This is a genomic window from Phytomonospora sp. NPDC050363 (genome assembly GCF_040655735.1).
Lineage (GTDB): Bacteria > Actinomycetota > Actinomycetes > Mycobacteriales > Micromonosporaceae > Phytomonospora.
The window spans coordinates 406,612-772,819 of the sequence record NZ_JBFAKK010000002.1; the positions used below are offsets into that span (position 1 = coordinate 406,612).

345 protein-coding genes, 3 tRNA genes, 2 pseudogenes and 1 riboswitch (1 of these 351 cut by a window edge) are annotated in these 366,208 nt (G+C 71.7%); of the genes and pseudogenes, 195 read left to right on the forward strand and 155 right to left on the reverse strand.

The genetic code is table 11. From position 1 onward, the window contains the following. Positions 1 to 400 carry the 5' end (the start) of an MFS transporter gene (locus tag AB0I28_RS06365; protein WP_357490109.1) on the reverse strand. The gene continues 1,118 nt to the left of window position 1, outside the view, so only the first 400 of its 1,518 coding nucleotides appear in the window; the start codon lies at positions 398 to 400; its stop codon lies off the left edge, out of view. Positions 401 to 435: 35 nt separating this feature from the next. On the opposite strand from AB0I28_RS06365, the gene AB0I28_RS06370 reads away from it, so the two are divergent. The 5 genes from AB0I28_RS06370 to AB0I28_RS06390 all read left to right on the forward strand — a co-directional run bounded on the left by AB0I28_RS06370 (position 436) and on the right by AB0I28_RS06390 (position 6,304). Next, positions 436 to 1,296: a DUF3027 domain-containing protein gene (locus AB0I28_RS06370; protein ID WP_357490111.1), complete on the forward strand. Its 861-nt coding sequence runs from the start codon at positions 436 to 438 to the stop codon at positions 1,294 to 1,296. Continuing rightward, positions 1,265 to 1,909 carry an HAD-IA family hydrolase gene (locus tag AB0I28_RS06375; RefSeq protein WP_357490113.1) on the forward strand — a complete coding sequence of 215 codons (645 nt, stop codon included), beginning with the start codon at positions 1,265 to 1,267 and terminating at the stop codon, positions 1,907 to 1,909. Before AB0I28_RS06370 ends, AB0I28_RS06375 begins: the two co-directional genes overlap by 32 nt. A 695-nt stretch (positions 1,910 to 2,604) precedes the next feature. Then, on the forward strand, positions 2,605 to 4,032 hold the full coding sequence (locus tag AB0I28_RS06380; RefSeq protein WP_357490115.1) for an FAD-dependent monooxygenase: 1,428 nt from the start codon (positions 2,605 to 2,607) through the stop codon (positions 4,030 to 4,032). A gap of 65 nt (positions 4,033 to 4,097) precedes the next feature. Next, on the forward strand, positions 4,098 to 5,039 hold the full coding sequence (gene sigJ / locus AB0I28_RS06385; protein ID WP_357490117.1) for an RNA polymerase sigma factor SigJ: 942 nt from the start codon (positions 4,098 to 4,100) through the stop codon (positions 5,037 to 5,039). Positions 5,040 to 5,119: 80 nt separating this feature from the next. Further along, the gene (locus AB0I28_RS06390) at positions 5,120 to 6,304 is read left to right on the forward strand and encodes an FAD-dependent oxidoreductase (protein WP_357490119.1); all 1,185 of its coding nucleotides are present in this window, start codon (positions 5,120 to 5,122) and stop codon (positions 6,302 to 6,304) included. A gap of 11 nt (positions 6,305 to 6,315) precedes the next feature. On the opposite strand, the gene AB0I28_RS06395 is transcribed toward AB0I28_RS06390, so the two are convergent. The 4 genes from AB0I28_RS06395 to AB0I28_RS06410 all read right to left on the reverse strand — a co-directional run bounded on the left by AB0I28_RS06395 (position 6,316) and on the right by AB0I28_RS06410 (position 12,309). Continuing rightward, positions 6,316 to 7,398, reverse strand: a complete 1,083-nt coding sequence (locus AB0I28_RS06395; RefSeq protein ID WP_357490121.1) for a WD40 repeat domain-containing protein — start codon at positions 7,396 to 7,398, stop codon at positions 6,316 to 6,318. A 77-nt stretch (positions 7,399 to 7,475) separates the two neighbouring features. Further along, entirely contained in the window at positions 7,476 to 10,319 is a 2,844-nt protein-coding gene (locus AB0I28_RS06400; protein WP_357490123.1) for a lamin tail domain-containing protein, read from the reverse strand. A gap of 274 nt (positions 10,320 to 10,593) precedes the next feature. Further along, positions 10,594 to 11,133, reverse strand: coding sequence for a redox-sensitive transcriptional activator SoxR (soxR, locus tag AB0I28_RS06405; protein WP_357490852.1), 540 nt, complete (start codon positions 11,131 to 11,133; stop codon positions 10,594 to 10,596). An 18-nt stretch (positions 11,134 to 11,151) separates the two neighbouring features. Then, positions 11,152 to 12,309, reverse strand: a complete 1,158-nt coding sequence (locus tag AB0I28_RS06410) for a hypothetical protein (protein ID WP_357490125.1) — start codon at positions 12,307 to 12,309, stop codon at positions 11,152 to 11,154. A gap of 196 nt (positions 12,310 to 12,505) precedes the next feature. Between AB0I28_RS06410 and AB0I28_RS06415 the strand changes: the two genes are divergently transcribed. Together AB0I28_RS06415 and AB0I28_RS06420 are read left to right on the forward strand one after the other, a co-directional pair. After that, the gene (locus AB0I28_RS06415) at positions 12,506 to 12,868 is read left to right on the forward strand and encodes an ArsC/Spx/MgsR family protein (RefSeq protein WP_357490127.1); all 363 of its coding nucleotides are present in this window, start codon (positions 12,506 to 12,508) and stop codon (positions 12,866 to 12,868) included. A gap of 1 nt (position 12,869) precedes the next feature. Then, positions 12,870 to 14,054, forward strand: coding sequence for an exonuclease domain-containing protein (locus tag AB0I28_RS06420; RefSeq protein WP_357490129.1), 1,185 nt, complete (start codon positions 12,870 to 12,872; stop codon positions 14,052 to 14,054). Here AB0I28_RS06420 and AB0I28_RS06425 read toward each other — a convergent pair. Next, complete coding sequence (locus tag AB0I28_RS06425; RefSeq protein ID WP_357490131.1) at positions 14,001 to 15,788, reverse strand: N-6 DNA methylase; 1,788 nt, start codon at positions 15,786 to 15,788, stop codon at positions 14,001 to 14,003. The two genes, AB0I28_RS06420 and AB0I28_RS06425, sit on opposite strands and share 54 nt — an antisense overlap. A gap of 201 nt (positions 15,789 to 15,989) precedes the next feature. Here AB0I28_RS06425 and AB0I28_RS06430 point away from each other — a divergent pair, with 201 nt between their 5' ends. Continuing rightward, positions 15,990 to 16,697, forward strand: coding sequence for a restriction endonuclease (locus tag AB0I28_RS06430; protein ID WP_357490133.1), 708 nt, complete (start codon positions 15,990 to 15,992; stop codon positions 16,695 to 16,697). Positions 16,698 to 16,777: 80 nt separating this feature from the next. On the opposite strand, the gene AB0I28_RS06435 is transcribed toward AB0I28_RS06430, so the two are convergent. The 4 genes from AB0I28_RS06435 to sepH all read right to left on the reverse strand — a co-directional run bounded on the left by AB0I28_RS06435 (position 16,778) and on the right by sepH (position 20,511). Next, positions 16,778 to 17,764 (reverse strand): aldo/keto reductase, encoded by a 987-nt coding sequence (locus AB0I28_RS06435; protein WP_357490137.1) that lies wholly within the window; start codon positions 17,762 to 17,764, stop codon positions 16,778 to 16,780. Between the two features lie 13 nt (positions 17,765 to 17,777). Continuing rightward, positions 17,778 to 18,500: a class I SAM-dependent methyltransferase gene (locus tag AB0I28_RS06440; RefSeq protein ID WP_357490140.1), complete on the reverse strand. Its 723-nt coding sequence runs from the start codon at positions 18,498 to 18,500 to the stop codon at positions 17,778 to 17,780. Between the two features lie 217 nt (positions 18,501 to 18,717). Continuing rightward, the gene (locus tag AB0I28_RS06445) at positions 18,718 to 19,413 is read right to left on the reverse strand and encodes a class I SAM-dependent methyltransferase (RefSeq protein WP_357490142.1); all 696 of its coding nucleotides are present in this window, start codon (positions 19,411 to 19,413) and stop codon (positions 18,718 to 18,720) included. Positions 19,414 to 19,509: 96 nt separating this feature from the next. Then, positions 19,510 to 20,511, reverse strand: coding sequence for a septation protein SepH (sepH, locus tag AB0I28_RS06450; RefSeq protein WP_357490146.1), 1,002 nt, complete (start codon positions 20,509 to 20,511; stop codon positions 19,510 to 19,512). A gap of 270 nt (positions 20,512 to 20,781) precedes the next feature. Between sepH and AB0I28_RS06455 the strand changes: the two genes are divergently transcribed. Together AB0I28_RS06455 and AB0I28_RS06460 are read left to right on the forward strand one after the other, a co-directional pair. Next, positions 20,782 to 22,533 carry a helix-turn-helix domain-containing protein gene (locus tag AB0I28_RS06455; protein WP_357490149.1) on the forward strand — a complete coding sequence of 584 codons (1,752 nt, stop codon included), beginning with the start codon at positions 20,782 to 20,784 and terminating at the stop codon, positions 22,531 to 22,533. A 173-nt stretch (positions 22,534 to 22,706) separates the two neighbouring features. Further along, positions 22,707 to 22,925, forward strand: coding sequence for a hypothetical protein (locus AB0I28_RS06460; protein ID WP_357490152.1), 219 nt, complete (start codon positions 22,707 to 22,709; stop codon positions 22,923 to 22,925). A gap of 217 nt (positions 22,926 to 23,142) precedes the next feature. Here AB0I28_RS06460 and AB0I28_RS06465 read toward each other — a convergent pair whose 3' ends face one another. From AB0I28_RS06465 to AB0I28_RS06500, 8 genes are all read right to left on the reverse strand, one after another. Then, a complete protein-coding gene (locus tag AB0I28_RS06465; RefSeq protein ID WP_357490156.1) occupies positions 23,143 to 23,646 on the reverse strand; it encodes a hypothetical protein in 504 nt (167 codons plus the stop codon). A gap of 88 nt (positions 23,647 to 23,734) precedes the next feature. Continuing rightward, on the reverse strand, positions 23,735 to 24,946 hold the full coding sequence (locus AB0I28_RS06470; protein ID WP_357490158.1) for a vanadium-dependent haloperoxidase: 1,212 nt from the start codon (positions 24,944 to 24,946) through the stop codon (positions 23,735 to 23,737). 32 nt (positions 24,947 to 24,978) lie between these two features. Further along, positions 24,979 to 26,313 carry an LLM class flavin-dependent oxidoreductase gene (locus AB0I28_RS06475; RefSeq protein ID WP_357490161.1) on the reverse strand — a complete coding sequence of 445 codons (1,335 nt, stop codon included), beginning with the start codon at positions 26,311 to 26,313 and terminating at the stop codon, positions 24,979 to 24,981. Next, positions 26,310 to 27,059 carry an ABC transporter ATP-binding protein gene (locus AB0I28_RS06480; protein ID WP_357490163.1) on the reverse strand — a complete coding sequence of 250 codons (750 nt, stop codon included), beginning with the start codon at positions 27,057 to 27,059 and terminating at the stop codon, positions 26,310 to 26,312. Before AB0I28_RS06480 ends, AB0I28_RS06475 begins: the two co-directional genes overlap by 4 nt. After that, a complete protein-coding gene (locus AB0I28_RS06485; RefSeq protein WP_357490165.1) occupies positions 27,035 to 27,865 on the reverse strand; it encodes an ABC transporter permease in 831 nt (276 codons plus the stop codon). The genes AB0I28_RS06480 and AB0I28_RS06485 overlap by 25 nt, the downstream gene beginning before the upstream one ends. 311 nt (positions 27,866 to 28,176) lie before the next feature. Further along, positions 28,177 to 29,247, reverse strand: a complete 1,071-nt coding sequence (locus AB0I28_RS06490) for an ABC transporter substrate-binding protein (RefSeq protein WP_357490167.1) — start codon at positions 29,245 to 29,247, stop codon at positions 28,177 to 28,179. A gap of 15 nt (positions 29,248 to 29,262) precedes the next feature. Beyond that, positions 29,263 to 29,757: a flavin reductase family protein gene (locus tag AB0I28_RS06495; protein ID WP_357490169.1), complete on the reverse strand. Its 495-nt coding sequence runs from the start codon at positions 29,755 to 29,757 to the stop codon at positions 29,263 to 29,265. Then, the gene (locus AB0I28_RS06500; protein ID WP_357490170.1) at positions 29,754 to 30,299 is read right to left on the reverse strand and encodes an NAD(P)H-dependent oxidoreductase; all 546 of its coding nucleotides are present in this window, start codon (positions 30,297 to 30,299) and stop codon (positions 29,754 to 29,756) included. Before AB0I28_RS06500 ends, AB0I28_RS06495 begins: the two co-directional genes overlap by 4 nt. A gap of 529 nt (positions 30,300 to 30,828) precedes the next feature. Here AB0I28_RS06500 and AB0I28_RS06505 point away from each other — a divergent pair. The 6 genes from AB0I28_RS06505 (at position 30,829) to AB0I28_RS06530 (ending at position 35,281) form a co-directional block, all read left to right on the forward strand. After that, positions 30,829 to 31,287, forward strand: coding sequence for a MarR family transcriptional regulator (locus AB0I28_RS06505; RefSeq protein ID WP_357490171.1), 459 nt, complete (start codon positions 30,829 to 30,831; stop codon positions 31,285 to 31,287). Positions 31,288 to 31,313: 26 nt separating this feature from the next. Continuing rightward, positions 31,314 to 32,720, forward strand: coding sequence for an MFS transporter (locus AB0I28_RS06510; protein WP_357490173.1), 1,407 nt, complete (start codon positions 31,314 to 31,316; stop codon positions 32,718 to 32,720). Positions 32,721 to 32,813: 93 nt separating this feature from the next. Further along, positions 32,814 to 33,110, forward strand: a complete 297-nt coding sequence (locus AB0I28_RS06515; protein ID WP_357490174.1) for a DUF1330 domain-containing protein — start codon at positions 32,814 to 32,816, stop codon at positions 33,108 to 33,110. A gap of 149 nt (positions 33,111 to 33,259) precedes the next feature. Next, positions 33,260 to 33,739: a hypothetical protein gene (locus AB0I28_RS06520; RefSeq protein ID WP_357490176.1), complete on the forward strand. Its 480-nt coding sequence runs from the start codon at positions 33,260 to 33,262 to the stop codon at positions 33,737 to 33,739. A 46-nt stretch (positions 33,740 to 33,785) separates the two neighbouring features. Next, positions 33,786 to 34,655, forward strand: coding sequence for a DUF4253 domain-containing protein (locus tag AB0I28_RS06525; protein WP_357490178.1), 870 nt, complete (start codon positions 33,786 to 33,788; stop codon positions 34,653 to 34,655). Positions 34,656 to 34,702: 47 nt separating this feature from the next. Beyond that, entirely contained in the window at positions 34,703 to 35,281 is a 579-nt protein-coding gene (locus AB0I28_RS06530) for a GNAT family protein (protein ID WP_357490180.1), read from the forward strand. On the opposite strand, the gene AB0I28_RS06535 is transcribed toward AB0I28_RS06530, so the two are convergent. Genes AB0I28_RS06535 through AB0I28_RS06550 form a run of 4 tightly spaced genes read right to left on the reverse strand, consistent with a single transcriptional unit; the run spans position 35,282 to position 38,471 of the window. Next, on the reverse strand, positions 35,282 to 36,172 hold the full coding sequence (locus AB0I28_RS06535; RefSeq protein WP_357490182.1) for a phosphotransferase: 891 nt from the start codon (positions 36,170 to 36,172) through the stop codon (positions 35,282 to 35,284). A 24-nt stretch (positions 36,173 to 36,196) separates the two neighbouring features. Further along, positions 36,197 to 36,826: a class I SAM-dependent methyltransferase gene (locus tag AB0I28_RS06540; RefSeq protein WP_357490185.1), complete on the reverse strand. Its 630-nt coding sequence runs from the start codon at positions 36,824 to 36,826 to the stop codon at positions 36,197 to 36,199. A gap of 58 nt (positions 36,827 to 36,884) precedes the next feature. Beyond that, positions 36,885 to 37,235: a hypothetical protein gene (locus AB0I28_RS06545; protein WP_357490187.1), complete on the reverse strand. Its 351-nt coding sequence runs from the start codon at positions 37,233 to 37,235 to the stop codon at positions 36,885 to 36,887. 15 nt (positions 37,236 to 37,250) lie between these two features. Next, a complete protein-coding gene (locus AB0I28_RS06550) occupies positions 37,251 to 38,471 on the reverse strand; it encodes an MFS transporter (protein ID WP_357490190.1) in 1,221 nt (406 codons plus the stop codon). A 54-nt stretch (positions 38,472 to 38,525) separates the two neighbouring features. Here AB0I28_RS06550 and AB0I28_RS06555 point away from each other — a divergent pair, with 54 nt between their 5' ends. Then, on the forward strand, positions 38,526 to 39,527 hold the full coding sequence (locus tag AB0I28_RS06555) for a DUF5937 family protein (protein WP_357490194.1): 1,002 nt from the start codon (positions 38,526 to 38,528) through the stop codon (positions 39,525 to 39,527). Here AB0I28_RS06555 and AB0I28_RS06560 read toward each other — a convergent pair. Then, complete coding sequence (locus AB0I28_RS06560) at positions 39,524 to 40,681, reverse strand: aminotransferase class I/II-fold pyridoxal phosphate-dependent enzyme (RefSeq protein WP_357490197.1); 1,158 nt, start codon at positions 40,679 to 40,681, stop codon at positions 39,524 to 39,526. The two genes, AB0I28_RS06555 and AB0I28_RS06560, sit on opposite strands and share 4 nt — an antisense overlap. A gap of 190 nt (positions 40,682 to 40,871) precedes the next feature. Here AB0I28_RS06560 and AB0I28_RS06565 point away from each other — a divergent pair, with 190 nt between their 5' ends. Beyond that, positions 40,872 to 41,090, forward strand: a complete 219-nt coding sequence (locus AB0I28_RS06565; RefSeq protein ID WP_357490854.1) for a DUF2530 domain-containing protein — start codon at positions 40,872 to 40,874, stop codon at positions 41,088 to 41,090. Between the two features lie 16 nt (positions 41,091 to 41,106). Here AB0I28_RS06565 and AB0I28_RS06570 read toward each other — a convergent pair whose 3' ends face one another. Next, the gene (locus AB0I28_RS06570; RefSeq protein WP_357490199.1) at positions 41,107 to 41,985 is read right to left on the reverse strand and encodes an alpha/beta hydrolase; all 879 of its coding nucleotides are present in this window, start codon (positions 41,983 to 41,985) and stop codon (positions 41,107 to 41,109) included. Positions 41,986 to 42,082: 97 nt separating this feature from the next. On the opposite strand from AB0I28_RS06570, the gene AB0I28_RS06575 reads away from it, so the two are divergent. Then, positions 42,083 to 42,691, forward strand: coding sequence for a TetR/AcrR family transcriptional regulator (locus AB0I28_RS06575; RefSeq protein ID WP_357490202.1), 609 nt, complete (start codon positions 42,083 to 42,085; stop codon positions 42,689 to 42,691). Here AB0I28_RS06575 and AB0I28_RS06580 read toward each other — a convergent pair. From AB0I28_RS06580 to AB0I28_RS06590, 3 genes are all read right to left on the reverse strand, one after another. Then, positions 42,688 to 43,848 (reverse strand): 7-cyano-7-deazaguanine synthase, encoded by a 1,161-nt coding sequence (locus tag AB0I28_RS06580; protein WP_357490205.1) that lies wholly within the window; start codon positions 43,846 to 43,848, stop codon positions 42,688 to 42,690. The genes AB0I28_RS06575 and AB0I28_RS06580 overlap by 4 nt on opposite strands. A 309-nt stretch (positions 43,849 to 44,157) precedes the next feature. After that, positions 44,158 to 44,403, reverse strand: coding sequence for a hypothetical protein (locus tag AB0I28_RS06585; protein ID WP_357490208.1), 246 nt, complete (start codon positions 44,401 to 44,403; stop codon positions 44,158 to 44,160). Then, a complete protein-coding gene (locus tag AB0I28_RS06590) occupies positions 44,400 to 45,104 on the reverse strand; it encodes a hypothetical protein (RefSeq protein ID WP_357490210.1) in 705 nt (234 codons plus the stop codon). The genes AB0I28_RS06585 and AB0I28_RS06590 overlap by 4 nt, the downstream gene beginning before the upstream one ends. A gap of 240 nt (positions 45,105 to 45,344) precedes the next feature. On the opposite strand from AB0I28_RS06590, the gene AB0I28_RS06595 reads away from it, so the two are divergent. Continuing rightward, positions 45,345 to 46,202, forward strand: coding sequence for a helix-turn-helix transcriptional regulator (locus AB0I28_RS06595; RefSeq protein WP_357490212.1), 858 nt, complete (start codon positions 45,345 to 45,347; stop codon positions 46,200 to 46,202). Beyond that, positions 46,199 to 46,384, forward strand: coding sequence for a DUF397 domain-containing protein (locus AB0I28_RS06600; RefSeq protein WP_357490215.1), 186 nt, complete (start codon positions 46,199 to 46,201; stop codon positions 46,382 to 46,384). The genes AB0I28_RS06595 and AB0I28_RS06600 overlap by 4 nt, the downstream gene beginning before the upstream one ends. On the opposite strand, the gene AB0I28_RS06605 is transcribed toward AB0I28_RS06600, so the two are convergent. From AB0I28_RS06605 to AB0I28_RS06615, 3 genes are read right to left on the reverse strand one after another with little or no spacing between them, the layout of a single operon-like run. Further along, complete coding sequence (locus AB0I28_RS06605; protein ID WP_357490217.1) at positions 46,359 to 46,772, reverse strand: hypothetical protein; 414 nt, start codon at positions 46,770 to 46,772, stop codon at positions 46,359 to 46,361. The genes AB0I28_RS06600 and AB0I28_RS06605 overlap by 26 nt on opposite strands. Then, positions 46,765 to 47,427, reverse strand: coding sequence for a hypothetical protein (locus AB0I28_RS06610; protein WP_357490219.1), 663 nt, complete (start codon positions 47,425 to 47,427; stop codon positions 46,765 to 46,767). Before AB0I28_RS06610 ends, AB0I28_RS06605 begins: the two co-directional genes overlap by 8 nt. Continuing rightward, a complete protein-coding gene (locus tag AB0I28_RS06615; RefSeq protein WP_357490221.1) occupies positions 47,427 to 47,681 on the reverse strand; it encodes a hypothetical protein in 255 nt (84 codons plus the stop codon). Before AB0I28_RS06615 ends, AB0I28_RS06610 begins: the two co-directional genes overlap by 1 nt. 515 nt (positions 47,682 to 48,196) lie before the next feature. Between AB0I28_RS06615 and AB0I28_RS06620 the strand changes: the two genes are divergently transcribed. Beyond that, a complete protein-coding gene (locus AB0I28_RS06620; protein ID WP_357490223.1) occupies positions 48,197 to 48,835 on the forward strand; it encodes a hypothetical protein in 639 nt (212 codons plus the stop codon). Here the strand turns inward: AB0I28_RS06620 and AB0I28_RS06625 are convergent. Continuing rightward, on the reverse strand, positions 48,745 to 49,869 hold the full coding sequence (locus tag AB0I28_RS06625) for a hypothetical protein (RefSeq protein ID WP_357490225.1): 1,125 nt from the start codon (positions 49,867 to 49,869) through the stop codon (positions 48,745 to 48,747). The genes AB0I28_RS06620 and AB0I28_RS06625 overlap by 91 nt on opposite strands. Positions 49,870 to 50,095: 226 nt before the next feature. On the opposite strand from AB0I28_RS06625, the gene AB0I28_RS06630 reads away from it, so the two are divergent. Next, entirely contained in the window at positions 50,096 to 50,887 is a 792-nt protein-coding gene (locus AB0I28_RS06630; RefSeq protein WP_357490227.1) for a serine protease, read from the forward strand. Positions 50,888 to 50,940: 53 nt separating this feature from the next. On the opposite strand, the gene AB0I28_RS06635 is transcribed toward AB0I28_RS06630, so the two are convergent. Then, positions 50,941 to 51,498 (reverse strand): TetR family transcriptional regulator, encoded by a 558-nt coding sequence (locus AB0I28_RS06635; protein ID WP_357490229.1) that lies wholly within the window; start codon positions 51,496 to 51,498, stop codon positions 50,941 to 50,943. 55 nt (positions 51,499 to 51,553) lie between these two features. On the opposite strand from AB0I28_RS06635, the gene AB0I28_RS06640 reads away from it, so the two are divergent. Beyond that, complete coding sequence (locus AB0I28_RS06640) at positions 51,554 to 52,600, forward strand: FAD-dependent monooxygenase (RefSeq protein WP_357490231.1); 1,047 nt, start codon at positions 51,554 to 51,556, stop codon at positions 52,598 to 52,600. On the opposite strand, the gene AB0I28_RS06645 is transcribed toward AB0I28_RS06640, so the two are convergent. The 5 genes from AB0I28_RS06645 to AB0I28_RS06665 all read right to left on the reverse strand — a co-directional run bounded on the left by AB0I28_RS06645 (position 52,597) and on the right by AB0I28_RS06665 (position 56,767). Continuing rightward, positions 52,597 to 53,157 carry an NAD(P)H-dependent oxidoreductase gene (locus tag AB0I28_RS06645; protein ID WP_357490234.1) on the reverse strand — a complete coding sequence of 187 codons (561 nt, stop codon included), beginning with the start codon at positions 53,155 to 53,157 and terminating at the stop codon, positions 52,597 to 52,599. The two genes, AB0I28_RS06640 and AB0I28_RS06645, sit on opposite strands and share 4 nt — an antisense overlap. A gap of 62 nt (positions 53,158 to 53,219) precedes the next feature. Then, a complete protein-coding gene (locus AB0I28_RS06650) occupies positions 53,220 to 54,368 on the reverse strand; it encodes a serine hydrolase domain-containing protein (RefSeq protein WP_357490238.1) in 1,149 nt (382 codons plus the stop codon). Positions 54,369 to 54,432: 64 nt separating this feature from the next. Next, positions 54,433 to 55,353, reverse strand: a complete 921-nt coding sequence (locus AB0I28_RS06655; RefSeq protein WP_357490241.1) for a hypothetical protein — start codon at positions 55,351 to 55,353, stop codon at positions 54,433 to 54,435. 29 nt (positions 55,354 to 55,382) lie between these two features. After that, positions 55,383 to 55,877: a GNAT family N-acetyltransferase gene (locus tag AB0I28_RS06660; RefSeq protein ID WP_357490244.1), complete on the reverse strand. Its 495-nt coding sequence runs from the start codon at positions 55,875 to 55,877 to the stop codon at positions 55,383 to 55,385. Positions 55,878 to 55,900: 23 nt separating this feature from the next. Then, entirely contained in the window at positions 55,901 to 56,767 is an 867-nt protein-coding gene (locus AB0I28_RS06665) for a helix-turn-helix transcriptional regulator (RefSeq protein ID WP_357490248.1), read from the reverse strand. A gap of 147 nt (positions 56,768 to 56,914) precedes the next feature. On the opposite strand from AB0I28_RS06665, the gene AB0I28_RS06670 reads away from it, so the two are divergent. The 6 genes from AB0I28_RS06670 to AB0I28_RS06695 all read left to right on the forward strand — a co-directional run bounded on the left by AB0I28_RS06670 (position 56,915) and on the right by AB0I28_RS06695 (position 62,640). Next, positions 56,915 to 58,312, forward strand: coding sequence for an MFS transporter (locus AB0I28_RS06670; RefSeq protein WP_357490251.1), 1,398 nt, complete (start codon positions 56,915 to 56,917; stop codon positions 58,310 to 58,312). Between the two features lie 53 nt (positions 58,313 to 58,365). Further along, on the forward strand, positions 58,366 to 58,872 hold the full coding sequence (locus tag AB0I28_RS06675) for a hypothetical protein (RefSeq protein ID WP_357490254.1): 507 nt from the start codon (positions 58,366 to 58,368) through the stop codon (positions 58,870 to 58,872). A 75-nt stretch (positions 58,873 to 58,947) separates the two neighbouring features. Then, positions 58,948 to 59,535, forward strand: coding sequence for an ECF RNA polymerase sigma factor SigK (gene sigK, locus AB0I28_RS06680; RefSeq protein WP_357490256.1), 588 nt, complete (start codon positions 58,948 to 58,950; stop codon positions 59,533 to 59,535). Beyond that, on the forward strand, positions 59,532 to 60,263 hold the full coding sequence (locus AB0I28_RS06685; RefSeq protein WP_357490258.1) for an anti-sigma factor: 732 nt from the start codon (positions 59,532 to 59,534) through the stop codon (positions 60,261 to 60,263). The genes sigK and AB0I28_RS06685 overlap by 4 nt, the downstream gene beginning before the upstream one ends. A gap of 183 nt (positions 60,264 to 60,446) precedes the next feature. Further along, on the forward strand, positions 60,447 to 61,070 hold the full coding sequence (locus AB0I28_RS06690) for a fasciclin domain-containing protein (RefSeq protein ID WP_357490261.1): 624 nt from the start codon (positions 60,447 to 60,449) through the stop codon (positions 61,068 to 61,070). Positions 61,071 to 61,125: 55 nt separating this feature from the next. Then, entirely contained in the window at positions 61,126 to 62,640 is a 1,515-nt protein-coding gene (locus tag AB0I28_RS06695) for a molybdopterin-dependent oxidoreductase (protein WP_357490262.1), read from the forward strand. A 56-nt stretch (positions 62,641 to 62,696) separates the two neighbouring features. On the opposite strand, the gene AB0I28_RS06700 is transcribed toward AB0I28_RS06695, so the two are convergent. Genes AB0I28_RS06700 through AB0I28_RS06710 form a run of 3 tightly spaced genes read right to left on the reverse strand, consistent with a single transcriptional unit; the run spans position 62,697 to position 66,291 of the window. Then, positions 62,697 to 63,539: a carbohydrate ABC transporter permease gene (locus AB0I28_RS06700; protein ID WP_357490265.1), complete on the reverse strand. Its 843-nt coding sequence runs from the start codon at positions 63,537 to 63,539 to the stop codon at positions 62,697 to 62,699. Beyond that, entirely contained in the window at positions 63,529 to 64,908 is a 1,380-nt protein-coding gene (locus tag AB0I28_RS06705; RefSeq protein WP_357490267.1) for a sugar ABC transporter permease, read from the reverse strand. The genes AB0I28_RS06700 and AB0I28_RS06705 overlap by 11 nt, the downstream gene beginning before the upstream one ends. Before the next feature lie 9 nt (positions 64,909 to 64,917). Next, positions 64,918 to 66,291, reverse strand: coding sequence for an extracellular solute-binding protein (locus tag AB0I28_RS06710; RefSeq protein WP_357490269.1), 1,374 nt, complete (start codon positions 66,289 to 66,291; stop codon positions 64,918 to 64,920). A gap of 234 nt (positions 66,292 to 66,525) precedes the next feature. Between AB0I28_RS06710 and hemC the strand changes: the two genes are divergently transcribed. Genes hemC through AB0I28_RS06725 form a run of 3 tightly spaced genes read left to right on the forward strand, consistent with a single transcriptional unit; the run spans position 66,526 to position 69,642 of the window. Then, positions 66,526 to 67,464 (forward strand): hydroxymethylbilane synthase, encoded by a 939-nt coding sequence (hemC, locus tag AB0I28_RS06715; protein ID WP_357490271.1) that lies wholly within the window; start codon positions 66,526 to 66,528, stop codon positions 67,462 to 67,464. A 58-nt stretch (positions 67,465 to 67,522) separates the two neighbouring features. Beyond that, positions 67,523 to 68,887 (forward strand): PLP-dependent aminotransferase family protein, encoded by a 1,365-nt coding sequence (locus AB0I28_RS06720; RefSeq protein WP_357490273.1) that lies wholly within the window; start codon positions 67,523 to 67,525, stop codon positions 68,885 to 68,887. A 35-nt stretch (positions 68,888 to 68,922) separates the two neighbouring features. Further along, a complete protein-coding gene (locus AB0I28_RS06725; protein WP_357490275.1) occupies positions 68,923 to 69,642 on the forward strand; it encodes a hypothetical protein in 720 nt (239 codons plus the stop codon). Between the two features lie 4 nt (positions 69,643 to 69,646). Here the strand turns inward: AB0I28_RS06725 and AB0I28_RS06730 are convergent, their stop codons facing one another. Further along, positions 69,647 to 70,198, reverse strand: a complete 552-nt coding sequence (locus AB0I28_RS06730; RefSeq protein ID WP_357490277.1) for a dihydrofolate reductase family protein — start codon at positions 70,196 to 70,198, stop codon at positions 69,647 to 69,649. Between the two features lie 96 nt (positions 70,199 to 70,294). Here AB0I28_RS06730 and AB0I28_RS06735 point away from each other — a divergent pair, with 96 nt between their 5' ends. From AB0I28_RS06735 to AB0I28_RS06750, 4 genes are all read left to right on the forward strand, one after another. Continuing rightward, positions 70,295 to 70,783 (forward strand): helix-turn-helix domain-containing protein, encoded by a 489-nt coding sequence (locus AB0I28_RS06735; RefSeq protein ID WP_357490278.1) that lies wholly within the window; start codon positions 70,295 to 70,297, stop codon positions 70,781 to 70,783. 52 nt (positions 70,784 to 70,835) lie between these two features. Further along, on the forward strand, positions 70,836 to 71,708 hold the full coding sequence (locus AB0I28_RS06740; protein WP_357490280.1) for an aminoglycoside phosphotransferase family protein: 873 nt from the start codon (positions 70,836 to 70,838) through the stop codon (positions 71,706 to 71,708). A 99-nt stretch (positions 71,709 to 71,807) separates the two neighbouring features. After that, on the forward strand, positions 71,808 to 72,068 hold the full coding sequence (locus AB0I28_RS06745) for a hypothetical protein (protein ID WP_357490284.1): 261 nt from the start codon (positions 71,808 to 71,810) through the stop codon (positions 72,066 to 72,068). Positions 72,069 to 72,153: 85 nt separating this feature from the next. Then, positions 72,154 to 73,095 (forward strand): DMT family transporter, encoded by a 942-nt coding sequence (locus tag AB0I28_RS06750; RefSeq protein WP_357490286.1) that lies wholly within the window; start codon positions 72,154 to 72,156, stop codon positions 73,093 to 73,095. On the opposite strand, the gene AB0I28_RS06755 is transcribed toward AB0I28_RS06750, so the two are convergent. Together AB0I28_RS06755 and AB0I28_RS06760 are read right to left on the reverse strand one after the other, a co-directional pair. Further along, positions 73,013 to 73,960 carry a hypothetical protein gene (locus AB0I28_RS06755; RefSeq protein ID WP_357490289.1) on the reverse strand — a complete coding sequence of 316 codons (948 nt, stop codon included), beginning with the start codon at positions 73,958 to 73,960 and terminating at the stop codon, positions 73,013 to 73,015. The genes AB0I28_RS06750 and AB0I28_RS06755 overlap by 83 nt on opposite strands. 31 nt (positions 73,961 to 73,991) lie before the next feature. Then, entirely contained in the window at positions 73,992 to 74,888 is an 897-nt protein-coding gene (locus AB0I28_RS06760) for a hypothetical protein (protein WP_357490291.1), read from the reverse strand. 99 nt (positions 74,889 to 74,987) lie between these two features. Between AB0I28_RS06760 and AB0I28_RS06765 the strand changes: the two genes are divergently transcribed. The 6 genes from AB0I28_RS06765 (at position 74,988) to AB0I28_RS06790 (ending at position 84,113) form a co-directional block, all read left to right on the forward strand. Beyond that, a complete protein-coding gene (locus tag AB0I28_RS06765) occupies positions 74,988 to 76,013 on the forward strand; it encodes a LacI family DNA-binding transcriptional regulator (protein WP_357490294.1) in 1,026 nt (341 codons plus the stop codon). A gap of 193 nt (positions 76,014 to 76,206) precedes the next feature. After that, positions 76,207 to 77,565: an extracellular solute-binding protein gene (locus AB0I28_RS06770; protein ID WP_357490298.1), complete on the forward strand. Its 1,359-nt coding sequence runs from the start codon at positions 76,207 to 76,209 to the stop codon at positions 77,563 to 77,565. A 376-nt stretch (positions 77,566 to 77,941) separates the two neighbouring features. After that, positions 77,942 to 78,934, forward strand: a complete 993-nt coding sequence (locus AB0I28_RS06775) for a sugar ABC transporter permease (protein ID WP_357490300.1) — start codon at positions 77,942 to 77,944, stop codon at positions 78,932 to 78,934. Next, positions 78,931 to 79,809, forward strand: coding sequence for a carbohydrate ABC transporter permease (locus AB0I28_RS06780; protein WP_357490303.1), 879 nt, complete (start codon positions 78,931 to 78,933; stop codon positions 79,807 to 79,809). The genes AB0I28_RS06775 and AB0I28_RS06780 overlap by 4 nt, the downstream gene beginning before the upstream one ends. A 32-nt stretch (positions 79,810 to 79,841) precedes the next feature. Next, positions 79,842 to 81,482 (forward strand): glycoside hydrolase family 13 protein, encoded by a 1,641-nt coding sequence (locus AB0I28_RS06785; protein WP_357490306.1) that lies wholly within the window; start codon positions 79,842 to 79,844, stop codon positions 81,480 to 81,482. 30 nt (positions 81,483 to 81,512) lie between these two features. Further along, positions 81,513 to 84,113, forward strand: a complete 2,601-nt coding sequence (locus tag AB0I28_RS06790) for a discoidin domain-containing protein (protein WP_357490308.1) — start codon at positions 81,513 to 81,515, stop codon at positions 84,111 to 84,113. Positions 84,114 to 84,159: 46 nt separating this feature from the next. Here AB0I28_RS06790 and AB0I28_RS06795 read toward each other — a convergent pair whose 3' ends face one another. Continuing rightward, entirely contained in the window at positions 84,160 to 84,804 is a 645-nt protein-coding gene (locus AB0I28_RS06795; RefSeq protein WP_357490311.1) for an NAD(P)H-binding protein, read from the reverse strand. Positions 84,805 to 84,887: 83 nt separating this feature from the next. Here AB0I28_RS06795 and AB0I28_RS06800 point away from each other — a divergent pair, with 83 nt between their 5' ends. The 4 genes from AB0I28_RS06800 to AB0I28_RS06815 all read left to right on the forward strand — a co-directional run bounded on the left by AB0I28_RS06800 (position 84,888) and on the right by AB0I28_RS06815 (position 87,088). After that, positions 84,888 to 85,259 (forward strand): helix-turn-helix domain-containing protein, encoded by a 372-nt coding sequence (locus AB0I28_RS06800; protein ID WP_357490313.1) that lies wholly within the window; start codon positions 84,888 to 84,890, stop codon positions 85,257 to 85,259. After that, the gene (locus tag AB0I28_RS06805; protein WP_357490316.1) at positions 85,252 to 85,911 is read left to right on the forward strand and encodes a class I SAM-dependent methyltransferase; all 660 of its coding nucleotides are present in this window, start codon (positions 85,252 to 85,254) and stop codon (positions 85,909 to 85,911) included. Before AB0I28_RS06800 ends, AB0I28_RS06805 begins: the two co-directional genes overlap by 8 nt. Positions 85,912 to 86,012: 101 nt before the next feature. Then, on the forward strand, positions 86,013 to 86,450 hold the full coding sequence (locus tag AB0I28_RS06810; protein ID WP_357490318.1) for a hypothetical protein: 438 nt from the start codon (positions 86,013 to 86,015) through the stop codon (positions 86,448 to 86,450). Between the two features lie 203 nt (positions 86,451 to 86,653). Continuing rightward, a complete protein-coding gene (locus tag AB0I28_RS06815; protein WP_357490320.1) occupies positions 86,654 to 87,088 on the forward strand; it encodes a hypothetical protein in 435 nt (144 codons plus the stop codon). 67 nt (positions 87,089 to 87,155) lie between these two features. Here AB0I28_RS06815 and AB0I28_RS06820 read toward each other — a convergent pair whose 3' ends face one another. The 3 genes from AB0I28_RS06820 to AB0I28_RS06830 form a co-directional block, all read right to left on the reverse strand. After that, positions 87,156 to 87,848, reverse strand: coding sequence for an HD domain-containing protein (locus AB0I28_RS06820; RefSeq protein WP_357490322.1), 693 nt, complete (start codon positions 87,846 to 87,848; stop codon positions 87,156 to 87,158). Positions 87,849 to 87,946: 98 nt separating this feature from the next. Beyond that, positions 87,947 to 88,972 carry a hypothetical protein gene (locus tag AB0I28_RS06825; RefSeq protein WP_357490325.1) on the reverse strand — a complete coding sequence of 342 codons (1,026 nt, stop codon included), beginning with the start codon at positions 88,970 to 88,972 and terminating at the stop codon, positions 87,947 to 87,949. Between the two features lie 330 nt (positions 88,973 to 89,302). Next, a complete protein-coding gene (locus AB0I28_RS06830; protein WP_357490328.1) occupies positions 89,303 to 90,088 on the reverse strand; it encodes a VOC family protein in 786 nt (261 codons plus the stop codon). A gap of 110 nt (positions 90,089 to 90,198) precedes the next feature. Here AB0I28_RS06830 and AB0I28_RS06835 point away from each other — a divergent pair, with 110 nt between their 5' ends. Further along, positions 90,199 to 91,125, forward strand: coding sequence for an endo alpha-1,4 polygalactosaminidase (locus AB0I28_RS06835; protein WP_357490331.1), 927 nt, complete (start codon positions 90,199 to 90,201; stop codon positions 91,123 to 91,125). Further along, positions 91,122 to 91,823, forward strand: a complete 702-nt coding sequence (locus AB0I28_RS06840; protein WP_357490333.1) for an SMI1/KNR4 family protein — start codon at positions 91,122 to 91,124, stop codon at positions 91,821 to 91,823. The genes AB0I28_RS06835 and AB0I28_RS06840 overlap by 4 nt, the downstream gene beginning before the upstream one ends. Here AB0I28_RS06840 and AB0I28_RS06845 read toward each other — a convergent pair. Beyond that, the gene (locus AB0I28_RS06845) at positions 91,816 to 92,286 is read right to left on the reverse strand and encodes a hypothetical protein (protein ID WP_357490335.1); all 471 of its coding nucleotides are present in this window, start codon (positions 92,284 to 92,286) and stop codon (positions 91,816 to 91,818) included. The genes AB0I28_RS06840 and AB0I28_RS06845 overlap by 8 nt on opposite strands. A 90-nt stretch (positions 92,287 to 92,376) precedes the next feature. Here AB0I28_RS06845 and mqnC point away from each other — a divergent pair, with 90 nt between their 5' ends. The 23 genes and pseudogenes from mqnC to AB0I28_RS06960 all read left to right on the forward strand — a co-directional run bounded on the left by mqnC (position 92,377) and on the right by AB0I28_RS06960 (position 120,916). Then, positions 92,377 to 93,534, forward strand: a complete 1,158-nt coding sequence (gene mqnC, locus AB0I28_RS06850) for a cyclic dehypoxanthinyl futalosine synthase (RefSeq protein ID WP_357490337.1) — start codon at positions 92,377 to 92,379, stop codon at positions 93,532 to 93,534. 31 nt (positions 93,535 to 93,565) lie between these two features. Next, the gene (locus AB0I28_RS06855) at positions 93,566 to 94,843 is read left to right on the forward strand and encodes an amidohydrolase family protein (RefSeq protein WP_357490338.1); all 1,278 of its coding nucleotides are present in this window, start codon (positions 93,566 to 93,568) and stop codon (positions 94,841 to 94,843) included. Positions 94,844 to 94,972: 129 nt separating this feature from the next. Continuing rightward, a complete protein-coding gene (locus AB0I28_RS06860; protein ID WP_357490340.1) occupies positions 94,973 to 97,012 on the forward strand; it encodes a hypothetical protein in 2,040 nt (679 codons plus the stop codon). A 1,187-nt stretch (positions 97,013 to 98,199) separates the two neighbouring features. Beyond that, on the forward strand, positions 98,200 to 98,910 hold the full coding sequence (locus AB0I28_RS06865; protein ID WP_357490342.1) for a demethylmenaquinone methyltransferase: 711 nt from the start codon (positions 98,200 to 98,202) through the stop codon (positions 98,908 to 98,910). A gap of 191 nt (positions 98,911 to 99,101) precedes the next feature. Continuing rightward, positions 99,102 to 100,394, forward strand: coding sequence for a geranylgeranyl reductase family protein (locus tag AB0I28_RS06870; RefSeq protein ID WP_357490344.1), 1,293 nt, complete (start codon positions 99,102 to 99,104; stop codon positions 100,392 to 100,394). 22 nt (positions 100,395 to 100,416) lie between these two features. After that, a complete protein-coding gene (locus AB0I28_RS06875) occupies positions 100,417 to 100,782 on the forward strand; it encodes an NADH-quinone oxidoreductase subunit A (RefSeq protein WP_357490346.1) in 366 nt (121 codons plus the stop codon). A 21-nt stretch (positions 100,783 to 100,803) separates the two neighbouring features. After that, positions 100,804 to 101,469, forward strand: coding sequence for an NADH-quinone oxidoreductase subunit B family protein (locus AB0I28_RS06880; RefSeq protein WP_357490348.1), 666 nt, complete (start codon positions 100,804 to 100,806; stop codon positions 101,467 to 101,469). A gap of 50 nt (positions 101,470 to 101,519) precedes the next feature. Beyond that, a complete protein-coding gene (locus AB0I28_RS06885) occupies positions 101,520 to 102,179 on the forward strand; it encodes an NADH-quinone oxidoreductase subunit C (RefSeq protein ID WP_357490856.1) in 660 nt (219 codons plus the stop codon). Further along, complete coding sequence (locus tag AB0I28_RS06890) at positions 102,176 to 103,513, forward strand: NADH-quinone oxidoreductase subunit D (protein WP_357490350.1); 1,338 nt, start codon at positions 102,176 to 102,178, stop codon at positions 103,511 to 103,513. The genes AB0I28_RS06885 and AB0I28_RS06890 overlap by 4 nt, the downstream gene beginning before the upstream one ends. Further along, positions 103,513 to 104,193: pseudogene (nuoE, locus tag AB0I28_RS06895) on the forward strand (NADH-quinone oxidoreductase subunit NuoE); the annotation flags it as partial. The gene AB0I28_RS06890 and the pseudogene nuoE, both read left to right, overlap by 1 nt. Positions 104,194 to 104,204: 11 nt before the next feature. After that, on the forward strand, positions 104,205 to 105,521 hold the full coding sequence (gene nuoF / locus AB0I28_RS06900; protein WP_357490352.1) for an NADH-quinone oxidoreductase subunit NuoF: 1,317 nt from the start codon (positions 104,205 to 104,207) through the stop codon (positions 105,519 to 105,521). A gap of 2 nt (positions 105,522 to 105,523) precedes the next feature. Then, positions 105,524 to 107,944 carry an NADH-quinone oxidoreductase subunit G gene (locus AB0I28_RS06905; protein WP_357490354.1) on the forward strand — a complete coding sequence of 807 codons (2,421 nt, stop codon included), beginning with the start codon at positions 105,524 to 105,526 and terminating at the stop codon, positions 107,942 to 107,944. 79 nt (positions 107,945 to 108,023) lie between these two features. Continuing rightward, a complete protein-coding gene (gene nuoH, locus AB0I28_RS06910; RefSeq protein WP_357490356.1) occupies positions 108,024 to 109,352 on the forward strand; it encodes an NADH-quinone oxidoreductase subunit NuoH in 1,329 nt (442 codons plus the stop codon). Positions 109,353 to 109,355: 3 nt separating this feature from the next. Next, positions 109,356 to 109,946, forward strand: a complete 591-nt coding sequence (nuoI, locus tag AB0I28_RS06915; RefSeq protein WP_357490358.1) for an NADH-quinone oxidoreductase subunit NuoI — start codon at positions 109,356 to 109,358, stop codon at positions 109,944 to 109,946. Continuing rightward, positions 109,943 to 110,746 carry an NADH-quinone oxidoreductase subunit J gene (locus AB0I28_RS06920; RefSeq protein ID WP_357490360.1) on the forward strand — a complete coding sequence of 268 codons (804 nt, stop codon included), beginning with the start codon at positions 109,943 to 109,945 and terminating at the stop codon, positions 110,744 to 110,746. Before nuoI ends, AB0I28_RS06920 begins: the two co-directional genes overlap by 4 nt. Beyond that, positions 110,743 to 111,042, forward strand: a complete 300-nt coding sequence (gene nuoK, locus AB0I28_RS06925) for an NADH-quinone oxidoreductase subunit NuoK (protein ID WP_357490362.1) — start codon at positions 110,743 to 110,745, stop codon at positions 111,040 to 111,042. Before AB0I28_RS06920 ends, nuoK (AB0I28_RS06925) begins: the two co-directional genes overlap by 4 nt. A gap of 54 nt (positions 111,043 to 111,096) precedes the next feature. Further along, positions 111,097 to 113,082, forward strand: coding sequence for an NADH-quinone oxidoreductase subunit L (gene nuoL, locus AB0I28_RS06930; protein ID WP_357490858.1), 1,986 nt, complete (start codon positions 111,097 to 111,099; stop codon positions 113,080 to 113,082). Further along, positions 113,079 to 114,635, forward strand: a complete 1,557-nt coding sequence (locus tag AB0I28_RS06935; RefSeq protein WP_357490364.1) for an NADH-quinone oxidoreductase subunit M — start codon at positions 113,079 to 113,081, stop codon at positions 114,633 to 114,635. The genes nuoL and AB0I28_RS06935 overlap by 4 nt, the downstream gene beginning before the upstream one ends. Beyond that, complete coding sequence (gene nuoN, locus AB0I28_RS06940; protein WP_357490366.1) at positions 114,632 to 116,161, forward strand: NADH-quinone oxidoreductase subunit NuoN; 1,530 nt, start codon at positions 114,632 to 114,634, stop codon at positions 116,159 to 116,161. The genes AB0I28_RS06935 and nuoN overlap by 4 nt, the downstream gene beginning before the upstream one ends. A gap of 109 nt (positions 116,162 to 116,270) precedes the next feature. Next, positions 116,271 to 116,471 carry a hypothetical protein gene (locus AB0I28_RS06945; protein WP_357490368.1) on the forward strand — a complete coding sequence of 67 codons (201 nt, stop codon included), beginning with the start codon at positions 116,271 to 116,273 and terminating at the stop codon, positions 116,469 to 116,471. A 156-nt stretch (positions 116,472 to 116,627) separates the two neighbouring features. Then, positions 116,628 to 117,596: a polyprenyl synthetase family protein gene (locus tag AB0I28_RS06950; RefSeq protein ID WP_357490860.1), complete on the forward strand. Its 969-nt coding sequence runs from the start codon at positions 116,628 to 116,630 to the stop codon at positions 117,594 to 117,596. 22 nt (positions 117,597 to 117,618) lie between these two features. Further along, complete coding sequence (locus AB0I28_RS06955; protein ID WP_357490370.1) at positions 117,619 to 118,098, forward strand: AAA family ATPase; 480 nt, start codon at positions 117,619 to 117,621, stop codon at positions 118,096 to 118,098. 79 nt (positions 118,099 to 118,177) lie between these two features. Further along, positions 118,178 to 120,916 (forward strand): BTAD domain-containing putative transcriptional regulator, encoded by a 2,739-nt coding sequence (locus AB0I28_RS06960; RefSeq protein WP_357490372.1) that lies wholly within the window; start codon positions 118,178 to 118,180, stop codon positions 120,914 to 120,916. On the opposite strand, the gene AB0I28_RS06965 is transcribed toward AB0I28_RS06960, so the two are convergent. From AB0I28_RS06965 to AB0I28_RS06980, 4 genes are all read right to left on the reverse strand, one after another. After that, positions 120,913 to 121,788, reverse strand: coding sequence for a hypothetical protein (locus AB0I28_RS06965; RefSeq protein ID WP_357490374.1), 876 nt, complete (start codon positions 121,786 to 121,788; stop codon positions 120,913 to 120,915). The two genes, AB0I28_RS06960 and AB0I28_RS06965, sit on opposite strands and share 4 nt — an antisense overlap. Positions 121,789 to 121,792: 4 nt before the next feature. Continuing rightward, the gene (locus AB0I28_RS06970) at positions 121,793 to 122,413 is read right to left on the reverse strand and encodes a hypothetical protein (protein ID WP_357490376.1); all 621 of its coding nucleotides are present in this window, start codon (positions 122,411 to 122,413) and stop codon (positions 121,793 to 121,795) included. A 7-nt stretch (positions 122,414 to 122,420) separates the two neighbouring features. Further along, positions 122,421 to 122,936, reverse strand: coding sequence for a YbaB/EbfC family nucleoid-associated protein (locus tag AB0I28_RS06975; RefSeq protein ID WP_357490378.1), 516 nt, complete (start codon positions 122,934 to 122,936; stop codon positions 122,421 to 122,423). 97 nt (positions 122,937 to 123,033) lie between these two features. After that, a complete protein-coding gene (locus tag AB0I28_RS06980) occupies positions 123,034 to 124,209 on the reverse strand; it encodes an MFS transporter (protein WP_357490380.1) in 1,176 nt (391 codons plus the stop codon). A gap of 288 nt (positions 124,210 to 124,497) precedes the next feature. Here AB0I28_RS06980 and AB0I28_RS06985 point away from each other — a divergent pair, with 288 nt between their 5' ends. The 3 genes from AB0I28_RS06985 to AB0I28_RS06995 all read left to right on the forward strand — a co-directional run bounded on the left by AB0I28_RS06985 (position 124,498) and on the right by AB0I28_RS06995 (position 128,624). Next, positions 124,498 to 125,121 carry a hypothetical protein gene (locus tag AB0I28_RS06985; protein ID WP_357490382.1) on the forward strand — a complete coding sequence of 208 codons (624 nt, stop codon included), beginning with the start codon at positions 124,498 to 124,500 and terminating at the stop codon, positions 125,119 to 125,121. Between the two features lie 364 nt (positions 125,122 to 125,485). Continuing rightward, on the forward strand, positions 125,486 to 126,301 hold the full coding sequence (locus AB0I28_RS06990; RefSeq protein WP_357490384.1) for an IclR family transcriptional regulator C-terminal domain-containing protein: 816 nt from the start codon (positions 125,486 to 125,488) through the stop codon (positions 126,299 to 126,301). A 190-nt stretch (positions 126,302 to 126,491) separates the two neighbouring features. Then, a complete protein-coding gene (locus AB0I28_RS06995; protein ID WP_357490386.1) occupies positions 126,492 to 128,624 on the forward strand; it encodes a PhoX family phosphatase in 2,133 nt (710 codons plus the stop codon). 88 nt (positions 128,625 to 128,712) lie between these two features. Here AB0I28_RS06995 and AB0I28_RS07000 read toward each other — a convergent pair whose 3' ends face one another. The 5 genes from AB0I28_RS07000 to AB0I28_RS07020 form a co-directional block, all read right to left on the reverse strand. Then, positions 128,713 to 129,615, reverse strand: a complete 903-nt coding sequence (locus AB0I28_RS07000; RefSeq protein WP_357490388.1) for a transglutaminase-like domain-containing protein — start codon at positions 129,613 to 129,615, stop codon at positions 128,713 to 128,715. A gap of 276 nt (positions 129,616 to 129,891) precedes the next feature. Next, a complete protein-coding gene (locus AB0I28_RS07005) occupies positions 129,892 to 130,236 on the reverse strand; it encodes a hypothetical protein (protein WP_357490390.1) in 345 nt (114 codons plus the stop codon). 1,663 nt (positions 130,237 to 131,899) lie between these two features. Beyond that, a complete protein-coding gene (locus AB0I28_RS07010) occupies positions 131,900 to 132,685 on the reverse strand; it encodes a hypothetical protein (RefSeq protein ID WP_357490392.1) in 786 nt (261 codons plus the stop codon). After that, positions 132,682 to 133,485, reverse strand: coding sequence for a hypothetical protein (locus tag AB0I28_RS07015; protein WP_357490394.1), 804 nt, complete (start codon positions 133,483 to 133,485; stop codon positions 132,682 to 132,684). The genes AB0I28_RS07010 and AB0I28_RS07015 overlap by 4 nt, the downstream gene beginning before the upstream one ends. Beyond that, positions 133,482 to 134,384 carry an ATP-binding cassette domain-containing protein gene (locus AB0I28_RS07020; RefSeq protein WP_357490396.1) on the reverse strand — a complete coding sequence of 301 codons (903 nt, stop codon included), beginning with the start codon at positions 134,382 to 134,384 and terminating at the stop codon, positions 133,482 to 133,484. The genes AB0I28_RS07015 and AB0I28_RS07020 overlap by 4 nt, the downstream gene beginning before the upstream one ends. A 166-nt stretch (positions 134,385 to 134,550) precedes the next feature. Here AB0I28_RS07020 and AB0I28_RS07025 point away from each other — a divergent pair, with 166 nt between their 5' ends. Further along, positions 134,551 to 135,723, forward strand: a complete 1,173-nt coding sequence (locus AB0I28_RS07025; RefSeq protein WP_357490399.1) for a sensor histidine kinase — start codon at positions 134,551 to 134,553, stop codon at positions 135,721 to 135,723. After that, positions 135,720 to 136,379, forward strand: a complete 660-nt coding sequence (locus tag AB0I28_RS07030; RefSeq protein WP_357490401.1) for a response regulator transcription factor — start codon at positions 135,720 to 135,722, stop codon at positions 136,377 to 136,379. The genes AB0I28_RS07025 and AB0I28_RS07030 overlap by 4 nt, the downstream gene beginning before the upstream one ends. A gap of 18 nt (positions 136,380 to 136,397) precedes the next feature. On the opposite strand, the gene AB0I28_RS07035 is transcribed toward AB0I28_RS07030, so the two are convergent. Next, complete coding sequence (locus tag AB0I28_RS07035; RefSeq protein ID WP_357490403.1) at positions 136,398 to 137,225, reverse strand: ABC transporter permease; 828 nt, start codon at positions 137,223 to 137,225, stop codon at positions 136,398 to 136,400. Then, positions 137,222 to 138,166 carry an ABC transporter ATP-binding protein gene (locus AB0I28_RS07040; protein ID WP_357490405.1) on the reverse strand — a complete coding sequence of 315 codons (945 nt, stop codon included), beginning with the start codon at positions 138,164 to 138,166 and terminating at the stop codon, positions 137,222 to 137,224. Before AB0I28_RS07040 ends, AB0I28_RS07035 begins: the two co-directional genes overlap by 4 nt. A gap of 166 nt (positions 138,167 to 138,332) precedes the next feature. Between AB0I28_RS07040 and AB0I28_RS07045 the strand changes: the two genes are divergently transcribed. Together AB0I28_RS07045 and AB0I28_RS07050 are read left to right on the forward strand one after the other, a co-directional pair. Continuing rightward, complete coding sequence (locus AB0I28_RS07045; RefSeq protein ID WP_357490407.1) at positions 138,333 to 139,544, forward strand: sensor histidine kinase; 1,212 nt, start codon at positions 138,333 to 138,335, stop codon at positions 139,542 to 139,544. A gap of 5 nt (positions 139,545 to 139,549) precedes the next feature. Further along, positions 139,550 to 140,212 carry a response regulator transcription factor gene (locus tag AB0I28_RS07050; protein WP_357490862.1) on the forward strand — a complete coding sequence of 221 codons (663 nt, stop codon included), beginning with the start codon at positions 139,550 to 139,552 and terminating at the stop codon, positions 140,210 to 140,212. 271 nt (positions 140,213 to 140,483) lie between these two features. Here AB0I28_RS07050 and AB0I28_RS07055 read toward each other — a convergent pair. From AB0I28_RS07055 to AB0I28_RS07065, 3 genes and pseudogenes are all read right to left on the reverse strand, one after another. Further along, a pseudogene (locus AB0I28_RS07055) lies at positions 140,484 to 141,346 on the reverse strand (IS5 family transposase). Positions 141,347 to 141,388: 42 nt separating this feature from the next. Beyond that, entirely contained in the window at positions 141,389 to 142,540 is a 1,152-nt protein-coding gene (locus AB0I28_RS07060; protein WP_357490410.1) for a HAMP domain-containing sensor histidine kinase, read from the reverse strand. Next, a complete protein-coding gene (locus AB0I28_RS07065; protein WP_357490412.1) occupies positions 142,537 to 143,193 on the reverse strand; it encodes a response regulator transcription factor in 657 nt (218 codons plus the stop codon). The genes AB0I28_RS07060 and AB0I28_RS07065 overlap by 4 nt, the downstream gene beginning before the upstream one ends. A gap of 109 nt (positions 143,194 to 143,302) precedes the next feature. Between AB0I28_RS07065 and AB0I28_RS07070 the strand changes: the two genes are divergently transcribed. The 4 genes from AB0I28_RS07070 to AB0I28_RS07085 are packed head-to-tail and all read left to right on the forward strand — an operon-like array spanning position 143,303 to position 146,682. Continuing rightward, positions 143,303 to 143,803, forward strand: coding sequence for a hypothetical protein (locus AB0I28_RS07070; RefSeq protein ID WP_357490414.1), 501 nt, complete (start codon positions 143,303 to 143,305; stop codon positions 143,801 to 143,803). Further along, entirely contained in the window at positions 143,803 to 144,846 is a 1,044-nt protein-coding gene (locus AB0I28_RS07075) for a peptidoglycan-binding domain-containing protein (RefSeq protein ID WP_357490416.1), read from the forward strand. Before AB0I28_RS07070 ends, AB0I28_RS07075 begins: the two co-directional genes overlap by 1 nt. Further along, positions 144,843 to 145,520 (forward strand): ABC transporter ATP-binding protein, encoded by a 678-nt coding sequence (locus tag AB0I28_RS07080; RefSeq protein WP_357490419.1) that lies wholly within the window; start codon positions 144,843 to 144,845, stop codon positions 145,518 to 145,520. Before AB0I28_RS07075 ends, AB0I28_RS07080 begins: the two co-directional genes overlap by 4 nt. Then, entirely contained in the window at positions 145,507 to 146,682 is a 1,176-nt protein-coding gene (locus AB0I28_RS07085) for an ABC transporter permease (RefSeq protein WP_357490422.1), read from the forward strand. The genes AB0I28_RS07080 and AB0I28_RS07085 overlap by 14 nt, the downstream gene beginning before the upstream one ends. 182 nt (positions 146,683 to 146,864) lie before the next feature. Here AB0I28_RS07085 and AB0I28_RS07090 read toward each other — a convergent pair whose 3' ends face one another. Beyond that, positions 146,865 to 147,482: a TetR family transcriptional regulator gene (locus tag AB0I28_RS07090; protein WP_357490425.1), complete on the reverse strand. Its 618-nt coding sequence runs from the start codon at positions 147,480 to 147,482 to the stop codon at positions 146,865 to 146,867. Positions 147,483 to 147,791: 309 nt separating this feature from the next. Here AB0I28_RS07090 and AB0I28_RS07095 point away from each other — a divergent pair, with 309 nt between their 5' ends. Next, a complete protein-coding gene (locus tag AB0I28_RS07095; RefSeq protein WP_357490427.1) occupies positions 147,792 to 148,721 on the forward strand; it encodes a zinc-binding dehydrogenase in 930 nt (309 codons plus the stop codon). 47 nt (positions 148,722 to 148,768) lie between these two features. Here the strand turns inward: AB0I28_RS07095 and AB0I28_RS07100 are convergent, their stop codons facing one another. Beyond that, positions 148,769 to 149,185 (reverse strand): phage holin family protein, encoded by a 417-nt coding sequence (locus AB0I28_RS07100; RefSeq protein WP_357490430.1) that lies wholly within the window; start codon positions 149,183 to 149,185, stop codon positions 148,769 to 148,771. Positions 149,186 to 149,368: 183 nt separating this feature from the next. Between AB0I28_RS07100 and AB0I28_RS07105 the strand changes: the two genes are divergently transcribed. From AB0I28_RS07105 to AB0I28_RS07120, 4 genes are read left to right on the forward strand one after another with little or no spacing between them, the layout of a single operon-like run. Next, positions 149,369 to 149,866 (forward strand): hypothetical protein, encoded by a 498-nt coding sequence (locus AB0I28_RS07105; protein WP_357490432.1) that lies wholly within the window; start codon positions 149,369 to 149,371, stop codon positions 149,864 to 149,866. 30 nt (positions 149,867 to 149,896) lie between these two features. Beyond that, on the forward strand, positions 149,897 to 150,199 hold the full coding sequence (locus AB0I28_RS07110) for a hypothetical protein (RefSeq protein WP_357490434.1): 303 nt from the start codon (positions 149,897 to 149,899) through the stop codon (positions 150,197 to 150,199). A gap of 20 nt (positions 150,200 to 150,219) precedes the next feature. Next, a complete protein-coding gene (locus tag AB0I28_RS07115; protein ID WP_357490436.1) occupies positions 150,220 to 150,603 on the forward strand; it encodes a DUF1304 domain-containing protein in 384 nt (127 codons plus the stop codon). Between the two features lie 2 nt (positions 150,604 to 150,605). Next, positions 150,606 to 151,016, forward strand: coding sequence for a VOC family protein (locus AB0I28_RS07120; RefSeq protein WP_357490438.1), 411 nt, complete (start codon positions 150,606 to 150,608; stop codon positions 151,014 to 151,016). A 56-nt stretch (positions 151,017 to 151,072) separates the two neighbouring features. Here AB0I28_RS07120 and AB0I28_RS07125 read toward each other — a convergent pair whose 3' ends face one another. The 4 genes from AB0I28_RS07125 to AB0I28_RS07140 all read right to left on the reverse strand — a co-directional run bounded on the left by AB0I28_RS07125 (position 151,073) and on the right by AB0I28_RS07140 (position 156,007). Continuing rightward, complete coding sequence (locus AB0I28_RS07125) at positions 151,073 to 152,146, reverse strand: 2-oxoacid:ferredoxin oxidoreductase subunit beta (RefSeq protein ID WP_357490440.1); 1,074 nt, start codon at positions 152,144 to 152,146, stop codon at positions 151,073 to 151,075. Continuing rightward, entirely contained in the window at positions 152,139 to 154,031 is a 1,893-nt protein-coding gene (locus tag AB0I28_RS07130; RefSeq protein WP_357490442.1) for a 2-oxoacid:acceptor oxidoreductase subunit alpha, read from the reverse strand. Before AB0I28_RS07130 ends, AB0I28_RS07125 begins: the two co-directional genes overlap by 8 nt. 214 nt (positions 154,032 to 154,245) lie before the next feature. Beyond that, positions 154,246 to 155,286, reverse strand: a complete 1,041-nt coding sequence (locus AB0I28_RS07135) for a hypothetical protein (protein WP_357490444.1) — start codon at positions 155,284 to 155,286, stop codon at positions 154,246 to 154,248. Next, positions 155,279 to 156,007: a SigE family RNA polymerase sigma factor gene (locus AB0I28_RS07140; protein WP_357490446.1), complete on the reverse strand. Its 729-nt coding sequence runs from the start codon at positions 156,005 to 156,007 to the stop codon at positions 155,279 to 155,281. The genes AB0I28_RS07135 and AB0I28_RS07140 overlap by 8 nt, the downstream gene beginning before the upstream one ends. A 162-nt stretch (positions 156,008 to 156,169) precedes the next feature. Between AB0I28_RS07140 and AB0I28_RS07145 the strand changes: the two genes are divergently transcribed. Then, complete coding sequence (locus AB0I28_RS07145; protein ID WP_357490448.1) at positions 156,170 to 156,751, forward strand: hypothetical protein; 582 nt, start codon at positions 156,170 to 156,172, stop codon at positions 156,749 to 156,751. Between the two features lie 58 nt (positions 156,752 to 156,809). Here AB0I28_RS07145 and AB0I28_RS07150 read toward each other — a convergent pair whose 3' ends face one another. Continuing rightward, entirely contained in the window at positions 156,810 to 158,126 is a 1,317-nt protein-coding gene (locus tag AB0I28_RS07150) for a hypothetical protein (RefSeq protein WP_357490450.1), read from the reverse strand. After that, the gene (locus AB0I28_RS07155) at positions 158,123 to 158,632 is read right to left on the reverse strand and encodes a SigE family RNA polymerase sigma factor (RefSeq protein ID WP_357490452.1); all 510 of its coding nucleotides are present in this window, start codon (positions 158,630 to 158,632) and stop codon (positions 158,123 to 158,125) included. The genes AB0I28_RS07150 and AB0I28_RS07155 overlap by 4 nt, the downstream gene beginning before the upstream one ends. A gap of 92 nt (positions 158,633 to 158,724) precedes the next feature. Here AB0I28_RS07155 and ndhC point away from each other — a divergent pair, with 92 nt between their 5' ends. From ndhC to AB0I28_RS07170, 3 genes are all read left to right on the forward strand, one after another. Beyond that, positions 158,725 to 159,093 (forward strand): NADH-quinone oxidoreductase subunit A, encoded by a 369-nt coding sequence (gene ndhC, locus AB0I28_RS07160; RefSeq protein ID WP_357490455.1) that lies wholly within the window; start codon positions 158,725 to 158,727, stop codon positions 159,091 to 159,093. A gap of 36 nt (positions 159,094 to 159,129) precedes the next feature. Beyond that, positions 159,130 to 159,651, forward strand: coding sequence for an NADH-quinone oxidoreductase subunit B family protein (locus AB0I28_RS07165; protein ID WP_357490458.1), 522 nt, complete (start codon positions 159,130 to 159,132; stop codon positions 159,649 to 159,651). Positions 159,652 to 159,720: 69 nt separating this feature from the next. Further along, complete coding sequence (locus AB0I28_RS07170; RefSeq protein WP_357490864.1) at positions 159,721 to 160,962, forward strand: DUF2252 domain-containing protein; 1,242 nt, start codon at positions 159,721 to 159,723, stop codon at positions 160,960 to 160,962. Positions 160,963 to 161,019: 57 nt separating this feature from the next. Here the strand turns inward: AB0I28_RS07170 and AB0I28_RS07175 are convergent, their stop codons facing one another. Next, on the reverse strand, positions 161,020 to 161,202 hold the full coding sequence (locus AB0I28_RS07175; RefSeq protein WP_357490460.1) for a hypothetical protein: 183 nt from the start codon (positions 161,200 to 161,202) through the stop codon (positions 161,020 to 161,022). A 211-nt stretch (positions 161,203 to 161,413) separates the two neighbouring features. On the opposite strand from AB0I28_RS07175, the gene AB0I28_RS07180 reads away from it, so the two are divergent. From AB0I28_RS07180 to AB0I28_RS07215, 8 genes are read left to right on the forward strand one after another with little or no spacing between them, the layout of a single operon-like run. Beyond that, positions 161,414 to 161,968, forward strand: a complete 555-nt coding sequence (locus tag AB0I28_RS07180) for an NADH-quinone oxidoreductase subunit C (RefSeq protein ID WP_357490464.1) — start codon at positions 161,414 to 161,416, stop codon at positions 161,966 to 161,968. Positions 161,969 to 161,970: 2 nt separating this feature from the next. After that, complete coding sequence (locus tag AB0I28_RS07185) at positions 161,971 to 162,933, forward strand: complex I subunit 1 family protein (RefSeq protein WP_357490467.1); 963 nt, start codon at positions 161,971 to 161,973, stop codon at positions 162,931 to 162,933. After that, positions 162,930 to 163,475, forward strand: a complete 546-nt coding sequence (locus tag AB0I28_RS07190; protein ID WP_357490470.1) for an NADH-quinone oxidoreductase subunit I — start codon at positions 162,930 to 162,932, stop codon at positions 163,473 to 163,475. Before AB0I28_RS07185 ends, AB0I28_RS07190 begins: the two co-directional genes overlap by 4 nt. Further along, complete coding sequence (locus tag AB0I28_RS07195; RefSeq protein WP_357490473.1) at positions 163,472 to 163,996, forward strand: NADH-quinone oxidoreductase subunit J; 525 nt, start codon at positions 163,472 to 163,474, stop codon at positions 163,994 to 163,996. The genes AB0I28_RS07190 and AB0I28_RS07195 overlap by 4 nt, the downstream gene beginning before the upstream one ends. Beyond that, on the forward strand, positions 163,997 to 164,338 hold the full coding sequence (nuoK, locus tag AB0I28_RS07200) for an NADH-quinone oxidoreductase subunit NuoK (protein ID WP_357490475.1): 342 nt from the start codon (positions 163,997 to 163,999) through the stop codon (positions 164,336 to 164,338). Then, on the forward strand, positions 164,335 to 166,167 hold the full coding sequence (locus AB0I28_RS07205) for an NADH-quinone oxidoreductase subunit L (protein WP_357490478.1): 1,833 nt from the start codon (positions 164,335 to 164,337) through the stop codon (positions 166,165 to 166,167). Before nuoK (AB0I28_RS07200) ends, AB0I28_RS07205 begins: the two co-directional genes overlap by 4 nt. Then, positions 166,164 to 167,648 (forward strand): NADH-quinone oxidoreductase subunit M, encoded by a 1,485-nt coding sequence (locus tag AB0I28_RS07210; protein ID WP_357490480.1) that lies wholly within the window; start codon positions 166,164 to 166,166, stop codon positions 167,646 to 167,648. Before AB0I28_RS07205 ends, AB0I28_RS07210 begins: the two co-directional genes overlap by 4 nt. A 4-nt stretch (positions 167,649 to 167,652) precedes the next feature. After that, positions 167,653 to 169,170, forward strand: coding sequence for an NADH-quinone oxidoreductase subunit N (locus AB0I28_RS07215; RefSeq protein WP_357490482.1), 1,518 nt, complete (start codon positions 167,653 to 167,655; stop codon positions 169,168 to 169,170). A 3-nt stretch (positions 169,171 to 169,173) separates the two neighbouring features. Here AB0I28_RS07215 and AB0I28_RS07220 read toward each other — a convergent pair whose 3' ends face one another. Next, positions 169,174 to 169,953, reverse strand: coding sequence for an NAD(P)H-dependent oxidoreductase (locus tag AB0I28_RS07220; protein WP_357490484.1), 780 nt, complete (start codon positions 169,951 to 169,953; stop codon positions 169,174 to 169,176). A gap of 140 nt (positions 169,954 to 170,093) precedes the next feature. Between AB0I28_RS07220 and AB0I28_RS07225 the strand changes: the two genes are divergently transcribed. Together AB0I28_RS07225 and htpX are read left to right on the forward strand one after the other, a co-directional pair. Then, positions 170,094 to 170,951 (forward strand): helix-turn-helix transcriptional regulator, encoded by an 858-nt coding sequence (locus AB0I28_RS07225; protein ID WP_357490486.1) that lies wholly within the window; start codon positions 170,094 to 170,096, stop codon positions 170,949 to 170,951. Positions 170,952 to 170,981: 30 nt separating this feature from the next. Beyond that, entirely contained in the window at positions 170,982 to 171,836 is an 855-nt protein-coding gene (gene htpX / locus AB0I28_RS07230; protein ID WP_357490488.1) for a zinc metalloprotease HtpX, read from the forward strand. Here the strand turns inward: htpX and AB0I28_RS07235 are convergent. Beyond that, positions 171,833 to 172,561, reverse strand: coding sequence for an alpha/beta hydrolase (locus AB0I28_RS07235; RefSeq protein WP_357490490.1), 729 nt, complete (start codon positions 172,559 to 172,561; stop codon positions 171,833 to 171,835). The genes htpX and AB0I28_RS07235 overlap by 4 nt on opposite strands. A 422-nt stretch (positions 172,562 to 172,983) precedes the next feature. Here AB0I28_RS07235 and AB0I28_RS07240 point away from each other — a divergent pair, with 422 nt between their 5' ends. From AB0I28_RS07240 to AB0I28_RS07250, 3 genes are all read left to right on the forward strand, one after another. Then, positions 172,984 to 173,409 carry a LuxR C-terminal-related transcriptional regulator gene (locus AB0I28_RS07240; RefSeq protein ID WP_357490492.1) on the forward strand — a complete coding sequence of 142 codons (426 nt, stop codon included), beginning with the start codon at positions 172,984 to 172,986 and terminating at the stop codon, positions 173,407 to 173,409. A 44-nt stretch (positions 173,410 to 173,453) separates the two neighbouring features. Next, positions 173,454 to 174,356 carry a DUF2797 domain-containing protein gene (locus tag AB0I28_RS07245; RefSeq protein ID WP_357490494.1) on the forward strand — a complete coding sequence of 301 codons (903 nt, stop codon included), beginning with the start codon at positions 173,454 to 173,456 and terminating at the stop codon, positions 174,354 to 174,356. A gap of 73 nt (positions 174,357 to 174,429) precedes the next feature. Next, positions 174,430 to 177,474, forward strand: a complete 3,045-nt coding sequence (locus tag AB0I28_RS07250; protein WP_357490496.1) for a BTAD domain-containing putative transcriptional regulator — start codon at positions 174,430 to 174,432, stop codon at positions 177,472 to 177,474. A gap of 94 nt (positions 177,475 to 177,568) precedes the next feature. Here the strand turns inward: AB0I28_RS07250 and AB0I28_RS07255 are convergent, their stop codons facing one another. Next, on the reverse strand, positions 177,569 to 178,063 hold the full coding sequence (locus AB0I28_RS07255) for a YajQ family cyclic di-GMP-binding protein (protein ID WP_357490498.1): 495 nt from the start codon (positions 178,061 to 178,063) through the stop codon (positions 177,569 to 177,571). 39 nt (positions 178,064 to 178,102) lie between these two features. Continuing rightward, positions 178,103 to 187,177: a MupA/Atu3671 family FMN-dependent luciferase-like monooxygenase gene (locus AB0I28_RS07260; RefSeq protein WP_357490501.1), complete on the reverse strand. Its 9,075-nt coding sequence runs from the start codon at positions 187,175 to 187,177 to the stop codon at positions 178,103 to 178,105. A 166-nt stretch (positions 187,178 to 187,343) separates the two neighbouring features. Here AB0I28_RS07260 and AB0I28_RS07265 point away from each other — a divergent pair, with 166 nt between their 5' ends. Then, positions 187,344 to 187,706, forward strand: coding sequence for a VOC family protein (locus AB0I28_RS07265; protein ID WP_357490505.1), 363 nt, complete (start codon positions 187,344 to 187,346; stop codon positions 187,704 to 187,706). 90 nt (positions 187,707 to 187,796) lie between these two features. Further along, entirely contained in the window at positions 187,797 to 188,039 is a 243-nt protein-coding gene (locus AB0I28_RS07270; protein ID WP_357490508.1) for a hypothetical protein, read from the forward strand. Positions 188,040 to 188,121: 82 nt separating this feature from the next. Here AB0I28_RS07270 and AB0I28_RS07275 read toward each other — a convergent pair whose 3' ends face one another. The 5 genes from AB0I28_RS07275 to AB0I28_RS07295 form a co-directional block, all read right to left on the reverse strand. Then, positions 188,122 to 188,769, reverse strand: a complete 648-nt coding sequence (locus tag AB0I28_RS07275) for a hypothetical protein (protein WP_357490511.1) — start codon at positions 188,767 to 188,769, stop codon at positions 188,122 to 188,124. A gap of 177 nt (positions 188,770 to 188,946) precedes the next feature. Beyond that, a complete protein-coding gene (locus tag AB0I28_RS07280; RefSeq protein ID WP_357490513.1) occupies positions 188,947 to 191,061 on the reverse strand; it encodes an MMPL family transporter in 2,115 nt (704 codons plus the stop codon). A gap of 133 nt (positions 191,062 to 191,194) precedes the next feature. Further along, positions 191,195 to 191,863, reverse strand: coding sequence for a response regulator transcription factor (locus AB0I28_RS07285; protein ID WP_357490516.1), 669 nt, complete (start codon positions 191,861 to 191,863; stop codon positions 191,195 to 191,197). Positions 191,864 to 191,865: 2 nt separating this feature from the next. After that, positions 191,866 to 192,993 carry a histidine kinase gene (locus AB0I28_RS07290; protein ID WP_357490518.1) on the reverse strand — a complete coding sequence of 376 codons (1,128 nt, stop codon included), beginning with the start codon at positions 192,991 to 192,993 and terminating at the stop codon, positions 191,866 to 191,868. Between the two features lie 62 nt (positions 192,994 to 193,055). Beyond that, positions 193,056 to 193,919: a type II CAAX endopeptidase family protein gene (locus AB0I28_RS07295; protein WP_357490521.1), complete on the reverse strand. Its 864-nt coding sequence runs from the start codon at positions 193,917 to 193,919 to the stop codon at positions 193,056 to 193,058. Positions 193,920 to 194,213: 294 nt separating this feature from the next. Here AB0I28_RS07295 and AB0I28_RS07300 point away from each other — a divergent pair, with 294 nt between their 5' ends. From AB0I28_RS07300 to AB0I28_RS07310, 3 genes are all read left to right on the forward strand, one after another. Next, positions 194,214 to 194,618: a hypothetical protein gene (locus AB0I28_RS07300; RefSeq protein ID WP_357490525.1), complete on the forward strand. Its 405-nt coding sequence runs from the start codon at positions 194,214 to 194,216 to the stop codon at positions 194,616 to 194,618. 11 nt (positions 194,619 to 194,629) lie between these two features. Next, positions 194,630 to 195,229, forward strand: a complete 600-nt coding sequence (locus AB0I28_RS07305; RefSeq protein WP_357490528.1) for a cell wall protein — start codon at positions 194,630 to 194,632, stop codon at positions 195,227 to 195,229. A 62-nt stretch (positions 195,230 to 195,291) separates the two neighbouring features. Continuing rightward, positions 195,292 to 196,200 carry a MauE/DoxX family redox-associated membrane protein gene (locus AB0I28_RS07310; protein WP_357490532.1) on the forward strand — a complete coding sequence of 303 codons (909 nt, stop codon included), beginning with the start codon at positions 195,292 to 195,294 and terminating at the stop codon, positions 196,198 to 196,200. A gap of 42 nt (positions 196,201 to 196,242) precedes the next feature. Here AB0I28_RS07310 and AB0I28_RS07315 read toward each other — a convergent pair whose 3' ends face one another. From AB0I28_RS07315 to AB0I28_RS07345, 7 genes are all read right to left on the reverse strand, one after another. Further along, complete coding sequence (locus AB0I28_RS07315) at positions 196,243 to 197,667, reverse strand: DUF4041 domain-containing protein (protein ID WP_357490535.1); 1,425 nt, start codon at positions 197,665 to 197,667, stop codon at positions 196,243 to 196,245. Between the two features lie 188 nt (positions 197,668 to 197,855). Further along, complete coding sequence (locus tag AB0I28_RS07320) at positions 197,856 to 198,608, reverse strand: SDR family oxidoreductase (RefSeq protein WP_357490537.1); 753 nt, start codon at positions 198,606 to 198,608, stop codon at positions 197,856 to 197,858. After that, positions 198,605 to 199,492, reverse strand: coding sequence for a P1 family peptidase (locus AB0I28_RS07325; protein WP_357490539.1), 888 nt, complete (start codon positions 199,490 to 199,492; stop codon positions 198,605 to 198,607). The genes AB0I28_RS07320 and AB0I28_RS07325 overlap by 4 nt, the downstream gene beginning before the upstream one ends. Before the next feature lie 12 nt (positions 199,493 to 199,504). Beyond that, positions 199,505 to 200,467 carry a hypothetical protein gene (locus AB0I28_RS07330; protein WP_357490541.1) on the reverse strand — a complete coding sequence of 321 codons (963 nt, stop codon included), beginning with the start codon at positions 200,465 to 200,467 and terminating at the stop codon, positions 199,505 to 199,507. 203 nt (positions 200,468 to 200,670) lie between these two features. Then, complete coding sequence (locus AB0I28_RS07335) at positions 200,671 to 202,689, reverse strand: M3 family metallopeptidase (protein WP_357490543.1); 2,019 nt, start codon at positions 202,687 to 202,689, stop codon at positions 200,671 to 200,673. Positions 202,690 to 202,755: 66 nt separating this feature from the next. Next, the gene (locus AB0I28_RS07340) at positions 202,756 to 203,790 is read right to left on the reverse strand and encodes an ADP-ribosylglycohydrolase family protein (protein WP_357490545.1); all 1,035 of its coding nucleotides are present in this window, start codon (positions 203,788 to 203,790) and stop codon (positions 202,756 to 202,758) included. Between the two features lie 69 nt (positions 203,791 to 203,859). After that, positions 203,860 to 204,465 (reverse strand): NADPH-dependent FMN reductase, encoded by a 606-nt coding sequence (locus tag AB0I28_RS07345; RefSeq protein ID WP_357490547.1) that lies wholly within the window; start codon positions 204,463 to 204,465, stop codon positions 203,860 to 203,862. 102 nt (positions 204,466 to 204,567) lie between these two features. On the opposite strand from AB0I28_RS07345, the gene AB0I28_RS07350 reads away from it, so the two are divergent. After that, on the forward strand, positions 204,568 to 205,281 hold the full coding sequence (locus tag AB0I28_RS07350) for a helix-turn-helix domain-containing protein (RefSeq protein WP_357490549.1): 714 nt from the start codon (positions 204,568 to 204,570) through the stop codon (positions 205,279 to 205,281). Between the two features lie 1,848 nt (positions 205,282 to 207,129). Here AB0I28_RS07350 and AB0I28_RS07355 read toward each other — a convergent pair. Beyond that, complete coding sequence (locus AB0I28_RS07355) at positions 207,130 to 207,783, reverse strand: hypothetical protein (RefSeq protein WP_357490551.1); 654 nt, start codon at positions 207,781 to 207,783, stop codon at positions 207,130 to 207,132. A 176-nt stretch (positions 207,784 to 207,959) separates the two neighbouring features. Between AB0I28_RS07355 and AB0I28_RS07360 the strand changes: the two genes are divergently transcribed. After that, positions 207,960 to 208,874 (forward strand): hypothetical protein, encoded by a 915-nt coding sequence (locus tag AB0I28_RS07360; RefSeq protein WP_357490553.1) that lies wholly within the window; start codon positions 207,960 to 207,962, stop codon positions 208,872 to 208,874. Positions 208,875 to 208,924: 50 nt separating this feature from the next. Here the strand turns inward: AB0I28_RS07360 and AB0I28_RS07365 are convergent, their stop codons facing one another. Next, entirely contained in the window at positions 208,925 to 209,791 is an 867-nt protein-coding gene (locus tag AB0I28_RS07365) for a hypothetical protein (RefSeq protein WP_357490555.1), read from the reverse strand. A gap of 340 nt (positions 209,792 to 210,131) precedes the next feature. Between AB0I28_RS07365 and AB0I28_RS07370 the strand changes: the two genes are divergently transcribed. Continuing rightward, positions 210,132 to 210,566: an SRPBCC family protein gene (locus AB0I28_RS07370; RefSeq protein ID WP_357490556.1), complete on the forward strand. Its 435-nt coding sequence runs from the start codon at positions 210,132 to 210,134 to the stop codon at positions 210,564 to 210,566. A gap of 861 nt (positions 210,567 to 211,427) precedes the next feature. Here AB0I28_RS07370 and AB0I28_RS07375 read toward each other — a convergent pair. From AB0I28_RS07375 to AB0I28_RS07385, 3 genes are read right to left on the reverse strand one after another with little or no spacing between them, the layout of a single operon-like run. Next, positions 211,428 to 212,096 carry a DUF4241 domain-containing protein gene (locus tag AB0I28_RS07375; protein WP_357490558.1) on the reverse strand — a complete coding sequence of 223 codons (669 nt, stop codon included), beginning with the start codon at positions 212,094 to 212,096 and terminating at the stop codon, positions 211,428 to 211,430. A gap of 40 nt (positions 212,097 to 212,136) precedes the next feature. Next, the gene (locus tag AB0I28_RS07380; RefSeq protein WP_357490560.1) at positions 212,137 to 213,381 is read right to left on the reverse strand and encodes an MFS transporter; all 1,245 of its coding nucleotides are present in this window, start codon (positions 213,379 to 213,381) and stop codon (positions 212,137 to 212,139) included. Continuing rightward, positions 213,378 to 213,977, reverse strand: a complete 600-nt coding sequence (locus tag AB0I28_RS07385; RefSeq protein WP_357490562.1) for a helix-turn-helix domain-containing protein — start codon at positions 213,975 to 213,977, stop codon at positions 213,378 to 213,380. The genes AB0I28_RS07380 and AB0I28_RS07385 overlap by 4 nt, the downstream gene beginning before the upstream one ends. 260 nt (positions 213,978 to 214,237) lie before the next feature. Here AB0I28_RS07385 and AB0I28_RS07390 point away from each other — a divergent pair, with 260 nt between their 5' ends. The 3 genes from AB0I28_RS07390 to AB0I28_RS07400 all read left to right on the forward strand — a co-directional run bounded on the left by AB0I28_RS07390 (position 214,238) and on the right by AB0I28_RS07400 (position 217,259). Beyond that, positions 214,238 to 216,532 (forward strand): ATP-binding domain-containing protein, encoded by a 2,295-nt coding sequence (locus tag AB0I28_RS07390; protein WP_357490564.1) that lies wholly within the window; start codon positions 214,238 to 214,240, stop codon positions 216,530 to 216,532. 101 nt (positions 216,533 to 216,633) lie between these two features. Beyond that, a complete protein-coding gene (locus AB0I28_RS07395) occupies positions 216,634 to 217,107 on the forward strand; it encodes a GNAT family N-acetyltransferase (protein WP_357490566.1) in 474 nt (157 codons plus the stop codon). A gap of 71 nt (positions 217,108 to 217,178) precedes the next feature. Further along, positions 217,179 to 217,259: transfer RNA gene (locus tag AB0I28_RS07400), tRNA-Tyr, on the forward strand. A 62-nt stretch (positions 217,260 to 217,321) separates the two neighbouring features. Here the strand turns inward: AB0I28_RS07400 and AB0I28_RS07405 are convergent. Then, a complete protein-coding gene (locus AB0I28_RS07405) occupies positions 217,322 to 217,474 on the reverse strand; it encodes a hypothetical protein (protein WP_357490568.1) in 153 nt (50 codons plus the stop codon). 167 nt (positions 217,475 to 217,641) lie between these two features. Here AB0I28_RS07405 and AB0I28_RS07410 point away from each other — a divergent pair, with 167 nt between their 5' ends. Then, the gene (locus tag AB0I28_RS07410; RefSeq protein WP_357490570.1) at positions 217,642 to 218,631 is read left to right on the forward strand and encodes a hypothetical protein; all 990 of its coding nucleotides are present in this window, start codon (positions 217,642 to 217,644) and stop codon (positions 218,629 to 218,631) included. Positions 218,632 to 218,638: 7 nt separating this feature from the next. On the opposite strand, the gene AB0I28_RS07415 is transcribed toward AB0I28_RS07410, so the two are convergent. The 3 genes from AB0I28_RS07415 to AB0I28_RS07425 form a co-directional block, all read right to left on the reverse strand. Continuing rightward, positions 218,639 to 218,851 (reverse strand): hypothetical protein, encoded by a 213-nt coding sequence (locus AB0I28_RS07415; RefSeq protein WP_357490572.1) that lies wholly within the window; start codon positions 218,849 to 218,851, stop codon positions 218,639 to 218,641. A gap of 67 nt (positions 218,852 to 218,918) precedes the next feature. Further along, positions 218,919 to 219,134, reverse strand: coding sequence for a hypothetical protein (locus AB0I28_RS07420; RefSeq protein ID WP_357490574.1), 216 nt, complete (start codon positions 219,132 to 219,134; stop codon positions 218,919 to 218,921). Positions 219,135 to 219,222: 88 nt separating this feature from the next. Beyond that, complete coding sequence (locus AB0I28_RS07425; RefSeq protein ID WP_357490576.1) at positions 219,223 to 219,984, reverse strand: SDR family oxidoreductase; 762 nt, start codon at positions 219,982 to 219,984, stop codon at positions 219,223 to 219,225. A 76-nt stretch (positions 219,985 to 220,060) separates the two neighbouring features. On the opposite strand from AB0I28_RS07425, the gene AB0I28_RS07430 reads away from it, so the two are divergent. The 4 genes from AB0I28_RS07430 to AB0I28_RS07445 all read left to right on the forward strand — a co-directional run bounded on the left by AB0I28_RS07430 (position 220,061) and on the right by AB0I28_RS07445 (position 223,089). Beyond that, positions 220,061 to 220,654: a TetR/AcrR family transcriptional regulator gene (locus tag AB0I28_RS07430; protein WP_357490578.1), complete on the forward strand. Its 594-nt coding sequence runs from the start codon at positions 220,061 to 220,063 to the stop codon at positions 220,652 to 220,654. Positions 220,655 to 220,718: 64 nt separating this feature from the next. After that, positions 220,719 to 221,471 carry a hypothetical protein gene (locus AB0I28_RS07435; protein WP_357490580.1) on the forward strand — a complete coding sequence of 251 codons (753 nt, stop codon included), beginning with the start codon at positions 220,719 to 220,721 and terminating at the stop codon, positions 221,469 to 221,471. Between the two features lie 101 nt (positions 221,472 to 221,572). Beyond that, a complete protein-coding gene (locus AB0I28_RS07440; protein WP_357490582.1) occupies positions 221,573 to 222,331 on the forward strand; it encodes a hypothetical protein in 759 nt (252 codons plus the stop codon). Then, the gene (locus tag AB0I28_RS07445) at positions 222,328 to 223,089 is read left to right on the forward strand and encodes a hypothetical protein (protein ID WP_357490584.1); all 762 of its coding nucleotides are present in this window, start codon (positions 222,328 to 222,330) and stop codon (positions 223,087 to 223,089) included. The genes AB0I28_RS07440 and AB0I28_RS07445 overlap by 4 nt, the downstream gene beginning before the upstream one ends. A 23-nt stretch (positions 223,090 to 223,112) precedes the next feature. Here the strand turns inward: AB0I28_RS07445 and AB0I28_RS07450 are convergent, their stop codons facing one another. Genes AB0I28_RS07450 through AB0I28_RS07470 form a run of 5 tightly spaced genes read right to left on the reverse strand, consistent with a single transcriptional unit; the run spans position 223,113 to position 234,765 of the window. Then, positions 223,113 to 224,822: a hypothetical protein gene (locus tag AB0I28_RS07450; protein WP_357490586.1), complete on the reverse strand. Its 1,710-nt coding sequence runs from the start codon at positions 224,820 to 224,822 to the stop codon at positions 223,113 to 223,115. Then, positions 224,822 to 228,160, reverse strand: coding sequence for a DUF5682 family protein (locus AB0I28_RS07455; protein WP_357490588.1), 3,339 nt, complete (start codon positions 228,158 to 228,160; stop codon positions 224,822 to 224,824). The genes AB0I28_RS07450 and AB0I28_RS07455 overlap by 1 nt, the downstream gene beginning before the upstream one ends. Continuing rightward, complete coding sequence (locus AB0I28_RS07460) at positions 228,157 to 229,278, reverse strand: AAA family ATPase (protein ID WP_357490590.1); 1,122 nt, start codon at positions 229,276 to 229,278, stop codon at positions 228,157 to 228,159. The genes AB0I28_RS07455 and AB0I28_RS07460 overlap by 4 nt, the downstream gene beginning before the upstream one ends. Then, complete coding sequence (locus AB0I28_RS07465; RefSeq protein ID WP_357490592.1) at positions 229,275 to 233,855, reverse strand: hypothetical protein; 4,581 nt, start codon at positions 233,853 to 233,855, stop codon at positions 229,275 to 229,277. Before AB0I28_RS07465 ends, AB0I28_RS07460 begins: the two co-directional genes overlap by 4 nt. Position 233,856: 1 nt before the next feature. Then, a complete protein-coding gene (locus AB0I28_RS07470) occupies positions 233,857 to 234,765 on the reverse strand; it encodes a DUF4132 domain-containing protein (RefSeq protein ID WP_357490594.1) in 909 nt (302 codons plus the stop codon). A gap of 695 nt (positions 234,766 to 235,460) precedes the next feature. Here AB0I28_RS07470 and AB0I28_RS07475 point away from each other — a divergent pair. The 7 genes from AB0I28_RS07475 to AB0I28_RS07505 all read left to right on the forward strand — a co-directional run bounded on the left by AB0I28_RS07475 (position 235,461) and on the right by AB0I28_RS07505 (position 240,005). After that, positions 235,461 to 235,607, forward strand: coding sequence for a hypothetical protein (locus tag AB0I28_RS07475; protein ID WP_357490596.1), 147 nt, complete (start codon positions 235,461 to 235,463; stop codon positions 235,605 to 235,607). A 54-nt stretch (positions 235,608 to 235,661) separates the two neighbouring features. After that, the gene (locus AB0I28_RS07480) at positions 235,662 to 238,220 is read left to right on the forward strand and encodes a bifunctional diguanylate cyclase/phosphodiesterase (protein WP_357490598.1); all 2,559 of its coding nucleotides are present in this window, start codon (positions 235,662 to 235,664) and stop codon (positions 238,218 to 238,220) included. Positions 238,221 to 238,299: 79 nt separating this feature from the next. After that, positions 238,300 to 238,372 (forward strand) — tRNA-Thr (locus tag AB0I28_RS07485). Between the two features lie 32 nt (positions 238,373 to 238,404). Continuing rightward, positions 238,405 to 238,477, forward strand: a tRNA-Met gene (locus AB0I28_RS07490). Between the two features lie 541 nt (positions 238,478 to 239,018). Beyond that, positions 239,019 to 239,186: a 50S ribosomal protein L33 gene (gene rpmG / locus AB0I28_RS07495; protein WP_357490600.1), complete on the forward strand. Its 168-nt coding sequence runs from the start codon at positions 239,019 to 239,021 to the stop codon at positions 239,184 to 239,186. A gap of 4 nt (positions 239,187 to 239,190) precedes the next feature. Then, on the forward strand, positions 239,191 to 239,589 hold the full coding sequence (locus AB0I28_RS07500; RefSeq protein ID WP_357490602.1) for a MaoC family dehydratase N-terminal domain-containing protein: 399 nt from the start codon (positions 239,191 to 239,193) through the stop codon (positions 239,587 to 239,589). Next, positions 239,589 to 240,005, forward strand: coding sequence for a MaoC/PaaZ C-terminal domain-containing protein (locus tag AB0I28_RS07505; RefSeq protein ID WP_357490604.1), 417 nt, complete (start codon positions 239,589 to 239,591; stop codon positions 240,003 to 240,005). The genes AB0I28_RS07500 and AB0I28_RS07505 overlap by 1 nt, the downstream gene beginning before the upstream one ends. Before the next feature lie 221 nt (positions 240,006 to 240,226). Here AB0I28_RS07505 and AB0I28_RS07510 read toward each other — a convergent pair whose 3' ends face one another. Beyond that, positions 240,227 to 241,015: a D-Ala-D-Ala carboxypeptidase family metallohydrolase gene (locus tag AB0I28_RS07510; protein WP_357490606.1), complete on the reverse strand. Its 789-nt coding sequence runs from the start codon at positions 241,013 to 241,015 to the stop codon at positions 240,227 to 240,229. A gap of 146 nt (positions 241,016 to 241,161) precedes the next feature. Here AB0I28_RS07510 and AB0I28_RS07515 point away from each other — a divergent pair, with 146 nt between their 5' ends. Next, positions 241,162 to 241,818: an HNH endonuclease family protein gene (locus tag AB0I28_RS07515; protein ID WP_357490608.1), complete on the forward strand. Its 657-nt coding sequence runs from the start codon at positions 241,162 to 241,164 to the stop codon at positions 241,816 to 241,818. Between the two features lie 102 nt (positions 241,819 to 241,920). Here AB0I28_RS07515 and AB0I28_RS07520 read toward each other — a convergent pair whose 3' ends face one another. Both AB0I28_RS07520 and AB0I28_RS07525 read right to left on the reverse strand, forming a co-directional pair. Further along, complete coding sequence (locus AB0I28_RS07520) at positions 241,921 to 242,259, reverse strand: YbaB/EbfC family nucleoid-associated protein (RefSeq protein ID WP_357490609.1); 339 nt, start codon at positions 242,257 to 242,259, stop codon at positions 241,921 to 241,923. 114 nt (positions 242,260 to 242,373) lie between these two features. Then, complete coding sequence (locus AB0I28_RS07525) at positions 242,374 to 242,808, reverse strand: helix-turn-helix domain-containing protein (RefSeq protein ID WP_357490611.1); 435 nt, start codon at positions 242,806 to 242,808, stop codon at positions 242,374 to 242,376. A 109-nt stretch (positions 242,809 to 242,917) separates the two neighbouring features. On the opposite strand from AB0I28_RS07525, the gene AB0I28_RS07530 reads away from it, so the two are divergent. Next, positions 242,918 to 243,847: an NADP-dependent oxidoreductase gene (locus AB0I28_RS07530; RefSeq protein ID WP_357490613.1), complete on the forward strand. Its 930-nt coding sequence runs from the start codon at positions 242,918 to 242,920 to the stop codon at positions 243,845 to 243,847. A 347-nt stretch (positions 243,848 to 244,194) separates the two neighbouring features. Further along, positions 244,195 to 245,112, forward strand: coding sequence for an ankyrin repeat domain-containing protein (locus AB0I28_RS07535; protein ID WP_357490615.1), 918 nt, complete (start codon positions 244,195 to 244,197; stop codon positions 245,110 to 245,112). Here AB0I28_RS07535 and sigJ (AB0I28_RS07540) read toward each other — a convergent pair. Next, complete coding sequence (gene sigJ / locus AB0I28_RS07540; protein ID WP_357490617.1) at positions 245,109 to 245,993, reverse strand: RNA polymerase sigma factor SigJ; 885 nt, start codon at positions 245,991 to 245,993, stop codon at positions 245,109 to 245,111. The two genes, AB0I28_RS07535 and sigJ (AB0I28_RS07540), sit on opposite strands and share 4 nt — an antisense overlap. An 84-nt stretch (positions 245,994 to 246,077) precedes the next feature. Beyond that, positions 246,078 to 247,394 (reverse strand): MFS transporter, encoded by a 1,317-nt coding sequence (locus AB0I28_RS07545; RefSeq protein WP_357490619.1) that lies wholly within the window; start codon positions 247,392 to 247,394, stop codon positions 246,078 to 246,080. Positions 247,395 to 247,565: 171 nt separating this feature from the next. Here AB0I28_RS07545 and AB0I28_RS07550 point away from each other — a divergent pair, with 171 nt between their 5' ends. Genes AB0I28_RS07550 through thpR form a run of 3 tightly spaced genes read left to right on the forward strand, consistent with a single transcriptional unit; the run spans position 247,566 to position 249,368 of the window. Next, on the forward strand, positions 247,566 to 248,318 hold the full coding sequence (locus AB0I28_RS07550; RefSeq protein WP_357490621.1) for a maleylpyruvate isomerase family mycothiol-dependent enzyme: 753 nt from the start codon (positions 247,566 to 247,568) through the stop codon (positions 248,316 to 248,318). 49 nt (positions 248,319 to 248,367) lie between these two features. Next, on the forward strand, positions 248,368 to 248,787 hold the full coding sequence (locus AB0I28_RS07555; protein ID WP_357490623.1) for a hypothetical protein: 420 nt from the start codon (positions 248,368 to 248,370) through the stop codon (positions 248,785 to 248,787). Beyond that, positions 248,784 to 249,368 (forward strand): RNA 2',3'-cyclic phosphodiesterase, encoded by a 585-nt coding sequence (gene thpR / locus AB0I28_RS07560; protein ID WP_357490625.1) that lies wholly within the window; start codon positions 248,784 to 248,786, stop codon positions 249,366 to 249,368. The genes AB0I28_RS07555 and thpR overlap by 4 nt, the downstream gene beginning before the upstream one ends. Here thpR and AB0I28_RS07565 read toward each other — a convergent pair. From AB0I28_RS07565 to AB0I28_RS07580, 4 genes are all read right to left on the reverse strand, one after another. After that, positions 249,354 to 249,818: a hypothetical protein gene (locus tag AB0I28_RS07565; protein ID WP_357490627.1), complete on the reverse strand. Its 465-nt coding sequence runs from the start codon at positions 249,816 to 249,818 to the stop codon at positions 249,354 to 249,356. The genes thpR and AB0I28_RS07565 overlap by 15 nt on opposite strands. 286 nt (positions 249,819 to 250,104) lie before the next feature. Continuing rightward, on the reverse strand, positions 250,105 to 251,217 hold the full coding sequence (serC, locus tag AB0I28_RS07570; RefSeq protein WP_357490629.1) for a phosphoserine transaminase: 1,113 nt from the start codon (positions 251,215 to 251,217) through the stop codon (positions 250,105 to 250,107). 137 nt (positions 251,218 to 251,354) lie between these two features. Further along, positions 251,355 to 252,005: a response regulator transcription factor gene (locus AB0I28_RS07575; RefSeq protein ID WP_357490631.1), complete on the reverse strand. Its 651-nt coding sequence runs from the start codon at positions 252,003 to 252,005 to the stop codon at positions 251,355 to 251,357. An 8-nt stretch (positions 252,006 to 252,013) separates the two neighbouring features. Beyond that, a complete protein-coding gene (locus AB0I28_RS07580) occupies positions 252,014 to 253,168 on the reverse strand; it encodes an ATP-binding protein (RefSeq protein ID WP_357490633.1) in 1,155 nt (384 codons plus the stop codon). A 128-nt stretch (positions 253,169 to 253,296) separates the two neighbouring features. Here AB0I28_RS07580 and AB0I28_RS07585 point away from each other — a divergent pair, with 128 nt between their 5' ends. Both AB0I28_RS07585 and AB0I28_RS07590 read left to right on the forward strand, forming a co-directional pair. Next, complete coding sequence (locus AB0I28_RS07585) at positions 253,297 to 254,382, forward strand: hypothetical protein (RefSeq protein ID WP_357490635.1); 1,086 nt, start codon at positions 253,297 to 253,299, stop codon at positions 254,380 to 254,382. Between the two features lie 101 nt (positions 254,383 to 254,483). Further along, complete coding sequence (locus AB0I28_RS07590; RefSeq protein WP_357490637.1) at positions 254,484 to 255,080, forward strand: zinc ribbon domain-containing protein; 597 nt, start codon at positions 254,484 to 254,486, stop codon at positions 255,078 to 255,080. Between the two features lie 42 nt (positions 255,081 to 255,122). Here the strand turns inward: AB0I28_RS07590 and AB0I28_RS07595 are convergent, their stop codons facing one another. From AB0I28_RS07595 to AB0I28_RS07610, 4 genes are all read right to left on the reverse strand, one after another. After that, the gene (locus AB0I28_RS07595; protein ID WP_357490638.1) at positions 255,123 to 255,887 is read right to left on the reverse strand and encodes a DUF6612 family protein; all 765 of its coding nucleotides are present in this window, start codon (positions 255,885 to 255,887) and stop codon (positions 255,123 to 255,125) included. 197 nt (positions 255,888 to 256,084) lie between these two features. After that, complete coding sequence (locus AB0I28_RS07600; RefSeq protein WP_357490639.1) at positions 256,085 to 256,822, reverse strand: hypothetical protein; 738 nt, start codon at positions 256,820 to 256,822, stop codon at positions 256,085 to 256,087. A gap of 83 nt (positions 256,823 to 256,905) precedes the next feature. Beyond that, the gene (locus tag AB0I28_RS07605; RefSeq protein WP_357490640.1) at positions 256,906 to 257,658 is read right to left on the reverse strand and encodes a hypothetical protein; all 753 of its coding nucleotides are present in this window, start codon (positions 257,656 to 257,658) and stop codon (positions 256,906 to 256,908) included. 129 nt (positions 257,659 to 257,787) lie between these two features. Next, complete coding sequence (locus AB0I28_RS07610; protein ID WP_357490641.1) at positions 257,788 to 258,891, reverse strand: citrate synthase 2; 1,104 nt, start codon at positions 258,889 to 258,891, stop codon at positions 257,788 to 257,790. A gap of 327 nt (positions 258,892 to 259,218) precedes the next feature. Between AB0I28_RS07610 and pdxH the strand changes: the two genes are divergently transcribed. From pdxH to AB0I28_RS07625, 3 genes are all read left to right on the forward strand, one after another. Beyond that, positions 259,219 to 259,875: a pyridoxamine 5'-phosphate oxidase gene (gene pdxH, locus AB0I28_RS07615; RefSeq protein WP_357490642.1), complete on the forward strand. Its 657-nt coding sequence runs from the start codon at positions 259,219 to 259,221 to the stop codon at positions 259,873 to 259,875. 38 nt (positions 259,876 to 259,913) lie between these two features. After that, positions 259,914 to 260,804 (forward strand): aldose 1-epimerase family protein, encoded by an 891-nt coding sequence (locus AB0I28_RS07620; RefSeq protein ID WP_357490643.1) that lies wholly within the window; start codon positions 259,914 to 259,916, stop codon positions 260,802 to 260,804. Between the two features lie 88 nt (positions 260,805 to 260,892). Then, positions 260,893 to 261,252 (forward strand): type II toxin-antitoxin system VapB family antitoxin, encoded by a 360-nt coding sequence (locus AB0I28_RS07625; protein ID WP_357490644.1) that lies wholly within the window; start codon positions 260,893 to 260,895, stop codon positions 261,250 to 261,252. Here the strand turns inward: AB0I28_RS07625 and AB0I28_RS07630 are convergent. Beyond that, complete coding sequence (locus AB0I28_RS07630; RefSeq protein WP_357490645.1) at positions 261,179 to 262,015, reverse strand: hypothetical protein; 837 nt, start codon at positions 262,013 to 262,015, stop codon at positions 261,179 to 261,181. The genes AB0I28_RS07625 and AB0I28_RS07630 overlap by 74 nt on opposite strands. A 203-nt stretch (positions 262,016 to 262,218) precedes the next feature. Between AB0I28_RS07630 and AB0I28_RS07635 the strand changes: the two genes are divergently transcribed. From AB0I28_RS07635 to AB0I28_RS07650, 4 genes are all read left to right on the forward strand, one after another. Continuing rightward, complete coding sequence (locus AB0I28_RS07635; RefSeq protein WP_357490646.1) at positions 262,219 to 263,607, forward strand: serine hydrolase domain-containing protein; 1,389 nt, start codon at positions 262,219 to 262,221, stop codon at positions 263,605 to 263,607. Positions 263,608 to 263,694: 87 nt separating this feature from the next. Further along, complete coding sequence (locus tag AB0I28_RS07640; protein WP_357490647.1) at positions 263,695 to 265,125, forward strand: aldehyde dehydrogenase family protein; 1,431 nt, start codon at positions 263,695 to 263,697, stop codon at positions 265,123 to 265,125. A 99-nt stretch (positions 265,126 to 265,224) separates the two neighbouring features. Next, complete coding sequence (locus AB0I28_RS07645; protein ID WP_357490648.1) at positions 265,225 to 267,078, forward strand: ABC transporter ATP-binding protein; 1,854 nt, start codon at positions 265,225 to 265,227, stop codon at positions 267,076 to 267,078. 91 nt (positions 267,079 to 267,169) lie between these two features. After that, positions 267,170 to 267,646, forward strand: a complete 477-nt coding sequence (locus AB0I28_RS07650; protein ID WP_357490649.1) for a S26 family signal peptidase — start codon at positions 267,170 to 267,172, stop codon at positions 267,644 to 267,646. On the opposite strand, the gene AB0I28_RS07655 is transcribed toward AB0I28_RS07650, so the two are convergent. Together AB0I28_RS07655 and AB0I28_RS07660 are read right to left on the reverse strand one after the other, a co-directional pair. Further along, positions 267,608 to 267,904: a DUF202 domain-containing protein gene (locus AB0I28_RS07655; protein WP_357490650.1), complete on the reverse strand. Its 297-nt coding sequence runs from the start codon at positions 267,902 to 267,904 to the stop codon at positions 267,608 to 267,610. The genes AB0I28_RS07650 and AB0I28_RS07655 overlap by 39 nt on opposite strands. A 1-nt stretch (position 267,905) precedes the next feature. Then, positions 267,906 to 268,283 (reverse strand): DUF202 domain-containing protein, encoded by a 378-nt coding sequence (locus AB0I28_RS07660; RefSeq protein ID WP_357490866.1) that lies wholly within the window; start codon positions 268,281 to 268,283, stop codon positions 267,906 to 267,908. A 109-nt stretch (positions 268,284 to 268,392) separates the two neighbouring features. Between AB0I28_RS07660 and AB0I28_RS07665 the strand changes: the two genes are divergently transcribed. Together AB0I28_RS07665 and AB0I28_RS07670 are read left to right on the forward strand one after the other, a co-directional pair. Continuing rightward, positions 268,393 to 269,109, forward strand: coding sequence for a permease prefix domain 1-containing protein (locus AB0I28_RS07665; protein ID WP_357490651.1), 717 nt, complete (start codon positions 268,393 to 268,395; stop codon positions 269,107 to 269,109). Positions 269,110 to 269,164: 55 nt separating this feature from the next. Then, the gene (locus AB0I28_RS07670; RefSeq protein WP_357490653.1) at positions 269,165 to 270,301 is read left to right on the forward strand and encodes a hypothetical protein; all 1,137 of its coding nucleotides are present in this window, start codon (positions 269,165 to 269,167) and stop codon (positions 270,299 to 270,301) included. Between the two features lie 68 nt (positions 270,302 to 270,369). On the opposite strand, the gene AB0I28_RS07675 is transcribed toward AB0I28_RS07670, so the two are convergent. Both AB0I28_RS07675 and AB0I28_RS07680 read right to left on the reverse strand, forming a co-directional pair. Next, entirely contained in the window at positions 270,370 to 270,810 is a 441-nt protein-coding gene (locus tag AB0I28_RS07675; protein WP_357490654.1) for a PepSY domain-containing protein, read from the reverse strand. A 149-nt stretch (positions 270,811 to 270,959) separates the two neighbouring features. Beyond that, entirely contained in the window at positions 270,960 to 271,718 is a 759-nt protein-coding gene (locus AB0I28_RS07680; protein WP_357490656.1) for a class I SAM-dependent methyltransferase, read from the reverse strand. 85 nt (positions 271,719 to 271,803) lie between these two features. Here AB0I28_RS07680 and AB0I28_RS07685 point away from each other — a divergent pair, with 85 nt between their 5' ends. From AB0I28_RS07685 to AB0I28_RS07705, 5 genes are all read left to right on the forward strand, one after another. Next, complete coding sequence (locus tag AB0I28_RS07685) at positions 271,804 to 272,484, forward strand: response regulator transcription factor (protein WP_357490658.1); 681 nt, start codon at positions 271,804 to 271,806, stop codon at positions 272,482 to 272,484. A gap of 16 nt (positions 272,485 to 272,500) precedes the next feature. Then, entirely contained in the window at positions 272,501 to 273,874 is a 1,374-nt protein-coding gene (locus tag AB0I28_RS07690) for an ATP-binding protein (protein WP_357490659.1), read from the forward strand. Positions 273,875 to 274,008: 134 nt separating this feature from the next. After that, a complete protein-coding gene (locus AB0I28_RS07695; protein ID WP_357490661.1) occupies positions 274,009 to 276,177 on the forward strand; it encodes a SpoIIE family protein phosphatase in 2,169 nt (722 codons plus the stop codon). A 35-nt stretch (positions 276,178 to 276,212) separates the two neighbouring features. Then, the gene (locus AB0I28_RS07700; protein WP_357490663.1) at positions 276,213 to 276,632 is read left to right on the forward strand and encodes a carboxymuconolactone decarboxylase family protein; all 420 of its coding nucleotides are present in this window, start codon (positions 276,213 to 276,215) and stop codon (positions 276,630 to 276,632) included. Between the two features lie 53 nt (positions 276,633 to 276,685). Then, complete coding sequence (locus AB0I28_RS07705) at positions 276,686 to 277,552, forward strand: GNAT family N-acetyltransferase (RefSeq protein WP_357490665.1); 867 nt, start codon at positions 276,686 to 276,688, stop codon at positions 277,550 to 277,552. Between the two features lie 37 nt (positions 277,553 to 277,589). On the opposite strand, the gene AB0I28_RS07710 is transcribed toward AB0I28_RS07705, so the two are convergent. The 3 genes from AB0I28_RS07710 to AB0I28_RS07720 form a co-directional block, all read right to left on the reverse strand. Next, a complete protein-coding gene (locus tag AB0I28_RS07710; protein ID WP_357490667.1) occupies positions 277,590 to 279,656 on the reverse strand; it encodes a cytochrome c oxidase assembly protein in 2,067 nt (688 codons plus the stop codon). Positions 279,657 to 279,721: 65 nt separating this feature from the next. Beyond that, positions 279,722 to 280,279 (reverse strand): copper resistance CopC family protein, encoded by a 558-nt coding sequence (locus AB0I28_RS07715; protein ID WP_357490669.1) that lies wholly within the window; start codon positions 280,277 to 280,279, stop codon positions 279,722 to 279,724. 68 nt (positions 280,280 to 280,347) lie between these two features. Continuing rightward, a complete protein-coding gene (locus tag AB0I28_RS07720) occupies positions 280,348 to 280,974 on the reverse strand; it encodes a TetR family transcriptional regulator C-terminal domain-containing protein (RefSeq protein ID WP_357490671.1) in 627 nt (208 codons plus the stop codon). A gap of 75 nt (positions 280,975 to 281,049) precedes the next feature. Here AB0I28_RS07720 and AB0I28_RS07725 point away from each other — a divergent pair, with 75 nt between their 5' ends. After that, positions 281,050 to 281,556, forward strand: a complete 507-nt coding sequence (locus AB0I28_RS07725; protein ID WP_357490672.1) for a DUF1453 domain-containing protein — start codon at positions 281,050 to 281,052, stop codon at positions 281,554 to 281,556. A 12-nt stretch (positions 281,557 to 281,568) separates the two neighbouring features. Here the strand turns inward: AB0I28_RS07725 and cydC are convergent, their stop codons facing one another. Genes cydC through AB0I28_RS07745 form a run of 4 tightly spaced genes read right to left on the reverse strand, consistent with a single transcriptional unit; the run spans position 281,569 to position 287,275 of the window. Further along, the gene (gene cydC, locus AB0I28_RS07730; RefSeq protein ID WP_357490674.1) at positions 281,569 to 283,323 is read right to left on the reverse strand and encodes a thiol reductant ABC exporter subunit CydC; all 1,755 of its coding nucleotides are present in this window, start codon (positions 283,321 to 283,323) and stop codon (positions 281,569 to 281,571) included. Next, the gene (gene cydD / locus AB0I28_RS07735) at positions 283,320 to 284,975 is read right to left on the reverse strand and encodes a thiol reductant ABC exporter subunit CydD (RefSeq protein WP_357490868.1); all 1,656 of its coding nucleotides are present in this window, start codon (positions 284,973 to 284,975) and stop codon (positions 283,320 to 283,322) included. Before cydD ends, cydC begins: the two co-directional genes overlap by 4 nt. Before the next feature lie 48 nt (positions 284,976 to 285,023). Further along, complete coding sequence (locus tag AB0I28_RS07740; protein ID WP_357490676.1) at positions 285,024 to 285,986, reverse strand: cytochrome d ubiquinol oxidase subunit II; 963 nt, start codon at positions 285,984 to 285,986, stop codon at positions 285,024 to 285,026. Between the two features lie 2 nt (positions 285,987 to 285,988). Continuing rightward, positions 285,989 to 287,275, reverse strand: a complete 1,287-nt coding sequence (locus AB0I28_RS07745) for a cytochrome ubiquinol oxidase subunit I (RefSeq protein WP_357490678.1) — start codon at positions 287,273 to 287,275, stop codon at positions 285,989 to 285,991. A 138-nt stretch (positions 287,276 to 287,413) separates the two neighbouring features. Here AB0I28_RS07745 and AB0I28_RS07750 point away from each other — a divergent pair, with 138 nt between their 5' ends. The 4 genes from AB0I28_RS07750 to AB0I28_RS07765 all read left to right on the forward strand — a co-directional run bounded on the left by AB0I28_RS07750 (position 287,414) and on the right by AB0I28_RS07765 (position 293,770). Then, positions 287,414 to 287,734, forward strand: coding sequence for a helix-turn-helix transcriptional regulator (locus tag AB0I28_RS07750; protein WP_357490680.1), 321 nt, complete (start codon positions 287,414 to 287,416; stop codon positions 287,732 to 287,734). A 146-nt stretch (positions 287,735 to 287,880) separates the two neighbouring features. Then, positions 287,881 to 289,251, forward strand: coding sequence for an L-serine ammonia-lyase (locus AB0I28_RS07755; protein ID WP_357490682.1), 1,371 nt, complete (start codon positions 287,881 to 287,883; stop codon positions 289,249 to 289,251). 87 nt (positions 289,252 to 289,338) lie between these two features. Then, a complete protein-coding gene (locus AB0I28_RS07760; RefSeq protein WP_357490684.1) occupies positions 289,339 to 290,340 on the forward strand; it encodes a 2-dehydropantoate 2-reductase in 1,002 nt (333 codons plus the stop codon). A 265-nt stretch (positions 290,341 to 290,605) separates the two neighbouring features. Continuing rightward, positions 290,606 to 293,770, forward strand: a complete 3,165-nt coding sequence (locus tag AB0I28_RS07765; RefSeq protein WP_357490686.1) for a BTAD domain-containing putative transcriptional regulator — start codon at positions 290,606 to 290,608, stop codon at positions 293,768 to 293,770. Here AB0I28_RS07765 and AB0I28_RS07770 read toward each other — a convergent pair. The 8 genes from AB0I28_RS07770 to AB0I28_RS07805 all read right to left on the reverse strand — a co-directional run bounded on the left by AB0I28_RS07770 (position 293,749) and on the right by AB0I28_RS07805 (position 302,445). Continuing rightward, positions 293,749 to 294,561, reverse strand: a complete 813-nt coding sequence (locus tag AB0I28_RS07770) for an ABC transporter permease (RefSeq protein ID WP_357490688.1) — start codon at positions 294,559 to 294,561, stop codon at positions 293,749 to 293,751. The genes AB0I28_RS07765 and AB0I28_RS07770 overlap by 22 nt on opposite strands. Before the next feature lie 55 nt (positions 294,562 to 294,616). Further along, positions 294,617 to 295,579 (reverse strand): ATP-binding cassette domain-containing protein, encoded by a 963-nt coding sequence (locus AB0I28_RS07775; RefSeq protein WP_357490690.1) that lies wholly within the window; start codon positions 295,577 to 295,579, stop codon positions 294,617 to 294,619. 72 nt (positions 295,580 to 295,651) lie between these two features. Beyond that, the gene (locus tag AB0I28_RS07780; protein WP_357490691.1) at positions 295,652 to 296,641 is read right to left on the reverse strand and encodes a hypothetical protein; all 990 of its coding nucleotides are present in this window, start codon (positions 296,639 to 296,641) and stop codon (positions 295,652 to 295,654) included. A gap of 115 nt (positions 296,642 to 296,756) precedes the next feature. Next, positions 296,757 to 298,598 carry a YhgE/Pip domain-containing protein gene (locus AB0I28_RS07785; RefSeq protein ID WP_357490692.1) on the reverse strand — a complete coding sequence of 614 codons (1,842 nt, stop codon included), beginning with the start codon at positions 298,596 to 298,598 and terminating at the stop codon, positions 296,757 to 296,759. Next, positions 298,595 to 299,449, reverse strand: coding sequence for an ATP-binding cassette domain-containing protein (locus AB0I28_RS07790; RefSeq protein ID WP_357490694.1), 855 nt, complete (start codon positions 299,447 to 299,449; stop codon positions 298,595 to 298,597). Before AB0I28_RS07790 ends, AB0I28_RS07785 begins: the two co-directional genes overlap by 4 nt. A gap of 128 nt (positions 299,450 to 299,577) precedes the next feature. Beyond that, on the reverse strand, positions 299,578 to 300,546 hold the full coding sequence (locus AB0I28_RS07795) for a serine hydrolase (RefSeq protein WP_357490696.1): 969 nt from the start codon (positions 300,544 to 300,546) through the stop codon (positions 299,578 to 299,580). A 70-nt stretch (positions 300,547 to 300,616) separates the two neighbouring features. Then, positions 300,617 to 301,663: an NAD-dependent epimerase/dehydratase gene (locus AB0I28_RS07800; protein ID WP_357490698.1), complete on the reverse strand. Its 1,047-nt coding sequence runs from the start codon at positions 301,661 to 301,663 to the stop codon at positions 300,617 to 300,619. A 98-nt stretch (positions 301,664 to 301,761) separates the two neighbouring features. Next, on the reverse strand, positions 301,762 to 302,445 hold the full coding sequence (locus AB0I28_RS07805; protein ID WP_357490700.1) for a lysophospholipid acyltransferase family protein: 684 nt from the start codon (positions 302,443 to 302,445) through the stop codon (positions 301,762 to 301,764). Between the two features lie 293 nt (positions 302,446 to 302,738). Between AB0I28_RS07805 and AB0I28_RS07810 the strand changes: the two genes are divergently transcribed. From AB0I28_RS07810 to AB0I28_RS07820, 3 genes are all read left to right on the forward strand, one after another. Further along, positions 302,739 to 303,674, forward strand: coding sequence for a sensor histidine kinase (locus tag AB0I28_RS07810; protein ID WP_357490701.1), 936 nt, complete (start codon positions 302,739 to 302,741; stop codon positions 303,672 to 303,674). A 22-nt stretch (positions 303,675 to 303,696) separates the two neighbouring features. Further along, complete coding sequence (locus AB0I28_RS07815) at positions 303,697 to 304,377, forward strand: response regulator transcription factor (RefSeq protein ID WP_357490703.1); 681 nt, start codon at positions 303,697 to 303,699, stop codon at positions 304,375 to 304,377. A gap of 119 nt (positions 304,378 to 304,496) precedes the next feature. Next, positions 304,497 to 304,757 (forward strand): SHOCT domain-containing protein, encoded by a 261-nt coding sequence (locus AB0I28_RS07820; RefSeq protein WP_357490705.1) that lies wholly within the window; start codon positions 304,497 to 304,499, stop codon positions 304,755 to 304,757. A 27-nt stretch (positions 304,758 to 304,784) separates the two neighbouring features. On the opposite strand, the gene AB0I28_RS07825 is transcribed toward AB0I28_RS07820, so the two are convergent. After that, positions 304,785 to 305,432, reverse strand: a complete 648-nt coding sequence (locus tag AB0I28_RS07825) for a hypothetical protein (protein ID WP_357490707.1) — start codon at positions 305,430 to 305,432, stop codon at positions 304,785 to 304,787. An 87-nt stretch (positions 305,433 to 305,519) separates the two neighbouring features. Continuing rightward, positions 305,520 to 306,053 carry a hypothetical protein gene (locus AB0I28_RS07830; protein WP_357490709.1) on the reverse strand — a complete coding sequence of 178 codons (534 nt, stop codon included), beginning with the start codon at positions 306,051 to 306,053 and terminating at the stop codon, positions 305,520 to 305,522. 47 nt (positions 306,054 to 306,100) lie between these two features. On the opposite strand from AB0I28_RS07830, the gene AB0I28_RS07835 reads away from it, so the two are divergent. Genes AB0I28_RS07835 through AB0I28_RS07845 form a run of 3 tightly spaced genes read left to right on the forward strand, consistent with a single transcriptional unit; the run spans position 306,101 to position 309,008 of the window. Beyond that, entirely contained in the window at positions 306,101 to 306,649 is a 549-nt protein-coding gene (locus AB0I28_RS07835) for an Imm21 family immunity protein (RefSeq protein WP_357490711.1), read from the forward strand. 57 nt (positions 306,650 to 306,706) lie between these two features. Beyond that, positions 306,707 to 308,368: an ATP-binding cassette domain-containing protein gene (locus AB0I28_RS07840; RefSeq protein WP_357490712.1), complete on the forward strand. Its 1,662-nt coding sequence runs from the start codon at positions 306,707 to 306,709 to the stop codon at positions 308,366 to 308,368. Between the two features lie 7 nt (positions 308,369 to 308,375). Then, positions 308,376 to 309,008 (forward strand): hypothetical protein, encoded by a 633-nt coding sequence (locus AB0I28_RS07845; RefSeq protein WP_357490714.1) that lies wholly within the window; start codon positions 308,376 to 308,378, stop codon positions 309,006 to 309,008. Here AB0I28_RS07845 and AB0I28_RS07850 read toward each other — a convergent pair. Further along, positions 308,998 to 309,318, reverse strand: a complete 321-nt coding sequence (locus AB0I28_RS07850; protein WP_357490715.1) for a hypothetical protein — start codon at positions 309,316 to 309,318, stop codon at positions 308,998 to 309,000. The genes AB0I28_RS07845 and AB0I28_RS07850 overlap by 11 nt on opposite strands. Positions 309,319 to 309,402: 84 nt before the next feature. Then, positions 309,403 to 309,513: riboswitch (TPP riboswitch) on the forward strand. A gap of 21 nt (positions 309,514 to 309,534) precedes the next feature. Here AB0I28_RS07850 and thiE point away from each other — a divergent pair. The 5 genes from thiE to AB0I28_RS07875 are packed head-to-tail and all read left to right on the forward strand — an operon-like array spanning position 309,535 to position 312,759. After that, on the forward strand, positions 309,535 to 310,158 hold the full coding sequence (gene thiE / locus AB0I28_RS07855; protein WP_357490870.1) for a thiamine phosphate synthase: 624 nt from the start codon (positions 309,535 to 309,537) through the stop codon (positions 310,156 to 310,158). Further along, complete coding sequence (gene thiO / locus AB0I28_RS07860; protein WP_357490717.1) at positions 310,155 to 311,216, forward strand: glycine oxidase ThiO; 1,062 nt, start codon at positions 310,155 to 310,157, stop codon at positions 311,214 to 311,216. Before thiE ends, thiO begins: the two co-directional genes overlap by 4 nt. Continuing rightward, positions 311,191 to 311,388, forward strand: a complete 198-nt coding sequence (gene thiS / locus AB0I28_RS07865) for a sulfur carrier protein ThiS (RefSeq protein ID WP_357490718.1) — start codon at positions 311,191 to 311,193, stop codon at positions 311,386 to 311,388. Before thiO ends, thiS begins: the two co-directional genes overlap by 26 nt. Before the next feature lies 1 nt (position 311,389). Next, the gene (locus tag AB0I28_RS07870; RefSeq protein ID WP_357490720.1) at positions 311,390 to 312,160 is read left to right on the forward strand and encodes a thiazole synthase; all 771 of its coding nucleotides are present in this window, start codon (positions 311,390 to 311,392) and stop codon (positions 312,158 to 312,160) included. Then, a complete protein-coding gene (locus tag AB0I28_RS07875; RefSeq protein WP_357490722.1) occupies positions 312,157 to 312,759 on the forward strand; it encodes a thiamine phosphate synthase in 603 nt (200 codons plus the stop codon). Before AB0I28_RS07870 ends, AB0I28_RS07875 begins: the two co-directional genes overlap by 4 nt. Here the strand turns inward: AB0I28_RS07875 and AB0I28_RS07880 are convergent. Next, positions 312,701 to 313,342: a hypothetical protein gene (locus tag AB0I28_RS07880; protein ID WP_357490724.1), complete on the reverse strand. Its 642-nt coding sequence runs from the start codon at positions 313,340 to 313,342 to the stop codon at positions 312,701 to 312,703. The two genes, AB0I28_RS07875 and AB0I28_RS07880, sit on opposite strands and share 59 nt — an antisense overlap. 113 nt (positions 313,343 to 313,455) lie before the next feature. Between AB0I28_RS07880 and thiD the strand changes: the two genes are divergently transcribed. Together thiD and thiC are read left to right on the forward strand one after the other, a co-directional pair. Continuing rightward, positions 313,456 to 314,220, forward strand: a complete 765-nt coding sequence (gene thiD, locus AB0I28_RS07885) for a bifunctional hydroxymethylpyrimidine kinase/phosphomethylpyrimidine kinase (protein ID WP_357490726.1) — start codon at positions 313,456 to 313,458, stop codon at positions 314,218 to 314,220. A gap of 57 nt (positions 314,221 to 314,277) precedes the next feature. Next, positions 314,278 to 315,864: a phosphomethylpyrimidine synthase ThiC gene (gene thiC / locus AB0I28_RS07890; RefSeq protein WP_357490728.1), complete on the forward strand. Its 1,587-nt coding sequence runs from the start codon at positions 314,278 to 314,280 to the stop codon at positions 315,862 to 315,864. A 100-nt stretch (positions 315,865 to 315,964) separates the two neighbouring features. Here thiC and AB0I28_RS07895 read toward each other — a convergent pair whose 3' ends face one another. Together AB0I28_RS07895 and AB0I28_RS07900 are read right to left on the reverse strand one after the other, a co-directional pair. Beyond that, positions 315,965 to 316,144: a DUF397 domain-containing protein gene (locus AB0I28_RS07895; protein WP_357490730.1), complete on the reverse strand. Its 180-nt coding sequence runs from the start codon at positions 316,142 to 316,144 to the stop codon at positions 315,965 to 315,967. Next, complete coding sequence (locus AB0I28_RS07900; RefSeq protein WP_357490732.1) at positions 316,083 to 316,955, reverse strand: helix-turn-helix transcriptional regulator; 873 nt, start codon at positions 316,953 to 316,955, stop codon at positions 316,083 to 316,085. Before AB0I28_RS07900 ends, AB0I28_RS07895 begins: the two co-directional genes overlap by 62 nt. A gap of 807 nt (positions 316,956 to 317,762) precedes the next feature. On the opposite strand from AB0I28_RS07900, the gene AB0I28_RS07905 reads away from it, so the two are divergent. The 6 genes from AB0I28_RS07905 (at position 317,763) to AB0I28_RS07930 (ending at position 324,132) form a co-directional block, all read left to right on the forward strand. Further along, positions 317,763 to 318,704, forward strand: coding sequence for a hypothetical protein (locus AB0I28_RS07905; protein WP_357490734.1), 942 nt, complete (start codon positions 317,763 to 317,765; stop codon positions 318,702 to 318,704). 279 nt (positions 318,705 to 318,983) lie between these two features. Beyond that, the gene (rplM, locus tag AB0I28_RS07910; protein ID WP_357490736.1) at positions 318,984 to 319,427 is read left to right on the forward strand and encodes a 50S ribosomal protein L13; all 444 of its coding nucleotides are present in this window, start codon (positions 318,984 to 318,986) and stop codon (positions 319,425 to 319,427) included. Positions 319,428 to 319,455: 28 nt separating this feature from the next. Beyond that, a complete protein-coding gene (gene rpsI / locus AB0I28_RS07915) occupies positions 319,456 to 319,974 on the forward strand; it encodes a 30S ribosomal protein S9 (RefSeq protein ID WP_357490738.1) in 519 nt (172 codons plus the stop codon). A 105-nt stretch (positions 319,975 to 320,079) separates the two neighbouring features. Beyond that, complete coding sequence (gene glmM, locus AB0I28_RS07920; protein WP_357490740.1) at positions 320,080 to 321,414, forward strand: phosphoglucosamine mutase; 1,335 nt, start codon at positions 320,080 to 320,082, stop codon at positions 321,412 to 321,414. A 36-nt stretch (positions 321,415 to 321,450) separates the two neighbouring features. Further along, positions 321,451 to 322,248 (forward strand): hypothetical protein, encoded by a 798-nt coding sequence (locus tag AB0I28_RS07925; RefSeq protein ID WP_357490742.1) that lies wholly within the window; start codon positions 321,451 to 321,453, stop codon positions 322,246 to 322,248. Positions 322,249 to 322,587: 339 nt separating this feature from the next. Continuing rightward, entirely contained in the window at positions 322,588 to 324,132 is a 1,545-nt protein-coding gene (locus AB0I28_RS07930; protein ID WP_357490744.1) for a TROVE domain-containing protein, read from the forward strand. A 90-nt stretch (positions 324,133 to 324,222) separates the two neighbouring features. Here the strand turns inward: AB0I28_RS07930 and AB0I28_RS07935 are convergent, their stop codons facing one another. Continuing rightward, positions 324,223 to 324,834 carry an ABATE domain-containing protein gene (locus AB0I28_RS07935; RefSeq protein ID WP_357490746.1) on the reverse strand — a complete coding sequence of 204 codons (612 nt, stop codon included), beginning with the start codon at positions 324,832 to 324,834 and terminating at the stop codon, positions 324,223 to 324,225. Between the two features lie 87 nt (positions 324,835 to 324,921). On the opposite strand from AB0I28_RS07935, the gene AB0I28_RS07940 reads away from it, so the two are divergent. From AB0I28_RS07940 to AB0I28_RS07950, 3 genes are all read left to right on the forward strand, one after another. After that, entirely contained in the window at positions 324,922 to 325,455 is a 534-nt protein-coding gene (locus AB0I28_RS07940) for a hypothetical protein (protein WP_357490748.1), read from the forward strand. Positions 325,456 to 325,601: 146 nt separating this feature from the next. Continuing rightward, complete coding sequence (locus tag AB0I28_RS07945) at positions 325,602 to 326,534, forward strand: GNAT family N-acetyltransferase (RefSeq protein WP_357490750.1); 933 nt, start codon at positions 325,602 to 325,604, stop codon at positions 326,532 to 326,534. 11 nt (positions 326,535 to 326,545) lie between these two features. Then, positions 326,546 to 327,478 (forward strand): GNAT family N-acetyltransferase, encoded by a 933-nt coding sequence (locus AB0I28_RS07950; RefSeq protein WP_357490752.1) that lies wholly within the window; start codon positions 326,546 to 326,548, stop codon positions 327,476 to 327,478. Here AB0I28_RS07950 and AB0I28_RS07955 read toward each other — a convergent pair. Then, the gene (locus AB0I28_RS07955) at positions 327,475 to 328,560 is read right to left on the reverse strand and encodes a hypothetical protein (RefSeq protein WP_357490754.1); all 1,086 of its coding nucleotides are present in this window, start codon (positions 328,558 to 328,560) and stop codon (positions 327,475 to 327,477) included. The genes AB0I28_RS07950 and AB0I28_RS07955 overlap by 4 nt on opposite strands. Positions 328,561 to 328,867: 307 nt before the next feature. Here AB0I28_RS07955 and AB0I28_RS07960 point away from each other — a divergent pair, with 307 nt between their 5' ends. Genes AB0I28_RS07960 through cysC form a run of 3 tightly spaced genes read left to right on the forward strand, consistent with a single transcriptional unit; the run spans position 328,868 to position 332,342 of the window. Then, a complete protein-coding gene (locus tag AB0I28_RS07960; RefSeq protein ID WP_357490756.1) occupies positions 328,868 to 329,047 on the forward strand; it encodes a hypothetical protein in 180 nt (59 codons plus the stop codon). Between the two features lie 48 nt (positions 329,048 to 329,095). Further along, positions 329,096 to 330,760 (forward strand): aminotransferase class V-fold PLP-dependent enzyme, encoded by a 1,665-nt coding sequence (locus tag AB0I28_RS07965; RefSeq protein ID WP_357490758.1) that lies wholly within the window; start codon positions 329,096 to 329,098, stop codon positions 330,758 to 330,760. 58 nt (positions 330,761 to 330,818) lie between these two features. Then, positions 330,819 to 332,342 carry an adenylyl-sulfate kinase gene (gene cysC / locus AB0I28_RS07970; RefSeq protein WP_357490760.1) on the forward strand — a complete coding sequence of 508 codons (1,524 nt, stop codon included), beginning with the start codon at positions 330,819 to 330,821 and terminating at the stop codon, positions 332,340 to 332,342. 3 nt (positions 332,343 to 332,345) lie between these two features. Here cysC and AB0I28_RS07975 read toward each other — a convergent pair whose 3' ends face one another. After that, positions 332,346 to 333,986: a DNRLRE domain-containing protein gene (locus AB0I28_RS07975; protein WP_357490762.1), complete on the reverse strand. Its 1,641-nt coding sequence runs from the start codon at positions 333,984 to 333,986 to the stop codon at positions 332,346 to 332,348. Between the two features lie 244 nt (positions 333,987 to 334,230). Here AB0I28_RS07975 and AB0I28_RS07980 point away from each other — a divergent pair, with 244 nt between their 5' ends. The 6 genes from AB0I28_RS07980 to AB0I28_RS08005 are packed head-to-tail and all read left to right on the forward strand — an operon-like array spanning position 334,231 to position 341,894. Then, positions 334,231 to 335,943: a Wzz/FepE/Etk N-terminal domain-containing protein gene (locus tag AB0I28_RS07980; RefSeq protein ID WP_357490764.1), complete on the forward strand. Its 1,713-nt coding sequence runs from the start codon at positions 334,231 to 334,233 to the stop codon at positions 335,941 to 335,943. Next, the gene (locus tag AB0I28_RS07985) at positions 335,928 to 337,388 is read left to right on the forward strand and encodes a hypothetical protein (RefSeq protein WP_357490766.1); all 1,461 of its coding nucleotides are present in this window, start codon (positions 335,928 to 335,930) and stop codon (positions 337,386 to 337,388) included. Before AB0I28_RS07980 ends, AB0I28_RS07985 begins: the two co-directional genes overlap by 16 nt. Then, positions 337,385 to 338,665 (forward strand): phosphotransferase, encoded by a 1,281-nt coding sequence (locus tag AB0I28_RS07990; RefSeq protein ID WP_357490768.1) that lies wholly within the window; start codon positions 337,385 to 337,387, stop codon positions 338,663 to 338,665. Before AB0I28_RS07985 ends, AB0I28_RS07990 begins: the two co-directional genes overlap by 4 nt. A 35-nt stretch (positions 338,666 to 338,700) precedes the next feature. Then, positions 338,701 to 339,582: a sulfotransferase domain-containing protein gene (locus AB0I28_RS07995; protein WP_357490770.1), complete on the forward strand. Its 882-nt coding sequence runs from the start codon at positions 338,701 to 338,703 to the stop codon at positions 339,580 to 339,582. Then, entirely contained in the window at positions 339,549 to 341,147 is a 1,599-nt protein-coding gene (locus AB0I28_RS08000; protein WP_357490772.1) for an oligosaccharide flippase family protein, read from the forward strand. The genes AB0I28_RS07995 and AB0I28_RS08000 overlap by 34 nt, the downstream gene beginning before the upstream one ends. A gap of 30 nt (positions 341,148 to 341,177) precedes the next feature. Then, positions 341,178 to 341,894, forward strand: coding sequence for a class I SAM-dependent methyltransferase (locus AB0I28_RS08005; RefSeq protein WP_357490774.1), 717 nt, complete (start codon positions 341,178 to 341,180; stop codon positions 341,892 to 341,894). Positions 341,895 to 341,969: 75 nt separating this feature from the next. On the opposite strand, the gene AB0I28_RS08010 is transcribed toward AB0I28_RS08005, so the two are convergent. Beyond that, positions 341,970 to 342,761 (reverse strand): WecB/TagA/CpsF family glycosyltransferase, encoded by a 792-nt coding sequence (locus AB0I28_RS08010; RefSeq protein ID WP_357490776.1) that lies wholly within the window; start codon positions 342,759 to 342,761, stop codon positions 341,970 to 341,972. A 147-nt stretch (positions 342,762 to 342,908) separates the two neighbouring features. Here AB0I28_RS08010 and AB0I28_RS08015 point away from each other — a divergent pair, with 147 nt between their 5' ends. Both AB0I28_RS08015 and AB0I28_RS08020 read left to right on the forward strand, forming a co-directional pair. Then, positions 342,909 to 343,991, forward strand: a complete 1,083-nt coding sequence (locus tag AB0I28_RS08015; protein ID WP_357490778.1) for a sulfotransferase — start codon at positions 342,909 to 342,911, stop codon at positions 343,989 to 343,991. Beyond that, positions 343,992 to 344,909: a glycosyltransferase gene (locus AB0I28_RS08020; protein ID WP_357490780.1), complete on the forward strand. Its 918-nt coding sequence runs from the start codon at positions 343,992 to 343,994 to the stop codon at positions 344,907 to 344,909. Here AB0I28_RS08020 and AB0I28_RS08025 read toward each other — a convergent pair. Continuing rightward, positions 344,827 to 345,468, reverse strand: a complete 642-nt coding sequence (locus AB0I28_RS08025; RefSeq protein ID WP_357490782.1) for an Hsp70 family protein — start codon at positions 345,466 to 345,468, stop codon at positions 344,827 to 344,829. The genes AB0I28_RS08020 and AB0I28_RS08025 overlap by 83 nt on opposite strands. A gap of 251 nt (positions 345,469 to 345,719) precedes the next feature. Here AB0I28_RS08025 and AB0I28_RS08030 point away from each other — a divergent pair, with 251 nt between their 5' ends. Further along, positions 345,720 to 346,769, forward strand: a complete 1,050-nt coding sequence (locus AB0I28_RS08030) for a hypothetical protein (protein WP_357490784.1) — start codon at positions 345,720 to 345,722, stop codon at positions 346,767 to 346,769. Here the strand turns inward: AB0I28_RS08030 and thpD are convergent. The 8 genes from thpD to AB0I28_RS08070 all read right to left on the reverse strand — a co-directional run bounded on the left by thpD (position 346,753) and on the right by AB0I28_RS08070 (position 356,413). Continuing rightward, positions 346,753 to 347,655, reverse strand: coding sequence for an ectoine hydroxylase (gene thpD, locus AB0I28_RS08035; RefSeq protein WP_357490786.1), 903 nt, complete (start codon positions 347,653 to 347,655; stop codon positions 346,753 to 346,755). The two genes, AB0I28_RS08030 and thpD, sit on opposite strands and share 17 nt — an antisense overlap. Beyond that, positions 347,655 to 348,077: an ectoine synthase gene (locus tag AB0I28_RS08040; RefSeq protein ID WP_357490788.1), complete on the reverse strand. Its 423-nt coding sequence runs from the start codon at positions 348,075 to 348,077 to the stop codon at positions 347,655 to 347,657. The genes thpD and AB0I28_RS08040 overlap by 1 nt, the downstream gene beginning before the upstream one ends. Further along, positions 348,074 to 349,333: a diaminobutyrate--2-oxoglutarate transaminase gene (ectB, locus tag AB0I28_RS08045; protein WP_357490790.1), complete on the reverse strand. Its 1,260-nt coding sequence runs from the start codon at positions 349,331 to 349,333 to the stop codon at positions 348,074 to 348,076. The genes AB0I28_RS08040 and ectB overlap by 4 nt, the downstream gene beginning before the upstream one ends. A 105-nt stretch (positions 349,334 to 349,438) precedes the next feature. Then, the gene (gene ectA, locus AB0I28_RS08050) at positions 349,439 to 349,999 is read right to left on the reverse strand and encodes a diaminobutyrate acetyltransferase (protein WP_357490792.1); all 561 of its coding nucleotides are present in this window, start codon (positions 349,997 to 349,999) and stop codon (positions 349,439 to 349,441) included. A gap of 144 nt (positions 350,000 to 350,143) precedes the next feature. Next, positions 350,144 to 351,136, reverse strand: a complete 993-nt coding sequence (locus tag AB0I28_RS08055) for a MazG family protein (RefSeq protein WP_357490794.1) — start codon at positions 351,134 to 351,136, stop codon at positions 350,144 to 350,146. Position 351,137: 1 nt separating this feature from the next. Continuing rightward, the gene (locus AB0I28_RS08060) at positions 351,138 to 351,839 is read right to left on the reverse strand and encodes a hypothetical protein (RefSeq protein ID WP_357490796.1); all 702 of its coding nucleotides are present in this window, start codon (positions 351,837 to 351,839) and stop codon (positions 351,138 to 351,140) included. Between the two features lie 65 nt (positions 351,840 to 351,904). Beyond that, entirely contained in the window at positions 351,905 to 355,447 is a 3,543-nt protein-coding gene (mfd, locus tag AB0I28_RS08065; protein ID WP_357490797.1) for a transcription-repair coupling factor, read from the reverse strand. Positions 355,448 to 355,600: 153 nt separating this feature from the next. Next, on the reverse strand, positions 355,601 to 356,413 hold the full coding sequence (locus tag AB0I28_RS08070; protein ID WP_357490799.1) for a metal-dependent hydrolase: 813 nt from the start codon (positions 356,411 to 356,413) through the stop codon (positions 355,601 to 355,603). Positions 356,414 to 356,730: 317 nt separating this feature from the next. Between AB0I28_RS08070 and AB0I28_RS08075 the strand changes: the two genes are divergently transcribed. The 3 genes from AB0I28_RS08075 to AB0I28_RS08085 all read left to right on the forward strand — a co-directional run bounded on the left by AB0I28_RS08075 (position 356,731) and on the right by AB0I28_RS08085 (position 361,433). Beyond that, positions 356,731 to 357,816 carry a hypothetical protein gene (locus tag AB0I28_RS08075; protein WP_357490801.1) on the forward strand — a complete coding sequence of 362 codons (1,086 nt, stop codon included), beginning with the start codon at positions 356,731 to 356,733 and terminating at the stop codon, positions 357,814 to 357,816. A 78-nt stretch (positions 357,817 to 357,894) separates the two neighbouring features. Continuing rightward, entirely contained in the window at positions 357,895 to 360,720 is a 2,826-nt protein-coding gene (locus AB0I28_RS08080) for a phosphoenolpyruvate carboxylase (RefSeq protein ID WP_357490802.1), read from the forward strand. 125 nt (positions 360,721 to 360,845) lie between these two features. Continuing rightward, complete coding sequence (locus tag AB0I28_RS08085; RefSeq protein ID WP_357490804.1) at positions 360,846 to 361,433, forward strand: DM13 domain-containing protein; 588 nt, start codon at positions 360,846 to 360,848, stop codon at positions 361,431 to 361,433. A 166-nt stretch (positions 361,434 to 361,599) separates the two neighbouring features. Here the strand turns inward: AB0I28_RS08085 and trxA are convergent, their stop codons facing one another. Continuing rightward, positions 361,600 to 361,956, reverse strand: coding sequence for a thioredoxin (trxA, locus tag AB0I28_RS08090; protein WP_357490806.1), 357 nt, complete (start codon positions 361,954 to 361,956; stop codon positions 361,600 to 361,602). A gap of 158 nt (positions 361,957 to 362,114) precedes the next feature. Between trxA and dhaK the strand changes: the two genes are divergently transcribed. From dhaK to AB0I28_RS08105, 3 genes are all read left to right on the forward strand, one after another. After that, positions 362,115 to 363,101: a dihydroxyacetone kinase subunit DhaK gene (gene dhaK / locus AB0I28_RS08095; RefSeq protein ID WP_357490808.1), complete on the forward strand. Its 987-nt coding sequence runs from the start codon at positions 362,115 to 362,117 to the stop codon at positions 363,099 to 363,101. After that, entirely contained in the window at positions 363,098 to 363,715 is a 618-nt protein-coding gene (gene dhaL, locus AB0I28_RS08100; RefSeq protein WP_357490810.1) for a dihydroxyacetone kinase subunit DhaL, read from the forward strand. The genes dhaK and dhaL overlap by 4 nt, the downstream gene beginning before the upstream one ends. Before the next feature lie 210 nt (positions 363,716 to 363,925). Further along, complete coding sequence (locus AB0I28_RS08105; RefSeq protein ID WP_357490812.1) at positions 363,926 to 365,005, forward strand: helix-hairpin-helix domain-containing protein; 1,080 nt, start codon at positions 363,926 to 363,928, stop codon at positions 365,003 to 365,005. A gap of 45 nt (positions 365,006 to 365,050) precedes the next feature. Here the strand turns inward: AB0I28_RS08105 and AB0I28_RS08110 are convergent, their stop codons facing one another. Next, entirely contained in the window at positions 365,051 to 365,887 is an 837-nt protein-coding gene (locus AB0I28_RS08110; protein ID WP_357490814.1) for a GNAT family N-acetyltransferase, read from the reverse strand. Positions 365,888 to 366,208 lie beyond the last annotated feature (321 nt).

Consider the following 366,208-nt stretch of genomic DNA (forward strand, 5'->3'; position numbering starts at 1 on the left):
AGGCGATCCAGACGAGGAACGCGCGGCCGAGCATGGTCGCGGCCAGGGCGTAGCGGCGACCGTGGCGGACGCGGTCGAGGACGGGGCCGACGAGGGGCGCCAGTAGGGCGAAGGGCGCCATGGTGATGAGGAGGTAGAGGGCGACCTGGCCGCGGGCCTGGTCGATGGGGACGTTGAAGAAGATGGTGCCGGCGAGTCCGATGGCGACGAGGGTGTCGCCGGCGCAGGAGGCGGCGTGGAGGTCGAGGAGTCGCATCATTCCGGTCTCGCCGCCGCCGCCTTTTTCGCGGGCCGAACCCACCTGGCGGCGGGCGAAACCGGCGAAGCCGCGCGCGACGGCGATCACGCCGCGGGCGATCGCCCGGACGGCGCGGAAGAGCGTGACGATGAGTCGGCGCACTGCCCTATCATCCCCGTTCCCGGCGACCACTGACCGTGAGCAACAATAGGCTCGTGACCACCAGCATCGCGACTCGCCGCGCCCGACTCGACCGCACCTGCGCCGACGCCATCGACGTCGCCCGTGACGCGCTGGACGAGACCGGCGCGGAGGGCGTCGGCGAGTACGCCGATGCCGTCAACGAGGGCGAGCGGCTCGTCACCCACCTCTTCGAGTGCGAGCTGCCCGGGTACAAGGGCTGGCACTGGGCGGTGGTCGTCACGCGTGCGCCGAGGGCCCGCAAGGTCACGGTGTGCGAGACGGCGCTGCTGCCGGGGCATGACGCGATCAGCGCGCCCGTGTGGGTGCCGTGGTCGGACCGGCTCGCGCCCGGGGATGTCGGGGCCGGCGACCTGCTGCCCACCGCGCCCGACGACGACCGGTTGATGCCGGCCTACACGTACTCCGACGACGACGCGGTGGAGGACATCGCGTTCGAGCTCGGTGTGGGGCGGACTCGCGTGATGAACCGCGAGGGGCGCATGGAGACCGCGCAACGCTGGTACGAGGGCGATTCCGGGCCCGAGGCGGAGATCGCGACGAGCGCGCCCGCCGACGCGCGGTGCGGGACGTGTGGATTCTTCCTGCCGCTGGCGGGTTCGCTGCGGCAGATGTTCGGGGTGTGCGGGAACCTGTACGCCGCCGACGACGCGCGTGCGGTGTCGGCCGACCACGGGTGCGGGGCGCACTCGGAGGTGCTGGTGGCGGCGGACGTGCCGGTCGACACGCTGGAGACGGTGTACGACGACAACGCGGTGGAGTCCCTGGAAGGGGAGTTAGCGGCGGGCTCGGTTGCGGGTTCGGCGGCGGCCGGGGGTCGGAACGGTGACGAAGAAGTTCGTTCTCTTCGACCATGACGGGGTCCTGGTGGACACCGAGTTCTGGTATCACCGGGCGGGGGAGCGCGCCCTCGCCGACATCGGGGTGAGCCTGGACAAGGACCGGTACCTGCGGGACATGGCGCGGGGTCTGGGTACGTGGGCACAGGCCAGGGCGGCGGGCGTCGGCGAAGAGGTCATCGGCAGGCAGCGCGCGGTTCGTGACGCCTACTACCGGGAGTATCTGCGCACCGAGGCCATCGAGATCGAGGGCGTCGTCGAGGCGTTGGCGGAGTTGTCGAAGCACGTGCGGATGGCGATCGTGACGACCGCGAAGCGCGTGGACTTCGAGATCATTCACGAGAATCGCGGCATCAGGCGGTTCATGGACTTCGTGCTGGTGCGCGAGGACTACGAGCGCGCCAAGCCGCACCCGGAGCCGTACTTGGCCGGGCTGAAGCGCTTCGGCGCCGCCCGGGAGGAGACGCTGGTCGTGGAGGACTCGGCGCGGGGGTTGAGTTCGGCGGTGGCGGCGGGGATCGAGTGCGCGGTGGTGCACAACGACTTCACGGCGGAGGACGACTTCTCGGGGGCGGCGTACCGGATCGGGGCGCTGGGGGAGTTGCGGGGGATCGTGCTCGGGGTGGGGTGACGGGTGGGCCGTCTCGGTTCGTGATGGGGCCGTGGGGTTGTGGCTCGGGGTGGTGGCTTGAGATGGTGCGGGGCGGGTGACCGGCGCCGCCGCCGCGTCGTGTTCGGGGTGGGGTAGCGGGGGACCGCAAGCGTGGGGCGCCGTGTCGGGGTGGTCTGACGGCCGATCGAAGCCGTGGAGCGGCGTGGGGTGGTCCGACGGCCGATCGAAGCCGTGGAGCGGCGTGGGGTGGTCCGACGGCCGATCGAAGCCGTGGGGCCGCCCAGGCCGCCTCCCACTTCTGACAGTAGAGGGGCGCCAGGCGTGGGTGTGTAGGGCTCAGCGGCCGGGCCTGTGGATAACTCGCCGGTTGTGGACAACGCGCTCGCCGCCCTCGCGCCCGCAATCGGCCCAGCCCCAAGGCTGCCGGCTCCCGTGCCCCCGCCTCCGAGGCCGCCCCGCAACCACCAACTGGCCCCGCCCCCGTCCTGCCTCCACGGCCGCCGCCCCGCAGCCCTCGCCACCATCCCCCAAACCACCCCCCACACCACCCCCAAACCACCCCCAAACCACCCCCCACACCACCCCAACAGCCCTCTCGCCAACACCCGTTGACATTTCCCCGCACCCCATGCCAGACTTCAAGTCAACAGCCGTTGGCCAACACCAGTTGACCACCCGTCCGCCCCCACCCGCCACCCCGAGGAGGCGCCACCATGCCCACCCCCGACGTTCTCGTCATCGGCGCCGGCCCCACCGGTCTCCTGCTCGCCGGCGACCTCGCGGCGGCCGGCGTCGCCGTCACCGTCGTCGAGCGCCGCTCGGCGGAGTCGAACCTCACCCGCGCCTTCGCCGTCCACGCCCGCACGATGGAGCAGCTCGACGCCCGCGGCGTCGCCGACGAACTGGCCGCCACCGGCCAGAAGCTCCAGTCCCTGCGCCTGTTCGGCAGCGTCGAACTCGACCTCGGCAAGCTCCCGACCCGCTTCCCCTACCTCCTGGTCACCCCCCAGTACGAGACCGAGAACGTCCTGGAGCGCCGGGCCCTCGCCGCCGGCGCGACCATCGTCCGCGGCCTCAAGGTCACCGCCCTGCGCCAGGACGACACCGGCGCCGAGGTCGACACCGTCGACGAGTCGGGCGCCACGGCCACCCACCGCGCCTCCTACGTGGTCGGCACCGACGGCCACCGCAGCGTCGTCCGCCAGGCCCTCGGCATGGACTTCCCCGGCGAATCGGCGGTCTTGTCGGTCGTCCTTGCCGACGTGAAGATGTCCGACCCGCCCGCCGAGGTCCTCACCGCCAACAGCGGTGAGGCCGGCTTCGTGTTCACCGCCCCCTTCGGCGACGGCTGGCACCGCGTCATCGCCTGGGACCGCCACAAGCAGCTCCCCGACTCCGCCCCGGTCGACTTCGAGGAGCTGCGCACCCTCATGACCAGCGTCCTGGGCACCGACCACGGCATGCACGACCCGCGCTGGACCTCCCGCTTCCACAGCGACGAACGCCAGGTCGAGCGCTACCGCGTCGGCCGCGTCTTCCTCGCCGGCGACGCCGCCCACGTCCACTCCCCGGCCGGCGGGCAGGGCATGAACACCGGCCTCCAGGACGCCGCCAACCTCGGCTGGAAACTCGCCGCCGCCGTCCACGGCCGGGCCCCCGACGGCCTCCTCGACACCTACCACGCCGAACGCCACCCGGTGGGCCGCGGCGTCCTCAAGAGCAGCGGCGCGATCCTTCGCCTGGCACTGCTGGGATCCAACGCCGCCCGCGGCCTGCGCAACGTCCTCGTCAAGACCGCGATGAGCATCCCGCTCGCCGCCCGCAAGGCGACCGGCACGCTCTCCGGTGTCGCGATCGCCTACGCCGCACCGAAAGGCGCGCACCGGCTGGTCGGCGAGCGCGCCCCCGACGTGTCCCTTGTGGACGGCCGTCTCTACGAGGAGCTGCGCGGGGGCCGCCACGTCCTGGTCCTCGGCGAGGGCGCCAAGGCCACTGTGGACGGTCACTTCGCTGTGGTGACCCCCGCCGAGCCGACCGCGACGACCGTCCTCGTCCGCCCCGACGGCTACGTCGCCTGGGCGGCCGACGGCGCCGACGGTGACGCGATCGACCGCGCCCTGACCGCCGCCGGTCTCGCCTGAGGCGCGCGACACGACCTCGCACGAGAAGCGGCGCCCGCCGGCCGGGCGCCGCTAATCTTGCGGTCATGCCGGTCAGCCAGCGGGAAGTCACGCTCTTCGAGGCCGCCAGGCCACGCCTGGAGGCCATCGCCTACCGCCTCCTGGGCTCGGCGAGCGACGCCGAGGACGCCGTCCAGGACACCTTCCTGCGCTGGCAGTCCGCCGACCGCGAACACGTCCTGGTCCCCGAGGCCTGGCTCACCAAGGTCTTGACCAACCTGTGCCTCAACCAGCTCACCTCCGCCCGCGCGCGGCGCGAGACATACGTCGGCCAGTGGTTCCCCGAGCCGGTGCTGGCCGGTGACACGATGCTCGGCCCGGCCGACACCGCCGAGCAGCGCGAGTCGGTGTCCATGGCCATGCTCGACCTCATGGAACTGCTGCCGCCCAAGGAGCGCGCGGTCTACGTCCTGCGCGTGGCCTTCGGCTACCGGCACGACGAGATCGCCGCGATCCTCGACATCAGCGAGGCCAACAGCCAGCAGCTCCACCGCCGCGCCAAGCAGCACCTCGCCGACGACCGCCCCCGCGTCGAGGTGACCGCCGCCGACGCCCGCCGCATCGTCGAGGAGTTCCTGGCCGCCGCGGTCAGCGGGCGCACCGAACCGCTCGTCGAACTGCTCGCCGACGGCGCGATCGGCGCCGGTGACGGCGGCGGGATCGTGCCCAGTCTCGGCACGCCGGTCGCCGGCCGGCTCCAGGTGGCGCGGTTCATGCGCGGGCTGCTGCGCTCCTCGCGGTCGCGGGAGTTCGCCGCCGGCGGACTGGTGTTCGCGGCCGTGGTCAACAACGAGCCGGCGCTGGTGATGGTCGAGGGGGAGCGCGTGATCGGCGTGTTCTCGCTGGAGCCGACCGCCGACGGCATCGCCGCGATCCGCATGCACGCCAACCCCGAGAAGCTCGTCCGCTTCACGCGCGCCTGGGCCGCCACGGAGGACCACGGGAGCCCTCTCGACCTTGGCTGGTGACCCACATCACAGTCCTTTCCTGTCAGGAAACGCGCCGCCGCCCGGTTCAGGAGGCGTACACATCCCGACAGGAGTGAGCCATGAAGCACCGCATCGTCGTCCTCGGCGCCGGATACACCGGGACCAGCGCCGCCGGGCGCCTGGCCAGGAGCCTCCACCGTGACGACGTCGAGATCACCCTCGTCAACGCCGACACCGAGTTCGTCGAGCGGGTCCGCATGCACCAGCTCGCGACCGGGCAGCGCCTCAAGAGCCGCCCGCTGACCGCGATCCTCGCCGGAACCGGCGTGAAGGTGCGCACCGCGTGGGTGACCGCCATCGACCCCGACGCCAAGACCGTCGCCGTCGAAGAGGCCGGCGGCCCGGCCGAGATCGCCTACGACACGCTCGTCTACGCCCTGGGCAGCGCCGTCGCCGACCACGGCGTGCCCGGTGTCGCCGAGCACGCCCACAATGTCGCCGGGAAGGGTTCGGCGCTGCGCCTGCGGGATCGCCTCGCCGCGCTGCCGGCGGGCGCGACCGTCCTGGTCGCCGGCGGCGGCCTGACCGGCATCGAGTCGGTCACCGAGATCGCCGAGTCGAGGCCCGACCTCGACGTCGCGCTCGTCACGCGCGGCGAGCTGGGCGACTGGCTCGGCGAGAAGGGCCGCGAGCACCTGCGCGCGGTTCTCGGCCGGCTCGGCGTGACCGTCCACGAGCACACCGACATCACCTCCGTGTCCGCGTCCGCCGTGACCACCGGCGACGGCGGCGACATCCCCGCCGAGGTGACGGTGTGGACGACCGGCTTCGCCGTCCACCCGATCGCGGCGGCCTCCACCCTCGCCGTCGCGCCGAACGGCCGGATCATCGTCGACGCCAGCGTTCGCTCCGTCTCGCACCCCGACGTCTACGCCGTCGGCGACGCCGCCCACGCCGAGGGCGCGGGCGGCAAGACGCTGCGGATGTCGTGCGCCTCGGGCATTCCGCTGAGCTGGCACGCCGCCGACGTCATCACCGCGCGGCTCACCGGCGGGGAGGTGCCGACCACGACGATCGGGTACAGCCAGCAGTGCGTGAGCCTCGGCCGACGCGACGCCCTCATCCAGAAGGTCCACGAGGACGACACCGCCAAGCCCGAGGCGATGACGGGCCGGTTCGCGGCCAGGTACAAGGAGCTCATCTGCCGGGGAGCGGCCTGGGGGACCGCCCACCCGACGCTGCTGCTCCCGCGCCGCCGTCGCCGGGTCGTCGTCGACCGGGCCCGATCCGACGCCGCTCGGTGACCGGGATCCCTTCAGGCGAAGGGATCCCACAGCCGCACGGCCCCGTCGCCGCTCGTCACGGCCAGCACGCGGCCGTCGACCTCCCCGGCGGCGAGCAGCGAGAGGCGGCCTCCCGCGGTGAGCGGCGCGGCCGCCTCGGAACCGTCGGCGGGATCCCAGATCCGCACCGCCCCCTCGTATCCGCAGGCCAGGACGAGCTCGCGGCCGCCGGGCGAGACGGTCAGCAGCGTCGACAGGCGCCTGCCCTCGCCCGGGATCCGGCGGGCGCGCTCCTCACCCGACTCCAGGTCCCGCAGGTGGATCTCGGGGAAGTCACCGCCCGCGAGGATCGTCGCCCGGCCGTCCACACGCGACAATGCGACCGCGCGGACCTGACTCGGCAGTGTCCACGCCGAGCCGATCTCGGTGGCCTCGCGCATGTCCCAGGCCCGGACCGTGGAGTCGTGGCTCCCGGTCAGCCCGACCGCGCGGCCGCCGTCGAGCGCGATCGCGGTCGCGGAGACGCCGTCGAGGTGCCCGGTCAGCGGCTCGCCGATCGCGGTGCCCTCGTCGAGGTTCCACGCGACCGCCCGGGTGCAGCCGTCGCCGCCACCGGAAAGGCCGAGCAGTCCGTCCGGTGTGGACAGTGCGGCCATGCCCCAGACGTGCCACTCGTGACCGATGACCGGGCCGTTGACCAGTTCGCCGGTGGCGACGTCGTAGAGCCGCACCGAGGCGCCGGCCTCGGTGCGGCCGTCCTCGTCCTCCCAGTCGACGCAGTCCTCTTCCCCGTCGTCGTGGACGTGCTCCTCGGGGTCGTCGAAGTGGGATCCGGCGAACAGCAGCGGCCGCCCCTCGTGCCACACGAAGGCCGTCTCGTAGAGCAGGTCGTGGGCGCCGGTGTAGTCCACGAGGTGCAGGTCGTAGCCGGTGTGGACGAGATCGCGCGAGGCGAACCCGTCCGTGCGCGGGTCCCAGGTCCACACCCCGCCCTCCCCGAAGGGCCCGAAGACGAGCGGGCCGTCCGGTGTCGCGGCGAGGCCCGCGCGGGCGATGGGCCGGGTCCCCGGCTGTTCGGGCAGGACGATGCGGTTGATCTCACGTCGATCGGACATGCCGGGCAGGCTAGCCCGGCCCTGCGACATGGGAAAGGCCCCGCCCGCAATCCCGGGCGGGGCCTGCGATCTGGGGCCTACAGCCCCGAGCACTGCCCGGAGGCACGGCCCAGGACGCGGTTGGCGAAGCCGCCGTTGACCGGCGCCGGGTCGTTGCCCGAGCAGGACAGCGCCCCGGTGATCCGGTTGCCGCCGACGAGGACGCCGCCGGTGTTGCCGCTCAGTGAGATCACGCCGGTCAGCGTGTTGGCCGCGCACTCGCCGCCGTCACCGAGCACCACCGGGCCGGTGCCGCCGCGAACCGACAGCGCGCCCAGCAGGGTCGTGCCGCAGACCTGCGTGTAAGCGGCTCCATTGACCGACACGGCCCCGATCAGCGTCGAGTCCGACACCAGCAGGCTCGCGCCCGGACTGACCGTCACGGCGCCGATCTGGGTGGCGCCGTCAAGGCAGACCACGCCCGTCGTCACGCGCAGCACGCCGACGTGGTCGCCGGTGATCGTGCTGGTGCACGCGGGAAGCGTCGCCGGGCGAAGCCGCGCGACCTGCGGGTCGTGATCGCTGGCCTGCTCGGAGAACTCGGCGTTGATGTGCACCACGTCGTACTCCACATCGGACAGCGCCGGCGAGACCAGGATGTGGTCGAGCACCTGCGACAGGCCGTTGTAGACGTAGGTGTAGCGCTCGTTCTCCGGCAGCGTGTTGATCAGGTCGTTGAGCACGCCGCCGTCGGTCAGCGCGGCCAGGGCCGGGCTGAACTGGTAGTCGTTGATGTCACCGGCGACCACGACGTTGGCCGCGCCGTCGACGTCCAGAACGGACTTCACGAAGGCGTTGACCGAGGTGGCCTGCGCGATGCGCTGGACCTCCGAGGAGCGCGTCGCCGGCTGGAAGCGGCCGTCGGCGTTCTGGTCGCCGCCTTTGGAGTTGAAGTGGTTGGCGATGACGATGACCTTCTCGCCACCGAAGAGGAACTCACCGGCCAAGGGCTTGCGGCTGCTCTCCCACGCGGTGTTGCCCGGGTCGACACGGCCGGGCGAGGCGCTCAGCGCGGCCGTCCCGTCGGTGTCGGCGGTGACCGTGGTCGGGGTCGTCGCGTCCCCGCCGGCGCGGTCCACGAAGGACACCCGCTCGGGGTTGAACAGGAACGCCACCCGGATGTTGCCGCCGGGCTGCCCGCCGTCCTCGCCGTTCTCCGGGCTGATCTGGCGCCACTCGTAGGCGGGACCGCCGGCCGCGACGATCGCCGCGGTGAACTGGTCGAGGGTCTGCGCGGCGTCGACGACACCGTCGTTGGTCGGGCCCGTGTTGTCCTGGATCTCTTCCAGCACGACGACGTCGGGAGAGGCGAGGCTGTCCACGACGCCCTCGGCCAGCTGCGCGAACTTGCTCGCCGGGTTCTTCGGGCTGAGGTTCTCGACGTTGTAGGTCGCCACCGACAGCTGGTCGGCGGCCTGCGGCTCGGCCGTCTCGCGCTCGATGCCGCTCGGCGTGACGCCGCCGACGGTGGTCGCCACGATCCCGTAGCCGCCGAAGAGCGAGTAGTCCACCGGCCCGGACGTGGCGCCGGTCAACACGGACCCGACGTCGGCGAGCGGGGCGTCACCGGTGATGGGGGTGACGACGATGCGCCCTGTCGGGGTGGCGTCGTAGCCGGTGTTGACCGTTCCGCCGCGCGGCGAGGCGAACTCGGCGGGCTTGGCGGTGATGTAGATCTCGCCGTACTCGTTGCCGGCGCCGACCACACGGGCGTCGTCGACCTGGACGTTCATGCCCTCGCGGCTCTCCCAGAAGTCCAGAGTGGACCGGACCGGGTCGACCGTGCCGAGGTCCTCGATGTTCCCGGTCGGCGAGACCGGGGCGTAGACGCCGGGGATGGTGTCGGGCGTGATCAGTTCGGGGGCGGGGACGGGATTCCCGCTGGAGCAGACCGCGATCGACGGGCTGGTGATCTCGGTGGTCGACAGGCTCGACACGTTCGGGAAGGTCTCGCCGGAGGGGACCGGGTAGTAGTCCTGGACCTTGCCGGAGACCATCACCGCGTCGCCGACGGCGACGTCCATCGACCCGGTGGAGCCGACGTAGACGAGGATCGCCTCGCTGGTGGCGGCGTCGCCGTCGGGCTGCGGCTCCTGGATCCAGAAGGCGCGGCCGCCGGCGGTGCGCACGGCCGTGACGACACCGGGGACGTCGGTGACGGTCTGGTCGTCGAAGCCGGAGATCCAGGTGTCGCCCTGGATGTCGTGGATCCGCGCCGGGCCGGGCTCGGCCGGGCAGGTCGGATCCGGGTCGGGCGTGCCGTTGGCGGCCTTCGGGGTCGGGACGGCCGCGGTGAAGTCGGCGGAGTTCACGTCGCTGTCGGCGCCGGCGGCGCGCTGTACCGACTGCGTCGCCGAGGCGCCGCCGACCGGTGTGCCCTCACGGATGAGCGCCGTGCCGTAGCCGACGAGGTCCTTAATGGACGCGACACCGCCGCAGTCGGCGTCGGTGCAGGTGAGCGCGGTGGAGCCGTTGACCAGCGCGACGGTGCCGTCGCTGCCGCCCATCGGGATCGTGCCGGTGACGTCGGGCGCCGGAAGCGGTTGCGTGCCACCGGTTCCCTTCGCCTCGGCGATCAGGTAGAAGGCGCCCGGCGCCAGCGTTCCCGACAGCGGCGTGACCTGCCACGTGCCCGTGCCGCTGCGCGAGTGGTACTGCACCGACCATCCGGTCAGGTCGATGGGCGCCGAGCCGCGGTTGGCGAGCTCGATGAAGTCCTGGTTGAGGGTGGCGCCGGAGTTGCCGCCGCCCCCGTAGACCTCGTTGACGACTAGGTCGGCCGAGGGCGCGCTCCACGCGGGAGCCGCGGCAAGCGGCGCGATGGCGGCGGCGAGTACGAGGGCGGTCGTGCCGCTCGCCGCGCGAATCCTGGGTAGGGGCACGTAATGCTCCTGAGGGATGGGAGAAGGGAGGGGTCGAGTGTGCCTGGCGAAAGTTATCAGGCCGGTGGTCCCCGGGGCAGGCGAGCGGGAAGGTTTCGGTGGCCGTTCGCTCAGCGTTCGTTGGTCGGCGGCTGACGAGACCGCCTGAGAGGTAGGGGATCGGGCTGCGGCACCGCCTCCGGTGCCGGGACCCCGGGGTTTGGGTACGGCTGGGCCGGCGGGTTCCCGGTGTGGCCGCGCGGCTGGAGGCTCTTGGTCGGCGGTTACGTCCCTTCTAGGCGACGTCGCAGCTCGTGCAGTCGTAGTCGGCCAGGTCGTCAGGGACGTCCGTTGTGGTGGGGACCGCGACGGCGATCTGCCGCTCGTCCTGCGGGAAGAGCCGCAGTGGGCCGGTGCCGCCTTCGGCGCCGAGGGTGTCGTCGGGGTTGGCGAGCATGCAGTGCTCCAGCGACAGGCAGCCGCAGCCGATGCATCCGGCGAGGGTGTTGCGCATGTGGTTCATCTCGGCGATGCGCGCGTCGAGGACCGTGCGCCAGGCGTGCGCGAGGCGGACCCAGTCGCCCTGCGTCGGCGTGCGCCCGTCGGGCAGCAGCGCGAGGCCCTCGCGGATCGTCGACAGCGGGATGCCCAGGCGCTGCGAGGCGCGGATGAACGCCACGCGGCGCAAGATGTCGCGGCGGTACCGGCGCTGATTCCCGCTGGTCCGGCGCGACTCGATGAGGCCCTTGCGCTCGTAGAAGTGCAGCGCGGACACGGCCAGCCCCGAGCGTTCGGCGACCTGGCCGACGGTCAGTTCGGTGCACGACGGTGAGATCTGGTTCACCGTTGAACCTTAACTTTGATTCGGCTTGAGCCCAACGGCGCGGGCGGCGAGGTCGGCCACCGCCTCGATCATGAAGTCCGCCGCGACCTGCGCGTTGCGCCTGGCGGCGGTCGTCGCGGCGCCGGCGGCGGGGCCGTCGGCGAGTTCGGTGAGTATTCCGGCGAGTTCGGCGCAGTGCATTTCGGCGACGGCCGGTTCGAGGCGCCCGAGGCGGGCCGAGCGGGCGGCGACGACGTCGGACACGACGGTGGCGACGAGGAAGGCCACGACCACGGCGATGGGCGAGCCGACGGTGAACCAGGCGAGGAGGGTCGCCACGAGCCCGCAGCAGACGGCGAAGGTGTCGCGGGCGGCGGGGCCGAGGCCGCGTGTCGGCGGGTGGTCGAGGCGCATCGCCGACTGGAGCATGAGGTCGCGGGCGGTGGCCAGGCGCCCGACGGCGTTGGCGACGTACTCGCGGGTGCTGTCGAGCCGCAGGAGCGACCACATGACCGGGCGCAGGGCCCGCGAGACGCGTCCGGAGGTGACCGCCAGCGCGCAGCCGTCCGACTCGTGCCGGAAGGCGCCGTCGGGGAAGCGGTGCGAGCCGGTGTACCAGTCCTCGTCGGACAGGGCCTGGTAGGCCTGGCAGACGCAGGTCTCGGCGTTGGCGAGCAGCTCGCCGACGGTGACCGATTCGCCCCGGTCGACCGGCCGCAGGGGGATCCGCGCGGTCTGGGCGGGCAGGTCGCCGCGAACGTCGACAAGGGACTGGCGCAGTTCGGTCAGGGCGTCGGCGACGACGGGTTCGGGGACGTGCGGGACTTTGCTGCCGAGCTTGCGGCGGAGCCTGCGGTGCGCCGCCGTGGCGAGTTTGCCGCCGGCCAGGCCGGCGAAGACCACGGCCACGCACAGCACCCACATCGGGGCCTCGCCGTAGGGCAGGTACGCCACGGCCGTCGCGGCCAGGGCCGCGCCCGCGTACCGCGCCGCCACTCCGTGCCACCGCCGGGCACCCGACCCCACCACGCGGGCCGCGCGGTCGGCGTCCTCCGCGGCGCCGACCAGGCGGTCGTGTGCGAGCATCGCGCGCTGTTCACTGCGGTCGGCGTGCTGCCGCGCCGCCTCTCTCGCCAGGCGCGCGACTCGGCGGAGTCGGGCGGCGATCTCGCGGTGTACGGGGGTCAAGGGAGCCTCCGGTGACGGTGTCCTCGGGTACCCATGCAACAGCATCGGTGCAAGTTCTCGGCCTTCGGGAGTGCGGAATTCAACCTAACGTCGCGTCGAAACGGGTCGTACGTCCTGCTGTAGGACATACCCCGATTTCTCCGTGTTCGATCATGCGCCGGCCGTGAAAGTCACAGCCTCCCGCGATAATGCCCGCATGGAACTGTGGAATAACCCATCCTGCTCCAAGTGCGCCGGCGCCCGCGCCCGCCTCGACGCCGGCGGCATCGGGTACCGGATCCGCCCGTACCTGGAGGATCCGCCCACCGCCGCCGAGATCACCGAGGTCCTGCGCCGCCTGGGCGCCGAGCCCTGGGACATCTGCCGCACCGGCGAGCCGGCCGCCGCCGAACTCGGCCTGGAGACCTGGACCAGGCAGCCGGCCGACCGGTCCCGCTGGATCGAGGCCATGGCCGCCCACCCGAGCCTCATTCAGCGCCCCATCCTCATCTTCGACGACGGGACCGCCCTGGTCGCCCGCGACGAGGCGGCGCTGGACGCGGCGGTCGAGAAGACCTGACGTGTACGCCGTCATCGACCTGGAGACCACCGGCCTGTACAACCGGGACCGGGTGGTCGAGGTCGCCATCGTGCACGCCGACGAGCACGGCGAGATCACCGGCCGCTGGCACACCCTCGTCAATCCCGAACGCGACCTCGGCCGCCAGGACGTGCACGGCGTCCGCGCCGCCGACGCCCGCCGCGCGCCCCGCTTCGCCGACATCGCCGGTGACATCGCCGTGCGCATGGCCGGGCGGATCCCCGTCGTGCACAACATCTCCTTCGACAGCCGGCTGCTGTCCGCCGAGTACGCCCGCCTCGGCCTTGGCATACCGCACCTGGCCGAATACGGCGTGTGCACCATGTCCTGGGCCGCCGAATACCTCCCCGGCAACGCCCGCAGCCTCGCCGACTGCCGCGCCGCGATCGGCCTGACCGGCGACCGTCCACATGAGGCGCTCGACGACGCCCTCGCCACCGCCGCCCTCCTGCGCGTCTACATCCGCCGCGCCGGCTATCCGCCGCCTTGGGCGGTCCTGGCCACGACCGCCGCCTCGATGCGCTGGCCCGGCCTCCCGCACGGCCTCGTCGCCGAACGCCATCGCAGCCTCTTCGACGTGCCCGGTGAGTTCCTCACCCGCATCCCCCGCGCCCGCGAGGGCCCGCCCGGGGACCCGGTGAAGTACCTGACGGCCGTCGACATCGCCCTCCTCGACGGCTGCGTCTCGGCCTCGGAGGCCGACCAGCTCGTCGAGATCGCCACCGGCGAGGGCTTCGACCGCGACCACGTCCTCGGCCTCCACCGCGCCTACCTGCGCGGGCTCGTCGCGCAGGGCGTCGGCCGCGCCGACCTCGCCGAACGCGCCCGGCTGCTGGGCCTGCCGACCGTCCCGGCCTCGCCCGCCGAGCCGATCACGCCGCGTTTCGCGCTGCGGCCCGGCGACGTCGTCGTGCTCACCGGATCCTTCGCCGAGACCAAGGAGTACTGGGCCGAGGTCGCCGAGGCGGCCGGCCTGTCGGTCGCCGGGCACGTGTCGCGGCGGACGGCGATGGTCGTGGCGGCCGACCCCGACTCCATGTCGGGCAAGGCGACCACGGCACGCCGTTACGGGATCCCCGTGGTGGCCGTGGAAGGAATGCTGCGGGCGATGTCAGCCGGGTTCGAGCACGCCGGTGGCCAGGCCGTCCTCGACGGTCCGCCGTAGCGTCCGGCCGAGCTCGGTGACCCGCTCGGCCGACTCCTCGAAGTCGCGCAGCATCGCGAAGGCGCGGCCGAGGGCGCGCTGCTCCGGCAACGCGATCACGGGAACCGTCAGGCGGCGGACCACCTCGCCGGTCAGGCCCGGCCCGCGGTCGAGGAGCGCCTTGTTGGCCGGCCCGCCGAGGAAACCGGCCAGGAACGACGGATCCAGCCGGCCGGGAGCCGGGCGCAGCACGAAACGCGAACCGGCCGCCTCGGCGTTCGCCTCGGTGATGACCGTCGGCTCGCGCCGGTCGCCGACACCGCGCAGCACGATGTCGCCGACCTGCGGGACCTCCGCGCGCAGGATGACCAGCTCCCCGCCGCGTTCGAGGTCGGCGACGGTGTGGAGCTCCCACCGGGCGCGCGCGCCGGACTCGGCGAAGCTCAGCCGTCCCAGGTCCTTGCGGAAGACGCGCAGCCGCTGTTCGAGCGCGTCGGTGAGGCCGTCGGCCATCGAGGCGACGACCTCGGCGCCCAGCGGCTGGTGCGCCACGTGCAGGGACGGCGTCAGGTCGACCGCGTCGTCCAGCAGCGTCTCGGCGGGTACGACCCGGCGGGTGCCGGTGGGCGGGATCTCGCCGCTGTCGGCGAACTCGCGCCATGCGGGCAGCACCAGCTCCGACAGCCGGCGCCAGGCGACCTCGCGGGCGTCGGTGCACGCCGAGCCGTCGACGAACAGAGTTCCTTGTGGAAGGTCGACCGTCGGTGCGGTGAGGATCCACAGGTGCAGCCCCAGATGCGCCGGCGGCGCCGCGCCCGGAGGCAGTGCGACCACGGCCCGCAGCGCGCCCCGGCGCAGCAGTTCGGCCCGGATCGCCCGCCCGCTGGGACGCGACGCGACGGCCGGCGGCAGCAGCAGCACGACGGGCGCGCCCGGTTCGGCCAGCCACAGGCAGTGCTGGAGCCACGCGAGCTCGGACTCGTTGCGGGGCGGCCGCCCGTAGGTCCAGCGCGGGTCGGGGCCCGTGGCGGTCGCGCGCTCCTTGAAGGGCGGGTGGCACACGACGGCCGAGGCCCGCCCGCGCGCCTCGGTCCGGGGCTCGCCGAAAGGCCGGTCGACGGTGATCTCGCCGCGCCCGCCGTCGAAGGCGAGCCGGACGCCGCTGAGCGCGGCCAGCCCGGGATCCCGTTCGTGGCCGTGGACGCGGCCCGCTCCGGCGGCCAGCGCGGCCAGCAGCAGGTTCCCCGAACCGCAGGCCGGGTCGAGGACCGTCGGGCGGGGCCCGGCGATCGCGGCCATCAGCGCCGCCAGCTCCGGCGGAGTGTGCGGCGCGCGCGGGGCGACGGTGGCGAGCATGCGGTCGTGGAGTTCGTCGAAAAGGCGGCGGGCGCCCCGGGCCGCCGCGACAGGGGCCACCTCGGCCGCCAGGGCCGTCCACGTGAGGTCCACATCGGATGCCCGCGGGCCGCCGTTCTCCAGGTGCAGCAGGATCGCGGCGAGCGTCGGCACCGTCGAGGCGTCGACGGTGTGGCGCAGCTCGGCCCACAGCGTGTCCGCCCGGCTCTGCTCGGGCAGCCGCCGGTGCCCGCGCAGCCAGGACAGGACCTGCTCGCGCTCATAGGCGGGACTGGCGGCGGTGCCGCCGGCCGGCTCGGGGAAGTCGGCGTGCCTCTTGCGCCAGTGGCTGACCGTCGCACGCGTGACGTTGGCCAGTCTGGCGATGTCGGCGGCGGTGATCATCGTCGCGTCCGGCATTCCTTGGCTCCCAACGGTAAGGCCCAGGTCAGGTGTTCGACCGTTGCAAGATATCGAAGATTTGACATAGCTGACACCACTGATGGGTAACCGTGTCCGTACCGTGCTAATTTGACCGTCCACAAGGGATCGCTGGCGGTCAGCCGATCCCTCGCGGACCAACAGGAGAAATGCCACCCACCACGAAAGGTCGGACATCACATGTCGAGCTTGGCGGGGGAGCCGAGGCTCCCCTGGCGGCGGCGTGTCATCAGCGATGGCGAGCCGTTTCGGATTCCTGACCCCGACGATCCCCCCGATCAGGCGCGCTCGCGCCCGGCCGGTTCCCTGCACGCCGGGCTGGCCCGGTTGAGGGGCCCCCGGCGCGACCGGACGCGCCCGGCGGCCGAACCCGGGCGCTTCAGCCGGACCGGTGAGAAGCGGCTCGCGGCCACCGATCCGGCCGAACTGGGCGCCCGGCTGGTCGCGCGCATGCGGGAATCCGGTCACGATTTCTTCATCCGCACCGTGCTGGGACTGCTCGCCGCCGACGGCTACCAGTCGCCGGACGGGCACCGGATGACGCTCGACGCGCTCGGCCACACGATGGTGCAGGGGGTGATCTGGCACGACCCTTACGACACCGATCCGCTGTTCGTGGTCTGCCGCAAAGTGGGGATCGCCCGTACCGTCGGCCTTCGCGAGATCGAGGTCTTCGCGCGGGAGATGTCCGCGCAGCCGACCAGCCGCGGCTGTGTGGTGACCACGGGCCGCTTCACGCAGGAGGCCCGCGAGTACGCCGCCGAGGTCGCCGAGCGGGTGACCCTGCGGCTGATCGACCAGCGCGAACTCGGTGAACTGATGATCCGGCACCGCTGCGGCGTGCGCCGGACCCTCGACGTCGACGAGGCGTTCTTCGAGGTCGGCTGAGTTTTCGCCTCGTATCGAGGCGTGGACAACGGTCGGTCCCGGGGGTGGGTCCGGGACCGACCGAGTACGAGGGGGATCGCTTACCAGGCCCAGGCTTCGGGGCCGGGGCCGCCGTTTCCGACCGGCGGGAACATCTCGTCGAGCGCGGTCAGCTCCGCCTCGTCGAGGACGACGTCGAGGGCCTTGAGCGTGTCGTCGAGCTGCCCGGCCGTGCGGGGTCCGACGATCGGCGCGGTGACGGCAGGCTGCGCCAGGAGCCAGGCGAGCGCCACGTGGGAGGGCGCCTTGCCGAGCTGGTCGCAGAACTTCTCCCAGGCTTCCAGCTGGTCGCGGTTCGCCTCGACGGTCTCGGCCGAGCGGCCGGTGCCGCTGCGGTCGGCGGTGCCCTCGCGCATCTTGCGCAGGACGCCCGACAGCGCGCCGCCGTGCAGCGGGGACCAGGGGATGATCCCGATGCCGTACTCCTGCGCGGCCGGGAGGACCTCCAGCTCGACGTGGCGGGTCATCAGGTTGTAGATGCACTGCTCGGAGACCAGGCCCAGGCTGTGGCGGCGGTTGGCGGCCTCCTGCGCCTGCACGAGGTGCCAGCCGGCGAAGTTGGAGGAGCCGACGTAGCGGACCTTCCCCTGCGCCACGAGCAGATCCATCGCCTGCCAGAGCTCTTCCCAAGGCGTGGAGCGGTCCACGTGGTGCATCTGGTACAGGTCGATGTAGTCGGTCTGCATGCGCTTGAGCGAGTCCTCGCAGGCGCGGATGACGTGCCGCGCGGACAGGCCGCGGTCGTTGGGTCCCTCGCCCATGCCGCCGAAGACCTTCGTGGCCAAGACGACGTCGTCGCGGCGGGTGCCGCCCTTGGCGAACCAGGTGCCGAGGATCTTCTCGGTGACGCCCTCGCCGGTCTTCCAGCCGTATACGTCGGCGGTGTCGAAGAAGTTCAGTCCCACGTCGAGGGCCCGGTCCATGATCGCGTGGCTGTCGTCCTCGGTCGTCTTGGGACCGAAGTTCATGGTGCCCAGGCACAGGCGGGACACTTTGAGGCCGGTTCGGCCGAGATTGGTGTAGTCCATGATTCGAAGCCTTTCACCGACCGGCGCCGACGTACAAGCCCGACGAGGTCGGCGCGTCGCCGTCGTGGCGGACATCGAGGCCCGCCGCCTCGAAGGACGCCCGGTACTCCGCGTCGGTGAACAGTCCCAGCTCGTGGACCTCGCGGAAGGTGTGGACCTCGAAGCCGCGGGCGTAGACGTGGTGCATGTCCATGATCCCGTGGCGGCCCTCCCGGCGCTGGACGATGAGGGTCGTCATCGCGCTGTCCGCCGCTCGGGCGGTGACGGGAATGCGCGTCTCCTCGAAGACCGCCGGGGTGTGCCAGGGCTCGACGATGAGGACGCCGCCGGGGTTGAGGTGGGCGGCCATGCGGGCCACCGCGGTGTTGAGGGCGGTGGGCTCGCGCATGTAGCCCACGGAGCCGAAGAGGCAGATCACGGCGTCGAAGCGGCGGCCCAGGTCGAGTTCGCGCATGTCGCCGACGCTGACGGGAACCCGCTCGGGGAGGCGGTCGCGGGCGAGGGCGACCATCCGCTCGGACAGGTCGACGCCGGCGGTGTCGGGGAAGACCTCGGAGAGGCCGAGGAGATGTCGGCCGGGACCGCAGGCGACGTCGAGGAGCGAGGTGGCGGCGGGGTTGGCGGTGCGGACGAGTTCGGCGAGGTGGGCGGTCTCGGCGGGGTAGTCGCTCTGGTCGAAGATCAGGTCGTAGGCGTCGGCGAGCAAGCCGGTGTAGGGAGGGGTGTCGGGGTGCACGGGGACCTCCGTGGATGTGGTTTTTGGCGGCCCTGGGACGTGGCGGGCGTTGGGGCGGGGTTTGGGTCACTTTACGGGGGGTGAGGGCGGCGTGGGGGGCGTCGTGTTCGGGGCCGAGGCGCTCGGCGCGCCATGGGTACTCAACGGCGCCGCCTTCCCGTACGCCGCCGCTCCCCCCTCGTCGTGGACTCGATCGCCCAGCCCTCTACTTCGACGGCTACCGCCGCGCCCCCACGTACAACCCCCACCCCATCAGCACGTCGTCCACCCGCGTCACCGACAGCCCCGCCGCCGCGAAGGCCCGCTCGAAGTCGGCCGCCGAGTACAGCGACATCTCGTGCCGGTCGACGAAGGACCGCACACCGGCGTCGTCGGCGTAGACCATGTGCATGTCCACCACGCCGAGGCTCCCGCGCTTCCGCGACACCGACAGCCGCGTCAGCACCCGGCCGTCCTCCTCCCACGCGCCCGCGACCCGGTACCCGTCGAAGAACTCACCGGGCGCGCGGAAGTTCTCCACCATCACCACCCCGCCCGGCCTCAGGTGCGCCGCCATGCTCGCCACGGCGGCGTCGAGCCCCGCATCACCGCCGGCGTAACCGATCGCCCCGAACAGGCACACGACGGCGTCGAACCGCCGCCCCAGGTCGAAGCCGCGCATGTCGCCGACCGTCACGGCACAGCCGCGCCCACGGGCGATGGCGGCCATCTGCGGCGAGAGTTCGAGCCCCTCGGCGGCGAAGGGCTCCGAGAGGTACCGCAGGTGCCCGCCGGACCCGCACGCCACGTCGAGCAGCGCGGCCGCGTCCGGGACACGCTCGCGGATCAGTTCGGTGACGGCCGCGCTCTCCCCGGCGTAGTCCTTGCCGGAGTAGAGCAGGTCGTAAACGGTGGCCATGTCGTCGGCGTACATGCCCGCACGCTAAACCCATGCCGGGGGCGGCGACAGTCCTTTTCGTCCATGCGAAAGGCGCACCTCGTTCGAGACGGGGTGCGCCTTTCGGGTCGTTTATAAGCGGGTGCTCGACCGCGGCGAGGTGTCGCCGAAGAGCACGTCGTCCCAGGCCGGCAGCCGGTTGCGCGGCTTCCCGCCGGGCGTGGGCTCCGACTCGGTGTCGGTCTCGGTCCGGCGCGGCCGCAGGACGGCCAGCGACGGCACGCTCGGCGTGTCGCGGATCTCCACCGGCTCCGAACCGGGCAGGCCCAGTCCGCCCGAGGCGGGCTCGGGACGGCTCGGCGCGCCCATCGGACGCTCCAGGACGGCCCGAAGCGCGTCGCGGCGCAGCGGATCGCGCGGCGCGGTCTCCCGCACCGACGGGCGGCTTCCCGCCCCGTGCAAGGGATCGCGCGACGGACGCGAGGTCGGCGCGGTCATCGTCTGCGTCGCCGGACCACCGCCGAGACCCAGGCCCGTCGGGGACAGCCCGGCCGGGCCCTCCGTCGACAGGAACTGCGCCATCTCGTCATCGGGTCCGACCGTCTGGCGGGCCTTGTCGAGCTCCCACACGGCCTGCGCGGTCGCCTTGCCGCTCGGCCACGTCGCGATGATCCGCCACGTGCCGTCCTCACGGCGGTAGGCGTCCCACGAGACCTTGTCGGAGTCGACGCCGTGCTGCCCGAGCTTGCCGTCGACGATGTCGGCCAGGCGCGCGCCCCGGTCGGAGGTGCGCAGCCGGGCCCGGCGAGCGTGCTGCGCGAGCATGGCGCGTTCCTGCAGGACCGGACCGGCGTAGCGAAGCACCCGCGTCACCGGCACGCCGGCGTGGCGGGCCACGTCGTCGGCGGACTCGCCGGCGCGGATCCGGGACTGGATGTCGCGCGGCGAAAGGGTCACGGGAGTCGAGGTGATGACCGCGGGAGGCTCGTCGCCTTCGAGGGCGGTGCCCTTCTCGTGGCGGACGGCCGTGGCGATGCGCTCATCGAGCGGCAGAGTGAGAAGGCGGCCCACCTCGTCGGCGAGCACGAGGGCCTGACCGTCCTCGGAGAGGGCGACAAAACGTACCGGCCGCATCGCGCTCCTCCTCGCATCGGATGTCGCTTCAGGTCACATTACGCCCCACCGTACCGGCATACATCCGTGCCGCGCCGCCGCGAAAGGAAGAAGATCACCAATTTCTTCCAGACGTTGGTCACGCGATTCGATCCGTACGGATGTATCCCGACCTCGGCGGACCGGAACACCGCAGGTCATCACGGATGTGGACCACAGTAGTGCCGGAAACGTGATATCGCCCGCTGTTTAGGCGACGTAACGTGAACGTGGAGTCGAGGGGGCGATGCCATGACATTCGGCGCGCGACTGAACGGCCACCGCGTTCGCCTGGGTCTCACCCAGGAGCGTCTCGCCGAGCGGGCGCGGCTGGGTGTGCGCACGATCAGGGATCTCGAACGCGACCGGGTCGCCAGACCCCGGCCGAGCTCCATCGCGTTGCTCGCCGACGCGCTGGAACTCGGCGGACGCGAGCGCGGCGAGTTCGTCGCCGCCGCGCGCGGAGTCCCCGAGGCGCTGTCGGTGGCTCCCGACCGCTTACCCGCCGCGCCGCGCCAGTTCGTCGGGCGCGAGACCGAGCTGCGCGAATACGCGGCCGTCGCGCGCTCCGGGCCGCTGGTGATCACCGGGCCCGGCGGCGTCGGCAAGACCGCCCTCGGCGTGCGCCTGGCCGAGGCGATGGCCGCCGACTGCCCCGACGGGCGCGTCTACCTCGACCTGCGCGGCACCACCGAGCCCCTGTCGACGACCGCGGCGCTGCGCTCCCTGCTCACCGACCTCGGCGTCACCGGCCTGTCCGACGATCCGGCCGAACTCGCCGCCCGATGGCGTGCCACGACCACCGGCCGCGCCCTGTACCTGTTGCTGGACAACGCCTCCGGCGACGAGCAGCTCCGGCCGCTGCTGCCCGCGCGCGGCAGCGTCACGGTCGTCACCGGCCGCCGGGCTCTCGCCACGGGCACCAACCGGGCCCTGTGCCCGCTGAGCCGACGATCGGGATCAACGCTGCTGCGATCCCTGTCGGGCCAGGCGGCCGTCGACGAGAAGGCGCTCGCGCGCGTCGTCGACGCCTGCGGCGGTCTGCCGCTATCGATTCGGATGGCGGCCGCCCGGCTCACCGCACGCCCACAGTGGACCATGACGGAACTCGCGAGCCGCCTGGAGACCGTCGGATCGGGCATCGTGCTCGCCTATCGCTCCCTGACCGCGCCCTCCGCCCGGCTCCTGCGCCTGCTGACCGTCGTCGCGCTCGACCCCGCGCCCTGCTGGCTCGGCGCGCAACTCGCCGGACTGTCCGAAGTGGAGGCGGCGACGCGCTTCGGCGAACTCGCCGACGCCCACCTCGTCGAGCGGACGGCCTACGCCGAGGGAAGCCGCCGGTACAGGGTGCACGACGCCGTGCGCGCCTACGCGGCCGGCCGGCGGGCGCTCGCCGATCCGGCCGCCGACGTGCGCCGTGCGGTGGAGCGCGCGGCACGGGCCGTCGTGGCGATCGCGGCCGACGCGGAGCACGCGCCCGGCGCGGTCGTGGGACCGCTGTGGGCGCGGTTGCGGACCGAGCCGACGCCCGCGCGGCCCGGTTGGTACGAGGCCGCGATGGCGCTGCTTCACGCGGCGGTCGCGCTCGGTCCAGGGGACGTGGTGTGGCGGCTGGCGGCGGTGACCGCCGCGCATCAGGACCGGCGGGCGCTGCACGATGACCGCGGGGCCGCCACCGAACACGCGGTGCGGGCCGCCGACGGACTCGTGCCGCGGGCCGTCGCGGCGGTGACGCGCGCGGCGCACCTGCGCTGCGTGGGGCGGGCCGGGGAGGCCGTCGGGTGGTACGCGAGGTCGAGGGTGGCCGCGATGCGGCTCGGGGACCATCCGGCGCGGCTGCACGCGGAGCTGGGGATGGTCGAGGCGCTGCTGGCGGCCGGTGAGGTCGAGAGAGCCGAGCGAGGGCTGTGCCGGGTGCTGGCGGATCCGGCCGTCGATGCCGACGCGGGCGTGCACGGCGCCGCCCTGCGGGCGGCGGCGAGAGTGGCGGGGGCGGTGGGGTAGGGGGTTGTGCGACCCCCGGCGCTGACGTGGGGGCCCTGCCGATCACGCGCACAACGGGGTTCTCGCCACTGTGGACGGAGTCAAGGTCTGCTCAAGCTTTTCCGCCCGAGTACCAAGGACACTGCCCTCATCGTGCCCCGCCCTGAAGGCGGAAACCGAGGAAGGAGCAGGCCATGAAAGCCCTGACCGAGATCTGCGACCGTCTGGTCGCCGTGTTCGTCCCCCGAGCCACCGCCCTGGCCGACGAGTGCCAATACGTGTACCGGTGTGAATCGAGGGACTGCAACTCCAGCCCCATCGGCCAGCAACGGATGCGGCGCCTGGTATGCGCGAGTGGGCGCCTCACCTTCTGGGAGAACTACGGATGCTGCTGCTCGTCTCCGCTGTGCTGACGAGATGGCGGGCCGCAACGGCTCCCCGGACCGGCCCGCTGCCGTCGAAGCCGGCAGAGACCAGGCCCTCGGCGTGAACGTGCGGTAGCTCTCCGCCCGGCGAAACGACCACCCACCATCCCACCCCTTTGCCGACACGCCCTAGCGCCGGACACGCGCCCGCCCACCCTCGACACGACGTCCGGGGGTGGGCGCAGTGCGGCCCGTCACCCGGTCTTCACGCCGCCTGCTCCTCCGCGGTGCCGTCACCCGAGTCGCTCGCCGACGGCTCGGCCGGCTCGTCGACTGGCTCGTCGACGACCAGTTCGCTCAGGAACCGGCCGATGCGCGAGGCCTCGGCGGGCGTCAGGTCGGCGGGCAGGCTGAAGCTCAGCCGCATCCCCGGGCGCAGCTGGAGGGGGTAGTCGATCATCGACTTCTCCTCCTCCGGCTTCTTCAGCGGCTCGCCGGCCGCCCACGCGCGCGACTCCTTGACCATCCGCCGCAGTCTTCCGGCGTAGGCCTCGGCGGTGCTCGACTTCAGGTCGAGCGACTCCAGCTGGCTCCTGATCTGGTCGATGTCCAGGTCGTCGAGAACGGTGTCGATGGTGACGTCGGTGGCCTCCAGGACGCGCTTGAGCGTCGAGCGGGCCAGGTCGATCGACGTCCGCTTCAGCCGCCCGGTCTTGCCGAGCGCGTCGAGATAGACGAACAGGTCTTCGTACCGGGGTGCGTTGCTCATATGGCCACTGTATCTGTCTGAGATACATACAGCAACTATCCGGATAGATGGAGATAGGCGCCGGTGGGCTGGGCCGGCGCCTATCGGCTCAGGTGAGCAGGCGGTGGGCGTGGTCGAGGGTGTGCCGTGCGACCTTCTTCCCCAGCGCGATGCCGGCCTCGTCGGCGATCCGGGTGTGGATTCCCGACCAGACGCGCGCGTCGACGTTCTCCCGCGACGGCGTCGCCCAGTCGGTGTAGGTCCGGGTCAGACCCGGCGCCGAGGGGCTGCCGATCGTGTAGGGCCGCGCGCTCGGGCCGGTCAGGTCGGTGAGCACGGCCTCGGCGGCGCCGGAGTAGATGTTGTGCCCCGACACGTAGTCGGGGTGCGATGGCGTGTCGTGCAGCGGCGTCCACTGTGGATCATGCAGTGCCCTGATCGCGGTGACCGGCCGCCAGGTGCGGTAGTGGTACTTGGCGTCGGAGGTGGCGATCTGCGTGTCGACCAGTGCCACGTGGAACAGCCCCACCAGGCCCGTGCGCCAGGCCAGTGACCGCCGCGACTGGACCAGCGCGGCCCGCAGGATCCCGTTGTAGAGCACCAGGGAGGACCCGAGCCAGAACTGCGCGGTGGCGGTCTGCGCCGGCGTGCGCACCGAACTCTCCCGCGCGCCGAAGGCGCGCACTTCGGCGAGGTCACGGGTGTTGCGGCTTGAGCCCAGGGGCGGGGGAGGGGGCGGGCGGAAGCGGTCGGCACGAGAGAGCAGGAACGGCCTGGCGTAACGGGTTCCCGACTGCTGACCGCCGCCGAAGGCCGGCGGCGTCGGCTGCCAGACCCCGGGCGCGGGCGGGTCGGGGGTGAACGGTGCGTTGACCGAGGCCGGGTCGAGGCCGTCGCCCACGCGGTCGGTGAGCAGCGCCCGCGCCTCGGCGCTTCCTGTCGTCACACCGCGTTGCTTGGCGCGGCCGTCGGGAATCCGGGCGAGGGACGCCGCCAGGGCGGCGTCGAGATCCCCCGCGCGGGACGGGATCTGGTCGCGGAGCACTTCGTGGACGGCGGAGGCCAGGGCGGCGTGCTGGAAGTCGGCGTCGCCCGACCGGCGCAGCGCTCGGGCCGCCGCCAGCCAGCCGATCGCCCAGGTCCGGCTGTTGGCCACCTGGGCGGAGGCGCCCGAGGCGGTGATGACGGCGGCGGTCAGGTCGTACCACTCGGTCGCCGGGTCCACAGTGGAGTCGGCGGACGCGGTCTGCGGGAAGGTCGCGATGGCCACGGGGGTCAGGGCGGCGGCCACCACGAGCCGCCTTCGGGTCGTCTTGTGCACGAGGACTCCTTGGTCGAGATCGGGGCCGCGGCTCATGCCGCGACCGGGTCGGCGTACCTGTTCACGGGGCGCGCCAGTCCGTAGTGGTCGCGCAGGGTCGTGCCCTCGTAGTCGTGCCGGAAGAGCCCGCGCTCGCGCAGGATCGGCACGACCTTGTCGACGAACGCGGTGAGCCCCGACGGCAGCACGGCGGGCATGATGTTGAACCCGTCGGCGGCGCCGGCGTCGTACCACTCCTCGATCGCGTCGGCGACCTGAACGGGAGTGCCGGTGAAGGTGCGGTGCCCGCGTCCGCCGCCCAGGCGCCCGATCAGCTGCCGCACGGTCAGGCGCTCGCGCCGGGCGAGTTCGACGATGAGCGTGTAGCGGCTCTTGGCGCCCTCGATCTCGTCCTCCGAGGGCAGACCGGCCGGCAGTTCGGCGTCGAGGGGCAGGTCGGCGGGGTCGACGCGGAGGGTCTTGGCGAGCTGGTCGCGGGCGTACTCGGGGACGATGAGGCGGTCGAGTTCGGCGTCGAGTTCGGCGGCCTCGGCCTCGGTGTCGCCGATGACGGGCACGATCCCGGGCAGGATCTTCACCGACTCCGGGTCGCGGCCGAGGCGCGCGGCGCGCAGTTTCACGTCGGCGTAGAAGGACTGCGCGTCGGCGAGGGTCTGCTGGGCGGTGAAGACCGCCTCGGCGTAACGGGCGGCGAAGTCCCTGCCGTCCTCGGACGATCCGGCCTGCACGAGCACCGGATGCCCTTGCGGTGAACGGGGAACGTTGAGGGGGCCGGCGACGCGGAAGTGCGGGCCGGTGTGGTCGATGGGCCGCACGCGGTCGTTGTCGCCCCACACGCCGCCGGCCTTGTCGCCGAGGGCGGCGTCGTCGTCCCAGCTGTCCCAGAGCTTCTGCGAGACCTCGACGAACTCCGCGGCCCGTTCGTAGCGCGACCGGTGGGCGGGGAGCCGGTCGAGGTTGAAGTTGCGGGCGGCCTCGATCCCCGCCGTGGTCACGATGTTCCAGCCGGCCCGGCCGCCGGAGACGTGGTCGACCGAGGCGAATCGGCGCGCGAGGTTGTAGGGCTCGTTGTAGGTCGTCGACGCGGTGGCGATCAGTCCAATGTGGGTGGTGACGGCCGCGATCGCGGTGAGCACGACGGTCGGTTCGAGGGAACCCGACGGGCGTCTGCCGATGTCGCCCCACAGCTGCGGCGAGTCGGCGAAGAACACCGAGTCGAGCTTCCCGCGCTCGGCGATGCGGGCCAGTTCCTGGTAGTGCCGTACGTCGGTGGTCGCGTGGGGGTTGCTCTCCGGGAGCCGCCAGGACGCCTCGTGGTGACCGGTGCTCATCAGGAAGGCGTTGAGGTGCAGGGGTTTGCGGGTCATGTCCGGTCCTTGTCGTCGGCGCCCACGCCGAGCGCGGCGAGCAGTCGTGTGCGGATGCGGGCGAAGCCGGGGTCGGCGGGCCCGCGCGGTCCGTCGAGGTCGACGGCCTGTTCGGCGGCGATGTGTCCCTTGTGGAGGATCAAGACGCGGTCGGCGAGCGCGATGGCCTCGTCGACGTCATGGGTGACCAGGAGGACGGCGGGGCGGTGGCGCCGGTGCAGCGCCCGCAGGAGTTCGTGCATGCGCAGGCGGGTCAGCGCGTCCAGGGCGCCGAAGGGCTCGTCGGCCAGGAGCAGTTCGGGCTCCCGGACGAGGGAGCGGGCCAGCGCCACGCGCTGCTGCTCGCCGCCCGACAGCTGGTTGGGCCACGCGCGTTCCCGGCCGGCCAGGCCGACCTCGGCGAGGGCGTCGAGGCCGCGGCGTTTCGCGTCGGGAGTGCGCAGCCCGAGCAGCACGTTGGGCAGGACCCGCTGCCACGGAAGGAGCCGGGAGTCCTGGAAGACGACCGAGACCTTTCCGGGCACTTCGATCTCGCCGGCGCCGGTGACCTCGTAGTCGAGGCCCGCCAGAGCGCGCAGGAGCGTCGACTTGCCCGAACCGCTGCGGCCGAGCAGGGCCACGAACTCCCCCTTGTGGAGGGTGAGGTTGAGGCCGTCGAGGACCGTGTGCTCCCCGAAGGCGCGGTCGAGGTCGCGGATGCGGACGGCGGGGGCGTCGACGGCTAGTCGGCCAGGGTGCGTCGCCATGACAGCGCTCTCCTTTGGATGAGGCGGACGGCGCCGTCGGAGAGCAGGCCGAGCACGCCGTAGAGGACGAGGCCGACGACGATGACGTCGGTCTGTCCGTACGTGCGGGCCAGCTCCATCATGTAGCCGATGCCGCTGGTGGCGTTGATCTGCTCGACGACGACGAGTGACAGCCATGCCGAGGTGACCGCGAAGCGCAGTCCGAGCAGGAATCCGGGGAGCGCGCCGGGCAGGATCACGCGGCGGATGAAGGACGCGTGGCTCAGTTCGACGGTCTCGGCGAGTTCGGCGTAGCGGCCGTCGATGCCGCGCAGGCCGTTGTGGGTGTGGATGTAGACGGGGATGAGGACGCCGAGGACGATCGTGGTGATCTTCATGCCCTCGCCGATGCCGAGCCACAGGATCAGCAGGGGCAACAGGGCGAGGGAGGGGACGGCGCGCTTGATCTGGATGGGGCCGTCGAGGACGGCCTCGCCCCAGCGGCTCAGGCCCGAGGCGAGGGCCAGGACGGTGCCGATGGCGACGCCGAGGACGAGGCCGTAGGCGAAGCGTTCGGCGGAGGTGGCGAGGTTGTCCTGGAGGCGGCCGTTGGCGATGAGCTCGCCGGTGGTGGTGACGACGGTCCACGGTGCCGACAGGACGCGCGGGTCGAGGAGGCCGGTCGCCGAGCCGGCGAACCAGGCCGCGAGCAGGAGCGCCGGGCCGAGGAGGGCGCCGCCGGGGATGCGGCGGCCGGGGCCGAGGCGGGGGCGGCGGCGCAGGTGGGTTCGGGGTTTGGCGGCGGTCTTCGGACGGGTTGTCCACAACCGGGGGGTTATCCACAGGGAACGCCGTTCACGTTCGCCGGCCTCGCCTGGCGGCGCGCTACGGTCGGCCGTGGAGGGAGGAACGGGCGGCCCCAACGTCGTTGGCGCAGCGTGGAGGGCCCGTGCCTCTCGCGGGGTGGGGGCGCTCGCCGGGGTGACCGGCGCGTTCGGCGAACCGCTGACCGCACCCGTGCCCACCCCCGCCCCCACGACGCCGGTGGCACCGGCCGCTCCCGCGGCCGCGAGCACGACCTCCTGGTGCACGGGATCGGCGCCCGCCACCCCGTCGACGGTCCTCGTCACGTTCGCGGTCATCCCTGCCCACCGCTTCCGTACGCCTCGGCGCCGAGCTTCTCGTAGCGCCGGTCGTAGAGATCGTCGGCCTTGATCGCGTCGTTGCCGGTCTCGGCGGCGAGCAGGTCGATGGTCTCCTGGTGGCGCGCGATCACGTCGGTCCAGTCGGCGGGCACGTCGGGCTCGCCGGCGGCGTCGACGAGATACTGCCCGTCCTCTTTGGACAGACCTTGGTCGGCGACGTAGTAGCCGTCGATCCACTCCTGCGGGTGCTCGTAGACCCACTTCGTCGCCCTGCCCCAGGCCGCCACGTACTCGGCGATCGCGGCCGCCTTCCCGGCGTCCTCAAGGGTTTCGGTGCGCACGTACAGGTGGCTGGGGTCGTCGCGCAGGCCGTGCGGGATCGTCGTGGCGCCGTCGGGGCCGTACTTGGTCAGGTACCGCGAGATGTTCACGCCGCCGAGCGGTGCCACGTCGACCTGCCGGCCGGCGAGCGCGCTGGGATAGACGTCGCCGGTGCTGGGCAGCTCGATCAGCTCGACGTCCTCCTTGGTCAGTCCGGCCTGCTTGAGGACGCGCAGGATCAGCGCACCCTGCGCCTGCCCTGGGCTGTAGGCGATCTTCTTGCCGCGCAGGTCGGCGATCGAGGCGACCGAGACGCCCGGCGCGACGCCGAGCTGGTAGATCGGGTGTCCGATGGGGTCGACGCGGAACTTGGAGGCCACGATCTTCACCGGCAGCCCGGTCCAGGTCGCGTGGATGGCCGGGATCTCGGCGACCGCGCCGACGTCGAGGGCGTCGGCCCGAAACGCCTCGGTCGTCTGCGGGCCGCCGCTGATGTTGGCCCACTCGATGTCGAAGGAGAACTTGTCGAGTTCACCCGACAGCTGGAGCGCGACCTTCGTGGACGGATCGCCGACGATGAGCTTGGTGCCCTCGGGGACCGAGGCCGGCAGCGGCGCGTCGGCGGCGAGCGCGGGCCCGGCGGATTCGGCGGCGGAGCAGCCGGTCAGCGCCACCAGTGCGGTGAGCACGAGGACGGCGAAGGGGACGCCGAGCGGAAACCGGCGGGGGGATGGCGTTGACATGACGGCCTTTCGTGGTCAGGTGAGCGAGGCGTACGCGCCGCCGTGGTACAGCAGCGGTGAGTGGGGGCGGATGACGTCGGCGCCGGTGAGGCGGACGACGACGATGTGGTGGTCCCCGGCGGGGACGCGGTTCTCGACGACGCCGCGCAGCCGCACGGGTGCTTCGTCGAGGACGGGTTCGCCGGTGTCCAGGCGTGACCAGCGGGTCGGTTCGGCGAAGCGGTCGACGCCGCTGGTGGCGAAGCGGGAGGCGAGTTCGTGCTGTCCCCGGTCGAGGAGGTGGACGACGAGGCTGCGCGCCTCGGCGACGGTCGGCCAGGTCGAAGCCACTGTGGACAGTGCGAAGGTGACCAGCGGCGGGGACAGCGACACCGTTGTCAGCGAGGTGGCGGTGAATCCGGCGGGGCCTCGGCCGGAGTCGGCGGTGATGATCGCGACGGCGGCGGCGTGGCCGCGGAACACCGTGCGGAAGGCGGCCGCGTCGAGTTCGGGGCGGGTCACGGTGGTCACGCCCGCACCTCCGCTTCGGTGACGAGCGCGCGGACCGCCGGGGCGAACCTGGCCGCCCACGCCTCGGAGAGCGCGACGAGGTTCGGCAGCTCCTTCTCGGTGAGCGTGAGCGAGGGGACCGGGAGGCTCGCGCCGAGTTCGGCGAGGACGGGGCGCAGATGCAGGTCGGCGAGGAGGGTGTGGGTCGGCGCGGCGGCGATGGTGACCGGTACGGCGATCACGCCGTCGAGCGCGCCGGGGTGGAGCTGGTCGAGGAAGAGTTTGAGGAGGCCGGTGAAGCTGGCCTTGTAGACGGGGGTCGCGACGACCAGGACGCGCGCCTGCGTGGCGGCGCGGATCGCTTGCGCGGCGGCGGAAGTGGGCGGCGGGTCGGCCGCGCCGACGGCCGCGGGACCGAGGGTGGCGAGGTCGATGGTGACGGATTCGGTCGCGGCGCCGGGGAAGTGCGCGGCGAGGTCGACGGCGACCTGCTCGGCGGCGATGCGGGTACGCGACGCCGGTCGGGGATTGCCGACGAGGGTGACGAGGGGTGCGGATGGCATGGAGGTGCCCTCTCGGGTGGGTGGAAGGCGGGGCTGAGGGTGTGCGGGATCGCCGACGGCCGCGTGGATGCGCGGTGCGGGGAGGCTTTCGGCGAGGGCCGGGCGGCGGTGCCGGGCTTCGCGGCGGATCGGCGCGACCGGGCGGGTGCCGAACCGGCGACGGCCGGCGGCGGTAGGTCGGTGGGTACCGGACTACGGGCGGACGCGACCTCGCGGCTGGCCCAGGTCGGCGGCCGGAGCGGTTCTATCGACAGCGACAGACGACGCCGCGAGGGCGCGTCGAGACGACCGTTCGTCGCTGGGTGAACTCGCCGGCCAAGGTCATGAGAACGACTATCCGCTATTTCCGATCGGATAACTAGGGATTCTCGGATGTTGGGATGGCGGTGTGGATCACGGAATGGCGGGGGTGTCGGCCCGGTCGCGTTCATCCTCGTGAGGCGATGTCGACGCGCGCGTTGTGAGCCAGGCAACGCCTCCGAAAGCGGAGATGCATAAAGGATTCATATAAATCCGCTATGCTTCAGGCATGAGCCGCCGAGACGCCGCGCACGGCGCTTCCGATGCCATCGGATCAGCCCTCTACGCCCTGGCCACCAGGGCGGTGAGACGCCTTCCCCGCGATATGAGCCTGACGTCCGCCGCCACCTTGGCCACCCTGGACAAGACCGGCCCGCGACGGATCACCGACCTGGCGGTGGCCGAGGGCGTCACCCAGCCCGCGATGACCGTCCTGGTCCGGGTGATGGAGGAGTCCGGGCTGGTCGAGCGCAACGGCGATCCGTCCGACAAGCGGGTCACGCTGGTGTGCCTGACCGAGGCCGGCGCGTCCTACGTCCGGACGCGACGCCAGGCGGGCGTCGACGCGTACGCGCGGTTGATCGACGAACTCACCGGTGACGAGGTCGAGGCCCTGGCGGCTGCCCTTCCGGCGCTGCTGCACCTGTCGGAACTCGAAGGCCACGCCCGAGAGGAGTCGGACCGGTGACCGCGGGCCAGGCACACGACCAGCCCGTGACCACTGCCCCGACACCTTCCGAGGCGCGTCTGCTCGTCCCCGCCCTGCTGTTCATCGCCCTGGTCGTGGCGGCGGTCGCCAGCCTCGGGACGCCGCTCATCACCAGCGTGGCGACCACGTTCCACGTCTCCCTCGACAATGCGCAGTGGACGCTGACCATCGCCCTGCTCAGCGGCGCCGTCGCCACACCCGTCCTCGGCCGGCTCGGCGCCGGTCCGCACCGGCGGGCCACGATTCTGGTCACGCTGGCGATCGTCGTCGCCGGCAGCGCGCTCACCGTGCTGCCGCTGCCGTTCGCCTGGCTGCTCGCCGGCAGAGCGGCCCAAGGCGTCGGACTCGGTCTCACCGCGCTGATGATGGGCGTCGCCCGCGACCATCTTCCCGAGGAGCGCAGCGCGCCCGCGATCGCCCTGATCTCGGTGGTGTCCATCATCGGAGCCGGCGTCGGCTACCCGCTGGCCGCGCTGCTCGCCGAGTTCGGCGGACTGCGGGCCGCCTACGGCCTCGGCCTGCTCGTCACCGCCATCGCTTTCGTCACCGCGTGGCGGTCCATGCCCGCGGCTCCCGAAGGCCGCTCCGCTCACGTGAACGTGGCCGGTGCGCTCGCCCTGGCGGGCGGACTGCTCCTCGTCCTGTTCCTGGCCGGCCAGAGGAGCCTGTGGACCCGGCACCTCGCCGTGGCGGCGACCCTCGCCGTCGCCGCCGTGCTCCTGCTGTTCGCCTGGACCGCTTCCGAACTGCGGACCAAGACGCCCCTGGTCGACGTCCGGGCGGTACGGCACCCGGCGGTCGCCGGGGCGAACATCGCCATGTTCGTCGGCGGGATCGGCATGTACCTCCTGCTCACGCTCATCACCCGCTACGCGCAGACACCGCACGGCGCCGGCTACGGCTTCGGGCTGACCACTTTCGTGGCGGGGCTGGTCCTCATCCCGTTCTCCGTGCTGGGATTCGCCGCCGGAAAGCTCACACCGCCGGTGCGCGAACGGATCGACGGCCCCCTGCTCCTGGCCGTCAGCGCCGCCATCGTCGGCGGCGGGTTCGTCCTGTTCGCCACGGCCCGGTCCAACCTGGCCGAACTACTGGCGGCCATGGGCGTGCTGGGTTTCGGCGTCGGCGGCTTCTCGGCCGCCATGCCCGGCGTCATCCTGGCCGTCACGCCCAAGAGCGAGACGTCGAGCGCCATGAGCTTCAACTACATCGTCCGCAGCGTCGGGTACTCCCTGGGCAGCGCCATCGGCGGTCTGGTCCTGGCCGCCGGCACCGACACCGGCCGCCTCTTCCCGAACGAGGACGCCTACACCACAGCGGCGCTGGTCGGCGTCGCCGCGATGGCGATCACGACGATGGTCAGCCTCGCCCTCGCCCGCCGGCGCTCGCCCGATCCGATCACCGCCGGTTGATCGAGCCGTCCGACGTCGGCTCGCTGACCCACAGCGCCCCGGCCATGGGGCTGAGTATGTTTCCGATGATCGATACCGAAAACAGGAGAAACCGTGGCCAAGGGCTACTGGGTCAGCGTCTACCCCACCATCGCAGACGCTGAGGCGTTCGGTGTCTACAACGGACTGGCCGGTCTGGCCGTCGCGGCGGCGGGCGGGCGGACCGTCGCCCGCGGCGGCAGCCGGGTCGTGGCACATGAAGCCGGAATCGCCGAGCGCGTCGTCCTGGTCGAGTTCGACAGCTTCGAACAGGCGGTCGCCGCATACGAGAGTGCGGCCTATCAGAAGGCGCTCGCCGAACTCCCCGACGGCTTCGAGCGCGACTTCCGCATCATCGAAGGCCTCGACTGACGAGCGATGCCGTGTCGGGGAGGAACACGATGCCGGCTGCGGGGTCTCGGCCGACCGGAGAGCCGCTTCACCGCGAGGCTGCGCCCGGGTCAGCCGTGCCACGGGCCGACCTCAACGCGGTGTCACAGGCCCGTGATGGGATCACCGCCATGGAAAGCGAAGCGGCCATCGCGGAGCTGCGCGAGTTCTTCACCGAGTGGCTCGGGCCGAAGCCCGCTGCGGAGCTGACGCGCCTGGCGCGGCCGGGATTCGGGCTGACCGAAGCCGATCGCGCGCGGGCCACCGGCCGCTGGCGGCGCGAGGGCGTGGCCTTGCTGGAGCCGGAATCGCCGTGGCCGCACTGCGAGGACCACCCGCTGACCCTGCTGGCCGAAGGCTGGCCGGACCGCCCTGGACAGGTCGCGGCCGACGACATCGCCTTCGGCCACGGCGAGTACCCGACCGGCGGGAGCCCTCGGCACCCGAAGGCTCCCGGAGTCGCCGAACGGGACTGGCGCCACCTCCTCCAGCTCGGCGGCCCCGGCTGGCGACTCGGCGGCGAGGGCGGCTGGATGCACTGGTCGGTCCCGCGAGACGCCTTGTACCGGGCGGACTCAACCGCCGCCCGACCCACCCCGGACTTCTGGTGACGCCCGCCGCGACCGCGCACGAACCCCTGCCGTAGAACGGATCCCCATGAACCCCGACCATCACCGGGCCCTGCGCGACGCCGGACTCACAGACCGCCCGGCCCGCGTCCTCGACGCTCCCGGCGGGGGTACGGCGCTGCTGGTCGACGTCGCCGACGACGAGTTGCTCACCGTGTGGGCCCGCGCCCGCGAGGCGGTCGGGCGGACGGGCCGCTGGCCGCTGCTGTGCAACCGCGACGACGAGGACCTGTTCTCGCGCTTCTACTTCGAGGAAGGCGCCGGCGGCGCCGACAGCGACCCGGCGGCGATCCTGGCCCGCGCCGAGACCATCGACGTCGACGCGCGGCTCACCGAGCTGCGATCGCGGTTCCCTTCGGAGAACGTCGATCCGGTCGACTACGAGCGCTCGCTGACCCTCGCCGCGTATGGCGAGGCGCCCTCGGCGCAGGAGATCCGCGCGGCCGTCGGTGGCGAGCCCGCGCGGATCTCCGTCGAGAGGTACCTCTTCGACTGGGAGCGTGCCCGCGAACCTTTGGGCGAGCCCGATCCGGGCGTCCAGGACTGGTTCGGCTCGGAGCATCTCGTGTGCCTGGCCCTGCTCCCGACCGCGGTGCCGTGGGAGTCCTACGCCTACGTCCACGCCCTCGACGCCGCCGGCTGGTACGGCCAGGATCTGCTCGTCGCGGCGGCCCGCCGCTGGCACGAGCGCTTCGGTGCCGAACCGGTCGGTGCCTTCGGCGTGATGACCTGGCTCAAGCTCGCCCGGCCGCCGGCCGACCCGGAAACCGCCTGGCGGCTGGCGATCGAGCACGCCACGCTCGCCGAGAACACCCTCAGCACGCCGGGGATCCCGGTGCGCGCGCACGCTCGGCAGCTGCCCGCCCTCGACCGCTGGGTCCTGTTCTCGCGGCCGTGACTTCGACCTGGTCGCCGCTTTCGTTTCCTGGCACGGATACTGGCCGCATGCCGCGATTGATCAACGCCGTGCTCCCCCCGGGAACCGTGGCGCGACGCCCTCAACCGGTCCTCGAACTCGGCGACATCTTCCTGCGTCCCTGGCGGGCCGGCGACGCCGAAGCCGTCGCCGCGGCCTACGACGATCCGGGGATCCGGCGCTGGCACGCGCGATCGATGTCGCCCGAGGAGGCGCCCGGGTGGATCGGCGAGTGGCGGGAGCGCTGGAACGCCGAGAGCGGTGCGGGATGGGCCGTGGCCGACGAGTCGGGAGTGCTCGGCCAGATCGCGCTGCGGCGGCTGTCCCTCGCCGACGGCGTCGCCGTCATCTCGTACTGGGTGCTGCCGGCCGCTCGCGGGCGGCGCGTGGCGGCCAGGGCGCTCGTCGGGCTGAGCGCGTGGGCCTTCGACGAGCTGGGCCTTCAGCGCGTCGAACTCAGCCACTCCGTCGGCAACCCGGCCTCGTGCGCGGTCGCCGAGCGGGCCGGCTTTCCCTTGGAGGGCACCAAACGCGGCGAAGCCCTGCACACCGACGGCTGGCACGACATGCACCTCCACGCGCGGCTTGCCGCCGACCCCCGGCCGTAGTCAGAGCGGGAAGGCCCCCGCGCACGCCAGGTAGGCGCGCCAGCTGTGGCACGCGGCGACGTCGCCGTACCCCAGCCCGGCGGCGTGCCCGAGCAGGAAGTCTGCGGCGTCGACGAGGCCGACCAGGTCCAGCGCGAGCGGCAGCAGCTCCCGCTCGGCCGCTCCGAGCCGCCGGATCTGCTCGTACCCGGCGAGCATCCAGGCGGCGGCCTCGCGCGGCAGGGCGAAGTCGGCGCGGTCGACGGCGAGGTAATGGAAGGCGCGCGCGAGGTCGACGATCCAGGGCCCGCGCTGGAGCTCCCCGAAGTCGAGCAGCGCGGTGACCGTGCCGTCGGCGACGAGGAGATTGTGGCGGTGCAGGTCGTGGTGCAGCGGCCCCGACGGCAGTTCCGCGAGCGCGGCGAGCCCGTCGGCGCGCTGCCGGAGGAAGTCGCGCGCGGCGGCCCGCCACTCCTCGGCACCGGTGAGGGTCAGCGGTGCCGTGATGGCCCGGCGGAGGATCGCGACCCGGTCGACCGTGGCGACGCGCGGGTCGTCCCAACCGGCGGTGAGCAGATGGAGCCGGGCCAGGACGGCACCGCACTGCGCGGCGATCGCGCCGTCGATCTCCTCGGGCGCCGCACCGGCGATGAGCCGGAACACCGCGACCCCGGGCAGTCGCGGTTCGAACGGCGCCGGGGTCGGGAAGCCCTGCGCGGCAAGGAAGACCACGAGATCCAGTTCGGCGTCGACGGTCGGCACGTCGGCGCCGAGGTAGCGCCGGACGACCACATCGCCGTGGCCGGTGGCGACGCGGACGGTGTCGTTGTCGGCGCCTCCCGTCAGGGTGACGGCCTCGCCGAGCGCGACGAGGCCGTGGTGGGCGAGGACGGCGGTCAGGTCGGGCGTCACCACGGCACCGTAACCCCTGGCACGTCAGCCTTTCCGGCGCAGCATGACCGTGTTGTCCATGCGGATGCCCGTCGTCCCGTCGGGCTTGCGCTGCTCGCGCTCGTGCTCGGCGCAGATCAGCGTCTCCCACTCCCCGTCGGCGAGTTCGAGTCCGGCGACGGTCTCCTGCGGCGAGGGGAACTCCACGCCCTCGGGCGGGTTCTCCATCCAGGAGGGCCAGCCCGCGTGGCTGCCGATGAGCAGGATCCCGCCGGGCGCGACCGCGCGGGCCGCCGAGCGCAGGATCCCCTCACGCGGGAGACCGGCCGGGGAGTGCAGGAACTGCGCCGAGACCAGGTCGTACTCGCCGTCGGGGAAGGTGTCGCCGAGGTCGTGGCGCTGCCAGTCGACGCGGTCGGCGACGCCGGCCTCGGCGGCGTGCGAGGCGGCGCGGTCGAGGGCGACCTGGGAGATGTCGGCGGCGGTGACCCGCCAGCCCCGCGAGGCCAGCCAGATCGCGTCGCCGCCCTCGCCGGCGCCGAGGTCGAGGGCGCGGCCGGGCGTCAGCTTCGCGGCCTCGCGTTCGAGGACGGCGTTGGCCTTGCCGCTCCACACGTGCGGGCTCTCGGAGTAGCGGTCGTCCCAGTATTCGCGGTTGGCGTCGTCATGGCTCATGCCGCCATGGTGGGCGCGGTGGGCGAAAGCCGCAAACTTCGTTGCCGAAACGGCAAACTCAGCGTCGCCGCCGCTCCGGGGAGTGCTCTCCGGGCGCCGACAGTTCGGCGAAGACCTCGTCGGGGTCGTGGGCGCCGTGGAAGTGGACGTGCACGTACTTCCACTCCCACGCCGTCTCGGGCGCGACGAGGTACCTCGCCTCGCTCCACTGCTCGGCGACGACCGCGAGGGGTCTCCCCGCGGCCGCCACGACCCACGTCGCCTTCCCGCCGGAGATGTAGGCCAGGTAGGGCATGGAGAGGATCGTCTCGACGACCTCCCCGATGGTCGCGCCCTCGATGATCTCCAGGTGCGGTGCCCGGCTGTCGTCGCCCATCGCCACGCTGTCGCGCGTCAGTTCGATTCCCATCGGCGAATCCTAGAGTCACACCGCCCGCGACATGCGCTCCAGCAGCCTCGGCTCCATCCGCAGCACGACCAGCGCCGCACCGACCCCGGCCGCAGCCGCCGCCCACCACAGGAACGCCGGGCCGACAGTGGCGAACAGCACCGTCGTCAGCGCCGGGCCGACCAGCCGCGCCAGCGCGTGGATCCAGTTCATCGCGCCCTGGTAGCGGCCCTGCGCGCCCGCCGGGGCGAGGTCGGCGGCGATCCCGCCGTAGACGATCCCGACGACGACCTCACCGACCGACCACACCACCGTCGAGGCCATGTAGGTCCACAGCCCGCTCGCCAGTCCCGTCGAGGCCACACCGAGGCCGATCACGATCCACGCCGCGGCGAGCACCCGCACCCGGCCCAGCCGCGCCAGCCTCGCGTACAGGACCGGCTGGAGGACGACGACGAGGACCGCGTTGACGACCGAGACCGCGCCGAACACCGCCGGGGACAGCCCGTCGAGGCGGATCGCCAGCGGCAGCGCGAACTCGACCAGGCTGTAGGTCGTCTCGCCGACCAGCGCCAGCGCGAGGAACGCCATCATCAGCCGGTCGCGCACCACGACCCCGTAGCCGCCGCGCTCGCCGGCCGCGCGGGTCCGCGCCGCCGACTTCGGCACGCCCGCGAGCACGATCCCGGCGAAGACCAGGCAGGTCACGATGTCGATGGCGAACAGCAGCCCGTAGCCGCGCTCGGCGAGGAAACCCGCCATCGCCGCGGCCGTCGCGGCGCCGATGTTGATCGCCCAGTGCATCAGGCTGAAGGCCCGTGCCCGCTTCGCGCCGGTCACCACGCTCGCGACCAGGGCCGCCGCGGCCGGCGGGTACAGCTTCCCGGCGACACCGACCAGCAGCGCGGCGGCGATCATCAGCGGGACCGTCGGCACGACGTACAGGGCGCCGAGGCTCGCCGGGGCCGCCACCAGGCCGGTCAGCAGGGCACCGCGCGGGCCGATGCGGTCGGTCAGCCAGCCGCCGGCGACCGCGCCCAGCAGGCCGCCGAAGCCCAGCGCCGCCACGACCGTGCCCGTCGCCTCTTCGGTGACGCCCTTCGAGCCGAGGAAGAACACGATGAAGGGCACGACCATCGCGCCGATCCGGTTGGCGATCGTCCCGCCCGCGACGATCCAGAACTGGCGGGGGAGGCCGCCGAAGCGGCTGTCGACGGCGGTGCGCGCACGGCTCTTCGGGGGAGTGTCAAGCAACATGGGATGAGCTTCGGTTTCCCGTGATCACCGCAGTAGTGTTTTAGTCCCCGCTGAATGTTGAGGACCATTGTGCTCACCATCGAGTTCTCCGCCGGCGACGTCGCCCGCATGCGTTTCGCGCTGTCGTGCCTGTGGGAGGTCGCCAGCGCCTACCACGTCCTCCAGGGACCCGAAGGCCACACGGTCCTGCACCCCTGGGTCCGCCACGTCCGCCCTGCCCTCGACCGCGCCGGCCTCACCCCCAGGGGGGACAGCCTCCTCGCCGGGCTCATCCCGCCCGGCCCCACCTACGCGCCCGACTTCCTCACCCCGCCCCCGACGAGCCTCGTCCCCGACCTCGACCGGGAACTCACCGTCCTGCGCGCCACCCCGCACGAGACCGTCCGCAAGGAGATCGACCTCCTCCACTGGGGCCGCACACCCGCCGTCGAGGCCATGCACGACGACCCCGCCACCGGACTCGAACGCCTCGCCGGCGAGATCGGGACCCTCTGGGACATCGCCATCGCCCCCTACTGGCAGCGCATGCGAGCCCTCCTCGAAGCCGAGGTCTTCCACCGCGCGCGACTGCTCGCCGAACAGGGAGCCGAAGGCCTGCTCAACAGCATCCACGAACGCGTCAACTGGCACGAGAACACGCTGTCGGTCGCCAAGTGGTGCGCGGGCGCGACGACCCTGTCGGCCAACGGGCTCCTGCTCGTCCCGACCGTCTTCGTCTGGCCCGCCGTGCGCACCGTCCCCTCACCGGTCGACCCGCAGCTCGCCTACCCGCCCCGAGGCGTGGCGACCCTGTGGGAAACCGCCGCGAAGGCGCCGGCCGCGCTCGCCGCGGTGATCGGGAAAGGCCGGGCGCAGCTCCTCGTCGAACTCGACGCCCCGGCCTCGACGTCCGAGCTCGCCAAGCGCACCGGCATGACCGCCGGCGGGGTTTCCCAGCACCTGCGCGTGCTGCGCGAGGCGGGGTTGATCACCCCGCACCGGTTGGGGCACTCGGTGCTCAACGTGCGCACGGCCGCCGCCGACACGCTGCTGGCGGCGACGGCGAGCGCTGCTTAAGCCTTCCGCAGGGCGCTGTCGAAGTCGGCGATCAGGTCCTCGGCGGCCTCGATGCCGCAGCTGAGGCGGATGAGGTCGTCGTAGATGCCGACCGCCTCGCGTGCCTCGGGGCTCATGTTCGAGTGCGAGGTGCGCGCCGGGAACGTGATCAGCGACTCCACGCCGCCGAGGCTCGGCGCGACGAAGGGCAGCGTCAGCCCGGCGAGGAGGGCTTCGGCGGCATCGACTCCGCCCGTGAGGCGCAGGCTGAGCATGCCGCCGAAGCCGGACAGGAAACCCTTCGCGTGGTCGTGGTCCACGTGCGAGGGGAGACCCGCGTAATTGACCGCGCCGATCTTCGGGTGCGCGGTGAGGAACTCGGCGAGCGCGAGCGCGTTGGCGTTCTGCGCGGCGACGCGCAGCGCGAGGGTCTTCAGGCCGCGCGCGAGGAGGAAACCCGTGTGCGCGTCGAGGCTGCCGCCGTAGAGGTTGAGGGTCTTGCGGACGCGCTCGATGATCTCGGCGCTGCCCGCGATGGCGCCGGCGGTGAGGTCGGAGTGGCCGTTGAGGTACTTGGTCGCCGAGTGCACGACGATGTCGAAACCGGCCGGGACGGGCCGGTAGTTCACCGGCGAGGCGAAGGTGTTGTCGACGACGCTGACCAGGCCGTGCTCGCGCGCGAAGGCGACGACCTCGGGCATCCGCGCGACCCGCATGACGGGGTTGGCGATCGTCTCGACGTAGATGGCGCGCGTCCGCGGGGTGAGGGCCGCCTCCCACGTCTCCGGGCGCTGCGCGTCGATGAAGGTGTACGTCCAGCCCAGCGACGCGGCGCGCTCGACGAGGAAGTCGTGCGTGCCGCCGTAGAGGGCGTCGGCGACGAGCAGGTGGTCGCCCTCGGTCAGCAGCGTGTGCAGCGTCGAGGTGATCGCGGCCATGCCCGACGAGGTCGCCACGGCCGCCTCGGCGCCTTCGAGGGCGGCGAGCTTGCCGTGCAGGTAGTTCTGCGAGGGCGTCGAGTTGAGCCGCAGGTACTTGAGGTCGTGGTAGCGCGTGCCGGAGTCGACGGCGTAGACCGTGCTCTGGTAGATCGGGTAGACCACCGAGCCCTCGGGTCCCGGCCGCTGCTCGCCGGCGTGGACCGCCTGGGTCTCGATGCGCGGGTCGTCGATCATGCTTCCTCCTCGGTCGCCTCATGGTCAACCTAGGCAACCGCCGGGTGTCCGGGCAGTCCATTCCGGGCCGGGGTGGCCGGTCTTTGACCGACTCATCGACAGGTGCCGATCTTCGCGTCCGCCGCCGCGCGCCCGGCGGTACGCTGGCGGCGTGCCGCACCCCAAGCCCACCGCCGACAGCCGCCTGCGCATGGCGCCGCCCCCGCCGGACATGCCGATGACGCCCTTCGCCGCCACCGGCACCGCCATCTGGCTGATCGCGGGCCTGGTCATGTACCTGTTCTTCAAGGACGACCTCGACGCCGCCGGGAAGGGCTGGTGGATCAGCACCTGCTGGGCCGGCGTGCTCTCGGGGCTGGTCGGGACGACGTGGATGGTGCTGCACGACCGGGCGCGGCCGAAGGACTGAGCCGCCCGGCCCCGGCTCACACCACCGGGTCGTGGCTTCGGATGAAGTCGAGAACGAGCGGCATCACCACATCCGGCTCGTGGAACAACAGGTCGTGGGTGCGGTCCTCGATGATCTCCACCCGCGAGTCCGGGACGTGCGCCAGGATCCGGTCGCGGGCCTCCAGCGGCTTGCCGACCGGGCTTCGCGCGCCCAGGACGGCGAGCACGGGGACGTCGAAGGCCGCCAGATCCTTGTCGGTGAGGACCCGCGGCCACGGCAAGGTGCGGCGATACCCGACCGCCGCGCGAGAGAGGTCCACCTCCAACTCGGTCGGCGGCCGATGCGGCATCGCGAACTCGGCCAGACGGCGCAGGTTCCTCTCGGTCGGCCGCAAGCCCGCGCGAAGGAACATCAGCACCATGCGCCACGGCAGCTTCGTGAACGGGGTCGAGCCGTCGACGAAGGTCACGCTCGCCAGCCGTCGCGCGGAACCGTTGACGGCCAGCGCGGCATGCCAGGCCCCGTCCGAGTAGCCCATCAGGTGCGCTTTGGCGACCCCGAGCGCGGCCAGGACCTCGTCGAGCCAGGCGGCGAACTCGGCGGGGCCGGTGACCGGGGCGGTCTGCTCGGTGCGGCCCGGTGTCCCGATCGTGTCCGGCGCGATGACGGTGCGGTCGGTCGGCAGGTGGCCGATCAAGGGGTACCAGCACAGTCCGTTGCCGCCCATCGGAGGCAGCAGTACGAGGGGGGCCGCGTCGCCTCGGCCGTGGAGGTAGACCCGGGTCGATCCGAAAGCGGTCGCGACGTCCGTGGATTCGGGACGCTGCGGCCACTGTGCCTCGAACCGGTCGTAGTGCTCGAAGAACTCGGCGCGCGCCGGTGCGCTCGGGAATCGGCCGACTCGCCTGCTCATCTCAGCTCCTCCAGATTTGATGATATGACCATACCACTTAAATGATATGGGCGTACCATGACGGGCGTTCGTCCTGCGACAGGAAGGAGCGCGGCCGGTGCCACGCTTGGTCGACCACGAGGTGAGGCGGCGCCAGATCACCGACGCGGCCCGGCGGGTGATCGTGCGCGGCGGTCTGGACGCGGCGACGTTCCAAGCCGTCGCGGCCGAGGCCGGGATGTCGGTGCGCCTGGTGCAGTACTACTTCGGCACCAAGAAGGAGTTCCTGCTCGGCACGCTCGATTCCGTCGTGCACGCGATGGCGGCCAGGTTCACCGTGGAGCTCGAAGGCCTGGGGGCCGAGCCCGAGCCGCGAGTCGCGCTGCGAACGATCGGACGCGCTCTCCTGCCTCTCGACGACATCCGCCGCGACGAGGCCAAAGTCCTCGCCGCATACCAGGCCGCGCGGCTGAGCGGTTCCCAGTCCGTGCCCGCCGAGACGCTCGACCCGGCCGCCCTGCTCGTGCGGACGGCGGCCGAGCACATTCGCCGCGTGCGGGACGACGGACCCGACACACGCGCCGCGACCGAACTCGACGCCGAGCTGTTCACCGTGCTGGTCGCAGGGCTCTCGCAGTCGGTGCTCAGCGGGTTCCACTCCACAGAGAGGGCCGCGGAACTTCTCGACCACACCGTCGACCGCGTCCTGGGGTCGGGCGGCGGCTAGACCCACACCTCGCGCAGCTCGGCGCGGCCGCGCGCGATGACGTCGAGGACGGGCGCGATGTCGGCGCCGGGCGGCCAGGGCGCGAGGTCGTCGGCGACGGGCTCGGGCGTGGTCAGCCACTCCAACAGCGCGTCGAGGGCCGGCTCTCCCGGCTCCAGCGTCGCCGGGTCGACGCGGTAGGGCGTGGCGTCCTCGCCGCCGAGCGTCGTGATCAGCGCGGCGTACCGCACCAGGCAGGGCGCGCACGTGCCGCAGTTGACGACCGCGCCCTCGGCCGACTTCGGCGCCGCGCAGGAAACCGTCGTGAAAAAGCCGGCCGGGTCGGCGCCCGCTTCCAGGGCTTCCCGGCAGGTCTCGCCCTTCGTCAGGTAGGCGAGGGGGTTGACGACGCGGTGCGGGAGGGCCAGGTGGCGCAGGACGACGTTGAGGCGCGCGAGCGTCACCGGATGCGCCGCGCGCACCCCGCCCGAGGGCGGCCACGCCGCGATGAGGCCGTTCTCGGGCACCCGCAGGTTGCGGATCCGGTGGCTGGAGCAGACCAGCAGGCCCGCCGCGAGGAACAGCAGCCCGCGCGTGCGGCCGCCCGTCGGGACCGTCAGCGACGCCAGCCGCGTCGGCGGCACCCCGAGGTCGGTGGCCAGCCTCCGCTGCACCGGACCGAGGCGGCGGTGGCCGCGGCGGTCGACGAGGACCAGCGGGCGGTCGGCGACGGTCGTGCCGTGGCAGAAGGAGTCGAGGCCACCGGTGAAGGCCACGACAGCGTCGGCTCGGCGGCCCCACCCCGGCACCTCCGGCGACCAGTACGAGCTGCCGCCGCGCACCTCCAACGCCCACTCGTCGCCGGTCAGGTGGCCGAGGAGTCGCGACAGCATCGGCAGCGCCCGCCCCCACCTGGCGGTGTCGACCACGGGCAGGCTGACGGTGATGGACCGGGGGGAGCCGTCGGCCGTGGGCTCCGCGAGGCGGTCGGCGGTGTGGATCGCGTTGGCGAGGAGGAACAGGTCGACGGCCGTCTGCGCCGGTGGGCTGTGCATCGCGCCGGCCAGCCGCGTGACGCCGGCGCTGACCTTGCGGCCGTTCACCGGGCGCACCGGCAGCGGCACCGGTGTCCAGCCGGGACGCGGCGACACCCGCGAACCGGCGAAGTCGAACCTCACGCCGCTTCACCCCTCTCGCAGTCCACCCGGCGGCGGGGCGGGCTGGGCCCGCCGCGAGAAGTCTGCCGGATGGGGGTGACGGGATGGGGGAGGGTGGGGGTGCGGTCGGGCACGGCCGCGGTGGCTCCGGGGGCACCGGCGGCCGTGCCCGGGTCTCTCAAGGGGACTCGCGGCGCAAACGTCGCCGACTCGGGCGGTGAGTGCGCAGGGTGTTCTCCCGTCGCCGGTGGCGGGTGAGGAGGAGCCCGAGCCGGAACTCCACGGGGGATGAGCGTTGCGGTATCGAGAACGGCGGCAGGGTCGAGACGGTCATGACGCGGCCTCCCCGGTGGTCGCGGAGCCGGGCCTGGGGTCGGGGTCCTCGTCGTCGGTGTGTTGAAGTTGCGCGGCTTCGATGGCGGCGAGGCGGTCGAGGAGGTGGATGTAGAGGGCGCACGGGCCGGGGACGTCGCAGGTCGGGCAGACGCCCGCCCAAGGGTCGTGAAGGTGGAGGCGGAACTGGGTGTAGGCCAGGTCGGTCTCGGCGACGAGTGAGGTGTGGCGGTGAGAGTTCATGACGGGCCCTCCGGAAACCCGGCGCCGCCGTTCTTCTGCCAGCGGAGGTAGAGGATTCCGCCGCCGGCCCAGAGCAGGCCGAAGCCGCCGCAGATGATCAGGAGTCCGAGGCCGATCGGACCCGGTATGGGGGACGGCGGGAGGAGATCCCCGGTGGCGAGGAGTTCGGTCGTGGCGATCGCCCACTCGCGGATGGAGAACCAGCGCGGCCAGGGGAAGAAGTGGCCGAGAAGGTTCTCGAAGCCGAGGACGTAGACGAGGAAGGCGATGAAGGCGGGACGACCGAAAGTGGCGACTGCGGTCGCGAAGGCCGAGTACGCCAGGGTCGTGACGAGGGCGAGGGCCGCGTACGTCCACAGTGCCCGGGTGGAGAAGTCGGCGGACATGGCGCCGATGACGAAGGCGGGTGCGGCGACGTTCGGGATGGTGACGAGGAGGAGGACGCGGAAGGTGAGGACGGCGGGGTAGTCGCGGTAGGGGGAGTTCCAGTACTCGACGCGCCAGGCGAGCATGAGTTTGACCTCGTTGTAGGCGGCGAAGGCGCAGACGAGGGGGACGAAGATCGTGAAGGTGAAGAGGACGGCATCGGCGGGGGACGCGGTGAGGGCGAAGACGAGGGTGGAGATGAGGGCGAGCAGGTAGAGGGGGTCGTGGCGGCGCTGGTCGTGGAGACGGCGGCGGACGTAGAGGCGCGTGGTCATGACGCACCGCCGGAGTAGTCTGCGGAGTACGCAGAGTTGGATGCCCGCATCGCGGGTTCCTCCTTTGGCTCTGTGGATCGGGGCGGGCTGCGGTTTCTGAGGCCTAGTTGGCCCGCCCCGATCGTTTATCTGGGTCGTGACACCGGTCGTGACCTCGAAAGATCACCCTTCGTAACAGGTGTCACACGGGCATCATTGCATAGCGCACTAATTAGCACAAGGCCCTGTAGTATGCGTGTCGTGGGCAAAAACCAGGCACTATCGCTTCGTTCGCAATGGCTGGGTGAGCGCCTTCGGGCCGCTCGGGCGAGGCTCGGCTACACGCTTCGGGACGTGGCTGAGTACGTAGGTCTCGACTTCACGACCATCGGCCGCTTCGAGCGCGGTACCCAGATCATCCGGCCCGCCTACGTCCGCGACCTCATCGCGTTCTACGGCATCTCCGACGAGCTAGAGCGCGATCGACTGCTACGGCTGAACGAGGACGCATGGCGGAAGGACTGGTGGAACGGCGACACCAGCGATCTGGACGTGGGGTTCATCGACTACACCTGGCTCGAAGCGCGGGCCGAGCGGATCTGGTTGTTCGAGTCGACCTTGTTCTCGGGTCTGCTTCAGACGGCGGAGTACACGCGTGCGGTCACGGTGGCCGGGTTGCCCGGCGCCAACGAGGAGACCATCGAACGGATGGTGGAGTTGCGCCTTACTCGGCAGCGCATCCTCACGGGTGAGGCTCCAACTCATCTCTCGATGGTCGTTGAAGAGCACGCCTTGCACCGGCCGATCGGTGGTGTCGGCGTGCAGCGGCGACAGCTCCAGCATTTGCTCAACCGCGCCGAGGAGCCGAACATCGACGTCCGGATCCTGCTGCCGGAGGTTGGTTGGCACTTCGGTAATGCCGGACCTTTCATCATCTTCGGGATGCCCGACCCCTACCCGGACGTGGTCTACCTCGAAGGGATCGTGGGCCGCACTTTCCTTGAAGAAGAGGAGACCGTCGATACCTGCAAGCGTGGATACGATGACCTCCACCGGGCATCACTGTCGCCCGAGAAGTCGCGAGAGCTGATCGCAGCTGTCCTGAAGGGACTCACATGAAACCCCTCGCCTGGCGAAAGAGTTCCCGCAGCGCCAACAGTGCAGGTCAGTGTGTTGAGGTAGCCGTTTACCAAGAGCGCGTCATGGTCCGGGACAGCAAGAACCCCGAGGGGGCGGTGCTCGCCTGTCCTCGGGGCCAATGGGAAGGGTTCGTCGCTAGTAGCTGTCAGCCTCGGCGATGACTCCGTCGATGTAGGCGTTCTCCGCCAGAGGGTCGAGCTTCTCCTCGCTCATGATCGCGTACACCAGCAGGAAGCACATGCTGAGCACCTCTTCACCGCTGAGCGGCTCGATCAGCGAGGGGTCGCCGGTGATGGCCGCGCGGATCAGCAACTCGGCATGCAGTGGCTTGACCCCACCCGAGCTGTTACGAAAGCGGACCAGAAGATTGTCGGCGTACGCCTTGATCTCCTCCAGGGATGCCGAGGTGAACCGACGGCGTGCCGCCTCGGCGAGTGCAGCGGAGATGAGTGCGGTCACCCGCCGGTCGCCGAGCCGGTCGACGATCTCATCTGAGACCTCCTCGCCCTGGGTGATGGTCTGCCGCAGCAAGGTCACATCGTCATTCATCGTGCCTCCATCGGTTCGAAGCCGCCGTTGCCTTCTTGATCTTCCCCACGACCTTTGTGCCTACCGCGGTCCCCAAGAGGACCAGGTTCAGTATCTGCCCGGCGTCGGGGGCGGGTGTGGGCGGCGCCTGTATCACCGGGTGGTGACGATGGCCGACCTCGACGGATATCGTCTCGCCTGAGCCTGTCGCCGGAGGCAACTCGTCTGCCTTCTCGATGTTCACGAGGCTGACCAGGTCCTTGCCGAGGGTCTTCGAGGCGTCGTCCACCTGATCGGCTTTCGTGGTGATCATGCTGAAGAGGGACTTCTGCTCGACCTGCTCCTTCGACCGTTTCAGCAGCTCCTCCCCCGACGGCTTCGCGATGTCCGCGTTCCTCGAGCCCGCACCACTGCCGGGACTCAAGATCTCCAGGTACTCGGCCAGGGCCTCGTCGGCCGCGACCAGCTTCGCCACCGTGAACTCGTTCCCGCTCTGGGCGCGCCTCCACAGATCCAGCCCGTCACCGGCCAGGCCGTGGTTCGCGCCGGCCAGCGCGTCCTCCGCCTCGGCCAATGCCGCGGTGGCCTCGTCGGCGGCGTTGGCCGTTAAACCGATCGCGGTCTGGATCGCCCCACGCACCGAGACAAGCTGCGCCACGACCTCCCCAAGCGCCATCAGGCCACCGTCGCCAAGTACTCGTCGAACTTCCCCGACCCGTCCCGCAGCAGCCCCGCGAACTCCTCGCACGCCTCGACGGCCTGCGCCAGCTCGACCTCCGCCGACACCGCCCGCGGGTTCATCGCACCCTTCAGCGCCGTCATCAAAACCGGCCGCGCCTGCTCGATCTCACCCCTCGCCGCCTCCAGGGCCGCTACCGCGGCCTGAGCTGAGTCCTGAGCGGCCCGAATCCCGTCCCGTACCTCATCCATCCCCACGCCCGGACCCTACCGTCCGTCCCACAACGAGGAAACCAGCGCTACGTCGCCCCGTCCTCACTGAAAGCACCGGATTCTCGACCGCGCCCGTCTCCCGCCGACCTCAGCGTTCGGGGGAGTTCCCCGACATCCGTCGGCGAATTCCACTCTGTGGACGGTGGTGACGGAATTCTCCGGCGTGAACTCCGTCGCTCTCCTGGCGCGGGTTCACCGAACGGCGTTAGGGTGCCCTTTCGTGCACTGCATGCTTCGGGCGGGGCTCTCAAATGGCGCTATAAACGCAGAGTAATCGTCGCCGGGCGATTACCGGTCCGTCCGAAGGGTTCGCCGAGGGTCTCGGTACGGGTGCTGCGCTCGTCCGTCAGGCGCACTTCCCCTCCGTGTCGGCAAGATCGGTGAACTATATGTATTTGGCGGGGCCGCAACTTCCTCTTAGATGGTGGCGTGTCGGCATTGCCAAGCCGTCACTGGTATTGATGGGGATCGTTATCTCGAACATGGTGGAAAGCGTGAAGGACTGGACTGAGGTCGTCGGCGGGATGCCGTCGGTCATCGTGCGGATGCAGGGGCGGTCGGCTGTCGTGGCCGCCGAACTCGATGAGGGGGAGTGCGCCCGTCGTGGGGACGGGCCGGGGCTGGAGGGTTTCGAGGCTCTCGACTTGCTGATGTCCTTGCCGCAGGGGGAATCCGTGCCCGAGGCGGTGCTGTCGCAACCGCAGCGCGAGCTCCTCGACGGCATGCCCGAGTGGGCGGTCGAACGATCCGCCGGCGGTGTCGTGCGCTTGTGCAGGGTCCCGTTGCGGCCGCTGGTGGCCGTGGCGTTCACCCGCAGGTGGGCGCCCGGTTTGCGGACGGCGCACGTGTTCTCGTCGATGTGCGCGCAGGCCGTCGTCCTGCCCACGGAGCCGACCGACCCGCTGGTGGCCATCGAGGCCGACCAGTACGGCGTGGGCCTCGGTGTCGGCGCGGCCGGGCAGCCGGTGCGCTCGATCGTCACGCCGGAACCGTTCCGGCTGCGGCGGCACTCGGTGGCGCGCTGGTGGTTCGCCGAGCACGTCTACGGACTGCTCGCCGCCCAGAAGCGCAGGGCGCTCGGCGCCGGCGACAGCGAACTGGCCGAACGCCAGCGGCTCGACCAGCGCCTGTAGCCCGCGAGGGAGTCGCGGCAACGGTTGTGCCACCAGGCAGCACGGTATGCGGGTTCGACGTAGTGGAACTCGCCGAGTAGCCCGGTCAGGTGGAACTGGGCGTGGGCGGCGGCCTCGTGCGCCATCCGGTCGGACGATGCGGTGAAGCGGTCGAGGCGGCGGCCCTGGCAAACGGGGCAGGAACATGGAGGGGCGGCGGCGTTGGCGAACACGACGGCCAGCGACCGCCCGTCCTTCCAGGTGAACAACTCCGGCAGGTAGACGTGCGGTGGGCGGCGGCCCATGCGCCGATCGCCTGCCAGGACGGGGATCCAGGCGTGCCGGTGGGCCGAGGTGGCGCCCAGTGAGGCGAAGCCGGCACCGTGCACGAGAGCGTCGAAGGCGGCCAGGTCGGTCCGCAGCACGCTGAGACCGGGGAAGCTCTCGACGAGGGCGCGCAGCCTGCGGGCGGCTCCCCAGGAGTCCAGCGGATCCCGGACGGCACCGAGCATGAGGGCCGTGGGAATCCTGATGTCCCACAGGGCCTGGCGCAGCGTCGCGTAGTGCGGCGGGCGCAGCCAGCCGAAGTGCAGCGGCAGCAGGCAGACGGTGTCGTCGCGGTCGAGGCGGGCGGTGGCGCTCAGCGCCGAGACGAGCGCGCCGAGATCACCGGCCCCGACGAACAGCGTCGGGGTGAGTGCGACGGTGGCACCGGCGTCGAGTTGCGCGTCGAGCAGTTCGGCCAGGGGAACGCGATGCAGGCCGTCGCCGTATTCGAAAGGCGCGTCGAAGCTCGCGACGCCTTTCTCGTATCCGCCGGTGTCGAGCAGGATCGGCGCCTCGAAGCCCTCCTCGCGCAACTCCGCGAGTCTCGTGCGGGCGTGTTCCCCGGCGAGCACGAATCCGCCGTGCTCGGGGCTGACCTGCGTCGACAGGATGTGCGGCAGCGCGCGTTTTCGGCCGCCGACATGGGTGAGGACACGGCCGTCGAGGGCGTGCAGGGGCGCGTCCGCGGCTTGCGCCCACCACGGACCGGGACGCTTTCGGCCGCCCATGCCCACTCCCAATAGTCCACATTGGAGAAACACAGTGTGTGCGCCGAAGCGTTGCACGGGAAGGGAAGTGTCACCGATCCGTCATCAAGAGTGACGCGGCGATACTCAGGAAACTCACAGGACGAGACGCCCTTTAGCGATCGTTAAGTCGTTATGGTCGAAAAACCTCAAAGGCGCGTCCGGTACACGCGCCTCCACAATGGAGACAGGAGTTCTCGTGACCCGAATGGCACGGAAACTAATGGGACTGGCGGGAGTGGCCCTCACCGGTCTTTTAATCGCCGGCTTCGCCGCGGCCCCGGCGCAGGCTGACACCACCGACGGCGGCATCACCCCCGATGTCGTCGGCGGAACCCCGGCCGACCAGGGTGAGTATCCCTGGATCGTGCGGCTGTCGATGGGCTGCGGAGGCGCGATGTACGCCGCCGACGTCGTCTTGACCGCCGCGCACTGCGTCGACGGAACCGGCGCGGACACCTCGATCGGAGTCACCGCCGGGGTCGTCGACCTCGAAGACCCCGCCGCGGTCACCGCGCAGTCCACCTACGTCCTGCAGGCTCCCGGCTACGACGGGAACGGCAAGGACTGGGCCCTCATCAAGCTCGACACGGCTCTCGACGGCATCCCGACACTGCCGATCGCGACCACGGCCGAGTTCGACCAGGGCGACTTCACCATCATGGGCTGGGGAGCCGACAGCGAGGGCGGCGCGCAGCAGCGCTACCTGCTCGAAGCGACGGTTCCGTTCATCGACGACACCGCCTGCGCCTCGGCGTACCCGAGCCTGATCGCCGCCGAGGAGATCTGCGCCGGGCTCGACGAGGGCGGCGTCGACACCTGCCAGGGCGACTCGGGCGGGCCGATGGTCGGCACCGACGCCAGTGGTGAGTGGGTCCAGATCGGCATCGTCAGCTGGGGTGAGGGTTGCGCGCGGCCGGGCAAGCCGGGCGTCTACTCCCAGGTGAGCAACTTCGCCGACGACATCGCGGCGGCCGCCGCGGAGTTGCCGAGCAGTTGACCGGTAAGACCGGGCCGCGTCCTTGTGTGAGGGGGCGCGGCCCTTTTCGTGTGTCAGGACAGCATTCCGCGCACCACGACGCCGATCTGGCGTTCGGGCGCCCAGTCGGGGTCGGGCGCGGCGAGCTGGTTGCTCAACAGTCCGTCCAGAGTGGACAGCAGGGCCCAGAGGTCGCCGGCCGGGTCGGTCGAGCCGAGGCCGGCGATCCACGGCACGCCCCACTCCTCCAGTAGCCGGCGGTCGGCGGCGATCCGTTGCTGCAACGGCGGACTGTGCGCGGCCTCCAGGAAGATCGCGTGCCGCGCGAGGGTCATGACGCGGCCGGGCCCGGTGGCCAGTCCGCGGGCCATGGCCGCGATCAGGCCGGTGAACTCCTCCGCCGACGTCGGCTTCGGCGCGCCCGCGAGCCCCTGCCACGCCTCCCGCTCCATCTCCTGGAGCCGGCCGAGCACGCCCTCGACCAGCGCCTCCCGGGTGCGGAAGACGTTCGAGGTGGCGCCCATCGGCAGCCCCGCCTCGGCGTCGACCGTCCGGTGCGTGAGCTGCCGCAGCCCCCGGTTGCCGAGCACCGAGATCGCCGCGTCGAGCACGACCCGCCTTCTGTCCGCCATGAGACCGATACTACAGGTGTAGTCAGCGGGACTACATCTGTAGTACGGTCGGGGCATGACTAGGACAGCGGCCGTCGTCGGCGGCGGGATCGGCGGCCTCGCGGCGGCGATCGGACTTCAGGCAGCGGGCTGGGACGTCGTCGTGCACGAGCGCGCCGACGCCCTGCCCGACAAGGGAACCGGCCTCGGGATCTGGCCCGACGCCCTCGACGCGCTCGACCGGCTCGGCCTCGGCGCGCGCGCCCGCGAGGTGGGCCTGGCGCAGGTCAACGGCACGATCCGGCGGCCCGACGGCTCGCGCATCGGCATCCTCGACGTCGAGAGCATGCGCGAACCGGTCCACCTGCTCACCCGCCCCGAACTCCTCGGCCTGCTCGCCGAGGGGCTCAAGCCCGGTGTCATCCGCTTCGGCTCCAACATGACGGATCTCGACACCCTGCGCGCCGAGCACGACGTCGTCGTCGGCGCCGACGGGATCCGCAGCGGCGTGCGAACGGCGCTGCTGGGCTCGCGGCACACGCTCAAGTACGCCGGGGGAGTCGTGTGGCGCGGCGCGGCCGACATCACGGTCCCCGCCGGCGGCGAGACCTGGGGTCGCGGCCGCAAGTTCGGCATCACGCCGCAAAGCGGTGGCACCACGAACTTCTACGCCGTCCTTTATGGACCGCCCGAGCTCGGCGCGCACGGCGGACTGGAGATCCTGCCCGAACTCTTCGGCGACTGGCACGACCCCGTGCCGGCGGTCCTGGCCGCCATCGATCCCTCGACCGTGCTGCGCCACGAACTGCACTACCTGGGCCCGCCGCTGCCGAGCTACGTGCACGGCAACGTCGCGCTCCTCGGGGACGCCGCCCACGCCATGACGCCCGACCTGGGACAGGGTGCCTGTCAGGCGCTCATCGACGGCCTCGTCCTCGCCGAATGCCTTGCCGCGCAAGAGGACCCCCGCGCGGGCCTGGCCGCCTACGACGCGCGCAGGCGGCGGCCGTCGCAGCGGGTCGCGGCGATGGCCCGCCGGGTCGGCGGGCTCACGGCGTGGCGCTGGACGGGCCTGCGCGACCTCGTCGCCAAGGTCGCGCTGAAGGCCGGACCGCCGAGCTAGACGGACTCCTGAGTGAAGAAGCCCTTCGCGCGCAGCCGGCTCGCCTCGTCGTCGAGGATGTCGCCGGGCCGGTTGCCGTAGCCCAGAAGCGCGCCGGCCCAGCGCATTCCCATGTACTGCGCGGAGATCCGCAAAGTCCCGATCAACGGGTCGGCGGTGGAGAAGTCCTCGTCGCTGATCGCGCTGACCGCCCACATCGTCTTGCCGGCCATGGCCGGGCGGAAGTCGGCGCCGGGCACGCGCAGCCAGGCCGACCAGTAGTCGAGGTAGCGCTTGACGCTCGCCGAGACGCTGTACCAGTACAGGGGCGAGACGATGACCAGGTCGGTCGCCGCAAGCGTCGCCTTGAGGAGGGTCTCCTCGGCGCCCGAGGGCCAGACGTAGGCGTTGCCGGCGGCGTGCCGGGAGTCGACGAAGTCGGGCAGGCGCAGCTCTTCGAGGTCGAGCCAGGTCTGCTCGGCCCCGGCGGGCAGGTCCTCGGCGGCGAGGCGGGCGAGGGCCTCGGTGTTGCCGCCGGGACGGGAGCTGCCGAGGATGAAGACGAACTTGCGGGTCACGGGGAATCCTCCACGTCGTATGTGCAGGCAATATATGCGCGCGCAAGTAACTATGTCAAGAGTCAGGCCACGCACTCCAGCAGTGCGTTCAGGAGCGCGTCGCGACGCCGGTCGGGCCACCCCGCCTGCAGGTCGTTCATCGCGTAGGACACGCCGATCCCGTGGGAGGGCCACGCCACGTGGATCGACCCGCCCGCACCGGCGTGGCCGAAGGCGTCGGCGACGGGACCAAGCGCGCCCGGCGCGGCCTCCAGTTCGAGGCCGAAGCCGTAGCGAAGCGGCGCCCCGCCGAGGGCGACGTCGACGGTGCGGCCCAGCTCGGTCCGGCCGAAGGCCAGCGTCTCCGGCGACAGCAGGCGCACGCCGTCGAGTTCGCCGCCACGCGCGAGGGCGCCGTAGAACCGTGCCATGGCGCGGGGTGTGGCGATCGCGCCGACGCCCGGGATCTCGGCCCGCTTCCACGCGGCGGTGTTCCAGTGCGCGGCGTCGGTGCCCCAGGTCGGCGGGTTCCACCAGATCGCCTCGATGAACTCGACGACCTCCGGTGAATGCGTCCACTCAGGACGGACGGTCAGCTCCGGTGCGATCGTCACGTCGGCGACGCGGTGCAGATCATGCCGTGGGACACCGATCCAGGCGTCGAGGCCGAGCGGTCCGGCGATCTCCTGGGCGACGAAGCCGCCGATGGAGCGCCCGTCGACGCGCCGCATGATCGCGTCGGCGAGCCAGCCGATGGTGTAGCCGTGATAGTTCATCACGGCGTGCTCGCCCCGCTCCTGCGGCTGCGCGGCGAGGCGGGCGGCCATGGCGACGGGGTCGAGCTGGTCGTCGTAGGTGACCGGGCCGCGCACGGCGGGAAGGCGCGCGCGGTGCGACATCACCTCGGCGACGGTCACGTGTCCCTTGCCCTCGGCGGCGAACTCGGGCCAGTACTTCGCGACCGGCGCGTGCGGGTCGAGGCGGCCGTCGTCGACGAGCATCAGCATCGCCACGGCGACCAGCGCCTTGCCACCGGAGAAGATCCGGGTCGCGGTGTCCTGGCACCACGGGATTCCCGGTGCGGCGACGCCGCCCCACAGGTCGACGACCGGGCGGCCGTCGAGGGTCACGGCGACGGCGGCGCCGAGGGTCTCGCGCTCGGTGAAGTTGGCGTGGAAGGCGTCGGCGACCGCTTCGAATCCGGGCGCGACGAGACCGTCGAGGTGGGGCATCGCGTGATCGTATGGTGCGCGAGCATTAGATGTACGCGCATGAGAGCCGCGTCACGACGACGGCTTACCAGGCGCCTTTCATCGGGAAGGAGGTCCAGCCGTTCAGGCGCAGCGGCCGGCCGGGCGGCAGCGCGGGCTCCAGCGGCGCATCGAGCGAGAGGCCGGCCCAGTCGACGACGTAGGGGCCTTCCGTCGGCTGCTCGGGCACCATGGCGACCAGGTCGCGCACCGTCGTGGCCTCGCCGGGCCGGTGGATCTCCAGGGTCAACCGCACGTGGTCGCCGAGGAGGTCGCGATGGTCCGGGTCGTATTCGGCGAGGGCCGCGTCGGCCGCCTCGCGAGCCTCGGCGAGTGAGCCGAACAGGCGGCGCACCTCCCGCCATTCGGAGTTGGTGAACCTGCCTTCCTCACGCAGGTGGGCGAACCCGTGGCGGCGCCCGGGACGGGCGGGCGTCTCGGGCGCTTCGGCTTCGAGGCCTTCGAGGCAGGTCCCGGCGAGCTCGTCGCCCGGATCCCTGCGCAGCGCCTCCCGGCAGGCGGCGACGGCTCCGCTCCGGTCGCCCGACCAGGAGAGCGCGTGCCCGAGTTGCAGCGGCACGAGCGGATCGGCGGGGTCGGCGAGGAGTGCGGCGCGGGCGGCGGCCGCCGACGCCGTGGCGAGTGCCCGGCTGACGCCTTCCTCGTCGTCGTCGGCCATTCCGTCGAGCGGGGGGCCCTCGTAGTCGTAGTCCCAGCCGGCGTTGAGGTCATCGGTGACATCGATGCACAGGCGCAGTTCGAGAGCAGCGACAGTGGACCGTCCGATGGCGACGGTGGCGGCCGTGTCGGTGTCCTGCGGCGTGGACTCGCGCGCGGCGGTGTCGTAGAGCGCGCGGGCTCCGGTGAGCAGATCGGCGACCTCGTCGGTGCGGAGGTCGTGTTCGAGGCGCATCGCAGCGGCGGCGAGCAGTTCGCCGGCGCGGATGAGCGAGTCGGGGATCGCCATGGCGGCAGGCTAACCCGCCGCCGCCCGCGTCAGGCCGGCGAGACGAAGTGGTGCAGGTGTGCGGGCTCCCCCGACGGCGTCAGCCAGTCGCCCGGTCCACTGTGGACCCGAAGCCAGCCCGCACGCTCGTACAGCGCGATCGCCGCCGCGCCACCGGCCTCCACGTCGAGTACAGCCCGCGCTCCCCGCTCGGCCGCCATCTCCACCGCCGCGTCCAGCAGCAGCCTCCCGAGTCCGTGGCCGCGCCCGGAGGGCGCCACGAACAACCTGACCACCGCCACCACCGGCGTGTCCCCGACCTCGGCCAGCACCTCGCCGGGAAGCCCTTCGGCCTCACCGATCCCGGTCTGCCCGACGACCTTCCCGCCGGTCTCGGCGACGCGGGAGTCGAGCAGCTTCGGCGGGGTCAGCCACGCCGCCGGGTCCTGCGGCCAGTTCACCGGGTAGGCGTCCGACTCGTGCACCTCGCGCAGCGCGGCGACGAGGGCGGGCAGGTCGGCGGTCCGGCGGGGGCGAATGATCACGGCCCGATCCTGGCACGCCCGCCTCAGGCGCCGTCGGCGGCCTGTTTCGCCGAGCGCGGCTCGAAGGCCGGCCTGGTCAGGTCCAGCAGGAGATCGAGTCCGCCCCGGGCGGTGCTCCCGGGCGCGGCGCTGTACATCAGCACGCGCTGCCCGGAGTCGTCGGGAAGGACCATGTTCTCGAAGTTGAGCTCCATCTCGCCGACCAGCGGATGGTGCAGCGCCTTCACACCGAAGGTGCAGGTCCGCACCGGGTGCTTGGCCCACAGCGCGGTGAACTCGGCGCTCTTCATCGACAGCTCGCCGATCAGCTCGGCCAGTGCCCGGTCCTCGGGGTTCTCCCCGGCGACCATCCGCAGCGAGGCCACCGCGACCCGCGCCTCCTCTTCCCAGCGCGGGTACAGCTCCTGGGTGTGCGGGTCGAGGAACAGCAGGCGGGCCAGGTTCGGCCGGTCACCGAAGGCGAGGTGCCCGGCCAGAAGCGCGTGCCCCATGCGGTTCCAGGCCAGCACGTTCGTGCGCCGGTCGAGGACCGCCGCCGGCACGCCCTCCAGCGAGTCGATGAGCTGCCGGGTCGCCGGGCGGGCGGTCTCGGCCCGCGCCGCCGCGGTCCGGCGGCGCTTCACCGGCCGCGCGAGGTGCAGCAGGTGGGCGCGCTCGTCGTCGTCGAGCCGCAGGGCCCGGCCGATCGCGTCGAGCACCGAGTCGGAGGCGTTCAGGCTCTGCCCCTGCTCCAGCCGCGTGTAGTACGCGACGCTGACCCCGGCGAGCTGCGCGAGCTCCTCGCGGCGCAGCCCCGGCACCCGCCGCCGCGCGCCGTAGGAGACCAGGCCGGCGTCGTCGGGGTTGAGCCGGGCGCGCCGGGTGCGCAGGAAGTCGCCGAGTTCGCTCATGGCTCCAGTATTCGCCGAAGATCACCCTCGCCGCCACCGCGAGCCTGACCCTGGCGGTGGTAGGAAATCCGGGTGTCTGGCAGCGCCTTCGCCGTCGGCCCAACATCGTCATCGACACATCCGGCAAGGCCCTGAAAGGCGAAGACGATGACGACGGTGCTGGCACCCTCCCCGACCGACACCCGCATGACCGGACGCGGCAAGGCCGTCCTGGTGGTGCTCCTGCTGGCCCAGTTCATGCTGGCCGTGGACTTCTCCATCCTCAACGTGGCGCTCCCGGTGATCGGCGACGGTCTCGGCTTCACGCTGGCCAACCTCCAGTGGATAGCCACCGGCTTCGCCCTCGCCGCCGCCGGTTTCACCCTCCTCGCCGGACGGGTCGCCGACCTGTTCGGCAGACGCAGACTCTTCATCGGCGGCATGGCCGCCCTGGGTATCGCCTCCCTCGTCGGCGGCCTGGCCACGACCCCCGAGATCCTGCTCACCGCCCGCGTCGTCCAGGGCCTGGCCACCGCCGTGGTCACCCCCGCCGGCCTCGCCCTGCTGACCACGTCCTTCCCCGAGGGGCCCATGCGGTCGAAGGCCCTCGGCCTCAACGGCGCCCTCATGTCGGCCGGCTTCACCACCGGCGCGATCCTCGGCGGCCTGCTCACCGACCTGCTGAGCTGGCGCTGGGCCTTCTTCATCAACGTCCCCGTCGCCGCCGCCGTGCTCATCGCCGCGCCCATGCTCATCACCGAGAGCCGCTCGGCGGTCCGCAAGCTCGACGTTCCCGGCGCGATCACCGTCACCGGCGGGCTCCTCGCGATCGTCTACGCGCTCACCGTCGCCGGCGAGCACGGCTTCACCGACCCCCTCGCGCTGGGCTCCTTCGCCCTCGGCGCCGTCCTGCTGGTCGTCTTCTGGTTCGCCGAGAAGCGCTCGGCGGCGCCGCTGGTGCCGGTCGGGATCCTCAAGCGCCGCACGGTCATCTGGGGCAACCTCGCCGGGCTGATCGCCTTCGCCACCGAGACCTCCCTGGTCTTCCTGATGACCCTCTACCTCCAGGAGGTCCTCGGGTACTCCGCGCTGGCCACCGGCCTCGCCTTCGGCGTCCTCGGCGCCGGGACCGTCGTCGGCGGTGTGATGGGGGCGCGCGTCATCGCCCGCATCGGCACCCGCTCGGCTCTCGTGTGGGGGCTGGCCGTCCAGGCGGTCGCCACGGCGTCCCTGGTGCTCCTTGGCGCCGACCGGGGCTGGCTGACCCTCCTGCTGGCCGCGACCTTCCTCGGCGGCGTCGGGAACATGGTCGCCATCGTCGGCTTCATGGTCACCGCGACCTCCGGCCTCCCCGACGGCGAGCAGGGCCTGGCCACCGGCCTGGCCACGATGACCCAGCAGGTCGGCATCACCATGGGCATCCCGGTCATGAGCGCCATCGTCGCGGCCCGCACCCTCGGCGGCGCCGACGTCCTCGGCGGAGTCGGCACGGCCGTCCTGGTCAACGCCGCCCTCGTCCTGGCCGCCGCCGGCGTGGTGGGGGTGATGCTCAGGACCAAGCGATAGCCGTCACCCGGACGCGGGCACCCCATTGGGTGCCCGCGTCTACGCTGCCGTCCATGGGTTACGACGCCTACGCCCTCATCGCCGACTGGCCCGCCCTCGTCGCCGCCCGCCGCGAACACGAGGGCGACGACCTGTGGTGGGCCGTCCGCGAGGAACTCCCCTTCCTGACCGTGCGCGACTTCGTCGGCGGCTGGGCCTTCCAGGCCGCCGCGTTCGTCTACGAACAGCTCCGCGCGGCCCTCACCCCCGACCTGCTCGCCCGGGTCGACCCCCTGCTCGGCGCCCTGCTCGCCGACGGCGGACCCGACGACCTCGCCGAGGACGCGGGCCGCGACCTGTCCGGCGCGGTCTACGCGATGCGACCCGAACGGGTCACCGCCCTCGCCGCGACCGACCTCCCCTGGGACCACCTCCGCACCGCCTCGGCCGGCGTCCGCTACATCGACCCCGACCACGTCCGTGACTTCGACACCTTCCGCTGGGTCGTCGACCAGCAGACCGCCTGGCTCGGCGAAGCCCGCGACCGCGGCCGCGGCCTCGCCGTCGTGGTGAGCTTCTAGCGCGAAAGATCCCCTTAAGACCAATCCACCGGCCTCTCGGCGGCGAATCCCTGGCAGACGACCACGGGAGACACGGTGAGACGGCTGCCCGAACGAGAACAGGCCGGCGGAGCCCCGCCGGTCACCCCCGACGACCTCATGCGCCACGTCGCGAAAGGCGACGAGGCCGCCTTCGAGTCCCTCTACGACCTCATCGCGCCACGCGTCTACGGCCTCGCCCGCCGCGTCCTGCGCGACCCGGCCCAGGCCGAGGAGGTCGCCCAGGAGGCCCTGCTCGACGTGTGGCGCCTCGCCGCGCGCTTCGACCCGGCACGCGCCTCGGCGATCTCGTGGATCATGACGCTCACCCACCGGCGAGCCGTCGACCGCGTCCGCAGCTCCCAGTCGCGCGCCGAACGCGAGACCCGCGCCGCCACCGCCGCCGTCGCCATCCCCTTCGACGACGTCACCGAGGAGACCCTCGGCCGGCTCGAACGCCAGCAACTGCGCCGCTGCCTGCGCACCCTCAGCGAACTGCAACGCGAGTCGATAGCGCTCGCCTTCTACGGCGGCCTCACCTACCCGCAGGTCGCCGCGTCGCTCGACATCGCCCTCGGCACGGTCAAGACCCGCATGCGCGACGGCCTCATCCGTCTCCGCGACTGCCTGGAGGTGTCACGATGAGCGAAGACGTGCACGTCCTCGTCGGCGCCTTCGCGCTGGGGGCCGTCGACGACATCGACCGCGCCCGCGTGGAGCGCCATCTCAAACGCTGCCCGTCCTGCGCGGCGGAGGCCGCCGAGCTCACCGCCACCGCCGCCCGGCTCGCCGACGCCACGATCGTCGTCCCGCCCGAACGGCTGCGCGCCGACGTCATGCGCGCGGTCTCCCGAACCCGCCAGCAACCGCCCCGCACGCGGGAAACCCCGGTCACCCAGGCACCGGTCGTGCGCCGCTGGCGGGCCCGCACGGCCGTGGCCGTCGCCGCCGGGATCATCGCCATCGGCACCGCCGGGGTCACCTACGCCGTCCAGGAGGACCGCGTTCAGGACGCCCGCGCCCAGGCCCAGGAGCAGCGCGCCGAGTCCGACCGGATCGCCGCCGTGCTCAGCGCCCCCGACGCCGTCGCCGCGACCACGCCCGCCGCCGACGGCGGAGAGATCTTCGTGGTGCGCTCGGCCTCCCTCGACGCCGCCGTCGTCACCCGCGTCGGCATGCCCGTCCTGCCCTCCGACGAGGCCTACCAGCTGTGGCTGGACGTCGACGGCCACATGACCGACGCGGGGCTGATGCCCGAGGCCACGGCCATCGTCGACGGCCTCGACGCCGCGACCCGCGTAGCCCTGTCGACCGAGCCCGCCGGGGGCTCGCCCAGCCCGACCCACCCGGTCGGAATCGTGAATCTCACATGAGACCAATCCGTTTCCGCAGCGGCTCCGAATGCCTCTTGAGAGAATGAGAATCGTCAAGCCGGATGGGCGCACCGTCATCGGAAACGCTCAACGCACTCGATCGGATCACCTGCGATCCGACCGGCCGGTCTCATCCTTGCCGGATTCTTTCCGCCGGCCTCGCGATCAACGAAGGATACCGTCATGCGTAAGACGCTCACCGCCGTCGCTGGATTCGCCCTGCTCTTCGGAGCGGCCGCCTGCACCAGTGACACCAAGGAACCCGCCAGCAACGAGAACGCCGCGCCTCCGACGGCGGCGTCCTCATCGCCGGCCACGTCCGGCGGAGTCTTCGGACCCGCCTGCGACCAGATCCCGACCGACCCGTCCGACTCCGGCAGCCTCGACGCGATGGCACAGGTGCCCACCGCGACCGCCGCCGCCGGCAACCCGCTGCTGAGCACGCTCGTCACCGCCGTCGGCGAGGCCGACCTCGGCGACTCGCTCAACACGGCACCGGCGATCACCGTGTTCGCGCCGGTCAACAGCGCCTTCGAGAAGATCCCCGAGGAGGACCTCAACGCTCTGCTGGCCGACAAGGAAACCCTCACGAGCGTGCTGACCTACCACGTCATCGGTGAGCGCGTCGCGCCCGATGCGCTGGCCGGTTCGCACGAGACGCTTCAGGGCGAGTCCGTCGAGGTCACCGGCTCCGGTGAGGCGTACACCGTCAACGGCGACGCGATGGTGGTCTGCGGCAACGTGCAGACCTCCAACGGGACCGTCTACCTCATCGACACCGTTCTGATGCCGCCGGCGACGAAGTAATCGACTCGGGGCCGGCCGGGGTTTCCCGGCCGGCCCGGGAAACCTGGGAGACTTCGTGCTGAAGAAATCGTGGAGCTTCGTCCGCTCGCATTTCCCGGACGCGCTCATCGGACTGGTCTCCTTTGCCGTAGCCGTTTCCGTCGCCGAATTTCTGGCGGCGGTACTGCGCGCGGGGAGTCCCTTTCTCATTGTCGGATCGACGATCATCGATGCGACGCCGACCCCCGTCAAGGAATACGCGGTGCGCGAATTCGGCACCGCCGACAAACCGATTCTGCTGGGCACCGTCGCGGCCGGGATGGCGCTCGTGGCGGTGGTCACCGGCATCGTCGCGCGGCGGCGCATGTGGATCGGCGTCGTGGTCCTCGTCGCCTTCGGCGCCGCCGGGGCGGTCATGGCGATGATCCGGCCGGGCGGAGCCGCCTCGGGCTGGGTGCCTCCCCTGGTCGGCGGGGCGGCGGGTGCCGTCGTCCTCGTGGTGCTGACGCGGCTGCGCGCCGAGGCTCTGCCGAAGGCCTCGCCCTCGGCGAGGTCGCGCCGCCGATTGCTGGTAGCCGGAGGGATCGCGGTGGTCGCCGGGGCCGCCGGGCTGGCCGGGGCGCGGTTCTTGACCGCGGCCGGGGCCGTCGGCGAGCAGTCGCGCGCGAAGGTGCGGCTCCCCGCGCCGGCCTCGCCCGCCGTCGGGGTGGCGCCGCCGGACTTCTTCACCGCCAACCGGGACTTCTACCGCGTCGACACGGCCCTGGACGTTCCGCAGATCGACGCCGACGCCTGGCGTCTGCGGATCGGCGGGAGGGTCGCCGCCGAGCGCGAGTACTCCTTCGCCGACCTGCTCGCCCGTCCCCTCATCGAGCGCGACATCACGCTCGTGTGCGTCTCGAACGAGGTCGGCGGCCCCTACCTGGGAACCGCGCGCTGGCTGGGGGTGCCGCTGGCGGAGCTGCTCGACGAGGCCGGGGTCGAGGGCGACGCCGACCAGGTCGTGAGCCGTTCGGTGGACGGGATGACGATCGGTACGCCGACGCGGGTCGTGATGGACGGCCGCGACGCGATGCTCGTCGTCGGGATGAACGGCGAGCCGCTGCCCCTCGAACACGGATTCCCGGTGCGGATGCTCGTGCCGGGCCTGTACGGGTACGTGTCGGCGTGCAAGTGGCTGACCGAGATCGAGCTGACCCGCTTCGACGACTTCGACCCGTACTGGGTGCGGCGCGACTGGGCCGCGGAGGCGCCGATCAAGACGTCCTCGCGGATCGACACGCCCAAGGCGCTGGGCAAGGTCGCGGCGGGGATGGTCCGCGTCGGGGGTGTGGCGTGGGCGCCGCACCGGGGGATCAGGTCCGTCGAGGTCCGCGTCGACGGCGGGCCCTGGGAGGCCGCGACGATCGTCGAGGCGCCGACCGCCGACACGTGGCGGCAGTGGACCTACGACTGGAACGCCACGCCGGGCCGCCACGACATCGCCGTGCGCGCCACCGACGGCGGCGGCGAACTGCAACTGGAGCCGCGGGTGACACCTTTCCCCGACGGCGCGACCGGCTGGCACTCGGTGGCGGTGCGGGTCGGATAGACCGGGGCGCAGGGGAGAGGGGACCGTCCGATGCGGACGGTCCCCTCGGTGGCGCCTTACTTGTCGCGGGTGAGCGCGAAGCCGGTCATGAACGGCCGCTGGAGCGCCAGGAACACCAGGATCGGCGGTACCGAGGCCACCAGGGCGCCCATCAGCAAGGGCCCGTAGGACTGGCCCTCCCCGGCGGCCTGGAGGCTGGCCAGACCGACCTGCACGACCTGGTTCTCACTGCCGGAGACCGACAGCAGCGGCCACAGGTACATGTTCCAGCCGAAGAGGAACTGGATCACGAACAGCGCGCCGGTGACGTTCCACGACATCGGGATCAGCACCCGCCACAGGAACTGCAGCGGGTTGGCCCCGTCGAGCTGCGCGGCCTCCGACAGGTTCGCCGGGAGGTTCGCGAAGTGCTGCCGGAACAGGAAGGCCGCCGTCGCCGAGGCCAGGAACGGCACGGTGAGACCGGCGAGGGAGTCCGACATGCCGAGGTCGTCGACGATGCGGAACAGCGCCAGGATCGACACCTCGGTCGGCATCATCAGCGTGATCAGCACCAGCACGAACACGATCGAGCGGCCCGGGAAGCGGAAGTACACGAAGGCCAGGCCGGCCAGGATCCCGGTGATGGCCTTGCCGGTGGCGATGAGCGCCGACATGACCGCCGAGTTGAGCATGTAGCGCCACAGGTCGCGGTCGTTCCACACCACCGAGAAGTTGTCGCCGAGGAACTCGCCCGGCGAGAGCCGGAAGTTGAGCAGCTGCGAGTTGTTCTGGGTGGCGCCGAGCAGCGCGTAGACGACCGGCGCGCACAGCACCGCGCAGATCACGATCAGGGTGATGTGGATGTGGATCGTGCGGCGCCTGGGTCTGCGCCGGACCGTCTTGACGTCAGCCTCCATAGTGGACCCGCCTTCCCGTGGCGCGGAACTGCCAGGCGGTCACCGCGAGGACCATGACGAACAGCACCAGCGACCGGGCCGCGCCGTCGCCGACCCACTCGGAGGACTGCACCACCGAGGTCATCGCGTCGACGGTCGCGCCGGACGGTCCGCCCTCGGTGAGGTAGGAGATCGTGCCGAAGATCTCGAAGAACGCGTAGGTCACGTTGGTGACGACCAGGAAGAACGTGATCGGCGTCAGCGACGGGACGATGAAGTACCGCAGGCGCTGCCAACCGTTCGCGCCGTCGAGACGGGCCGCCTCCAGCATGTTCGTCGACACGTTCTGGAGTCCGGCGATGTAGAACAGGATCGTGAAGCCGAGGGTCTTCCAGACGCTGGCCATGATGACCAGCCCGCGTGCCAGGACCGGGTCGGTCCGGTAGTTCGGCATGTCCCAGGGCGTCAGGGCCTCGAACACGTGCCCGGCGATGCCGGTCAGCGGGTCGAACATGACGAAGAACAGGATGCCGGCGATCGGCGGGCTGACCGCGAAGGGCCAGATCAGCAGGGTCCGGTAGATCGCGCGGCCCTTGATGGGCTGCGAGACCAGCAGCGCGATGCCGAGGCCGGCGGCGAGTCCGATGAGGACGGTGCCGCTGGTCAGGATCATCGTGGTGAGGAACACCGAGCGGTAGGACGGGCCGAAGACCGAGGCCGCGGCGGCGATGACGACCACGACGGTGAGCCAGCCGCGCACACGGCGAAGCCGCGGTGCCAGCAGGCCGCTGCCGACCTTGTCGGCGCGGCGCGCGAGTTCGGCGCCGACGGCCGTGACGAGCAGGGCGGCCAGCGGGACCAGCAGCCACCACTCGGCGGTCGGGCCGAGCAGTTCGGTGTAGTTGTCGACGCAGGAGAAGCGCTCGATGGGGTTCCCGCGCCGGGTGAGCTGCGTCGAGAGGCGAAGCGTCTCGAACAGCGGCCAGTACAGGAAGACCGCCAGGACGGCCAGCGTCGGAAGCAGCAGCGCCATGGCGGCGGCCGCGCCGCCGCGGAAGCTGCCGGCCTCGGCGCGGTCGTCGAGGTTCGCCCAGCCGCCGGGCTTGGACAGGGCGCGCCCGATCCAGGCCGTCGCGGCGATCAGGACCGCCGCGCCGGAGGTGAAGGCGACGATCCCGACGGCGATGTCGAGCCCGGTCCGTTCGGGCTCGAAGGTGCACGCCTCCATGGGGACCATGGTCAGCAGGGGACCGAGGAAGCCCGCCGGGGCGACGACGAGCGCGCCGCGCCGGCCGGACAGTCCGGCATTGCGCCAGACCGTCCAGCCGACGAGCGCGCCGATGAGGGTGACCGCCGCGAAGAGCGGCAGCATCAGCGGATAGATCGGCACGGCGGTCGATCAGCCGCCGTACAAGGCGTTGTAGTCGGTGAGGAGCTTCTGCGCGTCCTCCTGTGCCTTGGTGAACCGCTCGACCGGGTCGGCGCCGGAGACCAGCACGTCCTCGATCGCCTGCGTCAGCACCGCGCGGATGCTCACGAAGCTGCCGAGCAGCGCGCCGGTGGCCGCGGGGGTGCCGTTGGCCAGCGCGAGCTGTTCGGTGGCGACCTTCTGGTAGGGGTTCTCGGTGAACCAGCCCTCCTGCTCCAGCAGGGCGCCGGCGGCCTTGGTGATCGGGATGTAGCCGGTGGTCTTGTGCCAGTCGGCGGCGTTCTTGGGGTTGTTCAGGAACTGCATGAACGCCAGCGAGCCGTCCTGCTTGGCGTCGCCCTGGTCGGCCGTCAGCCACAGGGTCGCGCCGCCGATGAGGTTGCCGGCGTAGGGGACGTCGCCGTTGTAGGGCATCCGGGAGACCTCGACGTCGAAGCCGCCGTCCTTGCCGGCGCCGACGATCGCGGTGGCGTCACCGGCCGAGGTCATGAGGAACCCGACCTCCTGGGCGGCGAAGGCGTTCTGCGGGCCGTCCCAGTCGTTCTGCTTGCCGGAGTAGTAGTACGTGCCGTTGTCGTAGAGCTCCTTCTCCCACTTGACGAAGTTGAGCAGCTCCTCCGACGTGTAGTCGATGTTCTGCGCCCGGCCCGCCCGGCCGTTCTCGTTGTCGGCGATGAGGCCGCCCTGCTGCGCGACGGCCTGCTCGGGGAGCCAGCCGTGGTTGGGCCAGGAGATGCAGTGCTTCGGCGCGTCGGCGAGCTTGAGGATCTTGGCGCACGCGGCCTCGATCTCGTCCCAGGTCTCGGGGACCTTGTCGACCTTGGCCTTCTTCAGCAGGGATTGGTTGCTGTAGAACAGCGTGGTCGAGGTGTTCCACGGCATCGAGCTGAACTGGCCGTCGGTGGTGTAGTAGTTGCGCGCGGCGTCCACGACGTCTTCGAGCACGACCGGCTCGCCGAGGATGTCGGCGCGGCCGTTGATGGCCGCCTGCACCGAGACGAACAGCGGTTCGCCGTCCTTGTTCACCGCGTCGCGCGCGTCCTGCGTCGCGGCCTCGAAGTACTGCACGATCTCGGGCGGCGTGCCCTTCTCGATCGCGGCGCTGACGGCGTCGAAGAGCACCTCATAGCTGTCGTACCCGCTGATGACGACCGGGTACTCGGGGTGCTTGGCGTTGAACTCGTCGGCGCGGGCCTTGGCCCAGTCGAGGCGGTAGTCGGTGAAGGCGATCCATACGTCGATCTGCTTGTCGCCGGCCGCATCGTCCTCTTTGGAGCAGGCGACGGTGCCGGCGAGAAGGGTGAGAGCCGCCGTGGCGGCGATGATTCTGCGCGAGAGGCGCATTGACTCTCCTGTGGTCGGGCGCTTGCCGGGGGATGGCAGGGGCTTGAGGGGTGTAACCGTGCAGGTTGGAGTATCAGCACTGTGTACGGACGGCGTGCGGTAGCCCATGTTAAGCGAATGTGACTCGCAGGTAAAGATCGCCGCTGATCGGATATGTCGGTGTGCTTTCGGCCTTCCCGCCCGTTTCGCCGACGGCCCGTCCGGGCCCCGCGAGCAGCGGCGTAACCTGCCGGTGTGAGTCCACGAACCGTTCGCATCGGCACCCGTTCCTCGCCCATGGCGGTCGCGCAGGCCGAGGCCGTCGCCCGCGCTCTACGCCATGTGCATCCCGAAGACCGCGCGGAACTGGTGCGCGTCACCACTTCCGGTGACCGCTGGAAGGGCAGCCTCGCCGCGCTCGGCGGGAAGGGCGCCTTCACCCGCGAGCTCGACGCGATGCAGGTCGAGGGCGAGTTCGAGATCGGCGTGCACTGCCTCAAGGACGTGCCGGGCGACGTCGACCTGCCCGACGGCCTGATGATCGCCGCCTACGCCGCCCGCGAGGACGCCCGCGACGCCGTGGTCTCGCTGAGCGGCCGGGATCTCGACACGATGACGCCCGGCTCGATCGTCGGGACCAGTTCGGTGCGCCGTGCGGCGCAGCTGGCGAAGTACTGGCCCGCCCTTCGGGTGTCGCCGATCCGCGGCAACGCCAACAGTCGTCTGTCCAAACTCGACGGCGGCGGGCAGTACGACGCGCTGATCCTCGCCCGCGCGGGCCTGGAGCGCATCGGCCTGCCGCACCGGGCGACCGCGCTGGTCGACACCGAGCGGATGCTGCCGGCCATCGGCGCAGGGGTCATCGTGATCACCACGCGCACGACCGACACCGCGACCCGCGAGCTGGTCGAGGCCCTCGACGACAAGCCCACCCGCCAGGCCGCCCTGGCCGAACGGGCGCTGCTGCGCGCGCTCGGCGGCAACTGCCACAGCCCCATCGCGGGCTGGGCGACGCACGGCAAGGACGGGCGGCTGCACCTGCGCGGCGCGGTCTACAGCCCCGACGGGCAGACGATGCTGGAGGCGTCGGGGAGCGAGAAACCGCGCGACGCCGAGGAACTGGGCGCGTCGGTCGCCGAGGAGCTGCTGAAGGCCGGCGCGGGCGAGGTCATCGCCGCGGCCAAGGAGGGCTAGGCCGGCCGTTCCCGCAGGTCGGGGGATGGCGCCCGCCGCCACCCCCTACCCTCACCCCATGCCCGACCTGCACCTGACCCTCGACGCGACCCGCCGCCGGGGCCTCGCCCGCGACCTCGCCGCGCAGTTGCGCGAGGCCGTGCGCGACGGCCGCCTGGCCGCCGCCGACCGGCTGCCGCCCAGCCGGGCACTGGCCGCCGACCTCGGTGTGTCGCGCGGGGTCGTGGTCGAGGCCTACGCGCAGCTGGTCGCCGAGGGGTTCTTCACCTCCGCGCAGGGCTCGGGCACCCGCGTCGCCGACGTGCCGCAGCGCCCGGCCGCCCCCCAGCCGCCGCCGGCGCCCCCGCCGCCGAAAGGCCCCAACCTCCGCGTCGGCACACCCGACCTCACCGCCTTTCCCCGCCGCCAGTGGCTCGCGGCCACCCGCCACGTCCTCAACACCCTCCCGCACCACGCCTTCGGCTACCCCGACCCCGGCGGCGTCACGTCCCTCCGCGAGGTGCTCGCCGGATACCTGCGGCGGGTCCGCGCCGCCGGCGTCACCGCCGACGACATCACCATCGTCGGCGGCGTCGCCCACGGCCTCAGCCTTCTCATGCGCGCACTCGGCACCCGCGACCTCGCCGTCGAGGACCCCACCAGCACCCGCCAGCTCCCGCTGCTCACCTCCGCCGGCGCGCGCCTGATCCCCGTCCCCGTCGACGCCGAGGGCATGGACATGGCCGCGCTCGCCCGCACCGACGCCACCGCCGTCCTGCTCACCCCCGCCCACCAGTACCCCACCGGCGTCGTGCTGTCGGCGGCCCGCCGCGCGGCCCTCGGGGAGTGGCTCGACCGGCCCGGGACGGTCGCGATCGAGGACGACTACGACGCCGAGTTCCGCTACGACCGCGACCCGGTCGGCTGCCTCCAGGGGTTGCGGCCCGACAGCACCGTCCTCATCGGGTCGGTGTCGAAGGCCCTCGCCCCGGGCCTGCGCCTGGGCTGGATCGCCGCGCCCCCGGCGATCACCGCCGCCCTGCACCGCATGCGCGCCGAGACCGACCTCGGGTCGCCGATGCTGGAGCAGCACGTCCTCGCCCGCTTCATCGAGTCCGGCGAGTACGACCGGCACGTGCGCGCGATGCGCCAGCGCTACCGGGCCCGCCGCGACGCCCTCGTCGCCGCGCTCGCCCGCCACATCCCCGGCTCGCTCGCGCACGGCGTCTCGGCGGGCCAGCACCTGTTCGTCGAGCTCCCGCCGGGCACCGACGAGGCCGCGGTCGTCGCCGGGGCCCGCGGGGTGGGCCTCGACATCCCCGGCGGCGGCGAGTACCGGCTGTCCGCGAGCGGCCCGCCCGCGCTGGTCATCGGCTTCGCCGGGCTGACCGAGCGCGCGATCGAGGACATCGTCCGCCGCCTCGCCACCGTCATCACAACCTAGTTGTACAACGCGGTTGTGTGCGCTAGTGTCCAGGCATGACCGACGGCATGGACTTCACCCCCGAGCAGATCGACGGCTACCTGGCCTTCTACACCCACCAGGTCGAGGACGGCCGCAAGGCGGAGAAGATGCGCGCCGCCATGGTCACCATCGCCCGCACCGCCTACCCCGACATCTACACCCAGGCCCGCCTCGCCGAGCTCACCGGCGTCAGCCAGCAGGCCATCAGCAAGACCGTCACCGCCGGACGCCGCCGCTTCGACAGCCGCGACGGCGGCCCCTACCTCCTCGGCCGCGTCCTGGCCCTCGCCCTCGCCAGCGGCGAGAGCGACATCGGCGCGGTGGAGTCGCTGTCGGCGCTGGCCGCCATGCGCGTCCACACCGACGGCGCCGTGTCCGCCAAGTCCCTGCACCGGCTGATCTCCTTCCTGCGCAAGGACATCGCCGCCATCGCCGAACGCGATCCCGCGCTGGCGGACCGCTTCACCGCCGGCCTCCACCAGATCGCCGAGCTGGCCGCCTCCACCGAGGCCGACGAGCACCCCGGCCTGCACGCCGTGTTCACCGAGGCCTTCGCCGGCGGCGACTCGACGGCCGAGGTCCCGCTTGGGGAGGAGACCGTCCGCGTGGCCATGACCGAGGGCTTCTACGCGCAGCGCTTCGGCCTGCGCCACTCGCCCGACGGCCTGCCGTTCGCGCGGGGCGGCAAGGTCCGCGGCGTCGCCGACATCGCGGCGGCGCTGCGCGAGGGGTGAGCGGTCAGTGCCGCGGCCGCAGGCGGACGTTCACCACGGCCCTCGGCTCGCCGCCGACGTGATCCAGGTGCACCGGCGAGCCGCCCGGGTTGTCGAACAGCCGGATCCCGTCGCCGAGCAGCACCGGGGCGATGTGCAGGTCGATCTCGTCGATGAGGCCGAGCTCCAGCAGCCGGCGGCCGATCGTCGGCGAGAAGACCTCGACGTTCTTGTCCCCGGCGGCCTCCTTGGCGATGCCGAGGGCCTCGACGACGTCGCAGCTGAGGAAGGTGATGCCCGGGGCGGGCTGAGCGTCCTCGGGGTGGTGGGTGAGCACGAAGACCGGGCCGTCCCAGTCGCCGTAGGGCCTGGCGCCGGGCAGCGCGTCGTAGCCGGAGCGGCCGCCGAGCACGGCACCGGTCGTCGAGGTGTACTCCTCGACGAGGCCGGGGCGGGCCGTCATGTCGCCGGTCATCCAGCCCATGTCGTGCCCGGGCCCGGCGACGAAGCCGTCGAGGGACATCGTGAAGTGCATGAGCACCTTGCCTTCGGCGGTGCGCGGGTCGGTGTCGTCCATCGCGGCCTCCCTAGTGATTGCGGATCGCAATCAGTCCTGGGATCACCGTAACCAGAGTGGTGGTAGATTGCAAGCACTTCGGAGAGGAGTCCGGTGATGGCGGAGCCGCGTTCGGGATGCCCGATCAACGCCGCGGTCGAGGCCTTCGGCGACAGCTGGAGCCTGCTGGTCCTGCGCGACATCCTGTTCGGCAATCGGCGGTACTTCCGCGAGCTCCTCGCCGGGTCCGAGGAGGGCATCGCCTCCAACATCCTGTCCGACCGGCTCAAGCGCCTGGTCGGCGCCGGGCTGTTGACCCGCGAGGACGCCGGCCGGGGGAAGCGGGCGGCCTACAGCCTCACCGAGTCGGCGATCCGGCTCGTGCCCGTCTTCGCGCAACTCGGTGAGTGGGGCGTGCACAACCGGCCGACGACCAGGCGCCTGCGCGTGCGCGCCGAGCTGCTGGCCGAGGGCGGTCCGCGGCTGTGGAGCGAGTTCATGGACGAACTGCGCCACGTCCACCTCGGCGCCCCCGCCCCCGAGAGCGGCGGACCCGGCGTCCTGGCGCGGCTGGCCGACGCGTACGCCGAGGCGGCGGCCGAGTAGCGCGACGAGAAAAGACCTCGCCCGCCCCGCGCCGGTCGGCCACAATGCGCGCGTGACATCCACCGAGATCGACGCCGGCCTGGCGCGCGCCCTGGTCGCCGAGCAGTTCCCCGAGTGGCGCGACCTGCCGGTGCGGCCGGTCGACAAGCAGGGCTGGGACAACCGCACCTTCCGCCTCGGCGACGAGCTGTCCGTGCGCCTGCCCAGCGCCGAGGGGTACGTGGCCGCCGTTGCCAAGGAGGACCGCTGGCTGCCGTACCTCGCCGAGCGGCTCACGCTGCCGGTGTGCGCGCCGGTCGCGGTCGGGAAACCCGGCGCGGGGTACCCGTTCCCCTGGTCGGTGCGCAACTGGATGACCGGCACGCCGATCGAGGGCGCTGACCCCGACCGGGCCGTCCTCGCCCGCGATCTCGGCGCGTTCCTCACCGAGCTGCGCGAGATCCCCGCCGGCGCGGGCCCGGCCGCCGGGCGCCACTCCTTCTACCGGGGCTGCCACCCGAGCGCCTACGCCGACGAGGTGCAGGCCGCCTGTGAGGCCATCGACGGCCTCGACGTCGAGGCGTGCCGGGAGATCTGGCACCAGGCCGTGACCTCGGTCTGGACCGGGGCGCCGGTGTGGTTCCACGGCGACGTCTCCGTCGGGAACCTGCTCGTCGAGGACGGCCGGCTGTCGGCCGCGATCGACTTCGGCACCTGCGGCGTCGGCGACCCCGCCAGCGACCTCGCCATCGCCTGGACCTACTTCGAGGGCGAGGACCGGCGCGTCTTCCGAGAGTCCGCAGGCCTCGACGACGCCACCTGGCGCCGCGCTCGCGGCTGGGCGCTGTGGAAGGCGCTCATCGTGGTCGCCTGGCCCGACCGCCCCGACCTGGCCCGCGATCAGGAGCGCAACCTCGCCCACATCCTGGCCGATCCGGTGGTGTGAGCACCCGAGCGGGCGTCCGCTGTCGTATTTCGGCCAGTACCTGTGCTGATGATCCGATTTACCCTGGCCATGGATCCCGGACGGTGGGACCATGGATCCATGGCCAGGGACACGGGGCGGGTACTCCGCGTGATCGCCGAGATGCCCGCAGGACAGCAAGCGACCGCGAGTCTCGTCGCGGCGACCTACCAGATGGACGAGGGCTTCGTCATCAACGCCGTCCGCGAACTCGCGGCGGCCGGATACGTGACCATCCTCGACGTCGGCGACTGCCCGGTGGTCCAGGGCGTCACGCCGCTGGGGCGCAGATGGGTGGCCACGCACCACGCGAGCGTCGTGCACGACTTCTGGGGCGTCTAGCGCCACGGGTCGACCACGATTGGTCCGCGTGATCGCGGCATGATTGGTTCAGACCGACAGACCAATCCTGCCTAGCGTTACCGGGGTGAACACATCCCAGAAGCGCGGCGCCGTGCAGGCGGCGCTCGGCATGCTGCTCGTCGGCACGCTCGTCGCCGTCTCCGCCCGCATCGGCGACTACCCGGTCTTCGGCGGGCAGGCCCTGCGCTACGCCGTCGGCGCCGCCGCCCTCTTCGCCGTCATCGCCGTCCGCCGCCCACCGAAGGTCCGCCTGACGCGCGGGCAGTGGTTGCTCCTCGGTGCCCTCTCGTCGACCGGTCTGGTCATCTTCAACGTCTGCATCGTCTTCGGCAGCGAATATGCCAGCCCCGCCACGATCGGCACCATCATCGGCTCCGCCCCCGTCGTCATGGCCGTCCTCGGACCGCTCGTCGCGCGCTCGGCCAAGCCGTCCACCCGCGTGCTCGTAGCCGCCGGGATCGTCACCGCCGGCACCGCGATCGCCACCGGCTTCGGCGGCGCGAGCCTGACCGGCATCCTCTTCGCGCTGGGCGCCCTCGTCGGCGAGGTCTCGTTCTCACTGCTGGCCATCCCGCTGCTGCCGACACTGGGCGCGCTGCGCGTCTCCGCCTACTCGGCGGCGCTCGCCGTGCCGCTGCTGCTCGGCACCGGCGTCGTCGTCGACGGGGCCGACGTCCTGCGCATCCCGACCCCCGGCGAGCTGACGGCCTTCGTCTACCTCGGCGTGGTCGTGACCGCCGGAGCCTTCCTGCTCTGGTACGACGCCCTGCCGCGCCTGGGCGCCGACCGCGCCGGACTCTTCGCGGGCATGATGCCGGTCGGCGCCGTGCTCACCATGGTCGTGCTGGGGATCGGGACGCCCTCGGTGGCCGAACTCATCGGCGCCGGACTGGTCGTCACGGGCATCGTGTTCGGATTGAGGGCTACTGCATCGAAGTCCGCACGGGATGGGAGTAGTCGGCCGGGCACACCCAGATCCACAGCGCGTAGCCTCGCCCGATCGTGATTCCCGTGGGGTCCCCGTCGAAGGTGTCGGAGTCGTCGGGGACCCAGAGGCGGTCGCCGTCCCACTCGCCGCCCTCGACCTTGAGGAACAGGCGCAGGTCCGAGCCGCACTCGCAGATCATGTCCATGGGATCCGACAGCGTCCACGACGCGAAGCCCCCGACCTTCCAGCCCTTGGTGATCGACCGCCCCCACCCGTATTGGACGGTCCCGGCCTCCCACGCCTGGATCCGCCGACGCAGATCGCCGGGGAGGAGATGGCCGTACTCGTACTCGGTGACCTGCTCGGGCAGGACCACGCAGGGCGCGGGCACGTAGGGCTCGCTGACCAGGTCGGGGCCCTGCTCGGAAGCCGGCAGGCGCTCGCCGACCTCGGCCGCACGGCGCCAGCGGACGGTGACGGTGGGGCAGTAGTCGTCGCTGGGGTGGTCCATCGGGCACCACAGGACCTGGGCGAGGTCGGCGTCGTCGGGGCCGATGAAGTCGAAGACGTTTGACCGCCGCAGCTGCGCGACCGGCAGGAGCGGCAGGGGTGTGTCGTTGCCGAACTCGGCGTCGGCGGGTGCCCAGGCTTTCGCCTGGTCGTCCAGCTCGGCGGGGGTGAGGGGCCGACGGTCGGCGAGTTCGCGCAGGCGGCGCTGGGTGGCGACGTCGGCGCGGTTGCGGACGTCGCCGAAGGGCTCGTGCGGGCCCTCGCAGACCGGCCAGGGTTCTTCGGCGGGCCACAGGAGCGGGGAGCCGACGGAGCTGTCGTCCACGCGGGGGTTGCCGCGGCGCGGGTGGAGGCGCGTTGCGGTGCGGCGGTAGGCGGCGAGTTCGGGGAAGCGGTCCTCGATCCCGGCGAGGTGCTGGGGGGTGGTGGGCATGGGGTGATGGTAGGGCGGGGCTGTGACGGGATCACTGCATGGCGGCGTGGACGGGGTGGGTGGGGTCGGTGCGGCACACGCGGATCCAGAGGGTGTAGCCGCGGCCGATCATGATGCCGGTGGGCTTGTCCTCTTCGGCGTCGGGCTCCCAGGGGTCGGCGGCGAGGAGCAGGCGCATGGGGGAGCCGCAGTCGTCGCACGGCAGCTCGGCGGGACCGGTGAGGTTCCAGGCCGTGAAGCCGCCGGCCTTCCAGCCGCGGGCGACGGAGACGGCCTCGTACTCGTCGCTCGACGTCTTCGCCCGCAAGGGTTCCGGGAGCAGTTCCCAGTACTCGTACTCGGTAACCTGCTCGGGCGTCACTACACATGGGTTGGGCAGGTATTCGTCGTGCAGTGCCGCCGGCTGCGGCGGTTCTGCGAGCACCTCGCCGACCTCGGCGGCCGTCCGCCAGAAGACCGATACCTCCGGGGTCCAGTAGTCGTGATCCAGCGGGCACCAGAGGACCTGGACGAGGTCGGTGCCGGGCGGGCCGAAGTAGTCGGGGATGTCGCGTTGGAACAGCTGCGCGACGGGGATGAGCGGCACCGGGCCGCCGTGCGCGAGGATCCCGGCGGGGTGGCCTTCGGTGACGGCGGCCAGCGCGGCCCGCTCCTCGTCGGTGGGGGCGCCACGGCCACGGGCGGCGAGAAGCGCGCGAGCGGTGTGCACGTCGTCGGGCGAGCAGAGCCGACCACCGGTCTGCCGCAACTCCTCGTGCGCGTCCTCGCACACCGGCCACTCCTCCTCGGCCGGCCACAGCAGCGGCCCGCCGACCGACGATTCCCGCACCCCCGGCGTCCCCCGCCGGGGCCGCAGACGGGTCGCGGTCGTCCTGTACTCGGCGAGTTCGGGCACGCGCTTCTCGAAGTCATTGATGTCCTCGGGCATGCCCGGATGCTAGATCCCCGCACCGACATGACGCCCATCCGTCACCGCCCGTCCGATGCAAGACGACTTCTTGCAAAAATCTGTCCTACACTTCCGGCCATGACACGACGCATCAGTGAGGTCGCGAAGAAGGCCGGGGTCAGCGAGGCCACCGTCAGCCGCGTTCTCAACGGCCGCCAAGGCGTCGCCGAGACCACCCGCGCGGCGGTCCTCACCGCCCTCGACATCCTCGGCTACGAGCGGCCCACCAAGCTCCGGGGGGAGCGCGCGAGACTCGTCGGGCTCGTCCTCCCCGAACTCCAGAACCCGATCTTCCCGGCCTTCGCCGAGGTCGTCGCCGGGGCCCTCGCGCAGCGGGGGTTCACGCCCGCGCTGTGCGCGCGGACCATCGGCGGAGTCCAGGAGTCCGACTACGTCGAGATGCTCCTCGACCACCAGGTCTCCGGCGTCGTCTTCGCCGGCGGCCAGTACGCCCTCGCCAACGCCGACCACTCCCACTACGCCCAGTTCACCGACCGCGGCCTGCCCGTCGTCCTGATCAACGCCGGTGTCGAGAACCTCGGCTTCTCGCGCATCTCCGCCGACGACGCCGTCGCCGCCGAACAGGCCTTCGGGCACCTGGTGTCCCTCGGCCACGAACGCATCGGGATGGTCCTGGGCGCCGAGGACCACCTGCCCTCGCGCCGCAAGGCCGAAGGGCTGCGGGCCGCCGCCGCGCGCCTCGGCTCACCGCTGGCCGAACCCGGCGCCATCGAGGCGAACACCGAGCGCTCGCCCTTCTCCATGGAGGGCGCGCGGGCGGCGGCGACGCGACTCATCCAGCGCGGCATCACCGGGATCATCTGCGCCAGCGACGTCATGGCGCTCGGTGCCGTGCGGGCGGCGCGCCGGATGGACCTGCGGGTGCCCGAGGACGTGTCGGTCATCGGTTTCGACGACTCGGCGATGATGACGTGCACCGACCCGCCGCTGACGACCGTCCGGCAGCCGATCGAGGCGATGGGGCAGGCCGCCGTCGACCTGCTGGCGAACCTCATCGACGGTGCCGACATCACCCCCGACGAGCTGCTGTTCGAGCCCGAACTGGTGGTGCGCGGCTCGACGGGGCCGGTGGCGCGCGGCTAGCGCACGGCAGAAAAGGGCGGGATCCGGACGGATCCCGCCCTTTCTCATGCCCAAAAGCGGGAGCCAGCTGTCGAGTAGTTCCGAATCTCAGTCGTAATCTTGCAGAAACACATTCGCTTCTGTATGTTCAGCGGCAACCTTCATGACATGACCTACCTCACAAGACAGCCCGACACCGGAAGGCCCCACCCCCATGAAGCGCTCCCTGTACGGCCGGGCGACCGCCCTGATCGTCGCGACCGGCCTGGCTTTCAGCCTCACGGCCTGCGGCGACGACGAAGAACCACAGCAGGACGGTCCGGTCACGCTCGTCGTCAACGGCCTGCCGCCGGAGACCGAGAAGGTCAACCGCGAGAAGTTCCTCGCCGACGTCGCCGAGTTCGAGGCCGCAAACCCCGACATCACCATCGACGCCCGCGAGGGCAAGATGGTCCCCGAGGAGTTCCAGGCGAAACTCGCCGGCGGTCAGCTCGAGGACGTCTTCTACACGTACTTCACCGACCCCGCCGGGCTGATCGCGCGCCGCCAGGTCGCCGACATCACCGACTACGTCAAGGACTTCCCGGCCCTGGCCCAGATCCGGCCCGAGCTGATGCAGGTCTACTCCGACGACAAGGGCCGCGTGTACGGCGTCCCGCAGGGCAACTACTCGACCGGGCTGGTCTACAACCGGGCCCTGTTCGAGAAGGCCGGCCTCGACCCGAACACTCCGCCCACGACGTGGGCCGAGGTCCGCACCGCCGCGCAGAAGATCGCCGCGCTCGGCAAGGACCACGTCGGATACGGCGAGTACAGCAAGAACAACACCGGCGGCTGGCACTTCACCACCGCGCTGTACTCCGTCGGCGGCGACCTCGCCGTCAATGAGGGCGGCACGTGGAAGGCGGCCTTCAACAACGATCTCGGCAAGCAGGTCCTGCAAAACCTCAAGGACATGCGCTGGACCGACGACACCATGGGCACCCGTCAGGGCCTGGAGTACGCCGACCTGCTGCGGCTCATGGGATCCGGGAAGCTCGGCATGTACCTCGGCGACGCCAACATGCTGCCGACGATCGTGCAGGAGTTCAAGGGCGACTACAAGGACTACGGCCTCGGTCCCATCCCCGGCGGCACCGCGACCCTCGCCGGCGGCGACGGGTACATGTTCAACGCCAAGGCCAGCCCCGCCACGATCCGCGCGGGCCTGAAGTGGCTCACCTACGCCTTCGCCAACCCCGACCCGGCGCGCATCGAGTTCAACACGAAGTGGTCCTCCGACACGGGCAGCCCGGTGGGCCTCCCCGAGCCGCAGATCTGGGCCGGCGACGCCGCCAAGGCGCTCACCGACGCGCGCGCCAAGTACGCCAACATGCCGGTGGAGAACTTCTCGCCCTTCGTCAACGCGATGAGCACCATTCCGCTGAAGCTGGAACCGCCGAACGCGCAGGCCCTCTACGCCCTGCTCGACGTGCCGATGAACAAGGTCCTCACCGACCAGAACGCCGACATCGCCGCCCTGCTCGCCGACGCCGAGGAACAGGCGAACGCGATCCTGGCGACCGTCAAGTGAACCCGCGGCGGGCGGGTTCCTCCGGCCCGCCCGCCGCACCGGTTCGCGAGGGTGGTTCGGGACGGCGGTTCAGGAAGGCGGCCCGCCGGGCCGGTCTGCTCCTCGGCGGGCGTGCGGGGTGGCGTCCTCGTCCCCGCGCCGTCTCACTGCGCGGCCCGCCGCCTGCCGCTCATCACCCGACACCCGCCGCCCGCCGCCCGCCGCCCGGCCCGTCCCCCACCCGCCGCCCGGCCCGTCCCCCACCCGCCGGCCGTCCCCCACCTGCCCCGCCGCCCCCGCGTCCCCCGTTCCCGACCGTGGGGCCTCCCGGCCTCCTCCCTACATCTGACGGTAGACCCGCGCCAGGCGCGGCCGTCGAACACGAAAGGCGTTTCCTGTGGATAAGTCCGCCATTGTGGAGAAGCCACAGTGGACGGAGCCGTCGGACGACCCGGAACCACCGTCGTCACGCGGCCCCGGCGCACTCGCCCGCCTCTCCGCCCGCCTGCCCGTACGCTTCCGCCGCAAGCTCGGCGACAACGCCCTGGCCTACCTCTTCCTCGTCGCCGGCATCGCCTGCTTCGCGCTCTTCTCCTGGTACCCGCTCGTCCGCGGCGTCATCCTGTCGTTCCAGCAGGTCAACTTCGTCACCGACCCCTACTGGGTCGGCACCGACAACTTCGACGCCCTCTTCGCCGACCCGCTGTTCTGGACGGCCTGGAAGAACACCCTCGTCTTCACCGGCATCGCCCTCGTCCTCGGCTACGCGGTGCCCTTCCTCCTCGCGGTCTTCCTCAACGAGCTGCGCGCCCTCAAGGGCTTCTTCCGCATCGCGGTCTACCTCCCGCTGATGCTCCCGCCGATCGTCGTCGTCCTGCTCTGGCAGTACTTCTACGACCCCGGCAACGGCCTGTTCAACTCCGTCCTGAGCGGAATCGGCCTGCCGCCCTCGCAGTGGGTCCAGTCCCCGGACACCGCGATGGTCTCCCTCGTCCTGGTCGCCACCTGGGCCAACCTCGGCGGCACCACGATCATCTACCTGGCCGCCCTGCAGAACATCCCCGGCGAGCTCTACGAGGCCGCCGAGCTCGAAGGCGCCAGCGTCTGGCAGCGCGTCCGGCACGTCACGATCCCGCAGACGCGCTTCGTCCTGCTGGTGATGCTGCTCCTCCAGATCATCTCGACGATGCAGGTCTTCATCGAGCCCTACCAGCTCACCGGCACGACCAACCCCGACACGATCACCGTGATGGTCCTGGTCTACCGCTACGCCTTCACCGTCAACCACGACTTCGGGCTCGCCGCGGCCATGAGCGTCGTCCTGTTCGTCGTCCTGGCCCTGTTCTCCGCGATCTATCTGCGCGTCACCCGTGACAAGGACCCGTCATGACCCGCACCCTCATCTCCGACACCGTCCTGCGCCGCCGCCGCGGCCGGATCCTGCACCTGGTCGCCCTCGCGGTGACGGTGGTCGTGTTCGCCTTCGTGTTCCTCTTCCCGCTGTACTGGATGCTCACCGGCGCGGTGAAGGACCCCACCGAGCTGGCCCGCGCCACGCCGACGGTCATCCCCGAGTCCTGGAACTGGGACACCTTCGGCACCGCGTGGAGCGAGCTGCAGATCGGCAAGTACTTCCTCAACACCGCCTACTACGCCGTCGGCGGCTGGTTCATCCAGATCGCCGTCGACGTGTGCGCGGCCTACGCCCTGTCGCGGTTGCGGCCGTGGGGCGGGAAGGTCGTGCTCGGCGCGATGCTGGCCAGCCTCATGCTGCCGGCGACGGCGCTGCTGATCCCGGCGTACATGACCGTCAGCGACGTCCCGCTGTTCGGGGTGAACCTGCTGAACACGCCGTGGGCGCTGTGGCTGCCGGCCGCCGCGAACGCCTTCAACATCTACCTGCTCAAGCGCTTCTTCGACCAGATCCCCAACGAACTGCTCGACGCGGCCAGCATCGACGGCGCCGGTCGGCTGCGGATCCTCTGGAGCGTCGTGCTCCCGCTGTCGCGGCCGGTGCTGTCGGTGGTGTCGATCTTCGCGGTGATCGGCATGTGGAAGGACTTCCTGTGGCCCTTCCTGGTGCTGCAAGACCCCGACACGCAGACGTTGAGCGTCGCGCTGAGCCGGCTGGCCAACACCAGCTACATCACCGACAGCGAGATGTTCGCCGGACTGGTCATCGCCAGCGTCCCCATGGTCGTGATCTTCCTCGCGCTGCAACGCCAGATCCTCGCCGGACTGTCCGCCGGCGGAGTCAAGGGCTGATCCCCTCACCCGTAACGAAAGCAGGTTCGTCAGTGGCTACAACCAACGGTCACCGCTGGTGGCGCGACGCGGTCATCTACCAGGTCTACCCGCGCAGCTTCGCCGACGGCGACGGCGACGGGGTCGGCGACATCGCCGGGATCCGGTCCCGGCTGCCCTACCTCGCGGGGCTGGGCATCGACGCGATCTGGTTCAACCCCTGGTATCCCTCGCCGATGGCCGACGCCGGCTACGACGTCATCGACTACCGCGACATCGAGCCCGTCTTCGGGACCCTCGCCGAGGCCGAGGCCCTCATCGCCGAGGCCCACGACCTCGACGTGCGGATCATCATCGACATCGTGCCCAACCACGGCTCCGACGCGATGCCGTGGTTCCAGCAGGCGCTGGCCGACGGCCCCGGAAGCGAGATGCGGCAGCGGTACTGGTTTCGCCCGGGCCGCGGAAGCGACGGCGGCGAACCGCCCAACGACTGGCAGTCCATCTTCGGCGGCTCGGCCTGGACCCGCACGAAGAACCCCGACGGCACACCCGGGGAGTGGTACCTGCACCTGTTCGCGCCCGAGCAGCCCGACCTGAACTGGGACCACCCGGCGATCCGCGAGGAGTTCCTCGACGTCCTGCGCTTCTGGCTCGACCGGGGCGTCGACGGCATCCGCATCGACTCCGCCGCCCTGCTGGTCAAGGATCCCGCGCTGCCCGACGGCGGCGACGACGCCGACCCGCTGTTCACCGACCGCGACGAGGTCCACGAGATCTACCGGTCCTGGCGGGCGCTGGCCGACACCTACGACGGCGACCGTCTCCTCGTCGGCGAGGTGTGGCTGCCCGACCCGGTCCGCTTCGCGAACTACCTGCGGCCCGACGAGCTGCACACGGCCTTCAACTTCGGCTTCCTCGGCTGCCCCTGGAACGCGGCGGCGCTGCGGACCGTCATCGACGACACGATCCGCTACCACGAACCCGTCGGGGCACCGGCGACGTGGGTGCTGTCCAACCACGACGTCACCCGCCACGTCACCCGCTACGGCCGGGCCGACACCTCCTTCAGCTTCGCGGCCAAGAAGAACGGCGCCGGTGAGATCCCCGTCGACCTCGCCCTCGGCGAGCGCCGGGCGCGGGCGGCGCTGCTGCTGTGCCTGGCGCTGCCCGGTTCCTCCTACCTGTACCAGGGCGAGGAGCTGGGGCTGTGGGAGGTCGAGGACATTCCCGAGGAGTTGCGCGACGACCCGATGTGGCACCGCTCCAACCACACCGACCCCGGTCGCGACGGCTGCCGGGTGCCGATCCCGTGGTCGGGAGGCGAAGCGCCGTTCGGTTTCGGTCCACAGGGGACGACGCCGTGGCTGCCGCAGCCGGCCGCCTGGGGCGAGCGGACCGTCGAGGCGCAGAGCGGCGACCCGGCCTCGATGCTGAGCCTCTACCAGGCCGCGCTCGGCCGGCGCCGCGAGGAGACCGTGCTCGGGCACGGTCCGATGACCTGGCTCGACGCCCGCGAGGGCGTGCTGGCCTTCACCCGCGAGGACGCGCTGACCTGCGTGGTGAACCTCTCGGCGGAACCGCTGGCCCTTCCCGAGGGCCACGAGGTACTGCTGGCCAGCGGCGACCTCGAAGGCGACGCCCTGCCGACCGACTCCGCGGTGTGGCTGCGCGGCCGCGCCGAACTGGAGTAGCACGACGACCCACAACGAAAGGAATCCGCTATGTCAGTGCGAAGCAAGCCGACCCGGCTGGTGTTAACGGCGGTGGCGGCGATGGCCGCCGGTGCGCTCGCCGTCCCGACGGTGAGCGCGGCGAGTCCCTTAGCGGGCAGCGGTTCGCCCGCCGCGGCGCCGGAGGTCTCGGCCTTCGACGTCGCCGGCGGCGCGACCGTCCCGTTCGTCGAGCAGGAGGCCGAGAACGTCGCGCACAACGGCGGCGTGATCGGTCCGAGCCGGATCTACACCACGCTCCCGTCGGAGGCCTCGGGCCGCAAGGCCGTCACCCTCGACGCGGTCGGGGAGTACGTCGAGTTCACCTTGACGGCCCCGGCCAACGCGATGAGCCTGCGTTACAGCATTCCCGACAATGCCGCCGGTACCGGCATTACGGCGCCGATCGACCTGCGCGTCAACGGCTCCAAGCTCAAGGACCTGTCGCTGACCTCGAAGTACTCCTGGTTCTACGGGAGCTACCCGTTCACCAACCAGCCCGGCGACAAGCCGCACCACTTCTACGACGAGACGCGCACCATGTTCGGCTCGACTCTGGGGACCGGCACGAAGGTCCGGGTCCAGGTCGCGTCGATGGGCGCGTCCTCGTTCACCATCGACCTCGCCGACTTCGAGAACGTGGCCGCGCCGATCGGGCGCCCCTCGGGATCGCTGTCCGTGGTGGACTACGGCGCCAACCCCAACGGCACCGGCGACTCCACGGCGGCGTTCCAGGCGGCCGTCGACGCCGGCCGCACGCAGGGCAAGGTCGTCTACATCCCGCAGGGCACCTACTTCCTCTACGACCACGTGATCGTCGACCAGGTCACGCTGGCCGGCGCTGGGCCCTGGTACAGCGTGCTGACCGGGCGGCATCCCACGCAGCGGCAGAAGGCCGTCGGCGTCTACGGCAAGTACGTCGGCGAGGGCGGTCCCTCGCGCAACGTCACGCTGCGGGACTTCGCGATCATCGGCGACATCCAGGAGCGCGTCGACGGCGACCAGGTCAACGCCATCGGCGGCGCCATGACCGACTCCCTGGTGGACAACGTCTGGATGCAGCACACCAAGTGCGGTGCCTGGATGGACGGGCCGATGAACAACTTCCGGATCGTCAACAGCCGGATCCTCGACCAGACCGCCGACGGCGTGAACTTCCACATCGGGGTGACCAACTCCAAGGTCGAGAACACCTTCGTGCGCAACACCGGCGACGACGGTCTGGCGATGTGGGCGGAGAACCGCGGCGGCGTCACCAATGCCGACAACTCCTTCGTCCGCAACACGGTGGTGCTGCCGATCCTGGCCAACAACATCGTGATCTACGGCGGGCGCGACATGACGATCGCCGACAACGTCGTGGCCGACACCGTCAGCAACGGCGGCGGTCTGCACGTCGGCAACCGCTACGACGGGGTCAACGGCCCCACGGGCGTGCTCGGCACGTTCACGCTGACCCGCAACACCTTGATACGAGCGGGAAACGGTGACTACAACTGGCCGTTCCCGATCGGCGCGATCTGGTTCGACGCGCGCAACGAGTCGATGGTCAACGCGACGATCAACGTGACCGACACCGACATCATCGACAGCTCCTACGCCGCGATCCACTTCGTGTCGGGCACGACCAGGGGCGTCAACTTCACCAACGTGCGCATCAACCGGACCGGGACCTTCGCCATCCAGCTCAACGACCCGGGCGCGGCCTCCTTCACGAACGTGACGGCGACCGGGATCGGCTTCACCGAGCCGATCTACAGCTGTCTCGGCTCGGGTTTCGCCATCACCCAGGGCGGCGGCAACTCCGGCTGGAACGAGAAGCTGCCCAACACCTACTGCGGACCGTTCCCGCCGCCGAACTACGGCGGCACGCAGCCGACCGGGCCGCGCATCGCGCTGAGCCCGGGCGGCCTCGCCTTCGGCGACCAGCAGGTCGGCACGTCGAGTTCGCCGCGGACGGTGACGATCAGCAATCCCGGTGACGCCACGGCGAACATCTCCTCGGTCGCCGTCTCCGGCGACTACTCGCGGACGACGACCTGCGGGTCGACGCTCGCGGCGGGGGCCAGCTGCACGGCGAGCGTGACGTTCACGCCGTCGGCGGCCGGTGCGCGCTCGGGTGCGCTCTCGGTGTCCTCCAACGCCTCGGGCAGCCCGCACTCGATCGGGCTGTCGGGCAACGGGGTGTCGGCCAACGCGAACCTGGCGTTCGGCAGGCCCGCGACGGCCAGCAGCTACACGCAGGTCTACGGGCCGGGCAATGTCGTCGACGGGAACGCGTCGAGTTACTGGGAGAGCGCCAACAACGCCTTCCCGCAGACGCTGACGGTCGACCTCGGTTCGTCGAAGACGGTCCGGCGTGTGGTGCTCAAGCTGCCGCCGTCCTCGGCCTGGGGAACGCGCACGCAGACGCTGTCGGTGTCGGGATCGGCCGACGGCGGGTCCTACGCGACGGTGGTCGGCTCCACCGGCTACGTCTTCAATCCCGCGACCGGGAACGCCGTGACGATCACGTTCGCGGCGACCTCGGCGCGGTACCTGCGATTGACGTTCACGCAGAACACCGGCTGGCCGGCGGGCCAGTGCTCGGAGTTCGAGGTGTACGCGAACTAGCCGGTCCGTGGCCCGCCGCGCCGGGGGCGCGGCGGGCCTCGGACTTCTAGTTCGCCGTGGTCAGTCCGATGTGGACTTTGCGGTGCCGGGGGTTCTCGATCTCGTCGAGGATCCCGGTGGCGAAGTCGGCGTAGGTGATGTTGCCGGTGCCGCTGTAGGCACTGGCGAAGTCGGTGACGCCGAGTTCGGCGAGGCTCGCCACGCGCGCCGAGCCGGTCGGCGCCGACTCGCGGTCGAAGTCGGTGGTCGGCGAGACCGCGGTCCAGTCCAGAGTGGACTCGGTGATGCGGTTCAGGCCGGCGCCGTGGCCGAGACTGAACGCGCGGAACGCTTCGGGGAAGTCGGGCGCGTCGGCCAGTTTCGTGCCCGGGGACAGCTCCAGGAGTGTCGACAGCGTCACATGGATCAGCCGGGGCGGCGCGGCCGCGATGAGCGCTTCGGCGGCCGCCGGGTAGATCACGGCCGGATCGGCCTCGGCGGAGTAGATCGAGTCGACGGCGACGTCATGGCCTTCGACGGCCTCGGCGACCGCCGCCGCGTCGGTGATGTCGCCTTCCACCACGGCCGTGGCCTCGGGCGCCTTGGCGGCGTCGCGGACGAAGGCGGTCACCTGGTGGCCTCGGGCGAGGGCGGCGGCGACGGTCGCGCGACCGGCGGTGCCTGCGGCGCCGAGGACGATGATGCGGGGCATTCGGACTCCTGATGTTGGTCGGGAGGCCGACGGTATCTTTTGGATACTGGTTACTTCAACGGTACTTGCGTACCCTCGGGTGCGTGACAAAGCCACTGGAGCCATTGACGGAGGACTACTTCGATCCCGCCTGCCCGTCCTCGGTGATGCCGATCCGCATCGGCGAGAAGTGGGGCGGCATGGTGATCGTCCTCCTTGAGGACGGACCGAGGCGCTTCTCGGAACTGAAGCGGCCGATGCGCAACGTCACGTCGAAGGTCTTGACCGAGACGCTGCGGGCGCTCGAACGCGACGGGATGGTCACCCGCACCGCCTACGCCGAGGTGCCGCCGAGAGTCGAGTACGAGCTCACCGAGCTCGGCCGTACCCTGCTCGCGCCGATACAGGCCTGCCGCGACTGGGCGGCGGCGAACCTGCCGAGCCTGCTCCAGGCGCGAGAGGCGTGGAATGCCTGAACTGGTGGACGACGCGGAACTGACGCGGTCCTCGGTGGTGGCCAACAACGCGATGAACCGCGGACGCGGGATCACCTCGTACGGAAGGGAACTGGGCCTCGACGTCGCCTCGTTCCTGCGCGCGCGGGGGCCCGGGGCGCGCTGGCTCGACCTGTGCTGCGGGGAAGGCCACGCGGACATCGAGGTCGGCCGCTCCCTGCCCGGAGTCGAGGTCGTCGGCGTGGACCTCGTCGACTACTTCGCCGGGGGAGAGCCCGGCAACGTCCGGTGGGTCGTGTCCTCGCTGGCGGAGCTCGACTGGGCCGCGCTCGGGAAGTTCGACCTGGTGACCTGTGTGCACGGCCTCCACTACGTCGGCGACAAGCTGGGCGCCCTGCGCTCGGTGGCGACCGTCCTGGCCGACGGTGGACTGTTCGTCGCCAACTTCGACGCCGCCTCCCTGCGCGACGCAGGCGGGAAAGCCTTGGGGCGGCACGGAACCGCGACCCTGCGCGCCGCCGGTTTCACCTACGACGGGCGGGGCCGCCGCATCTCCCGCACCGGAGGGGCCGCCGATGTCGAGTGGCGATGGCGATACCTCGGCGCCGACGACCGGGTCGGGAAGAACTACACCGGCCAGGAGGCCGTCGCGGGGTGGTACGCCCGGGAATGAGCCCGAATGGTCACCCGGTGTGGCGCGCTCGTGGCGCGGATGTGGCGAGGCGGGCGACTCTTCCCGGGACCGGCCGGAAGCGGCCGGCGGAAGGGAAGAACATGCGGAAATCACTGAAGGCGGCGGCGGTCGCGGCGGCGGCCGCGGCGGTCATCGTCGGCTTCGCCTCACCGGCGGCGGCCAAGCCCACGCCGGGGAACAGCACGGATGCGTGGGTATGCGGGTCCTCCCGAGGCGGTTCCGGGGAGACCGCGTGGGTGGCGGGCACCTGCGCCACGAAGTCGGGCAGCGGCAGCGTCAAGGCCGTCTGGTACCCGTGGGATGAGCGGATGTTCGTCTACGACGACTATCCCAACGGCTACCACACCTACGCGTATCTGACCGTCGCCACGCACTCGGCCGACCTCCCGCTCCACACGGCGCTCAGCCCCGAGATCTTCGACCTCGACTACGCCGAGGGCCTGTCGGTGAATTTCTGGGTGTGCAGCTCGGCCCAGGACAACGCGGCGTGCACGCCCCGGATCTACACGACCACCTGATCCCGGCCCATGATGTCGGCCCGCACTCCGCCACGGCGGGATGCGGGTCTTCGGGGGTGGGGTGTTCGCCGACGGTCCGCGCCGGCTCGACAGCTCCACGGGCGGTCGCGTGCCACGATGTGGCGCGTTTGTGGCCCGGCTGTGGCGCAGGCGGGCACTCTTCCGGCATCCGGCCGATACCCGGCTGGGGGAAGGCGGGGAACATGCAGAAATCGTGGAGGGCGGTGGTGGTCGCGGCGGCGGTTGCCGCGGTCATCGTCGGGTTCGCCTCACCGGCGGCCGCCAAGCCCACTCCGGGCAACCATTCGAGCGCGTGGGTGTGCGAGACGGACGAGGGCGGCTTGGGCCCGGAGGAGTGGGTGAGGGTCATCTGCCTCACGGTCTCGGGCAGCGGTGGCATACAGGCCTACTGGTATGCCTGGGACGAGCGGTTGGTCGTCTACGACGGCTACCCCAACGGCTACCACACGTACGTGTACCTGAGCGTCGCCACGTACGTGGACCGCCCGTTCCACACGGGCGAGAGTTCGGAGGCCTTCAACCTTGACTTCGACGAGGACCTGGGCGTCAACCTCTGGGTCTGCAGTTCCTCGCAGGACAACGCGGCATGCTCGGAGCGGGTCTACTCCCACACGTGATCTCGCACGGCGGTCCCGGCCCGCACTCCGCCACGGCGGGGTGCGGGCTCGGTCGTCGCGGCGAGGGCTATCCCGCCAGAACCGCCAGCGCCTCGGCGTACTTGCGCTCCAGCCGTTCGCGCGTCTCGCCGTCGAGCAGCGCCATCCGCTCCGGCGAGGTGTTGTGCGCGATGTCGGACCGCTTGATCAGCGCCGCCCCCGGAGTCGCCTTGACCCGCTCCAGATAGTGCGCGCGAGGCTCGCCCGGCCGGTGCGTCATCGCGTTGACCAGCTCGCGCACGTCGTCGGGCACACCCAGGTCGGCCAGGTGCGGCAAGGTCGCCGCGGTGTCCTCGACGACGTCGTGCAGCAGCGCCGCCATCTGCTGCGCGAGGCTGCCGCCGTCGCGGGCCACGATCGCGGCCACGGCGCGGGGATGGCCGATGTACTCGGCGCCGCTCTTGTCGCGCTGGTTGCGGTGGGCCGCCGCCGCGAGCGCGTCGGTGAGTTCGACGGTGTCGACGGCCGGCTCGGCCAGGTAGGGGTAGACGTCGCGCCACGCCTCGAAGCGTTCGGCGCCGTCGGGGAGGACGGCGGCCTCGTCGATGAAGTGGAGCGCGGCGGCGAGCTGCGCGATGTAGGGGTCGTCCTCGCCGGGGGTGCCGTCGTCGTGGACGAAGGCGTGCACCGCACGGAGCTTCTCCACAATGGACGGTGAGATCAGGCCGTACAGCCCGGCCTCGGCGGCGGTCCAGTCGGGGTTTTCCGCGTTGACGTGCATGGACCAAGCCTAGGGCTTGTCCGCCTCCCCGGCCCGCCGGACGACGAGAGGGCGGCGACCCGTCACCGGATCACCGCCCTCCCAAGGGTTCTGGCTACTCATAGGACCTGCGAGCAGCTCGACCGGCCGACACCCGGTTCGGGCGTCCACCGGTGGACCTCGCCGCCGTCGTCACCGCGCAGCGCCGCCCACGTCACCCCGTACATCGTGTCGTTGATGGGGAAACCGACGAGGAGGTGCTTGCGGGAGACACCGACGCAGGCCGGGCCGGCCAGCGCGTCCTCGGGCAGACCGAACGTCCCCGACACGACCCACGCCGAACCCGCGCCGACACCTGCGGTGTCGAAGCGGAACACCTGCGTGGCGCCCTGGCCGTAGTGCGAGCCGAGCTCGCCCCACACGCCGACGGCGAGCATCGCCGACTCGGGTCCGGCCGCGAAGGCCTCACCGAAGTTCGCCAGCTGGACGCTGAACCCGAACTGGTCGCCGGACTGGGAGGAGTCGGCGACACCGGACACGTCCTGCGAGTACTCGCGCAGGTTGCTCGTCTTGCCCTCGGCGCTGATGAAGAACGTGTGCACGAACCCGGCGTCCTTGGCGGTGTTGCTGCGCAGGTCCTCACCGGGCGAACCGACCGCGACGAGCGTCCCGGTCTTGTCCACACCGGCGGGCCGGTACAGCGTCGCCGACACCGAGGCACCGAAGGCGTCACCCTTCTCGGCGCTCGCGTTGAGCCACGAGGAGTCCCGGGTGACGACCGACAGCGGAGCGGGAATGCCGTCCTTGAAGGCGTGGCCGAAGATCGCCATGCTGCCCGCACCGGCGTCGGTGGCGACCTTCTCACCGTCGGAGCCCACGATCAGGCGGGTCGTCGTCGACGCCGGCGCGCCGCCGAAGAAGTCGTCGGCCTCGTTGTTGCCGAACATCTCGCTGACCTGCGGCGCGGTCGGGACGCCCGAGGCGTCCTCGGTCAGGCGCAGCCCGGGGGCACCGCTGCCGTAGCCGACCCACACCGCGCCGGCCCGCTCCTTGCCCGCGACCGTCGCCGCCCACTCACCGGCGGCGATGTCGCGGATTCCGTCGCCGTCGAAGTCGTTCCACCGACCGCCTCCCGCCGACGCCACCAGCGCGGATCGACTCGACCGGCTACGCGGTGGAGGCCGCTCGTGGCGGATGTTCGGCGGTGGCCTGGCGAAGCGTCAGCTTGCCCCACGGCGTGCCCACGTGGGGCGGCAGCGCCACGCTGAGCGCTCGGCGGAGGCAGCGCTCGACCGCCTGCCCAGCCCTTACCCGCCAGCGGCACCGGGCACCCCGCCAGCCGTGCCGGGCGCACCACCAACCCCGCCGGCGGCGGGCGAGAGCCAAAGCCGTTTCCGCGCCCCGAAACCCCCGCCCCGCCCCCGTCCTCGCCCCGCACTTTCCCGTACCCCTACCCCAACCCGAACGCCGAACCCCTACCCCGCCCGCGGCTCCGGCGTGAGCGTCGCGAACACCGCACCCTGCGGGTCGGCGATGACCGACATGCGGCCGATGCCCTCGATGCTCATCGGCGGCACCATCAGCGTCCCGCCCATGTCCCCGGCCTTGGCGGCGACGGCGTCGGTGTCGGCCGTCGCGAAGTGGACGCACCAGTAGGGCGGTGCGCCCGCGGGGTGATCGGGGTTGGCCATGACCCCGCCGAGGCCGTCGGAGTTCCCGCCCTCGACGGACTGCACGAGGTACTCCATCCCCGGCGGGGCCTCCGGCGCCTGCCGGCTGCTCCACCCGAACAGCCGGTGGTAGAACTCCAGCGCCTCGCGCACCTCGGTCCCGGAGTACTCCACCCAGCACACGGCGTTGTTCTCCCTCCACACCTCGGCGCCCTTGTGGGCCTTCGGCTGTGTGACGGCGAACTGGCCCCCGGCGGGGTCGCTGAACCCCGCGATCACGTTCTGCCCCATGACGTCCATGGGCGGGAAGCGGACGGTCCCGCCGGTCTCGGCGACCTTCGCGGCCGTGGCCTCGGCGTCGGCGACCTGGAAATAGGTCGTCCACGCGGGGCCGGCGCCCTCCTCCATGATCGGGCCGAGGCCGCCGACCTGCTTACCGCCGCTGAGGATGAAGTGGTACTGCCCGGCCTCGGCCCCGAGGTCCTGGTACTCCCAGTCGAACAGGTGGTGGTAGAAGTCCTTGGATGCCTGCAGGTCGTGGCTGCCCAGGTCTACCCAGGCGGGTTCTCCGTTGGCGAACTCGATCGGCATGACTACTCCTTCTGCGCGGAGAGCTACTCGGAGAAGATCCTTTCGGATCCGGCGGCGTCTCGCGTACAGGTCCGACAAAACAGTCACGTCGGCACGCCTAATCTGGCCCCATGCGCCGCATACTCCTCTCCCTCACCGCCGCCGCGCTGGCCCTCACGGCGTGCGGCACCCAGGCTGAGCCGGCCGCCGCCCGACCCGGCCCGTCCGACCTCGCCGCCCCCGAAGCCCCCGCGGAGGTCCGCGACTGGGTCTACCAGCTCTCCGGCTACGACGGCGACGGCCTCGGCGCGATCGCCGCCGCCCCCGGCCAGGCCGCCGTGTTCGACCTCGCCCGCGACGGCGGCGAGGGCTACTGGACCCCCGGCGAGGTCGGCGCCGTCCAGGCGAGCGGCAAGCTCGCCCTGTCCTACTTCACCATCGGCTCCATCGAGAACTACCGGCCCGAGGCCGACGCGGTCGAGCGGGCCGGCCTCATGCTCAACCAGTGGGGCGACTGGCCCGACGAGCACTTCGTGAAGTACTGGCACGAGGACTGGTGGACCCTGGCCGCCAAGACTCGCGTCGACCAGGCCATCGCCTCCGGCTTCGACGGCGCCTACCTCGACGTCCCCAACGCCTACGAGGAGATCGACCTCGCCCTCGTCCCCGGCGAGACGCGCGAGACCCTCGCCCGCAAGATGGTCGACCTGATCGTGCGCATCAGCGAGTACGCCGAGGGCGTCCGCCCCGGCTTCCTGATCCTCCCGCAGAACTCGCCCGAACTGCAGGACCTCGGCGGCTACACCGAGGCCGTCGACGGTATCGGCGTCGAGGAGCTCTACTACCTGGCCACCGACGAGCCCTGCGACGAGGACTGGTGCGCCGAGAACCGCGCCTCCGTCGCGAAGCTCAAGGCGGCCGGCAAGCTCATCCTCGCCGTCGACTACGCCGACGACCCCGCGCACATCGCCGAGGCCTGCGGCAACTACCGCGCGGCGGGCTTCGCGGGCTACGTCGCCGGTGTTGACCTCGACGACATCCGGGTCGCCTGCCCGTGACGTCCTTCGACCCGGCGGCGATCGTCGCGAGGCTCGCCGACCTGCGCGCGGCCGAAGCCGGCCTCGGCCCGCACCGCCACGACCGGACCGTCCCGCCACCGGTCGACCCGGGCCTGCTCGCCCGCGTCGAGGAACTCGCCGGCGTGCCCCTGCCCGCCGACTACCGGGCGTTCCTCACCGGCGTCGGCGACGGCGCCCCGGGCCCTTACTACGGCATCACGCCGCTCGAAGACGCCCTGGAACAGGTCACCGGGGCCTGGGGCGCGTCCGTCCTGGGCGCCGACAGTCCGCTGACCGGCGACGTCGACTTCACCGAGGAACTCGGCGGCCCCGCCGACTGGGAGGAGCACGTCGCCCGCCTGGACGCCGACCCGGACTACGCCGCCGGCTTCGACCGCCTCCAAGGCGTCTACCTCGACGAGCCCTGGTGCCAGGGCCGCCTGCCCATCGCCGACTACGGCTGCGGCGACTGGTTCTTCCTCGTCGTGCGCGGCCCGAGCAGGGGAACGGTGTGGGTCGACTCGGTCGTCGGCGCGACCGGCCTGTACAGCCTGGAGGTCGACTTCGGCACCTGGTACACCCGCTGGCTCGACGACGCCGTCGAACGCGCCCTGCGCGGCGAGCCCGCCGGCACGGCCGACGCGCACTACCCCTGCCTGCGGTACGGGAACAACCCCCGCCACCGCCCGGTCACGTGACCGTGACCTCGGCCTTCCCCTCGTCGCCGCCGTGATAGGCGACCCGGACCGTGCGCTGCCCGACGGTGAAGTCCAGCTCGCACGGATCGGCGGCGGCCAGGCAGGACGTCACGGCCGCCGAGTCGTACTCGGCGCCGTGCCCGTCCAGCCACGACTCGAACGCGAGCGGGTCGGCCGGGCCGGTCAGCGTCATATAGGCAGCCCACGGCCACGTGCTCGCCTCACTGCTGGACCAGCCCACCGGCGCCCCCAGGCCTTCGCGGGTCTCGTTGAGCGCACCCGTTCGCGCGAAACCGAGCACGCCACCGGTCACGCAACCGCCCATGCAGCACAACAGCAGCAGGAAACCGCAGGTCAACGCGAGAAAGGCTTTCGGCCCGCCCTTCCGCAACGACTCCATGGGGGAGGAGGCGTCCTCGGGTTCGGTGCTCATCGGGACCAGATCGTCCTCGGATTCCGTCACGCGCTCGACCCTAGTGGTGCCCCCGCGAAAGGGCCTGGCTCACACACCCGACCGGGCCGCACGGCCTTTCCGGCGCGTACCCTCAAGGCCATGAGCCGGGAGATCGACGAGGTATTGCAGCGCGCGGCCGACGGCGGGCGGATCAGCCCCGACGAGGCCCTGACGCTCTACACGCAGGCACCCTTCCACGCCCTCGGCGAGGCCGCCGACGTCGTACGCCGCCGCCGCTACCCCGACGGCATCGTCACATACCTGATCGACCGCAACATCAACTACACGAACGTGTGCGTCACCGCGTGCAAGTTCTGCGCCTTCTACCGCGCCCCCAAGCACAAGGAGGGGTGGAGCCACGACATGCCCGAGATCCTCCGCCGCTGCGCGGAGGCCGTCGACCTGGGCGCCACCCAGGTCATGCTCCAGGGCGGGCACCACCCCGACTTCGGCGTCGAGTACTACGAGGAGCTCTTCGGCACCGTCAAGGCCGAGTTCCCCGACCTCGCCATCCACTCCATCGGACCCAGCGAGATCGGCCACATGGCCAAGGTCTCCGGTGTGTCCATCGCCGACGCCATCACCCGCATCAAGGCGGCCGGACTCGACTCGATCGCCGGCGCCGGAGCCGAGATGCTCCCCGAGCGCCCCCGCACGGCACTCGCCCCGCTGAAGGAGTCGGGCGAGCGCTGGCTGGAGATCATGGAGGTCGCGCACGGGCACGGCCTGGAGTCGACGGCGACGATGATGATGGGCACCGGGGAGACCGCCGCCGAGCGCATCGAGCACCTGCGGATGATCCGCGACGTGCAGGACCGCACGGGCGGTTTCCGGGCGTTCATCCCCTGGACCTACCAGCCGGAGAACAACCACCTCAAGGGCCGCACGCAGGCGACGACCCTCGAATACCTGCGGCTGATCGCGGTCGCGCGGCTGTTCTTCGACGAGATCGCCCACCTCCAGTCCTCGTGGCTGACGACCGGCAAGCCCGCCGGGCAGCTGTCGCTGCACATGGGGGTCGACGACCTCGGCTCGATCATGCTGGAGGAGAACGTGATCTCCTCGGCCGGCGCGCGGCACCGCTCGCGGCTGACGGAGCTGGTCGAGCTGATCCGCACCGCCGGGCGCATTCCCGCGCAGCGCAACACGCTCTACGAGCACCTGGCCGTGCACTGGACCCCCGCCGACGACCCCACGGACGACCGGGTGCGCTCGCACGTATCCTCGACGGCACTGCCGATCTTGGAACGCAGCTGACCCGTCTCCTTATATAAGAGGTATCGCCGACATGACGGAGCCCCTCTCCGCGGTCACCGCCCACCGGGCGCGCGTCGTGGTGCCGGTCGACGGTGACCCGATCGCCGACGGCGCGGTGGTCGTCGCCGACGGACTGGTCAAGGCGGTCGGCCCGGCCGACGAGGTGCTGCGCGCCCATCCGGACGCCGAGCTGCGCGAGTGGGACGGGACGCTGACGCCCGGTCTGGTCAACGCGCACACGCACCTGTGCTTCTCGGCCTACGGCGAGTTCTACGGCAACGGGCTGGCGTTCCCGCAGTGGATCCAGGGCTTCGCGCGGCGCAATCCGTCGATGACCGAGGACGACTGGCGCGCCTCCACCGCCGACGGCGTGGCGCGCTCCATCGCGGCGGGTGTCACGGCGGTATCCGACGTGGTCACGCCACCGGCGGCCTTCGACGTGCTGCTCACCTCCGATCTGCGGGGTGTCGCCTACTACGAGCTGGTCGGCGTCGACGAGGCGCTGTGGACTCTGGAGCGGGAAGGGTGGACCGGGGTCCTCGACGCGGCGGTCGCCAAGGTCGACGGCGGTATGGCGGTGGGCATCAGCCCGCACACGCTGTACACGCTCAGCACCTCGGTGCAGGTTGCGCTGCTGTCACTGGCCCGTGACAAGAAGCTGAGGCTGCACCCGCACGTCGCCGAGAGCCCCGCCGAGTCGGAGTACGTCCTCAACGCCGGCGGCCCCATCGGCGACATGGTCCGGCGCATGGAGTGGCAGTTCGAGATCCTCGCCGCCGGCGGCACCGGGCACAGCCCCACGCTCCAGAACGAGGTCCTGGGCACCTTCGGCGACGACTGCCACGTCGCCCACGGCGTCCACACCGACGCCGCCGACCGCGCCGTCCTGCGCAAGTACAACACCGCCGTCGCGCTGTGCGCGCGCTCCAACGCGCGCCTCGAATGCGGCCAGGCGCCCGTCGCCGACTACCGCGCCGAAGGAAACCCCGTCGCCGTCGGCACCGACTCGCTCGCCTCGGCGCCCGACCTCGACATCCTCGGCGAGCTGCCGGTGCTGCGCTCGCTGGCGCTGTCGCAGGGATCGAGCCAGGACGGGCTGGACCGCTGGCTGTTCACCGCAGCCACCGCAGGCGGCGCCCACGCGCTCGGCGGGTCGGACGACTACGGGACGATCACGCCCGGAAAGCGCGCCGACTTCGCGTTCTTCGCCGCCGCCGACGCCGGCGACCCTTACGGTGCGTTGGTGAACGACGGCGCCGGAACCTGTGTCGCCACCACGATCGGTGGCCGTTTCGTGCACCAGGGTTGATCGAAGCCGGTCGCTTCCTGGCGCTATCTCAGGCTTTGTGGTGGACACGCCCGAAGCTGGACGTCCCCTGTGGACCGGGGCTATGTTTCCGCCGCGTCAGCATCTCTTCGAAAGACGACGGGGGGACCCATGAGGTCACCACGATCACGGGCGGTGCGCGCGGCGGCGGCCGCCTGTGCCGCCACGACTGTGACGGCGCTGCTCGCCCTGAGCGCGCCCGCCTACGCCGATCCCGATCCGAGCGGCGAGCCCACCGCGACGGAACAGCCCGCTCCGGCGGAGACCTCCGACCCCGACGTCAAGCCCCTCGCCACCGGCGCCGACCTGTCGGTGAAGGTGCGGTCGAGCGAGTCGACGCCCAACGAGGGCGACTCGACCATGAGCAAGATGATCAGCGTCGAGGTCAGGAACAAGGGCCCCGAAGCGGCCAAGGACCCGCTCGTCGAGTTCGCGATCGAGGGCTACGACCCCGCCGACGGGTACACGCTGCGCGGCGCGGGCAAGTTCTGCGACAGCGATCCCGTCGACGGCGAGACCGTGTGGACCTGCCGGCTCGGTGAGCCGGGCTTCGTCCTGGACGCGGGTGCCGTCAGCAACCGCGCGCTGCTGGAACTCGTGCACGACATCGACGTCGAAGGGGACGTCGTCGAGGGCGTCGTGTCGGTCAAGGCGGAGATCGCCGACCCCGACGAGAAGAACAACTCCCAGCCGTTCACCGTCAGCGTCGTCAACGCCGGCGTTGACGTCTCGGCCTACATCGGCGGCGACCTGACGATCGACCCGGGCAAGACCGGATCCTTCTTCGGCGACGGTTTCGTGTCGATCTACAACGAGGGGAACACGCCGGTCAAGGGCATCTCGCTGTCGCTCACGCTGCCGTCCTACGCGGCCTTCGAGAAGGACTACAGCAACTGCCAGTACAGCGAGGACGGCCGCAAGGCCAACTGCAGCTACCCCGACGCGACCCTGTCGGGCAACCAGGACTGGATCGAGTTCGCCGCCGAGACGCCGTGGCGCATCAGCCTCGCCGCCAACGCGCCCGGGCCGCTCAGTCTCGGTGACGCCACCGCGACGGCCGCCGCCCTCGGCGTGCTGGCCCCGCAGGCTCTGCGCGGAGCCGGCGGCGGGCAGTTCATGACCAAGGCCGAGGCCCCGGTCGACTCCGCTCCCGGGGACAACAGCGTCGCGTTCGCGGTGTTCAGCACCACCAACCCCGCCGACGTGACCGTCACGGCCACCGAGGCCGAGGGCAAGGTCGGCGCGACCGTCTCGGTAGTCGTCGCCGTGGGCAACAAGGGCCCGGCCGACTCGCCCGGCGGTACCGAGGTGACGTTCACCGCGCCCAAGGGCACGTCGGTCGTCTCGGCGCCGAAGGACTGCAAGGAGCAGTCGAAGGGCGTGTGGGTCTGCGACACCGACGCGACGATCCCGGTCGCCAAGGAGAACAAGGGGACCTTCAAGCTCAAGATCGATAGCGAGGACGTCGAGGACGGGAAGGCCGAGGTCGTCGGGCGGTTCACCGACACCGACGACAAGAACAACTCGGCGAAGGTCGTGGTCTCCGTGCTCAGCGGTGGCGGCGGCGGGCTGCCCGTGACCGGGCAGAACCTGACGATCGCGGGCATCGCGGCGGCGGCCCTCCTGGCCGTCGGCGGCGCGTTGATCCTCCTGGGCCGCCGACGCCGCACCGCCGCGGCCGAGGGCCCGGCCGACGGCTCGGCGGGTGACGGTGCCGCCGGTGACGGTGCAGCCGGTGGAGCCTCCGACGCCGAGGCGAAACTCGCCGGAACGGTCGCCGAGGCCAACCTCAAACTCGCCGAGGACGTCTCCGACGCCGAAGCCGACATCGCGAAGACCGAACAGGCCGCCGCCACCGACGCCGACGCCGACACGCGCGCCGCCGCCAAGGCCGACGCCGAGGCGGCCCGCGCCGAGGTCGAGGAAGCGGCGGTGGAGGCGAAGACCGACATCGACACCGCCGCCACCGACGCCACCGCCGCGACGACGGATGGTGCGGACGGCACGGACGACAGCGCCGGGGCCGAGGGCACCGAGCCCAAGGCCGCCGACGACGCGGCCGACGCCGACGCCGACGCCGACGGAACGGCCGACGGGTCGAAGGACGACGGCGAAGCCGGGTCCGCCGACACGAAGCCGAAGAAGAAGTAGCGCCGACCAGGCCGCCGACGGCGCCCCCACCGCAAGGTGGGGGCGCCGTCGGCGTTGGGGAGACATGACGGGGTGGGGAGTGGCGTGGGTGGCGACGGACAGGGGTGGGGCACGGGGGCGCGGAGCGGGGAGGCGGAGCGGTGGGGAGACATGACGGGGTGGGGAGTGGCGTGGGTGGCGAGAGGCAGGGGTGGGGAGAGGCGTGGGCGGCGAGAAGCAGGGTGATGGGGTGCGGCAGAGGGAGAGGCAGGGGCGCGGGGAGTCGGCGAGGCGAGGCGAGCGGAACGCGAGGTGGGACCGACGCGGCGGCCACACGGATGACGGCTGGCAGGACAGCCGTGCGGGGTGAGGGCCGCCGCGACGCGATGGCGCGCGGAGCGATGGCGCGGGGTTTGCGCCCGCTCACCGTGCTGCGTTTGGAAGTCGCGGGCTCAAGCTCGGATCGCCGACACCGCAACGCTGTACGGCCCGCAGCCCAGGCGCAGGACCGGGTCCAGGGACGGAGTTCCTGGCGGGGTCTGGGGCGGAGCTCCAGCGGGGGTCTGGGGGCGGAGCCTCCCAGCAGGGTTCGGGACGGAGTCCCGGCGGGGGTGCTGGGGGCGGAGCCACCCAGCCGGGTTGAGGTGGGGGAGACAAACCGAGCCGCTGAGCCGCTGAGCCACTGCGTCGCGCCGGCCGGCTGTGGCGTTGGACGGCGAGACGCAGTCTGGCGCTGAGGCGACGGTCAGTACTTGTGCCGAGTCAAACTGCCATGCCAGGCCGGACCGTGCCGAGTCAAACTGCCATGCCAGGCCGGACCGTGCCGAGCCATGGTGCCGTGCCAAGGCCGTACTGTGCCGGACCGTGCTGCCGTGCCGGGCCGTCCCGAACCGTCACTCGCCGCCCCCGCCCCCACTGCCCGTCGCCCTCCGCCGCCGGATGCCGACGGCTGCCGACCCCCAGCGACCTGCCGGCGTCACGCCCACCACCCCACAACCCCCGCCAAACCCCGCGCCACCCCTGCCTAGCCCGCGCCAAGCCCCCGTCCACCCTCACCCGCCCCCGCCAAGCCCTCCCCGCGGAGCCTCCCGCCAAGCCCCCCGCGGAGCCCCCCGCCAAGCCCTCCCGCCCACCCCCACCAAGCGGAGCACCCCACCCGCCCCCAACCCCACCCAACCCCCCGCCACCCCCAATGGCACAGTGACCCCATGAGCCGAGCAACCCTCGCCAAAAACCCCAACGAGGTCGCCGAGATGTTCGACGGCGTGGCCCAGCGCTACGACCTGACCAACACCGTCATCTCGCTCGGTCAGGACCGCCTGTGGCGTAAGGCCACCCGCCGGGCCCTCGACCTCCGGCGCGGCGACGCCGTCCTCGACCTCGGCGCGGGCACCGGCGTGTCCACGGTGGAGTACACGGCGGAGGGCGCCTTCGCCATCGGCACCGACATCTCCCTCGGCATGCTCCGCGCGGGCCTGCACCGGGGGGTCCCGATGGTCGCCGGCAACGCGCTCGAACTCCCTTACCGCGACGACTCCTTCGACGCGGTGACGATCTCCTTCGCCCTGCGCAATGTGCCGCACACGGAGCGGGCCCTCGCCGAACTCTTTCGGGTGACCAAACCGGGTGGCCGGATTGTTATCTGTGAGTTCAGCCGCGCTACTTGGGCGCCGTTCCGCTTCGCCTACGAGAACATCGCGCTGAAGGCGATCCCGCTCGCGGCGCGCGTCGTCTCCAGCAACCCGGAGGCCTACCAGTACCTCCAGGAGTCGATCCGCACGTGGCCCGACCAGGCAAGGCTCGCGGGCCTGCTGGGTGCCGCGGGGTGGGAGAGGCCCGCCTGGCGTAACCTCACCGGCGGAGTCGTGGCACTACACCGCGCCACGAAGCCCGGTGGGAGTTCCCGCAGTTCTGACTAAGGCAAACCTAAGTACATGCCCCGTCCGGTAAGGGTTCTAGACTCGCGCCGGAAGCTTGTGAACGCATTCACAAGAAGACGATCACCCTTAGTAGAGGACCCAGTGTGTAAGCCCGCGAGCGAGCCCCAGGCAGACTGCGCCGCTCCACTGACCTATCCCGCCGACTCTTCCGCTGGAAAGGCCGCCGCGTCATGAGCGACAACGCCGTGACCGACACCGCAGACGTCATCGTCGTAGGCGCCGGCCCCGCCGGGTCCGCCTCGGCGTACCACCTCGCCAAACAGGGCCTGGACGTCCTGCTCCTGGAGAAGACCGAGTTCCCCCGTGAGAAGGTCTGCGGCGACGGACTGACCCCGCGGGCCGTGCGGCAGCTGCTGCGCATGGGCGTCGACACCTCCGAGAGCGCCGGCTGGGTCCGCAACCGCGGGCTGCGCGTCGTCACCAACAAGACCACCCTGGAGATGGACTGGCCGACCCTGGCCGCCTTCCCCAACTACGGACTGACCCGTACCCGCCTCGACTTCGACGACATCCTCGCCCAGCGGGCGGTGGAGGCCGGCGCGAGACTCCAGACGGCCACCAACGTCATCGAACCCGTGCTGGACCGTGCGGGGCGGGTCGTCGGCGTGACCGGCACCCACGGCACTGCGAGCACGGGCAAGAAGCGCGTGACTTATCGGGCGCCGCTCGTGCTGAGCTGCGACGGGGTGTCGGGCCGCCTGGCCCTCGCGCTGGGCATCGCCAAGCGCGACGACCGGCCGCTGGGCGTCGCCGTCCGCCGCTACTACTACTGCGCCGAGAAGCAGCTCGACGAATACCTTGAGTCGTGGCTTGAGCTGCGCAGCGCGCAGAACCCGCAGGTTCTGCTTCCCGGTTACGGCTGGATCTTCGGTCTCGGCGACGGCCGCATCAACGTCGGTCTCGGCGTGCTCAACTCGTCGAGCGGCTTCGGCAAGACCGACTACCGCGCGATGCTCAAGGACTGGCTCAACGCCACGCCCGAGGAGTGGGGCCTGCGCGGCGAGGCCAACGCCGACGGCCCGATCCGCGGGGCGGCCCTCCCGATGGGGTTCAACCGGACGCCGCACTACACTCGCGGGCTGATGCTCGTCGGGGACTCCGGCGGCATGGTCAATCCCTTCAACGGCGAGGGGATCGCCTACGCGATGGAGAGCGGCGAGGTCGCCGCCGAGATCGCCGCCGACGCCCTGGCCCGCAAGGCCGGACCGCGACGCGACGAGGTTCTTCGCCAGTATCCGAAGGAACTTCAGGACCGCTTCGGTGGCTACTACCGGCTCGGCGGAACCTTCGTGAAACTCATCGGCAACCCGAAGATCATGCGACTGTGCACCGAGCACGGTCTCAACCATCCGACACTGATGCGTTTCGTGCTCAAGTTGCTGGCGAACCTGACCGAGACTCGCGGCGGCGATGTGTACGACCGTGTGATCAACGGGCTCAGCAAGGCGGTACCGTCAGCATGATGTGGACAAAGGGGACATAGGGATGTCGCTTTCGCAGTGGGTACCGCTGGTCGTGCTCTTCACGCTCGCCACGCTGTTCGCGCTCTTCTCGGTGACCATCGGGCCCTACATCGGGCCGCGTCGCTACAACAAGGCGAAGCTAGAGGCGTACGAGTGCGGTATCGAACCCACGCCGACGCCCCCGGGCGGCTCGCGTTTCCCGGTGAAGTTCTACCTCACCGCGATGCTGTTCATCATCTTCGACATCGAGATCGTCTTCCTCTACCCGTGGGCCGTCGCCTTCGACTCGCTCGGTTTGTTCGGGTTCGTGGAGATGCTGCTGTTCATCGTCACCGTCTTCGTCGCCTACACCTACGTGTGGCGGCGCGGCGGCCTGGACTGGGACTAGGACTGGGCAGGTTTTGAAACCATGGGCGTAGAGGAAAAACTCCCCGCCGGCATCCTGCTGACCACCGTCGAGGGTGTCGTCAACTGGAGCCGCAAGGCGTCGTTCTGGCCGGCCACCTTCGGCCTCGCCTGCTGCGCCATCGAGATGATGGCCTCCGGCAGTGCCCGCTACGACCTCGGCCGTTTCGGCATGGAGGTCTTCCGGGCGACCCCCCGTCAGGCCGACCTGATGATCGTCGCCGGGCGGGTGAGCCAGAAGATGGCCCCGGTCCTGCGGCAGATCTACGACCAGATGCCCGAGCCGAAGTGGGTGCTGTCGATGGGCGTGTGCGCCTCCTCGGGCGGCATGTTCAACAACTACGCGATCGTGCAGGGCGTCGACCACATCGTCCCGGTGGACATGTACCTCCCCGGCTGCCCGCCGCGGCCCGAGATGCTGATGGACGCGCTCCTCAAGCTCCACGAGAAGGTCCAGGCGACTCCCCTCGGGGACAAGCGCCGCGCGATCGTCGCCGAGCAGGACGCGCCACTGGTCCCGCTCGGCTCCATGCCGTCGAGCTACCGCTTCAACAAGGCCAAGGCCGCCAAGTGGCGCGAGGCCGTCGAAGAGGGCACCGAGGAGCAGCTGCGCATCACCGAGTGGATGGCCGACCGCGAGGCGATCCGTTCCGGGAAGGGGAAGCGGTGAGCGAGAACATCCAGCCCAACGAGAGCCGCCCGCCCGGCGAGCCCGCCGAGCTGCGCGACCCGCAGGTCGCCGACCAGCGGGGCCTGTTCGGGGTCGCCGGCACCGGTGACACCTCCGGCTTCGGCGGACTCGTCCGCCACACCACCGCCGCCTCGGCCCTGGTGTCGACGCCGCGCCCGTACGGGGAGTACTTCGACGAGGTCGTCGACGTCCTCACTGAGAACGACGCGATCGCCGAAGAGGCCGTCAAGGCCGTCGTGATCGACCGCGGCGAGATGACCATCCACGTCGCGCCCGACGCGATCCGCGAGGTCTGCCGCGTCATGCGCGACGACGAGTCGCTGCGCTTCGAGCTGTGCAACTCCGTCTCGGGCGTCGACTACCCCGACCGCGCGACCCGGCTGCACGTCGTCTACCACCTGACGTCGATGACCTACCGGCGCCGCGTGCGCCTGGAGGTCGCCGTCACCGTCGAGGACCCGCACGTCGACAGCGTCACCAGCGTCTACCCCACCGCCGACTGGCAGGAGCGGGAGACCTACGACATGTTCGGCGTCGTGTTCGACGGGCACCCGAACCTGACCCGCATCCTCATGCCGGACGACTGGTCGGGCCACCCGCAGCGCAAGGACTACCCCCTGGGCGGCATCCCGGTCGAATACAAGGGCGCCGAGATTCCGCCGCCGAACGAGCGGAGGGCGTACAAGTGAGCCGGACCGAGACTTCAGACCAGTACGCCGACTCTCGCGACACCACCGAGGGACGCGTCTTCACCGTCACCGGCGGCGACTGGGAGAGCATCACCCAGGCGGTCGACCCGCTCAGCCAGGAACGCCTGGTCGTCAACATGGGCCCGCAGCACCCGTCGACGCACGGCGTGCTCCGGCTCGTCCTCGAACTGGAGGGCGAGACGGTCACCGAGGCCCGCGTCGTGGTCGGCTACCTCCACACCGGTATCGAGAAGAACCTCGAGTACCGCAACTGGACCCAGGGCACGACCTTCGTGACCCGCGCCGACTACCTCGCGCCGATCTTCAACGAGACCGGCTACTGCCTGGCCGTCGAGAAGCTGCTGGGCATCGAGGAGCAGATCCCGGCCCGCGCCAACACCATCCGCGTGATGATGATGGAGCTCAACCGGATCTCCTCGCACCTGATCTGGCTGGCCACGACGGGCATGGAGCTCGGCGCGCTGACCATGATGATCTTCGGCTTCCGCGAGCGCGAGAAGATCCTGGACATCTTCGAGTCCGCCTCGGGCCTGCGCATGAACATGGCCTACGTCCGTCCCGGCGGTCTTGCCCAGGACCTCCCCGAGGAGGGCCTTGTCAAGATCAAGCAGTTCCTCAAGGACATGCCGGGTCACCTCCGCGAGTACGAGGACCTGCTCTCGGGTTCCCCGATCTGGCAGGAGCGCACGCAGGGCGTCGCCTACCTCGACGTCTCCGGCTGCCTCGCGCTCGGCGTGACCGGCCCGGTGCTGCGTTCGGCCGGCCTGGCCTGGGACCTGCGCAAGACGATGCCGTACTGCGGTTACGAGACCTACGACTTCGACGTCGCCACCCACAACGGCGCCGACGTGTGGGGCCGCTACATGGTGCGCCTTGAGGAGATCCGGCAGTCGCTGCGGATCGTCGAGCAGTGCGTGGAGCGGCTGGAGCCGGGCCCGGTCATGGTCGCCGACAAGAAGATCGCGTGGCCCGCGCAGCTGGCGCTGGGCGCCGACGGCCTGGGCAACTCGCTCAACCACGTCAAGCACATCATGGGTCAGTCGATGGAGTCGCTGATCCACCACTTCAAGCTCGTCACCGAGGGCTTCCGGGTGCCGGCCGGTCAGGTCTACACCGCGATCGAGGCCGCGCGCGGCGAGCTCGGCGTGCACGCCGTCTCCGAGGGTGGGACCCGGCCGCACCGGGTGCACCTGCGGGAACCGAGTTTCATCAATCTCCAGGCCATCCCGGCCATGGCCGAAGGCGCGCTGATCGCTGACGTCATTGCGGGTGGAGCCTCGCTGGACCCCGTCATGGGTGGGTGTGATCGCTGATGTTGCTGGACAACGAAGTACTGAAGGCGGAGGCCCGCGAGATCATCGCGCGCTATCCGGAGGGCAAGTCCCGCTCGGCGCTGCTGCCGATGCTGCACCTGGTGCAGTCGCAGGACGGCTACGTCAGCGGTGAGGGCATCGCCTTCTGCGCCGAGATCCTGGGCCTGACCAAGGCCGAGGTCGCGGCGGTGTCGACCTTTTACACGATGTACAAGCGCAAGCCGACCGGTGACTTCCTGGTCAGCGTCTGCACGAACACCCTGTGCGACGTGATGGGCGGCCAGACCGTCTACAACGTGCTCAGCGAGTACCTCGAGGTCGGGCACGACGAGACCACCGCCGACGGCAAGATCACCCTTGAGCACGCCGAGTGCCTCGCGGCCTGCGACTACGCGCCGGTGATGACGGTCAACTACGAGTTCTACGACAAGGTCGACCCCGAACAGGCGCTGTCGACCGTGCGCGCGCTCCAGGACGGGCAGCTTCCGCAGCCTTCCCGGGGCGCTCGTCTGTGCACGCTGAAGCAGCTCTCGAAGCAGCTGGCGGGCTGGTCGGAGGACCGCAAGGAGGCCCTGGCCGACCCGGGTCTCGGCGAGGCGTCCCTCGCCGGGCTGAGGCTGGCCGAGAAGCACGGCGTCGCCGCCCCCGTCGGCGACGTCGACCTCAACAGCCCGATCCGTGTGGAGAAGAAATGACGAGCCCACGGCCAGAGGTGCTGGCGAAGCTGACGCCGGTCCTGACCAAGCGGTGGCTGTCGCCCGACGCGTGGCGCATCGACACCTATGAGCAGCTCGACGGGTACCAGGCGCTGCGCAAGGCGCTGAAGTCCGACCCGGACGACCTGATCGCGTTCATGAAGGACTCCGGTCACCGCGGTCGCGGCGGCGCGGGCTTCCCGGTCGGCATGAAGTGGGCCTTCATTCCGCAAAACGACGGTAAGCCGCACTACCTCGTGGTCAACGCCGACGAGGGCGAGCCGGGTACCTGCAAGGACCTGCCGCTGATGATGAACGACCCGCACGCGCTGATCGAGGGCATGATCATCGCGACGTGGGCGATCCGGTCGAACAAGGCCTTCGTCTACATCCGCGGTGAGGCGATCCACGCGGCACGCCGGCTGCGCAACGCCGTCGAGGAGGCCTACGCCAAGGGCTACCTGGGCAAGGACATCCTCGGCTCGGGCCACGATCTCGACATCGTGATCCACAGCGGCGCCGGCGCCTACATCTGCGGTGAGGAGACGGCTCTCCTCGACTCGCTGGAGGGCTACCGGGGCCAGCCGCGCCTGCGTCCGCCGTTCCCGGCGACGCACGGCGTCTACGGCTGCCCGACGGTCATCAACAACGTCGGCTCGATCGCCTCGGTTCCGCACATCGTGCTCAACGGCGGCGACTGGTGGAAGTCGCTGGGGTCGGAGAACTCCGCCGGGACGATGATCTACTCGCTGTCGGGCCGGGTCGCCAACCCCGGTCAGTACGAGTGCGGCATGGGCATCACGCTGCGGGAGCTCATCGAGCTGGCCGGTGGGATGCTGCCCGGTCACGAGCTGAAGTTCTGGACGCCCGGCGGGTCCTCGACGCCGATGCTGACCGCCGAGCACCTCGACGTCCCGCTCGACTTCGACGGGGTCGCCAAGGCCGGCTCGATCCTCGGCACGACCGCGACGATGATCTTCAGCGACCGCGACTGCCCGGTGTACGCGACCTACCGCTGGCTCATGTTCTACACGCACGAGTCCTGCGGAAAGTGCACGCCGTGCCGTGAGGGGAACTTCTGGATGACGCGGACCTTCCGCCGCATCCTGTCGGGCAAGGGCACGCACGCCGACCTCGACACGCTCCTCGACACCTGTGACAACCTGCTCGGCCGGTCCTTCTGCGGTCTCGGCGACGGTGCCACGTCTTCGGTGACGTCCTCGCTCCAGTACTTCAAGCAGGACTACCTCGACTACATCGAGGGTCACCGGCGTCCCCTGCTCAACGAAGCCGACCTGGTTGGTGCGCACTAATCATGACCGTCACGCCTGAAAAGACCGATATGGTCACGCTCACGATCGACGGGATCGAGGTGACCGTTCCGAAGGGGACGCTGGTCATCCGCGCCGCCGAGCAGCTGGGCATCGAGATCCCGCGCTTCTGCGACCACCCGCTGCTCGACCCGGTCGGCGCCTGCCGCCAGTGCCTGGTCGACATCGAGGGTCAGCGCAAGCCCGCCGCCTCCTGCACCGTCACCGTCGCCGACGGCATGGTGGTCAAGACGCAGAACACCTCCCCTGTCGCCGAGAAGGCGCAGAAGGGGATCATGGAGTTCCTGCTGATCAACCACCCCCTCGACTGCCCGATCTGCGACAAGGGCGGCGAGTGCCCCCTGCAGAACCAGGCGATGTCGACCGGGCGCTCGGAGACGCGCTTCGAGGAGCAGAAGCGGACCTACAAGAAGGCCCTGCCGATCTCCTCGCAGGTCCTCCTCGACCGTGAGCGCTGCGTCCTGTGCGCGCGCTGCACCCGCTTCTCCAAGCAGGTCGCCGGCGATCCCTTCATCGAGCTGATGGAGCGTTCGGCGCTGGAGCAGGTCGGTATCTACGAGGACGAGCCCTTCGAGTCCTACTTCTCGGGCAACACCGTGCAGATCTGCCCGGTGGGCGCGCTGACCGGTGCCCAGTACCGGTTCCAGGCCCGGCCCTTCGACCTGGTGTCCTCGCCGAGCATGTGCGAGCACTGCTCGGCCGGCTGCGAGCAGCGCACCGACCACCGCCGCGGGAAGGTCACCCGCCGCCTGGCCGGTGACGACCCGCAGGTCAACGAGGAGTGGAACTGCGACAAGGGCCGCTGGGCCTTCCAGTACGTCCGCGCCACCGAGCGCCTGACCTCGCCGCTGATCCGCGACGCGAAGTCCGGCGAGCTGCGCGAGGCGAGCTGGCCCGAGGCGCTGCGCAAGGCCGCCGAGGGTCTGGCGGCGGCGAAGGCCGCCAAGGGCGTCGGCGTGCTGGCCGGCGGCCGCCTCACCGTCGAGGACGCCTACGCGTACGCGAAGTTCGCGCGCGTGGCCCTGGGCACCAACGACGTGGACTTCCGGGCCCGGCCTGTCTCGGCCGAGGAGACCGAGTTCCTCGCGCACGCCGTGGTCGGCGTCAACCCCGGCAACGGGGGCGTCACCTACCAGCAGATCGAGACCGCCCCGACGGTCCTCCTGGTCGGCCTTGAGGCCGAGGAGGAGTGCCCGATCCTGTTCCTGCGTCTGCGCAAGGCCAACCAGGAGAACGGGCTCAAGGCCTATGTCGTGGCGCCTTACGCCACGCGCGGTTCCGAGAAGATCGGCGCGACCCTGCTGCCGACCGTTCCCGGTGGCGAGGCCGAACTGGTCGACTCCCTGCTCGGCGGCGACAACGAGCTCGGCGAGGCGCTGCGCGCGCCGGGTGCCGTCGTCCTCGTCGGCGAGCGCCTCGCGGGCGTGCCGGGCGCGCTGAGCGCGGCGGCGAAGCTGGCCCGCACGACCGGCGCGAAGCTCGCCTGGGTTCCCCGCCGCGCGGGCGACCGGGGCGCCGTCGAGGCCGGAACCCTGCCGAACCTGCTTCCCGGCGGTGGCCTGGTGGCCAGCGCCGAGGACCGTGCGCACCTGGCGGCCTACTGGGACGTCACGGCGCTGCCCGAGCAGACCGGGCGCGACACCGACGGCATCGTCGCCGCGGTGGCCGCCGGTGAGCTGTCCGGGCTGGTCGTCGCCGGTGTCGAGACCCGCGACCTGGCCGACCCGAAGGCCGCCGAGGCCGCGCTCGACGCCGCCGACTTCGTGGTGTCGATCGAGCTGCGCCGCAGCGCGGTCACCGAGCGGGCCGACGTGGTGTTCCCCGTCGCCCCGGCGGTCGAGAAGGCCGGCGCCTACCTGAACTGGGAAGGCCGCCTGCGCGTCTTCGACGCCGTGCTGGACTCCGGCTACATGTCCGACGGCCGCGTCCTCGACACGATCGCCGCGCTGATGGGCGACAAGATCGACACCGGTGACGTGCGGACCGTTCGCGGTCAGCTGGCCGGTCTGCCGAAGGCCGGGACCCGGGCGGCGCGCCCGTCGGTCGTGGCCGGTCCGGCCTTCAAGGCCGGTCAGGGCGAGGCCGTGCTGGCGACCTGGCACCACCTGCTCGACTCGGGTGTCATGCAGGAGGGCGACGAGAACCTGGCCGGCACCGCCCGCACTCCCGTGGCGCGGATGTCGGCGGCGACCGCCGCGTCCGTCGGGGCCGGCGACGGTCAGGGTGTCACGGTCGGCACCGACCGCGGCGCGATCACGCTGCCGCTGTCGGTGACGAAGATGCCCGACGGCGTGGTGTGGCTGCCGACGAACTCACCGGGCTCGGGCGTGTACCGGAGCTTGGGTACTACGGCGGGATCACTCGTGAAGATCTCCGCGGCAGTGGTCAGCGGAGGGACGGCGTGAAGAGGGAAGAGCGGTACGGAGCTAGCGATATGACGACAGTGATTCCGGGCGACCGAATCGCGCGAAGGGGTCGAGACTAATGGGCCTGGACGCATTCGGCCACGATCCGCTGTGGCTGATCATCATCAAGATCCTCGCGGTCTTCGTCTTCCTGATCGTCTCGACGATCTTCGTGATCTGGTTCGAGCGCCGGGTCGTCGGCCGGATGCAGCACCGCCCCGGTCCCAACCGCTACGGCCCCTTCGGGTTGCTGCAGAGTGTCGCCGACGCGCTGAAACTGGCGCTCAAGGAAGACATCATGCCGACCCTGGCCGACAAGGCGGTGTACTTCATCGCGCCGATCATCTCGGCGATGTGCGCCATCACCGCCTGGGCGGTTATCCCCTTCGGGCCGGAGGTGAGCATCTTCGGCGTGAAGACCATGCTGCAGATCACCGACGTGCCCGTCGCGGTCCTGTTCGTCCTGGCCTGCTCGGGCCTTGGCGTCTACGGCATCGTGCTCGGCGGCTGGGCCTCCGGCTCGACCTACCCGCTGCTGGGCGCGCTGCGCTCGGCCGCGCAGGTCATCTCCTACGAGGTCGCGCTGGGCCTGTCGATCGTCGCGGTGTTCATGCTCTCCGGTTCGATGTCGACCAGCGAGATCGTCCTGTCGCAGGGCGAGAACCCGGCGATCGACCTGTTCGGGTGGCACATCAACGTGCCCGGCTGGTACGCGATCCTGCTCTTCCCGAGCTTCGTGATCTTCATGATCTCGATGGTCGGTGAGACCAACCGCGCGCCCTTCGACCTCCCCGAGGCCGAGTCGGAGCTCGTCGGCGGCTTCCACACCGAGTACTCGTCGCTGAAGTTCGCGATGTTCTTCCTCGCCGAGTACATCAACATGTTCACCGTCTCGGCGATGTGCGTGACGCTGTTCCTGGGCGGCTGGCGCGCCCCGTGGCCGATCTCCATCTGGGGCGAGGCCAACACCGGCTGGTGGCCGATCCTGTGGTTCCTCGGCAAGGTCTGGGTCTTCATGTTCGTGTTCGTGTGGCTGCGCGGCACGATGCCGCGTCTGCGCTACGACCAGTTCATGCGCCTCGGCTGGAAGGTCCTCATCCCGCTGAACCTGGTGTGGATCCTCGTCGTGGCCGGCGTGCGGGTCAGCACCCAGCAGGAGAACGGGACCGGCAAGATCCTCATCATCGGCGGCGTCGTCCTTCTGGCCGGCGCGGTGATCCTGTTCTACCCGCGGCGCAAGCAGTACTTCGAACCGGCGGTTCCCGACCTGGGTCTGGGCGGCTTCCCCGTGCCGCCGATCGACCTGAAGGTTCCGCCCTCGCCGCGGACCAAGAAGATCGAGGCCACCCGCGAGAAGGCCGCCGTGGCCACCGACACCAAGACCGAGACCACCGGAGAGGAGGGCTAAGGCATGAGCATTCTCCCCAAGTCCGCCGCGGGCTTCGGTGTCACCTTCTCGCACATGTTCAAGAAGGTCGTCACCGAGGAGTACCCCGAGAAGCCGCCGGCCGTCGCGCCCCGCTATCACGGCAGGCACATCCTCAACCGTCACCCCGACGGCCTGGAGAAGTGCATCGGCTGCGAGCTGTGCGCCTGGGCCTGTCCCGCCGACGCGATCTTCGTCGAGGGCGCCGACAACGACCCCGAGAACCGCTTCTCGCCCGGTGAGCGCTACGCCGGCGACTACCAGATCAACTACGCGCGCTGCATCTTCTGCGGCCTGTGCATCGAGGCCTGCCCGACCCGTTCGCTGACCATGAGCAACGAGTACGAGCTGGCCCGCGACGACCGCCGGGACCTGATCTTCACCAAGGAGCAGCTGCTCGCGCCGCTCCTGCCGGGCATGGAGCAGCCGCCGCACGCGATGCGTCTGGGCACGTCCGAGAAGGACTACTACATCAGCGGCCCCGACAACCCGGGCCCGTCGAAGGGCGCCGAAGGGCGTCCCGTCGACGACGCTCCGGGCGCGGGCAGTGAGCGTCGTACGGGAGAACACAAATGAGCCTCCTCGCGCAGGGCGCCGCCCTCGCCGCGGACAACAGCGTCCCGACGGGTGAGGCCATCACCTTCTGGATCCTGGCGCCGATCGCGCTCGGCGGGGCGATCGGCATGGTGCTGGCCCGCAACGCCGTCCACTCGGCCCTGCTGCTGGTCTGCACGATGCTCTCGCTCGGCGTGTTCTACGTGCTGCAGGCCGGTCCGTTCATCGGCATGGTGCAGATCATCGTCTACACCGGCGCGATCATGATGCTGTTCCTCTTCGTGATCATGCTCGTCGGCCGCCACACCCGCGACTCGCTCATCGAGGTGCTGCGCGGGCAGCGGCTGGCCGCGACCGTCCTCGGCGTCGCCTTCGCGATGCTGCTGGGCACCGGCCTGGCGCGCGGGGTCGGGTCGGTCACCGCGAAGGGCCTCGAAGAGGCCAACGCCGACGGCAACGTCCAGGGCATCGCGAAGCTGCTGTTCACCAAGTACATCTTCGCCTTCGAGGTCACCTCGGCGCTGCTCATCACCGCCGCGATCGGCGCGATGCTGCTGGCCCACATCGAGAAGAAGCCCGGCGAGAAGCTCGACCAGAAGGTCCTCTCGCGCAACCGCTTCGCGAAGGGCAACTACCCCGGGCCCAAGAGCGGTCCGGGCGTCTTCGCGACCTCCGACTCGGTGGCGACCCCGGCGCTCCTGCCCGACGGCACCTTCACCGAGCGCAGCGTCAGCAAGGTCCTCCCGTCCCGGGAGCTGACCATCGCCGAGGCGCGGCCCAAGGCCACCAACGGCAAGAAAGAGGACGGAGAGATCCGGTGACTCCCGACTACTACCTGATCCTCGCCGCCGTGCTGTTCACCATCGGGGCGGTCGGCGTGCTCGTGCGCCGCAACGCGATCGTGGTGTTCATGTGCGTGGAGCTCATGCTCAACGCGGCGAACCTGACGCTGGTCACCTTCGCCCGGATCAACGGGACTCTCGACGGCCAGATCATGGCGTTCTTCGTCATGGTCGTCGCCGCAGCCGAGGTCGTGATCGGGCTGGCGATCATCATGTCCATCTTCCGCTCCCGCCGGTCGGCCTCGGTCGATGACGCGAACCTGTTGAAGTACTAAGAGGACACAGTGGATTCGATCACCTACGCCGACGCCTCCGGCGCGCTGTCGTCGATGTGGCTGCTCATCGCCATTCCGGCGTTGAGCGCCGCCGTGCTGCTCGTACTGGGCAAGCGCGCCGACAAGTGGGGGCACTGGCTCGGCGTGCTCTCCGTGGCGGCCAGCTTCGTCCTCGGCCTCATCTACTTCTTCCAGTTGCGCGGCCTGGAGAACAAGTCGGTGGCGGTGGATCTCTTCGAGTTCATCCACGTCGGCGGCCTCAACGTCGACGTCGGGCTGCTCTTCGACCCGCTGACGGCCGTGTTCGTCCTGCTCATCACCGGCGTGGGATCGCTGATCCACGTGTACGCCGTGGGCTACATGTCGCACGACCCGGGCCGCCGCCGCTTCTTCGCGTACTTCAACCTGTTCATCGCGGCGATGCTCCTGCTGGTCCTCGGCGACAACTACGTGATGCTCTACGCGGGCTGGGAGGGCGTCGGTGTCGCCTCCTACCTGCTGATCTCCTTCTGGTCGGACCGCCCGGCGGCCGCGACCGCCGGTAAGAAGGCCTTCCTGATCAACCGCGTCGGCGACGTCGGTTTCGCCCTGGCGATCTTCCTAATGTTCGCCACCTTCGGGTCGACCGACTACGCCGAGGTCTTCAACGGCGTGCTGGCCTCCGAGACCGGGCAGACCGTCTCGGCGGGTCTGCTGCTGGCGGTGGGGCTGCTGCTCCTGCTCGGCGCGTGCGGAAAGTCGGGCCAGTTCCCCCTGCAGACCTGGCTCCCCGACGCGATGGAGGGCCCGACCCCGGTCTCGGCCCTCATCCACGCCGCGACCATGGTCACCGCCGGCGTCTACATGATCGCCCGCTCGCAGGTCATCTTCAACGCCAACGAGACCGCCCAGACCGTGGTCGTGTCCATCGGCGCGCTGACCTTGCTGATCGGGTGCGTCGTCGGGTGCGCCAAGGACGGCATCAAGCGCGTCCTGGCCTACTCGACGGTCTCCCAGATCGGTTACATGTTCGTCGCCGTCGGCCTCGGCGGAGGCGCCTACGCGCTGGGCATCATCCACCTGCTCGCGCACGGCTTCTTCAAGGCGGGGCTGTTCCTCGGAGCCGGTTCGGTCATGCACGGCATGAAGGACCAGGAGGACATCCGGCGCTTCGGCGGCCTGTGGAAGTACATGAAGATCACCTGGGTCACCTTCGGACTGGGCTACCTGGCGATCATCGGCATCCCGCCGCTGTCGGGCTTCTTCACCAAGGACCCGATCATCCTGGCCGCGTTCAACCGCGAAGGCTGGACCGGCTGGCTCTACGGGTCGGTGGCACTGCTCGGCGCCGGCCTCACGGCCTTCTACATGACGCGCCTGTTCGTGCTGACCTTCCACGGCCGGCCGCGCTGGCAGGCCGAGGAGCACGGCGGCGCCCACGCGGTCAACGCCGGCGACACCGCGCACGGCGCCCACGGCTCCGACAGCACCCACGGCGCGATCCCGCGGACCTCCGACGGCAAGGACATCCAGCACCCGCACGAGTCGCCGCTGATCATGACGATCCCGCTCATGTTCCTCGCGGTCGGCTCGGTCGTGTCCGGCTGGCTGATGTCGACCTCGGTCGTCGACTGGCTGACGCCGGTCTTCGGTCAGCACGAGGAGGGCCACGCCCACCTCACGCACGCGCAGGTCACCATCGCCACCATCGCGATCACGCTCCTCGGCGCCGCGCTGGGCTACCTGCTCTTCCGCAACGGCACCGCGCTCGTCGAGCAGCCGGCCCGTACGCACCTGGTCCGGGCGGCGCGCGACAACCTGTACGCCGACCGCTTCAACGAGCTGGTCTTCGAACTGCCCGGGCGCCTGCTCACCCGGGCGCTGGTGTGGGTCGACAACCGGGGCGTCGACGGGGTCGTCAACGGTCTCGCCGCGGCCTTCGGCGGCGGGTCGGGCAGGCTCAGGCGCCTCCAGACCGGTTACGTGCGGACCTACGCCCTGTCCATTCTTTCCGGTGCGTTCCTGATCGTGGCCGCACTGCTGGCGGTGAGGCTCGGATGAAGTATCTGTCGCTCATGGTCGTCATCCCCCTCATCGGGGCTCTGGTGACGGCGTTCGTTCCGAAGCACAAACCCCGGACCGCCAAGATCGTCGCGCTCGTCGTCTCGCTGGCCGTCCTCGCCCTCACCATCGCCGCGGCCTTCGCGTTCGACGCCGGCGGCGAGCGCCTCCAGCTCGGCGAGTCCTACCCGTGGATCCCCCAGTGGGGCCTGCGCTTCAGCTTCGCCGTCGACGGCATCGCCCTCGTCCTCATCGGACTGTCGGCGCTGCTGGTCCCGCTGGTGATCCTGTCGTCGTGGAAGGACGCCGACGATGACGGCACCGGCGGCCGCCGCAACGTCCCGACCTTCTTCGCGCTGATCCTGGCGCTCGAAGCGACGATGATCGGTGTGTTCGCGGCCTCCGACGTGCTGCTGTTCTACATCTTCTTCGAGGTCATGCTGGTCCCGATGTACTTCCTGATCGGGTCCTACGGCGGGGCCCGCCGGCAGTACGCGGCGGTCAAGTTCTTCCTGTACTCCCTCGTGGGCGGCATGCTCATGCTGGCCGCGGTCATCGGCCTGTGGGTGACGGCGAAGAACGGCCTCGGCCACGCGACCTTCGACTGGAACGAGATCGTCGCCCTCGCGCAGGGCGGCGGCATTCCCGGCGACCTGCAGAAGTGGCTGTTCCTCGGCTTCTTCGCGGCCTTCGCGATCAAGGCGCCCTTCTTCCCGTTCCACACCTGGCTTCCCGACGCCGGTGGCGCCGCGCCGGCCGGTGCGGCGGCCCTCCTGGTCGGCGTGCTCGACAAGGTCGGCACCTTCGGGATCCTGCGCTACTGCCTGCCGATGTTCCCCGAGGCGTCGAAGTACTTCGCGCCGATGGCCATCGCGCTGTCGCTGATCGGCATCCTCTACGGCGCGCTGCTCGCGGTCGGCCAGACCGACCTCAAGCGCCTGGTCGCCTACACCTCGATCTCGCACTTCGGCTTCATCGGGATCGGCATCTTCGCGTTCAGCTCGCAGGCGGCGACCGGTTCGGTGCTGTACATGGTCAACCACGGCCTGGCGACCGGTCTGCTGTTCATCGTGGTCGGCTTCCTGGTCCAGCGCCGGGGCTCGCAGAGCATCGCCGACTTCGGCGGCGCGGGCAAGGCCCTGCCGCTGCTGTCGGGCGTCTTCTTCGTGGCCGGCATGGCCTCCCTGGCGCTGCCGGGCACGTCGCCGTTCGTCTCGGAGTTCCTGGTGCTGATCGGGACCTTCGCGGTGAACAAGACGGTGGCGATCCTCGCCGCGCTGGGCATGGTCCTGGCGGCCGCCTACATCCTGTGGATGTACCAGCGGACGATGCAGGGCACGCTGAACCCGAAGCTCGCCGACGTGGCGCCCATGAAGAAGGACCTGAGCCTGCGGGAGAAGGTCGTCGTGGCGCCGCTGGTCGTGCTGATCATCGCGCTGGGCGTCTACCCGAAGCCGCTGCTCGACGTGATCGAGCCCGCTGTTCAATCGACCATGGTCGATATCGGGGTTTCCGACCCGGCACCTACGGCCGCAACCGGAGCTGAGAAGTGAACGACATCCAACTGCCCGAGATCGACTACGGCGCCCTGGCCCCGATGCTCATCGTCTTCGGGCTCGCCTGCGTCGGCATCCTCGTCGAGGCCTTCGTGCCGCGGGCCTGGCGGTTCTACGTGCAGGCGCCGCTGACCGTCGGCGGCCTCGTCGCCGGCCTGATCGCGGTCATCGCCAACTCCGGCGTGGAGATCACCACCATCGGCGGCGCGGTCACCGTCGACGGTCCCGGCCTGTTCCTGCAGGGCGCGATCATCGTCCTCGGAATCGTCTCGCTCGGCCTGATCGCCGAGCGGCGCCTTGAGCGCGGCGGCCCCTTCGTCGCCGAGGCGGCCCACGCGGCCAACTCCGACGGCGACAAGGCGCAGGAGCGCGAGGAGGGCGCCACCGAGGTCTTCCCGCTGACGCTGTTCGCGCTCGCCGGGATGATGCTGTTCTGCGTGTCGGGCGACCTGCTGACGATGTTCGTCGCGCTGGAGGTCTTCTCGCTGCCGCTGTACCTGCTGTGCGGGCTCGCCCGCCGCCGTCGCCTCATCTCGCAGGAGGCGGCCCTCAAGTACTTCCTGCTCGGCGCCTTCGCCTCGGCGTTCTTCCTGTACGGCGTCGCGCTGCTCTACGGCTACGCCGGAACGGTGTCGCTGACCGGGATCCGCGCGGCGGTCCTGGAGTCGGAGCAGAGCCCGATCCTGCTCGCGGCCGGTCTGGCGCTGCTGGCGATCGGCCTGCTGTTCAAGGCCGCCGCCGTCCCGTTCCACGTGTGGACGCCCGACGTCTACCAGGGCGCCCCGACGCCGGTGACCGCGCTGATGGCGGCCTGCACGAAGGCCGCGGCCTTCGGCGGTCTGCTGCGCGTGTTCAACGTCGCCTTCGAGACCACCGCGTGGGACTGGCAGCCGGTGCTGGCGGCCGTGGCGATCCTCACCATGATCGTCGGCTCGGTCCTGGCCGTGGCGCAGACCGACATCAAGCGCCTGCTGGCCTACTCCTCGGTGGCCAACGCCGGGTACCTCATGGTCGGCGTGGTCTCGCTCAACGACGCGGTCGGGTCGAGCATGTTCTACCTGGTCGCCTACGGCTTCTCGGTTCTCGGCGCCTTCGCGATGGTGACGCTGGTCCGCGACTCCGAGGGCGAGGCGACGCACCTGTCGCGCTGGGCCGGACTGGGCAAGGGCTCGCCGGTGTTCTCGGCGGCCTTCACCTTCCTCATGCTCGGCTTCGCCGGCATCCCGCTGACCTCGGGCTTCACCTCGAAGTTCGCGCTGTTCTCCTCGGCGTGGGACGCCGACCAGAGCGCGCTGGTCATCGTCGGTGTCCTGTCGAGCGTCGTGCTGGCCTTCCCGTACCTGAAGGTCGTCGTCCTGCTGTGGCTCAACCCGCCCGGCGAGGAGACCCCGACGGTGTCCGTGCCCGGCCCGCTGACCTGGTCGGTCATCGCGCTGGGCGTGGCGGTGACGCTGCTGCTGGGCGTCGCGCCGAGCTTCCTGCTCGACCTCGTCGCCGACGCCGGGCCCTTCCTGGCGAAGTAGCGCGAGCGAACTCACGAAACCGCCCGGTCCCCTTGGGGCCGGGCGGTTTCGTCGTGTCAGATCGCGGACAGGCCCTCACGGAATGTGACCGTCGCTCGTTGAACCCGTCATGGACACATTCGCCATCGACATCCCCGCCGACCTCTACCAGCGCATCGCGGCCATCGCGGTTCGCGGCGGGGGCGAATCGCTCACCCGCGTCGTCGAGCGCCTGGTGACCGACCGCGAGCTCGAACTGCGGCGGCGGGCGGCCGTCGACGCGGTCGAAGGGGAGGTCGTCGGTACCTTCGTCGACACAGTGTGGCGGTGAACAGACCCCGGCCGATACACGCGATCTTGGCTGGCGACCACCACGTAGGCTGTGCACACCACGTGTAAGAGGGCCCATGGGGAGGATCCGCGGTATGTATGGCAGGGTGAGGCCGTGGTCAGCTTGACTCAGACGCCTTCCAGCGCCCCCGTCGACATCAACTTCGACGATCCGGCGCTGACGGCCGCCGTCCAGGCGGGCCTCGACGAGGTCGAGGGGCGCCTTCGCGAGGCGGTCGACAACGCCGACCCGTTCATCGCCGAAGCCGCCGCGCACCTGATCCTGGCCGGTGGCAAGCGCTTCCGCCCGATGCTGGTGCTGCTCGCGTCCCACTTCGGGGATCCGCGGGCGCCCGGCATCATCGACGCCGCCGCGGTCATGGAGCTCACCCACCTGGCCACGCTCTACCACGACGACGTCATGGACGAGGCCCCCGTCCGCCGAGGCGCGCCCAGCGCGAACTCGCGCTGGGGCAACACCTTCGCCATCCTCACCGGCGACTACCTCTTCGCCCGCGCCTCCGACATCACCGCCTCGCTGGGCACCGACGCCGTCCGCAAGCAGGCGGGCACCTTCGCGCGCCTGGTCGCCGGGCAGATCGCCGAGACGGCCGGCCCGCGCGGCGCCGACCCGGTCGAGTTCTACCTGCACGTGCTGGCCGAGAAGACCGGTTCGCTGATCGCGACCTCGGCCTACTTCGGCGCGAACTTCGCCGGCGCCTCCCCGGAGGTCACCGCCGCCCTCGCCGACTTCGGCGAGGTCATCGGCGTGGCCTTCCAGTTGTCGGACGACCTGCTCGACATCGCCTCGGAGTCGACGACCTCCGGCAAGACCCCCGGCACCGACCTCCTCGAAGGCGTGCCGACCCTGCCGGTCCTCTACGCCCTGGCCTCCCAGGACCCCGAGGGCGCGCGGCTGCGCGAACTCGTCGCCGGTCCCGTCGCCGAGGCCGACCTGCCGGAGGCCCTGGCCCTCCTGCGCGCCTCCGACGCCATGGGCAAGGCCCGCGCGACGCTGGATTCCTACGGGGCCAAGGCCCGCGCGATCGTCGAGGGACTGCCCGACGTCCCGGCCCGCCGCGCCCTGGAGTCGGTCTGCGCCTACATGGTGTCGCGAACCGCGTGAGGGCGACCTGACCATGTTCCGAATGCTGATCACCGGCATGTCCGGGACCGGGAAGTCGACGGTTCTGGCCGAACTCGCCGAACGCGGCTACACCACGGTCGACGCCGACGCCGACGAGTGGTCCCACTGGGGCCTGGGGCCCGACGGCAAGCCCGACTGGATGTGGCGTGAGGACCGCATGGCCGAGCTGCTGTCCACATCGGACGGTCCAGGGCTCTTCGTCGCCGGAACCTCGGTCAACCAGGGGAAGTTCTACGCGCACTTCGACAAGGTCGTGCTGTTCAGCGCGCCCCCCGCGGTGATGCTGGAGCGGATCGCCTCGCGCACGAACAACGAGTACGGCAAGTCGCCCGAGCAGTGGGTGGAAGTGCTGCGCAACCTGGAGACGGTGGAGCCGCTGCTGCGGCGGGGCGCCGACGCGGAGATCGACACCAGCGGGTCGCTGGAGGACGTCGTCGCGGCGGTACTGCGCTTGGCCGACGGTGGATCGCCCGAGGGCTGAGGCCCTCGGGGAACCCGGGGGCCGCCTTGCGCGCACGTCCGGAGACCGGGCGGGATTCTCGGTTCTCGGACCGGTCGAGGTGCTGCGACCCGACGGCGGCACGGCCGAGATCCGTTCGCGGACACGGCGGGCGATCCTGGCGATCCTGCTGGCCGACGCCGGGCACGTCGTCCCGGTCGAGCGCCTCGCCGACCGCCTGTGGGGCACCGCGGCGCCGGCCCGTGCCCGGGACAACCTGTACAGCTACGTGTCGCGGTTACGCTCCGAACTCGCCGCCTTGGGCGCTGACCTGCCCGAGCGCCGGGCCGCCGGGTACACCCTGCGCGCCGGGCCGTCGACGCTGGACCTCCTGCGTTTCCGGGAGCTCGCGGCCGCCGCACGCGCCGCCGAGGACGACGCGCCGCAGCTGTTCGCGTCGGCGCTGGCGCTGTGGCGGGGAGAGGCCTTCGAAGGCCTCGACCTGCCGTGGCTCAACGACCGGCGCCACCGCCTCGACGCCGAACTCCACGCCGTCCGCCTCGACCGCAACGACGCCGTGCTGCGCTCGGGCGGGCACACCGGTCTGCTGCCCGAACTGCGGGAACTGGCCCGGGCCCACCCGTGGGACGAACGCCTCGCCGGGCAGGTGATGCTGGCCCTGCACCGGTCCGGCCGCACCGCCGGCGCCCTCGAACACTACGGGCGGCTGCGCGACCGGTCCCGGCACGAGCTGGGCAACGAGCCCGGCCCGGCGCTGCGCGAACTGCACCGGCGGATCCTCGCCGACACCGCGCAAGCGGCTGTCGCGCCCGCCGGGACCCCGGTGCCCCGGCAACTGCCCGCACCGCCCCGGCGCTTCGAGGGACGCGCGGCGCAGCTCGCCGCGCTGAGCGCCGGCGACCCCCGCGGCGCCGTGCGGCTCGTGTGCGGGCCGGGCGGGATCGGCAAGACCTGGCTGGCGCTGCGCTGGGCCCACGACGCCCTCGACCTCTTCCCCGACGGGCAGCTCTACCTCGACCTGCGCGGCTTCAGCGCCACGGAGGATCCCCTGCCCACCGGGGACGCGCTCCGCGGCCTCCTGGTGGGCCTGGGGGCCGAGCCCGGTGCCGTGCCGGCCACCCCGGAGGCACAGGTCGCCCTCTACCGCCGCCTGCTCGCCGGACGCCGGATCCTCGTCGTCCTGGACAACGCCCACGACAGCGAGCAGGTCGTCCCGCTCCTGCCGGGAGGCGCGGAGGCGACCACGATCATCACCAGCCGCAACGACCTCACGGGCGTCGGCGTCGCCCACGGCGGCACGCGCGTGGTCCTCGAACCCATGGACGACCCCGAGGCGCACGCCGTGCTCGGTGCCCACCTCGGGCTCGGCAGGCTGCACGGGGAACCGGCGGCTGCCGCAGAGCTCGTCGGCCACTGCGCGGGACTGCCGCTGGCGCTGGGCATCCTCGCCGCCCGCGTCGCCGCCCGCCCCGGCTTCCCGCTGTCGGTGTACGCCGAGGAGATCCGGCGCGACACGGCCGGTCTCGGGCCCTGGGAGGCCGGCCCTCACGCGAGCCTGCGGGCGGCCCTTGACGGCTCGCGCAAGCACCTCGACGCCGAGGCCGAGGCGGCCTTCACGCTCCTCGGCGTCGCCCCGGGCACCGATCTGGGGCTCGCCATGATCGCCGCGCTGACCGGCCGCCCGCCGGCCGAGACCCGCGCGGTCCTGGCCGCGCTGGAGGAGGCGGGGCTGCTCCGCGAGCACCGGCCGGGCCGCTACCTTCTCCACGACCTGACCAAGGCGTACACCGCCGAACTGGCCGGCGGCCTGGCCGACGGCGAGCGAGAGGCGGCTCTCCGGCGGCTCGCCGAGCACGCGTTGCGCGCGGCCGCGGCGGCCGACCGGCGCCTCGCGCCGCACCGCGACCGCATCGAGGTCGACGCGCCCGTCTCGCCCGAGGAGGAGTTCGGCGACGAGGCGGGGGCGTGGCGCTGGTTCATCGAGGAGCGCGAGACCGCGCTGGGGCTGGTCCGGGCCTCGGCCGACGCCGGGTTCGACACGCTCGCGTGGCGTTTGGCGTGGGCGATCACCGCGCATCTGCACCGGCAGGGCATGTGGGACGCGCAGCTGGCGGTGATGAGGGTGGGGCTGGACGCCGCGCGCCGCGTCGGGGATCTCGACGGGATGTCGCGCCTGCACAGCAATCTGGCCCGCGCGTACAGCGACATGCAGCGACCCGCCGCCGCTCGTGAGCATCTGCGGGAGGCGGCCGAGATCGCGCGTCGCGGGGGCTGGGTGAGAAGCCGGGCCTTCGCCGAACTCGGGCTCGGCACGACCTACAGCGACGAGGACGAGCCGGCGCGGGCCTTGAAGCACGCGTCCCGGGCGCTGGATCTGTTCACCGAGGCGGGTAGTGAGGACGGGCAGGGGCTCGCGCTCAACCTCGCGGCATGGGCGCGGCTGCAACTCGGCGCGTACGACACGGCGGTCGAACAGGGCCGCCGGGCGCTGGAACTGTTCGAGCGGAGCGGATCTCCGCGCGGGGTGGCCAGCGTCCTCGACACGATCGGCAGGGCGCTGCACATGCGGGGCGCGCACGCCGAGGCCGTCGGGCTTCACCGGCGTGCGAGCGAGCTGTTCGGTGAGGCCGGCGACCTCGTCGGCGAGGCGCTGGTGTCACGGCATCTGGGCGACGCCGAGCACGCCGGTGGGGACACGGCGGCGGCCCGGCGGTCGTGGACCCGGTCCGAGCGGATCTTCGCGCGGCTCGGCCGCTCGGAGGCCGCCGAACTGCGCGCGCGGCTCGCCGAGACCGGCCCGGCGGACGGCGAGACCGCGCCGGGCGGGTCGGGAGGCTAGGTCGCCGCGAGAGGCGGCCGGAAGTCACCGAGATCGGGGCCGTCCATGATCCGCGTGCGGGCCGCCACGATGCTCCGTTTCGCCTCGGTGGTGTCCATGGCGGTCCGCAGCTTGGCGGCGTCCCCGGCGAGCGCCGTGCCCAGGGCCTCCTCGCTTTGCTGGACGGCTTCCAGGACGCCGTGGATCGCCTCCTGCATGGACAGCAGGACCTCCGAAGCGGTGCCGCCGCCGACTTCGCTGGGTGTGGTGAGCTCGCCGGCGAGGGTGCCGCCGACGCTGAGGACCCCGCCGGTGATGGTCAGGCCCAGGACGAGCGGGGAGGCGGCCCCGCCGGTGGCGCACAGGGCGATGACCGCGCCCACGAGCGCGAAGGTCGACATCACGCCTTTCGGCATGCCGCCGCCGGAGCCCTTGGCGATCTCTTCGAGGGCCTCGGTGGTCGTCTTGGCGATGGTCAGCAGGTCGCCGCGGCCCGCCTCGATGATCTTGCGTTCGACGTCGAGGGCGTTGCGGAGTTCGGTGATGACCTCCAGCTGGTTGTTCTTGACCTGCTCGAAGGGGCCGAGGAACTCCTCGCGGAAGGTGTCGGCGCCCAGGCCGTGCCAGTCCTGCACATCGCCGGCGACCTGTTTGACCAGGCCCATGGCGTCGATGTCGAGCGACTCGCGGATCTCCTTGAGGTCGGCGCTGAGGTCGTCGAGGTCGGCGGGGTCGCGGCCCAGGAAGTAGTCGAACTGCTTGGGGATCCCGGCGAGGTAGGTCTCCCAGTCGGCGTCTTGGAAGGCGTGGCCGGCCATCTCCTTCTTGAGCGCCTTGCGGGCGGCCGGCTCGATCTTGCGGACCTGGGCCATGATCTCGGCGTCGGTGGGCACGGCGTCACCACCTGACCGTGGGCGGGGCGCTGCCGTGGGGCATGTCCTCGGGGTGCGGATCGTCGGGGTGGACGATCGGCGGGATCTCGCCGGGCGCCTGGTCGAGGTCGGGGGCCGTTTCGAGTTCGTGGGCCTCCCGCCGCATGATCATGGCGGCGTCCTCGTCGGTCCTGGCGTACTCGGTGGCGATGAAGACCAGCGCGGCGCCGCCGTCGACGAAGTTCCGCGCGGTCCGGCCGAGGGCCTCCTGGAGCAGCGAGCGCACTTCGCTCCACTGCTCGTAGATGCCGCCGAGGGCGAGCGAGCCGATGAGGGCGGCGTCCTTCTCCTTCGCCTCCACCCATTCGCGGTACTGCTTGGAGTTCTTGGGACGCTTCTCGTAGACGAACTTCTCGTCGGGGGAGGCCAGGTTGAAGATCGTCTTCTTCTCGGTGGGGCCGGGCCCGGCGGGGAAGTAGTCGTAGTAGGAGTTGGGGTTGGTCAGGAAGTGCTTCTCCAGGTACCCGACGCTGTGCAGTGACCCGGTGGCTCCGGCGTAGGCCTCGGCGACCAGGGGAAGCGTCACCGTCCCGGCCCGCCACAGGTCGGTGAGTTCGGCGGCGAGGAGTTCGCTCTTGTCGGCCATGTGAGTTTCAGTCTTTCGTTCGTTGGAACGGGGCCCCGTAGACCTTTCGATGTGCGGCGCCGACGCGCTCGGCGAAGGACGCCAGCGCCCGGGCCGCGGTCCTGGTGACCTGGCGGGACAGTTCCCGGCCGTTGAGGACGCGCAGGGTTCCCGGCCGGATGCCGACGCTGATCCCCTCGGCGCCCGACCAGCCGATCTTGACGTCGCCCTCGGCTGAGACGGTCGTGAAGGCGACGGCGTCGATGAGGCGCTCGAACCTCGCGCGCCTCTCCAGCGCGGGCGTGGGCGGCGGGGGTTCGCCGGGCGAGTCGATCGCCATCAGGTTCGCCCTGCGCCGGGCGGCCAGCGCCGAGTTCAGGGTCGCCGCGATCTCGGCGGCGAGGTCCGGCTCCGCGCGGGGCAGCGCGGGGTTGGAGCGGACGCGCACGTCGGGGCCGTCGGCGGCGCCGAGGACGACCCGCACCGAGCCGCCGGGGGAGGAGGCGGTGACGGTGAGGCGGTCGAGGCGGTCGCTGGTCTGCATGGCTTGGGCGGCCTTCGTTCACGGGGACACGCGGATGGTGTCCACTGTGGGCGATGGGCCTGCCCGCGACCTTGTCGCGACCTTGTCGCGGTGCCGGTCACGCCGAGACGCGCGCCGCCACCGCCGTGCGCAGCAGCCGGCGCCCGGCGAGCATGAACACCGCCGCCGCGACCATGATCCCCGCCGACATGAGCCAGGCGGGCGAGTAGCCGTGGGCGTCGGCGACCCAGCCGAAGGTCAGCGGCCCGAGCATCCCGCCCAGGTATACGCCCGTCTGGGTGACTCCGGTGGCCGCCGCCGGTGCCTGGGGGTGAGTGTGGGTGACGGCGAAGTTGAGGATCCCCGGCCATGCCCAGCCGAGACCGAAACCGGCCACCGCGCCGAGCGGCAAAGTCCACAGTGGAGTTGCGGAGAGCAGGGCGAGTCCACCGGCCCCGACAAAGAGCATGGCCGCGATCAGCGCCATGCCGTCCCCGCCTCGTCGATCGGTGAGCCATCCGAAACCGACCCGCGCGCACAGCCCCGCCCCGCTGCCCAGCGTGAGGGTGAGCCCCGCCTCGGCGGGCGACAGGCCGTGCGAGACCGCGGTGTCGGCGAGGAACGGGCTCAGATTGCTCGCCGCGCTCGCTGCGCACGCCGCCGCGAGGCCGATGACGAGCAGGGCCGGGGTGGGCCGGCCCTGCTCCTCCTTCCGGCGGCTCCGAGGGCCCTCGGCGTTCTCCAGCCCCCGCAAAGTGAGCAGCGCCCCCAGAGCGAGGGTCCCCGCCAGCGCGAAGGCCCAGCGCCACCCGACGGTCAGCGCGATCAAGGGGACCGAAGCCCCCGCGAACAGCGTGCTCGCCGGGATGGCGGCCTGCTTGAGGCCGAACAGGAGCCCCTGGCGCCGGCGCGGGATGTGCCGCGACAGCAGGAGGTTCGACGACAGCTGCCCCATGGAGTTCGCCGTCGCCCCGAGGGCCAGGAACGCCACGAGGGTCCAGTAGTCGTGGGCGAAGGCGGCGATGGCGAGCATCCCGCCCGCCGACAGCAGCACCGCGGCCCGGCTGACGATCGTGGCGCCGTAGCGCTCGACCAGCCGCCCCGACGGAGCGCTGACGAGCGCGGAGACCGCGAAGTTCGCCGCGACGGCCGCGCCGAGCCCGGCGGGGGAGAAGCCGAGGTCGCCGGAGATCTGCACGGACAGGCCGCCGACGAGGAAGACGGGGATGACCGACGCGATCGTGACGGTCGTGGCGGCGACACCCGCCCGCGTGGGGGTGACGGAGGGGGACACGGGGCGACCGTAGTCCCGCGAAACGGGGCGTAGCGGCTCGTGTGGGGTAAGTCATGTGGCGCCGAGCGTTCGCCCGTCGGGGGAGCGCTCCCGCGACGGAGCGGAGGCGGCCCGCCGGGGGCGCTCAGAGCGCCCTGGGGCGTGCGCGAGGGCCGTCGGCGTGCGCGAGGGTGGCCGGGGATTTCGAGAGCCCTACGGCCCCGTCCGTCACGGTCGACTCCCCAATTATCCGAAATCCCCTCAATCTCGCTCATTTCGGCGTACAACGGAGTCGGAGAGGAGACAACTATGAGTGGCACGGGTATGAACACGAGCCGCGCGTGGGCGCTCGGAGGCGCGACGTTCGCCGGCTGCATGATGATCATGGTCGGTATCTGGCAGGTCCTCGTCGGCATCGCCGCCATCGCCAAGGACGGGTACTTCTTCGTCTCCGGCGGCTACCTGTACGAGTTCGACACCACCACCTGGGGCTGGATCCACCTCGTCATCGGAGCCCTGGCCCTGGTCGCCGGTTTCTTCATCTTCACCGGCCAGATCTGGGCGCGCGCGGTCGGTATCGGCCTCGCGGTCCTCTCGGCGACCGTTCAGTTCTTCTGGCTGCCCTACCAGCCACTGTGGTCGGCGATCCTGATCGCCATCGACATCTTCGTCATCTGGGCGCTGATCACGATGGGCGAGCCGACGCGCTCCGCGGAGAGCTCGTCCGCGGCCGCCGGACGCGGCCGCGACTGGACGCGCTCGCAGCACCAGGACGAGTCCTTCGACTCGATGAACGAGCCGAGCACCGGCGGGGCCGCGGTGCAGACCCCGCAGTCCACGCAGGCGCAGGAGGCTCGGCGGGCGCACGAGACCGGCCCGGTCGGGCAGAACCTGCCGCCGAGCACGGGAGGCGGAGCGGGACCTGCTCGCTGAGAGCACCACTCAGGTCCGAAGTAGACGAAGCGGCGGCGCCGGGATCTCCCGGCGCCGCCGTCGTTTCGCGCAAGGCCGCGGCGGCGGGCCCTTGGTGGGGTGGGCCGCGCCGCCGCGGCGGCTGTGGCGCCCGCCGGTGGGGTGCGGAACGCCACGTTGTCGCCTCCCCGGCACCGTCACTCGGTGGAGGCGCGGTTGGACGGCTACGGGGTGGGGGACGCAACCGGCCAGGCATCCGCCCGTATTGACTATTGCTTCCGGACACTACGAGCAGATACCTTCGAAACTGCCTGCAACCGGTAGTTTCCGCAAGGCGTGATTCTTCATATGGTGAAGAGACCAGGGAAGTCATGAGGTGGGTGACGTGACCGGGGGGCTCAAAGCTCGGAACGAGGGGAAACCCTCCGACTTCATTCAGAGCGTTTCCCGAGCGCTGCGAATTCTCGAAGTGGTCGGCTCCTCGCGGGGCGGACTGACCATCAAGCAGATCGCCAGACGTGTCCAGCTCGCACCGACGACCACGTACCACCTGGTGCGCACGCTGGCCTACGAGGGCTACCTCATCAGGGGCGACCACGGCCTGTTCACCGTGGGTCTGGCCGTGTCGGACCGCTTCCGCGACATGTCGGCGACGATGCGCGGACCGTCCACTGTGCTCGAAGCGCTGCGCCGCCAGGTCGCCGATTCCGGCTACAGCCACTACGTCGCGCGCTTCGTCGACGGCCGCGTGGCGATCACCGAAGTGTCGGAGGGACAGCTCTCCCCGCACGCCGAGGACCTCATCATCGGCTTCGACGACGGCGCCCACGCGACGGCCCTCGGCAAGGCTCTCCTGGCGACGCTGACGCCCGCGGAACGCCGGGTCTACCTACGCGAATCGGGGATGCGGCGCTACACCTCGCGAACCCTGACGACGCCCTCGGATCTGGAGATCGACCTCAGCCGGCTGTCGACCCAGGGCGTGTTCACCGAGACGGGCCAGTACCGCGAGGGCATCGCCTGCGCGGCCACGCTCGTCAACCGGGAGGCCCCGCTCGCCGAGCGGCTCACCGTCGCCTGCGCGATCCCCATGGACGACCTGCCCAAGGCCGCACCCGACCTGCGCACGCGCCTGCGGGTGACGGCCCGCGAGGTCGGCGCCGCGCTCGCCGCGGCGGAGGAGGGCAAGGAGCGACGCTGACCGTCGGCGGGCGAGCAAGGCAAGCCTCGCCTCATTCGCGTCCCCATCAGGGCTTCCACCTGGGCGTCTTGCCGGAAACCACGGAAGGCATCCGCACTCGTTAACCTCGTGTCCACTTTCGGTCCCCCGCAGCTTCCGCCCCGGCCCTTAACGTCGCGGCCATCAAGACCACCTCTGCGAGGAGCCTGCTGTGACCGTCCCCCAACGTCGGCGCCTGCTTCCCTTGTTCACCAAGGAGACCAGGCACGCCAACCGGAGCACGATGACGTGCCGGTTCCGGTGCGGCAACGCCTGTGATCACCCCGTCCCCAACGAGTCGGACAACGCCTACCTCGGCGACATCGTCAACGAGGCCGTCGCCTCCCGCCGCGGAGTCCTGCGGGCCGGTGCCGTCGGCGCCATCGCTTTCGGGGCGGCCGCCGCCGGTGTCGCCGGCGCGACCCCCGCCATGGCCGGCGAGGGCACCGCCGCCGGCGCGGGCGCCGCGCCGCTCCTCGCGCAGGGCGCCTCCCACGGCAAGCACGAGGGGAAGCTCGCCTTCCGCGCGATCCCGCCCAACACCCTCGACACGGTGATCGTGCCCAACGGCTACGACTCCGCCGTCGTCATCGAGTGGGGCGACGCGGTCACCCACGACGCTCCCGAGTTCGACATCGACCGCCAGAGCGCGCGCGCCCAGCGCCGCCAGTTCGGCTACAACAACGACTTCGTCGGCGTCCTGCCCAACGGACGCGACCGCGACCGCGCGATCCTGGTCGCCAACCACGAGTACACCAACGAGATCCTGATGTTCCGCTCCTACCTCGGCGGCGACCTCGCCCCGCTGGAGCAGATCGAGATCGCGATGGCCGCGCACGGCATGTCCGTGGTCGCGCTCCGCCGTGTCGAGGAGACCGGCCAGTGGCGCCCCGACAGCCGCGACCGCCGCGACAACCGCCGCATCCACGTCGGCACGAAGTTCGAGTTCACCGGGCCGGCCGTCGGCAGCGCCCTGCTCAAGACCGCCGCCGACCCGCGCGGCCGCACGCCCTACGGGACGCTCAACAACTGCGCCGGCGGCGTCACCCCGTGGGGCACCGTGCTGTCGGGCGAGGAGAACTTCAACCAGTACTTCACCGGCGGCGACGGCGTTCCCGAGGCCGACAAGCCCGCGCTGGTCCGCTACGGCATCGACACCACCAAGCACCACGGCACCGACAACCGCCGCTTCGACCGCGTCGACGAGCGCTTCGACCTGACCAAGCACCCCCACGAGGCCAACCGCTTCGGCTGGATCGTCGAGGTCGACCCCTACGACCCCGACTCGACCCCGAAGAAGCACACCGCGCTGGGCCGCTTCAAGCACGAGGGCGCCAACGCGATCCTCGCCGCCGACGGCCGCGCCGTGGTCTACATGGGCGACGACGAGCGCTTCGACTACATGTACAAGTTCGTCTCCGACCGCAAGTTCAAGGCCGGCGACAGCTGGAAGGCGCGTGAGAACAACCTGCGCCTGCTGGAGAGCGGCACCCTCTACGTCGCGAAACTGGAGTACACCAGCGCCGCCGAGATCGACGGGACCGGCAAGCTCCCCGCCGACGGTCAGTTCAACGGCACCGGCCGCTGGATCCCGCTGGTGCGCGGCAACCAGTCGCTCGTGCCCGGCATGACCGTCGACCAGGTGCTGGTGCACACCCGCCAGGCGGGCGACATCGTCGGCGCGACCAAGATGGACCGCCCCGAGGACGTGCAGCCCAACCCCGCCACCGGCAAGATCTACGCCGCGCTGACCAACAACACCGACCGCGGCAAGCCCGGCAAGCCCGGCGCCGACGAGGCCAACCCCCGCAACCTCAACAAGCACGGGCAGATCTTCGAGATCACCGAGGACAACGGGAAGCAGACCGCCGAGACCTTCACCTGGGACGTGCCGATCGTGTGCGGCGACCCGGCCGACCCGTCGACGTTCTTCGCCGGCTTCGACAAGACGAAGGTCTCGCCGATCTCGTGCCCCGACAACGTCGCCTTCGACGCGTCGGGGAAGAACCTGTGGATCTCCACCGACGGCAACGCCCTCGGCAGCAACGACGGGCTGTTCGCCGTTCCGCTGACCGGCCCCGAGCGCGGTTTCGTGCGGCAGTTCCTCTCGGTGCCCTTCGGTGCCGAGACCTGCGGGCCCTGGGTGCACGACGACAACAAGACGGTGTTCGTGGCCGTGCAGCACCCCGGCGAGGTCACCGGGGCCACTGTGGACAATCCCGCATCGACCTGGCCGAACGGGGACCACGCCAAGCCGGCCGTGGTCTGCGCGTGGCGTCTGGACGGACGCGACGTCGGCCTGTGACTTAGGCTGGATTCAGAAGATCACCCGCCATGGTGACGCCGGCGCCCCGGGAATCCCGGGGCGCCGGCGGTATGCGGGCTCCTTCGGTTCACTCGCCGCGGATCTCGACGATCCGCACGCCGCCGTAGGTCGTGTACGAGGTGACCGGTGAGGTGATCTTGAGGGCCGGGTTGTCGAGGTAGGCGTCGCGCAGGCCCTCGAAGGGGCCGCCCGCCGACTCCAGGTCGGCGACCCGGTCGAGCAGGGCGAGGTCGGCGTCGCCGGGTTCGGTCTCGCCTTCGGCCAGACCCCAGCAGTCCCAGGGAAGGACCTCGACCTTGTTGAGCGCGGCGAGGTCGCGCACGACGTTGCCGCGCAGCATCGCCGGCCCCGTCAGGTCGAGGACGTCGGGGATGCGGATCCCGAAGTTCGACGGGTCCGCCGTGCCCTCGCGGTAGGAACGCCAGGCGTCACCGGCGACGATGAAGCGGTCACGCGGGACGTCCATCGCGTCGAAGTCGGGGTCGTAGCCGCCGAACTCGGGGTCGGCGAGCGTCCAGCCCTTCCCCGGCCGCCAGTACTCGGTGACCCAGTGGTCGCCGTGGAAGTCGGGGAGACCGTAGGTCATGAAGCCGCAGCGCAGACGGGCCGGGATTCCGTTGTGACGCAAGGCGGCCGCAAAGAGCAGGGCGAAGTCGCGACACGTGCCGGCGAAGCGCGCCTTCGGCTCCCGGGCCTCGCCGATGCCGCCGTCCCCCTCGCCGAGTCCTTTGAGGACGGTGAGGATGTCGCTGAGATAGCGCGTCTCGGCCTCGTTGCGGCGCTCCTGCGGCAGCGTGAAGCCCAGGTCGGCGCACCCCTCGCGATGCACGACGAGGTTGCGGACGGCCGCCGCCAACTCGGCGGGTGAGCCGCTGAGCGCGTTGAGGGTGGACCAGCCGTCGCCGCCGGGGTCGGTGGCGACGCTGTGAGTGCCGTAGAAGCCCGCTTCGGGCCGGCTCAGCACATGCATCTCGGGGACCTCCTCATCGCTGGGCTTGCGGGGGATGTGCGCGTGGGTCAGGACGGGGGTGGGGCTCGTGTGCGGGGCGTGCGGGTGGTGCGCGGGCCGTGTGCTGCGTGTGTGCGGGTGGTGCGCGGCTCGTGCGCGGCTCGGTGGGTGGAACCTACCGGGCGGCTCGCGGGAGGGGTTCGGGTGGTCATGGTGAGGGCGTGCGGTGAGGGTTTGGCGAGGGCTGGGCGGGCGCTCGCGGGCGCTGGGCGAGGCGCGGACGGGTAGCGGTGGGATTCAGCGCGGGGGTTCGAGGGAGGGCCCGGGCAACCCGGCGAGCGCGCGCCAGTGGGATGGGGACGACGACTGCCCGGACCACTCGGCGAGCTGAGCGGTGGCCGCCGCGAAGGCCGCCGGGAGCGGGTGGAGCGCCATGCCGGCGGGGATGGGGACGGGGATGGGGATGGTGAGGCTCTCGGCATAGTGCGTGCCGTGCTCGGTGGCGCAGAAGCAGGGAAGGCCGACGCCGGCGTCGACGGCCAACGTGCCCTCCGGCGTCCAACCGACGGCGAGTTCGAGCTCGACGCCGTCGCCGCTGCGGAGATCGGAGAGCACGACGGACGTGCACATGATCAGCGCCATGCCGGCGAATGCGACGCCCGGGAAGGATGCGTTGGCCGGCCACCAATCCCAGACGAGAGGCGGGGGTGGCGAGGCAGATGAGGGAGGGGGAGGGAGGGCATCGAGGTCCGAGGCAGCGGAGCGCAGCAGGGCGACGTCGGTGGAGGTGAGGCCGGGAAGGAAGAGGTGGAGGAGGTGGAGGGGCACGGAGACGAAGGGGCCGCTTTAGGGACGAGGCATGCGTCAGCGTCGCAGAGGGGCATGCGGGGCAGGGGTGGGGTTGGGTGAGGTTGGGTGGGGGTTCGATGGCCGGTGCCCATGCCCGCCCATGCCCGCCCATGCCCGCCCATGCCCGCCCATGCCCGCCCATGCCCGCCCATGCCCGCCCACGCCCGTGCCTGTGCCTGTGCCTACGCCCGTGCCCGCCCGTGCCCGCCCGTGCCCGCCCACGCCCGTGCCTGTGCCCACGCCCGTGCCCGCATGCCGCGCTTGTTCGTTGTGTCGCTAGTTCCCATTCGCCGGCCAGGGCCCGTGCTCGCACGCTGATCTCGTGTCCATCGGCGCATCGGCGCATCGGCGCATTGGTGTGCCGGGGCGCGCCCGTTCCGCCTTGGCTCCGGGCACGCTCTCGCATTTCACGGCTGTGGCCGCGGCTGGTCCTGCATTCGCCCTGCGCGGCCGCGCCCTCGCCCCACCGCACGTCGGGGCTGCGTGCGCCTTCGCATCGCATCGCCTCGCCTCGCGTTCCGCGCTCCAGTCCCACCCGCGCCGGGGCTGCGTGCGCCCTCGCCTCACCCCGCGTTCGGGGGCCGGACTTCGCGCCCTCATCCGCCCCACGCTCCGCGCCCCACTCCCACCCCGCTCCCGGGGCTGCGGGCGCCATTGCTCACCTCGCGTTCCGCGCCTGGGCTGCGCGCCTTCACTCACATCGCGCTCCACACCCCCATTCCCACCCGGGGCTGCGTGCGCCCTCGCCTCACCCTGCGTTCGGCGTCTGGGCTTCGCGCGCCCTCACCGCCTCGTGCTCCAGTCCCACTCCGCGCCGGGGCTTCGCGCGCTCTTACTCACCTCGCCTTCCGCGCCTGGGCTGCACGCGCCCGACCCACATTGTGTTCGGCGCCTGGGCTCCGTGCGCCCTCATCCACCTCGCGCCCCACTCCCCCCGCCCCCGGGGCTGCTTGCGACTTTCGCACCTTGCGTTCGGCGGCCGGGCTTCGCGCCCTCATCCACCCCGCGCTCCGCGCCCCACTCCCACCCCGCTCGCGAGGCTGCGCGCGCGCCATAGCTCACCTCGCGTTCCGGGCCCGGGCCGCGCGCGCCTTCACTCACATCGCGCTCCGCGCCGCATTCCAACCCTGCGGCAGGGCTCCGCGCGCCCTCGCCTCGCCTCGTGAACCGGGGCGGCTCCAGCATGCGCACTGCGCGGCCGTGCCTTCGTTTCACGCCTCCGCGCTCCGCCCCCTCACCGGCACCCTGCGCTTCGCGCCCACCTGGCCCGCCCACATCTCCCCGCCCACCTGTCCCACCTTCTCCCCACATTTCCTCGCCCACCTTCCTCGCTCAGCCTCTGCCTCAGGCGCGCCAGCGGTTCTCTACGCGTTGAGGGCTCTGCCCCCGCCGCGGGGAGGGGCGGGGGCAGAGCGGGAGGGGTTGGAGGGTGGCGGTGGGGGCGGTGGGAGCGGGGTCAGCGGAGGTCGCGGCGGATGGTGAGGGTGGCGGGGATGAGGGCGGCGGCGATGTAGGCGGCCATGGCGATGGCGGCGGCGAGGGGTGACAGGAGGGCGGCGGGCATGCCTTCGCCGTATTTGGCGACCAGGTCGACACCGGCGAGTTGGGCGTCGAGGCGGGTGAGGAGCACCGACCCGACCCGGCTGTCCCAGGGGACGGGGAGGTTGAGGGCGACGATGGGCAGCACGTACCAGAGGCCGACGATGGCGGTGATGGCTCCGGCCGCCGAGCGCATGAGGGTGCCCAGACCGAGACCGATCATGGCGAAGACCAGGGTCGACGGACCCGCGGTGAGGAGCGCGGCGGGTTCGGCGGGCTGGTCGTAGTAGGGGATGGGGCGCTCGCCGATGACCGCGTCGCAGACGAGGTAGGTGAGCACGGACGTGGCGGTGCCGACGACCAGGGCCGTGGCGGCAAGGACGATCGCCTTGGCCGCCAGGACGAGGCGGCGGGACGGGACGGCGGTGAAGGTGGAGCGGATGAGACCGGTCTTGTACTCCGCGGTCATCGCAAGGACGCCGAGGATGGCGAAGCACAGCTGACTCACCGACAGGGTTATCTCCTCCACCGAGGCGATCGAGACCTGGTCCCGGTCGGCGGGCGCCATCTTGTCCCAGGTGTCGGCGACGTACCAGGTCAGCGCGGCGCCGCCGGCGATGGAGGCGGGGATGACGCAGGCGACGATCCGCGTGGCCCGCACCGAGTGGAACTTCAGCCACTCGGCCGCGATGAGGCCCGTCATTTCACGTCCCGTCTGCTGATCGCGGCCCAGGCCGCGCCGAGGGAGGCCACGACGATGGCGACCGCGAAGGCCCATGCCCCCGGGATCGACAGCATCGTGTGCGGCACGGCAGATCCGTTCGGAGCCTCGGCCGTGCGCGGTGGGACGCCGGTGAGCTGGTCGGGGAGGGCGACCGGCAGCGCGGAGTAGATCCAGTGCTTCCAGGGCGCCGGCAGGAACAACAGGACCATCTGGGCGACGAAGATCAGTACGACCAGGATCATGATCGCGCCCGTCGCCGAGCGCAGCACGGCGCCGAGGCCGAGGCCGAGCAGCGACACGACCACGACCGAACCGGCCAGGGCCGCCAGGTAGGGGAGCTGCTCGGTGAAGCTCGGTTCATACGCCGGCATGCGGTCGCCGACGATGAGTTCGCTCAGCCCGTAGGAGGAGAAGACGACCACGGTGGCCATCAGCGCCGAGCCGGCCGCGACCACGGCCGCCTTGGCGATCAGGACAGTGGGGCGCCGGGGCATGACCGCGAAGGTCGAGCGGATCAGGCCGGTGGCGTACTCGGAGGTGAAGGCGAGGACGCCGACGATCCCGCCGAGGAGCTGCATGAACTGCAGGATCGTCTCCTCGGTGGTGCCGCCGCCGGTGTTGTCCGCGCGTGTCGCGGCGCTCAGGTTCTCCCAGGCGGTGACCCGCGCGAGGCTCAGCAGCGCGGCCCCGCCGATGAGCAGGACGGCGACGCCGACGATGTAGTGGGTGGAGCGCACCGAGCGCAGTTTGAGCCATTCGGCCGAGATGACAGCGGTCACGACGACACCGCCCGGTACTCGACGCTCTCGGCGGTCAGCTGCATGTACGCCTCTTCGAGGCTCGCGCCGCGCGGGGTGACCTCGTGCAGTGCGATCCCCTTGCCGGCGGCCAGATCCCCGATGGCGGGGACGGCGAGTCCGTGGACGGACAGGCCGCCCTTCTCGGCGGCGACCTCCGCTCCGGCGGCGGTCAGAACCGCCGACAGGTCGTCCAGACGGGGGCTGCGGACGAACACGCCCCGCTGGAAACGATCGGTCAGCTCACCGACGGTGGCATCTTCGATCAGCTTCCCGCGACCGATGATCACCAGGCGGTCGGCGGTGAGCTGCATCTCGCTCATGAGGTGGCTCGACACCAGCACGGTCCGCCCCTCGGCGGCCAGGCCCCGCATCAGTTCCCGGATCCAGCGCACGCCCTCGGGGTCGAGGCCGTTGACCGGTTCGTCGAACATCAGCACCGACGGGTCCCCCAGCAGCGCCGCCGCGATGCCCAGCCGCTGCTTCATCCCCAGCGAGAAGCCGCCGACCTTCTTGCGCGCGACACCGGCGAGCCCGACCCGCTCGATCGCCGCGACCACCGCCGAGGTCCCGATCCCGTTGGTGCGGGCAAGAGCCCGCAGGTGGTTGAGGGCGCTGCGCCCCGGATGCACCGAGGACGCGTCAAGCAGGGCGCCGACGACGTGCATCGGACGCTTGATGCTCGCGTAGGGGCGCCCGTCGACGAGAGTGCTGCCCGAGTCCGGGGCGTCGAGGGCGAGGATCATGCGCATGGTGGTCGACTTGCCGGCGCCGTTGGGGCCGAGGAAGCCGGTCACCAGGCCGGGGCGCACTTGGAAGGACAGACCGTCGACGGCGACGGTGCGGCCGTAGCGTTTGGTCAACTCGTGGACTTCGATCATGTCTCAAGCCTGGTGAACGGAGGCTTTCGCGGCATCGGTCCCAGACCCGCAATCCCGGCTTCGCCCTGGGTCTAGGAGGCGGGCCCGAAACGGCCGCGTCTCATCCCCCGGTATGACGTCCCGGGGTCCAAGGCGCTCGCCGACCAGCGGCGTTACCGTCGGAGAGGTGGCCATCGAAGAGGACATCCGCCCCCTGTTCAGCCGCCGGCTCACCGCCGCGCAGCTGATCGGCGCCGACGCAGCCCTGGCGGTGCTCTACACGTTCGCGCTCGCCGGGATCGGGACATCGGCCGAGGGCACGTCCTTCGACTACCGTGCACGCCTCGCCGCCGCGGCCGCCATCGTCATGCCCCTCGCCGTGCGCCGCCTGTGGCCCATCCCCGTCTTCGGCGTGGTCATGTGCGCCACCATCGTGGCGCTCGCCGCCGGGATCCTCCGCGAGCCGCTCATCGCGGCCTCCCTGGCGCTGTACATCGTCGCCGTCCGCGAGCGCCGCCGGCGCTGGGAGCCGGTCTTCGCCATCGGGGTCACCAGCGCGCTGATCATCGTGTGCTCCTCGGGTGTGGGCTCGCGCGATTGGTGGTCGGCCGATTTCACCGTCCTGCTCATCGGCGCCGCGGTCCTCGGCGCCTCGTGGACGGTGGGCCGTGCGGTGCGGGAGCGGCGCCTCTACGCCGCGCGGGCCGGTGAGCAGATCGCGGGGAAGGCCGCCGCCGAGGAACGGCTGCGCATCGCCCGCGAGCTCCACGACGTCGTCGCCCACAGCATGGGCGTCATCGCCGTCAAGGCGGGTGTGGCCAACCATGTCATCGAGACGAACCCGCACGAGGCCCGCGACGCCCTCCAGGTGATCGAGGCCGCCAGCCGCGCCGGGCTTGTCGAACTGCGGCAGATGCTCAGCCTTCTGCGTTCCGAGGACCAGGGCGAGGACCCGCGCGCCCCCTCCCCGGGCCTCAAGGCCGTTCCGGCCCTCGTCCACCACGCCCGGGCCGCCGGCGTGCAGGTCGTCACCGACACCAGTTCGGTCGGCGAGCTGCCCGAAGGCGTCGAGCTGGCCGCCTACCGGATAATCCAGGAGGCGCTGACCAACGTGGTCAAACACGCGGCCCCCGCCGACTGCCTGCTCCGCCTCACCGACGACGGCCGCGTGCTGACCGTCGAGATCACCGACAGCGGGCCCGGCAGACGCCTGCTCCCGCCGGGGCCCGGCGGTCACGGGATGCTGGGCATGCGCGAGCGGGTCGCCGTCTACGGCGGCGAATTCACCGCCGGGCGGATGCAAGGCGGCGGTTTCCGGGTGGCCGCGACCCTGCCGTATCGAACCGAGGGGGACACGTGACCACGAAGGTCTTGATCGCCGACGACCAGGCGCTGTTGCGCGGGAGCTTCCGGGTGCTCGTGGACAGCGCGGGGGACCTCGACGTCGTCGGTGAGGCCTGCAACGGCCTGGAGGCCGTTGAACTGGCCGCCGCGATCGAGCCCGACGTCGTCCTCATGGACGTGCGCATGCCGGAGATGGACGGCATCGAGGCGACCCGGCGCATCTGCGCGGCCTCGCCCACGCGCGTGCTGATCCTGACCATGTTCCACCTCGACTCCTACGTCTACGAGTCCCTGCGGGCAGGGGCGAGCGGTTTCCTGCTCAAAGACGCGCCCCCGGCCGAACTCCTGAACGCCATCCGCGTCGTCGCCGCCGGGGAGGCGCTGCTCGCGCCCGTGGTCACCCGCCGCCTGATCGCCGACTTCGCCGCGCAGCCGGGCCCGGAGTCGCCGGTGGCCACCGGCCTCGACGGCGTCACCGAACGCGAGCGCGAGGTGCTGGGCCTGATCGCGCGTGGCATGTCCAACCAGGAGATCGCCGGGCACCTGCACGTCAGCCTCGCGACGGTGAAGTCGCACGTGGGGCGGCTGTTCACGAAGCTGCAGGCCCGCGACCGGGCACAGCTGGTCATCGTCGCCTACGAGACGGGTCTGGTCACCGCGGCGAGACGGTGACCAGACGGGACGGGCGGCTCAGGCGTCACGGCGCCGAAGCAGTAGCCAGCCTGCGGTCAGCGCGACCGCGGCGTAGAGCGCGAGGATCCCGGCGGCCGCGGGCTGCGAGTAGACCGGATCGCTCGCGGTGCCGGCGAGCTGCCCGGGCAGCTCGATCGGCAGCGTCGCGAAGATCTTCATGCCGAGCTCGCGCGGCAGGAACTGCACCGCGATCGGCACCACGAACAACAGCCCGGTGATCGCGACGAGCGCCCCGGCGGTGGCCCGCAGGATCGCGCCGAGACCCAGCCCGACCAGCGCCATGGACACCAGCGCCGCCGAGTGGCTCAGCAGCGTCGGCAGGGCGTCCCCGAAGGACTCCCACGCCCGGATCGGGGCCGGTCTGTCGCCGGTGATCGCCGCGCCGAGGAAGAAGCAGACCAGGGTGAGGGCGAGCCCGGTCACGGCCGTGACGACGGTGACGACGACGGCCTTCGACAGCAGCATCCGGCCCCGCGCCGGCACGGCGGTGAGACTGGTGCGGATCATCCCGGTGGCGTACTCCGAGGTCATCGCCAGAGCGGCCAGCGCGGCCAGGCAGAACTGGGCGATCGGGAAGGCGAGCTGGGCGGGGTCGGCGCCGCCGAACATCGCCTGCTCCTCGGCCGGGGAGGCGTCCCAGTCGGCGGTCATCAGATAGGCGACGAGGCCGCCGAGGGCCACCGCCAGGACGATGGCGCCCAGGTACATGTGGGTCGAACGCACCGAGCGCAGTTTCACCCACTCCGAGGCGATCGTGCGGGCCAGACCCGAGGTGTTGACCTCGGCGGGGGGTGCTGCCGGGCGGGTGGCGGTGATGGTGCTCATGCCGCGCTCCTTTCGGGGGTTTCGGCCGCGCGCGGGGAGGTGCGGGTGGCGCGGTACTCGACGCTGTCGTCGGTCAGTTCCATGTAGGCCTCCTCCAGCGAGGCCGAGCGCGGGGTGATCTCATGCAGCACGACACCGCGCGCGAAGGCGAGCTCGCCGATGGCGGAGGCCTCCATGCCGGACACCGAGAGGGACCCGTCGGCGGCGGCCACCACCGCCGCGCCCGACTCGCGCAGGGCGGTCGACAGCGCGCTCGCCTGCGGGGTGCGGACGAGCACGCCTCTGTGGTGGCGTTCGGCGAGTTCGGCCATGGACGCCTCGGTGATGAGCTTCCCGCGGCCGATGATGACGACGTGGTCGGCGGTCAGCGCCATCTCGCTCATGAGGTGGCTGGAGACCAGGACCGTGCGTCCCTCGGCGGCCAGGTCGCGCATGAACTCGCGGATCCAGCGGATGCCCTCGGGGTCGAGGCCGTTGACCGGCTCGTCGAACATGAGGATTCCGGGGTCTCCCAGGAGGGTTCCGGCGATCCCGAGGCGCTGCTTCATGCCGAGGGAGAAGCCGCCGACGCGTTTGCGCGCCACACCCGCCAGCCCGACCTGATCCAGCACCTGCGTCACGCGGGCGCCGGAGATGCCGTTGCTGGTCGCCAGGCAGAGCAGGTGGTTGAAGGCCGAGCGGCCGCCGTGCACGGCACCGGCGTCGAGGAGGGCCCCGACGTGGTGGACGGGGTTGCGCATCTCGGCGTAGGGGCGGCCGTCGATGAGCGCGCTGCCCGAGGTCGGCCGGTCGAGGCCGAGGATCGCCCGCATGGTCGTGGACTTCCCGGCCCCGTTGGCGCCGAGGAAACCGGTGACCCGGCCGGGCCGCACGGTGAAGGAGAGATTGTCGACGGCGGCCTTGGCGCCGTAGCGTTTCGTGAGTTGCCTGACCTCGATCATGTCCCAACGATCGCGCGGAAGGCCTGGTCAGCGCATCGGACCGTGGCCTGGAATCGTCCTCCGACCCAGGGTGGAGGACAAGCGGCGAAACCGCCCTCCCATCGGACCTGGGTATGACATCCACCGGTCCGATGCGCCCGATGATCAGCGCCGATACCTTCGAATGGTGACCGACGCCGAGCTCCGAAAGCGCCTGACCAGGTGGCCCGCCGCCTGGCATCTCATCGTGCTCGACGTGATCGTCGGCGTCGTGATGTCGGCCATCTACCTCGGTTTCGCCAGCGAGTCGGGCGACGCCGGGCCCAACTACGGCGGGCCCGTGATCGTCGCGGTGCTGCTGGCCGTCGGCATCGGTGCCTCGGTGGCCCTGCGGCGCTGGCAGCCCATCCCCGCGCTGATCGTGATCGTCACCTGCACGGCCCTGGCCACCGCGTTCGGCATGACCCGGGAGCCCTTCACCGGGACCATCCTGGTCATGTACATGGTCGCCCTCGCCGAGAACCGCCTGCGCTCCCTGCTGGCGCTGGTGGCGACGATCGCGATGGCCGCGCTGGCGCTGTTCAGCACCATCGGGTACGACCACACCACCGAGGCCGACGTCGTCGGGCTGCTGAGCTTCCTGGCCATCGCGCTCACCGCCGCCTGGGTGGTCGGGCACGTAGCGCGGCGGATGCGGCTGGCCGAGATGCGCAACACCGAGGAACGGACGGAGAAGGCCATCGTGGACGAACGCCTGCGGATCGCGCGCGAGATGCACGACGTGGTCGCGCACTCCTTGAGCGTCATCGCCGTCAAGGCCGGCATCGCCAACCACGTCGCCGTCGAGCATCCCGAGGCGGCGCGGGAGGCCCTGCAGGTCATCGAGACGATCAGCCGCGGTTCGCTCACCGAGATGCGCCGCGTGCTCGGCGTCCTGCGCTCCGAAGGCGACGACGAGATCGTCCTCGCACCCGCTCCGGGCCTCGCCGACGTTCCCGCCCTCGCCGAGCGCGCCAGACAGGCGGGTGTCGGCGTCACCCTGGAGGTGTCCGGTGTGGATGGACTTCCCGACGGTGTGGCGCTGGCCGTGTACCGCATCGTGCAGGAGGCGTTGACCAACGTCGTCAAGCACGCCGCACCGGCGGACTGCCGGGTCGTGGTCACCGGCAGGGAGGGGGAGGTGCGGATCGAGGTCACCGACGACGGGCCCGGCCACCGCGCCCTGCCCGAACGTTTCAGCGACGAACCGGGCCACGGCCTGGCCGGGATGCGCGAGCGGGTGATGATGTACGACGGCGTGTTCGAGGCCGGGCGAAGACCCGGCGGGGGCTTCGCGGTCAGCGCGCGGATCCCCTACGCCGGTGCCCTCGGGGCCGAGCGCGGGGAGGAGACGGCGTGAGCGAACTGGTGAAGGTGCTGATCGTCGACGATCAGGCGCTGCTGCGCGGGAGCTTCCGCCTGCTGGTCGACACGGCACCGGACCTGGAGGTCGTCGGTGAGGCCGACAACGGTGCCCGGGCGGTGGAACTGGCCGCGCGGACCTCACCGGACGTGGTGCTCATGGACGTGCGCATGCCGGAGATGGACGGCATCGAGGCGACCCGCCGCATCACCGCCGCCGGCGGCGGGACGCGCGTGCTGATGCTGACCACTTTCGACCTCGACGCCTACGTGTACTCCGCGCTGCGCGCCGGTGCCAGCGGCTTCCTGCTCAAGGACACCCCGCCGGGCGAACTGCTCTCGGCGATCCGGGTGGTCGCCTCGGGAGAGGGCCTGCTGGCGCCCTCGGTGACACGGCGGCTGATCGCGGAGTTCGCCGGGCGCCCCCGCACGCCCTCGGCCGAACTCAAGGCCGAACTCGCCGGGGTCACCGAGCGCGAAAGGGAGGTGCTGACGCTGATCGCGCGCGGTCTGTCGAACGCCGACCTCGCCGCGCACCTGCACCTGAGCCAGGCGACGGTGAAGACGCACATCGGCCGCCTGCTGGCCAAGCTCGGCGCGCGCGACCGCGCGCAGCTGGTGATCATCGCCTACGAGTCGGGCCTGGTCGGGGTAGGCGAGAAGTAGCCGCCGACAGGCGGGTGAGGCGGGGTGAGATGGGCCGGCGAGGCGGGTGGCGGTGGGGGCGGGAGCGGTGGGCGGCCGCCCGAGCGGTTGCGGTGTGCCGTCGCAGCGGGGGTGCAGGGCGACACGGATGCCTGGGAAGCCACCCCGACACCCTGCCTGACCTGCCCGCCTTGCCCGTGCGGTCGCCTCTGGTCTGCTGGTCTGCCGGAGCCCTTCTGCTCTGGCTGGCCCTCTCGGGTCTGCCTGTGCCGTCTAGGGCGTGTCCGGGTGATCATGGGAGCCAGATCATGATGGCGGCGATGGTAAGGCTGGCTTGGTAGATGGATGCGCGTTTGGCGTAGCGGGTGGCCAGGTCGCGCCACTGCTTCAGGCGGTTGAAGCAGCGTTCGACGACGTTGCGCTGCTTGTAGGCGGCCTTGTCGAACCCTGGTGGCCGCCCGCCGCGTGAGCCTTTCGCGATGCGGCGGTTGATCGTGTCGAGGCGTTCGGGAATCACGTGGCGGATGCCGCGCCGCCGTAGGCGGTGCCTGGTCGAATCATGGGCATAGCCCTTGTCGGCGAGGAGCAGGTCAGGGCGGCGGCGTGGCCAGCCGGGTTTCCCCGTCGGGACCGCGATCGCCTCCAGCAACGGGAACAGCATCGGGTTGTCCCCGGCCTGACCCGGTGTCAGCAGGATCGACAACGGCCTGCCGCGCCCATCGGCCGCAAGGTGAATCTTCGTGGACAACCCGCCACGCGACCGACCGATCGCCTCTCCGTTCAGTGCGGGCGGCGACGACCCCGTAGATCCCCCTTTTTGCGGGCGCCGGCTGAGTGCTGATGCGCCCGCACCACGCTCGAGTCGACGCTGATGACCCATTCGACCGGTTGCCCGTCGTCGTGGACGATCACGCTCGCGAGGATCTTGTCCCAGGTCCCATCGGCGGTCCAGCGGCGAAGCCGTTCATGACAGGTCTTCCACGGACCGAAGCGTTCGGGCAGGTCACGCCATGGAGCACCTGTCCGCAGCTTCCAGAGAATCCCGTTGATCACCTGACGGTGATCACGCCACCGGGCCCGAGACGTCCCCGGCCTGGGCAGCAACGGCTCGATGACCAACCACGCAGCATCCGTCAACTCACCACGACGTACCACAACACCATTGTGGACACCCCTACTTGATCACCAGGACACGCCCTAGCCCGCCTCGGCCATCTCGACGCGCACGACGAGACCGCCCGCCTCGCGCGCGGTGATCTCGATGGTGCCCTCGTGGGCGCGCACCACCGCGTCGACGATGGACAGCCCCAGTCCCACGCCCCTGGCCGACTCCACCCGGTCGTGGCCCTCGCCGCGCCGGAAGGGCTCGAACAGCGCGGGGATCTCGTAGGCGGGCACCTGCGGCCCGGTGTTGGCGACCGTCAGCACCGCTCGCCCGGCCCTTGCCGCGGTCTCCACCGTGACGGTGCCGCCGGGGTGGTTGTGCCGGATGGCGTTGGCGACCAGGTTCTGCGCCAGCCGCTCCAGCAGCGTCGCGTCGCCCAGGGCCACAGCGGGCCCGCCCGCCACCTCCACTTCGACACCGGCCGCGGTGGCCTCCGCGCCGAGCTGCCCGGCGACGTGCGCGACGACGTCGGCGAGGTCCACCGGCACCGGCCGCGCCACCGAGCGGTCCGAACCGGCCAGCGTGAGCAGTCCGTCGATGAGCCGCTCGTGCCGGACGTTGACCGCCAGCAGGTTCGCCGTCAGATCACCGACGCGCCCGTCGGGGTCGGGCCGTGCCGCCGCGACCTCCAGCAGCGTCCGGTTGATCGCCAGCGGCGTGCGCAACTCGTGCGAGGCGTTGGCCACGAAACGCCGCTGCCCGTCGAAGGCCCGGTCCAGCCGCTCCAGCATCTCGTCGAAGGTGTCGGCGAGCCGCTTGAGCTCGTCCCCGGGCCCCGAGAGGTTGATGCGCTCGTGCAGGTTGCGGTCGGCGACCCGCCGCGCGGTTTCGGTGATCGCCCCGATGGGCCGCAGCACCCGCCCGGCCATCAACCACCCGAAACCCACCGAGAGCAGCCCTACCAGCACCAGCGCCACGACCGACCACACCAGCAGCGACTCCAGCGTCGCCGCCCGGGCCGCGTCCTGCCGCTCGATCAGGCCGTTGACCAGCGCCAGCACGTCGTCCTTGCCCTCGGGCAGCTGCCCGACATCGAGCTCGCCGAGCCGGGACATCTCCGCGCGCGTCAGACCCGAGGAGTACAGGCGCTCGCGGACCAGGAAGTAGACCACGGCGATGAGCACCCCGCCGGCGAGCAGGAAGGAACCGCCGTAGAGCAGCGTCAGCCGCGTGCGCAGTCTCATCGGATCACGTACCCCACTCCGGCGAGGGTCTCGATGACGGGAGGGTCGGCCAGTTTGCGCCGCAGGGTCATCATCGTCACCCGCACGACGTTCGTGGCCGGGTCGATGTGCTCGTCCCAGACCTTCTCCAGCAGCCGCTCGGCAGACACGACCGCGCCGTCGGCGCGCATCAGTTCGGCGAGGACCCCGAACTCCTTGTTCGACAGCGGCACGTAGCGACCGTCGCGGAACACCTGCCGCCGGACGGTGTCCAGGGAGATCCCGGCCCGGTCCAGCACCGGCGGCGCCGCCGGTGCCGACCTGCGGGCCAGCGCCCTGACCCGTGCGGTCAGCTCGGCGAACGCGAAGGGCTTCCCGAGGTAGTCGTCGGCGCCGATCGACAGGCCGTGCACGCGGTCGGCGACCTCCGTGGCGGCCGTCAGCATCAGCACCCGCGTGTGGTGCTCGCCCGCGGCGACACGGCGGCACAGCTCGTCGCCGCCCATGCCCGGCAGGTCGCGGTCGAGGACGGCGACGTCGTAGTCGTAGACGGCCAGCCTCGTCCGCGCCGAGTCGCCGTCGTAGCAGACGTCGACGGCCATCGCCTCGGCCCGCAGGCCCTCGGCGATGGCGTCGGCCAGCATCCGCTCATCCTCGACCACCAGTACGCGCATGCTGTCGAGTCTCCCCGCCGGGGCGTAAGGGCGGCGTAAGGACTCGCGTTGACGCCCACCACATGGCCCGCGGACTTCACTTCACCGCACACGTGAAGGAGGTCTCCCGATGAGACGACGTACCTGGGCCGCGACCGCTGCGGCCGCCGCGCTGCTCCTGCTCTCGGCCTGCGGGTCGGACGACGGGGCGGACGTGGCGACGGCCAACGGCGAGGCGCCCGCCGGGAGCGAGTCGGCGCCGGCGGAGCTCAGCGAGGAGGAGGCGCTTCGGCTCTTCGTCGACTGCATGCGCGAGCAGGGCGTGGACATGCCCGACCCCGGACCCGGCGGCAACATGCTCGAACTGCGCGACTACTTCATCGACAACCCCGAGGCCGTCGACGCCTGCCGCGACAAGTTGCCCGGCGGGGGCGAGCCCGCCGAGCTGGACCCGGCGGCGCAGGAGCAGATGCAGAAGTTCGTCGACTGCATGCGCGAGCAGGGCGTGGACATGCCCGACCCGACCGCCGACGGCAAGCCGCAGTTCGATCCCGAACTCCTCGACGACCCGGACTTCAAGACCGCGATGAACGCCTGCCAGGACCTGCTGTCCGGATTGCGGGGAGAGTGATGCGCGGCAAGCGGCTGTGGACGGCCGCCGGAGTCGCCGCGGTGCTGGCCGTCGGAGCGGCGGGCGTGGGTGTCGGGCTGACCGGCGGCGGTGAGGAGGCCGCGTCGAGTGGCCTGCCGCCGGGGACGACGGAGGTCAAGCGGCAGGACCTGGTGCGCACCGAGCGCGTCGACGGGACGCTGACCTACGGGGACGTGACGGCGCTGTCGGGCGCGGTCTCGGGGACGGTGACGTGGCTGCCGGAGGTCGGCGCGACCGTCAGGCGCGGCAAACCGCTGTACAAAGTGGACAACGACGCGGTGGTGGTCATGTACGGGCTGCTTCCCTTGTGGCGTCCGCTGTCGGCGGGCGTGAGCGGCCCCGACGCACGGCAGCTGGAGGAGAACCTCGCCGAGCTCGGGTACACCGGGTTCACCGTCGACGCCGACTTCACCGGCGCGACCGCCGACGCCGTGCGCGCCTGGCAGGACGACGCGGGCCTTCCCGAGACCGGGACGGTCGAGCCGGGCCGGGTGGTGTTCGCCGACGGCGCCGTGCGCGTCGCCGAGCTCACCGCGACCGTGGGCGGCCAGGCCGGCGGCCCGGTTCTGGGCTACACCAGCAAGAAGCGCGAGGTGAGCGTCGCCCTCGACGTGGCCGATCAGGACCTGGTGGAGAAGGAACTGCCGGTGAGGGTCACGCTGCCCGACGGCTCGGCCGTCGACGGCGAGGTCGACGCGATCGGCACGACCGTCGAGGCCGCCGGCGACGCCGGGACCGCCGACACGATCGAGGTCACGGTGTCCATAAAGGACCAGAAGGCGCTCGGCTCGCTCGACTCCGCACCGGTCAAGGTCGAGCTGACCGCCGAGACCCGCGAGGACGTGCTGGTCGTGCCGGTCGAGGCGCTGCTCGCCTTGCGGGAAGGCGGATACGGGCTACAGATCGTGGAGGGCTCCTCGACGCGGATCGTCGCCGTCGAGGCGGGCATGTTCGCCGCCGGCCTGGTCGAGGTCAGCGGCGCCGGCGTGGCCGAGGGCGTGACAGTGGGGCTGCCGTCATGAGCGGTGGTCTCGTGACGCTGGAGCGGGTCACCAAGTCCTATGCCGGTGGGGTGACCGCCCTCGACGACGTGTCGCTGACGATCGGGCGGGGCGAACTCGCCGCGATCGTCGGTCCCTCGGGCTCGGGGAAGTCGACGCTGCTCAACCTCGCCGGGACTCTCGACGGGCCGAGTTCGGGAACCGTGACGGTGGCGGGGAAGGACGTGGCGCGGCTGAGTGACCGGGATCTGTCGCGGCTGCGGGCGGCCGAGCTGGGCTTCGTCTTCCAGCAGTTCCACCTGGCGCCCGGAGTGTCGGCGGTCGACAACGTCGCCGACGGGCTGCTCTACGCCGACGTCGCGCGGCCGGAACGGCGCCACCGGGCCGCCGAGGCCCTTGAACGGGTCGGCCTCGGCCACCGCACCGGCCACCGTCCACATGAGATGTCGGGCGGTGAGCGGCAGCGCGTGGCGATCGCTCGCGCGATCGTCGGCGGGCCCTCGCTGCTGCTGGCCGACGAACCCACCGGCAACCTCGACTCCGCCTCCGGCGCCGCCGTGATGGATCTGTTGCGGGACCTGCATTCGGGCGGGACGACGGTCGTGGTCATCACCCACGACCGTGACATCGCCGCGGCCCTGCCCCGGCGGATCGTGATGCGCGACGGAAAGGTGGTCGACGATGCGGTGGGCTGACACGTTCCGCGTCGGCGCGCACGGCCTGCGGGCCCGGCCGCTGCGGGCGGTGCTCTCGGCGGTCGGTATCGCGATCGGGATCGCCGCGATGGTCGCCGTCGTGGGCATCTCGGCCTCCAGCCAGGAGCTGCTCAATCAGAAGCTCGACCGGCTGGGCACCAACCTGCTGACGGTCGCGCCCGGGCAGTCGCTGTTCGGGGACGCCTCCCAGCTTCCGCTGTCGGCCGAGGAGATGATCGGCGCGATCGGGCCGGTCACCTCCCTGTCGGCGACCGGGATGCTCGCCGACACCGCGGTCTACCGCAACGACCGTGTCGATCCCGGCCGCACCAACAGCATCGGCGTGCGCGCCGCCCGGCTGAACCTCCTCGACGTCGTCGGCGGTTCCGTCGAGAGTGGACACTGGCTCGACCCGGCCACGGCCGGCTACCCGACGGTCGTGCTCGGCGCGAAGACCGCCGAGCGGCTCGGGATCGGCGCCGCCGACGCCCGGGTGCAGGTCTGGCTGGGCGGTCAGTGGTTCACCGTGATCGGGATCCTCGACCCCGTCGAGCTGGCGCCCGAACTCGACGCGTCGGCGCTGGTCGGCTGGCCCGCGGCGGAGTCCTATCTGGACTTCGACGCGCACGCCACCACCGTCTACACCCGCGCCGAGGAGAGCGCGATCGCCGACGTCCAGGCGGTGCTGGGCGCCACCGCCTACCCCGAGCACCCCGAGGAGGTCGACGTGTCGCGGCCCTCGGACGCGCTGGCCGCCAAGGCCGCCACCGACGAGGCCTTCACCGGCCTGTTGCTCGGGCTCGGCGCGGTGGCGCTGGTCGTCGGCGGGGTCGGCGTCGCCAACACGATGGTCATCTCGGTGCTGGAACGCCGGGGCGAGATCGGGTTGCGACGCTCGATCGGCGCCACTCGCGGCGACGTGCGGGCGCAGTTCCTGATGGAGTCGGCGCTGCTGTCACTGCTCGGCGGCGCCGGGGGAGTGGTCCTCGGCGCGGCCGTGACCGCCTCCTACGCGCTCTGGAAGGACTGGCCGGTGGCGATACCGGCGTGGGTGCTGCTCGGCGGGTTCGCCGCGACGGTGCTCATCGGCGCGGTCGCGGGCTGGTACCCGGCGGCGAAGGCCGCGCGCCTGTCGCCGACGGAGGCCCTCGCGGTGCCGTGAGCACGTCTCCCGGCGGCTTCGGCCGCCGGGAGGCCGAGGTGGCGGACTTCGGCCACCTCAGCGCGAAGGCCGGCCGCACACGCCTGCCCCGCGCCACGATCGGCTCGGCCGCACGGTGCGACCCGCTGCCGGCCGGATGTTTCCGGTGGATCTCCGGGAGACCCAGGCCCGCTGAGCCGGGTTCAGCCGACCGTCAGCCCGAGGGCTTCCGGCAGGGCCGCGAAACCGTCGCGGACCAGGCCCACCAGCCACTCGGGGTCGGCGGGCCCGGCCGCGACCGCCCAGTCCTGGTTGGCGGTGTGCCAGACGGCGAGCATGACCTCAAGGGCCAGCCGCAGGCGCAGGTCGGTGGCGTCGAGGCCGGTGCGTCCGGCCAGCAGCGCACCGATCGCGACGGTCGTGTCGGCGCAGAAGCGCAGCTCGCGCGCGGCCAGGGCGGGCGTGCGCTCGGCGATGCGGCGGCCGGCGAGGAACTGCCCGGCCCAGTCGTCGTCCATGCTCTCGATCGCGCCGACGAGCACGCGCTCCAACGTCGCGACCAGCGGCCCGCGCAGCTCGCAGGAGCCGATCGTCGCGGTGAACGTGCCCCACAGGCGCTGCACCGGCTCCAGGACGACGTCCTCCTTGGAGTCGAAGAGCCGAAAGAACGTGCGCGGTGACAGCTCGACGCGGCCGACGAGATCCTCGACGGTGACCTCGTCGAAACCGTGCTCGCCGAAGAGCTCGATGGCGGTGTCGACGAGCAGGCGGCGGTTGCGCAGCTTCTTGCGTTCACGAAGCGGCAGGTCAGTGCGGGTCACCGGCGAAGTCTAGCCAGCCGACGGCATGCGCCGGTCGGCGGCGTTCGGCGGCCACCGGCAGTCGCCATCGACCGGCGTGCGCGGTTCACCGGCGTTGGCCGGTCCCGGGCGTTCGCGCTTCACGGGCTTTTGCGGGTCCCCGGCGTTCGCGGGCCGGCGGCATTTGTCGGCCCCCGCCACTCGCGAGCGACCAGCGTTCGCCCCTCACGCACACATGGCAGCGGCAGGCGTTAGCCTATGACAAGCCTTTGCCTATCACTGCCATATGGCAGTGACTGCCATTGAGGCCTCACTCCTAGGAGTTCTCTTATGCGCGCCCTCGTCGTCGACCACTCCGTCCCCGGCGGCCTCGCCTTCGCCGAGGTCCCCGACCCCGTCCCCACGCACGGCCAAGCCCTGATCGAGGTCCGCGCGGTCTCCCTCAACCCGGGCGAGCTCCTCCATCTCGTCCCCGAGGGAGCCGACGGCGAGGTCTACGGCTGGGACGCCGCCGGTGTCGTCGTACAGGCCGCCGCCGACGGCAGCGGCCCGCCGGCCGGCACGCCCGTCGTCTCGCTGAAGTGGACCGGTGCCTGGGCGAAGCTGCGCGCGGTCGACACCGCCTGGCTGGGCGGCGCGCCCGAGGGCGCCGACTTCGGCGCGCTGGCGACCGTCCCGGTCGCGGCGGGCACGGCCCTGCGGGTGCTGCGGCGGATGGGCTCGATCCTCGGCCGCCGGGTGCTCGTCACCGGCGCGACCGGCGCCGTCGGCCGCTACGCCGTGCAGCTCGCGCGCCGGGGCGGCGCCCACGTCATCGCCGTGACCCGCGACGTCGCCGCAAACGCCGACACCCTGAAGGCGCTCGGCGCCGACGAGGTCCTCGCCCACCCCGCCGAACTCACCGCGCCGGTCGACGCCGTCCTCGACCACGTCGGGGGACCGGTCCTGGTCGAGTCCTTCGCCCGGCTCGCCGGCGGCGGGCTGCTCGTCACGATCGGCAACACCGCCGGCGTCGGCGAGAGCTTCGACGTCGGCGCGCTGTTCGCCGAGGCCGCCACGCACGACCGGCAGATCAGCAGCTTCATCATCACCGGCGAGGGCGACCTGTCGGCCGACCTCGGCTGGCTCGCGCACGAGGTCGCCGCCGGCCGCCTCGACCCCGGCGTCGACTGGCGCGGCGACTGGTCGCGCGCCCCGGAACTCGTCTCCGCGTACACGCGCGGCGAACGGCTCGGGAAGATCGTCCTCGACGTGACCTGACGCCACAGGCCCGGCCGGGGCGGCCGGGCCGTCACCGCGCGAGCGCGTCAGCGCTTCTTCTTCTTGGCCTTCTTGTCGGGGATGACCAGGTTGAGGCCCCAGTTGACGAGACCGACGATGAGCGCGCCGAGCAGCGCCGCCCAAAAGCCCTCCACCTTGAACGGGATGTCGAGCCATTCGGCGATCAGACTGGTCAGCAGGAACAGCAAAGCGTTGACCACCAGGGCGAGCAGCCCCAGCGTCAGCACGTAGAAGGCGCAGCCGACCGTCTTCACGATCGGCTTGATGATGGCGTTGACGAGCCCGAAGATGATCGCGACGGCCAGCAGCGTCCCGATCTGCTCGATCACGGGACCGTCACCGAAGGTGATCTCGTCGATGAGGAGGGTGGCGATCCAGATGGACACCGCGGTCGCGGCGATCTTCAGCAGCAGGATGAGGAGTTTCTTCAGCACGCGGCCCATGGTGCCAGGTGGGCGCCCACACGGTGATCCCCGATTCGTGACCATTCTCGACGGCGGCACCCGCGGGGCCCGACCTCGCGATGTCCCTCGGCATCGGCATCTACCTCCAGTCCTGATCCGTGACTTCGGCGTGACCCTCCGGCAGCCGCGTTGCGGCTATGGTCCAATGCGGAGGGGGTCGACATGGACGAGCAGCACCGAGCCAACCCGTTATCTCGCGACCACACGATCGCCGAACTGCTCGGCGGGGAACGGCGGGGCAACCGCCGCGGCGCCCGCCCGCAACCGGCCGGAGCGCCCGCCGGGACGCCCGCCGACTGCGCCCGCAAGTTACGCGGACGCTTCGTCGCCGCGACAGTCCTGCTCACCGCCGGATGGTGCACCGCGATGTGCGCCTTCGGCGCGGGCTTCGCCGGCAACTACTTCCTTTACCCCTACGCCAATCGCGACCCCGCCCGCGAACGGGCCTTCGACGCGCTCCCACTCTGGTTCGGCGTCGTCGCCATCGCCGGACCGCTCCTCATCGCCCTGGTCGCCGCCATCGGACGCCTTCCCTGGATCGCCGTGCCCTACGCCGCCGCCGCCCTCCTGTGCGCGCTGCTCGTGCACGCCCTCGCCGGCCACGTCGACGAACTCACCCCCGAGAAGCCCGAACCCACCTCGATCTACCTCGGGGAGTAACCGACCCCGTCTACGGGTATCCCCCTGCCCATGCGCAAGGGATACGTCATCGCCGTGACCGCGCTCGGCCTCGCCTGGCTGGTGGCCGAGTGCGCGCTCGCCTCGCGCTGGCTCGACTCCGCCGTCCTGTTCACCACACCCCACCCCGATGAGGCGCGGCAGAACGCCGCCGACACCCTGTGGCTGGCCGCCGTCACCGTCACCGGACCCGCCCTGATCGCCCTCGTCGCCAAACTCGGCGGCCTGCGGACCGTCATGATCACCGCCGCGATCACCACCGGCGTGCTCGCCGTCCTGCTCGCGGTTCCGGTGTATCAGGCCTGGCGCCGGTGAATTTGGTCCACCATGGACACATGAACGTGCTCGCGCAAGTCCTCGCCGGTGCAGCCGGGCTGATCCACGTCCTGATCTTCGTGATGGAGAGCGTGCGCTTTCCCCGCGATGTCAAGGTGCAGGCCGGATTCCGGGTCGCGCCCGAGGACGTCAACGCCGTCCGCCCCTGGGCCTTCAACCAGGGCTTCTACAACCTCTTCCTGGCCATCGGGATCGTTCTCGGGCTCGCCCAGTTCTGGACCGGGCACCACGTCGCCGGACGCACCCTCCTCGCCTTCTCCTGCGCCTGCATGCTCGGCGCCGCCGTGGTGCTCATCGCCACCGACCGGCGCATGCTGCGCGGAGCGCTTCTGCAGGGCGTCGCGCCCGCGCTGGCCCTGATCGCCCTCGGATTCGGGAGCTGACGATGACCGACGACGCGAAGGCGCGCGGAAGCGTTTCGGCGCAACGCTGGAACCGCAAGGACTGGTGGGGCGTCGTCCTCGACACCGACGACGTCGAGAAGCTCGCCCGCTTCTACTCCGAGCTGCGCGGCTGGCCGATCTGGAAGATGGACGCCGAGGACGCCGCGCTCGACCTCGGCGAGGGCGTCGCCTACCTCAGCGTGCAGCGCAACCCCGACTACGTGCGCCCGGTCTGGCCGGCGAAGGAGGGCGCCCAGCAGATGATGCTGCACCTCGACTTCCAGGTCACCGACCTGGCCGCCGAGACCGCGCGGGCGGTCGCGCTGGGCGCGGAGCTGCCCGAGCACCAGCCGCAGGTGGACGTGCGCGTCCTCCTCGACCCGGCCGGCCACCCGTTCTGCCTCTACATCTGAGGCCCCGCAACGAAAAGACCCCCGGCCCAGCGGCCGGGGGTCTTGGTCGTCCTCGCCTAGAGGATCGTCCAGGTGTCGCCGGAGTTCAGCAGCTTCTCCAGCTGTGCGCCGGCCGGTTCACCGGTCGAGGCGGTCTCCAGCTGGTCGCGCACGATCGAGTCGTAGGTCGGCCGCTTCACCGACCGCAGGACGCCGATCGGCGTGTGCCGCAGGTCCTCGCCCGGAAGGCGGGACAGCGAGAACGCGTAGGACGGGTCGGCGACGGTCTCGTCGTGCACGACCACGTCGGCCGGGTCCACACTGGACGATTCCACGACACCGAGGCCCCAGCCGGTCCGCACGACCGAGTACTCGGCCTCCTTGCCCATGGTGATCGGCTCACCGTGGACCAGGCGGATCAGGGCCTCGTCGCGCGACTCGGGATCCTTCAGGACCTCGAAGGCGCCGTCGTTGAAGATGTTGCAGTTCTGGTAGATCTCGACGAAGGCGCTGCCCTCGTGCTCGGCCGCCGCGCGCAGCACCGAGGTGAGGTGCTTGCGGTCGGAGTCGATGGTGCGCGCGACGAAGGACGCCTCGGCGCCCAGCGCCAGCGACAGCGGGTTGAACGGCCAGTCCACCGAACCCATCGGCGTCGACTTGGTCAGCTTCCCGACCTCGGAGGTCGGCGAGTACTGCCCCTTGGTCAGGCCGTAGATCCGGTTGTTGAACAGCAGGATCTTGAGGTTGACGTTGCGGCGCAGCGCGTGGATCAGGTGGTTGCCGCCGATCGACAGCGCGTCGCCGTCACCGGTGACGACCCACACCGACAGGTCGGGGCGCGACACGGCCAGGCCGGTCGCGATCGCCGGGGCGCGGCCGTGGATCGAGTGCATTCCGTAGGTGTCGAGGTAGTACGGGAACCGCGAGGAGCAGCCGATCCCCGACACGAAGCAGATGTTCTCGCGGCGCAGGCCCAGTTCGGGCAGGAAGCCCTGCATCGCGGCCAGGATCGCGTAGTCCCCGCAGCCGGGGCACCAGCGCACCTCCTGGTCGCTCTTGAACTCCTTGGCGGTCTGCGGGCCGGTGGCCTTGGGCACCAGGTCGAACGAGGTCTTCGGCCGGGGGCCGGTCTCGGTGATGGCCTCAGACATTCTTGACGACCTCCTCGAAGACCGATTCGAGCTCGGTCGACGTGAACGGCAGTCCGCGCACCTGCTGGTATCCGACCGTGTCGACCAGGAAGCGGGCGCGCAGCACCGTGGACAGTTGCCCGAGGTTCATCTCGGGGATGATGACTTTGTCGTAGGCGGCCAGGACCTTGCCGAGGTTGGCCGGCATCGGCGCGAGGTGGCGCAGGTGCGCCTGGGCGATGGAGTGGCCGTTGGCGCGCAGCTTGCGGCAGGCCGCGCCGATCGGGCCGTAGGTCGAGCCCCAGCCCAGCGCGAGGACGCGGGCGTCGCCGTCGGGGTCCTCGACGTCGAGGTCGGGGACCTCGATCGCCTCGATGCGGGCGGCGCGGGTGCGGACCATCAGGTCGTGGTTGGCCGGGTCGTAGGAGATGTCGCCGGTCCCGTCCTTCTTCTCGAGACCGCCGATGCGGTGTTCGAGGCCGGGTGTGCCGGGGATCGCCCACGGGCGGGCGAGGGTCTCCGGGTCGCGCTTGTACGGCCAGAACACCTCCTCGCCGTCGGGGAGGGTGTGGTTGGGGCCGTCGGCGTAGGCGACTTCGAGGTTCGGCAGCTCGGAGATCTCCGGCAGCCGCCACGGCTCGGAGCCGTTGGCGAGGTAGCCGTCGGAGAGCAGGATCACCGGCGTGCGGTACTTCAGCGCGATCCGCGAGGCCTCGATGGCCGCGTGGAAGCAGTCCGACGGCGAGCTGGCCGCGACGACGGCGACCGGGGCCTCGCCGTGGCGGCCGTACAGGGCGATGTTCAGGTCGGCCTGCTCGGTCTTGGTCGGCAGGCCCGTGGAGGGGCCCGCGCGCTGCACGTCGACGATGACCAGCGGCAGTTCGAGCGCCACCGCGAGGCTGATCGTCTCCGACTTCAGTGCCACGCCCGGCCCGGAGGTCGAGGTGATGCCCAGCGCCCCGCCGTAGGAGGCGCCGACGGCCGCGCCGACGGCGGCGATCTCGTCCTCGGCCTGGAAGGTCGTCACGCCGAAGCGCTTGTGCTTGCTCAGCTCGTGGAGGATGTCCGAGGCCGGCGTGATCGGGTAGGCGCCGAGGAAGACCGGCAGTTTCGACTGCACACCGGCCGCGACGAGGCCGTAGGCCAGGGCGGTGTTGCCGGTGATGTTGCGGTAGTTGCCGGCGGCGAGCTTGGCGGGCTTGACCTCGTAGCGGACCGCGAAGCCCTCGGTGGTCTCGCCGTAGGCCCAGCCGGCCTTGATGGCCGCGACGTTCGCGCGGGCGATCTCCGGGCGGGCGGCGAACTTGCGTTCGATGAACGCGATCGTCGACTCCACCGGGCGGCTGTACAGCCAGCTGATCAGGCCGAGGGCGAACATGTTCTTGGCGCGCACGGCGTCGCGCTTGGCGACGTCGAGCTCTTCGAGGGCGCCGACCGTCATGGAGGTCAGCGGGACCTCGTGAACGGTGAAGTCGGCCAGCGAGCCGTCCTCGAAGGGGCTGGCGGTGTAGCCGACCTTGGCCATCGGGCGCTTGCCGAACTCGTCGATGTTGACGATGATCGTCGCACCGGCGGGGAGGTCGCCGACGTTGGCCTTCAGCGCCGCGGGGTTCATCGCGACCAGGACGTCGGGCTCGTCGCCGGGGGTCAGGATGTCGTGGTCGGCGAAGTGGAGCTGGAAGCTCGACACACCCGGGAGGGTTCCGGCGGGCGCGCGGATCTCGGCGGGGAAGTTCGGGAGCGTCGACAGGTCGTTGCCGAGCTGTGCGGTCTCGGAGGTGAACCGGTCACCGGTGAGCTGCATACCGTCGCCGGAGTCGCCCGCGAAGCGGATGACCACGTGATCGAGCTGCCGGATCTGCTTGGTGCCGGGCTGTTCTGCTACTGAGCCCGCAGACTCGTTCACTGGCCCTCCTGTGGGCTGGCGCCTGTATTTTTCCGGTGACGGAAGAACCTGGGTACCGCGCAGCGCGCCGCCCCGTTGCGGCACTCCACGCAACACTGTCCTACACCCGCGATGCTACGTCGCACCCGGTGGTCGAGGCGTAATCTGCGACACGCGTGTGAAAGCCCCATGGCCGCTCGTGAGCGGCCGCGGGGCTGAGTCCGGTGCAAAGGCTTCAGTTCGGGTTCGTCTGCTCGCCGCTGTCGGGTTTCTGCGCGCCGTCGCCCTCGGGGTCCGCCGGCGGGGGAGTGGTGGTCGCCTCACCTGGATTTGTCGGATCGGTCGTGCCCGGTGACCCCGACGGCGTCCCCGACGGGGTGTTCGGTGGAGGCGTCGGCTCGACAGCCGGGACCTCGACGAAGGAGCCGCCGTCCCAGCCGTAATGGCGGATGGACGAGACCCCGTCGTCGGCGATGGAGACTCCGATCACACCGGCGGTCACGTCGATGCCGGTGATCTGGTCGAAGGCGTCCACGCCGGCGTGGACGAAGCCCATCGGCGCGCCGGCCGCCAGCGCGACGAGGCCGTGGACCGGCTCGTCGCCGCAGCCGACGGGGACGAGCAGCTCGTCGCCCTCGGAGGTGTCGATGTTGGCGTAGAGCGCCTGCGCCGAACCGGGCAGGACGCGCCAGGCCGGGACGGGCGGCGGCGGGACGGTGCTCGGGCCGCCGCTGGGGTCGGCCGAGGCGTCGGCCGGGGGCTCGACCGGGTCGTTGAGGATCGTGGGCGCGATGACGCCGTCGCTGAACTGGAAGGTCCCGGCAGGACAGGCCGAGGACAGTCCGCCGGGCCAGGCGGGGAGGGTCAGTTCAGCGTTTCGCAGGTTCGTCGGATCCACCGTCGAGGTGGTGCCGTCGGGGTTGGGGGAGGCGCTGACGCTCAGCCCGCCGGGGTTGGCCGGGTTGTTCGGGTCTCCTCCGTCGTCGCCGACCCCGCCGGTGGCGTTGGTGTCCGGGTCGGGGTTGTAGGCGACGGTGGTGGCCACCGCCACGCCTCCGACGAGCAGGCTCAGCGACCCCACGACGGCCGCGCCGAGCGTGGCGACGCGGCGGCGGTGCGAGCGCTTGGCCTCGCCGAAGAGGTTCGGTGAGGCGGTGCGGGCGAAGTGGTCCCCGGCGGCGGCCCGGTAGGACGAGAAGGCCGCGGAGAGGAGCTGGTCGGCCGCCTTGTCGTCGGGTGAGTCCGGGGTGACGCGCAGGTCAGGGCGGTCAGCCATGTCTCGACGTCTCCTTTCTCTCCCGGCCGGCCTCGATGCCGGGCTCGATCTCGGTGAGGTGTTTCGCCATCTCCGTGCGGCCCCGGTGCAGCCAAGATTTCACGGTGCCCTCCTTGGCACCCGTCTCCCGCGCGATCTCGGCGATGGGCATATCGGCGAGATAGTGCAGCACGAGGGCACGGCGTTGTTTGTCGGGCAGTTTGCGCAGCGCCGTGACGAGGGCCACATGATCCGGCGACATGCCGGGGTGCGGCTCTGGTGGGCCGCTCTTGGCGAGGAAACGGCGGACCACGGCCAGGCGGCGGTGGCGGCTCATGGCCAGGTTCCACGCGACGCGGCGGACCCAGGCGATCGGGTCGTCGTAGGTGCCGATCTTGTCCCAGCGCTGCCACGCGCGCAGGAAGGCCTCCTGGACCAGATCCTGCGCCTCTGTCGAGTCGGACGTATAGGCGTAGAGCTGGGCGGACAGGTCGGAGAAGCGCGCGTCGTAGAGCGCGATGAACTCCGCCTCTGAGCGCATCCGTTCCCTTTCACCGACGTGCACGTCCGAGACGCCGGTCGGCTTGTGTTCGCTGTTGACACCTGGTCCGGCTGTGGCCATCCTGCCCCGCCCCGTTCGCGGGCGGTTCGCCAGGGGCGGTACTGAGCCCGGAATATACGAAATGGCCGTTTTGGCGACCATTGCGGACGACGGCGTCGCCAGAGGGTGCGCGAACGTCATCGTCAGTCTCCTTTTCGGGTGTTCAACGTTTCGGGATGCGCATGGGACACGCCCCCCTCCCCCGATTGGTTGCGCCCCGGCCGGTGAACAGCGTCGAAGAAGTGGTGACCGGCGGTGGACGTGTATCGTGCGCAACACCTGTCGTGACGAGAAAGAAAGCCGATGACGTACCCACCTCAGCAGCCCGGATACGGGCAGCAGCCCCCGCAGTCGCACGATCCCTACCAGCAGCAGCCTCAGCAGCCCGGGTACGGTCAGCAGCCTGGGTACGGTCAGCAGGCTCCGCAGGGCTACACCGACCCGTACACCTCCCAGCAGGGCGGATACGGGCAGCCTCCGCAGAGCGGCGGCGGCGGGTCGCAGGGTTGGCTCAACCTCGACCTCAAGTTCATGCCGCTGGCGTGGATCCTGTTCTTCATCAAGCCGAAGCTGTTCATCAACGGACAGCAGTACCCGGCGCAGTGGAAGCAGAACCAGATCCCGCTGCCTCCCGGACAGCACCACGTGCACGTGCACGTGCCTTACTTCCTGCCGTCGAAGATCGGCCCCGCCGACGCGATGGTCCCCATCGGCCCCGGCCAGCAGGTCTCGCTGGAGTACCGCGCGCCGATCTGGGTCTTCTCCCCCGGCGCCATGGGTCCGGCGCCGCAGCCGTACAACGGCATGGGCATCATGATCGCGATCTACGCGGTCGTGGCCGTCCTGCTGCTGTGCTCCTGCCTCGGGCCGTTCCTGCTCTACTAGGACGACACGCGAAGAGCCCCGCCGACCGGGTGTGGTCGGCGGGGCTCTTCGCGTGTCGCTAGCTCCCGAGCGCGGTCAGCGGGATCTCGCCGATCATGGCGACCATGGTGTCCAGGGACACCGGCGGCACCGCCGAGCCCTCGTCCTCGAAGGGCTCGATGAAGATCCCGGCGAAGGAGTCGTCGGAACGGGTCATCCAGGCCCTGTGCAGGGTCACCGGCCGGCCGTTCGCGTCCTCCGCGGCCGTCGCCTTGGTCAGTACCGTCTGGTCGGGCAGCATCGTCGAGTAGTCGCAGTCATCACTCGCGCCGCACTTGCCGCGCGCCTCCAGCTGGGCGCGGCCGTCGGCGGGAATTTTGGTCCGGAAGCTCTGGATCTCGACCGTCAGCTGGTACTTCTTGCCGTCGGGGAAGGTGAGCAGGCCGTGGAAGACCTTGGAGCCGATCGTCGAGCCCCACGTGAACTCGTACTCCAGGCCCTCGTAGGGGACCCTGCTCAGTTCGGCACCGCCGGCGAACGTCGCCACGGCGTTCTCGACGGCGGCGAGCAGGGCGCCGTCGGGGTCGGCCGGACCGTCGGGGCCGTCGGGCGGTGCCTCGGAGCTGCCGGTGTCTTCGGGGGCGGGCCCCCCGACCGGGGCGTCCGACGTCTCGGGCAGTGCCCGGGCGACCTCGATCAGCTGGTCCATGGTCAGTGCGATCGTGCCCGGAGAATTATCGTCGACCCGCAGCGCGGCCGTGGCGACCGTCCCGTCGGGCCGGGCGATCATCGCCTGGTAGCGGGTGCGCGGACCGAAGTCGTCCGGCGTGACCTGATCCTCCTTGGTGAGAAGCCGGCGGCCGTCCTCCAGGTCGGAGAGCGCGCAGTCGTCGGCGCACTCGGCGAGGGCCTCCATTCGCTCATCGACGTCGGCTCCCGGCCGCGGCTCCTGGATCGTCACATCGAGGTTCAGCGCGTCCCCACCGGAGATCTTGAGATAGCCCTCGGTGACGATGGCGGTCCGGTCCTCGTTCCACGCGAAGGCGAAGGGCGGCTCGCCGAAGTCGTCGTGCTCGGCCTGCGGCATGCTCTCGGCCACCGCTCGCCCGACCGCTCCGGAGTAGTCGCCCAGCGGGTCGGCCGGCCCGGTCGGATCCCATTGGGCGGCCGTCGGCCCGGCTCCGTCGAGACCGGCCCCGCCTCCGCCGGACTGCAGCACGTTGAACCCCACGGCGACGGCGACCACCGCCGCGAGCACCGAACCGCCGACGGTGAAGGTCCTCCTTCGCCGCACGACCCCGCGGCCGGCCATGATGATCTGGTCGGTACCGCGCTGCGGGACCGGTGGCGTCTCCAGCGTCCGGGCGAACAGCCCCCGGACTTCTTCTTCTCTCATGTCCTCACTCCTTGAACGCCGGCCCGCGTTGACTGGAACTGTTGGCGCAACGTCGCAAGCCCCCGTGCGGTCTGGCTCTTGACGGTGCCCGTCGAGCAGCGCAGCGCCCGCGCGGTCTCCTCGACGGAGAGGTCCTCCCAGAAGCGGAGGACGAGTGCGGCGCGCTGTCTGGTGGGCAGTGCGGCGAGCGCGGCGAGCGCTACGAGGCGGTCCTCGTTGCCCGGATTCGCGTGCGGTTCCCTCGGCGGCGCCGCGAAGGACCGTTCCCGGCGGAACCACCCCTTGCGGCCCTCGTCGATCAGGGTCCGCACGACGATCTTGCGGGCGTAGGCCTCGATCGTGGGGCTGCGGGCGCGGTTCCACGCCCCGTACAGCTTGACCAGCGAGGTCTGTACGGCGTCCTCGGCGCGGTGCCAGTCGCCGCACACGAGATAAGCGGTGCGCAGCAGGGCTTCGCGCCGGGCGGCGACGAACTCGCGGAATTCCGCTTCCTGGGCAGGTCTCATATGTCGTTCTCCTCGTTCCTTCGACCTCTCTACGAGGGACGGGCGGCCGACGGTTGCATCGGGCCCATGGTGAAGCACTAGGCTTACTCGCTGTGGACGGATACCTGGGCTCGTACGCGACCCTCGGGGTCCTGCTCGTCGTCGCGGGGGCCTTCTTCGTGGTCGCCTACACGGCCAACAGACTGCTGAGGACCAACGCCCCTTCGGCGGCGAAGTCGACAAGCTATGAGTGCGGTCTCGACCCCGCCGAGGGCTCCGACTGGGCGCAGGCCCAGATCCGTTACTACGTCTACGCGTTCCTCTATGCCCTGTTCGCGGTGGAGAGCGTGTTCCTCTTCCCCTGGGCGGTCGTCTTCGACGGCCTGGGCATGGTGTCGGTCGCCGAGATGGGCGTCTTCGTGGCGGTGCTGGCCCTCGGCCTGCTCTACGCGTGGCGCAAGGGAGTCCTCACGTGGACCTGACCGCCCACCGACCATTCGCAGACCGGAGCCGCTGACATGGATCTCCCGCAGGTGCTCGGCGAGCCCATCCGATTCATCCTCAACTGGGGGCGCAAGTACTCCCTGTGGGTGTTCAACTTCGGCCTCGCCTGCTGCGCCATCGAGTTCATCGCGACCTCGATGGGCCGCCACGACTTCATCCGCCTCGGCGTGATCCCCTTCGCCCACGGTCCCCGGCAGGCCGACCTGATGGTCGTGTCAGGCACGGTCACCGACAAGATGGCCCCGGCGATCAAGCGCCTCTACGACCAGATGCCCGAGCCGAAGTACGTCATCTCCTTCGGCGCCTGCTCCAACTGCGGCGGCCCTTACTGGGACTCGTACTCGGTGACCAAGGGCGTCGACCAGCTCATCCCGGTCGACGTGTACGTGCCCGGCTGCCCGCCGCGCCCGGAGGCGCTGTTGCACGGGATCGTCAAACTCCAGGAGAAGATCGCCGCCGAACAGTCCGGTTTCGGCGGTGTGCGCCGCAAGAGCGCCGCCGAGCTCAACGCACCGCTTGTCGCACCTCCCACCTAAGGAACAGCAGTGAACAGTCCCCGCGCCAAACACATCGTCGAGGTGCTCACCGCCGAGTTCGGCGAGCTGATGGCCGCCGACCCGGGCGCATTCGAGCGCAAGTTCCGCAAGATGGCGGCCAACGCCTTCGCGTTCTACCGGGGCAGCGCCTGCCTCTTCTACGCCGACGTGCACGGCACCGACGACCCCTACCTGAACGAGCGGACCTCGCGGGTGTGGATCCACGGGGACCTGCACGCCGAGAACTTCGGCACGTACATGGACGCGGCGGGGCGGCTGGTGTTCAACGTCAACGACTTCGACGAGGCCTACGTCGGTCCCTTCACCTGGGACCTGAAGCGCTTCGCGGCCTCGGTCGCGCTGATCGGCTACGTCAAGGCCCTGTCCGACGAGGACATCAGCGAGCTGGTGCGGCGCTTCGCGGCGGCCTACCTCGGCGAGATCCGGGCGATCGCGGCGAAGGGCGACGACACGATCGGCGAGCTGACCCTGGAGAACACCACGGGGGCGCTGCGGTCGGTGCTCCAGGAGGCGCGGCTCAACACGCGCATCGGGATGCTGGAACGCCAGACGCACATCGCCGACTACGACCGCCGCTTCACCATGTCCGACGGCGTCTACGAGGTCGACGACGAGACGCGCGCGCGGGTCGTCGCGGCCTTCCACGAGTGCCTGGGGACGATGCCGGCCTTCGAGTCGCTGCGGGCGACGTCGATCGAGATCAAGGACGTCGTGCTGCGCAAGGGCGTCGGGATCGGTTCGGCGGGGCTGCCGTCGTACAACCTGCTGCTGGAGGGCGCGACGCAGGCGCTGGAGAACGACGTCGTGCTGTACATGAAGCAGGGGCAGGTGCCGGCGGTTTCGCGGGTCATCGACGACGCGCACATTCGCTCCTACTTCACCCACCAGGGGCAGCGCACGGCCGAGTCGCAGCGGGCGCTCCAGGCCCACGCCGACCCGTGGCTGGGGTACGCGACGCTCGACGGGGTCGGGCAGGTCGTCGCCGAGGTCTCGCCCTACGCCGAGGACCTGGACTGGTCCGATGTGGACGAACTCGGCGAGATCGGCCTGATCGTGGGGTACCTGGGCTGCGCGGTGGCGCGCATGCACGCCGTGGCCGACGACGAGTCGCAGCACACGCTGGTCGACTACTCCACCGAGGAGGCGATCACCGCGGCGATCGGCGACGACGACGAGGGCTTCGCCGACATGCTCGTCGAGTTCGCGCACTCCTACGGCGCGCAGGCCCGCACCGACCACCAGCTGTTCGTCGACCTGTTCCGCAACGACGAGATCCCGCTGGGCGGATAAGCCCCGTGAACGTCGCGGCCGCGTTCCCGAGGGGACGCGGCCGCTCGCCTTCAAGCCTCAGAACAGGTCGGGATTCCCCGGCCACTCCTCGCAGCTGTCGGAGGCGCCCGGGTGGTGGGCCGTGTCGCACAACTCGGTCGAGGTGACCGTCTCGCCGGGCCCGGATCCGGCGATCAGAACGAGTGCGAGAGCGGCGAGAACGGCGGTGGCGGCGGTCGTCGGGATGATGCGCTGCGGCATGGTGTTTCCTCCCCGTGTCTTCGAGAAACGCTTGCCTGCATTAAGTGAACGCACCCGCCCGCCGCGCGGTTGCCGCCGCGCCCGAGGCCCGGGCGTTCGGCCGTGCGCGGCTCGGGTGATCGGCCGAGGCGGCGGTACCGGTGATGAAACGCGGCGAAGCTCCCGGCACAGGGGGTACGTTCCAGTCCCGCCGACCCCTAGGATGGCTCGCATGGACGTCGCGGAACTCGAAGGTGAGGCCGACGCCGGGGACGGGTCCCGGCCGGTCGTCGACGTAGCCGCCACGGCCTGGCACGCGACACTCCTCAAAGCCCGCGACCGCCTCGGCTGCGACTTCTTCGACTGGCTGTCCGCTGTGGACGAAGGCGACGAGGGCATGCGCCTGGTCGCGCACGTCTGGTCGATCCGCGAGAAGAAGGGCGTGCTGATCCGCACGCTCCTGCCCCTCGACGCCCTGGTCGCCGACTCCGTCGCCGACGTCTACCCCGGCGCCGACTGGCACGAGCGCGAGACGCACGAGATGTTCGGCGTCGACTTCGCCGGCCACCCCTACCTCGCGCCGCTCCTCCTCCCGCCGGAGTTCGAGGGCCACCCGCTGCGCAAGGACTTCATCCTCGCCTCCCGCGTCGCCAAACCCTGGCCCGGCGCGAAGGAGCCCGGCGAGGGCCACGGCGCGCCCGGCGCCCGCAAACGTCAGCCCATGCGCCCACCCGGGGTGCCCGAACCGGGCACCTGGGGACCCGCGGCCGAAGAGGAAGGCCGTTGACCATGCCGGTCTGGCTAGAGATCGCGATCCGCGTCGCCGGGGTCTTCGCCGCCTTCCTGGTCCTGCCCCTGGTCGTCGGCCAGACCGAGCACAAGGTCATGGCGCACATGCAGGGCCGGCTCGGTCCCATGTACGCCGGGCGCTTCCACGGCTGGGCGCAGTTGATCGCCGACGGCGTGAAGTTCGTGCAGAAGGAGGACGTCGCCCCCGCCTCGGCCGACCGCTCCGTCTTCCGCCTCGCGCCGGCCGTGGCGCTGATCCCTTACCTGGTCGCGATCCTGGTCATCCCGCTCGGCCCGAACGACCTCGTCGGCCAGCCGCTCGACATGGGACTCTTCCTCGTCCTGGCCGTCGTCGGCGTCGGCATCGTCGCGGTCCTCATGGCCGGCTGGGCATCGGCGAACAAGTACACGCTGCTGGGCGCCCTGCGCGCCGCCGCGCAGCTGCTCGCCTACGAACTGCCCCTCGTCCTGGCGGCGGCCTCGGTGGCGATGGCCGCCGGAACCCTCTCGCTGTCGGGGATCGTCGAGGCGTGGCGGCCCTGGTGGCTGCTGTGGCAGCTGCCCGCGATGGGCGTGTTCTTCCTCGCCGGCCTCGCCGAGATCCGCCGGCCTCCCTTCGACGCGCCGATCGCCGACTCCGAACTGGTCTTCGGCTACCTCACCGAGTACACCGGCCTGCGCTTCGCGCTGTTCCTGCTCGCCGAGTACGTCGGGATCGTGGTCATCGCGGCCCTGACGACCGTGCTGTTCCTCGGCGGTTGGAAAGGCCCCTTCGCCGACGCCGACCTCGGGTGGCTCTGGACGCTGCTGAAGGTCGGCGCGGTCTCCTTCGTGGTCATCTGGGTCCGGGTGACCTTCCCGCGCCTGCGCGTCGACCAGCTCCAGCGCTTCTGCTGGCTGGGGCTGGTGCCGGTCGCGCTCGCCCAGCTGATCCTCACCGCGGCCGTGAAGGTGGCGACATGACAGACGAACCGACCAGCGCACCCGCCGAGAAGTCCGGCTTCCCCGGCAAGGGCCTGATCAAGGGCCTCGGGGTCACGCTCAAGACGATGACCCGCAAGGCCGGCACGCAGCAGTACCCCGACGTGCAGCCCGAACTGCCCGCGCGCTCGCGCGGGGTGATCGGCCTGATGGAGTCGAACTGCACGGTCTGCATGCTCTGCGCCCGCGAGTGCCCCGACTGGTGCATCTACATCGACTCCCACAAGGAGACCGTCGAGGTCCCCGGCGCCGCCCGCGCCCGGCAGCGCAACGTCCTCGACCGCTTCGACATCGACTTCTCGCTGTGCATGTACTGCGGCATCTGCATCGAGGTGTGCCCCTTCGACGCGCTGTTCTGGGCGCCCGACTTCGCCTACGCCGAAGGCGACATCCGCAACCTGCTGCACGACCGCGACCGCCTCGGCGAGCACATGGCCGGTGTTCCGGCGCCACCGCCGCACGACCCGAACGGGGAACCGTCCAAAGAGGAGTCGACGGCCGCCAAGAAGGGCGGTGCCCGGTGACGGTCACCGACGTCCTGGTCTGCGCGCTCGGCGCGGTCAGTTTCGGGGCCGCGCTGCGGGTGGTCACCAGCAAGCACCTGGTGCGGGCCGGTCTGTGGCTGGTCGTGGCGCTGGGATCGCTGGCGGGCGTCTACCTGGTCTTGACGGCCGAGCTGCTGGCCTGGGTGCAGGTGCTCATCTACGTCGGCGCCGTGGTGGTCCTGATGCTGTTCGCGGTGATGCTGACGCGGGCGCCGATCGGGCCGAGCGACGACCTCGACCGGGCGCGGATCCCCGGGATCCTGATCGGCGGCGGCGCGGGCCTCGGCCTGGCGGCCGTGCTGGTCGACGCCTACCGCTGGCGCGAGGTCGCACTGTCCGATGTGGAGTCCGGCGACGCCGTCGCGATGGGGAACCAGGTGTTCACCGGCTGGGTGCTGCCCTTCGAGCTGCTCTCGGTGCTGCTGCTGGCCGCGCTGATCGGCGCGATCGTGGTCTCGCGGCCCGACGTCGGGGCGAAGGCCCCCGAGGAGGTGTCCTGAGTGCACCCGGTGATCCCCTACGTCCTCGCCGCGATGCTGTTCGGCGCCGGCGTCTACGGCGTCGTGGTCCGCCGCAACGCCGTGCTGGTCTTGATGGCCGTCGAGCTGATGCTCGGCGCCGTGAACCTCGTCCTGGTCACCGCCGACGCGACCCTGCGCCTGCACACCGGCCAGACCCTCGCGCTCTTCGTGATCGTCATCGCCGCCGCCGAGGTCGGCCTCGGCCTGGCGATCGTGCTCCAGCTCTACCGGCTGCGCCGCTCGATCGTCACCGATGACGTCGGCGCCGAGCCGGCCTCCGCCGAAGGCGGCGACGCCGAGCCCGAGAAGGTGGTCGCGTGAGCCGCGTCGCGTGGGCGCTGGCCCTTCCCATCATCCCGGCGGTGGCCGCACTCGCCGGGTTTCTCGTGCCGCTCAAGGCCCGCAAGGCCGCCGCGGCCGTCGGGACAGCCGGTTCCGCCGGCGCCGCGGTCGTGCTGTTCGCCAACCTCCGGCTCGGCCTGCCCGAACTGCCGGAGATCGAGGCGTCCTCTTTGGACGGTCCGGTGCTGGTGCGCTTCGGCGACGTCGCCGTGACCTTGAGCGCGGGGCTGAGCCAGCTGACCTGGTGGGTCGCGGCGATCGTCGTGCTGGTCGCCTTGCTGGTGCAGGTGTTCAGCGTCGGCTACCTCTTGAAGGACGATGAGCGCTACGCCCCCTACGCCGCCCAGATCTCGCTGTTCACCGCCGCGATGCTGCTCGTGGTCGTCTCCGACGACCTGATCCTCCTGCTCATCGGCTGGGAGGTCATGGGCGCCTGCTCGTACCTGCTCATCGGGCACGACCGCAGGCTCCCCGAGGCGCCCGGCGCGGCCGTCAAGGCCTTCCTCGTCACCCGCGTGGGCGACGTCGGCTTCCTGCTCGGCATCCTCGTCCTGGGCTTCAACGCCGGCGGTTTCCGCTACGGCGACATCGCCGCCTTCATGACCGAGAGCACCGCCACGACGGTCTTCACCGTCACCGCGCTGCTCATCATGCTCGGCGCGATCGGCAAGAGCGCCCAGTTCCCGCTGCACACCTGGCTTCCCGACGCGATGGCCGGCCCCACGCCCATCTCGGCGCTCATCCACGCCGCGACCATGGTCGCCGCCGGCGCCTACGTCCTGGTGCGCCTGTCGGACCTGCTCGTCAAGGGCGACGTGCGGATCGTCCTGGCCGTCGTGGCGATGATCAGCATGGTGCTGTCGGCCCTGGCGGCCCTCGCCAGCGACGACATCAAACGCGTGCTCGCCTGGTCGACGGTCAGCCAGGTCGCCTACATGATGGCCGCCGTCTCCGTCGGCGCCACCGCGACGGCGATCTTCCACCTGGTCTGCCACGGCCTGTTCAAGGCGCTGCTGTTCCTCGGCGCGGGCGCGGTCATCCACATGGCCGGCACGAACTCGATGTCGGCGATGGGCGGGCTGCGCAAGGGCGCCCCGGTCACCTTCTGGACGATGACGATCGGCTTCGCCGCCCTGATCGGGCTGCCGCCGCTGGCGGGCTTCTTCTCCAAGGAGCACGTCCTCTCGGCGGTCTACGACAGCCCCGACGGCGCGGCCCTCTTCGTCGTCGGCCTCGTCACCGCCCTGCTCACCGCCGCCTACGCCACCCGCGCGTGGCTGCGGACCTTCTTCGGCAAGACCCGCACCGAGGGCCTGCGCGCCCACGACCCGAACCCGTGGATGCTCTGGCCGCTGGTGGTCCTGGCGCTTCCGACCGTCCTCTTCGGCCTGTTCGCCGGGCTGACCCCGCTGCTCCACGGCGACACGCACCCGACCGCGATGGGTCTGACGATGACTGCCGTCGCCGTCGGGATCGGCCTGTCCTTCGGGATCTGGCGCGGCGACAAGGCAGCCGACCCGGCGCGCACGCTCGGTCCACTGCGGACGGTCTTCGCCTCCGGCTTCCACCTCGACGCGGTGCAGAACACCCTCGTCGTGCGGCCGGTGCTGGTCCTGGCCCGCGTCGCGCGCCGCGTGGACCTCTCCGTCGTCGACGGCGCCGCCGAGGGAACCGGCCGCGGTGTCGGCGGGATCGGCAGACTCGTCGCCCTGGGCCACCGCGCCGGGATGCCCCGGCAGGTCGTCTCGGTGCTCGCCGGTGCCCTGGTCATCGCCGCCGCCGCCGTCGTCATGGGAGTGTGGGGATGAACGCGGTTCTGCTCTCGGTGCTGGTCGTCCCGGCCCTCGGCATCCTCGCCGTCGGCGCGGGCGCGTGGACCGGCAACCGCCGGCTCGGTGCCGTCCTCGGCACGGTCTTCGCCGGAGTCGGCCTGTTCGCCGCGATCGCGCTGGCCGCCGACCACAGTGGAGCGCCGTGGTCCCGGCTCACCTGGGAGTGGGTTCCGCAGCTCGGCCTCGACTTCGACATCGGCGTCGACGGCGTCTCCTACCCGCTGGTCCTGCTCAGTGCCTTCCTGACCTTCCTGTGCTGCCTGTACACCGTCTGGAAGGGCGCGCCCGGCGGCCGCGAGGACCAGCTCATCGCGCTTCTGCTGGCCACCAACCTCGGCATGCTCGGGGTGTTCTTGTCGTTCAACCTCGTGCTGTTCTTCGTGTTCTTCGAGATCGTGCTGCTGCCGATGTTCGCGATCATCGCCGGCTGGGGCGGACCGGCGCGACGGCACGCCTCGGTGAAGTTCGCGCTGTACACGCTGATGGGCTCGCTGCTGCTGCTGGTCGGCATCTTCGTTATCGTCACGCAGGCCGGCACCGGCGACATCATCGAACTGACCGCGAGCGGCGGCGGCGGGCTGTCGCGCGGCACGCAGCTGCTGGCCTTCACGCTCCTCGCCGTCGGACTGGCCATCAAGGCTCCACTGTGGCCGCTGCACTCCTGGCTCCCCGACGCCCACACCGAAGCGCCCACCGTCGGTTCGGTCATCCTCGCCGGTGTCCTGCTGAAACTGGGCACCTACGGCCTCATCCGCGTCGCGGTCGGCGTCGCGCCCGAGGGCGCCGAACAGGCCGCGCCGACCCTGGCGGTCCTCGCCGTCGTCGCGATCATCGCCGCCGGACTGATCTGCCTCGCCCAGACCGAGCTCAAACGGCTCATCGCCTACTCCTCGGTCGGGCACATGGGCTTCGTCCTGCTGGGCATCGCCACCCTCACCGAGGCGGGACTGACCGCCGCGCTGATCGGCAACGTCGCCCACGGCCTCATCACCGGCCTGCTGTTCTTCCTCGCCGGCTCGGTCAAGGACCGCGCCCACACCGGCGAACTGGCCCGGCTGGGCGGACTGCGCGAGGTCGCGCCCGGCCTGTCGGGACTTCTCGGCTTCGCCGCCATCGCCTCCCTCGGACTGCCGGGCCTCGCCGGGTTCTGGGGCGAGGCCTTCGCCGTCTACGCCGCCGTCCAGCGCGACCAGACACTGTGGACGGTGCTGGCCGTGGTCGCCGCGATCGGCGCCGCCCTGGCCGCCGCGTACCTGCTGCGCATGCTCCGCCTGGTCACCCACGGCCCGCCCGGGGAGGCCGTCGCCGCGATGAGCGGCACCCGCCTGCGCGCGGTCGAGGTGACCTCCTTCGTGCCCCTCGCCGTCGGCGTCCTCGCGGTCGGCCTGCTGCCGTTCATCGTGCAGGCACCCATCGGCGCGGCCGTCTCCGGCATTCTCCAGGCGATCTCGAGGTAACCCGATGGTCCAGTCGATCGACCACGTCGCGCTCCTGCCGGCCTACCTGGCCGCCGGGACGGCCGTGCTCGTCCTCCTCGCCGACCTCCTGCTCGCCCGCCGCGCGGTCACCTTCGCCGTCGCCGCGATCGGCGCGGCCGCCACCGGCGCCGCTGCCGCGTGGGTGGCGTCGCTGGGGGAGCGGGAGACCTTCTGCCTGCCCGGCGGCTGCTCCTTCGTCGCCGACGGCACGGGCGCGGTCGTCGCGGTCGTGTTCAGCGTGCTGACGCTCGGCGTGATCGGGCTGTCGTGGCCGGCGCTGCGCGGCGACGCCGAGGACCCGGGCGCCGCGCCGCCCACCGGCGAATACCTGTTCCTGCTCGCCTGCTCCCTGACCGGCGGCGTCGTCCTCGCCTACGCCCGCGACCTGATCACCATCATCGTCGCGCTGGAGACGCTGACCCTGCCGCTCTACGCGCTGGTCGGGCTGCGCCGCAAGAGCGTGGCGAGCGCCGAGTCGGCGGTGAACTTCCTGGTCGTGTCGGTCATCTCCAGCGCGGTCACGCTCATGGGCGCGGCCCTGCTGTACGCGGTGACCGGCGCGGTTCACCTCGACCAGTTGCGCCACAACCTCGGCGGACCGGTCACCGACGTCGTCCCCGACTACGACCCGGGCGCGGTCGACCTGCCGTTGACCAGTGTCGCGGTCATTCTCGTGCTCGTCGGCATCGCCTTCAAGATCGCCGCCGTCCCCTTCCACGCGTGGGCGCCGGCGACCTACGACGGCGCCCCGCTGCCGGTGGCGGCGTACCTGTCGACCGCCTCGAAGCTAGGCGGCGTTTTCGCCCTGCTCCTGATCGCCGTCGGCGGCCTGCGCCCGGCCCTCGACCGCTCCGGGTTCCTCCTGGCGGCCGTCGCGGTGGCGACGATGACCGTCGGCAACCTCGCCGCGCTGCGCCAGACCCGCATGGTCCGGCTGCTCGCCTTCTCGTCGATCGCGCAGGCCGGGTACATCCTGGCGCCCCTGGGGGTGTTCGCCGCGGCCGCCGGGCGTGAGCAGGACGTCGTCGACGCCGCCGTCACCGCGACGCTGGCCTACACCGTCTTCTACGTCGTCTTGGAGCTCGCGGCCTTCGCCGTCGTCATCGCCGTGCGCGGCTCCCGGCAGGGCGGCCTGATCGCCGACTACGCCGGGCTCGCGCGCCGCTCGCCGGTGCTGGCGGGAGCCTTCGTCCTCGCGCTCGTCGGCCTGGCCGGCCTGCCGCCGGGCATGGCGGGCCTCTTCGCGAAGGTGACGGTCGTCGACGCGCTCCTCGAAGGCGAGGCGGTGTGGCTGGCCGTGGTCGTGGCGGTCAACGCCGTCATCGGCCTGGTCTACTACGTGCGGGTCGCGGGCGTGCTCGTGCGCGCCCCCGAGGGCGCCGTGGCCGCGCCCGGGCCGCGCGTACCGTGGCCGGTCGCGCTGACCCTGGGCGCGGCGACGGTCGCCGGTGTCGTCCTCGGCTTCGCCCCGCAGCTCGTCTTGACCGTCACCGGCGGCTGAGCCTCACTCCGCGTGCAGTTCGAAGCCCTTCGCGCCCGGGCGTTCGAGGCCGGGTCGCAGGCGCAGCGAGGGAATCTCGTAGTCGCCGAAGTTCTGCCGCCGGAACGGGATCGGGTCGGTCGCCTCCAGCTTGAGCAGCCGCTCCACCCATTGGGCGCGGATGGGGCCGAAGGCGTCGTCGTCCATCCACTCCGACCCGAAGACCGTGAACGGTGGCAGAACGGTCAGTCCGGGGTAGTAGAGGATGCCGTGGTGGATCGGGAAGAGCAGGTCGTCGATGGGGCCGTTGATTCCGCGGTCGGAGTAGTGGGGCTCCATCCCGCCGATCGTCAGCGACAGCATCGCGCGCTTGCCGGCCAGGGTGCCCTCGCCGAAGCGGTCGCCGTAGTGGGTCTCGTCGTGGACCCCGACGCCGTAGGCGAAGCGGTAGGAGAACACGCGGTCGACCCAGCCTTTGAGGATGGCCGGCATCGTGTACCACCACAGCGGGAACTGGAACACGATCGTGTCGGCCCACATGAGCTTGGCCTGCTCGGCGGCGATGTCGGCGCTCTGCGTGCCCTCGGTGAAGGCGCGCCCGGAGTCCTTGACGACCGAGAGCCGGTCCGGGCCGGCCGAGGCGCCGAAGTCCTCGGCGTCGAGGTGCGACTTCCAGCGCATCGCGTACAGGTCGGACACCCGCACCTCGTGCCCCGCGCCTTCCAGCGTGGTCACGGCGAGGTCCTTGAGCGCGCCGTTGAGCGAGCGCGGCTCGGGGTGGGCGTAGACGATGAGAACCTTCACGGTCTTCCTCCAGTGATCGGGACAGGCCTCGATCCTGTGCGCCGCGGGGGCCGTCGTTCAGGGGCGCTTCGACCGGCGGACCGGACTTCCTGGTATTGCCGGTACCACCTCGCCGGGCCCGGCGGCGCATACTTGGTGCGATGAGCGATCTCAGCGGGTTCCTGCGCACGCGGCGCGCCCGCGTCGACCCCGCCGACGCCGGCATTCCCGCCGACTCGCGCAGGCGGGTCGACGGCCTGCGCCGCGAGGAGGTCGCGCACCTGTCGGGCGTGAGCGTCGACTACTACGTCCGCCTCGAACAGGGCCGCGCGCTGCGCCCCTCCGGGCAGGTCCTCGACGCCTTGGCGCGCGTGCTGCGCCTCGACGACGCCGAGCGCGCCCACCTGCACCGCCTCGCCCACCCGCCGCGCAGGGACGCGTCCCCGCCGTCGACCCTGCGGCCCGAGCTGCACCGGGTCCTCGACGCGTTCACCGCCACCCCGGCGATGATCGTCGACCACCGCCTCGACGTCCTGGCCGCCAACCGCCTGGCGTCCCTCCTCTACGACCGTCCCGCGCCCGGCTACAACACCGCGCGGCACATCTTCCTCGAAGCCGACGGCCGCGACCTCTACGGGGACTGGGAGAAGTGCACCGGCGACGTCGTGGGCCACCTGCGCCACTCCGCGGGCCGTTTCCCGCAGGACGGGCCGCTCAAGGACCTGATCACCGAGCTGTCGGAGGGCAGTTCGCGCTTCCGGGACCTGTGGAGCCGAGCCGACGTGGCCGAGCGCACACACGGACGCAAGGCCTTCCGGCACCCCGTGGCGGGCGAACTCGACCTCCACCAGGAGAACTTCGCCATGCCCCGCGCGCCCGGGCAGGAACTCGTCGTCCTCACCGCGCCCGAGGGCAGTGCGGCCGAGGCAGGGCTGCGCCTGCTCGACGAGCTCGACGAGGATTCCGGTCACTCTGTGTCCGCTATCGCATACGGGGGTAAATTCTCGCGGCGAGGGTAACAATTGAGTCACGTAGATCAGGAGTGACTCATGCGCTATCTCAACGGGCTCAAGACCGCGATGCTCCTCGGCCTTCTCTCGGCCATCATCATCGCGATCGGTTACTGGTTCGGTGGCAGCACCGGTCTGATCATCGCCGCGGTGATCGCACTGGTCATGAACGGCGTCTCCTACTTCTTCTCGGACAAGATCGCGCTGCGCTCCATGCGCGCCCAGCCGGTGACCGAGCAGCAGTTCCCCGAGCTGTACCGGATGGTCCGCGAACTCGCCGACCGCGCCGGGCAGCCCATGCCCCGCCTCTACGTCAGCCCCACCCCGCAGCCGAACGCCTTCGCGACCGGCCGCAACCCCAAGCACGCCGCCGTGGCGGTGACCGCGGGCATCGTGGACATGCTCGACTACCGCGAGCTGCGCGGCGTGATCGGGCACGAGCTGTCGCACGTCTACAACCGCGACATCCTCATCTCCAGCGTGGCCGGCGCCCTGGCCAGCATGATCACCATGATCGCGAACCTGGCGCTGTTCCTCCCGCTGGGCGGCAACTCCGACGGCCCCAACCCCGTCGTGCTGCTCCTCACGATCATCCTCGGACCCATCGCGGCCGGCCTGATCCAGATGGCGATCAGCCGCAGCCGCGAGTACCAGGCCGACCTGTCCGGCGCCGAACTCTCCGGCGACCCCCTCGCCCTCGCCTCCGCTCTGCGCAAGATCGACGCGGGGACCAAGCGCATGCCGTTGAGAGCCCAGGGGACCGTCACCAGCTCCGCGCACCTCATGATCGCCAACCCGTTCAGTTCCGGCGGCGTGGCGAAGCTGTTCTCCACGCACCCGCCCATGGCCGAGCGCGTCCGCCGTCTCGAAGAGATGGCCAGCGCGATCCGCTAGTCGCGGACCTCCGCCACCAGCCCGGCGAGCACCTCCGGCGCCCGCAGCGGCAGGAGGTGGTCGGCGCCCGGGACGGTCACGAGCGAGCAGTCGGGGATCCTGGCCGCCACGTCCATCGAGCAGCGCGTGACCAGCGGGTGTTCGAGCTCGCCGACGGCCAGCGCGGTGGGCACCTCGATGGTGGCCAGGCCCTTGTAGGTCGGCGGGTCCATCTCGGCGAGGCCGTCCTGGGCGATCATGGCCAGCACGCCGCTGCGCAGCTGCGCCTCGACGGCGTCGCACACTCCCGAGCGGGCCCAGGTCTGGCGGCCGAGCTGGACGAGGCCCTCCACGTCACGCTTGTCATAGAGCGCGGTGAAGGTGTCGAAGTAGGGGTCGTCGAAGTCCCAGGGGTAGTCCGACACGCCCGGGCCGACCAGGACGAGCCCGTCGACGCGTTCAGGTTCGTGGACCGCGAGGGCCAGTGCCGTGGCGGCGCCACCACTGCACCCGATGAGGACGGCCTGGTCGACCTCGCAGTGGTCGAGGACGGCGACGAGGTCGTCGTAGGTGCTGAAGGGTTCCGTGGGCGCGGGGGAGCGGCCGTGGCCGCGCGCGTCGAAGCGGATCGTGCGGACGTCGGCGGGGAGCAGTTCGAGCAGGGGCTCCCAAATGGCCGAGTCGCCCCACCCCGGGTGAAGCATCACCACCGGGACGTCGTCGCCGCCCGAATCGTCGACCCACATGTGGCAATCGTGCACCCGATCCGGCGCGGGGACAAGGTGCGGTGCGCACCGGAAAGTCCGGCGTCGCACATCGCTGTCGGTCGCCGGCCGAAGATTCCCGCTTGTGCGAGCCCACCGGGCGCGCGGCATCCGGCTCCGTTTTCGCGGGCCGTCGCGGGCCCCTGGTGTCGACGCCGACCGCATCCCTTCTGAGCCCGCCGACCTGCACGTTCGGGGGATGCGGGCTGGGTTTTCGGCGCCCGTGGTGGCACTCTGGAGCCCGCCTCGCAACGGCCCGGGACCGCCCCGCCGGAAACGGTGGGCCGCAGACCAACGGTGCGAACCGTCGCCCGATCGAACGATGTCGCACAAGGTGTCAGTCTTCGGGCCCTGAAATCGTTCTACAGTGCAACCTCCGCACTCGCTCCACTGTGGAGGAAACGATGCCCGCGATGACGCGGACGCGCCCGGTCCCCGCCGACGAAGACCCCCGACTCACCGCCCTGGCCGACCAGTGGCGGCAGGTGGCCCGGCATGCCGAATGCGTCGCCGACGGCTACCAGACCGCGACCCTGACCTCGATCGAACTCACCGCGCTCAAACACGCCATCACCGGCGCCGCGCGCCTTCAGGCGATGCTGCGCGAGACCCCCGACGCTCAGGTCCCGACCCCGCAGCCGCTGACCCGCAGGCAGAAGGAAGTGCTCACCGGGCTCGCCTCGGGCGCCGCGCTCACCGACATCGCCGTGCAGCTCGGGCTGACCACCGAGACCGTCCGGTCCCACGCGACCCACCTGTACCGGCGGCTCGGTGCCCGAAACAGGGCGCACGCCGTCATCATCGCCGTCCGGGCGGGCATCATCACCTGAAACCCGGCGACCTAGACTGACTCCCCCCCGACGGAGGAGCCCGCATGCCCTTGCCCGACTGGCCGCACACCGGCGTGAGCTGGGCCGACGGTCGCGCGAGCCTGTGCTTCACCTCCCCCGAAGGGACCGACGCGCACGTGCCGCTCCAGCTCGGGGAGCGCGTGTCGTGGCGGCTGCCCGGGGTCCGCCGCTGCATCGGCGTGTGGATCCCCAACCTCGGCCGCCGCGTCGGCTGCCCCAACCAGCGTGTCCTGCCGACGGCCCGCACGGCCGCCCAGTGCGACCCGTGCGAACGCACCGACCCCGGCAAGGCGCTGGCCCGCGGGCAGGCGCTCGACGACCCGCGCGAGTTCCGCCTCTACCTCGCCTACTTCGGGCCGGGGCTGGTCAAGGTCGGCCTCACCGCCCTCGAACGCGGCACCAACCGCCTCACCGAGCAGGCGGCGCTGGCCTACACGTGGCTGGCGACCGGGCCGCTGCGCCCGATCCGGCGCGCCGAACTGGCCGCGTCGGCGACGAAGATCGCCACCGAGCGCCTGCGGCACCGCACCAAGGCCCGCGGGCGCTGGCACCCCTCCTACGCGGCCGGGACCGAGCTCGCCGAGGCCCACCGCCGGCTCGCGCCGATCGTCGCGGGGGCCGGCGAGCTGACCGTCGAGGACCTCAAGGTCACCGACCTGCGCGACACCTACGGCCTGACCGGTGCGGGAAGACCCGAGCGCGAGGTCACCGACATCGAATACGACGCCTGCCTCACCGGGGTGCTGCGCTGCCTCGCCGGACGCGACGCGGTCCTCGACACCGACGGCGGCACGCTCCTGGTCGACCTGCGGCTGCTCGCCGGGCGGACCATCGCCGACGGCGGCGGCGCGCCACTCGACGGCGTCGACGTGTCCCTTCTGGACCTCGGCCGCGCCCCCGCGCCCGAGCAGGACACTCTGTTCTGAGGCGTCCGCGGCACCCGTGGTAGCGATACCATCGAGGATTCCGCACCCGACCGTTGAGGCGATCTTAGAGGCGATGGACGTCGAATTCCGCGTACTGGGCGCCGCCGAAATCGTCGTCGACGGGCAACGCGCCGCCCTCACGGGCAAGCGCACCCGCGGCCTGCTGTCGGCGCTGCTGCTCAACGAGGGCCGCGTCGTGCAGTCGGGCGAGCTCATCGCCCTCGTCTGGGGGACCGCCCCGCCGAAGACGGCGGCCAACCAGCTCCAGATCGCCGTCCACCGCCTCCGCTCGGCCCTGTCCGACGCCGGTCTCGACGGCAGGCTCCGCACCGCCGACGGCGGCTACGTCCTCGACCTCCCCGCCCACGCGCGCGTCGACATCCGCGTCTTCCGCGAACTCGCCGCGACCGCCACCGGCCGGGCCGCCGCCGGGGAGTGGCCCGCCGCCCTCGCCACCGGCCGCGCGGCCCTCGCCGTGTGGCGCGGCCACGCCTGGGACGGCCTCGACACCGGGACCGCCCGCCGCCACGCCGACACCGCCGCCGCCGAGCACATCGCCGTCGTGGAACTCACCCAGGCCGCCGAGGTCGTCCTCGGCGACCGCGCCGCGCCCGTCGCCGAACTGCGCCGCCTCACCGCCGAACACCCCTACCACCAGCGCTTCTGGTACCTGCTGATCCTCGCGCTCGCCGTGCGCGGCAGGCCCGCAGAAGCCCTGGAGGCGCACCTTGCCGCCCGCGAACTCCACCAGCGCGAACTCGGCACGGCGCTCGGACCCGAACTCGGCGACCTCGAACGCGCGATCCTGCGCGGCGACCTCCAGCCCGCCGTCGACGCCGTGCGCGCCTGGACCTTCGGCCGCGCCGAACCCGCCGCCGTGCCCCCGTCGCCGGGACGCCTCCCCGCCGAGCTCGGGGACTTCATCGGCCGCGACGCCGAGGCCGAGCACGTCGCGGGGATCCTGCGCGGCAACCCCGACCACCGCGACCCGGCGACCATCGTCATCGCCGGCCTCGGCGGGATCGGCAAGACCAGCTTCGCCGTCCGCACCGCCCACCGCCACGCCGGGCTGTTCGCCGACGGCGGGTTCTTCGTCGACCTGCGCGGCTTCGACGACGAGCCGAAAGACCCCCACGCCGTCATGGGCGACCTGCTGCACGCCCTCGGCGTCGCCGGGCAGGCCGTCCCCGACGACCCCGACGCGCGCCTCGGCGTCTACCGCTCGGTGATGGCCGGGCGGCGGGTGCTCCTCGTCCTCGACAACGCCGCCAGCGAGGCCCAGGTCAGGCCCCTCCTGCCCGTCAACGCCGCCAGCGCCGCCCTGGTCACCAGCCGCAGGCTCCTCGCCGGCCTCGACGGTGCCTTCGTCGTCGAACTCGACGTGCTCACCCCACCCGAGGCCGCCGGGCTGCTCGCCGGGATCCGCCGAACCGGCGGCCCCGCCACCGACCCCGCCGCCCTCGACCGGCTCGCCGACCTCGCCGGCCGCCACCCCCTGGCCCTGCGCATCCTCGGCGCCCGCGCCGCCCGCATGTCGGGCGGCGAACTCGGCGCCCTCCTCGCCCGCCTCGGCGACGAGCGGGCCCGCCTCGACGAGCTCGCCGACGACGACGGCCAAGTCCGCAGCAGCATCGACCACAGCTACCGCGACCTCGGAGAACGCGCCGCCAGGCTGCTGCGCCTCGCGGCGCTGCTGCCGACGCCGAGGTTCGGCGCCGAGGCGGCGGCGGCACTGCTGGAGACCGACCTGTTCGAGGCTGAGGGCGTGCTCGACGAGCTGCTGGACGCGCAGCTGCTCCGGCCGGCGGAGGCGGCCGAGGGGTTGGGGCTGCGGTACGTGATGCACGACCTGGTGCGGTTGTACGCGCGGGAACGGGCGCGGGAGGACGCGGGGGACGGCGGGGAGGCGTTGGGGCGCGCGTACGAATTAATGCTGGTGCTGGCGCATCACGCCGACGACGCGCTCGGCTACCGCTACTACCCGTCCCCCGAGCTGCCCGGCTGGGCGCCGAAACCCGAGGAAAGCAGCCTCGCCGCAGTCGGCGGCAATCCCCGCGGATGGTTCGCCGAGGAGCGCGAACTGCTCCTCGGGATCATCGCGCGAGCCGGCGGCGAGCTCGCCTGGCGGGTGACCTGCACGCTGGTCAACCACCTCGACCTCAGCGGCTCCGCGCACGACGCCATCGCGCTCCTCGAAGGCGCGCTGGGCCGTGTCGAGGACGCCGGGGCCCGCGCCTTCCTCGACCTCGCCCGCTCCCGGTCGTCGCGCGCCCACCGGCACGAGGCCACCGCCCTGCTGTCGGCCGGACGCGCCCGCCGCCACTTCCTCGCCCGGGGCGACCTGCTGCGCGCCGCCGCGGCCGCCGTCCAGCTGGCCGAGAGCGCGCGCCTGTGCCACCACCACTGGGCCGTCCGGGCCACCTCGGACTGGGCGCTGGCGACGCTGGCGTCGCTGCCCCAGGACGATCCCGCGGTTCTGGCCCAGACAGGCTGGGCCCTGAAGGAACGCGGGGTCTTCGAGTACTTCGCCGCCGGAGCGGAGGCGGCGCGGTCGTGGTTCGTCCGCGCGGCGCCGGTGATGCGAGCGGGCGGAGACCTGTGCGGTGAGGGCCGTGCCCTCGGTGCCCTGGCCATCGTGGAGATGCGGGACGACGAGTGGCGCGCGGCCGGAATCCGGCGGGGCACGCAAGCGGCCGGGATCCTCGGCCTGGTCGGGGACCGGCCCGAGGAGCTGTTCATGCTCGTCTCGCTGGCCGAGGGCCTCACCCTCGATGGCCGCGCCGAGGAGGCCCACGGCATCATCGTCGAGGCGCTGGCCGGCACGAGGCGGCTGCGTCAGCCGCAGCGGACGATGACGGCGCTGCTGACCCTCGGCCAGACCCTGCGTGCGATGGGTCGGCCGCACGAGGCGATCGCGCCCCTGAACGAGGCCGTCGCCGTCACCACCGAGATCGGCTACCTGCGGACCCGGGGAGGCATCCGCTGCGAACTGGCGCGGGCCGCGCTCGACCTGGGGCGCGTCGAGTCGGCGGCCGGGATCGCACGGAAGGCCGCCGCCGACGGAGCCGACGTCGCCGAACTGCTCGCCCGCATCGCCGCGGTCGGCGGGAACCCGTGAAGCGTCAAGGGACCGGAAGACCGAACCCCCACAGTGGACCCGCCGCTCAGATCTCCCGCCCCATCGGCGTCTCGTGGCGGTGCCGTCGGCAAGGTCAGCGGTAGTTGGTGAACTGCAGCGGAACCTCGACGTCGTCGGCGCCCTTGAGCAGCGCGATGACGGCCTGGAGGTCGTCGAGCTTCTTGCCGGTCACGCGGATCTGGTCGCCCTGGATCTGCGCCTGGACGCCCTTGGGGCCCTCGTCGCGGATCTTCTTGTTGATCTTCTTGGCGATGTCCTGCGCGATGCCGACGGTGAAGGTGCAGTCGATCTTGTAGACCTTGCCCGAGGCGCGCGGCTCGCCGGCCTCAAGGGCCTTCAGCGAGATGTCGCGCTTGATCAGCTTGTCCTTGAACACGTCCAGCGCGGCCTTCACCCGGTCGTCGGTGTCGGCGGTGAGGGTGGCCGCCTCGTCACCGGCACGCTCGATGGAGGCGTTGACGCCCCGGAAGTCGAAGCGGGTGGACAGTTCCTTCGCGGTCTGGTTGATCGCGTTGTCCAGTTCCTGCATGTCGAGTTTGCTGACGATGTCGAAGGACGGATTGGCCACGGTTCTCAAACTCCTGCGGTCGTAGGTTCACAGGTCAGGTTACAGGTCGCCGATCGGCGTATCCGGATCCGCGCAGAGTTGCTCCAGCACCGTCGCGTAGGTCTCGATCCAGCTCGCGGCGGTCTCCTCGTCGAGCTGACCGGGCGAGTACTGGAGCACCAGGCGCCACCCGTCGCCGCCGGGCACGCACATGAAGATAGTGCCGGGGACCATGTGGATCGGCTCGGCCTCGAAGCTCGCCTCGACACCGTCGAAGCCGAGCGCGGAGACCGTCGAGCCGGGGAACAGGAACTGCGGGAAGTCGCCGCCCATCTCGGGTCCGCGCTGCTCGGCCAGGGCGTCGAGCAGGGCGGGGAAGACGACGTGGCGGGCGGTGCCGTCGGCGTGGTCGTCACCGGTGCGCTCGACCAGCGAGGCGAAGTCGACGTCGCCGCCGAGGTCGAGTTCGAGGGCGCCCGACAGCGACATGCTCGCCATCACCGTCTCGGTGCCCGGCTCGTCGCGCAGCACGCACTGGGTGCGCAGCAGCAGGTGCTCGGTACCGGCCAGGCGCGAGAGGAACACGCCGAGCGCGGAGGCGTAGACCGCGTAAGGCGTGGTCTCCTGCCGTTCGGCGAGCTCGCCGGCCGCGTCGACCACTGTGGACGGCAGGGCGACCTCGGCGAACGCGCGCCGGTTGTCGCGGCCGCCGGGGCGGTCGTAGGGGAGCGCGGCGCCCAGCGGGATGCCGTCGAGGCGGTCCAGCCAGTAGGTGAGGCGCCGCTCCCGGTCGGGTTCGGGCTCGGTCGCGGCGTGCGCGATCGCCTGCGTGGCCCGCGGAAGGCGGGCCGGGCGCCGCTCGACGGCGGCGTTGTACAGCTCGGCGAGTTCGGTGAGGAACAGGGCGCGCGCCCAGTCGTCGATGAGGAGGTGGTGGAAGACCAGGATCAGCCGCCAGTCCTGTTCGGACAGTCTGATCAGGACTCCGCGCCAGGCGTGCCCGGCGTCGAGGTCGAAGAGCTCGGTGCGGGCCTCCTCGGCGTGCGCCTGCGCCCGTTCGGGGCGCTGGGCCTCGGCGAGGGCGGTCAGGTCGAGCATCTTCAGGCGCGGTTCGCGGTCGTCGAGGACTTCCTGGTACCACTCGCCGCCGTCTTCGGCGAAGCGGCTGCGCAGCGAGTGGTGCCGGACGGTCAGCGCGGTGAAGGCGTCCTTGAGGGCGCCGGGATCGAGCCGCCCGGACAGGTCGACGTGGACGGGAATATTGAGCGCGGCGCCGAACTGGTCGAAGAAGCCGGTCATGCCCTCCTGGACGGTGTTGAGCCGTCCTTCGAGAGCTTCGTCCACAGGTTTATCCACAGGTTCGGGCGCTATTGCGGGGTCTTTCGTGGGGATTGGCGGTGATTCGTCCGCTGGATTCCGAGGTGACTCAGCGTCTCCTGTGGACAACGCCGGGGCATGGGAGAGCAGCGCGGTGCGGTCCACCCCGCCGGCCGCGTCGCGCGGCAGTTCACCGAGCGCGGTCCACGTTCGGGGAGCCGCGTAGGCGGGGAACAGCGCCGCCAGCTCCTCGACGGGTGCCGCCCCTTCTTCAACGACCAGGAACGCCGCGAGATACGGCGACCCGTCCGGTCCGCGCAATGCCAGGACGGCGGCGTCGGCGACACCGGCCTGCGCCCGCAGGACGCCCGCGACGGCCGCCGGGTCGACCTTGTGCCCGGCCAGCGGAACCTGGTCGGCGGTCTTCCCGCAGTACTCCAGGACGCCGTCGTTGGTCCAGCGAGCCAGATCCCCGGTGCGGTAGTAGCGCTGACCCGCGCCGTCGACGGGGAAACGCTGCGCCGTCAGCGACGCGGTGTTGAGGTAGCCCGAGGCCAGGCAGTCGCCGGCGATGTAGAGCTCCCCGGGCACGCCGACCGGCAGCGGCCGGCCGGCGCCGTCGAGGACGTAGAGGCGCGTGTTGTCGATCGGCGTGCCAATCGGCACCCCGCCCGAACCCTCCGACGTCACCGTGTGACTGGTCACCAGCACCGTCGCCTCAGTCGGGCCGTAGGCGTTGACGACCTCGTAGGGCAGCTCGCCCGAAGGCCTGCGGTACAGAGGTTCCCCGCCGACGATCAGCGTCCGCAGCTCCTGCGGCTGCGACTGCGCGGGCAGGCTCAGCAGGTGCTCGCCGACGCCGGTCGGCAGCACCGCGATCGTGGTCTTGGCGAAGGCGAGCCACTCGGCGAGCACGGGTGCCTCGCGGGGCAGGTCCTCGCCGCCCATGACGATCGAGGCGCCGGAGGTCAGCGCGGGCCAGATCTCCAGCACCGACGCGTCGGTGCCCGGCCCGGCCACGGCGGCGGACCGGTCCTCGGTGACGAGCCGGAAGCGGCGGCGGAACCAGCCGCACATGTTCGACAGGCTGCGGTGGCTGACGACCACGCCGGGGCCGCGCCGCCGGGGGTCGTAGAGGACGTAGCAGGCCGACTCCGGCGTGGTGAGCCGGTCGGGCGCGCTGCCCGGGAAGGTGTCGAGCTCGGCCGGGCTCGGGTGCAGGCGCGCCGCGCCCTCGGGGAGCATCGTGCTCAGGCCCTGCTCGACGACGGTGAGCTTCGCGCGGCTGTCGGCGAGGATGCGGGCGATCGTCTCCGGCCCGCTGGCCGGATCGAGCGGCAGGTAGGCCGCACCGGCCTTCATCACCGCGACGAGCGTGACGACGAGCCGCAGATCCTGCGGCATCAGCACACCGACCACATCGGACGGTCCGACGCCGAGCGAGCGGAGCTGGTGCGCCAGCTGGTTGGCCAGCGCGTCGAGGGTCGCGTAGGTGAGCGAGTCGCGGCCGCAGGAGGCCGCGGTCGCCTGCGGGGTGCGCGCCGCGAAGGCCGCGAACAGCTCGTCGACGGTCACGCCGGCCGGGTCGGCCTGCGGCCCGCGATGCCAGTGGTCGAGGGCGCCCATGTCGTCGTCGGAGAGGTCGTCCAGCTGGGACAGGCTCTGCGCCGGGTCCTCCGTCGCGGCGGTGAGGATGTCGCGCAGGTAGCGGCCGAAGCGCCGGGCGCTGCCGGCGTCGAAGATCGCGGTGGCGTACCCGACCCGGCACACGATCGCCTCGCCCTGGTCGGCGAACTCCCACGCCACCTCGACCGACGGGGCCGAGAAGCCGACCGCGACCTGGAACTCGAAGCCCTCGGGCGCGGTGCTCGCGTTCGCGGCGACGTCCCGCAGCCCCGTCGCGACGCGGGCGAGGACGTCGCCGAACGCCGGGTCGCCCGACAGGTCCACGCGCAGCGGCAGGCCGCCGGGGACGCCGAGGACGAGGTCGTCTTGGCCGGAGAAGCGCCGGACCGTCACGGCGACGCCGGCGATGAGCGCGACGATCGCGTCGCGGCCGGCGGCGGGCTGGGCGGTCGTCGGGTCGCCGATCGCACGGAGGGCGGCGGCGAGCTTCGGGGCGAGGAGCGTGTCCTCGAAGGCGCGGGCGGCGATGGGGGCGGCGGAGCGGTTCCGGTCGGCGGGCATCGCGACGACGGGGAGGGGCGGGGCGAGGACGTGGGGCCAGTAGTCGGGGATGGGGATCGGGATGGGGGTGGTGGCGGGTTCGTCGTCGGGGCGGCGCTGCTGGGGGACCTGGGGGACGGGAGGTTGGGGAGCGAGCTGCTCTGGGCGCTCGGGGGGTTCGGGGGCGGCGGGCTGGGGGGCGGTCGGCGGGGCCTGCGCGGGTTGCGGGGCCTGCGGGCGCTCGGGGGCCGGCTGGGGCGCGGCTTGTGCGGCCTGCGGCGGCTCGACCGGCTGGGGTCGGGCGGTCTGGTCGAACGCCGAGCGGCGCTGCCAGGCAGAGGGCAGGGCGGGGCTCTCGGTCTCGGCGGGGCGGTCCGAGCGGTCCGTCCGACGGGGCGGGTGTGCCTCGTGGGCGGGCGGAGCCTCGGCGACGGGGGTGGCGCGGGAAGGGCTCGCGGGCGGGGTATCGGGAATATCGCGGGATGGGCTCGTGGGCATGGCGACGGGAGTGGCGGGGGGAGGGTTCGCGGGCACGGCGGGAGCCGGCTCCGCGGACGGTTCCTCGGCGGCCTGGGCCGGGATGGCCGTGCCCGGCCGCCCGTGCGGCGGCGCGGCGACGGCCTGCCCCGGCGCGCGGTGCTCCTGACCCGCGACGTCTGTGCCCGGCTGCGGCTGGGGGTGCGCCGGTTCGGCGGTGCCCTGCTCCGGCGCGCGACGGCGTGACGCTGCGGGTGCCGCCCAGTCGGACGCGGTGATGACCTCGGGTCGGGCCTCGGCGGCGGTGGCCTCGTCCTGCGGGGCGTCCGTGACGTTTCGATCCGCCGGATCCTCCGGTGCCTGCCGCCGGCGCCGTCCGAGCGGCTCGGCCGGGTTCGGCGCCGACTCTTCGGGCCCTGTCGCCGGCGCCTCCGCCCGCGCGACCTGGCGCTGGAACAGCCCGGCGCTCGCCGGTCCCGCCTCGTCGGCGGGCACCTCGAAGACCGCCGCGGCGATCCCGGACGGCCTGCCGTCCTCGGCCTGCCGCGCGGGCCGCTTCGGCAGCGCGGACATGTCGACCCGGTGGGAATTCGCCGGGGCGGGTGCCTCGGCGGCGTCCGCGTCGGCGGTATCCGCGTCGGCGTTGTCCACAACCGGTGGGTTATCCACAGGCGCGTTTCGAAGCGCTCGCTCGCCGACGCCTGACGGGGTTGACTTGTCAGTGGAGGCTGGCCCCCCTGGGTGGGAGGGTTCCGTCCGAGCCGCTTGTGAGGGTGCGGCGTGGCCCGCAGACCTCGCGTCGCCGGTGGTCCGGCCGTTCAGGCGGGCGCCCGCGTGCTCGTCTCGCGTGCGTTCGGCGTCTTGCGTCGCGCGCTCGTCCCGCGGGCTTCCGGCGTCGTGCATCGCGCGCTCGTCCCGCGCGCGTCGAATGGTGTCCGCGGTCGCGCGGTTGTCGCGCGGGGCCCTCTCGGAGCCGTCCCCGTCCCCGCCCTCGACGCCGCTCGCCAGCTCTTCGGCGTGCCCCGCCCCGAGCCTGGCCGCCGGAAGCCGCACCTCGGCGCCGGCCGCACCGTCCCCGCCGCGAACCTCGCGCGCCACGCGGTGGTCCACGTCGCCGTCGACCTGCCCCGCCGCGTCCTTCTCCGGCGTGCCCCACACGTCGCCGGCCTCGACGGCCTTGGCCGCCGCGAACTCGCCGCGCACGCCCGCCAGCAGTTCGAGCCCCGAGCGCACACCGTCGGCGTCCAGCCCGAAGTCGACGATCGCGCCGATCTCGTCGACGCCGAGTTCGCGCAGCTCCTCGATCAGCGGCGTCACCGACGCCGCCGTCCCGATCAGCGCGCGGGTGTCGCAGAAGCGGTCATAGGCCCGCTGGAACAGCTGCTCGGGATCCCCGTCGGCGGGCAGGTCGAGGCTTTCCATCAAGCGCGCGAACAGCGCGGGCGCCGAGCGCATGTGCCGCGCGAGCGGCCCGAAGGCCTCCCGCCGGGCGGTGCCGAGATCTCCGGCGAGGTGGGTGTGCAGCAGCACGGTGACGTGCGGGTCGGCGCACTCGGCGCGGTAGGCCGACAGGTGCGCGCGCAGCGTCTCCAGGTCCTGCGAGATCAGGTTGGTGACGACCGGGAGCCCGAGGCGGGCCGCCCGTTCGAAGTCGGCGGTGGCGACGGCCGACAGGTGAAGCGGCGCCTTCTCCTGTACGGGCCGGGGATGCAGGTGGATGTCCACTTCGGACCCGTCGCCGATGAACCGGCGCACCGGCGTGCCCTGCCAGAAGGCGCGCAGTTCCTCGACGCGGCGGTCGAAGCTGTCGTGCCGGTCCTGATAGGTATCGGGGGTGAAGTCGGCCGGCGGGCCGTCGGCGCCGAGGGTCAGGGCGATCCGGCCGGCCGACAGGCTGTCCACCATGGACCATTCCTCGGCGAGCCGCACGGTGTCGTGCGCGGGCAGGGCCAGGTCGGTGGCGTGCAACCGCACCGAGGAGGTGTCGGCGGCCAGGGCGGCGGCGAGCACGACGGTGCTCGGGAACGGCCCGGCGTAGGGGGTGGACTGCCGGCCGGGCAGCCAGAGCGTGGCGAAGCCCTGGGCGTCGGCGAACTCGGCGGTCTCGCGCAGGAAGCGGTAGCCGCGCGTGGCGGTGTCGGCGTGCAGGCCCAGGAAGCACAGCCCGAACTCGGGGCTGCTGGCCGGGCGGCCCGCTCCCGACGGCCGGCGCGGGATCTGCACGGCGAGGTGCTCGGCGGCCCGCGCGGCCGACGCGGCGGCCTCGGCGGCCAGGTGGATGGCCTCGGCGAGGGCGCGGTGCCCGCCGCCGCCTCCGTCGGGGCTGTACCCGCCGGGAATGAGGTCTCCGGGCGCGTCGGTGAAGGCGTAGGGGGAGTACTGCTCCGTCGAGGGCGTCGCGGCGAACACCGCTGCCTCCTGCGAACCGTCGGTGACGGGGGCGGGGTCCTCGGTGCGGTTCACCGGGGTGCCTGGCATGTGACGGTCTCCTGTGGACGGTGCGACGGTGGTGGACGGGCCTGGGCGCCGTGTCGGCTCGGCGATCGCGACGACGGAAGGCGTCACGGGGGACACCGTGATCGGAACCGTCGGGATCGGTGTGGGGGCGGCGTTCCCGGCCCAGTGCCGGTCCCGGCGGAAGGGGTAGAGCGGCAGGTCGACGCGCCTGCCGTCGGTCTCCTCGATCAGGGCGCTCCAGTCGACGCTGACGCCGGCGCAGTGCAGCTCGCCGATGGCGCGGTGGAAGGGATCGACCTCGGTGCCCTCGCGGCCGCTGGAGATCGTCGGGAGGCCGGCGATGGCGCTGCGCGCGAGTCGCGTCAGCGCCGGCTGCGGCCCGATCTCCAGCAGGATCGCGTCCTCGGCGGCGGCGACATGGCCGAGGACGCTGTCGAAGCGCACCGGACTCAGTGCCTGCTCGACGATGTAGTCGGCGCCCGGCTCCCAGCCCGCCGGATGCCGTTGCCCGTCGAGACCGCTCACGAACGGGACGGCGGCGGGCTTCCAGTCGACAGACTCGGCCAGCGCCAGCAGCGCGCCGCGGACCGGTTCGAGCTGCGCGGAGTGGTACGCGCGGGTCACCGGGAGCCGCTGCCAGCGCAGGTCGAGGGCCTTGGCGAGGCGGCAGGCCTTGTCGACGACGCCCGCACCTCCTGCCAGCACGTGGTTCTCGGGCCCGTTGACGATCGCGAGCGTGATGCCGGGGCACGCGGCCATGACGGTGTCGACGGTGGCGCGGTCGGCGAGGACGGCGACCATCCCGCCGGCGGGCGTCTCCTGCTCGACGAGTGCGGAGAATCCCGCGGCCAGCCGCACACCGTCGGCCAGCGACATGGCCCCGACGGCGTGCAGGGCGGCGAACTCGCCGGCTCCGTGGCCGAGGACGAGGCTCGGGTGCACGCCCAGATGCCGCCACAGGGCGGTCATCGCGGCCTGCGCGGCGAACTGCGCCGACAGCGCGATCGCCGGCACCGTCTCGGTCTCACCGAGCAGCGTCGGCGTCAAAGAAGTTCCGCTGAGCTTGTGGTGGCGGGCGCTGGCCTCGTCGACGATCTCGCGGAAGTGCGCACACCGGTCGTAGAGCGCCTTGGTGGCCGTCGGGCCGGGTTCGGCGAGGCCGCTGAAGGCGAACAGCGGATGCACCGAATCGCTTGCCTGGTAGGCGCTGTAGTGCTCCGAGCGGGTGCCCGACAGGTAGGCGTCGAGCGCGTCGGCCAGGGCGGGAGCGGTCTCGCCGTAGGCGACCAGCCGGTGCCGGGAGCGGCGGCGGCCGAGCGCGGCGGTGACCACGACGTCGGCGAGCCGGGGCGCGGGCGACTGGCGAAGCCTCGCGGCGTAGGCGCCCGCGAGGTCGCGGAGGGCTTCGGGGTGTTCGGCGGAGATGGGCAGCAGGCCGGGGACGTGCGGCGCTGCCGGGGAGAGAGTGGTGCCACGCCGGACTTGTGGTGGCTGCGCGAGGATGACGTGAGCGTCGGCGCCGCCCGTGCCGACGGCGTTCACGCCGGCGATGCGGGGACCGACCACGGACGGCCATGCCACGGCCTGCTCGGGAATCCGGAACGGACTGTCCTCGATGGACAGTGCCGGGTCCGGCGCGGTGTGGTTGGCCAGCGGCGGGATCACGCCCGACCGGACCGCGCATACCGCCCGCACGAACGCGGCGAGGCCGGCGGCTGCGTCGAGGTGCCCGATCGCGGGCTTGGCGCTGCCCAGCGCGCAGAACCCGGTCTCGTCGGTGTCCTCCCGCAGCGCGGCGGTCAGGGCGGCGAACTCGGCGCGGTCCTCGGCCGGGTCGCCGGTCCCGTGCGCCTCCAGGTAACCCAGGTCCACCGAGCCGATCTCGGCCGCCGACAGCGCGCGCCGCACCGACGTCCCCGCGCCGAGGATCACCGCGTGGATCCGGTCGCCGTCCGACAGCGCCTCGTCGAGCCGTTTCAGTACTACCGCCGCGACGCCGTTGCCCACGGCCGTCCCGTTCGACTCGGCGTCGAACGCGCGGCACACACCGGTCGGCGACAGACCGTTCTCCTTGCCGGGCTCGAAACCCAGCACCTGCGGCACGTGCACGGCGCTCGCGCCGGCCAGCGCCAGATCGACCTCGCCGTTGAGCAGCGCGGCGACCGCCAGGCGGACGGCGACCAGACCCGTTGAGGACCCGGTCTGCACGCCGACGGCGGGCCCGGACATGCCCAGCAGCTCGGCGGTCTGCGCGGCGAGCTGCCCGGATGCGTTGTCGGCGGCCAGTTGCAGGCTCGTCTCGCGGTCGCCGGTGACCTCCTCGGCGGCCTCGCCAAGCTGGTGGCGCAGGTATCCGTGCAGGGAGTGCAGGTCGTAGCCCCCGCCGGCGTAGAGGCCGGTGCGCGGCGAACCACCGGCGTAACCGGCGTCCTCCAGCGCGTGATGGGCGACCTCGTAGAAGATGCGGTGCTGCGGGTCGGTCCGCGCGGCCCGCTCGGCGCTCAGCCCGAAGAAGGAGGCGTCGAAGGCGGCGATGTCGCCGAGTCCGGCGGCCGCGGCGCGCAGTCCGGGCGCGAGCCCGGCGGCCCGCAGTTCGGCCTCGGTGAAGCGATGCACGTCGACGGCTCCGGCCAGCGCACGCTGCCAGAACTCCTCGACGGAATCAGCGCCGGGCATGCGGGCGGACATGCCGATCACGGCGATGCGGTGGTCGTTCATTGGCGTCCTCCACTGCACTCGCCCGCGATGCCTTGGTGCGCCCCGTCTGTGCCGAACAGGCGGCGAGTCTAACAACAGGCCTCGACGGGGTTCGATGTCCGGGCGACGAACCGACGGTACCTGTGCTTTCCTGGACGGCGACGTGGAATCAGCCCCTGGAGGCATCATGGCGCTCACCGTGCAGAACATCGCCTTCGACTGCGAGGACGCCTTCACCATCGCGACGTTCTGGAGCGAGGTCCTCGGACTTCCGCTGGACGATGACGACAATCCGGGCGATCCGGTCGCCAGTGTCAACCGCCCCGGCGGCCCGACGTTCTACTTCGAACGCGTGCCGGAGCAGAAGACGGTGAAGAACCGCGTGCACGTCTGCCTTCAGGCCGGAACGGACCGCGACGCCGAGTGCGAGCGGGTGCTCGGGCTCGGCGCCTCGGTGGTCGCCGACCGCCGTGAGGACGACGGTTCGGGCTGGGTCGTGTTCGCCGACCCGGAGGGAAATGAGTTCTGCGTCCTGGGAAGGCGTCCCTGACGACAGTTCGGGAAACCGTGGAGTCGATCGTCCGGCCACGCTGGCGTTTCAGGCCTGCTCAAGGTCGGTGCAAGGTTTCCCGGCGCCCCAGTGGGCATCCTGGCCCTGACCGACAATCGGAAAGGGCCAGCCATGCTGCGAACCTTCGAACGCATCAGCGACAGACTGCTCGCGCGGATCGTGCCGAGCTCGACAGCCTCTGCCGAGCAGTGCTATTTCAACGGCTCCTACTGCATCGCGCCGTCCAACACGTGCTCGTGCCACGCGTGCGTGGCGCACCGCTACATCTGCGCGGGTCACGAGACCTGGGTCTACCCCAAGAGCTGCTGCTAGCCGGCCGCGACAGGCCGTCACCGGAACGGACCGAGGCGCCGAGTGCGAGCGGGTGCTCGGACTCGGCGCCTCGGCGGGCCGCCTAGGACTTCTTCGACCGCCACATCGCCGCGCCCACCGCGATCGCGCCGATCGCGAGGAGAACGCCGTGGGCCATGCGGCCGGCCGGGGGAGTGAAGAACTGCGGGAGCAGGAGGGCAAGTCCGATCGCCAGGGGCCAGCCGGTCCACTTCGCGAAGGAGCCGGAGCGGGCGATCGCGATGGCAGCCAGGACGCCGCTGACGCCGAGCAGGAGCAGTCCGGCGGCGAAGATCGTCATCGCGGCGGGGTGGTAGCGGAAGGCCTCGACCGAGTCGAGCATCGTCACGTCGTTCGTCTCGACGCCCCGGACGGCCATCGCGTGCACCCCGAAGATCTCGGCGCCGTAGTAGACGATCGTCAGGCCCGCGCCGAGCCACGCGGTGACAACGGCCGCCGAGGCGAGCCTGGTGTGCCCGACCAGCGGCCGCAGCGCGTAGAAGGCGAAGGGCAGCAGCAGGAAGGTGGCGCAGGCGTAGAGGTGGGCGGCGATCCAGGCGTTGGAGGCCATCGCCTGGAGCCCCTCGAACTTCGTCTCGTCGGCGTAGGGGCGCAGGATCTGGTATCCGGCGAAGAGGACACCACCGGCGGCGACGGCGGCCGCGCCGAGTCGGGTGGTGAGGCGGGAGGCCGGGGCGGGGGTGGTGGACATCAAGGGCTCCTCGGAAAACGTTTCAGTGAGCGGTGCTCTCTGTTAAGAGCAGTCAACCCGAAGCGGTGCTCTCTGTCAAGAGCACTGCTCTCCCTTTTTCGTGCCACCTCGTGTCCGCCGAGGCAGGAGCGTCTGAACGCGGCCGCCGGAAGGCTCTCCGACGGCCGCTCGGCATGCTCAGCCCGCCCGGACCGGTTCGCGCGTCTCCGGTGCGACGGCCCGCCGCCGTGCCAGGCGGCCCGGCCACCAGGTCGCGCGGCCGACGTCGAGGGACAGCGCGGGGACCAGCAGCGAGCGCACGACGAAGGTGTCGAGCAGGACGCCGACGGCGACGACGACGCCGATCTGGAGCATGAACACCACGGGCATGACCGCCAGGACGCAGAAGGTGGCGGCCAGCACGATCCCGGCGCTGGTGATGACGCCGCCGGTGGCCGTCAGCGCCCGCGACATCCCTTCGCGGTGGCCGTGGACGGCGGCCTCCTCCTTGGCCCTGCTCATGAGGAAGATGGTGTAGTCGACGCCGAGGGCGACCAGGAACAGGAAGCCCATGAGCGGCATCGTGCCGTCGATCCGGTGGTGTCCCAGGGCTTTGAGGATCAGGCCGGTCGCGCCGAGGGCGGAGCCGAAGGACAGCACGACGCTGGCCAGGAGCAGCAGCGGCGCCACGACCGCCCGCAGCAACGCGACGAGGACGAGTCCGACGACCAGCAGCACCAGCGGGATCACCAGCGCCAGGTCGCGGTCCATGGTCACGCCGATGTCGAGGTTGCTCGCGGTGGTGCCGCCGACCAGCGCCTCGGGCGCCGCGGTGTCGAGTTCACCCCGCAGGGCGAGGACGACGTCCTCGGCGGCCTGCGTGCCCGGGTCGTCGGCGAGGAGGGCCGGCAGGCGGATCCAGGAGCCGTCGGCGGAGACCTCGGCTTCGAGGAGTTCGGCGACGCCGGGTGTGTTCTCGACGGCGGCCGTGGCGGCGGCCCGCTGCGCGGCCGGAACGTAGACCTCGACGGGGTCGGCTGAACCGGCCGGGTAGTGCGCGGCCAGCAGCTCCAGTCCCCGCACCGAGTCCGGCTTGGTGGTGAAGACGTCGTTCTGGTCGAGCCCGCCCGACAGGCTCGTCGCGCCGAGCGTCAGGACGGCCAGCGCGAGCGCGGTGGTGACCCACACCGCGCGGGGCCGTGCGCGGACGAAGCGCGCGACGCCCGACCAGATCCGGTTCGGCGCGGCCTCACCTTGGTGTGCGGGGTCGTACGCGGGTACCAGCGGCCAGAACACCCGGCGTCCACAAAGGACCAGTAGCGCGGGCAGGAGGGTGACCATCGCCAGCAACCCGCAGGCGACGCCGACGGCGGCCACCGGTCCCAGGCTCGACGTGGAGTTCAGGTCGGCGAAGACGAGGACCAGCATGGCCAGGACGACCGTGGCGCCCGAGGCGAGGATCGCGGGGAGGCTGCGCGGGAGCGCGACCCGCATGGCCGCGTAGGCGTCGCGGTGTCGGCGCAGTTCCTCGCGGTAGCGCGAGATCAGCAGCAGGGCGTAGTCGGTGCCGACGCCGAAGACCAGCACGGTGAGGATCCCGCTGTTCTGGGGGTTGACGACCATGCCGGTGGTGTCGGCGAGCAGGTAGACGATCGCGTTCGACAGCTGGCTCGCCAGCGCCACCGATCCCAGTGGCAGCAGCAGGAGCAGCGGGGACCGGTAGGTGATGAGGAGCAGCAGCGCCACGACGGCGGCGGTGACCGCCATCAGGGCGCCGTCGACGGCGTCGAAGGCGGCGCCGAAGTCGGCCTCGGCGGCGACGGGGCCGGTGAGCCGCGCGTCGAGTCCGGCGGGGAGACCGTTTCCGACCGCCTCCTTCGCCGTGGCGACGATGGCCTCGACGTTGTCCTCGGCGATCGCCTCCGGCGGCACCGGGACGACGATCATGAGGGCCTCGCCGTCCTGCGACGGGATCGGCGGCGGCACCTCGCTCCCCGCCGGGGCCATAGTGGACAGTGCCGCCAGGTCGGCGGCGACGGCCGTGGTGTCGCCGTCGGTGATGCCGCCCGGCCTGGCGTAGACGACGATCAGCGGATCACCGCCGCTGTCGGGGAACTCCGCGGACGCCAGGGCCACCGCCCGGGTCGACTCGGCGTCACCGGGAAGCCAGGCGGTCTGCTCGTCGGTGGTGACCGAGTCGAGCTCGCCGCCGAGCGTCAGCCCGACGAAGGCGAGCAGGACCCAGGCCGCCAGCGCCGGCCACTTGCCGAGGCGGGTTCCGGGCGCGGCGGCGACGCGCTGCCAAAGGGACATGAGGGGCACCTTCCGTATGCGGGAACAACTGGTGCCCAGACTCGTTTCCGCGCGTCTCTCCGTCGTCAGCCTCACTGCGGCATTCGCCGTGCGCACCGGTGACTACGGGGACTACGGCCGCAGGTGTACGGGGTCAGTCGGGGATCTCGACACCCGAGCGGTAGGCGAACACGACCAGCTGCGCGCGGTCGCGGGCCCCGAGCTTCATCATCGACCGTCCGATGTGGGTCCGCACCGTCGCCGGGCTCACCACCAGCCGCTCGGCGATCTCGTCGTTGGAGCGGCCGGTGGCCACCCAGCCGAGGATCTCGCGCTCACGCGCGGTCAGCGACCCCAGCCGCGGATGCGGATCCCTCGCCGTCTCGCCCGGGCGCGAGTGGAAGTGCCCGATGACCTTGCGCGTCACCGCCGGTGACAGCAGCGACTCGCCGCCCGCCACGACACGCACCGCCCGCAGGATCTCGGCCGGATCGGTGTCCTTGGTGACGAACCCCGCCGCTCCGGCCGACAGCGCCTCGAACACGTACTGGTCGATGTCGAAGGTCGTCATGATGACCACCCGCGTCCCCGACAGCGCCGGGTCCGCGCACACCCGCCGCAGCACGTCGAGCCCGTCCATCGCCGGCATCCGGACGTCGAGCAGCGCCACGTCGGGCTTCTCCCGCCCGATCAGCTCCAGCGCCCGCTGCCCGTCCTCGGCCTCCCCGGCCAGCACGATGTCGTCCTCCTCCCCGATGAGCACGCGCAGCGCCAACCGGATGAGGGACTGGTCGTCGGCGACCACGAGCCGGATCGGTGTCACCACTACACCTTCCCGTACGGCAGCCGCGCCCGCACCACGAAGCCGCCCGAGGGCCCCGCGCCCACTTCGAGCGCGCCGCCCAGCGCCGACGCCCGTTCGCGCATCCCCGCCAGCCCGCTCCCGCCGCGAGCACCGCCGTCGTGGCCGATCCCGTCATCGCCGACGACGACCTCGACCAGGCCCGGCGCGTACATCACCGACACCTCCGCCGTCCGGGCCCTCGAATGCCGCACCACGTTGGTCAGCGCCTCCTGCGCGATCCGCAGACCGGCGGCGTCCACGGTGGACGGTATCCGGCCGCGCTCGCCGCCGATCGTCAGCGCGACCTCCAGGTCGCCTTTCGAGAGCCTGTCCACCACTTCGGGCAGGGAGTCCAGGCCGCTGGGCGGGGCCTTGCCGGGCTCCTCGCGGGGCGGCGGCGCGAGGGTCGCGCGCAGTTCGTCGAGGGCCTCCTGGCCGCTCGCGCGGATCGTCCGCAGGCTCTCGACGACCTCGGCGGGCGTGTGCCCGCCGCGCCGCTCGATGACGTGCAGCGCGACGCCGGCGTGCATGCTGATCACCGCGAGGCTGTGCCCGACGACGTCGTGGACCTCGCGCGACATGCGCAGCCGCTCCTCCGAGACCAGCCGGCCGAGCTCCTCCCGGGAGGCCTTCGCCCGCGCCTGCTTCGCCAGCCGCCACGCGATGCCGGTGACGAGGGGGAGGATCAGCCAGGTCGCGCTGATGGCGATGTTGACCATCGCCGGGTCGTCATCGCCCTGCGGCTGCATGGTCAGCGGTGTGTGCATCGCGAAGACCACGGCCGTCACCGGTATCGACACCTTCGGCGGCGTCTCGCAGCCGACCGTCCCGATGGCCAGCGCGATGAGCAGGAAGATCGGGCCGTAGGGGAAGCCGAGCCAGAGGTAGAGCATCGTCCCGGCGAAGACCAGCCCGAGGCAGGTCAGCGGGAACTTGCGGCGGATCACCAGCACCAGGCCGGACACGACGATGACGATGAAGCCCGCCGGGTCGGTGAACAAGACCCCCTGGTTCTCCGAGGCCGGTATCTGGGTGATCGCCGTCGCCGTGGCCAGACCGGCGGCGATCACCGCGTCCACCAGCAGCGTGCGGTCGAGGATTGCGGGCATGGGCCGAGCGTATGGGCGCCGGAGCCGGGCGACCATCGGCGGCGGCGCGTATTCGCCGTACGTCAGCTGACGTACAGGGGGATGAGCGAGGCGGCGTTGGTCACGGTGTGCACGGCGATGACGATCCAGATGTTGCGGTAGCGGGCCCACAGGGATCCGACGAACAGTCCGAACAGGCCCTGGAAGGCGATGACGCCGGCGATGTTGGCGACCGGGTCGGTGTGCGGGTGGTGCGTGGGGATGTGCATCGCGGCGAACAGCAGCGAGGCGAGGATGACGCCGGCGGTCGTGCCGAGGCGTGCTTCCAGCCGCGTCTGGAGCCAGCGCCGGTAGAACACCTCCTCAAGGACCGAGGCGGTCAGGAAGGTGAGGGTCGCGATGATCGCGGTCTCGACGAGGTCGGGGTAGTCGGCCGGGTCGAGTGCGGGACCGCTCAGCGGGCTGAAGTACTCCGTGTAGGCCCACACCGCGACCGCCGGCAGCGGCCACAGCCAGCGCCACAGGCCGTGCCAGCGCTGCTTCGGCGGGCCGCTTCCGCGCGTGAGGAGCAGCGCGGTCAGCGGCACCGCGAGCAGCACCCCGAGCTTGAGGAGCGCGTACCACCCGCCGTTGGGGACGCCCGCCAGGACGACCCCGCCCGCGATGACCGGGAAGGCGACGGCCGAGGCGACCATCAACCACGTCTCGCGCATCGGCCGCACGACGGGCGCTTCGAGGCGGGGTGTGCGCGGCGGGATCAGCCAGGTCAGGACCAGGCCGATCGCCAGCGGCGCCACGACCACCGCCGGCGACATCGTCGGCGCGCCGGGGTCAGTGGAGGTCTTCACCTCGCCGTTCCCGCTCAGCAGCAGGTACAGCGGAGCGGCGAGGAAGAGGAAGGCCCCGCCCCAGGTGACGGCGCGCGCGGTGAGCAGTCGCGTGTTCATGTCTCCAGCGTCCCGGCGACACGGCCGCCGCGCCTCGCCCGGCGGAAGGAGCGAGGGTGGGCGAGTCGGCGCGCACGGACCTGCGACCAGGGAAGGAGCCCGGTACGACTAAGGATGTATCCGTCCGCTGTGGACGCTTTCTGACGATCTTGCCCCCAAGGTAGGAAATTTACGCCGAACTCATTGACTTGGGTAGCTTTTCGCCGACACTATGGTGACCAGCGTCGATGGCCATCACGCCCAGGTCCCCGCTCCTCACGGCGGGGAATCTTCCACCCATTGAAGGGAGGATCCATGGCGGCCCTCTACGGCGAGGTCTCCTGGTTCTGCTGCGGTAATGCCTGGGGCCCATGCGGCACCGTCGGCCGCGGCGCCTGCGGCACCTGTCACTCCGGCAATCGACAGCACGCGTGGCCCAACACTTCACAGGCGTGCCTGGACATCACCAGGCCCGACCGCTGCGGCGACAACCTCGCCCGGCGCACCTGCGGCCACGTGCACACCACGACCAATCGCTGCAACGGCAAGGCGATCGCCACGTCGATCGCCGACTGCGGCCCGCAGACCGACCTGTTCTGCGGTGAGCGGACCTGCTGTGGCTCGGTGTGCGGAAGCAACCGGGTCATCGACCTCACGCCCTCGGCGTACAGCGCGATCGGCAGTCTCTCGACCGGGCTGCTGCCCGCGATGATCACCTGAGGACGGAGACCATGGACAGACGCAAGCTGCTCACCAGCGCCGTCCTCGGCGGCGCCGCCGGAATCGTCGGAGCCACCGCCCTCGGCTCCCTGTCCCCCGAAGACGTCTTCGCGGCAGAAGGCGCCAGCGCCAAGATCAAGCCCGGCGACCCCGACCCGAACTTCGTCGAGGGCCGCATCACCGGCATCACCGACACCGTCTTGTTCGTGACCAGCTCGGACGGATCGCTGCACAGCATCCGGGTCACGAACGGAACCAGCATCTGGAAGCTCAACCCCACGACCTTCGACGAGGTCAAGGTCGGCGACGGCCTCTACGCCCGCGGCCTCCGGCTGGCCGACGGCACCCTCGCCGCCGACTCCCTGTGGGTCAACATCGTCAACCTCAACGCCCATGTCGACTCCATCGGCAAAGGATCGCTCAACCTCGACCACCACGGCCAGCGAGTCGTCGCCCACGTCGAGAACGGCCGCTCCGCCGCCGTCTACAACAACACCCCCGCCGTCTCGGACATGTCCATGCTCGAAGCCGGCAAGCACGTCAAGGTGATCGGTGCCTGGCACCCGGACACCAACGAGATCACCATCTCGACCGTCTACGCCGCCGTCTGATCCGTGGCCGGGTGGGTCGTCGGCTGTACCCACCCGGCCACCTCTTCGTGAGGTGATTCCTTATGTTGCACACGATCGCGGCGCTCCAGCCCCTGCTCATCGGCGGGGTGCTGCTGTGGTCCGGTTCGCTCAAACTGTTCAGCAGGTTCGCCGCCGCCGAAGCCCGCCGCACCGCCCTGCCGGGCCTGGTCGGCGAGAACCGCGCCGTCGGCGCCTACAAGGCACTCGGCGTCCTCGAACTCCTCATCGCCGCGGCGCTCATCGCACCGCCTCCACTGTGGATCGAACCCGCCGCCGGCGCCGCCCTGTCGGCCGGGTTCCTCGGATACCTCGCCTACGCCAAGGTCGCCGCACCGACCTCCTCCTGCGGATGCATGGGCGCCCAACCCTCACGCGTGGGCCGGCGGGCCTTCGCCCGCGCCGGTGTCCTGCTCGCCGCCTCCGCCGCCGCGCTCGCCTGGGCGCCGTCGACGGCCTGGTACACCTCCGCCGCCGACGCACCCGTCGTCTTCGCCGCCGTCCTGGCCGCCGAGGCGCTCCTGGTCGCCGGCTTCTCCTCCGAACTGGACCACCGCTGGCTGCTTCCCCTGCGCCGCCTGCACAACCGGCTCACCCACCCGCTGGCCGGCGGCGGTTTCGAGATCCCCCTCGACTCCACCGTCACCCAGCTCATCCGCAGCGGCGTCTACCGGCACACCGCCGCCGCACTCCACTCCGACCTCGGCGAACACTGGGACGAGGGCGAGTGGCGCTTCCTCGTCTACAGCGCCCGCTGGGACGGCAGGCCCGCCACGGCCGTCTACGCCGTGCCGCGCCTGCGCTACGCGCCCGACGACGTCCGCCTGGCCATTGTGGACGAGGAGCGCGGCGAAACCCTGCTGACGCTGGACTCCCCACCCGAAGAGGCCACCGAGGCGCGCCCCGAATGGGTGCTCACCACCACGGTCCCCGAGCACGTCCGCACTGCCTGACCGGCGAGGCCGGGCGCTCCACGCGCCCGGCCCGCACGCCGCTCACTCGGCGACGACCCGGCTCGCCCGCCACTCCTCGGCCTCGGGGACCTCGGTGAACTCCAGCAGGTGCTCCCCGCTCAACCGCTCCAGGATCGCCCGCACCTCCAAGGGCGTGGCGTGGAAGAACTCCCGCCGGACATTGACCCGGTTCACCCGCCGGTCGTCGAGCTCCCTGTGCAGCCGCGACTCCAGACTCACCGCGTCGGAGCTGAACACCAGCGCGTGCACGTCGAAGCGAAACGGCACCGACGCGTCGCCCAGCTCCCGCACCCGGTCCATCGGATCGAGCCGCCGCGTCATCCCCACCTTCACCATGCGCTCACCGAACGCGCCGATGTTGGAGATGACGTAGACATAACCGGTCCGCACATTGGCCTCCCGGGTCTCCACCGACTGGATGTCGGCGTTGATCCGGTCGAGCTCGGCGGCCAGCGCCGCCGCGCCCTCCACGTCGCCGTTGGCCTCCAGCTTCGCCATCGCCGTCAGGTTGTGGTCGCGCTGCTTGCGCAGCCGCGCCTTCTCCCGCTCGAACTCGCGCTCGGCCTTCTCCCGCTCACGAGCCTCCGCCCGCGCCTCCCGCTCCGCGTCCCGCTCGGCGGCCTTGCGGCTGAGATAGTCGGCGGTCAGCGAGAGCTCCTCGACACGCGCCCGGTGGTACTCGGTGGTGATGTAGATCTGCATGCGCTTGCCGAGCTTGGCGATCGTCTCGGCGGTCTTGTTGAGACGGTCGGTCGCCGCGGCGAGCTTGAAGGGCTTCATCCCGCGCACGAGATTGTCGGCCTCGGCGTTGTACGCGCGCAGCATCAGCTTCGAGAAGTCGTTGAGCATGCGCTCGCCCTCGGCGGCGGAGTTGTTGAGGTGGAAGCCGGTCGCGCGGCCGACGGCCCGGCCGCCGCGGGCCAGGGTGCGGTAGTGGTCCTTCAGCAGCCCGAGGCGTTCCTGGTAGGCGGCGGCGGTGTCGAGCGGGTGGGTGTACTCGTAGACGCCGATCTCCTGGAGCATCGCGATGTCGGTGGTGTCGGCGACCGTCCGGCGCAGCTGGATGAGCTGCGAGCTCAGCGCGGCGACCTCCCGGCGGAGGGTCTCGGCCTGCGCGGCGAGGGCGGCGGTCTCGGGGGTGGGCGCCGGGTAGGGCTCCTCGGGGGCGCGGTGGCGAGGCGGCCGCGGGGTGAGGGGTTCGGGAGAGTGGGCCGGTTGCGGATGTGGTGACGGTCGCGGGCGGGGGAGCGGGGTGAGCGGTTCGGCGACGGGGACCGGTGTCGCGCCGGTGACCGGCTCGTCGGCGACCCACCACGCCCATTCCTCCGGTGGCCGGGGCAGCGACGGGTCGGGCCGCCAGTTCGGCGGCGGCCGCCAGCCCGGCGGAGGGGTCGGCCAGCCGGGCGGCGGGTTGAACTTCCAGCCGGGCGCGCCTTGCGGGTCCATGGGCTCTCCAGGGCGTCGTGAGGCTCCGAGGCTAGTGACGCGGGGTGGCGGGATGCGGCCTTTTCGTGACGTGGTGGAGGCGGCGAGGACTGCCCGGGCGGGCAGACCGGCCCCGCGCGCGAGGCGCTGGACCGGCCGCCGCTCACATCCGGGGTCCCGCCGGCGATCGGTCCGGCCGGGCTCGCCCTTCAGGTCCGCAGGTATGAGGCCCCGTTGACGTCGAGCACGGTTCCGCTGGCCCACAACGCATCCGGCGAGGCCAGCCAGAGCACGGCCGAGGCGACCTCACCGGGCTCGCCGACCCGGCCGAAGGGGCTCTGTGCGCGGATCGCGGCCCCTTCCGCACCGTCCAGGCGGGCGGAGACGCGGTCGGTGGCGATGAAGCCCGGCGCGACCGAGGCCACGCCGATGCCATGTGGCGCGAGGGCGACGGCCAGCGACTGGGCCATGGCGTGCACGGCCGCCTTCGTCGCGCCGTAGGCGGGATGCGCCGGTTCGCCGCGGAAGGCCCCGCGCGAGCCGATGTTGACGATGCGGCCGGCGGTCTTGCGGGCGATCATCTCGCGCGCGGCGCAGTAGGACAGGTTCGCGGTCCCGTGCAGGTTCACCGCCGCCGTGCGCCGCCAGGCGTCGAGCCAGTCCTCATAGGTCACCTCGGCGATCGGGTGGGCGACCATCAGGGCGGCGTTGTTGACGAGCACGTCGATCCCGCCGAGCGCTTCGACGGTGGCCGCGACGATCTCCGGCGGCGCCTGCGGCGAGGCGAGGTCGCCGGACACGATCGCGTGCCCGGATCCGTTCAGGGAGGCCAGCGTCTCCTCGGCGCCCGAGCGGTTGCCTCCATAGTGGACGGCCACGCGGTCCCCGGCCCCGGCGAAGGCGCGCGCGATGGCGCGGCCGATCCCGCCCGAGGCCCCGGTGATCAGTACGGCGCGGCTCATGACGCTGCTCCCTTTCCTGTCGGGGCGGTGTCGCGGATGGCCTTCTCGACGGCCGCGACGCCCAGCATGCGCACGGTGTCCAGGTCGCTGACGACATCCCCGGCGGAGGCGGCGATGAACGCGTCGCCGTCGAACCTGGTGTGCGGCGGGACGATCGCGCGGGCCAGCCCGTCGTGCGCGCCCTGCGCCAGGATCAGGCAGCCGGACTTGTCGAGCCGCGCGTTGGTCGCCACGAAGCCGATCGTGGTGTTCGTGAACGACGCCGAGGCGAACAGTCCGCCCGGGCCCATCGCCGAGGCGTGGGCGGCCAGCGCGGTCCCGTCGGCGTCGACCTCGCCGAAGGCGTTGACGACGACCAGCGCGGAGACGATCAGGTCGCCGGCGGTGAAGGTCGCCGTCTGGATCATGCCCGGGCGCATGCCGTCGGGGCCGCGCCAGTGCCCGGTCGAGGCGCCGGTGCCGGCCCCGATCCGGCCGGTGGAGAAGGATCCCGCCTCGGCGTCGAGGCAGGCGTCGTAGCCCTCGTCGGGGCCGGGCCGTACCGAGGAGTCGCCGACGGCCAGGTCGAACAGGGCCAGGGCGGGGACGATCGGGACTCTGCCGCCGGGAGTCGGCACACCCCGGCCGCGCTCCTCGCAGTAGCGCATCACGCCGTCGGCGGCGGCCAGCCCGAAGGCCGAACCGCCGGTGAGCAACACGGCATCCACTGTGGACACCATCCGTTGCGGGTCGAGGAGTTCCAGTTCGCGGGAGGCGGGCGCGCCGCCGCGCACCTCGGCGGAGGCGACGGTGTTCTCCGGACACAGGATCACGGTGCAGCCCGTGCGCGCCTCGGCGTCGGTCCAGTGTCCGACGCCGAAGCCGAGATCGGTGAGGTCAGGCATGTGTTCAGCCTGTCACTCGGCGGCCTCCCGCGGGGCCGGAGGTGACGAAGTCGGCTGCTCGCGCGGTGCGGGGTCCTCGCCGGTGTGCACGGTCGCGCCGGTCACCTTCAGCGCGCCGCCCGTCAGCCGCAGGTCCTCGGCGAACACGTCGCCGCGACCGTCGGCGGCGATGAGGACCTTCCCGCCCGGCCCGAACGTGGCCCCGGTCAGGTGGATCGCGCCGCCCTCCATCGAGGTGCGCCGCAGGCGGAACTCGCCGGCGCGGAAGGTCGCGCCGTCGAAGCGCAGGACCGCGCCGCGCAGCCGCATCCCGTCGAGTTCGGCGCCGTCGATCACGGCGCCGCGCAGGTCGAAGGACCGGCCGTGCCAGGTCTGCTCGCCGGGCTCGTGACGCAGGCGCTCGGCGATCGTGTCCAGGATCGCCCGCCGGACCTGCCGCTCCTCGTTGCGGCGGCGGTTCTCCCGGCGCACCTCGACGTCCTCCTCGTCGTCGGGACCCGGTGGGGCGTAAGGCATCCGCATGTAGGCGCAGAGGACCTCGACGCACTTGGCGCGGCCGCCGTCCCAGTCGTCGGCCAGCCCGGACAGCGCGTAGACCCCCGCCATCCGCACCGCCGCCTTGTCGGACCCCAGCTGCTCGGCGGCCTGGTGGTAGCGCTCGTTGAACAGCCGCGTGTCCTCCCGCCGCTCGGCCGCTTCGGACTGGTGCTGCCTGCGGTAGGACACCACGAGCGCGACCACCGCGCCGACGCCGCCGGTGACGCTCCCGGCGACGGTCAGGATCAGCTTGACGACGTCGAAGCGCTGCGCGCCCTCCACCGGTCCGCGCAGATCGGGCGACCCGAAGGCGAGCCACAGCAGGACCGCGACCGCGGCCGTCACGACGATCCCGGTGCACAGCCAGGTGACGACGTGCCAGCCGTAGCGCAGCCGCAGCGGGCGGGATTCCTTGCCGGTGCGGGGATGTCGGGCCATCCCTGAGTTGTACCACCGTCACGCGAACGGGCGCGCGAGCCACGTCGACCGAAAAGTGAGCTAGGTCACTGCCCGCCAACCGTAGAGGGTCCGACCTGCGTTGAGATGTCGACGGTGGCGCGGCAACGGCCCGCACGCGCCACCGTCACCTCGGACGGCCCGTCGCCGGAAAACGCGGGCCGTCCGTTCTCATCCGGTGCGCGCTAGGCGGTCAGGCCGCGACGCTTCAGCAGCGGCTCGATGTCGGGCTCGCGGCCGCGCAGGTCGGCGAAGGCGCCCAGCGGGTCGACGCTGCCGCCCTTCGAGAGCAGCTTCGCCCGGAACGTGTCCCCATTGGACCGTCGCAGGCCGCCGTTCTCCTTGAACCACTCGACGGTGTCGGCGTCGAGGATCTCGCTCCAGATGTAGGCGTAGTAGCTCGCGCTGTAGCCGCTGGAGAAGATGTGCTGGAAGTAGGTCGTCTTGTACCGGGGCCGGATCGCCGGGACCGTGATGCCCGCGGCCTCCAGCGCCGCCTCCTCGAAGGCCGCGACGTCGCCGGGCTCGTCACCCTCGGCGAGGCGGTGCCAGGCCAGGTCGAGCAGCGCCGCGCCCAGGTACTCAACGGAACGGAAGCCCTCGTTGAACTGCTCGGCGGCCTCCATCGCGGCCACGAACTCCGCGGGCATCGCCGCACCGGTCTCGTGGTGCCGGGCGTAGTTGGCCAGCACCTGCGGCCAGGTCCCCCACATCTCGTTGACCTGCGAGGGGTACTCGACGAAGTCGCGCGGCACCGCGGTGCCCGCGAAGCGCGGGTAGGTCACCTGGGAGAACAGGCCGTGCAGCGCGTGCCCGAACTCGTGGAAGGTCGTGCGGACCTCGTCGAAGGTCAGCAGCGTCGGCTCGCCCTCGGGCGGGCGCGGGATGTTGAGGTTGTTGATCACGACCGGTTTCGTGCCGAACAGCCGCGACTGGAGCACCAGGCTGTTCATCCACGCGCCGCCGCGCTTGGACGCGCGGGCGTAGTAGTCGGCCAGGAACAGCCCGAGCGGCGAGCCGTCCTCGTCGAAGACCTCGTAGACGTCGACCTCGGGCAGGTAGCCGGCGAGGTCCTCGCGCTTGGTGAAGCTCAGTCCGTACAGCTTGCTGGCGGCGAAGAAGACGCCGTCCTCCACGACCCGGCCGAGTTCGAGGTACGGGCGCGTCGTGGAGTCGTCGAGGGAGTAGCGCTCCTGACGCACGCGCTCGGCGTAGAAGGGCCAGTCCCAGGGCTCCAGGGTGGACCCCTCGGGCATCGCCGCCGACAGCTCCTCGGCCTCGGCAAGGGCGTTGCGGCGCGCGACGGGCGCCATCCGCTCCAGCCGGCCGAGCACGGCCTCGACCGTGCCGGCGGTCTGGTCGGCGATGATGTAGTCGGCGTGGGTGGCGTAGCCCAGCAGCGCGGCCCGCTCGGCGCGCAGCTTCGCGATCTCCACGACCAGCTCGGCGTTTCCGGTGACCCCGCGGCCGACGGAGGCCTCGTAGAGCCGCCGGCGCAACTCCCTGTTGGTCAGCGAGGACAGGGCCGGCTGCGCGGTGAACAGGCTCAGGCTCAGCGCGTACTTGCCGTCGTGGCCGCGCTCGGCTGCGGTGCGCGCCGCCGCGGCGACCGCGCCCTCGCTCAGGCCGTCGAGCTCGGCGGCGTCGTCGACGACGACCAGGGCGGCGTTGGTCTCCACCTGGAGGTTCTGGTCGAAGGCCGTGGCCAGCTCGGCGAGGCGGGTGTTGAGGGCCTTGAGGCGCTCGGTCTTCTCGGCGGGCAGCGCGGCGCCGGCGCGGACGAAGTCGGTGCGGTAGCGCTCAAGGAGGCGGCGCTGTTCGGGGTCGGTGAGCGTGTCCCGTTCGGCGTACAGGGCCTCGATCCGCTCGAACAGTGCGGTGTTGAGCAGGATGGAGTCCTGATGGGCGGCCAGCACCGGGGAGATCTCGGTCTCCAGCGCGCGCACCGCCTCGTTGCTGTCGCTGGCCACCCGGGTCCAGAACACCGCCGACACGCGCGCGAGGGTGCGGCCCGCACGCTCCATGGCCGTGATGGTGTTCTCGAAGGTGGGCGCCTCGGGCCGCTCGGCGATCGCGGCCACTTCGGCGGCGTGCTCGGCCATGCCTTGCTCGAACGCCGGGCCGTAGTGCTCGTCGCGGATGTCGGCGAAGGGCGGCAACTCGTACGGCAGGGCGCTGGGGACGAGCAGAGGGTTATCGGTCACGGTCGTTTCACTCCTTACTCGGCAACCGCACCAGCGTGACTGATCACCCGGCTTTTCGCCACTCGTTCACATGTACGGGTAGGTCTCGTCGGACGTCTCGCCCGGGTTTCGCCCCAGATCGGTGCCGACCTGCTCGATCACCTCGCGGGCCTCCAGTTCGCCGACCCAGTCGGCGGGCAGCGAGGCCTCGCCGTGCATGGCGCCCAGCAGGTTCCCGGCGATCGAGCCGGTGGAGTCGGAGTCGCCGGAGTGGTTGACCGACAGGAGCAGGCCGGCGCGGACGTCGCCCTCGGCGCGCAGGGCCGCGTAGACGCCCATCGCCAGCGCCTCCTCGGCGATCCAGCCGCCGCCGATCTGCTCCAGAACGAGGGCCTCGTCCTCGTGGCTTCGGGTGGCGAGGTGGCGGGCCTTGTCGAGGGCCGTCGAGGTCTCGCCGCCGTGCTCCTCCTTGCGCAGGCGGGCCTGCACCTCGTCGAGCCCTTCGTCGAGGGTGCCGCCGTTGTGCAGGACGCCGATGATCCCGGCGAGCGCGCCCGACGCCAGCCAGCCCGTCGGGTGCCCGTGGGTGACGGCGCCGATGGCCACACCCGCGTCGAAGGCACCGCCGGGGGCGGCCCGCATGACCCCGCCGCAGCCCTTGGAGTTGTTGATGCGGTCCTCGCGGGTGCCGTAGCGGCCCGAGGAGAGCGCGCCGACGCAGGTGTTGCCGGGCGCGCGGACGTGGTGCAGGTCGGGCGTGTCCCACAGCAGGCCGCGCTTCTGGAGCGGCCGATCGCCCGGCGGGAGCGTCGCGGCCAGGCCCTGCGTGGCCAGCCAGCGCAAGTAGGAGTAGAACAGCGCGGCCTGGAAGTTGGCGATGCCGTAGCCGCCGAGGCGTCGGCGGGCGCCGATGACCGCCTCGGCGGTGAACAGCGCCATCTGCGTGTCGTCGGTGATCGCGCCGAGGCGGCCGTCGTGGTGGAGGACCAGGCCGGTGATGCCCTCGGGGCCGTACACGCGGCGGATGTCGGCGAGCGAGTGGAACTCGATCGGGGCGCCGAGGGCGTCGCCGACGGCTCCACCGAGGAGTACGGCTCGCCAGAAGGAGGAGGCGTCAGGCATTCCCCGATTGTGCCGGGTGGCCGCACGGGGCCACCCGGCGCCGCTCGGGCGTGCTGTCGGCCGCGTTCGTCAGGCGGCGACGGCGGACACGCGCAGCGACTTGAGCGCGCCCGCCCAGGCGGTCAGCTCGTCGAGCATCGAGTGCAGCGCGGCGAGCTGGTGCTCGCCGGGTTTGACGACGCCGAGGTCGTCGGGGGAGCCGGGGTTGGTCCACTCGAAGTCGGTGAAGACCGAGAGGCCGACCTGCGAGCGCACGGTGGCGACCTTGAGTTCGGACATGACCAGGCGCAGGTGCTCGACGGCGCGGACGCCGCCGGAGGAGCCGAAGCTGACGAAGCCGGCGGCCTTGTCGTTCCACTCGGCGAAGAGGAAGTCGACGGCGTTCTTCAGGGAGGCCGGGACGGCGTGGTTGTACTCGGGGGTGACGAAGACGAAGGCGTCGTAGGACGCGATGGTCTCGGCCCACCGCTGCGTGTGGGCGTTCTCGTAGCGGCCCCACATGGCGGGGTAGACCTCGTCGAGCAGGGGGAGTCGGTACTCGGCGACGTCGACGATCTCGACGGAGACGTCGCGGCCGTCGAGGTGCGCGTCGGCGGCCTGCTTCACCCAGTCGACGACGCCGGCGGAGCGGCGCCCGGGGCGGGTGGTGCCGATGATGGCGGCGATGCGAATCATGATGGACTCCTGGTCGGGCAAGGTCGGGAAGGTAAAGTACAACGTGCATGGCAAGTATTACAACGATCGTTGTACTTGCCATGTCGAGGTGATGGAGGACACATGGCGGGCCGTGGTCAGCCGGGCAAGCGCGGCGACATTCTGCGCGGTGCCCTGACCGTCTTCGCGCGCGACGGATACGTGGGCGCTTCGATCGACGCGATCTCCGCCGAGGCGAGCGTGTCGACCAGGACGATCTACAACCACTTCCAGGACAAGGCGGCGCTGTTCGTGACGGTCGTGGAGGAGAGCACCGCCCGGGTCGCGGGGATCCACGGCGAGATCATCGAGAGGCACCTCGGCAGGGAGGTCTTTGACGTCGAGGGTTTGGAGGAGGTGCTGGTCGCTTGCGCGGTGGACCTCGCCGACCCCGCCGGGCGCGACTACGGGGAGCACATCGCGCTGATCCGGCACCTGGACGCCGAGGCGGGGAGCATTCCGGCCGAGGCGGTGCGGATCTGGCGGCGGACGGGACCGCTGCGGGTGCAGGAGCTGCTGGCGGGGCGGCTGGCGGAGTTCGGGGCGCGGGGGTTGCTGGGTGGGGTGGGGGTTGGGCCTGGTTCGGGAGCGGGGGCTGCGGGGGACGGGTCTGGGGCTGGGCCGGTGGCCGGGGCCGGGGCCGGGTTGTCGGCGGAAGCGGCGGGGCTGGCGGCGACGCACTTCCTGATGCTGGCGCGCGGAGCGGTGCCGTTTCGGCGCCGGGAAGGCGAGGCGGGAATAGAGGACGCCGTGCGGGCAGGGGTGCGGGTGTTCTTGTACGGGTACGCGCGGGGGTAGGGGCGGACTGCGTGGGGCCTCGGCCGGGGCACACTGGATGTGGGCTGGGCCGTCGGGGAGGACCCATGCGATGAACACGATCGAACCCGCCGGAGCGGACGGGCCGCCGCAGGACACCGCGCTCGGCGTGGCGGCTGGCGCGGACGCCAGTGCGCCCCACGTGCCGGGCGAGCCCGGTGAGTCCGACGTGGACACGACGTCGGCCACGACCATGGGGATCGCCGACGACACAGCGATCACCACGAGCCCGGACCACACCGGACCGGCCGACTCCGCGCACGACACCAGGTCGCCGACAACGGAGTCGAGAACGTCTCCCTTCCCAGACGTCTCCGTCACCTTGCCCACGACCTTGCCGCCCGCGTCGGTGGTACCCGGCGGCGTGTCCATCGTCGAGCCGCCCCCGGCCGAAGGCTCGGCGGCGACATCGACCGTCCCGCCGCCCGCAGGGCAGGCGGACACACCGACCGGCGCGTCGCCCGCGCCCCACGCCGGTCAGTCCGGTGAGCAGGCTCCGATGGCCGTGGAGCCACCCACGCCGCCACCCACGCCGCCACCCACGCCTCCACCCCCGGCCCTGCCCGAAGGCCGGGCCGCGCCGACGGTTGCCCCGCCGAGCCCGGACCGCGCCGCTGCCGAGCAGCCTGGGGTGCCGCCGGTCCCCAGCGGGCCGCCGAGTCCCGGCCCCACCGCGCAGCCGCAGCCGCAGCCGCAGCGCACGGTGGGGTCGCCGCCTGGCCCCGCGCGCGACGCGCGGACGCAGTCACCGCCCACGCCCACTGCGGGCACCGCAGCCACCGCGCCGCCGAGACAGGAACGTCCCCGCCCCGCACAGCCCACGGCGCAGCCGCGCCAGGACCGCGGAGCCGTTGCACAGGCCAGCGCCTCGCCGAGCCCCAGTCCCGTCGCGCAGCCGCAGCGTGTCGCGGAGGCGAGTTCGGCGCCCACTGCGCCTATCGTGCAGCCGCAGCCCGCGCCTACCGCGCAGCCGAACCAGGACTACGCACCTTCCGCACGGTCCAGCTCGCAGCCGAACCGAGACCGCACAGCTTCCGCACGGCCCAGTTCGCTCCCTGCGGCGGAGTCGCTGCATGCCCCTGCGTCCACGGCGCAGCCGCAAGCGCCACTCGTGCCCACCGCGCAGCCGAGCCAGGACCGCGGAGCCGCTGCACAGGCCAGCGCCTCGCCGAGCCCCAGTCCCGCCGCGCAGCCGCAGCGTGTCGCGGAGGCGAGTTCGGCGCCCACTGCGCCTATCGTGCAGCCGCAGCCGCAGCCGCAGCCGCAGCCGCAGCCGCAGCCGCAGCCGCAGCCGCAGCCGCAGCCGCAGCCGCAGCCGCAGCCGCAGCCGCAGCGCCTACCCGCGCCCACGACGCGCACGGTGCCCACGGCGGAACGGCAGCTACCACCCGCGTCTACTGCGTCCACTGTGCCCACTGCGGCCACCGCGTCGCCGAGCCCAGCTCGCCCCGCGCCACCGGAACCTGCCTCGCCGGCCCCAGCGCCTACCCGCGCCCGCCCCACCCTTCTCCGTCGGTGCGCAGCCGCGCAGTCGCGGCTGCTGGGCAGCGCTGTGGAGCGCCTGATCGGCGTGACGGGCGGCGAGTGCGCCACGGTCGGCGGCCTGCGGGTGTGCCGAGAGGGCCGCCTTCGCTTGCATGCCAAGGGCGGAACCCAGCTCGGCGACACCTTCGTGACCGCGCACGATCCCACTCGGCTGCGGCGGGGCCTCATCGAGCACGAGACGCATCACCGCGACGCCCAGTGGCGGCGTTACGGTCTTGCCTTCGGCCTCATGTACCTATACGCCCACCTCCGGGATGTCGTGATCGGAAAGAAGTGCTGCAATCGCTACGAGTTGGCCGCCGAGGTCGCCTCGGGCGGCGGCGGTGGGTACGGCTGCCTGCCCCCGGTCGGAGAGCCGCGCCGGCGGCGCTGACCGGGCCCCCACGCCGCCTCGGAGAGCCACGGATATGCCTGCCCGATAGCCCTGGCGATCCGCCCCCGCAGCAGCCGCGTCGCCTCCCGGCGGCCCGGCCGTCCGGCGAGCGAGTCCATCAGCATCTCCGGTGAAGGCATGCGCGAACGCAGGTAGGCGACCTGCCAGCCGTGCAGGCGCTCGTCGGTCAGGGGCCGGTCCCGCTCGTGGGCGACGGCCAACCGCGACAACTCGTCCGGCGGGTGCATCGGCACCTCGACCTCCATCGCCTCCGCCTCGGTCACCGCGCGCTCGCGCTGCCGGGCGGCCTGCTCGACGGCCTGCTCAGAGCGGACGCGGCCCTGCTCGCGGCGGACGCGAAACTCCGGCGTCGACTCCAGCGACCCCACCCGCGACAGCGCGTACAGACGCATCGGCGCGCGCGTACTGATCACCGGGTTCGGGTGCTCCTGGTCGGGCGGGCCCAGAAGGTCCCTGATCATCGACTGCGTCCAGCCGCGGCGGGCGAGTTCGGAGCGGGAGACGTAGGCCTCGGTGTCCTCGGGGGTGGCCTCGATGTACAACATGATCGGTCCTCTCTTTGTGGAGTCGGTCTGATACGGAGAGTAGGTGGTGGGTCTGACATTCCTCAAAGGGCAGAGGGCGGCGGGGCAGAAGTCGCGGGCGGAGCGGGCAGCCCCGCACGGGGATGTATCTCGCGGCCCCGCCGCGCCCACTGAGAACATGAAAGGGGAGGTCAGTCGTGGCCGAATACGCTCCCGAAGCCATCCGCTGGCTGGCGACCCAGATCGTCGACCAGATCCCGAAGGCCGTCCTGTCCGGCATCGTCGGCGACAGCGCCCACACGTACGGATACCACCGCGCCCGCAACAAGCTCCCGAAGACCGACTACTCCCGCCAGCTCGCCGAGGACAAGGCCGGCGACGGCGACGCCGCCAGCGCCCTCGACGTCACGTTCGACACCAAGGGCATGAAGCTGGTCACCGGCCGCCTCATGGCGTCGGCCAAAGACGCCGCCGACCCCCGCCTCAACGTCGTCCGCGAGTTCTACGGAACCGTCGACGGCAAGAAGGTCTGCGGCTGGGACACCTACTACAACCGTTCGGCGACAAGCGATCCGAGCCACCTGTGGCACGTCCACATCTCGTTTCGCCGCAAGTTCGCCACCAGCAAGTCCGCGATGGCCGACGTGTTGTCGGTGATCCTCGGAGAGGAGAGTGGATCCGACGTGGCCCTTACCGACGCCGACGTCGCCAAGATCTGGCGCTCGGACATGATCCCCGCCCCCGACCTGGCACTCAAGGACGAACCCGACAACAAGTACTGGACCGCCGCCAACACCATCCGTTCCGCCCGTGACCACGCCGTGCGCGCGGCCACCGTCGCGGGGAACGCCCTGAAAACGGCCGAGACGGTGCGCGCCGAACTCGACCAGGCGAAGGCCCGCGAGGCCGCGATCCTCGCCGCCGTCACCGAAGTACGCACCAGCCTCAATGGACTGTCGACCACACTGGTCAAGCAGCTCGCCCCGCAACTCGTGAAGGCACTGCGCGCGGCGCTCGCCGACGGTCTCGACGAGGAGCAGCTCACCTCCGCCGTCGACGCCGCCGTGCGGCACGTGTTCGGCGGCCTCGACGACGAACCCGCGAAGCCGTAGACGACATCGCGCCGGCCGGTCTCACCGGCCGACGCGATCGCGTTCGGGATCTAGCCGACCGGCACCAGCTGGTACGGGTCGGAGGAGAGCTGCGCGCCGAGCTGGGTGAGCGCGTAGGTCGGGTCGATCGACTCGAGGTTCAGGTCCGTGAAGGGCGTGCGCTCGGTGCGCACGACCACCAGTCGTAGGCCCTCGATCTCGCCGATGACGCGGACGCTGTTGACGATGCGCGGCGGGGTCGCGAGGAACACGTCGCGCAGGCAGCGCAAGGTCAGTTGGACCAGCAGTGCCTCGTACATCTCCGCGCGCTCGTCGGAGGTGCCCTCGGGCAGCACCTCGCGCGGCGGGAGTTCGACCGTCATGGTCAGCTCGCGCGCCGACGGGCGGTAGGAGAGGTCGCGCCGCACCGACAGCCACTCGGGGAAGGTCGACTCCGCCAGGGCGCTGTGCGTGTAGCGCACGACCTCGGCCGGGTCGCCGTTGCGGACGCCTTCGAGGATGCGCTCCGCGCGGGCGTTGTGCGTCTCGATGCGCTTGCGAATGCCCTCGTCGTAGGCGGCGCGCTCGGCGTTGTACTCCTCAAGGCGGGCGCACTCGCGCTTGCGCCAGTCGGTCAGCGCCAGGCGGTACTTCAGCACCGACATCTGGTGCGCCTTCTTGTACGAGGGCAGCGAGGAGCCGAACTTGTTGGAGTGCGGCGGCTTGAAGTCGTCCCAGTCCGGTTCGGCGTACGGAATCGCCAGTTTGCCCCCGTCGAACTGCCTGACGCGTTTGGGATCGACCTGCTGGGCGATCTTGGGAACGTCGATCGATCTCGGCCCGTCGCCGAGGATCATGTTGATCTCGGCGAGTCGACCGCCGCGGTCGGTCGCCGACTCGGTCTCGCGCTGAGCGGCCCTCTCCAGACTGCGTGTCATTGCCGGCACCTTCTCTGAAGCCTCATCGGGGTCAAGGGGGCGGTCCATCTAACTCAACAGAGTTGAAGCGTGACCGGAAGGGTTATGTCGGGAACCGGTCCTAAGGTTGTCCTTAGTGGACTCGGCATGTGATGTTAGTGGGTGGCCTGGGTCACTGAGCGGGGTGCCGCAGTGGCGGGGTGTGCACGGACGTGCCGACGGTGGGTGCCCGCGGGGCCGTGCGCGCGTTCGATCCACCCGTTTGAGCTGTGAGAACCCCTCGAATCGGCTCGCTGTGCAACCATCAGGTTGCAGGCCCCGTCTTGCGGCAGTCACTGCCTCAGCGAAGGAGCGAGCCACCATGGTCCCCACCCGTATCACCCGGGAAGCCCGCGTCGACGCGCCCGTCGACCGCGTCTGGGACGTCCTCACCTCGCCGGAGCACATCGCCGGATGGTTCGGCGACTCCGCTTCGGTCGAGTTGCGGCCGGGCGGCGAGATGGCCTTGGGGTGGGCCGCCTACGGCGACTTCCGGGCGGTGGTCACCAAGGTCGAGGCGCCGCGCAACTTCGCGTTCCGCTGGGCCGCCGAGCCCGACGTCGACCCCATGCAGGGCAACTCAACGCTCGTTGAGTTCACGCTCTCGCCGGAGGGGTCGATCACCGTGCTGACCGTCGTCGAGACCGGCTTCCGCCTGCTCGCCCGGCCCGCAGAGGCGCAGGCCGAGCACGCCGAGGAGAACGCCAAGGGCTGGGAGCAGGAGCTGGCGGAGCTCAAGGCCTACGCCGAGAAGTGACCGCCCCAGGGGCCTCCCGGCCTCCTCCCTACTTTCGACGGTAGGCGAACCTCAGGCGTGGGTGGCGAACGTGAATCGCGCTCGCTGTGGATAACCGGTGGGTTGTGGAAAACCGGCGGGTGCGGATGCGAGGTGGTGGCGCTGACGGGGCTGGCGAGGGCGTGAGGCGAAGGCTGGGGCGTGAGGCGGGGGCCAGGGGCGCCACGAGGGCTAGCGGTGCGGGCTGGGGGCGAGCCCGGGGTACGCGGCGGCGCCTGGCGGCGCGGCTCCGGGTGGACTCGGGGCGTACGGCGAGGGCTGACCGTGTGGTTGCGGGCGAGCCCGGGGGTGGCGACGGCGCCTGGCAGCGCGGCTCCGGGGGCCGAGAGTGCGGGGCGCGGGCTGGCCGTGTGGTTGAGGGCGAGTCCCCGGACAATTGGCGCGAGCCCACGGCGTGTGGGCGAGGGCTGGAGTGGTTGCGGCGGGCCCAGGCGTGCAGCTAGGTCGAGGTCGAGGTCGAGGCCCCGGTCCAAGTCCGGGCCACCCGGCCGGCGGTTCCCGAACCCAGCCGCGGAGCCGCTCGGCGAGGACGTCTGACCTGCCCCTGCCCCATGCGATGAGCGAACGCGAGACCCGCAGGGGCCTCCCGGCCTCCTCCCTACGTTCGACGGTAGGCGAGTCTCAGGCGTGAGTGGCGAACGTGAGCCGCGTTCGCTGTGGATAACCGGCGGGTTGTGGACAACTCACGAACCCACCGACCCACACCGAGCGCGCCGACGCAGCCCCGGTCGTCGCCCGCGCCGGAACCGGTCGTCGGCCGCCCGCAACCGGTGCCGCCCGCACGGCCGCCCGCCCGCACAGCCACCCACCCGCCCCTCAAACTCAAAGCACGTGGAAGTCCGTCACCACCGACACGACCTCCCCCGCCGCGTCCCGCCCGATCCACGTCGGATACACACCGTCCCCCCACCCCGACGGAAATACCACCACGTTCAGCCCCGTCTCCTCGTCGGTGACGTTCGCCCCCATGCGCGGGGGCACCGCCTTACCGGCGTCGGTGAGGGCGTCGTCGAGGTCGTACGCGCTGTCGGCGTCGTTGATCCGGTCGAGCGCCTTGCCGCCGGAGGCGTCGATGAACGCCCCCGTCCCGGCGTCGACGCCGTACCCGAAGTACAGGTCCCCGGTCAGCGTCGACGTGTCCTGCCCGGCGGTCACCGCCATCTCCCACGCCATGGCGGGAGTGTCGCGCACGAGGACCTGCGCGGCGGCGACCCGCCGGTGCGCCTCGGGCTGCGGCTGACCGTGCACGGCGTCGACCAGCACGACGCTCAGCCGCACGGGGTGGGCTCCGCGCGGGAGCTCGACGGTGAACGGCTCCAGCTCCCAATAGACCATCGGGTCGCAGGCGGCCAGCCGCCCGGTCGGCACGGCGAGTTCGCCGAGGTCGACCACCTCGATAACGGCGGAGACGCGGGGCGTCTCGACCTTCCTCCCGGCGACGAACAACTCGTCGAATCCGCCGGTGCGCAAAGTGCGGGGAGTTTCCGACATAGCGGCATCCTAGGCCGCAGAAGCGACATGTGGGGGATCCTCACGCGGCGGTTCCGGCGAGTCGCCGTTCCGGTTCCTTTGTGGACGGACGGTCCATGTCCCGCCAGATCCGTTGCGCGAAGGGCAGAATCGTCGCCGCCAGGTACACCGTGCCGCCGACGAGGAGGGCTCCGGTCGGTCCGAAACCGGACACCGCGAGTCCGCCCAGCAGGGCCCCGACGGGTATCCCGAGCCAGGAGAGCGCCCCGGTGAGGCTGAGGACCCTGGCCTGCAGCTCGCTGGGGATGCGGGCGTACGACACCGCCGAGATGATGGGGTTCAGCGCGGCGGTGGCCAGGCCCGACCCGAAGGAGACGATCAGCACGGCGACCAGGTCGTCGGTGGCCGCCATGGCGAAGAAGCGCGGTGAACCGGCGATCAGGAAGCAGATCGCGAAGGTCCAGCGGCGCGGCAGCCTCGGGCCGAGCCAGGTGAACAGCACGTTCCCGCAGACGGCGGCGACGCCGAAGGCGGCGGAGATGGTGCCCAGGGCGGCCGGATCGCCGATCGAGTCGCGGATCCACACCGGCACGAACACGACCGTGAAGGCCTGCGCGGCCATGTTGGTGAAGATCAGCATGAGACACAGGTTCATCAGCAGGCGGTCGGTGAACAGGAACTTCGCGCCGGTCCGCAGCGCCCTGAGATAGGGCTCGCGTTCCGAAGTGGACGGTGTCGCCGCCGACCGGGTGGCGTAGGCGAGGATCACCGCCGACAGGGCGAAGGAGAGCGCGTCGAGCCACAGGACGTGCGCGGCGCCCATCCACACGATCAGCAGTCCGGCCAGAGGCGCGCCGAGCAGCCCGGCGAGCCGGTCCACGCCGTCGTAGACCGACAGGGAGCGCTCCATCGACGCGCCGGAAGCCTCGATCATCTCCGGAAGCAGGACCCGGTCGGCGCTGGAGGCGAAGCCCTGCGCCAGCCCGGCCAGGGCCACGATTCCCAGCAGGACACCGAAGTGGAGGTTCCCGCCGTCGTAGAGGAGGGGGACGCAGGCGATCGCGGCGGCGCTGAACAGCTGCGCGCCGACGGCGACCCGGCGCCGCCCGAAGCGGTCGACGAGAGGCGCGCCGAAGGCCCCGGCGGCAACGTAGAGGGACAGTTCGGCGAAGGCGACCACACCGGTCCGCGTCGCCGAACCGGTCGTCGACAGCACCAGCCACGGCAGCGCGACGAGGGTCAGCCGGCTCCCGGTCGCCGAGATCGTGTGCGCGGTGAGGAAGCCGGCGAGGGGCAGGCGGCTCATTCGACCTCGCCCAATCTGGGGAGCAGGTTGAACGTGGCCGCGACGTGCTCGGCGTCCTCGGGCGCACCGGGCACGTGGTCGCGGCGGTAGCGGTCGAGGACGCCGGTGACCTCCTCGATCAGCGCGGCGGCCTCCTCGACGGTCAGGCGCAGCGAGACGTTGTTGAAGGTGAAACCCGCGCGCCACTCCGGCGGCAGGGAGGGCAGCTCGTTGATGAAGCGTTCGGCGCGGGCGGCGGTGGCGTCGACGACGGCCCGCAGGTAGGCCTCCGCGTCGGCGGGGTCGATCTGGGAGCTGTCGTCGAGGCGGGTGGAGCGGTGGGCGGCCTTCCACCAGCGCTCGCGGGCGGTGCCGCGGTCGGGATCCTCGACGACGAAGCCGTAGGTGGCCAGCTGCCGCAGGTGGTAGCTGGTCGCGCCGCTCGACTGGCCGAGGCGCTCGGCGACGACGGTCGCCGTCGCGGGGCCGTGGCGTCGGAGCATGTCGAGGATGCGGACGCGGAGGGGATGGGCGATGCCGCGGATGCGGCGGGCGTCGAGGATGACGTCCTGCTCGGGGTCGTAGCCGGCCGGACGGGGAGTCTCAGGTTCGCTCATGAGGCAAACATAGCTTTGCAAAGGCTTCGTTGCAAAGACTTCTTTGCAAGTTTCCGGCGGAGGGGCGCAGGTCCCGAAGGTCGATGAGGGGTGCCGCGCGCATGGGCGCCAAGGCGGCAAAGGGTAATAAAAGGCACTCGCGGAAGGAGTGGGATCAGCTTGGCGGCTGCGGAAAGAAAGGCTATATTTGCCATCCGCTGTGCACGCGAAATCGACACAGAAATTGTCGACTCGGGCAACGTTAACAGAATGGAGTCTCGTTGTCAAGCGAGGAAATCGAACGTGAGCAAGCCTACGTGAGCAAGCTCTACGCCCGGCTCGATGCCATGCGGGAGCAGGCCTCCGGCCGCCTCCACCAGGTGCTCGGCCAGTCCGGCGGCACCCATCAGGCGCGCAGCGAACGCGACAGTTTCGCCGCCGGATACCACGACGACATCATCGAATACGGTGCGCTGGAAAGCGGGCTCTGCTTCGGTCGCCTCGATTTCGACAACGGTGAGCGAAGCTACATCGGCCGTCGCGGACTTTACGAGGATTCTGCCGAACGGGCGCAGTTGCTCATGGACTGGCGCGCGCCCGCGGCCCGTCCCTTCTACCTGGCGACCGTCGCCGCGCCCGAAGGCGTGCGCGTCCGCCGCCACATCCGCTCGAAGGGCCGGGAGGTGACCGGCGTCGACGACGAGGTCCTCGACCTGACCGCCGTCGACACCAGCGGGCACGACCCCGTGACCGGCGAGAGCGTGCTGCTGGCCTCGCTCAACGCCAGCCGCACCGGCCGCATGAACGACATCGTCGAGACCATCCAGGCCGAGCAGGACCGCATCATCCGCGCCGACGTGCGCGGGATCCTCGTCGTCCAGGGCGGGCCGGGCACCGGCAAGACCGCCGTGGCGCTGCACCGCGCCGCCTACCTGCTCTACACGCACCGCCGCGAACTGACCCAGCGCGGTGTCCTGGTGGTCGGGCCCAACCCGACCTTCCTTGGATACATCGGTCGCGTCCTGCCGTCGCTGGGCGAGACCAGCGCCCTGCTGTCCACTGTGGGCGGACTGTTCCCGGGGGTGCGCGCCGAGCGCGAGGAGCCCGCCGCGGCCGCCGCCGTCAAGGGGTCCATCGCGATGGCCGACGTCATCGCCCGCGCCGTCCGCGACCGCCAGCGCGTCCCGGACGAGCCGATGGAGATCATCGTCGAGCGCGACCCGGTGTGGCTGGAGCCCGCCCTCGCCGAACGCGCCCGCGAGCAGGCCCGCCGCTCGCTGCGCACGCACAACCACGCCCGCGAGATCTTCGCCGAGGTCGTCGTCGACGGCCTCGCCCGCCAGATCGCCGACCGCATCGGCGCCGACGTCCTCGACCCCGAGGCCCCCAACCTCCTGGAGGAGGGCGACCTCGCCGAGATGCGCCGGGAGCTGGCCGAGGACCGCGCCGTCCTGACCGCCCTCGACGAGTTGTGGCCGATCCTGACCCCGCAGCGCCTGCTCGACGACCTGTACGAGTGGGACGACCTGCTTGAGGCCGCCACGCCCAAACTCACGCCCGAGCAGCGTGCCGCCCTGCGGCGCGAGCCCGGCGGCGGCTGGACCCCCGCCGACGTGCCGCTGCTCGACGAGGCCGCCGAACTGCTCGGCGACGACGACCGCGTCACCAAGGCCAAGGCCCGCCGTGCCAAAGAGCAGCGCGAGCGGATCGCCTACGCCCAAGGCGTTCTCGACATCGCGGCCGGCTCGGAGTCCTACGAGTTCGAGGACATCGAGTCGGAGGTCCTGACCGCCTTCGACCTCATCGACGCCGACGAGCTCGCCGGCCGCCACGAGGAAGAGGCGCGGCTGACCGTCGCCGAACGGGCCGCCGCCGACCGCACCTGGATGTTCGGGCACGTCATCGTCGACGAGGCGCAGGAGCTGTCGGAGATGACCTGGCGGCTGCTCATGCGGCGCTGCCCGAGCAAGTCGATGACGCTCGTCGGCGACGTCGCGCAGACCGGCGACGAGGCCGGCACGACCTCATGGGAGCGCGTGCTCTCGCCCTACGTCGACGACCGCTGGCGGCTGGAGCACCTGACCGTCAACTACCGCACGCCCGCCGAGATCATGGACGTGGCCGCCGACGTGCTGGCCGCCCTCGACCCGTCCCTGGAGGTCCCCACTTCGGTGCGGGAGACCGGGAACACGCCGTGGATGTCGCATGTGGACGACGTGGCCGCCGCGCTGCCGGGCATCGTCGCCCGGGAGGCGGCCGGGGTCGGTGACGGGCGCCTGGCGGTGCTCGTGCCGGGCGGGTCGCTCGCCGAACTCGGCGAGGCCGTCGTCCGGGAGGTGCCGGGTGCGGCGGTCGGCGAGAAGGCCGACCTGGAGAGCCCGGTCGTCGTGCTGGACGTCAAGCGCGCCAAGGGACTGGAGTTCGACGCCGTCGTGCTCGTCGAGCCCGGGGCGATCGCCGGGGAGTCCTCGCGAGGGCTGTCCGACCTCTACGTCGCGCTCACCCGGGCGACCCAGACGCTCGGCGTGGTCCACAGTGGAGGGTTGCCCGCCGGGTTTGAACGCCTGACGGACTGAACGCGGAGTGAATGCCCGGTGGCGCAACGGATTCTTCGTGTCGCCGGGTTCACAAGGATCACCCCTCGCGTGCCGGGTCGTGTCGCGATACCGTGCCGCACATGATCACTGCGCGCCGGGCGACCGCGATTGACGTCGATGAACTCGTGCGACTGCGGGGAGTGATGCAGGCCGCCCTGCACGGCGAGGAGTCGGCGCCGGGGCCCTGGCAGGCCGAGGCCGCCGCCGTCCTCCAGAGGCAGCTCGACGCCGGCGACGCCACGCTCGCGGCCTTCGTCGTCGAGCGCCCCGACGAGCCGGGGCGGCTGGCCGCGTGCGCCGTCGGCGTCATCGACCAGCGGCTGGGCAGTCCCGCGAACCCCGCGGGGCGGACCGGGTACGTGTTCAGCGTCTCCACCGACGAGGGCTACCGGCGGCGGGGCTACGCGCGGGCGTGCATGGAGGGCGTCCTCGGCTGGTACCGCGAGCAGGGGATACGCAAGGTCGACCTGCGCGCGTCCGTCGACGCCGAGCCGCTGTACCGGTCGCTGGGCTTCGCGCGGACGCCCGACCCGTCGATGCGGCTGACCATGTGAGCAACCCGCTTGCGGGGGGTGCGGGGCGTGTGGTTATCCTGTGTGCCGCGCCTTCGTTCGCGAAGGTGTGAGGCAGGTTGCCCGAGTGGCCAAAGGGAGCGGACTGTAAATCCGCCGGTTCGCCTACGTTGGTTCGAATCCAACACCTGCCACAGCGCGAAGGAAAAGGCCCTGACCTGGGGAAACCCGGGTCGGGGCCTTTCTCGTGGGCGGCTCAGGCGCGGTGGGGTGCCGAGGGCGCGCGGACGGGGGCGGGCTGCGGCGGTGGGGGCAGGTGCCGCGCCCGCGGAGTGGCGGGGCGGGCGTAGTGCGGCGGGGGCGGCGGGTGGTGGGCGGCCCAGTCGCTGGCGGGCGGGGGAGAGGTCATGGGGCGGCTCCGACTCGGGCGTGGTGCAGAGGTGAACCAATGTTCGGTCGGGGCTTCGCGAACGCCTTCGGATGATCGGACACAACGGGCGGGGCTGGGCGGGTGGTTCGGTGTGCCGACACACCCGACGGCTAGCCTGCGCCGATGCCGACGAGTGAGGAGCCGCGATGAGCGACACGGCCGAACGAGTGCCCATGGGCGTGGTGTCATGCCCGAGCGGGGTCTTGGTGGTCACCGACATGGGCTACCTGGAGTCATGGTCGGGGGAGGGGCAGCCGGGCGGGTTCGACACCGACGATGAGCAGCTGCGGGAGGTCGTCGCCTCCGCCCGCGACTTTCGCCTCGTGGGCTCCGACGCCTCGGCCGCCGCGGAGTCGCTGGGCCTGTCCGGCGCGACGCACGTCTACGACCTGCCCGCGCAGGGCGTCGAGCGCCTTGAGGAGCGTTTCGCCGAGGAGGGGTGGTCGGTCGAGCTGGTGCCGGAGGCCGCGCGGGTCGCGCACCGCGAGCGCGTCCGCCGTGTGACGGTGGCCGGCGGGGGTGTGTTCCAGGTCAACGGCGTCCCGTCCGTCGCGATCCCGGTCCCGGCCGGACGCGATTGCGCGGTCGTCGGCAAGGTCGGCGGTGACGGGTTTCCCCGCTGTGTGGAGGTGCGGCTCGGGGACGGCGAGCCCGCGACCGAATGCCAGGTCGGCGGGGTCGGTGTGGACTGGGCGCGGTTGATCCTCGCCGACGCGGACGCGCTCGGCGATTGGGTGCACGAGGAGTCGCTCGACGGCCTGGCCGACGCGGCGTTCTGGGGCGCCGACGCAGCCGAGGCGGCCGAGCATTTCGGGGCGCCACTGCTACCGGAGGGTGTGCACGGGTGGGCCGACCTGCCCGTCGCCGAGGCGGCGGAGCGGGTCCTCCAGGTTCGGCGGTGGAAGGCCGAGGGCGGCAAGGGCCTGGTCGCCGACTTCCGGCCGCACTCGCACCACTTCCACATGATGGCGCGGCTTCGCGAGGGCGACGGCGTCTTCGGGCACGGCGGACTTCAGGTCGGGCGAGCCCGGACCCTGGCCTTCACGACCGGCGGCGACGGCCACTTCCCCGTCGTGCTGTCCGCCGCCGCCGACGGCAGCCCGGTGCGGCTCAGGATCGGGCTGGGCGAGGACTGACGCCCGCTCAGGTCATGCAGGCGCTGCAGCTCCACTCCGTGCACGAGTAGGCGCACGACGGCAGGAGCCTGCAGTCGCGGGTGCAGTACATCGTTCCGCCCGGGCACTGGCGGGTCTGGTTCTCGGTCCAGCTGTCGATCGGGCAGCCTGCGGCGGCCTTGACGTCGGCGGGGACCAGGGCCCTGAGGATTCGGTCGGCGATCGCGTCGAGTTGACGCATGGCTCCTCCTACGGGTTCGACGGTGGTGCCCGCCGGCGGGCACTCCGGCGGGCACCACCGTTCCTGCTCACTCCAGGTTGCAGCCGCCGCACGACCAGGCGCCGCAGCTGTACGAACACGAGGGTAGGACGCGGCAGGTCCGCCGGCAGATCCGCAGACCGCCGGGGCAGGCGCGGAACTCGGTCTCCGTCCAGCTTTCGGGCGGGCAGGCGGCGGCGGCCTTGACGTCGGCGGGCACCAGGACGCGGAGGATCCGGTCGGCGAGGGCGTTGAGGTGGCGCATGAGCACTCCTTGCGGACGCGTGAGCGGTTTCCGCAAGTCTTCTGCCGACGCCGCGTCCGCGCCCACGGTTTCGGCCCTGCCCGAATCCCTACAGCAGCGAGCCGCCGGTGGCGTCGATCCAGGAGCCGGTCACCCAGCGGCCGGCGTCGGAGGCGAGGAAGCCCACGATGTCGGCGACGTCCCCGACCTCGCCGACGCGGCCGAAGGCGGAGTAGGCGGCGCCGGCGGCGCGGCCTTCGTCGGAGGCGCGCAGCCAGGAGGCGTTCATGTCGGTGTCGATCACGCCCGGCCCGACGGTGTTGACCGTGACCCTGCGCGGCCCGAGTTCCTTCGCCAGCGCCCGGGTGAGCTGTTCGAGGGCGCCCTTGGTCATGGCGTAGGCGGGGTCCTGCGGCCAGGGGATGTGGGTGGCGCCGGTGGAGATGTTGACGATCCGCCCGCCGTCGCGCAGGCGCGGCAGGGCGAGCTTGGTGATGAAGAAGGGGGCGTCCACGTTGAGCGCGAAGGCCCGCGCGAAGCCCTCGCGGTCGGCCTCGGCGATGGGCCCGGGGCCGTTGGTCCCGGCGTTGTTGACCAGCACGTCGAGGCCGGTGACACCGAAGGCCGCGAGGCCCTCGTCGAAGGCGGCCCACAGGGTCTCGGCGTCGCCCGCGAGGCCCAGTTCGGCGTGGACGGGGAAGGCGCGCCCGCCCGCCGCGGTGATGGCCTCGACGGTCTCCTTCGCGGCTGCCTCGTTGAAGCCGTAGTGCACGCCGACGACGAGGCCGTCGGCGGCGAGGCGGGTGGCGATGCCGCGGCCGATGCCCCGGGAGGCGCCGGTGACGAGAGCGGTCTTTGGGGTGGGGTTCATCGGGCTCACCATTTCTGTAGTGGTCGCTATGGAAAGGACGCTAGCACATGTGTAGCGAGCGCTATAGAATGTGGGGGTGTCAGCTACCCGAGGACGGCCTCGCGCCTTCGACCGCGACGAGGCCCTGGGCCACGCCACCCGGGTGTTCTGGGAGCGCGGCTACGAGACGACCTCCATCGCCGAACTCACCAGCGCGATGGGCATCCGCCCGCCGAGCCTCTACGCCGCCTTCGGCGACAAGCGGGCCCTCTTCGGCGAGGTCGTCGCCGGCTACCAGGACGTCAACCGCGTCCGCTTCGAGGAGGCAATGGCCGAGCCGACCGCGCGCGAGGCCGTCGCCCGCCTGCTGTCCACGCTCGCCGACGACTACACCGACCCGGCGCACCCTCCCGGCTGCCTGATCATCTGCGCGGCCGTCAACGCCTCCGACGACCTCGTCCGCGACGCGCTGCGCTGCCACCGCAAGACCAGCCAGGCCGCCATAGCCGCCCGGATCGCCGTCGACGTCGACGAGGGCGCGATCCCCGCCGCCCCCGGCGCCGAGGCGCTGGCCAGGTTCTACGCGGCCGTCGTGCAGGGCATGTCGAGCCAGGCCCGCGACGGCGCCACCCGGGCCGAACTGCACGCGGTGGCCGAGACGGCGATGAAGGCCTGGCCGCAACGCCCTTGATCATGGGCCGGGGGCCGGGCATCATTGGGCTGCCCGCCCGCCCAGCCCACTTCAAGGTGCCCCCATGCCCCCTTCGCGCAACCGTGCCACGCTGTCCTCCTTCCTTGCCGCCGCAACGGTTCTCGCCCTCGCGGCCTGCACGAACGCCACCGTCACCGCGCCGGCCTGGGGCGAACCCCTCGACGCGGTGAAGAACGCCGCCGAGCGTCTCGCCGGCGGCGTTTCCTTCCAGGGCTGGCTCACCGTCGGCGGTGACACCCTCAGCGTCCACGGCGACGACATCCCGGCCGAGGACAAGCTGCGCCACTACCAGCAGCTGTCCGGATCGGGCGGCTCGCTCACCACCGAGGTCCGCTTCATCGGCTCCGACGCGTGGATGCGGGTCGTGACCCCCGAGGCCGACACCGGCTGGGGCCACTTCGGCGAGGCCGGGACGATCCGCGACACCAGCGGCGTCGTCGGGCCCTCGACCTGGCTGCCGCTGCTGCTCGACGAGGTCATCGAGATCGAACGCGACGGCGACCGCACCTATGCCGGCGTCCTCGACTTCGACGCCGTCGACGTCGAGGGCAACGGCCTCGGCAGGTCCCTGTCGAACAGTCTCGGTGGCGATGCCGAGGAGGTCGAGTTCTCGGTGCTGCTCAACAAGGACGGCACCGTCAACACCGTCAAGTACGAGATCGAGAACACCGAGTTCGGCGACATCGAGGTCATGTACAGCTTCAGCCTGCACGGCGCCCCCAACGACGTCACCACGCCCGACGGGAAAATCGTCGAGATCGAGGACAACGCGCTCGAATGGTTCGGGGGCCTGTAGACGCGGCGGTCCACAGTCGACGGACCCGGCTCGTCCGGGCCCGGCGGGGATGGGCATCATGGTCAGGCCCACTCTCGACCTGCCTAGCCAAGGTGCCCCTCATGCGATCCGCACGCAACCGCACGCTGCCTTTAGCCCTCGCCGCCCTCTTCGCTCTCTCGGGATGCGCCAAGGCCACCGTCGCCGGCCCGCCGGCGGGACCGCCGATCGAGGCGGTGCAGGCCGCGGCCGAGAGGCTGTCGGAAGGTTTCAACTACATGGGCGCCTACAAGACCGACGTCGGCATCGACGACGTCAACGGCGCCGAACTGCCCGCCGAGGAGAAGTTCACGCGCTCCGAGAGCAGCGTCTACGACTCGACCGCCACGACGTCCGAGACGATCCGCATCGGCGACGAACTGTGGCTTCGCTACGACGGTTCCCCCTATCTTCCCGAAGGCTGGGGCCACCTGGCCAGCGGTGGGGGCGCCTTCGCCGAGGCCTCGGCGATGATCGGGCCGGCGACCTGGATCCCGGCGCTCCTCGATGAGATCGTCGAGATCGAACGCGTCGGGGCCATGCAGTACGAGGGCGTCGTGGACTTCGAGTCCGTCGACGACGAACTCACCGGCTTGACCGCGTACGTGGCCTCCGACGTCGACGACGCCGACGAGGTGGTCTTCCGGGCGACCCTCGACGTCGACGGGAACCTCGACCTCTTCCGCTACGAGCTCGAAGGAACGGCGCGCGGGACGATGGAGGTCGTGTTCAGCTTCACCGAACACGGGCAGCCCAGGGAGATCACCGCGCCGGACGAGCCGATGACCGAGCTGACCCAGGAGTCGATGGTCGAGTGGCTGCTCGGAGGGTACGGCGAATGAGACCTCTCGCACGCACGCTGCCCGCCGCCCTCGTCCTGATCGCCGTCCTCGCCGCCGCCGGCTGCACGAAAGCGACCGTCGCGGCTCCCACGGAGGCGCCGCCGATCGACGCGATCGAGGCCGCCGTCGAGAAGCTCTCCGAGGGCTTCGACTACATGGGCGCCTACGAGACGGACCAGTGGGCCGACAACGTCGACGGCGCCGAACTCCCCGGGGAGAAGAAGCTCGCGATCTCGCGCAGCAGCTCCGACGGCTCGGTGACCGCGACGGCCGAGACGATCCGGATCGGCAACGAACTCTGGCTGAGGTACGAGGGCATCCCCGACATGCCCGAGGGCTGGGGCCACCTGGCTGCCAGCGCCTCCAGCTTCGTCAAGGAGACCCGGACCATGGGCCCCTCGACCTGGCTGCCGGCCCTGGTCGCCCAGATCGTCGAGGCCGAGCGCGTCGGCACGATGCGGTACGAGGGCGTCTTGGACTTCGAGGCCGTCGACGAGGCGCGCACCGGCCTGCCCGAATACCAGACCAGGAGCCTCGACGACGATGACGAGGTCGCCTTCCGCGCCGTGCTCGATGTGAACGGGAACATCAAGTCATTCCGCTACGAGCTGGAGGGCGGCCCCGCCGGGACGCTGACGGTCGACTTCATCTTCAGCGGGCACGGCGCACCCAGGGACATCGTCCCGCCGAGCGGGTCCATGACCGAACTGACCTTCGACACCGTCACGGACTGGATGTTCGGCGGCCTCGACGACTGATCCCGGCGCCCCGGCTCACCGGCCTACCCCGCCGACCACAGCCTGCGCAGCAGCGCCTGCCGCGCCGCCGTCTCGTAGGCGCCGCAGGCGATCCAGGCCGCCGCGAGCGCGTCGGGCGCCGCGGGTGCCGTCTCGCCCGTCGGGCTCACGACGGTGGCGTTGGCGGCCTCGGCGAGGCGGTCGAGGAGGACCGCCGCCGTGGTCAGCCGGTGCCTGCGCAGCGTCGCCACGGTCGCGGGCAGCGCGGCGGAACGCAGCGCCGTGCGTCCACTCAGGACGGTGCGGCTGCGCACCCGCGACACCGGGTCGAGCGGGTCGATCCCGGTCGCGTGGGCCGACCCCAGGGTGTCGGCCTGCCCGCCGGGCAGTTCGTCGATCGTCAGGTTCGCGCGGCCGGTCCAGGCGCTCTTGAGGCGCAGTTCGGCGCACTCGCCGACGGCGACGGGAAACGCGGTCCTCGGCAGGCTGGGGTGCACGCGCAGGATCATCCGCGCGGTGGCGCCCCGGTGCGCGGCGAGGCGCCGGAGATTGCCGACGGCGGGCCGCGCGTCGGTGGCGGCGAGCACGGAGATGGGGACGTCGCCGGCGTAGACGGTGAGCGCGCCGGGGCGCAGTTCGCCGACGGTCACCTCGGCGAAGATCAGGTCGTCGCCGGCGCGGCGGTCGGCCTCGTCGGCGGTGAGGACGGGGACGACGCGGTCGAGCTGCGCGTCCAGCGGTTCGGTCCACAGTGGATCAAGTTGGGGGTCGGTCCAGGCGGTCTCGGGGACCCGTGCGGCGTCGGCCGAGCCGGCGCGGCCGAGGCGGCCGTCGGCGCTCATCCGCAGACCGGCGGCGAAGACTCCGGCGCGGCTGAGTTCGTAGGGGGACGGCAGTCCGCTCGACGTGGTGCGGTAGGCCTCCAGGACCCGGTCGGCGCCGCCGGGACGCACGTCGGCGACCGTCCAGATGCGACGGTCGGGGTCGACGACGTAGGTGACCACGCCGGCATAGCCGGAGGTCGTGACGATCCGCTCGGCGCAGATTCCGAGGAAGCGCCCGGCGCTGCGGTCGGTGTAGTCGCGCCGGGCCACGCCGACGTCGGCGTCGGTCGGCTCGCCGCGCAGGCGGGCGGCCAGCGACAGCAGCAGCTGGAGGTCGGCGGTCAGCGTCTGGAGCCGAAAGGACGGCCGGTCCTTGGCCAGCGTGTTCAGGTCGGTGACCACGCGGGTCGCGACCGTCGACAGCAGCGGCAGTTTGGCCCGGCGGGAGGAGTCGGCCGCGTGCCGCAGCGCGTCCCTCGCCGGGGATCCGGCCCTGGCGGCGCCCTCGGCCAGCAGTGCCGCACCGGCCTGCCAGGCGAGTTCGGCGGCCTCGCGCTGGCGGGCGGTGAGGCGGACGGGCACCGGGACGGGCCGGGGCTCGTCGGCGGGGCCTGACGCGGTCTCGGGCTCGGATGCGTCCGTGGTGTCGACGGCCTTTCCGCCGACCGCTTCGAGGACCGCCAGCGTCGCCAGGAGGTGCAGGCAGCGCGGGGTCAGCAGGCAGTCGCAGGAGACCTGTGCGGCGGTGGTGATCGCTTCGCCGTCGAGCCGCACGATCTGGGTGCCGGTCGCGACCGTCCACACCGGACCGTCTTGCTTCCAGGTCCAGCCTTCGGCGAGGACCGGGTCGGCTTCCAGCTTCTTGAGCACCCGGGCGGGTCCCGCGGCGGTGAGCTCGGTGCGCAGCGCGGCGTCGATGGTCGGCCTCATTACCGCACCTTTCCGGCGATCCAGGCGGCCAGTTCCGCCGGGGACAGGGCGGCCACGGGAGCTCCCGCCTCGGCGATCTGGGCCGCGATCGCCTTGTTGTAGACGGGTTCGCCGCGGTCGTCGAGCGCGGCGAGGCCGAGGACGTGCGAGCCGCCGCCGACCAGGAGGCGGAACTCGTTGAGCATCGCGCGCACCGAGACGCCCTCGTCGAAGTCGCTGATGACGGCGACGATGGTGCGCGAGGGGACGTCGATCTGCTCGCGGACGTAGCGCAGTCCCTTGCCGATGTCGGTGCCGCCGCCCACGGAGACCTCCATGAGGAGTTTCAGTGGGTCGGCGACGTGCTCGGTGAGGTCGATGACGCTGGTGGAGAAGGTGGTCAGGTGCACCGACAGGGCCGGGACGCCGTGCAGGACGGCGGCGACGAGCGCGCTGTAGATCGTCGAGCGGGCCATGGAGCCGGAGACGTCGACGAGGATGTGCACGTCCCATTCGGCGCTGCGCACCGAGCGGGACTTGAAGATGAGCCGGTCGGGGACCAGCGTCGGGCCCTCGCGGACGGTGTGCAGGTTCGCCCGGACGGTCCGCGACAGGTCGAGGCGGCCGGTGTTGCGGCGGGTCGGGCGGGAGGTGGTCATGCCGGTCAGCGCCGGGCGCAGGCGGGTCGCGAGGGCCTTGGTGAGGTCGGCGACGAGCTGTGCGGCGAGTCTGCGCAGGGGCGCGAGTTTGGCCTCGGGCATGGATCCGGCCAGGCTCAGTACTTGTGTGAGCAGATCGATGGAGGCGGTGACCTGCGCGGGGTCGATCTCGGCGATCGCTTCGAGCCGGCCGCGCGCGGCGGCCCTGGCCAGGACCTCCTCGCGGACGCGGGAACCGAAGAGCCGCTCCAGTTCTCCCGCCCACTCGCGGATCGAGGGTTCGGCGGCGCCGGAGCCGGCGCCCGTCGCGCCGATTCCCATGGACCCCTCGCCGTGCCCGGCGCCGTAGAGGTCGTCGAGGGCGAAGGCGGCGCCCTTGCAGCCGCCGTCGAGCCGGTCGCTCTCGCGGCCGAGGATCAGCCGCCAGCGGTCCACGGTGTTCTCGTCGCCGCCGAGCTCCTCGCCCGTTATCCCAACGCTGCCGGCCGAGTCCACTGTGTCCTCGGTGCCGAGCGCGGCGCGTCCCGCCTCGTCGGCGGCAGCCCACGCGGCGAGGAGTTCGGGCGGCACTTCGAGCGCGCCCAGGGCCCGGTCGCTGCCGTAGGCGGTGCTCACCGTCTCGAACAGGCGCTGCCGGCCGGCCGTCGACAAGACGTCGAAGGCGTCGCGCAGGGCGGGCAGTCGCGGCCAGAAGTCGGCGTCCGGCCAGTCCTCGATCCGCCGGGACAGCGGCCTCCAGAGCGCCGGGTCGGCGTCCCAGAGGTCGCCGGCGACCAGCAGCGCGCCCCGCAGGAGACCGGCGGCGCGTTCACCGTCGGGCTCCTCGGCCCACGCGGCGGCCCGGGAGCCCAGCCAGTCGCGGTCCTCGCGGTCCAGGAGGGTCAGTGCCGCGCTGGCCGCGCCGCGCGTGAGCGGCGAGCCGTCGGCGGCGAGGTTCCGGAAGCGCCAGACGAGCCGTTCGGCGCCCAGGTGCTCGTGCTCGGCCCGCGAGAGGCGGACCAGCTCGGCGAGGGCCTTGGCGTCGGCGGGATTCCCCGAGCCGGCCAGGCCGTCGACGGCGTTGATGGCGGCCGCGGCGACCTCCGCGCGCAGGCTCTCGGCGGTGGCCGAGCCGATGCGCGTCAGCAGGTGGTAGGCGGACAGCAGCTCGGGCAGCCCCGCGATGGACACGACATCGGCGTGCAGGCGCCCCAGGCAGGCCTCGGTGAGTTCGCCGAGTTCGGCGTCGATCGAGACCTCTAGATAGGCGAGCCGCTCCGCGGCGGTGATGTCGGGCCGCGCCCAGCGCTGCCGGAGCAGCCCGGTGGCGGCCTGGGCGAGGGTCGCACCGTAGGCGGCGAGCCATTCGAGGGTCGCCGACGTGCGCGGTTCCCAGTGCACGGTCCATTCCCGGCCCACCGCGGCGGTGTCGGCGAGACCGGCGAGCTCGCGCGACCTTCCATAAGGGACACCGGTGGCGTCGAGGCGGGTCAGCGCGATGTTGCGGCGGTGGTCGAGGGCCGAGCGGTGGGGTGCGAGCTTCAGGGTCTTTACCACGCCGTCGCGCGGGAGCTTGAGTTCGTCGAACAGGTCCTCCACGTGGGACAGAAGTCCGCCGCGCGGTGCCGACTCGGGCAGCCTTCCCCGGCGCGAGCCGACCAGGACCGCCTCGCAGGCCACCGCGACCGCGCGGGCGCGGCCGAGCCGGTCGCCCTGGCCCAGCGTGGATTCCAGGGCCTCGATGACCTCGCGGCGTCCCGGCGCGGCCAGTCCCCGCAGGGCGGCCAGGCCCTGCGCGAGCGTGACACCGGCCATCGCGTCGGAGGTGCCGGCGGCGTGGCCGGCGTCTCGCAGGCGGCCGCAGATCTCGGTGATCGCCCGCGCGGCCCGCGCGGCGACCTCGTCGGCGTCGCCGCCGGCCTTGAAGACCGCCTGCTGCCACTCGGGGTCGCGGATCCCGGCGGGGTAGCCCGAACGGGAGTCGAGCAGCGCGAAGGTATAGGGCACCAGGGCGCACGACACCTCGCCGAGCGGTTCGTCGAGGGCCGGCTCCTCGTGCTCGCCGACCAGCGCGGGTGCGTGGAAGGCGCCGATCACCGCGACCGGGCGGGAGGCGCCGGTCCGGGCGATGCTCCGCCGCATCCACGCCTCACGCAGAGCGTCCACGTCGGACGGTGCGCCCTCGCCGCGCAGGGCGACGCCGACGGCCAGGGCCGCGCGCCGAAGCGCGGCGGCCTTGGTCCCGTAGGCGTTCGCCTCGACCAGCCGGTCCCACAGCTCGTCGGTGTCGGTCACGCCCGCGGCGCGCCCGAAGGCGGCCGACAGCGGATCGGGCTCGCGGTACTGCGATCCGCGCCGATATCCCGCGGGCAGGTCGATCGCGTACACGGGCACGTCGTTGGCGCGCGCCCAGCGGATCGCGGCCAGCTCGGGGGAGAAGTCGGCGAAGGGATAGAAGCCCAGCCGCTCACCCGCGGCGTCGGCGACGCTGCACGCCACCGGCGCGACGGTCTCGGGGTGCGCGAGCCATTCCGTCCACTCCTGGAGTTCGGCGGGCAGCTCGACGCACAGGGCGTCGGGCGCCGCCTCCTCCAGGAGTTCGGGCATGGCCGCGGCCAGCGCCGGCGAGTGGTGCCGGACGCCGATCAGGAAGGGCGCTCGCGACTCGTGCAGCCGGTCGACGAGCTCGGCGGGGCCGGTCGGCTGGGTCAACGCGGTCACGCCTCCAGAACGTGCCGCAGTTCGTGCAGCCGGCGCCAGGGCCGCGCGTCGGCCTCGGCGCGGCGGCGCACCGCGGTGTCCCAGTAGGCGAGCAGGCGGCCGCGGTCCTCCGGGTCGTCCTTGTGGACGGTGCCAAGCAGGTAGCCCGGCAGCAGCGTCGTCTCGTCCTCGACGCCCAGATACGAGCGCTGGAGCCCCATCGACGTGGCGACGCCGACGGCCTCGGCGGTGCTCATCACCGTCGCCGGGCGCTCCACCTGCCAGCCCTCGACGGCCTGCCCGGAGCGCAGGTCCCGGAAGGCGGTGACCAGTGCGCGCAGCACCAGGTCGTCGACCTGGAAGTCGCGGCCGTGGCGCGCCAGCGCGGCACCGGCCTGCCGGCGGACCAGGTCCACTTCGGACTCCAGGTCGCCGATCGGCGGGACGGTCTCGAAGTTGAAGCGGCGCTTGAGGGCCGCGCTCATCTCCGAGACGCCCCGGTCGCGCAGGTTCGCGGTGGCGATGACGGTGAAGCCCTCGGTGCTGGAGATGTTCAGACCGAGCTCGGGCACCGACATGCGGCGGTCCGACAGCAGCGACACCAGCGCGTCCTGCACCTCGGGCAGGCAGCGGGTCACCTCCTCGATCCGCACGACCGCGCCGCGCCGCATCGCGGTCAGCACGGGCGAGGGGACCAGGGCCTCCTCGGTGGGGCCCTTGGCCAGCAGAAGCCCGTAGTTCCACCCGTAGCGCAGGTGTTCCTCGGTCGTGCCCGCGGTGCCCTGGACGGTCAGCGCGCTGCTTCCGCTCACGGCCGCCGACAGCAGCTCGGAGAGCATCGACTTCGCCGTGCCCGGCTCGCCGACCAGCAGCAGACCGCGGTCGCCGGCCAGCGTCACGACGGCACGCTCCACAAGGGAGCGGTCGCCGACGAACTTGGTGGCGATCTCCATCGTCTGCGGCGCCACGGGATGCGGCTTGGGAAGTTCGAGGGTCTGGCCGCCGATCACGAAGGTCACCACCGCCGAGGGCGTCAGGCGCCAGCCGGGCGGGCGGGGGCCGTCGTCGTAGGCGGCGAGGAACTCCAGTTCGGCGGCGTACCGCTGTTCTGCGGGCATCACCTGGGGCTGCTCGGTCATCGGGGGGCGCTTCCTTCCGCGCGTCGGCGCCAGGCCTCGGCGAACAGTTCGGGGATGGGCCGCAAGGGCATGAGCATGCCGTACGGACGGGAGCCGTACAGGTCGAGCTTGGCGGTCTCCACGGGGAGCATGGGCGCCTTGAAGGCCTCCCACCGTCCGGCGATGAAGACCTTGCGCCCGGCGCGGGCGCGGGTCGCCTCGACGACCAGTCCGGCGTCGACGAGGGCGGTCTGCGCCTTCTTGTGCCGGGCCGGTGTCCAGTCGTTCCAGCGTTTGACGTTGCGGTCGGTCGGCTCGGCCAGCGCGAGCAGCTGAAGGTAGAGGGCGGCGGGGTCGGGGGCCAGGCCTAGCTCGGCGGCGACCTCGGCGACCAGGCCGGGCGCCGAGCGCGCCGGGTCGGCCTCCCAGGCGCCCTGGGGGAGCCCGCCGTTCTCGATGCGGTCGACGATCGCCGCGAGGCCTTCGCTGCGGGCGAGGTCGATCGGGACCATCGGGTCGCTCCACCCGGTGGTCATGGTCCGCGCGAAGCGGCCGGCGGGTCCGTCGTCGACCAGCGCGGGCCGCACGTAGACGTCGTAGGCACCGCCGCGGAACTCCACGATCAGCGCGCCGGTGTCGACGACGTAGGGCGCGGGTCTGCCGTCGGGGCCGATGTAGGGGCGGCCGTCGAGTGATTCGCGCAGGGCGTCGGTGTCGAGCTGGTTCGACCAGTGCCGCGAGGCGGTGAAGATCAGTCCCGGCGCCGCGAGGCGTTCGCGGATCAGTCTCGCGAGCGCGGGTACGCAGTCGCGGACGATGTCCCCGGCGGGCAGGGCGTAGTAGGCGCTGAACATGCCGCGAACCAGCGTGCCGAGGATGTCGGAGAGCGGCTCGCGGCCTTCGACGCGGGCCAGTGTCCAGGCGTCGTCGCCGACCGGGGTGAGACGGTCGGCGGCGTCCTCGACGAGGGCCGGGACCGAGGCCGGGTTGGTCATGCGTTCGAGCACGACGCTCACGGCGGCGTGCGGGTTGTAGGCCGCCATCGCCTCCACAGTGGACTCCGGAACGGAGGTGCGCCGGCCGTGGCGCTCGGCGTAGGCGGCCGCCAGATGATCGGCGACAGCACGCATCCCGCCTTCGGCCCACAGCTCGGCCGGGTCGTCGGGCAGCGCGCCCCGGTACAGCGCCCGCAGGCCGCTGTCGCCGACGCGCTCGGCCTCGGATCGGCCCGGCGCCAGCGCCTTCGCCTTCATCCCGAGGGTGTCGCGGATCAGTTTGTCCCGCTCGACGTCGCGCGGCCAGGAGTCGTAGAGGGGAACGGTGATCAGCAGCCAGCTCGCGGTGGCCAGGGTGAGGCCGGTGTACTCGGCGAAGGCCTGCGCCGCGGCCGGATCCCACGGGATGGGGCCCTTGGCGCGCACCAGGGCGGTGAACTCGCGCAGTCGCGCGGCCTCCCCCCAGCCGGGGCCGCTCTCGCGGGTCCGGAAGATCGCGGTCGGCGCCTCGCCGAGGCTGATGACCGTGTCGGCCGAGCGCACCCAGCGCACTCCGGCGGCGGCGTCGGTCTCGTCGGAGAGGAGCTTCTCTCCGTAGGAGGCCGCGTCGACCGTGCTGATCCGCACGCTGACCGCCGGGTCGGCGAAGACCGTGCCGGCCCACACGTCCAGCGTGGTCAGCAGGTCGGCCCGGACGTCCTCGTCGACGGCGGGACTGGCCGCCCTCCACGCGAGCGCCTCCATCTCACCGATCAGGTCGTGCCAGCTCATGCGCAGCTCGGTGCCGCCGTTCCAGTGCGGAGCCGGCCCGGCCGTGCCGGTCAGCACCGCGGCGTAGCCGGCGATCTGCTCAAGGACGGACTGGTAGCGCGATCCCCAGTCGGATCCGATGACGCCCTTGGTGGCGTTGACCAGGCGGGCCGGATCCACCGTCGGCGCGACCTTTTCCTCGCGCTCGACGAGCTTGTCGCGCCTGCGCGTCTGGAGCGCCGCGAGCCGGGACAGGCCGCGCACGCCGCCGGTCACCCCCTCGTTCTCCAGCGGGAGGCGCGCGTCGATGACCTTGTCGCGGTCCTCGGGATCGGCCGCCAGGATCTCGGCGGCGGTCTCGTCGGTCACCGCGCGCAGCAACCGGGAAGCGGGAACCGAACGGGGCGCGAAGAAGTGCCAGTACGCCGCCGGCGGGACCAGCAGCGCACCGCCGGCGGTCGCGCTCAGCGTCGACTTCTCACCGGAGCCGTTGCCGACGATGACGTGCCAGTGCGCCGCACCCGTCACCGGGTCGGCGAGGCCGATCGCGCTCGACTGCGCGATCAGCACCTTCTCCTCCCCGCCGGGGTAGGTCAGCAGCCCGTGCGGCCACCAGGCGTTCACGCGGTGGGTGCGGATCGTGGCGACGCGGCCGTCGATGTGCCGCAGGGACGCGGTGAACTCGCCGCCGCCGGGCTGGTAGCCGCGGTCGCGGGTGGGCGGCGGGCCGTAGGAGACCGCGCCGACGATGCCGTTGACGCTCCCCAGTGGACTGTCCCGCCGCGTCTCGGGAAGCCGCGCCAGGGTCGTGTACCGAAGCTGGACCTCCTCGCCGTCACCGAGCTCGGCCGCGCCGAGCAGCGCCGGCTGCGTCTGGTCCTCGGCGTCCTTGCCGGTCTTCGGGTCGATGCGCCTGGGCGGACCGTCGCCGGCCGACGCGTCCCAGAAGGACGAGCCGTCGGTGAGGATGTGCGGGGCCCCGTAGGCCCTCTCTTGCGACTGCGCCGAACCCGAGAGCAGCGGCGCGACGTAGCTCAGGCGCCGGCCTTCGGGGTTGATGAGGGTGTAGCCCATCCCGTTGTGCAGGTAGGACTGCGGGATGTTGCCGCCGGGGAAGGTGTCGTCGGGAGCGCCCGACCAGTAGCCTTCGCCGCTGTACCAGCCCGCCTGGACCAGGAACTGCCCGTCGGAGTAGACGGCCGTGAGGTTGCTGGTGGTCTGCCCGGCGGGGAAGCGGAAGCGCGCGACGATTCCCTGGGGGCCGACCGCGATGGCCTGCGATTCGTCCCACACGGTCAGGACCGGCCAGCTCGCCGAGTGGCCCTGGACCGCCTTGAGCTCGGCGATCGCCTCGTCCAGGGCGGGCCAGTGGTACTCGTCGAAGATCCCGGCGCGCAGCGCCCGGCCCAGCGCCCCGGCCACGTCGATCGCGGCGATCCGGGCGGTCAGCTCGGGTGGGACGGGAGTGTCGGTCAGCGCGCGCGTCAGGGAGTCGAGGACGTCCTCGACGTCGGCGAGGCCGGCGCCCTCGGTCCGCGCGATCCACGACTCGATCACCTCGGTCGCGAAAGGCAGCAGCGCGGGCGACTCCAGCAGCGGCCGGGCGTTCTCGCGGCGCAGGTACGCGCCGACCGAGCGCAGCAGGACCGGATGCCACTCCTCAAGGGTGGCCAGGGTGTTGAGGCCGGTGTTGCGGCCCCACTCGCTCAGGCCGAGCAGGGCCGGCTGCTCGGGGACCAGCACCGGCATGCCCGCCGCGACGCAGGCCTCCACCAGGTCGGCGTCGATGATGCCCCAGGTGTTCGCCCACACCGAGACGTCGAGGGGGGCGTCCACGCGCGGCGCAAGGTCCGGGACCATTCCGACCAGCTCGGCGGGGGAGTTGCGGCTGCCGTAGCCGCCGGCGGCGTACTCGTGCGCTCGCGCCAGCCAGCCCGGCACGTCCTCGACCGAACCGGCGGCGTCGAAGCGGCCCAGGAACCGCCACCACCAGTCGCGCTCCTCGGGGAACAGCTCCACGACGCGGCGGCGGGTCTCCTCGTCGGACTTGCACAGCCGCAGCAGGATCGGCGACAGCGCCGTCCAGAACCCGGCCGGCGCGCGGCGGGTCGACGGCAGCCGCAGCAGGCTCACGGCCAGCTCGTCCATCGCCTTGTCGACGTCGAGGCCGGCCGCCTTGGCCAGCTCCTTCATCTGCGCGGGCAGCCCGGCCCACGGCGGGACGCCGGCCTTCGTGCGGCGCATCGCCAGGTCGAGGAAGATCTCGTAGGCCTCGCCGCCTCCATGGCTTCGCAGCAGCTCGGCCGCGTAGCTCTTCAGCGCCTTGACCGTCACCGCGCCCGCCACGGCGAACTCGATGTACGACAGCTGCCGGTAGTGCTGGTCGATCTCCAGGGCGTGCACGACCTCGACCTCGCGGGCCTTGCTGAAGAAGATGCCCGCCCAGTAGTCGCGCTCGACGTCGAGGAAGTCCCGGGCGGCCTGCTCGAACAGCGCCGGCTGGTGGGCGATCGGCAGGCGCGCGGCGATGCTCTCGTACTGCGCGACCGCCGCCGCCGGCTTCGCCGAGGCGGCCTTGGCCGCCGAACGCAGCTCCTTCGAGGCCGCCAGCGCCGCCGAGGCGTTCGCCGGGTCGTTCACCAGGGCCCAGGCGGGATAGCCCAGCGGGCGGCGGGGGGCGGTCAGGGTCGGCTCGAAGACGCGCGGCTCACCGAAGCCGAGATGGCCCATGGCGACGTCGGCGCCGGGCGCGACGCCGTCGGCGATCAAGCGCACCACCGGCCGCGACAGCGCGGGGTGGGGGTAGCTGCGGGCGCGAACCTGATCCTCGGTGACCGGAGGGGTGGCGGTCATCTCAGGCTTCGCCCTCCTTGTTGGACCGGGCCGCGAATATCAACTCGGCCATCCGGATGCCCTCCGACCACGCGATCGGCCCGACCTGCGCCAGCGGGACCTGCTCCTCCTCGGCGTCGACGAAGATGAGCTCGCCGGTCGTGGTCGGCGACCAGGGGTCGTCCGCGCCGAGCCAGTAGCGGGCCTGGCGGGCGGCGCCGGCGTCGGCGACCTGGCAGGTCGCCCAGCCCGCGCGCACGGAGAAGCCGAGGCGCTGGGCGAGGCCGGTCGCCTGCTGGAGCTCGTCGAAGCGCGCGTTGGCGTAGCGGATGATCGTGGCGACCTCGGGGGCGAGGGCGTCGCCGGGGAGGTAGACGTCTCTGGCGAGCTGCGGGATCTCCTGTCTGACGCCGAGTTCGGCGACCAGCCCGCGCCACTCGTCGAGCTCCTCCAGGAGAACCGGGTGGGCGATGAGGAGACGCTCGGGGTGGACCCAGACCGTTTCGGCGTCGAGGTCGACCAGGCCGATGCGGCCTTCGGCGTCGACCCCGCGGAGGAGTCCGACGGTCGGCGGTTCGGTGAGGTCGGCGATGACCAGGTTCTCCAGCGCCTGCCGCCAGGAGGGGTCCGGCCAGACCTCGGCGATCAGGCGGCCCGGCAGCGGGGTCGCCGCCAGCAGCCAGGTCTCCACCGAGTCGAGGCATTCGCGGTCGTGCTCGACGAGCCAGTCCCGCACGGCCTGGAGGGTCTGCCCGATGGTCGACTCCCGGACCTTCTTGGGGACGGTCTTGAGCTCCCGGCCCGACGCGTTGCGACAGCGCAGCAGCGTTCCGTCGAGACGCAGTTCGTAACCGTCACCGGCCGGGGTCCAGCTGTCGCCCGTCACGCCGTCGGCGGCGGGAAAGTCCGATGTGGAGTCGTTCGCAGGCATGCCACGCATAGTGCCACGCGCGTCCGACAGATCGACTTCGGCTGTTGCCCCAAGCTCCGGGGGTCCCGCCGCTGGTGAAGGCCGATGTACAGGGCGCTAAGTCGCGGTGCCTCTCCGTCGGTGGACGAGCACGACGGGACACGCCGTGTTGATCGCGTCGAAGTTCAAATGGCGGTAAAGGCACCGGGGGCTCCGCGACGCGATTCGGATAGCTCGACTGGGGTCCTTCGAACGGTCGGCATTGTCCATCCGAAAGGACGCTGAGTGACGACTCCGGTACACAAGGGACTTTCGGCCGTAGTAGAGCGTTGCGCGGTTGATATAGATCTGTACACCGACGTCCATGAACGGCTGGACGCTTCGGTCGTCGTGAGCGGCCGGACGGCCGATGACGCCCACGACGTGCGGGTGGAAGGCCTGGGATGCGCGCAAGGCCGGGCCTGTAATGGTCTGTCCCGGCTTGATAGGGGTGGCCGGCCGCGCCACTCCCGGGGGAGTTTTGCGAGAGGTCGAACACACGCGAAATTGGCATGCGTAGAAACCTGGCATTTAGGTGTATGTTGATTCATCGACGGCAGAGTGTGGGGACTCCGTCTTTCAGATATGCGGAAAGCTGTGACACGATGTGGGCACGGGGCCTAGAAGCTAAGCCCACCCTCGGATGGACGTCCCCCAGACCCAGAAGGAGGAGCAAGATGACGCGCATCATCAAGCGCCTCGTCATCGTCGCCGCCGTGGCCCTCGCGGCCGTCGGCATCTCGATCACGGCCGCTGCCTCAGCGGGCGCCTCGGACAACGCGACCGGAGCCGTCATTACCGAGAACGAGCACGAATGGACCTGAGTCACTCAGGGTCGTGAACGGTTTCCTTTAGCACGTATTTGAGAGGCGGCCGCGTTGCCCCAATCGACCCAGCCGGTCAGGCGCGGCGGGCTCGCCGCATGGGGAATGACCGCCGGAATCGGGGTCGTGGCCGCGCCTCTCGTCTTGATGACCCACCCTGCCCGCGGGTCGGTGCCCGAGCTGGTCGTACTCGGCCTGTTCGTGGCGGCCATGGTCGTCAGCAGCTCGGTCGCCCTCCGCTTCACCGTCGGACGCGAGAGCTTCTCGACCACCGCCGGTGACGTACCGCTGGTGCTCGCCCTCTACTTCCTCCCGCCCTTCTGGGTGATCGTCGTCAAGGTCGCCGCGAGCCTCCTTCTCTACGGATACCGGCTCATCCGCGGCAGACACACGCCCGTCCAGGTCGTGTTCAACGTCGTCGCCCACGGCACGGCCGCCGCCTCCGCCGCGCTCCTCGTGATGGGACTGGGTTTCGAGCCCGGCACCGCGACCGAGCCGCGCACCTGGCTGGTGCTGCTGTGCGGTGTCATGTTCGGCAGCGCGGTGACCGGCACCTGCGTCACGGCCATCATCACCGTCCTCCAAGGCTGGGGCGGCATCGAGAGCGTTCTGCGCACGATGATCGCCACCCTCCTGCTCACCGCCGTCAACGGCGTCCTCGGGCTCGTCATCCTGCTCTCGCTGACGGCCACGCCATGGGCCGGCGTGCTGATCATCGTCCTCGTGACCGTCGTGATCAGCATCTATCGCGGGTACTCCAGACTCCTGGAACAACGCCGATCGCTGACCGACCTCAACGACTTCACCCGCAAGGTCGCCGAGGCGACGCAGAGCGGCCGGCTCGTCGACGTCATGCTCGGCCGCGTCCGCTCCCTCCTCAACGCCGAGAGCGCCACGGTGTGGGTCCCGGCCGACGGGCGCTTCCCCGAGCTGCTGCTGTCGGCGCGCCTCGACGACCTCGGCCTCATCGACACCAGTCCGGTGCCCGTCGAACTGCGCGACGAGGTGATCCGCTCCGGCGAGACCCTCTTCGTCAGCGACATCCACGGCGAGCAGGCCCACCGCGAGATCCTGCACGGCTCCGGCGCGCGCGAGACCATCGTGACGCCGCTGCGCTCCGGGCAGGCCGTCTTCGGCTGCCTCGCGGTGACCAACCGGCTGGGCGGGGCGCTGCTGCGTTTCCGGACGGCCGACCAGACGCTCCTGGAGACGCTCACCGCGCACGTCGGCGTCGCCGTCGAGAACGCCCGGCTCGTCGACCGCCTCCGCTTCGACGCCTACCACGACTCGCTGACGCGTCTGCCCAACCGCCGCCGCTCGATGCTCGCCCTTGAGGAGTCGATCAGCCGCGAGGTGCCCGGCGAGTTCGTCGCGGTCCTCGTCTTCGACGTCGACGGCATGCGCGAGGTCAACGACTCCCTCGGCTTCGCCGCCGGTGACGAGCTGCTCGTCGAGGTCGCCCGGCGGCTGCGCGAACTCGCGCCCGACTCGGCCCACATCGGCCGGATCGGCGGCGACGAGTTCGCCGTCGTGTTCCGCACCGGCGCCACCGAGTACGCCCTCGAACTGGCCCGCACCATGCGGTCGGGGCTCCAGCAGCCCTTCCTGCTCGGCAGTCTCGACGTGGACGTCGACGCCGCCGTCGGTGTGGCGATCCACCCCGAGCACGGCGATTCCGCCGACGGGCTCCTCCAGCGCGCCGACGTCGCCACCTACGCCGCCCGCAACGTCTCCTCCGGCGTGCAGTTGTTCAACGTCGGCCTCGAATCGCGCTCGGTGCGCCGCCTCGGGCTGGCCAGTGACCTGCGCCGCGCCTTCGACACCGGTGAGCTGTCGGTCCACTACCAGCCGAAGATCGACCTGGCGACCCGCACGGTCCTCGGCGTCGAGTGCCTCGCCCGCTGGACGCATCCCACCCATGGTGAGGTGCCGCCGGAAGACTTCGTGCCCGTCGCCGAGCACACCGGCCAGCTCGCCCGGCTGACCGAGTTCGTGCTGCGGGACGGCCTCAAGCACTGCCGTGACTGGGCCATTCAGGGGCGGCCGCTGACCGTCGCGGTGAACCTCTCGCCGCGCACGGTCTCCGACCCGGAGTTCCCGACCATCGTCGACGGCCTCCTGAGCGAGTACGGCGTGCCGCCCGAGCAGTTGACGCTGGAGATCACCGAGGACGGGATGGTCGGCGACCCCGACCGGCCCCTCCCCACCCTCCACCGGCTCCACGAGCTAGGGGTGCGGCTGTCCGTCGACGACTTCGGGACCGGGTACTCGTCGCTGTCGTATCTGCGGCGCCTGCCCGTGCACGAGGTGAAGATCGACCGCGGTTTCGTGCAGGGCATGGCCACCGATCCCGGCGACCTGGCGATCGTGCGCGCGGTCGTCGACCTGTCCCGCCACTTCGGGCTGTCGGTGGTCGCCGAGGGCGTCGAGAGCGAGATGACGCTGGCGCTGCTGACCGAGATCGGCTGCGACATCGGGCAGGGGTTCTTGTTCTCCAGGCCGCTGTCGTCGGAGCGTCTCGACGCGTGGCTCAACGCCCAGGCGGAGGAGCCGGCGACCGCGTCCGAGCAGGGCGAAGAGGGTGCCACCGTGCGGAGGCTGCGGGCGATCTGAGGGACCGCGATACCCGGTTTCGCGGGGGTGGCGGGCTCATGTACCCTTATCCAGGCGCGCCCCACTGGGGCGGTGAAATGCCCCTTTAGCTCAGTCGGCAGAGCGTCTCCATGGTAAGGAGAAGGTCTACGGTTCGATTCCGTAAAGGGGCTCTGAAATTCCACTCCGGCGAAGGCCGGCACTTGGCGGTGTAGCTCAGGTGGTAGAGCAAACGGCTCATAATCGTTGTGTCGGCGGTTCAAGTCCGCCCACCGCTACAGATACGACCCGGACGTCCTTGGGGCGCCGGGTCTTTTTTGTGTTCCGGGGTGTGGGCGCCGGGTCGCGCTCGGAGCCGGGTTGGGACCTGGATCGAGGGTCGCGGCGAGGTGCGGCGTGCGTCACCGAATCGCCGCCGAGTACCGGCGGCAGCGCTGAGCGACGCGATGGCGGGCGGGGCGGTGGCGCCGGAGGTGTCGTGACCGGGGCGGCGCGGGCCGTGTGGCCGCCGGCGCGAACGGTCGGCATGCGAGGCGAAGGTCTCGTGCCCGGTCGGCCGGGCCGCCGTGGGACCGGCCGTCCGCAGTCCCGGAACCGCGCCCTGAACCACCGATCCAAACCGCCCCCAACCACCGCACTTTCCCCGCCGAACCCCGGCGCGTCGGTGACCGCCGCCACCCCCACCCATGGCCGTGCTCTGCCCCCACCCCCGCCATTGGTCGGCTTCCGGTGGGCGCTGGTAGAGTGGCGTGCTGGCCGCCTTTCCGGTGGTCAGACTTGCTGTGTTTACGCACCACCGTAGTAGGAAGGCACTCCGCCGTGGCGAAGGCTACTGACGTCCGACCCAAGATCACGATGGCGTGTGTGGAGTGCAAGGAGCGCAACTACATCACCAAGAAGAACCGTCGGAACAACCCCGACCGTCTTGAGCTGAAGAAGTACTGCGCCCGTTGCAACGCGAGCACCCCGCACCGCGAGACCCGCTAGGGCGTTGCTCAACACCTCGTACGTCGGGCGAACGCTCCCGGCGACCGAGCCGCACGTCGTGACCGCCGAGGAGATCGGCGCGTTCGCGGCCGCGCTCGGAGCGAAGTCCGACCGGACGACGGCCTCGCCGACGTTCCTGGTGTCGCACACGCTCCCGGCGTCGAACCGGCTGGTCGACGACCCCGAGTTCGGGCTCGACTTCACCCGTGTCCTGCACCGTGAGCAGCGCTTCGCTCATGTGCGTCCGGTTCGCGCCGGCGACGAGATCAGCTGCCTCGTGCACGTCGAGAGCATCAAGACCGTCGCGGGCAACGACGTGCTGACCACGCGCACCGAAGTGACCGTCGGCGGCGATCTCGTGTCGACGGTGTGGACCACGCTGTTCGTTCGGGGTGACCTGTGATGCCGGCCTACGACGAGCTCACCGTCGGCGCCGAGGTGATCGAGGCCGCGTTCACCGTGACGCGCGCCGACCTGGTCGCCTACGCCGACGCGTCGGGCGACCAGAACCCGATCCACCAGGACGACGCGGCGGCTCAGGCCGCCGGGCTGCCCGGTGTGATCGCGCACGGCATGTTCACGATGGGCCTGGCGGCCCGTGCGGTGACCGAGTGGGCGGGTGACGCCGAGGCGATCACCGACTACACGGTCCGCTTCGCCAAGCCGATCGTGGTACCCGCCGACGGCGGCGCCGAGGTCACCGTGACCGGCGCGGTCCGCAAGCTCCTCGGCGACGGCCTCGCCGAGATCAACCTGACCGTCACCAGCGGCGGAGAGAAGGTCCTGGCGCCGGCTCGGGCCACCGTCCGACTGGGCTGACACCCTCAGCTTTCACGGAGGCCGGGACGCGACACGCGTCCCGGCCTCCGTCATGTCCACGACCGCTCGCAGTGGACGGCCTCAAGGCTCACTCGCCGGACGTCGGCCCACTGGGCCGCACAAGCCCGAAGGCCGCAGCGGCATCGCCGCTGCGGCCTTCGGCCTCGCTGTCCATGTTGCCGGTTTTTCCGGTCGGGTCGCCCCGTCCGGTCACACCACTACTAGATGCCGCAGCTGGGGGCCGACCAGAACTGGCTGGACCGGTTCGCGACGTGGGTGTGGTCGTTGTGGTCGGGGTAGCCCGGGCCCAGGATCTCGCGGAAGCCGTGGCTGCGGGCCTGCTTGGCCAGCGTGCACAGCGAGTGCGGAGAGACCCCGAGGTCGACGGCGTCACCGTAGAGGTGGCGGCTGGTCGCCGATCCGCCGGCGGCGTTGTTGCACGCCACGCTGCGGAAGCCGGAGGTGACCCGGATGGACTGGTCGCCGAGCGCGTGCCGGAGCGCTTCGAGCTTCCACATGCTCACCAGGGCGTTGCGCTTGGCGGTCGCCGCCGAGACGTTGCCGCCTGCCCAGGTGGAGTTGCAGTTGTTCAGTTCCGCGTACGTGAAGTGGATCGGCGTGCAGTCGTTGTCCTGCAGCTCGTAGATCTTGTTGAAGGTCGCGGGACCGGCGATGCCGTCCGCCGCCAGGCCGTAGGCCTGCTGGAAGCGGATGACCGCCGACCTCGTGGCGGGCCCGAAGGCGCCGTCGAGCGCCAGAACCGCGCCGTAGCCGGGGTATCCCGACACGCGGACCTGCAGCTCGGTGACGTCGGCGCCGCTGGCGCCCTGCGAGAGGGTCCGGCCCCAGGTGTAGCAACCGTCGGCGGATGCCGGTGCCGACGTGCCCGTGACCACGATGAGCGTGGTCGACAGGGCGAGGACGATCGTGGAGAGGACTCTTAAGAAGCGTTCGCGCATGTGCCGTGCCTCCAGACGAGGGGGGATCTGTGCGCGAAGGTTTTCATGCATGACCAGATCGTGTCAAGACAACTTACCTACGGGTAGGCCTCGTCCTCTTTAGACGTTTCAAAACTTGTGGATATGGATATCCATGGGAATCATGGGGGCGTCCGTGCCCGAACCCGATCCATTCCCTCACAAGGAAAGAATCGCCGATGAAGAAAGCACTGGTGGGTACGCTGTGTGCGGTCGCTTTGACCGCCTGCGGCGTACTTCTATCCGAGTCCGCGCAGGCGGAGACGATCTCTCTGCCGTTGAAGGACGCCATCGCCGAGCTGCAGGTGGCCGACGAGGACCGCACAGGTTACGACCGCGACAAGTTCGAACACTGGGTCGACGAGGACGGCGACGGGTGCAACACCCGCTACGAGGTCCTCATCGCCGAAGCGGTCGAGGCTCCCGATGTCTCCGGCGACTGCCAGTTGTCCGGCGGCAGCTGGTTCTCCTACTACGACGGTGCGACCTGGACGGCCCCGGCCGACCTGGACATCGATCACTTCGTGCCGCTGGCCGAGGCCTGGGATTCCGGAGCCTCCGACTGGACGGCCGAACAGCGCGAGCAGTTCGCCAACGACCTGGGCGACGACCGCGACCTGATCGCGGTGACCGACAACGCCAACCAGGAGAAGTCCGATCAGGACCCGGCCGAATGGATGCCGTCGGTCGGCGAGGTGCACTGCCAGTACATCTCCGAGTGGGTCGCCGTGAAGCTGCGCTGGCGGCTGACGATCGACGAAGGTGAGAAGTCCGCGATCGAGTCGATCTCGGCCGACTGCGGCAACGACACGATCACGGTGGAGACCGCGATCTAGCGAGGAAGCACCCGGCACCGGTTCGGACGGGGCGCCTCGGCGTCCCGTCCGGACCGTCTACCGTGGATGAACGCGAGCGGAGAGCCGGTCGCGGCAAGGGAATCAGAGCGGGCGCTGGTCTCGCAGGTCGTAGGCGCGCCGGATGGTGCGCGCCAGTTCCGGGTCGCCCGACAGGGCCTCGCGCACGGTCTGCTCGACCTGCGCGGTGACCTGCCACTGACCGGCCCACATGACGTGCATGATCTCCTCGGCCAGCAGTTCGTGCCCGCGGCCGACGGCCTCGGGCGATAGCCGCAGACCGGCCACCCGGCCGTTGGTGTCGACGTGCACGGTGATCGAGTTGTCGGCGTTGGTCGCGGCGACGACGAGGGCGCCTAAGGTCGAGCGCAGCTCCGTGACGGCGGTCAGCTGTTCTTCGATGGTCGTCCGTACGTCCCCCATGCCGTACCCCTCTCGAAAGACGTGTTTCCCCAGGGTAGTACCGGTAGTCAGTGAATACTGTGGACGTTCGGACGTATCAGCGGCCCGAGTGGGGGATATCGCCTATCGGGTATTTCATGGGCGTCTGTTCAGTGCCGCGACGGGCTCGCTCTCCTCGCGCGCGTCGTATTCCAGCCGTGCCCGATAAACGTCGTCCATATTGGACTCCGCCCAGTCCTTCACCTGCGTCAGCAGCACGACGAGGCTCTTTCCCAGAGCGGTCAGTTCGTATTCCACGCGGACCGGAACGGCCGCGGTGACCGTCCTGGTGATCAGGCCGTCGCGCTCCATCGTCCGCAGTGACTGGGTCAGCATCTTCTGGCTGACGCTGGGAATCGCCCGCGACAGGTCGCTGTAGCGCCGGGTGCCCTCGGCCAGGGCCGAGACCAGCAGGGTGATCCACTTGCCGCTGATCTGCGCCAGGAGGTTGTGCGAGGGGCATTCGGCGAGGTAGGCGTCGTAGTCGCGGCGTTCGCGCTCGCGCCGGCCGGCGGCCGTGAGGGTCGGCATGGCTCTCCTTGGGGTGACGTACGCACTTTCAGGTGCCTTCTTTCCGTTGGAGAGTAGCCGTCCTAACGTTGCGCCGGTAACCCCGAGTGATCCACCTCAAGGAGAGAACATGCGAGCCGCCGTCATCCACTCGTTCGGTGGACCCGATGTGGTCGAGATCGTCGAACTCCCGCTCGTCGAGCCCCGCACCGGTCAGGTCCGGGTGCGGGTCGCCGCCGCCGCGGTCAATCCCGTCGACCTCGTCACCGCCGCCGGTGTCATGCACCAGGTCGGCAACGCCCCCGAGCGCGCCCGGATCGGGCTCGGGTGGGACTTCGCGGGCACCGTCGACGCCGTCGGCCCCGGCGTCGCCGCCTTCGCCGTCGGCGACGAGGTCGCCGGAATCCTCGACCGGGTAGGGGCGCCGCGCGGGTCCTTCGCCGAATACGTGATCGCCGACCTCGGCCAGATCGCCAAGGCTCCCGCAAAGGCGACCACGGCACAGGCGGCGACACTTCCGCTTCCCGGCCTGACGGCCTGGCAGGCGCTGGCCGCACTCGACCTCAAGGCCGGCCGGACGCTGCTGGTCACCGGGGCGGCGGGGACGCTCGGCGCCTTCGCCGTGCAACTGGCCGCCGGGCGCGGCATCGAGGTCGTGGCACAGGGCGGTCCCGGTGACGCCGAACTCCTGCGCTCACTGGGCGCCCGCCACGTGATCGAGCGCGGGGAGGACGTCGGCGAAGCCGTCCGGGCGATCTATCCGTCCGGTGTGGACGGAGCCCTCGACGCCGCCGTGCTCGGCATCGCGGCCCTCGACGCCGTCCGCAACGGCGGAGGCATCGCGATGCTGGTGGGAACCGTGCCCGCCCTGCGGAACATCACGGTGCACGACATCCTCATCCACGCCGACTCCGCCGCCCTCGCCGAGCTGGTCGCGCTCAGCGACGCCGGGCGGCTCGACCTGCGGGTCGCCGAGACCTATCCGCTCGGCGAGATCGCGGCGGCCTTCGGGCGCTTCGTCAAGGGCGGGTTGCGCGGCCGGATCGTGCTGGAGCCCTAGGTGTCGGCCCCGCCGGTCGAGCTCGCTCACCGGCGGGGTCTCGCGCGCGTCGTCGGCGCGGTCGGCGCGGTCGGCGCGGGCGTCGTGGGCCCGGCCGCCGGCGAGGCGGTGATGGCCCTGCACAGCGCGCTGGTGAAAACGCTCGGCGCCTACGCCGAGCGGAGCCGGCCTCGCTCGTCGAGAAGGGCGCGCTCACACCGCGCGTGCCGGCGACCTACTCGCCGGCCGACGCCGTCGCCGCGCACATCCGGCTCGACGGCGGTTGGCCAGCGCGGCAGGCTGATGCTGGTGCCGCAGCGGCGATCGGGAACAGCCGGATCGTCGGCGGCGCGGCCTACACTGCCGCGATGACCGACGTTCCCGGCCTGTCCCCGGACGTGCTCGCGCAACTCGGCCGGCTCGGCGCACGCGTCCCCACCGGCTTCCTGCCGCACAGCGCCTCCGCGGGCACTCCGGCCGGCCCGCATGCTGTTCCCCTCGCCGTGCGGGCTTTCCTGGCCGCCGAGCGTCCGGCGCGGCAGGTTCTGCTGGTCAAGGACGGCGGTGTCGACGTCGAGATCCACGTGCCCTCGGCGGGCGAGGTCGGCCGGGGTCGCCTCAAGCCGGTGCGGCCGTGGTACCGGATCGGTTTCGACGAGAGCGGTTTCGACCTCCTCGTCGACCTCGGCGAGGCCGCCGCCGACGACGACCCGCCGACCTACCGCGTCGAGCGGGGCGGCGTTCGCCGGGCGCCCAAACCGAAGCCCTTGTCGGTGCGGCTGGCGAAGATCCGGGAGCGGCGGCCGCCGGCGGCGAAGGACGCGTTGGCGCACGCCTGCGCCTACGGCGATCTGGCCACCGTCCGGGAATTCCTGGCCGCCGGGGCCTCACTCGCGCCGGTCGACAAGTCGGGTGTCACACCGCTGCACCTGGCCGCGCTGACCTCCGGTTCGCCGGAACTCGTCCGGTCCCTTGTGGACGCGGGCGCGAACGTGCACGCGGTCGTCACCGGCGACCCGGGCACCATGCGCGGAATCGTCGGCGTGGAACGGCTTCGGGGCCGCGGACTGCGCCCGGGATACACGCCGCTGCACGCCGCCGTGTGGGCCGCGCACCCGTGGTTTCTGGCGGTGTGGCCGCGCGGCGGCGAACTCGCCGCGATCCTGCTCGCCGCGGGCGCCGACCCGGGCGCGGTCGACGATCTCGGCCGCACGCCGCTCGACATCGCCGCCGACACCGTCGGCGAGACGGCCGCCGGTATCGCCGCCCTGCTGCGGGCTGCTTAACCGGCGAACGCGGCGAGGTCGAGCCTTCCGAGCCGTTCGGGGTCGGCGAGGACGTCGATGGCGACGATCCGGCCGCCGGTGACGGTGAAGGCCATGATCGACACGACGTCGCGTTCGGGGACCACGACGACTCCGGCGGCGCCGTTGACCAGCGCGGGCCGCGCGAAGGGGCTGAGGCCGCCCCAGGTGACCGCCTGGGAGGCGATCGTCTTGGCGCCGTTGAGAAGGACGTTGAGGGCGGGCCGCTTGGCGCCGCCGTCGGAGCGCAGGACGACGTCGGGGTCGAGAACGGCGACGAGCGCCTCGAAGTCGCCGTGGCGGGCCGCGGCGAAGAACGCGTCGACGACCTCGCGCTGCCGGGCGAGGTCGGGATCGGGTGCGGGGGCCTGGTTCTGGACGCGGCGGCGCGCGCGGCTGGCGAGCTGACGGGCCGCGGCCGGGGTGCGTTCGAGGATCGGCGCGATGTCGTCGAAGGGGACGGCGAACATGTCGTGCAGGACGAAGGCGAAGCGCTCGGCGGGAACGAGCGTGTCGAGGACGACCATGAGCGCCAGGCCGACGGAGTCGGCGAGCAGGGCCTCCTGCTCGGGGTCCTGGCCGCTTTCTTTGGACACGACCGGCTCGGGGACGTGGACGTCGAGGGGGTCCTCGCGTTTGGTCTGGCGCGAGCGGAGCATGTTCAGGCAGATGCGGCCGATGACGGTGGTCAGCCATCCCGGGAGGTTCTCGATCTCCTCGGCGGCGGTGCGGTCGAGGCGCAGCCAGGTCTCCTGGACGGCGTCCTCGGCTTCGCTCATGGAGCCGAGCATGCGGTAGGCGACCGCGCGCAGGCGGGAGCGGTTCTCCTCGAAACGCGCTGTCAGCAGGGGATCCCCGGCCACATCGGGTCCTTTCTCGCGTGTGCCGTCATCGCGACGACCGGTGAGAACCTACTGCTGTGACCGGGGCATACCGTCGCGGCCGTCCTACGCCGCCTTTTCCCACTTGGTGCCGTAGGGGAAGGAGAAGGCCTCGCCGTCGGGCTCGCTGAACACCAGGTGGGGGCGCGGGCGGCGTTCGAGGGTGACCTTCACGTCGCGGCGGCGGGTCCGGTAGACCAGGGCGGTGAGGCCCGCCAGGAGCGAGAGGGCGCCGCCGACCCACAGGCCGGAGCGGGGGCCGAGCAGTTCGGCGAGCCAGCCGACGATGGGGGCGATGATCGGCGCCGAGCCGAGGAAGACCATCACGTAGAGGGCCATGACGCGGCCGCGCATCTGTGCCGACACGCCGAGCTGGACGCGCTGGTTGGCGGCCTGTGCGAAGAACACCATGAGGAAGCCGGTGGGGACGAGCAGGGCGACGGCGACGGCGAAGCTGGGGGCGAAGCCGGCCAGGATCTCCAGGATCCCGAAGCCGATGGCCGCGCCGAGGACCAGGTACACGCTGGGGCGCCGGCGGCGCTTGGTGCCGCCCAGGGCACCGGCGAGCGCTCCGACGGCCAGGGCGGTCGTGAGCAGCCCGAAGGCGGCCGGTCCGGTGCCGAACTCGGACTTGGCCAGCAGGGCGAGGGTGACCTGGAAGTTGAAGCCGAAGCCGCCGACGATGAGGACCAGCGCGAGGGGGAGCAGCAGGTCGGGTCGGCGGCGGACGTAGGCGAGGCCTTCGCGGACGGTGCCGCTGGCGCCCGTGCGCGGTGCCCGCTGGAGTTCGTCGGGGTTCATCATCGCCATGGTGACGACCGTTACAAGGAGTGTGACGGCGTTGATGGCGAAGATGGGGCCGATGCCGATGAGCGCGATCAGCACACCGGCGATGGCGGGCCCGACGATGCGGGCGCTGTTGAAGGTGGCGCCGTTGAGGGCGAGCGCGTTGGGGAGGAGTTCGGCGCCGACGAGTTCGGAGGCGAAGGCCTGGCGCGTCGGGATCTCCAGGGCGCTGACCACGCCGAGGGTCAGTGAGAAGGCGTAGATCTGCCAGAGCTGGATGTTGCCGCTGATGACCAGGACGGCCAGGGCCGAGGTGAGCACGAACCAGATGGCGTTGCACCACTGGAGGATGCGGCGCTTGTCGAAGCGGTCGGCGAGTTTGCCGGCGTAGAGGGCGAACAGGAGGGTGGGGGCGAGCTGGAAGGCGGTGACGAGGCCGAGGGCCGTGCCGGAGTTGTTCGACAGGTCCAGGGCGAGCCAGTCGAGCGCGATGAAGCGCATCCACGTGCCCACGAGAGCGATCAGCTGTCCGGTGAGGAAGAGCCGGAAGTTGCGTACCTTGAGTGATCTGAAGGTGTCTGCGAGCTGATGTCTCATTGTGGGCGTTACGCCTCCCGAAAGTAGAGAGCCTTACTCCTGATCGCCCACTGACATTACCGCGCCTTACTCCTTAATTCCAGGGCATGTTATGACCATCACCCAATGGGGGTCCTTACATTCCGGCGAACCCGCTGCTGACCGTTGCGATGCCGTGTCATGGTGGAGCGCATGGAGTGGTCCCGCTACACAGCAAGTCTGACCGCCGACGCGGCGCGCTTGGCCGAAGTCGTCGACGGTCACATGGATGCCAAGGTGCCGAGCTGTCCGGAATGGACGGTCACGGACCTTGTGCACCATCTGGGGGAAGTCTATGAGCACAAGACCCTGTGCATCAAGTACGGCGCCGAACCCCAGCCCTGGCCTCCGGAGCGTCCCACCACGACGCCGCTGACCCGGATGCGCACCGCCCTCGGCCACCTGCTGGCCGAGTTCACCGGCCGCGCGGCCGCCTCGCCCGCCTACACCTGGTACGAGCCCGACCAGACCGTCGGCTTCTGGGCGCGCCGCATGGCCATGGAGACCGCCGTCCACCGCGTCGACGCCGAACTGGCCGCCGGCGTCGAGATCACCCCGATCCCCGAGGAGATCGCCGTCGACGGCGTCGACGAGATCCTCAACATCTTCTTCGCCTGGGCCTACACCCGCTGGCCCGAGGAGTGCGCGCCCGTCATCGCCGACGGAACCGGAGAACCCGTGGTGATCGCCACAGGAGACCGGGAGTTCACCGTCCGCGTCAGCCCTGAATCGATCACCGTGACCGAAGGCGAGGAGGACGTCGAGGCGGCCGCCCGCGTCAGCGGTGACCCCACTGACGTCCTGCTCTGGCTCTGGCGCAGGGTTCCCGACGAAAAGGTCACCATCGAAGGCGATGCCGAGGAAGCCGGCCGTCTACATCGGATGCTGGCCTCCTTCACCCAGTGAGACCACGCGCGGACGCAAAGGGCTTGCGCGCGGACGTAAGCTCAAGTACGTGAACGTGGTACGCGCACTCGTAGTGGTGCTGGCGTTGGTGACGCTGGCGAGCCTTCCGTGCGTGATCGCCTGGTTGGTGGTGAACGCCGACGAGATGACCGAACGGGCCGAGGCCGCCAAGCGGAAACTGCCCAAGATGCGTCCGACCCCGCAACCCCCCATCGAAGAGACGGCGGCCGAACTGCGCCGACTGTCGACGGCACTGGCCCGCGCCGGTGCCGGAGCACGAAGCACCGGCCTGCGCGAAGCCCGCGACCGGGCCCTGCGTCAGGCCAGCGCCGCCCTCGGCATCGACGAGCACCTCGACGGTCTCGAAGGCATCGACCTGGAGATCGAACGCGTCCGGGTCACCGGCGCTCTCCAGCTCGCCGGCCTGCACATCGACGAGACTCGACGCGAGCCTCAGGATCGGCAGTGACGACCACGCGCCTCTTCGTGGCGGTATACCCGCCCGAAGGGGCCGTGGCCGATCTCGGCCCCGTCGCCGAGGCCCTCCACACCTCCCGGGCACGCCCGATGCCCCGCCGCCAATGGCATTTCACCCTGGCCTTCATCGGCCACGTCGAGAGCTCCCGCGTCGACGACGTGCACCGCGCGCTCGCCGGGGCCGCCGGCGAGGCCCGCCACGCGCCGCCCGTCCGGCTGACGGTCGCCGGGGGTGGCGTCTTCGAACGCGAAGGGCGCGCCCACGTGCTGTGGGCCGCCGTCGACGGTGACACCGGGCCGTTGACGGCCCTCGCCGAGACCGTGCGGGCACACCTCGCGGCCCAAGGGATCGGCTTCGACGCGCGGCCGCTGAAGGCGCACCTGACGTTGGCGCGGCCGGGCGCCGCGACGACCGGTGCCGACATCGCCGCCGACCTGGAGACCCTCGCCGCCTACCGGGGGCCGGCGTGGGAGGTCGGGGAGATCACTCTCGTGGAAAGTCGCGGGGGTAATGGGGCGGTGCACTACGACGTGCTCGGGCGCTGGCCCGTTTCGGCGCTACCAGCGCAGTGAGCGTGCCGCGCGGGAGAGCAGGCCGGTGATCGCCCGGTGGTGGACGAGCGCCGCCAGGGCCCACACGACGCGGCCGAGCGGACGCCGGTAGCGCACCACCGTGATCCAGGTGATCTTCGCGGGGGTGACGGTGACGATGTTCTGCGTGTCGAGAAGCCACGACGACGCGCCCATCACCAGTTCGCCGCCGTCCGCGGCGATGATCGGCCAGCCCGCCACCAGCTCCGGTGCCCGCGGCGACCCCAGCTTCAGGCCGAGGACACCCCGCCAGCCGAAGACGATGAAGCGTGCGGCGAAGGCCGGGGCGTGCTCGAACACCGCGCGCGCCCACCACTCCGGGATCGGCGGCGTCGGCGGGGCGGGGAGTTCGTAGGCGGAGGCGTAGTCGTACTTCGCGACGGCCGGGTGCGTGCCGGGAGCGGGCACGCGGCGGGCACGGGGTGGGGTCACGGAGGGCTCCTCGGGAGGGGGGATCCACGATAGCCAGCCGGGTCGAGGGGGCACGGGGGGACGGGGAGGAGGGTGGTGGGGGCGACAGTGGGGTGGGGCGCGGAAAAGGGGCGCCCGTAGGCGCCCCTCACGTTCCTTCCGCCTAAGCGTGACACCGCGAAGGCCGGGCCACCGGTCAAGCCGATGCGGCGAAGCCCGATTCCCGCCGGGCACGGCATTCACCGCTACCCCGGTTAGAGGAGGTGCGGGTGGCTCTTTCCTGCGACCACGCCTCTACAACCTCTACCTACAACCGCTCCACCACGTAGTCGATCGACTCCGTCAGCTTCGCCACGTCCGCCGGGTCCACCGTCGGGTACAGCGCCACCCGCAGCTGGTTCCTGCCCAGCTTGCGGTACGGCTCGGTGTCCACGATCCCGTTCGCCCGCAGTGTCTTGGCAAGTGCGGCGGCGTCGATGGAGTCGGCGAAGTCGATGGTGGCGACGACGTTGGAGCGCAGCGACGTGTCGGTCACGAAGGGGGTGGCGTACTCGGACTTGTCGGCCCAGCCGTAGATGTTGGCGGCCGAGGCCGCACTGCGGCCGACGGCGTAGTCGAGGCCGCCGTTGGCGTTGAACCAGTCGGTCTGCTCGGCGGCCAGGAAGATGGTGGCCAGCGCGGGGGTGTTGTACGTCTGGTTCTTCAGCGAGTTGTCGACGGCGGTGGCCAGGTCGAGGAAGTCGGGAATCCAGCGACCGGTGGCCTTGATCTCGGCGACGCGGTCGAGCGCGGCCGGCGAGAACAACCCGATCCACAGCCCGCCGTCGGAGCCGAAGCCCTTCTGGGGCGCGAAGTAGTAGACGTCCGACTCGGCGAGGTCGACGGGGAGCCCCGCGGCGGCGGAGGTGGCGTCGTGCACGGTGAGGGCACCGTCGTGGGCGACCCGCCGCACGTCGACGGCGACACCGGTCGAGGTCTCGTTGTGGGGCACGCCGTACAGGTCCACACCGTCCTCATAGGACAGCTCGGCCGCGCCACCCGGTTCTCCCTTGTGGACGGTCGGTTCGCTCAGGAAGGGCGCGTTCTTGATCGCCTTGGCGAACTTCGCGCCGAACTCGCCGAAGGTGGCCAGCTGCGCCTTCTCCTTGACCAGCCCGAACACCATCGCGTCCCACAGCGCCGTGGTGCCGCCGTTGCCGAGGATGACCTCGTAGCCCTCGGGCGCGGAGAACAGCGTCGCCAGACCTTCGCGGAGACGGCCGACCTCGTTCTTCACCGTCGCCTGACGGTGCGAGGTGCCCAGGAAGGAGACGGCCTTGTCGGCCAGCGCGGCGACGGCCTCGGGGCGCACCTTGCTCGGACCGGAACCGAAACGGCCGTCGGCGGGCTTGAGCTCATCGGGAATGCGGATATCGGCCACCGCGGGCTCCTCTCACAGCGGATTGCTGGGGGTCGTGCGACTTCCGAGGGGCTCGGCGGCGCTGCCGGTCTCGGCCCAGCATTACACAGGCGTTACCGGCCGCTGACAGGGTGGGGGCGAGCTTGTGACCATTTCCGTCAGGGCCGGACCTGCCCGGTCGACCAGGCCCACGCGGCCACGCCGACGCGGTTGGCCACGCGGAGTTTGCGCTGCACGTTGGCCAGATGGTTCTTGACCGTGCCGGGGCTGATGAACAGCTCGGCGGCGATCTCGGCGTTGGTGCGGCCGGCCGCGACGAGGCGCACGACCTCCAGTTCGCGCTCGCTGAGCGGCTCGGTGGCCGGCGCCGGCGCGGTGCTCGCGGGGATCATCTTGCGCAGCAGGCGGACGGTGATCTGGGGGCTGATGAGGGTGTCGCCGGCCATCGCCGCGCGGATCGCCTCGATGAGCAGGGTCGGTCCGGAGCGCTTCAGCAGATAGCCGCAGGCGCCGTCGCGCAGGGCCGTGTGCACGTACTCGTCGAGGTCGAAGGTGGTGACGACGATGACGCGCATCGGGTCGGCGACGCCGGGTCCGGCGAGCCGCCGGGTCAGTTCGAGGCCGTCGAGGCCGGGCATGCGGATGTCGGCCAGGACGACGTCGGGTCGCAGATGGCGGGCCTGCGACAGCGCCGAGAGCCCGTCGGCGGCCTCGGCGACGACCGTCATGTCGGGTTGCGCGTCGAGGACGAGCCGGAAGGCGTCGCGGATGCCCTCCTGGTCGTCGGCGATGAGGATGCGTATCGACATGGCGGTTCTCAATCCTGCTCGGCGGTCAGTGGGATGGTCGCGGTCAGCCGCCAGCCTCGCGGGCGGTGCGGCCCGGCGGTGAGGCTCCCGCGCAGCGACTCGACGCGTTCGGTGAGGCCGGGGATCCCCAGCCCGGCGTGCGCGCGGGAGGACTGGCGGGGTTCGCCGGCGCCGTCGTCGGTGACCGACACGAGCAGGGAACCGTCGCCGACGGACAGCGTCACGTCCACCGTGGAGGCGTTCGGGGCGTGGCGGCGGATGTTCGTCAGGGCCTCGACCACCACCCGGTAGGCGACGGCGGCGGCCTCCCGCGTGACGGCGGGCTCCTCGGGCATCGACAGCCGGATCCGCGCGCCGCCGCCGCCGGCGAAGCGCTCGACGAGCGGCGGCAGGTCGGCCAGCACACCGACCGGCTCGCGCGCGGCCTCTCCTGCGTCGCGGAGCATGTGCACGGTCCGGTCCATCGACTCCAGCGCCCGCAGCCCGGCCTTCTCGATGCGCCCCAGCGCCTCCTCGAGACGCGGGTCGCCGTTGGCGAGCACCATCCGCACGGCCTGGGCCTGGGCGACCATCTCGCTGACGTCGTGGGCGACGAAGTCGTGCAGGTCCCCGGCGAGGTCGAGGCGCTGGGCCCGGCGGGCCTCGGCGACGGCGCGGTCGCGGGCGGTGTCCATGCTGCGCAGGTACCAGGCGATCGTGCCGACGGCCAGGGACGGGATCAGCCACAGCAGGCCCCCGGCGAAGCGCGTCCACCAGTCGTCGGCGGGGACGTATCGCATGACCGAGGCGGCGACGGCCAGCGCGGGCAGCGTGCCCCCGAGCACCGCGAGGCGCGGCGGCGCCCAGCGCACCGGCAGGTAGACGAACACGACCGTGACGACCGGTTCGAGCAGCATCCACTTGCCCTCGTTGCCCGACGGCTCCCCGCCGGGGTCGACGAAGGCCAGGTACCCGGCGGTGACGACGAGGGAGAGAGCGCCGACGGCGATGCCGACGTAGGGCGCCGCCCGGCGTGAGCGCGGCCAGGTCGCGAAGACGCCCAGCACGGCGAGGCACACGAGGAAGGGGACCACGGAGCTGCGGACGGGCGCGGGGAACAGCGCGTAGCCGCCGAACATCACCGCGACGCCCGCCACCGCCGTCGCCGACCGCCATTTCCGCATGATCACCAGCCTATTCGCGGTCGGCGGGCCCGGCGATGTGCCGTTCGGCCTAGCGGCCGCCGTGTGCGGCGGGAAGGGTGGCCGGTCGGCACATGGGACCAGGGGCCGGATCCGCACAGGCTGGGGGCATGCGAAAGAACTGGCCCCATCTCATCGGCTACGTCACCGCCGCGGCGAGTCTGGTCTACGGCGCGCTCGGTCTCCTCTGGGCCCTCGGCGGCCCCGGGTTCCCCTTCGGCGTCGGGGACCCCGACATGGTCGAGGAGGGCACCAACGCGCTGCACGCCAACCTCCTCGGCGTCTCGACCCCCGAGGCCGCCGGCCCGATCATCGCCGCCGTCGGCGTGTTCGGCGCGGTCGCCGCCCTGCTCATGGCGCGCGGGATCGGCCGGGGAGCCCTCCGGGGCGCCCTGGTCGCCGTCGCGGGAGTGTTCGCCGTCGGGCTGGGCGTCGTCGTGCAGGACTACCGGCCGCTGACCGTGGTCGCCTACCTGCCGATCCTCGGCGTCGGCAAGCTCCTGTTCGGTTGGCCCGAGGGCGTCAGCATCGGCGCGCTGGCCAACTGGCCGTCGATCAACCTGACCCTGTTGCTGCTGCTCGCCCTCGCGTGGGTCTTCACCGCCGTGGCCTACCTGCGCAAGACGCGCGGAGCCTGCGGCAACTGCGGCCGCGACGACGTCCACGACGGCCACGGCCTCGTCCGCTGGGGCAGACCCGCCGTCATCGTCGCCATGGTGGTCCCACTGCTCTACTGCGCGACCCGCTGGGCGTGGGCGCTGGGCTGGCCCATCGGCCTGGAGGAGGAGTTCTACCGGGAGGGCAAGGAGGTCGGCCTGTGGATCGCGGGCGCGGCCCTGGCGAGCATGGGCGCCCTCGGCGCGCTGCTGACCCTCGGCCTGATCCAGCGCTGGGGAGAGGTCTTCCCCCGCTGGATGATCGGCCTGCGCGGCCGCCGCGTCCCGGTGATGCTGGCCGTCGTCCCCGCGACGGTGGTGGCGCTCCTGGTCACCTCGGCGGGGACCATGTACATCCGGCTGGCCTTCACCATGGGCGTCGAGGGCAACTGGGCGACCAACATGCCCGAGACGCTGTGGCCGGTGTGGGGCGGGGCGCTGCTCCTGGCGGCCCTGGCATACCTCCAGCGCAGGCGGGGAGCCTGCCGGACCTGCGGGCGGGGCGCGCTCGCGCGGACCGGGGAGAAGGCGCTCGCCTGATCCCGACACGGCTCGCGGCACCGGGTCTCGCCCGGTGCCGCGCTCGCGCGCGTGGCATAGAGTGCGCTGGAGTCGTACAGTGCGCGCACGGAGGTGCCCTGGTGGATCCGTTCAACTCGCAACAGCTCTTCTGGGTGACCGTGCCCGATCTGGCGCCGGTCGTCGAGCAGGTCGCGGTGCACTTCCAGACCTCCGGATTCCACGTGCAGACCCACCCCGTGTCGGCGACGGCGGTCTACGTCTACCTGATCCGCCCGACCAACCAGGCCTTCCAGCAGCCGAAGCCCGAGCTGATGATCTACATCGAGGGCCGGGGCAACCACACGGTCGTGCAGGCCGGCGCCGCCTCGGGCAACGTCGGCCTGAAAGTCTGGAAGGCGCTGAGCAATCCGGGACTGACGCGCGGCGCCATGGACGTCACCGGCCGCGCGCTGTACCGCGTCGCCGGACAGCCCTTCCCGGAGGCGCCGGCGCCCGCGCCGGTCCAGCCGCCCGCCCCGTCTCCGATTCCGCCGTCGGTCATGCCAGGGTCGCCGGTGTCGGGACCTCCGGTCAGCGCGCCGCCCGCGCCGGTGAGCGGACCTCCGGCGACCCCGCCGTCGCGGCTGGTGCGCTACTGCACCCGTTGCGGCAGCGAGATCCTGGGCGAGGCGAAGTTCTGCGGTCAGTGCGGCGCGGCCGCCCCGCCGCACAAATAGCGACGGCCCCGCCGAAGCGGGGCCGTGCCGTGCCCTGGTCGCCTAGTCGCCGAAGCCGGGCATCTCCTCGACCTCATCGGCCGGGGGAGCGGTGACCTCGACGGGAGTGCCGTAGTCGCTCATGGTGACCACGGCCGTGCGGTCGCCGTTGTCGTCGCCCATGCCCTTCATGGTGACCTCCATGCGGGACAGGCGGCCCTGGTCGTCGAGCGTCAGGGTGAAGGGGATCTCCGACGCGGCCGCGCCGAACTTCTCGCCGTGCCCGCCGCCGAAGGCGCCGGTGTCCATCGTGGACATGTCGATCACGCCGGTGTAGGTGAACTCGTCGACCTGCGTGACGTCCTTCGCCTGGTCGAGGAACTCCGCCGGGTCGACCTGGCTGGCCGAGAAGGCCTCGCCGAGGCCGTCGGACTTCAGGTGCATCCACTTGTCGGAGGCCAGCGGCCCGCCGACGGTCTTCATGTAGATGTCCTCGCCGATGATGATCATCTCGGACTCCATCGACATGCCCTCGGCACTGATGGACGTCGTGGTGTGACCGGTGCCGGCCACCGGGTCGACGACGGCCTCCATGCTGAGTTCCGGGTCGACCGTCATCGTCATGCGGTACGACTGCTGCGCGGTCTTCTCCGCGGCCAGCGCCACGGCGGCCGTGGCGTCGGCGGGGGTGCTGTGCTCGGTGCCGAGGTTCGCGCCGTCGCCGCCGCCCTGGACCTCCGCCTTGTCGCCGCACGCCGCCGCGCCCACGGCGACCAGCGCCGCGAGGGTCAGCGTCGCGGCGAACCTCTGAGTCCGCTTGAGTGTCATGCTTTCCTCTCCTGGCGGGTCCTTCGAACCCGGCTTTCCCGCCGACTGTACTCACGACGTGCCAGGCGAAAGCGGGGCGTTCGGTGCGAAGCGGGCCGCCGAAGGGCTTGAATGGCGCGGTTTCTGAGCGTCCGGGGACGCGCGAAGGGCCCCGCGCGCCGGAACGCTCGGGGCCCTTCGTCCGCACCGAAGGCCGGTCAGCCCTCGACGACGTCCTTGGCGTCGGGCTCCTCGACGACGACGGGCGCGCCGTAGTCGGAGAAGGTGACCGTCGCGGTCTCGTCGGGCGTCGCGCCCACGATCTTCATGCCGCTGATCAGCCCGTCGGCGCCGACGGTGAACACGACACTGGTGGGACCGCCGGAGCTGTCGGGCGCGGGCTCGCCGCCGCCGCCGAGCTCGCCGAACAGGCCGCCGATCTTGCTGTCCCCGCTGGGCACGACGGTGTAGTCCGAGCCGGACTTGGTGACCTTGACGCCCTCGTCCGACAGCGGCTCGGCGGAGAACATCTCCCCGTTGAACAGCCCGTCCTGGCCGAGGGAGGCCGTGGTGACCTTGGCCCACTTGCCCTTCATCTGCTCGGCGAGACCGCCGGAGACGTACTGGACGTAGGTGTTTGGACCGATGACCAGCATCTCGATGACGTTGGACTCGCCGCCGGCCTCGGTGGTGGTCGTCATGCGCGCGTTGGAGGCGGCGTTGTCGATCTCCGCCTCGATCCGCACGACCTCGCCGAGGTCCATGGCCATCTTCAGCGTCTTCTCGGCGCCGGTCTTCTCCAGCGCCGCCGTGAGCTCGTCGACCGCGGTGGTCTCGGAGGTGGCCGGGGCGTCAGAGGAGGCGGGGGTGTCGGGGGCGGCGTCCTTGCCGCAGGCGGAGCCGACGATGGCGACGGCGGCCAGGAGGGCGCCGGCGGCGAACGGGCGGATCTTCACGATGGGCTTCCTTTGTCGTGGGCGGCCCGCCGTGAGCGGCGGGCGGGCAAGATCACCAAACGTAGCCAGCGCCCGCCACGTCCTCAGCTCATAATGTCGGAGTCCGCCGGTTTGTCGACCTTGACCTTGCTTCCGTAGTCCTGCACCGAAAGCATCACCTTCGCGCCGTCCGCGCCGACGAGCTCCATGGTGGACACACGACCTTGCTCATCGGTGCCCATCAGCAGGCTGACCGGCACGAACTCGGTGCCGCCGCTGTCGATCATGTCGCTGAAGAAGCCGGGCAGCACGACCGTTCCGGAGCCCGGCGTGATCTTGTACACGTTCGCGCCCTCGGCGGTGACCGCCGCGCCCTCGTCGATCAGCTGGCCGGGATCGAAGATCGACTTGACCACGAAGGGACCGTCGGGGCCCTGGAGGTCGTCCTCGGACATCGGGACCCACTTGCCGTCGGTCGGGTTCTCACCGAGGCCGCTGTAGCGGGCGTAGCCCTTGCCGTCGATCACCCGGACCTCGGCGTCGAGGGTCTCGCCCTCGACCGTCCCGTCGACCTTCATCCGCATGCGCCCGCCCTTGTAGTCGACGGCGATCTCGACGTTCATCTGCGGTGCGGTCACGGTCATGACGTAGGAGTTCTCGGCGAGGCTCGCCGCCAGCGCCTCTTCAGCGGCCGCGCGGGCCGCGGCGTCGCCGCCGGCGGGTGGGGCGGAGCCGGCCGGGGCCGAGGAGCCGGGCGAACCCGACGGGGCCGGATCGGCGGAATCCTTGTCACTGCAGGCGGTCGCGCCGAACAGCACCACCGCGGCGAGCACGGCGGCGTAGGGGCGGAGTCTCATGTCGTCCTCTCGGATGGGACCTTGCGGACCCTTGCCACGGTAACGGGGACACGCGCGAGAGACACATGTACGCGCAACGAGTGCGGCCCCGGCGCGTCGTTCACGCCGGGGCCGCCGAGTCGAGGAGGGCTAGCTGATCTTGATCGAGCCGAAGCCCTCGACCTCCGAGGGCGTGCGCGGGGCGGGACCCACGTAGGTCGCCGACGGCCGCACGAGGCGCCCGAGGCGCTTCTGCTCCAGGATGTGCGCGCTCCAGCCGGCCACGCGGGCGCAGGTGAACATGGAGGTGAACATGTCCGCCGGCACCTCGGCGAAGTCGAGGACGACGGCCGACCAGAACTCGACGTTCGTGGCCAGCACGCGGTCGGGCTTGCGGGCCTTGAGCTCGGCCAGCGCGGCCCGCTCCAGGGCCTCGGCGACCTCGAAGCGCGGCGAACCGAGCTCGCGGGCGGTCTTGCGCAGCACGCGGGCGCGCGGGTCCTCGGCGCGGTACACGCGGTGGCCGAAGCCCATCAGGCGCTCGCCGCGGTCGAGGACGCTCTTGACGTAGGCCTCGGCGTCGCCGGTGCGCTCGACCTCTTCGAGCATGTGCAGGACACGCGAGGGAGCGCCGCCGTGCAGCGGGCCGGAGAGGGCGCCCACGCCCGAGGAGATGCACGCGGCGACGTCGGCGCCGGTGGAGGCGACCACGCGCGTGGTGAAGGTGGAGGCGTTCATGCCGTGCTCGGCGGCGGAGATGAAGTAGGCGTCGACGGCCTTGACGTGGCGGGGGTCGGGCTCGCCGCGCCAGCGGCGCATGAAGCGCTCGACGATCGTCTCGGCCTTGTCGATCTCCTTCTGCGGTACCGCCGGGCGGCCGATGCCGCGCGCCGACTGCGCCACGAAGGACAGCGCGGTCACCGAGACGCGGGCCAGGTCGTTGCGCGCCTGGGTGTCGTCGATGTCGAGGATCTGGCCGAGGCCCCAGTAGGGGGCCAGCATGGCCACGGCCGACTGGACGTCGACGCGGATGTCGCCGGAGTGCACGGGCACCGGGAAAGGTTCGGCGGGCGGAAGGCCGGGGCCGAACTTTCCGTCGACGAGCAGCGCCCAGACGTTCCCGAAGGAGACCTGTCCGATCAGATCTTCGATATCGACACCGCGATAACGCAGAGAACCGCCTTCCTTGTCGGGTTCGGCGATCTCGGTTTCAAAGGCGACAACGCCTTCAAGGCCCGGTTTGAAGTCGGACATCAGGTCTCCTGTGTGGATATTCGTCAGTACTCTCGCCGGCCCCATCTTGCCCGCCCGAGCACCTCTGGGCGAGCACCGGGTGGTGTGGAACTCGCCTCATCCGTGCACGTACACGCACTTGAGCCTAGCGTTTTCCCCGGCTTTGCCTGAGATGTCACCTGAAATTCTGTGGCATTCCTTTAAAAGGTTTTGGTGGAATCATCCGCGGGAGAATAGTGGCCCGGTGGGCTGTCGTGATGCGATATCGCCATCGCGGCGATGCCGGGGCCGCGTCCTTAATATGGGCCGCGCGGATTCACGCGCCCAGACGATCGAGAGGCTGACCGTATGAACACGTCCGGTGGACCCGAGTCGGTTGCGGCGCGACGGCGGGAATATGACGGCGGCGTCCTCGACGTCGCCGATCTCGCGCCGAGCTGGCACGAGCAGCTGGGCCGGTGGCTGGCCGAGGCCGCCGCGGCCGAGATGTTCGAACCCAACGCGATGGTCCTGTCGACCGCCGACGCCCAGGGCCGCCCGAGCTCGCGCACCGTCCTCATGCGCGGCTTCGGTCCCGAGGGCCTGACCTTCTTCACCAACTACGGCTCGCGCAAGGGCACCGAGATCGAGCAGAACCCGAACGTCTCGGCGCTGCTGTCGTGGCTGCCGCTCTACCGCCAGGTCATCGTGTGCGGCCGGGCGGCCAAAGTGGACCACGCCGAGTCGGCGGCGTACTTCCACGGGCGGCCGCGCGGGTCGCAGCTGGCCTCCTTTGTGTCCCCGCAGTCGACCGTCCTTCCCGACCGGGGGACACTTGCGGCGATGTGGGCGCAAGCCGACGCCGAGCACCCCGGCGACGTGCCGATGCGCGACAACTGGGGCGGGTACAGAGTGGTGCCCGAGACGGTCGAGTTCTGGCAGGGGCAGCCCATGCGGATGCACGACCGCCTCCGCTTCCGGCGCGCCGACACGGACCGATGGGTAGTGGAGCGTCTGGCCCCTTAGCGGGTATAGGGTCAGCGCCATCGCGAGGAGGAGCAGACATGGCACTGTCCGGTGAGCAGTGGAACATTTCGTACGCCGGCCATGAGGCCACGATCGTCGAGGTGGGGGGCGGTCTTCGTACGTTCACTGTGGACGGGAACGCCTATGTGGACGGCTATTTCGACGACGAGGTGTGCCCCAGTGGCGCCGGTCAGGTCCTCGCGCCCTGGCCCAACCGGCTCGGCGACGGCCGCTACGAGTTCGAGGGCGAGACCTACCAGGTCGCGCTGAGCGAGCCGGCGGCCCGCAACGCCGCCCACGGCCTGGTCCGCTGGCTGCGCTGGCAGGCCGTCGACGTCGACCCCGACTCGGTGACCGTGGAGTGCGCGCTGCCCGCGCAGCCCGGCTACCCCTTCCCGATCGTGCTGCGCACGCGCTGGTCGGTGGGCCCGTACGGTCTGCGCGCGGTGCACACCGCGGTCAACCTGGGCGCCAAGACCGCCCCCTTCGGGCTGGGCGTCCACCCGTACCTGAAGGTGCCGGGCTACGCGATCGGCGACCTGACCCTGGAACTGCCGGCCAAGAAGCGGCTGAAGACCGACGACCGGATGCTCCCGGTCGGCGAGGAGCCCAGCACCCTGACCAAGACGAAGCTCGGCGACACGGTGATCGACGCCGCCTTCACCGACCTCGACCGCGACGCCGACGGCAACGTCCAGGTGCGCCTGACCACGGCCGACGGACGCGGTGTCGCCCTGTGGGCTGACGAGTCCTTCGGCTGGGTGCAGGTCTACACCGCCGACCAGCTCGAAGGTGAGCGCCGCCGCCGCGCGGTGGCCGTCGAGCCGATGAGCTGCCCGCCCGACGCCTTCCGCAGCGGACGCGACCTCGTCACGCTCGGACCGGGCCAGAGCTGGTCCGGGACCTGGGGGATCAGCCCGCTCCGCTGAAGTGAGCTATCTCACATCACGGGCCGCTCCTTCGGCATGATCGCGTCTCGTTGACAAGGTGGAGACTGCCGAAAGGAGCGACGACGCGGTGATTTTCAAAGGGGTCCTCGACCAGCGGCCGTACCCCGACCACGGCCTGACGCTCAAGGAGTGGTCGGCCATTCCGCCGCGCCTGGTGCGCCTCGACCGGATCATCACCACCAAGAGCGTGCTCGCCCTCGACCGCCTCCTCGCCGACGACTCGACCTTCTACGGCGACCTCTTCGCGCACGTCGTCCAGTGGGACAACGAGTGGTACATGGAGGACGGACTGCACCGGGCGGTGCGTGCCGCGCTGCGGCAGCGCACCGCCATTCACGCGAGGGTGCTGGTCATCACGGCTGATGGGGTGGCGGGCCCTGCCGGGCCTGCTGCCACTGGCCGTGCTGCGGTGGAGGGTCAGTCGTAACGGTCAGGCCCATCGGGTCGCCGGGCGCCGGCTGTTGCGGGATCTGCGGGAACGAGCCCGTCTGCCCGGAAACGCTGTAGGGCCCCTGCGGGGCGCCCGGCGGAAGGCCCGGTTCGGGCTTGCGGTCGAAGGTCGTGGCCGCCGCGCTGATCAGCAGCAGCAGCGCCAGGATGAGCAGGATCGCGCCCCAGCCGAAGGCCACCGTCTCGCCGAGCGCGTCGCCGTCGTCGGGGTCGAAGGTGTCCGAAGGCTCGGGTTCGGGGGCGAGGCCCTCGGTGCGGTGGTTGGTCTCCAGCAGCAGCGCCTTCCAGTTGAGCACCTGCGACACCAGGAAGGCCAGGGCGACCACGCCCATCGCCATGGTGCCGACCTTGGCGGCCAGCCGGCGTCCGGCGGTCGCGGCGAAGGTGACGACCAGGAGCATCAGGGTGAGCAGGATCGGCAGGATGTCGAGGTTGCTCAGCGAGGTGTAGTCGGGGAACGAGTAGTAGGACCCGAAGATCGGGATGTCGTAGATCTCCTGGTAGTCCTCGTAAATGCGGGTGTACACCGCCGCGGGGCCGAGCAGTGCGACGCACAGCGTCAGCACGCCGACGACGGCCAGCGTGAAGGGGACGGGCCCGAAGGGCATCTTCTCGCGCCACCACGAGTTCGGCGGTGAGTAGGCCGAGGGCGCGGGCGGCGAGTAGTACATCGGCGGTGGGGCAGGCTGCTGCGGTACCGGGCCCTGGGCGGGGTACGAGGGTTGCTGCGGGACGGTCATGGGGGCATCCTGCCTGACCGGGAGGCCCTCGCGTCCCTTGTGCATCCCACCTTTCGGGTGCTTTCGCGAATCTGTCCATTGTGGATCTCCGCGGCCCGGCGCCGACGGTGTCCGCGAACACTGTTCGGTCACTTGCGTCAAGCGTTCCTCTGTGCGTACAGTGTGCGCAAGAGGGATCAACGTTCTTGTCCTGAGGAGAAGTCATGACGCACGCCGAGAAGTTCGACACCGCCCGCTGGCAGGCCCGTTTCGATGAACTGCGCGCCGCCAACAAGGTTCCCGGAGCGAGCCTCGCGATCCTCGTCGACGGCGAGATCCACGAACTCGCCTCCGGAGTACTGCACCGCGGCACCGGGGTCGAGGCCACGACCGACTCGCTCTTCCAGGTCGGCTCGATCACCAAGGTCCACACCGCGACGCTGGTCATGCGCCTGGCCGACGAGGGCCGCCTCGACGTCGACGCCCCCGTCCGCGCCGTCCTGCCCGACTTCGCCGTCGCCGACGAGAAGGCCTCGGCCACCATCACCGTCCGGCAGCTGCTGTCCCACACCAGTGGGCTCACCTGCGACTTCACCCACGACACGGGCCGCGGCGACGACTGCCTCGCCAAGTACGTCGAAGCCGCCCGCGAGGTGGCCCTCGACCTCGAACCCGGCACCGGGAGCTCGTACTCCAGCGTCGGCTACAACGTCCTCGGCCGCATCGTCGAGGTCCTCACCGGCCTCACCTGGGACCAGGCACTACAGGACCTCCTGTGCGCGCCCCTCGGACTGGCGCACACCGTCAGCCTTCCCGAGGACGTCCTGCGCTTCCGCGCCTCCATGGGCCACCTCGCCGGACCGGACGGCGAGCCCGAACCGGCCCCCTCCTGGAACCCGCTGCCGCGCTCCTCGGCGCCCTACGGCGGGCAGTTGTGCTCCACCGCCGCCGACCTCGTCCGCCTGACCCGGATGCACCTCGACGGGGGCGTGGCAGCCGACGGCACCCGCGTCATGTCGGCCGCCGCCACCGAGCGGATGCGCGAGCGCGTCGTCGACTCCCCCGACAAGTGGACCGTCTTCGCCGACGGCTGGGGCCTGGGCTGGACCCTCTACGACTGGAACGGCGTGCCCGGCTTCGGCCACGACGGCGCCACCATCGGCCACTACGGCTTCCTGCGCGCCGAACCGGTCTCCGGCCTCGTCGTCGCCCTCCTCACCAACGGCGGAGGCTCCCGCAACCTCTACACCACCCTGTTCGCCGAACTGCTCGCCGAGTTCGCCGGCGCGACCCCGCCGCCGCCCTTCGCCCCGCCCGCCGAGCCGCCGGCCGTCGACATGGCGCCCCTGGTCGGCGTCTACCAGCGGGAGGGCGTGCGCATCACCATCAGCGTCGAGGACGGCCGCCCGCACGTCGTCTACGCCTTCATCGACGGCATGGCCGGACTCTCCGACCCCTTGGAGAGCGACATGATCCCGGTGTCGGAAACCGTCTTCGCCGCCGGCGGCGCGGGCTCGTTCAGCGAGGACTGGATGCCGGTCATCTTCGCGACCCTCGCCGACGGCTCGACCGCCTGCTACGTCGGCATGCGCGCCACGCCGAAGGTCGCCTGAGCACGCCGCCCGCCACACCCCGGCCCGCGTCGAAGGGCCGGGGTGAACCGTGTCCCCGACCGGCCGGGCCCTCGTAGGCTACGGGGCATGGACGCCACACCGATCTGGATCGCGGGAGCACCCGAACACGGCACCGAGGTCCTCACCGTCACCCACCCGTACAACGGATCCGAGGTCGGCAGCACCACCCACGCCACCGAGGAGCAGGTGGAGCGCGCGATCTCCGCCGCCGCCGAGGTCGCCGACGAGGCCGCCGCGCTGCCCGTCCACGTGCGCGCCGCCGCCCTCGACCACGTCTCGCGCTCGCTGGCCGAGCGGCACGAGGAGGTCGCGCGGCTGATCACCGCCGAGAACGGCAAGCCGATCACCTGGGCGCGCGTCGAGGTCAACCGGGCCGTCAGCACCTTCCGGTGGGCGGCCGAGGAGGCCCGCCGCTTCGACGCCACCACGCAGGACCTCGGCGCCGACCCGGGCATGGTCGGCCGCCTCGCGGTCACCAGGCGCTTCCCGCGCGGCCCGGTCCTGGGCATCAGCCCCTTCAACTTCCCGCTGAACCTGGTGGCGCACAAGGTCGCGCCCGCGATCGCCGTCGGCGCGCCCATCGTCCTCAAGCCCGCGCCCGCCACGCCGCTGTCGGCGCTGCTGCTGGGCGAACTGCTCGCCGGGACCGACCTGCCCGAGGGCATGTTCTCGGTCTTCTGCGTGCCCAACGAGCAGGCGCCCGCGCTGGTCGCCGACGAGCGCCTGCCGGTGGTGTCCTTCACCGGCTCGGTGCCGGTCGGCTGGTCGATCGCCGAGTCCGTGCCGCGCAAGAGCGTCACGCTCGAACTCGGCGGGAACGCCGCCGTCCTGGTGTGCGCCGACTGGTCGTCCGAAGAGGACCTCGAGTGGGCCGCGACGCGCATCGCGACCTTCTCCAACTACCAGGCCGGGCAGAGCTGCATCGCCGTCCAGCGCGTGTACGCCGACGCCTCGGTCTACGAGGAGCTGGCCGCGCGCGTCGTCGCCAAGGTCGCCGATCTGCGCGACGGCGATCCGTCCCAAGAGGACGTCGTGGTCGGGCCGCTCATCGACACCGCCGCCGCCAAACGCGTCGAGGAGTGGGTCGGGGAGGCCGTCGAGGCCGGGGCGCGGGTGCTGACCGGTGGAACCCGCTACGGCGCCGCCTACGCGCCGACCGTCCTGGCCGACGCGCCCGCCTCGGCGAAGGTCGTCGCCGAGGAGGTCTTCGGGCCGGTGCTGACCGTGGCGTCCGTCGACTCCCTCGACGAGGGCCTCGCCGCGATCAACGACTCCCGTTTCGGGCTCCAGTCGGGGATCTTCACCCACGACACCGCCACCGCCTTCCGCGCCCACCGCGAGCTGAAGGTCGGCGGGGTGGTCGTCGGCGACGTGCCCAGCTTCCGCGCCGACCAGATGCCCTACGGCGGGGTCAAGGACAGCGGGGCGGGCCGCGAAGGGCTACGTTCGGCGATGGACGACTACACCGAGGCGCGGGTGCTCATCTTGCGCACCTGAAGATCAACCCGCCCTTGACCGCTCGGCGGATGATCGCGATACTCAGTCGGCCGCGGTCCGCAATGGACCGCGGCGGCTGGTGGAAATGGGGAGGTGGCCGTGGCCGACAAAGGTCCCGGTTTAACGGCTCTGGGCGCGCGCGGAGGCCGCGCCGTGGCACTGACCTGGCGGGCCGGGCCGTACGCGGCCTCGATCAACCTGGTCATCACGGTCCTGCAGGGACTGCTGCCGGCCGTCATCGCGTCGCTGACGGCGCTGCTGCTGACCGGCATCCAGCACCCTGAGCCATCGCGTCCCGACCCGATGCTGCTGGTCACCGGAATCGCCGTGGCCGGCGTGATCCTTGTGGTCCTGCCGTACCTGTCCACCTACACCGACGCGCGCGTGCGTCGGCAGCTCACGCTGGTCGTGCAGGACAAGCTCTTCGCCGCCGTCAACCGCTTCGGCGGGATGATGCGCTTCGAGAACCCGGCCTTCCTCGACCGGCTCCGGCTGGCGCAGCAGGCCGCGATGACCGCGCCCGACCAGGTCACCGGCTCGCTGTTCCAGATCGTGCAGGGCACGCTGTCGGTGGTCTCCTTCCTCGGCGTGCTCATCGTGATCAGTCCGATCATGGCCGCGATCACCGTCGTGGCGGCGATCCCGGTGCTGATCGTGCAGATCGTGATCAGCAGGGAACGCGTCGAGATGATGTGGAAGATCAGCCCGCGCAACCGGCGGCAGCTGTTCTACCAGATGCTGCTGCTCGACCTGGCCGCCGTGAAGGAGGTCCGGCTCTTCGGGCTCGGCGACTTCCTGCTCGGCAGGCTGCGCACCGAGACCGCGGCGATCAACATCGCCGAGGAGAAGGTCGAGCGCAGGTCGCTGCTGTTCCAGACGCCGCTGGGCGGGCTGAGCGCGATCATCGCCGGCGGCGGTCTCCTGTGGATAGTCGCCGGCGCGGTACGCGGCGACTTCACCATCGGCGACGTGTCGATCTTCGTGGCCGCCGTCGCCGGTGTGCAGGGCGCGCTGAGCGGGATCGTCAGCTCGCTCTCCCAGGCGCACCACGCGCTGCTGCTCTTCGGGCACTTCGTCGACGTGTCCGACATGGACTCCGACCTGCCGCCGGTGAGCGACCCCAAGAAGATCGGCTCCCTCAAGGACGGCATCGAGCTGTCCGACGTGTGGTTCCGCTACACCGACGACGGGCCGTGGATCCTCAAGGGCGTCGACCTGACCATCCCCAGTGGACAGTCCCTGGCCCTGGTCGGCCTCAACGGCGCCGGCAAGAGCACCATGGTCAAGCTCCTGTGCCGCCTCTACGACCCCACCAAGGGCGCGATCCGCTGGGACGGCGTCGACATCCGCGAGATCGACCCGGCCGACCTGCGCACGCGCATCTCCGCGGTCTTCCAGGACTACATGTCCTACGACCTGACCGCCGCGGAGAACATCGGCGTCGGCGACCTCGCGCACATCGGCGACCGCGAGCGCATCGTCGAGGCCGCGCACAAGGCCGACGCGCACGACAAGGTCACCGAACTCGCCCACGGCTACGACACGATGCTGTCGCGGATCTTCTTCCAGGGCGAGGACAACGACGATCCCGAGCAGGGCGTGAGCCTGTCGGGCGGGCAGTGGCAGCGCATCGCCCTGGCCCGCGCGCTCATGCGCGCCAAGCGCGACCTGCTGATCCTCGACGAGCCCAGCTCGGGCCTCGACGCCGCCGCCGAGCAGGCCGTGCACGACAAACTGCGCGAGTACCGGACCGGCGCGACGAGCGTGCTCATCTCGCACCGCCTGGGCGCCGTCCGGCACGCCGACCGGATCGTGGTCCTCGCCGAGGGCCGCATCATCGAGTCCGGTGACCACGACGAGCTGCTCCGCCTCGACGGTGAGTACGCGCGCCTGTTCAACATCCAGGCCGCCAACTACACCGGCGACTTCGCCCGCGAGGACGTCACCTCGTGACGGCTGGCCGGTGTGCGGCGGACGTGAGACGGTTGGGTGCAGGTGGCACATGAGGCGAGGGGCTTAGTCGATGCCGTGGTGGTTGGTTGCAGTGGGCGCACTGGTCCTTGCCGGACTCGTGGCGGCGTGGTGGGTTCACCGCGCTTACGTCGCGATCACCGTCGAGGGCAGCAGCATGACGCCGACCCTCGCCCCGGGCGACCGGGTGCTGATCCGGCGCGGCAGGCGCGGCCTCAAGCGCGACCGGATCGTGGTGATCCGCGAGCCCACCGGCCTCGGGGGCTGGTCGCAGTCGCCGCCCGCCGGGCGTGACCTGCGCGCCTCGGGCTGGTACATCAAGCGCGCGGTGGCGATGCCGGGCGACCCGATGGACGCGCGCGTCGTGGGGCACGGCGACGTCGTCCCGGACGGGCACATCCTCGTCATCGGCGACCACCCGCACAGCGGCGACTCCAAGCAGCACGGGCCCTGCCCGGTCGACCAGATCCTCGGCGTCGTCGTGCGCCGGATGGAGCGGGCGCCCTCGTACTCACGTGAAGGTGATCGCGAGCCCGGCTACGGCCAGTAGGAGCACCAGCCCGACGAGGCCCAGCGCCGTCCGCGTGGGCAGCGGTCCCGGCGGGACGGCGTCCATGTCGAGGATGCGGCGGTGGGCGACCACCAGCGCCGCGGCCCACAGCAGGGCCGTGACGGCGATCAGCGCGGCGTCGGTGCGCCCGGCGCCGCTGAGGGCCGGTTTGCAGAAGAACATCCCGGCGACCGAGAAGGACAAGATCGTGCGCCGCCAGGCGAGGCGGGTCCGTTCGGCCTGGAGTCCCTGCGGCATGTCAGGGGGCCTTGGTGAAGGTGATGTAGACCAGCACGGCCACCGCGCCGATGGTGATGACGATCGCCAGGGCCGCCGGGAACCGCGTCGGAGGCAGGTCCCGGCCGTGGCGCATGGCCCACTCGCAGCGCAGCCACCGGGAGACCGCGCGCAGCGCGCAGGCCGCGCCGACGGCGATGAGGCCGACGGCGAGGACGTCGCGCAGGGCGCCCCACTTCTCGGCCGACAGGAACTGGGCCATCGCGATGCCGCCGGCGATGAGCGCCAGCGCGGTGCGGATCCAGGCGAGGAAGGTGCGCTCGTTGGCCAGCGAGAAGCGGTAGTCGGGGGCGGTGCCCTCGTCGTTGAGTCGCTCGGGGCGGAACCAGAGCTTGATCATGCCGCGCACCAGGTCAGGTTACGCAGCACCGGTCCAGGCGGCGGCGCGCACCGTGAAATGGGTGACATCCCCGACGCCTCCGGGGGCGCCCCCGGGTCACAATGAGCCCATGACCCGCGCCGCCCAGGCCTCCGCCGGCCCCATCCCCGCCTACCTGGCGGAACTCCGCTCGACCCTCCACGGGTCGCGCCGGCGGGTCGAGGACATGCTGCGCGAGGCGAGGCACGGCCTGGAGGACACCGCCGAGGCCTACGAGGCCGACGGAATGGCGGCCGGGGAGGCGGCGCGCGCTGCCGTCGAGGAGTTCGGCACGGTCGCCGAGATCGCCCCGGACTACCAGGTCGAGCTGGCCGCGACGGCCACGAAGCGCTCGCTGCTGTTCTTCGCGCTGCTCGTCCCGGCCGGCAACGTCATGGCCTGGCTCCAGTGGCGCGAGGCACCGCCGCTGGCACACCAGCCGCCGCCGGGAACGTGGATCCTGTCGCTGGCCACCGACCTGATCGCCTGGACCGTCGTGGGCGCCTCCCTGCTGGGCGTGCTCGCGATGACCTTCGGCGCCGGCCGGTTCGTGTTCCGCCCGGCCTTCGCCAGGGCGGCGGCCACCGCGATCTTCACGGTCCTGGTGACGACCTTCGTGTCCGGCCTCGCGCTGACCTTCATGTTCGCCTCGGCGCGCGGGATACAGCCGGCGGAGCTGGCCACCGAACTTCCCGGGATCGGTTACCTCGTCGCATGGGTCGGCCTGACCTGGTGCGGGATCCGCTGCCTTCGCACCGGCCGGCACGCCGAGCGGCTGCGCGACCGTGCGCCGGTGTACGCGGGCTAGCAATTCTGGCAGGATCCGTCCACATCCTTCCCTTTGCGGACGACGGAGTGACGCGATGACCCGTGCCAAACCCGACGGTGTCCCACCCGAGGCGGTCTGGTCCGACGAGGACGGCGAATGGGTCCTCGCCGACCACGACGAGCTCGGGCGCATGCGTGGCGTGGTGACCTACTGGCGCCCCGACGGAACCCTGCTCAGCCGCTGCTCCTTCGCCGACGGCGTCCCGCACGGCGGCTTCGAGCGCTACCACGAGAACGGCGAGGTCTCGCGCTCCGGCACCTTCGCGCACGGCGTCCTCGACGGCCTCGACACCTGCCACCGCTCCACCGGCGAGACGACCGAGACGGCCTTCCCCGTCGACGCGATGCCCGCCAACGTCTGGCGCTACGAGCGCGACCTCGTCGGCGGCCGCTCGATCTCGGGCCGCTGGTTCGACGCCGAAGGACGGCAGGTCACCGACACCGGCGAACCGCTCCCCGCACGGCCCGCCGGCGTGCCCGCGGCGGCGGTCTACTTCAGCGGCAGCGGCCACTGGACCGAAGGACGCGTCGACGAGAACGGCGAACAGGGCCTGTGGCGCTACTGGGCCGCCACCGGTGAGCCCCTGGGCGAACGGGACATGCGCGACGGCGCCGAACTCGAACGCCGCCGGTTCCTCGGCCCCGACCACGGCGCCGCCGTCACCGCCCTGCGCGACGGGCGCGGCGCCGACGCCCTCTCCGCCGCGCGCGCCTTCTGGGACCGCGCCGACAGCGTCGAGGAGGTCGTCATCGCCGGCAGCGTGCTCGCCGACGCGCTGATCGGTGTCGCCGGTGCCGACGCCGAGCGCCGCGAGCTGCTGGCCACGGTCGCCGAGGCGGGTGAGCCGGGCGAAGCGAACACACCCGAGGGCCGTGCCTGCCATGTCGCGCAGGCGCGGGCCTTCGGCTGGCTGGCCGCCTACAAGCTCGACGACGGGGACCCGCAGACCGCCGCCGTGCTCAGCCGCCGGGCGATGGCGCTGGAGCACGGCCGCGGGCCCTGCGCCGCGCGGGTCACGCTCGTGCACGCGCTCGTGCGGATCGGGCTGACCGAAGAGGCCTTCGAGCTGGTCGGGCTCACGCTGGCCGAGGCGCCCGACTTCGCGGGCTTCGAGCACGTCGTCACCGACCCGGCCTACCTGGCGTGGTCGGAGGAGAAGGCGCGCGAGTAGGGCACGAAAGCGGCCCGGTCCGCGAGGGACCGGGCCGATCGGGTGTCGGGTGCCGCCGGCTGTCAGGCCTAGTCGGAGTCGGTGTCGGTGTCGATCTCGTGGCGGGTGACCTCGCCGTTGTTGGCGTCGACGCTGACCTCGTGGTATTGGCCGTCGGCTCCGTAGACGCCGACCTTCCAGCGGGGCGCCTCGGCGGTGCCGTCGAGGTCGATCTCGTACACGACGCCGCCGCCGACCTCGGTGGCCGCGGTCTCGGCGGCCTGCGCGAGGGTCACCGTGGTGGTGACGGGCGCGACGCCGTCGTCGCCGAGCTCGTTCTTGTCGTCGGTGCCGTCGTCGTCGCCCTCCTGGCGGCCGGAGGTGGTCGGGACGGTCGTTTCCTTGTCGTCGTCCTGACTGTCGGCGACAGCGGCGGTCGCGGTGGCCGCTCCGCCGAGGACGAGCGCGGCGACGGCGCCGATGACGATCCAGCGGCGGCGGCCGGTGAGCTTCGTGAGCATCTTCTTCATGGCGGGTCCTCTCGGGTGGGCTGTTATGTGACCACCGTGCCCGGGAAGGGCTGAAGCCTCGCTTAAGCGGGCTGAAGGGGGCTTAAGGCTTGCGCGCCTCCACCAGGTTTCCGCCCGGAGGGCAGAGGACAAGACGACGCGGGTACGGCCTAAGGCTTGCGCGCCTCTACCAAGTACCGCGTCGTGGTGGCCACGAAGGGCCCTTCGCTCTCGATTCGCTCGTGCAGCCCGCGGAGCCGGTCGCGGTACTTCTCGACGCTGAAGTCGGGGACCATCCAGATGACCTTGCGCAGGAAGTACACGACCGCGCCGATGTCGAAGAACTCGGTGCGCAGTTTTTCGAGGCGCAGGTCGACGATGTCCAGTCCGGCGGCGGTCGCGCCCTCGCGCGCCAGGTCGGGGTGCCGGCCGCGGCGCTGCTCGGCCGACAGGGGCCCGAGGAAGTACTCGACCAGCTCGAACACGCTCTCGGGCCCGACCTGCTGCGAGAAGTAGGTTCCGCCGGGGGCCAGCACGCGCGCGATCTCCTGCCACCACGTGCGGACCGGGTGGCGGCTGGTGACCAGGTCGAAGGCGCCGTCGGCGAAGGGCAGGGGAGCGTCTTCGTCGGTCGCGACGAGGACCACTCCCAGCGGGTGGAGCAGCGCGGTGGCCTTGACGACGTTGGGCGGCCACGACTCGGTCGCGGCTGCCGTTCGCGGCAGCTTCTCCGCCTTCGCCAGTACCTCCCCGCCGCCGGTGTCGATGTCGAGGGAGGCGTTCGCTCGCGCCAGCCGGTCGCTCATGGCGCGCTGGTAGCCCCATGAGGGCCGCTGCTCGGTGGCGCGGCCGTCCAGCCAGGAGAAGTCCCAGCCGTCGACGGATACGGCGTCGGCCTCGGCGACGAGCTCTTCGAATGTTCGTGGCATCCGCCGATAATGGCGGTGGCGGCGCGGGCGGTCCATCGAATTGGCCTTAAGCGCGTCTTCAGCGGCGGTGTGTCACGCTGCGGGGATGCGCCTGTTGATTGTGGAGGACGAGAAACGCCTCGCCGAGGTGGTCGCCGCCGGGCTGACCGCCGAGGGCTACGCCGTCGACGTCGCGGGTGACGGGCGGACGGGGCTGACGCGGGCCCGCACGGGCGTCTACGACCTGGTCATCCTCGACATCATGCTCCCCGGCCTCAACGGCTATCAGGTGTGCGCGAAGCTGCGCGAGGAAGGCGTCGACACGCCGGTGCTGATGCTGACCGCCAAGGACGGCGAGTACGACGAGGCCGAGGGCCTCGACACCGGCGCCGACGACTACCTCACCAAGCCCTTCTCCTACGTGGTCCTCCAGGCGCGCATCCGCGCGCTGCTGCGCCGTCGGGGGTCGGGTGTGGCGCCTTCGGTGTGGCAGTTCGGCGACCTCGCGATCGAGCCGGCGGGCAAGCGCTGCCGGCGCGGCGACACCGAGGTCGGGCTGACCGCCAAGGAGTTCGCGGTGCTGGAGTACCTGGCGCACCGGGTCGGCGAGATCGTGTCGAAGTCGGAGATCCTGGAGCACGTGTGGGACTTCACCTACGACGGCGACGTCAACATCGTCGAGGTGTACATCTCCAACATCCGTCGCAAGATCGACACGCCGTTCGGGCGCAGCGCGATCACCACCATGCGCGGGGCGGGTTACCGGCTGGCGGCCGACGGTGGGTAGGTTCCTGCCGCAGTCCGTGCGGTGGCGCACCACCTTGGCGGCGACGCTGGTGGTGGCCGTGGTGCTCGTCGCGGCAGGCGCCGCGGTCGTGGCGCTGCTGCGCGCCAACCTCCTCAACGGCGCGCAGGCCGAGGCCGAGCTCGGGGCGCGCGAGGTCGCCGCCCAGCTCGCCGGTGGCACCGCGCCGAACAAGGCCGAGACCAGCGACGACGACGTGCTATTCCAGATCGTCGGGTCCGCGGGGGTGCTGGCCGAGAGCGAGGACCTCACCGAGACCGGCGGTCTCGTCCTCGACTTCGGCGACGCGCCCGAGGCCGGCGATCCCGCCGACGACGACGATGACGAGTTCGAGTACGCCGGGACGGTCGAGCCCGACACCGCGCACGAGACGCTCGAAGTTCCCGGCGAGTCGGGGCCCTACCGCTTCGCGGCGGTGACGGTGACGATGCCGAACGGCTCGCAGTACGTCGTCTACGCCGGGGCCTCCCTGGCGACGCAGAACGCCGCCGTCGCCGACGCGGCGAAGTACATGCTGCTGGCGCTGCCGGTGATCCTGCTGGTCGTGGCGGTGGTGACGTGGCTGGTGACACGGCGGGCGCTGCGGCCGGTCGCGGCGATCCGGGCCGAGCTTGCCTCGATCACCGCCGGGGACCTGTCGCGGCGGGTGCCCGAGCCGCCCTCGCGCGACGAGATCGGCGACCTGGCGCGCACGACCAACGCGACGCTGGCTCAGCTGGAGTCCTCCGTCGACCGGCAGCGGCGGTTCATCGCCGACGCCTCGCACGAGCTGCGCAGCCCCATCGCGACACTGCGGGCGCAGCTGGAGGTCGGGGCGGCGCACCCCGAGCTGCTGCGGCCCGACGGGCTGCTCGACGACGTGGTGCGCCTCCAGCGGCTGGCCACCGACCTGCTCCTCCTCGCGCGGCTCGACGCCGGCGAGGGCGTGTCGACCTCCCGGGTCGACCTGACCGAGACCGTGCGCGAGGACGTCGCGCGAAGGGCCGCCACCGACCGCTTCCCTGTGCGGCTGAGCGTCGAGGAGGGCCTGTACGTGAACGGCGTGCGCGGGCAACTCGAACGCGTGCTGGGCAACCTGCTCGACAACGCCCAGCGCCACGCCGATTCCACGGTCGCCGTCGAGCTGCGCGCCGAGGGCCGCGCGGTCCTGCTCGGCGTCGACGACGACGGGCCGGGGATCGCGCCCGCCCAGCGGGCCGGAGTCTTCGACCGCTTCGTGCGTCTCGACGACGCGCGCTCCCGCGACGACGGCGGCGCCGGGCTCGGGCTGGCGATCGTGCGCGACGTGGTCGTCGCCCACGGCGGGACCGTGCACCTCGGCGAGTCCGCGCTGGGCGGCGCCCGCTTCGAGGTGCGGCTGCCCGTCGGCTAGCGCGGCGAGAAGGCGCGCGGGAACGTGTCCCGGAGGCAGACCTGCCGTCCCCGCCCACGCCTGCGACGCCCCACAAGATCACGCAACCCCCACAATCCACATATTCCACTAGAAATGCCACATACCATTCATGGATGACGGGGAGCGGAGAACCGTCCGACCAGGACGGCGAGGACGCGAGCGCGACAGGCGGCGGCAGCGGCTCCGGCGACATCACCTTCGAGTTCGCCGGGGACCGCCCGTACACGCACCTGCGCAGCAACCTCGCCGGGCCCAGTGCCGTCGAGACCTCCGCCGAGCTGACCTCGTCGCTGCGGGTGGCCACGATCATCGTCGACAGCGCCGGCCGGGTCAGCTACTTCGACCCCGTCGCCGAGGACATCACCGGCTTCACCCGCGCCGAGATCACCGGCCGTGACGTGCACATCCTCACCGGCGCCTCGATCCCGCTCACCAGCGGCGAGTTCACCCGCCTCGCCGACCAGGGCCGCTCGGGCATCGTCCCGCTCCGCCGCGCCGACGGCAGTGTCCGCATCGCCAGCATCCGCACCCACCCCATCCCCCTGCCCGACGGCAGCGGCGCCTACATCTTCCAGGCCATCGACCTCGGCGAGGCCCGCGGCGCCATCGACCACCTCGGCATGCTCGACGCCTTCTACCACCAGTCCGTGTTCGGCTTCGTCGTCCTCGACGAGCACCTGCGCTACCTGATGCTCAACCAGGCCCTCGCCGACCTCAACCGCCGCCCGATCGAGGACCACATCGGACGCCACATCCGCGAGGTCATGGACTCCGCCGACCTCGACGAGTACGAGGTGCTGCTCGGCGAGGTGCTGCGCACGGGCGAGCCGATCGTCGACGTCCGCATCCCCGGCAGCCCCACCGCGATGCCGGGAAACCAGCAGGTCTGGTCGGCCTCCTGGTACCGCGTCACCAGCTGGCGCGGCCTGCCGCTGGGCCTGTGCGGCATCATCATCGACGTGTCCGAGGCCGAGCGGCCCGTCCTCGACGCCGCCCGCGGCCGCGACCGGCTCCTCCTGCTCAGCCGGGTCGGGGCGCAGCAGGGCGCCAACCTCGACATGCACGGCGCCGCCCAGGACCTCGCGACCCTGCTCACGGCCGAGTTCTGCGACCTCGCCGTGCTCGACGTCCTCGAAGAGGTCGTCAACGGCGAGGCGGTGCCCTCGGTCATCGACGAGCACAGCCTCCTGCACCGGCTGGGCGGGGCCGCGCGCTTCGTCGACGACGTCACCGAGCGCCTGATCAACGTGGAGAGCCCGCGCCAGGCCTTCGAGACCCACGGCTTCGCCTCGGTCCTGCGCGACAACCGCGCGCAGCTCATCCAGATCCCCGGCGGCGAGATCCCCGACACCTCCGACCCCGGTGGCCGGATCGAGGACGTGCGCTCGCTGGGCGCGCACTCGTTCATCGTGGCGCCGCTGCGGGCCCGCGACGTCACGCTGGGCGCCCTGAGCTGCATGCGCATGGCCGACCGCGAGCCCTTCGACCACGACGACCTGCTCCTCGCGCAGGAGATCGCCAACCGCACCGCGCTGGCCGTCGACAACTCCCGCCTCTACCGCGACGAGAAGCAGGCCGCGCTGATCCTCCAGCTCAGCCTGCTCCCGGAGCGCCTTCCGCAGGCCCCCGAGGCCGACCTGGTCTACCGCTACCTGCCCAACAGCCGCAGCCGGCAGGCCGGTGGCGACTGGTTCGACGCGATGGTGCTGCCGGGGCGGCGGATCTGCCTTGTCGTCGGCGACGTCATCGGCCACGGGATCGCCGCGGCGGCGGCCATGGGCCGCTACCGCACGGCGGTGCAGAGCCTGGCGTCCATCGGCCTCGAACCGGCGGCGCTGCTGACGCGCCTCAACGACATCGCCCTGACCTTCGGCGACAACGCGATGGCCACCTGCCTCTACGTTCTCTACGACCCGCTCCAGCACCGCTGCGCCATCGCCAGCGCAGGGCACCCGCCCATCATCATCGAACCGCCCGGCGGGATCGCCTACCCGCTGGAGGTCCAGTCCGGGCCGATGCTCGGCGCGATCCCGGGCGCCGAGTACCGCAGCGAACCGGTCAGCACGCCGCCCGGCACGCGGCTGCTGCTCTACAGCGACGGTGTCGTCGAGTCGCGCAGCACGCCCCTCGACGAGGGGATCACGCGGTTGCTGCGGCAACTGGGCGCCAGGCGCTCGCTGGGTGAGCAGTGCGATCGCATCATGGCGGCCACGCCGCCCGACGCCCGCGACGATCGGACGATTTTGATGGCGGAACTGTACGGACTGCGGCGAGCGGACTAGCCTTCAAGGTCCACAGTGGACGAGGAGGTTCGCCGGTGAGCGATCGTTATGCGCGAGGCGCGAGGCAGCTCTCCGAACTCGGCGGGGGGATCGTCCACGAGGCGCTCGACTCACTGCACGACGTCGCACCGGACCTCAAGCGCCTCATCGTGGAGTTCGCCTACGGCGACATGTACCCCCGGCCGGGCCTGGCCCCGCGACAGCGCCAGCTGGCGACCATCGCGACCCTGACTGCCATCGGCGGCTGCGAACCGCAGCTGGAGATCCACGTGCAGCTCGCCCTCAACGTCGGCATGTCGCCGGCCGAGATCGTCGAGACGGTCATGCACGCCTCCTCCTACGTGGGTTTCCCGCGTGTGCTCAACGCGATGGGCGTGGTCCGCAAGGTCTTCGAGGAGCGCGGGCTGTTTCCCGTCGCCGCCGGTGTGCCCCGCTCGCGCGGGGCCGGGGAGTGACCCGCCGGTAAACCAGATGCGCGGGCCCGCCTCGGTGGTGTGTGATCCGGTTCATGCCGATCGTGTTGAACAAGCCGGGGATCGACGAACTGGACGCGGCCGTGGCCGCGCTGCGGGACTGGCAGTACGAGGGCGCGCCGATGCAGCTGCACTCGGGTGACCTGGGGTGGTTTCGGCGCTTCGGCGCGGGGGCGGCGGCCGAGGCGGTGCGGACCTGGAGCAGGGACGGGCGAGTCCTCGCCGTCGGGCTGCTCGACGGGTCCGAGCTGCTGCGGCTCACCATGGCGCCCGACCTGCGGCGGGACGAGGAGCTGACGCGCCGGATCGTCGAGGACGTGGTCGAGCCGGGTCGCGGCGTGCTCAAGGAAGGCGAGGTGTTCGTCGAGGCGCCCGCCGACGCGCTGCTCCAGGACGCGCTGGCCGAGGCCGGCTGGAACACCGACGAGGCGTGGACGCCGCTCCGCCGGGACCTCGCCGAGCCGGTGGAGGATCCGGGCCTGCGGATCGAGGTGGTCGGGCCGGAGCTGGTGGCCGTGCGGACCGCCGTACAGCGGTCGGCCTTCGCCAACTCGACCTTCACCGAGGAGCGCTGGCACGCGATGGCCGAAGGGTCCGCCTACGCCGACGCGCGCTGCCTGGTCGCCTTCGACGACGCCGGTGAGGCGGTCGCGGTGGTGACGGTGTGGTCGGCCGGTCCGGGGAAGCCCGGGCTGCTCGAACCCATGGGCGTCCACGCCGGCCACCGCGGCCGAGGCCACGGAAAGGCGATCACCGTGGCGGGGGCGGCCGCGCTGCGGGAGATGGGCGCGTCGAGCGCGCTCGTGGCGACCACGAGCGCCAACGTCGGCGCCGTCGCCACCTACGCGTCGGCGGGCTTCGAGCCGCGTCCCGAGGTCCGGGACCGGCGCCGGGACGCCTGAGCACGACGGGTCTGCGGGACAAGCCCCAGGGCTTGTCCTAGTCCCGCAGACCCGCCTTGCGGTCGCGTTCGGCGAGTTCGGCGAGGTAGGCGTTGTAGACCTCGTGCGGGTCCTCCTCGGGCCTGCCGGTCTCCTCGGCGCGCTTGGCGGCGCGGTCGAGGCGGCGGCCCTCACGGTCCTCGCTGCGCGACCACTGGACGAGGACCGCGATGAGCACGACGAGGCTGGGCGCCTCGCCGAAGGCCCAGGCGATGCCGCCGCCGGCGCGCTGGTCCTCGATGGGCGAGTCGCCCCAGGGCCGGGCGATGGCGTTGTACCAGTCGGCGGCCAGCAGGTCGGTGGACTGCATGATCGTCAGGCCGAAGATCGCGTGGAAGGCGACGGCGACGAACATCATCAGGATCCGGGCGGGGTAGGGGACCTCGCGCGGTGCCGGGTCGGGTCCGATGAGCAGCCAGAAGAACAGGCTGCCGACGGTCAGGAAGTGCGCCAGCATGAGCAGGTGTCCCGCGTGGGAGGCCATCGCCCAGCCGAAGACGCCGGTGAAGTACATCATGTACAGGCTGGCGACGTAGAGGGCCAGCGCGATCAGCGGGTGCGAGACGAACCTGACGGCCTTGCTGTGCAGGATCAGCACGAGCCATTCGCGCGGTCCACGGCCGCCCTTGGCGTCGGTGTCGTCGCCGTCCGCGGCCCGACCGCCCGGTTTGAGCGCGCGCAGGGCGAGGGTGATCGGCGCCGAGAGGACCAGCAGGATCGGGACGAGCATGTTCATGCTCATGTGCTGGACCATGTGGACGCTGAACAGGACCATGCTGTAGCGGCCCATGCCCGAGGAGGTCACGAACACCGCCAGCGCCCAGCCGCCGACCCACAGGAGCGTGCGGGTGACCGGCCAGGTGTCGCCCCGGCGGCGCAGGCGGCGCACACCGAGCAGGTAGGCGGTGACCGCGACGGCCGCGACGGTGCAGATGAGGACTTCGGGATACCAGTCGAGCAGCAGGGTCGTGGCCGAGGCCGGCGGCGGCATGTCGAAGCCGAGCAGGGATCGGGCGGTCGACTCGGCGTCGTCGCCGGGCGGCGGGGGAGTGCGGCCGAGGGCGACGGCGAGGCCGAAGGTGGCGCCCATGACCACGATCTCGACGGAGGCCAGGCGCCGGAAGGCACCGGGTTTCCCGCCCGCGAGCTGCGGCAGGGCCCGCCTGCGGTGCCACAGCCCGAAGCCGCCGAGCACGGCGAGCGCGGCGGCCTTGAGCAGGACCTCGCGACCGTAGGCGGTGTTGACCAGGTGGTCGAGGCTCTCGATGCGGGTGGCGGCGTTGAGGACGCCGGAGAGGGCGACCGCGGCGAAGCAGAACAGGGCGAGCCGGCTGTAGCGGGCGGCGATCTCGGCCTTGTCGCGGCGGGCGAGGAGCAGCGCGGCCAGTCCGCCGACCCACAGGACGGCGCCGAGGACGTGCAGGACCATCGAGTCGACGGCGATCTGGTGGCTGCCGGCCGAGGCGGAGTGGCCGGTGAAGACCGGCGGGAGCACGGCGGCGAGGGCGAGGAGCGCGGCGATGGCGGCGCCGGTCGTGCTGAACGTGCGGGCGCCGACGATCGCGGCCAGCAGTGCCACTCCGGCGGTCATCGCGTAGGCGAGGCCGTTCTCGGTGTCGCTGACGAAGCTCCACAGGCCGGGGAAGGTGACGGTGTCGAGGGGGCGCGCGAAGAGGTCGGCGAGGGAGGCGGGCAGGACCAGCAGCGCGGCGGCGACCCAGGCGACGGCGAACAGCGCGCCGGTGCGCAGCCAGCGGTAGGCCTGGGGGCCGATGCGGCCCTTGTCGTCGCGGACGAAGAAGGCGGCGGCGACGAAGCAGCCGACGGTGGCCGCGGCGCACAGGTCGCAGGCGAGCTTGGCCAGCGGCAGCAGCCACGCCACGACGGGGTCGGCGGTCGGCAGGCCCGGGACGGGGACGAGGTTGACCCCGCCGCCGAGGCGCAGGACGACGACGGCGACGGCGACGGCGGCGGCGAGCGCGGCCAGCAGCGGCAGCGCGGGCAGCGGCCGCTTGGGCGCGGTGGCGGTCGGGCGCGGCTGGTCTCGAACGGGAGCCTCGGTCACGTCCTCGATACTGCGCCCCGGCCGGGGCGCACCCTCGCCCGGGGTTGGCGCGGGCGGCGGCGGTCTCACGGTCGCGCGGTGGGCTTCCGGCGGGCGACGACGACGATCACGGCGACGACGGCCGCGGCGGCGATCGCGCCGAGGATCCAGTAGATCGCCGGGTTCGAGGCCTCGTCGGTGCCGGTCGCCTGGTTCGTCGGCGCGGGCGCGGAGTCGGAGGAGACGGGCGCCGGCGAGGCCGACGCGCCTTCCGAGGCGGTCTCGGAGCGGAAGGAGATCGAGCCGTCGACGCGGTGGCCGTCCTCGGAGACGATGCGGTAGCCGATCGTGTAGATCCCGCCGGCGGGCAGGTCGAGGGGGATGGTGACCCGCATGCCCTCGACGACGAAGGGGCGGGTGGGGATCACGGCTCCGGTGGAGTCGGTGAGCGCGATCTGCGTGGAGGGCGCGTCGATGCTCTCGGAGAACTCCAGGACGGCCGTCTCGGGCGCCTCGTCGAGGACGGCGCCGTCCTCGGGGTCGGAGGAGACGAGCTGCGCGTGCGCGGCGGCCGGTGCGGCGGTGAGCAGCACGGCGGCGATGGCGACGGCGGCCGCGGTGACGAGGGTCCGGACAGTCTTCACGGCGGATTGGTCGCGTGGGGCGGCCGGTTGGTTCCCGAGTGTGGGGGGTTCGTCGGCGGTCAGTGCCCTCAATCCTCTAAACCGTCCACCGAGAGGCTGCTCAGGTGTGCGTGCAGCACGTCGAGGGCCGCCTGTGGGGTGAACGACCAGGGCTGGAGGACGGCGGTGACGGTCAGGCCGTCGAGGAGGGCGCAGAGGCGTTCGGTCTCGGCGTCCAGGTCGAGGCCCTCGTGCAGGCGCCCGCCCCGGTTGGCTTCGGCGAGGACCTTGCCGACGATCATGCGCATGCCCTCGTAGAGGCGCTTGGCCTGCGGCTGGAGGCTCGGCCGGGTGCGGGCGGCGGAGGTGAACTCCAGCCAGACGACGGCCTCGTCGAAGCGTTCGGAGTCGGCGGGCAGGAACTCGCGGAGGAGGGCCTCGGCGCGCTCGGCGCGGTCGCGGACGGGCGCGGGCCTGCGCAGGGCCTCGGCGTGGGCGAGGACGCGGGCCGAGACGCGCTCGACCATCTCCTTCATCGCGAAGACCATCAGTTCCTCGTGACTGGTGAAGTAGTGCCGCACCGAGCCGATGGCCAGCTCGGCCTCGGTGGCGATGTTGCGCAGCGAGGCGGCCTCGACGCCGTCGCGGCGCACGACCCGGAACACCGCGTCGACGACGGCTCTGCGGCGCTCCTCGGGATCGACGATCTTGGGCATGCCCGAAAGTTTATAGCATGTGCGTGCTACTTTATTTGGCATGACCGTGCTACGAACGTTCCGAAGGGACCCGGCATGAACGGCTGGATGCTGACCGCGCTGATCGTGGCCGGGGTGATCGCCCTGATCGTCAAGCGCTTCCTCGGCGAACCCCTCAACGCCCGCGACCTGTGCCTGCCGCCGCTGGTCCTCGTCGGACTCGGCGTCTACTCCCTCACCAAGGTCGACGTCATCGACGCCCGCGACGTCATGTGGCTGGTCGCCGCCTCCCTGGTCGGCGTCGCCCTCGGCGCCGTACGCGGGACCACCACCGTCCTATACACCCGCGAGGGCCACCTCTGGCAGCGCTACACCGTCGGCACGGTCCTCGTGTGGGCCTTCTCCCTCGGCGTCAACTTCGGCGTCGGGTACCTCGCCTCGCTGGGCGGCATGCACCCCGAAGCGCGCAAGATGACGCTGTCCATCGGCGCCGGCCTGCTCGGCGAAATGATCACCGTCGGTCTGCGTGCGCTGCGCACCGGCCACCGGTTCGCTCCCGACAAGGACGACTCACCGGCGCGCCGGCTGCTCGAACGGCGCTGAGCCGCCCGGAACTCAGCCGATCCCGGCGTAGCGGCCCTCGGCCAGCTCCTGCGCGGCCCACAACTCGGCGTAGTAGCCATCGGCGGCCAGCAGCGCGTCGTGACTCCCGCGCTCGGTGACCAGGCCGTCTTCGAGCACCAGGATCTCGTCGACGGCTTCGAGCCCGCGCAGCCGGTGCGTCACCAGGACGACGCTGCGGTCGGGCGTGGCGCGCAGGACGTCGGCCAGGACCTCGTCGGCGGTCTGCGGATCGAGGCCCTCGGTCGGCTCGTCGAGCAGCAGGACCGGCGGGTCGCCGAGCAGCGCGCGGGCCAGCACGAGCCGCTGTCGCTGCCCCCCGGAGACGCGGTCGCCGTCCTCGCCGACGACCGTCGACAGGCCCTCGGGCAGCGAGGCCGCCCACTCGGTGAGCCCGGCGGCGGCCAGCGCCGCCGCGATCCGCTCGGGCGTGGCCTCCGGGGCGGCGATGCGCAGGTTCTCCTCCACGGTGGCGTGGAAGACGTGCGCGTCCGACAGCGCGCCGGACACCAGCCGGCGGACGTCGTCGCCGCGCATCAGCGAGATCGGGACCCCGTTGAGGGTCGCCTCGCCACGCGAGAGGTCGACGAAGCGAACCATTGCCGCCAGCAGCATGCTCTTGCCCGCCCCACTGGGCCCGACGATCGCCACCCGGCGGCCGGGCGGAAGGTCGAGGTCGACGCCGCCGCTCCCGGCGGCCTGCGCCACCGAGCCCTCGCGGACCGGGATCAGCGGCCGGGCACCGGTCAGCCGCAGCGCCACCGGACCCGACGGCGCCTCGCGCGGCTCCTGCGGGTCGGCGACCGGCGGCTCGGCGTCCAAGACCGCGGCGAGACGCGTCGCGCTCGCCCGCACCTCCTGGAGCCTGCGGGCGGCCGTCGTCAACGGCAGCAGCACCTCGAAGGCGGCGAGCGTGGTCAGCGGCAGTACGGCCGTCATGATCGGCGGAATCCCGTCGGTGGAGACCGCCGCGAAGAGCACACCGATCACCGCCAGACCCTGCGTGAGCAGCGCGGCGGCCGACACGATCGCGTTGACGGCCGCGCCGCGCCGCTCGGCGCCGGCGAGGTCCTCGGCGACGCGCCCGGCCTCGGCGACCGCCCGGTCGGTGGCGCCGTAGGCGGCCAGGTCGGCCGCGCCCCGCACCAGGTCGACGGTCGCGGTGCTCAGCTCGGCGCGGGCGTGCGCGGTGCGCTCGGCGGTCCGGCGCGCGAGGATCCCGGCCAGCCACGGCAGCAGGATCCCGGCGGCGACCGCCCCCAGCAGCACGACCAGCCCGGCAACGGGCGAGAACGCGGCGGCGAAGGCGATGACCACACCACTGACGACCAGCGCGGTCAAGGCCGGCATGAGACAGCGCAGCAGCAGGTCCTGGACGGCGTCGACGTCGGCGACGAAACGCGTGAGCAGGTCCCCGCCGCGCAGACCGCGCAGGCCGCCCGGCGACAGCGGCGTCAAGGCCCGGTACACCCGGGCGCGCAGCTCGGCCAGCGCGCGCAGGACCGCGTCGTGCCCGGCGAGCCGTTCGAGATAGCGGAAACCGCCGCGCGAGATCGCCAGCGCGCGCACGGCGACGATGGCCACGGTCAGCGCCGTCAGCGGCGGCTGCTCGGCCGCGCGCGCCAGCAGCCACGAGGCCGTGGCGATCAGCGCGATCCCGGCGAGCTCGGCGGCCACCGAGACCAGCCCGGCGAGCGCGACCCGCGGCAGGTGCCGGCGGATCAGGCGCAAGATCAGCAGCTCGCTCATCGCACGCTCCCCTCGGCCTGGAGTTCGGCGACGCGGCCGTCGGCGACCCGCAGCACGCGGTCGACCCCGTCGAGCAGGGCGGGCCGGTGCGCGACGATCAGCGCGGTCCGCTCGGCGCCCGACAGCAGCCGCCGCGTCGCGTCGGTCACCGCCGCCTCGCTGCGGCCGTCGAGGCTCGCCGTCGGCTCGTCGAGAAGCAGCAGCGGCGCGTCCCGCAGGAACGCCCGCGCCAGCGCCAGCCGGCGCGACTGGCCCGCCGACAGGCCCGTGCCCCGGTCCCCGAGCAGCGTGTCGTAGCCGTCGGGCAGCTCGTCGATGAACTCCGCGTCGGCAGCCGAGGCCGCCGCACGCACCCGCTCGGCACCGGCTCCGGGATCACCGAGCCGGATGTTGTCGGCCACCGAACCGGCGAACAGGTGCGCGCGCTGCGGCACCCACCCGATCCGGCGGCGCCACTCGTCGAGGTCCAGCTCGGCGAGGTCGACGCCGTCGACCAGGACCCGTCCGCCGGTCGGCTCGACGAAGCCCAGCAGTACCGACAGGACCGTCGACTTCCCCGCGCCGCTCGGGCCGATGAGCGCAACGCGCTCGCCCGCCCGCACCACGAAGGACGCCCCGGCCAGGGCGCGCACGCCGTTCTCGGTGTACTCGACGGTGACGTCGTCGAACTCGATCGTGGCGAAGGACTCGGCCGGGCGGTGCCCGCCTTTGCGAAGCTTCTCGGCGCCCTCGACGACCGTCAGCGCCTCGTCCATCGCGGCCAGGCCCTCCTGGCTGGCGTGGAACTGGGTGCCCATCGCGCGCAGCGGAAGGAAGGCCTCGGGGGCCAGCAGCAGCACGAAGAAGGCGATGCGCAGGTCGAACTCGCCGGCCTGGAGGCGCAGGCCGATCGGCACGGCGACCAGCGCGACCGAGACGGTCGCGACGAGTTCGAGGACCAGCGCGGAGAGGAAGGCCACGCGCAGGGTGGCCATGGTCGCGCTGCGGTAGCGGTCGGCGACGTCGCGGACGGCCTCGGCCTGCTTCCCGGCGCGGCCGAAGACCTTCAGCGTGGACAGCCCGGCGACGACGTCGAGGAAGTGCCCGCCGAGGCGCGACATCAGCCGCCACTGCTTCTCGGTCTTGGCCTTGGTGTGCCAGCCGACGAGGATGCCGAAGATCGGCACCAGCGGCACGGTCACGGTGATGATGACGGCCGAGGCCAGGTCGGAGGCGTAGAGCATGACCAGGACGGCGACCGGGACGGTCGCGCCGAGCATGAGCTGCGGGAGGTAGCCGACGAGGTAGGAGTCGAGGCCGTCGATCCCGCGCGTGACCAGGGTCGCGGTCTCCCCGCCGCGCCTGCCGCGCAGCCAGCGGGGGCCGTGCGCGGCGGCGGCCGCGAGGGTCTCGGTGCGCAGGCGCGCCTTGATGGCGGCCGACGAGCGCGCGGCGAGGCGCCCGTGCGCCCACGACAGCAGTGCGCGCACGCCGAAGGCGGCCGCCACGAGGGCGAGGCCGCCGAGCAGGGTGGAGGCGGTCGGCGAGGTCACGGCCCGGGCGAGTGCCCCGGACAGCGCGTACGCCTGCACGCCGATCGCCGCGGCCGTCACCGCGCCGGTGACGGCCGTCAGCGCAAGGTAGCGGCGCAGCTCGGGCAGCCGCCGCGTCATCCGGGGATCCACGGGTCTCACGGCTCGAAGACTACGGCCTGTAGAAGGTCAGTAGAAGAGCGGAGTCGACGACGTCACGCGCCTGCGCCACAGCCACCACATCACCGCCTGGAAGCCCAGCAGCACCGGGATCATCGGGGCTGCGGCGACGGTGAGCAGATCGAGGGCCGCGGCGTCGGCGGCGCCCTGCGTCACGGTGAGCGAGTTCACCGGTTCGGCGGCGTCGACGTAGCCGAAGGGCAGCCGCGCGAAACCGACGACGAGCAGTGGGGTGGCCACCGCGACGCACGTCGCCGCGAGGGCGCGCCCGTGCCGTCCGGCGACGGTGAGCCGCCCGGCCGCCAGGATGCCCGTCGCCAGGACCGCCGCCCCGGCGAGCGCCACGGCGGGCAGCTCGACGGCCCCGGCGGTGAAGAACCCGGCGACGGTGAGCACTCCGACGCCGATGAGGGTCGGCGCGACCCCGGCGGTGAGGACCGCCGAGCCCTTCGCGCGCGTCTGCGGCGTGCCGCGCAGGGCGAGGAGGGCCGCGCCGTGCAGGAGGATCAGCATCGCGAAGACCAGCCCGCACAGCAGCGAGAACCAGTTCGGCAGGCCGTGGCGGCCCTGGAGGAGCTGCCCGAGGAAGGCGCCCCAGCCGAGGGCGGTGACCAGCGCGCCGACGGCGATGAGCGCGTCGAAGATTCCGCGGCCGCGTTTCGCGCGGCCGCGGATCTGCACGCACGCGGTGAAGGTGACCAGGCCGAACAGCAGGACCGCGAGCAGGGTGGCGTTCGTGCCGAGCAGTTTCCCGTCGAGCAGCGGGAACGCGCCGAGCAGCGCGCCGATCGCGGCGACCAGCCACACCTCGTTGCCGAGGAAGAACGGGCCGACGGTGGCCAGCGCCCGCCTGCGGCCGTCGTCGTCGGCGGCGACGTGGCGAAACAGCATGCCGACGCCGTAGTCGAGGCCGGCGAGGACGAAGTACGCGGCGAACAGCAGCCCGACGAGGGCGTACCAGAGGGTTTCCATGGCTACCTCGTCCCTTGGGGAATGAGCAGGTGGGTGTCGGTGTCGACGTCGGTGCCGGGGTCGGGCCGCCACACGTCGGCGCGGGGTCCGCGCAGGCCGTGGCGCAGCATCAGCCACCAGGCGGTCAGCAGCAGCGCGCCCAGCACGGCGGTGAACCCGATGAAGGAGGTCCACATGCCGCCGACGCCTGCGCCGCCGAAGGCGTCGGCGGTCGTCTGGACGCCGTAGACGATCCAGGGCTGGCGTCCGACCTCGCGGAACACCCAGCCGGCGACCGCGGCGAGGAAGGGGAAGGGCACGAAGGCGATGAACAGCGGCATGATCCAGCGCAGCTTCGCGGCGAGCTTCCAGATCACGATCGGGGCGAGCAGCAGCAGGATCGTCGAGCCGGCCTCGCCGACCATCGACATGAAGTCGAAGGACTCCCGCAGGCCGTCGGGGAGACGGTAGTCGCCGGCCCCGTACCGCGCGGCGAGTTCGGCGTTGACGGCGGCGGCCTCGGTCGCGTCGGCGGTCTTCATGGGCTGGATCTCGCCGACGAAGCCGTACTGCGCCCAGCCGGTGCCGAAGGCCCAGCCGATGCCCAGGAACAGGAAGGTGAACCCGACCCGGAAGGAGCGCAGGAAGAACACGTCCTCGGTCCTGCGGAGGATGTGCCAGGCGGAGGTTCCGAGGATCACCACGCCGCCGGCGGACAGTGCCGCGCCGACGATGTGCAGGAAGGCCCACCAGGTCGAGGGGTTGGCGAAGACCGCGCCGACGTCGGTGAGCACGGCGGTGGCGGTGCCGTCGGCGGCGGTGCTCATCTCGTAGCCGACCGGGTTCTGCATGAAGCCGTTGGCGACCAGCACCCAGAAGGCCGAGAGGTAGGCGGTGATCGCCACGAGGTAGAGCAGCCCGAGGTGGACGGCCCTGGGCAGCTTGTGCCAGCCGAAGATCCACAGGGCGAGGAAGGTGGACTCGGCGACGAAGGCGACGATCGTCTCCATGGCCAGCGGGGCGCCGAAGACGCCGCCGACCAGGTGTGTCAGGCCCGACCAGCTCGTGCCGAACTGGAACTCCATCACGATCCCCGAGGCGATGCCCAGGGCGTAGTTGATCACGTACATCAGGCCCCAGAAGCGGGTCATGCGGAAGTAGAGCTCGCGCTTCTCCTCCTTGCGGGCCAGCGTCGCGCGGGTCTGGAAGTACAGCAGCGCGGTGACCAGTCCGAGGGTGACCAGCACGAACAGCCAGTGGATCGAGGTGGTGACCGCGAACTGCAGACGCGCGAGATCGAGTGCGCCCATCACCGTCCTCCTGATACCTGAGTAGACGACATGTTGGCAGTCTACATATCGAGTGCCTACGTACCAATGAGCCTTCCAACTGGGAATACGCGCAGGGCTCTGGCGCTCGTTCGGGCAAGACCACTAGACTCGCTACCTATGAAGGCGAGCTCCCTCCACGGGCACCTCGACGCGCTGATCCTCGCGGTGGTCGAGGACGAACCACTCCACGGCTACGCGATCATCGAGGCCCTGCGCGCCCGCAGCGAGGGCACGCTGGACCTCCCGACCGGCACCGTCTACCCGGCGCTGCGCCGCCTGGAGCGCGAGGGGCACCTGCGCAGCGAGTGGTCCAACGTCGCCGGCCGCGACCGTCGCACCTACCGCCTGACCACCGGCGGCAAGAAGGCCCTCGCCGGGCGCCGGGGGGAGTGGCGGGAGTTCCGCGACACCATCAGCGCGGTCCTGGGCACGTCCTGAGCCGAGACATTCACCCCAATCACCTAACTGCCGTTACGCGATCCACACCTCGACGCCGGGTGCCGGACAAGATCGCGGACTAGGCTTGCCACCGGCCCTTGGTGGGACAACGAGGTCCTCACCCTCTGCGGCCGCTAGGAGCAGTGGTGATCAGCGTCTTCGACCTCTTCAAAGTCGGTATCGGCCCGTCGAGTTCCCACACCGTGGGGCCGATGCGGGCAGCGCATACCTTCATCGCCGGGCTGAAGGCCGACGGCCGGCTCGCGCAGGTCGAGGGGATCCGGGCCGAACTGTTCGGCTCGCTCGGCGCGACCGGGCACGGCCACGGCAGCGACAAGGCCGTCCTGCTCGGCCTCCTCGGCGAGGATCCCGAGACCGTCGACACCGCCACGGTCGGCGAGCGCGTCGCCGCCATCCGCGTGGCCCGCCGTATCCCCCTCATGGGCGTCCACGAGGTCGACTTCGACGAGCGTCGCGACCTCATCCTGCACCGCCGCAAGAGCCTCCCGTTCCACCCGAACGGCATGATCTTTCGCGCGATCGCCGCCGACGGCTCGGTGCTGCGCGAGCGCACGTACTACTCCGTCGGCGGTGGTTTCGTCGTCAACGACACCGCCGGGGCCGACGACCCGATCAAGGTCGACGACACGCCGGTGGCGCACCCCTTCAAGACCGGTGTCGAGCTGCTGGAGATCACCCGCGAGACGGGCCTGCCGATCAGCGGCGTCATGCTCGCCAACGAGCTGTCCTGGCGCAGTGAGGCCGACGTCCGCTCGGGCCTGCTGCACATCTGGGAGGTCATGCGCGAGTGCGTGCAGACCGGATGCACCACCGAGGGCACGCTCCCCGGTGGGCTGAAGGTGCCGCGCCGCGCGGTCGGCATGCACCGCGACCTCCAGGCCGAGATCTACGCGACCGACCCGCTGCGGGTGATGGACTGGGTGACGCTGTTCGCCCTGGCCGTCAACGAGGAGAACGCCGCCGGGGGCCGGGTCGTGACCGCGCCGACGAACGGCGCCGCCGGGATCGTCCCGGCCGTCCTGCACTACTACTGGCGTTTCATGCCCGGCGCGAGCGACGAGGGCGTGGTGCGCTTCCTGCTCACCGCCGGCGCGATCGGCGTGCTGTTCAAGGAGAACGCCTCCATCTCCGGCGCCGAGGTCGGCTGCCAGGGCGAGGTCGGCTCGGCCTGCTCGATGGCCGCCGCCGGGCTCACCGAGGTCATGGGCGGCACGCCCGCGCAGGTCGAGAACGCCGCCGAGATCGCCATGGAGCACAACCTCGGGCTGACCTGCGACCCGGTCGGAGGGCTCGTGCAGATCCCGTGCATCGAGCGCAACGCGGTCGCCTCCATCAAGGCGATCACCGCCGCCCGCATGGCGATGCGCGGTGACGGCGAGCACCACGTCTCGCTGGACAAGGTCATCAAGACGATGCGCGAGACCGGCGCCGACATGAAGGTCAAGTACAAGGAGACCGCGCGCGGCGGACTGGCCGTCAACGTCATCGAGTGCTGAGCCTTTACCTCCCCGCAGCGCACCGATACCTTCGACGGACCCGGGCACCGGCCGTCGAAGGCGTGCCCCGCAGGATGTGAGGGACGCATGAGGATCGCCGTGTTCGGCGCGGGGAGCATCGGCTGCCACCTGGGCGGGATGCTCGCCGGGGTCGCCGAGGTCACGCTCATCGGCAGGCCGTCGGTCATGGACCCGCTGCGTTCCGAAGGGCTGACGCTGACCGGTGGCGGCCGCGCCGACCGGCATGTCACCGGCCTTCGTCTGAGCACCGATCCCGGGGCGGCGGCCGAGGCCGACTACGTCCTGGTCACCGTGAAGTCGGGTGCGACCAAGGGCGCGGCGGCGGAGCTGGCGGGCGTCGGCGGCGACGCGGTCGTCGTCAGCTTCCAGAACGGGCTGCACAACCCGCGCCTGCTGCGCGATGGACTGCCCGGCCGCGAGGTGCTGGCCGGGATGGTCCCCTACAACGTCGCGCGGACCGCGCCCGCCCACTTCCACCAGGGCACCTTCGGCCGGCTCATGCTCGACGCCGGTCCGCGCTCGGCCCCGCTCGTGGCGGCCCTGGAGCGGGCCGGGCTGCCCACCGAGGCGCGCTCGGACATGCCCGGCGTCCAGCACGCCAAGCTGCTGATGAACCTCAACAACGCCGTCAACGCCCTGTCCGGCCTGCCCCTGCGCGACCAGCTCGGTCAGCGCGCCTACCGCGCCTGCCTCGCGCTGTGCCAGCGCGAGGCGCTGGCCGCCTACCGCGCCGCCGGGATCCGCCCCGCCAGGGTGAGCCCGGTGCCGCCGGGCCTCATGCCCTTCGTGCTCGGCCTCCCCGACGGCGTCTTCCGCCGCCTGGCGGCGTCGACCCTGCGCGTCGACGCCCGGGCGCGCTCGTCGATGTGGGACGACCTGCGCCAGGGCCGGCCCACCGAGATCGGCGAACTCCAGGGCGAGATCACCGCCCTCGCCGAACGCCACGGGACCCCGGCCCCGGCCAACGCCCGCCTCGCCGAGCTGGTCAGGCTCGCCGAGACCGAAGGCGCGCGCGCCTGGACCGGCCCCGAACTGCTCGCCGAGCTCCGCACCGCGCGAGACGCGTGACACCCCACCCCTAGGGCATGGCCGACTGTGCGGCTCTGCCCAGCGACAAGCGCGGCACGCCCGAGGCGCGGCACCCGCATCCCCTTGCACCACCTCGCGCAAACTCTGACGCGTACGGCGGGGGTCTCGGTGGAGCCGTCCCCCGCCACCTCCCCCCGCCACCCCCCCCGCCACCCGCGCCACGGACGGCGGAACCGAGGCCCCTGCCCAGCGGCTAGCGCGACGCAGTCGCGTCAGCGACGCAGTCGCCAGTAACAATGACCAGATGTGGATAGCCCTGCTCGGCCCGCTCGAAGCGGCCGGCGACGACGGCCGCGCCCTGCCCGTCGCCGGCTCGCGGCTGCGCGGACTGCTCGCGCTGCTGGCGCTCGACGCCGGGCACTGGGTCTCCGCCGACCGCGTCGGCGCCGCGCTGTGGCCCGGCGGGCCGGTCGCGGCCAACACCGTCCAGTCGCTGGTCTCGCGGCTGCGCGGAGCGCTCGGCGACCGCGAACTCATCGCCTCGGGCCCCGGCGGGTACCGGCTCGGCGTCGCACCCGACGACGTCGACGCCCACCGCTTCGCCCGCCTGGCCGAACAGGGGCGCCGCGCACTGGCCGACGACGCCCACGGCCGCGCCGCCGCCGACCTGCGCGAAGCCCTCGACCTGTGGCGCACCGACCGGCCCGAAGCCCTCGACGGAGTCGCCGACGACGCCGTCGCGCGCCTGCTCGGCGAGCTCGCCGAGGCCCGCCTCGACCTCGCCGACGCCGAACTCGGCCTCGGCCGCGCCGCGCCGATCCTCCCTGAACTGCGCGAACGGGCCGCCGCCCAGCCCCTCGCCGAACGCGCCCAGGCGCAGCTCATGCGCGCCCTGGCGGCCACCGGGCGGCAGAGCGAGGCGCTCGCCGTCTTCGACGCCACCCGCCGCCGCCTCGCCGACGAACTCGGCGTCGACCCCTCGCCGCTGCTCACCGAGACCCACCGCACGGTCCTGCGCGGGAAACCCGTCGCCGTCCGCCGCGACAACCTCCCGGCGGCCATCACCAGCTTCATCGGCCGCGGCGACGACCTCGCCGCCATCGGCGCGCTCCTGGACTCCTCGCGCCTGGTCACCCTCACCGGCCCCGGAGGCGCGGGCAAGACCCGCCTGGCGGTGAGCGCGGCGGCCGTCGAGACCGGCGGCGACGTGCGGCTCGTCGAACTCGCCCCGGTCGCCGACCCCGCCGAGATCCCCACGGCCGTGATGACCGCCCTCGACCTGCAAGAGCCCGTGCCCAGCGGCCGCCGCGGGGTCCCGGCCGCCGGGGACCCCGTCGAACGGATCGCCGCGGCTCTGCGCCGCCGCCCGGTGCTCCTCGTCGTCGACAACTGCGAGCACCTCGTCGACGCCGCCGCGGCCATCACCGCGCGCCTGCTGGCCCGCTGCCCCGAACTGCGCGTCCTGGCCACCAGCCGCGAACCCCTCGGCATCACCGGCGAGGCGCTCTATCCCGTCGCGCCTCTCCCGTACCCGGCGCTCGCCCGGACCGTCGACGACGCCCTCGCCTACCCCGCCGTGCGCCTGCTCGCCGAGCGCGCCCGCGCCGCCCGCCCCGACTTCGCCGTCACCGAGGCCAACCTCGGGGCCGTCCTCGACATCTGCCGGCGCCTCGACGGGCTCCCGCTGGCGATCGAACTGGCCGCCGCGCGCCTGCGCGCCATGACCCCCGCCGAGGTCGCCGCCCGCCTCGGGGAGCGCTTCCGCCTGCTGACCGGCGGCGACCGTGCCGCCCTGCCCCGGCACCGCACGCTGCGCGCGGTGGTCGACTGGAGCTGGGAGCTGCTCACCGGGCCCGAACGCGAGCTGCTGGCGCTGATGTCGGTCTTCGCCGGCGGCGCGACCCTCGACGCCGTGGAGGCCGTCGCCGGCACCGACACCGTCGACGCGCTGACGTCCCTCGTCGACAAGTCCCTCGTCGTGCACGGCGCCGACGGCCGCTACCGGCTCCTGGAGACCATTCGCGAGTACGGTGCCGAACGCCTCACCGCCGGCGGCGCCGCCGAGGACGTCCACCGGCGCCACGCCGCGCACTACCTGTCGATCGCCGAACGCGAGGAGCCGCGCACCCGCACGAGCGCCCAACGGGCCGCGATCGCCGCCCTCAGCGCCGACTACGACAACATCCTCGGCGCCCTGCGCTGGGCGGTCGCGCACAGCGAAGGCGAGACCGCGGTGCGGATCATCGCCGCCCTCGGCTGGTACTGGTGGCTGCGCGGCAGGCACATCGACCGGCGGCTGGCCACCGACGCCCTGGCCCTCGGAGACGGTGTCGCGCCCGCCCACCTCGCCCTGGCCCACGCGGGTTCGGCCTTCAACACCTTCGACTCCGGCGACTCCCTCAACGAGATGCTCGACCACGTCGAGCGCGCCCTCGCCCTGCGCGACGAGCACGACCTCGGCGCCGCATACCCGCAGCTGCGCATGCTCGACCTGCTCTCCGCCATGATCAACATGACCGGTGACGGGGCCGTCGAGGCCACCGCGCACATCCTCGAAGACCCCGACCCCTGGGCGCGGGCGGCCGGGCACTCCTTCCACGGTGCCCTGCTCGTCAACGCCGGCCGCCTCGGCCGGGCCATCGAGTGCTTCGAACGGGCCAAGGCCGCCTTCGAGGACATCGGCGACCACTGGGGACTGTCCTTCGTGGTCGCCGAGCTCGCCGAGATCTCCCTGATGAACGGCGACCTCGCCGCCGCCGGCGAGGCCTTCGACCGGGCCGTCGCGCTCGAAGACGAGATCGGCGCCGACTTCGGCTTCTCCCAGATGCGGATCCGCCGTGCCGCCGCCCGCGCCCTCACCGACCCGCCCGGGCGGGCCACCGCCCTGCTGCGCAGGACCCTCGTCGACGCCCGAGCCGCCGGCGAGGCCAACAACACCGTCCACGCCGGCGTCGCCCTCGCCGACCACCTGCGCCGCCTCGGCGACCTCGACGGCTCCGCCGAGGCGCTCGACCTGGTCGCCCCCGACCTCGCGCGCTGTCTCGGCCCGCCCCACCAGGTCGCCATCCACCAGGCCGCGCGGGCCCGCCTCGCTGTCCTGCGCGGCGAACCCGATGCCGCCGAGCTCGCCCGCGAGGCCGTCCTCAGCGCCGCGGCCACCGGCGACGGGCCCATCCTCGCCCGGGCACTGGAGGCCTCGGCCGAGGCCGCGTTTGCCGGCGGCGAGCCCGAGCGGGCCGCACGCATGCTCGCCGAATGCGAGGTCGTCCTCGGCGGCGTCGACCGCTCCTCGCCCGAAGCCGGCGCGCTCACCGCCGGGCTCCGCGCGGCCCTCGGCGAGCGGCGCTTCGAAGAGATCTACGCCGGGGCCCTCGCCCAGGACCGCGCCGCGCTGGTCGACCGTCTGGGCGAGGGCCGCCCGCCGTGGACGCCCGACCGCGACATGGGTCAGGACAGCTTCGCCCGGTAGGCGCGCATCGCCAGCGGGAAGAACACCAGCGCCAGGCCCGCCGCCCAGATCAGCGTGACCACCACGGAGTTGCCGACCGGCGTGCCGTCGAGCAGCGCCCGGACGGAGTCGGCGATCGCGGTGATCGGGTTGATCTTCTCCGCCCAGAACTGCAGCGCGGAGGGCAGCGTGTCGGTCCGCACGAAGGCGCTGGAGGTGAAGCTGAGCGGCATGGCGATGGTGAAGCCGAACATCATCACCTTCTCCTCGGAGCCGGCGACCAGGCCGAGCAGCACGTTCAGCCAGGACATGGCCAGGGTGAAGACCAGCAGCAGGGCCACCGAGGCCAGCACGCCGCCGACGCCGCCGCCGAGGTCGAAACCGATGATCAGGCCGAGGACGATCATCAGCGCGATCGCCCAGACCTGCTTGGCCAGGTCGGCCACGATCCGCCCGATCAGCGGGACGGGCCGGCCGATGGGGAGGCTGCGGAAGCGGTCGTACACGCCCTTGGCCACGTCGGTGTGCAGGCCGACGGCGGTGTTGAGGGCGGTGAAGACCGAGTTCTGCACGATCAGCCCGGCCAGCGCGTACTGGAGGTACTCCTGCGGCGAGCCGGCCATCTGCCCGCCGAACATGAAGGTGAACAGCAGCAGGAACATGACCGGTTGCACCGACAGGTCCAGCAGTTCCATCGGGTTGTGCTTGATCTGGACGAGGCTGCGCCACGCGATCGAGGCGATGTTGCGCAGGTGCGCGGACAGGCCCTGCTGACGGGCGGGGGACGGGACGACTGCGGTGAGGGTGCTCATGCTCTGCTCCTGGGAGGCACGCGGTGGACGGGATCGCTGGTCGGGGTACGAAGGTTCATGCCGCCGGTACCGCGTCTTCGGCGGGCCCGCCGGTCAGGGTCAGGAACACTTCGTCGAGGCTCGGCCGGCGCAGCGCGAACTCGGCCACGTCGATCCCCGCCTCCTGGAGACGCAGCGCGGCGGCCGGCATGACCTTCGTGTCGGTGACCGGCACGGCCAGCCCGTCGCCCTCGACGGACACCTCGCGCCCGGCGATGCCGGCCAGCAGGCCGGAGACCGCCGCGGCGTCGACGACCCGCTCGGGACGCACGTAGAGGACCTGACCTCCGACCTTCGACTTCAGCTCCTCGGGCGCGCCGCTGGCGATGACCCGCCCGTGGTCGATGACGGCGATGTCGTCGGCGAGCTGGTCGGCCTCCTCCAGGTACTGCGTGGTCAGCAGGACCGTCACGCCCTCGGCGACCAGCTCCCGCACGATCGACCACAGCTCGCCCCGGCTGCGAGGGTCGAGGCCGGTGGTCGGCTCGTCGAGGAAGAGGATGCGCGGGCCGCCGACCAGGCTGGCGGCCAGGTCGAGGCGCCGCCGCATGCCGCCGGAGTAGGTCTTGGCGGCGCGGTCGGCGGCGTGCGACAGCTCGAAGCGCTCCAGCAGCTCGCCCGCGCGGGTCTTGGCCTGCGGCCTGGTCAGGCCGAGCAGACGGCCGATGAGGTGCAGGTTCTCCGCGCCGGTGAGCATCTCGTCGACCGAGGCGTACTGCCCGGTCAGGCCGATCTGGGAGCGGATCCTGGCCGGTTCGGCCGTGACGTCGAAGCCGCCGACGAGGGCGCGCCCGGCGTCGGCGCGCAGGAGCGTGGTCAGGATGCGCACGGCGGTGGTCTTACCGGCCCCGTTGGGTCCGAGGACCCCGTGGACCGTGCCGGTGCGGACCGCGAGGTCCACTCCGGCCAGGGCCTTGGTCGTCTTGAACGACTTGGTGAGCCCTTCGGCCCACACGGCGTATTCGGATGCGATGGTCATGCCGGCAACCGTGCGGGGTGCCGCTGGCATCCGGCGCACACGGCGCTGGCACGGGACTGGCGGCGCGCGGGGCTACATGTACTTGAGAGCCCGGTCGATGAGGTTGAGCACCGTCTTGTGCCGCACCTTCCCGCGCAGACCGGTCAGCACGCCTTTGGATTTGGGCCGGTAGTAGAGGGCGTCGACGGCGGTGTTGGCGAGCTTGAGACTGCGGACCGGCCCCGGGCCGCCCGCGGCGGCCAGGACGATGTCGGCGAACAGAGGGGTGATCCAGCCCTTGTCGGAGGCCTCGGCGACGTACATGAGCCCGCGCAGGGTGTCCTCGCCCTTGCTGAAGCCGCCGTGCTCCTCCAGGTGGGGCGGGATGCAGGCGAGGATGTACTTGAGGGCGTCCCAGTGGTTGGCGAGGCGGCGTTTCTGCAGGTCCCGCCACCACCAGGAGGGCCGGCCGAGGCGGGGGAGGGCGCAGCGGTCGAGCAGTTCGCGGATGGGCAGGTTGAGGACGGGGCCGATCCGCTCGGCGAACAGCGGGTCGAACAGGTCCTCGACGCGAGGCGCCTTCGCGATGAGGTTCTCCAGCCGCGTGATGCGCTCGATGTACTCGGGATCGGTGACCACCTCGCGCAGCCTGGCCACGTCGGCGGCGGCCAGGGGCAGGTCGTAGGGCGACACGCTCTCCAGGGTGGCGAGCAGCAGGTGCGAGGTGGACTTGCGGGCCGGGATCAGCGGGACGAGCCACAGCGCGTCGGCGCCCGACCAGCGCAGGCCCTCGACGATGTCGCGCCGGAACAGCGCCGACCCGCCCGGCTGGCGCAGGAGCGCGCGGAAGAGCGCCCACAGCACCACCGCCGAGCGGTCGCCCCACGCGTCCAGCGAGCGCGCGAACTCCAGCGACTCCTCGCCGTAGCGGCCGTCCACCCGGGTGGCGTCGAACTTCTCGACGATCTCCAGATAGCTCGGGATGAGGTCCGGAAGCCAGTCGGGAGCCTCGGTGAGGCCGAGGCGGTGCGCGTACTCGGCGGCGGGGACGTATTGGTCGGCGGGGACGTGACCGTATGGCATCGGGCGAGTGTGGCCTACGGCTGCGACATCGGCCTCGTCGTCTCGTTCGGCCGGTGGAGGGCAGCAGAGAGGGCCGGGCACTCCCCCCGGTGCCCGGCCCCTCCCCACCCCCTGGCTAAAGCTCGATCGCCGGCTTCATCCGCCCCATGCTCCAGCGCCGCTGGAACATCGCGGTGAGGGTCGAGGCGCCCACGGCCGCCGCGAAGATCACCGCCAGCACGACCGCGTCGCGCACCGCGTGCGCGCCGACCCCGCCCGAGATCGTCACCCGCAGCCCGTCGACCAGATACGTCATCGGCATGAACGGGTGCAGCGCGCGGAAGAAGGCCGGCGCCGTCTCGATCGGGTACAGCCCGCCGCACGCGGTCAGCTGGAGCATCAGCAGCACCAGGATCAGCACGTCCCCGACGGCGTCGAAGGCCAGCCGCAGCCAGTGCGCTATCGCCGAGAACGCCATCACGCCCAGCACGCACATCCCGATCGTGCCGAGCACGTTCACCGGCTTGAGGCCGAGCCCGACGTCGACGACCACGTACAGCACCAGCGCCCCGACGACGCCGAGCATCCCGGCCGGCAGCCAGCCGCCCAGCGCGACGGAGAAGGCGCTGACCTTCCCGGCGAGCGCGCGGGCGTTGAAGGTGCGCAGCAGCAGGAAGGCCACCAGGCCGAACACCCACAGCGCGATGCCGAAGAAGAACGGCGCCAGCCCGCGCCCGTACACACCGGCCGGGTGCTCGTTGGTGGTGTTGACGCCGACGGGCGAGCCGAGCACGTCGGCGGCCTGCGCGTTCTTCGCGGGGTCGTCGCTGGGCAGTTTCGCCACCGCCGTGTCGAGTCCGGTGGCCAGCTCCTGCGCGCCCGACGTGAGCTGCGCGGTGCCGGTGGCGAGTTCGTCGGCGCCGGTCTTGGCATCGGTGATCCCGCCGGTGAGCCGGTCGGCCCCTTCGGCGACCTCGGTCGCGCCCTTGTCGAGTGCGGCGACCTTCTCGGCGCCGTCGGTGATCTCGCCGACGCTGAGGGACCGCACGGTCTCGTCGGCGCCCTGGACGGTGCCGTTGACGTCGTCGGCGCGCTCGGCCAGCGCCTTCAGGTCGGTGCAGACCTTGCCGTCGGGGTCGTCGTCGCAGGCCAGCGTGACGACCTTGTCGACGTCGTTGTCGAAGGTCTGGCTGACCTCGGCGGCACTGGACACGGTGTCCTGGAGGCCGGGCAGCGTGTCGGAGGCGAAGTCGGCGACGTTCTGGATGACCACGTTGATCTGCGAGACCCCGTCGGCGACCTGGTGGGCTCCGTCGGCGACCTGCGTCGATCCGGTCTGGAGGGTGCCGAGGCCCTCGGCGAGTTCCTTGGCGCCGTCGTCGGCGGCGGCCGAGCCGTCGGCGAGCCGATGCGCCCCTTCGGCGGCGTCGGACAGTCCGGTGTGGAGCTCGCCGAGGCTGCCGAACATGGTCTTGGCGAAGGTCGTGTAGGCGGCGGTGTTGATCTGGTTCTGCAGCTCCGACTTCACCGTCTCCGACATCATGCCGATGATGTAGCCGTTGGCGTCGTCGAGGTCGATGGAGATCGAGGCCCGCTCCGGACTGGTCCCGGCGAGGCTGGACAGCTTGGCGGAGAAGTCCGGCGGGACGACGATCGCGAAGTAGTAGCGGCCGTCGTCCATGCCCTCGCGCGCCTCCTGCTCGGAGACGAAGTTCCAGTCGAAGAGGGGCGTGGCCGCCAGCTGACCGGCGAACTCGTCGCCCGCCGCGAGCGACTTGCCGTCGACGGTGGACGGCTGGTCCTGGTTGACCACGGCGACGGGGACTTGGTCGAGGTTGCCGTAGGGGTCCCAGTTCGACCACAGGTACAGCGATCCGTAGAGCAGCGGGACCAGCACGATCATGCCCAGCGCGAGTTTGCGCAGCACGGGCCGGCCGAAGCGGCGCAGTTCGATCAGGGCCAGGTGCAGAGCCTTCATCGGGGGCCGTCCTCGTCTCGGTCGCGTGCGGGGGTTTCGGGGGCGTCGACGGGGAGGCCGGGTCCGATGCCGCGGCCGGCGGTGGGGGTGTCGTCGGCGCTCTTCTCGACATCGGAGGGCGCGCGGTGGAGGCCGGTGCGCCGCGACGCGGGCGGTTCGGCGCGCGGGGCGATCCGCGTGGCGGCGGAGGGCTCGGCGGGCAGGTGCACGGTCACATCGGCCATGTCGGGCTGCGCGGTGGTGGCCAGAACCAGGTGACCGTGGTCGGCCAGCGTGCGCAGCGCCGACCAGACGCGGTGGACGCCGCGCCGGTCGAGGCCGGCGTCGACGTCGTCGACGGCGATGATCGGCCGGTGCTCGGCGGTGGCCAGCGCCAGCGCGAACAGGATCTTGGTGGGGGCGTCGAGATGACCGAAGAGCGTGCCGGAGTCGGGGTCGATGCCGAACAGCGCGCAGGCCTCCACGACCGAGGCCGGCGTGATCTCGGCGCCGCCGATGACCAGGCGCTCGCTGATCAGCGCGCCGACGGTCAGGTACTCGTCGGGCTCGACGGCGGGCCCGGCCGAGGCGATCGCGGCGTACTCGCGCACCCGCTTGGGCTCGCTGTGACCGTCGACGGAGACGGTCCCGGCGGAGTGCTTGAAGCGGCCGGTGAGGGTCAGCAGCAGGGAGGTGCGGCCGGTGCCGCCCTGTCCGGCGATCGCGACGAGCTGACCGCGACCGGCTTCGACGAAGACGTTGTCGAAGATCGCGCCCTCATGGCCTTCGGCGCTCAGCGCCCGCGCCGACAGGAACGCCGCACCGTCCTCTGTGGACACCGAGGGCAGGACGGTGGTCGGCTCGTCGGTCATGCCCTCATGATCACATTGATTTGACACAGGGCTATGTTACTCGCGAGTACGGTAACGGGTTTTGGGCCGCTTCAACCCGATCAGGGATGGTTTGGCGGTTGTCCGTGGAGAGGATGGCGGTGTCGGCGTTACACCTGAAGCTGCGCGCCCACCAGCGCCGCGAGTCCTTCGACGACGTCCACCGCGGCGTCGTAGTCGGTGTGGTTGTCGGTGAGGATCGCCATGTAAACGGCGCGGCCGTCGGCCCGCTCGATGAGCCCCACGGAGTTGACCACCCAGCGCCCGCCGATGCTCGTGCGGGTGTCCCAGCCGTTCTTGAGCATCACCGCGTCGCCCGCGCCCGCGGCCGCCGAAACGCCCCACGCCTGCCAGTCGACCACCGAACCGGTCAGTTCTCGCAGGTAGGCCACCGAACCGGCCGACAGCACGCCCTCGCTCATCACCGCGCGCCACAGTGCCACCTGGTCGCGGGCGGTGGTCTTGACCGTCCCCCAGTCCCATCCGGCCGAGGTGTCGGTCATCCCGAAGGCCTTGTTGGCCTTCTTGAGCCCGTTGGGTCCGTCGATGTCGCCGTAGAGCTCGTTGGTCGCCTTGTTGTCCGAGGCGGTGATCATCTTCGCGGCCAGTGTGCGCTGGCGGGCGCTGAGTTCGCCGCCGTCCTGCTCGCGCTGGAGCAGCAGGGTGGCGAGGATGTCCACCTTGACGATGCTGGCGGTGTCGTAGGTGCGGGCGGCGTCGAAGTCGAAGCTCTCCTCGCCGACGCGCACGTAGACCGAGCAGTGCAGTCCGCTCTGCCCGGCGAGGTACTGCTCGATCTGCGCGGTGAGCGCCTCCGTGTCGATGACTTTCGCGGACTCGTCCGGGGGAGGGGGAGGCGGCTGCTCGGACGGGGCCGAGGAGTTCGACGCGTCCGGAGTGCCGGCGCCCTCGCCGTGGGCGGGGACGTCGCTGGAACGCAGCGCCAGGGTCAGCCCGAGCACGATCACCAGGGTCCCGAGCGCCGCCGCCCGCAGCGGCAGCCGCTTCCAGACCTGCTGGGGAGCCCAGGAGAACACCACCCAGGCGAGGTCGGAGAGCAGCTGGAGCTTCTTGTGCATGGCGGGGGATTCCTTAGGTGGGGGTCGGTCCTAAGGTGAACGCGTTTCGGACATCTGAACCCGAGTCAGGCTACGGCATTTCCCCCGCCGGGCGAAGCCGCAAGTCCAGTACGCCGCCGGCCACAAGCCGTCGAATGCGGCGAATGCGCAGATAACGGTCCTCGAAGTCGGCGAGTCGAAGGCCCTCGGCCTGGTAGGCGGCGGCCAGCTCCTTGACCCCCTCCGCGACGGTCCAACGCGGCTGGAACAAAGGGATCTCGCGGCTGATCCGGGCGCAGTCGACACGGTAGGAACGGGAGTCCTGGTGAGGGCCGTCGTCGAACTCGATCTTCGCGCCGGGTACTTCGTCACACACCAGGTGAACGAGGTCGGCGATGCGATGGTTCTCATCGCTGCGGCCCACGTGATATGCCCGTCCGTGCCACACATCCCGACCGGTCGACAGCACCGCGAGGTACGAACGGGCTATGTCGGCGACGTGCACCAGCGGCCGCCAGGAGTCGGCGTCCCCTTGCAGGACCACGTGCCCGGTGGTGACCGCGAAGGCCACCAGGTTGTTGATCAGCAGGTCCCCGCGCAGCATGGGGGAGACCCCGTAGGCGGTCGTGTGCCGCAGGAACACCGGCGAGAAGTCGGCGTCGGCCAGCGAGGCGATCCGCCGCTCGGCGAGCACCTTCGACTCCCCGTAGGGCGTCACCGGCGCGAAGGACACCCGCTCGTCGATCCAGTCGTCAGAACCGGCCCCGTACATCGCGCAGGTCGACGAGAACAGGAAGCGCGGCACCCCCGCCGTCTTCGCCGCCCGCGCCAGCCGCACCGCCGCGTGGTAGTTGATGTCGTAGGTCACCGACGGATTGAGGTTCCCCAGCGGATCGTTGCTCAGCGCGGCCAGGTGCAAGACCGCGTCGAAGCCCGCGCAGTGCTCGTAGGTGACGTCGCGGATGTCGACCCGCAGCGCCGGGACCTCCGCCGCGGCCCGCTCGTGCGGGCGCGGCGGGAAGCCGCAGTCGCCGAACCAGCCGAGGTCGAGGCCCGTCACCTCGTGCCCGGCCTCCCGCAGCATGGGGACCAGGACCGCCCCGACGTATCCCTCGTGTCCGGTGACCAGCAGTCTCACGGCTTCCCCCTCCCCGACGGTTGTCGCGCGGGAGTGAGGCTAGGTGAGGTGCGGGCCGGCCGGTAGGGACGTGACGGGTATCCGTCGCAAGTAGAGCCTCAGGCCTCCTCTTCGGCCTGCTTGTTCTTCTCGGCCAGCTCGCGCTTGGCGCGCGCGGCGAACATGTCGACGTACTCCTGGCCCGACAGCGCCTGGATGGAGCGCATGATCTCGTCGGTCACCTCCCGCAACGTCACCCGGTCGGGGGTGTCGGTGAGGCGGTCGCTGAAGTCGAGCGGCTTGCCGATGTCGATGCGGACCTTCGCCATCTTCGGCAGCAGCGTGCCCTCGGTCTGCACGTCCTGGGTGCCGCGGATGCCCGCCGGCAGGACGGTCGCGCCGGTGGCCAGCGCGAGCCGCGCCGCGCCCGTCTTGCCCTTGTAGAGGCGGCCGTCGGGGGAGCGGGTGCCCTCCGGGAACACCGCGAGCACCCGGTTCTCCCGCAGGATCTGCTCCGAGGCGCCCAGGCCGTCGAGCGCGGCCCGGCCGCCGGAGCGGTCGACGGGGACCTGGCCGAGGCCGTTGAACACCGCCCCGATCAGCTTGCCCTTGATGCCCGGCTGCGCGAAGTACTCGATCTTGGCCATGGTGGCGATGTGCCGGGCCGTGATCAGCCCGAGGAAGTAGTGGTCGGCGGCGGAGAGGTGGTTGGCGACGATGAGCACCGGCCCCTTACGCGGGATGTGCTCCTGTCCGGTGAACTTCGGGCGCCAGACGAGCCGGATCGTGGGTGCCGCGGTCACTTGCAGCACCCTGTACAGGATTGTCAACGTTCTCCCTCAAGGTCGTCGACGGGTTCTCCTACTCCCGCCGTCGTACATGACCGCACTCCCCCCGGCCAATGCCACCGACCAGCGGCGACGCATACCGTGAACGAGTGCAACCTGACGAGCACAGCGATCTTACGGACCGTACCCGGACGGGAGCAGCCGACCGGCCCCGGAAGCGGAACGGACCACGATTCGGTCCGCCCTGGGCGCGGCGGCCAGGCCCCCGACCCGACGATCCGGGCCGCTGGGACAGCCACGCCTTCCGCGTGCCCTGGGTCCTGGTGGCCGTCCCGGTCGCCTTCATCCAGCTCGTCGGCACCGCCGGCGCGGCCTACTGGGGACGCGCCGACGCCACCCCGCAGAACTGGTTCTCGAAGGTCCTGATCCTCGCCGGGCCGGTCGCGCTGCTGTTCGCCGCGCGCTACCCCCGCACGGTCGTCGGTGTCGCCGTCGCCGCCGCCGCGACGTACTACTCGCTCGGCTACGCCCCCGGCCCGGTCTTCCTCTCGGTCATCGTCGCGCTGCTCCTGTGGGGCCGGACCGTCCGCGTCCAGCGCAACGCCGACCGCCGCCGCGCCAAGATCGCCGAGGCCGAGCAGCGGGCCGGCGCCGAACGCCTGCGCATCGCCCAGGAACTCCACGACGTGCTCGCCCACCACATCTCGCTCATCAACGTGCAGGCCGGCGTCGCGCTGCACCTCGTCGACGAGCGGCCCGAGCAGACCCGCACGGCGCTCGCGGCGATCAAGTCGGCCAGCAAGGAGGCCCTCGGCGAACTCCGCGCCGCCCTCGACGCCCTGCGCAATCCCGGTGACGAGGCGCCCCGCGCGCCGACCGCCGGGCTGTCGGAGCTGCCCGCGATCGTCGACAGCGTCCGCTCGGCCGGCCTCGACGTCGACTACCGCGTCGAGGGAGAGCCGCGCGAGATCGGCGTCGCCGGGGAGCTCGCGGCGCTGCGGATCGTGCAGGAGTCGCTGACCAACGTGCTGCGCCACTCCGGCGCCACCACCGCGACCGTCACGCTCGCCTACGGCGAGGACTCCGTGCGCGTCGAGATCGCCGACGACGGCCACGGCGGGGTACCCGTCCCCGGCAACGGCCTCAGCGGCATGCGCGAACGCGCAGGTGCTCTGGGCGGCACCTGCACGGCTGGCCCGGCGCCCGGTGGCGGCTTCGTCGTGCGCGCCGAGCTGCCCGGCTAGGCGCGCCTGGCACAATCGCCCCATGGGCCCCACAGAGGACATCCGCGTACTTCTCGCCGACGACCAGGCCCTCCTGCGGGCCGGTTTCCGCGCCCTGCTCGACTCCGCCGAGGGGATCTGCGTGGTGGGCGAGGCCGCCGACGGCGCCGAGGCCGTCCGGCTGGTCAAGGACCTCAAGCCCGACGTGGTCCTGATGGACATCCGCATGCCCGGCACCGACGGGCTGGCCGCGACCGCCCAGATCGCCGCCGACCCGCGCCTGTCGGAGGTCAGGGTGATCATCCTGACCACCTTCGACCTCGACGAGTACGTCTTCGAGGCGCTGCGCGTCGGCGCCAGCGGCTTCCTCGTCAAGGACACCGAACCCGTCGAGCTGCTGCACGCCGTCCGCGTCGTCGCCCGGGGCGACGCCCTGCTGTCGCCGGGAGTGACGCGCCGGCTGGTGTCGGAGTTCGCCGCCCGCGCCAAGGAGCCCGTCGCGACGGGGGAGATGGACCGGCTCACCGAGCGCGAACGCGAGATCGTCGGCCTCGTCGCCGCCGGACTGTCCAACGAGGACATCGCCAAGAAGCTCTACGTGAGCCCCGCGACGGCCAAGACGCACGTCAGCCGCGCCATGATCAAGCTGCGGGCCCGCGACCGGGCGCAGCTGGTGGTGCTCGCCTACGAGTCGGGCCTGGTCCGGCCCGGCTGGCTGGGCTGAGGGGAACCCCCTACGCCGCACGCGGTAGGCGCGAAGCCGCCCGCCGTACGACGCGCGGAAGGCCGTTTCGGCAGAGCCTTGAGTGACAGGCGAGGCAACGAACCGAAACGGAGCCCATCATGATCACCGAGACGATTCTCGCGAGCGGACTGCACGACGGCTACGGCTGGCACCACGGGGGAGGCGGACCCTGGTTCCTGCTGTTCCCGCTGTTCTGGATCGCCGTGATCGTCACCCTCGGCGTCATCTTCGGCCGGCGCCGCCGCGCGCACTGGGGCGGACGCCAGTCGGCCGAGGCCACCCTGCGCGACCGCTACGCGAAGGGCGAGATCGCCGACGAGGAGTACCAGGCCAGGCTGCGGACACTGCGGGAGAAGTAGTGATCGCGGGTCGCCCGGTGGAGGCCCTCAGTCCTTCACCGGGTAGCCCATCCGCGCGGCCTCGGCCGAGGCCTTCTCCCAGTCGCCGCCGAGGTCGTCGACGTCGGCACGCGTCATCGGCTCGCCCGCGAAGGCCCACGCCACGTTGCGCGGATCCACTTTCCGGCCGAAGTAGCCGCCCGCCCAGTCCGCGTAGGCGCGCGGTGCGTCGGTGGCCGTCGCCAGCCCGAACAGCCACCCGGCCCCGTCGTCCTCGTCGCCGAAGGTGACGGGCCCGCACGCCCAGCCACCGTCGGCGGTCCACCACGCCACGGCCGTGGCGTCGAAGAAGTCCTCGAACAGCAACTCCTCGTCGGCCGGGTACGTCGCCAGCGCCGCCGGGAGCCCGTCGAGCAGCCCCGGCCAGTGCTCGTGGTCGTCGTCGCGCCACGGCGACACCTCGGACTCGTGGTCGAAGCCGAAGAGCAGCACCCCCGCCGGATCGAAGACGACACCGTAGGAGTCGCCGCCGCCGTTGTCCATCGACGCCATCGCGACGCCGGGCCGCCACCGCGGCCAGTACAGGTGCCGCGGGTAGGTCGGGTTGAAGGCGGCGTCGAGGACGGCCATCGCCCGCAGACGCGAGCGCAGGGCCTCGGGCTCGGGGAGGTGAGGGAGTACGTCGTGGATGCTCACGCGGACATGGAACACGATGGGGACCGGGGGGCTTCGGTCACCCGTGCGCCGGCACCGAAGGCGGGGCTGCGCCCGATCCCATTCCTTTCAGGCGGTTTCGTTCGCCGCCGACCAAGAGATCGAGTATCCGATGTCCCGCGCGTCGCCCACCACGTCCCGCCACGCCCGCTCGGGGTTGAGCGCCGCCACACGCTGCGGGGTGGGGGGCTCGCCGGTGAAGGCCCAGGCGACCTCCTCGGGCCGGGTCGGGCGTTCGAAGTACTCCTGGGCGATGTGCTCGGCGTAGACGGCGGCCGGGTCGGGGGCGATGAGGTCGGCGAGCAGTTCGGCGCCGTCGAGCAGCCCTGGCCAGTGCGCGCGTGGGGACGTGCGCCAGGGGCTGACCGGCGACTCGTGGTCGAAGGCGTAGAGGAACACCCCGGGGGTGTCGAACACGACGCGGTAGAGGTCGCCGGAGCCGTTGTCCATGCTCGCCATGGCGTGACCGCCGCGCGGGCCCTCCTCGTGGAAGTGCAGGCGGAAGTCCTCGGTGAAGATCGCGTCGAGCATCGCCATCGCCCGGCCCCGTGCGCGCAGGACGCCGGGCTCGGGGAGGTGGGGGAGAACGTCGTGGATGTTCACGGCGACATGGAACACGATGGGTGCGACGGGGGCGGCACACTGTCGGCGTGACCGAACCGATGCCGTCGCCGATCTGGGTGGATTCGCTCGGCGGGCCGCTCATCGTGCTCCCCGCGACGCTGTTGCCGGACTGGCGGGGCAGCGCGGCCGAGGACGAGCCGGCGGACGCCGACGACGACTACGAACGCGCCTGCGCCGTCGACGAGTACGCGGCGGCCATCCCCGTCGGTGACGGGGAGGGCCTGGTGCTCGGCGACGAACCCGCGATGACCTGCTACCTGCCCGAGCACCGCGCGTTCCTGCGCTGGATCGCCGCCGACTCCGAGACGGACCTGTTCGCCCGGGCCGCCGAGGTCCTGGCCGACCCCACCGCCACCTGGCAGGACTGCGGGATGTGGGCCACCGACGGCCCCGCCGTCCTCATGGACTCCGTCTACGCCGGCCCCGAGCTCGCTACCCGCGACACCTTCGGCGATCTGCCCGCTCAGGCAACGGTCCCCGTCCCCTCGGGCCGCTGGTCGGTGCGGGTGGCAACCGACGACCGCGCACCCCACACCTGGCTCGTGCTCGTGCGCCTCGACCCGGCCGTGCCCTGATCCGCCTCGCCCCCAAAACCCCTGGCCACCGGGCCCGCGACCCGTCACACTCCCAGCGTGGGATACATCGACGTCGCGGCCGTCAGCCGCACCCTCCCGGACGGCCGCGTGCTCTTCTCCGAGGTCTCCTTCCGTGTCGGCGAGGGCGCCAAGGTCGCGTTGATCGGCGCCAACGGGACGGGCAAGACGACTCTCGTGCGCATGATCGCCGGTGACATCGCCCCCGACGACGGCGCCATCACCCGCGGTGGCGGGCTGGGCGTCATGCGGCAGCTCCTGGTCCACGACGACCGGCTGCTGTCGGACCTCGCCCTGTCGCTGGCCCCGCCGCGGCTGCGCGAGCTGGGTGAGCGCCTGGCCCGTACCGAGGCGGCGGTGTCGGCGGCCGAGAAGCGCGGCAAGTACAGCGCGGCGGCCGAGAAGGCCCAGGTCGCCTACGCCGACGCGCTGACGGCGTGGGGCGACGCGGGCGGCTACGACTTCGAGGTCCTGTGCGACACCGTCTCCATCCTCATTCTCGGCAAGCCGTGGGACGAGACGCGCGAACGGGTCGTGCGGACCCTGTCGGGCGGCGAGCAGAAGCGCTTCGCCCTCGAACTCCTCCTGCGCGGCCCCGAGGAGGTCCTCCTCCTCGACGAGCCGGACAACTTCCTCGACGTGCCGGCCAAGCGCTGGCTGGAGGAGCGCATCAACGAGTCGGAGAAGACGATCCTCTACGTCTCCCACGACCGGGAGCTGCTGGCCAACACCGCGCAGCGCATCGTCACCCTGGAGTCGGGCGACGTGTGGGTGCACGGCGGGGGTTTCGCGACCTGGCACGAGGCCCGCGTGGCGCGGCACGAGCGCTTCGAGGAGCTGCGCCGCCGCTGGGACGAGGAGCACCAGAAGCTCAAGGACCTGGTGGTCATGTACCGCCAGAAGGCCGCCTACAACTCCGACATGGCCTCGCGGCTGCGCGCCGCCGAGACGCGCCTGGCGAAGTTCGTGGCGATCGGCCCGCCGCCGACGCCCCCGCGCGACCAGGACATCAAGATGTCCCTCAGCGGTGGCCGGACCGGCAAGCGCGCGGTCATGTGCGAGCAGCTGGAGTTGGAGAACCTGACCTTCCCCTTCGACCTGGAGGTCTGGTACGGCGACCGCGTCGCGGTCCTCGGCGCCAACGGGACGGGCAAGTCGCACTTCCTGCGGCTGCTCGCGCGCGGCGGCAGCGAGGGCGGCGGGCCGGTCGACGGCAGGCGGCTGGAACCGGTGCTGCACAACGGATCGGCGCGACTGGGCGCCCGGGTCATGCCGGGCCACTTCTCCCAGACGCACGACCGGCCGGAGCTGATGGGCAAGACGCTGCGGGAGATCCTGTGGAGGGGCGACGAGCACCGGCGGAGCCTTGAGCGCTCCTCGGCGATGAACAAGCTGTCGCGCTACGAGCTGGCGCCCTCGTCGGAGCAGGTGTGGGAGAGCCTCAGCGGTGGGCAGCAGGCGCGTTTCCTGGTGCTGCTGCTGGAGTTGTCGGGCGCGACGCTGCTCCTGCTCGACGAGCCGACCGACAACCTCGACCTCGCCTCGGCCGAGGCCCTTGAGGAAGGGCTGTCCGGTTTCGAGGGGACGGTCATCGCGGTGACCCACGACCGGTGGTTCACGCGCGGCTTCGATCGCTTCGTCCTCTTTGGAGCCGACGGCGAGGTCACGGAGACCGACGAGCCGGTGTGGGACGTGCGATAGTGGCCCCGTGCCCTTAATCCGCAGCCTTCGCGCGGCGGCCGCTGTGGCGGTCGTCGCGCTGGTCGCGACCGCCTGCGGCGGTGCCCGCGACCTCAGTGAGGAAAAGCCGACGGCCCTGCAGAACGAGTGGTGGAGCTGGGTGATGTCGGCGCCCGTGCACCGCCATCCGGTCACCGACACCACCGGCGAGTTCTGCGCCGAGGCGCAGCCCGACGACCTGTGGTTTCTCGCCGGGACCTTCGGCGAGACCGGCGGGACGGTCACGCGGACCTGCCAGATCCCCGCCGGCCGGCCGATCGTCGTTCCGGCGGTGAACATCCTGGTCCCGTCGGGCGCCGTCTTCGAGGAGGGCCCGGTGGCGGTGCTGGGCTGCGTCGAGGTCCAGGGGCAGCTCAGCGGCTCGGTCGCCCTCGACGGCGAGGAGCTCGTGCTCGACCAGATCGACGGCGCTCAGATCAACGTCGGCAGCGGCGTGATGGGCAACCCGCTCACCCGCGACCTGTCGGGGATCGACGGCGCCGGATGCGGTCTGTGGGCGCGGATCGAGCCGTTGTCGCCGGGCGAGCACACCTTGGCGATCCGGGGCGAGGCGCCCGGTTTCAGCACGGCCGTCGACTACGTCCTGACCGTCACGGAGTGACGGTGCGGCCGGTCGCGGCCGCCACGCGGGTGAAGAACTCGCGGTAGCCGGGCTCGGAGCCCTCGGGGATGAGGTAGCTGCTGCCGGCGCGCGCGAGTTTCTCCGGAAGGCTGCGGTAGAGCGCGCTCCCGGCCTGCCCGTCGCGGGTGAAGTTGATGCGGATCTGGCCGCGTTTGGGTTCGCCGACGGTGACGGCGAGCCACTGAACGGGAATGCGCGTGCTGTCGAAGGAGCGGCGGCTGAAGAGTTCGAAAATGCCGTCGGAGAAGCGCAGCAGGTGTTCGTCGACGAGCGCTTCGATGGTCTCCATCGCACGACGGTAGCGGGACCGCGCCGATCTCGCGAGTGACGCAGCTCCCCTTGCTTGTTGCTTTCCGGTGTCGTACGGTGGCCGCAAGTAACCCACGGGAGTCCGGTGCACCGGGCTGAGAGTGGGGCTTCGTAGCCCCAGACCGTCGAACCTGATCCGGATCATGCCGGCGCAGGGAGGAGCCTTGCCGTGGCCTACCCACACGCGTTTCCGCGACTGCACGTCATCACCGACACCGCCCCAGGGGTGGACACGATCGCCGTGGTCCGCGCCGCCCTGTCGGCGGGGGCGCCGCTGATCCAGGTCCGCGCCGCCGAGGACGCGACCGACCGCGCCGCCTACGATCTCGCCCTCCACGTCGCCGACCTGTGCGCCCGCTACGGCGCGACCTGCCTGGTCAACGACCTGCTGCACGTCGCCCTCGCGGTCGGTGCGCACGGCGCCCATGTCGGAGCCGACGACCTGCCGGTCGACGCGGCCCGCCGCGTCCTGAGCCCGGGCGCGATCCTCGGCGGCACCTGCCGCGACGCCGACGCCGCCCGGGCCGCCCAGCGCGCCGGCGCGACCTACCTCGGCGTCGGCCCGGTCCACCAGAGCTCCACAAAGGACGGCCTGCCCGACCCGCTCGGCGCGGCCGGCATCCGCGCGGTGGCCGCCGCCGTGGACATCCCGGTCGTCGCCATCGGCGGCATCACACCCGAACGCGTCCCCGCCCTGATCACCGCCGGCGCCCACGGCGTCGCCGTCATCGGCGCTATCAGCCGGACCGCCGACCCCCAGCGCGCCACCCGCTCGTTCCTGAACACGCTGTCCGCCAACCCCGCCGGAGTCGCCCGATGACCGACGTCGGCATCGTCGGCGCGGGCACCATCGGACTCACGATCGCCTGGCGCTGCGCGCAAAGAGGAATGTCCGTCGAGGTCCACGACGCCTCGCCGGGCTCGGGAGCATCCACTGTGGCCGCCGGAATGCTCGCCCCGGTCAGCGAGGCGCACTTCGGCGAGGAGCCACTGCTCGCCCTGTCCCTGGAGTCCCGGAGCCGGTGGCCGGACTTCGCGGCCGAACTCGGCGTCGACCTCGGCTACCGCGAGTCCGGCACGCTCCTCGTCGGCCTCGACGCCGGCGACCGCGCCGAACTCGACCGGCAGCACGCCTTCCACCACCGGCTCGGCCTGAGCGCCGAACGGCTCACGCCCACCGCGGCCCGCCGCCTCGAACCCCTGCTGTCGCCCAGGATCAGCGGCGCCGTCCACACCCCCGGCGACCACCAGGTCGACCCGCGACGCCTGTACGCAGCCCTCCTCGACGCCGCCGTCGCGGCGGGTGCCCGGCTCGTCCCGCGTCACGTCGAAGATCCAGCCACAGTGGACGCCGAGCGCGTGGTCATCGCCGCCGGGACGCACTCCGGCCCGCTCCTCGGCGCCGCCGTGCGGCCCGTGCAGGGCCAGATCCTGCGCCTGCGCGGGCCCGCCGAACTCGGCCTCGTCATCCGCGCCACCGTCGCCGGCCAGTCCGTCTACGTGCTTCCCCGCGCCGACGGGGAGGTCGTCGTCGGCGCCACCAGCGCCGAACGCGGCTTCGACCTCACCCCGCGCGCCGGCGACACCTACGAACTCCTCCGCGACGCCATCGCCGTCCTCCCCGAACTCGCCGAGTACGAACTGCGCGAGTACACCGTCGGCCTGCGCCCCGGAACCCTCGACAACGCACCGCTGCTGGGCCCGACGAGCGATCCGCGCGTCATCGCCGCCACCGGCCACTACCGCAACGGCATCCTGCTCGCCCCCGTCACCGGTGAACTCATCGCCGAACTGCTCGCCACCGGACGGACCCCGGAGGCGCTGATCCCCTTCGACCCCAGGAGGTTTCCCAGTGAACGTCACAGTCAACGGCGGTGACCGCGAGGTCGCGGCCGGCTCCACCGTCGCCGACGTCGTGCGCCAGACCTCATCGGCGGCAAGGGGAATCGCCGTCGCCCTCAACGGCGAGGTCGTGCCTCGAGCCGACTGGTCGCGCCGGCTGAGCGAGGCCGACCGCGTCGAGATCCTCGTCGCCAGCCAGGGAGGCTGACATGGCCGACGCCTTCACCGTCGACGGCGTGACCCTGCCGTCGCGCCTGATCCTCGGGACCGGCGGGGCGCCGAGTCACGCCGCCGCCGAGGCCGCGATCCGGGCCAGTGGAACGGGTCTGGTCACCGTCGCGCTGCGCCGGGTCGACCCGACCGCCACCGGCTCGATCCTCGACGTCGTGGACCGCTGCGGGGTACGGCTGCTGCCGAACACCGCGGGCTGTTTCACCGCCGCGCAGGCGATCCGCACCGCCCACCTCGCCCGCGAGGCCTTCGGCACCGACTGGGTGAAGCTGGAGGTCATCGGCGACGAGCGCACGCTCCTGCCCGACGCGGTCGAACTGCTCGCGGCCGCCGAGAAGCTGGTCGCCGACGGGTTCACCGTGTGGCCCTACACCAACGACGACCCGATCCTCGCTCGGCGCCTCGCCGACGCCGGCTGCGCGGTCGTCATGCCGCTGGGTTCGCCGATCGGCACCGGCCTGGGCATTCGCAACCCGCACAACATCGCGCTGATCACCGAGGCGGCGACGGTTCCGGTCGTCCTCGACGCCGGTATCGGCACGGCCTCCGATGCCGCGCTGGCGATGGAGCTGGGCTGCTCGGCGGTGCTGGCCGCCTCGGCGATCACCCGCGCCGCCGACCCCGCCGTGATGGCCGAGGCCATGCGACACGCCGTCCACGCCGGGCGCCTGGCGTACCTGGCGGGCCGTATCCCGCGCCGCCACCACGCCGAGGCGTCGACGGCCTTCGAAGGGATGGGGGAGCTGTGAGGCCGCCGCCGAGGCTGCTCGTCGTCACCGACGCCACGCAGGCCGTCCATCCACTGTGGGAGGTCCTGGACGCCGCGATCGCCGCCGGCGCCCGCGCGATCGTCCTGCGCGAACACGCGATGGCGCCGAAACGCCGAGCCGAACTCGCCGGGCGGTTGCACCAGCGACTGTCCGAAGTGGGCGGAACTCTGCTGCTCGGAGTGTCCGGCGAGGCCCCCGAGGGCGTCCCCGCGCACGGGTGGCACCTCGCCGCCCGCGCCCGGCCCCTCGACGCCTCCGGCGTGCTCGTCGGCCGCTCCTGCCACAGCCCCGGCGAACTGGCCGCCGCCGAAGCCGAGGGCGCCGCCTACGCCACGGTCTCGCCGGTCTACGTCTCCGACTCCAAACCCGGCTACGGCCCCGCGCTCGGCCCCGTCGGCCTGTCCGTCCTTTGTGGCCGTACGGCGGTGCCGGTGTACGCGCTGTGCGGCATCACCGGACCCGAGCGGGTGCGGGAATGCCGCGAGGCGGGCGCCCACGGGGTCGCGGTCATGGGTTCGGTCATGCGCGCGGAAGATCCGGGCGCGCTCGTCGCGGAGCTGCTCGATGCGCTCGGTTGAGGCGGCGGCGGGCGTAGTGGACGGTGAGCACGGCCAGCGCCGGTCCCCAGGCGTACAAGGGCGCGTAGGCGCCGATGGCGAGCAGGCCGTCCCAGGTGTCGGTCCGCAGCGGGAAGTCGGCCGGAAGAGGGTCGCCCTGAACGGTCGTGCCGCGCCCTACGGCGACAGCGCCGACCGTCCACACGACGGTGAGGATCGCGGCTCCCGCCGACGCCACGATGATCACGAGCGCCGGCGGCACTCGGCGTCCGGCCAGACCCGGTGTCCAGCGGGGAAAGACCTCGCCCCAGCGCGCGACCAGGCCCACGGCGCTGAACGCCAGCAGCTCGGACAACACCGACAGCAGGACGACGTAGAGCTCGATCGGGAGCCACGCGGGCACCTCGCCCGAGCCCTTCCCGGCGCCGCCGCCGACGTTGAAGGTCACCGTCACGATCCGCCAGATCCCCGAGGGCAGCACGAGCAGCGGTACCAGGTGCGCGGTCACGGCGGCCCAACGCGGGACGCCCGCCACCGGCGCGTTGGCGGCCCTCCAAGCGGTGCGGAGTCTTCCGGCCGTCGGCCGGTCTGTCGTGGTCTGCATGGGCCCTCCCGAGTTCGCACCGGACCCGTTCACGCTCCCTCGCGGCTCGCGCCGCCGCCGTCACCCGCCGGAGTACTCCACATCCCCTCCACGGGGGAGAAAGGGACCTCGACATGACCACACCACCGGTTGTGCTGACCATCGCCGGCTCCGACTCCGGTGGCGGGGCGGGGATCCAGGCGGATCTGAAGACCTTCGCCGCCCACGGCGTCTTCGGCGCCAGCGTCATCACCGCGCTCACGGCGCAGAACACCGTCGGCGTCAAGGGAGTGCACGCCGTGCCCGCCGACTTCGTCGCCGCGCAGCTCGACGCGGTGCTCTGCGACCTGGACGTGCGCGCGGTCAAGACCGGCATGCTCGGTGACCCGGCGATCCTGGCCGTCGTCGCCGACTTCGCCCGCGCCGGCCGCCTGCCGAACCTCGTGGTCGACCCGGTCGTCGTGGCGACCAGCGGGGATCTCCTCTACGACGGCGATCCGGCCGACTACCTGCGCCTGCTCACCCCCTACGCGGTCCTGCTGACGCCGAACATCCCCGAGTCGCGGGTCCTCGGCGCCGAGGACGCCACGGCGCTGGCCCTGGCGGCGGGCACCACCGTCGTCCTCAAAGGCGGCCACGCCGAGGGCGAGCGCTCCGTCGACACCGTCAGCGACGGGCGGCGTGTGTGGTACCTCGACGCCGAACGCGTCGACACGCGCAACTCCCACGGCACCGGCTGCACCTTCTCGGCGGCCGTCGCCGCCGGGCTCGCCGGGGGCCTCGGGCTCGAAACGGCGCTGCGCGAGGCGAAGTCGTACATCACCGGCGCCCTGGCGTCGGGCGCCCGGTGGCGTCTGGGCCGCGGAAGCGGCCCCGTCGACCACTTCTGGCGCCCCTGATCCTCCGCCCGGCCGCACGGCCGCGCGGGCCCGCATCGACCACTTTGGAGTGTCCACATGCGACAGAAGGTCTACGTCGAGGGCTCCCGTCCCGACATTCGCGTCCCCTTCGCCGAGGTTCACGTGTCCGGTGGTGACGACCCCGTGCGCCTCTACGACACCTCCGGGCCCGGCTCGGTGCCCGAGGAGGGCCTGCCGAGGCTCCGGCAGGCGTGGATCGACGAGCGCGGCCCCGGGGAGCGCGTCACGCAGCTCCACTACGCCCGCAACGGCATCGTCACGCCGGAGATGGAGTTCGCCGCGATCCGCGAGGGCCTCGACCCGCAGATCGTGCGCGAGGAGATCGCCGCGGGCCGGGCGATCCTGCCCAGCAACGTCAACCATCCCGAGTCGGAGCCGATGCTGATCGGTGAGCGCTTCCTGGTGAAGATCAACGCCAACATCGGCACCTCGGCGGTGTCGGACTCGATCGCCGACGAGGTCGAGAAGCTGGAGTGGGCCACCAAGTGGGGCGCCGACACGGTCATGGACCTCTCGACGGGCAAGCACATCCACGCCACCCGCGAGCACATCATCCGCAACTCGCCGGTCCCGATCGGCACCGTGCCGCTGTACCAGGCGCTGGAGAAGGTCAACGGCGATCCGGTGAAGCTGGCCTGGGAGGTCTTCCGGGACACCGTGATCGAGCAGGCCGAGCAGGGCGTCGACTACATGACCGTGCACGCCGGGGTGCTGCTGCGGCATGTCCCGCTGGCGGCCGACCGCGTCACCGGGATCGTCTCGCGCGGCGGGTCGATCATGGCCGCCTGGTGCCTGGCGCACCACACCGAGAGCTTCCTGTACACGCACTTCGAGGAGCTGTGCGAGATCTTCGCGCGCTACGACATCGCCTTCTCGCTGGGTGACGGGCTGCGGCCGGGGAGCATCGCCGACGCCAACGACGAGGCCCAGTTCGCCGAGCTGCGCACTCTGGGGGAGCTGACGCAGATCGCGTGGCGGTACGACGTGCAGGTGATGATCGAGGGGCCCGGGCACGTCCCGATGCACAAGATCAAGGAGAACGTGGACCTGCAGAAGGAGATCTGCGCCGAGGCGCCGTTCTACACGCTGGGGCCGCTCACGACCGATATCGCGCCCGCCTACGACCACATCACCTCGGCGATCGGCGCGGCGATGATCGGCATGTTCGGTACGGCGATGCTGTGTTACGTCACGCCGAAGGAGCACCTGGGGCTGCCCAACCGCGACGACGTGAAGGCCGGCGTGATCGCCTACAAGATCGCCGCCCACGCCGCCGACCTCGCCAAGGGCCACCCCACCGCGCAGGCCTGGGACGACGCGCTGTCGAAGGCCAGGTTCGAGTTCCGCTGGGAGGACCAGTTCAACCTCTCGCTGGACCCCGACACCGCCCGCGAATACCACGACGAGACGCTGCCGGCCGAGCCGGCGAAGACGGCGCACTTCTGCTCGATGTGCGGGCCGAAGTTCTGCTCGATGGCGATCAGTCAGAACATCAAGTCGGAGTTCGGCTCCAAGATGGAGGAGATGCGCCTGACGAGCGAGGACGTGGAGGCGGGGATGAAGGCGAAGTCGGAGGAGTTCACGGCGGCGGGCGGGCGCGTGTACCTGCCGGTGGTGGACTGAGGCGCGGGGCGGGGATGGGGACGGCGACGGCGACGGGGGGACGGCGACGCCCCCGGCCTGCGGCCTGAAGGGCGGCGGGTCGGGGGCGGGTTGTCGGAGGTTATTTGGTGACGGCGGCCAGGAACCCGCGCCACTGGGCGGCGTCCACGCTCAAGATGGGGGACGTGTCGCCTAGCTTGCTGTCTCGGACGTGGAACTGTCCGACGTGGGTGCGCGCCTCAACGCACGCCCCGCCGTTGTTCCCGCTGCGGCTCGACTTGCGCCACGGGGAAGGCTTCATGGTGGAACTCCTCAAGTGCGGTCGCCATGTCTCGGGTCGCCTCGAACGTATCGCGGTGGTGATCGAACTCAGCAGGTGAGTCGTCATATTTCGCGCCGTTGGCGGCCTCCGAGTAGACCACGGACGGGTCCAGGTCGTCGGGGAATTCCATGAGCATGAACGGCCGCCCGATGGTGGGATGAGCGCCTACCGCATCGGGGATGACGTACAGGCTGACGTGCGGCCGGCCGGCCGCGTCTATCAGTGCCTGTCGCTGTTCAGCGTGGACATGAGGTCCCCCGATGGCGCGCCGTACGGCTCCTTCGCTCATGACGACTTCCAACCGGGGTGGAGGCGTTCGGGCCCAGAACTCGCGCTGCCGCAGGAGCCGAGAGGCGACCAGCGTGTTCTTCGCGTCGGTGCCCAGCCGTTGGTTGACCGCGTACAGGGCCCGCATGTACGCCTCTGTCTGGAGCAGACCGGTCACGAATTCGACTTCGTAGACGTAGATCGCCGACGCGATCTGTTCCAGCTCGACGAAAAGCTGGAACCACTTCGGTACCTGGAATTCCTCCCACCATCCGGCTTCAAGGGTCGCCTTGGCCATCCGGATCAGTTCCCGCTCCAAATCCTTGTCCGCACGATAGAGCTGGGCGAGTGCCATCACCTCCGGCCACGACACGGACGAGTTCTGCCCGGCCTCAAGCCGGTACAGCTTCGACGGGGACATGATCTGTGCGTACTCGACGTCGGCGGCTCGTTTTCCCGACTGCTCCCGCAGGTTTCGCAGTCGTCGGCCCAGCTGCCTACGCGTCAGGTTCGGTCCGGCCATCGGCTCAGAATGCCGTACCCGGGACGGCTTTCGGGGCAGGTGACACCTCTCGGCGCCGCCCCATCCTGGGGCTTCAGGATGGGGCGGCGTGTCTCGCGAGATGACGGCTAGGCCAACGGTCGCACCGCCCGTAGCGTCCTGCGTGTACCGGCGCCGTCACGCAAGTGGAGGACAGCGCGTGGGTGGGCTCGCGCGCCAGGATGGTCCTCGGCGACCGGTACAGGGACGGTCCCCGTTCGTCGACCGCGCCTCCCCCGGCCATGTTCCGGGCGGGGACCGTCCCCCATGCACGACACGTCGAAGGTGGGGATCGTGGCGAATCCGAGGCAACCGACGGCATACGAGTGGGCCAGGCAACTACTGACGCATCGGGCGCGGCCGTGGGGAACCGAGTGCCGGTCGTGCGGGAGGGAATGGCCGTGTCCGGACTACGCGGCGGCCGACAACGCGCTGGAACGGATCGGGCGGTGACCGGCCCTCCGAGCGGCCACACGAGGACGCGGACGGAGCACGACGGGCCGCATGGCCCCGATGGGCACACCGGAGCGTGCTGTGCCCACTGCTCGCGGGTGGCGAGCATCGCCACGTCGCACGACACGGTGCCGTGGCCGTGTCCGGCGGTGCGGATGCTGCGTGGTCTCGCCGGTCAGAGCGGAAGCGGTTGACAGCGCCGATTGCGGGTGAACACCGCCGATGGCAATCCCTTGAGCGTCGCCACTCCGGAGGAGGCGGCGGTCGACAACGTCGCGACGAACCTCTACGCCCCACGCCTGCCGGCGAAGCTAGGGTGGCGCAGTGAATTCCACAGTGGACAATTGGTTGCCCCGGCTCGTCCGGCGTCTCGACTCCCTTGACATCGGTGACTGGACCCGCTCCGACGTCGACCGCGTGCTCGCCGAACTCGGCTGGAGCATCGACGTCGAAGACGCCGGGCTGCTGCGCACCGACCTTCCCGGCGGCCGAGCCGGTCTCGGTACCGACCTCGACGACGGCCCCGTCCTCAGCGTCCCCATCCCGGACGGCACGGACCTCCGGGCCGCCTGGAGCCTTGTCCAGGAAGTGCTCGGCCGCCCCACCCTGCGCGGCGGCCCCGGCCCCTGGCTGCGCTGGCGCTCGGAGGACACGACCATCCGCCTCGACGCCCGCTCGATCGACCTCCTGCCCACCGAGCGCTTCGAGATGACCGAACTGCGCACCTTCGCTCACGACCCCGACGCCTGCCCCTACCTGTGGTGCATATCCGACGGCGACCAGTTCCTCCCCGGCGACCGGCCCGTCGACGACTGGGACGAGCTCGCCCGGCGGCTTGGCACCACCGTCGCCGGTCTCATCTCCGACCTGCCAGCCCTGGGCGAACTCCCCGTGACCCTCTCGGTTCACGGACGGGTGAGTGAGCCTGACGAGGAGCCGGCGACCTGCTACTTCAAGTTCGGCGAGCGGGGCCTGCGCCTGGAGGTGCCCGCCGACCCCTGGCCCGAGCGCGTCGAGGCGCTGACCGCCCTCGGCTGGACCCCGCCCAGCGGCGAGTGGATCACCGCGCTCACCGACGACACCTTCGACTGGGTCACCACACCCGAGGGATCGGCCTCCTTCGCCGCCGAGCCCGGAGCCGACGCCGAACTGGCCGCCCACTTGGCCGTCGGCGCGCTGAAGGACCTCGGCCTGACGCCCCAAGGGCTGTCCTACCGGGTCGGCCGCGAAGGCGAGAGTCTAAGCGCGCACCTGCCATCCGTCGGGATAGCCCGGTGACCGCCGTCACTTGCGCGAGCGGCCCTCGTCGCCCACCCCCGTGAGCCCCACCACCCCGCCTGCTGCCGCACCCCCGTCGGGGCCCGGATACACTTGCCCTGGATACGAGCGTGCCCGTGACCCCGGTTTCCGGCTGGGAACCCGAGCGGGGTAGACTCGCGGACTGTTGTGCGAGCGGCCGGGTGCCACCTGTAAGTGTGTGCACCCAGTTCAGGTACGCTCGGGCGATCGGCGCGGTCTCGCGCGCCCACACACCGACGATGAGAGCAAGGTAGACCTGTGCCTACGTACAGCCCGAAGCCGGGTGACATCACTCGCGAGTGGCATGTCATCGACGCGACCGACGTTGTGCTCGGCCGTCTCGCCACCCACGTTGCCACGCTTCTGCGCGGCAAGCACAAGCCGACGTTCGCGCCGCACATGGACACCGGTGACTTCGTGATCATCGTCAACGCCGGCAAGGTGGCGCTGACCGGTAACAAGCGTGACCAGAAGATCGCCTACCGGCACTCCGGCTACCCGGGTGGTCTGAAGAGGACCAAGTACTCCGAGCTGCTCGACAAGAAGCCCGAGCGTGCGGTGACGCTTGCCGTCAAGGGCATGCTCCCGCACAACAAGCTGGGCGCCCAGCAGCTCACCAAGCTGAAGGTGTACGCCGGTGCCGAGCACCCGCACGACGCCCAGCAGCCGCAGCCGTTCGAGATCAACCAGATCGCGCAGTAGGCGCGGCTAAGGAAGCGTGAAGAAACCCATGACGGAGACGACGACCGCCCCCGAGGCGACCGACGACATCACCCCCGAGGTCCCGGCCGTTCCGGCTGTGGCCGACGTACCTGCCGTGCCCGCCGCCGCCGAGGTGCCCGCGCCGTACGTGCCTCGCATGGACAAGCCGGTGCAGACCGTCGGCCGCCGTAAGAAGGCGATCGTCCGTGCCCGGCTCAAGCCCGGCACCGGCAAGTTCCTCCTCAACGGCCGCACGCTGGAGGAGTACTTCCCCAGCAAGGTCAGCCAGCAGATCGTCAAGGAGCCGCTGGTCACCATCGACCGCGTGGAGACCTTCGACATCTTCGCCAACCTGCACGGTGGCGGCATCACCGGTCAGGCCGGCGCGCTGCGTCTGGCCATCGCCCGGGCGCTCATCGAGATCGACCCCGACTCGCGCCCCGAGCTGAAGAAGGCCGGATTCCTCACGCGTGACGCGCGTGCCACCGAGCGCAAGAAGTACGGCCTCAAGAAGGCCCGCAAGGCGCCGCAGTTCTCGAAGCGGTAATCAGATCCTGGCGTTTCGAAGCCGCCGGGCACGCATGCGGCGTACCCGGCGGCTTCGGCGTGTATTTACCGACAGGTTTACCAAGGTTTCGGTGGGAGGACTGACATGGCGCGGTTGTTCGGCACGGACGGCGTACGCGGACTGGCCAACGAGAAGCTGAGCCCGCAACTGGCGACCTCGCTCGCCGAGGCCGCGGTCCACGTCCTCTGCGACGCCGGGACCGTCGAGGGACGCAAGCCCGTCGCGATCATCGGCCGCGACTCGCGCGCCAGCGGTGAGATGCTGGAGGCCGCGACGATCGCCGGCCTGCTCAGCGCCGGCGCCGACGTCCTGCGCGTCGGGATCCTCCCCAGCCCCGCCGTGGCGCACCTCGTCGACGAGATCGGCGCCGACCTGGGCGTCATGCTCTCGGCCAGCCACAACCCCATGCCCGACAACGGCATCAAATTCTTCGCCGCCGGCGGCCACAAGCTCTCCGACGAGGTCGAGGACGAGCTCGAAGCCGAGCTCGCCACCGAGTGGCCGCGTCCCGTCGGGGGCGCCATCGGCCGCGTCCGCGACCTGGAGGACGGCACCGAGCGCTACATCCGGCACCTCGTCGGGACCATCGCCGTCGACCTGGCCGGCCTGCGCGTGGTCGTCGACTGCGCCAACGGCGCCGCGACCGAGGTCGCGCCCGAGGCCCTGCGCCGCCTGGGCGCCGAGGTCACCGCGATCCACGCCGCGCCCGACGGCCTCAACATCAACGAGAACTGCGGCTCCACTCACATGGAGTCGCTGCGCGAGACCGTCATGGCCCTCGGCGCCGACCTCGGCTTCGCCCTCGACGGTGACGCCGACCGCTGCCTCGCCGTGGCCGCCGACGGCTCCGAGGTCGACGGCGACGCCATCATGGCCATCCTCGCGCTGCACCTGCGCAAGTCCGGCGGCCTCGCCGACGACACCCTCGTCGCCACCGTCATGAGCAACCTCGGCCTGCATCACGCGATGCGCGACGCCGGCATCAACCTGGTCACCACCGCCGTCGGCGACCGCTACGTGCTCGAAGCGCTGCGCGCCAAGAAGCTCTCCCTCGGCGGCGAGCAGAGCGGCCACGTCGTCATGCCCGCCTACGCCACCACCGGCGACGGCACCCTGACGGCCCTGCACCTGGCGGCCTCGGTCATCGAGTCCGGCCAGCCCATCGGCGAACTCGCCGCCGTCGTCCGCCGCCTCCCGCAGGTCCTGCTCAACGTCCCCGTCGCCGACAAGGCGATCGTGGACTCGCAGGCCGTGCTGAGCGTCCTCGACGAGCAGAACGGCGTCCTCGGCGACGGCGGCCGCATTCTCCTGCGCCCCTCGGGCACCGAGCCGCTCGTGCGCGTCATGGTCGAGGCCGACACCGCCGAACGCGCGCACGCCATCGCCGACACCGTCGCCGCGGTCGTTCGCGGCGCGTAGGGGCTCCAACACGCTGCGCGGGCTATCGTCGTCGGTATGTCCACGCGCAGCCGGGCCCGCGCGCTCGCCAGGCTCCACGGTTTAGGCGCGGTCGGCCGCGTCCACCGCGAGCACCTGCGGGTCTGGACACCCTGGGCCCGCTACACGGCCGTCCTGGCCGGTGCGGCGGTTCTCGGCTGCGCGCTGCGCGATCCCGGTCTCGCGGTGGCGATCATGGCGGCGACCACCGTCCTCGTCTACGGCCACGCGCACTTCTCGGAGATCGCCGAACCGGTCGGGCGGCGCCGCGTCGCGGTCTGCGCCGGGGGCCTGCTCGTGCTCTCGGAGTTCGCCGACCCCGTCGTGCTGCGCTGGACCGGCGTCGACCTGACCCTCACCGTCCCGCGACGGCGTGGACATCGCGCCGACGCCGGGGTCTGCTGGACCGAGACCGTGTATTACGAGGGTTACCAGGTCATGGGCCACGACATCGCGGGCCGTCCGGTCACCGTCCCCATAGGACCGTTCACCGACCGTCGGTCGCTCGTCGCGGCTATCGAGGCCGCGGCGGCCCCCGTCGTCCTCGCCCGGGCCAGGACCGCGCTCGCCGCGCGGGGGAGGGCCGAGTTCGGGCCGGTCGCGGTGACGCCGAGCGGGCTGGAACTGACCGTCGGGGAGGCGATGTTCGTGGCCCCGTGGTCGAAGTTCCACACCGGCGCCGCGCGTCTCACGCCGCTGCTCCCGCGGGCCGTGCACGACCACCCGCAGCTCGCGCAGACGCCGGTCAGCCGGGCGCTGCTGGCGCTGATCGCCGAGACCCGCCCGCCGCGCGTGTCCAATGGGGATGGTCGTTAATCCGTTGAGAGCCTTGCGGCCGCTCCGTATCTTTGACCTCACGCACCTCCCGGTGCGACGCCCCGGGGTTACTTCACATCCTTGAAACCCACCTCGGGCAATCCAGATCTCGGGAGGGCGTCCCATGCCAGGGTGTCCGGTGCGCAGGCGAAGGTTACTTCGACTATTAATCGGGTTGTCGCGGGTTCGAGTCCCGCCGGGACCACCACCACGGTCCCGTAGCTCAGCTGGTAGAGCGCCACGTTCCTTCACCGACTTCGAACTCGGACCCTTGGCATGGGCCACGCCGCCCTTTTTCGCCCACTTTGACGACGTCGCTGGAAGGCGGTGCACGAGACCATGGCCAAGTTCAACAAAACGCGGCAGAAGACGCCCGGCACCGGACCGATCCGCGGCCCCAAGACCGCCACCGGCCGCACCCACCAGGGCGGACCCGGCTTCGAGCGCGATCCCAAGGGCGAGCTGTTCCTGCTCGCCGTGTCGAACTTCTGCGGCGAGGCGAGCTTCTACCAGGCCGCCGACGCCCGCGACTCGCGCTACCTGTCGCTGGTCCGCCGAATCGCCGTGACCGACCCGCTCTGGCTGGAGCGCTTCCTGATCTGGCTGCGGACCGCGGCGAACATGCGCTCGGCCGCGCTGGTCGGCGCGCTGGAGGCCGCGTACTGGATGGTGCGCAACGGAATCCCGGGTTCGCGGCGGATCGTCGCCGGTGTCATGCGCCGGGCCGACGAGCCGGGCGAGGCCATCGCCTACTGGAACCCGCGCTACGGACGCGCGATGCCCAAGCCGGTCAAGCGCGGGATCGCCGACGCCGCCACGCGGCTCTACGACGAGTACGCGCTGCTCAAGTACGACTCCGGGCGGGCCTCCTTCCGCTTCGGTGACGTGCTCGACCTGACCCACCCGAAGTCCACTTCGGATGCTCAGGGCGCGCTGTTCAAGTACGCGCTCGACCGTCGCCACGGCCGCGAGAACGCTCCGCCGGCGTCCCTGCCGCTGCTGAGCGCTCGCGCCGGGCTCATGGCCCTTCCGCTCGCCGAGCGCCGGGCCGCGCTGCGCGATCCGGACCGCCTCAAGGCCGCCGGCATGACCTGGGAGGCCCTCGCGGGCTGGCTCCAGGGGCCGATGGACGCCGAGGCGTGGACGGCGGCGCTGCCGGGGATGGGGTACATGGCGAAGTCGCGCAACCTCCGCAACCTCGACGAGGCCGGCGTCGGTGACGACGTCGCCGCCCGGGTCGCCGCAGAGCTGGCCGACCCGCAGCGGGTGGCGCGCTCGAAGCAGCTGCCGATGCGCTTCCTGGCCGCCTATCGGGCGACCGGTTCGGTGCGGTGGGCGCAGGCGCTGGAGACGGCTCTGTCGCACAGCCTGGCCAACGTGCCCGTCCTCAAGGGACGGACGCTGGTGCTGGTGGACCGTTCGGCCTCGATGTTCTTCGCCAACTCGCGCAGCTCCGATCTCAGCTACGGCGACATCGCCGCGGTCTTCGGTTCGGCGCTGGCGCTGCGGGCCGAGAAGGCCGACCTGATCGAGTTCGGGTCGACCTCGCGCGGTGTCGGTTTCCGTCCCGGCGACTCGGTGCTGCGGCTGGTCGACCGCTTCGGCAACCTCGGCGGAACCGAGACGGCACAGGCAGTCCGGCGCTGGTTCGACCGCCACGACAGGGTCGTGATCGTCACCGACGAGCAGACCGACGGGCGTGACGGGGACCCGACGGCCGCGGTGCCCGAGGACGTCCCGGTCTACACCTGGAACCTCGCCGGGTACAAGTACGGGCACGGGCCCTCGGGCCGCAACCGGCACACCTTCGGCGGTCTCTCCGACGCCGCGTTCGCCATGGTCCCGCTGCTGGAGGCGGGATCGCGGGCGGACTGGCCGTTCTAGGACGGCCCCGCTGACCTTGTTCGATCGTGTAGGTGGACTGCACGAGGACCGCCCCGGCGCGCACACGCCGGGGCGGTCTTTGCGTTGGTGCTAACCCCGCCGCTGCCGCTCCTCGAAGGCGCGCACCTTCGCGCGGTTGCCGCAGGTGGCCATGCTGCACCAGCGCCGGCGGCCGCGCCGGTCGAGGAACAGCCAGCCGCACTCCTCGCCGGGGCAGGCGCGCACCAGCGCGCGCTCGGGGGAGCAGAGCAGTTCGGCGGCGGCGCGGGCGACGCGCAGTCTCGGCACGTCGAGCTCCACAGTGGACGGAATGCGCCAGAAGGCGACGCCGTCGGCGTCCGCGACGAGTTCGGCGCGGGCGGCGGCCTGTTCGGCCTCGCCGGCGACGATCGCGAAGGACGCGGTGTCGGCGGGTTCGAGGAGCACGGCGTAGAGCGCCGAACGCAGGCGCCGCACGGCGTCCAGCTCACGCGCGGCGGGGGCCCCGCGCCGTTCGGCGAGCGTGCGCAGCGGCTGGGAGTCCTCGACCGGCAGCAGTCCGGAGTGGACGGTCCACACGACGAGGCGGTCGTAGTCGGCGAGCCATTCCCCGCCGGGCAGGGCGGGGCCGCCCCAGCCCGCGTAGGTGTCGCAGAAGTCCAGCGCGGGGTGGCCGCCGATGGGCTTGGGCATCGGGTAGCCGAGCACTTCCGTCCAGTACACGTCGCCAGTATCCCTTGCCGGGCCGCCATCTAACCACTAGTTTGACCCTAACCGGTTGTAGCCTCGTGTCTGGTTAGTGGAGGAATCATGCGCGTCCGCACCGCCCTGCTCTGCCTCGCCCTCGCCGCCGGAACCGTCCTCGCCCCCTCGGCCGCCCAGGCCGGACCCTCCACGAGCGGTCTGCGCCCCGAGCCCTGGCGGCCGTGGATCCAGCCGGAGTGGACCGCTCCCGCCGGCCGCTACTGCGACTTCCCGCTCGGCCTCGAAGTGGTCAGCCAGGACGTCCGCTCCCGTGTCCTCCAGCGCCATCCCGACGGGAGCGTGAAACTGGAGGAGTACGCCGGACCGCTCATCTCGGAGTTCGTCAACCTCGACACCGGCGAGCGCCTGCTGTCCGACGCCTCCGGCAGCGGTGTCGCGGAGTTTCGCACCGACGGCTCGTACGTCGCCTTCGCGATGGCCGGACCGGTCGGGATGGGTTTCCGCGACGGTGACCGGGACCTGACGCGCGGGTACTACATGCTCGACGGCGTGCACGTTGTCGCCTTCGCCGCCGACGGGACCCGCTCGCTGCCGGTCGACCTGGGCGGCGAGGACAACGTCTGCGACGACCTCGCCTGAGGTGTGCTACGTTTACCGCCGCCGCGAGGGCGGCCATACGGGAAGGAGGAAGCCGATGTCGATCTTTACCATTCCGCGCTCCCACCTTCCCGTGTTCGAAGGCTGACCCCTCGCCTCCGGGAGCGCACTGAGCTCTTGGAGCCGCGATGTCAAGCGTCACCTTCCGCCGGATCGAAGCCGGCGAGTCCGAACTCTTCACCCGCTTCCCGCACGCGCCGCACCCCGAGGTCGGCCGCGAGGCGAAGCAGGACTACCTCACCTGCCTGTCCGAGGACCGCGCCCGCCCCGAGTGGACCTGGGTCGCCCTGCGTGACGGCGAGACCATCGCGCGGGCGGCGTTCTGGGGCCGTCCGGGTGCGGCGCATCCGAGCAGCCTCGACTGGTTCGAGCCCGGCGACGCGCCCGCCGAAGTGGCCGTCGAGCTGCTGAAACGGGCCTATGCCGAGACGACGAACGCCGACGGCGAGCGCCCCGAGTATTCGCTGATCGTCCCGCCGGACTGGCGCGAGCGGCCCGAGATCGCCGCCGAGGCGCACAAGCGCGTCGCGGCCGTCGAGGGCGCCGGCATGGTGGCCTTCGTCGAACGCTGGGGTTACACCTGGGAGACCGCCGACGGCCTGCCCGAGCGCGGCGACCGGCTGGAGTTCGCCCCCGCCGGCGACGCCGAGCTGCTCGCGGCGATCACCGCGAGCCTGGCGGGCACCTTCGACGCCCACGACCGCGAGGCCATCGAGACCGAGGGCGTCGAGGCCGCCGGGAAGGCCAGTTGGGCGTTCCTCACCTCGCTGTCGGGCCGGGAGCACTTCCGGCTCGCCCACGACCGCGACGGCGCGACCGTCGGGGCGATCTTCCCGACGAACGTGCCCTCCGGCCGGGCCAGCATCGGCTACATCGCCGTGCTGCCGGAGCATCGCGGAAAGGGTTTCGTCAACGAACTGCTGGCCGAGATGGTCCACTCCCACGTCGGCCGGGGAGCGGCGCTGATCACCGGAAACACCGACCAGGTCAACGTTCCGATGGCCAAGGCCTTCAACCGGGCCGGTTTCCGCACCACTTCCGCGCAGATCGACTTTCGGTGAGAGGGGACGGCGTGTACACCTACCGCGCGCTGTCCATAGAGGACACCGCACTCTTCGACACCTACCCGCACGAGGCCGCCGCCGAGGTCGGCTTCGAGCGCCGGGCCAAGCAGCGCGACTACCTCGACTCCGGCCACTACCGGCCGGAGTGGATGTGGGTGGCACTGCGCGACGGGGTCGCCGTCGCCCGCATGGCCTTCTGGAGCTTCCCCGGCGACGCCGAACCCAAGTGCGTCGACTGGTTCGAGCTCGGCGAAGGTCCCGAGCGCGTTCTGGTCGGCGCCGAACTGATGCGCCGCGCCTACGCGACCGTCCACAAGGGAGACGGACCGCGCCCGTCGTACATCCTGCCGACGCCGCCCGGCTGGCGGGAGCGGGAAGGCGTGGCCGAGGAGGTCGCCGACCGGATCGCCGCCGCCGAGGCGGCCGGGCTGTCGGTGTTCGTCGAGCGCTACGGCTTCCGCTGGTCGGCCGAGACGGGGCTGCCGCCGCGAACGATCCGGCTGACCTTCGCCCCGGCCGACGACGAGGCCTTCGTGTCGGCGGTCCGTGACAGCTTCACCGGAACCCTCGACGCGTACACCTCCGAGAGCACCGCGCGGATCGGCGCGCAGGCCACCGCCGAGGAGGAGGTCGGCGACCTGGCCGGCTACCCCGACGGGCGCGACTGGTGGCGGCTGGCCTTCGACGCCGACGGAGAGACGGTCGGCGCGATCTTCCCCGCGCGCAACGTGGCCAGCCCGGTCATCGGCTACATCGCGGTGCTGCCGGCTCATCGCGGCAAGGGCTACGTCGACGACCTGCTCGCCGAGATGACGCACATCCTCGCCGAGAACGGCGCCGAGACGATCTCGGCCAACACCGACCTGGCGAACGTTCCGATGAAGGCCGCCTTCGACCGTGCCGGTTTCGCCACCGACAGCGGCCGGATCGACCTGCGCTAGGTCTCCGAACGCTTCCCGGCGTCGGTCACGTTGATGCGCGTCGAACCCGGCGGGCTCTGCTTGTCGCGCAGGATCGCCGAGATGAAGGGCTCGTAACGGGAGAGGTGGCCGCCGCGCCCGTAGGACAGGGCGAGGCGCAGTTCGATGTCGTACTGCGTGACCCGCCCGGCTCCGACGGCCACCTCCAGCTCGACCGGCGCACCGGCCGGCTCGTGCCCGTCCATCGCGGGCGGCGCGAGCCGGACCCGGTGGACGCCCGGGAGAAGCGGATAGAGCCACGGGCCGTGCGAGACCACCGTCGGGACACCGTCGACGGTCAGCGCGGGCGGCGGCGTCCACGTTTCGTGCGCGTCGAAGCGGATGCTGCCGTCCTGCGTGGAGCTCTGGTCGGTCTCCACGTGCAGGAGAAGGGCGCCGTGCCCCGGCGGCAGCTGCGGAATCGGCGGGTGGCGAAGCGCCGGAAGCAGCGTCCCGGAGGCCAGCTCGGTGGTGCTCAGCGGCAGCGGGCCGCCGGACTGGGCGCGCACGATCGAGCGGCCGCGCCACCGGACCGGCAGAGACACCAGCCAGGTGCCCAGCACCGTCCACGCCAGCCAGGACAGCAGGGCGAGCAGCCAGCCCTCGCGCGGCAGGACGCTGAACAGGGTGGCCAGGGCGAAGACCTGCACCCCCAGGATCACCGCGAGCAGTCGCGGACCCGTCAGGCCCGTGCCCCGCACCTGCCCCGTCGGCCCCAGGACACCGCTGCCGCCCAGCCGCGACTCGACGAAGTCGAGCTGCTCGATGCACCCCGCGGCGACCTCGACGGTCCGCGCGCACTCCCCGGCCCCCTGGATCTGCGCGGTGACGAGATGGCGCCCCGGTGGCAGCGCGATGAGCGCCTGCCCCCACCCCGCGACGACCGGCGCGTTGTCGACGCCGATGACGGGCGGCCCGCTGCGCGGGTGCCCGACCGTCCGGATCCACAGACCCGCGCCCCCGGCGGGCAGATGGACGGTCTGCGCCGCGACACCGACCCGCACGCCGAAAGGCGAGTCCCGGTGCCCGACAAGAGGGAAGCCGCTGTCCTCCCAGGCGGTCATGTGCGGTCACCCATCGCGGCTCCCCGTTGCTCTGCGTGTGCCGATCACGCTAGCGGGCCGACGCCAGCGGTGGCGGTCGCTGGCACGGAGGGGGAACGGGGTGTGGACGTGTGGCGCGCAGGGGTGGCCGGTTGGGGGGTGCGGGAGCGGCGACCGACCTGAAAGCCCGCGCACGCCGACCCGCCCCGGCACCCCGCCCGGCCATCCCGCCAGCGACAATCAACCCGGGACAATCGACCCGGCACCACCCGAACGCCGCCGACCGCAAGCCCCCGCCCCACCTCCCCCCAAGCCCGGAAGGCGCGCCATGGACAACCCAGCCCTCACCTCCGCCGCCGCGCTCGCCGGCGTCGTCCTGATGGTCGCCGCGATCGCCTGGTTCGTCTCCCCGGCCGCCCGTTCGCGCCTGCGCAGAGGCCGCACGGCCGTCCTCGTCGGTTTCCTGGTCCTCCTGGCGCTCGTATGGGTGTTCAAAGACCGCGGCTGAGCTAGCGTTTCCCTAGACGCGCCGCACGAACGATCGGGGTGGTTCGCAGTGGACGACGCTCTCCTCGCCCGGATCCGCGACGGCGTCATCGGCGCCGACACGGTCCTCGACGGCCCCTACGGTCCCCGCCGCCTCGTCTACGCCGACTACACCGCCTCCGGCCGCGCCCTCGACTTCATCGAGGACCACATCCGTGCCGAGGTCCTGCCGCTGTACGGCAACACCCACACCGAGACCTCGGCGACCGGACGGCACACCACCCGCCTGCGCGAGGCCGCCCGCCGCACGATCCACCGGGCCGTCGGCGCCGACGCGCGGCACGTCGTCCTGTTCACCGGCTCGGGCGCCACCGGCGCCGTCAACAAGCTCGTCGGGATCCTGCGCATGCGCGGGCACGCCCGCCGTCCGCCGCCCGAACGACGGCCCGTGGTGTTCGTCGGCCCCTACGAGCACCACTCCAACGAACTGCCCTGGCGGGAGTCGCACGCCGACGTCGTGCGCATCGACGGCGGCCCCGACGGCCACATCGACCTCGCCCAGCTCGCGAGGCGCCTGTCCGCCCACCGCGAGCGGCCCGTGCGCATCGGCAGCTTCTCGGCCGCCTCGAACGTCACCGGCATCATCTCCGACGTCGACGCCACCACCGCGCTTCTCCACGCCCACGGCGCCCTCTCGTTCTGGGACTACGCCGCCGCCGCGCCCTACCTCCCGATCCGCATGACCGAGAGCGCCCCCGGCGCCGGCGACCACAAGGACGCGATCTTCCTCTCCCCGCACAAGTTCATCGGCGGCCCCCAGACCCCCGGCGTCCTCGTCGTCGACCGCGACCTCATCACCGAAGCCGTCCCCACCGAACCCGGCGGCGGCACCGTCGCCTTCGTCGGCCTCGACCACCACCGCTACCTCGACGACCCCGTCGCACGCGAGGAAGGCGGCACGCCCGGCATCGTCGAGTCCATCCGCGCCGGCCTCGTCTTCGCCCTCAAGGAAGCGATCGGCACCGAGACCATCACCCGCCTCGAACACCGCCTGTGGCTCGACGCCCTCGCCGCCTGGGGCGCCGAACCGTGCGTCGAGATCCTCGGCAACCGCGATGCCGAGCGGCTGTCCATCGTGTCCTTCCGCGTCCGCCACGGCGACCGCCACCTGCACCACAACTTCGTCGTCGCCCTCCTCAGCGACCTCTTCGGCATCCAGTCGCGCGGCGGCTGCTCCTGCGCCGGTCCCTACGGCCACAGCCTCCTGGCCATCGGCCGCGACGAGTCGCGCGCCTACGAACGCGTCCTGGCCGGCGGCTGCGACGGCGTCAAACCCGGCTGGGTCCGCGTCAACTTCCACTACCTGGTCACCGACGCCGTCCGCGACTACATCCTCGAAGCCGTCCGCGCCGTCGCCCGCCACGGCCACCGCATGCTCGCCGACTACCGCTTCGAACCCGAGACCGGCGCCTGGTTCCACCGCGCGCGCCTCCCCGAGACCACCGCCCTGCCCGGCATCGCCGAACTGACCGCCTCGCCCGCACGACGCGCCCGGACCGGCGCCGGCGACGAAGTCCTCCCCGCGCAACTCGCCGAGGGCGTGGCGATCATGGCCGCCCGCGCCGACGATCTCGACGAAAGCCCCACCGGCCTGGGCGAGCGCTTCGAACACCTCCGCTCCTTCCACCTGCCCCCGGCGTGCCTGAACGCCGATTCGGTTCACGAAGAACGGTGATCCCACTCGACGACGGTCGTACCGGCCTGCCACACTCCCTGTCGGGGGTGATGCCACCTTGAGCGAATGGGTGCTTCCCGATGAGGTACTCGCCAACGCGCCGTCCCGCACTCCTCGGCCGCACGAACTGGCCGACCTGGAGCTGCTGCTCGCGGGCGCGTACGAGCCGCTGACCGGATTCCTGTCGGCAGCCGACGTGGCCTCCGTGGTCGCGCGCGGCGAACTCGCCGACGGGAGACCGTGGCCGGTCCCGGTGACGCTGGACGTCCCCGACGGCCTCGCCGAACGCCTCGACCCGGCCGCGCCGCGAGAACGCGTCCTGGTCCTCACCGACCCCGAGGGCGCGCCCGTCGCCGCCGTCGAGGTCCTGGAGATCACCCCGAGCGGTCCCGGCATGTCGCGCCTGTCCGGCCCGGTCCGGCGCATCGCCGAACCCGAGCACGGGCCCTTCCGCCGCCTGCGCGCCAACCCCGCGACGGTGCGCGCCGGCCTGCCGAGCGGGCGCGTCCTCGGCGTCATCGCCGACCGCCCCCTGCACCGGCCGCAGCTCGCGCAGATCGCGCACGCCGCGAAGGCCCTCTCGGCGCACGTCCTGCTGATCATTCCCATCGCCACGCCCGGCCCCGACGGCCTGCCGCCCGAGGCGCTGGTGCGCGCGGTTCTCGCCGCCCGCGACCGGCTTCCCCGCGACTGCACGGTCATCGCCGTGCCGCTGGCGCCGCGCGGCGACGAGATCCGCGACGGCCTGCTCAGCGCCAAGGTCGCCGCCTCCTACGGCGTGACGCACCTGATGTCGAGCGGGCACACCCTGTCCGGCGGCGGGCTGCGCGTCATCGTCCCCCGCGAGCTCGGCTACGACATCCGCGACGGCCAGTGGCGTCCACTCGACGACATCCCGCCGCGCTTCCGGCGGCCCCGCAAGTCGCCCGCCGAGATCAGCGAGCTCCTCGACCGCGGTCACGGCCTCCCCGACTGGCACACGCCCCCGGCGGTCGCCGCGGAGCTGAGCCGTTCGCGCCCGCCCCGCCGGGAGCGCGGCCTGGTCGTGTTCTGCACGGGCTACTCCGGCTCGGGCAAGTCGACGATCGCGCGCGGCCTCTACGACGACCTCGCCGAAGGCGGACAGCGGACCGTCTCGCTGCTCGACGGCGACGTCGTGCGCAGGCTGCTGTCGGCCGGGCTCGGCTTCTCCGCAGAGGACCGCGACCTCAACATCCGCCGCATCGGCTACGTCGCCGCCGAGATCGGCCGCCACCACGGCGTGGCGATCTGCTGCCCGATCGCGCCCTACCAGGCCTCGCGCGACGCCGCCCGCGAAGCGGCCCGGGAAGCCGGCGCCGACTTCGTCCTCGTGCACGTCGCCACGCCGCTGGAGGTGTGCGAGGCCCGCGACCGCAAGGGCCTCTACGCCAAGGCGCGCGCGGGGGTCATCGGCTCCTTCACCGGGATCAGCGACCCCTACGAGGTGCCCACCGACGCCGAGCTGACCATCGACACCACCGACATCACCGTCGGCGAGGCCGTCGAGCAGGTCATCGCCTACCTGACCGAAGAGGGGTGGCTCGACCGGCAGGGCTGGTGACGGTCAGGGGATCCGCACCTGGAAGTGCCGGGACAGGCCCAGCTCCCGGTATGCCGTCAGCGCCAACGGGTCCTTGTCGATACGCGAGTCCTTGCCGCGGTCGTTGGGCGTCTCGAAGTACACCAGTGCCTTCAGCCGCGGGAAGTGCGCCAGCTGCGCCAGAGCCTGCCTGAGGAACGTCGCCTGGTGCCCGGGGTTCTTGTTCGAGCGCCAGATGCCCCACTCGGCGAGCATGAGCGGCTTGTCGGGGAAGCTCTGCGCCGCCCACCGGTAGTAGCCCGGCCAGGCGCCGTCGTCGTCGGCGCGGTCGACCATCTCGGCGAAGTCCCCGAAGCCGTAGCCCTTGTCGGAGTAGGCGTAGGCGTCCCACGAGACCCAGTCGACGACGTCGTCACCGGGGTAGAGGTCGCGGTGCCACGGCTTGGTCGACCAGCCCAGGTAGGCCATGTAGACCATGACCGTCACCAGGTTCGACACGCCCTTGCCCCGCAGGTACTCGATGACGTAGCGGTACATGGCGGCGTAGTCGGCGGCGGTGCGGCCCGAGCCCTTCCGTGCGTCGACGTCGTTCTCCGGCTCATGGTGCACGGTGAAGAAGAAGGGCTCGTTGAAGGTCGACTTGATGTGCGCGGCGAGCCGGTCCAGGTAGGCGTCGATGTCCTTGTCGCCGGCGGCGATCTCGGCCCAGGTCGCGTTGCGCGGCTTCCAGTTGAGGAACAGCAGCCGGGGACGGTCGGGATTGCGCGCGATCTCCAGCTCCTCCTCGGTGGGGAACAGCTGGTCGCCGCGATGGTAGGCGTGGAAGATGTCCTGCGGGCGGCCCGTGCGCCGCTCCCAGCGCTCGATGGCGTCGATGCGCGGCTCGCTCGTGCGCGAACCGGGCGCGACCCCCCACAGCGCGCCGCAGGTCGGCACGAGCTTCACACCGATCTCGCACGGCCCGGACTGGCCGGCGCCGTCCTCCGGCCGCGTGCTCTGCGAGGCGGACGGTCCCGACAGCGACAGTGACGGGCTCGGCGTCACCGGGACCCGGAAGTTCAGGCGCGGGGCGGTGCCGCCCTCGCGCGAATGGAGACGCGTCAGCAGGTCCTCGTCGGGCGAGGTCACCGCGAAGGCGTACACGCCGACACCGGTCACCACCTTGCTCACGTCGAACACGACCCGGCTCCCGCTGCTGCTCGACGCGTCGAACGCGCGCCCGAACGGGGGAACCTCCGCCGCCGACATCGTCGCCTCGTCCCAGCGGCCGTCCACTCCGATGACCTCCAGGAGCTGCCCGGGGTCACTCTCCACGATGGAGAACTCCAGCTTGGCGTCGCGCACGGGCGCCTCGGTCACCGTGAACCGCACATAGGCGCTGGCCACCCCGACCTCGGAGGAACCACCGACCAGCAGCTCCGGCGAGCCGCCGCCCGTCGCCTCCGGTTCCGCGGAACGGACATAGGTGTCGGCCTCGGCGTCGACGCCCGTCGCGGTGAACTCCGCGGCCGGCTGCGGCCCGCCGGCGCGGCCGAACCCGACGACATAGCCCAGGCCGAAACCGGTCGCGGCGACCGGCACGATCACCGCGAAGGTGAGGCGTCTGCGGGACCGCCGATTCTGCAGCCCGAACGTGTCGGTGAGCATCCGGCGCCAGTCCTTCATGCTGCCCCCCATCGGCCAGGGTGATGCTCCGGCCGCCTCGCGTCATACGCCGGGTCGAATGATTGGTGTTCGACCCTTTTTGTGAACACCCACCGTATCCGACACTTCCCATCTTCGTCACCTAGGCCGTATCCGACGCGGCACGTTTTCGTTGACCCTCATTGGACGATTGACGGCGGAGGGGGCGGACCGCTCGATGGCCATGGACGCTAGGGGCACCACATCGACCTATCACTTGGGCGACATGCTCGTGGCGATGAGGCGCGGACGCTGGCTGCTTCTCGCACTACTCACCACCGGACTGCTCGCGGGAGCGGCCGTGGCCTTCGCATCCCCGAAGGTCTACGAATCACGCGCCCAAGTGCTCGTGCGGCCGACGGGCGTCGACGCGGTCAACGTCGAAGGAGGGCGCACCAAGTCCGAACTCAACCTCGACACCGAGGCGCAGCTCGTGCGGTCCACCGAGGTCGCCGCGCTCGCCCGCGACCTGCTCGGCGCGAGCGGTGACCCGGGACGACTGTCCTCAAGGGTCACCGTCGAGGTCCCGGCGAACACCTCCGTGCTGACCATCGGTTTCGCCGGCGACACCGCCGCCCAGGCCCGCGACGGCGCGGCCGCGTTCGCCACGGCCTACCTCTCCCACCGTGAGGACAGCGCGCGCGAGGTCATCGAGACCGAGGCCGCCACCGTCGACGCCGGCCTCGAAGACCTGCGCGGACAGCTCACCGAGGTCTCCGCCCAGCTCGCCGGGGCGGACCCGCGCGACCCGCAGAAGCCCGTCCTGACGACCAACCGCGACCTCCTCCAGACCCAGATCGAGGACCTGGCCTCGCGCCGCTCCGACCTCGACAACCGCCTGTCCACACTGGCCGGCGGCCGGGTCATCAGCGAGGCCGCGCTGCCCGAGGCGCCCAGCAGCCCCATCGTCTGGCTCGACCTCGCCGGCGGTGGCACCGCCGGGCTCCTGCTCGGCTTCGGCGCCGTCGTCGCCCGCGAGCGCTTCTCCCGGCGCGTCCGGCGCGCCGCCGACCTGCCCGAACGCTGCGGCGTCCCGCTCCTCGGGGAGCTGCCGGCCTCGGTCGCGCCGCGCTTCGCCGACGTCTACGGCGCCTACGGCCCGCCCGGGAAACTCTTCGGGCGCCTGCGCAACGAACTCACCGCCGCGCTGCCCGGCAACGGCCGGGTCCTGCTCGTCGTGTCGATCGACCCGGGCCCGGCGGCCACGGTCGTGGCGGCCAACCTGGCGGCGGCCTTCGCGCGCGCCGACCGGCCGACGGCCGTCGTCGCCGCGCACGCCTCGCCGTTCCTGGCGCTGCCCGACCTGCTCGGCACGCCCTCGGTGCCCGGCCTCGCCGAGGTCATCACCGGCCGCGCAGACCTCGACGAGGTCGCCAACCGCGCCGCGCGCCACCCGCACCTGACCGTCATCGGCGCCGGCAGCGCCGCCCGCGCCTCGGGCTGGCCGACGGGCACGATGCGCCAGCTCGTCGGCGCGCTGTCGCAGTCGGCGGAACTCGTGGTCGTGGAGTCCCCGCCCGCCGCGGGCGGCGACGACGCCCAGCGCCTGGCGGGTTCGGCCGACGCCGTCCTGCTCGTCGTGGAGTCCGAGCGCACCCGGCTGGGCGCGGTCATCGACTTCGCCGAGCAGCTCCGCCGCGTGAACACGCCCCTGCTCGGCGCCGTCGTGCTGCCGCGCGTGCGTCCCCCGGCGGTGGCTCCCGTCGAGGTCCCGACCGTCCAGGCGTCCCGCAAGGCGATCGCGAAGGCGCCCGCCGCGTCGGCCCCCGAGCTGCGCTTCGACGGCGGGAAACCCGTCGAGGGCGCCACCGAGATCCTGCCCGTGGTGCCCGGCGGCACGCCCGTCCCGGCGCGGTCCGACAGCGCCGCCGAGAAGAAGCCCGGCCCCCGGCCGCGCCGCTCGCCCAGCGCGGACGGACGGCCATGCCAGCGGGGATAGGCGCCGGAACGGTCGCGCGGCCCGGGGTGGCCGGCGCGAGGGCGCTCACCGACCCCGGCCGTGCGCTCACCGTGCCCAAGTCGGCCCGGCTGCTGAGCCTGCCGACCGCGTGGCCGCTCACCGGCATGCTCGTGCTCTATCCCCTGTGGTGGGCGCTGGGTCTCGGCACACTGATCTTCTTCATCATGGCCGTGCCCATGGCGGTCTGGCTCGTCCGGCGCGGCCGGGCCAACGCCGCCGCGGCCTCGCCCGGCCTGCGCCGGCCGTCCTTCACCGCCGGCATCGCCCTCCCCCCGGCCTTCGGCCTGTGGCTGGCGTTCTGCGCGGTCGTCGTGATCAGCCTGCTCGCCCTCGAACTCGACCCGGCCGGGACCATCCCCGGCGGTCTCGTCGGCCGGCTGCCCGGCGCGATGTTCAAGGTCGCCGGGTACGCCGCGGTCACCATCTGCCTGCTCTACGCGGGAAACCTCACCGAACGCGAACTCTCGCGCCGACGCCTGGCGAAGATGCTCGCCTGGCTGTTCGCGGTCACCGTCGCCGGCGGACTGCTCGGCATCCTCGCCGGGCACTTCGAGTTCACCTCGCCCCTGGAGATGCTGCTCCCGCCGAAGGTCGCCAAGGACGGCTTCGTCAAGTCCCTCGTGCATCCCTCGGCCGCGCAGGTCATGGACTTCCTCGGCTACGAGACCCCCCGCCCGGCCGCGCCCTGGGGCTACACCAACACCTGGGGCAACAACCTCGGCATCCTCGCGCCCTTCGCGATCGTCGCCGCGTGGGCCTGGCCGACCGGCCGCATGGTCCGCCTCGGCGCCGCCGCGCTCCTGCTCGTCGCGCTCGTCCCGGCGATCTACTCCATGAACCGCGGCCTGTGGCTCAACCTCGGCGTCGCCGGCGCCTTCGTCGCCGTGCGCCTCCTGCTCGCCGGCCGCCTGTGGATCCTCGGCGCCGGAGCCGCGCTGCTGCTCACCGGCGGGATACTCCTCGCCGCGACTCCTCTCGGCGGCGTCGTCCAGCAGCGTCTCGACAACGGCCACTCCGACGACGGCCGCGGGTACTCCACCGAGCAGGCCGTCGAAGGCGTCAGCGGGTCACCGGTCATCGGATACGGGTCGACCCGCAAGACGATCGGTTCGGGCGCCTCCATCGCCGTCGGGGCCACCGAGGAGTGCCCCCGCTGCGGCGGGCGCGTCATCGGCGGCAACGGCCAGCTCTGGCAGGCGCTCTACGCGCACGGCATCGCCGGCGCGGTCTGCTACGTCGGATTCTTCCTCGTCGTTCTGTGGCGCTTCCGCCACGACCGCAGCCCGCTCGGGCTGGCCGCGTCGACGGCAATGCTGCTGTCGCTGACCTCGATGTTCTATTACAACGCCCTGGTCACGCCGCTGGCGCTGACCATGCTGGCGTACGCCCTGCTGTGGCGCAACAAGCGGGAGACCCATTCATGAGCAACGACACGGCAACGGCCCGGCGGGCCCAGTACGTCAACGAGGTCCTGCCGATCCTCTACCCGCAACCCTGGCAGCGCGGCGGCGACCCGGCCGAACCCGGCGCGGTCCGCATGATCGCGGTGCCCAACATCCGCCATCCGCGCCTGCTCGTCCCGGCGAACTCACCGAAGGTCGCCGCCGCCGCGCTCGCACGCTACGCGCGACCGCCGTCGCGGCTGGCGCGGCTCAAGCGCGACGCGGCGGTGCTGGCGCTGCGCACCGGCATGTCGCGGCTGCTGCTGCGCGACCGGATCACCGTCACCTCGCCCGACCCGGAGGCCGACAGCCTCGCCGGTTTCCTGTCGGGAGTGCTCGACACGTCCCTGCACATCTCCGTCCACATCGGACCCGCGCGGGCCAACCGCAAACCGGTCGTGCAGCTGCTCACCGAGTACGGGCAGACCGTCGCCTTCGCCAAGATCGGCGTGAACGCGCTGACCCAGCGGCTCGTCGCCGACGAGACCGAGGCCCTCCAGCGCCTGGCGAAGTCGGAGCTGTCGACGGTCACGGTCCCCGGCATCCGCCACGCCGGACTGTGGCGCGAGCACATGGTCCTCGTCCAGCAGGCGCTGCCCATCTGGAACGACCGCGTCGCCGTCACGCCCGGCCGCCTCGCCGAGGCCATGCGCGAGATCGCCACCGTCGAGGGCATCCACAACCGCCGCCTTGAGGAGTCCGACTACGCCGCGACGCTCCGCGAGCGCCTCGACGCCCTCGACGACACCGCCGACGCCCGCGAACTGCGCGCCGCCGCCGTCGAACTGCTCGACGCCGCGGCCGCCGAGCGCCTCAGCTTCGGCGCCTGGCACGGCGACTGGACACCGTGGAACATGGCGATGCTCGCCGAGACCGTCCTGGTCTGGGACTGGGAGCGCTTCTGCCTCGACGCGCCCCTCGGCTTCGACGCCCTGCACTACCGCCTCCAGCACGACATCGTCATCGCGCGCCGGGACCCCGCGGCCGCCGTCGACCACTGCGTCAACAAGGCCGAGTCCCTCCTCGCGCCCTTCTTCCCCGCCCACCCGGCTCCAGCCCCTCCCCGGCTCGCCCGGCTGACCGCGCTGCTCTACCTCATCGACCTGGCGACCCGGTATCTCACCGACCGTCAGGCGGAGGCCGGAGCGAGGCTCGGCGCGCTGGGCACCTGGCTGCTCCCGGTGCTCGTGCGCCGCGTGTCGGCCTTCGCCACGTCCGTCGTCGCAGACGGCGGATCGACCAGCCCAGAAGGGAACTAGCCGATGCTCATCGACGCCGAGGGGAGCCGCCGACCGTGCTGAAGATCAGTGGGGAGAAAGTCCCGCACCAGATCAAACGCGTGATCCACGCCGGTTCGCGGTCCTACGGGCGGATGACGGCTGCGGCGCGGCTGCTCCCGTCCTTCCTGCTGTGCGGAGGCCAGCGCTGCGGATCGACCTCGCTCTACCGGGCGCTGTCCTCGCACCCGGCGATCCTCAAGCCCGTGCTGCACAAGGGCGTGCACTACTTCGACACGAACTACCACCGCGGCCTGTCGTGGTACCGGGGGCACTTCCCGACCCGGCTGACCGCCCGCCGGGCCACCGAGAGCCTCGGCATCCGGCCCATGGTCTTCGAGTCGAGCCCGTACTACCTGTACCACCCGCTCGCCGCCGAGCGCTTCGCCCGCGACCTGCCCGGCGTGAAGCTGATCGTGCTGGTCCGCGACCCGGTCGAGCGCGCCTACTCGCACCACGCGCACGAGGTCGCGCGCGGCTTCGAGCCGATCCTCGACTTCCGCTCCGCCCTGGACGCCGAGGACAAGCGGCTGTACGGGCAGGACGCGCGGTTGCGGCGGGAGCCGGACTACTACAGCTTCAGCCACCAGCACCACGGCTACCTGTCGCGCGGCGAGTACGCCGACCACCTCGACCGCGTCGCGCGCATCGTCGGCCGCGAACGGATCCTGGTCCTCGACTCGCACGACTTCTTCACCGAACCCGAGGCCGCCTACGACCGCATCCTGGGCTTTCTCGGGCTGCCGTGGCTGCACCAGCCGGGTTTCGGCAAGCACAACGCGAGGCCGGACCGGCCGTCGATGACGCCCGAACTGCGCGACGAGCTCGACGCGCACTTCCTTCCCCACGATGAGCGACTGAGCGGATGGCTCGGCGCGGAACCCTCCTGGCGCCGGTGACGGGGGATTCGGTCGGGGGCGGGGTCTCGGTGGCCGGGGCCTCGGCCCCGGCGGCTTCCGGGGCCCCGGTCCCGGATGGCCCCAGGAGCCGCGAACCCGCTCTTCGCGGCGTCGCCCGCGGTGGGCTTGCCAACCTCGCCGGCTCGGCCGTCTCGGGCGCCGCCGGTCTGGTCATCACCTGGCTCGTCGCCTCGGCCCTCGGGCCGGCCGGCGCGGGCCTGTTCTTCGCGGCGACCTCGGCGTTCCTGCTGGCCACCAGCCTCGCCAGGCTCGGCACGCCGACGGGGCTCGTGTACTGGATCGCCCGCCAGCGCGCCAAGGACCATCCGGCGCCGGCGCGGGATCCGATCCGCATCGGGGTCACGCCGGTCGCCGTCCTCAGCGTCGTTCTCGGCGTGGCCGGGTACTTCGCGGCTCCGGCGCTGGCGGCGGCCTACAGTCCCGATCCGGCGCACGTCGATCAGTACGCGAGCCTGCTGCGGCTGCTGGCGGTCTTCGTGCCGGCCTCGACCGTCCTCGACTCGCTGCTGGCGGCCACGCGCGGCCTGTCGACGATGAAGCCGACCGTCTACATCGAACGGCTCGGCCGCACGCTCGCCCAGCTCGCGCTGCTGGCGGCGGCCGTCGTGCTGTCCACACCCGACAGCGCGCCGGTCCTGGTCACGGCGGCGTGGGCGCTGCCGTTCGTGCCGGCGGCGGTGGTCGCGGCCTGGTGGCTGCGAAAGCGGCATCCGCGCGACGCCGGGGGACCGTCGATCACCGTCGGCGAGTTCTGGCGCTACACCGGGCCCCGCGCGCTGGCCTCGGTCGCGCAGCTGGCGCTCCAGCGGCTCGACATCCTGCTGGTGGCGGGCATGCTGGGCTTCGCCGAGGCCGCGCTGTACACCGTCGCGACGCGTTTCGTCATCGCCGGGCAGCTGGCGAACGTGGCGGTCGGTTCCTCGCTGCAGCCGCGGATCGCCGCCGCGCTGTCGGTCCGCGACACCGTCACGGCCCGGCGCCTCTACCGGCACACGACTACCTGGATCATCCTGATGGCCTGGCCGATGTACCTGTCGGCGGCGGTGCTGGCGCCGGAGTACCTGGGCCTGTTCGGCGCGGAGTACCAGACGGGCGAGGCGGTCTGGGTCGTGCGGATCATGGCCGGGGCGATGCTCGTGGCGAGCGCGTGCGGGACGGTCGACACGGTCTTGTCGATGTCGGGGCGCACGTCCTGGCAGCTGTCCAATGTGGTCACGGCGCTGGTGCTCAACATCGTCGTCAACCTCTGGCTGATCCCGCGGATCGGGGTGGCCGGGGCCGCGATCGGGTGGGCGGCGGCGGTGCTGGCCAACAACCTGATCCCGTTGGCGCAGCTCGGTCTCGCCGAGCGCCTGCACCCGTTCGGCAAGGAGAGCGGGCTGGCGATGGCCGCCACGGCGGTCTGCTTCGGCGTGCTGCCGGCCTCGGCGGGCATGGTCGTCGGTGACGGGGCGCGTCTGCCCGTCGCGATCTGCGGGGGAATGGCCTACGCGGCACTCCTGTGGCGTCTGCGGGGTCCGCTGCTGACCCGGCATCTGAAGTAAGTCCGAACACAACTGGGGGATGCGAAAGGGATGCGCACCAACTACACAGAGGCCTTCCGCGACGATCGGGAGCTCGGCGCCCCCCGGACGTTCTCGGCGCACGTCGGCGCGCGGCAGCGCGAGTGGCTGCGCGCCTTCACCGAGGCGGCCTTCGCATGGCCGCCGGTGCACCACGACTTCGCCTGCGGCACGGGCCGTGTCCTGCGCATGCTCGACGGCCTGACCAGTGCCGCCCACGGGTACGACATCTCGGAGGCGAAGCTGGCCGAGGCGCGCGAGATCGGCGTGCCGGCCGACCTGCACGTCGTGAGGGCCACCGGTCCGCTGCCCAGCACCATGGACATCGACGTCCCGGCGCTGGTGACGGTGTTCCGGCTGCTGCTCGACGCTCCGCCGGAGCTGCGCGAGCGCGCGATGGAGTTCGCCGCCGGGATGCTTCCGACATCCGACTCGGGGCTGCTCGTGGTGGAGAACCACGGCAACGCCTCCTCGCTGCGGGGCATCGGGAGGTCTGCCGGGGGAGTCGAGGACGGCGCGGGGCTGAGCCACGACGAGGTCGGCGAGCTCTTCGACCGCTGGGGTTTCGAGCTTCTGACGCGGCAGGGCTTCTCGCTGCTCACGCAGGGGTTCTACCGGGTTGCGCCGGTGCGGTGGCTCGTGCCGGGTCTCGATTCCTGGGCCAGTCGCCGTTCGTTCCTGGCGGGCCGGGCGACGGATCTGCTGTACGTCGCGCGCCGGCGTCACTGAGGGCTCGTCCGGTGGAGCCCCAGCGCCGAAGACCGGCCCGGACAAGGGTCCGGGCCGGTTCGGTGGTGTCCGTGCTCAGCGGCGCAGGAGCGCCAGGAGGAGCAGCCGCAGTGCGAGCGGCGCGTCGTGGAGGACGTAGCGGGCGAAGAGGCGGCGGGGTTCGCGCGCCATCCGGTGCAGCCATTCCAGTCCGGAGCGCTGCATCCACAGTGGAGCGCGGCGCAGGGTGCCGGCGACGAAGGCGATGGACGCCCCGCAGCCCATGAACCACGCGCCGGGCAGCATCGGCGCGAGTTTGGAGATCATCCACTCCTGCTTGGGGAAGCCGAGCCCGACGAACACCATGTCCGGGTTCGCGGCGGCGACCTCCTCGCAGACCCGGCGGACGATCTCGGGGTCCTTCTCGAAGCCCATCGGTGGTGCCAGCGCTCCGGCGATCCGCAGGCCGGGGCTGGCCTCGGCCAGCCGGCGGGCGGCGATGAGTTCGCTGCCGGGGCGGCCGCCGAGCAGGAACACCGACCCGCCCAGTTGCCCCAGTTCGCCCGAAAGGCTCCAGATCAGGTCAGAGCCCGCGACCCGGGCCGGCAGGGCGCGACGGGCCAATTTGGACGCCCAGACGACCGGTGCGCCGTCGGCGACGACGAGTGTGCCGGCCTCGACGTGCGCGCGGGCCTCGGGATGCTTCAAGGCCTGGCGGACGATGTCCACGTTCGCGGTGACGATCCGGCCGCCGCGTCCCTCCTGGAGCGCTCCGCGGACGTGGTCGACCACTTCGCGTTCATCTAGCGCGTCGAATCTGATGCCGGCGACGGTGAAATGACTACTGCGCGTTTCCAGTCGACTCTGGAACGTGGGCTGCGGGCTCATAGCCGCAGACCTTAACCCGAGGAGATGCTAATCGTAGTTGTTTTGACACAAGGCGTGTCCTTTCGGTGGGGTCGATCGGTTATAGGAGGTGAGGGCTGCCAGCGCCCTCCGGCGGTGACCCCGCCGGATGCACCGTGGGGGACAGGTATGTCAGAGGTCGTGCGGGTGTTGTTCATCGGTGGACTTGGCCGTAGCGGCACCACGCTGCTGGAAAGACTGCTCGGGCAGTTGCCGGGAACGCTGCCGTTGGGCGAGGTCGCGCACCTGTGGGAGCGCGACATCCGCGACGACGAGCGGTGCGCTTGCGGTGCCCGTTTCTCGATGTGCGAGTTCTGGCAGCGGGTCGGCGCCAGCGCCTTCGGCGGCTGGGAGAACGTCGATCTCGCGCGTGTCGACGCGCTGCGGGCCACTGTGGACCGCACCCGGCACATCCCGACGCTCGCGGCGAAGAAGCTGTCCCCTGTGCAGCATTCGCTGATCACCGAGTACGCCGAGTTCTACCAGCGCGTCTACGCCGCCGCGTCGGCCGACGCGGGCGGCGACCGCCTGATCATCGACTCGTCGAAGCACGCCTCGCTGGCCTACTGCCTGCGCTGGTGTCCCAACGTGGACCTGCGGGTGGTGCACGTCGTCCGCGACAGCCGGGGTGTGGCGTACTCGTGGACGAAGCAGGTCTCGCGGCCGGAGACGGGTGGGCAGGCGGAGATGACGCGCTACTCGCCGACGCGCTCGGCGCTGCTGTGGAACGCGCAGAACGCCGCCTTCTCGATGTTGGGGCGGCGTGGTGTGCCGGTGCGCCGGGTGCGCTACGAGAAGCTCCTCGCCGACCCGCGGACCGTCGTGGAGCGCCTCGCCGAGTTCGCCGGCGTCGAGCTCGCGCCGGGCGACCTGCGCTACATCGGCGAGGACTACGCCGATCTCGGGCCGAACCACAGCGCCGCGGGCAACCCGATGCGCTTCTCGGTCGGCCGCATCCCGCTGCGCCGCGACGAGGAGTGGCGCGCCGAGCTGCCGTCCTCGCAGCGCAGGCTGGTGCGGACGCTGACCGCGCCCCTGCTCAACCGCTACGGATACACCACGCGGCCCGTCGAGATCCCCGAGGAGGTGGAGGGCCCCGAGGCCCCCGCACCGGCCCCGCCGCCCTTGCCGACGCAGTCGAGTCCGGCCGACTCGCGGCCGGAGCCCATCGGCCCGGTCGTCATGGCGCCTGTCAGTGTGGGGCGGGAGTAGGTGTCGCAGCAGGAGAGGAGCTGGCCGTCCGTCGGTGTCGTCGTTCCGACGCACCGCCGCCCGCAGCAGCTGCGCGACACCCTCGACGCGATCCTCACCCAGGACTACCCGGGTGAGATGCACATCGTCGTCGTCTTCGACCGCGCCAAGCCCGACGAGAGTTTCGTGCAGGAGGGCCCGCGTTCGGTGCGGGTCACCAAGAACCTGCGCACGCCGGGCCTCGCCGGTGCCCGCAACACCGGCATCGACGCCCTCGGCACCGACCTGATCGCCTTCTGCGACGACGACGACGTCTGGCTCCCCGGACGGCTGCGGCGCCAGGTCGCCGCCTTCTCGCCCAACGCCGAGCTGGTGACCTGCGCCGTCGAGGTCGCCTACGGGGGTGCGGTCGTGCCGCGCATGGCGGGCATGGCGACCATCCGGCACGTCGACCTGCTGCGGTCGCGGATGATGATGCTGCACTCCTCGACCTTCCTGCTGCGCCGCGCGGCCCTCCTCGGTGGGCTCGGCATGGTCGCCGAGGACGCGCCGGGAAGCCAGAACGAGGACTGGGACCTGCTGCTGCGCGCCGCGCGGAGGGCGCCGATCACGCACGTCGACGAGCCGCTCGTGCGCGTCCACTGGGGCAACTCGCACTTCGCCGCGAGGTACGACACTAAGATCAGCTCCCTCCACTGGATGCTCAGCCGCCACCCCGAACTGCACGGATGCCCCCAGGGCGCCGCCAGGGTCTACGGGCAGCTCGCGTGCTGGCACGCCGCCGTCGGCCAGCGCAAGGACGCGTTGCAGTGGGCCCGGCGGGCGATGCGGTCGAAGTGGACGGAGCCGCGCGCGGTCATCGCCACGGCGGCGGCGGTCGGGCTGGTGCGCATCGAGACGGTGATCTCGGCGCTGCACCGGAAGGGGCATGGGATTTAGAGGTCCACAGACCTAGGTCCGCAGGCGTTTGCGCCGGGTCGTCCATACGCTCGCCGACGTCAGCAGGAGCATGCCGGAGGTGACACCGGCGAGCACCGGCGCGGAGCTCTCCACCTCCGGGGATCGGTACGAGGACGTGCGCGATTGCCTGCCGGGACAGGGATTTCTTGGCGTTGCGGGCGTCGTCCCACAGGGTCCGGAAGTGCCGGCGGTCGGCGGGATCCTGCGGCTCGCTCAACCGCTTCCACTCATCCGGGGCCGAGGGTTGGACGGCGGCGGCGATCTGCGCGACCACCAGGGCGTCGAGATCGATGCCGCCGAGGTCGTCGACGCCCCGGTACGCCAAGGGCTCGAAGCCCGTGGCCTCCCGCCGCACCACGCACACGTCGAACGTGCCGCCGCCGAGGTCGTACACGATCACGCTGCGCCCGATCGGCACGTCGTGGTGAAGGTTCGCGGTGAAGTACGCGGCAGCCGCGCCCGTTCGGCCGCGGCCAGCAGTATCCGCCGCCGCACCGGCCCCCCACTCCACGGGACAGGTCATGACCAGATCGGTCACCGGGCCACCGCCCGTGCGGCGCCGCCTCCGCCGCGACCCGCGCGAGGGTGTGCGCGGCGAGGTCCGCCACCGGCAGGGAACGCTCGCCGAGCAGGATCTCCGCGCCGCCGCCCGGATGCCACACGGTCCCCGGCCCGCTGCCCCCACCTCACGCACCACGAACCCCCCGCCCCTTTAGTTCCCCCTCCCGGGGGACCCCCGTCCCCCGCCACGGCAATGCCGCCACCCTCGCCCGGCGGCATCGTCGGGTCATGGACACGACCGCGCCGCCCCGCCGACAACGAGCCGTCCCCATCGTCACCGCCCTCGCCTTCACCCTCGTCTACCTGGCCCTGCGGTTGTACTGGGCGCTCGGCGGACGCCTCGCCTACACCGCCTGCGTCCCTTCCGAAGCGGAGCCCGCCGGGCGGCTCGCCGACGGCTGCGGCGCCGCGGACCTCGCGACCCTGCCGTTCACGGCGGGGTGGGGCGCGGTGCTGCTCGCCGCCCTCGCGGTCGGCGCCGCCGGGATGGCGTGTCTGCGCCTCAAGGCGGCCGAACCCGCGCTGTGGCTGACGTCGGCGGCCCTCCTGGTCGCGTCCTTCCCGGGCCACCTGCTCTTCCAGATCCCCGCCGGGCTCATCGGCCGCCCGACCGACTGGCGCGACATCGCCCACCGGACGATCCTGCTCGCCGGCGCACTGGTCACGGCATGGGCCGCGGTGGGCTTCGCGAAGGCCCGGCGTTGCCCGCACCCGCACGTCCGCGAACCGCGACGGCCCGCGCGCTGGGCCCGCTGGTCGTCCTACGCCGCCTGCGCCGTCCCGATCCTCGGCTTCAGCGTTCCGCACATGCTGTGGATGCTCGGCGTCCCCTTCGGTGCGTCGCAGGCCACGCTCGACGAGATCCGCACCGACCTCGACCCCGCGACCGCCATCGCCCTGTGCGCCGCCCCCGCCCTCGGCGGTCTGGTCAGCCTCGGACTGGGCATGCGGTGGGGTCAGGTCCTCTTCGGACGGACGATTCCGCGCGCGCTCGCCCTCGCGCCGGCCGCGATCGTGTCGGCGGCACTGGTCGCCTACGGCTTCATCGGGATCTACCTGATGGGCCGCGACCTGTCGACGGGCGCGGCGAAGTGGGCCGACATGGCCCGCGACTGGTCGCTGTTCGGCACCGAGTTCGTCTTCCTCGGCTGGGGCATCGCCCTGTCGGCGGCGACCTGGGGCTACGTCCTGGCCACCAGGCCGCGCTGCGCGACATGCGAAGGGGCGGACGGCCAAGCGCCGCCCGCCCCTCCCACCACTACTACCTCACCGGCGTGAACTCACGCGCGGCGATGAAGTCGGGCCGGCGGCCCGGCGCGGCGTACGGCTCGACGCAGGTGTTGTCGACGCTGTTGAACACGACGAACACGTTCGAGCGCGCGAACGGCGTGATGTTGCCGTTCGAGCCGTGCATGCAGTTGCAGTCGAACATCGTCGCCGAGCCCGCCGGGCCGGTGAACTGCTCGATCCCGTGCTTCTCGGCGAGCACCGAGAGGCTCAGTGGATCGGGCGTGCCGACCTCCTGCTCCTTCAGCGACTCCCGATAGTGATCGGCCGGGGTCTCACCGACGCACGACACGAAGGTCTTGTGCGAACCCGGCATGATCATCAGTCCGCCGTTGTAGGCGTGGTTGTCGGTCAGTGCGATCGAGATGCTCACCGCGCGCATCCGCGGCATCCCGTCTTCGGCGTGCCAGGTCTCGAAGTCGGAATGCCAGTAGAACTCCTTGCCCTTGAAACCGGGCTTGTAGTTCACTCTCGACTGGTGCACGTAGACGTCCCCGCCGAGGATCTGGCGGGCGCGGCCGACCACTCGCTCGTCGGCCACCAGCGAGGCGATCGTCTCACTGATCTTGTGCACCTCGAAGATCGAGCGGACCTCGCCGGAGTCCTTCTCCAGCACCGTTCGCTCGTCGGCCTTGATGGCCTCGTCGTTGAGCAGCCGCTCCAGCTCCGCCTGGTACTCCAGCAGTTCGGCGGGCGTGATCAGCTCCTCGACGGTGAGGAAACCGTTGTCCTCATAGGACTCCAGCGTCGCCTGGTCGAGCAGGCCGTCGGTGTGACGGCCGTAGACGACCGGGTCCTCCTTGCGGTAGAGCAGCGCCGCCTCGGCGCCGACCCGGGTCGGGTAAAGGTCACGTACTCCGTGGTCGGTCGCGTACATCAGCTTTCCTCTCCGGGCTCGGTCATCAGGGGGTACACGCCGTCGGCGTCGTGCACTTCGCGTCCGGTCACGGGCGGGTTGAACACGCAGACCGTCCGCAGGTCGGTGTGCGCGTGCAGGGTGTGCTTCTCGTGCCCGTCGAGCAGGTACATCGTTCCGGGCGCAAGCTTGTGGGTCTCCCCGTTGTCGTGGTCGACGAGTTCGCCCTCGCCGTCGATGACGTAGACGGCCTCGATGTGGTTGGCGTACCACATGGACGTCTGCGTTCCGGCGTACAGAACGGTGTCGTGCAGGGAGAAGCCGACGCCCTCGCGGGCCAGCACCAGCCGCAGTGAACGCCAGGTCCCCTTCGCCTTGTCCCGGTCGTTGCCGACGACGTCGCGGTCGGTTCCCGCGATGTCCTCCAGGGTTCGAACGATCATGCCAGCTCCTTCCGCGCCGCCCGCACCGATTCGCCCACAATGGACAGACCGGTCTCCAGTTCCTCCCGCGACGTGGTCAGCGGCGGGAGCAGCTTGACCACCTCGTCCTCGCTGCCGGCGGTCTCCAGCAGCAGTCCCCGCTCGAAGGCGTTGCGGCACACCACTCCGGCGACCATCGGGTCGTCGAAGGACAGTGCCCGCGCCAGCCCGCGGCCGCGCACGTCGGTGCCGGCGTCGGGGTGCTCCGCGGCGATCCGCCGCAGCTCATCGTCCACAAGGGATCCGTGCGCGGCGACCCGCTCGTGCAGCGAGGTGTCCCGCCAGAACTCCTCCAGCGCGGCCGTCGCGGTCACGAATGCCGGGTTGAATCCGCGGAAGGTCCCGTTGTGCTCGCCCGGTTCCCAGATGTCGAGTTCGGGTTTGAGCAGGGTCACCGCGAACGGCAGCCCGTACCCGCTCAGCGACTTCGAGAGGCACACGATGTCGGGCACGACACCGGCCTCCTCGAAGCTGAAGAACGGTCCGGTGCGGCCGCAGCCCATCTGCACGTCGTCGACGATGAGGAGCATGGCGTGCTCCTCGCACAGCTTCGCCAGCGCGCGCAGCCATTCCGGGCTGGCCACGTTGATGCCGCCCTCGCCCTGCACGGTCTCCACGATCACCGCCGCCGGAAGGCCGACGCCGCTGCTGGAGTCCTCGATCAGGCGCCGCAGCCACAGCAGGTCGGGCGTGCTCCCGTCCAGGTACTGGTCGAAGGGGAGCGTCAGCGTGTGTTCGAGGGGAACGCCCGCGCCGTGCCGCTTGGCCCCGTTGCCGGTGACGGCGAGCGAGCCGAGCGTCATGCCGTGGAAGGAGTTCGTGAAGCGCGCGATGGTCGTGCGCCCGGTGAACTTGCGGGCGATCTTGAGGGCCGCCTCGACGGCGTTGGTCCCCGTCGGGCCGGGGAACTGGACCTTGTGGTCGAGGCCGCGCGGGCGCAGGATCAGTTCCCGGAAGGTCTCCAGGAACCCGGCCTTGGCCTCGGTGTACATGTCCAGGGAGTGGACGATGTGATCGTCGGTGAGGTACTCGATGAGCGCGTTCTTGAGCACCGGATGGTTGTGTCCGTAGTTGAGTGCGCCGGCGCCGGCGAAGAAGTCCAGGTAGGGCTTGCCGGACTCGTCGTAGATGTGGCTTTCCTTGCTGCGGACGAACACCGCGGGCCAGCCGCGGCAATAGGATCGGACCTGCGATTCGGTTTCTTCGAAAACCCGCATTATCCTCCAGGGTCGGCCTGTTTCAGCTGTGCGCCGACGTGCACCGCCCCCGCCGTTGGGCACGGTGAAGCACGCCACCGGGTCGGCAGAACCCGGTCGCGGAACCTATCTACCCGAAAGACTCGGCGCCGAACCCGCAAAAGGTCCTATGTGGAACAGGACCTCCGGCTCATGGGCACCGTCGCCGGGGAAATGGTTCTCGGTGAACAGCACGTCCCGCTGCACGGCCGCCCCGCGCGCCTGCGCGAACGAGGTGAAAAGCCGTGTGGACGATTCGTTGGACGGCGTGACGGTCGCCTCGACACTCGAAACCCCTTGCGGGACAAGGGAGTCGGCGAGGTGATCGAGCATCCGCCGGGCCAGGCCCTGTCGCCGGTGGGTCGGCGCGACTGCCACCTGCCAGACGAAGAGGGTCTCGGCTCGCTCCGGCCGCGTGTAGCCGGAGATGAAGCCGACGGGTCTGTCTTCGTCGCGGGCCACCACACTGGTGGCGGCGAAGTCGCGGCACCAGATCAGGTAGGCGTAGGGCGAGTTGACATCGAGGGATCCGGCCTCACGGGCCAGGCGCCATAGGTCGGGGCCGTCGGATACCGAAGGGTTCTCCAGGGCCACCATCGTGCTCCCGGGGACCTGGGCGACCGTCGCGCTTGCGTCGTCGGGGGACATGGGCAACGACGATACCGGACGGAGGTGTACGGGATCCAGGGGCTGTTTTGCCACCTTTTGCCCACTGGAACATGCCTTTTCAAGCGCCCTAGCGGGATATGGGTGTATTCGCAGTCAGATAGTTGACGATGCCGTTTCGCCGGTTCACGCCCCGGCGGACTTCTCCGCAGTTCGCACCCGCTCGGCGAAGTCCAGCGCGGCCCGGCGAAGCGCCAATTCAGCGTCCAGCCCGGCCTCGCGGCCCTTCGCGACGAGCTCGAACAAGGCCGCTCCGAGGCTCTCCTCGGTGAGCTCGCCGGTTCCGGCGGCGTCGGTCAGGCCCTCGCCGAGGCCCGCGCGCTCGGCCCGCGACTGGAGCTTCGCGGCCAGCGGCAGCGAGGGCTGCGACATCGCCACGCCGTCCATCGCCGACTCGCGATGCGGCTTCTCCTCGGCCTTGATCGCTTCCCAGTTGTCGTTGAGCTGACCGGCGTCGGTCACCTTCACGTCGGCGAAGACGTGCGGGTGGCGGCGCACGAGCTTGGCGACCAGGTCGCCCGAGACGTCGTCGATCCCGAAGCGGGTCTCCTCGTCGGTGTCGTCCTCGGCCATCCGCGCGTGGAACATCACCTGGAGGAGCAGGTCGCCCAGCTCCTCGCGCAGGTGGGCCTTGTCGCCGGACTTCACCGCGTCGATGACCTCGTAGGTCTCCTCGACCAGGTAGGGCAGCAGCGACTCGTGGTCCTGCTCGGCGTCCCACGGGCAGCCGCCCGGCGAACGCAGCGTGTCCATCGTGGACACCACGTCGAGGAGCCGTCCGCCGGGCGGGTCCCAGGACCCGTGGCACAGCTCGATCTCGGCGAGCTTGGGGTCCTTGGCCAGGCGGGTGCCCAGGGTGCGGGCGAGGCGCGGATCGCCGTCGGCGGCCGACAGCCACACGGTCGTCTCACCGTCCACGGTGGACAGCAGTACGTCGGCGGCGGTGTCCGGTTCGAGGACGCTGACGTTCACGCCGGCGCGGCGGATCGCCACGGCCTGCGCCGAGTCGGCGCCGGTGAAGACGGCCTCGGCGCGGCGCAGCTCGTCCCACGCGTCGGCGGACAGGATTCCGGCGGGCATGCGCGGGGAGGTGACGAGGAGGACGATGCGGGCGGGCATGTCAGGAGGTCGTGGTGGGGATCGGGGCGACCAGGGCGAGCTGGAACTGCTGCTGGGTGGACGGGTCGACCAGGGTCATGACGCCCAGGCCGATGCCGAGGTCGCCGTAGCGCGGGTTGGCGAGCACGTCGTACTCGGCGACGAGGTCCGCCAGGGCCTGGCGCTGGCCGAGGGCGGCCTGGGCGGCGGGCTCGGTGAACACCTGGGCCAGTCCGGGCTGGTAGTCCGAGGTGGGCTTGCCGGTGGCCTCGGTGACCGGCGCCAGGATCTCCGCCGACATCTCGTCGGTGAGCTCGGCGGGGGCGGCTCCGGAGACCAGGACGGGTAGGTAGGCCTTGTGCTGGGCCTGGAGGCGGGCGTACTCGTTGTCGCCGTCGACCTTGAGTAGGGCCGCTTCGCCGGCGTAGTCGGGCGTGGGCAGGGCGGTGCCGGTCTCGGCCGAGACGCGCTCGGCGAGTTCGGAGGTCGCCAGCCAGGTCACCACGTTGCGCCGGGCGGTGGCCAGTTCGATCGGCCCGTCGGGCCCGATCTCCGGCGCACTCTCCACGATGTCGTCCACCTGCTGCTCGGTGACGCGCTCGTCCTGCACGAACAGGGCGGCGCCCGTCTCGACCCGGCAGGCCGACAGCCCCGCCACGGCGAGCAGGCCCACACCGGCGATGGCCGCCTTGGCGGCGATGCGACGTACGGTCAAGGCGGTCACGGCGTCCCTCTGTCCTTCGTAGTGCCCTCGGTTGTTCCCACGACGGCAAGCAGCCTATCCGAGCTTCACCGGACCGGCGCAGGTGCGTCGAGGACGGTCGTGACCAGCTCTCCGGCCCACTTGAGCAGCGGCAATCCCGACAGCGGCGCGCCGCCCATGCGGCCGGTGGTCGGCCGGGGAAGGGACACCACGTCGCCGGCGGTCTTGTACACCGCGTCGGGGTAGTAGCGCTTGAGGCGCAGCTGCTTGGAGTCGAGCAGCGGCATCGGCGAGAAGCGCACGTGCCGGCCCTGGAGGGCGACCTCGGCCAGCCCGTAGCGGCGCAGCATGAGCCGGAAGCGGGCGACCTCGACGAGGTTGCCGACGGGTTCGGGCGCCTCGCCGTAGCGGTCGACCATCTCGGCGCGGACCTCGGCCAGGTGCTCCTCGGTGCGGACCTCGGCGAGCTTGCGGTACATCTCCAGCCGCAGCCGCTCCACCGAGATGTAGTCGTAGGGGATGTTGGCGTCGACGGGCAGGTCGACCTTGACCTCCTGGAGCGGTTCGCGCTTGTCGCCCTTGAAGGACTGCACGGCGTCGCCGACCATGCGCACGTACAGGTCGAAGCCGACCCCGGCGATGTGTCCCGACTGCTCGCCGCCCAGCAGGTTCCCGGCGCCGCGGATCTCCAGGTCCTTCATCGCCACGTACATGCCCGCGCCCAGCTCGGTGTGCTGCGCGATCGTCGCCAGCCGCTCGTGGGCGTGCTCGGTGAGCGGCTTGTCGGGCGGGTACAGGAAGTAGGAGTAGGCGCGCTCGCGTCCGCGGCCGACGCGCCCGCGGATCTGGTGGAGCTGGGAGAGGCCGAGCATGTCGGCCCGCTCGACGATCAGGGTGTTGGCGTTGGGGATGTCGATGCCCGACTCGATGATCGTGGTGGCGACCAGGACGTCGTACTCGTTCTCCCAGAAGCCGACCATGATCTTCTCCAGCCGGTCCTCGCCCATCTTCCCGTGCGCGGTGACCACGCGGGCCTCGGGCACCAGCTCGCGGATGCGGCGGGCCGCCCGCTCGATCGACTCGACCCGGTTGTGCAGGTAGAACACCTGCCCGTCGCGGAGCAGTTCGCGCTTGATGGCGGCGGTGATCTGCCGCTCGTCGTAGGCGCCGACGCTGGTCAGGACGGGGTGGCGCTCCTCGGGCGGCGTGGCGATCGTCGACATCTCGCGGATGCCGGTGATCGCCATCTCCAGGGTGCGCGGGATCGGCGTGGCCGACATCGACAGCACGTCCACGGCCGCGCGGAGCTGCTTGAGGTGCTCCTTGTGCTCGACGCCGAAGCGCTGCTCCTCGTCGACGATGACCAGCCCCAGGTCCTTGAAGCGGGTGGTCGGCTGGAGGATGCGGTGGGTGCCGATGACGATGTCGATCTCGCCGGTGAACATCTTCTTGAGCACCTCCTCGGCCTCCTTGGGCGTCTGGAAGCGCGAGAGCTGCCCGATCGTCACCGGGAACTGCGACATCCGCTCGGTGAAGGTGTTGTAGTGCTGCTGCGCCAGCAGCGTCGTGGGCACCAGGACGGCGACCTGCTTGCCCTCGGTGACGGCCTTGAAGGCCGCCCGCACCGCGATCTCGGTCTTGCCGTAGCCGACGTCGCCGCAGATGAGCCGGTCCATGGGCATCAGCTTGCGCATGTCGCCCTTGACCTCCTCGATCGCCGACAACTGGTCGGGCGTCTCGTGGTACGGGAAGGCGTCCTCCAGCTCGCGCTGCCAGGGCGTGTCCTCGCCGTAGGCGTAGCCCTCGGTGGCCTGCCGGGCCGCGTAGAGCTTGATCAGCTCGGCGGCGATCTCCTTGACGGCCTTGCGGGCGCGCGCCTTCGTCTTCTGCCAGTCGGCGCCGCCCAGGCGGTGCACGGTGGGCTGCTCGCCGCCGACGTAGCGGGTCAGCTGGTCGAGCTGGTCGGTCGGCACGAACAGGCGGTCGCCGGGCTGGCCGCGCTTGCTGGGCGCGTACTCGATGACGAGGTACTCGCGCTCGGCGTCGTTGATGGTGCGGCGGACCATCTCGATGTACTGGCCGACGCCGTGCGCCTCGTGGACGATGAAGTCGCCCGGGTTGAGCTCCAGCGGGTCGACGCCGCCGCGCCGGCGCGAGGGCATCTTGCGCATGTCGCGGGTGCTCGTGCCGCGCCCGCCGGTGATGTCGTCGCCGGTGATGACGGCCATGCCGGCGGTCTCGTCGACGAAGCCCGAACCCAGGGCACCGGTGGTGACCGTGATCGTGCCCGGCTCGAAGTCGGCGAGCGTGTCGACGCTCGTGGCCAGATGCGCGCCGAACTCGGCGGTGCGCAGCAGCTCCACGGCCCGCTCGGCCGGACCGTGCGCGGGGAAGACCAGCGCCACCCGGCGCCCGGCCTTCATGTGCGCGCGCAGGTCGATGAGCAGCTGGGCGTTGTCGCCGTGGTACTTCGGCGCCTCCTGCGCGCCGAGCGGGATCGCGTCCATGTCGCCCAGCGGCGTGAGGTTCCACCACGCCTGACCGCGCTCGCCGACGGCCTCGCGGACGTCGGCGATGCCCCGGAAGGCCGCCGCGCCCAGGTCGATGGGCGTGCTGGCGCCCTCGGCGGCCGCGGCCCAGCCGGCGGCCAGGAACTCCTCGCTGGTGGCGTTGAGGTCGTGGGCGCGGGTGCGGATGCGCTCGGGATCGCAGGAGATCACGACCGTCCCGGCGGGCATGCAGTCGGTGAGCAGTTCGAGGCGGTCGGGGCCCAGCAGTGCGGGGGCGAGGGACTCCATGCCCTCGACGGGGATGCCCTCGGACAGCTTCGCGGTCAGCTCCGACAGGCCCGGGTACTGGCGGCCCAGCTCACGGGCCTTGGCGCGCACGTCGGGGGTCAGCAGCAGCTCGCGGCACGGCGGCGCCCACAGCGTCTCGGCCTTGTCGAGGGAGCGCTGGTCGGCGACGGAGAAGTAGCGGATCGACTCGACCTCGTCGCCCCAGAACTCCACCCGCAGCGGGTGCTCCTCGGTGGGCGGGAACACGTCGAGGATCCCGCCGCGCACGGCGAACTCGCCCCGCTTCTCGACCAGGTCGACGCGGGCGTAGGCGACGTCGGACAGGGCCTGGGTGACCTCGGTCAGGTCGGCGCTCGCACCGATCGACAGGTGCACGGGGACGAGGTCGCCGAGCCCTTTGAGCTGCGGCTGGAGGACGCTGCGCACCGGCGCGACGACGACGCGGACCGGGCCGCGCTGCGGGTCGTTCGGGTCGGGGTGCGCGAGGCGGCGCAGCACGGCCAGGCGGCGGCCCACGGTGTCGGAGCGCGGGGAGAGGCGCTCGTGGGGGAGGGTCTCCCAGGCGGGGTAGAAGGCGACCTCGTCGGGCGGGAGGAAGCAGCGCAGGGCCTCGGCGAGGTCCTCGGCCTCGCGGCTCGTCGCGGTGACCGCCAGGACGGGGCGCCCGGCGCCGTCGGCCTTCGACGCGATCGCGCCCACGACGAACGGCCGCAGCGAGGCCGGACCGGTGAGGTCGAGGCCGTCGGCGGCGGTGGCGTTGCGGGCGAGTTCGGCGGTTCGGGCGAGGGCGGGTTCGGCAAGAGCGGCGGTGAGCAGGCCTGCGAGGGACATGGTGACACCTTCGTGGATCGGCGCTGAGGGCACGACGGCTCGCCCCCTGCCCGGGAGAGGGAGGGGGTGGTCGTGCGCTTCGGCAAGCCTACGTCCGCGCCCGCCGAGTGTCTTGGGAGTTGGGTCACTCGTGGCGTGTCGCCTGTGCGGGTCCTATTCGAGGAGCGCGACGATGGCGGCGCGGACCTCGGGGAGCATCGCGATCGCGGCGACGCCGCCGAGGATGGTGAACCCCGGGGTGAGGACCTTCTTCTCGAAGGGCCCGCCGACCTTGACGGCCATCTTGTCGGGGACGCCGATCTCGTACCAGACCTGCTTCTTGATGGGCAGGGGGAAGAACAGCGGGCAGCCCATCTTGGTGATGATGTCGCCGAGGGTGTGGATGACGCAGCCGACGGCCACGGCGATGCCGATCAGCCAGTAGGAGCGGTTCTCCGGCAGCAGCCGGTAGGCGCCGAACGCGCCCACGCCGGATATCACCAGGACGACGAACCAGCCCTTCTCCCTGGCGACCTCGGCCATGAGCCCGCGCAGCGCCAGCCCGATCATGAAGAACAGGATCGGGATCATCGCCGCTTTGCCGAACTCGTTGGCCAGCCAGCCGAACAGCAGTCCGATCAGCCCGGCGAACATCCAGGAGTGCGTGAGCGTGCGGTGTCCGTTGTTGCGCTTGCCGTCCTTCTTGGTGCGGGTGATGGAGTAGAAGCCCCAGGCGATGCGCTCGGTGGCCTCGGCCATGATCATGGTGACCGGGCCGAAGGTGCGCGCGACGGTCGAGCCGCCGCGGTTCTTCAGGACGCGGCCGGCGCAGTCGAGGTCGGGCAGCAGTGCGCCGCCGGCGCAGACGATCGTGCCGACCATCAGCTCGGACGCCGTCTGGTGGACACCGTAGACGGCGTCGGCGATCGCCGAGCCCGCCAGCCAGATCGCGGCACCCGAAACGGCGTGCGTCGGACCCATCACCATGAGTAGTCACTCTCCTTTGTGGACGTGAGGGTAGCCGATGCCTACGACGGCCCGCGCTGGGCGGATGGGCAGATCGCCAGGGGCGCAAGGGAAGCAGCTTCGGGTGCTTTGTGCGGGTTCAGGACGACGACGGGCCGCTGATGCGTCGGCGACCTGCGACGACGTTCGACGGCCGCGACTGTCCACTGTGGTCTCGTGGCCTCGCCGGGCGGACCGCACAGGCGGCGGAAGGGGCGGTGCGCGATCGACTTCGAGGAGCGCTAGATCCACTCTGACCTGCGGCGAGGGCCGTTTCAGGCCCCCACTATCTTTCACTCATGCCCGCCCCGAAACACCGCGCGCTGTGCCTGCTGGCGTTCGCGGTCGTGTTCACCGGCTGCGGTCGCGCCCCGGCCGATCTGCGCTCACCGGCCGACTTCTGGTTCGTCGCCGAGGCCGACGGCAGCCTCGCCCCGACCCTCGACGCCGACGGCGCCGGCGACCTGGTGTTCGCGACCTCCGGCACGGCCGGCCTGCTCATCGGCGCCGACTTCTACCTCAAGCAGCGCGCGGTCTCGGTCACCGGCGAGGTCTCCGCCGGCGACGCCGACCGCTACGGCCTCCCCGGCCCGCTGCTCGCCCCGGCCGGGTACGAGATCCTGCTGACCCAGGTCGCCACCAGCCAGTGCTCCGACTGGCGCGACAACGGCGGCGCGCCGGTCTCGCGGCTGGCCGTCGGGGAGCGCACGGTCGAGTTGTCCGACCCGCTGGAGTGCGGGGATCTGCTGGCGGTGGTGGTGCCGGCGGGCGCGCCCGTGGCGCTGTCGGTGTCCACGGCGGGCCGTTCGCAGACGCTGAACCTGCGCGACGGCACGCGCGCCGGGGAGGTCGCCGAGTTCTACGGCTTCGCCGAGTACGTCGCCTTCACCGGCGCCTACGAGGCCTCCGGGGACGTCACCGCGAAGGGCGTCACCCGAGACGTGAGCCTGTCGCTGGGCTTCGCGACCGCCTCGCGCGGACCGTGGGACCGGGTCGCGGGGAAGTGGGCCGCCGAGGGGAAGGTGTGGCTGCGGTTGGGGCTGACCTGCTCCTCGAACGCCTACTGGGGCTTCTCACCCGACGTGGCCAAGCACGAACCGGCCGTCGAGTGGCGCCTGGCGGTCCGCGACAGCTACTCGCTGGCCGTCGCGGGCGAGACCGTCCGGCCCGCCAACGACGACGTCGACGACCTCAGCGACCGCGCCGGACAGGGCGCGACCTGCGCGGGCCCGGTCTTCGAGATCCCGGCGGGCGCCGGCGGGGCGACGCTCGGCGTCCACCCCGACGGGCCGATGCGCGCGATCTGGTCCGACGCCGAGGCCGCCACGCGGTGGTCGAAGCCTCCGGCGCCCGCCGAGTACGCGGTGTCCTTCACGTCGATGTGACGGGGCGGCTGCCCCGGGTAAGATCTGCGGCGACCACGGACAGCGCCGTCCGGCCCCCGAAGACGAGGGAGACCGAGCATGTCTGAAGTGGCCAGCGGCGCCTCCGCCGCGGCGATCGACACCGCGCTTCGCGCCGACGTACGCCGCCTCGGCGCGCTGCTCGGGCAGAGCCTCGTGCGCCAGGAGGGCGCCGGCCTGCTCGACCTCGTCGAGGAGATCCGCAAGCTGGTCCGGGCCAACGACGAACTGGCGATCTCGCGCCTGTCGACGCTCGACCTGCCGACGAGCATCAGCCTGGCGCGCGCCTTCGCGACCTACTTCCACCTGGCCAACATCGCCGAGCAGGCCCACCGCGCGCGCGAACTGCGCCGCAGCCGCGCCCGCGACGGCGGGCACCTGGCCGACGCGGCCCGCCTGATCACCGAGCGCGGACTGTCGCCCGAGGAGATCACCGCCAAGGCCGCGCGCCTCCAGATCCGGCCGGTGTTCACCGCGCACCCCACCGAGGCCGCCCGCCGGTCGATCCTGTCGAAACTGCGCGCGGTCGCCGACCTCCTCGACGCCGAGGCCGCCGACGCCGGCCTGACCGGCTACGCCGACACCGCCGCGACCGACAAGCGCCTGTCGGAGCTCGTCGACCTGCTCTGGCAGACCGACGAGGTGCGCGTCAACCGGCCCGACCCGGCCGACGAGGCCCGCAACGCCGTCTACTACCTCGCCGACCTCTACGACGAGGCCGCCCCGCAGGTCCTCGACGACCTCCACCGCACCCTCTCCGACCTCGGCGCCACACCCCCTCCCCGGCCGCTGAGCTTCGGGACGTGGATCGGCGGCGACCGCGACGGCAACCCCTTCGTCACGCCCGAGGTGACCCGCGACGTGCTGCTCATCCAGCACGAGCACGGCATCCGCGCCGCCGAGCGGGCCCTGGAGGCCGTGATCGCCGACGTGTCGGTGTCCGAGCGCCTCGCCGAACCCAGCGCCGAACTCCGCGCCAGTGTCCACGCCGACCTGAAGGCGCTGCCGGAACTGCCCACGCGCTTCCGCCGCGTCAACGCCGAGGAGCCCTACCGCCTCAAGGCCCGCGCCATGCGCACCCGCCTCGAACTCACCCGCGCCCGCCTGGCCGCCGCGACCCCGCACCGCCCGGGCCGCGACTACGCCGACGCCGCCGAGATCGTCGCCGACCTCGAACTCATGCGCGCCTCGCTGGCCGCCAACCACGGCGAACTCATCGCCGACGGCAGGCTCGCCACCGCCATCCGCACCATCACCGCCTTCGGCCTGCAACTGGCCACCATGGACGTCCGCGAACACGCAGGCGCCCACCACGCCGTGCTCGCCGAGATGTACGAGCGCATCGGCGGCCTCACAGAGCCGTCGAGGCCGCTCAGTCGCCCGGAGTCCGGCGGCTTCGAGCAGACGCCCACGGACCGTACCGCTCTTCCTTCGCCGGCCGTCCCATACGAGACCCTCTCCCGCGAGTCGCGGACCTCCTTGCTGATCAAGGAACTCAGCGGCCGGCGCCCACTGTCCACACCGGACACCGAGCTCGACGAGCGCAACCAGAAGACCATCGACGTCTTCCGCGCCGTCCGCGCCGCCCAGAAGCGCTACGGGCCCGACGTCATCGAGTCCTACATCATCTCCATGACCCAGGGCATCGACGACGTGCTCGCCGCCGTCGTGCTCGCCCGCGAGGCCGGCCTCGTCGACATCCACAGTGGACGCGCGGCGATCGGTTTCGTGCCGCTGCTCGAAGAGGTCGACGAACTCGCCGGCGCCGGGGAACTGCTCGACGCGCTGCTGTCGGTGCCCGCCTACCGGGCGATCGTCACCGCGCGCGGCGACGTCCAGGAGGTCATGCTCGGCTACTCCGACTCCAACAAGGACGCCGGCATCACCACCAGCCAGTGGTCGATCCACCGCGCCCAGCGGCAACTGCGCGACGTCGCCGCCCGCCACGGAGTGCAGCTGCGGCTCTTCCACGGCCGAGGCGGAACCGTCGGCCGAGGCGGCGGCCCCACCCTTGAGGCGATCCTGGCGCAGCCGTGGGGAACCCTCGACGGCGCCATCAAGGTCACCGAGCAGGGCGAGGTCATCTCCGACAAGTACACGCTGCCCGCGCTGGCCCGCGAGAACCTCGAACTGACCGTCGCCGCCGTCCTTCGGGCCACGCTGCTGCACACCGAGCCGCGCTTCCAGTCCGGCACCCTCGACACCTGGTACGCGGCCATGGAACAGGTCAGCGCCGCCGCCCACGGCACCTACCGCGACCTCGTCGGCGACCCGAGACTGCCCGAGTACTTCTGGGCCGTCACGCCCACCGAACTGCTCGGCTCGCTCAACATCGGCTCCCGGCCGGCGAAGCGGCCCGACACCGGCGCCGGACTGGGCGGACTGCGCGCGATCCCGTGGGTCTTCGGCTGGACGCAGTCGCGCCAGATCGTGCCCGGCTGGTACGGCGTCGGCAGCGGACTGGCCGCCGCGCGCGAGGCCGGACTCGGCGACCTGCTCGACGAGATGTACACCCGCTGGCACTTCTTCCGGACCTTCCTGTCGAACGTCGAGATGACCCTCGCCAAGACCGACCTGGACATCGCGAGCCGCTACGTGCAGCTCGCCGACCCCGAGCTGCGGCCGCTGTTCGACCGCATCCGCGAAGAGCACACGCGAACGGTCACCGAGGTCCTGCGCGTCACCGGCGAGGACGAACTCCTCGACCACAACCCGGTGCTGCGCCGCACGCTCACCGTCCGCGACAGGTATCTGGCGCCGCTGCACCACCTCCAGGTATCGCTGCTCGCGCGCCACCGGGAGAGCGGCGACGCCGACCCGCTGCTCCAGCGCGCGCTGCTCACCACCGTCAACGGCATCGCGGCGGGCATGCGCAACACGGGCTGACCGCGTGCGGGGCGCCGCTTCGGCGGCGCCCCGCACGCAGCCCCGGGCACGCCGTCGGGCGCGGTAATCGTTTCGTAAGCCGCCGGAGTCTGGCTTTCACCGCCCGGATCGGGTGGAATCGACCCATGCTGAGCAAGCTCGCCCGCAAACCGATCGCCCTGGGCGTCGCCGCCGTCGTGATCGTCGCCCTCGCCTTCGGGCTCTTCTGGTTCCAGCCGTGGAAGCTGTGGACCACCAACACCGTCGACGAGGAACTGCCCGTCGCGGCCGCCCCATCCGACAGCGCCGCGACCGCCTCCGACGGGACCACCCCCGACGGGCCCTCCACCGCCGACGACCCGACCATCGCCCACCTGCTCGCCGAAGGCGAGTTCATCACCCACGAGCACGAGACCACCGGGACCGCCCAGCTCTTCCGGCAACCCGACGGGAAGGTCGTGCTCGCCCTGGCCGGGCTCAAGACCAGCGACGGGCCCGACCTGCGGGTATGGATCACCGACCAGGCCGTCGAGAAGGACGCCTGGGACGTGTTCGACGACGGGTACTACGTCGAGCTGGGCGAGCTGAAGGGGAACAAGGGAGACCAGCTGTACGAGGTCCCCGAGGGAACGGACCTGACGAAGATCACCAGCGTCACGGTGTGGTGCAAACGCTTCAGCGTGTCCTTCGGTGCCGCTCTGCTCGCTTGGTCGGAGGCTGACGAAACCTCCTGACAGGCATGGGATCGGGCTGCGGCACCTCCTCCGGTGCCGGGTCCCCGACGTCTGGTCACGCCTGAACTGGCGGGTGCCCGGCGTCGCCTGCCGGGTTCCCGGCGTTTGCGGGCACGCGAAGGGCCGGTGACCGAGGCACCGGCCCGAAGTCTCGCGCTCGCCGAAACTACTGAGTTTCGACCTGCTTGCGGACCTCGTTCATGTCGAGGCCCTTGACCTTCTCGATGACGGCCTTCAGGCCGCTCTCGGGGAGGACGCCGGGCTGCGCGAACACCAGGATGCCGTCCCGGAACGCCATCACCGTGGGAATCGAGGTGATACCGGCGGCGCGGGAGAGGTCCTGCTCGGCCTCGGTGTCGACCTTGCCGAACACCACGTCCGTGTGCTCCTCGCTGACCTTCTTGTAGGTCGGCGCGAAGCGCTTGCAGGGACCGCACCAGTCCGCCCAGAAGTCGACGAGGACGATTCCCTCCTCGCTGATCGCCTTCTCGAACGTCTCCTTGGTCAGGTCCACGGTCGCCATGGGTCCTCCAGCTCGCTGGTCTCGCAGGTTACGCGACGGTTCATACCGTCCACGGGTATCGAAACGACTTACCGTCCTCGACTATTCCACGCTACGCACGCCCAAGCCGAGGCCCACAGCCACTAGCGTGACAGGAACACGCCTGCTGCGAGGTGAACGTGAAGAAGCTGATCAACAGCCCTGAGACCTTGCTCACCGATGCCCTCCACGGCTTCGCCGCCGCCCATCCGGGCCTCACCGTCGACCGTGACCTGCGCATCGTCACCAGACCCCCGACCCCTGGGAGGGTGTCCCTGGTCTCCGGTGGCGGCTCCGGTCACGAGCCGCTCCACGCCGGCTTCGTCGGCCACGGCATGCTCCACGCAGCCTGCCCCGGTGAGGTGTTCACCTCACCGGTCCCCGGCCAGATCCAGACCGCGACGACAGCCGTCGACGGCGGCGCCGGCGTTCTCCACGTCGTCAAGAACTACACCGGCGACGTCCTCAACTTCGCCCTGGCCGCCGAACTCGCCGAGGACGACGACATCGAGGTCGCCACCGTGATCGTCGACGACGACGTGGCCGTGACCGACTCGACGCACACCGCCGGGCGTCGTGGGACGGGCGCCACGGTCTTCGTCGAGAAGATCGCCGGAGCCGCCGCCGAGGCCGGCGCCGGGCTGGCCGCCGTCGCCGAACTCGCGCGGGAGGTCAACGCGCGCTCGCGGTCGTACGGGGTGGCGCTGTCGGCCGGCACGGTCCCGGCTGTCGGGCGCCCGGGATTCGATCTCGGGCCCGCCGAGATGGAGTGGGGGGTCGGCATCCACGGTGAGCCGGGGCGCCGGCGGGGACCGGTCGCGACCGCGCGCGAGATCGCCGCGGAGGCCCTGGCGGCGATCGACGACGACATGCCGCTGTCGGGGGAGGTCCTGGTGATGGTCAACGGCATGGGCGCGACCCCGCTCATCGAGCTGTACGCGATGTACGGCGAAGTGGAGAAGTGGCTCGCCGGGCGCGGGGTCGGCATCACCCGGCGGCTCGTCGGGAACTACGTGACCTCGCTCGACATGACCGGCTGCTCCATCACCGTCATGACCCTGACCTCGCGCCTGCTGGAACTGTGGGACGCGCCCGTCGAGACGCCCGCGCTGAGGTGGGGCCGATGACCACCGTCGACGCGCAACTCTGCGCGGCCTGGATCACGGGCGCGGCCGCGTTGGTCGCCGAGCACGAACGCGAACTCACCGAGCTCGACACCGCCGTCGGTGATGGCGACCACGGCCTCAACCTCCGGCGCGGCTTCGCGGCGGCCGCCACCGCCGTCGCCGACGCCGCCACACCCGCCGCCGTACTGAAGGCGGCCGGCGCGGCGCTCATCAACAGCACCGGAGGCGCGTCCGGGCCGCTGTACGGCACCTTCCTCCGCCGGGCGGGCAAGGCGCTCGGCGACGCCGAGACCGTCGGCTCCGGAGAGTTCGCCGCGGCGCTGGCCGCCGGACTCGACGGCGTGCGCGTCCTCGGGGGCGCCGCCGAGGGCGACAAGACCATGATCGACGCGCTGGGTCCTGCCGTCGCCGTGCTCGGCGGAGGCGGGGACCTGGCGACCGCGGCGCCGGCCGCGTACGAGGCCGCCGTCGCCGGACGCGACGCGACCGCGTCGATGGTCGCGCGCAAAGGCCGCGCGAGCTACCTCGGCGAACGCTCCGCCGGACACGTCGACCCGGGAGCGGCGACGACCGTGCTGCTGTTCGCGGCCCTGGCCCGGGCGGTGGGGCCGTGAGCGTCGGCGGCCCGCTGCTCGCCGACGGGGCCGCCGCCGTCGTCGGCGTGGCGGAGGCGTGGGCGTACCGAAAGTCGTAGACGGACTCCGGCGGGTGGACGAGGCGCCCCTGATTAATCCCTGAGTCCGCGCTGGATTCCTTGCGCGGCAAGGGAATCCGGATACCTTTTAAGGGGCCGGCCACCCATCGTGCCCAGTCGGAGGGGTCTCATGCGCATCCTCGTCCTCGGATCCGGCCCCGGCGCCTCGAACGCCAGGCGCCTCGCCCACGAACGCGGCCTGCGACTGGCGCGGCACGCCCTCGACTCCGTCACGTACATCGTCACCGACGACACCGTCAGCCCGCGCGACCCGAAGGTGGTCGCGGCCCGGGCGCTGGGTGTGCACGTGGTGCCCGACACCGAGTTCGTCAACCAGCCCGAGAACTGGCCGCCGCCCCGGCCGGTGGACGGCAGTGCGGTGGCTCCCATGGCGCACGGTGCGGGGCACGCCCGCACGCTCAGGCACTCGCATGGGCACGCGCATTCCCACGGGCATCGGCGTTCGGCGCAGGCGCAGCAGGCGATGGACTCGCTGTTCCGGGCGATCAACAACGCCGACGCGTCGGGGATCCGGGAGGCGCTGCGGCAGTTCGTGTCGGTGGTGTGGGCGATCTCGCCGCTGCTGACGGCCGGGCTGAGCGCACCGATCATGTTCGGGCACGCCGCCGCGAAGCTGAAGTCGGTGGTCGCGGGGATCGCGGCCTTCGCCTACGCGGGGATGGCGATCGCCTACATCACCTTGTTCGCGATGGAGGGCCAGAACCTCGCCGACGGCGAGTACGGCAACGTGAACCCGATCGCGATGGTCTCCCTGTTCGCGCTGCTCTTCGGGAGCACCGCGCACGCCTTCATGATCCGCAACAAGGTCTTCCCACCGCGCGCCGCCGACACCGAACGGCCCGCCCGCGTCGTCCCCACCGACGAGGCCGAGGCCCGGGTACTGGCCCGCCGCGAACGGCGGGTGCGGGCACGGCGGCTGCTGAAGGACGACCCGGCGATGGCCGACGAGCTGGGCATCGGGCGACCTGACCTGGAACTCGGTTACGACGACGGGGGACTCGTCGACGTCAACCACGCGCCGGCGGAGGTACTGGCGGCGATGCGGGGGATCGACGAGCGGACCGCCGAGCGGATCGTGGCGGTGCGGGAGCTGTCGGGGACCTTCGCGTCGACGGCGGAGCTGGTGGTCCGGGCCGACCTGGACCCCGAGGCGATGCGGCTGGTGGACGAGTACGCGGTCTACGGGTGAGGTGTGGGCAGGGGCGGGAACGGGGCCGGGGACCTGGGGTGCCGGTCAGGTCAGGGGGAGTCGGTAGGAGTGTTCCTGACCGTATGAGGTGAAGCCGATGCGGCGCAGGATCGGGGAACTGGTGGAGACCCTGCCCTGGGTGAGGGCCATGGTGGCGTTGTGCTCGGTGGCGTACGCCAGGCGGGCGGCAACGAGGGCGCGGTAGACGCCCCGGCCGCGGTAGGGCTCCAGGACGCCGCCGCCCCAGAGCCGGGCCACACCGTCGACGATCTCAACGCCGGCGATCGCGGCGGGCACCTCGTCGAGGTAGGCGACCAGGGCGCCGCCGGTTCCGGCCGCGACGGTCTCGGCGTCGGCGGCGGCCCGCTGGGCGACGGCGTCGTCGGGGGCGGGTTCGCCACCGAAGGTGCGGATGCCGATCGTGTTGGCGTCACGCGCCACGGCAGGGGTCGTGCGCCAGAGGGTCTTGAGGCCGGGGACGTCGGGGGACTCCACGGGGGAGGGGAGGCCCATCGCGAGGATGTCGCCGGTGTCGACGAGCTGGGCGCCGCGGGCGACGAGGGCGTCGTCGAAGCCTTCGGGGGAACTGAGGCGGGCGTGGACGTGGATCTCGGGGAGACCGAAGGTTCGGGCGTGGGCGACGACGTCGTCGAGGACGGCGCGGGCGGGGCGGGAGGAGCGGACCCACTGGAGCTGAAGGGGGTCGGGGAAGGGGGCGGGGAAGAGGGCGATGCGGTATTCGGGGGTCTCGGCGAGACGGGTGCCGGGAGGGTTGAGCACCCAGGCCTCAACGGCGGCGGCAACGGCGGCCGGGGAGGGCGTGGGGGACGGGGTGGGGGAGGACATGGGGGACGGGGTGGGGGAGGACATGGGGGACGGCATGGGGGGAGGGTACGTGGGGAGGGGGTGGTGCGAGGCGGGCAAGCCTCGCGGCCCGTCCGGCATGGCACGCGTGTGGCGGCTGCGTGAGCAGCCGCCGGGAGCCGTGGCCACTGGCTACCGGGCGCCGGGCGCCGGGCACGGGCCACCGGGCACCGGGCACGGGCACTGGCCGTGGGCCCCACGGCGCCGAGCCCAGGCCCACAACCGGGTCCAGGGACGGAGTCCTTGGCGGGGTCTGGGGCAGCGCCCCAGCAGGGTCCAGGGACGGAGTCCTTGGTGGGGGTCTGGGGGCGAAGCCACCCAGCGGGGGTGCTGGGGGCG

Coding starts and splice junctions, on each gene's coding strand:
- AB0I28_RS06380 (WP_357490115.1), top strand. CDS start 2,605: ATGCCCACCCCCGACGTTCTCGTCATCGGCGCCGGCCCCACCGGTCTC.
- sigJ (WP_357490117.1), top strand. CDS start 4,098: ATGCCGGTCAGCCAGCGGGAAGTCACGCTCTTCGAGGCCGCCAGGCCA.
- AB0I28_RS06390 (WP_357490119.1), top strand. CDS start 5,120: ATGAAGCACCGCATCGTCGTCCTCGGCGCCGGATACACCGGGACCAGC.
- AB0I28_RS06395 (WP_357490121.1), bottom strand. CDS start 7,398: ATGTCCGATCGACGTGAGATCAACCGCATCGTCCTGCCCGAACAGCCG.
- AB0I28_RS06415 (WP_357490127.1), top strand. CDS start 12,506: ATGGAACTGTGGAATAACCCATCCTGCTCCAAGTGCGCCGGCGCCCGC.
- AB0I28_RS06425 (WP_357490131.1), bottom strand. CDS start 15,788: ATGCCGGACGCGACGATGATCACCGCCGCCGACATCGCCAGACTGGCC.
- AB0I28_RS06430 (WP_357490133.1), top strand. CDS start 15,990: ATGTCGAGCTTGGCGGGGGAGCCGAGGCTCCCCTGGCGGCGGCGTGTC.
- AB0I28_RS06435 (WP_357490137.1), bottom strand. CDS start 17,764: ATGGACTACACCAATCTCGGCCGAACCGGCCTCAAAGTGTCCCGCCTG.
- AB0I28_RS06445 (WP_357490142.1), bottom strand. CDS start 19,413: ATGTACGCCGACGACATGGCCACCGTTTACGACCTGCTCTACTCCGGC.
- sepH (WP_357490146.1), bottom strand. CDS start 20,511: ATGCGGCCGGTACGTTTTGTCGCCCTCTCCGAGGACGGTCAGGCCCTC.
- AB0I28_RS06455 (WP_357490149.1), top strand. CDS start 20,782: ATGACATTCGGCGCGCGACTGAACGGCCACCGCGTTCGCCTGGGTCTC.
- AB0I28_RS06460 (WP_357490152.1), top strand. CDS start 22,707: ATGAAAGCCCTGACCGAGATCTGCGACCGTCTGGTCGCCGTGTTCGTC.
- AB0I28_RS06465 (WP_357490156.1), bottom strand. CDS start 23,646: ATGAGCAACGCACCCCGGTACGAAGACCTGTTCGTCTATCTCGACGCG.
- AB0I28_RS06475 (WP_357490161.1), bottom strand. CDS start 26,313: ATGACCCGCAAACCCCTGCACCTCAACGCCTTCCTGATGAGCACCGGT.
- AB0I28_RS06480 (WP_357490163.1), bottom strand. CDS start 27,059: ATGGCGACGCACCCTGGCCGACTAGCCGTCGACGCCCCCGCCGTCCGC.
- AB0I28_RS06490 (WP_357490167.1), bottom strand. CDS start 29,247: ATGTCAACGCCATCCCCCCGCCGGTTTCCGCTCGGCGTCCCCTTCGCC.
- AB0I28_RS06500 (WP_357490170.1), bottom strand. CDS start 30,299: ATGCCATCCGCACCCCTCGTCACCCTCGTCGGCAATCCCCGACCGGCG.
- AB0I28_RS06505 (WP_357490171.1), top strand. CDS start 30,829: ATGAGCCGCCGAGACGCCGCGCACGGCGCTTCCGATGCCATCGGATCA.
- AB0I28_RS06520 (WP_357490176.1), top strand. CDS start 33,260: ATGGAAAGCGAAGCGGCCATCGCGGAGCTGCGCGAGTTCTTCACCGAG.
- AB0I28_RS06525 (WP_357490178.1), top strand. CDS start 33,786: ATGAACCCCGACCATCACCGGGCCCTGCGCGACGCCGGACTCACAGAC.
- AB0I28_RS06530 (WP_357490180.1), top strand. CDS start 34,703: ATGCCGCGATTGATCAACGCCGTGCTCCCCCCGGGAACCGTGGCGCGA.
- AB0I28_RS06540 (WP_357490185.1), bottom strand. CDS start 36,826: ATGAGCCATGACGACGCCAACCGCGAATACTGGGACGACCGCTACTCC.
- AB0I28_RS06545 (WP_357490187.1), bottom strand. CDS start 37,235: ATGGGAATCGAACTGACGCGCGACAGCGTGGCGATGGGCGACGACAGC.
- AB0I28_RS06550 (WP_357490190.1), bottom strand. CDS start 38,471: ATGTTGCTTGACACTCCCCCGAAGAGCCGTGCGCGCACCGCCGTCGAC.
- AB0I28_RS06555 (WP_357490194.1), top strand. CDS start 38,526: ATGTTGAGGACCATTGTGCTCACCATCGAGTTCTCCGCCGGCGACGTC.
- AB0I28_RS06560 (WP_357490197.1), bottom strand. CDS start 40,681: ATGATCGACGACCCGCGCATCGAGACCCAGGCGGTCCACGCCGGCGAG.
- AB0I28_RS06565 (WP_357490854.1), top strand. CDS start 40,872: ATGGCGCCGCCCCCGCCGGACATGCCGATGACGCCCTTCGCCGCCACC.
- AB0I28_RS06570 (WP_357490199.1), bottom strand. CDS start 41,985: ATGAGCAGGCGAGTCGGCCGATTCCCGAGCGCACCGGCGCGCGCCGAG.
- AB0I28_RS06585 (WP_357490208.1), bottom strand. CDS start 44,403: ATGAACTCTCACCGCCACACCTCACTCGTCGCCGAGACCGACCTGGCC.
- AB0I28_RS06590 (WP_357490210.1), bottom strand. CDS start 45,104: ATGACCACGCGCCTCTACGTCCGCCGCCGTCTCCACGACCAGCGCCGC.
- AB0I28_RS06600 (WP_357490215.1), top strand. CDS start 46,199: ATGAAACCCCTCGCCTGGCGAAAGAGTTCCCGCAGCGCCAACAGTGCA.
- AB0I28_RS06605 (WP_357490217.1), bottom strand. CDS start 46,772: ATGAATGACGATGTGACCTTGCTGCGGCAGACCATCACCCAGGGCGAG.
- AB0I28_RS06610 (WP_357490219.1), bottom strand. CDS start 47,427: ATGGCGCTTGGGGAGGTCGTGGCGCAGCTTGTCTCGGTGCGTGGGGCG.
- AB0I28_RS06615 (WP_357490221.1), bottom strand. CDS start 47,681: ATGGATGAGGTACGGGACGGGATTCGGGCCGCTCAGGACTCAGCTCAG.
- AB0I28_RS06625 (WP_357490225.1), bottom strand. CDS start 49,869: ATGGGCGGCCGAAAGCGTCCCGGTCCGTGGTGGGCGCAAGCCGCGGAC.
- AB0I28_RS06630 (WP_357490227.1), top strand. CDS start 50,096: ATGGCACGGAAACTAATGGGACTGGCGGGAGTGGCCCTCACCGGTCTT.
- AB0I28_RS06635 (WP_357490229.1), bottom strand. CDS start 51,498: ATGGCGGACAGAAGGCGGGTCGTGCTCGACGCGGCGATCTCGGTGCTC.
- AB0I28_RS06640 (WP_357490231.1), top strand. CDS start 51,554: ATGACTAGGACAGCGGCCGTCGTCGGCGGCGGGATCGGCGGCCTCGCG.
- AB0I28_RS06650 (WP_357490238.1), bottom strand. CDS start 54,368: ATGCCCCACCTCGACGGTCTCGTCGCGCCCGGATTCGAAGCGGTCGCC.
- AB0I28_RS06655 (WP_357490241.1), bottom strand. CDS start 55,353: ATGGCGATCCCCGACTCGCTCATCCGCGCCGGCGAACTGCTCGCCGCC.
- AB0I28_RS06665 (WP_357490248.1), bottom strand. CDS start 56,767: ATGAGCGAACTCGGCGACTTCCTGCGCACCCGGCGCGCCCGGCTCAAC.
- AB0I28_RS06670 (WP_357490251.1), top strand. CDS start 56,915: ATGACGACGGTGCTGGCACCCTCCCCGACCGACACCCGCATGACCGGA.
- AB0I28_RS06675 (WP_357490254.1), top strand. CDS start 58,366: ATGGGTTACGACGCCTACGCCCTCATCGCCGACTGGCCCGCCCTCGTC.
- AB0I28_RS06685 (WP_357490258.1), top strand. CDS start 59,532: ATGAGCGAAGACGTGCACGTCCTCGTCGGCGCCTTCGCGCTGGGGGCC.
- AB0I28_RS06690 (WP_357490261.1), top strand. CDS start 60,447: ATGCGTAAGACGCTCACCGCCGTCGCTGGATTCGCCCTGCTCTTCGGA.
- AB0I28_RS06700 (WP_357490265.1), bottom strand. CDS start 63,539: ATGGAGGCTGACGTCAAGACGGTCCGGCGCAGACCCAGGCGCCGCACG.
- AB0I28_RS06710 (WP_357490269.1), bottom strand. CDS start 66,291: ATGCGCCTCTCGCGCAGAATCATCGCCGCCACGGCGGCTCTCACCCTT.
- AB0I28_RS06720 (WP_357490273.1), top strand. CDS start 67,523: ATGCCCGACCTGCACCTGACCCTCGACGCGACCCGCCGCCGGGGCCTC.
- AB0I28_RS06725 (WP_357490275.1), top strand. CDS start 68,923: ATGACCGACGGCATGGACTTCACCCCCGAGCAGATCGACGGCTACCTG.
- AB0I28_RS06730 (WP_357490277.1), bottom strand. CDS start 70,198: ATGGACGACACCGACCCGCGCACCGCCGAAGGCAAGGTGCTCATGCAC.
- AB0I28_RS06735 (WP_357490278.1), top strand. CDS start 70,295: ATGGCGGAGCCGCGTTCGGGATGCCCGATCAACGCCGCGGTCGAGGCC.
- AB0I28_RS06745 (WP_357490284.1), top strand. CDS start 71,808: ATGGCCAGGGACACGGGGCGGGTACTCCGCGTGATCGCCGAGATGCCC.
- AB0I28_RS06755 (WP_357490289.1), bottom strand. CDS start 73,960: ATGCCCACCACCCCCCAGCACCTCGCCGGGATCGAGGACCGCTTCCCC.
- AB0I28_RS06760 (WP_357490291.1), bottom strand. CDS start 74,888: ATGCCCGAGGACATCAATGACTTCGAGAAGCGCGTGCCCGAACTCGCC.
- AB0I28_RS06765 (WP_357490294.1), top strand. CDS start 74,988: ATGACACGACGCATCAGTGAGGTCGCGAAGAAGGCCGGGGTCAGCGAG.
- AB0I28_RS06770 (WP_357490298.1), top strand. CDS start 76,207: ATGAAGCGCTCCCTGTACGGCCGGGCGACCGCCCTGATCGTCGCGACC.
- AB0I28_RS06780 (WP_357490303.1), top strand. CDS start 78,931: ATGACCCGCACCCTCATCTCCGACACCGTCCTGCGCCGCCGCCGCGGC.
- AB0I28_RS06790 (WP_357490308.1), top strand. CDS start 81,513: ATGTCAGTGCGAAGCAAGCCGACCCGGCTGGTGTTAACGGCGGTGGCG.
- AB0I28_RS06795 (WP_357490311.1), bottom strand. CDS start 84,804: ATGCCCCGCATCATCGTCCTCGGCGCCGCAGGCACCGCCGGTCGCGCG.
- AB0I28_RS06805 (WP_357490316.1), top strand. CDS start 85,252: ATGCCTGAACTGGTGGACGACGCGGAACTGACGCGGTCCTCGGTGGTG.
- AB0I28_RS06810 (WP_357490318.1), top strand. CDS start 86,013: ATGCGGAAATCACTGAAGGCGGCGGCGGTCGCGGCGGCGGCCGCGGCG.
- AB0I28_RS06815 (WP_357490320.1), top strand. CDS start 86,654: ATGCAGAAATCGTGGAGGGCGGTGGTGGTCGCGGCGGCGGTTGCCGCG.
- AB0I28_RS06820 (WP_357490322.1), bottom strand. CDS start 87,848: ATGCACGTCAACGCGGAAAACCCCGACTGGACCGCCGCCGAGGCCGGG.
- AB0I28_RS06830 (WP_357490328.1), bottom strand. CDS start 90,088: ATGCCGATCGAGTTCGCCAACGGAGAACCCGCCTGGGTAGACCTGGGC.
- AB0I28_RS06835 (WP_357490331.1), top strand. CDS start 90,199: ATGCGCCGCATACTCCTCTCCCTCACCGCCGCCGCGCTGGCCCTCACG.
- mqnC (WP_357490337.1), top strand. CDS start 92,377: ATGAGCCGGGAGATCGACGAGGTATTGCAGCGCGCGGCCGACGGCGGG.
- AB0I28_RS06855 (WP_357490338.1), top strand. CDS start 93,566: ATGACGGAGCCCCTCTCCGCGGTCACCGCCCACCGGGCGCGCGTCGTG.
- AB0I28_RS06860 (WP_357490340.1), top strand. CDS start 94,973: ATGAGGTCACCACGATCACGGGCGGTGCGCGCGGCGGCGGCCGCCTGT.
- AB0I28_RS06865 (WP_357490342.1), top strand. CDS start 98,200: ATGAGCCGAGCAACCCTCGCCAAAAACCCCAACGAGGTCGCCGAGATG.
- AB0I28_RS06870 (WP_357490344.1), top strand. CDS start 99,102: ATGAGCGACAACGCCGTGACCGACACCGCAGACGTCATCGTCGTAGGC.
- AB0I28_RS06875 (WP_357490346.1), top strand. CDS start 100,417: ATGTCGCTTTCGCAGTGGGTACCGCTGGTCGTGCTCTTCACGCTCGCC.
- AB0I28_RS06880 (WP_357490348.1), top strand. CDS start 100,804: ATGGGCGTAGAGGAAAAACTCCCCGCCGGCATCCTGCTGACCACCGTC.
- nuoF (WP_357490352.1), top strand. CDS start 104,205: ATGACGAGCCCACGGCCAGAGGTGCTGGCGAAGCTGACGCCGGTCCTG.
- AB0I28_RS06905 (WP_357490354.1), top strand. CDS start 105,524: ATGACCGTCACGCCTGAAAAGACCGATATGGTCACGCTCACGATCGAC.
- nuoH (WP_357490356.1), top strand. CDS start 108,024: ATGGGCCTGGACGCATTCGGCCACGATCCGCTGTGGCTGATCATCATC.
- nuoI (WP_357490358.1), top strand. CDS start 109,356: ATGAGCATTCTCCCCAAGTCCGCCGCGGGCTTCGGTGTCACCTTCTCG.
- AB0I28_RS06920 (WP_357490360.1), top strand. CDS start 109,943: ATGAGCCTCCTCGCGCAGGGCGCCGCCCTCGCCGCGGACAACAGCGTC.
- nuoL (WP_357490858.1), top strand. CDS start 111,097: ATGTGGCTGCTCATCGCCATTCCGGCGTTGAGCGCCGCCGTGCTGCTC.
- AB0I28_RS06935 (WP_357490364.1), top strand. CDS start 113,079: ATGAAGTATCTGTCGCTCATGGTCGTCATCCCCCTCATCGGGGCTCTG.
- AB0I28_RS06945 (WP_357490368.1), top strand. CDS start 116,271: ATGGACACATTCGCCATCGACATCCCCGCCGACCTCTACCAGCGCATC.
- AB0I28_RS06955 (WP_357490370.1), top strand. CDS start 117,619: ATGCTGATCACCGGCATGTCCGGGACCGGGAAGTCGACGGTTCTGGCC.
- AB0I28_RS06970 (WP_357490376.1), bottom strand. CDS start 122,413: ATGGCCGACAAGAGCGAACTCCTCGCCGCCGAACTCACCGACCTGTGG.
- AB0I28_RS06975 (WP_357490378.1), bottom strand. CDS start 122,936: ATGCAGACCAGCGACCGCCTCGACCGCCTCACCGTCACCGCCTCCTCC.
- AB0I28_RS06985 (WP_357490382.1), top strand. CDS start 124,498: ATGAGTGGCACGGGTATGAACACGAGCCGCGCGTGGGCGCTCGGAGGC.
- AB0I28_RS07000 (WP_357490388.1), bottom strand. CDS start 129,615: ATGCATGTGCTGAGCCGGCCCGAAGCGGGCTTCTACGGCACTCACAGC.
- AB0I28_RS07005 (WP_357490390.1), bottom strand. CDS start 130,236: ATGGCGCTGATCATGTGCACGTCCGTCGTGCTCTCCGATCTCCGCAGC.
- AB0I28_RS07010 (WP_357490392.1), bottom strand. CDS start 132,685: ATGACGGGCCTCATCGCGGCCGAGTGGCTGAAGTTCCACTCGGTGCGG.
- AB0I28_RS07020 (WP_357490396.1), bottom strand. CDS start 134,384: ATGATCGAAGTCCACGAGTTGACCAAACGCTACGGCCGCACCGTCGCC.
- AB0I28_RS07035 (WP_357490403.1), bottom strand. CDS start 137,225: ATGAGCACCATCACCGCCACCCGCCCGGCAGCACCCCCCGCCGAGGTC.
- AB0I28_RS07040 (WP_357490405.1), bottom strand. CDS start 138,166: ATGATCGAGGTCAGGCAACTCACGAAACGCTACGGCGCCAAGGCCGCC.
- AB0I28_RS07060 (WP_357490410.1), bottom strand. CDS start 142,540: ATGAGACTGCGCACGCGGCTGACGCTGCTCTACGGCGGTTCCTTCCTG.
- AB0I28_RS07065 (WP_357490412.1), bottom strand. CDS start 143,193: ATGCGCGTACTGGTGGTCGAGGATGAGCGGATGCTGGCCGACGCCATC.
- AB0I28_RS07070 (WP_357490414.1), top strand. CDS start 143,303: ATGAGACGACGTACCTGGGCCGCGACCGCTGCGGCCGCCGCGCTGCTC.
- AB0I28_RS07075 (WP_357490416.1), top strand. CDS start 143,803: ATGCGCGGCAAGCGGCTGTGGACGGCCGCCGGAGTCGCCGCGGTGCTG.
- AB0I28_RS07080 (WP_357490419.1), top strand. CDS start 144,843: ATGAGCGGTGGTCTCGTGACGCTGGAGCGGGTCACCAAGTCCTATGCC.
- AB0I28_RS07085 (WP_357490422.1), top strand. CDS start 145,507: ATGCGGTGGGCTGACACGTTCCGCGTCGGCGCGCACGGCCTGCGGGCC.
- AB0I28_RS07095 (WP_357490427.1), top strand. CDS start 147,792: ATGCGCGCCCTCGTCGTCGACCACTCCGTCCCCGGCGGCCTCGCCTTC.
- AB0I28_RS07100 (WP_357490430.1), bottom strand. CDS start 149,185: ATGGGCCGCGTGCTGAAGAAACTCCTCATCCTGCTGCTGAAGATCGCC.
- AB0I28_RS07105 (WP_357490432.1), top strand. CDS start 149,369: ATGGACGAGCAGCACCGAGCCAACCCGTTATCTCGCGACCACACGATC.
- AB0I28_RS07110 (WP_357490434.1), top strand. CDS start 149,897: ATGCGCAAGGGATACGTCATCGCCGTGACCGCGCTCGGCCTCGCCTGG.
- AB0I28_RS07115 (WP_357490436.1), top strand. CDS start 150,220: ATGAACGTGCTCGCGCAAGTCCTCGCCGGTGCAGCCGGGCTGATCCAC.
- AB0I28_RS07120 (WP_357490438.1), top strand. CDS start 150,606: ATGACCGACGACGCGAAGGCGCGCGGAAGCGTTTCGGCGCAACGCTGG.
- AB0I28_RS07125 (WP_357490440.1), bottom strand. CDS start 152,146: ATGTCTGAGGCCATCACCGAGACCGGCCCCCGGCCGAAGACCTCGTTC.
- AB0I28_RS07135 (WP_357490444.1), bottom strand. CDS start 155,286: ATGGCTGACCGCCCTGACCTGCGCGTCACCCCGGACTCACCCGACGAC.
- AB0I28_RS07140 (WP_357490446.1), bottom strand. CDS start 156,007: ATGACGTTCGCGCACCCTCTGGCGACGCCGTCGTCCGCAATGGTCGCC.
- AB0I28_RS07145 (WP_357490448.1), top strand. CDS start 156,170: ATGACGTACCCACCTCAGCAGCCCGGATACGGGCAGCAGCCCCCGCAG.
- AB0I28_RS07150 (WP_357490450.1), bottom strand. CDS start 158,126: ATGAGAGAAGAAGAAGTCCGGGGGCTGTTCGCCCGGACGCTGGAGACG.
- AB0I28_RS07155 (WP_357490452.1), bottom strand. CDS start 158,632: ATGAGACCTGCCCAGGAAGCGGAATTCCGCGAGTTCGTCGCCGCCCGG.
- AB0I28_RS07165 (WP_357490458.1), top strand. CDS start 159,130: ATGGATCTCCCGCAGGTGCTCGGCGAGCCCATCCGATTCATCCTCAAC.
- AB0I28_RS07170 (WP_357490864.1), top strand. CDS start 159,721: ATGGCCGCCGACCCGGGCGCATTCGAGCGCAAGTTCCGCAAGATGGCG.
- AB0I28_RS07175 (WP_357490460.1), bottom strand. CDS start 161,202: ATGCCGCAGCGCATCATCCCGACGACCGCCGCCACCGCCGTTCTCGCC.
- AB0I28_RS07180 (WP_357490464.1), top strand. CDS start 161,414: ATGGACGTCGCGGAACTCGAAGGTGAGGCCGACGCCGGGGACGGGTCC.
- AB0I28_RS07185 (WP_357490467.1), top strand. CDS start 161,971: ATGCCGGTCTGGCTAGAGATCGCGATCCGCGTCGCCGGGGTCTTCGCC.
- AB0I28_RS07190 (WP_357490470.1), top strand. CDS start 162,930: ATGACAGACGAACCGACCAGCGCACCCGCCGAGAAGTCCGGCTTCCCC.
- AB0I28_RS07210 (WP_357490480.1), top strand. CDS start 166,164: ATGAACGCGGTTCTGCTCTCGGTGCTGGTCGTCCCGGCCCTCGGCATC.
- AB0I28_RS07215 (WP_357490482.1), top strand. CDS start 167,653: ATGGTCCAGTCGATCGACCACGTCGCGCTCCTGCCGGCCTACCTGGCC.
- AB0I28_RS07225 (WP_357490486.1), top strand. CDS start 170,094: ATGAGCGATCTCAGCGGGTTCCTGCGCACGCGGCGCGCCCGCGTCGAC.
- htpX (WP_357490488.1), top strand. CDS start 170,982: ATGCGCTATCTCAACGGGCTCAAGACCGCGATGCTCCTCGGCCTTCTC.
- AB0I28_RS07235 (WP_357490490.1), bottom strand. CDS start 172,561: ATGTGGGTCGACGATTCGGGCGGCGACGACGTCCCGGTGGTGATGCTT.
- AB0I28_RS07240 (WP_357490492.1), top strand. CDS start 172,984: ATGCCCGCGATGACGCGGACGCGCCCGGTCCCCGCCGACGAAGACCCC.
- AB0I28_RS07245 (WP_357490494.1), top strand. CDS start 173,454: ATGCCCTTGCCCGACTGGCCGCACACCGGCGTGAGCTGGGCCGACGGT.
- AB0I28_RS07250 (WP_357490496.1), top strand. CDS start 174,430: ATGGACGTCGAATTCCGCGTACTGGGCGCCGCCGAAATCGTCGTCGAC.
- AB0I28_RS07260 (WP_357490501.1), bottom strand. CDS start 187,177: ATGAACGACCACCGCATCGCCGTGATCGGCATGTCCGCCCGCATGCCC.
- AB0I28_RS07265 (WP_357490505.1), top strand. CDS start 187,344: ATGGCGCTCACCGTGCAGAACATCGCCTTCGACTGCGAGGACGCCTTC.
- AB0I28_RS07275 (WP_357490511.1), bottom strand. CDS start 188,769: ATGTCCACCACCCCCGCCCCGGCCTCCCGCCTCACCACCCGACTCGGC.
- AB0I28_RS07280 (WP_357490513.1), bottom strand. CDS start 191,061: ATGTCCCTTTGGCAGCGCGTCGCCGCCGCGCCCGGAACCCGCCTCGGC.
- AB0I28_RS07290 (WP_357490518.1), bottom strand. CDS start 192,993: ATGCCCGCAATCCTCGACCGCACGCTGCTGGTGGACGCGGTGATCGCC.
- AB0I28_RS07295 (WP_357490521.1), bottom strand. CDS start 193,919: ATGAACACGCGACTGCTCACCGCGCGCGCCGTCACCTGGGGCGGGGCC.
- AB0I28_RS07300 (WP_357490525.1), top strand. CDS start 194,214: ATGGCGGCCCTCTACGGCGAGGTCTCCTGGTTCTGCTGCGGTAATGCC.
- AB0I28_RS07305 (WP_357490528.1), top strand. CDS start 194,630: ATGGACAGACGCAAGCTGCTCACCAGCGCCGTCCTCGGCGGCGCCGCC.
- AB0I28_RS07310 (WP_357490532.1), top strand. CDS start 195,292: ATGTTGCACACGATCGCGGCGCTCCAGCCCCTGCTCATCGGCGGGGTG.
- AB0I28_RS07315 (WP_357490535.1), bottom strand. CDS start 197,667: ATGGACCCGCAAGGCGCGCCCGGCTGGAAGTTCAACCCGCCGCCCGGC.
- AB0I28_RS07320 (WP_357490537.1), bottom strand. CDS start 198,608: ATGAGCCGCGCCGTACTGATCACCGGGGCCTCGGGCGGGATCGGCCGC.
- AB0I28_RS07325 (WP_357490539.1), bottom strand. CDS start 199,492: ATGCCTGACCTCACCGATCTCGGCTTCGGCGTCGGACACTGGACCGAC.
- AB0I28_RS07330 (WP_357490541.1), bottom strand. CDS start 200,467: ATGGCCCGACATCCCCGCACCGGCAAGGAATCCCGCCCGCTGCGGCTG.
- AB0I28_RS07340 (WP_357490545.1), bottom strand. CDS start 203,790: ATGCCTGACGCCTCCTCCTTCTGGCGAGCCGTACTCCTCGGTGGAGCC.
- AB0I28_RS07345 (WP_357490547.1), bottom strand. CDS start 204,465: ATGATTCGCATCGCCGCCATCATCGGCACCACCCGCCCCGGGCGCCGC.
- AB0I28_RS07350 (WP_357490549.1), top strand. CDS start 204,568: ATGGCGGGCCGTGGTCAGCCGGGCAAGCGCGGCGACATTCTGCGCGGT.
- AB0I28_RS07355 (WP_357490551.1), bottom strand. CDS start 207,783: ATGTTGTACATCGAGGCCACCCCCGAGGACACCGAGGCCTACGTCTCC.
- AB0I28_RS07365 (WP_357490555.1), bottom strand. CDS start 209,791: ATGACACGCAGTCTGGAGAGGGCCGCTCAGCGCGAGACCGAGTCGGCG.
- AB0I28_RS07370 (WP_357490556.1), top strand. CDS start 210,132: ATGGTCCCCACCCGTATCACCCGGGAAGCCCGCGTCGACGCGCCCGTC.
- AB0I28_RS07375 (WP_357490558.1), bottom strand. CDS start 212,096: ATGTCGGAAACTCCCCGCACTTTGCGCACCGGCGGATTCGACGAGTTG.
- AB0I28_RS07380 (WP_357490560.1), bottom strand. CDS start 213,381: ATGAGCCGCCTGCCCCTCGCCGGCTTCCTCACCGCGCACACGATCTCG.
- AB0I28_RS07385 (WP_357490562.1), bottom strand. CDS start 213,977: ATGAGCGAACCTGAGACTCCCCGTCCGGCCGGCTACGACCCCGAGCAG.
- AB0I28_RS07395 (WP_357490566.1), top strand. CDS start 216,634: ATGATCACTGCGCGCCGGGCGACCGCGATTGACGTCGATGAACTCGTG.
- AB0I28_RS07405 (WP_357490568.1), bottom strand. CDS start 217,474: ATGACCTCTCCCCCGCCCGCCAGCGACTGGGCCGCCCACCACCCGCCG.
- AB0I28_RS07410 (WP_357490570.1), top strand. CDS start 217,642: ATGAGCGACACGGCCGAACGAGTGCCCATGGGCGTGGTGTCATGCCCG.
- AB0I28_RS07415 (WP_357490572.1), bottom strand. CDS start 218,851: ATGCGTCAACTCGACGCGATCGCCGACCGAATCCTCAGGGCCCTGGTC.
- AB0I28_RS07420 (WP_357490574.1), bottom strand. CDS start 219,134: ATGCGCCACCTCAACGCCCTCGCCGACCGGATCCTCCGCGTCCTGGTG.
- AB0I28_RS07425 (WP_357490576.1), bottom strand. CDS start 219,984: ATGAACCCCACCCCAAAGACCGCTCTCGTCACCGGCGCCTCCCGGGGC.
- AB0I28_RS07435 (WP_357490580.1), top strand. CDS start 220,719: ATGCCCCCTTCGCGCAACCGTGCCACGCTGTCCTCCTTCCTTGCCGCC.
- AB0I28_RS07440 (WP_357490582.1), top strand. CDS start 221,573: ATGCGATCCGCACGCAACCGCACGCTGCCTTTAGCCCTCGCCGCCCTC.
- AB0I28_RS07445 (WP_357490584.1), top strand. CDS start 222,328: ATGAGACCTCTCGCACGCACGCTGCCCGCCGCCCTCGTCCTGATCGCC.
- AB0I28_RS07450 (WP_357490586.1), bottom strand. CDS start 224,822: ATGAGGCCGACCATCGACGCCGCGCTGCGCACCGAGCTCACCGCCGCG.
- AB0I28_RS07460 (WP_357490590.1), bottom strand. CDS start 229,278: ATGACCGAGCAGCCCCAGGTGATGCCCGCAGAACAGCGGTACGCCGCC.
- AB0I28_RS07465 (WP_357490592.1), bottom strand. CDS start 233,855: ATGACCGCCACCCCTCCGGTCACCGAGGATCAGGTTCGCGCCCGCAGC.
- AB0I28_RS07470 (WP_357490594.1), bottom strand. CDS start 234,765: ATGCCTGCGAACGACTCCACATCGGACTTTCCCGCCGCCGACGGCGTG.
- AB0I28_RS07475 (WP_357490596.1), top strand. CDS start 235,461: ATGACGCGCATCATCAAGCGCCTCGTCATCGTCGCCGCCGTGGCCCTC.
- AB0I28_RS07505 (WP_357490604.1), top strand. CDS start 239,589: ATGCCGGCCTACGACGAGCTCACCGTCGGCGCCGAGGTGATCGAGGCC.
- AB0I28_RS07510 (WP_357490606.1), bottom strand. CDS start 241,015: ATGCATGAAAACCTTCGCGCACAGATCCCCCCTCGTCTGGAGGCACGG.
- AB0I28_RS07515 (WP_357490608.1), top strand. CDS start 241,162: ATGAAGAAAGCACTGGTGGGTACGCTGTGTGCGGTCGCTTTGACCGCC.
- AB0I28_RS07520 (WP_357490609.1), bottom strand. CDS start 242,259: ATGGGGGACGTACGGACGACCATCGAAGAACAGCTGACCGCCGTCACG.
- AB0I28_RS07525 (WP_357490611.1), bottom strand. CDS start 242,808: ATGCCGACCCTCACGGCCGCCGGCCGGCGCGAGCGCGAACGCCGCGAC.
- AB0I28_RS07530 (WP_357490613.1), top strand. CDS start 242,918: ATGCGAGCCGCCGTCATCCACTCGTTCGGTGGACCCGATGTGGTCGAG.
- AB0I28_RS07535 (WP_357490615.1), top strand. CDS start 244,195: ATGACCGACGTTCCCGGCCTGTCCCCGGACGTGCTCGCGCAACTCGGC.
- AB0I28_RS07545 (WP_357490619.1), bottom strand. CDS start 247,394: ATGAGACATCAGCTCGCAGACACCTTCAGATCACTCAAGGTACGCAAC.
- AB0I28_RS07550 (WP_357490621.1), top strand. CDS start 247,566: ATGGAGTGGTCCCGCTACACAGCAAGTCTGACCGCCGACGCGGCGCGC.
- AB0I28_RS07575 (WP_357490631.1), bottom strand. CDS start 252,005: ATGTCGATACGCATCCTCATCGCCGACGACCAGGAGGGCATCCGCGAC.
- AB0I28_RS07580 (WP_357490633.1), bottom strand. CDS start 253,168: ATGCGGAAATGGCGGTCGGCGACGGCGGTGGCGGGCGTCGCGGTGATG.
- AB0I28_RS07585 (WP_357490635.1), top strand. CDS start 253,297: ATGCGAAAGAACTGGCCCCATCTCATCGGCTACGTCACCGCCGCGGCG.
- AB0I28_RS07595 (WP_357490638.1), bottom strand. CDS start 255,887: ATGACACTCAAGCGGACTCAGAGGTTCGCCGCGACGCTGACCCTCGCG.
- AB0I28_RS07605 (WP_357490640.1), bottom strand. CDS start 257,658: ATGAGACTCCGCCCCTACGCCGCCGTGCTCGCCGCGGTGGTGCTGTTC.
- AB0I28_RS07610 (WP_357490641.1), bottom strand. CDS start 258,891: ATGTCCGACTTCAAACCGGGCCTTGAAGGCGTTGTCGCCTTTGAAACC.
- pdxH (WP_357490642.1), top strand. CDS start 259,219: ATGAACACGTCCGGTGGACCCGAGTCGGTTGCGGCGCGACGGCGGGAA.
- AB0I28_RS07620 (WP_357490643.1), top strand. CDS start 259,914: ATGGCACTGTCCGGTGAGCAGTGGAACATTTCGTACGCCGGCCATGAG.
- AB0I28_RS07630 (WP_357490645.1), bottom strand. CDS start 262,015: ATGACCGTCCCGCAGCAACCCTCGTACCCCGCCCAGGGCCCGGTACCG.
- AB0I28_RS07635 (WP_357490646.1), top strand. CDS start 262,219: ATGACGCACGCCGAGAAGTTCGACACCGCCCGCTGGCAGGCCCGTTTC.
- AB0I28_RS07640 (WP_357490647.1), top strand. CDS start 263,695: ATGGACGCCACACCGATCTGGATCGCGGGAGCACCCGAACACGGCACC.
- AB0I28_RS07655 (WP_357490650.1), bottom strand. CDS start 267,904: ATGCCGCAGGGACTCCAGGCCGAACGGACCCGCCTCGCCTGGCGGCGC.
- AB0I28_RS07660 (WP_357490866.1), bottom strand. CDS start 268,283: ATGATCAAGCTCTGGTTCCGCCCCGAGCGACTCAACGACGAGGGCACC.
- AB0I28_RS07665 (WP_357490651.1), top strand. CDS start 268,393: ATGACCCGCGCCGCCCAGGCCTCCGCCGGCCCCATCCCCGCCTACCTG.
- AB0I28_RS07670 (WP_357490653.1), top strand. CDS start 269,165: ATGACCCGTGCCAAACCCGACGGTGTCCCACCCGAGGCGGTCTGGTCC.
- AB0I28_RS07675 (WP_357490654.1), bottom strand. CDS start 270,810: ATGAAGAAGATGCTCACGAAGCTCACCGGCCGCCGCCGCTGGATCGTC.
- AB0I28_RS07680 (WP_357490656.1), bottom strand. CDS start 271,718: ATGCCACGAACATTCGAAGAGCTCGTCGCCGAGGCCGACGCCGTATCC.
- AB0I28_RS07685 (WP_357490658.1), top strand. CDS start 271,804: ATGCGCCTGTTGATTGTGGAGGACGAGAAACGCCTCGCCGAGGTGGTC.
- AB0I28_RS07695 (WP_357490661.1), top strand. CDS start 274,009: ATGACGGGGAGCGGAGAACCGTCCGACCAGGACGGCGAGGACGCGAGC.
- AB0I28_RS07705 (WP_357490665.1), top strand. CDS start 276,686: ATGCCGATCGTGTTGAACAAGCCGGGGATCGACGAACTGGACGCGGCC.
- AB0I28_RS07720 (WP_357490671.1), bottom strand. CDS start 280,974: ATGCCCAAGATCGTCGATCCCGAGGAGCGCCGCAGAGCCGTCGTCGAC.
- AB0I28_RS07725 (WP_357490672.1), top strand. CDS start 281,050: ATGAACGGCTGGATGCTGACCGCGCTGATCGTGGCCGGGGTGATCGCC.
- cydC (WP_357490674.1), bottom strand. CDS start 283,323: ATGAGCGAGCTGCTGATCTTGCGCCTGATCCGCCGGCACCTGCCGCGG.
- cydD (WP_357490868.1), bottom strand. CDS start 284,975: ATGACGCGGCGGCTGCCCGAGCTGCGCCGCTACCTTGCGCTGACGGCC.
- AB0I28_RS07740 (WP_357490676.1), bottom strand. CDS start 285,986: ATGGAAACCCTCTGGTACGCCCTCGTCGGGCTGCTGTTCGCCGCGTAC.
- AB0I28_RS07745 (WP_357490678.1), bottom strand. CDS start 287,275: ATGGGCGCACTCGATCTCGCGCGTCTGCAGTTCGCGGTCACCACCTCG.
- AB0I28_RS07750 (WP_357490680.1), top strand. CDS start 287,414: ATGAAGGCGAGCTCCCTCCACGGGCACCTCGACGCGCTGATCCTCGCG.
- AB0I28_RS07760 (WP_357490684.1), top strand. CDS start 289,339: ATGAGGATCGCCGTGTTCGGCGCGGGGAGCATCGGCTGCCACCTGGGC.
- AB0I28_RS07765 (WP_357490686.1), top strand. CDS start 290,606: ATGTGGATAGCCCTGCTCGGCCCGCTCGAAGCGGCCGGCGACGACGGC.
- AB0I28_RS07770 (WP_357490688.1), bottom strand. CDS start 294,561: ATGAGCACCCTCACCGCAGTCGTCCCGTCCCCCGCCCGTCAGCAGGGC.
- AB0I28_RS07775 (WP_357490690.1), bottom strand. CDS start 295,579: ATGACCATCGCATCCGAATACGCCGTGTGGGCCGAAGGGCTCACCAAG.
- AB0I28_RS07780 (WP_357490691.1), bottom strand. CDS start 296,641: ATGCCATACGGTCACGTCCCCGCCGACCAATACGTCCCCGCCGCCGAG.
- AB0I28_RS07785 (WP_357490692.1), bottom strand. CDS start 298,598: ATGAAGGCTCTGCACCTGGCCCTGATCGAACTGCGCCGCTTCGGCCGG.
- AB0I28_RS07790 (WP_357490694.1), bottom strand. CDS start 299,449: ATGACCGACGAGCCGACCACCGTCCTGCCCTCGGTGTCCACAGAGGAC.
- AB0I28_RS07795 (WP_357490696.1), bottom strand. CDS start 300,546: ATGCACAAGAAGCTCCAGCTGCTCTCCGACCTCGCCTGGGTGGTGTTC.
- AB0I28_RS07815 (WP_357490703.1), top strand. CDS start 303,697: ATGGGCCCCACAGAGGACATCCGCGTACTTCTCGCCGACGACCAGGCC.
- AB0I28_RS07820 (WP_357490705.1), top strand. CDS start 304,497: ATGATCACCGAGACGATTCTCGCGAGCGGACTGCACGACGGCTACGGC.
- AB0I28_RS07850 (WP_357490715.1), bottom strand. CDS start 309,318: ATGGAGACCATCGAAGCGCTCGTCGACGAACACCTGCTGCGCTTCTCC.
- thiO (WP_357490717.1), top strand. CDS start 310,155: ATGACCGACGTCGGCATCGTCGGCGCGGGCACCATCGGACTCACGATC.
- AB0I28_RS07870 (WP_357490720.1), top strand. CDS start 311,390: ATGGCCGACGCCTTCACCGTCGACGGCGTGACCCTGCCGTCGCGCCTG.
- AB0I28_RS07880 (WP_357490724.1), bottom strand. CDS start 313,342: ATGCAGACCACGACAGACCGGCCGACGGCCGGAAGACTCCGCACCGCT.
- thiD (WP_357490726.1), top strand. CDS start 313,456: ATGACCACACCACCGGTTGTGCTGACCATCGCCGGCTCCGACTCCGGT.
- thiC (WP_357490728.1), top strand. CDS start 314,278: ATGCGACAGAAGGTCTACGTCGAGGGCTCCCGTCCCGACATTCGCGTC.
- AB0I28_RS07895 (WP_357490730.1), bottom strand. CDS start 316,144: ATGAAGCCTTCCCCGTGGCGCAAGTCGAGCCGCAGCGGGAACAACGGC.
- AB0I28_RS07900 (WP_357490732.1), bottom strand. CDS start 316,955: ATGGCCGGACCGAACCTGACGCGTAGGCAGCTGGGCCGACGACTGCGA.
- rpsI (WP_357490738.1), top strand. CDS start 319,456: ATGACGGAGACGACGACCGCCCCCGAGGCGACCGACGACATCACCCCC.
- glmM (WP_357490740.1), top strand. CDS start 320,080: ATGGCGCGGTTGTTCGGCACGGACGGCGTACGCGGACTGGCCAACGAG.
- AB0I28_RS07925 (WP_357490742.1), top strand. CDS start 321,451: ATGTCCACGCGCAGCCGGGCCCGCGCGCTCGCCAGGCTCCACGGTTTA.
- AB0I28_RS07930 (WP_357490744.1), top strand. CDS start 322,588: ATGGCCAAGTTCAACAAAACGCGGCAGAAGACGCCCGGCACCGGACCG.
- AB0I28_RS07940 (WP_357490748.1), top strand. CDS start 324,922: ATGCGCGTCCGCACCGCCCTGCTCTGCCTCGCCCTCGCCGCCGGAACC.
- AB0I28_RS07945 (WP_357490750.1), top strand. CDS start 325,602: ATGTCAAGCGTCACCTTCCGCCGGATCGAAGCCGGCGAGTCCGAACTC.
- AB0I28_RS07955 (WP_357490754.1), bottom strand. CDS start 328,560: ATGACCGCCTGGGAGGACAGCGGCTTCCCTCTTGTCGGGCACCGGGAC.
- AB0I28_RS07960 (WP_357490756.1), top strand. CDS start 328,868: ATGGACAACCCAGCCCTCACCTCCGCCGCCGCGCTCGCCGGCGTCGTC.
- AB0I28_RS07975 (WP_357490762.1), bottom strand. CDS start 333,986: ATGAAGGACTGGCGCCGGATGCTCACCGACACGTTCGGGCTGCAGAAT.
- AB0I28_RS07980 (WP_357490764.1), top strand. CDS start 334,231: ATGCTCGTGGCGATGAGGCGCGGACGCTGGCTGCTTCTCGCACTACTC.
- AB0I28_RS07985 (WP_357490766.1), top strand. CDS start 335,928: ATGCCAGCGGGGATAGGCGCCGGAACGGTCGCGCGGCCCGGGGTGGCC.
- AB0I28_RS07990 (WP_357490768.1), top strand. CDS start 337,385: ATGAGCAACGACACGGCAACGGCCCGGCGGGCCCAGTACGTCAACGAG.
- AB0I28_RS08000 (WP_357490772.1), top strand. CDS start 339,549: ATGGCTCGGCGCGGAACCCTCCTGGCGCCGGTGACGGGGGATTCGGTC.
- AB0I28_RS08005 (WP_357490774.1), top strand. CDS start 341,178: ATGCGCACCAACTACACAGAGGCCTTCCGCGACGATCGGGAGCTCGGC.
- AB0I28_RS08010 (WP_357490776.1), bottom strand. CDS start 342,761: ATGAGCCCGCAGCCCACGTTCCAGAGTCGACTGGAAACGCGCAGTAGT.
- AB0I28_RS08015 (WP_357490778.1), top strand. CDS start 342,909: ATGTCAGAGGTCGTGCGGGTGTTGTTCATCGGTGGACTTGGCCGTAGC.
- AB0I28_RS08030 (WP_357490784.1), top strand. CDS start 345,720: ATGGACACGACCGCGCCGCCCCGCCGACAACGAGCCGTCCCCATCGTC.
- thpD (WP_357490786.1), bottom strand. CDS start 347,655: ATGTACGCGACCGACCACGGAGTACGTGACCTTTACCCGACCCGGGTC.
- AB0I28_RS08040 (WP_357490788.1), bottom strand. CDS start 348,077: ATGATCGTTCGAACCCTGGAGGACATCGCGGGAACCGACCGCGACGTC.
- ectB (WP_357490790.1), bottom strand. CDS start 349,333: ATGCGGGTTTTCGAAGAAACCGAATCGCAGGTCCGATCCTATTGCCGC.
- ectA (WP_357490792.1), bottom strand. CDS start 349,999: ATGTCCCCCGACGACGCAAGCGCGACGGTCGCCCAGGTCCCCGGGAGC.
- AB0I28_RS08055 (WP_357490794.1), bottom strand. CDS start 351,136: ATGCCCGCCCGCATCGTCCTCCTCGTCACCTCCCCGCGCATGCCCGCC.
- mfd (WP_357490797.1), bottom strand. CDS start 355,447: ATGTCCCTCGCAGGCCTGCTCACCGCCGCTCTTGCCGAACCCGCCCTC.
- AB0I28_RS08070 (WP_357490799.1), bottom strand. CDS start 356,413: ATGGTGATGGGTCCGACGCACGCCGTTTCGGGTGCCGCGATCTGGCTG.
- AB0I28_RS08075 (WP_357490801.1), top strand. CDS start 356,731: ATGCCCGCCCCGAAACACCGCGCGCTGTGCCTGCTGGCGTTCGCGGTC.
- AB0I28_RS08080 (WP_357490802.1), top strand. CDS start 357,895: ATGTCTGAAGTGGCCAGCGGCGCCTCCGCCGCGGCGATCGACACCGCG.
- AB0I28_RS08085 (WP_357490804.1), top strand. CDS start 360,846: ATGCTGAGCAAGCTCGCCCGCAAACCGATCGCCCTGGGCGTCGCCGCC.
- trxA (WP_357490806.1), bottom strand. CDS start 361,956: ATGGCGACCGTGGACCTGACCAAGGAGACGTTCGAGAAGGCGATCAGC.
- dhaL (WP_357490810.1), top strand. CDS start 363,098: ATGACCACCGTCGACGCGCAACTCTGCGCGGCCTGGATCACGGGCGCG.
- AB0I28_RS08105 (WP_357490812.1), top strand. CDS start 363,926: ATGCGCATCCTCGTCCTCGGATCCGGCCCCGGCGCCTCGAACGCCAGG.
- AB0I28_RS08110 (WP_357490814.1), bottom strand. CDS start 365,887: ATGCCGTCCCCCATGTCCTCCCCCACCCCGTCCCCCATGTCCTCCCCC.